This window comes from Candidatus Brevundimonas phytovorans (assembly GCA_029203145.1).
Lineage (GTDB): Bacteria > Pseudomonadota > Alphaproteobacteria > Caulobacterales > Caulobacteraceae > Brevundimonas > Brevundimonas phytovorans.
The window spans coordinates 168,575-616,886 of the sequence record CP119309.1 but is presented as its reverse complement, the minus strand read 5'-3'; the positions used below and the strand labels follow the sequence as shown (position 1 = coordinate 616,886).

The 448,312-nt window shown below is 68.0% G+C and carries 435 protein-coding genes, 6 tRNA genes, 3 rRNA genes, 2 pseudogenes, 3 riboswitches and 1 other annotated feature (2 of these 450 cut by a window edge); of the genes and pseudogenes, 222 read left to right on the top strand and 224 right to left on the bottom strand.

The annotated features are described in order from the left end of the window. From pstA to P0Y52_03055, 3 genes are all read right to left on the bottom strand, one after another. Positions 1-180, bottom strand: the start of a protein-coding gene (gene pstA, locus P0Y52_03065) for a phosphate ABC transporter permease PstA (GenBank protein ID WEK58537.1). Its footprint begins 1,131 nt before the window's first position; only the first 180 of its 1,311 coding nucleotides appear in the window; it begins with the start codon at positions 178-180; its stop codon lies beyond the left edge, outside the window. Beyond that, positions 173-1,603 carry a phosphate ABC transporter permease subunit PstC gene (pstC, locus tag P0Y52_03060; GenBank protein ID WEK58536.1) on the bottom strand — a complete coding sequence of 477 codons (1,431 nt, stop codon included), beginning with the start codon at positions 1,601-1,603 and terminating at the stop codon, positions 173-175. The genes pstA and pstC overlap by 8 nt, the downstream gene beginning before the upstream one ends. Positions 1,604-1,740: 137 nt before the next feature. Further along, entirely contained in the window at positions 1,741-3,162 is a 1,422-nt protein-coding gene (locus tag P0Y52_03055) for an ATP-binding protein (GenBank protein WEK58535.1), read from the bottom strand. A gap of 146 nt (positions 3,163-3,308) precedes the next feature. On the opposite strand from P0Y52_03055, the gene P0Y52_03050 reads away from it, so the two are divergent. Continuing rightward, positions 3,309-5,597, top strand: a complete 2,289-nt coding sequence (locus P0Y52_03050) for a response regulator (GenBank protein WEK58534.1) — start codon at positions 3,309-3,311, stop codon at positions 5,595-5,597. 13 nt (positions 5,598-5,610) lie between these two features. On the opposite strand, the gene P0Y52_03045 is transcribed toward P0Y52_03050, so the two are convergent. Continuing rightward, positions 5,611-5,820: a hypothetical protein gene (locus P0Y52_03045; protein WEK58533.1), complete on the bottom strand. Its 210-nt coding sequence runs from the start codon at positions 5,818-5,820 to the stop codon at positions 5,611-5,613. A 15-nt stretch (positions 5,821-5,835) separates the two neighbouring features. Beyond that, positions 5,836-7,113 (bottom strand): isocitrate lyase, encoded by a 1,278-nt coding sequence (aceA, locus tag P0Y52_03040; GenBank protein WEK58532.1) that lies wholly within the window; start codon positions 7,111-7,113, stop codon positions 5,836-5,838. A 154-nt stretch (positions 7,114-7,267) separates the two neighbouring features. Here aceA and P0Y52_03035 point away from each other — a divergent pair, with 154 nt between their 5' ends. Next, entirely contained in the window at positions 7,268-8,698 is a 1,431-nt protein-coding gene (locus tag P0Y52_03035; GenBank protein ID WEK58531.1) for a short-chain fatty acyl-CoA regulator family protein, read from the top strand. A gap of 29 nt (positions 8,699-8,727) precedes the next feature. Here P0Y52_03035 and P0Y52_03030 read toward each other — a convergent pair whose 3' ends face one another. The 3 genes from P0Y52_03030 to P0Y52_03020 all read right to left on the bottom strand — a co-directional run bounded on the left by P0Y52_03030 (position 8,728) and on the right by P0Y52_03020 (position 12,133). Next, positions 8,728-9,561, bottom strand: coding sequence for a universal stress protein (locus P0Y52_03030; protein WEK58530.1), 834 nt, complete (start codon positions 9,559-9,561; stop codon positions 8,728-8,730). A gap of 77 nt (positions 9,562-9,638) precedes the next feature. After that, positions 9,639-11,108 carry a hypothetical protein gene (locus P0Y52_03025; GenBank protein ID WEK58529.1) on the bottom strand — a complete coding sequence of 490 codons (1,470 nt, stop codon included), beginning with the start codon at positions 11,106-11,108 and terminating at the stop codon, positions 9,639-9,641. A 35-nt stretch (positions 11,109-11,143) separates the two neighbouring features. After that, complete coding sequence (locus P0Y52_03020) at positions 11,144-12,133, bottom strand: WYL domain-containing protein (protein WEK58528.1); 990 nt, start codon at positions 12,131-12,133, stop codon at positions 11,144-11,146. 93 nt (positions 12,134-12,226) lie between these two features. On the opposite strand from P0Y52_03020, the gene P0Y52_03015 reads away from it, so the two are divergent. Both P0Y52_03015 and P0Y52_03010 read left to right on the top strand, forming a co-directional pair. Further along, complete coding sequence (locus P0Y52_03015; protein ID WEK58527.1) at positions 12,227-12,475, top strand: hypothetical protein; 249 nt, start codon at positions 12,227-12,229, stop codon at positions 12,473-12,475. A 72-nt stretch (positions 12,476-12,547) separates the two neighbouring features. Continuing rightward, on the top strand, positions 12,548-13,126 hold the full coding sequence (locus tag P0Y52_03010) for an HdeD family acid-resistance protein (GenBank protein WEK58526.1): 579 nt from the start codon (positions 12,548-12,550) through the stop codon (positions 13,124-13,126). Here the strand turns inward: P0Y52_03010 and P0Y52_03005 are convergent. From P0Y52_03005 to P0Y52_02960, 10 genes are all read right to left on the bottom strand, one after another. Further along, positions 13,104-14,579: an amidohydrolase family protein gene (locus tag P0Y52_03005; GenBank protein WEK58525.1), complete on the bottom strand. Its 1,476-nt coding sequence runs from the start codon at positions 14,577-14,579 to the stop codon at positions 13,104-13,106. The genes P0Y52_03010 and P0Y52_03005 overlap by 23 nt on opposite strands. A gap of 35 nt (positions 14,580-14,614) precedes the next feature. After that, positions 14,615-15,028: a DUF1801 domain-containing protein gene (locus P0Y52_03000; protein WEK58524.1), complete on the bottom strand. Its 414-nt coding sequence runs from the start codon at positions 15,026-15,028 to the stop codon at positions 14,615-14,617. A 5-nt stretch (positions 15,029-15,033) separates the two neighbouring features. Continuing rightward, positions 15,034-15,444 carry a cupin domain-containing protein gene (locus tag P0Y52_02995; GenBank protein ID WEK58523.1) on the bottom strand — a complete coding sequence of 137 codons (411 nt, stop codon included), beginning with the start codon at positions 15,442-15,444 and terminating at the stop codon, positions 15,034-15,036. Between the two features lie 75 nt (positions 15,445-15,519). Further along, a complete protein-coding gene (locus tag P0Y52_02990; protein ID WEK58522.1) occupies positions 15,520-16,941 on the bottom strand; it encodes an NAD(P)(+) transhydrogenase (Re/Si-specific) subunit beta in 1,422 nt (473 codons plus the stop codon). 42 nt (positions 16,942-16,983) lie between these two features. Further along, positions 16,984-17,361, bottom strand: coding sequence for a hypothetical protein (locus P0Y52_02985; protein WEK58521.1), 378 nt, complete (start codon positions 17,359-17,361; stop codon positions 16,984-16,986). Between the two features lie 11 nt (positions 17,362-17,372). Then, positions 17,373-17,657: a hypothetical protein gene (locus P0Y52_02980; protein ID WEK58520.1), complete on the bottom strand. Its 285-nt coding sequence runs from the start codon at positions 17,655-17,657 to the stop codon at positions 17,373-17,375. Further along, positions 17,654-17,980 carry an NAD(P) transhydrogenase subunit alpha gene (locus P0Y52_02975; GenBank protein WEK58519.1) on the bottom strand — a complete coding sequence of 109 codons (327 nt, stop codon included), beginning with the start codon at positions 17,978-17,980 and terminating at the stop codon, positions 17,654-17,656. Before P0Y52_02975 ends, P0Y52_02980 begins: the two co-directional genes overlap by 4 nt. Before the next feature lie 2 nt (positions 17,981-17,982). Next, entirely contained in the window at positions 17,983-18,222 is a 240-nt protein-coding gene (locus P0Y52_02970) for a hypothetical protein (protein WEK58518.1), read from the bottom strand. 11 nt (positions 18,223-18,233) lie between these two features. Next, positions 18,234-19,367: a Re/Si-specific NAD(P)(+) transhydrogenase subunit alpha gene (locus tag P0Y52_02965; GenBank protein WEK58517.1), complete on the bottom strand. Its 1,134-nt coding sequence runs from the start codon at positions 19,365-19,367 to the stop codon at positions 18,234-18,236. A 231-nt stretch (positions 19,368-19,598) separates the two neighbouring features. Continuing rightward, positions 19,599-19,847: an aa3-type cytochrome c oxidase subunit IV gene (locus P0Y52_02960; protein WEK58516.1), complete on the bottom strand. Its 249-nt coding sequence runs from the start codon at positions 19,845-19,847 to the stop codon at positions 19,599-19,601. A gap of 615 nt (positions 19,848-20,462) precedes the next feature. Here P0Y52_02960 and P0Y52_02955 point away from each other — a divergent pair. Both P0Y52_02955 and P0Y52_02950 read left to right on the top strand, forming a co-directional pair. Then, on the top strand, positions 20,463-22,262 hold the full coding sequence (locus tag P0Y52_02955) for a DUF4153 domain-containing protein (protein WEK58515.1): 1,800 nt from the start codon (positions 20,463-20,465) through the stop codon (positions 22,260-22,262). Positions 22,263-22,375: 113 nt separating this feature from the next. Next, positions 22,376-23,833: a sigma-54 dependent transcriptional regulator gene (locus P0Y52_02950; GenBank protein WEK58514.1), complete on the top strand. Its 1,458-nt coding sequence runs from the start codon at positions 22,376-22,378 to the stop codon at positions 23,831-23,833. Between the two features lie 7 nt (positions 23,834-23,840). Here P0Y52_02950 and P0Y52_02945 read toward each other — a convergent pair whose 3' ends face one another. Continuing rightward, positions 23,841-24,425, bottom strand: coding sequence for a DUF805 domain-containing protein (locus tag P0Y52_02945; protein WEK58513.1), 585 nt, complete (start codon positions 24,423-24,425; stop codon positions 23,841-23,843). Positions 24,426-24,580: 155 nt separating this feature from the next. Here P0Y52_02945 and hdhA point away from each other — a divergent pair, with 155 nt between their 5' ends. Continuing rightward, positions 24,581-25,342 (top strand): 7-alpha-hydroxysteroid dehydrogenase, encoded by a 762-nt coding sequence (gene hdhA / locus P0Y52_02940; protein ID WEK58512.1) that lies wholly within the window; start codon positions 24,581-24,583, stop codon positions 25,340-25,342. 21 nt (positions 25,343-25,363) lie between these two features. Beyond that, positions 25,364-25,558 carry a hypothetical protein gene (locus P0Y52_02935; protein WEK58511.1) on the top strand — a complete coding sequence of 65 codons (195 nt, stop codon included), beginning with the start codon at positions 25,364-25,366 and terminating at the stop codon, positions 25,556-25,558. Positions 25,559-25,612: 54 nt separating this feature from the next. Here P0Y52_02935 and P0Y52_02930 read toward each other — a convergent pair whose 3' ends face one another. The 5 genes and pseudogenes from P0Y52_02930 to ykgO all read right to left on the bottom strand — a co-directional run bounded on the left by P0Y52_02930 (position 25,613) and on the right by ykgO (position 29,023). Then, complete coding sequence (locus P0Y52_02930) at positions 25,613-25,987, bottom strand: hypothetical protein (protein WEK58510.1); 375 nt, start codon at positions 25,985-25,987, stop codon at positions 25,613-25,615. 100 nt (positions 25,988-26,087) lie between these two features. After that, the gene (locus tag P0Y52_02925; protein ID WEK58509.1) at positions 26,088-27,527 is read right to left on the bottom strand and encodes an IS1182 family transposase; all 1,440 of its coding nucleotides are present in this window, start codon (positions 27,525-27,527) and stop codon (positions 26,088-26,090) included. A 418-nt stretch (positions 27,528-27,945) separates the two neighbouring features. After that, positions 27,946-28,219: pseudogene (locus P0Y52_02920) on the bottom strand (hypothetical protein). A gap of 179 nt (positions 28,220-28,398) precedes the next feature. Continuing rightward, a complete protein-coding gene (locus P0Y52_02915) occupies positions 28,399-28,677 on the bottom strand; it encodes a DUF2312 domain-containing protein (GenBank protein WEK58508.1) in 279 nt (92 codons plus the stop codon). A 220-nt stretch (positions 28,678-28,897) separates the two neighbouring features. Next, the gene (ykgO, locus tag P0Y52_02910) at positions 28,898-29,023 is read right to left on the bottom strand and encodes a type B 50S ribosomal protein L36 (protein ID WEK58507.1); all 126 of its coding nucleotides are present in this window, start codon (positions 29,021-29,023) and stop codon (positions 28,898-28,900) included. A gap of 370 nt (positions 29,024-29,393) precedes the next feature. Here ykgO and P0Y52_02905 point away from each other — a divergent pair, with 370 nt between their 5' ends. Further along, positions 29,394-30,680, top strand: coding sequence for a lytic murein transglycosylase (locus P0Y52_02905; GenBank protein ID WEK58506.1), 1,287 nt, complete (start codon positions 29,394-29,396; stop codon positions 30,678-30,680). A 176-nt stretch (positions 30,681-30,856) separates the two neighbouring features. Here the strand turns inward: P0Y52_02905 and cysS are convergent, their stop codons facing one another. After that, positions 30,857-32,308 carry a cysteine--tRNA ligase gene (gene cysS, locus P0Y52_02900; GenBank protein WEK58505.1) on the bottom strand — a complete coding sequence of 484 codons (1,452 nt, stop codon included), beginning with the start codon at positions 32,306-32,308 and terminating at the stop codon, positions 30,857-30,859. Between the two features lie 126 nt (positions 32,309-32,434). Here cysS and folE point away from each other — a divergent pair, with 126 nt between their 5' ends. The 17 genes from folE to P0Y52_02815 all read left to right on the top strand — a co-directional run bounded on the left by folE (position 32,435) and on the right by P0Y52_02815 (position 48,343). Further along, positions 32,435-33,052 (top strand): GTP cyclohydrolase I FolE, encoded by a 618-nt coding sequence (gene folE, locus P0Y52_02895; GenBank protein WEK58504.1) that lies wholly within the window; start codon positions 32,435-32,437, stop codon positions 33,050-33,052. Positions 33,053-33,261: 209 nt separating this feature from the next. Next, on the top strand, positions 33,262-33,702 hold the full coding sequence (locus P0Y52_02890; GenBank protein WEK58503.1) for a biopolymer transporter ExbD: 441 nt from the start codon (positions 33,262-33,264) through the stop codon (positions 33,700-33,702). 136 nt (positions 33,703-33,838) lie between these two features. Continuing rightward, positions 33,839-35,674 (top strand): gamma-glutamyltransferase family protein, encoded by a 1,836-nt coding sequence (locus tag P0Y52_02885; GenBank protein WEK58502.1) that lies wholly within the window; start codon positions 33,839-33,841, stop codon positions 35,672-35,674. Positions 35,675-35,738: 64 nt separating this feature from the next. Further along, on the top strand, positions 35,739-36,605 hold the full coding sequence (locus tag P0Y52_02880; protein ID WEK58501.1) for an alpha/beta hydrolase: 867 nt from the start codon (positions 35,739-35,741) through the stop codon (positions 36,603-36,605). Positions 36,606-36,653: 48 nt separating this feature from the next. Further along, a complete protein-coding gene (locus P0Y52_02875; GenBank protein WEK58500.1) occupies positions 36,654-37,508 on the top strand; it encodes an aldo/keto reductase in 855 nt (284 codons plus the stop codon). Positions 37,509-37,548: 40 nt separating this feature from the next. Beyond that, positions 37,549-37,797, top strand: a complete 249-nt coding sequence (locus P0Y52_02870; GenBank protein WEK58499.1) for an XRE family transcriptional regulator — start codon at positions 37,549-37,551, stop codon at positions 37,795-37,797. Beyond that, positions 37,797-38,435, top strand: coding sequence for a Pr6Pr family membrane protein (locus tag P0Y52_02865; GenBank protein ID WEK58498.1), 639 nt, complete (start codon positions 37,797-37,799; stop codon positions 38,433-38,435). Before P0Y52_02870 ends, P0Y52_02865 begins: the two co-directional genes overlap by 1 nt. A 10-nt stretch (positions 38,436-38,445) precedes the next feature. Next, a complete protein-coding gene (locus tag P0Y52_02860; protein WEK58497.1) occupies positions 38,446-39,975 on the top strand; it encodes a UbiD family decarboxylase in 1,530 nt (509 codons plus the stop codon). Positions 39,976-40,060: 85 nt separating this feature from the next. Then, positions 40,061-42,382 carry a methyl-accepting chemotaxis protein gene (locus tag P0Y52_02855; GenBank protein ID WEK58496.1) on the top strand — a complete coding sequence of 774 codons (2,322 nt, stop codon included), beginning with the start codon at positions 40,061-40,063 and terminating at the stop codon, positions 42,380-42,382. Between the two features lie 80 nt (positions 42,383-42,462). After that, positions 42,463-43,092 (top strand): hypothetical protein, encoded by a 630-nt coding sequence (locus P0Y52_02850; protein WEK58495.1) that lies wholly within the window; start codon positions 42,463-42,465, stop codon positions 43,090-43,092. 69 nt (positions 43,093-43,161) lie between these two features. Next, positions 43,162-45,012 (top strand): M14 family metallopeptidase, encoded by a 1,851-nt coding sequence (locus P0Y52_02845; protein ID WEK58494.1) that lies wholly within the window; start codon positions 43,162-43,164, stop codon positions 45,010-45,012. Positions 45,013-45,014: 2 nt separating this feature from the next. Continuing rightward, positions 45,015-45,410 carry an MAPEG family protein gene (locus P0Y52_02840; protein ID WEK58493.1) on the top strand — a complete coding sequence of 132 codons (396 nt, stop codon included), beginning with the start codon at positions 45,015-45,017 and terminating at the stop codon, positions 45,408-45,410. 44 nt (positions 45,411-45,454) lie between these two features. Further along, positions 45,455-46,801, top strand: a complete 1,347-nt coding sequence (locus P0Y52_02835) for a metallopeptidase TldD-related protein (protein ID WEK58492.1) — start codon at positions 45,455-45,457, stop codon at positions 46,799-46,801. Beyond that, complete coding sequence (locus P0Y52_02830; GenBank protein WEK58491.1) at positions 46,798-47,592, top strand: 3'(2'),5'-bisphosphate nucleotidase CysQ; 795 nt, start codon at positions 46,798-46,800, stop codon at positions 47,590-47,592. Before P0Y52_02835 ends, P0Y52_02830 begins: the two co-directional genes overlap by 4 nt. A gap of 14 nt (positions 47,593-47,606) precedes the next feature. Beyond that, positions 47,607-47,858: a DUF4170 domain-containing protein gene (locus P0Y52_02825; protein ID WEK58490.1), complete on the top strand. Its 252-nt coding sequence runs from the start codon at positions 47,607-47,609 to the stop codon at positions 47,856-47,858. A 99-nt stretch (positions 47,859-47,957) separates the two neighbouring features. Next, positions 47,958-48,146 (top strand): hypothetical protein, encoded by a 189-nt coding sequence (locus P0Y52_02820; GenBank protein ID WEK58489.1) that lies wholly within the window; start codon positions 47,958-47,960, stop codon positions 48,144-48,146. Next, a complete protein-coding gene (locus P0Y52_02815; GenBank protein WEK58488.1) occupies positions 48,143-48,343 on the top strand; it encodes a hypothetical protein in 201 nt (66 codons plus the stop codon). The genes P0Y52_02820 and P0Y52_02815 overlap by 4 nt, the downstream gene beginning before the upstream one ends. A gap of 15 nt (positions 48,344-48,358) precedes the next feature. Here the strand turns inward: P0Y52_02815 and P0Y52_02810 are convergent, their stop codons facing one another. Next, positions 48,359-49,024 (bottom strand): sulfur transferase domain-containing protein, encoded by a 666-nt coding sequence (locus P0Y52_02810; protein WEK59433.1) that lies wholly within the window; start codon positions 49,022-49,024, stop codon positions 48,359-48,361. A gap of 91 nt (positions 49,025-49,115) precedes the next feature. Here P0Y52_02810 and P0Y52_02805 point away from each other — a divergent pair, with 91 nt between their 5' ends. The 7 genes from P0Y52_02805 (at position 49,116) to P0Y52_02775 (ending at position 58,517) form a co-directional block, all read left to right on the top strand. Further along, the gene (locus P0Y52_02805; GenBank protein WEK58487.1) at positions 49,116-50,978 is read left to right on the top strand and encodes an ABC transporter ATP-binding protein; all 1,863 of its coding nucleotides are present in this window, start codon (positions 49,116-49,118) and stop codon (positions 50,976-50,978) included. Then, positions 50,975-51,661, top strand: a complete 687-nt coding sequence (locus P0Y52_02800) for a lysophospholipid acyltransferase family protein (GenBank protein WEK58486.1) — start codon at positions 50,975-50,977, stop codon at positions 51,659-51,661. Before P0Y52_02805 ends, P0Y52_02800 begins: the two co-directional genes overlap by 4 nt. 2 nt (positions 51,662-51,663) lie before the next feature. After that, positions 51,664-52,965, top strand: a complete 1,302-nt coding sequence (locus P0Y52_02795) for a 3-deoxy-D-manno-octulosonic acid transferase (GenBank protein WEK58485.1) — start codon at positions 51,664-51,666, stop codon at positions 52,963-52,965. Beyond that, positions 52,962-53,987, top strand: a complete 1,026-nt coding sequence (gene lpxK / locus P0Y52_02790; protein ID WEK58484.1) for a tetraacyldisaccharide 4'-kinase — start codon at positions 52,962-52,964, stop codon at positions 53,985-53,987. Before P0Y52_02795 ends, lpxK begins: the two co-directional genes overlap by 4 nt. A 118-nt stretch (positions 53,988-54,105) precedes the next feature. Continuing rightward, a complete protein-coding gene (locus P0Y52_02785; protein ID WEK58483.1) occupies positions 54,106-54,834 on the top strand; it encodes a response regulator transcription factor in 729 nt (242 codons plus the stop codon). Between the two features lie 11 nt (positions 54,835-54,845). Then, entirely contained in the window at positions 54,846-56,216 is a 1,371-nt protein-coding gene (locus P0Y52_02780; GenBank protein WEK58482.1) for a FecR domain-containing protein, read from the top strand. Between the two features lie 3 nt (positions 56,217-56,219). After that, the gene (locus P0Y52_02775) at positions 56,220-58,517 is read left to right on the top strand and encodes a CHASE2 domain-containing protein (GenBank protein WEK58481.1); all 2,298 of its coding nucleotides are present in this window, start codon (positions 56,220-56,222) and stop codon (positions 58,515-58,517) included. A gap of 4 nt (positions 58,518-58,521) precedes the next feature. Here the strand turns inward: P0Y52_02775 and P0Y52_02770 are convergent, their stop codons facing one another. Both P0Y52_02770 and P0Y52_02765 read right to left on the bottom strand, forming a co-directional pair. Continuing rightward, positions 58,522-59,028 (bottom strand): DUF4136 domain-containing protein, encoded by a 507-nt coding sequence (locus tag P0Y52_02770; protein WEK58480.1) that lies wholly within the window; start codon positions 59,026-59,028, stop codon positions 58,522-58,524. Between the two features lie 51 nt (positions 59,029-59,079). After that, the gene (locus tag P0Y52_02765; protein WEK58479.1) at positions 59,080-60,396 is read right to left on the bottom strand and encodes an amidohydrolase family protein; all 1,317 of its coding nucleotides are present in this window, start codon (positions 60,394-60,396) and stop codon (positions 59,080-59,082) included. 259 nt (positions 60,397-60,655) lie between these two features. Here P0Y52_02765 and P0Y52_02760 point away from each other — a divergent pair, with 259 nt between their 5' ends. Continuing rightward, complete coding sequence (locus P0Y52_02760; GenBank protein ID WEK58478.1) at positions 60,656-61,222, top strand: murein L,D-transpeptidase catalytic domain family protein; 567 nt, start codon at positions 60,656-60,658, stop codon at positions 61,220-61,222. A gap of 133 nt (positions 61,223-61,355) precedes the next feature. Here the strand turns inward: P0Y52_02760 and purD are convergent, their stop codons facing one another. Together purD and P0Y52_02750 are read right to left on the bottom strand one after the other, a co-directional pair. Beyond that, entirely contained in the window at positions 61,356-62,633 is a 1,278-nt protein-coding gene (gene purD / locus P0Y52_02755) for a phosphoribosylamine--glycine ligase (protein ID WEK58477.1), read from the bottom strand. A gap of 56 nt (positions 62,634-62,689) precedes the next feature. Then, complete coding sequence (locus tag P0Y52_02750) at positions 62,690-62,869, bottom strand: hypothetical protein (protein ID WEK58476.1); 180 nt, start codon at positions 62,867-62,869, stop codon at positions 62,690-62,692. Positions 62,870-62,916: 47 nt separating this feature from the next. On the opposite strand from P0Y52_02750, the gene xseA reads away from it, so the two are divergent. The 3 genes from xseA (at position 62,917) to P0Y52_02735 (ending at position 65,270) form a co-directional block, all read left to right on the top strand. Beyond that, a complete protein-coding gene (xseA, locus tag P0Y52_02745; GenBank protein WEK58475.1) occupies positions 62,917-64,398 on the top strand; it encodes an exodeoxyribonuclease VII large subunit in 1,482 nt (493 codons plus the stop codon). Positions 64,399-64,497: 99 nt separating this feature from the next. Further along, positions 64,498-64,710: a DUF2093 domain-containing protein gene (locus P0Y52_02740; protein WEK58474.1), complete on the top strand. Its 213-nt coding sequence runs from the start codon at positions 64,498-64,500 to the stop codon at positions 64,708-64,710. A 62-nt stretch (positions 64,711-64,772) separates the two neighbouring features. Then, positions 64,773-65,270, top strand: coding sequence for a response regulator (locus P0Y52_02735; protein WEK58473.1), 498 nt, complete (start codon positions 64,773-64,775; stop codon positions 65,268-65,270). Here the strand turns inward: P0Y52_02735 and P0Y52_02730 are convergent. Next, complete coding sequence (locus tag P0Y52_02730; protein ID WEK58472.1) at positions 65,267-66,235, bottom strand: lipid A biosynthesis acyltransferase; 969 nt, start codon at positions 66,233-66,235, stop codon at positions 65,267-65,269. The two genes, P0Y52_02735 and P0Y52_02730, sit on opposite strands and share 4 nt — an antisense overlap. A 46-nt stretch (positions 66,236-66,281) precedes the next feature. Further along, positions 66,282-67,052, bottom strand: a complete 771-nt coding sequence (locus tag P0Y52_02725; GenBank protein WEK58471.1) for an SDR family oxidoreductase — start codon at positions 67,050-67,052, stop codon at positions 66,282-66,284. Between the two features lie 111 nt (positions 67,053-67,163). Between P0Y52_02725 and P0Y52_02720 the strand changes: the two genes are divergently transcribed. Together P0Y52_02720 and P0Y52_02715 are read left to right on the top strand one after the other, a co-directional pair. Continuing rightward, entirely contained in the window at positions 67,164-68,432 is a 1,269-nt protein-coding gene (locus P0Y52_02720) for an EAL domain-containing protein (protein ID WEK58470.1), read from the top strand. Positions 68,433-68,643: 211 nt separating this feature from the next. Continuing rightward, entirely contained in the window at positions 68,644-69,339 is a 696-nt protein-coding gene (locus P0Y52_02715) for a 2OG-Fe(II) oxygenase (GenBank protein ID WEK58469.1), read from the top strand. A 97-nt stretch (positions 69,340-69,436) separates the two neighbouring features. On the opposite strand, the gene ileS is transcribed toward P0Y52_02715, so the two are convergent. After that, entirely contained in the window at positions 69,437-72,364 is a 2,928-nt protein-coding gene (gene ileS / locus P0Y52_02710; protein WEK58468.1) for an isoleucine--tRNA ligase, read from the bottom strand. 241 nt (positions 72,365-72,605) lie between these two features. Here ileS and P0Y52_02705 point away from each other — a divergent pair, with 241 nt between their 5' ends. From P0Y52_02705 to P0Y52_02695, 3 genes are all read left to right on the top strand, one after another. Then, positions 72,606-73,154, top strand: coding sequence for a DUF3828 domain-containing protein (locus P0Y52_02705; protein ID WEK58467.1), 549 nt, complete (start codon positions 72,606-72,608; stop codon positions 73,152-73,154). A gap of 122 nt (positions 73,155-73,276) precedes the next feature. After that, entirely contained in the window at positions 73,277-74,482 is a 1,206-nt protein-coding gene (locus P0Y52_02700; GenBank protein WEK58466.1) for a saccharopine dehydrogenase family protein, read from the top strand. A gap of 18 nt (positions 74,483-74,500) precedes the next feature. Beyond that, on the top strand, positions 74,501-75,673 hold the full coding sequence (locus P0Y52_02695) for a carboxynorspermidine decarboxylase (protein ID WEK58465.1): 1,173 nt from the start codon (positions 74,501-74,503) through the stop codon (positions 75,671-75,673). An 18-nt stretch (positions 75,674-75,691) separates the two neighbouring features. Here the strand turns inward: P0Y52_02695 and P0Y52_02690 are convergent, their stop codons facing one another. From P0Y52_02690 to P0Y52_02675, 4 genes are read right to left on the bottom strand one after another with little or no spacing between them, the layout of a single operon-like run. Continuing rightward, a complete protein-coding gene (locus P0Y52_02690) occupies positions 75,692-76,156 on the bottom strand; it encodes a hypothetical protein (GenBank protein ID WEK58464.1) in 465 nt (154 codons plus the stop codon). A gap of 60 nt (positions 76,157-76,216) precedes the next feature. Further along, complete coding sequence (locus P0Y52_02685) at positions 76,217-77,146, bottom strand: bifunctional riboflavin kinase/FAD synthetase (GenBank protein WEK58463.1); 930 nt, start codon at positions 77,144-77,146, stop codon at positions 76,217-76,219. A 9-nt stretch (positions 77,147-77,155) separates the two neighbouring features. Continuing rightward, positions 77,156-77,617: a MaoC family dehydratase gene (locus tag P0Y52_02680; GenBank protein WEK58462.1), complete on the bottom strand. Its 462-nt coding sequence runs from the start codon at positions 77,615-77,617 to the stop codon at positions 77,156-77,158. A gap of 38 nt (positions 77,618-77,655) precedes the next feature. After that, entirely contained in the window at positions 77,656-78,525 is an 870-nt protein-coding gene (locus tag P0Y52_02675; protein ID WEK58461.1) for a TIGR01459 family HAD-type hydrolase, read from the bottom strand. A 121-nt stretch (positions 78,526-78,646) separates the two neighbouring features. Between P0Y52_02675 and lspA the strand changes: the two genes are divergently transcribed. The 3 genes from lspA (at position 78,647) to P0Y52_02660 (ending at position 80,356) form a co-directional block, all read left to right on the top strand. Next, positions 78,647-79,174 (top strand): signal peptidase II, encoded by a 528-nt coding sequence (gene lspA / locus P0Y52_02670; GenBank protein ID WEK58460.1) that lies wholly within the window; start codon positions 78,647-78,649, stop codon positions 79,172-79,174. A gap of 68 nt (positions 79,175-79,242) precedes the next feature. Continuing rightward, positions 79,243-79,809: a DUF3035 domain-containing protein gene (locus P0Y52_02665; GenBank protein WEK58459.1), complete on the top strand. Its 567-nt coding sequence runs from the start codon at positions 79,243-79,245 to the stop codon at positions 79,807-79,809. A 97-nt stretch (positions 79,810-79,906) separates the two neighbouring features. Beyond that, positions 79,907-80,356: a PaaI family thioesterase gene (locus P0Y52_02660; protein WEK58458.1), complete on the top strand. Its 450-nt coding sequence runs from the start codon at positions 79,907-79,909 to the stop codon at positions 80,354-80,356. Here the strand turns inward: P0Y52_02660 and ispH are convergent. Beyond that, positions 80,353-81,324 carry a 4-hydroxy-3-methylbut-2-enyl diphosphate reductase gene (gene ispH / locus P0Y52_02655; GenBank protein ID WEK58457.1) on the bottom strand — a complete coding sequence of 324 codons (972 nt, stop codon included), beginning with the start codon at positions 81,322-81,324 and terminating at the stop codon, positions 80,353-80,355. The two genes, P0Y52_02660 and ispH, sit on opposite strands and share 4 nt — an antisense overlap. Positions 81,325-81,472: 148 nt before the next feature. Between ispH and P0Y52_02650 the strand changes: the two genes are divergently transcribed. From P0Y52_02650 to P0Y52_02640, 3 genes are all read left to right on the top strand, one after another. Continuing rightward, the gene (locus P0Y52_02650) at positions 81,473-82,129 is read left to right on the top strand and encodes a Tat pathway signal sequence domain protein (protein ID WEK58456.1); all 657 of its coding nucleotides are present in this window, start codon (positions 81,473-81,475) and stop codon (positions 82,127-82,129) included. A gap of 5 nt (positions 82,130-82,134) precedes the next feature. Further along, the gene (argS, locus tag P0Y52_02645; GenBank protein ID WEK58455.1) at positions 82,135-83,937 is read left to right on the top strand and encodes an arginine--tRNA ligase; all 1,803 of its coding nucleotides are present in this window, start codon (positions 82,135-82,137) and stop codon (positions 83,935-83,937) included. A gap of 251 nt (positions 83,938-84,188) precedes the next feature. Beyond that, positions 84,189-85,199 (top strand): adenosine deaminase, encoded by a 1,011-nt coding sequence (locus tag P0Y52_02640; GenBank protein WEK58454.1) that lies wholly within the window; start codon positions 84,189-84,191, stop codon positions 85,197-85,199. Positions 85,200-85,388: 189 nt separating this feature from the next. On the opposite strand, the gene P0Y52_02635 is transcribed toward P0Y52_02640, so the two are convergent. After that, the gene (locus tag P0Y52_02635; protein ID WEK58453.1) at positions 85,389-86,357 is read right to left on the bottom strand and encodes a class 1 fructose-bisphosphatase; all 969 of its coding nucleotides are present in this window, start codon (positions 86,355-86,357) and stop codon (positions 85,389-85,391) included. A gap of 112 nt (positions 86,358-86,469) precedes the next feature. Beyond that, positions 86,470-86,568, top strand: a riboswitch (glycine riboswitch). Positions 86,569-86,730: 162 nt separating this feature from the next. Here P0Y52_02635 and gcvT point away from each other — a divergent pair. The 6 genes from gcvT to P0Y52_02605 all read left to right on the top strand — a co-directional run bounded on the left by gcvT (position 86,731) and on the right by P0Y52_02605 (position 92,518). Then, on the top strand, positions 86,731-87,846 hold the full coding sequence (gene gcvT, locus P0Y52_02630) for a glycine cleavage system aminomethyltransferase GcvT (GenBank protein ID WEK58452.1): 1,116 nt from the start codon (positions 86,731-86,733) through the stop codon (positions 87,844-87,846). A gap of 12 nt (positions 87,847-87,858) precedes the next feature. Continuing rightward, a complete protein-coding gene (gcvH, locus tag P0Y52_02625) occupies positions 87,859-88,224 on the top strand; it encodes a glycine cleavage system protein GcvH (protein ID WEK58451.1) in 366 nt (121 codons plus the stop codon). A gap of 120 nt (positions 88,225-88,344) precedes the next feature. Continuing rightward, entirely contained in the window at positions 88,345-89,691 is a 1,347-nt protein-coding gene (gcvPA, locus tag P0Y52_02620; GenBank protein ID WEK58450.1) for an aminomethyl-transferring glycine dehydrogenase subunit GcvPA, read from the top strand. A gap of 14 nt (positions 89,692-89,705) precedes the next feature. Continuing rightward, the gene (gcvPB, locus tag P0Y52_02615; protein WEK58449.1) at positions 89,706-91,286 is read left to right on the top strand and encodes an aminomethyl-transferring glycine dehydrogenase subunit GcvPB; all 1,581 of its coding nucleotides are present in this window, start codon (positions 89,706-89,708) and stop codon (positions 91,284-91,286) included. A gap of 228 nt (positions 91,287-91,514) precedes the next feature. After that, positions 91,515-91,928 (top strand): PGPGW domain-containing protein, encoded by a 414-nt coding sequence (locus tag P0Y52_02610; GenBank protein ID WEK58448.1) that lies wholly within the window; start codon positions 91,515-91,517, stop codon positions 91,926-91,928. 191 nt (positions 91,929-92,119) lie between these two features. After that, a complete protein-coding gene (locus P0Y52_02605; GenBank protein WEK58447.1) occupies positions 92,120-92,518 on the top strand; it encodes a hypothetical protein in 399 nt (132 codons plus the stop codon). A gap of 75 nt (positions 92,519-92,593) precedes the next feature. Here P0Y52_02605 and P0Y52_02600 read toward each other — a convergent pair whose 3' ends face one another. From P0Y52_02600 to P0Y52_02555, 10 genes are all read right to left on the bottom strand, one after another. Next, entirely contained in the window at positions 92,594-93,109 is a 516-nt protein-coding gene (locus tag P0Y52_02600; GenBank protein ID WEK58446.1) for a F0F1 ATP synthase subunit B, read from the bottom strand. 1 nt (position 93,110) lies between these two features. Next, complete coding sequence (locus P0Y52_02595; GenBank protein WEK58445.1) at positions 93,111-93,743, bottom strand: hypothetical protein; 633 nt, start codon at positions 93,741-93,743, stop codon at positions 93,111-93,113. Positions 93,744-93,826: 83 nt separating this feature from the next. Continuing rightward, positions 93,827-94,051: a F0F1 ATP synthase subunit C gene (locus tag P0Y52_02590; GenBank protein WEK58444.1), complete on the bottom strand. Its 225-nt coding sequence runs from the start codon at positions 94,049-94,051 to the stop codon at positions 93,827-93,829. Positions 94,052-94,108: 57 nt separating this feature from the next. Beyond that, complete coding sequence (locus tag P0Y52_02585; GenBank protein WEK58443.1) at positions 94,109-94,873, bottom strand: F0F1 ATP synthase subunit A; 765 nt, start codon at positions 94,871-94,873, stop codon at positions 94,109-94,111. Between the two features lie 50 nt (positions 94,874-94,923). Next, entirely contained in the window at positions 94,924-95,286 is a 363-nt protein-coding gene (locus P0Y52_02580) for an AtpZ/AtpI family protein (GenBank protein WEK58442.1), read from the bottom strand. A gap of 214 nt (positions 95,287-95,500) precedes the next feature. Next, on the bottom strand, positions 95,501-96,169 hold the full coding sequence (gene scpB / locus P0Y52_02575) for an SMC-Scp complex subunit ScpB (GenBank protein WEK58441.1): 669 nt from the start codon (positions 96,167-96,169) through the stop codon (positions 95,501-95,503). Positions 96,170-96,322: 153 nt separating this feature from the next. After that, the gene (locus tag P0Y52_02570; GenBank protein ID WEK59432.1) at positions 96,323-97,150 is read right to left on the bottom strand and encodes a ScpA family protein; all 828 of its coding nucleotides are present in this window, start codon (positions 97,148-97,150) and stop codon (positions 96,323-96,325) included. A gap of 2 nt (positions 97,151-97,152) precedes the next feature. Continuing rightward, entirely contained in the window at positions 97,153-98,202 is a 1,050-nt protein-coding gene (gene nagZ, locus P0Y52_02565) for a beta-N-acetylhexosaminidase (protein WEK58440.1), read from the bottom strand. Between the two features lie 22 nt (positions 98,203-98,224). After that, positions 98,225-99,016 (bottom strand): SPOR domain-containing protein, encoded by a 792-nt coding sequence (locus tag P0Y52_02560; GenBank protein WEK58439.1) that lies wholly within the window; start codon positions 99,014-99,016, stop codon positions 98,225-98,227. Between the two features lie 79 nt (positions 99,017-99,095). Next, positions 99,096-100,283, bottom strand: coding sequence for a deoxyguanosinetriphosphate triphosphohydrolase (locus P0Y52_02555; protein WEK58438.1), 1,188 nt, complete (start codon positions 100,281-100,283; stop codon positions 99,096-99,098). Between the two features lie 115 nt (positions 100,284-100,398). Between P0Y52_02555 and P0Y52_02550 the strand changes: the two genes are divergently transcribed. From P0Y52_02550 to P0Y52_02540, 3 genes are all read left to right on the top strand, one after another. After that, positions 100,399-100,740, top strand: coding sequence for an iron-sulfur cluster assembly accessory protein (locus tag P0Y52_02550; protein ID WEK59431.1), 342 nt, complete (start codon positions 100,399-100,401; stop codon positions 100,738-100,740). A gap of 43 nt (positions 100,741-100,783) precedes the next feature. Further along, positions 100,784-101,176 (top strand): hypothetical protein, encoded by a 393-nt coding sequence (locus P0Y52_02545; GenBank protein WEK58437.1) that lies wholly within the window; start codon positions 100,784-100,786, stop codon positions 101,174-101,176. A gap of 82 nt (positions 101,177-101,258) precedes the next feature. Next, the gene (locus P0Y52_02540) at positions 101,259-102,110 is read left to right on the top strand and encodes a neutral zinc metallopeptidase (protein WEK58436.1); all 852 of its coding nucleotides are present in this window, start codon (positions 101,259-101,261) and stop codon (positions 102,108-102,110) included. Here the strand turns inward: P0Y52_02540 and P0Y52_02535 are convergent. Together P0Y52_02535 and P0Y52_02530 are read right to left on the bottom strand one after the other, a co-directional pair. Continuing rightward, on the bottom strand, positions 102,097-103,407 hold the full coding sequence (locus P0Y52_02535) for a DUF418 domain-containing protein (GenBank protein ID WEK58435.1): 1,311 nt from the start codon (positions 103,405-103,407) through the stop codon (positions 102,097-102,099). The genes P0Y52_02540 and P0Y52_02535 overlap by 14 nt on opposite strands. A gap of 64 nt (positions 103,408-103,471) precedes the next feature. Beyond that, entirely contained in the window at positions 103,472-104,416 is a 945-nt protein-coding gene (locus tag P0Y52_02530; GenBank protein WEK58434.1) for an aspartyl protease family protein, read from the bottom strand. Between the two features lie 155 nt (positions 104,417-104,571). Here P0Y52_02530 and thrC point away from each other — a divergent pair, with 155 nt between their 5' ends. Further along, on the top strand, positions 104,572-105,960 hold the full coding sequence (gene thrC, locus P0Y52_02525; protein WEK58433.1) for a threonine synthase: 1,389 nt from the start codon (positions 104,572-104,574) through the stop codon (positions 105,958-105,960). Here thrC and P0Y52_02520 read toward each other — a convergent pair. Further along, on the bottom strand, positions 105,957-106,898 hold the full coding sequence (locus P0Y52_02520; GenBank protein WEK58432.1) for a DUF5996 family protein: 942 nt from the start codon (positions 106,896-106,898) through the stop codon (positions 105,957-105,959). The two genes, thrC and P0Y52_02520, sit on opposite strands and share 4 nt — an antisense overlap. Positions 106,899-107,075: 177 nt before the next feature. Here P0Y52_02520 and P0Y52_02515 point away from each other — a divergent pair, with 177 nt between their 5' ends. Next, positions 107,076-107,963, top strand: coding sequence for a serine protease (locus tag P0Y52_02515; protein ID WEK58431.1), 888 nt, complete (start codon positions 107,076-107,078; stop codon positions 107,961-107,963). 46 nt (positions 107,964-108,009) lie between these two features. On the opposite strand, the gene P0Y52_02510 is transcribed toward P0Y52_02515, so the two are convergent. From P0Y52_02510 to P0Y52_02500, 3 genes are all read right to left on the bottom strand, one after another. Next, positions 108,010-108,972 carry a homoserine kinase gene (locus tag P0Y52_02510; GenBank protein ID WEK58430.1) on the bottom strand — a complete coding sequence of 321 codons (963 nt, stop codon included), beginning with the start codon at positions 108,970-108,972 and terminating at the stop codon, positions 108,010-108,012. 2 nt (positions 108,973-108,974) lie between these two features. After that, positions 108,975-110,708, bottom strand: a complete 1,734-nt coding sequence (locus P0Y52_02505; protein WEK58429.1) for a homoserine dehydrogenase — start codon at positions 110,706-110,708, stop codon at positions 108,975-108,977. 134 nt (positions 110,709-110,842) lie between these two features. Beyond that, positions 110,843-110,965, bottom strand: coding sequence for a hypothetical protein (locus P0Y52_02500; protein WEK58428.1), 123 nt, complete (start codon positions 110,963-110,965; stop codon positions 110,843-110,845). Positions 110,966-111,154: 189 nt separating this feature from the next. Beyond that, a riboswitch (SAM riboswitch) is annotated at positions 111,155-111,280 on the top strand. A 79-nt stretch (positions 111,281-111,359) separates the two neighbouring features. Here P0Y52_02500 and P0Y52_02495 point away from each other — a divergent pair. Then, positions 111,360-112,427, top strand: coding sequence for a homoserine O-succinyltransferase (locus tag P0Y52_02495; GenBank protein ID WEK58427.1), 1,068 nt, complete (start codon positions 111,360-111,362; stop codon positions 112,425-112,427). After that, positions 112,424-113,602: a cystathionine gamma-synthase gene (metB, locus tag P0Y52_02490; GenBank protein WEK58426.1), complete on the top strand. Its 1,179-nt coding sequence runs from the start codon at positions 112,424-112,426 to the stop codon at positions 113,600-113,602. Before P0Y52_02495 ends, metB begins: the two co-directional genes overlap by 4 nt. A gap of 176 nt (positions 113,603-113,778) precedes the next feature. On the opposite strand, the gene P0Y52_02485 is transcribed toward metB, so the two are convergent. The 3 genes from P0Y52_02485 to dusA all read right to left on the bottom strand — a co-directional run bounded on the left by P0Y52_02485 (position 113,779) and on the right by dusA (position 117,817). After that, positions 113,779-115,599: a methyl-accepting chemotaxis protein gene (locus P0Y52_02485; GenBank protein WEK58425.1), complete on the bottom strand. Its 1,821-nt coding sequence runs from the start codon at positions 115,597-115,599 to the stop codon at positions 113,779-113,781. A 94-nt stretch (positions 115,600-115,693) separates the two neighbouring features. Continuing rightward, positions 115,694-116,518: a sulfite exporter TauE/SafE family protein gene (locus tag P0Y52_02480; protein ID WEK58424.1), complete on the bottom strand. Its 825-nt coding sequence runs from the start codon at positions 116,516-116,518 to the stop codon at positions 115,694-115,696. A gap of 264 nt (positions 116,519-116,782) precedes the next feature. Next, positions 116,783-117,817: a tRNA dihydrouridine(20/20a) synthase DusA gene (gene dusA, locus P0Y52_02475; protein ID WEK58423.1), complete on the bottom strand. Its 1,035-nt coding sequence runs from the start codon at positions 117,815-117,817 to the stop codon at positions 116,783-116,785. A 241-nt stretch (positions 117,818-118,058) separates the two neighbouring features. Then, positions 118,059-118,121: a sequence feature (sul1 is cis-regulatory element that is thought to sense ions involved in sulfur or methionine metabolism; They are found in Alphaproteobacteria), on the top strand. 43 nt (positions 118,122-118,164) lie between these two features. Here dusA and P0Y52_02470 point away from each other — a divergent pair. From P0Y52_02470 to P0Y52_02460, 3 genes are all read left to right on the top strand, one after another. Further along, on the top strand, positions 118,165-119,643 hold the full coding sequence (locus P0Y52_02470; GenBank protein ID WEK59430.1) for a SulP family inorganic anion transporter: 1,479 nt from the start codon (positions 118,165-118,167) through the stop codon (positions 119,641-119,643). 109 nt (positions 119,644-119,752) lie between these two features. Next, positions 119,753-119,935 (top strand): DUF2256 domain-containing protein, encoded by a 183-nt coding sequence (locus tag P0Y52_02465; protein WEK58422.1) that lies wholly within the window; start codon positions 119,753-119,755, stop codon positions 119,933-119,935. Continuing rightward, positions 119,932-121,557, top strand: a complete 1,626-nt coding sequence (locus tag P0Y52_02460) for a cryptochrome/photolyase family protein (GenBank protein WEK58421.1) — start codon at positions 119,932-119,934, stop codon at positions 121,555-121,557. Before P0Y52_02465 ends, P0Y52_02460 begins: the two co-directional genes overlap by 4 nt. Here the strand turns inward: P0Y52_02460 and P0Y52_02455 are convergent. Both P0Y52_02455 and P0Y52_02450 read right to left on the bottom strand, forming a co-directional pair. Then, the gene (locus P0Y52_02455) at positions 121,541-122,689 is read right to left on the bottom strand and encodes a copper resistance protein B (GenBank protein ID WEK58420.1); all 1,149 of its coding nucleotides are present in this window, start codon (positions 122,687-122,689) and stop codon (positions 121,541-121,543) included. The genes P0Y52_02460 and P0Y52_02455 overlap by 17 nt on opposite strands. Further along, positions 122,686-124,461, bottom strand: a complete 1,776-nt coding sequence (locus tag P0Y52_02450; GenBank protein WEK58419.1) for a copper resistance system multicopper oxidase — start codon at positions 124,459-124,461, stop codon at positions 122,686-122,688. The genes P0Y52_02455 and P0Y52_02450 overlap by 4 nt, the downstream gene beginning before the upstream one ends. Before the next feature lie 226 nt (positions 124,462-124,687). Here P0Y52_02450 and P0Y52_02445 point away from each other — a divergent pair, with 226 nt between their 5' ends. The 3 genes from P0Y52_02445 to P0Y52_02435 are packed head-to-tail and all read left to right on the top strand — an operon-like array spanning position 124,688 to position 127,787. Continuing rightward, positions 124,688-127,168 (top strand): heavy metal translocating P-type ATPase, encoded by a 2,481-nt coding sequence (locus P0Y52_02445; protein WEK58418.1) that lies wholly within the window; start codon positions 124,688-124,690, stop codon positions 127,166-127,168. Next, a complete protein-coding gene (cueR, locus tag P0Y52_02440; protein WEK58417.1) occupies positions 127,165-127,578 on the top strand; it encodes a Cu(I)-responsive transcriptional regulator in 414 nt (137 codons plus the stop codon). The genes P0Y52_02445 and cueR overlap by 4 nt, the downstream gene beginning before the upstream one ends. 11 nt (positions 127,579-127,589) lie before the next feature. Then, positions 127,590-127,787: a heavy-metal-associated domain-containing protein gene (locus P0Y52_02435; protein ID WEK58416.1), complete on the top strand. Its 198-nt coding sequence runs from the start codon at positions 127,590-127,592 to the stop codon at positions 127,785-127,787. A gap of 203 nt (positions 127,788-127,990) precedes the next feature. Here P0Y52_02435 and P0Y52_02430 read toward each other — a convergent pair whose 3' ends face one another. Then, positions 127,991-128,749 (bottom strand): 3-oxoacyl-ACP reductase, encoded by a 759-nt coding sequence (locus tag P0Y52_02430; protein ID WEK58415.1) that lies wholly within the window; start codon positions 128,747-128,749, stop codon positions 127,991-127,993. Positions 128,750-129,023: 274 nt separating this feature from the next. Here P0Y52_02430 and P0Y52_02425 point away from each other — a divergent pair, with 274 nt between their 5' ends. Genes P0Y52_02425 through P0Y52_02415 form a run of 3 tightly spaced genes read left to right on the top strand, consistent with a single transcriptional unit; the run spans position 129,024 to position 130,937 of the window. After that, positions 129,024-129,311: a metalloregulator ArsR/SmtB family transcription factor gene (locus P0Y52_02425; GenBank protein ID WEK58414.1), complete on the top strand. Its 288-nt coding sequence runs from the start codon at positions 129,024-129,026 to the stop codon at positions 129,309-129,311. Further along, positions 129,308-129,988, top strand: a complete 681-nt coding sequence (locus P0Y52_02420) for an SdpI family protein (protein WEK58413.1) — start codon at positions 129,308-129,310, stop codon at positions 129,986-129,988. The genes P0Y52_02425 and P0Y52_02420 overlap by 4 nt, the downstream gene beginning before the upstream one ends. A 28-nt stretch (positions 129,989-130,016) precedes the next feature. Continuing rightward, positions 130,017-130,937: an alpha/beta fold hydrolase gene (locus P0Y52_02415; protein ID WEK58412.1), complete on the top strand. Its 921-nt coding sequence runs from the start codon at positions 130,017-130,019 to the stop codon at positions 130,935-130,937. A gap of 6 nt (positions 130,938-130,943) precedes the next feature. On the opposite strand, the gene P0Y52_02410 is transcribed toward P0Y52_02415, so the two are convergent. The 3 genes from P0Y52_02410 to P0Y52_02400 form a co-directional block, all read right to left on the bottom strand. Next, positions 130,944-131,678: a prephenate dehydrogenase gene (locus tag P0Y52_02410; protein ID WEK58411.1), complete on the bottom strand. Its 735-nt coding sequence runs from the start codon at positions 131,676-131,678 to the stop codon at positions 130,944-130,946. Continuing rightward, positions 131,675-133,012 (bottom strand): dihydroorotase, encoded by a 1,338-nt coding sequence (locus P0Y52_02405; GenBank protein WEK58410.1) that lies wholly within the window; start codon positions 133,010-133,012, stop codon positions 131,675-131,677. The genes P0Y52_02410 and P0Y52_02405 overlap by 4 nt, the downstream gene beginning before the upstream one ends. A 76-nt stretch (positions 133,013-133,088) precedes the next feature. After that, positions 133,089-134,045 (bottom strand): glycosyltransferase family 9 protein, encoded by a 957-nt coding sequence (locus tag P0Y52_02400; protein WEK58409.1) that lies wholly within the window; start codon positions 134,043-134,045, stop codon positions 133,089-133,091. A 135-nt stretch (positions 134,046-134,180) separates the two neighbouring features. Here P0Y52_02400 and P0Y52_02395 point away from each other — a divergent pair, with 135 nt between their 5' ends. The 11 genes from P0Y52_02395 to P0Y52_02345 all read left to right on the top strand — a co-directional run bounded on the left by P0Y52_02395 (position 134,181) and on the right by P0Y52_02345 (position 141,289). Continuing rightward, positions 134,181-134,846, top strand: a complete 666-nt coding sequence (locus tag P0Y52_02395; GenBank protein ID WEK58408.1) for a hypothetical protein — start codon at positions 134,181-134,183, stop codon at positions 134,844-134,846. 65 nt (positions 134,847-134,911) lie between these two features. Then, positions 134,912-135,640, top strand: a complete 729-nt coding sequence (locus tag P0Y52_02390) for a hypothetical protein (GenBank protein WEK58407.1) — start codon at positions 134,912-134,914, stop codon at positions 135,638-135,640. A 49-nt stretch (positions 135,641-135,689) separates the two neighbouring features. After that, complete coding sequence (locus tag P0Y52_02385) at positions 135,690-136,235, top strand: hypothetical protein (GenBank protein WEK58406.1); 546 nt, start codon at positions 135,690-135,692, stop codon at positions 136,233-136,235. A 27-nt stretch (positions 136,236-136,262) separates the two neighbouring features. Beyond that, on the top strand, positions 136,263-137,057 hold the full coding sequence (locus P0Y52_02380; protein WEK58405.1) for a folate-binding protein: 795 nt from the start codon (positions 136,263-136,265) through the stop codon (positions 137,055-137,057). A gap of 102 nt (positions 137,058-137,159) precedes the next feature. Further along, positions 137,160-137,612 carry a hypothetical protein gene (locus P0Y52_02375; GenBank protein ID WEK58404.1) on the top strand — a complete coding sequence of 151 codons (453 nt, stop codon included), beginning with the start codon at positions 137,160-137,162 and terminating at the stop codon, positions 137,610-137,612. After that, complete coding sequence (locus P0Y52_02370; protein WEK58403.1) at positions 137,609-137,809, top strand: helix-turn-helix transcriptional regulator; 201 nt, start codon at positions 137,609-137,611, stop codon at positions 137,807-137,809. Before P0Y52_02375 ends, P0Y52_02370 begins: the two co-directional genes overlap by 4 nt. A 63-nt stretch (positions 137,810-137,872) precedes the next feature. After that, on the top strand, positions 137,873-138,037 hold the full coding sequence (locus tag P0Y52_02365; protein WEK58402.1) for a hypothetical protein: 165 nt from the start codon (positions 137,873-137,875) through the stop codon (positions 138,035-138,037). A gap of 30 nt (positions 138,038-138,067) precedes the next feature. Continuing rightward, positions 138,068-138,226, top strand: coding sequence for a hypothetical protein (locus P0Y52_02360; protein ID WEK58401.1), 159 nt, complete (start codon positions 138,068-138,070; stop codon positions 138,224-138,226). A gap of 82 nt (positions 138,227-138,308) precedes the next feature. After that, positions 138,309-139,283: a TraB/GumN family protein gene (locus P0Y52_02355; GenBank protein ID WEK58400.1), complete on the top strand. Its 975-nt coding sequence runs from the start codon at positions 138,309-138,311 to the stop codon at positions 139,281-139,283. 266 nt (positions 139,284-139,549) lie between these two features. Next, a complete protein-coding gene (locus P0Y52_02350) occupies positions 139,550-140,182 on the top strand; it encodes a DNA-3-methyladenine glycosylase I (GenBank protein ID WEK58399.1) in 633 nt (210 codons plus the stop codon). 507 nt (positions 140,183-140,689) lie between these two features. Then, the gene (locus P0Y52_02345) at positions 140,690-141,289 is read left to right on the top strand and encodes a ribonuclease HII (GenBank protein WEK59429.1); all 600 of its coding nucleotides are present in this window, start codon (positions 140,690-140,692) and stop codon (positions 141,287-141,289) included. Here the strand turns inward: P0Y52_02345 and P0Y52_02340 are convergent. The 4 genes from P0Y52_02340 to P0Y52_02325 form a co-directional block, all read right to left on the bottom strand. Then, positions 141,286-141,432, bottom strand: coding sequence for a hypothetical protein (locus P0Y52_02340; protein WEK58398.1), 147 nt, complete (start codon positions 141,430-141,432; stop codon positions 141,286-141,288). The genes P0Y52_02345 and P0Y52_02340 overlap by 4 nt on opposite strands. Before the next feature lie 37 nt (positions 141,433-141,469). Continuing rightward, a complete protein-coding gene (locus P0Y52_02335; protein ID WEK58397.1) occupies positions 141,470-142,510 on the bottom strand; it encodes a DNA adenine methylase in 1,041 nt (346 codons plus the stop codon). A gap of 162 nt (positions 142,511-142,672) precedes the next feature. Next, entirely contained in the window at positions 142,673-144,124 is a 1,452-nt protein-coding gene (gene pyk, locus P0Y52_02330; GenBank protein ID WEK58396.1) for a pyruvate kinase, read from the bottom strand. A gap of 127 nt (positions 144,125-144,251) precedes the next feature. Beyond that, complete coding sequence (locus P0Y52_02325; protein ID WEK59428.1) at positions 144,252-145,946, bottom strand: alkaline phosphatase family protein; 1,695 nt, start codon at positions 145,944-145,946, stop codon at positions 144,252-144,254. A 193-nt stretch (positions 145,947-146,139) separates the two neighbouring features. Between P0Y52_02325 and P0Y52_02320 the strand changes: the two genes are divergently transcribed. Then, positions 146,140-146,829, top strand: coding sequence for a VIT family protein (locus tag P0Y52_02320; GenBank protein WEK58395.1), 690 nt, complete (start codon positions 146,140-146,142; stop codon positions 146,827-146,829). A gap of 27 nt (positions 146,830-146,856) precedes the next feature. Here the strand turns inward: P0Y52_02320 and P0Y52_02315 are convergent, their stop codons facing one another. Beyond that, positions 146,857-147,426: a cytochrome b/b6 domain-containing protein gene (locus tag P0Y52_02315; protein ID WEK58394.1), complete on the bottom strand. Its 570-nt coding sequence runs from the start codon at positions 147,424-147,426 to the stop codon at positions 146,857-146,859. A 108-nt stretch (positions 147,427-147,534) separates the two neighbouring features. On the opposite strand from P0Y52_02315, the pseudogene P0Y52_02310 reads away from it, so the two are divergent. After that, positions 147,535-147,612: pseudogene (locus P0Y52_02310) on the top strand (hypothetical protein). A 54-nt stretch (positions 147,613-147,666) separates the two neighbouring features. Here P0Y52_02310 and P0Y52_02305 read toward each other — a convergent pair. From P0Y52_02305 to P0Y52_02290, 4 genes are all read right to left on the bottom strand, one after another. After that, a complete protein-coding gene (locus P0Y52_02305; protein ID WEK58393.1) occupies positions 147,667-148,062 on the bottom strand; it encodes a DUF302 domain-containing protein in 396 nt (131 codons plus the stop codon). A gap of 70 nt (positions 148,063-148,132) precedes the next feature. Further along, positions 148,133-150,502: a TonB-dependent receptor gene (locus P0Y52_02300; GenBank protein ID WEK58392.1), complete on the bottom strand. Its 2,370-nt coding sequence runs from the start codon at positions 150,500-150,502 to the stop codon at positions 148,133-148,135. 20 nt (positions 150,503-150,522) lie between these two features. Continuing rightward, positions 150,523-151,494, bottom strand: a complete 972-nt coding sequence (locus P0Y52_02295) for a FecR domain-containing protein (GenBank protein WEK58391.1) — start codon at positions 151,492-151,494, stop codon at positions 150,523-150,525. A gap of 85 nt (positions 151,495-151,579) precedes the next feature. Then, positions 151,580-152,119, bottom strand: coding sequence for an RNA polymerase sigma factor (locus tag P0Y52_02290; protein WEK58390.1), 540 nt, complete (start codon positions 152,117-152,119; stop codon positions 151,580-151,582). 131 nt (positions 152,120-152,250) lie between these two features. Here P0Y52_02290 and P0Y52_02285 point away from each other — a divergent pair, with 131 nt between their 5' ends. The 7 genes from P0Y52_02285 (at position 152,251) to P0Y52_02255 (ending at position 161,213) form a co-directional block, all read left to right on the top strand. Beyond that, positions 152,251-152,937: a thermostable hemolysin gene (locus P0Y52_02285; protein ID WEK58389.1), complete on the top strand. Its 687-nt coding sequence runs from the start codon at positions 152,251-152,253 to the stop codon at positions 152,935-152,937. Then, a complete protein-coding gene (locus P0Y52_02280) occupies positions 152,934-154,352 on the top strand; it encodes an AMP-binding protein (GenBank protein ID WEK58388.1) in 1,419 nt (472 codons plus the stop codon). The genes P0Y52_02285 and P0Y52_02280 overlap by 4 nt, the downstream gene beginning before the upstream one ends. Positions 154,353-154,360: 8 nt before the next feature. Continuing rightward, positions 154,361-155,059, top strand: a complete 699-nt coding sequence (locus P0Y52_02275) for an iron-containing redox enzyme family protein (GenBank protein WEK58387.1) — start codon at positions 154,361-154,363, stop codon at positions 155,057-155,059. Further along, the gene (locus tag P0Y52_02270) at positions 155,049-155,801 is read left to right on the top strand and encodes an SDR family NAD(P)-dependent oxidoreductase (protein ID WEK58386.1); all 753 of its coding nucleotides are present in this window, start codon (positions 155,049-155,051) and stop codon (positions 155,799-155,801) included. The genes P0Y52_02275 and P0Y52_02270 overlap by 11 nt, the downstream gene beginning before the upstream one ends. A 25-nt stretch (positions 155,802-155,826) precedes the next feature. After that, a complete protein-coding gene (locus tag P0Y52_02265; protein WEK58385.1) occupies positions 155,827-156,474 on the top strand; it encodes a hypothetical protein in 648 nt (215 codons plus the stop codon). An 11-nt stretch (positions 156,475-156,485) separates the two neighbouring features. After that, positions 156,486-157,118, top strand: coding sequence for an isoprenylcysteine carboxylmethyltransferase family protein (locus P0Y52_02260; GenBank protein WEK58384.1), 633 nt, complete (start codon positions 156,486-156,488; stop codon positions 157,116-157,118). A 258-nt stretch (positions 157,119-157,376) separates the two neighbouring features. Beyond that, positions 157,377-161,213, top strand: coding sequence for an autotransporter domain-containing protein (locus P0Y52_02255; GenBank protein ID WEK58383.1), 3,837 nt, complete (start codon positions 157,377-157,379; stop codon positions 161,211-161,213). A 506-nt stretch (positions 161,214-161,719) separates the two neighbouring features. On the opposite strand, the gene P0Y52_02250 is transcribed toward P0Y52_02255, so the two are convergent. The 6 genes from P0Y52_02250 to P0Y52_02225 form a co-directional block, all read right to left on the bottom strand. Next, a complete protein-coding gene (locus P0Y52_02250) occupies positions 161,720-163,156 on the bottom strand; it encodes a M28 family peptidase (protein ID WEK58382.1) in 1,437 nt (478 codons plus the stop codon). Between the two features lie 82 nt (positions 163,157-163,238). Beyond that, positions 163,239-163,478: a DUF3297 family protein gene (locus tag P0Y52_02245; GenBank protein ID WEK58381.1), complete on the bottom strand. Its 240-nt coding sequence runs from the start codon at positions 163,476-163,478 to the stop codon at positions 163,239-163,241. A gap of 84 nt (positions 163,479-163,562) precedes the next feature. After that, positions 163,563-164,513 (bottom strand): hypothetical protein, encoded by a 951-nt coding sequence (locus tag P0Y52_02240; protein ID WEK58380.1) that lies wholly within the window; start codon positions 164,511-164,513, stop codon positions 163,563-163,565. Positions 164,514-164,678: 165 nt separating this feature from the next. Then, positions 164,679-165,257, bottom strand: coding sequence for a DUF6468 domain-containing protein (locus tag P0Y52_02235; protein WEK58379.1), 579 nt, complete (start codon positions 165,255-165,257; stop codon positions 164,679-164,681). 1 nt (position 165,258) lies between these two features. After that, the gene (fliM, locus tag P0Y52_02230; GenBank protein WEK59427.1) at positions 165,259-166,260 is read right to left on the bottom strand and encodes a flagellar motor switch protein FliM; all 1,002 of its coding nucleotides are present in this window, start codon (positions 166,258-166,260) and stop codon (positions 165,259-165,261) included. A gap of 70 nt (positions 166,261-166,330) precedes the next feature. Further along, positions 166,331-166,972 carry a flagellar basal body-associated FliL family protein gene (locus P0Y52_02225; protein ID WEK58378.1) on the bottom strand — a complete coding sequence of 214 codons (642 nt, stop codon included), beginning with the start codon at positions 166,970-166,972 and terminating at the stop codon, positions 166,331-166,333. Between the two features lie 179 nt (positions 166,973-167,151). Here P0Y52_02225 and flgF point away from each other — a divergent pair, with 179 nt between their 5' ends. The 8 genes from flgF (at position 167,152) to P0Y52_02185 (ending at position 173,662) form a co-directional block, all read left to right on the top strand. Then, positions 167,152-167,889, top strand: coding sequence for a flagellar basal-body rod protein FlgF (gene flgF / locus P0Y52_02220; protein WEK58377.1), 738 nt, complete (start codon positions 167,152-167,154; stop codon positions 167,887-167,889). A gap of 17 nt (positions 167,890-167,906) precedes the next feature. Continuing rightward, positions 167,907-168,695, top strand: a complete 789-nt coding sequence (gene flgG, locus P0Y52_02215) for a flagellar basal-body rod protein FlgG (protein ID WEK58376.1) — start codon at positions 167,907-167,909, stop codon at positions 168,693-168,695. Between the two features lie 3 nt (positions 168,696-168,698). Beyond that, positions 168,699-169,490 (top strand): flagellar basal body P-ring formation chaperone FlgA, encoded by a 792-nt coding sequence (flgA, locus tag P0Y52_02210; GenBank protein ID WEK58375.1) that lies wholly within the window; start codon positions 168,699-168,701, stop codon positions 169,488-169,490. 11 nt (positions 169,491-169,501) lie between these two features. Then, positions 169,502-170,224, top strand: a complete 723-nt coding sequence (flgH, locus tag P0Y52_02205; GenBank protein WEK58374.1) for a flagellar basal body L-ring protein FlgH — start codon at positions 169,502-169,504, stop codon at positions 170,222-170,224. A 123-nt stretch (positions 170,225-170,347) separates the two neighbouring features. Further along, the gene (locus tag P0Y52_02200; protein ID WEK58373.1) at positions 170,348-170,815 is read left to right on the top strand and encodes a hypothetical protein; all 468 of its coding nucleotides are present in this window, start codon (positions 170,348-170,350) and stop codon (positions 170,813-170,815) included. 37 nt (positions 170,816-170,852) lie between these two features. Continuing rightward, the gene (locus tag P0Y52_02195; protein WEK58372.1) at positions 170,853-171,287 is read left to right on the top strand and encodes a hypothetical protein; all 435 of its coding nucleotides are present in this window, start codon (positions 170,853-170,855) and stop codon (positions 171,285-171,287) included. Positions 171,288-171,295: 8 nt separating this feature from the next. Beyond that, positions 171,296-171,796: a hypothetical protein gene (locus P0Y52_02190; GenBank protein WEK58371.1), complete on the top strand. Its 501-nt coding sequence runs from the start codon at positions 171,296-171,298 to the stop codon at positions 171,794-171,796. A 69-nt stretch (positions 171,797-171,865) separates the two neighbouring features. Next, positions 171,866-173,662: a DUF885 family protein gene (locus P0Y52_02185; GenBank protein ID WEK58370.1), complete on the top strand. Its 1,797-nt coding sequence runs from the start codon at positions 171,866-171,868 to the stop codon at positions 173,660-173,662. Between the two features lie 193 nt (positions 173,663-173,855). On the opposite strand, the gene P0Y52_02180 is transcribed toward P0Y52_02185, so the two are convergent. The 3 genes from P0Y52_02180 to msrA all read right to left on the bottom strand — a co-directional run bounded on the left by P0Y52_02180 (position 173,856) and on the right by msrA (position 176,014). Continuing rightward, complete coding sequence (locus P0Y52_02180; GenBank protein WEK58369.1) at positions 173,856-174,266, bottom strand: hypothetical protein; 411 nt, start codon at positions 174,264-174,266, stop codon at positions 173,856-173,858. Between the two features lie 744 nt (positions 174,267-175,010). After that, positions 175,011-175,352 (bottom strand): MmcQ/YjbR family DNA-binding protein, encoded by a 342-nt coding sequence (locus P0Y52_02175; GenBank protein ID WEK58368.1) that lies wholly within the window; start codon positions 175,350-175,352, stop codon positions 175,011-175,013. Beyond that, the gene (msrA, locus tag P0Y52_02170) at positions 175,352-176,014 is read right to left on the bottom strand and encodes a peptide-methionine (S)-S-oxide reductase MsrA (GenBank protein WEK58367.1); all 663 of its coding nucleotides are present in this window, start codon (positions 176,012-176,014) and stop codon (positions 175,352-175,354) included. The genes P0Y52_02175 and msrA overlap by 1 nt, the downstream gene beginning before the upstream one ends. 147 nt (positions 176,015-176,161) lie before the next feature. On the opposite strand from msrA, the gene P0Y52_02165 reads away from it, so the two are divergent. The 6 genes from P0Y52_02165 (at position 176,162) to P0Y52_02140 (ending at position 182,172) form a co-directional block, all read left to right on the top strand. Next, positions 176,162-176,251: transfer RNA gene (locus P0Y52_02165), tRNA-Ser, on the top strand. Between the two features lie 732 nt (positions 176,252-176,983). Next, positions 176,984-177,400 carry a hypothetical protein gene (locus P0Y52_02160; protein ID WEK58366.1) on the top strand — a complete coding sequence of 139 codons (417 nt, stop codon included), beginning with the start codon at positions 176,984-176,986 and terminating at the stop codon, positions 177,398-177,400. 127 nt (positions 177,401-177,527) lie between these two features. Next, a complete protein-coding gene (locus P0Y52_02155; protein WEK58365.1) occupies positions 177,528-178,265 on the top strand; it encodes a hypothetical protein in 738 nt (245 codons plus the stop codon). A 181-nt stretch (positions 178,266-178,446) separates the two neighbouring features. Then, positions 178,447-179,040 carry a hypothetical protein gene (locus P0Y52_02150; protein ID WEK58364.1) on the top strand — a complete coding sequence of 198 codons (594 nt, stop codon included), beginning with the start codon at positions 178,447-178,449 and terminating at the stop codon, positions 179,038-179,040. 76 nt (positions 179,041-179,116) lie between these two features. Further along, positions 179,117-179,590, top strand: coding sequence for a hypothetical protein (locus tag P0Y52_02145; GenBank protein ID WEK58363.1), 474 nt, complete (start codon positions 179,117-179,119; stop codon positions 179,588-179,590). Then, entirely contained in the window at positions 179,587-182,172 is a 2,586-nt protein-coding gene (locus P0Y52_02140; GenBank protein ID WEK58362.1) for a TcfC E-set like domain-containing protein, read from the top strand. Before P0Y52_02145 ends, P0Y52_02140 begins: the two co-directional genes overlap by 4 nt. 222 nt (positions 182,173-182,394) lie before the next feature. On the opposite strand, the gene P0Y52_02135 is transcribed toward P0Y52_02140, so the two are convergent. The 5 genes from P0Y52_02135 to P0Y52_02115 all read right to left on the bottom strand — a co-directional run bounded on the left by P0Y52_02135 (position 182,395) and on the right by P0Y52_02115 (position 184,811). After that, positions 182,395-182,793, bottom strand: a complete 399-nt coding sequence (locus P0Y52_02135; protein WEK58361.1) for a hypothetical protein — start codon at positions 182,791-182,793, stop codon at positions 182,395-182,397. 66 nt (positions 182,794-182,859) lie between these two features. Next, on the bottom strand, positions 182,860-183,108 hold the full coding sequence (locus P0Y52_02130; protein WEK58360.1) for a hypothetical protein: 249 nt from the start codon (positions 183,106-183,108) through the stop codon (positions 182,860-182,862). A 3-nt stretch (positions 183,109-183,111) separates the two neighbouring features. Continuing rightward, entirely contained in the window at positions 183,112-183,690 is a 579-nt protein-coding gene (locus tag P0Y52_02125; protein WEK58359.1) for a DUF1190 domain-containing protein, read from the bottom strand. A 38-nt stretch (positions 183,691-183,728) separates the two neighbouring features. Beyond that, the gene (locus P0Y52_02120) at positions 183,729-184,142 is read right to left on the bottom strand and encodes a DUF350 domain-containing protein (protein WEK58358.1); all 414 of its coding nucleotides are present in this window, start codon (positions 184,140-184,142) and stop codon (positions 183,729-183,731) included. Positions 184,143-184,163: 21 nt separating this feature from the next. Next, entirely contained in the window at positions 184,164-184,811 is a 648-nt protein-coding gene (locus P0Y52_02115) for a YjfK family protein (protein WEK58357.1), read from the bottom strand. A 135-nt stretch (positions 184,812-184,946) separates the two neighbouring features. Between P0Y52_02115 and P0Y52_02110 the strand changes: the two genes are divergently transcribed. Genes P0Y52_02110 through P0Y52_02100 form a run of 3 tightly spaced genes read left to right on the top strand, consistent with a single transcriptional unit; the run spans position 184,947 to position 187,554 of the window. Beyond that, positions 184,947-185,627, top strand: coding sequence for a YjfI family protein (locus P0Y52_02110; protein ID WEK58356.1), 681 nt, complete (start codon positions 184,947-184,949; stop codon positions 185,625-185,627). Positions 185,628-185,643: 16 nt separating this feature from the next. Further along, positions 185,644-186,384, top strand: coding sequence for a PspA/IM30 family protein (locus tag P0Y52_02105; GenBank protein WEK58355.1), 741 nt, complete (start codon positions 185,644-185,646; stop codon positions 186,382-186,384). A gap of 3 nt (positions 186,385-186,387) precedes the next feature. Continuing rightward, the gene (locus P0Y52_02100; GenBank protein WEK58354.1) at positions 186,388-187,554 is read left to right on the top strand and encodes a glutathionylspermidine synthase family protein; all 1,167 of its coding nucleotides are present in this window, start codon (positions 186,388-186,390) and stop codon (positions 187,552-187,554) included. Between the two features lie 14 nt (positions 187,555-187,568). On the opposite strand, the gene P0Y52_02095 is transcribed toward P0Y52_02100, so the two are convergent. Both P0Y52_02095 and P0Y52_02090 read right to left on the bottom strand, forming a co-directional pair. After that, positions 187,569-188,126, bottom strand: coding sequence for an NAD(P)H-dependent oxidoreductase (locus tag P0Y52_02095; GenBank protein WEK58353.1), 558 nt, complete (start codon positions 188,124-188,126; stop codon positions 187,569-187,571). Between the two features lie 70 nt (positions 188,127-188,196). Then, positions 188,197-188,273: transfer RNA gene (locus tag P0Y52_02090), tRNA-Arg, on the bottom strand. Between the two features lie 264 nt (positions 188,274-188,537). Here P0Y52_02090 and P0Y52_02085 point away from each other — a divergent pair. After that, a complete protein-coding gene (locus P0Y52_02085) occupies positions 188,538-191,030 on the top strand; it encodes a helicase-related protein (protein WEK58352.1) in 2,493 nt (830 codons plus the stop codon). Next, positions 191,027-191,329 (top strand): RNA-binding S4 domain-containing protein, encoded by a 303-nt coding sequence (locus P0Y52_02080; GenBank protein ID WEK58351.1) that lies wholly within the window; start codon positions 191,027-191,029, stop codon positions 191,327-191,329. Before P0Y52_02085 ends, P0Y52_02080 begins: the two co-directional genes overlap by 4 nt. 145 nt (positions 191,330-191,474) lie before the next feature. Here the strand turns inward: P0Y52_02080 and P0Y52_02075 are convergent, their stop codons facing one another. Then, complete coding sequence (locus P0Y52_02075) at positions 191,475-192,113, bottom strand: YceI family protein (protein WEK58350.1); 639 nt, start codon at positions 192,111-192,113, stop codon at positions 191,475-191,477. A gap of 173 nt (positions 192,114-192,286) precedes the next feature. Between P0Y52_02075 and P0Y52_02070 the strand changes: the two genes are divergently transcribed. The 3 genes from P0Y52_02070 (at position 192,287) to P0Y52_02060 (ending at position 194,807) form a co-directional block, all read left to right on the top strand. Next, positions 192,287-192,628, top strand: a complete 342-nt coding sequence (locus P0Y52_02070) for a ferredoxin family protein (GenBank protein WEK58349.1) — start codon at positions 192,287-192,289, stop codon at positions 192,626-192,628. A 312-nt stretch (positions 192,629-192,940) separates the two neighbouring features. Next, positions 192,941-193,507 (top strand): CarD family transcriptional regulator, encoded by a 567-nt coding sequence (locus tag P0Y52_02065; protein ID WEK58348.1) that lies wholly within the window; start codon positions 192,941-192,943, stop codon positions 193,505-193,507. Positions 193,508-193,670: 163 nt separating this feature from the next. Further along, positions 193,671-194,807: a serine hydrolase gene (locus P0Y52_02060; GenBank protein ID WEK58347.1), complete on the top strand. Its 1,137-nt coding sequence runs from the start codon at positions 193,671-193,673 to the stop codon at positions 194,805-194,807. Between the two features lie 76 nt (positions 194,808-194,883). Here P0Y52_02060 and P0Y52_02055 read toward each other — a convergent pair whose 3' ends face one another. Then, positions 194,884-195,387, bottom strand: coding sequence for a DUF3617 family protein (locus P0Y52_02055; GenBank protein WEK58346.1), 504 nt, complete (start codon positions 195,385-195,387; stop codon positions 194,884-194,886). Positions 195,388-195,605: 218 nt separating this feature from the next. Here P0Y52_02055 and rpmB point away from each other — a divergent pair, with 218 nt between their 5' ends. Then, on the top strand, positions 195,606-195,902 hold the full coding sequence (gene rpmB / locus P0Y52_02050) for a 50S ribosomal protein L28 (GenBank protein ID WEK58345.1): 297 nt from the start codon (positions 195,606-195,608) through the stop codon (positions 195,900-195,902). A 109-nt stretch (positions 195,903-196,011) separates the two neighbouring features. Beyond that, positions 196,012-197,724: a M1 family metallopeptidase gene (locus tag P0Y52_02045; GenBank protein WEK58344.1), complete on the top strand. Its 1,713-nt coding sequence runs from the start codon at positions 196,012-196,014 to the stop codon at positions 197,722-197,724. 63 nt (positions 197,725-197,787) lie between these two features. Here the strand turns inward: P0Y52_02045 and P0Y52_02040 are convergent, their stop codons facing one another. The 4 genes from P0Y52_02040 to P0Y52_02025 form a co-directional block, all read right to left on the bottom strand. After that, complete coding sequence (locus P0Y52_02040) at positions 197,788-200,136, bottom strand: TonB-dependent receptor (protein ID WEK58343.1); 2,349 nt, start codon at positions 200,134-200,136, stop codon at positions 197,788-197,790. Between the two features lie 203 nt (positions 200,137-200,339). Beyond that, complete coding sequence (locus tag P0Y52_02035) at positions 200,340-200,915, bottom strand: HNH endonuclease (protein WEK59426.1); 576 nt, start codon at positions 200,913-200,915, stop codon at positions 200,340-200,342. Between the two features lie 153 nt (positions 200,916-201,068). Then, positions 201,069-201,719: a trimeric intracellular cation channel family protein gene (locus tag P0Y52_02030; GenBank protein WEK58342.1), complete on the bottom strand. Its 651-nt coding sequence runs from the start codon at positions 201,717-201,719 to the stop codon at positions 201,069-201,071. Beyond that, positions 201,703-202,371 (bottom strand): DNA-3-methyladenine glycosylase, encoded by a 669-nt coding sequence (locus P0Y52_02025; protein ID WEK58341.1) that lies wholly within the window; start codon positions 202,369-202,371, stop codon positions 201,703-201,705. The genes P0Y52_02030 and P0Y52_02025 overlap by 17 nt, the downstream gene beginning before the upstream one ends. Positions 202,372-202,459: 88 nt before the next feature. Between P0Y52_02025 and gluQRS the strand changes: the two genes are divergently transcribed. Next, entirely contained in the window at positions 202,460-203,308 is an 849-nt protein-coding gene (gene gluQRS, locus P0Y52_02020; GenBank protein WEK58340.1) for a tRNA glutamyl-Q(34) synthetase GluQRS, read from the top strand. A gap of 281 nt (positions 203,309-203,589) precedes the next feature. On the opposite strand, the gene P0Y52_02015 is transcribed toward gluQRS, so the two are convergent. Further along, entirely contained in the window at positions 203,590-203,793 is a 204-nt protein-coding gene (locus P0Y52_02015; GenBank protein WEK58339.1) for a cold-shock protein, read from the bottom strand. Between the two features lie 225 nt (positions 203,794-204,018). Beyond that, positions 204,019-205,131 (bottom strand): serine hydrolase, encoded by a 1,113-nt coding sequence (locus P0Y52_02010; GenBank protein ID WEK58338.1) that lies wholly within the window; start codon positions 205,129-205,131, stop codon positions 204,019-204,021. A 97-nt stretch (positions 205,132-205,228) separates the two neighbouring features. On the opposite strand from P0Y52_02010, the gene ppk2 reads away from it, so the two are divergent. Further along, positions 205,229-205,972, top strand: a complete 744-nt coding sequence (ppk2, locus tag P0Y52_02005) for a polyphosphate kinase 2 (protein WEK58337.1) — start codon at positions 205,229-205,231, stop codon at positions 205,970-205,972. Between the two features lie 19 nt (positions 205,973-205,991). Here the strand turns inward: ppk2 and P0Y52_02000 are convergent, their stop codons facing one another. After that, the gene (locus P0Y52_02000) at positions 205,992-206,636 is read right to left on the bottom strand and encodes a hypothetical protein (protein ID WEK58336.1); all 645 of its coding nucleotides are present in this window, start codon (positions 206,634-206,636) and stop codon (positions 205,992-205,994) included. A 16-nt stretch (positions 206,637-206,652) separates the two neighbouring features. Beyond that, entirely contained in the window at positions 206,653-207,927 is a 1,275-nt protein-coding gene (locus tag P0Y52_01995; GenBank protein ID WEK58335.1) for an acyltransferase family protein, read from the bottom strand. 109 nt (positions 207,928-208,036) lie between these two features. Between P0Y52_01995 and P0Y52_01990 the strand changes: the two genes are divergently transcribed. Then, positions 208,037-208,909 (top strand): LytTR family DNA-binding domain-containing protein, encoded by an 873-nt coding sequence (locus P0Y52_01990; protein WEK58334.1) that lies wholly within the window; start codon positions 208,037-208,039, stop codon positions 208,907-208,909. 2 nt (positions 208,910-208,911) lie between these two features. Here P0Y52_01990 and P0Y52_01985 read toward each other — a convergent pair whose 3' ends face one another. Beyond that, on the bottom strand, positions 208,912-209,127 hold the full coding sequence (locus P0Y52_01985) for a DUF4287 domain-containing protein (GenBank protein ID WEK58333.1): 216 nt from the start codon (positions 209,125-209,127) through the stop codon (positions 208,912-208,914). Positions 209,128-209,253: 126 nt separating this feature from the next. Here P0Y52_01985 and P0Y52_01980 point away from each other — a divergent pair, with 126 nt between their 5' ends. Beyond that, complete coding sequence (locus tag P0Y52_01980; GenBank protein WEK58332.1) at positions 209,254-210,273, top strand: UbiA family prenyltransferase; 1,020 nt, start codon at positions 209,254-209,256, stop codon at positions 210,271-210,273. Between the two features lie 20 nt (positions 210,274-210,293). Beyond that, the gene (locus P0Y52_01975) at positions 210,294-211,124 is read left to right on the top strand and encodes an RsiV family protein (protein ID WEK58331.1); all 831 of its coding nucleotides are present in this window, start codon (positions 210,294-210,296) and stop codon (positions 211,122-211,124) included. Positions 211,125-211,304: 180 nt separating this feature from the next. Here P0Y52_01975 and P0Y52_01970 read toward each other — a convergent pair whose 3' ends face one another. The 3 genes from P0Y52_01970 to P0Y52_01960 are packed head-to-tail and all read right to left on the bottom strand — an operon-like array spanning position 211,305 to position 212,871. Beyond that, positions 211,305-212,231 (bottom strand): alpha/beta hydrolase, encoded by a 927-nt coding sequence (locus P0Y52_01970; GenBank protein ID WEK58330.1) that lies wholly within the window; start codon positions 212,229-212,231, stop codon positions 211,305-211,307. 35 nt (positions 212,232-212,266) lie between these two features. Beyond that, the gene (locus P0Y52_01965) at positions 212,267-212,464 is read right to left on the bottom strand and encodes a helix-turn-helix transcriptional regulator (GenBank protein ID WEK58329.1); all 198 of its coding nucleotides are present in this window, start codon (positions 212,462-212,464) and stop codon (positions 212,267-212,269) included. Continuing rightward, on the bottom strand, positions 212,464-212,871 hold the full coding sequence (locus tag P0Y52_01960; GenBank protein WEK58328.1) for a hypothetical protein: 408 nt from the start codon (positions 212,869-212,871) through the stop codon (positions 212,464-212,466). Before P0Y52_01960 ends, P0Y52_01965 begins: the two co-directional genes overlap by 1 nt. 134 nt (positions 212,872-213,005) lie before the next feature. Here P0Y52_01960 and P0Y52_01955 point away from each other — a divergent pair, with 134 nt between their 5' ends. After that, positions 213,006-213,662, top strand: a complete 657-nt coding sequence (locus P0Y52_01955) for a methyltransferase (protein ID WEK58327.1) — start codon at positions 213,006-213,008, stop codon at positions 213,660-213,662. On the opposite strand, the gene P0Y52_01950 is transcribed toward P0Y52_01955, so the two are convergent. The 4 genes from P0Y52_01950 to P0Y52_01935 form a co-directional block, all read right to left on the bottom strand. Further along, a complete protein-coding gene (locus P0Y52_01950; GenBank protein WEK58326.1) occupies positions 213,659-215,104 on the bottom strand; it encodes a deoxyribodipyrimidine photo-lyase in 1,446 nt (481 codons plus the stop codon). The genes P0Y52_01955 and P0Y52_01950 overlap by 4 nt on opposite strands. 55 nt (positions 215,105-215,159) lie before the next feature. Further along, the gene (locus P0Y52_01945; protein WEK58325.1) at positions 215,160-215,732 is read right to left on the bottom strand and encodes an NAD(P)H-dependent oxidoreductase; all 573 of its coding nucleotides are present in this window, start codon (positions 215,730-215,732) and stop codon (positions 215,160-215,162) included. Positions 215,733-215,807: 75 nt separating this feature from the next. Continuing rightward, positions 215,808-217,118, bottom strand: coding sequence for a nicotinate phosphoribosyltransferase (locus tag P0Y52_01940; protein ID WEK58324.1), 1,311 nt, complete (start codon positions 217,116-217,118; stop codon positions 215,808-215,810). 4 nt (positions 217,119-217,122) lie between these two features. Then, entirely contained in the window at positions 217,123-218,979 is a 1,857-nt protein-coding gene (locus P0Y52_01935; GenBank protein WEK58323.1) for a monovalent cation:proton antiporter-2 (CPA2) family protein, read from the bottom strand. 137 nt (positions 218,980-219,116) lie between these two features. Here P0Y52_01935 and P0Y52_01930 point away from each other — a divergent pair, with 137 nt between their 5' ends. The 4 genes from P0Y52_01930 (at position 219,117) to P0Y52_01915 (ending at position 223,345) form a co-directional block, all read left to right on the top strand. Then, positions 219,117-219,530 (top strand): CBS domain-containing protein, encoded by a 414-nt coding sequence (locus P0Y52_01930; protein ID WEK58322.1) that lies wholly within the window; start codon positions 219,117-219,119, stop codon positions 219,528-219,530. An 88-nt stretch (positions 219,531-219,618) separates the two neighbouring features. Continuing rightward, on the top strand, positions 219,619-220,197 hold the full coding sequence (locus P0Y52_01925) for a hypothetical protein (GenBank protein ID WEK58321.1): 579 nt from the start codon (positions 219,619-219,621) through the stop codon (positions 220,195-220,197). Between the two features lie 114 nt (positions 220,198-220,311). Next, complete coding sequence (locus tag P0Y52_01920; GenBank protein WEK58320.1) at positions 220,312-222,714, top strand: ATP-binding protein; 2,403 nt, start codon at positions 220,312-220,314, stop codon at positions 222,712-222,714. 124 nt (positions 222,715-222,838) lie between these two features. Continuing rightward, on the top strand, positions 222,839-223,345 hold the full coding sequence (locus tag P0Y52_01915; protein ID WEK58319.1) for a hypothetical protein: 507 nt from the start codon (positions 222,839-222,841) through the stop codon (positions 223,343-223,345). A 117-nt stretch (positions 223,346-223,462) separates the two neighbouring features. On the opposite strand, the gene P0Y52_01910 is transcribed toward P0Y52_01915, so the two are convergent. From P0Y52_01910 to P0Y52_01825, 18 genes are all read right to left on the bottom strand, one after another. Next, the gene (locus tag P0Y52_01910) at positions 223,463-223,999 is read right to left on the bottom strand and encodes a periplasmic heavy metal sensor (GenBank protein WEK58318.1); all 537 of its coding nucleotides are present in this window, start codon (positions 223,997-223,999) and stop codon (positions 223,463-223,465) included. Then, a complete protein-coding gene (locus tag P0Y52_01905; protein WEK58317.1) occupies positions 223,996-224,424 on the bottom strand; it encodes a hypothetical protein in 429 nt (142 codons plus the stop codon). The genes P0Y52_01910 and P0Y52_01905 overlap by 4 nt, the downstream gene beginning before the upstream one ends. Before the next feature lie 16 nt (positions 224,425-224,440). After that, positions 224,441-225,013, bottom strand: a complete 573-nt coding sequence (locus P0Y52_01900) for an RNA polymerase sigma factor (protein WEK58316.1) — start codon at positions 225,011-225,013, stop codon at positions 224,441-224,443. Between the two features lie 63 nt (positions 225,014-225,076). Continuing rightward, positions 225,077-225,706 (bottom strand): EF-hand domain-containing protein, encoded by a 630-nt coding sequence (locus tag P0Y52_01895; GenBank protein ID WEK58315.1) that lies wholly within the window; start codon positions 225,704-225,706, stop codon positions 225,077-225,079. A 64-nt stretch (positions 225,707-225,770) separates the two neighbouring features. Then, positions 225,771-228,668, bottom strand: a complete 2,898-nt coding sequence (locus P0Y52_01890; GenBank protein ID WEK58314.1) for a bifunctional [glutamine synthetase] adenylyltransferase/[glutamine synthetase]-adenylyl-L-tyrosine phosphorylase — start codon at positions 228,666-228,668, stop codon at positions 225,771-225,773. Beyond that, positions 228,668-230,086: an ATP-binding protein gene (locus P0Y52_01885; protein ID WEK58313.1), complete on the bottom strand. Its 1,419-nt coding sequence runs from the start codon at positions 230,084-230,086 to the stop codon at positions 228,668-228,670. The genes P0Y52_01890 and P0Y52_01885 overlap by 1 nt, the downstream gene beginning before the upstream one ends. Positions 230,087-230,346: 260 nt before the next feature. Beyond that, entirely contained in the window at positions 230,347-231,018 is a 672-nt protein-coding gene (locus tag P0Y52_01880) for a response regulator transcription factor (GenBank protein WEK58312.1), read from the bottom strand. A gap of 67 nt (positions 231,019-231,085) precedes the next feature. Next, positions 231,086-232,648: a Do family serine endopeptidase gene (locus tag P0Y52_01875; GenBank protein WEK58311.1), complete on the bottom strand. Its 1,563-nt coding sequence runs from the start codon at positions 232,646-232,648 to the stop codon at positions 231,086-231,088. A 307-nt stretch (positions 232,649-232,955) separates the two neighbouring features. Further along, a complete protein-coding gene (locus P0Y52_01870; GenBank protein WEK58310.1) occupies positions 232,956-233,432 on the bottom strand; it encodes a cytochrome c-type biogenesis protein CcmH in 477 nt (158 codons plus the stop codon). Next, positions 233,429-235,417: a heme lyase CcmF/NrfE family subunit gene (locus P0Y52_01865; protein ID WEK59425.1), complete on the bottom strand. Its 1,989-nt coding sequence runs from the start codon at positions 235,415-235,417 to the stop codon at positions 233,429-233,431. Before P0Y52_01865 ends, P0Y52_01870 begins: the two co-directional genes overlap by 4 nt. Next, positions 235,414-235,917: a cytochrome c maturation protein CcmE gene (gene ccmE, locus P0Y52_01860; protein ID WEK58309.1), complete on the bottom strand. Its 504-nt coding sequence runs from the start codon at positions 235,915-235,917 to the stop codon at positions 235,414-235,416. The genes P0Y52_01865 and ccmE overlap by 4 nt, the downstream gene beginning before the upstream one ends. Before the next feature lie 33 nt (positions 235,918-235,950). Further along, entirely contained in the window at positions 235,951-236,766 is an 816-nt protein-coding gene (gene ccmI / locus P0Y52_01855; GenBank protein WEK58308.1) for a c-type cytochrome biogenesis protein CcmI, read from the bottom strand. An 18-nt stretch (positions 236,767-236,784) separates the two neighbouring features. Continuing rightward, a complete protein-coding gene (locus P0Y52_01850) occupies positions 236,785-238,149 on the bottom strand; it encodes a hypothetical protein (protein WEK58307.1) in 1,365 nt (454 codons plus the stop codon). Positions 238,150-238,237: 88 nt separating this feature from the next. Next, the gene (locus tag P0Y52_01845; GenBank protein WEK58306.1) at positions 238,238-239,989 is read right to left on the bottom strand and encodes a hypothetical protein; all 1,752 of its coding nucleotides are present in this window, start codon (positions 239,987-239,989) and stop codon (positions 238,238-238,240) included. A 44-nt stretch (positions 239,990-240,033) separates the two neighbouring features. After that, a complete protein-coding gene (locus tag P0Y52_01840; GenBank protein ID WEK58305.1) occupies positions 240,034-240,777 on the bottom strand; it encodes a LemA family protein in 744 nt (247 codons plus the stop codon). Positions 240,778-240,861: 84 nt separating this feature from the next. Continuing rightward, a complete protein-coding gene (locus P0Y52_01835) occupies positions 240,862-242,310 on the bottom strand; it encodes a sensor histidine kinase (protein WEK58304.1) in 1,449 nt (482 codons plus the stop codon). A gap of 7 nt (positions 242,311-242,317) precedes the next feature. Continuing rightward, positions 242,318-242,998 carry a response regulator transcription factor gene (locus tag P0Y52_01830; protein WEK58303.1) on the bottom strand — a complete coding sequence of 227 codons (681 nt, stop codon included), beginning with the start codon at positions 242,996-242,998 and terminating at the stop codon, positions 242,318-242,320. Next, on the bottom strand, positions 242,999-243,349 hold the full coding sequence (locus tag P0Y52_01825; protein WEK58302.1) for a hypothetical protein: 351 nt from the start codon (positions 243,347-243,349) through the stop codon (positions 242,999-243,001). 262 nt (positions 243,350-243,611) lie between these two features. Between P0Y52_01825 and P0Y52_01820 the strand changes: the two genes are divergently transcribed. Then, positions 243,612-243,989: a hypothetical protein gene (locus P0Y52_01820; GenBank protein WEK58301.1), complete on the top strand. Its 378-nt coding sequence runs from the start codon at positions 243,612-243,614 to the stop codon at positions 243,987-243,989. 118 nt (positions 243,990-244,107) lie between these two features. Here P0Y52_01820 and P0Y52_01815 read toward each other — a convergent pair whose 3' ends face one another. The 4 genes from P0Y52_01815 to folP all read right to left on the bottom strand — a co-directional run bounded on the left by P0Y52_01815 (position 244,108) and on the right by folP (position 246,922). Then, positions 244,108-244,674: a nucleotidyltransferase family protein gene (locus P0Y52_01815; GenBank protein ID WEK58300.1), complete on the bottom strand. Its 567-nt coding sequence runs from the start codon at positions 244,672-244,674 to the stop codon at positions 244,108-244,110. A 174-nt stretch (positions 244,675-244,848) separates the two neighbouring features. Next, positions 244,849-245,631 carry a bifunctional hydroxymethylpyrimidine kinase/phosphomethylpyrimidine kinase gene (thiD, locus tag P0Y52_01810; GenBank protein ID WEK58299.1) on the bottom strand — a complete coding sequence of 261 codons (783 nt, stop codon included), beginning with the start codon at positions 245,629-245,631 and terminating at the stop codon, positions 244,849-244,851. A gap of 71 nt (positions 245,632-245,702) precedes the next feature. Continuing rightward, positions 245,703-246,044, bottom strand: coding sequence for a multidrug efflux SMR transporter (locus P0Y52_01805; GenBank protein WEK58298.1), 342 nt, complete (start codon positions 246,042-246,044; stop codon positions 245,703-245,705). A 41-nt stretch (positions 246,045-246,085) separates the two neighbouring features. Next, complete coding sequence (folP, locus tag P0Y52_01800; protein ID WEK58297.1) at positions 246,086-246,922, bottom strand: dihydropteroate synthase; 837 nt, start codon at positions 246,920-246,922, stop codon at positions 246,086-246,088. 244 nt (positions 246,923-247,166) lie between these two features. On the opposite strand from folP, the gene P0Y52_01795 reads away from it, so the two are divergent. Both P0Y52_01795 and P0Y52_01790 read left to right on the top strand, forming a co-directional pair. After that, on the top strand, positions 247,167-247,310 hold the full coding sequence (locus P0Y52_01795) for a hypothetical protein (protein WEK58296.1): 144 nt from the start codon (positions 247,167-247,169) through the stop codon (positions 247,308-247,310). Positions 247,311-247,344: 34 nt separating this feature from the next. Continuing rightward, positions 247,345-247,776: a GreA/GreB family elongation factor gene (locus P0Y52_01790; GenBank protein ID WEK58295.1), complete on the top strand. Its 432-nt coding sequence runs from the start codon at positions 247,345-247,347 to the stop codon at positions 247,774-247,776. Between the two features lie 165 nt (positions 247,777-247,941). Here the strand turns inward: P0Y52_01790 and P0Y52_01785 are convergent, their stop codons facing one another. From P0Y52_01785 to ruvC, 17 genes are all read right to left on the bottom strand, one after another. Beyond that, the gene (locus tag P0Y52_01785; protein ID WEK58294.1) at positions 247,942-248,244 is read right to left on the bottom strand and encodes a transcriptional regulator; all 303 of its coding nucleotides are present in this window, start codon (positions 248,242-248,244) and stop codon (positions 247,942-247,944) included. A 4-nt stretch (positions 248,245-248,248) separates the two neighbouring features. Then, positions 248,249-248,887 (bottom strand): hypothetical protein, encoded by a 639-nt coding sequence (locus tag P0Y52_01780; GenBank protein ID WEK58293.1) that lies wholly within the window; start codon positions 248,885-248,887, stop codon positions 248,249-248,251. Positions 248,888-248,951: 64 nt separating this feature from the next. Then, entirely contained in the window at positions 248,952-250,178 is a 1,227-nt protein-coding gene (locus tag P0Y52_01775; protein ID WEK58292.1) for an acyltransferase family protein, read from the bottom strand. 211 nt (positions 250,179-250,389) lie between these two features. Next, entirely contained in the window at positions 250,390-252,354 is a 1,965-nt protein-coding gene (gene ftsH / locus P0Y52_01770; GenBank protein ID WEK58291.1) for an ATP-dependent zinc metalloprotease FtsH, read from the bottom strand. Positions 252,355-252,408: 54 nt separating this feature from the next. Continuing rightward, positions 252,409-253,686, bottom strand: a complete 1,278-nt coding sequence (locus P0Y52_01765; protein ID WEK58290.1) for a tRNA lysidine(34) synthetase TilS — start codon at positions 253,684-253,686, stop codon at positions 252,409-252,411. Positions 253,687-253,799: 113 nt separating this feature from the next. Further along, positions 253,800-254,648 (bottom strand): tol-pal system protein, encoded by an 849-nt coding sequence (locus P0Y52_01760; GenBank protein WEK58289.1) that lies wholly within the window; start codon positions 254,646-254,648, stop codon positions 253,800-253,802. Positions 254,649-254,704: 56 nt separating this feature from the next. Further along, positions 254,705-255,856 (bottom strand): DUF3667 domain-containing protein, encoded by a 1,152-nt coding sequence (locus tag P0Y52_01755; GenBank protein WEK58288.1) that lies wholly within the window; start codon positions 255,854-255,856, stop codon positions 254,705-254,707. Positions 255,857-255,964: 108 nt separating this feature from the next. After that, on the bottom strand, positions 255,965-256,519 hold the full coding sequence (gene pal / locus P0Y52_01750; GenBank protein ID WEK58287.1) for a peptidoglycan-associated lipoprotein Pal: 555 nt from the start codon (positions 256,517-256,519) through the stop codon (positions 255,965-255,967). Between the two features lie 164 nt (positions 256,520-256,683). Further along, entirely contained in the window at positions 256,684-258,072 is a 1,389-nt protein-coding gene (gene tolB / locus P0Y52_01745) for a Tol-Pal system beta propeller repeat protein TolB (protein ID WEK58286.1), read from the bottom strand. Positions 258,073-258,388: 316 nt separating this feature from the next. Further along, positions 258,389-259,258, bottom strand: coding sequence for a hypothetical protein (locus P0Y52_01740; GenBank protein WEK58285.1), 870 nt, complete (start codon positions 259,256-259,258; stop codon positions 258,389-258,391). Between the two features lie 5 nt (positions 259,259-259,263). After that, positions 259,264-259,725 carry an ExbD/TolR family protein gene (locus P0Y52_01735; GenBank protein WEK58284.1) on the bottom strand — a complete coding sequence of 154 codons (462 nt, stop codon included), beginning with the start codon at positions 259,723-259,725 and terminating at the stop codon, positions 259,264-259,266. Positions 259,726-259,728: 3 nt separating this feature from the next. Further along, entirely contained in the window at positions 259,729-260,481 is a 753-nt protein-coding gene (gene tolQ, locus P0Y52_01730; protein ID WEK58283.1) for a protein TolQ, read from the bottom strand. A 298-nt stretch (positions 260,482-260,779) separates the two neighbouring features. Then, positions 260,780-261,232 (bottom strand): tol-pal system-associated acyl-CoA thioesterase, encoded by a 453-nt coding sequence (gene ybgC, locus P0Y52_01725; protein ID WEK58282.1) that lies wholly within the window; start codon positions 261,230-261,232, stop codon positions 260,780-260,782. A gap of 3 nt (positions 261,233-261,235) precedes the next feature. After that, entirely contained in the window at positions 261,236-261,637 is a 402-nt protein-coding gene (locus P0Y52_01720; protein WEK58281.1) for a hypothetical protein, read from the bottom strand. 228 nt (positions 261,638-261,865) lie between these two features. Next, the gene (gene ruvB / locus P0Y52_01715) at positions 261,866-262,897 is read right to left on the bottom strand and encodes a Holliday junction branch migration DNA helicase RuvB (protein WEK58280.1); all 1,032 of its coding nucleotides are present in this window, start codon (positions 262,895-262,897) and stop codon (positions 261,866-261,868) included. A gap of 181 nt (positions 262,898-263,078) precedes the next feature. Further along, a complete protein-coding gene (gene ruvA / locus P0Y52_01710) occupies positions 263,079-263,699 on the bottom strand; it encodes a Holliday junction branch migration protein RuvA (GenBank protein ID WEK58279.1) in 621 nt (206 codons plus the stop codon). Positions 263,700-263,895: 196 nt separating this feature from the next. After that, positions 263,896-264,414, bottom strand: coding sequence for a crossover junction endodeoxyribonuclease RuvC (gene ruvC, locus P0Y52_01705; GenBank protein ID WEK58278.1), 519 nt, complete (start codon positions 264,412-264,414; stop codon positions 263,896-263,898). A gap of 94 nt (positions 264,415-264,508) precedes the next feature. Between ruvC and P0Y52_01700 the strand changes: the two genes are divergently transcribed. Genes P0Y52_01700 through P0Y52_01690 form a run of 3 tightly spaced genes read left to right on the top strand, consistent with a single transcriptional unit; the run spans position 264,509 to position 266,263 of the window. Next, entirely contained in the window at positions 264,509-264,922 is a 414-nt protein-coding gene (locus P0Y52_01700) for a MarR family winged helix-turn-helix transcriptional regulator (protein ID WEK58277.1), read from the top strand. Then, complete coding sequence (locus P0Y52_01695) at positions 264,915-266,138, top strand: MFS transporter (GenBank protein ID WEK58276.1); 1,224 nt, start codon at positions 264,915-264,917, stop codon at positions 266,136-266,138. The genes P0Y52_01700 and P0Y52_01695 overlap by 8 nt, the downstream gene beginning before the upstream one ends. Further along, positions 266,135-266,263 (top strand): hypothetical protein, encoded by a 129-nt coding sequence (locus P0Y52_01690; GenBank protein ID WEK58275.1) that lies wholly within the window; start codon positions 266,135-266,137, stop codon positions 266,261-266,263. Before P0Y52_01695 ends, P0Y52_01690 begins: the two co-directional genes overlap by 4 nt. A gap of 10 nt (positions 266,264-266,273) precedes the next feature. Here the strand turns inward: P0Y52_01690 and P0Y52_01685 are convergent, their stop codons facing one another. The 3 genes from P0Y52_01685 to P0Y52_01675 form a co-directional block, all read right to left on the bottom strand. Continuing rightward, positions 266,274-266,966: an MgtC/SapB family protein gene (locus tag P0Y52_01685; protein WEK58274.1), complete on the bottom strand. Its 693-nt coding sequence runs from the start codon at positions 266,964-266,966 to the stop codon at positions 266,274-266,276. 62 nt (positions 266,967-267,028) lie between these two features. Beyond that, on the bottom strand, positions 267,029-267,727 hold the full coding sequence (locus P0Y52_01680; protein WEK58273.1) for an MgtC/SapB family protein: 699 nt from the start codon (positions 267,725-267,727) through the stop codon (positions 267,029-267,031). 36 nt (positions 267,728-267,763) lie between these two features. Then, positions 267,764-268,312, bottom strand: coding sequence for an energy transducer TonB (locus P0Y52_01675; GenBank protein ID WEK58272.1), 549 nt, complete (start codon positions 268,310-268,312; stop codon positions 267,764-267,766). 149 nt (positions 268,313-268,461) lie between these two features. Here P0Y52_01675 and P0Y52_01670 point away from each other — a divergent pair, with 149 nt between their 5' ends. Then, the gene (locus tag P0Y52_01670; protein ID WEK58271.1) at positions 268,462-269,127 is read left to right on the top strand and encodes a hypothetical protein; all 666 of its coding nucleotides are present in this window, start codon (positions 268,462-268,464) and stop codon (positions 269,125-269,127) included. Positions 269,128-269,130: 3 nt separating this feature from the next. Here the strand turns inward: P0Y52_01670 and P0Y52_01665 are convergent, their stop codons facing one another. Beyond that, positions 269,131-269,904: a YebC/PmpR family DNA-binding transcriptional regulator gene (locus P0Y52_01665; protein WEK58270.1), complete on the bottom strand. Its 774-nt coding sequence runs from the start codon at positions 269,902-269,904 to the stop codon at positions 269,131-269,133. Between the two features lie 126 nt (positions 269,905-270,030). On the opposite strand from P0Y52_01665, the gene P0Y52_01660 reads away from it, so the two are divergent. Next, a complete protein-coding gene (locus P0Y52_01660) occupies positions 270,031-270,237 on the top strand; it encodes a hypothetical protein (GenBank protein ID WEK58269.1) in 207 nt (68 codons plus the stop codon). Here the strand turns inward: P0Y52_01660 and P0Y52_01655 are convergent. Continuing rightward, positions 270,234-270,671 (bottom strand): thioesterase family protein, encoded by a 438-nt coding sequence (locus tag P0Y52_01655; protein ID WEK58268.1) that lies wholly within the window; start codon positions 270,669-270,671, stop codon positions 270,234-270,236. The two genes, P0Y52_01660 and P0Y52_01655, sit on opposite strands and share 4 nt — an antisense overlap. A gap of 60 nt (positions 270,672-270,731) precedes the next feature. Here P0Y52_01655 and P0Y52_01650 point away from each other — a divergent pair, with 60 nt between their 5' ends. After that, a complete protein-coding gene (locus P0Y52_01650) occupies positions 270,732-271,871 on the top strand; it encodes a zinc-dependent alcohol dehydrogenase family protein (protein ID WEK58267.1) in 1,140 nt (379 codons plus the stop codon). Positions 271,872-272,068: 197 nt separating this feature from the next. On the opposite strand, the gene P0Y52_01645 is transcribed toward P0Y52_01650, so the two are convergent. From P0Y52_01645 to P0Y52_01635, 3 genes are all read right to left on the bottom strand, one after another. Next, a complete protein-coding gene (locus P0Y52_01645) occupies positions 272,069-272,911 on the bottom strand; it encodes a ribokinase (GenBank protein ID WEK58266.1) in 843 nt (280 codons plus the stop codon). Next, entirely contained in the window at positions 272,908-273,843 is a 936-nt protein-coding gene (locus tag P0Y52_01640) for a nucleoside hydrolase (protein ID WEK58265.1), read from the bottom strand. The genes P0Y52_01645 and P0Y52_01640 overlap by 4 nt, the downstream gene beginning before the upstream one ends. Before the next feature lie 81 nt (positions 273,844-273,924). Beyond that, positions 273,925-274,614, bottom strand: coding sequence for an amino acid racemase (locus P0Y52_01635; GenBank protein ID WEK58264.1), 690 nt, complete (start codon positions 274,612-274,614; stop codon positions 273,925-273,927). 387 nt (positions 274,615-275,001) lie between these two features. Here P0Y52_01635 and P0Y52_01630 point away from each other — a divergent pair, with 387 nt between their 5' ends. After that, a complete protein-coding gene (locus P0Y52_01630) occupies positions 275,002-275,757 on the top strand; it encodes a DUF4019 domain-containing protein (GenBank protein ID WEK58263.1) in 756 nt (251 codons plus the stop codon). A 4-nt stretch (positions 275,758-275,761) separates the two neighbouring features. Here the strand turns inward: P0Y52_01630 and P0Y52_01625 are convergent, their stop codons facing one another. Next, positions 275,762-276,214 (bottom strand): GNAT family N-acetyltransferase, encoded by a 453-nt coding sequence (locus tag P0Y52_01625; protein WEK58262.1) that lies wholly within the window; start codon positions 276,212-276,214, stop codon positions 275,762-275,764. 56 nt (positions 276,215-276,270) lie between these two features. Next, a riboswitch (TPP riboswitch) is annotated at positions 276,271-276,379 on the top strand. Positions 276,380-276,442: 63 nt separating this feature from the next. Between P0Y52_01625 and thiC the strand changes: the two genes are divergently transcribed. From thiC to P0Y52_01610, 3 genes are all read left to right on the top strand, one after another. Next, positions 276,443-278,380: a phosphomethylpyrimidine synthase ThiC gene (gene thiC / locus P0Y52_01620; protein ID WEK58261.1), complete on the top strand. Its 1,938-nt coding sequence runs from the start codon at positions 276,443-276,445 to the stop codon at positions 278,378-278,380. A gap of 91 nt (positions 278,381-278,471) precedes the next feature. Then, positions 278,472-280,343 carry a TIGR04141 family sporadically distributed protein gene (locus tag P0Y52_01615; protein WEK58260.1) on the top strand — a complete coding sequence of 624 codons (1,872 nt, stop codon included), beginning with the start codon at positions 278,472-278,474 and terminating at the stop codon, positions 280,341-280,343. Between the two features lie 281 nt (positions 280,344-280,624). Further along, a complete protein-coding gene (locus tag P0Y52_01610) occupies positions 280,625-281,389 on the top strand; it encodes a hypothetical protein (protein ID WEK58259.1) in 765 nt (254 codons plus the stop codon). A gap of 190 nt (positions 281,390-281,579) precedes the next feature. On the opposite strand, the gene P0Y52_01605 is transcribed toward P0Y52_01610, so the two are convergent. Together P0Y52_01605 and P0Y52_01600 are read right to left on the bottom strand one after the other, a co-directional pair. Further along, positions 281,580-282,266, bottom strand: a complete 687-nt coding sequence (locus P0Y52_01605) for a DsbA family oxidoreductase (protein WEK58258.1) — start codon at positions 282,264-282,266, stop codon at positions 281,580-281,582. 76 nt (positions 282,267-282,342) lie between these two features. After that, positions 282,343-282,627: a hypothetical protein gene (locus tag P0Y52_01600; GenBank protein WEK58257.1), complete on the bottom strand. Its 285-nt coding sequence runs from the start codon at positions 282,625-282,627 to the stop codon at positions 282,343-282,345. A 122-nt stretch (positions 282,628-282,749) separates the two neighbouring features. Between P0Y52_01600 and P0Y52_01595 the strand changes: the two genes are divergently transcribed. Beyond that, entirely contained in the window at positions 282,750-283,520 is a 771-nt protein-coding gene (locus P0Y52_01595; protein ID WEK58256.1) for a ribonuclease, read from the top strand. A gap of 46 nt (positions 283,521-283,566) precedes the next feature. Beyond that, positions 283,567-283,944, top strand: coding sequence for a hypothetical protein (locus P0Y52_01590; protein ID WEK58255.1), 378 nt, complete (start codon positions 283,567-283,569; stop codon positions 283,942-283,944). An 18-nt stretch (positions 283,945-283,962) separates the two neighbouring features. On the opposite strand, the gene P0Y52_01585 is transcribed toward P0Y52_01590, so the two are convergent. From P0Y52_01585 to P0Y52_01575, 3 genes are all read right to left on the bottom strand, one after another. Beyond that, positions 283,963-284,946, bottom strand: coding sequence for a hypothetical protein (locus tag P0Y52_01585; protein WEK58254.1), 984 nt, complete (start codon positions 284,944-284,946; stop codon positions 283,963-283,965). 98 nt (positions 284,947-285,044) lie between these two features. Then, positions 285,045-285,812 (bottom strand): ABC transporter permease, encoded by a 768-nt coding sequence (locus P0Y52_01580; GenBank protein ID WEK58253.1) that lies wholly within the window; start codon positions 285,810-285,812, stop codon positions 285,045-285,047. Then, positions 285,812-286,759, bottom strand: coding sequence for an ABC transporter ATP-binding protein (locus P0Y52_01575; GenBank protein ID WEK58252.1), 948 nt, complete (start codon positions 286,757-286,759; stop codon positions 285,812-285,814). Before P0Y52_01575 ends, P0Y52_01580 begins: the two co-directional genes overlap by 1 nt. Positions 286,760-286,898: 139 nt before the next feature. On the opposite strand from P0Y52_01575, the gene P0Y52_01570 reads away from it, so the two are divergent. Together P0Y52_01570 and P0Y52_01565 are read left to right on the top strand one after the other, a co-directional pair. Beyond that, positions 286,899-287,468, top strand: a complete 570-nt coding sequence (locus P0Y52_01570; GenBank protein WEK58251.1) for a lipocalin family protein — start codon at positions 286,899-286,901, stop codon at positions 287,466-287,468. Between the two features lie 10 nt (positions 287,469-287,478). Continuing rightward, the gene (locus P0Y52_01565; protein ID WEK58250.1) at positions 287,479-288,792 is read left to right on the top strand and encodes a sorbosone dehydrogenase family protein; all 1,314 of its coding nucleotides are present in this window, start codon (positions 287,479-287,481) and stop codon (positions 288,790-288,792) included. A gap of 63 nt (positions 288,793-288,855) precedes the next feature. On the opposite strand, the gene P0Y52_01560 is transcribed toward P0Y52_01565, so the two are convergent. After that, a complete protein-coding gene (locus P0Y52_01560; protein ID WEK58249.1) occupies positions 288,856-289,464 on the bottom strand; it encodes a hypothetical protein in 609 nt (202 codons plus the stop codon). Between the two features lie 337 nt (positions 289,465-289,801). Between P0Y52_01560 and P0Y52_01555 the strand changes: the two genes are divergently transcribed. The 8 genes from P0Y52_01555 (at position 289,802) to P0Y52_01520 (ending at position 300,365) form a co-directional block, all read left to right on the top strand. Next, a complete protein-coding gene (locus P0Y52_01555; GenBank protein ID WEK58248.1) occupies positions 289,802-291,601 on the top strand; it encodes a long-chain-acyl-CoA synthetase in 1,800 nt (599 codons plus the stop codon). A 79-nt stretch (positions 291,602-291,680) separates the two neighbouring features. Further along, positions 291,681-292,550: a flagellar motor stator protein MotA gene (gene motA / locus P0Y52_01550; GenBank protein ID WEK58247.1), complete on the top strand. Its 870-nt coding sequence runs from the start codon at positions 291,681-291,683 to the stop codon at positions 292,548-292,550. Between the two features lie 202 nt (positions 292,551-292,752). Continuing rightward, positions 292,753-293,043, top strand: coding sequence for a hypothetical protein (locus P0Y52_01545; protein WEK58246.1), 291 nt, complete (start codon positions 292,753-292,755; stop codon positions 293,041-293,043). Between the two features lie 185 nt (positions 293,044-293,228). Then, entirely contained in the window at positions 293,229-293,507 is a 279-nt protein-coding gene (locus tag P0Y52_01540) for a hypothetical protein (protein ID WEK58245.1), read from the top strand. Positions 293,508-293,622: 115 nt separating this feature from the next. After that, complete coding sequence (gene mnmC / locus P0Y52_01535; GenBank protein ID WEK58244.1) at positions 293,623-295,473, top strand: FAD-dependent 5-carboxymethylaminomethyl-2-thiouridine(34) oxidoreductase MnmC; 1,851 nt, start codon at positions 293,623-293,625, stop codon at positions 295,471-295,473. A gap of 57 nt (positions 295,474-295,530) precedes the next feature. Then, complete coding sequence (locus P0Y52_01530; protein WEK58243.1) at positions 295,531-295,929, top strand: DUF6491 family protein; 399 nt, start codon at positions 295,531-295,533, stop codon at positions 295,927-295,929. 161 nt (positions 295,930-296,090) lie between these two features. After that, positions 296,091-297,227 carry an efflux RND transporter periplasmic adaptor subunit gene (locus P0Y52_01525; GenBank protein WEK58242.1) on the top strand — a complete coding sequence of 379 codons (1,137 nt, stop codon included), beginning with the start codon at positions 296,091-296,093 and terminating at the stop codon, positions 297,225-297,227. A 9-nt stretch (positions 297,228-297,236) separates the two neighbouring features. Continuing rightward, positions 297,237-300,365 (top strand): efflux RND transporter permease subunit, encoded by a 3,129-nt coding sequence (locus P0Y52_01520; protein WEK58241.1) that lies wholly within the window; start codon positions 297,237-297,239, stop codon positions 300,363-300,365. A 282-nt stretch (positions 300,366-300,647) separates the two neighbouring features. Here the strand turns inward: P0Y52_01520 and P0Y52_01515 are convergent, their stop codons facing one another. Beyond that, positions 300,648-303,674, bottom strand: coding sequence for a TonB-dependent receptor (locus P0Y52_01515; protein WEK58240.1), 3,027 nt, complete (start codon positions 303,672-303,674; stop codon positions 300,648-300,650). Between the two features lie 378 nt (positions 303,675-304,052). On the opposite strand from P0Y52_01515, the gene uvrB reads away from it, so the two are divergent. The 3 genes from uvrB (at position 304,053) to P0Y52_01500 (ending at position 307,764) form a co-directional block, all read left to right on the top strand. Then, positions 304,053-306,395, top strand: coding sequence for an excinuclease ABC subunit UvrB (gene uvrB / locus P0Y52_01510; protein ID WEK58239.1), 2,343 nt, complete (start codon positions 304,053-304,055; stop codon positions 306,393-306,395). Positions 306,396-306,438: 43 nt separating this feature from the next. Further along, positions 306,439-306,789, top strand: a complete 351-nt coding sequence (locus P0Y52_01505) for a DUF559 domain-containing protein (protein WEK58238.1) — start codon at positions 306,439-306,441, stop codon at positions 306,787-306,789. Positions 306,790-307,434: 645 nt separating this feature from the next. Beyond that, on the top strand, positions 307,435-307,764 hold the full coding sequence (locus P0Y52_01500; protein WEK58237.1) for a hypothetical protein: 330 nt from the start codon (positions 307,435-307,437) through the stop codon (positions 307,762-307,764). A gap of 209 nt (positions 307,765-307,973) precedes the next feature. Here P0Y52_01500 and P0Y52_01495 read toward each other — a convergent pair whose 3' ends face one another. From P0Y52_01495 to P0Y52_01465, 7 genes are all read right to left on the bottom strand, one after another. Further along, a complete protein-coding gene (locus P0Y52_01495) occupies positions 307,974-308,264 on the bottom strand; it encodes a GNAT family N-acetyltransferase (protein ID WEK58236.1) in 291 nt (96 codons plus the stop codon). Between the two features lie 14 nt (positions 308,265-308,278). Then, on the bottom strand, positions 308,279-308,653 hold the full coding sequence (locus P0Y52_01490; GenBank protein ID WEK58235.1) for a hypothetical protein: 375 nt from the start codon (positions 308,651-308,653) through the stop codon (positions 308,279-308,281). Positions 308,654-308,662: 9 nt separating this feature from the next. Next, complete coding sequence (locus P0Y52_01485) at positions 308,663-309,043, bottom strand: serine/threonine protein kinase (GenBank protein WEK58234.1); 381 nt, start codon at positions 309,041-309,043, stop codon at positions 308,663-308,665. A gap of 57 nt (positions 309,044-309,100) precedes the next feature. After that, a complete protein-coding gene (gene folB / locus P0Y52_01480; protein WEK58233.1) occupies positions 309,101-309,490 on the bottom strand; it encodes a dihydroneopterin aldolase in 390 nt (129 codons plus the stop codon). Beyond that, positions 309,487-310,023: a 6-carboxytetrahydropterin synthase gene (locus tag P0Y52_01475; GenBank protein ID WEK59424.1), complete on the bottom strand. Its 537-nt coding sequence runs from the start codon at positions 310,021-310,023 to the stop codon at positions 309,487-309,489. The genes folB and P0Y52_01475 overlap by 4 nt, the downstream gene beginning before the upstream one ends. A 94-nt stretch (positions 310,024-310,117) precedes the next feature. Further along, the gene (locus tag P0Y52_01470; GenBank protein ID WEK58232.1) at positions 310,118-310,897 is read right to left on the bottom strand and encodes an SDR family oxidoreductase; all 780 of its coding nucleotides are present in this window, start codon (positions 310,895-310,897) and stop codon (positions 310,118-310,120) included. Then, positions 310,898-311,299, bottom strand: a complete 402-nt coding sequence (locus tag P0Y52_01465) for a dihydroneopterin aldolase (GenBank protein WEK58231.1) — start codon at positions 311,297-311,299, stop codon at positions 310,898-310,900. Between the two features lie 154 nt (positions 311,300-311,453). On the opposite strand from P0Y52_01465, the gene P0Y52_01460 reads away from it, so the two are divergent. The 5 genes from P0Y52_01460 (at position 311,454) to pgsA (ending at position 315,670) form a co-directional block, all read left to right on the top strand. After that, a complete protein-coding gene (locus P0Y52_01460; GenBank protein WEK58230.1) occupies positions 311,454-311,927 on the top strand; it encodes an NUDIX domain-containing protein in 474 nt (157 codons plus the stop codon). Positions 311,928-311,936: 9 nt separating this feature from the next. Further along, on the top strand, positions 311,937-312,383 hold the full coding sequence (locus P0Y52_01455; protein WEK58229.1) for a DMT family transporter: 447 nt from the start codon (positions 311,937-311,939) through the stop codon (positions 312,381-312,383). A gap of 16 nt (positions 312,384-312,399) precedes the next feature. Beyond that, positions 312,400-314,292 (top strand): excinuclease ABC subunit UvrC, encoded by a 1,893-nt coding sequence (uvrC, locus tag P0Y52_01450; GenBank protein WEK58228.1) that lies wholly within the window; start codon positions 312,400-312,402, stop codon positions 314,290-314,292. Between the two features lie 44 nt (positions 314,293-314,336). Next, positions 314,337-314,951, top strand: a complete 615-nt coding sequence (locus tag P0Y52_01445; protein ID WEK58227.1) for a carbonic anhydrase — start codon at positions 314,337-314,339, stop codon at positions 314,949-314,951. Between the two features lie 86 nt (positions 314,952-315,037). Next, positions 315,038-315,670, top strand: a complete 633-nt coding sequence (gene pgsA, locus P0Y52_01440) for a CDP-diacylglycerol--glycerol-3-phosphate 3-phosphatidyltransferase (protein ID WEK58226.1) — start codon at positions 315,038-315,040, stop codon at positions 315,668-315,670. 32 nt (positions 315,671-315,702) lie between these two features. Here the strand turns inward: pgsA and P0Y52_01435 are convergent, their stop codons facing one another. From P0Y52_01435 to P0Y52_01425, 3 genes are all read right to left on the bottom strand, one after another. Next, a complete protein-coding gene (locus P0Y52_01435; protein ID WEK58225.1) occupies positions 315,703-316,230 on the bottom strand; it encodes a GNAT family N-acetyltransferase in 528 nt (175 codons plus the stop codon). Continuing rightward, on the bottom strand, positions 316,227-318,326 hold the full coding sequence (locus P0Y52_01430) for a S46 family peptidase (GenBank protein ID WEK58224.1): 2,100 nt from the start codon (positions 318,324-318,326) through the stop codon (positions 316,227-316,229). The genes P0Y52_01435 and P0Y52_01430 overlap by 4 nt, the downstream gene beginning before the upstream one ends. Before the next feature lie 272 nt (positions 318,327-318,598). Continuing rightward, complete coding sequence (locus P0Y52_01425; protein ID WEK58223.1) at positions 318,599-320,692, bottom strand: S46 family peptidase; 2,094 nt, start codon at positions 320,690-320,692, stop codon at positions 318,599-318,601. A 193-nt stretch (positions 320,693-320,885) separates the two neighbouring features. Here P0Y52_01425 and P0Y52_01420 point away from each other — a divergent pair, with 193 nt between their 5' ends. From P0Y52_01420 to P0Y52_01410, 3 genes are read left to right on the top strand one after another with little or no spacing between them, the layout of a single operon-like run. Then, on the top strand, positions 320,886-322,058 hold the full coding sequence (locus P0Y52_01420) for an ABC transporter permease (protein ID WEK58222.1): 1,173 nt from the start codon (positions 320,886-320,888) through the stop codon (positions 322,056-322,058). A gap of 2 nt (positions 322,059-322,060) precedes the next feature. Beyond that, positions 322,061-322,810, top strand: a complete 750-nt coding sequence (locus P0Y52_01415) for an ABC transporter ATP-binding protein (protein WEK58221.1) — start codon at positions 322,061-322,063, stop codon at positions 322,808-322,810. A 25-nt stretch (positions 322,811-322,835) separates the two neighbouring features. After that, the gene (locus P0Y52_01410; GenBank protein WEK58220.1) at positions 322,836-323,852 is read left to right on the top strand and encodes a biotin/lipoyl-binding protein; all 1,017 of its coding nucleotides are present in this window, start codon (positions 322,836-322,838) and stop codon (positions 323,850-323,852) included. Positions 323,853-324,066: 214 nt separating this feature from the next. On the opposite strand, the gene P0Y52_01405 is transcribed toward P0Y52_01410, so the two are convergent. Then, a complete protein-coding gene (locus tag P0Y52_01405; GenBank protein WEK58219.1) occupies positions 324,067-324,864 on the bottom strand; it encodes a crotonase/enoyl-CoA hydratase family protein in 798 nt (265 codons plus the stop codon). 120 nt (positions 324,865-324,984) lie between these two features. After that, positions 324,985-325,143: a hypothetical protein gene (locus P0Y52_01400; GenBank protein WEK58218.1), complete on the bottom strand. Its 159-nt coding sequence runs from the start codon at positions 325,141-325,143 to the stop codon at positions 324,985-324,987. Between the two features lie 165 nt (positions 325,144-325,308). Between P0Y52_01400 and P0Y52_01395 the strand changes: the two genes are divergently transcribed. Together P0Y52_01395 and P0Y52_01390 are read left to right on the top strand one after the other, a co-directional pair. After that, positions 325,309-325,548, top strand: coding sequence for a DUF1289 domain-containing protein (locus P0Y52_01395; GenBank protein WEK58217.1), 240 nt, complete (start codon positions 325,309-325,311; stop codon positions 325,546-325,548). A gap of 271 nt (positions 325,549-325,819) precedes the next feature. Beyond that, positions 325,820-326,302 (top strand): TIGR02281 family clan AA aspartic protease, encoded by a 483-nt coding sequence (locus P0Y52_01390; GenBank protein ID WEK58216.1) that lies wholly within the window; start codon positions 325,820-325,822, stop codon positions 326,300-326,302. A 190-nt stretch (positions 326,303-326,492) separates the two neighbouring features. Here P0Y52_01390 and P0Y52_01385 read toward each other — a convergent pair whose 3' ends face one another. Next, complete coding sequence (locus P0Y52_01385; protein WEK59423.1) at positions 326,493-327,311, bottom strand: LD-carboxypeptidase; 819 nt, start codon at positions 327,309-327,311, stop codon at positions 326,493-326,495. 115 nt (positions 327,312-327,426) lie between these two features. On the opposite strand from P0Y52_01385, the gene P0Y52_01380 reads away from it, so the two are divergent. Together P0Y52_01380 and P0Y52_01375 are read left to right on the top strand one after the other, a co-directional pair. Further along, positions 327,427-328,815 carry a Mur ligase family protein gene (locus tag P0Y52_01380; GenBank protein ID WEK58215.1) on the top strand — a complete coding sequence of 463 codons (1,389 nt, stop codon included), beginning with the start codon at positions 327,427-327,429 and terminating at the stop codon, positions 328,813-328,815. 117 nt (positions 328,816-328,932) lie between these two features. Then, complete coding sequence (locus P0Y52_01375; protein ID WEK58214.1) at positions 328,933-330,534, top strand: ATP-binding protein; 1,602 nt, start codon at positions 328,933-328,935, stop codon at positions 330,532-330,534. 40 nt (positions 330,535-330,574) lie between these two features. Here P0Y52_01375 and P0Y52_01370 read toward each other — a convergent pair whose 3' ends face one another. Further along, positions 330,575-331,465, bottom strand: coding sequence for an SDR family NAD(P)-dependent oxidoreductase (locus P0Y52_01370; GenBank protein ID WEK58213.1), 891 nt, complete (start codon positions 331,463-331,465; stop codon positions 330,575-330,577). A 169-nt stretch (positions 331,466-331,634) separates the two neighbouring features. Here P0Y52_01370 and P0Y52_01365 point away from each other — a divergent pair, with 169 nt between their 5' ends. The 6 genes from P0Y52_01365 (at position 331,635) to P0Y52_01340 (ending at position 340,513) form a co-directional block, all read left to right on the top strand. Continuing rightward, on the top strand, positions 331,635-333,809 hold the full coding sequence (locus P0Y52_01365) for a TonB-dependent receptor (GenBank protein ID WEK58212.1): 2,175 nt from the start codon (positions 331,635-331,637) through the stop codon (positions 333,807-333,809). A gap of 80 nt (positions 333,810-333,889) precedes the next feature. Beyond that, positions 333,890-335,476, top strand: a complete 1,587-nt coding sequence (locus tag P0Y52_01360; protein ID WEK58211.1) for an AMP-binding protein — start codon at positions 333,890-333,892, stop codon at positions 335,474-335,476. Positions 335,477-335,546: 70 nt separating this feature from the next. After that, positions 335,547-336,254, top strand: a complete 708-nt coding sequence (locus P0Y52_01355) for a TetR/AcrR family transcriptional regulator (protein WEK58210.1) — start codon at positions 335,547-335,549, stop codon at positions 336,252-336,254. Beyond that, entirely contained in the window at positions 336,247-337,497 is a 1,251-nt protein-coding gene (locus tag P0Y52_01350; GenBank protein ID WEK58209.1) for a serine hydrolase, read from the top strand. Before P0Y52_01355 ends, P0Y52_01350 begins: the two co-directional genes overlap by 8 nt. A 35-nt stretch (positions 337,498-337,532) precedes the next feature. Further along, positions 337,533-338,834, top strand: coding sequence for an MFS transporter (locus tag P0Y52_01345; GenBank protein WEK58208.1), 1,302 nt, complete (start codon positions 337,533-337,535; stop codon positions 338,832-338,834). A gap of 41 nt (positions 338,835-338,875) precedes the next feature. After that, on the top strand, positions 338,876-340,513 hold the full coding sequence (locus P0Y52_01340; protein ID WEK58207.1) for a carboxylesterase family protein: 1,638 nt from the start codon (positions 338,876-338,878) through the stop codon (positions 340,511-340,513). A gap of 18 nt (positions 340,514-340,531) precedes the next feature. On the opposite strand, the gene P0Y52_01335 is transcribed toward P0Y52_01340, so the two are convergent. Genes P0Y52_01335 through P0Y52_01305 form a run of 7 tightly spaced genes read right to left on the bottom strand, consistent with a single transcriptional unit; the run spans position 340,532 to position 349,177 of the window. Continuing rightward, complete coding sequence (locus tag P0Y52_01335; protein WEK58206.1) at positions 340,532-341,221, bottom strand: response regulator transcription factor; 690 nt, start codon at positions 341,219-341,221, stop codon at positions 340,532-340,534. 10 nt (positions 341,222-341,231) lie between these two features. Next, positions 341,232-343,901, bottom strand: coding sequence for a sensor histidine kinase KdpD (locus P0Y52_01330; GenBank protein ID WEK58205.1), 2,670 nt, complete (start codon positions 343,899-343,901; stop codon positions 341,232-341,234). Then, positions 343,901-344,485, bottom strand: a complete 585-nt coding sequence (kdpC, locus tag P0Y52_01325; protein WEK58204.1) for a potassium-transporting ATPase subunit KdpC — start codon at positions 344,483-344,485, stop codon at positions 343,901-343,903. Before kdpC ends, P0Y52_01330 begins: the two co-directional genes overlap by 1 nt. Beyond that, the gene (locus P0Y52_01320) at positions 344,485-345,240 is read right to left on the bottom strand and encodes a TorF family putative porin (GenBank protein ID WEK58203.1); all 756 of its coding nucleotides are present in this window, start codon (positions 345,238-345,240) and stop codon (positions 344,485-344,487) included. The genes kdpC and P0Y52_01320 overlap by 1 nt, the downstream gene beginning before the upstream one ends. A gap of 30 nt (positions 345,241-345,270) precedes the next feature. Further along, positions 345,271-347,349 (bottom strand): potassium-transporting ATPase subunit KdpB, encoded by a 2,079-nt coding sequence (kdpB, locus tag P0Y52_01315; protein ID WEK58202.1) that lies wholly within the window; start codon positions 347,347-347,349, stop codon positions 345,271-345,273. 12 nt (positions 347,350-347,361) lie between these two features. Further along, positions 347,362-349,074, bottom strand: a complete 1,713-nt coding sequence (gene kdpA / locus P0Y52_01310; protein ID WEK58201.1) for a potassium-transporting ATPase subunit KdpA — start codon at positions 349,072-349,074, stop codon at positions 347,362-347,364. Positions 349,075-349,090: 16 nt separating this feature from the next. Then, on the bottom strand, positions 349,091-349,177 hold the full coding sequence (locus tag P0Y52_01305) for a potassium-transporting ATPase subunit F (GenBank protein WEK59422.1): 87 nt from the start codon (positions 349,175-349,177) through the stop codon (positions 349,091-349,093). Between the two features lie 261 nt (positions 349,178-349,438). Here P0Y52_01305 and P0Y52_01300 point away from each other — a divergent pair, with 261 nt between their 5' ends. Genes P0Y52_01300 through P0Y52_01280 form a run of 5 tightly spaced genes read left to right on the top strand, consistent with a single transcriptional unit; the run spans position 349,439 to position 353,893 of the window. Beyond that, positions 349,439-350,107, top strand: coding sequence for a PepSY-associated TM helix domain-containing protein (locus P0Y52_01300; protein ID WEK59421.1), 669 nt, complete (start codon positions 349,439-349,441; stop codon positions 350,105-350,107). Between the two features lie 12 nt (positions 350,108-350,119). Continuing rightward, positions 350,120-350,635, top strand: a complete 516-nt coding sequence (locus tag P0Y52_01295; GenBank protein ID WEK58200.1) for a DUF2271 domain-containing protein — start codon at positions 350,120-350,122, stop codon at positions 350,633-350,635. An 11-nt stretch (positions 350,636-350,646) separates the two neighbouring features. Then, entirely contained in the window at positions 350,647-351,441 is a 795-nt protein-coding gene (locus tag P0Y52_01290; protein ID WEK58199.1) for a DUF4198 domain-containing protein, read from the top strand. Beyond that, positions 351,411-352,517, top strand: a complete 1,107-nt coding sequence (locus P0Y52_01285) for an FAD:protein FMN transferase (protein ID WEK58198.1) — start codon at positions 351,411-351,413, stop codon at positions 352,515-352,517. Before P0Y52_01290 ends, P0Y52_01285 begins: the two co-directional genes overlap by 31 nt. Before the next feature lie 2 nt (positions 352,518-352,519). Further along, the gene (locus P0Y52_01280) at positions 352,520-353,893 is read left to right on the top strand and encodes a sulfite reductase subunit alpha (GenBank protein ID WEK58197.1); all 1,374 of its coding nucleotides are present in this window, start codon (positions 352,520-352,522) and stop codon (positions 353,891-353,893) included. Positions 353,894-353,907: 14 nt separating this feature from the next. Here P0Y52_01280 and P0Y52_01275 read toward each other — a convergent pair whose 3' ends face one another. The 3 genes from P0Y52_01275 to P0Y52_01265 all read right to left on the bottom strand — a co-directional run bounded on the left by P0Y52_01275 (position 353,908) and on the right by P0Y52_01265 (position 358,280). Next, positions 353,908-354,585 (bottom strand): Fe2+-dependent dioxygenase, encoded by a 678-nt coding sequence (locus P0Y52_01275; protein WEK58196.1) that lies wholly within the window; start codon positions 354,583-354,585, stop codon positions 353,908-353,910. A gap of 80 nt (positions 354,586-354,665) precedes the next feature. Continuing rightward, positions 354,666-356,939 carry a TonB-dependent siderophore receptor gene (locus P0Y52_01270; GenBank protein WEK58195.1) on the bottom strand — a complete coding sequence of 758 codons (2,274 nt, stop codon included), beginning with the start codon at positions 356,937-356,939 and terminating at the stop codon, positions 354,666-354,668. A gap of 129 nt (positions 356,940-357,068) precedes the next feature. Beyond that, positions 357,069-358,280, bottom strand: coding sequence for an FAD-dependent oxidoreductase (locus tag P0Y52_01265; GenBank protein WEK58194.1), 1,212 nt, complete (start codon positions 358,278-358,280; stop codon positions 357,069-357,071). A 150-nt stretch (positions 358,281-358,430) separates the two neighbouring features. Between P0Y52_01265 and P0Y52_01260 the strand changes: the two genes are divergently transcribed. From P0Y52_01260 to P0Y52_01195, 14 genes are all read left to right on the top strand, one after another. Then, the gene (locus P0Y52_01260) at positions 358,431-359,513 is read left to right on the top strand and encodes a helix-turn-helix domain-containing protein (GenBank protein WEK58193.1); all 1,083 of its coding nucleotides are present in this window, start codon (positions 358,431-358,433) and stop codon (positions 359,511-359,513) included. Positions 359,514-359,589: 76 nt separating this feature from the next. Beyond that, positions 359,590-359,880, top strand: coding sequence for a YerC/YecD family TrpR-related protein (locus tag P0Y52_01255; GenBank protein ID WEK58192.1), 291 nt, complete (start codon positions 359,590-359,592; stop codon positions 359,878-359,880). 10 nt (positions 359,881-359,890) lie between these two features. Further along, a complete protein-coding gene (hisG, locus tag P0Y52_01250; GenBank protein ID WEK58191.1) occupies positions 359,891-360,772 on the top strand; it encodes an ATP phosphoribosyltransferase in 882 nt (293 codons plus the stop codon). Then, positions 360,772-362,079, top strand: a complete 1,308-nt coding sequence (gene hisD / locus P0Y52_01245; GenBank protein WEK58190.1) for a histidinol dehydrogenase — start codon at positions 360,772-360,774, stop codon at positions 362,077-362,079. The genes hisG and hisD overlap by 1 nt, the downstream gene beginning before the upstream one ends. Before the next feature lie 175 nt (positions 362,080-362,254). Further along, on the top strand, positions 362,255-363,688 hold the full coding sequence (gene hisB / locus P0Y52_01240) for an imidazoleglycerol-phosphate dehydratase HisB (protein ID WEK58189.1): 1,434 nt from the start codon (positions 362,255-362,257) through the stop codon (positions 363,686-363,688). Between the two features lie 169 nt (positions 363,689-363,857). Further along, complete coding sequence (gene hisH, locus P0Y52_01235; protein ID WEK58188.1) at positions 363,858-364,457, top strand: imidazole glycerol phosphate synthase subunit HisH; 600 nt, start codon at positions 363,858-363,860, stop codon at positions 364,455-364,457. Next, positions 364,454-365,188, top strand: coding sequence for a 1-(5-phosphoribosyl)-5-[(5-phosphoribosylamino)methylideneamino]imidazole-4-carboxamide isomerase (hisA, locus tag P0Y52_01230; protein WEK58187.1), 735 nt, complete (start codon positions 364,454-364,456; stop codon positions 365,186-365,188). The genes hisH and hisA overlap by 4 nt, the downstream gene beginning before the upstream one ends. Before the next feature lie 28 nt (positions 365,189-365,216). Next, positions 365,217-365,984, top strand: a complete 768-nt coding sequence (gene hisF, locus P0Y52_01225) for an imidazole glycerol phosphate synthase subunit HisF (GenBank protein WEK58186.1) — start codon at positions 365,217-365,219, stop codon at positions 365,982-365,984. 148 nt (positions 365,985-366,132) lie between these two features. Further along, the gene (gene hisIE / locus P0Y52_01220) at positions 366,133-366,771 is read left to right on the top strand and encodes a bifunctional phosphoribosyl-AMP cyclohydrolase/phosphoribosyl-ATP diphosphatase HisIE (GenBank protein ID WEK58185.1); all 639 of its coding nucleotides are present in this window, start codon (positions 366,133-366,135) and stop codon (positions 366,769-366,771) included. A gap of 47 nt (positions 366,772-366,818) precedes the next feature. Next, the gene (gene zwf / locus P0Y52_01215) at positions 366,819-368,279 is read left to right on the top strand and encodes a glucose-6-phosphate dehydrogenase (protein WEK58184.1); all 1,461 of its coding nucleotides are present in this window, start codon (positions 366,819-366,821) and stop codon (positions 368,277-368,279) included. Positions 368,280-368,453: 174 nt separating this feature from the next. Then, positions 368,454-369,167 (top strand): 6-phosphogluconolactonase, encoded by a 714-nt coding sequence (gene pgl, locus P0Y52_01210; GenBank protein ID WEK58183.1) that lies wholly within the window; start codon positions 368,454-368,456, stop codon positions 369,165-369,167. Continuing rightward, positions 369,167-371,056, top strand: a complete 1,890-nt coding sequence (edd, locus tag P0Y52_01205) for a phosphogluconate dehydratase (protein ID WEK58182.1) — start codon at positions 369,167-369,169, stop codon at positions 371,054-371,056. Before pgl ends, edd begins: the two co-directional genes overlap by 1 nt. Next, on the top strand, positions 371,056-372,045 hold the full coding sequence (gene glk / locus P0Y52_01200) for a glucokinase (GenBank protein WEK58181.1): 990 nt from the start codon (positions 371,056-371,058) through the stop codon (positions 372,043-372,045). Before edd ends, glk begins: the two co-directional genes overlap by 1 nt. Before the next feature lie 52 nt (positions 372,046-372,097). Next, a complete protein-coding gene (locus tag P0Y52_01195; protein ID WEK58180.1) occupies positions 372,098-372,361 on the top strand; it encodes a hypothetical protein in 264 nt (87 codons plus the stop codon). Between the two features lie 60 nt (positions 372,362-372,421). Here the strand turns inward: P0Y52_01195 and P0Y52_01190 are convergent, their stop codons facing one another. The 5 genes from P0Y52_01190 to P0Y52_01170 form a co-directional block, all read right to left on the bottom strand. After that, positions 372,422-373,225, bottom strand: a complete 804-nt coding sequence (locus tag P0Y52_01190; protein WEK58179.1) for a DUF1295 domain-containing protein — start codon at positions 373,223-373,225, stop codon at positions 372,422-372,424. 40 nt (positions 373,226-373,265) lie between these two features. Next, on the bottom strand, positions 373,266-373,655 hold the full coding sequence (locus P0Y52_01185) for a hypothetical protein (GenBank protein WEK58178.1): 390 nt from the start codon (positions 373,653-373,655) through the stop codon (positions 373,266-373,268). Then, positions 373,652-374,947 carry a homogentisate 1,2-dioxygenase gene (gene hmgA, locus P0Y52_01180; protein ID WEK58177.1) on the bottom strand — a complete coding sequence of 432 codons (1,296 nt, stop codon included), beginning with the start codon at positions 374,945-374,947 and terminating at the stop codon, positions 373,652-373,654. Before hmgA ends, P0Y52_01185 begins: the two co-directional genes overlap by 4 nt. A 212-nt stretch (positions 374,948-375,159) precedes the next feature. Continuing rightward, positions 375,160-376,278 carry an acyl-CoA dehydrogenase gene (locus P0Y52_01175; GenBank protein ID WEK58176.1) on the bottom strand — a complete coding sequence of 373 codons (1,119 nt, stop codon included), beginning with the start codon at positions 376,276-376,278 and terminating at the stop codon, positions 375,160-375,162. Between the two features lie 4 nt (positions 376,279-376,282). Then, entirely contained in the window at positions 376,283-377,467 is a 1,185-nt protein-coding gene (locus P0Y52_01170) for an acyl-CoA dehydrogenase family protein (GenBank protein ID WEK58175.1), read from the bottom strand. A gap of 128 nt (positions 377,468-377,595) precedes the next feature. On the opposite strand from P0Y52_01170, the gene P0Y52_01165 reads away from it, so the two are divergent. Then, positions 377,596-378,129: a GNAT family acetyltransferase gene (locus P0Y52_01165; GenBank protein ID WEK58174.1), complete on the top strand. Its 534-nt coding sequence runs from the start codon at positions 377,596-377,598 to the stop codon at positions 378,127-378,129. A 12-nt stretch (positions 378,130-378,141) separates the two neighbouring features. On the opposite strand, the gene P0Y52_01160 is transcribed toward P0Y52_01165, so the two are convergent. After that, the gene (locus P0Y52_01160) at positions 378,142-378,399 is read right to left on the bottom strand and encodes an Lrp/AsnC ligand binding domain-containing protein (GenBank protein WEK58173.1); all 258 of its coding nucleotides are present in this window, start codon (positions 378,397-378,399) and stop codon (positions 378,142-378,144) included. A gap of 48 nt (positions 378,400-378,447) precedes the next feature. Here P0Y52_01160 and P0Y52_01155 point away from each other — a divergent pair, with 48 nt between their 5' ends. Beyond that, entirely contained in the window at positions 378,448-379,278 is an 831-nt protein-coding gene (locus P0Y52_01155; protein WEK58172.1) for an alpha/beta hydrolase, read from the top strand. Between the two features lie 84 nt (positions 379,279-379,362). After that, complete coding sequence (locus tag P0Y52_01150) at positions 379,363-380,034, top strand: bifunctional 4-hydroxy-2-oxoglutarate aldolase/2-dehydro-3-deoxy-phosphogluconate aldolase (protein WEK58171.1); 672 nt, start codon at positions 379,363-379,365, stop codon at positions 380,032-380,034. 266 nt (positions 380,035-380,300) lie between these two features. On the opposite strand, the gene ppa is transcribed toward P0Y52_01150, so the two are convergent. After that, positions 380,301-380,858, bottom strand: a complete 558-nt coding sequence (gene ppa, locus P0Y52_01145) for an inorganic diphosphatase (protein ID WEK58170.1) — start codon at positions 380,856-380,858, stop codon at positions 380,301-380,303. 139 nt (positions 380,859-380,997) lie between these two features. Between ppa and P0Y52_01140 the strand changes: the two genes are divergently transcribed. Next, positions 380,998-381,684 carry a DUF599 family protein gene (locus P0Y52_01140; protein WEK58169.1) on the top strand — a complete coding sequence of 229 codons (687 nt, stop codon included), beginning with the start codon at positions 380,998-381,000 and terminating at the stop codon, positions 381,682-381,684. Between the two features lie 197 nt (positions 381,685-381,881). On the opposite strand, the gene P0Y52_01135 is transcribed toward P0Y52_01140, so the two are convergent. Next, positions 381,882-382,721: an N-formylglutamate amidohydrolase gene (locus tag P0Y52_01135; protein WEK58168.1), complete on the bottom strand. Its 840-nt coding sequence runs from the start codon at positions 382,719-382,721 to the stop codon at positions 381,882-381,884. A 128-nt stretch (positions 382,722-382,849) separates the two neighbouring features. On the opposite strand from P0Y52_01135, the gene P0Y52_01130 reads away from it, so the two are divergent. Together P0Y52_01130 and P0Y52_01125 are read left to right on the top strand one after the other, a co-directional pair. Next, complete coding sequence (locus P0Y52_01130; GenBank protein WEK58167.1) at positions 382,850-383,206, top strand: response regulator; 357 nt, start codon at positions 382,850-382,852, stop codon at positions 383,204-383,206. A 114-nt stretch (positions 383,207-383,320) separates the two neighbouring features. Continuing rightward, a tRNA-Val gene (locus P0Y52_01125) sits at positions 383,321-383,395 on the top strand. 10 nt (positions 383,396-383,405) lie between these two features. Here P0Y52_01125 and P0Y52_01120 read toward each other — a convergent pair. The 3 genes from P0Y52_01120 to P0Y52_01110 all read right to left on the bottom strand — a co-directional run bounded on the left by P0Y52_01120 (position 383,406) and on the right by P0Y52_01110 (position 389,655). Next, positions 383,406-383,618: a hypothetical protein gene (locus tag P0Y52_01120; protein WEK58166.1), complete on the bottom strand. Its 213-nt coding sequence runs from the start codon at positions 383,616-383,618 to the stop codon at positions 383,406-383,408. A 115-nt stretch (positions 383,619-383,733) separates the two neighbouring features. Continuing rightward, a complete protein-coding gene (locus P0Y52_01115) occupies positions 383,734-388,284 on the bottom strand; it encodes an IPT/TIG domain-containing protein (GenBank protein WEK58165.1) in 4,551 nt (1,516 codons plus the stop codon). Positions 388,285-388,902: 618 nt separating this feature from the next. Further along, positions 388,903-389,655, bottom strand: coding sequence for an FCD domain-containing protein (locus P0Y52_01110; protein WEK58164.1), 753 nt, complete (start codon positions 389,653-389,655; stop codon positions 388,903-388,905). Between the two features lie 178 nt (positions 389,656-389,833). Between P0Y52_01110 and P0Y52_01105 the strand changes: the two genes are divergently transcribed. From P0Y52_01105 to P0Y52_01080, 6 genes are all read left to right on the top strand, one after another. Then, complete coding sequence (locus tag P0Y52_01105; GenBank protein ID WEK58163.1) at positions 389,834-391,576, top strand: acyl-CoA dehydrogenase; 1,743 nt, start codon at positions 389,834-389,836, stop codon at positions 391,574-391,576. Positions 391,577-391,614: 38 nt separating this feature from the next. After that, positions 391,615-392,793: an acetyl-CoA C-acyltransferase family protein gene (locus P0Y52_01100; GenBank protein ID WEK58162.1), complete on the top strand. Its 1,179-nt coding sequence runs from the start codon at positions 391,615-391,617 to the stop codon at positions 392,791-392,793. Positions 392,794-393,103: 310 nt separating this feature from the next. Beyond that, positions 393,104-394,258: an acetyl-CoA C-acyltransferase gene (locus tag P0Y52_01095; protein WEK58161.1), complete on the top strand. Its 1,155-nt coding sequence runs from the start codon at positions 393,104-393,106 to the stop codon at positions 394,256-394,258. Between the two features lie 85 nt (positions 394,259-394,343). Further along, a complete protein-coding gene (locus tag P0Y52_01090) occupies positions 394,344-395,297 on the top strand; it encodes a nitronate monooxygenase (protein WEK58160.1) in 954 nt (317 codons plus the stop codon). Continuing rightward, positions 395,294-395,779, top strand: a complete 486-nt coding sequence (locus P0Y52_01085; protein WEK58159.1) for a PaaI family thioesterase — start codon at positions 395,294-395,296, stop codon at positions 395,777-395,779. The genes P0Y52_01090 and P0Y52_01085 overlap by 4 nt, the downstream gene beginning before the upstream one ends. Before the next feature lie 617 nt (positions 395,780-396,396). Then, on the top strand, positions 396,397-398,634 hold the full coding sequence (locus P0Y52_01080; protein ID WEK58158.1) for a TonB-dependent receptor: 2,238 nt from the start codon (positions 396,397-396,399) through the stop codon (positions 398,632-398,634). Between the two features lie 357 nt (positions 398,635-398,991). Here the strand turns inward: P0Y52_01080 and P0Y52_01075 are convergent, their stop codons facing one another. Beyond that, positions 398,992-400,341, bottom strand: a complete 1,350-nt coding sequence (locus tag P0Y52_01075; protein WEK58157.1) for an MFS transporter — start codon at positions 400,339-400,341, stop codon at positions 398,992-398,994. 114 nt (positions 400,342-400,455) lie between these two features. On the opposite strand from P0Y52_01075, the gene P0Y52_01070 reads away from it, so the two are divergent. Further along, entirely contained in the window at positions 400,456-401,865 is a 1,410-nt protein-coding gene (locus tag P0Y52_01070) for a serine hydrolase (protein ID WEK58156.1), read from the top strand. 72 nt (positions 401,866-401,937) lie between these two features. On the opposite strand, the gene P0Y52_01065 is transcribed toward P0Y52_01070, so the two are convergent. Further along, positions 401,938-403,155 (bottom strand): acetyl-CoA acetyltransferase, encoded by a 1,218-nt coding sequence (locus P0Y52_01065; protein WEK58155.1) that lies wholly within the window; start codon positions 403,153-403,155, stop codon positions 401,938-401,940. A gap of 3 nt (positions 403,156-403,158) precedes the next feature. Continuing rightward, positions 403,159-404,697: a carotenoid oxygenase family protein gene (locus tag P0Y52_01060; protein WEK58154.1), complete on the bottom strand. Its 1,539-nt coding sequence runs from the start codon at positions 404,695-404,697 to the stop codon at positions 403,159-403,161. 134 nt (positions 404,698-404,831) lie between these two features. Between P0Y52_01060 and P0Y52_01055 the strand changes: the two genes are divergently transcribed. The 4 genes from P0Y52_01055 to P0Y52_01040 all read left to right on the top strand — a co-directional run bounded on the left by P0Y52_01055 (position 404,832) and on the right by P0Y52_01040 (position 409,341). Then, positions 404,832-406,019, top strand: coding sequence for an acyl-CoA dehydrogenase family protein (locus P0Y52_01055; protein ID WEK58153.1), 1,188 nt, complete (start codon positions 404,832-404,834; stop codon positions 406,017-406,019). 212 nt (positions 406,020-406,231) lie between these two features. Further along, positions 406,232-407,869: an AMP-binding protein gene (locus P0Y52_01050; GenBank protein ID WEK58152.1), complete on the top strand. Its 1,638-nt coding sequence runs from the start codon at positions 406,232-406,234 to the stop codon at positions 407,867-407,869. Positions 407,870-407,900: 31 nt separating this feature from the next. Beyond that, the gene (locus P0Y52_01045) at positions 407,901-408,842 is read left to right on the top strand and encodes a helix-turn-helix domain-containing protein (protein WEK58151.1); all 942 of its coding nucleotides are present in this window, start codon (positions 407,901-407,903) and stop codon (positions 408,840-408,842) included. Positions 408,843-408,972: 130 nt separating this feature from the next. After that, the gene (locus tag P0Y52_01040; GenBank protein WEK58150.1) at positions 408,973-409,341 is read left to right on the top strand and encodes a nuclear transport factor 2 family protein; all 369 of its coding nucleotides are present in this window, start codon (positions 408,973-408,975) and stop codon (positions 409,339-409,341) included. On the opposite strand, the gene P0Y52_01035 is transcribed toward P0Y52_01040, so the two are convergent. The 5 genes from P0Y52_01035 to P0Y52_01015 form a co-directional block, all read right to left on the bottom strand. Then, positions 409,338-410,840: an AMP-binding protein gene (locus P0Y52_01035; GenBank protein WEK58149.1), complete on the bottom strand. Its 1,503-nt coding sequence runs from the start codon at positions 410,838-410,840 to the stop codon at positions 409,338-409,340. The genes P0Y52_01040 and P0Y52_01035 overlap by 4 nt on opposite strands. Before the next feature lie 14 nt (positions 410,841-410,854). Next, positions 410,855-411,679, bottom strand: a complete 825-nt coding sequence (locus P0Y52_01030) for a DUF1295 domain-containing protein (protein WEK58148.1) — start codon at positions 411,677-411,679, stop codon at positions 410,855-410,857. A gap of 26 nt (positions 411,680-411,705) precedes the next feature. Next, a complete protein-coding gene (locus P0Y52_01025; GenBank protein WEK58147.1) occupies positions 411,706-412,464 on the bottom strand; it encodes an SDR family oxidoreductase in 759 nt (252 codons plus the stop codon). An 8-nt stretch (positions 412,465-412,472) separates the two neighbouring features. Beyond that, a complete protein-coding gene (locus tag P0Y52_01020; GenBank protein WEK58146.1) occupies positions 412,473-413,024 on the bottom strand; it encodes a nuclear transport factor 2 family protein in 552 nt (183 codons plus the stop codon). Between the two features lie 78 nt (positions 413,025-413,102). Continuing rightward, positions 413,103-414,083: a hypothetical protein gene (locus P0Y52_01015; GenBank protein WEK58145.1), complete on the bottom strand. Its 981-nt coding sequence runs from the start codon at positions 414,081-414,083 to the stop codon at positions 413,103-413,105. 190 nt (positions 414,084-414,273) lie between these two features. Between P0Y52_01015 and P0Y52_01010 the strand changes: the two genes are divergently transcribed. Next, positions 414,274-415,245, top strand: a complete 972-nt coding sequence (locus tag P0Y52_01010) for an SDR family NAD(P)-dependent oxidoreductase (GenBank protein ID WEK58144.1) — start codon at positions 414,274-414,276, stop codon at positions 415,243-415,245. Positions 415,246-415,251: 6 nt separating this feature from the next. Here P0Y52_01010 and P0Y52_01005 read toward each other — a convergent pair whose 3' ends face one another. The 10 genes from P0Y52_01005 to P0Y52_00960 form a co-directional block, all read right to left on the bottom strand. Further along, positions 415,252-416,301, bottom strand: a complete 1,050-nt coding sequence (locus P0Y52_01005) for a phosphotransferase family protein (protein ID WEK58143.1) — start codon at positions 416,299-416,301, stop codon at positions 415,252-415,254. Further along, positions 416,298-417,455, bottom strand: coding sequence for an acyl-CoA dehydrogenase family protein (locus P0Y52_01000; protein ID WEK58142.1), 1,158 nt, complete (start codon positions 417,453-417,455; stop codon positions 416,298-416,300). Before P0Y52_01000 ends, P0Y52_01005 begins: the two co-directional genes overlap by 4 nt. 10 nt (positions 417,456-417,465) lie before the next feature. Continuing rightward, a complete protein-coding gene (locus P0Y52_00995; GenBank protein WEK58141.1) occupies positions 417,466-418,224 on the bottom strand; it encodes an SDR family NAD(P)-dependent oxidoreductase in 759 nt (252 codons plus the stop codon). Positions 418,225-418,280: 56 nt separating this feature from the next. After that, positions 418,281-418,691 carry a MerR family transcriptional regulator gene (locus P0Y52_00990; GenBank protein ID WEK58140.1) on the bottom strand — a complete coding sequence of 137 codons (411 nt, stop codon included), beginning with the start codon at positions 418,689-418,691 and terminating at the stop codon, positions 418,281-418,283. Positions 418,692-419,055: 364 nt separating this feature from the next. Next, positions 419,056-419,132 (bottom strand) — tRNA-Met (locus P0Y52_00985). A 102-nt stretch (positions 419,133-419,234) separates the two neighbouring features. After that, positions 419,235-419,349: ribosomal RNA gene (gene rrf, locus P0Y52_00980) — 5S ribosomal RNA — on the bottom strand. Between the two features lie 79 nt (positions 419,350-419,428). Continuing rightward, a 23S ribosomal RNA gene (locus P0Y52_00975) occupies positions 419,429-422,214 on the bottom strand. A 254-nt stretch (positions 422,215-422,468) separates the two neighbouring features. Continuing rightward, positions 422,469-422,544, bottom strand: a tRNA-Ala gene (locus P0Y52_00970). A gap of 55 nt (positions 422,545-422,599) precedes the next feature. Next, a tRNA-Ile gene (locus P0Y52_00965) sits at positions 422,600-422,676 on the bottom strand. 206 nt (positions 422,677-422,882) lie between these two features. Continuing rightward, a 16S ribosomal RNA gene (locus P0Y52_00960) occupies positions 422,883-424,343 on the bottom strand. The 16S, 23S and 5S rRNA genes sit together here with 3 tRNA genes alongside, the layout of an rRNA operon. A 930-nt stretch (positions 424,344-425,273) precedes the next feature. On the opposite strand from P0Y52_00960, the gene obgE reads away from it, so the two are divergent. The 5 genes from obgE (at position 425,274) to P0Y52_00935 (ending at position 431,356) form a co-directional block, all read left to right on the top strand. Next, complete coding sequence (gene obgE / locus P0Y52_00955; protein WEK58139.1) at positions 425,274-426,329, top strand: GTPase ObgE; 1,056 nt, start codon at positions 425,274-425,276, stop codon at positions 426,327-426,329. A 51-nt stretch (positions 426,330-426,380) separates the two neighbouring features. Further along, on the top strand, positions 426,381-429,296 hold the full coding sequence (gene polA, locus P0Y52_00950) for a DNA polymerase I (GenBank protein ID WEK58138.1): 2,916 nt from the start codon (positions 426,381-426,383) through the stop codon (positions 429,294-429,296). 13 nt (positions 429,297-429,309) lie between these two features. After that, a complete protein-coding gene (locus P0Y52_00945; GenBank protein WEK58137.1) occupies positions 429,310-429,612 on the top strand; it encodes a GNAT family N-acetyltransferase in 303 nt (100 codons plus the stop codon). Between the two features lie 50 nt (positions 429,613-429,662). Beyond that, positions 429,663-430,883, top strand: a complete 1,221-nt coding sequence (locus P0Y52_00940; protein ID WEK58136.1) for an NAD(P)/FAD-dependent oxidoreductase — start codon at positions 429,663-429,665, stop codon at positions 430,881-430,883. A gap of 140 nt (positions 430,884-431,023) precedes the next feature. After that, a complete protein-coding gene (locus tag P0Y52_00935) occupies positions 431,024-431,356 on the top strand; it encodes a zf-TFIIB domain-containing protein (GenBank protein ID WEK58135.1) in 333 nt (110 codons plus the stop codon). Between the two features lie 56 nt (positions 431,357-431,412). Here P0Y52_00935 and P0Y52_00930 read toward each other — a convergent pair whose 3' ends face one another. After that, positions 431,413-433,146 (bottom strand): hypothetical protein, encoded by a 1,734-nt coding sequence (locus P0Y52_00930; protein WEK58134.1) that lies wholly within the window; start codon positions 433,144-433,146, stop codon positions 431,413-431,415. Positions 433,147-433,346: 200 nt separating this feature from the next. On the opposite strand from P0Y52_00930, the gene P0Y52_00925 reads away from it, so the two are divergent. The 5 genes from P0Y52_00925 (at position 433,347) to P0Y52_00905 (ending at position 436,861) form a co-directional block, all read left to right on the top strand. Continuing rightward, positions 433,347-434,051 carry a response regulator transcription factor gene (locus P0Y52_00925; protein WEK58133.1) on the top strand — a complete coding sequence of 235 codons (705 nt, stop codon included), beginning with the start codon at positions 433,347-433,349 and terminating at the stop codon, positions 434,049-434,051. After that, complete coding sequence (locus P0Y52_00920) at positions 434,020-435,630, top strand: stimulus-sensing domain-containing protein (GenBank protein ID WEK58132.1); 1,611 nt, start codon at positions 434,020-434,022, stop codon at positions 435,628-435,630. The genes P0Y52_00925 and P0Y52_00920 overlap by 32 nt, the downstream gene beginning before the upstream one ends. Beyond that, positions 435,627-436,058: a serine kinase gene (locus tag P0Y52_00915; GenBank protein WEK58131.1), complete on the top strand. Its 432-nt coding sequence runs from the start codon at positions 435,627-435,629 to the stop codon at positions 436,056-436,058. The genes P0Y52_00920 and P0Y52_00915 overlap by 4 nt, the downstream gene beginning before the upstream one ends. Positions 436,059-436,166: 108 nt before the next feature. Next, entirely contained in the window at positions 436,167-436,571 is a 405-nt protein-coding gene (locus P0Y52_00910; GenBank protein ID WEK58130.1) for a PTS sugar transporter subunit IIA, read from the top strand. Further along, positions 436,568-436,861, top strand: coding sequence for an HPr family phosphocarrier protein (locus P0Y52_00905; GenBank protein ID WEK58129.1), 294 nt, complete (start codon positions 436,568-436,570; stop codon positions 436,859-436,861). The genes P0Y52_00910 and P0Y52_00905 overlap by 4 nt, the downstream gene beginning before the upstream one ends. A 21-nt stretch (positions 436,862-436,882) precedes the next feature. Here P0Y52_00905 and P0Y52_00900 read toward each other — a convergent pair whose 3' ends face one another. After that, positions 436,883-437,350, bottom strand: a complete 468-nt coding sequence (locus P0Y52_00900) for a peptidase S1 (protein ID WEK58128.1) — start codon at positions 437,348-437,350, stop codon at positions 436,883-436,885. Between the two features lie 206 nt (positions 437,351-437,556). On the opposite strand from P0Y52_00900, the gene P0Y52_00895 reads away from it, so the two are divergent. After that, on the top strand, positions 437,557-440,337 hold the full coding sequence (locus tag P0Y52_00895) for a M14 family metallopeptidase (protein WEK58127.1): 2,781 nt from the start codon (positions 437,557-437,559) through the stop codon (positions 440,335-440,337). 265 nt (positions 440,338-440,602) lie between these two features. Here the strand turns inward: P0Y52_00895 and P0Y52_00890 are convergent, their stop codons facing one another. Then, the gene (locus P0Y52_00890; GenBank protein ID WEK58126.1) at positions 440,603-441,868 is read right to left on the bottom strand and encodes a dicarboxylate/amino acid:cation symporter; all 1,266 of its coding nucleotides are present in this window, start codon (positions 441,866-441,868) and stop codon (positions 440,603-440,605) included. Between the two features lie 586 nt (positions 441,869-442,454). On the opposite strand from P0Y52_00890, the gene P0Y52_00885 reads away from it, so the two are divergent. The 4 genes from P0Y52_00885 (at position 442,455) to P0Y52_00870 (ending at position 444,007) form a co-directional block, all read left to right on the top strand. After that, complete coding sequence (locus tag P0Y52_00885) at positions 442,455-442,739, top strand: hypothetical protein (protein ID WEK58125.1); 285 nt, start codon at positions 442,455-442,457, stop codon at positions 442,737-442,739. 94 nt (positions 442,740-442,833) lie between these two features. Next, positions 442,834-443,190, top strand: coding sequence for a hypothetical protein (locus P0Y52_00880; protein ID WEK58124.1), 357 nt, complete (start codon positions 442,834-442,836; stop codon positions 443,188-443,190). Positions 443,191-443,217: 27 nt separating this feature from the next. After that, on the top strand, positions 443,218-443,622 hold the full coding sequence (locus P0Y52_00875) for a hypothetical protein (protein ID WEK58123.1): 405 nt from the start codon (positions 443,218-443,220) through the stop codon (positions 443,620-443,622). A 28-nt stretch (positions 443,623-443,650) separates the two neighbouring features. Continuing rightward, positions 443,651-444,007 carry a helix-turn-helix transcriptional regulator gene (locus P0Y52_00870; GenBank protein ID WEK58122.1) on the top strand — a complete coding sequence of 119 codons (357 nt, stop codon included), beginning with the start codon at positions 443,651-443,653 and terminating at the stop codon, positions 444,005-444,007. 13 nt (positions 444,008-444,020) lie between these two features. On the opposite strand, the gene P0Y52_00865 is transcribed toward P0Y52_00870, so the two are convergent. From P0Y52_00865 to P0Y52_00840, 6 genes are all read right to left on the bottom strand, one after another. Continuing rightward, entirely contained in the window at positions 444,021-445,310 is a 1,290-nt protein-coding gene (locus P0Y52_00865) for a transporter (protein WEK58121.1), read from the bottom strand. A 123-nt stretch (positions 445,311-445,433) separates the two neighbouring features. Continuing rightward, positions 445,434-446,255, bottom strand: a complete 822-nt coding sequence (locus tag P0Y52_00860; GenBank protein ID WEK58120.1) for a Crp/Fnr family transcriptional regulator — start codon at positions 446,253-446,255, stop codon at positions 445,434-445,436. 119 nt (positions 446,256-446,374) lie between these two features. Further along, positions 446,375-446,959 (bottom strand): hypothetical protein, encoded by a 585-nt coding sequence (locus P0Y52_00855; protein WEK58119.1) that lies wholly within the window; start codon positions 446,957-446,959, stop codon positions 446,375-446,377. Positions 446,960-446,964: 5 nt separating this feature from the next. After that, the gene (locus tag P0Y52_00850; protein ID WEK58118.1) at positions 446,965-447,684 is read right to left on the bottom strand and encodes a C39 family peptidase; all 720 of its coding nucleotides are present in this window, start codon (positions 447,682-447,684) and stop codon (positions 446,965-446,967) included. Continuing rightward, positions 447,681-448,103, bottom strand: a complete 423-nt coding sequence (locus P0Y52_00845; GenBank protein WEK58117.1) for a hypothetical protein — start codon at positions 448,101-448,103, stop codon at positions 447,681-447,683. The genes P0Y52_00850 and P0Y52_00845 overlap by 4 nt, the downstream gene beginning before the upstream one ends. Positions 448,104-448,169: 66 nt before the next feature. Further along, positions 448,170-448,312: the final stretch of a hypothetical protein gene (locus P0Y52_00840; GenBank protein ID WEK58116.1), read on the bottom strand. It continues 514 nt past the right edge of the window; the window shows 143 of its 657 coding nt (coding positions 515-657); its start codon lies beyond the right edge, outside the window — the gene reads right to left on this strand; it ends in the stop codon at positions 448,170-448,172.

Genomic DNA, 448,312 nt, shown 5'->3' with positions numbered 1-448,312 from the left:
GATGATGCTGCCCAGCAGGATCACCAGGAAGACCAGGGCGAAGCCGATGGCCGCGCGGCCATACCACTTGAAGCGGGTCTCGCGCGCATAGCGCCCGCGCAGACGGGCCTGCAGGCGCTGGGTGCGCGGGCTGACGGCGCTCGGGTTCTGCCCCACCGGGGTTTGGGCGGCGTCAGTCATACTGTTCCCGATAGGCTTGCACGATACGCATGGCGACGATGTTGAGCAGCAGGGTGACCACGAACAGGGTCAGGCCCAGACCGAATGCGGCCAGGGTCTTGGGGCTGTTGAACTCCTGGTCCCCGGTCAGCAGGGTGACGATCTGCACGGTGACGGTCGTCACCGTGTCCAGCGGGTTCAAGGTCAGCTTGGCGGCCAGACCGGCGGCCATGGTCACGATCATGGTCTCGCCGATGGCGCGCGACACGGCCAGCAAGAAGGCCCCGGCGATGCCCGGCAGGGCGGCGGGCAGAAGCACCCGCTTGACCGTCTCGGACTTGGTCGCGCCCATGGCGTAGGAACCGTCGCGCAGCGACTGCGGCACGGCGTTCATGATGTCGTCGGACAGGGAGCTGACGAAGGGGATCAGCATGATCCCCATGACGGCCCCGGCCACCAGGGCCATCTGATTCTGCACCAGCAGCAGGTATTGCCCCATGCCGTCCAACGGCCCGCCAACCAGCCAGCCGCCAATCGTATTGAAGAAGACGCGGAAGGCCGGCCCGACGGTCAGGGCGGCGAAGAAGCCGTAAACCACAGTCGGCACGCCCGCCAGAACCTCAAGCAGGGGCTTGACCACCGCGCGGGTGCGTCGACCGGCGTATTCCGACAGATAGATGGCTGAGAACAGGCCGATCGGTCCCGCCACCATCATGGCGATCATCATGATCAGGAAGGTGCCCGCGAACAGCGGCACGGCTCCGAAGGCGCCCGACGAGCCGATCTGGTCGGCGCGGATCGCCATCTGCGGGCTCCACTTGGTCCCGAACAGGAATTCCGTAACGGGCACCGAGTTGAAGAATCGCAGGCTGTCCCACACCAGCGAGAAGATGATGCCCAGGGTCGTCAGCACCGCCACGACCGAACAGGCGAAGAGCAGGATGCTGATCCAGCCCTCCACCCGATTACGGGCGCGCAGGTCAGGGCGAATGCGAACGAAGACGAAGACTCCGCCCAGAATGGCCGCGAGCAGGGCCGCGACGCCGCCGCCCCAACTCAGGGTCGAAGAGATACGGTGTGCGCGACGGCCCTCGGCCGGCAGTTCCTCGGCATAGGGAGCGGGCCAGATCTGCTGGGCCTCAAGCCCGTCGCCGATACGTCGCGCGTCCGAGAAGAAGGCCTCGCGACGGAAGGGCTCCAGTTGAGTGACGCTGTCGGGCGCGCCGGCCGCCAGCATCTGGCGCTCCAGCGGGGCCGAGAAAATCGAGGCGGCGATCAGCACGATCAGAGCCGGCATGCCGACCCAGATCAGGGCATAGAGGCCGTGCTGACCCGGACGCGAGTGCGCCCTGACGCCCGTAGCGCGACGCGTCGCCAGCCGACGCCCGCCCAGATAGGCGAGCCCGGAGAAGGCGATCAGCAGTAACAGGAAAATCCAGATCATCCGGGTCCGTGCACGCGTGAATCATTAACGTGCCGGGTCCGGCGCGTTTCGGCCGGGAAACTGCCCGCGATTGGCGAGCGGATTAAGACGGGCGCGTGACAGTTCTGTTACGGCGCCCATCCTTCATGTCGCAGGCTTCACGTCGTCGCCTCGGCCTCGGCCACGTCGCGTGCCGGGGCAAGCGGGAAGCAGGCGGCGAAGATCGCCCCCTGCCCCAAGGCGCTGTCCACGCTCAGGCCGCCTCGGTGACGGATGATGATGTGGCGTACAATGGCTAGGCCCAGGCCCGTGCCCTGACGCTCGCCGCTTTTCTGGCCCTCGACACGATAGAATCGCTCGGTCAGACGCGGCAGGTGTTCGCGCGCCATGCCGGGGCCGTGATCGCGCACGGTGACGACCGCATACCTCTGGCCTGCCTCGCGGTCGGGCGTGGCCAGCGACAGGCGCGTGCCTTCGGGCATCCGGGCCGCCATGGCCTCGCCCAGGGTGCGGTCGCGGTCAATGGACAGCTCGACCACCCCGCCGTTGCTGGAATATTTCAGAGCGTTGTCGATCAGGTTCTGGATCACCTGAACAATCTCGTCGCGGTCGCCGGCTACGGTCGCCCCGCCCTGCCCCAGGTCCGCCTTGATGGTCACGCCGCGCTCGCGCGAGATGACGCTGACCGCGTCGACGACGTCCGAGGCCGCCCGCGCCAGATCGACCCGGCCCTGCGGCGCGATATGCTCGTTCAACTCGATCCGGCTCAGCGACAGCAGGTCGGCGACCAGCCGCCCCATGCGGTCGGCCTGGATGGCCATGATGTCGAGGAATTTGTCACGCGCCTTGGGATCGTCCTTGGCGTGCCCCTTCAGTGTCTCGATGAAGCCCGACAGCGAGGCCAGGGGCGTGCGCAATTCGTGGCTGGCGTTAGCCAGAAAGTCGACGCGCATCATCTCCATGCGGCGGGCATCGGTCTCGTCGCGCAGGGCCAGCAGGGCCAGCGCCCCGGCGCCCCACAGATGCGCGTCCCGTTCCGGCAGCGGCTTTATGAATGCCCGCCAGTGCCGTTCCTGCGCCCCGCCGCCGACATAGTCGACCGTGCTGCTGAAGGCGCCGAACAGGGCTTCGTCCACCGCTTCCAGCACCTTGGGATCGCGGATCACCGAGACCAGCAGTCCGGTCCCCGTGCCGGTCAGGCGAAACAGATCGCGCGCGGCGGCGTTGGCCAAGGCGATGCGACGCCCGGCGATGTCGTCCGCCTCGCCTCCGCTGATGATCAGGATGGGATCGGCCAGGGCCTCGAACACATCGGCCAGCAGGGCCCCGTCCGGCACCAGGTCGACCGGGCCGCCGCCGTCCAGCTCATTGATGCTGACCAAGGGCTGGGGCCGCCGGTTGACCAGCCAGGTCGCCGCCGCCACGGCCACGGCCCCCGCCGCCAGCCAGCCCGCCAGTTCAGGCTTCATCACCGCCAAGACCGCCATGACCAGAATGGCCACGCCGCCGCTGGCGCCCGCGGTCCAGAGCCGGGACGAGGCGGTGGGGGCGACCGGCGATGGCGAATGCTCATACGGCATGAAGATCGACGTTATCTCATTATTCAGCGAATGGCCCTAGACTGGTCGCGACTCGAAAGGCGCCCCGTCGGCGGAGATTCTCGCGCATAGCGTAGTTTGTTCACCGATTTGCGGCAGTCTTTTCGGAGGTTGGAGGGGCTGGTGAAGTGAATACGATCCTGAACTGCCTGGTTCAGCAACACGACTGGCGAATTCTGCCGTTCGCCCTGCTTGTCTCCATCTTCAGCCTTGTGGTCGCCCTGTCCCTGTTCGACCGAGCCCGCAACGTGGCCCGACGCTCGCGCCGCGTCTATCTGGTCGCCGCGCCCCTGGTCGCCGGGCTGGGCGTGTGGAGCACCCACTTCATCGCCATGAAGGCCTACGACATCGGCGCGCCGGTCCGCTACGACATCGGCGACACCGCTGTCTCGCTCGCCGTCGTTGTCGTGGCCTTCTACGTCGCCATGCATCTGGCCCTGGCCGAGGCGGGGCGCGTAAGCCGCGTGGTCGCCGCCCTGACCTGCGGCCTCGGCGTCGCCGCCATGCATTTCATGGGCATGGCCGGGCTGCGCCTGTCCGGGGCCACCCTGTCGTGGAACGCGCCGCTGGTCGTGGTCGCCGTCATCGGCGGCATGCTGCTGGTCAGCGCCATTGCCGTTCTGCCCTGGCGCGCCGGCGCCAAACGGGTGATCGTCGCCACCATTCTCGGGGCGCTGGGCGTCTGCTGGCTGCATTTCGTGGCCATGAGCGCGGTGATCGTCACGCCCACGCCGGGCGTGCTCCTGCCCGTCGCCGCCGCGGCGGAAACCACACTGACCCTTTGGATCGGCGCCAGCGTGGGTCTTTTGGCCATCATCGCCGCCTTCCTGACCGGCATGGTCTGGTGGTCGCGACACAGCGCGCTCGGCCAACTGCGCGAAGCCATCGAGGCCATGCCCGACGGTCTGGGCTTCTATGACGCCGACGACCGGCTGGCGATCTGGAACCAGCGCTACGCCGATGTGAATCCCGAGGTGGCGGCGGTCCTCAAGGTCGGCGTGAGTTTTCGCGAAATTCTGGAGGCGGGCCTCAAGGCCGGCATCTACCCCTGCGCCGAGGGCCGCGAGCAGGCCTGGATCGCCGAGCGCATGGCCAACCGCCGTCGCCCTCAAGGCGCGATGGAGCAGAACGTCGGCGACCGCTGGCTGCGAGTTCAGGATCGCCGCACCGCCGAAAAGGGCACCGTCACCGTCTGCTCGGACATCACCGACCTGAAGCGCGACGCCCAGGCTCTGGCCGAAGCGCGCGACGCCGCCGACGCCGCCAACCGCGCCAAGAGCCAGTTCCTGGCCAATATGAGCCATGAGATCCGCACGCCCCTGAACGGCGTCATCGGCGTGGCCCAGGCCCTGGCCCGCACAGATCTGGACGCGCAGCAGCGCGAGATGCTGGACCTGATCCATTCGTCAAGCCGCACCTTGCAGACCCTGCTCAGCGACATTCTGGACCTGGCCCGCGTTGAATCCGGCCGACTGGAACTGGGCGACGAACCCTATGATCTGGCTCGCGCGGTCGAAGAGGCCGCCCAGCTCTACGCCGCCGCTGCACGCGACAAGGGCCTGCAGTTCTTCGTCGAGGTCGCGCCCGAGGCCCGCATCTGGATGCACGGCGACGCGGTGCGCCTGAAGCAGATCCTGACCAACCTGGTCTCCAATGCCGTCAAGTTCACCGGCGCTGGCTTTGTCAGCCTGACGGTCGACGCCGGACCGCAGGGCCTGCGCTTTGTGGTGCAGGACACCGGCATCGGTTTTGACGCCGAGACGCGCGACCGCCTGTTCAGCCGCTTCGAGCAGGCGGATGGCGACATAACGCGCCGCTTTGGCGGTTCCGGACTGGGTCTGGCCATCAGCCGGGAACTGGCGGCCATGATGGGCGGCGGACTGGGCTGCGAGAGCGAGCCCGGCGGCGGGGCCGCCTTCATCCTGACCCTGCCCCAGCGCCCCGCCCAGGCTCCGGCCGCGCCAACGCCTACCCTTGTCGCCTCGGAGGCCTCGGCCTTCACCGAGCAGACCCGCCGCCTGCGCATCCTGGTCGCCGACGACCATCCCACCAACCGCCGCGTGGTCGAACTGATCCTGGATCAGGAAGCGGTCGATCTGGTCTCGGTCGAGGACGGGGCCCAGGCGGTCGAGGCTTGTCGCGCCGCGCCCTTTGATCTGGTGCTGATGGACATGCAGATGCCGGTCATGGACGGGCTGACCGCGACCCGCGAGATTCGCCTGCACGAGGTGGCCATGGGGGCGCCGCGCACCCCGATCGTCATGCTGACCGCCAACGCCCTGCCCGAGCACATCGCGGCGGGCATTGAGGCGGGGGCCGACCGCCATCTGGCCAAGCCGTTCAGCGTCGAGGCCCTGCTGGCCATGGTGCAGGAGCTGACAACGGACGCGCCTCAGGCCGCTGTTCAAGCGGCCTGAGGGTCTCCGTCTTCTATTCGTAGCCGTGGGCGGCTTCGTTGATCACCTGTGACGGCATCGTCGAGAAGTCGATGCTGACCGGCTTCACCGCCTTGGCCTGAAACGTCTTGATGACGTGGTCCAGGCGCTTGCGGACCTCCTTCGTCGCCTCGGCGTCCGGGTCGAGCCCCAGCGGCGCCAGGCAGAATTCGATGATCGCGTGGGGTCGGTTCAGAGGTTCCATAGACTCATTCCTTTCCTAAGCGGCGTGGAACTGGGCGGTTTCGGTGGAGTCCTTCAGGGCCGTGGTCGAGGACTGGCCGTTCGAGATCACCGTGGCGACCTGATCGAAATAGCCGGTGCCGACTTCACGCTGGTGGCGGGTGGCGGTGTAGCCGGCCGCCTCGTTCGAGAACTCGCGCTGCTGCAACTCGGAATAGGCCGCCATGCCGCGATCGCGGTAGCCATCGGCCAGCTCGAACATCGAGTTGTTCAGGCTGTGGAAGCCGGCCAGGGTCACGAACTGGAACTTGTAGCCCATGGCCCCCAGCTCTCGCTGGAACTTGGCGATGGTGGCGTCGTCCAGCTTGGCCTTCCAGTTGAAGGACGGCGAGCAGTTATAGGCCATCAGCTTGCCCGGATGCTCTTTCTGGATCGCCTCGGCGAACTTCTTGGCGTCGTCCAGATCGGGGTGCGAGGTCTCCCACCACAGCAGGTCGGCGATGTTGGCGTAGGACAGGCCGCGGGCGATGCAGTGGTCCAGGCCAGTGCCTTCCTTCAGGCGGAAGAAGCCCTCGGGCGTGCGGTTTTCGCGGTCGATGAAGGGCTGGTCGCGCTCGTCGATGTCCGAGGTGATCAGTTGGGCGCTCTCGGCGTCGGTGCGGGCGACCGTGATGGTCGGCGTGCCCATGACGTCAGCGGCCAGACGCGCGGCGACCAGGTTGCGGATATGGGCCTGGGTCGGGATCAGGACCTTGCCGCCCAGGTGGCCGCACTTCTTCTCAGACGCCAGTTGGTCCTCGAAGTGAACGCCCGCAGCGCCCGCCTCGATGAAGGCCTTCATGATCTCAAAGCTGTTCAGCGGCCCGCCAAAACCGGCCTCGGCGTCGGCGACGATGGGGGCGAACCACTCACGCTTGGCGCCGCCCTCGGCGTGCTCGATCTGGTCGGCGCGTTGCAGGGTGCGGTTGATGCGACGGCACAGTTCCGGCGCGGCGTTGGCCGGATACAGCGACTGGTCCGGGTACATGGCCCCGGCGGTGTTGGCGTCGGCGGCGACCTGCCAGCCCGACAGATAGATGGCCTTCAGACCGGCGCGGACCATCTGCATCGCCTGATTGCCGGTGACGGCGCCCAGGGCGTTGATGAAGGGTTCGGTGTGCAGCAGCTCCCACAGGCGGTTGGCGCCGCGCTCGGCCAAGGTATGCGTGATCGGCACCGAGCCGCGCAGGCGCAGGACGTCCTCCGGCGTATAGGGGCGCTCGATGCCGTCGAAACGGCCGGCGGGCGAAGGAACCAGATCGGCGAAGGTCGTCATGTTCGTCTCGGCTTTGAAAGGGGCGGCCGCAGCCGCTGTCCCGAAGACCCAAACACGCTGCCGTCATGATTGACACAGGCGCACCGCAATCATTGAAGTCAAACAGTCACATCATGACACTTGCCATTCAGTCATATCGTGACATCATCGCGTCATGAACGCCGCCGCCGATCGCAAACTCTTCCTCGGCGGCCGCCTGAAGCGGCTGAGGCGCGACCTCGGCCTGTCGCAGACGGCGATGGCGAGCGATCTGGGCGTCTCGCCCTCCTATCTGAACCACATCGAGCGCAATCAGCGCCCTGTTTCGGCCCAGTTGCTGCTGCGTCTGGCCGAGACCTATGACGTGGACCTGCGCAACCTCGGTCAGTCGGGCGGTCCAGCCTCCGAGGCCGAGCTGGCCGAGGCCTTCGCCGACCCCCTGTTCCAGGGCCTGGCCGTGCCGCGCCACGAGATCGTGCAGCTGGCCGAGGATCAGCCCGCCGCCGCCGACGCCATCCTGCGGCTGTATCGCGCCTTCTCCGACCGCCGCGTGCGCGACCGGGCCGAGGCCGAGGTGGCCGGCGCCGCCTCCCCCGCCGACAGCCCGTCGGAATGGGTGCGCGAATACATCCAGAGCCGCCACAATCACGTCCCCGAACTGGACGCCTTAGGCGAAGCCCTGCACGAGGCCCTGCGCGCCGAGGCGTCGTCGCCAGACGAAAGCTTCGAGGCCCTGGCCCGCGCGCGGCTGTTCGCCCGCCACGGCCTGACGGTCCGCACCCTGCCCGCCGAGGTCATGGTGGAATGGACCCGCCGCTTCGATCCCCACCGCGGACGGCTGCTGCTGTCCGACACGCTCGGCCCGTCCTCGCGCGCCTTCGCCGTCGCCTGCCAGCTGGCCTTGATGGAGCACGGGGCCGAGCTTCAGACCCTGACCGACGCGGCCAACGCCCCCGACGCGCCGACGCGCAACCTGCTGAAGACCTCGCTGACCAACAGCCTGGCCGCCGCCATCCTGATGCCCTACGCCGCCTTCCAGCGCACGGCGGAAGAGACCGGCTATGATCTGGCCCGTCTCCAAGCCCGCTTCGGCGTCGGCTTCGAGCAGGCGGCGCACCGGCTGACGACGCTGTCGCGGCCGACGGCGCGCGGCGTGCCCTTTTTCCTGATGCGGGTGGATCAGGCGGGGAATGTGTCCAAGCGATACGCCTCGGGCGCCTTTCCCTTTTCGCGCTTCGGCGGAGCCTGCCCGCGCTGGCGGCTGCACTCGGCCTTCCGCACGCCGGGCCGCATCGTCACCCAGATCATCGAGACGCCGGATGGTTCGCGCTGGTTCACCCTGGCCCGCACCGTGGATCGCCAGGGTCAGGACGCCTTCACCGAAGGACAGGACCTGGCCATCGGCCTGGGCTGCGAGCTGAAGCACGCCCACCGCCTGATCTATGCGCGCGGCCTGGACCTGCAGAAGCCCGAGGTCACGCCCATCGGCCCCGCCTGCCGCCTGTGTGAACGCCACCCCTGCGCCGAACGCGCCGCCCCGCCGGTCGGGCGGGCGCTGACGGTGGACGACTGGTCCAAGTCCGTCAGTCCCTATCCTTTCGCCTAAATGCCCCTCCCCCTTGCGGGAGAAGGGCGTTAATGCGCCAACAGCAGCGCCACAGGGCTCTCGGTGATCAGGGTCTGAGTCACACCGCCGAATATCCACTGACGCATCCGGGCATGGCCCCAGGCGCCGCTGACGACGGCCCCGGCCTTCATCTCGGCGGCGCAGTCCAGCAGACGACGCCCCGCCGAGCGGTCGTCGTGGGCGCGAGCTTCAGCCTCAGCGTTAACGCCGTGACGCCGCAGCCATCCGGTCACGTCGGCGGTGCGCAGGCGAGCCCCGTCCATGTCCTCAGGATCACACAGCTCCAGCACGCGCACGCTTTCGGCCTCGCGCAGCAGGGGGATGGCGGCGATGGCGGCCAACCGGCTCTCTCGACTGTCGGTCCAGGCCAGCAGCACCGGCGCGCCCGCGACCGCCCGCGCCGGGTTCGGCGGCACGATCATCACCGACCGCCCGGCCCGCATGGTCAGGTCCGCCGGATGTGGCGCCCGCCAGCCGCTGGCGTTGGCGGAGTCACGCCCGACGATCAGAACGTCTGCGGCGCGGGCATGCTTGACGAGCAAGGCCGTCGGGTCGCCCACATCGGCCCGCCATTCGCAGCCCACACCCGCGCGAGTGGCGATCTCACGGAACCGCGCCTCGGCGCCCTTCAGCGCGCTCTCGGCCCGCTCATGCTGGGCGTTCAGCACCTCGCCCAACAGAATTCCTGCCCCATAGGCGTCGGCCATCGGCGTTTCAGGCGCGCAGGCCGACACCCCGATCAGGTGGGCGCCGTGCGCCTTGGCCAGGGCGGCGGCCTGCTCGATCCTTTGGGTGTTGTCGGCTTCGTCATCGACATAGACGATCAGGCTGGACCAGGTCATCGCGACTTCCTCTCGTTCCAGAACGATAGAACGCCTGAGCCGAACTTCTGTCCTTGATCCCGATCAAATAACAGCGATCAGATCAATATGACCCTGCCGTTCTCTACCCGGTGCGGAACACCGGTCCTGCTGAACAGGCTGGCGATCTCAGCCGCCGGATCGGCCGCACCCTGATCCAGCATACGGTCGATGGTCGGGGCCAGCGATGGATCGCCCGAAACGCGGGTCAGGGCGTCCAGCCATTCGGTCCGGCTCAGCACGCCGTCGTCGCGACTGGCCGCCAGCACCGGGCGCAGGAAGTCGAACCAGTCGCCGCCGTCGCGCCGCTTCTGCGCCCCTTCCGCCGCTAGGGCGAAGACGGCGCCGCAGGCGTAGTAGGCCCGATGCTCCCCCCGATCGCCCGCCTCCGAGACTGGCTTGTCGCGGCTCAGACTGATGCAGTCGTCCACCTCGGTCTGTAGCTCGGCGCGGGCGTCATAGGCCTGGTCCAGCGCCTTCAGCGCCCGCACCGCCATCAGGTCGGCCCCGCCCTCGGTGATCCAGGCCTCACGCGCGAACTCATAACGCACCGCCTGTCCCAGCCAGAAGTGCGCGCTTTCATGGCCGATGAACCAGCGCGACCGTTCCAGCATTTCCGCGCTGGGCCGCAACACGCCGACGCCCTCAAACTGCATGACGACCAGCCCCGGCAGGACGCTCCCACCCATGCTGGACAGCCGCTCGGTCGGGCCGTTCCAGCTGACCATGACGGTCGAGGCCTCGCTGCCCACGCCCGGCGCGCCCAGGCGCCGCAGGTAGTAGTCGCCGACATGGGGGGCGAAGCTGCGGATCTCCTCGCCTATCCACGGCGGCAGGTTGGGATCGATGACCGTGGTCAGCCCCTCGCCCGGCGTCACCCGCGCCTGCCCCAGCAGGACATAGGACCGTTCGCCCGTCGTGGTCAGATTGGCCTGCCGCTTGCCGTTGAACAGCACCGGGCCGGCCGTGTCGCGCCAGGAGACGGTGGAGGCCCCGCCCTCCAGATCGACGCCGTTCAGGTCCGCGGGCATGGCCTCGGCCGCCTCGACGGACGGCAGGGCGAAGACGTCGAACTGGCGCGTCGGCAAGGCCACAGCGCCGTCGGAAAACGTCAGCGTCCCGTATTCCGCCTCCAGATAAACAGCCTTGGGCTTGAGCGAAAAGCGCACCTGACGCGGCACAGGTCCCCCGTCCAGACTGCGGATCACGTCATAATGGCCGCGCCGTTCCATGATGACGCCGGGCGTCTCGACCGTCCATTGCGTCGGCCGCCACGGCTGACGCACATCGGTCATCAGCGCCGAGTCCATGAAGGCCCAAACGGGCGCTTCGCGATTGAAGACATAGTCCGCCGTCCAGCGGTCCCCGTCGCGCGTGACCTCGACCACGGGCGCGGCCCGCGCGTCCCAAGTCCCCGGAGGCAGCGGCGCAGCGGCGCAGGCGCCCAGCAAGGTGGCGGTCAGAGCAGTCGAAACGGCGAAGGCTTTCAGACGCAAGGCGGGAAACTCCGGGCTGTTCAGCTTGAACATAGGCGACGCCGCGCCGGCGTCAGCTTACGGTTTGCTCACGATTGCGCCCGTGAAAGGGCGCGGCCCGCCGCCGCCAGTTCGCCCGCCATCACGGATTTCAGCCGCTGCGGCGCCTCGATCGTCACCTGCTCGCCCCAGCTGAACAGGTGCCAGGCCAGTTCGCGCATCCCAGAGGCGCGGAAGCGCACCACGACCGAGCCGTCCGGCTGGTCCTCGATGGCCTGGGTCGGGTGCCAGCGCCAGCCGCGCGCCTCGGTCGCGCCCTCTGGCGTGATCCGCAGGACCACATCTTCGATCTCGTCCTGATAGATGCCGAAGGACTGACTGGCGAAGGCCGCCAGGTCGAAGTCGGCGGGCGGACGCGCCGTCCCTTCGCCTGCCTCGACCGAGGACATGCGGTCCAGGCGGAAGGTCTGGATGCGCCCGCTCTCGCGGTCCGCCGCCACCAGATAGTTGGCGCGCCCGAACATCAGACCGCACGGCGCCACGCTACGGCTGCGCGCCTCGGCGCCGGGACGGGCATAGATGAAACTCAGCGGACGCTCGGCCAGGACGGCGCCGCGAATCTCCGCCAGCATGGTCTCGTCAGCGGTGGGCCTTGGCCCCGCCTGGACGGCGATGGTCTCGGCCCGGACCAAGGCCTCCAGATCAGGGGCCATGCGGTTCAGGGTGGTCGAGCGCATGGCCGCCTTGACCTTGCGCTCCAGCCCCTCCAGCGCCGCCGCCCGAGCCGGTTCGCCTGCCGCGCGGAGGACCGCCGCCGCCTTGCTCAGTTCCAGCATTTCGGTCGCGGTCGGCGCCTGTTCGAAGGCCGACAGACCACCGCGAATGCGCCAGCGCTTGCTCGGCGGGTCCGACACCTCCTCGACCTGAGGGAACAGCATCAGGACGGCGTCGCGCATCCGCTCGGCGGTGCGGCGCCCTACCCGCAGTTGCCCCGCCATGTCATTGATCGTCAGCCCCTCGGCGCTGGCCGCCATGCCCCGCGCCAGATCGATGACCATCGCCGCCTTGTCGTGCCGCAAGAAACTTCTCCACAGAGATACGTCCGTAACTGACGTAATGCTGTCGCATCCTCTCAACATCAGCAAGAGGCAATCGCTTCAGGAGATCACGACATGGCCTTCGCCCGCACCCCCACCGTCCAGAAGCCCGCCCGCCAGACCTTCGCCACCCGTTACATGATCGTGCCGTGCGAAGCCGACGGCGCCTCGGACCTGGCCGTGATCTGGGACCGTCAGGAAGAACAGGTGGTGGACGTCATCTCGGCCTCCGCCAGCAGCCGCTACTCGGACGAAGACGCTCTGTGGGACGAGTTCCACGCAGCCCCCTCGACCTCCCCCGCAGACTGGCGCCTGGCGGCCTGACGGAACCGCGTTCCGCCCTTTCGCGTTCGCCCAAGCGTGACCATTCCGGTCCCGCCAGACGGGGAACTGCCGATGACGTCGTCCCATACCGCCGCGCCTTCGCTTGAAAGCATCGTGAAGTCGGCCCTTCATCGGTCCTGGTGGCTATTGCTGCTACGCGGGATCATCGCCATCGCCTTTGGCGTCGCGACCTTCGTCTGGCCGCAGATCAGCCTGCTGAGCCTGATCCTCGTCTATGGAATCTACGCCCTGGCGGACGGGATTCTGGCCCTGATCGCCGCCATTCGCGGCGGCGGCATCGCCCCGCGCTGGTGGCTGGCGTTGGGCGGGGTGGTCAGCATTCTGGCCGGGATAGTGGCTTTCGTCTGGCCCGGACTGACGGCTCTGGTCCTGGTCTATCTGATCGGCTTCTGGTCGATCATGCGCGGCGTGCTGGAGATCGTCGGCGCTATCCGCCTGAGGAAAGAAATCGCCAACGAGTGGACCCTGATCGCGGCGGGGGTCCTGTCGGTGATCTTCGGCCTGATCCTCGTCTTCGCGCCCGGCAGCGGGGCCATGGGCCTGCTGTGGCTGATCGCGGCCTGGGCCATCCTGTTCGGCGGCCTGCTGATCTTCCTGGCCTTCCGGGTCAGGACGCTGGCGAAGGCGTAAAGCGCGCGTTGCGAGCGGCGACGCGGGCGCGGATCTCGCCGCGCGTCCGCTCCAGCTCGGCCGCGTCGATCAGACGACCGCGCAGCACCACGTCGGCGATGCGTCGCGTAGCGCTGACGTCGGCCAGCGGGTCGGCGTCCAGCACCAGCAGATCGGCCGACTTGCCCGCCGCCACGGCGCCATAGCGCTCGCCCTGATTGAGGAAGCGCGGCCCGTCCACGACCGAGCCCATCAGGGCCTCGCGCGGCGTCAGGCCCAGCTTCACATAGAGCTCCAGCTCGTCGTGCAGCGAGAAGCCCGGATAGTTGAACGAGTTGAGGAAGCCCGCATCCGTCCCGGTCAGGATGGTCACGCCCGCGTCGCGCAGCATGGGCAGGGTCCGTGCGGTGACATCCTTGACGAAGTGGCGGTCGGCCACCTGTTGCGGCGTGGCCTGGGCCGCGCGCTGGACGCGCCAGTCATAGGTGGCCCGAATGCCCGGCCCGATATAGGCCAGGCCGTCGTCGTGCGAATGGTCGTCCAGATCGAGGTTCGCCAGCGTGGTCGAGCCATAGAGGGTCGGCGACACCGCCGTGCCCAGTTCCCGCAAGCGCGCATAGACCCGCCGCGCCGTCTCGACATCAAAGGTGTCGGCGTAGCGCCGCATGGTCTGGGCGTAGGTGAACTTGCCCGCCAGATAGTCGGCGGCGATGGCCGCCTCATCCTTGGAGCCGGCCTTCATGGCATAGTCGAGGTGTTCGATCGACGACAGGCCCGCCTCGGCGGCCTCCAGCACGGTGATGCTGGCCGGAATGTGGGCCGAGGTCTTCATGCCCCGCTTCTTCGCCTCGCGCACGGCGTAGAGGAAGAGCTCGGGCTTCAGGGTGTTGTCGGTGATCTTGACGAAGTCGACGCGCAGGGCCTGAAGGCGATCCAGAGCCGCATCGACGTCGGCCTCGCTGCCGGTCTCGATCACGCCCTTCCAGACCGGGGCTATGCCCTCGATCTTGGGGCCGGAGGTGAAGATACGCGGACTGTCCGGCGTCGGCGGCGCGTCGCGCCAGTCCAGCACCTGCTGCGCCAGATCGCCCGCCGCGTCACGCACCGCAACCACGCCGTTCACGACATAGAGCGGCATCAGCTCGGAGTTCTCGCCGATCAGGGCCTCGCCGCCGCCGAAGTGGACGTGCATATCCCACAGACCGGGCATGACGTAGCGGTCGCCCAGGTCCGTCGTCCGCGTCGCGCGATAGCGGCTGGCCTCGCCTTCCGGCCGGACGGCGACGATGTCCCCGCCGCGCACGGCCACCAGTTGATCGCGCGTCGTCGTCCCCTTCTCGACATCGACCACCGTGGCCGAAGTCAGCAGCAGGTCGACCGTCTCGACCGGGGTTTCAACGGCCCCCAGCGGCGCCGTGGCGCAGGCGGACAGGAGGGCGGCGGCGGCGACGATCAGGAAGGTGCGCATGGCCATCCGCTATAAGCCCCTCCGCACGCCCGGCAAGCCAATCAGGGATAGCGGCGTTTCATCTCGTCGTGGCTGGCGACGCAGAGATCGCGCAGCACGCCCATGTCCACCTGATCCAGACGCTTGATGTAGAGGCAGGCCACGCTGGTCGTGTGCGGCCCCAGCCGCGCCAGCAGGGCTTCGGTCTGCGGCGTCGCGGCCAGATAGAGGGTCAGGGCCGCCTTGCGCGGCGAGAAGCCCATGCGCGGCCAGTCGGCGCTCTTGCCGTTGGCGGTGACGTTGGCGTAGCGGCCAAAGCCGACGATGGACGGCCCCCACAGGACGGGCGCCTCGCCGGTGATTTCGGACATCAGGGCGCAGACGGTTCGGGCGTCCTCGCGCCGTCGCACCGGTTCGACCGCCGCCAGGAAATCCTCGACCGACGCGTCGGTGGGCTTGGTCTTGGGTTCAGACACGGGGTTCAGACACGGGGCGCCTCCACGGCTTCGATGGCCAGGCCCGGCGCCGTCGAACAGCCGGCCAGGGTCCAGTCGCCCTGACTGCGCATCCGCCGCCAGGCCCCGGCGGGGGCCGCGATCTGCGGTTGATCCGGACCGAGCACCAGCGGTCTCAGCCCCTGATCCGTGACCAGTTCCAGCGTCAGCGGCGCCCCCATGTAGAAGGCCCATATCTCGGTCGTCTCGACCGGACGCCAGTCGTCGGCGTCCTCCGCCGTCAGCAGCCGATAGGCGGTCGCCGCCTCGGAGCCGCAGGCCGCCAGCCCCGGATCGCGCGCCATGGGCCGAAAATGCCCGCCCTCGGGATGGGGGCTCAGCGACAGGTTGGCGATGATCTCGTCCGCGCTGAACACGATCTCCCCCTCCTCCGTCATGGCCGCCCCGCTGCTGGTTTCAGGGCCTTGATGGCGCTGTTCGCGGCGGGACTCAACGGTGCAGGCGAACCCGCCTCACAGCGCCTTCACGATCCCCTCGACCATCTTCTTGGCGTCGGCGAACAGCATCATGGTGTTATCGCGGAAGAAGAGTTCGTTCTCGACGCCGGCGTAGCCTGCCGCCATGCCGCGTTTGATGAAGAGGACAGTGCCCGCCTTCTCCACGTCCAGCACCGGCATGCCGTAAATGGGCGATTGCGGATCGGTCTTGGCGGCGGGGTTGGTGACGTCATTGGCGCCGATGACGAAGGCCACGTCGGCGGAGCTGAACTCGGAGTTGATGTCCTCCAGCTCGAACACCTCGTCATAGGGGACGTTGGCCTCGGCCAGCAGGACGTTCATGTGGCCCGGCATCCGGCCCGCGACGGGGTGGATGGCGTATTTCACCTCGACGCCTTCTTCCTTCAGCTTGTCGGCCATTTCGCGCAGGGCGTGCTGGGCCTGGGCCACTGCCATGCCGTAGCCCGGGACGATGATGACCTTGGAGGCGTTCTTCATGATGAAGGCGGCGTCCTCGGCCGAGCCCTGCTTGACGGGGCGGGTCTCGACCGCGCCCGCGCCGCCGGCCGCCGCCGCATCCCCGCCGCCGAAGCCGCCCAGGATGACGCTGATGAAGCTGCGGTTCATGCCCTTGCACATGATGTAGCTGAGGATAGCGCCCGACGACCCGACCAGGGCGCCGGTGATGATCAGGGCGATGTTCTCGAGCGTGAAGCCCAGAGCCGCCGCGGCCCAGCCGGAATAGGAGTTCAGCATCGACACCACCACCGGCATATCTGCGCCGCCGATGGGGATGATCAGGGTCGCGCCCAGAATGAGCGCAATGGCGAAGACGCCCCAGAAGGCCCAGATGGCCGTGCCGCCGGTGCCGATCAGCACGCCGATAAGGAAGACCAGCGCCAGGGCCAGGCCGATGTTGATCAGGTGGCGCGCCGGCAGCAGGATCGGCGAACCGCTCATCCGGCCGTCCAACTTGGCGAAGGCGATGACCGAGCCGGTGAAGGTAATGGCCCCGATGGCCACGCCCAGCGACAGCTCGACGATCGACAGGGTCTTGATGCCGCCGCCGGCCGTCATGATGCCGAAGGCGTCAGGCGCATAGACCGCGCCGACCGCCACCAGACAGGCGGCCAGACCGACCAGGGAGTGGAAGGCCGCCACCAGCTGCGGCATGGCCGTCATCGGCACCCGCTTGGCGATCAGCGCGCCTGCGCCCCCGCCGACCACGACGCCGCCGCCGATCAGGGCCAGGGTCATCAGGTCCAGCGCGCCGGACGTGCCTAGCGTCAGCAGGGTCACGCCGACGGCCAGACCCATGCCGATCATGCCGAGCGTATTGCCTCGACGGCTGGTCTCCGGGCTGGACAAGCCCCTGAGCGAGAGGATGAACAGGACCCCCGCGGCCAGATAGGCCAGCGCGGCTATGGATGCGTTCATCAGATCCCCTCCCCCAGGGTCATGTCAGTCGGTCATTTCAGATCAGAAGACGTTGACGACAGCCGGCGTCGCAGCGTCACGCGTGCCAGCCGAGGTGGCCACGCCGTTCTTGACCACGGCGACGCCCACGCCGCCCTCGCCGCCCGTCTTGGTCACGCGGCAGCTGCCGTTGTCGCTGGGCAGACGGCCGGCCATGTGGCCCGTGCCCGTGTGGTTGATGCGGTTCATGTGGATGCCGCGAATGGTGACCGGCGCGAACTGGCATTGCAGCGCCCAGCTGGCGCCCTGCGGCGCGGCCACGGACCAGTGCAGGCCGCCATAGGGGTTCTGGCCCACTTCTTCGGTCTTCTGAGCCGAGGCGGCGCCGGAGACGGCGACGGCGGCGGTCAGGGCGGCGGCGAAAATCAGGGTGGTCTTCATAATAGTTACTCTCAGCGTTTGGTCAGGCCTTGGGTGCGGGACAGTCGCCACAGCGCGGCGGCGATGAACAGCGGCCCCAGGAATATCATGGCCCAGTCGAAGACGGTCATCTCGCGGTTCTGGATGACGATCCGCGTCAGCACGGCGGCGAAGACCAGCACCACGCCGCAGTCCTGAAACCGCAGCTTGCCGATGGGGTCTTTCACCCGCACCCAGCTCCAGATCCACAGGGCCACGCCCAGACCGGTGACGGCCCAGGAGACATAGAAGGCGAACAGAACAGGCGAAAAAATCACGAAGCCTTGGGCCTTTCCTTCTTCTTGTACATGGCCAGCATCCGTCGCGTGACCATGAAGCCGCCGAAGATGTTGACGCTGGCGAGCGTCACCGCCGCCACGCCCGCGCCCTTGGCGATCCAGGCGTTCGGACCAGCCGCCTCGGGACTGAGCGCCGCCGCAGCGATCAGGCCGCCGACGATGATGACGCTGGAAATTGCGTTGGTCACGGCCATCAGCGGCGTGTGCAGCGCCGGCGTCACGCTCCACACCACATAATAACCGACAAAGATCGCCAGCACGAAGATGGCCAGCCGGAAGATCGTGGGATCGACGTGTTCCATGGTCAGCTTTGCCTCACCTTGAATTCCAACTGCTCCAATCGACGATCAACTCGCGCCACCAGCAACAGACCAGTCGCGAGCGCGATCGAAAGGGCAGCGGGCATGATCGCCCCAACCAACATATTCATCCAAACATAGGCAGGCGGCGGGGTGCCTGCACTCAAAGCGCCGAACGGCAGGTTCCCCACGGCCAAAAGCGAACCACCAACGCCGATCAGGTAGGCTGTGATCGTCGCGATCAAGCGAAGCGCATTCATCCCTTCACGCCCTCATGCACCACGGCCCCGCCGTGCGTCACGACGGCGGCCTTGAGGATTTCGTCTTCCAGATCCAGCGTCACGACGCCGTCCTTGAGCATCAACCCGACGAAGGCCGTCAGGTTGCGCGCATAGAGGGCGCTGGCGTCGGCTGCGATCCGGCCCGGCAGGTTGGTGTAGCCGACGATGGAGGCGCCGTTCGCCGTGGTCACGACCTCGCCCGCCTTGGCGCCGGCGACATTGCCGCCCGCCTCGACCGCCAGATCGATCAGGACCGAACCCGGCTTCATCGAGGCCACCTGTTCGGCGCTGACCAGCACCGGCGCCGCGCGACCGGGGATCAGGGCCGTGGTGATGACGATGTCCTGCTTCCTGATGTGTTCGCCGGTCAGGACGGCCTGCTTGGCCTGGTATTCCGGCGACATCGGCTTGGCGTAGCCGCCAGCGGTCTGCGCGTTCTTGAACTCTTCGTCCTCGACGGCCAGGAATTTGGCGCCGAGGCTTTCGACCTGTTCCTTGGTGGCCGGGCGCACGTCGGTGGCGGTGACGACCGCGCCCAGACGCCGGGCCGTGGCGATGGCCTGCAAGCCCGCGACGCCGACGCCCATGACGAAGACCTTGGCCGGGGCGACCGTGCCCGCCGCCGTCATCATCATCGGGAAGCCCTTGCCAAAGGCGTAGGCCGCCTCGATCACCGCGCGGTAGCCGGCCAGATTGGCCTGGGACGACAGCACGTCCATGACCTGGGCGCGGGTGATGCGCGGCACGAATTCCATGGCGAAGGCGGTGACGTTGGCGCCTTTCAGCGCCTCGACCGTGTCCTTCTCGCGATAGGCGTCCAGCATGGCGATGACGATGGCGCCGGGCTTGAGCGCGCTGGTTTCCTGCGCCGTCGGGCCGCGCACCTTCAGCACGATGTCGGCGCCCTCCAGCACCGCGCGGGTGTCGGGCTTCACCGTGGCCCCGGCCTCGGCGTAGTCGGCGTCGGGAATGGACGAGCCGAGGCCCGTCCCGGCCTCGACCGAGACGGTCGCGCCCAGGGCGATCAGCTTCTTCACCGTCTCCGGCGTTACAGCGCAACGCGTTTCGCCTTCACGGCGTTCGCGGGTCACGGCGATGGCGACAGCCAAGCGAATCCCTCCCAAGTCCCCCAGAGCCCGAACGTTAGGACGAAGCAGAAGGGCGCGTCAAAGTCCGAATTGCTGCACTTGCGTAATTTTATTGCCCAAATAGCGCTAACAGGCGCTCAGCAAGGCAAGTTCGTGCCCGCGCTTACGCTGCGATGCAAAAGAAAAGCCCGCCGAGCACGCGGCTCGACGGGCTGATCCCCAGGTCGTAACGCCGCAGACGCGGCGCAAACCTCAGTGCGCGGGCTTGGAGCGCAGGGCGAAGAAGCCCGCCACGAAAACCACCACGCCGCTGATCGCGCCGGCCAGGAAGCCCGCGCCCACGGCGAACCACACCGTCAGCAGCACCAGGAGCGCCGCGGTCGCCAGCGAGCCCCACTTGGCCAGGAAGAGGAACAGATGCCAGGTCGAGACCTGCTCCGAGATTTCCATCGCGCCATGCACATAGGCGTGTTCGGCGTTGTCTGCGTGCTGGTCGGCCATTCAGGTCTTCCGAAAAAGAGTCAGGATTTCGACGGCTCTTATAGCGACGCCCGCGCGCGGCTCAAGCCCGCGCAGCGCATGGCGACATTCCGCACCGCCTCTCCGGCTCTGGCCAAAGGGTTTCAGCGCCGCACCCCTTCGCGGCTTCCATGGCAGAGGTCCGGGTGACGAGGCATGCGGCCTCGCCCCGCCGCGCAGGCGCGGCAGGTCGAGAGGGCTGGACGGGGCGCCGGGCCTTCGCCCGGAGACAGATGAGTAGTACCGTTTCGACGAAGACCGACGCCCCGCGCGAAGAGTTGGACATGAGCTCGGGGCAGGCGCCGCTGTTCGCGGCTACTCCCGGCGCCCATGACGGGCAGGCTGCACCGGGGGATGGCGGCGCTCAATCCCTTGCAGTTTCAGGGATTGGCGGGGCTGGATGTGAAGGCTGCCCCTTTTTACCGCTCATCCCGGCGAAGGCCGGGATGAGCGGGTTTGGGGGAGGCAGCGAGACCCCTCATCCGACCCGCTACGCGGGCCACCTTCTCCCGCAAGGGGAGAAGGAAGGATGGGGTGAGCACTTTCCCTTCTCGCCTTCACAGTCCACCCTGCCGGCCAAGCGCAAGGGGCCACGCCATGACCGACCCGTTCCACGACCAGACCGGACGCGCCTCGCTGGGCGGGACGAAGGGGCTGGCGGTCGCGCGACTGGGGATCGGTCTGGTGCAGGGGCTGCTGCTCTATGGCCTCTATCGCAGCATGGCGACGCACGACGCCTTGACCTGGCCCGCGACCAACCCGCCGCTGTTTGCGGCCCTGGTCCTGGCCTGCGCCTTTACGCCCGTCATGCTGCTGGCGGGGGTGGGACGGTTGTCGGTCAAGGCGCTGGCGCTCTGGGGCGTGGTCGCCGCAGCGGTTCTGGCCCTGCTGGGCTGGCATGACGCCGCGCAACAGACGAGCGACTATTTCCGCCCGCCCTATCTGCGTTTCCCGGTCGTGGCCTTCAGCGCCTCCGCGCTGTTCATCGCCCACCATCTGATCGTCCCGGCGGCGGCAAGCCGCCGCTGGATCGCTGACTTCGACGACTATTTCGACACGGCGTGGAAGGCCGGGGTGCAGTTGGCCCTGTCGCTGGGCTTCACCGGCGCCTTCTGGCTGCTGCTGTTCCTGGGCGCGGCTCTGTTCCGCATCATCGGCCTCAGCTTCCTGTCCGACCTGATCGGCGAGGAGTGGTTCGCCATCCCCGTCACCTGTCTGGTCTTCGCCGTCGCCGTGCAACTGACCGACGTGCGGGCGGGCCTGATCCGGGGCGTGCGGACCGTGGCCCTGATGCTGCTGTCCTGGCTGCTGCTGGTCATCACCGTGTTGGTGGCGGGCTTCCTTGCGGCCCTGCCCTTCACCGGACTGGACGGGTTGTGGAAGACGGGCAGCGCCACGGCTCTGGTGCTGTCGGCGGCCGCCGCCCTGATCATCCTGATCAACACCGCCTATCAGGACGGACGCGAGGACAACCTGCCGCCCGTGGTGTTGCGCGTCGCCGTGCGGGTCGCCGCCGTCCTGCTGACGCCGCTGATCCTGATCGCGATCTGGGGCTTAAGCCTTCGCATCGGCCAGCACGGCCTGACGCCGGACCGGATCATCGCCTCGGCCTGCGCCCTGGTCGGGGTGGTCTATGCGGCAGGTTACGGCTGGGCGGCGCTTTGTCCCTTCTGGAAGAAGACGGCGTGGATGAAGCCGCTGGAGCGGACCAATGTCGCCGCCGCCGTCCTGACCGTCGCCGTCATCCTGGCCCTGTTCAGCCCCCTGCTGGACCCCGCCCGCCTGTCGGTCGGGGATCAGGTCGCCCGGCTGAAGCGCGGCGCCGTCAGCGCGGCGCAGTTCGACTACGCCTTCCTGCGCTTTGAGGCGGGCAAGACTGGTCAGGCGGCCCTGGCCGATCTGGCCAGGTCGTCAGACGCCGAGGTCGCGCGCCGGGCCAAGGCGGCGCAGGCGAGCAAGGACCGCTACGCCCTGAAACAGACTGACGAGTCCATTCCGCCCCGCACGCCGCGCATCAGCGCCTGGCCCGTCGAGGCCGCCCTGCCCGCCGGGTTCGTGACCCCGGTGCGTCCCAACGACCCCCGCTATGGCTGTCAGGACCCCATCGACTGCGTGGCCACCGCCCGCGATCTGAACGGCGACAGCAAGGTCGAGGTCCTGCTGGCCGACAGCTACCGCATCGCCCTGTTCGCGAAAGGGACTGACGGCGCCTGGACGCATCAGGGCGACTATCGCGTCGCCTACTGCGGTTCCGGCCCCGCCAATGTGCGCGACCTGCTGAAGGACCCGCAGACGGCGCCGGTCGCGCCGGTCTGGCCCGACCTGTCGACCGCACGCGGCCTGGGTCGATTCCAGCCCGAACAGGACTGCCCGTCACCCGTCGCCGTTAACCCCTGACTCAGGTCTCCGAAACCCGATCTTCACCCCCTGTGGTCTAGGGTGAGCTGGAAACGAGCCGATCCCGAGCAACGAGGACGGCCGTTACGGTGATGTTTTAGGGTGTGTTTCACATGGCCAAGACCGTTCTGGTCGTCGACGATGATCCCACGCAGCGCCGCCTGATTCAGGCGGTGCTCGACCGCGAAGGCTATGCCGTCGTCCACGCCGAGAGCGGGGGCGAGGCCATCGACCGCCTGACCAAGGGCGGCGGCGCCGACGTGGTTCTGCTGGATCTCGTCATGCCGGGCCTTTCGGGGCTGGAGACCCTGGCGGAGATCCGCACGGCGGGCGTTCCCACGCCCGTCATCGTTTTAACAGCTAACGGCGGCATCGAGACCGTGGTCAAGGCCATGCAGGCCGGGGCCCAGGACTTCTTCGTCAAGCCGGTCGGGCCGGAGCGCCTGCTGATCGGGGTGCGCAACGCCCTGCAGCTGACCCAGCTGTCGGCCGAGATCGGCCGCCTGAAGAAACACGTCTCGGGCCGGACCTCGTTCGACGACATCGTCGGCGACAGCCCGCCGATGCGCATGGTCAAGGCTCTGGGCGCGCGCGCCGCCAAGTCCGGCATCCCGGTGCTGATCACCGGCGAAAGCGGCGTCGGTAAAGAAGTCATCGCCCGCGCCCTGCACGGTGCCTCGGACCGGGCCGGCAAGCCCTTCGTGGCCGTCAACTGCGGCGCCCTGCCCGCCAACCTGGTCGAGTCGATCCTGTTCGGTCACGAGAAGGGCAGCTTCACCGGCGCCACCGACAAGCACGCCGGCAAGTTCATGGAGGCCAACGGCGGCACCCTGTTCCTGGACGAGATCGGCGAACTGCCGCTGGACATGCAGGTCAAGCTGCTGCGCGCCCTGCAGGAAGGCGAGATCGACCCGGTCGGATCGAAGCGCGCCGTCAAGGTCGACGTCCGCATCGTCTCGGCCACCAATCGCGACCCGGCCCAGCAGGTCAAGGAAGGCGCCTTCCGCGAGGACCTCTTCTATCGCCTGAACGTCTTCCCCATCGAGGCCCCGGCCCTGCGCGAACGGCGCGAGGACATCCCGGCCCTGGTCGAGCATTTCATCGCCCGCTTCAACGTCGAGGAAGGCAAGCGCGTCGCCGGCTGCGCCGTCGAGACCATGGCCCTGCTGCAGGCCTTCGACTGGCCCGGCAACGTGCGCCAGCTGGAAAACTCGATCTATCGCGCCCTGGTGCTGGCCGATTCGCCGCTGTTGCAGCCGCACGACTTCCCGGCCATCTCGGGCGTCGCCATGCCGCTGACGTCTGGCGCCGCCATCTCGCATGACCGCGCCGAGACGCCGCACAGCGACGACCAGGCCGAAGCCCAGCCCGACAGCCCGGTCCGCATCATCGACGCCCGCGGCCACCTGCGCACGCTGGAAGAGATCGAACGCGACCTGATCCAGCACGCCATCGAGGTCTATTCCGGCCACATGAGCGAGATCGCCCGACGCCTCGGCATCGGCCGCTCGACCCTGTACCGCAAGGTCCGCGAACAGGGGCTGGAAGAGCAGCTGAAGGAAGCGGGCTGAGGCGATCTCAGCCCGCCTCTGCCCCATAGCGGTTCGGTCCTGACGCCCCCCTCAAGGCCAGCAGGACGATCAGCCCGATCAGGCTGATGATGTAGAGCATATTGTTGGCGAACAGCAGGAAGAAGGGGCCGAGCGCGGCCTCCTCCGACTGCATGAGCCGCTCGATCACCCAGGGAAACAGGGTCGAGGCGATCGCGGCAAACACCAGCGGCGGCAGCCCCCACCACCCGGCCCGCCCCGTGTCGTGCAATCGTCGCGTCACCGCCGCAGCCAGCAGGATCGCAGCCGCGACAAACACCAGCCGTACCGCCCAGAAAAGAGGCCCTAGATCCAGCATCGGCATGGAGGCGGGATCATGGATCTCGACTGAATATTGCCCCGGCCCCGTGACCACCGTCGCCTTGTCGGGATGTTCAGCGGCAAAGCGCGCCGCCTCGCCAAACATGGTCGCCATGGTCGGGATCATGGCCAGCATCAAGCCCACATAGAGCAGCACGACCACCACCAGCGCATAGGGCCAGAATCGCCCGCGCCGATCACGACCGCTGAAATCAGCCAACCGCCGAAAACCGTCCAGAATCGCCGTCATCATTCCCACCCCTTGTCTCGCCCCGCGACCAGTCCGCAGCGCGCCCCTGGGTGGAAGCTATGCCATTCGTTGCTCTGCGTCGCCAGGCCGACGGAACCGAAGCCGTTCCAGCCTCGTATCTTCTTCAGGCTGCTCGCAGGCCAAGAGGTCCGACCATCATGGATTCCGTTTTCCGACTTGAGAACGATGTCGCCATCGTGACCGGCGGGGCCGCCGGGATCGGGCGCGGCATCGCCGAGACCTTTGCTCAGGCAGGGGCCGCCGTGGTCGTCACCGACCTGAATAAGGACGGCGCTGATGAGGTGGCGGCGGCCATCGTCGCTGCGGGCGGACGGGCCATCGCCCTGGAATGCAACGTCACCGACGAGGCCCATCGACAGGCCGCCGTGGACGCCGCCATCAAGGCCTTCGGCAAGGTGACGATCCTGGCCAACAACGCGGGCGGCGGCGGGCCCAAGCCCTTCGACATGCCGATGAGCGATTTCGAATGGGCCTTCCAGCTCAACGTCTTCGCCATGTTCCGCTTCATGCAGATCGTCGCGCCCCACATGGAGGCGGCGGGCGGCGGGGCGATCCTCAACATTTCCTCGATGGCCGGCGAGAACAAGAACAGCCGCATGGCCTCCTATGGAGCGTCCAAGGCGGCGGTCAATCATCTGACCCGCAACGTCGCCTTCGACCTGGGCCCCAAGGGCATCCGGGTCAACGCCATCGCGCCGGGGGCCATCAAGACCCACGCCCTGTCCACCGTCCTGACGCCCGAGATCGAGGCGGCCATGCTGAAGCACACGCCGCTGGGCCGTCTGGGCCAGCCGCAGGACATCGCCAACGCCGCCCTCTTCCTGTGCTCGCCCGCCGCCGCCTGGATCAGCGGCCAGGTTCTGACCGTCTCGGGCGGCGGGGTTCAGGAACTGGACTGAAGCCGTGCTAGACTGTTCGTCATGAGCGACCAGAACGACGACCAGTCCCCCGCCCCGGCGGCTGCCACGCCCGGCGAAACGCCGATCCAGCGCGCCCTGCGTGAAAAACAGGAAGCCATCGCCGCCCGCGCCAAACCCCCGCGCGGCGGCCGCTTCCAGCGTGAACAGGCCGCCCGCGTCAAAAGCGGCGCCGTGCGGCCTTGGAGCACCAAGTAGGGGCTGACGGCGAAGCGGACATGATGAATGGCGGTTCGGGGTAGGAAGCGGACCTTACAGGAAGCGGATCGTCGGCTTCTCGAAGCAGACTACCTCAACACATTCTTGCTCAGTCGCGATCAGGCAGGAGTAGGTTGTTTCGGGTTCCGAAGGGCGCACGTATTTCCGATATTCGACGACGTAGGGGGCATCCTCGCTCATGAACACGCCGATGTCCGCGTCGCCACCGCTCAAGAGTGGTTCGCCTTTGTAGGCTTTCAGATACTGCCAGAAGTCGCTTTCGGCATAGGAACGGAAGGCTCGAGGTGGATCGAACTGAACCTCAAAATGAGGATCGCCTTTCACGGCCAGCGTGACGACCAGCGACCCAACATCGTAGCGAAGGGCGTGGAGAAAAAAGTTGGGAACCCGGAGAGGCGTGTCGTCCATACCGAACCATCACCTGCTTACGGAACGTCCGCAACGGGTCGAGGCCGTGTAAAAACGCTGAGCCACGCTGAGGCAGAGGTGACGACGAGGCGCGATGGCCTCAAGCCCTGATCGCTTCCATCAACGGTTTCGCTCCCAACACCGCCATCACCCGCTTCATGTTGTAGGCCAGGATGTGGAGGCTGATCTCGGTCTTCACGTTGGGAAGGCGCTTCGTGAGGAAGTGGGTGTGGCCCATCCAGGCCTTGATCGTGCCGAACGGGTGTTCGACCAGGCTTCGCCGTTCGCGCATGGCTCTGGGCCTCAGGTCCATACGGGCCTGTAAGGCGTCGATCACCGCTTCATGCTCCCAGCGCGTGACCTTTCGTTCGACCGCAGGCGTGCACTGGAGCTTGATGCTGCAGCCGGTGCAACTGGTCCGGTCCCAGTATCGATGCAGCGTCATGCCCTTCTCGACGACGGTCATGTGATACGGAAGCAGGGAGCCGGCTGGGCATCGGTAGACGTCCTGGTCGGGCAGATAGACGAAGTCCTGCTTGCCGAAACGGCCGGTCGCCTTGGCACCTGACGTCAGCGTTTTCGGCACGAAGGGCGTCACGCCCAAGGCCTCGCAGGCCAGGATTTCCTCGCCGGAGAAGTAGCCCCGGTCGGCCAGCACATCGAGCCTCTCCACGCCCATGGCGTCCTTGGCTCGGCTGGCCATGTTCGCCAGTTGCTGCCGGTCCGAGCCGGTCATGATCACCTCGTGGGCGACGATCAGGTGGTGCTCGCCTTCGACGGCGGACTGGACGTTGTAACCGACGATGCCGCTGCCCCGACCGGACGTCGCCATGGCGCGGGCGTCGAGATCCGTCAGGGAGACCTGGCCATCCGGCGCCGCCTCGACCTCGGCCTCCATGACCGTCAGCATCGCCATCTGGGCACGCAGCCGATCGATCTTCTCGACCAGCCGACCGGACCGCGCCTCAACGGCTTCGCCTTCATGGCGATCCGCCGTGTCCAGGTCTTGAAGATAGCCGGCGATGTGTTCGGCGACCTGTTCGATCCGTCGCTTGACCTTGTAAGCGGTGAAGTTCTTGTCGCGGGTGTTCACGGCCTTGAACTTCGAGCCGTCGATGGCGACCAGGGCTGATCCAAACAGGCCAAGCTGGCGACACAGCACGATGAACTGCGCGCACGCCGCCTGGATCGCCGCGCCGTTGTCGCGGCGGAAGTCGGCGATGGTCTTGTGGTCGGGCGCCAACCGCCCCGTCAGCCACATCAGCTCGACATTGCGCTGCGCCTCACGCTCCAGCCGCCGGCTGGACTGCACCTTGTTCAGGTAGCCGTAGACGTAGAGCTTCAACAGCGTGGCCGGATGATAGGCTGGCCGTCCCGTCGACGCTGGCGTCATACCCTCGAAGCCCAGGCCCATCAGATCCAGTTCGTCGACGAAGACATCGACCACCCGGACCGGATTATCCTCGACCACATAGTCATCCAGACATTCGGGAAGCAGCGTGGGCTGCCGACGATCTGCACCCTGAACGAAGCGGCTCATAATCCACCTCCTGCTAACCTCAGGAGGCTAACCTAATTCGCTCGGACAGAAGGTGTTTTCACACAGCCTCGGTCGAAAGCGGATATCCTTAGAGCGGCGCGTTCTTCCCTTTCGTCATCCTCCGGCAAGCCGCCTCTTGGCGGCGCAGACCGGGGGACCCAGCGGCGCGCGAGAGCGCGAACCTGTCGCGCAGACGATGGTCGAACACTCGTGAACAGATCGCCTTCGGCGCCGCTGGGTCCCCCGGTCTCGCTGCGCTCGCCGGAGGATGACGAAAGCAAAAGCGTACACCAAGGTCCGCAGCGGGTCGGAAGCTGATATCGCTAACCCCTCCCGCAGCCTGGGTTCCGGGTTCGCTTCGCCCCCCCGGAATGACGGTGGGAGGAGAACCTTTATTCCTCCGCCTTTTTCGCCTTCTTCATCCAGGGGCGGGTTTCCTCGCCGTTGGCCTTGGCGGTGATTTCCTTGAGCTTGCGGGTCTGCATGGTCGAGAAGGCCTGACCGGGGGCGCCTTTTTCGGGGTCGGCGAAGGCGCGGCCGTGGGTTTCGATTCGCTCGCCGACGGAATCGAGGAAGTCGCCCTCCCATTCGGACAGCGAAACGCCCGCCTTCTCTGCAGAGCGGCGGGCGCGTTTCAGGGCGTTCAAGGCAGACCGCTTGGCGGCTTCCTTCTGCTGCTCCCAAGGGCTCAGCGAAGGTTTCTTTTTAGGGGCGCTATCGCCCTTCGGGCTACTTGAGCCCAGGCTTGGCGCGGCGCTGCTCTTGAGCCCGCTGGAGCGCAGCTTGGATGCGTCGCCACCCTTCAGGCTGCTGGAGCGTGAAGGGGGGTCGCGGGCGGGCTTGAAGGGCGTGCGCTTCAGGCCCGCCTCCCTCAGATCTCGCCGAGGGCCGACAGGTAGAGGTCGAGAATCGCTTCTTCTTCCTGACGCTTGGCCTTGTCCTGCTTGCGCAGGCGCAGGACCTTGCGCAGCACCTTGACATCATAGCCCTCGCCCTTGGCCTCGGCGAAGACCTCCTTCATATCGACCATGACGGCCTGCTTGTCCTCTTCGAGGCGCTCCAGGCGTTCGATGATCGAGCGCAGACGGCCCTGGGCCGTGGCGGTCAGGACGTCGGAGGCGGCGTCGAAGGCGGGGGCGTCGTCGGCCATGGGAGAGGCTCCAGAGAACTCAAGCAGGCCAGGGGCCGTCAGAGCAGAAAGGGAATCACCCGGACGTGCCTAGGGCCGGCAGGGCGACAAGGAATGATGCAGCGGACGCTAACCACGCCCGGCCCGGAGGCTCAACCGTCCAGACACGAAAAAGGCCGCGGACAGGGTCCACGGCCTTGGATATCGCAACCGCGGCGCCGAAACCGGCGCCGACGCGGTCTTAGCCTTGCTTGGCTTTGAAGCGCGGGTCGGTCTTGTTGATCACATAGACCACGCCCTTGCGGCGAACGATCTTGCAGTCGCGGTGGCGACCCTTGAGCGACTTAAGCGAGCTACGGACCTTCATGGTCGGACGTCCCGAAGAATTGGAGGCCCGTGAGGGCGGACAAAAACAAATGCGCGGAGAGCCTGCGAACAGGACCTTGCGGCGGAGCGGTGCGTATAGAGAGGCCCCGGCCTTTCGTCAACATTCGGCGCGGGGATTCCGCTGGAGGCCTGGCCTCCGGGTCGAACGGAGGGTCTCCGGACATGCACGTCCGGCGCGTCGCCCCTCCGCCACCAGGCCGCGTCCAAGGGATGGCGAAATGTAAAACGGGGTTCGTTAAGGCGCACCTGTCGCAAAGGGTTAGCGGCGACTTAACCCTTTTCATCGAAACCCCTTTTCGCTTCGCGCGCTTGTGATTGGTCGTAGAATTCGGGGGCGTTAGCCTGTGCTCATGCGTATCGCCTATCGTCTTGCCCTCCTGGGTTCCGTCGCCGCCTGCGCGCCCATGGTTCCCATGCCGCCTCAGCCGCAGCCTGCGCCGCCCGCCGTGGTGGAGCCCGCGCCCGCGACGACGGCCCCCGCCGCCCCGCCCGCGTCGACCGACCTGTCGGACGCCTATGACCAGGCCGGGTTCGAGGCGTGGAAGCAGGGCTTCCTCGATCGTCACGGCGGCGAGCGGAAGTGGGAATATTCGCGCGAACTGAACGGCGTCACGCCCAACGCCAGCGTCATCCGCCTGGACCGTAACCAGCCCGAATTCTCTCGCCCGGCCGGCGCCTATATCCAGAGCGCCACCGCCCCCGCCCGAATCGGCATGGCGCGCCAGCGCGTGGACCGCGTGCCGTGGGACGTAACCCAGCGATTCGGCGTGCCGACCGAGATCCTGCTGGGCGTCTGGGCTCAGGAAAGCGCCTTTGGTCAGGTTCAGGGCGATTTCGACGTCATCCGTTCGCTGGCGACCCTGGCCTATGACGGCCGCCGCCGCGCGTGGGCCGAGGACCAGTTGAAGAACGCGCTCGACATCGTCGTGGACGGCAAGCGCGCCCGCAACGGCCTGAAGGGCAGCTGGGCGGGCGCCATGGGCCAGACCCAGTTCATGCCCGACAGCTATCTGAAGCTGGGCGTGGATCAGAACGGCGACGGCAAGGTCGACATCTGGGGTTCGGACGCCGACGCCCTGGCCTCGGCGGCGAATCTGCTGGCCCAGGCCGGGTGGAAGCGCGGTCAGGGCTGGGCCTATGAGGTCATCCTGCCCGCCAACTTCGACTACAGCCAGGCCGAGGGGCCCAAGCACGACTGGGCCTATTGGTCGGGGCGCGGCGTACGTCTGGCCAACGGGGCGGTGCTGAACGCCGCCGAAGCCGCCGAGGGCGCGACCATCCTGCTGCCGCAGGGCGCCAAGGGGCCGGTCTTCCTGGCCCTGCCCAACCACTATGTCATCCGGCGCTACAACAACTCGGTCAGCTATGCCCTGGCCATCGGCCTGATCGCCGACGGGGTGCAGGGCAAACCGCCGCTGACCGCGACCTGGCCCAACGACGGACCGCTGACGCGCGAACAGCGCGTGGGCGCCCAGACGGCCCTGACCAGGATGGGCTTCGACACGCAAGGGGTGGACGGGGTGATCGGGTCGAACACGCGCGCCGCCCTGCGCCGCTGGCAGCAGGCCAACGGGCGGGTGGCGGACGGCTATCTGACGGATGTCCTGGCGGACGAGCTGATCCGGCGGGCGCGGTAGATCTTCCTTCTCCCCTTGAGGGAGAAGGTGGCAGGCGAAGCCTGACGGATGAGGGGTGTGAGCGCCTCCCATCCGATCAAGACCGCAACGTCTGATCCACGACATACAAACGTCGTGCCGACACCCCTCATCCGGCCCTGACGGGCCACCTTCTCCCTCAAGGGGAGAAGGAAAACTCAGGCCTTCATGCGCCAGGTGGCGCCTTGGGGGCCGTCCATGACGACGACGTTCAGTGCGTTCAGGCGGTCGCGGATGCGGTCGGCCTCGCCCCAGTTCTTTTCGGCGCGAGCGACGGCGCGTTGTTCCAGCAGGGCCTCGACCTCGGCCTTGAGGGCCGGATCGCCGCCCTCGAACCATTCATCCGGGGTCAGGGCCAGCACGCCGAGCAGGCCGGCGGCTTCGGTCAGGCTCCAGCGGGCCATGGCGACGTCGTTGATGTCGGCCTCGGCGTCGTTCAGCAGGTCGCGCAGGGCGTTGCCGAGACCGAACAGCTGGGCGATGGCGCCGGGCGTGTTGAGGTCGTCCTCCAGCGCGTCCAGCACCGGGTCCAGGGCGTTCTCGGCCAGTTCCATCTCGGCCTCGTCCAGCGTGGCCTCGTCGAAGTCGGCCAGAGCTGCGTCGGCGTCGCGCAGGACGCCGTAGAGGCGGTCGAGGTTCTTGCGCGACTGCTCCAGCAAGGTCTGGTTCCAGTCGAGCGGCTGGCGATAGTGGGCGCTCAGCAGGGCCCAGCGCACCACCTCGCCCGGCATGGCCTGCACCAGATCATGCAGCAGCAGGACGTTGCCGATCGACTTGGACATCTTCTCGGCGTCCACGGTCAGGAAGCCGTTGTGCATCCAGTAGCGGGCGTATTCGTCGTGGGCCTGATCGCCGTGGGCGTGGCCATGGGCGCAGACGCCCTGGGCGATCTCGTTCTCATGGTGCGGGAAGACCAGGTCGATGCCGCCGCCGTGGATGTCGATGGGCAGCCCCAGGGTCTTCTCGATCATGGCCGAGCATTCGATATGCCAGCCGGGACGCCCCTCGCCCCAGGGCGACGGCCAGGACGGCTCGTCCGCCTTGGACGGCTTCCACAGGACGAAGTCGTGCGGGTTCTTTTTATACGGCGCGACCTCGACGCGGGCGCCGGCGATCATGTCGTCAAGATTGCGGCCCGACAGCGCGCCGTAGGACGGATAGGAGGAGACGTCGAACAGGACGTGACCCTCGGCCGCATAGGCGTTGCCGGCGTCGATGATGGCCTGGATCTGGGCGGTGATGGCGTCGATGTAGTCGGTGACGTGGGGGGCGAGGTCGGGCGGGCTGACGTTCAGCAGGCCCATGTCGGCCAGATAGGCGGCCTCGTAGCGCGCTGTGATCTCGCCGATCGGCACGCCTTCGCGGGCGGCCTTGGCGTTGATCTTGTCGTCCACGTCGGTGACGTTGCGGGCGTAGATGACCTTGTCCGGGCCATAGGTCCGGCGCAGCAGCCGCACCAGGACGTCGAACACCACCGGCGGGCGCGCATTGCCGATATGGGCGTAGTCATAGACCGTCGGCCCGCAGACATAGAGCGTCACCCGGTTCGGATCGCGCGGCTCAAAAGCGCGCTTTTCACGGCGGAGGGTGTCGTGGATATGCAACGGCATGGGTGACAGTCTTTGCGAGTTTTCTTGCGGGACGGACGGCGTGTCCCATATAGCGGCCTGATACACAGTCCGAACGGATTGGTAAAAGGTAGCCTTGGCGGTCTCCCCGCCCCGCTGGATCAGTTCATGAGCACTTCGCCCGCCAAGCCCGTCCTCGTCACCGATGAAACCGCCGTCGTGCGCCCCAGCCGCGAACAGGCGCTGGAGGCCGTGCGCACCCTGATCGCCTGGGCGGGCGACAATCCGGCGCGCCCCGGACTGATCGACACGCCCAAGCGCGTGGTCGACGCCTATGCCGAATGGTTCGACGGCTATGACGCCGATGCGGGCAAGGAGCTGTCGCGCACCTTCGAGGACGTGACCGGCTATGACGACATGGTCATCCTGCGCGACATCGAGATCGAGAGCCACTGCGAGCACCACATGGCACCCTTCCTGGGCAAGGCCTATGTCGCCTACCTGCCGGGCGAGAAGGTCGTGGGCATCTCCAAGCTGGCGCGCGTGGTCGAGATCTTCGCCCGTCGCCTGCAGAACCAGGAAACCCTGACCAACGACATCATCGAGGCCATCGAATCGCACCTGCAGCCGCGCGGCGTGGCCGTCCTGCTGGACGCGGCGCACCAGTGCATGACCACGCGCGGCGTGCATCACCGCCACGTCACCACCATCACCACCCGCTTCACCGGCGCCTTCAAGGATGATCCGGCCATGGCCGACCGCTTCCTGAAGCTGGCCAGAGGCTAAAGGGCCGGGGCTAAGAGGCCGAGTCCGAAGGGGTTTGAACCGGTCGTCTCGCCCCGGCGAGGCGGCCGGTTTTGCAATCTTATTGCCCGATGACGCGAATTCGTCACGCATGACGGCTTTACAAGCCCGGCGCGGGACGCCAAGACACAAACCATACCTTTGAGTGCTGCTCGCCAAAGAATGCGAGCTGTGATGGGAGACGACGGCGTATGGGCTCTAAACTTTCCGGTCCCGCGGGCCAGGGTGGCAAAACGATCGAACAGAACGCGGACATCAACGTCACGCCGTTCGTCGACATCATGCTGGTGCTGCTGATCATCTTCATGGTCGCCGCGCCGCTGGCCACCGTGTCGATCAAGCTGGACCTGCCGCCGGCGACCCCGCCGTCGCCGACCGACAAGCCCAAGGAGCCCGTGTACATCACGATCCAGGAATCGGGGAATATCTACATCGCCGAGAAGGAAACCTCGATCGCGACCCTGCCGGCCGACGTCTGCGCCGCTCAGGCCGTGGCCACGGATTGCCGCGAAGAGCGCGTCTTTGTCCGCGCCCAGGCCGAGGTGAAGTACAACCAGTTCATGGAAGTCATGAACAAGCTTCAGGAAAACGGCTTCTACAAGGTCGGCCTTCTGAACGAAGACATCGAGTAGGACTTCCCTCCTCTCAAACGGATCAGGGCCGCTCCCCCGGGTGCGGCCCTTTTTCTTTGCCCGGCCTCAACAGGGCGCTTGCCCTGCCGCCCCTCGCCGTTCTTGATGCGGGGCGTAAGTTTCGGGGGAAATCGCCATGCGTCGTCGCACCTTCCTGTCCAGCCTGCCGGCCGGCGCCCTTCTGGCCGGCGCGGGCGCCAGCCTCGCCCAGACGCCCGGAACGGATGCAGCCAAGACGCCCGCCCCGGCCCCTCGCCCGGCCGACCCTTACGCCGGGGTTGGTATCGGCGACCGGGTGACAGGACCGAAGTTCGTCGGTCGCTCGACGGTCTGGGGCGCCAACGGCGCCGCCGCCACGGCCCACCCCGCCGCCACCCTGATCGGTCTGGACACCCTGAGGCGCGGCGGGTCGGCCATCGACGCGGCCATCGCCATCAACGCCGCGCTTGGATTCCTTGAGCCGACCGCCAACGGCATCGGCGGCGACGCCTTCTGCCTGATGTGGGACCCGACCCAGAAAAAGGTCGTCGGCTTCAACGGCTCCGGGAACAGTCCGCGCGGCCTTTCGCTGGCCACGGCCCGGTCCAAGGCCGGCCCCGACGGCTACCTGCCCAAGTACGGCGCCGTGACCGTCAACGTGCCCGGTACGGTCGACGCCTGGTGGAGCGCGCACCAGCGCTACGGCAAGCTGCCGTGGAAAGACATTCTGATCCCGGTCGCCGAGCTGTGCGAACAGGGCGTGCCCGTGCCCCAGGTCATCGCCTGGTATCTGGAACGCAACATGGCCGGCTTTGACCGCGCGGCGGCCCAGATCGAGGAAAACGACAACAGGAAGAAGGTCTATACGCCCCACGGCCGCACGCCGAAGACCGGCGAGATCTTCGCCAACCCCGACCTGGGCCGCACCCTGCGCCTGATCGCCGAGGGCGGGCGCGACGCCTTCTATGACGGGGTGATCGCCGACCATATCGAGCGCTATTTCAAGCGCATCGGCGGCTGGATGACCCGCGCCGACCTGGCCGCCCACCGCACCGAATGGGTCGAGCCGCTGATGACCACCTATCGCGGGGTCGAGGTCTATAGCCTGGGGCCGAACACCCAGGGCCTGTCGACCAATCAAATCCTCAACATCTGCGAACAGTTCGACCTGAAGGCCATGGGCTTCCAGTCCGCCGCCTCCATCCACCATCAGGCCGAGGCCAAGCGGTTGGCCTTCGAGGACCGCGCGCGCTACTTCGCCGACGAGCGGTTCAGCAAGACCCCGACGGCGTGGCTGAACTCTAAGGCCTACGCCGCCGAGCGCGCCAGGCTGATCAACCCCAACCGCGTCATGGACCGTGTCTTCCCCGGAGACGCCCCGACGCAAGGGGACACCACCTATTTCAGCGTGGCCGACAAGGACGGGATGATGGTCAGCTGGATCCAGTCCAACTATCGCGGCATGGGCTCAGGGCTGACGCCCGACGGCCCGGACGGCGCCACGCTCGGCTTCATGTTCCAGGACCGAGGCGAGCTGTTCTCGCTCACCGACGGCCACCCCAATGTCTATGCGCCCGGCAAACGGCCCTTCCACACCATTATCCCCGGCTTCGCCTGCAAGGACGGGGAGCCGTGGATGGCTTACGGCGTCATGGGCGGCGGGATGCAGCCCCAGGGTCAGGCCCAGATCATCATCAACATGGTGGACTACGGCCTCGATCCTCAGGAGGCCGGCGACAGCCCGCGCTGGCAGCACTACGGCTCGTCCGAACCGACCGGCCAGCCCGCCGAGGGCGTCGGCAAGCTGCATCTGGAATCCGGCGTGCCAGACGCGACCAAGCAGCAGCTGACCGCCATGGGCTGGGACCTCGGCCCGCCCGACGGCGGCTTCGGCGGCTATCAGAACGTGATGAAGCAGATCAACGCACAGGGCCGCTGGACCTACGGAGCCGCCACAGAAATGCGCAAGGACGGCAACGCCCTGGCCTACTGATAGGCCCGCTTGACCTGACCTCGCGTCAATCGCCTAGAGTTCGTTGCAAATCAGGACGGACCTTATGAGCGACCTTGTCACGCGCGACTTCACCGCACCCGCCGCCGACGGCTATCCGCTGTCGATGCGGCTGGTGTCGGCGGCCGAGCCGCGCATCGCCGTGCTGGTGTCGTCGGGGACGGGCTTTCCCAAGGGCTTCTACGAGCGGTTCGCGCGGCATCTGGCGAGCCAGGGCGCGGCGGTGCTGACTTATGACTTCCGGGGCATAGCCGGGTCGCGGCCTGATGATCTGAAGGCCATGTGGATGGACTATCCCGACTGGGGGCGGTTGGATATGCCTGCCGCCCTGGACGCCCTGATCGAGGCGACGCCGGGCCTGCGGGTCGTCCACGTCGGCCACAGCGTCGGCGGGCACTTCCTCGGCTTCATGAACAATCAGGACCGGATCGAGCGCCACGCCTTTGTCTCGGTCGGGACCGGCTGGTGGGGCGGGCATCACCGATCCTACAATCCGCTGGAGCTCTTCTTCTGGCTGGGCTTCGGCCCGTTCAGCCTGATGCGGCACGGCTATATCAAGGGCGGCGGCCTGTGGGGCGGGACCGACCTGCCGCGCGGCGTATTCACCACCTGGCGGCGCTGGTGCCTGAAGCGGGAATACTTCTCGCGCGAGCTGGAGACGACGCTGCGGCCGCATCACTATGAGGCCGTGACCGCGCCGATCCGCTCGTGGATCTTCACCGACGATCCCATCGCCACGCCGAACACCGCGCGCGACCTGCTCAGCGTCTATCCCCACGCCCCGTCCGAGATCAGCGTCCACGCCCCCGGCGACTTCGGCGCCCGGCGCATCGGCCACGAGGGCGCCTTTCGCAAGGGCATGGAGCCCTTGTGGGACCGGATTTTCCACTGGCTGGACCGTGGCGAGACCTGAACCGGCGCCTATATGCGACGCTCCCCGAACATCCGCCGGAGCCTCCCCATGCCCTATTCCGATCACCCCACCGTTACGGCCTCGGGCGTGGAGATTCCGCTGCTGGGTTTCGGCACCTGGCAACTGGAGGCAGACGACGCGCGGCGCATGGTGCGCGAGGCCCTGCGTATCGGCTATCGCCACATCGACACGGCCTGGATCTACAAGAACGAGAAGGCCGTGGGCGACGGCGTCGCCGACGCGGTGGCCGAAGGGATCGTGACGCGCGACGACATCTTCGTCACCACCAAGATCTGGGTCGAGCACTTCCATCGCGACGCCCTGCTGCGTCAGGCCGAGGAGTCGGCGATCAGCCTGGGCCTGACGCCGGACCTGCTGCTGCTGCACTGGCCCAAGCCGACGCCGGCTCTGTCCGAGACCATCGGCGCCCTGAACGAAGCGCAGGAGAAGGGTTTCACCAAGCATATTGGCCTGTCGAACTTCCCCTCAAGCCTGTTCCGCGAGGCGGCGGGTCTGTCCAAGGCGCCGCTGATCACCAACCAGGTCGAGTATCACCCCTATCTGTCGCAGAAGACCCTGATCGAGACGGCGCGTGAGCTGGGCTCGTCCCTCACCGCCTGGTCGCCGCTGGCCCAAGGCAAGATCGCCGACGACGCCGTGATCGGGGAGATCGCCAGGGTTCACGGCAAGAGCAACGGCCAGATCACTCTGCGCTGGATCATCCAGCAGGGCGTCATCGCCATTCCGCGCACCACCAAGGTCGAGCGCGCACGCGAGAGCTTCGACATCTTCGACTTCGAATTGACGGCGGACGAGATGGCCCGCATCCACGCCCTGGCCCGTGCCGACGGCCGTCTGGGCGACTGGCTGGACGCGGCCTTCCAATGGGATCAGGATGCCTGACCTCACAGCGTCATAGGACGCCTGCGTCGGGGAGGACGCCATGGGTTCGGTTCTGGGTTTTCCGGGGATTGATCCGATGGACGCCGTCGTCGGCGCCCGCATCCGGCGCTGGCGGGATCAGAGGGGCGTCGCGGCCGACGATCTGGCCGCCGCCCTCGCCCTGACGCCCGAGGCCCTGCGCCGCATCGAGGCGGGCCGCGAGCATCTGGATTCCGCAGGCCTCGACGCCGCCACCCGCGCCCTTCGCCTGCCGGTGTGGGCGCTGGCGGCCGACAAGCCCGAATACTGATGGCCCGCCTCTATCGCGCCGTCTTCGCCTGCGCCGGCTGGTTCGCGCTCGGCCTGCAATACGGCCTGATGCTGCACGGCAATCCGCAGATCAACGCCGGCGAGCTGACGCTGAACTTCTTCAGCTACTTCACCATCCTGTCGAACATTCTGGTGGCCCTGGCCCTGACCGCGCCCGCCGCGGCGCCGAACAGCCGGATCGGGCGCTGGACGCTCAGCGAAGGCGTGCGGGCCGCCGTGGCCATGTTCATTGTCGTCGTGGGGGTGGTCTATCACTTTCTGCTGGCGGGTATTTGGGCCCCGCAAGGCTGGGCCCTGGTGGGCAATAGCCTGCTGCATTACGTCATGCCCATCGCCTTCGTGGTCGACTGGCTGGCCTTTACGCCCAAGGGCCGACTGCGCTGGATCGATCCGGTCAAATGGCTGATCCCGGTGCTGATCTATGGCGGCTGGACCCTGCTGCATGGCGGGCTGAGCGGCTGGTGGCCCTACTGGTTTGTGGACGCGGACACCTTGGGGCTGGGCAAGGTCATGGTCTATTTCGCGGGGCTGCTGATCTTCTTCCTGATCGTCGGCCTGATCGTCGTGGCGATCGACCGCAGCTTCGGACGGCGTGACAGAAGCCGCGCGTCCGCCTAAGCGTCAGCGCATGGCCTACAAGTCCCTGCGCGATTTTCTTGCGACCCTCGAAGCCGACGGCGAACTGGTTCGCGTGTCGGAGCCCGTCTCCACCCATCTGGAGATGACCGAGATCCAGACGCGGCTGCTGCGCAACGGCGGCCCGGCGGTCCTGTTCGAGAAGCCGGTCATGCCGGACGGCTCGATCAGCCCCATCCCCTGCCTGGCCAACCTGTTCGGCACGGTGAAACGGGTGGCCATGGGCGTGACGCTGGAGGGCAAGCAACGCACCACGGCGGGCGAACTGCGCGAGGTCGGCGAACTGCTGGCCTTCCTGCGCAATCCGACGCCGCCGCGCGGCTTCTCCGACGCCATGGAGATGCTGCCCCTGGCCCAGACCGTCATGTCGATGCGGCCCAAGACGGTGAAGAAGGCTCCGGTGCAGGAGGTGGTGCTGAAGGGCGACCAGATCGACCTGACCAGCCTGCCCATTCAAGGCTGCTGGCCCGGCGAGCCCGCGCCCCTGATCACCTGGGGTCTGGTCGTGACCAAGGGGCCGTCGGACGACCGCGAGGACGACTTCAACCTGGGCATCTATCGGATGCAGGTCCTGGGCAAGGACAAGGCGATCATGCGCTGGCTGGCCCATCGCGGCGGGGCCCAGCACTACGCCCGGCACAAGAAGGCGGGCAAGCGCGAGCCCCTGCCCTGCGCCGTGGTGCTCGGGGCCGATCCGGGGACCATCCTGGCCGCCGTGACCCCGGTGCCGGAAACCCTGTCTGAGTATCAGTTCGCCGGCCTGATGCGCGGCTCCAAGGCCGAGCTGGTCCCCTGCAAGACCGTGCCGCTGATGGTGCCGGCCAACGCCGAGATCGTGCTGGAAGGCCACGTCCTGCTGGACGAGTTCGAGGACGAAGGCCCCTACGGCGACCACACCGGCTATTACAACTCGGTCGAGAAGTTCCCGGTCTTCCAGGTCAGCGCCATCACCATGCGCAAGGACCCGATCTATCTGACCACCTTCACCGGCCGCCCGCCGGATGAGCCGAGCGTGCTGGGCGAGGCCCTCAACGAGGTCTTCATCCCGCTGATCCGCCAGCAGTTCCCCGAGATCGTCGACTTCTGGCTGCCGCCCGAGGGGTGCAGCTATCGCATCGCCGTGGTGTCGATGAAGAAGGCCTATCCGGGCCACGCCAAGCGGGTGATGATGGGCTGCTGGAGCTATCTGCGGCAGTTCATGTACACCAAGTGGATCATCGTGGTGGACCACGACATCAACGCCCGCGACTGGAAGGACGTGATGTGGGCCGTCTCGACCAAGATGGACCCGGCGCGCGACATCACCGTCATCGAGAACACCCCCATCGACTATCTGGACTTCGCCAGCCCCGAGAGCGGTCTGGGCTCCAAGATCGGCCTGGACGCCACCGACAAGTGGGAGCCCGAGACCAAGCGCGAATGGGGCGAGGAAATCCGCATGGACGAGGCCGTGGTCGAACGGGTCAACGACCTGTGGGATCGTCTGGGCTTGCCGGGCGACAAGACGCCGATCTGGAAATAACGCCGACGGCGATCATCGAACCCGAGGTCCGATAGCCTCTCCTTAATCCTCTCGCCGTTAAGCCGGTGTGGAGTGAGGAGTGACCATGCGTGCTTTCAAGAATCTGACCGTGGCCGGCAAGATGCTGATGGCGGGCGGCGCGGTGACAGGGGTCCTGCTGCTGTTCGCGGCCTTCGCCGTTTCCCAGAATACGCGCACCGTCGCGCGCGGTCTGTCGCACGACTACGCCCAGGCCCTGAGCGACGGCGCCGTGGCCAGCGTGGGCGGCAAGATCAACGAAGCCTCCGCCACCGCCCGCATGATGGCCGAGATGATCGGCAAGGCGCATGAAACCGGCCTGCGCGACCGCGCCGCCGTCATGGCCATGCTGAAGCCGGCCGCCACCGCGACGCCCCTGGTCATGGGCAGCTGGTTCATCGCCGCCCCCGGCGCCTTTGACGGTCGGGACGCATCACTGGCGGGCCGGGTCGATCTCGGCTCGAACGCCGCCGGCAACTTCCTGCCCTACTGGGTCAACGACGGCGGGGCGATCAGCATGCAGCCGCTGAACGCGGGCAATGACTACGAGCAACCCTATTTCACCCAGCCCTTCACCACGGGCAAGCCGGCCATCGTCGAGCCCTACGCCTATGACGTGGGCGGCAAGTCGGTGCTGATGACCTCGGTGGCCTATCCGGTCGTCTCGGGCGGCAAGGTGATCGGCGTGGCCGGTCTGGACCTGGCGCTGGACGACCTGTCCACCCTGCTGGGCAAGATGAAGCCCCTCGGCTCGGGCCAGGTCATGCTGCTGTCCAGCAGCAGCCACTGGGTGTCGCACCCCAACGCCGCCCTGCTCACCAAGCCCTATGCCGAGGATCAGGCCGACGCGGTGCGCGCCGTGCTGAGCCGTGGCGAGCCCGCCCTGTTGAGCGGCCTGCACAGCCTGAGCGGCGAAAGCATCGAGCGCCAGGTGAGCCCCGCGCCCTTGGCCGGCCTGAACGCCACCTGGGGTCTGGTGACCGACATCCCCACCGCCGCGATCAACGGCCCGTCAGACCGTCTCGCCGTCGCCATGATGATCGGGGGGATGGTCATTCTGGCCCTGGTCCTGGCCAGCCTCTTCTTCGTGACCGACAAGGTGGTGCGCCAGCCGCTGGCGCGCCTGACCGCCTCGGTCAAGGCGCTGAACGCCGGTCGCTATGAAGAAGCGGTGCGCGGCACCGAAAGCACGGACGAGGTCGGCGGCATCGCCCGCGCCCTGGAAGGCTTCCGTCACCAGCTGGCGGACACCGACCGTCTGCGGGCCGAGCAAGAGCAGAGCCGCATCGCCGCCGAAGCCGAACGCCAGCGCAACGACGCCGTCCGCCAGGCCGCCGAAGAGCAGCAACGCTTCGTCGTCGCCTCGGTCGGCGAAGGCCTGTCGCGCCTGTCGAACGGCGACCTGACCTATCGTCTGGAAGCCGACTTCCCCGAGGACTATCGCAAGCTGCGCGACGACTTCAACCTGGCCATGAGCGGCCTGGAAGAGACGATGACGGTCATCATCGGCAGCGCCGCCGGCATCCGCTCCACCACCTCGGAAATCAGTCAGGCCTCCGACGACCTGTCGCGCCGCACTGAGCAGCAGGCCGCCAGCCTGGAAGAAACCGCCGCCGCCCTGGAACAGGTCACGGCCACCGTGCGCCAGGCCTCGGACGGCGCCGACCGCGCCCGCGACATCGTCGAGGCGACCCGCCACAGCGCCCGCCGCAGCGGCGACGTGGTCGATCAGACGGTGACGGCCATGCGCGAAATCGAAACTTCGGCCCAACAGATCGCCCAGATCACCGGCGTCATCGACGAGATCGCCTTCCAGACCAACCTGCTGGCCCTGAACGCCGGGGTCGAGGCGGCGCGCGCGGGCGACGCAGGTCGCGGCTTCGCCGTCGTGGCCTCCGAAGTGCGGGCCCTGGCCCAGCGCTCGGCCGAGGCGGCCAAGGAGATCAAGGTTCTGATCAGCTCCAGCACCGAGCGGGTCAATCAGGGCGTCCGCCTGGTCGACGACACCGGCCAGGCCCTGAACCGCATCATCGACGAGGTGGCCCAGATCAGCGGCCTGGTGGCCAATATCGCCGCCTCGGCCAGAGAACAGTCCAGCGGTCTGGGCGAGATCAATGTGGCGGTCAGCCAGATGGATCAGATGACCCAGCAAAACGCCGCCATGGTCGAGGAATCCACCGCAGCCGCTCACTCGCTGGCGCAGGAAACCACCAGCCTGGCCGACCTGATGGGCCGCTTCCGCACCCACGCCGAGGCCGGAGCGGCGCGTCCGACGCCCATGCGTCCCACCTCCAATTCGCCCCGCACGGTCATCGCCCTGAAAAGCGTCGGCGGACGCGGCCTGTCCGCCGCCCCGGCGGCCTCGACCGACGGCTGGGAAGAATTCTAGGCCCCGCCCCTCTTCGCCCCCGACTGGCGCGGGGGCGAGGAACGGTCTAGCTTGACCGCCGTCTTGGTCGGGGGGCTGCCTTGAGCGCGTTCGAGTTCTTCTTCAGCTTCTATGGCCTGCTGCTGGGTCTGTCGGTGGCCGAACTGGTCGGCGGCTTCGCGCGGGTGCTGCATGAGCGCGAGCGGATCCGCTTCGGCTGGCTGACGCCGGCCCTGGCCCTGTTCGTGGCCATCGACATCGCCACCTTCTGGAACCAGGCCTGGATCATCTTTCGCGGGGCGCCGTTCAACACCTTCCTGCTGCTGGTCAGCCTGATGATCGCCGCGACCTTCTATGTGGCGGCCAGCGTCACCTTCCCGCGGGTCTCCGCCGAGGGGACCCATGAGCGTGTCGACATGGACGCCCATTTCTGGGCCCATCGACGTCTGGTGTTCGGCTGCATCCTGACCGCCAATCTGATCGTCGCGGTCATGGTCGTCATCCTGGGCCAGGCGGACCCGGGGTTCGCCCGGCTGGCGAGCTCCGTGACCCTGTGGGTCGGGGTGGCCGTCTTCGTGATCGGCACGGCGACGGCGGCCTTTGCGCCCTGGCGGCGCGTGGCGGTCGGCGCCCTGGCCGTCGTCCTGCTTTACAGCCTGTGGCAGATGGCCCGGTCAGCGGCGGCGCTGGCGGCGGCGGGCGGCTGGCCGCCCATGACGGGCGCGGGCTGAACCCTTGCCACAGACCTGCCCCCCCGCCCCGAGGCTTGCCAGACGATGACGATCAGCCCACGAAGCGCCATGCGCCCTGATTATCTCCTTGTGGCGGCCGTCGCCGCCCTTGTCGCCTGCGTGAGCCCCGCCATGTCCCAGACCCCTTCCGTTCCGAACACCGCCCCCAAGACAGCGGCATGGGATCAGGCCTTCCTGCCCCCCGCGCCGACGTGGAATGGCGCGTCCAAGGCCCTGCTGCGCGACGCCTCCGACCCCTGGGTCACGGCCTTCGAGGCCGATGCGGCGCATGACTTCTCGCCCTCCTACGCCGACACGCGCGCCTGGTTCGACCGGCTGGACGCGGCCTCGGACCTGATCCGCATCGAGCCGTTCGGCGTCTCGCCGGAGGGGCGGCCCCTCTATGCGGTGATCGCGTCGAAGGACGGCGCCACCCTGGACCCGTCCAAGCCCGTCCTGCTGGCCCAGGCGGGCATCCACCCGGGCGAGATCGACGGCAAGGACGCGGGCATGATGCTGCTGCGCGACATGGCCTTCTACGGCAAGGACAGCTTGCTGGACCGCGCCAACCTGATCCTGATCCCGATCCTCAGCGTGGACGGGCACGAGCGGACCAGCCCCTATTCCCGGCCCAACCAGCGCGGACCGCGCAATCAGGGCTGGCGTCACACGGCGACCAACCAGAACCTGAACCGCGACTTCATGAAGCTGGATCAGGCCGAGATGCAGGCCGTCATGGGCCTGATCCACAAGTATAATCCCGACCTCTACGTCGACATCCACGTCACCGACGGCATCGATTATCAGTACGATGTCACCTATGGCTACAACGGCGAGGGCGGAGTCTGGAGCCGCAGCCCGGCCATCGCGAAATGGCTGGACGACGCCTTCAAGCCCGAGATGAACGCCGCCCTGGAGGCGCAAGGCCACATCCCCGGCGAACTGGTCTTCGCCATCGACGACCGCGATCCCAAGAAGGGCATGAACGACGGCGGTCTGGGCGAGCGCTATTCCAACGGCTGGGGCTCGGCGGCCCACGTCCCGACTATCCTGATCGAGAACCACAGCCTGAAGCCGCACGAGCAGCGGGTTCTGGGCGCCTATGTCTTCCTGGAAGAAGCGCTGAAGGTTCTGGCCGACAAGTCGACAGACCTGCGCGCCGCCATCACCGCCGACCGCGCCCTGCGCCCCGCCGAACTGCCCGCCAACTTCGACGGCGACGAGCAGCCGACGCGGATGCGCCCGTTCAAGGGCATCCTCTATGACACCTACGACAGCGTCGCCTCGGGCCGCCCCGAACTGCGCTGGCTGGGTCAGCCGGACCCGGAGCTGTGGCAGGTGCCCTACTTCGGCTCGCACCCGACCCTGACGCTGAAGCGCCCGACCGCCTACTGGGTGCCCTCCTATCGCGCCGACCTGATCGAGCGGTTGAAGATGCACGGCGTGCAGATGGAGACGCTGGCCGCGCCGCGCACGGTCGCCGTCGATATGCTGCGCCTGATCGATCCCAAGGTCTCGGCCCGCACCAATGAGGGCCATGTGCCGATCACGGTCAGCGAGGTTCACGCGGAAGCCAAGGACTGGACCTTCCCCGTCGGCTCGGTGCGCGTGCCGACCGATCAGCCGATGGGCGACCTCGCCATCCTGCTGCTGGAGCCTCAGTCGTCGGAGAGCTTCTTCGCATGGGGCATGTTCCCCGAGGTGCTGAACCGCGTCGAATACATCGAGGCCTACGCCATCGCGCCCCTGGCCGAGAAGATGCTGGCGGCTGATCCAGCGCTGAAGGCCGAATTCGAGGCCAAGCTGGCCGCCGAGCCCGCCTTCGCCGCCGACGGCGACGCCCGCCTGGCCTGGTTCTATGAGCGCACGCCCTTCTACGATCAGCGCTTCCGCCTCTATCCGGTCGGGCGGGAGAACTGAGCATGGTCCCCTCGATTCAAGCCGCGACCCTGTGGGGCGGGCTGCTGATCCTGCTGCTGCTGGTCCTGTCCAGCGTGGTGGTCAGCCGTCGGCGTCGGCATCTGATCGAGTTCGGCGACGGCGGAAATCCCGAGATGACCCCCGCCGTCCGCGCCTTCGGCAACGCCTCTGAATATATTCCCGCAGGCATCTGCGGGCTGATCCTGCTGGCCTTCGTCGGCGCGCCGCCCCTGCTGATCCACGGCGTCGGCGGCGTGCTGTTCGCGGGTCGCATCATCCATGCCCTGGGCCTGCTGTTCCAGAAGGGGCCGTCGCTGGGCCGGGTGACGGGCATGGTCCTGACCTGGCTGGCCCTGCTGGTGGCGTCGGTCAGCCTGATCGCCTGGTCGGTCATTTAAGGCCTAGTTGTTGCGATGCGGGGGCGGGTCCGCCATATCGGGGCATGTCCGATAAGACGCCCTCCCCCGACATCCTTTCCGATCTGGTCGCCGCCGCGCTGAAGGCCGGCGCCGACGCCGCCGAGGCGGTCTCCGCCCACCGCGCCTCCCTGTCCGTCGGCGTGCGCAACGCCGAGCTGGAAGAGGTCGAGCGCGAAGAAGCCCGCGACCTGGGCCTGCGCGTCTTCATCGGTCGCCGACAGGCGACGGTGTCCGCCTCCGACCTGTCCGACGCCACCCGCGCCCGTCTGGTCGAGCGCGCCGTGGCCATGGCCAAGCTGGCCCCCGAAGACCCCTATGCCGCGCTGGCCCCGCAGGACCGGCTGGCGCAAGGACCGCACGCCGACCTCGACCTGTTCGACCCGTCCGAGCGCACCGCCGAGGCGCTGGAGGCCGCCGCCGCCGAGGCCGAGGCCGCCGCTCTCGGTGTCGCGGGCGTGTCCAAGTCCGAGGGCGGTCACGCCTCATGGTCGGCCAGCGAATGGCGTCTGGTCACTTCGCACGGTTTTGACGGCCGTCATCAGGGCAGCGCCTTCTCGCTGGGCGTCGGCGTCATCGCCGAAAAGGACGGCGCCATGGAGCGCGGCGGCGAAAGCCGTGCGACCCGCCACCTGTCCGACCTGCCCGGCGCCGCCGAGATCGGCCTGAAGGCGGGCGAGCGCGCCGTGGCCCGCGTCGGCCCGCGCAAGATCGCCTCGACCACCGCCCCGGTCATCTTCGAGAACCGCATCGCGACACAGGTGCTGTCGCCGCTGCTGGGCGCCATTTCCGGCCCGGCCATCGCCCGCGGCAGCTCCTTCCTGAAGGACAAGCTGGGGCAGCGCGTCCTGCCCGCGGGCATGGACATGATCGACGATCCGTTCCGCCTGCGCGGCCTCGGCTCCACCCCCTTCGACGACGAGGGCGTGGCGGTCGAACGGCGCAACATCGTCGAGGACGGCGTCCTGACCACCTGGCTGCTGAACACCGCCGCCGCCGCCCAGCTGGGGATGGCCTCGACCGGGCACGCCTCGCGCGGTCTGGCGGGACCGTCCGGCGTCTCGACCCACAACCTGCATCTGGCGCCGGGCGAACACGACAAGGCGGGCCTGATGGCCCAGGCCGGGTCGGGCCTGCTGATCACCTCCATGTTCGGCCCGTCGCTGAACGGCAACACCGGAGACTGGTCCGCCGGGGTGTCGGGCTTCTGGTTCGAGGACGGCCAACTGGCCTATCCCGTCAGCGAAGTGACCGTGGCGGGCAATCTGATCGACCTCTACGCCCGTCTGGTGCGGGGATCGGATCTGGAGTTCCGGGGTTCCTTCAACAGCCCCTCCCTGATGTTCGACGCGGTGGCCATCGCCGGCAAATGACCGATCTCGCTTCCGACCTCGAACTGATCCGCGACGCGGCCCTGGCCGCCGGTCGGCTGGCGCTTGAGCATCGCGAGGCGGGGCTGAAGGTCTGGTCCAAGGAGGGCGGCTCGCCCGTCACCAGCGCCGATCTGGCGGTGGATCAGCTATTGAAGGACACGCTTTTGGGCGCCCGTCCCGACTATGGCTGGCTGTCCGAAGAGACGGCGGACAACGCCGAGCGCCTGACCAAGAAGCGCATCTTCGTCGTCGACCCCATCGACGGCACCGTCGCCTATATGAAGAACAAGCCCTGGTGGTGCGTGCCCATCGCCGTGGTCGAGGACGGCCGTCCGGTCGCCGCCGTCATCCACGCTCCCATGCTGGGCGAGATGTTCGAGGCGACGCTCGGCGGCGGCGCGCGGTTGCAGGGTCGCCCCATCAGCGCCTCGGACACCGACACCTTGGAAGACGCCGAGCTTCTGGCCGACGCCCGGTTGATGGAGGCGCGCGAATGGGCCGAGCCCTGGCCGGAAATGCGCTTCACCAAGCGCAACGCCCTGGCCTATCGCATGGCCCTGGTCGCCGCCGGGGCCTTTGACGCGGCCATCGCCATCAGCCCCAAATGGGACTGGGACGTCTGCGCCGGCGCCCTGATCGCTGAGGAGGCGGGCGCGAAAGTCAGCGACCATAGGGGCCGTGACTGGTGCTTTAATCGCCCAGATCCGCGACAAACCAGCCTGATCTGCGCGGCGCCGGCCCTTCACCCGTTGATCGTGAGGCGCACAGCGCCTATCCCGCTGGCCATCTGACATTCCCTTTCGCAATGGACCCCCTCTCCATGGCCGACTCCCACGACCCTCAACTGCTTCACCTCGTCATCGGCGGCGAGATGCGTCACCCGGCCGAGCCGGTCTTCCGCGACCTGGACAAGGTCGAGTTCGTCGGCGCCTTCGGCAGCTACGACGAAGCCAAGCAGGCTTGGAAGGCCCGCGCCCAGGCCACCGTCGACAACGCCCACATGCGCTACTTCATCCTGCACGCGCACAAGCTGATCGACCCGCGCTCCGACGTCTGATCTGCCGCCCTCGCCTCACGGCGAGGTTTACGGAACCGCACAGGCGGCTGACGCGCTTTCTCGTCAGCCGCCTTTGGCGTTTCTGAAGAGGTGATCATCATGACGCCCACCCTGATCGTCCTGCTGCTTGTGATCCTGGCCGTGGTCGCCGTCGTCTGGGTCGTGAAGAAGGGCCCCGCGCACGCGCCCCGACCCGGCGAAGATCAGGACACCGCCTGGAACGACCCCATCACCCCGGCCGAATCCGGGCATCATCATCCGTCTCGTAACGCGGAGCCGCGACCTTGACCCTGTTCGGCCAGACCCTCGACGGACAACAGCTGTTCGGGATCATCTCTCTGATCAGCGTCCTGGCCCTGTGGCTGATCGTCTTGGGCCGCGAGCGCAACTACGCCCGCTGGTTCCGCCAATGGGAGGCTGACCGCAAGGCGCGCCGAGACGCCGAGACCGCGCAACACGGCCCCAAACGCGGGCCTTGGGGCTGACCGGGAGGTTAGGTTTTACTCGCGCTTCAGCAGGCGGTCGACGACCAGCCGGCCCCACCAGCCAGACTTGAACTCGGCGCGGATGGCCTTGGGATCATAGGCGTCGCTGTGGATCCATTCCTCGAAGCTGACGCCGGTCGGCTCGACCTCGTTGACGTACTTCTCCAGCACATAGTCCAGCACCCCGGTCAGGCCCTCGCGGCTGTGCAGGGTGCGCTTGCCCAGTTCCGACATGGCCGCCGAGATCGGCTCGCCCAGATGGAAGTGACGATACAGCACCGCCATCATCCCCGCCCGGTCCGCCCCCGACTTGCAGTGGATCAGGGCCGGATACTCGATGGTCTTGAACAGTTCACGCGCCCGGTCGATGCGGTCGCGGCCCGGCGCGTCGCGTGAGTCCAACGGGGCGTCGATCAGGGTCAGACCCAGCCGCTCACAGGCGGCCTTCTCCAGCCAGTAATAGGCCTCGTCACGCTGCCCGCGCAGGTTGATGACCGTCTTGATCCCGCGCCGACGCCAATAGGCCAGTTGTCCCGGCGACGGCTGATTGGTGCGCACCAGGTCCGGCCCCAGCCAGTGGGCGTTGGTGAAGGCCGTGCGGAGGAAGGCGTGGTCCTTCCAGAAATAGGACCAATGCGCCTTGAATCGGCCCATCGCCGTGGTCAGATCATAGCGCTGCATAAGCCGCAGATAGCGATGAAAGCGCACCGCGTCACCTGCAGGCTTCGCCACGCGGCTTGACTTGGCGCCCCAGCCGTTCGACCGAGAGCCGATGACCACGCCCGCTACCGATATGGCCGAACCGCTTCGCCCCCTGATAGGCCGGATCTGGCGCGACTATCTCTCGCGGCACAAGACCGCCCTGTTCGTCTCCATGCTGTGCGCCGCCCTGGCCGGCGGCCTGTCGGCGGTGCTGCTGAAACTGCTGGAGCCGGCGATCAACGGCCTGTTCGTGCAGCAGGGCGCGCCGATCCGCCTGTGGGGTCTGTTCGACATTCCGCCCGAGCGGGCGCTGCTGGTCATTCCGCTGGCTATCCTGGGCGTCGCCGTCGCCCGCACCCTGGCCTCGCTCGGTCAGGCCGCCCTGGTCAATCGGCTGGGCCACGGCATCGTCGGCGACATCCAGGTCCGCCTGTTCGCGGCCATGATCCGCGCTGACCTGTCGCGGCTGCGCAGCCAGCACTCGGGCGCCTTTGTCTCCTCGGTCCTGTTCGACGCCAACCTGGTGCGCGAAGCCTTCACCACCGGCGTCGTCAACTACACCCAGCACGCCCTGACCCTGGTGGCGGTGATCGCCTCGATGGCCTTCATCGACTGGCGGCTGACCCTGATCGTTCTGCTGGGCGTGCCGGCCGTCAGCCTGATCATGCGCCGCTTCGGCAAGAAGACGCGCAAGGCCGCGCGCGGCGCCATGACCGAGACCGAGAACCTCTCCACCGCCCTGATGGAGAACCTCGACGGCGTGCGCCTGATCAAGATCGAGAACCGCGAGGCGGCCGAGGAAGCCCGCGTGGCCGAGGTCGTTGCCCGCCGCCAGCGTCATATCATCAAGGGCGCCGACGCCCGCGCCTTCGCCGGTCCGTCCAGCGACCTGGTGGCCATGGGCGTGGTCGCCGCCGTCATGGCCTATGCCGGCTTCCGCGCCCAGTCAGGCGACATGACCGTCGGCGGATTCGCCGCCTTCATCGGCCTGCTGCTGGCGGCGGGCCAGTCCCTGCGTCAGGTCACCAACCTGGCCACGGTGATGAGCGAGGGCCTGACCGCCGCGCGCCGCCTGTTCGGCGCCCTCGACATCGAACCCGAAATCCGCGAGGCCGCCGACGCCGCCGACCTGCCCGACGGCCCGCTGACCGTGGCCCTGGACCATGTCTCCTTCGCCTATGACACCACGGGCGAGACCGGCGCGCCGCCGACCCTGTCGGACGTCTCCATCAGCGTGAAGCCCGGCGAGACCATCGCCCTGGTCGGCCCGTCGGGCGGGGGCAAGTCCACCATCCTGTCGCTGCTGCCGCGCTTCTATGACGTGACCGCCGGGGCCGTGACGGTGAATGGCCAGGACATCCGCGGCCTGAAGCTGCAATCCCTGCGCGAGCGCATCGCCCTGGTGACGCAGGAGCCCTTCCTGTTCGACGACACCATCGCGGCCAACATCGCCTATGGCCGCAAGGGCGCCAGCGCCGAGCAGATCATCGAGGCCGCCCGCTCCGCCGCCGCCCACGACTTCATCGCCGCCCTGCCCGAGGGCTACGCCACCCGCGTCGGCGAGGCCGGGATGCGGCTGTCGGGCGGCCAGCGCCAGCGTGTCGCCATCGCCCGCGCCTTCCTGAAGGACGCCCCCATCCTGCTGCTGGACGAGGCCACCTCGGCGCTCGACACCGAGAGCGAGGCCCTGGTTCAGGCGGCGCTGGAGCGGCTGATGCACGGCCGCGCCACCCTGATGATCGCCCACCGGCTGTCCACAGTGCAGAACGCCGACCGCATCTATGTGATCGAGGCCGGTCGTGTCGTCGAAAAGGGCACGCATGGCGCCCTGGTCAAGAAGGGCGGGCTCTACGCCCGCCTGGCCAAGCAGCAGTCGCTGGACGGCCCGGCGCCCGTCGTCGCCTCGCCCCTGCCCGACGAGACCGGCGCATGAGGCCGCTGCGCAACCCCATCGTCCAGACCGCGATGGCCTGGATTCTCTCGGAATGGATGCGCTTCTGCTACGCCACCATCCGCTGGGAACATGAAAACGAACAGGTCGCCGAAGAGGTCTGGGCCAATGGCGGCGGCGTGCTCTGCGCCTTCTGGCATTCCCGTCTGGCCCTGGCCCCCGTCTGCTGGCCTATGCAACGAGCCCAGCGGGTCAAAGGGCTGGTTTCGCTGAGCGCCGACGGCGAGTTCTTTGCGCGCGCCGTGGGTCGCCTCGGCATCCCGGCCGTGCGGGGTTCGTCCAGCAACAAGGACAAGGCCAAACAGTCCAAGGGGGGCACCCAGGCCCTGCGTGACGGACTGAAGCAGCTGAAGGTCGGCGGTCTGGCCCTGACCCCGGATGGCCCCCGCGGCCCGGCGCGCCAGATGGCCGAGGGTCTGCCGCTGATGGCGAAGATTTCGGGCGCGCCCGTCCTCTTCATCGGCATTTCCTGCAAGCCCGCCATCCGGCTGAACAGTTGGGACAAGGCCATCGTCCCCCTGCCCTTCGGCAAGGGGGCCATTGTCTGGGACAAGGCCTGGTATCCCGAGGGCGCAGAGATGGCCGAGGTCGCCGCCGAATGGACCGAGCGCCTGACCGCCGTCGAGGCGCGCGCCGACGCCCTGACCGGGTTGGAGCGCGTCTGAGCGTGATCTTCAGCCCCGCCCTGATCGCCTATCGCCTGCTGACCCGCCTGATCGAGCCCCTGGCCCCGCGCCTGCTCGACGCCCGGGTCAAACAGGGCAAGGAAGACCCGCAGCGGGTCGATGAACGGCTGGGGTTGGCGGGCGTGGCGCGCCCCGACGGGCCGCTGATCTGGATTCACGGCGTCAGCGTCGGCGAGGCCCTGTCCATCCTGCCGCTGGCTGAACGCATCCGCAAAGACCGCCCCGACGTGACGGTTCTGGTCACGACCGGCACGCTGACCTCGGCGCAGATTTTGGCCCAGCGCCTGCCGGCGGGCGTCATCCACCAGTTCGCACCGGTCGACAGCCCCGGCGCCGTCGCCGCCTTCCTCGACCACTGGCGGCCCGCCGTCGGCGTCTTTGTCGAGAGCGAGCTGTGGCCGAACCTGCTGACAGCGGCCCGCAAACGCGGCGTCGCCCTGGCCCTGGTCAGCGCCCGCATCACCGACAAGACCGCCGAGGGCTGGAAGAAGGCCCCCGGCATGGCCCGCGCCCTGATGGCCTGTTTCGCTCACGTCTGGCCGCAGGATCAGGCCAGCGCCGACCGGCTGACGGCGCTCGGCGCCCGCGTCGACGGTCAGGTCAATCTGAAGCTGTCGGGCGAACCCCTGCCCTATGACAAGGGCGAGTTCAGCCGTCTGTCGGCCCTGATCGACGACCGGCCCGTCGTGGTCGCGGCCAGCACCCACGAGCATGAGGAAATGGCCATCGTCGGCGCGCTGGACCATCTGGCCGACCGTCTGTTCCTGATCGTCGTGCCGCGCCACCCCGACCGCGCCGACGAGATCGCCCGCTCGCTGGCGCAGGACGGCTACAGCTTTGCGCGACGCAGCCAGCGCCAGCCGATCACCGACCAGACCGACATCTATCTGGCTGATACGCTGGGCGAACTGGGCCTGTTCATGCGGCTGGCCGACGTGGTGGTCATGGGCGGGTCGTTCGCGCCAGCGCTGGGCGGCGGCGCCGTCGGCGGCCACAATCCGCTGGAGCCGGCGCGGCTGGGCAAGCCGGTCGTCACCGGCCCCGACGCCAGCAACTGGGCCGCCGTGACGCGAATGCTGAAACAGTCCAGCGGACTGGTCTCGGTGCTGTCGCCCGCTGAGCTGCCTGGCGTGGTCGCCCCCCTGCTGGCCGACCCTGACGCGGCGCGCGACATGGGCGAGCGCGCCAGACGGGCCGCCGCCGACGCCGCCGCCGGGCTGGACCGGCTGTGGCTGGCCTTGCAGGCGCATCTGCCCGCCGCCCCGTCGCGAGGCCGTCGATGAAGCTGAACACGCCCCGCTGGTGGTACAGCCGCGACCGCCGCCATGCGCCGGTGGCGCGCATGCTGCTGAAGCCCGCCTCGTGGATCTGGGCCGGCGTCACCGCCCGCCGCATCGCCCGCGCCACGCCGGTCGATCCCGGCGCGCCGGTCATCTCCATCGGCAATCTGACGGTCGGCGGATCAGGCAAGACGCCGATCGCGCGCGAGGTCCTGCGCCTGCTCCATGCCGAAGGGGTCCAGGCCGCCGCCCTGTCGCGCGGCTATGGCGGGACGCTGGAAGGGCCGGTTCAGGTCGATCTGGCCGTCCACACCGCCGTTGACGTGGGCGACGAGCCTCTGATTCTGGCCGCCGACGCTCCCGCCTGGATCGCGCGGGACCGCGTGGCCGGCGCCAAGGCGGCCGTCGCTGCGGGCGCGCAGGCCCTGGTGCTGGACGACGCCCATCAGAACCCGGCGCTGAAAAAGACCCTCAGCCTGATCGTGGTGGACGGCGAGACGCGCGGCGACGAATGGCCCTTCGGCGACGGCTCGGTCTTTCCGTCCGGTCCGATGCGCGAACCGCTAAAGGCCGGGCTGGCGCGGACGGACGCGGTCGTCATCCTGCTGCCCGCCGACCTGGCCGAGGCCGATCCCGAACTGGTCGCGACCTTCAAAGACCTGCCCGTCTTCATCGCTCGGCTGGAGCCCGCCGCCGCCCCGCCGTCCGGGCCTCAGGTCGGCTTCGCCGGCATCGCCAAGCCGTGGAAGGTCGAGCGCTCGCTGATCGCCGCCGGTTGCGATCTGAAGGACTTCGTCCCCTTCCCCGACCACGCCGAACTGTCCGAGCGCGACTTCGCCCTGCTGACCGATCGGGCGACCCTGTTCGAGGCCGGTCTGGTCACAACGGAGAAGGACTGGGTGCGCCTGCCGCCCGCACGACGCGCGCAAATCGTCGCCTGGCCCGTCGTCGCGCGACTGGCGGATGAACCGGGTTTCAAAACCTTCCTTCGCGGAAAACTTAGAACTATTTTGCCCGAGCAATAACAGTCGAGGGGCAAACCCTTCCCCAAGTGACGAGATTTTACAATCTCGACCTTGGTCTTCGGCCACAGGCGCCAGCTTAGGCGTTATGCTGAGACGATCTCCCGGAGCGTCCAGTAAAATGAAGATCGCAGTTCTCGACGACGACCCTGTCCAGCTGGAAACCATTTCCGGCGTGGCGGAGGCGGCCGGCTATCGCCCCGTCCTGTTCGCTCGAGCCCAGGCTCTGATCTCCGCCCTGCGCAAGGACACCTTCGACCTGCTGATCGTGGACTGGAACCTGCCCGACCGCTCGGGTCTGGAAGTCCTGGCCTGGGCCCGGACCAATCTGAAACCGCCGCCGCCCATGCTGCTGGTCACGAGCCGCGCCGAGGACGAGGACATCATCGCCGGGCTGAACGCCGGCGCAGACGACTACCTGCCCAAACCCCTGTCCCCCGCCGTGCTGGAGGCGCGCATCAACGCCCTGATGCGCCGCGCCTACGCCCAGCCTTCGACCCCCGGCGCCGAGGTTCATGGCGACACGGTCTTCCACGACTCGGCCAGCAGCGTGACGCGCAACGGCAAGACCGTGGTTCTGACGGCCAAGGAATACGCCCTGGCGCAACTGCTGTTCCGCAACCTGCACCGCGCCCTGTCGCGGACCTATATCCTCGAGACCGTCTGGGGCAACGAACCCAACCTCAACAGCCGATCGCTGGACATGCACATCTCGCGCATCCGCACCAAGCTTGAGTTGCGGCCCGAACAAGGCTTCCGCCTGACGCCCATTTACAGCTACGGTTATCGCCTGGAACGCGTTGACGCCCTTGAGGCCCTCTCAGGCGACGTGCAGGCCCAGGACGCATAAGAGGCGAAGACATGAACCGAAACCGAGCGATCATCGCCGGCCTGGCGGCGGCGCTGGTCACGGCTTCTCCCGGCTTCGCCCAGACCCGAACCGCGCCCGGAGCAGCGGCGACCGCCGTGGCGCCCGTCGAGACGCTCGACTATGTGGTCCGGCCCGGCGACACCCTGATCGACCTGGCCGCCGCCTTTCTCAATCAGCCCTCGGACTATCGCCGGGTTCAGCGTGAAAACCGCGTGGCCAATCCCCGTCGCCTGCCCATCGGCCGCACCCTGGCGATCCCGGTCTCCCTGCTGCGCGCCGATCCCGATCAGGCCCGAATCGCCAGCTTCCGCGGCGCCGTCACTCTGAGCGAAGGCCGGCGTGTCGCCCCGCCGGTGCAGGGCCAGTCGGTGTCGGAGGACGCCGTCCTGACCACCGGCGCCAACGCCTTCGTCCGACTGGCCCTGTCGGACGGCAGCCATGTGGTCGTGCCGTCCAACAGCCGGGTTCGCCTGACCCGTCTGCGCCGCTACGCCCTGAACGGCGCCGTGGATCACGCCATGACCGTCGAGGCCGGGCGCGCAGAGTCGCGCGTCACCCCGCGTCGTCGCCCCGGGCGCTTCGTGGTTCGCACCCCTGTCTCCGTCTCCGCCGTCCGCGGAACCGACTTCCGCGTCGCCTTCAACGACGATACCGATCGCTCGGCCACCGAGGTCATCGAAGGCGTGGTCGCGGTGGATTCCGGCGACGGCCTGAGCGAGGCCGTGGCTGTCGCCGATCAGGGCGTGGCGACAAGTCTGACCGACACGCGTCTGGTCCCCCTGCTGCCCGCTCCTGCCCTGGCGCAGCCCGACGAGGTCCAGTCCGGCCCGGTCGTGAACTTCGCCCTGACGCCCCTGAGCGGCGCCGCCGCCTATCGCGGGCGTCTGGCCACCGACGCGGGCATGATCGACGCCTTCGCCGAGACCGACAGCGTCCCGGAGCAGCCGCGCCTGACCTACGCGGAACTGGCCGACGGCGCCTACTTCCTGCGCCTCAGCGCCCTGTCGTCGGAGGGGATGGAGGGGCGTAGCACCACCTACAGCTTCATCCGCGCCCGCAACGGCGTCGGCGGCCTGGCCTGGGGCAGCGAGACCCGCGACAACCGCCGCTTCTATCGCTTCCGCTGGGAGGCCGAGGGCGAGGGCGAGGCCAACTTCCGCTTCCAGCTGTCGCGTGAAGACGCCGAGGGCCGGGCCGAGGGGCCGCCCCTGGTCGATCAGCCGGGCGTGGCCGAACAGGCCTTCACCCTCAGCGACCTGCCGCCCGGCGTCTATACCTGGCGGGTGCAGGGATCGCGTCACCGCTTTGGCCGACTGCTTCAGGTCTGGTCCGAGCCGCAGCAACTGCGCATCGGACGCTGATCGATGCGCGGGCGGGGCTGGCGGGGGGCTGGCCTGACAGGCCGGCGCGCCCTGATCGAATGGGGGCTGGTGGCGGCGGTTACGGCCCTGCTGGTCGGCTGGCTGGCCCTCACCCCCGTCGCCGACCGCGCCGACAACCTGGTCTATGACGGCCTGATCCGGCTTCAGGACGGCCCCGCCGATCCCTCCATCGTCATCATCGCCATCGACGACCGCAGCCTGAGCGAACTGGGCCGCTGGCCCTGGCCGCGCACCCTTCACGCCGCCCTGATCGAGCGATTGAGCCAGGCCCGGCCTCGCGCCGTGGCCTATGATGTCCTGTTCACCGAGCCCGCCGCCGCCGCCGACGACGTCGCCCTGGCCGATGCCCTGACCCGCGCCGGCGACGTTCACCTGCCGCTGCTGGTCGATGCTCCGGGCCAGAACGGCGCCGCCTGGCAGGTCAGCGCCCCCGCCCCCGACCTGGCCAAGGCCGCCGCCGGCCTGGGCCACGTCAACATGATCGTCGACGGAGACGGGGTGATCCGGCGCGCTCCGCTCTACATGCAGGCGGGCGATCAGACCTGGCCGCAGTTGATCCTGCCCCTGGCCGAAACCGCGAGGGCCGTCGCGGCTCCTCCCCGCGCCGATCCGAGCAGCGGCGAAGCCCTGATCGCCGCCGCGCCTGAAGCCATCGCCTATCGCGGCCCGCCGGGAAGGTTCCGCACCCTGTCCTTCGTCGACGTGCTGAACGGCGAGGTTCCCGCCGATTTCCTGAAGGACAAGCTGGTTCTGGTCGGCGCCACCGCGCCGGGCATGGGCGATCGCTACGCCACGCCTGCGGCGCCGCACGGCGAACTGAGCCCCGGCGTCGAGATCCAGGCGGCCCTCTTGCAGACCCTGATCGAGGGCGGCGGGCCGCGCACGGTCAGCCCGCCCTGGGTGCTGGCGCTGTCGCTGTTGCCTCTGGCCCTGCTGATCGGCGGCTTTCTGACGCTGCGGCCCTCGGCCAACATGGTGCTGGGCGCGGGCCTGATCGTGCTGACCCTGGTGCTGACGGCCGTCGCCTTCCTGACGTCAGGACTATGGTTCCCGCCCGCCGCCGCCGTCGCGGGTCTGGCCCTGGCCTATCCCTTGTGGAGCTGGCGCCGTCTGGCCGCCGCCTCGGCCTATATGCAGAGCGAGGTCGAGACCTTCCAGCGCGAGGCCGCGCCCGTCCCCATCGCCGGACTGACCTCCGTCGCCATCGCGCCGCGTCACGGCGACGTCGTCGCCAAGCAGGTGGACACCCTGCGCGCGGCCCTGAAGCAACTGCGCGATCTGGATCGCTTCATCGCCGACGCCCTGCGCAGCCTGCCCGACGCCACCGTCGTCGCTGCGCCCGATGGCCGCGTGCTGGTGGCCAATGATCGGGCCCACGCCCTGTTCGGCGCCGACCTCGGCCCGGATGCTCATCTGGCCGATCTCTTCCTGACCCTGGGCGAGCCCGCCTGGCGGCGCTTCGTCGCGGACGAGGCGCCTGACCTCGGCGACATCCTGGCCCCCGAGGGTCAGGTGCTGAAGGTGGCGGCCGCGCCCCTGACCAACGCCGAAGGCCGCCCCGTGGGCCATATCGTCCGCTTCGCCGACATGACCGGCTTCCGCGTCGCCGAGCGTCAGCGCGAGCAGGCGCTGCAACTGCTCAGCCACGACATGCGAGCGCCGCAGGTGTCGATCCTGACCCTGCTGGACGGCCGGCAGGACCGGGCCGATCCCGCCTTCGAGCGCCGCATCGGCGACTATGCCCGCCAGACGCTGGATCTGGCCGAGGGCTATGTTCAGCTGGCCCGCGCCGAGTCCCAGCCCTATCGCAGCCTGATCCTCGATCTGGGCCAGGTGCTGATGGACGCCGCCGACACCCTGTGGCCCCAGGCCTCGGCCAAGGGCGTGGTCATCCAGACGCCGGATGGCGAAGACGAGCATCTGGTTCAGGGCGACCCGGCCCTGCTGCGGCGACTGCTGACCAACCTGCTCGACAACGCCCTGAAATACGGCCCGGCCGGCGGCGTGATCGCCTGCACCCTGACCAGCGCCGAAGAGGCGGGGCGTCCGGTCTGGGCCCTGCGCATCCGTGATCAGGGGCCCGGCCTGTCCGAAGAAGCCGAGCGCCGCCTGTTCCAGCCCTTTGGCCACGGCGACGCCGATGCGCGCGGTTCGGGTCTGGGGCTGGCCTTCGTGCGCACCGTAGCCCGGCGTCACGGCGGTCAGGTCGTCTATGAGGCCGGGGTGGGCGCCACCTTCGTCCTGACCCTGCCCCGCGTGATCGAGGCCGGCGAGGCGTAAGCCGTCACTGGGCTTCGGGCAGTTCCGCCACCACGGCCGCGGCCAGGGCTTCCAGCGCGGCGTCCTGCTTGCGGTCGCCGACCACCGTCCTGGTGCTGGCCTCATAGACGGTCGGAGCCGCCCCCGGCCCGTTCAGGGTCAGGCTGAGGACATGGGTTTTACGGTTCGCGGCCCACCATTGCGGCAGGACCGGCGACGCCGTCCATTCGCCTTGACGCGCCGCGTCGTCGGTAAAGGCGCCGGTGCGCTGGGGCCGAACGCCATAGGCGATCTCGATCAGCCAGTCGGCGCTCTTGTCGCCCTCACGCCAGCCCCTTGCCTGAAGTTGGCGACGCACGGCGGCCGTCGCGGCGGTGACATCCGGCGCTCCGGCGTCGGGGACCGCCAGCCGATAGGTCGCCGCGCCGGGCTGGAACGCCGCAGGCGGGGTGACGTCAATGCGCGGCCCCGCAGCGCACCCGGACAGGGCGGCGGCGGCCAGGGCGATCAGGAGGGAGGAAGAACGGGCCATGGCTCACCCTAGCCCGCAGAACACGGTGGAGCCATGGCCGTCGTCAAAAGGTCAGTCCTGACGGAAGACCTGACCGTTCTTCATGACGAAGCGGACGCGTTCCAGCTCGGTCACGTCGCTGAGCGGATCGCCCGAGACAGCGATCAGGTCGGCGGGCATGCCTGCCGCCAGACGCCCGGCCTCATTCGTGATTTTCAGGTGTTCGGCGGCGCCGACCGTGGCGGCCTGAATGGCCTCCAGCGGCGTCAGACCGGCGCGGACCAGCAGGGCGAACTCCTGGGCGTTGTCGCCGTGGGCCGAAACCCCGGTGTCGGTGCCGAAGGCGATGCGGACGCCGCCGGCGTGGGCGCGCCGGGCCATGTCCAGCATCTTGGGTCCGGCCTCCAGCGCCTTGGCGGTCTGGGCCGGGGTGAAGAAGTTGTCCGGGCTGGCGGCCACGCGGGCCACATAGTCGCCGGCCATCAGGGTCGGGACCAGCCAGGCGTTGTGCGATTTGAACAGGCGCATGGACTCATCGTCCAGATAGGTGCCGTGCTCGATGGAGTCGCCGCCCGCCTTGAGGAAGGCGTTGATGCCGTCGACGCCGTGGGCGTGGGCCGTAACCTGGCGTCCCATGCGGTGCGCCGAGGCGACGATGGCGGCCAGTTCATCCTCGCTGAACTGCTGGGCCAGACCGGCTGCGGTGTTGGACAGGACGCCGCCAGTGGCCGTGATCTTGATGATGTCGGCGCCGCTGCGGACCTGAAGCCGGACCGCCCGCATGCAGTCCTCGACGCCCGAGCAGACGCTTTCCGGCGACAGGACGTGCATGACGTCCTCGCGATAGCCGTTGATGTCGCCGTGGCCGCCGTGAACCGAGACCGCCGAACCCGCCGCGATGATGCGCGGTCCCGGCACGTCGCCGCGCCGCACCGCGTCGCGCAGGGCGAAGATGGCCTCGTTGCTGGCGCCTAGATCGGCGACCGTGGTGAAGCCCGCGTTCAGCGTGCGACGCGCATAGCGGGCGCCGATCATGGCCTGGGTCGCGTTCGACTCGGTGACGTTTTCCAGACGCCCATTGGGGTTCTGCTGGCTGGTCAGGTGGACATGGCTGTCGATCAGGCCGGGCAGGACGAAGGCGCTGCGCAGATCGACCACATTTCCGTCGCCGACGAAGCCGTCGCGGATTTCGACGACTTGGTTCCCTCTGATCACGAGAGTTTTATCTCGCAGCACCCGACCGCTCGCCGGATCGGCCAGAAGTCGCCCCACTTGGACGAACGTGGTCGGCTGTTCCGCCGAAACGGCAGCGACCGCAGGGGCTTGCTGCGCCTGCGCCGAGGTGGCGGCCAGAACGGCAGCGGTCACAATCAGAGCCAGTTTCTTCATTGGTCCCTCCCAGAACTTCATGCGTCACCTTAGACGGTCGTCGGCTTTCGCCAAGGCTCAGGTTGCGTCGTTACGCGCCTTTGTGAAACAAGCCGTCACAGTTGTTTAATCGTGCGAGGGGCGTCGCATGCGGCTTTCCAGACGTGGCTTGATCTTGGGCGGTTCGGCCCTGTTGGCGGGATGTTCTTCCGCCGCCTCTACCGTTCAGCTCGCCGGCGTCGCGCCTGCCAGCCTTCCTGCCGCTCCGGTTCCGGGCGTCGTGCAGCAGGCCGCTGCCGTGGCCCAGGCGACCGGCCCCGTCATCGATCCGCACGGCGTCGTGCGCAAGGACCTGATGGAGCGCGCCTACGCCGCGCTGGACACCCACGGCCACAAGATTTCCAAGCGCGACCGGATGTATCTGGTCGATTTCCAGAAGTTCTCGGGCGAGGATCGCTTCTACGAGGTCGATCTGGAAGGCGGCTGGGTCACGGCCTATCGCACCAGCCACGGGCGCGGCTCCGACCCGGCGCACTCGGGCTTCGCCCAGCGCTTCTCGAACCAGATGGACAGCCATATGTCGTCCGTCGGCGCCTATGCCACGGCGGGCGCCAGCTGGGGCGGTCAGCAGGGGCCGAACGTCCTGCTGGACGGGCTGGAATATTCCAACGACCGGGCGCGCGAGCGGGCCATCATCATCCACGGCGCCGACTACGCCGACCCGGCCTTCCTGGCCCGCGAGGGCAAGCTGGGCCGGTCCTACGGCTGTTTCTCGGTGTCGCACGCCGACCTGGCGCCGCTGCGCGAACGCATGGGCGAGGGCCGGCTTCTGTTCGCCATGGCCTGATCGTTCGAACGTCACCTCTGGACATGGGAGCGACCTCAAGGCCAAACGCCGCGCCAGAGGCCATGGCCCCTCGGGACAAGCCCGAGGGTGACGTGAAATTAGATCAGCGCGGCTCCATTATTCTTCGAGCCGCTTAACGCGGCTCCAGCGCCCGCCAGCCGATGTCGGAGCGGTAGAAGCCGCCCGGCCAGTCGATCTTCGCAATCGCGTCATAGGCCCGCGTGCGGGCCTCGGCGATGTCCGCGCCGTAGGCGCAGACGTTCAGCACGCGACCGCCGGCCGCCGTCAGGGCGCCGTCCTCGCGTTTGCGGGTTCCCGCGTGGAACACCTGGACATGGGGGCCGAAGTCCTGATCGGCGCCGCGGATGACCGAGCCTTCCAGCGGGCTGTCGGGATAGCCCTTGGCCGCCAGAACCACGCAGATGACCACGCCGTCCTTGAACCGGGGCGCCGGGGCCTTGGTCAGGTCGCCGCGCGCGCAGGCCAGCAGAAGGGGCACGATGTCGCCGTCAAAGCGCATCATCAGCACCTGACATTCCGGGTCGCCGAAGCGGGCGTTGAACTCGACCACCTTGGGGCCTTCGCTCGTCGCCATCAGCCCGGCGTAGAGGACGCCGCGATAGGGCGCGCCCTCGGCCGCCATCATGCGGATGGTCGGCTGGACCACGCGCTCGTCAGCGGCCTGCACCAGTTCCCGGGTGAAAACCGGCGCCGGAGAATAGGCGCCCATGCCGCCGGTGTTCGGCCCCATGTCGCCCTCGAAGGCGCGCTTGTGGTCCTGCGCCCCGCCAAACAGGACGGCCCGCTGGCCGTCGCACAGGGCGAACAGCGAGCCTTCCTCGCCGTCCATGAATTCCTCGATGACCACGCGCGAACCAGCCGAGCCGAAACGCCCGCCCAGCATCCGCTCGATCTCGGCCTCGGCGTCGGCCTTGTCAGGGCTGATGGCCACGCCCTTGCCCGCCGCCAGGCCGTCGGCCTTGATGACATAGGGGGCGGAATACTGGTTCAGCGCCGCCTTGGCCGAGGCCACATCCTCATAGACGCCGTAGCCCGCCGTCGGGATGTTGTGGCGTTGCAGGAAGGCCTTGGAGAAGGCCTTGGAGGTTTCCAGCTGGGCCGCCTTGGCGGTGGGACCGAAGCAGGGAATGCCCGCCGCGATGAGCCGGTCCGCCAGGCCCTCGGCCAGGGCCGATTCTGGGCCGACCACGACCAGATCCGCCTTCATCTCGCGCGCCAGAGCCGCCAGGCCCTCGGCGTCGGTGGCCTTGAACTCGGGCCGCAGTTCGGCGTGCCGGGCCATGCCGGGGTTGCCGGGCGCGACGACGAGCCGCGTGACCAGCGGCGATTGGGCGATCTTCCAGGCCAGGGCGTGTTCACGCCCTCCGGATCCGACGAGCAAGATGTTCATGCTTGCGCAATGACCGGCCCGGCGGCGCGGGTCAAGCGGAGGAAAGGGTTAGCGGCCTAGAGAACCGCCGACAGGACGTAGATCACGGCGCCCAGAAGAACGAGGCTCAGCACCACCAGCCACGGGCTGACCGCGGGGGCGCTGCTGCGACGCGCCAGTTCGTCCTCGCGCGGGGCGCGTTCGGCGGGATCGGTTCCGGGCGGATCGGCGGGCTCCATGGTCAAGCTAACGGGCACGACCTCTCCCCGTTCCCGCCTGCGACAAGACGGGCTAAGGTCGATGCATGATCTCCGACGACGACTATGCTTTCGAAGGCCCCGCCGAGGCGCCGGCCGCCGCGCGCGATAACAATCCGCCCCTGTCGATCTCGGAGCTGAGCTTTGCGCTGAAACGCACGCTGGAGGACCGGTTCGGTCACGTCCGCCTGCGCGGCGAGATCTCCAAGGTGAACCGCCACGCCTCGGGCCACGTCTATCTGACGCTGAAGGACGACAAGGCGGCCATCGACGGCGTCATCTGGAAGGGCGTGGTCAAGGGCCTGGGCGCCCAGCCGGAAAGCGGTCTGGAAGTCATCGTCACCGGCAAGATCACCTCCTACCCGGCCCGATCCTCCTATCAGATCGTCATCGAAAGCATGGAGCCGGCGGGCGCGGGCGCTCTGCTGGCCCAACTTGAACGCCTGAAGGCGCGGCTGCGCGACGAGGGCCTGTTCGAGCCTTCACGCAAGAAGCCCCTGCCGACCTTCCCGGCTGTCATCGGCGTCGTCACCAGCCCGACCGGGGCCGTGATCCGCGACATCCTGCACCGCATCGCCGAACGCTGGCCCTGCCGCGTCATCGTCTGGCCGGTGGTGGTTCAGGGCGACGCCGCCAGCGGGCAGGTGGCGAACGCCATTCGCGGCTTTGACGCCATGAGGCCGGACGGAGCGATCCCCCGCCCCGACCTGCTGATCGTGGCGCGCGGCGGCGGCTCGGTCGAGGACCTGTGGTGCTTCAACGACGAGGCTCTAGCCCGCACCGTGGCCGAGGCCCGCATCCCGATCATCTCGGCCGTAGGACACGAGACCGACACCACCCTGATCGACTTCGTCTCCGACCGCCGCGCGCCCACCCCGACCGGCGCTGCCGAAATCGCCACCCCGGTTCTGGCCGACCTGCGCTGGGCGCTGACCGATCTGGAAGGCCGTCTGGGCCGCGCGGGCTCGCGTCTGCTGGAGGACCGCCGCACCCGCCTGCGCGCCGCCGCCCGCGGCCTGCCCGCCCGGCCCGAGGACCTGCTGGCCCTGCCGCAGCAGCGGCTCGACCATGCCGCCAGCCGTCTGGGCTCGGGTCTGCATCGCAATGTCGCCGTGCATGAGCGCCAGTTGGCCGTGGTCGGCGGGCGTCTGTCCAAGGGTCTGCTGGACCGCGCCATCGAACGGCGCGGCGACCGTCTGACCGCCTATGCCGACCGCTTCGGCCCGGCGATGAAGCGGCGGCTGGATCGTGACGAGACCCGCCTGGCCGCCCTGTCGCGGGCGCTGGCGACGCTGGACCCCAAGCGGCCCAAGCCCGGCTTCGCCCGCATCGAGGACGCGGCTGGCGCCATGATCGCCTCCGCCGCCGCCCTGTCGTCGGGGCAGGCCGTTCGCATCGTCTTCGGGGACGGGGCGCGTGACGCGACCATCGACGGCGAGGGCGCGCAGCCCCGGCCCATCACCCCGCCCGCGCCAAAGCCTGCGCCGCGCGCCAAGCCTTCCACGGCGGGACAGGGCGACCTGTTCTAGGGCCCCCAAAGCCCCCTCGCCCGCCACGAGTTCGTCTTCTTTCAGATGACGGCGATTCGCCTCTCGTCTCGCGCGGCCAAGCATGCCAATCATCGCCGCATGACGACGCCTGCTTCGCCTTCCGTTTCACCCTCGCCCGCCACGCTCCATTACGGCGACGGGGAGTTCGCCGTGCTGCGCCCCGGCCCCTATGTGACCTGTGCTGTCAGCGGGGTCCCGATCCCGCTCGCCGCCCTGCGCTACTGGTCGGTCGAACGGCAGGAAGCCTATGCCAGCCCGCTGGAGTTCATGGCCGCCGCGCGCGACGCCTGAGATCCGTTCGCTTCTCTCGCTGAAGCGCGTTTTCGCCGCCTGTCAGATTGTGTCGTGTTCCCATGTCCGCCCTGCAATCGCTTGACGTCCTGCTCGCCGACGACAACCCCAATATGCGGTCCATCGTCTTCGCCATGCTGAAGTCCATCGGCGTGACCCGCCTGCGCGAGGTCAGCGACGGATCGGCGGCGCTGGAAGCGCTGAACGCGCGTCCCGCCGACCTGGCCATTGTCGACTTCAAGATGCTGCCGGTGGACGGCGTGACCTTCACCCAACTGGTGCGCACCGCGCCGGACAGCCCCAATCCCTATCTGCCGATCATCATGATGACCGGCCATTCGGAAAAGCGCCGCGTGGCCCAGGCGCGCGACGCTGGGGTGACGGAATTTCTGGTCAAGCCGGTCACGCCCCTGGCCCTGCTGACGCGCATTCAGGCGGTCATCATGCATCCGCGGGAGTTCATCAGGACCGACAGCTATTTCGGCCCGGATCGCCGCCGCACCCAGACCGACAGTTTCGCCGGCCCGTTTCGGCGGATCAGCGACGCCTTGCTGGACTAGGCCTCGGCGGCCTTCACCGACTCATAGACCTTGGGCGGCCAGCGCTTGTGGACCCAGAACCAGTCCACGGGATGCTCGCGCACGCGATCCTCGACGAAGCGGTTCACCGCCTGAATGCCGGCCAGAACGTCGGCGGCCTTGTCGCCCGTGTCCGGCACGGCGATAGGCTCATGCGCCGTCACGCGGAACCGCACGCCAGGCAGGCGCGTCACCGACAAGGGCTGCATCACCGTGCCGAATTTCAGCGCCAGCCGCGCCGCGCCCGGCGAGGCGTTGACCGGCTGGCCGAAGAACTCGACCTCCGGCCCCTGACTGTATTTCTGATCGACCAGCAGAGCGATGGACTCGCCGCGCTTCATCCCCGCCATCAACTCGCGCGTGCCGTCGCCCTTGGGCGCGAACAGCTTGATGCCGTAGCGCTCGCGGCTCTGGCGGATCAGGGCGTCCACATAGGGATTGTTGGCCGCGCGATAAGTCACCTGGCAGGGCACGCCCGCCGCCATGATGACCGCCGCCATGACCTCGAAATTGGCCAGATGGCCCGAGACCAGCACGACCGGCTTTCCACTGTCGCGAATGGCGTGCAGCCGTTCCAGACCGACCACGTCGATCCGCCCGCTTTCAGGGGTCAGGCGATCCATGACCGCCAGCTCGGCGAAAGTGCGCCCCGTCTGCTCCCATTGGTCGATGGCCAGACGGTCGCGCTCGCTGGCGTCCATGTCCGGGAAGGCGATGCGCAGGTTGCGCGTCACCGTCCTGTGCGTGCCGGTCAGCGGGCCGAGCGTGCGCAGCAGCCCCCCGCCAAAACCGGAAGCCCCCTCGACGCCCATCGCCCGCAGGACGGCGAACAGCCCGGAAAAGGCGGCCGCCTGCAGTCGCCAGTTCAGGTCCTGGAGAAACCCGACATCTTTATGGGCGCTATCGCCTTTATGGGCGCTATCGCCCTTCGGGCTGCTTGAGCGCATGTCGCTTTCGCTACCGCCCTTCGGGCTGCTTGAGCGCGTTTGATCTTCACCAGGCAATCGTCAGTCCGCCGTCCACAACCAGGGTCTGTCCGGTCACATAGGCCGAGGCAGGGCTGCACAGATAGACCGCCGTGCCCGCGATTTCATCAGGCTGGCCGATCCTTTTCAGCGGAGCGGGGTCGGTGACCGACTTCAGCAGCTCGGGATTCTCCCACAGGTATTTGGCGAAATCCGTCTGGACCAGGCCAGGCGCGATGCAGTTCACGCGCACATTCGACGGCCCGAACTCGACCGCCAGGTTGCGCACCAGCTGCATGTCGGCGGCCTTGGAGATGTTGTAGGCGCCGATCAGGGCGTTGCCGCGAAGCCCGCCGATGGACGAGATCACCAGGATCGCCCCGTCCTTGCGCGCCAGCATCTGCGGCGCGACCATCTGGATCAGCCAGTGGTTGGAGATGACGTTGTTCTGAAAGATTTTCTCGAACTGGTCGTCGGCGATGCCCGCCATCGGCCCGGCGTAGGGGTTGGTCGCGGCGTTGCAGACCAGGATGTCGATCTGGCCAAAGGCGGCGTTGGTTTCGTCCGCCAGACGCTGCAGGTCTTCCTTGGACGCGATGTTGGCGGGGATGGCGATGGCGCGGCCCGCGCCGTGCTTTTCATTGATGGCGGCGGCGACCTCGTCGCACGGCCCGGCCTTGCGCGAGGAGATAACGACGCGGGCGCCGTGCTCGGCCAGACGCTCGGCGATCGCCTTGCCGATGCCCTTGGAGGAGCCGGTGATGACCGCGACCTTGCCGCTCAGATCGAACAATTCCACGCCTTAACCTCCCATTTGGTCGGATTTCTGTGTCCGAACCCTAGCCGTTACCTCTAGTTACCCTGATACTTGGCCGATTCCATACGGGAAAGGCGGCTCAACACCGGTCCCATGCGCAAGATTACGGGCGGATTTCTGTTCTTCGGCTACCTGTTCCTGTCCCTGACCATCGGGGCGGCGATCTGGCGCGCCGGTATGGGCGCGGGCGCAGGCGCGGCCGGCGTGCTCGGCGCCCTGGGCGTCATGCTGGGGCTGCACGCCGCCATCGCCGGGGTTCTGGACCGCCGCACCCTGCGCAAGGAGATCGCCAAGGTCCGCGAGGCGCACCGCCTGCTGGCCGATGCGATGGAGTCGACCCAAGGCGCCCTGACCGAGCTGGCCGAGGCCATCGAGAGCGGCGCCCTGACGCGCACCGACGCCCTCACCGGCGAGGTGCGGATGCTGGAGGGTCTGGTCCAGCAGATGAGCGAGTCGATCGATGAGCGTCTGGCGACCTCGCCCATCACCGCCGACACCTATGAAGGCCGTCGTCAGGTCCAGTCGAACACCCTGCTGAAAACCGTCCACGACGCCCTGACGGAAAACCGCATCGACCTCTATCTGCAGCCGGTCGTCACCCTGCCGCAGCGCCGGACCGTTTTCTACGAGAGCTTCACCCGCCTGCGCGACCCGTCCAACCGGGTCATGATGCCCGCCGAATATCTGTCGGTGGCCGAGGGCGAGGGCCTGCTGCCCGCCATCGACAACCTGCTGCTGTTCCGCTGCGCCCAGATCGTGCGCCGTCTGGCGCGACAGGATCGCAAGGTCGGCGTCTTCTGCAACGTGTCCCTGGCCTCGCTGGGCGACGAGACCTTCTTCCCCCAGTTCCTCGACTTCCTCAGCCAGAACCGCGACCTGAAGGACGCCCTGATCTTCGAACTGGGTCAGGCGACCTTTGACGCGCGCGGCGCCGCCGAAGCGCGCAACATGGCCAAGCTGGCCGACCTGGGCTTCCGCTTCTCCATCGACAAGGTGCAGACGCTGGATCTGGACTTCGCCGACCTGCAACGCTCGGACGTGCGCTTCATCAAGGTGGCCGCCGACCTGCTGATCGAACAGCTTCTGGACCTGGACGGCGCCACGCCTCTGGCCTCGCAGCCCGACATCCAGGCCGCCGACTTCGCCCCCCTGACCCGCCGCTACGGCCTCGAGCTGATCGCCGAAAAGGTCGAGAGCGAGAAACAGGTGGTCGACATCCTGGAGCTCGACATCGGCATCGGCCAGGGCCACCTGTTCGGCGAGCCCCGCGCCATCAAGGAAGCCGTCCTGGCCGAGACTGATCCCCCCGCCGAGTTCGTCCGCACCACGCTGAAGTCGGCCGAGCAGCGCCGCCGGTTCTAGCCTCTGCTTTCCTCCCCGCCTGTGGGGAGGGGGACCGCGAAGCGGTGGAGGGGGCGACGCCGACATCTGCCCATCGCATTCACAACCCACCGTCCCGCCGCCCCCTCCGTCACGGACGCTTACGCGTCCGCGCCACCTCCCCATGGAATGGGGAGGAAAGAAGGGCCGAAAGCCGCCAGACAGGTCGTCTCGACCGGCGTCTATGGCGCTCATGACCGACGTCGCTTCTCCCCTCGACTGGCCCCGCATCGCTGACGACCTGAACGCCCAGGGATGGGCGACTGTCGGCCCGCTGCTGACGCCCGCAACCTGTGAGGCCCTGCACGCCCTCTACGACCAGCCCGAGCGGTTCCGCAGCCGGATCCTCATGCAGCGACACGGCTTTGGGCAGGGCGAGTATCAGTATTTCGACAATCCCTTGCCCGATCCCCTGCCCCGGCTGCGGGCGCGGCTCTATGCGGGACTGGCGCCCATAGCCAACGGCTGGGCCGCGCGGCTGGAACGGCCGGGCTTTCCGGACAGTCTGGATGAGCTGACCGCCCAATGCCGGGCCGCAGGCCAGACGCGGCCGACCTCGCTGATGCTGCGCTACGGTCCCGGCGACTACAACCGGCTGCATCAGGACCTCTATGGCGATCTGGTCTTCCCCTTGCAGGCGGCGATCCTGCTCAGCGATCCGGCGGCGTTCGAGGGCGGCGAGTTCGTGCTGGTCGAACAGAAGCCGCGCTCGCAGTCACAGGCCCATGTGGCGCCGCTGAACCAGGGCGAGGCGGTGATCTTCGCCGTGCGCGAACGGCCTGTCGCCGGCACGCGCGGCGACTATCGCGTGCAGATGCGCCACGGGGTCAGCAGGGTGCGGGCGGGCCGGCGCATGACGCTGGGGCTGATCTTTCACGACGCGAGCTAGAAACAATCCGCTCATCCCCGCGGAGGCGGGGATGAGCGGGTATTGGGTGTCCCGCTCAAGAAAAAGGCCCCGCCGCCGGAGCGGAGGGGCCTGATCCTTAAGCCTTCTGCGCGTCCAGCCAGCGGACCGCGTCGGCGTCGCGGGCTGACAGGTCGGGGAAGTCGGCGTCGGAGCCGACGTCAGGGACGCGGCGCCAGGAACGGGCGCACTTGGGATAGTCGGCCAGCTTGACCTCGACGGTGACGGCGTCGCCGCCGACCACCAGTTCAGCGCCCGAGGTGCGGAACACTTCGGCGGCGTCCAGACCGTCGAACGGCGCCAGCAGCTCGGCCGGGGCCGTGACCACCGGCCAGGCGTCCAGGGCGCCGCCGATCAGCTTGTCGCGACGCGCGGCTTCCAGGGCCTCATTGACCACCTCCAGCACGGTGTTGACCCCGGCCCAACGCTCGGCCTCGGCCGGATTGCGCCACTGGTCGGGCGTTTCCGGGATGACGCGGGCGCAGTTGGTGCCGGCTTCCGGGAAGCGCGTGGTCCAGGCCTCTTCCATCGTAAAGGGCGTCAGCGGGGCCAGCCAGGCGGTCAGGCGGCTGAAGACCTCGTCCATCACCGTGCGCACGGCGCGGCGGCGGATGCTGTCGGGACGGTCGCAATAGAGGCTGTCCTTGCGCACATCGAAATAGAGCGCCGACAGGTCGCCCGAGCAGAACTCCAGCACCGGACGCACCACGTCCTGGAAGCGGTAGTCGCGGTAGGCCTCGCGCACCTGACCGTCCAGTTCATGCAGACGGTGCAGGATGAACTGCTCCAGCGGCGGCATCTGGTCGTAGGACAGGCGTTCGGCCTCGTCGAAGCCGTTCAGGGCGCCCAGCAGATAGCGGACGGTGTTCCTCAGCTTGCGATAGGCGTCGACCGTGGTTTGCAGGATCTGCTTCCCGATCCGCTGGTCCTCGGCATAGTCCACCAGGGCGACCCAGAGGCGCAGGATGTCGGCGCCCGATTCCTTGATGACAACGGCCGGGTCGGTGGTGTTGCCACGCGACTTCGACATCTTCTCGCCGTTCTCGTCCTGGGTGAAGCCGTGGGTCAGGACGGCGTCATAGGGGGCGCGGCCGCGCGTGCCGGAACCCTCCAGCAGGTTTGACTGGAACCAGCCGCGGTGCTGGTCGGAGCCTTCCAGATAGAGGTCGGCGGGCCAGTGCGACGGGCGGTCGCCGACATAGCCGTGGGCCGGGTCGCGGGCTTCCAGGGTGAAGGCATGGGTGCAGCCCGAGTCGAACCAGACGTCCAGGATGTCCTGGATCTTCTCGAAGCGGTCGGCGTCGTGCGCGCCCAGGAAGTCGGCGTCGGGCCGGTCGAACCAGGCGTCGGCGCCGCCCTCGGACACGGCCTTCAGGATGCGGGCGTCGACCTCGGGGTCATGCAGGGGTTGGCCGGTCTGCTTGTCCACGAACATGGCGAGCGGCGTGCCCCAGGCCCGCTGGCGGCTGATCAGCCAGTCAGGACGGCCTTCGACCATCGACCGGATGCGGTTCTTGCCCGCCGCCGGGTGGAAGGCGGTGGCGTCGATGGCCGTCAGGGCCTTCTCGCGCAGGGTGTCGCCGTCGGCCAGAGCTTCGTCCATGCGGATGAACCACTGCGGCGTGTTGCGGAAGATGATCGGGGCCTTGGAGCGCCACGAGTGCGGATAGGAGTGCTCCATCCGGCCGCGCGCCAAGAGGTTGCCCGCCTCGATCAGCTTTTCCATCACCGCGCCGTTGGCGGGGCCAAACTTGCCGGTCTTCTTGCCCTCGGTCTCCAGCACCTTGAGGCCGGCGAACAGGGGCACGTGGTCGTAATAGGCGCCGTCGGCGTCCACCGTATCCGGCACCTCGCGGTGGCCATGGGCCTGCCAGACGGCATAGTCGTCCGCGCCGTGGCCGGGGGCGGTGTGGACAAAGCCGGTGCCGGCGTCGTCGGTCACATGGTCGCCGGCCAGCAGGGGCACGGAGAAGCCGTAGCCGCTATCCAGCGCCGCCAGCGGGTGGGCGCATTCCAGACCCGAGGGGTTGATGGCGTCCACGCGGGTGAAGCCGCTGATCTTGGCCGCCTTGAACACGTCCTCGGCCAGCTTGTCGGCGATGATGAAGCGGTCGCCCGGCTTGGCCCAGGGCTCGTAGTCCAGACCTTCTTCCAGAGCCGTGACCTCATAGAGGCCATAGGCGATCTCGGGGCCGTAGCTGATGGCGCGGTTGGCCGGGATGGTCCAGGGCGTGGTCGTCCAGATGACGATCGACGGCGTGGCCGCACGGAACGACAGCAGGTCGTCGGGGTGGCTGTCGGTCGCGCCGACCACCGGGAACTTGACCCAGATCGTGGGCGAGACGTGGTCGTGATACTCGACTTCTGCATCCGCGAGGGCCGTGCGCTCGACCGGCGACCACATCACCGGCTTGGAGCCGCGATACAGCTGGCCCGAGTTCTTGAACTTGTGGAACTCGGCGACGATGGCCGCCTCGGTCGTGAAGTCCATGGTGGCGTAGCGGTTGTCGAAGTCGCCGGTGATGCCCAGGCGCTTGAACTGATCGCGCTGCACGTCGATCCAGCCCGCGGCGTATTCACGGCAGGCCTTGCGGAACTCCGACTTGGAGACCTCGTCCTTGCGGCGGCCCTTGGCGCGGAACTGCTCCTCGATCTTCCACTCGATCGGCAGACCGTGGCAGTCCCAGCCGGGGACGTAGTCGACGTCGTAACCCAGCAGGAAGCGCGAACGGACCACGAAGTCCTTCAGCGTCTTGTTCAGGGCGTGGCCGATGTGGATGTCGCCGTTGGCGTAGGGCGGGCCGTCGTGCAGGACGTAGAGCGGCGCCTTCTGGGCCTGACGGATGCTACGCAGCTGGCCGTAGAGGTCGCCCCAGGCGGCGATGATTTCCGGCTCCTTCTTCGGCAACCCGCCCCGCATGGGGAAGGGCGTCTCGGGCAGGAAGACGGTGTCGCGATAGTCGCGGCCAGCTGCTTCAGAGGCGGTGTCGTTGGTGGCGTCGGCCATGGGGTAATCTTTGTCTTTAGCGCGGGCGCCGAGGAGGCGGCGCGGACGCAGTCTAGCGTGAAGGCCGTTGAACGGCATCGGCGATATTCGATCCCGACGTGCGCGGGGCTGTTCGCCCTGGCGCTACGCCGGGCGGCTAATCGAAATCGGACGGATCACGCGAACGGTCATGGTTGAAACCGTCTAGCAGACCGGGCGGCGCCTGCGCCATAGTCGATGCGAACAGACAGGAGGCGATCAGATGCGCGTTCAGGCGATGACAGCGGCAGCGGTTCTGGCTTTGACGGCCTGTTCGCCCGCCGAGGAGAAGGCGCCCGCCCCCGTTGAAGCCCCGCTGACCGGACGCGCGGCCATCTACGCCGCCGGTGAGAAGGACGCCGAGGCCTTCGCCCGCGCCCTTTACGCCGCGCCGCCCTCGGCCACGTCGGACCCGGCGGCGGCGGCCGTCAGCCCCGGTCGCGATCCCCTCTATTCCCGCACCCTGAACGCCCTGATCGGCGTGGACTTCCGCGAGGCCCAGTCCCGCAACGAGGTTCCCTATCTGAACTATGATCCCGTCTGCGCCTGCCAGGACGCCGACGACTTCGCCCTGACCGCGCTGAAGATGACGCCGGACGGCGACAAGGCGGCCACGGCGCAAGTGAGCTTCACCAACCACGGCCAGACGCAGCAACAGACGCTGAAGCTGGTCAAGGAAGGCCCGATGTGGCGCATCGCCGACATCATCGACGCCCGGGGCCAGTCCCTGCACGGCGCCCTGATGGCGATCGCCGAGAAGGCCGAGGGCTGATCCCGGCAACTCCTGCGACACGCGACCGTTAGCGATCCTGTCATCATCGTGTTAAGAGCCCCGCCCTTTATAGCGGCGGCGGTGTCGCCCAAGCCTTTTCAGACTTCTAGGAGAAGCCACACATGAGCAGGGTGCTGGTTATCGGTGCAGGCGGCGTCAGCTCTGTCGCCGTCCACAAGATGGCGATGAATGCGGACATCTTCTCGCATATCACCCTGGCGAGCCGCACGAAGTCCAAGTGCGACGCCATCGCCGAATCCGTGAAGTCGCGCTTTGGCGTGACCATCGACACGGCCCAGATCGACGCCGACGATGTCGCCGCGACCACGGCCCTGATCCAGTCGGTCAAGCCGGCCCTCGTGGTCAACCTGGCCCTGCCCTATCAGGACCTGGCCATCATGGACGCCTGCCTGGCCGCCGGCGTCAACTACCTCGACACGGCCAATTATGAGCCGCGCGACGAAGCCAAGTTCGAATACAAGTGGCAGTGGGCCTATCAGGAGCGCTTCAAGGAAGCCGGCCTGATGGCGTTGCTCGGCTCGGGCTTCGACCCCGGCGTGACCTCGGTCTTCGCCACCTACACCAAGAAGCACCTGCTGGACCGGATCGACACGCTCGACATCCTGGACTGCAACGGCGGCGACACGGGTCTGCCCTTCGCCACCAACTTCAACCCGGAAATCAACCTGCGCGAAGTGACCGCAAACTCGCGTCACTGGGAAAACGGCCAGTGGGTCGAGGGCCCGGCGCTGAGCCACAAGCAGGCCTTCGATTTCGAAGGCGTGGGTCAGAAAAACATGTACCTCATGTATCATGAGGAACTGGAGTCGCTGGCCAAGTTCTACCCGGAAATCAAACGCATCCGCTTCTGGATGACCTTCGGCGACAGCTACCTGAAGCACCTGGAAGTGCTGGAAAACATCGGCATGACCTCGATCGAGCCGATGCAGTTCCAGGGCCGCGAGATCATCCCGATCGAGTTCCTCAAGGCTCTGCTGCCGGAACCCTCGTCGCTGGGTCCGATCACCAAGGGCAAGACGAACATCGGCACCATCGCCACCGGCGAGAAGGACGGCGTTCAGAAGACCTTCTACGTCAAGAACATCTGCGACCACGAAGCCGCCTATGCCGAAACCGGCAACCAGGCCGTCAGCTACACCACGGGCGTTCCGGCCATGATCGGCGCGGCCATGATGCTGACCGGCACGTGGAAGGGCGACGGCGTCTTCAACATGGAGCAGCTGGACCCCGATCCCTTCATGGACATGCTGAACAAGCATGGCCTGCCCTGGACGGTTGAGGAGCTGGACGCTCCGCTGGCCTTCTAAGACTGGGGATCAAGACACATGGAGACCCAGGCCGGTGATCCGGGCGCCTTTGCGCACTTTGACCTGAACCGTGTCGCCTCGCCTGCCTTCGTGGTGGACGAGGCGGCTGTGCGGCGCAATCTGGCCGTGCTGAAGGACGTGCGCGACCGGGGCAATGCCCGGGTCCTGCTGGCGCTCAAGGCCTTTTCCATGTGGTCGCTTGCGGACGTCGTCGGGGAATACCTCGACGGCGTCTGCGCCTCCGGTCTGTGGGAGGCGCGGCTGGCGCGCGAATTCTACAAGGGCGAACTGACCACCTATTCGCCCGCCTACAAGGCCGAGGATCTGCCCGAGATCCTGCGCCTGTCCGATCATGTCATCTTCAACGCGCCCGATCAGGTCACGCGTTTCGCCGACCTGATCGCCAAGGCGCGGGCTGAGGGTCACACGTTCGAGATCGGCCTGCGGCTGAACCCCGAACATTCCGAGGGCGAGGTCGCCAAATACGATCCGGCCCAGCCCTGCTCGCGTCTGGGCTATCCGGTGTCGCAACTGACGCCGGAAAAGATGGTCGGCATCGACGGCATCCATATCCACGCCCTGTGCGAACAGGACTTCCTGCCCCTGTCGCGCATCTGGGCGGCGGTTGAGCCCAAGCTCGCCCCGCTGCTGGGCGACGTGAAGTGGATCAATCTGGGCGGCGGCCACCACGTCACCCGCGCCGACTATCAGATCGACCAACTGGTCGCCTTCCTCAACGATATTCAGGCGCGTTACGACGTCACCGCCTATCTGGAGCCGGGCGAGGCCGTGGCCCTGGACGCCGGCATCCTGATCGGCGAGGTGCTGGACGTCTTCGACAACGGCATGCCCATAGCCATCACCGACCTGTCGGCCACCTGCCACATGCCGGACGTGATCGAGGCCCCCTACCGCCCCGCCATGCTGCATGAGCCCGAGGACGGCGTCACGGTGCGTCTGGGCGGCCCGTCCTGCCTGGCCGGCGACATCATCGGCGACTACGTCTTCGCCGAGCGCCCCGTACCCGGAACGCGCCTCGCCTTCCTGGATCAGGCCCATTATTCGATGGTGAAGACCAACACCTTCAACGGCGTCCCCCTGCCCGCTATCGCCCTGTGGAACAGCGCCACGGACGAGCTGCGGATGGTCCGCGAGTTCGACTGGACGGAGTTCCGCGACCGGCTGTCGTGAGGCGTGAAAGCTACCTGCTCAGCCGAGGCCAAGCCGCCATCGCCTGATCTTTTCGGATAGTTCAGCGGCAGCGACCGTGTCTTCCGCTGGAGCCTGAAGGATCAAGGGGCCACGCTCTTCCAAGCCTGGGTAGGCGTATCCGATCTCGCATGGCCGGCAACTCTTCTTATCGATCAAGACCGATGAGCCATGGTTCAGCGCGTCTCCTTCAAAGGGATCGCTCTGCTGCACCAGGACGGACGATCCATAGTCGAACACATCGAACCCCCGATCCTGCGAGAAGGGGTGAAAGCGCGCATGAACGTCAGTTGATGCGGCCAAGGCGGTCTTGGCCGTAGCCACATAGTCGCATCGCCTGACTTCCGGACCTGTGCAGCCAGGCGCGACATAATTGGCGTTCATCAGGAAGGCCAGGCCGCCAACCGCCGCAAAGATCGAGAAGACGGCGAACCCCGGCGGCTCAAGATGACCCAATCTCATCATTGAACGACTCCAAACGTCGTTCCACGAAATCAGCAATCTACTTGAAAGTCGAGCGGGCGTTCAGCCCAGAACGACTCTAGCCGCCGCCGCATCCGCCTCGATCTGGACCTTGAGCGCATCCAGCCCGTCGAACTTCATCTCGCCGCGCAGGAAGGCGACCAGTTCGGTTTCCAGGGTCTGGCCATAGAGGCTCTCGTTGAAGTCCAGCAGCCAGACTTCAAGCAAGGGTGCGTCGATCTCGAACATGGGGCGGAGGCCCAGGTTGGCGACGCCCTTGATGACCCGCCCGTCCGGCAGGCGGGTGCGGGTGGCGTAAACCCCGTAGGCCGGGCGCATGTAGTCGCCCATGGCCACGTTGGCGGTCGGCACGCCGATGGTGCGGCCGCGCTTGTCGCCGTGGATCACCTCGCCCTGGATGGCGAACGGACGCCCCAGGATGGCAGCCGCGCGGTCCATGTCGCCAGCCTTCAGCGCCTCGCGCACGGCGCTGGATGACAGCTTCAGGCCCGAGGCGTCGTCGATGCGGTCGGTGACGGAGACGGTGAAGCCCAGGCTCTCGCCATAGGTCCGCAGCGCCTCGGGCGAGCCGGAGCGGCCCTTGCCGAAGGTGAAGTCGAAGCCGACGGCGGCGTGGGCGATCCCTAAGCCTTCCGCCAGCACGCGGCGGGCGAACTCTTCGTCCGTCATCCCCGCCATCTCGCGGTCGAAGGGGATCAGATAGAGGCGGTCGACGCCGAGCGGCGCCAAGGCGCGGGCCATCTGATCCGGCGTCATCAGGCGGAACGGCGCGGCCTCGGGCTGGAACAGGCGGCGGGGGTGCGGGTCGAAGCTGACGACGCCGAGCGGCGCGCCCAGATGCTGGGCCGTCTCGCGGGCCGAGGCGATGACCGCCTGATGGCCCCGATGCACCCCGTCAAAGGCGCCGACGGCCACCGCCGCCCCGCGCTGCGAGGCCGGCAGATCGCGCCAGCCGCGGATGATCTCAACCACCTCGAAGGCTCAGCGGGCCGAGGGCTTGCGGCGGCGCGGCACACGCACGACGGCCACGCCGTCCATGATCAGCTTGTCGCCGACGAAGCCTTCGCATTTCAGTTCGACGCGGGCGCTGTCGGTTTCCATCTCGATCACCGTGATGACGATGCGGACCATGTCGTCGATGCGGACCGGGAAGTGGAAGGCCAGGGTCTGCGAAATATAGATGGACCCTGCGCCCGGCAGGATGGTGCCGACCACGGCCGAGCCAAAGGCGGCGCTGAGCAGGCCGTGGGCGATTCGGCCGCGATAGGCCGTCTTGGCGGCAAAGGCTTCGTCCAGATGGACGGGATTGAAGTCGTCCGACGCCTCTGCGAACAGGCGAATCCGGTCCTCGGTGACGTGGACCGTCTTCTCTGCGGCCATGCCGACGTGGAGTTCATCGAGGATGTAACCGCCCGACGGATGCTGTGTGACGTATTCGACCATGGGCGGGCTTTAAGCCAGGTGCGACCAAATGGCGAGCCTCACCACGCCAGTTCCAGCGCGGCGTAGCGGGCGAAGGTCGTCTCGGCCCGAAGCAGATCGCCCGCACGCGCCGGGTCCAGGGCCCCGTCCGCGCCCTTGGCGGCGTCGCCGTGGATGCCCTGAGCGATAAACAGGCAGTCCAGGGCCTGCTCGGCGGCGCCCAGAACATCCGTCACCACGCCGTCGCCGATGCACAGGACGCGCGAACGATCAACGCGGCGCCCCATCAGGGTCTGGGCCTCGCGCAGGGCCAATTCGTAGATGGGGCCGAAGGGCTTGCCGGCCATGACCACGCGCCCGCCCATGGATTCATAGAGGTCGGCGATGGCGCCGCCGCAATAGATGATCTGGTCGCCCTTCTGCACGATGCGGTCGGGGTTGGCGCAGATCAGCTCCAGATCGCGCTCGACGGCAGGGGCCAGACGTTCGCGGTAGTCCTCGGGCGTCTCGACGGCGTCGTTATAGGGGCCGGTGACCGAGATGAAGGCGGCGTCCTCGGCGCCGTGGGCGCTGTCGAGGTTCAGGCCTTCATAAAGCACGAAGTCGCGGTCGGGGCCGATGATCCAGGCCGGGCCGGGCGCGCGGCGGGCCAGTTCGGCGCGGGTGGCGTCGCCCGAGGTGACAAAGGCCTTCCAGGCGTCGCGCGGCACGCCGAGCGCATCCAGTTGCGCCACCACGTCCGACGAGGGGCGCGGCGAGTTGGAGATCAGGACGACATGGCCGCCCCTGGCGTTGAAGTCGGCCAGAGCGGTGCAGGCGGTGGGCCAGCTCTCGCGGCCGTTGTGGATCACGCCCCAGACGTCGCACAGCAGGATGTCGTAATCGTCAGCGACAGCGGACAGGTGAGGCAGGGCGTGAGGCAAGGTCATGGGTCGGTTATAGCCTCCGGCGCGCGAGGGGGAAGGCCGCAACCGCGTTGACTTCCTGTTGGCCGCCGCGTTCGATTTCCCTCTTCGCCCCCGCCTCTCTTCCTGCTAACCGGCTTGGGACATGAAAATCTCTCGCCTCGCCTATGCCGCCTACGGCATCGCCCTCGTCGTCATCGTGCTGGACCAGCTGACCAAGGCCTGGGTCCTGGGCGCCATCGACGCCGCGCACATCTCGCAGATCCCCGACGGCTATCGCATCGCCGAGGTCGCCCCGCCCCTGTTCAACCTGACCTACGTGCTGAACACAGGCGTCAGCTTCGGCCTGTTCGGCGGCGGCGCCGGCCGCTGGATTCTCAGCGCCTTCTCCGTCCTGGTCGCGGTCGGTCTGGGCTGGTGGGCGACGCGCTCGGACCGCAAGCTGATGACCGCCGCCATCGGCCTGGTCATGGGCGGCGCGCTCGGCAACGTCTTCGATCGCATCCGTTTCGGCGGCGTCGTGGACTTCCTCGACTTCTCGGGATCGGGCCTGTTTCCGTGGATCTTCAACATCGCGGACGCCGGCATCACTGTGGGGGTGGTCCTGCTGATCCTGGACAGCTTCCTCTCCGAACGTCGTCCAGCGGTTGGCGCGGCCAACGAAAAGTCGTAATCACCCCCTCTTCACTGTCGTCCAGAGCCAGCGCCGTTGGGCGCGCCTCCCGGAGCCGAGCTGACCTTATGCGTATCCGCAACGTCGTTACCGTGGCCCTTTTCGCCACCACCGCCCTCAGCCTGACCGCCTGTTCGAGCGTGAAACAGAGCATCGGCCTGACCAAGGTCGTGCCCGATGAGTTTGTCACCGTCGCCAGCGCCCCGCTGTCCGTGCCGCCCGAATACGGCCTGACCCCGCCGTCGCCGGGCCAGCCGCGCCCGCAGGAACTGGCCCCGGAAAGCGCCGCCCGTCAGATCCTGCTGGGTCAGCGTCAGGCCGTGACCCGCACCGGCGGCGAGCAGGCCCTGGTCAACCAGGCCGGCGCCGATCGCGCCGACCCCCTGGCCCGCTATGTCGTCGACGACGAGTTCGGCGACCTGGCGCACAAGGAAGAAAGCTGGGCCAACCGCGTCATGTTCTGGCGCAAGAACGACGCCGCCAGCCAGGCCCCGACGGTCAGCCAGGACTCGCAGGGTTCGCGCACCATCGACGCCAGCACCGAACACGCCCGCCTGCAGGCCCTGACCGGCGGCCAGGAAGGCATCGCCATCACCACGCGCCGCGACAGCCGCTTCAAGCTGCCGGGCCTCTAAGACCCGGCGGGCCTCGCCGCCGACTTTTCAGGACGCGCCTGGCCCTCGGCCCGGCGCGTCCTTTTCATTTGCGGATAGCCTCCGGGAGCATCCTTCCATGTCCGAGACGCTCGACCTTGCCGCCCTGTCGGGGCTGGACCAGCTGCGCCTGATGCTGGACGGCCGCCTGCCCGCCGCTCCCATCGCCGAGACGGTCGGCTTTCGCCTGACCGAACTGGATCAAGGCCGCGTCGCCTTTGAGGGCGAGCCGACGCTGGCCGTCTATAATCCGATCGGTTCGGTGCACGGCGGCTGGATGGCGACCCTGCTGGACTCGGCCTGCGGCTGCGCCGTGCATTCCGCACTCAGGCCCGGTCAGACCTATACGACGCTGGAGCTGAAGACCGTCTTCCACAAGGGGTTGAAGGCGGGCGTCCCGGTGCGCGCCGAGGGCCGGATCATCCAGGCCGGTCGCCGCGCCGCCTTCTCCGAGGCCGACCTGCGCGGTCTGGACGGAACCCTCTACGCCACCGCCACCTCGACCTGCCTGGTGATGGAGCGGTCTTAAACGGTTAAAGCGCGCGGCAGTTTGAACGAGACGGTTTCGCGCGCGCCGTCGTCCTCGGTCACGACCGCATCGAAGCGGGCGCGGATGGCGTCGATCAGGGCCTCGATCAGCGGCTCGGGCGCCGAGGCCCCCGCCGTCACGCCCACCGTCGTCACCCCGTCGAACCAGGACCAGTCGACGTCTCCCGCGTCATCGACCAGGCGGGCGTCGCCGGCCCCGGCCTTCAGCGCCACGTCCACCAGACGGGCCGAGTTGGACGAGTTCTTCGACCCGACCACCAGCACCAGCTGACAGCCCTCGCCCAGACGCTTGACCGCCTCTTGGCGGTTGGTGGTGGCGTAACAGATGTCTTCCTTGTGCGGGTCCGGCAGTTCCGGGAAGCGCCGCTTCAGCGCCGCCAGGATGTCGGCGGTGTCGTCCACCGACAGCGTCGTCTGGGTCGCATAGGCCAGGGGCTGATCGCCGGGTCGCTGGAAGCCTTCCGCGTCCGCCACCGTCTCGACCAGGCTGATGGCGCCGGGCGGCAGTTGGCCCATGGTGCCGACCACCTCGGGGTGGCCCGCATGGCCGATCAGGATGATGTGGCGGCCCGCCGCATGGTGGCGCTCGGCCTCGACATGGACCTTGGACACCAGGGGGCAGGTGGCGTCGAGGAACAGCAGTTCGCGCGAGCGGGCCGTGGCCGGCACCGACTTGGGCACGCCGTGGGCCGAGAAGACCACGGGGCGGTCATCGGGGCATTCGTCCAGTTCCTTGACGAAGACCGCCCCCATGCCCTTCAGCCGCTCGACGACGTGGCGGTTATGAACAATCTCATGGCGCACATAGACGGGGGCGCCGAACTTCTCGATGGCGCGCTCGACGATCTGGATGGCTCGGTCCACCCCGGCGCAGAAGCCGCGCGGCGTGGCGAGGCGCACGGTCAGGGGACGACGATCGAAATTCGAGGGGGACACAGGCGCGTTCATGGGCGGAACCTAGTCGCTCGCGCGCCTTCCCGCCACCGCCTGCATGGTCGCGTTTGCCGCGCCTCGCTTTAGCCGCTATCAGCATCAAGCGTGCACCGGTCGGCGCCGACTGTCGCGCGCTCCCTTTCGCTTGCCGGAAATGAAATTGATGCGTCGCGTCTTCACTGCCCTGGCCGCCCTGTCTGTGACAGCCGCGCTCGTCCCCTCCACTGCCGCCGCCCAGTTCGGCGGACAGCAGCAGCGCCCCGGTCAGCAGCAGCAGCAGCAGGAGGCGCCGCAAGCGCGCCCCATGCGGATTGCCCCGCTGAACCGCCGCGCCAACGCCGGCCCCTGCCCCTATGTGAAGGTGCTGTACGACGCCGCCCGCTACGTCGAAATGGACGACTACGCCCGCCCCTCGATCGCTGGCGTGGGCTTCACCGGCGAGGTCGAGGGCGTCACCGCCGACTGCGTCTATCGTGAGGCGGATCCGATCCGCCTAGACTTCAATGTCCTGTTCAACCTCGGCAAGGGCGCGCGCGCCAGCGGCGATTCTCACACCTATCGCTACTGGGTGGCGGTGACCGAGCGGAACTCGGCCGTTCTGGCCAAGGAATATTTCGACCTGCCGGTCAATTTCGAAGGCCAGACCACGGCCTCGGTCGAACAGGCCCAGTCCATCGTCATTCCTCGCGCCGACGCCACCACGGCCGGCAGTAATTTCGAGGTCCTGATCGGCTTCGACGTCACGCCGGACATGGCCGAGTTCAACCGCTCGGGCAGCCGCTTCCGCGTCACCGCCGGCCAGACCCAACCGAACCCCTAAGAATCATGACTGACCTCAAGACCTCTCTCAGCGAAGCGGTCGCCGCCGCCTTCGCCGCCGAAGGCGTGGACGCCGCCCTGGCCCGCGTCGTCGCCTCGGACCGCCCTGACCTGGCCGACTTCCAGTCCAACGGCGCCCTGGCCGCCGCCAAGGCGCTGAAGGCCAATCCCCGCGAACTGGCCGCCAGGGTGGCCGAGCGCCTGAGCCATGATGCGCGCCTGTCGTCGGTCGAGGTCGCCGGCCCCGGCTTCATCAACCTGAAACTGTCTGACGCCGCCCTGGCCCAGCGCGCCGCCGAGGTCGCCGCTGACGACACCCTGGCCGGCGCCTCGCTGAACACGCCGTCGCGCAAGGTCGTCATCGACTACGCCGGCCCGAACGTGGCCAAGCCGATGCACGTCGGCCACCTGCGCTCCTCCATTATCGGCGAGAGCCTGAAGCGCCTGTTCCGCTTCCGCGGCGACATCGTCTGGGGCGACGCCCACTTCGGCGACTGGGGCTTCCAGATGGGCCTGCTGATCACCGCCTGCGGCGACGAGGGCCTGGGCCTGCCCTTCATGGCCGAGGGCGACGGCCCCTTCCCCGCCGAAAGCCCGGTGACGCTGGAAGACCTGGAACGCCTCTATCCCCAGGCCGCCGCCAAGGCCAAGGAAGACCCCGCCTTCCGCGACCGCGCCCGCAAGGCGACCGCTGAACTGCAGGGCGGCCGTCCCGGCTACCGCGCCCTGTGGGCCCACTTCGTCGCCGTCAGCCGCACCGCGCTGAAACGCGAGTTCGGCGCTTTGGATGTCACCTTCGACCTGTGGAACGGCGAATCTGACGCCGATCCGCTGATGCCGGAAATGCTGGCGCATCTGAAGGAAACCGGCCTGCTGGTCGAGGACGACGGCGCCCAGGTGGTCCACGTCGCCAAGCCCGGCGAGACCCGCAAGAAGAAGCTGGCCGACGGCTCGGTCATCGAGGCCCCCAGCCCGCCGCCCCTGCTGGTGGTGTCGTCGGAAGGCTCGGCCATGTACGGCACGACCGATCTGGCGACGATCCTCGACCGCAAGAAGTCGATCGGCCCCGACCTGATCCTCTATGTCGTCGACGAACGTCAGGCCGAGCATTTCGAACAGGTCTTCCGCGCCGCCTACCTGGCCGGCTACGCGCCCGAGAAGTCGCTGGAGCACCTCGGCTTCGGCACCATGAACGGCGCCGACGGCAAGCCCTTCAAGACCCGCGCCGGCGGCGTGCTGAAGCTGCACGACCTGATCACCATGGCCACCGACAAGGCGCGCGAGCGTCTGAAGGAAGCCAAGCTGGGCGACGATCTGCCGGAAGCCGAGTTCGAGGACATCGCCCGCAAGGTGGCGGTGGCCGCGCTGAAGTTCGCCGACCTGTCGAACAACCGCACCACCAGCTACATCTTCGACCTCGACCGCTTCATGAGCTTCGAGGGCAAGACCGGCCCCTATCTGCTGTATCAGGCCGTGCGGGTGAAATCCCTGCTGCGCAAGGCGGCGGATCAGGGCGTCGAGACGGCCCCCATCGTCGTCGCCGAACCGGCAGAGCGCGATCTGGCCCTGACGCTGGACGCCTTCGACGCCGCCACGGCGGACGCCTATGACAAGCGCTCGCCCAACCTGATCGCCGAGCACGCCTATCGCCTGGCGCAGAGCTTCTCGAAATTCTACGCCGCCTGCCCGATCCTGGTCGCGCCGGACCCCGCCACCAAGGGCTCGCGCCTGGCCCTGGCGGCCGCCAGCCTGCACCAGCTGGAAACGGCGCTGGACCTGCTGGGCATCCAGACGCCCGAGCGGATGTAAGAGCCTCAATCCTCCCCCGTTTACGGGGGAGGGGGACCGCGAAGCGGTGGAGGGGGCGGAAACATCCACCGCGCTATGTTCCGCCTCTCCGATCCTTGGCGAAGTCGAACCCGCCAGCTCCGATCTCGCCCCCTCCACCATGCTGCGCATGGTCCCCCTCCCCCGCTACGCAGGGGAGGATCGCCGCTGCAGATGACGGGAAGGCGTCAGTTCGCTAAGGTCGGGGCCAAGCTACGGAGCCTCCCCTTTTCATGTCCCTCGACGCCTTCATCGCCGGCCTGCCCAAGGCCGAACTGCACCTGCACATCGAAGGCTCGCTTGAGCCCGAACTGATGTTCGAACTGGCGCAGCGCAACGGCGTCGCCATTCCCTATGACAGCGTCGAGGCCGTGCGCGCGGCCTATGACTTCTCGAACCTGCAGGACTTCCTCGACATCTATTACGCGGGCGCCGCCGTGCTGCTGACGCGCAAGGATTTCGAGGACCTGGCCTTCGCCTATTTCCAGCGCGCCGCCGCCGACAACGTCCGCCACGCCGAGATCTTCTTCGACCCCCAGACCCACACCGATCGGGGCGTGCCCTTCGGCGTGGTGGTCGAGGGCCTGATCGCGGGCATGGACCGGGCCAAGAGCGAGCTGGGCGTCACCAGCGGCCTGATCCTCAGCTTCCTGCGCCACCTGTCCGAGGACGAAGCCTTCGCCACGCTGGAGGCCGCCAAGCCCTACCTGCACCACTTCATCGGCGTGGGACTGGATTCGTCCGAGGTCGGCCATCCGCCGGCCAAGTTCCAGCGCGTCTTCGCCGCCGCCCGCGACTTAGGGCTTAAGCTGTGCGCCCACGCCGGCGAGGAAGGCCCGCCCGCCTATGTGCATGAGGCTCTGGACCTGCTGCACATCGACCGCATGGACCACGGCAACCGCTCGATGGAGGACGAGGGCCTGATTGCGCGTCTGGCCGCCGAACAGATGACCCTGACGGTCTGCCCGCTGTCGAACCTGAAGCTGTGCGTGGTCAAGGACCTGAAGGACCACCCCGTCCCCGAGATGCTGCGCCGCGGCCTGCACGTCACCCTGAACTCGGACGACCCCTCCTATTTCGGCGGCTATGTAAACGCCAACTACATCCAGCTGGCGAACGCGGTGGGCCTGACGCGCGAGCAGGTGACGCAACTGGCCAGGAACAGCTTCGAGGGCAGCTTCCTCAGCGAGGCCGACAAGGCTGCGCGGATCGCCGAAGTGGACGCCTACGCGGCCGCGCACTGAACCCCACTTCGCTTTAAGATGGTGAGGCGGCGGGTTGGCCCTCCCCCTCACCGCTCATCCCGGCGGACGCCGGGATCCAGTAAGAGCTACAAGCGCGTCGGCGGCATGGTCCCGTCTTACTGCGTCGTGCTTGAGGCCACAGCACTGGGTCCCGGCGTCCGCCGGGATGAGCGGGATTATTGCGCGCGCCTACGCCGCCGCGATCTGATCGACCTCGTTGGCCGAGCCCAGGGCCACCGGAATGCGCTGGTGCAGTTCGGTCGGGGTCACGTCCAGAATGGCCTGCTGGCCGTCCGTCGTCGCCTTGCCGCCCGCCTGTTCGATCAGGAAGGCCATGGGGTTGCCTTCATACATCAGGCGCAGCTTGCCCGGCTTGTTCGGCTCGCGCTTGTCCCACGGATAGAGGAAGATCCCGCCGCGCATCAGGATGCGGTGGACGTCGGCCACCATGGCGGCGACCCAGCGCATATTGAAATTCTTAGCCCGAGGGCCGTCGGCGCCCTGCAGGCAGCCGTCGATGTAGCGCTGCACGCTCTCGGCCCAGTGGCGCTGGTTCGACATGTTGATGGCGAACTCCCTGGTGTCCGCCGGCACCGCTATCTTCTCGTGCGTCATCAACCACTGGCCGTCATGCGACAGGGTGAAACCCGCCACGCCTTTGCCCGTCGTCAGCACCAGCATGGTCTGACCGCCATAGAGGCAATAGAGGGCTGCAACCTGATGACGGCCGGATTGCAGGAAGTCGGCCTCGGTCGGCGTCGCCGACGGCGCCTTCAGCACCGAGACAATGGTGCCGACGGGGGCGTTGATGTCGATGTTGGACGAGCCGTCCAGCGGGTCGAACAGGACCAGGTATTCGCCCGCCGGGTTGGTCGCCGGCTGGACCGTGTCCATCTCCTCGGACGCCACGCCCGCCACGGCCGGACAGGCCAGCAGCATCTCGGTCAGCACGTCGTTGGAGATGACGTCGAGCTTCTTCTGCTCCTCGTCCTGCACGTTGACGACGCCCGATGCGCCCAGAGCGCCGACCAAGGCCCCGCCCGAGACGATCTTGCGGATCTCGACGCAGGCGGCGGCGGCGGTCTTCAGGGTCTGGCTCAGGCCCTGCGGCAGATCGAGGGCGGCCAGATGGGCGGCGAGGTCGGTGCGGGCGGTCATGGCGGCCTTCAATCCTGTCGCAAGGGTCGTTCGCGCCCCTCATGGCCCTTCGGATCGTACACGGCAAGCCCGGCGCCGCTTGACTTCGGCCCGGAGTCGGGGCCTTAGGTCGAGCGCTCTCGCGGGAGAGATCGGCGGTCGTGTAACGGCTGTCGGGGCCGAAGGCGCAACCGCCCCGGAAACGCTCAGGCAAAAGGACCGCGAAAGCGCACGGACGCTGGAAAGTCGCCCCCCTTCCTTGGGATTCATGGGCGCGCCGACGGAGCAAGGCTGTTCGTCCCCCGGGCGACGGTCGGAATCTCTCAGGCTTCAGGACAGCGGGGGCGCGACGACGGCGAAGCTATCGCCGCAACCCGCGACCGGAGGATGCTCGATGAGCGACCAGGCCCTGAAGACCACCCCCCTCAACGCGGCGCATCGCGCGCTCGGCGCCCGCATGGTCGGCTTCGGCGGCTATGACATGCCGGTCCAGTATGAGGGCGTGCTGGCCGAGCACCGCTGGACCCGCGAACACGCCGGTCTGTTCGACGTCTCGCACATGGGCCAGGCCCGCATCAGCGGCGACGACGCGATTGCCCAGTTCCAGCGCTTCGTCCCCGGCGACTATGAAATCCTGAAGGCCGGCAAGCAGAAGTATTCGCTGCTGCTGAACGCCGAGGGCGGCATCATGGACGACCTGATGGCGGGCAAGCCCGACCACGACGGCCTGTTCATCGTGGTCAACGCCGGCAACAAGGACGCCGACTTCGCCTTCCTGAACGCCAATCTGGCGGGCGACGCCAAGCTGACCATCATGGACGACCGCGCCCTTCTGGCCATCCAGGGGCCGGAAGCCGCCGAGGTCATGGCCGCGCACGAACCCGCTCTGGCCGAGATGGGCTTCATGGATTCGGCCCGTCTGATGCTCTTCGGCGTCGACTGCTTCGTCTCGCGCTCGGGCTACACCGGCGAGGACGGCTACGAGATTTCGGTGCCGAACGCCGACGCCGAGCGCGTCTGGAACCTGCTGCTGTCCGACGCCCGCGTGAAGCCGATCGGCCTGGGCGCCCGCGACAGCTTGCGCCTTGAGGCCGGCCTGCCGCTGCACGGCCACGACGTCGACGCCACCACCAGCCCGGTCGAGGCCGCGCTGACCTTCGCCCTGTCCAAGTCGCGCAAGGAAGCCGCCGACTTCAACGGCGCCGAGCGCATCCTGAAGGAACTGGCCGACGGCCCGTCGCGCGTGCGCATCGCCCTGATCGTCAAGGAAGGCGCCCCGGCCCGTGAAGGCGCCGAGATCGCCGACGCTGACGGCAACGTCATCGGCGTCATCACCTCGGGCGGCCCCTCGCCGACCCTGGGCCGCAACATCGCCATGGGCTACGTCCCCCCGGCTTTCGCCGAACTGGGCACGGACCTGAAAGTCATCGTGCGCGGCAAACCCGCCGCCGCCGAAGTCGTCGCCACACCCTTCGTGGCCACTCGCTATTATCGCAAACCTAAAGCCTGAGAGATCAGACACATGCGCTTCACCAAAGATCACGAGTGGGTTCGCCTCGACGGCGACGTCGCCACGGTCGGCATCTCCAAGCACGCGGCTGACGCCCTGGGCGACGTGGTGTTCGTCGAGACGCCGGAAGCCGGCAAGAGCTTCAACCAGGGCGACAGCTTCGCCGTGGTCGAAAGCGTCAAGGCCGCATCCGACGTCTACGCCCCGGTCTCGGGCGAAGTGGTCGAGGGCAACGCCGCCCTGGCCTCGGCCCCGGAAACCGTCAACGCCGATCCCGAAGGCGAAGGCTGGTTCGCCAAGATCAAGATTTCGGACGCTTCGCAGGTCGAAGCCCTGATGGATCAGGCCGCCTACGACGCCTTCCTCGCCACCCTCTAAGGCTCCCGCCTTCTCCGCTCAGCCTCGCGGAAGCGGGGACCCAGCTCTTTGGGATCAAGCAGCGGTGTTTGAAGCTTAAACCTGGGTCCCCGCTTCCGCGGGGATGAGCGGAATAAAGTAATGCGCTACCTCCCCCTGACGCCCGACGACCGTGAGGCCATGCTGGCCGCCATCGGCGCCAAATCCATCGACGACCTGTTCATCGACGTGCCGCAGGCCGCGCGCCGCGACGGCTTTGTCGACCTGCCCCGCGTGGCGGGCGAACTGGAGGTCGAACGCGCCCTCTCGGCCATGGCGGGCAAGAACGCCACGGCCTCGACCGTCCCCTTCTTCTGCGGCGCCGGCGCCTACAAGCACCACGTTCCGGCCACGGTCGATCACGTGATCCAGCGGTCGGAGTTCCTGACCAGCTACACCCCCTATCAGCCGGAAATCGCCCAGGGGACCCTGCAGTACCTGTACGAGTTCCAGACCCAGGTCGCGAACCTGACCGGCATGGAGGTCGCCAACGCCTCCCTCTATGACGGCTCGACCGCCATGGCCGAGGGCGTGCTGATGGCCACCCGCGTGACCCGCCGCAACAAGGCCGTCATCTCGGGCGGCGTGCACCCCCACTACGTCAAGGCCACCGAGACCGTGGTGCACGCCGTCGGCGTCGAGACTGAAGCTCTGAACGCTGCCGTTGACGCCGAAGACGCCGTCATCGCCGCCATCGACAAGGACACGGCCTGCGTCGTCGTCCAGACCCCCAACGTCTTCGGCACCGCCACCGACGTCACCAAGATCGCCGAGGCCGCTCACGCCGCCGGCGCCCTGCTGATCGTTGTCGTCACGGAAGCCGTGTCGATGGGCCTGCTAAAGTCGCCCGGCGAAATGGGCGCCGACATCGTCGCCGCCGAAGGCCAGTCGATCGGCAACGCCCTGAACTTCGGCGGCCCCTACATCGGCCTGTTCGCCACCCGCGAGAAGCTGCTGCGCCAGACGCCCGGCCGCTATTGCGGCGAGACGGTGGACGCCGACGGCCGTCGCGGCTTCGTCCTGACCCTGTCGACGCGCGAGCAGCACATCCGCCGCGACAAGGCCACGTCGAACATCTGCACCAACTCGGGCCTCTGCTGCCTAGCCTTCACCATCCACATGAGCCTGCTGGGCGAGACGGGTCTGCGCCAGATGGCCCTGCTCAACCACGAGAAGGCGCTCGCCACCCGCGACGCCCTGGCCGCCATTCCGGGCGTCGAGGTCCTGACCCCGCGCTTCTTCAACGAGTTCGCGGTCAAGCTGCCCAAGAACGCCGCCGAGGTGGTGCAGACCCTGGCCGACCATCACATCCTGGCCGGCGTGCCCTACAGCCGTCTGGCCCCCGATGCGGGTCTGGACGATGTCCTGCTGGTCGCCGCCACCGAGACGACGCTGGACGCCGACATCAAGATCCTGGCGGCCTCGCTCGCCAAGGTCCTGGCGGCCTGAGGGGAGATAGAACCATGAGCACCATGAACACTGTCGGTCGTCCGACCACCCCGAACGCCACGCCGGACAACGACTACAAGCACCCGACCCTGACGGGCGCGCGCGGTCTGTTGCAGGACGAGGGCCTGATCTTCGAGAGCGACGGCTGGAACAAGACCGGCGTCGACCTGCCGAAACCGGCTACCGACGGTTCGGACCTGGGCGACCTGGTCCGCAAGGACCCGATCGGCCTGCCCGGTCTCTCCGAGCCTGAGGCCATGCGCCACTATGTGCGCCTGAGCCAGAAGAACCACGCCATCGACCTGGCCATCTATCCGCTGGGCTCGTGCACGATGAAGCACAACCCGCGCCTGAACGAGAAGATGGCGCGTCTGCCGGGCTTCTCGGACATCCACCCGCTGCAGCCGCAATCGACGGTGCAGGGCGCGCTGGAGCTGATGGACCAGTTGGCCCACTGGCTGAAGACGCTGACGGGCATGCCCGCCGTCGCCCTGTCGCCCAAGGCCGGCGCGCACGGCGAACTGTGCGGCCTGATGGCCATCCGCGCCGCTCACGAGGCCAAGGGCGAGCATGAGCAGCGCCGCAAGGTTCTGGTCCCGACCTCGGCCCACGGCACCAACCCGGCCACCGCCGCCTTTGTCGGCTATTCGGTCGTCGAGGTCGCCCAGACCGATGACGGTCGCGTGGACGTCGCCGACCTGGCCGCCAAGCTGGGTCCGGACGTGGCGGCCATCATGGTGACGAACCCGAACACCTGCGGCCTGTTCGAGCGCGACATCCTGGAGATCAGCCGCCTGACCCACGAAGCGGGCGCCTACTTCTATTGCGACGGCGCCAACTTCAACGCCATCGTCGGCCGGGTGCGCCCCGGCGACCTGGGCGTCGACGCCATGCACATCAACCTGCACAAGACCTTCTCGACGCCCCACGGCGGCGGCGGTCCCGGCGCGGGTCCGGTGGTCCTGTCGGAAGCCCTGGCCCCCTTCGCTCCGGCCCCCTGGGTCGTGGCGGGCGCTGAGGGCTACAAGCTGGTCGAGCGTGAGGAAGATGAGGCCGCCCAGGCCTTTGGCCGTCTGTGCGCCTTCCAAGGCCAGATGGGCATGTATGTGCGCGCCCTCAGCTACATGATGAGCCACGGCTCGGACGGTCTGCGTCAGGTGGCCGAGGACGCCGTCCTGAACGCCAACTACATCAAGGCCCGCCTGTCGGACCTGATGAGCGCCGCCTTCCCCGAGGGACCGTGCATGCACGAAGCCCTGTTCGACGACGAATGGCTGAAGGGCACGGACATCACCACGCTCGACTTCGCCAAGGCGATGATCGACGAGGGCTTCCACCCGATGACCATGTACTTCCCGCTGGTCGTCCACGGGGCCATGCTGATCGAGCCGACCGAGACCGAGTCCAAGGCGGAACTGGATCGCTTCATCAACGCCATGCGGCTGCTGGCCGAGGCGGCGAAGGCCGGCGACGTCGACCGCTTCAAGGGCGCGCCCTTCCATGCGCCGCTGCGGCGTCTGGACGAGACCCGCGCTGCGCGCGCGCCGCGTCTGCGCTGGTCGGCGCCGGAAGGCTCGAACATCGCCGCCGAATAAGGCCGTGAACCTGATCTGAAGTGAAGCGCCGTGTCTTTCGGGACACGGCGTTTTGCATTTCAGCCCCTCTTACGAAAGCTTCACCCCCACGCCACGGTTCGGCCTTGTCGCGCGTGTCTAGAAGAGTGTGACAGCATCGCCACGTTCAGCGTGAACTTCCGCGAGGAAGGAGCACGCCGCACGCGGAGGCGTTGTCCACCTGCCCGCCTCCTCCCGACTGTGACGCCTGTGACCCTCGCCCTGATCCCCTTCCGCGCCGAGAGCCGGCCTCGTCAGAGGCCCGGACTGCTGCGTCGTGCGAAACGGCTGGGCATGATGGCCCTGGGCTTCCTGATCATCGGCCTGGGCGTCCTGATCGCCCCCCTGCCCGGCCCCGGCGGCGTGCCGGTCATCGCCCTGGGCCTGATCCTGCTGCTGCGCAATTCGTGGTGGGCCAAGCGGCAGTTCATCCGCGCCCAGTACGCCCGGCCCAAGTGGGTCTATCCCTTCCGCCGCCTGATGCGGAAAAACCCCGAGATCGCCCCCGTCTTCTGGCAGCAGGCCCTGCGCGCCGAGAAGGTGGTGCTGCGCAAGCGCCCCTCGCGACAGCTGATCCGCGCCCGCAAACGCGTGCGCCGTTTCTTCCGCAAGCTCTTCCGCTAAAAAGCCACATTTCACCGCACACGGTAACGTGAACGGCGGTGCGATCGCGTTTGCGCCGAACGGCGTATGCTTCCCCTTGCGTAGTCAAAAGGCAGATGGCGTTGGGAGGCGCTTTTCTCATGATGTCACGCGTAAAACAGGGAATCGCGGCCGGCTTCATTGCGACCGTAGCGGTTTCCATTCTTGAGGCGGTGAACCTCTTGTTCGCCAAGGTTTTCGACCCCTTCCCCGAGGTCGTCGCCAAGATGTTCGGCATGCCGGGCAATCTGGCCGCCGGGTGGGTGATTCACTTTGTTATCGGGTCGTTGATCATGGGGCCGCTGTTCGCGGTCATCTATGCCCGGCTGCCCACCAACACCCCTGAGACCAAGGGCATCCTGTTCGCCGTCGCAGCCTGGGTGGCGATGATGCTGATCATCACCATGATGGGCGACCCCCGCACCTTCTCGGGCAGCGCGGGCTTCGGCACCTTCGGCTGGATGCTGATCACCCACATGGTCTTCGGCGGCGTCATGGGCAACGTCTTCGCCCGCCTGCAGGCCCGCGAGAAACGCGCGGCCGGCTTCATCCACGGCGCGCCCGCTCACTAGGCGACGCGCACCGCCAAATGCAAAAAGGCCCCGCCGTCGCCGGCGGGGCCTGATTGCGCGTCGCGATGACCGTGATCAGTTCAGCTTGTCGCCCAGTTGAGCGATGGCGGCGTCGATCAGCGGGTCCGACTTGGCGGCGGCCAGACGGGCGGTCAGGATGTCCTGAGCGGCCTTGGCGGCCAGGTCGGCGGCGACAGCCTTGACCTCGGTCGTGGCCTGGGCCTCGGCCTGGGCGATGCGACGCTCGGCCAGGGCCTGACGGCGAGCCAGGCTTTCTTCCAGCTTGGCCTTGGCTTCGGTTTCCAGACGGCGGGCGTCGGCTTCGGCGGAGGCCAGCATGTCGGCGGCCTGGGCCTCGGCTTCAGCCTTTTCCAGACGGATCTGGGCCAGCATGGCTTCGGCTTCGGCGCGCAGACGGGCGGCCTCGTCGAGTTCCGACTGGATCTTGGCGCCCTGGGCGTCGAGGGCCTTGGCCATGGCGGCCGGCACCTTGGCCAGGACCAGGATGCCCAGGAAGATCACCAGACCGACGGCGACCCAGAACTCGGCGTTCGAGAGATCCCAGAACTCGGCGTTAAAGAAGGCGGGCATATCAGGCGGCTCCCTTGACGGCGGCGTCGGCTTCGGCGGCCGTGGCGGCCTTGCCGGTCAGACGTTCGACCATGGCGCGGGCGGTGTCGGAGGCGATGGTCGAGACATTGGCCATGGCCGCGTCGCGGGTCTTGCCGATGGCGACTTCGGCCTCGGCGATACGAGCGTTGACGACAGCTTCCTCGGCGGCCTGGCGGGCATTGGCCTCTTCGGTCACACGCGCCTTGGCGGCGGCGGCGGTGGCGCGGGCATCGGCGCGGGCCTTGGCGACCTCGGCCTTGGCGGCGTCGGCCTGCGTGGCGGCCTCGGTCTGAACCTGGCGGGCGGCGTCGACGGCGCCGGCGATCGTCCCGGCGCGTTCGTCACGAACCGCGCGCAGACGAGGCAGGAAGACCTTCGACAGCAGAATGTAGAGGACGGCGAAGATCAGCAGCAGCCAGATGATCTGACCAGCCCAGTGCTGCATCTCCAGCTGCGGCAGACCGCCGGAGGCATGGGCGTCGCCGTGGGCGACTTCGGCCTGATGGGTCGCCTCAGGGGCGGCCACGGGCGCGATCTCACCGTTCTGGACGGTGACGGTCGGCGCAGGCTGGGTCGGGTCTTGCGAGGCGACGCTCGCGATAGGGGCGGCCATGGGCTCTATCCGGTGATCTCAGAAAGACGCGAGCGGCGGAACGGTCGTGAAGACCGCGCCGCCGCCCAGATATTCAGTTCGGCTTAGCTGAACAGGCAGAGCAGGCCGATCACGAAGGCGAAGATGCCCAGTGCTTCAGCCAGGGCGGCGCCCAGGATCAGGTTGGTGAACTGGCCGGGAGCGGCCGAAGGGTTGCGCGTGGCGCCTTGCAGGAAGCCCGAGAAGATCAGGCCGACGCCGAGGGCCGAACCGATCATGCCGAGGGTGGCGAGACCAGCGCCGATGTATTTTGCTGCTTCAGCTTCCATGAGAGTAGTTCCTGGTTGGGATGGTTTGAAGGAAGGGGTTGGCGGGCTGGGCCAGCTTTAGTGCTGATCCAGATGCACGACGTCGTTCAGATAGACCGTGGTCAGAACGGCGAAAACGAATGCTTGCAGGAAGGCGACGAGGAACTCCAGCGCCGTCAGGGCGACGACGCCGCCCATGGCCAGAACCGCACCCGGAATGCCGACCAGGCCGATGCCGCCCAACGTCACCACGAAGCCGGCGAAGACCTTCATCGCCACGTGGCCGCCCAGCATGTTGCCGAACAGACGCAGGGCCAGCGACACGGGACGCAGCAGGAAGGAGATGAACTCGATCGGCGACACCAGCAGCAGCAGGTACCACGGCACGCCGGTCGGGGCGAACAGCTTGAAGAACTTGATGCCGTTCTTGGCGAAGCCCACGCCGATGACCAGCAGGATGGTCAGCATGGCGAAGGTGGCGGTGACCGCGACCTGCGACGTGGCGGTGAAGACCGTGAACATGCCCAGCAGGTTCAGCGCCAGGATGAAGACGAACAGCGTCAGGATGAAGGGGAAGAAGGCGCGGCCCTGCTCACCCATGATCGAAGTCGCAAGATCGTCGATGAAGGCGAAGGTGCCCTCGCCCACCACCTGCAGACGCCCCGGCACCAGCTTGGGCTTGGCCGTCACGGCGGTGAAGAACAGGGTGATCAGCACGGCGGCGACCATCATGGCCAGCGTCGAGTTGGTGATCGACAGATCAACCACGCCGAGGCCCGGCACGGTGACGGCCGGAAGATCAACAACCTTGCTGATCTGGAACTGGTGCATCGGATCGGCCATGCCGCCCGGTCTCCTAAGTCAAAAGGCCAAACCGCCACGCGACGGTCTGGTCAGAAATTCCGCTCGTCCTCGACCTCGTCGTCGGGAAGATCCTGGGGAGGCCCCATTTCCTTCAACGCGGCCGCACTCATCTTTCGGGCCGAACGAAGCGCCAGCCAGATCGATAGGCCGAAACCGATCAGGGTTCCGGCGATAATTCCCCAAGGCATGGTGCCGACCAGAAGGTCGAAACCCCACCCCAGACCCAGACCGACGGCCAGGCCGGCGATCATCTCGCCCATCAGGCGATAGCCATAGCCCGCAGCGTTCGCCCCATAGTCGGGAGGCGTCGGCACGGCCCGAGCCTTGAGCGCATCGGCCTGCTCGTTGAGGCGTTTGATCGCCTCTTCGCGCGATTCCATCGTTGGGGACATGGCCTGTGCGCTCAGCGCCCCGGCAAGGACGCCGCGGCAGGTCTGAATTCGGCGCGGAACCTATAGCCGAGGGGGCCGAAGGTCAAGGCACGGAAGGACGCCAGCAAGGCTTTGGAATATCTAATCTTCTTGGCCACCCCAGCCCAGGCGTGGCGATGCGCCGCTGTCGGGCGCGGCCCCGCGCCCGCGCCACGGCGTCGCAGGCCCGAAGAATCTAGTCCGCGCTGACGAAATCCTGAGCGAACTCGGGCGATCCGTCGTCCAGCGCGGTCAGCAGGTCCTCGCCCTCGCTCTCTCCGCTGCGGGTCGGGTCCGGCACCTCGAAGCCGACCGGGATCGACAGATCCAGCAGACCCGCCGCCTTCATCTCCTGCACGCCCGGGAGGTCATAGAGGCTGGCCAGGCTGAAATGCTCCAGGAAGCGGTCGGTCGTCGCATAGGTCACGGGGCGGCCCGGCGTGCGCCGACGCCCGCGCAGCCGCACGAAGTCCATCTCCAGCAGCAGGTCCAGCGTCCCCTTGGACAGGGAGACGCCGCGCACGCTCTCGATCTCGGCGCGGGTGCAGGGCTGATGATAGGCGATGATGGCCAGGGTCTCGAGCGCGGCCTTGGAAAGACGTCGCGGCTCCTCGCGCTCCTCGGTCATCAGGAAGGCCAGGTCGGCGGCGGTGCGGAACCGCCAGCGGTCGGCCACGCATTCCAGCTCGACCCCCCTGCCCTGATAGCGTTGACGCAGGGAAGCGATGGCCCGGCCCGTATCGGCGCCCTCAGGCAGACGCCGCGCGATCTCGGCCGCCGAAAGGGGCGCGGCGGCGGCGAACAGCAGGGCCTCGACCCGGCGCTCGATCTCGGTGTCGTCGGGTTGGAAGCTGAGGTCAGACATGAATACTCCCGCTCATCCCCGCGGAGGCGGGGACCCAGGTTTGAGCGGCGCGGCTGCGGCCAGCCGACCTGCGCGTCAGAAACTGCAAATGATCCCGGCTCTGGCCAAAGCACTGGGTCCCCGCCTCCGCGGGGATGAGCGGCCATAAAGCACTCACGGCGTCAGCTCCAGCGGTTGGCCGTTACCCCGGCGTTTGAGGAGGAGCTCGGCAAAAGCCTGGGACTGGCGCACGTCCATCGCCCCCTCCTTCACCAGCTCCAGGCTGGCCGACAGGGTGGAGGCGGTATAGCTGGCCTGGCTGGGGCCCTCCCCGTCGTCGTCCTCACGCGCAGGCGCGACCTGATCCAGCGGGGTCCAGTCGGCCAGGCGCGGCATCATGGAGCGCAGCCAGTCGCGCGCGGCCTCCAGCTGGAAGGCCTCGACCCGCTGGCCGGGCGCATAGTTGCGGCGTTCCTCGCGGCGGCGCTGGGCGACATAGGCGGCCATCAACTCGTAGAGACTGGCGTCCACGCGGTCCGAGGGGATGATGACCGTGGCTTCCGGGTCGCCGCGGGTGAAGACGTCGCGCTTCAGCTGCGGGCGGCTGGTGATGGCCTCGACCGAGCGGCGCATGGCCTCCAGCTTTTGCAGGCGAAACGCCAGGGCGGCGGCCATTTCTTCGGCCGGCGGCTCCTCGGCCTTGCCTTTTTCGGTGCGCGGCAGCAGCAGGCGCGACTTCAGATAGGCCAGCCAGGAGGCCATCACGAGATAGTCGGCGGCCATGGCGAAGTTGCGCCGCCGCGCCTCGTGAACGAAGGCCAGATACTGTTCCGCCAACCTGGTGATCGACAGCTTCAGCAGGTCCACCTTCTGCGTGCGCGCCAGCGCCAGCAGGACGTGCAGCGGTCCTTCATAGCCTTCCAGATCGACGACGAAGGCCTCGGTCGCATCCGCCTCGGCGACGGCGGTGAAGTCCAGATTAGGCTGGAACGCCTGATCCATCATCAGGCTTGCGCCTCGCCGACATCGGGGCCTTTAGCGGCGTCGAAGCGACCGCTCAGGGCCGTCTCCAGCCGGGCGCGGGCCTCGGCCACGTCCAGCGGTTCGGGGGTATGGACGATGCGGGCCAGCGCCGCCTCGGCGCGGCGTTTGGCCTCGCCCTTCAGCTTGCCGGTCCCCTCGGCCACCTGACGCATTTCGCCAAGGTCGCCGTTGCAGTGCAGGATAACGTCGCAGCCCGCCTTCAGCGACTGTTCGGCGCGTTCGGTCAGGGAGCCCGACAGGGCCTGCATCGACAGGTCGTCGGACATGATGAGCCCGGCAAAGCCCAGATGCTCGCGCATCAGGCGGATGCCCTTCTTCGAGGTCGTGGCCGGGCGTTTGGCGTCGACGGCGGTGAAGACAACGTGGGCCGTCATGGCCATCGGCATGTCCGACAGGGCCTTGAACGGGGCGAAGTCCCAGGCGTCCAGCGTGGCCAGATCCGTTTCGACCACCGGCAGATCGTGGTGGCTGTCGGCGAAGGCGCGGCCGTGGCCGGGGATGTGCTTGATGATCGGCAGGACGCCGCCCGCCAGCAGGCCCTCCGCCGCCGCCCGGCCCAGCTGGGTCACGGTGGCGGGGTCCTGCGCATAGGCGCGGTCGCCGATGATGTCGTGGGCGCCCGGCACCGGCACGTCCAGCACCGGCACGCAGTCGACGGTGATGCCCAGCGCGCGCAGGTCATGGGCGATCAGACGCGCCCCCAGACGCACGAGTTCGCGCGCCGCCATCGGGTCGTTGACGGCCTTCAGATAGGCCGCGCCGGGCGGATACTTGGGCCAGTGCGGCGGGCCGAGGCGCTGCACCCGGCCGCCTTCCTGATCGATCAGGACGGGGGCGTCGGCGCGGCCCACGCTGTCGCGCAGGTCGTCAACCAGCGCCTTGACCTGATCCGGCGTGTCCACGTTGCGGCGGAACAGGATGAAGCCCCAGGGCTTGGTCTCGGCGAAGAAGGCGCGCTCCTCCGCCGTCAGCTTATGGCCGGAACAGCCGTAGATGGCGGCGGAGGTCATGCGTTGCCTTTCCCGCTCGGTCCTAGCGGACGATGCAGTCGCGGCCGGCAGCCTTCAGCGCGTTGCAGAAGGCCACGGCGCGGTCGCGGCTCATGCCGGTGAAGGTGGTGCGATAGACGGTCGAACCGTTGGCGGCGGTGACTTCCTGCACGCGCTTTTCAGCGCCCGAGGCGAACGAGCCGAAGCGCGAAGCGACGGCGGCGTATTCACGGTCGGCGATGGCGGTCGAGGAGAAGGCGCCGATCTGCACGCCCGAAGAACCGCCGGCGGCGGGAGCGGCCGGAGCCGGAGCCGCCGGAGCCTTGACGGCGGGCGCAGCGGTCACGGGCTTGGCCGGAGCCGGAGTTGCGGGCGCGACCACAGCCGGAGCGGCGGGCGGCAGGGCCGTGGGCGCAACCGGCAGCGGCTGCGGCGCGGGGCGGGGAGCGACAGCTTCCGGCTCGGGGGTGAAGGTGGGGACGGCGTCGGTCGCCTCGCCGCCATCGCGATAGACGCGCACGCCCGCTTCCGGGTCGATCGGCTGGGCGTCCAGCGGCGCCTCGACCTTCATGCTTTCGACCGGCGTGCCCACGGCGGGCGGGGCGTCGGTCGAGGAGCGCACGCCCGAGCGATAGAAGACCACAACGGCCACGATCAGCAGCAGCAGGACGATGGCGCTGACGATCAGGGTGATCGGCGGCGACTTGGCGGCCGGGGCGCGACGGGGATCATAGCTGCGACGCTCGAACGGCAGGTCGTCGTCGGTGGGCGGCGTATAGGCGCCCCGCTCGCGGCCGGTGTTGGGGTTGCCTCGGTGATCGTCGTCGTAGGACATGGGTCGCGCTTTCTGGATCGGCCCCGCGCGAATCGGCGCCGGGAAGTATCAGTCTAGCCCGCCCGTGGCCTCTTTCGAATCACAGATCAAGCGCCAGGTCGAGACTGAACAGCTTGCCGTGGACCTCGATGGCGTAGCGGTCGGTCATGCCGGCGATATAGTCGCACACCGCCCGCGCCCGCTTGACCGGATCATCCGACAGGGCCTGGACCGACCATTCGGGCGGCATGACCTCCGGCTCTTCCATGAACAGCTGGAACAGCTGCGACAGGACGCGCCGCGCCTGACTGCGGGTGCGGTTGACCCGATAGTGGCGATACATCCGCTCGAACAGGAAACGCCGCAGCACGCCGAGGTCGGCCATCATGGCGCTTGAGAACTGCACCATCATCTGCGGGGCCAGACGCACATCCTCGGCGGTGACGATGCGGTGCGCGGCCAGCCGCCGCTCGGTCTCGGCCAGGACGTCGTCGACCATGATGCCGATCATGCGGCGCACGGCCTCCAGCCGGATCATGCGGTCGTCCAGCATCGGCCAGTCGCGGCGCGCCTCGGCCAGACAGGGCCCGATCAGCGGCACCTCGGCCAGATCGGCCAGGGTGAAGAGCCCTGCCTGCACCCCGTCGTCCACGTCGTGGTTGTTATAGGCGATGTCGTCGGCGATGGCCGCGCACTGGGCCTCCAGCGAGGCGAAGGTGTCCAGCCGCAGGTCCCAGTTCGCCGCTCCAGCGGGGGCGTAGTCCGCCACCGTCTTCCACGCCGGTTCATCCAGGTGATGCATCACCGGACCGTTGTGCTTGATCACGCCCTCGACCGTTTCCCAGCTGAGGTTCAGGCCGAGGAATTTGGGATAGCGGACTTCCAGCTCGGTGATGACGCGGAAGCTCTGAACATTGTGATCGAAGCCGCCGTAGTCGGCCATCTGAGCCTGAAGCTCGTCCTCGCCCGCATGAGCAAAGGGCGGATGTCCCAGATCATGGGCCAGGGCGATGGTCTCGGCCAGGTCGTCGTCCAGCCGCAGGGCGTGAGCCAGCGAGCGGGCGATCTGGGCCACCTCCAGACTGTGGGTCAGGCGGGTGCGATAGTGGTCGCCCTCGTGCGCCACAAAGACCTGAGTCTTCTCCTTCAGGCGGCGGAAGGCGGTGGCGTGAATGATGCGATCGCGGTCGCGCGCGAAGGGGGTTCGGGTGCGGCTGGCGGGCTCAAAGACGTGGCGGCCGCGGCTGGCGGCGGGGTCTTCGGCGAAGGACGCGCGGGTCTGGCTCAAGGCGGACAGCACTTCTATTGCAGCACAGGCCTTTGCGAACGCCTGTCAGCTCCTCATATAGAGAGCCGTGAGCACCGTCCAATCCACAGAATCAGCCCGCGACCTGTCGCTTTCCATTTCGGCCCGCGCGCCGGAAGGCATCCTTCTGGCCGAGAGCGCGGCGAAACGCCTGGCCAAGCTGGCAGAGATCGAGGGCAAGCCCATCATGCTGCGCGTCGCCGTCGACGGCGGCGGCTGCTCGGGCTTCCAGTATCGGCTCGAACTGGTCGACGCGCCCGAGGCCGATGACCTGATCGTCCGCCGCGACGGTCAGGCGGCGGTGATCGACCCCGTCTCCATCCCCTTCCTCAAGGGCTCAGAGATCGCCTTCGTCGATGAACTGGCGGGGGCGCAGTTCGTGGTGCGCAACCCCAACGCCTCGTCCAGCTGCGGCTGCGGCGTCAGCTTCGCCATCTAGGGCCACGCTTGGCGCGGGGCCGTCGGGCGCCCATGTTTCGTTCATGCGCCGTCTGATCCTCATGACCCTGCTGCTGGCCGCCGCGCCTCTGGCCGCGAACGCCCAGAACTGGCCCGGCTGGCCGGGTCCGCCGCCCCCTGGCTACGATCCCGGCTCGGCCATCGCCGACCAGCACCGCATCGAGATGGACCGGCTGCGCAATCAGGCCGCCGAGCGCGAGGCCCTGGCCCAGCAGCAGCGGCTGCAGACCCAGCTGACCATCCTGCAGCTACAGGCCGCGCGCCAGCCGACGCCGCCCCTGCCTCCGCAAACCGCCTATGCCCCGCGCACGCTGGAGCAGGAACGTCAGGCGCGCGAAGCCCAGACAGCCCGGCGCGAGGACATGACGCGGGGCGTCACGGAGATCGACGCCTGGCTGGACCGCCGTCCGAACTGACCGCCCTTTACAATTGCATCCCTTCCCTGCCCGCCGCGTTTGGGCCTAGCTTCGGGCGAGATTTCAGGGTGGAGACGACATCATGCGTTGGCAGGGCGGACGGCGCGGCGGCGGCATCGAGGACCGGCGCGGCATGGGCGGCGGCGCCGTTGCGGGCGGCGGCATCGGGGTTCTGGTGCTGGCGGCCATCGGCTATTTCGTCTTCGGCATCGACCCCAGCACCACCCAGCAGGTCGCCAGCCAGTTCGGCGGCGCCAGCCAGTCCGAACAGGCCGGCAAGACGGGCACGCCCGAGGATCAGGCTGGACAGTTCGTCGACGTGATCGGCGCCAACATCAACGACGTGTGGAAGACCAAGCTGCGCGGCTACACCCCGCCGACCACCGTCCTCTATGAACAAGGCACCCAGACGGGCTGCGGCATGGGCCAGTCGGCCATGGGGCCCTTCTACTGCCCCGCCGACCAGAAGGTTTACCTCGACCTCGGCTTCTGGCGCGAGATGGAGACCAAGCTCGGGGCCTCGGGCGCCGACTTCGCCAAGGCCTATGTCATCGCCCACGAGTTCGGCCACCACGTCCAGACCCTGACCGGCGCCAGCGAACAGGTGCAGCGCGCCCAGCGGGCGGCGCGGTCAGAGGCCGAGGGCAACAAGTATTCCGTCGCGCTGGAGCTTCAGGCCGACTGCTACGCCGGCGTCTGGGCCCGGAACGCCGCCGCCGTCTCAGGCGGTCAGGTGGCGCTGGAGCCCGGCGATCTGGAAGAAGGCATGAAGACCGCCCAGGCCATCGGCGACGACACCCTGCAACGCCGCGGCGGCGGTCGCGTCTCGCCCGAAAGCTTCACCCACGGCTCCTCGGCCCAGCGCGTGGAATGGCTGCAACGCGGCTATCAGACCGGCGATCCCGCGTCGTGCGACACGTTCAAGGGGCTGTGACGGCGCCGGCGCGGCGGATCGGCGGAACCTTGCCATAGGCCACCAGCCGCAGCGCCCATTCCATCGGCCCGAAGGCGAAGACGCGCAGCCACAACAGGCTGCCGATGGCCAGCACCACCCAGATGACGGCGGCGATGCCCCACAGGGTCCACCAGTCGAACCGCCCCCACAGGTGCAGGCCGTAAAACAGCAGCGACGTGATGGCGGACTGGGCCAGATAGTTGCTCAGCGCCATCCGCCCCATAGCCTTCAGCCCCGCGCCGATGACGCCAAAGGCGTTCAGCTTCCACAGGCTGAGGATCAGACCCACATGGCCCAAAGTCATGCCGAGACGCCCCAGTTCATAGCTTCCGCGTGTCAGCCACAGCTCTGGTGAGAAATCATTGCGCCACAGCGACGCCGCCTGAGCCCCGTTGATGGTCAGACCGACCACATAGCCCGCGGCCATCAACAGGAGATAGAAGCGCAAGGATCGTGCGCCGCTCAGCACCCCCAGCTTGAACAGGGCCATGCCCAACAGCATGAAGGCCACGCACTCCATGACCAGAATGATGGTGTAGCTGGAGGCCGCATAGTCGATCCAGGTATGGACGCTCCACTTCAGCAGGCCGACCGGCCCGCCAGTGCGCAGCTCGGCCTGCTCGGCGCGCGCTTCATGCGATGGTTGGCGCGCAGCGACCGCCGCCTGATAGGCGTCGAAGGTTTCGCGCTGTTTGGGGTTCAGGCGTTCGGTCGGCAGGTGACTTTCGGCCACGGCTCGACCTTGGCGCGTTTCCATCGCCCGCTTGTAGGCGCTCGCCCCCTGAATCCCCGTCAGCAAGGCCAACAGCAGAACCGACACCAGGATCAAGGTGCGCGGCCGCGCGGCGCGGAAGGCGAAAAGGAAGAAGCCAGACAGGCCATAGACATAGAGGATGTCGCCCGGAAACAGCAGGACGGTCACATTGCCGACGCCCAACGCCAGCAGGGCCATGCAGCGTCGGAAATAGACGTCCGCCGCCTCGATCGTCCCCTTGCCGCCGTCGCCGCGCAGGGTGATCAGCAACATGCCGGCCCCGAACAACAGGGTGAACAGCCCACGCATCGAGCCCTGCAGAAAGACGTGCTGCACCAGCCAGGCCAGCCAGTCGGGGTTGTCGAGACTGGGCGTCGTCAGCGGTGCATAGGCCTCCCAGATCCCGCCCATGGAGATGATGTTGACCAGCAGGATGCCGCACAGGGCAAAGCCCCTGAGCAGGTCCAGACTCTCCAATCGGTGAGCCGGCGCGCGCGGGGCGCTGACGGGTGCATGGGTCATGCCGCGACGCGTTAGCGCCGTTCCGCCAAACCACAAAGGCGGACATTGTAAAATCATCTGTCGGTCAGCCGACCGTCAGATCCATCAGGGGCGAGAGGTGCAACCGGCCCTGCCCCAGGTCCAGCGCGACCTCGCGATCCACGAACGCCTCGATCCCCAGCAAGGCGTCAGGATAGTTTGGCAGGGGCGAACTGGCGAAGACCGGCGTCGCCACCCCGCGCCACAGGTCGTCGCCGAATGTCACGGTCTTCGCCTCGATCACCCGCGCCCGCGCCACCCCGCCCAGGACGATGCTGGACCCGGCGGTCTCGGCGCGCCCGTCCAGCAGGCCCGCCGTCTCGGCCGCGCCCTGGCTCAGGGCGATCAGGGCGGAGAAGCCGGTGTCGATCACAGCCCGCATGACCGCCCCCTCGACCGTGACCTCGGCGGTCAGCGCCGTGCCGCTTCGTTTCACCGGCACGGGCCGCAGGGCGGGCGACACGACATAGGCCGCCGGGTCGACCAGCCGCGCGCGGCGACGTTTCAGGTCCAGATCCAGCACCGCCTGGCCCAGCAGGTCCTGTCCCAGCACCAGAGGCGCGCCCAACCCGGCCTCGTCCGCAATGGGTCCCAGGTCGAGGATGGCTGCGCGCAGCCCCGCCAGCGTCAGCGCACCCATGCCCAGGTCCAGCGTCACCCCGCGCCCGACCTGCGGCTGACCGCCGACGCCATAGGCCACCATCGGCATATCGAAGAAGGTCGTCAGGCCCAGGGCCTCGACCAGGGCGCGATCGATCACCGAATACTGGGCGCCGCTGTCGATCAGGGCCGTCACCTCGCGCCCGGCGATGCGCACCCGCACGGTCGGCGTGGCGGCGTCCTTAACCACGAAAGCCAGCCAGCCGCTGCTCCCGCCCTCGGGGAAGGTCAGCCGGGGCCGACGCCAGATCACATGGTCCTTGAGCCACAGGCCGCCGCCGACAGCGGCGGCGACCGCACCCGCGCGGATCAGAAAGGAACGGCGTCTCATTGTCCCTCACATGGACCGGACAGCGGCGCGGCGCCAGCCCCGGCGAGACCCATTGTGGCGGTTGCGTCATCTTGTTGCGCCAAAGCGCGAAATTGCCTTCGCAGACGCAAAATAATCATGACGAAGCGCCGCCCTACGGCTAGAAACGACCCGTCATGAGCACCTCCCCCGACCGCTACCTTTCGACGCGCGGCGACGCCGCCCCGACCAACTTCGCCGACGCCCTGCTGCGCGGCATCGCGCCCGACGGCGGCCTCTACATGCCTCAGGCCTGGCCGACTCTGCCCGCCGACGCGGCGCGGCCGGGCCGGACCTATGCCGAGATGGCGAAAGAGGCGATTTCGCCCTTCATCGGCGACGCGCTTCCTGCCGGCGCGCTCGACCGCGCCCTGGATCGCCTGACGCGCGGCTTCGACCATCCGGCGGTGACGCCTCTGGTCGAGCTGGAGCCGGGCCTGTTCGTGCTGGAGCTGTTCCACGGCCCGACCGCCGCCTTCAAGGATCTGGCGATGCAGTTGGTCGCCGCCCTGTCGGACGAGGCCCTGGCCGCGACGGGTCAGAAGCTGACCCTGCTGACCGCCACCAGCGGCGACACCGGCGCCGCCGCCGTGCGCGCCTTTGCGGGCGCCGAGCGCATCAATCTGGTCGTGCTGCACCCGTTGGACCGCGTCTCGCCGGTGCAGCGCAAGCAGATGACCACGGTCCAGGCCGACAACGTGCTGAACCTGGCCGTGCGCGGCGACTTCGACGACTGCCAGCGTCTGGTGAAGGGTCTGCTGGCCGAGGAATCCCTGCGCGAAGGCCGCCGCCTGTCCTCGGTCAACTCAATCAACTGGGGTCGTCTGGCGGGACAGATCCCCTACTATATCTCGGCCACGGCCCAGCTGGGTCAGGCCGCCACCTTCGTCGTTCCCACCGGCAATTTCGGCGACGCCTTCGCGGGCATCGCGGCCCGCAAGATGGGCCTGCCGATCAAGGGCTTCGTCGCCGCCGTCAACCAGAACGACGCCCTGGCTCGCGCCATCAACGAGGGCGTCTATGCCCGCCGCCCCGCCGTGGAGAGCGGCAGCGTGTCGATGGACGTCCAGGCGCCGTCCAATTTCGAACGACTGGTCTATGAGGCCTCGGGCCGCGACGCCGACGCCACGCGCGCCGTGTTCGAAACCTTCGCCCGCAACGGGTCCGTCACCCTGCCCTCCGACCTGCTGGCCGCGCTGAAAGCCGAGGTCTCCGCCGTCTCCATCGACGAGGCCACGACCAAGGCCGAGATCGCCCACGCCCACGCCGCCTGGGGCCGCGTCGTCTGCCCGCACACCGCCGTGGCCCTGGCCGCCGCGCGTCAGCTGGATCGCGCCAACGGCCCCGTTGTCGCCCTGTCGACCGCCCACCCGTCCAAATTCGGCGTCTTCGTCTCCGACGTCCTGGGCTTCCAGCCCGAGGCCGCCCCCGTCATCCGCGCCCTGGGCGACCAGCCCGAGCGCCTGACCATCATCGACAACACGGCCGAAGCCGCGCTGGCGGCGGTGAAGGGCTTTACGGCCTAGCCCACCCAGCGAGGAATGCGCGGACGGCCCTCCGCGCATTCCAGCGCCGCGCGATCCCACCCGCCCAGATCGGCGGCGGTTTCATAGGTCGTTTCCAGAAAGGCGCTCAGCACCGCGTCGGGATCGTCCGCCGCCCTGACCGCCTCATAGGGCAGCACGAACTCGCCCAGCTCCGCGTCCCAACGCGCGGGCGGCGCCACCGCCGCCGCCTCGAACCCCGCCGGCGCGGGATAGGCGTAGGCGTAGAAGGCCGGCTCGCGCGCCGGATCACCGGGCCAGAAGCCGGCGCTGGACACCTCGTGCGAATAGGCCTCGCGCGTCACCGCGTCAGGCAGGTGAGGAATCCCGCCCGGATGCAGGGGCGCCGGCCGCCCCGAGAACCGCGTCACCGCCAAATCAAAGGCGCCCCAGAACAGATGCACCGGGCTGCACTTACCCAGAAACCCGGTGCGGAAACAGTTGAACACGCGATCCACCTGCACCAGCGCCCGCCAGTAGTCGCGAACCACCGCCGCGTCATAATCGCGATGCCGCGTGTCCTCGGGAAAGGGCGTCGCCTCAGCCATCTCATCCGGCGTCTGGTCGATGCGGCAGGCCACGCCCAGCCCCTCCAGCGCGCCCATGACCTCGGCATAGAAGTCCGCCACGGTCCCGGACCTGAGCGCTATGCGGCGCTCGCCGCCGTCGCTGACCCGGATGATCAGTGCGCTGGCGATGAAGTCGAACTCCATCTCGAAACCAACCGCGCCATGGGGAATGAGGCCCGTCGTCAGCCCCCGCGCCGAGACCCGCAGCGTCACGTGCCAGCCGTGGTTCAACCAGGGCGTCTGCGACAGCCGCACCTTGCCGACCACCTGCGCCCACAGTTGCAACGTCTCCATCGTCGGCCACAGCCTCGCCGCCGACAGCTTGGGCCATGTGTTCGGGCGCACTGCCATCCTCAGCCTCCTCGCCCGCCCCCTGCCTCAAAATCCCGCGCGGCGAGATCGTTGCAAGAGAAGCTAGAAGCAGAGCCTGCAAGCGACAGCTATGGGTGCAAGGTGGACATAGCTTCTGCCCCCAACGCGAAGCATCAACCTTTACGGCTTGACGCTGACGAGCGCACACTCATTTCCATGAATTATTTCGTCACTGGAACCGTTGTGGATGACCCAGCTAAGACGGCCGAGATAGGTGAAAAGCTTCATTTCCAGCCATTACAGTTCGCACCCGTCATATCGAATGGCGCTGGGGACTTAGCCGAGTGGACACACTTCGGGAGCGTGCTGCTGGGATTAGGTTTCAAGACGGGTGAGTCGGTATCCATGGAAGGATCGGCCGTCATGATTGGGCCGGGCCTCGCTTTGGCCGCCAAGCACGTAATCCAGCCACGGCTTGAGAGAATTTTATCTTCAGAGGACGCACCTTTTCTCGTGGCTGTAACTGACGATGGGTTACAGTTCTGGCGACTGCATCAGGTTGTCATTGACGACACCGATATCGTCATACTGCGGATCGATCTTGCATCGAAATTTCCCCCTGAAAGGTTGTTCCATACCGCTGCCCTCACGACACGCATTCCGAAGATTGGGGAACGGATACAGATTGCCGGGTTTCGATCTGAGAAGGCTAGCGAAGCCGAAATCTCTGGACAGGTTCGAGTAGGCGTGGGCGAAGTCACAGCCATCTATCTGACCGGTCGAGACAGAGTGATGCTCCCCCATCCCTGCATCGAGGTGAAATGCCTCACGGTCGGCGGCATGAGTGGCGGCCCGGCATTTGATGAAAGTGGTCACCTTCTCGGTGTCTTGGCCTCGTCTATCGAACATGACGACGGCCCCTCTTACGTCTCGCTGGCCTGGCCGGTATTTGGCCATGAGATCGAAAGTCTCTGGCCTCCCGGCGTGGTCGATTTGCCAACATCAATAATTAAGCTGACAGGCCGAGGCCTCATCCGAATGCAACGCCCTGAAGCCTTCACCGCAATGGGTGCTGACGGATTTCAGCTGGCAGAGTGGTCCTAAACGAGTTTACGGCTTCTCGCCCCCAGCGCGAGAAGCCGCCCTCCCCCTAAACCACCTCCGCCGCCTTCCAGTAATCCAACCGCCGGAAGAAGGGCGCAGGGTCCTTGGGGGTGACCAGGTTGGCGGGGTCGTGGAAGATGCGGTCGTGCAGGCGGGTCAGGGTGAAGCGCACCGCCGCCGCAGCCCCCAGCCCCGGCAGGGCCGCAGCCTCGGCGGGCGTCAGGGGACGCACCGACTCATAGCCCTTCTGGAAGGCGCGCAGGGCCGAGTGCATCGGCCGTCCCTCGGCGTCAAAGCCCCAGGCGCTGAGCGCGATGGCCAGGTCATAGGCCAGGACGTCGGTGCAGCCGAAATAAAAGTCGATCACCCCGCCGACATCGCACTTCCCATGCTCGTTGGTCGCGAACAGGACGTTGTCGGGGAAGTAGTCGGCGTGGATCGGACCGCGCGGCAGGGCGGGGTCGCTCCACGGCTCAGCCAGACGCGGCAGCAGGGCCTTGATCTGGTCCAGCATCTTGCGATCGACGCCCTTGGCGGCGGGATCGCAGCGCGCCGCCAGCGCCGCCCAGGCGTCGGGCCCGACCGGGTTCTGGCGCTCGGCCGCATAGTCGGCGGCGTCGAGGTGCAGCAGGGCCAGCACCTGTCCGGCGCGATACTGTTCCTTGTCTGACGGCTGGCGCTTCCAGGCGCCCGGCGCCCAGTTCAGGATGGCGGCGGCGCGACCATTCAGATGGCCGATGATCTCGCCCTGATGATCCGCCACCGGCGACGGCGTCGGAAAGCCGCGCGCCGCCAGATGCCGCGTCAGGCCCAGGCAGAAGGGCAGCGAGGCCGCGTCGGTCCGCCCCTCGAACAGGGTCAGGACATAGGCGCCCGATGTTGTTTCCAGCTTGTAGTTGGTGTTCTCGACCCCCTCGGCGATCGGCGTCAGCGCGACCAGATCGCCCAGGGGGTAACGCATGAGATAGTCAGCGGCCTGATCCGGCGTGACGGGCGTGAAGACAGCCATGTCTAGACCAGCTCCGCCGCCGCGCGACGCGCGCGCACCACGTCGGCCACATCGGCCAGCACGCTCTCGGTCGTGGCCCAGCGCCCGGCGCCGCGGCCCTTGCACGTCCAGACGCGACCGTCCTGACCATAGACTTTCAAGGCGTTTCTCTCTCCGTTCAACGACTGGAAGAGCGCGTCTTTCAGGTCGCCGTCAAGCCGGACCGAGGCGTCCAGATGGCCGTCGCGATCATGACAGGCGCCGATCTGGCGCACGGGCTTGACCCCCAGGGGCGTGTCCGCCGAGAGCTCGTCGCGCGGCAGGTCGGCGGGGGCGCGGCCAAAGGCCTCGAAGGACAGCAGCTTGACCTTGGCGGCGGCGTCGTGACCCTCCAGATCCGAGGACGGGTCTTCCTCGGCGAAGCCCGCCACGCGGGCGTCGGCCAGGGCGTCGGCGAAGGCCGCCCCTTCGCCCAGGCGTTGCAGCATGAAGTTGACCGTGCCGTTCAGCACGGCCTCGAACCCGGCGACCGGCCCGGCGGCGCGGGCGGCGCGCAGGGTCTCGATCATCGGCGCCCCGCCGCCGACCGAGGCCGACCAGGCGACGCGACAGCCGTTGGCCGCAGCCAGGGCCTGCAAGCCCGCCGGGTCTCGGGCCACGGCCTGCTTGTTGGCGCTGACCACATCGACGCCGGCTTCCAGCGCGCGGCGGATCAGGGCGTGACCGGCCTCGCCCTCGGACAGGGCCTCCAGCAGCAGGTCGGGCTGCTTGGCCAGCAGGGCCTCGACGTCGTTGGTGAACAGGTCGGCGGGCGCAGACACATCGCGCGCCTTGCCCGGATTGCGGACCAGAACGCCGACGACCTCATAGCGTTTATCGGGCAGCAGGCGGTTCAGCAGCCCGCCGCCGACGACGCCGCAGCCGGCCAGGGCCACCCGCAGCGGCGCATTGGACTGCACCGGGCCGGGAGGCGCCCCGCGCTCGCCGACCACCGTGCCCTCGGCGCGGCCCAGGGCGGCGACCTCGATCTCGACCCCGTGCTGCATGCCCAGATCGATGGCGTCGTGCTGGACCAGAGCCCCGCCCAACTGGCGCGCCGTCTCCCAGCTGGCGCGGCGATAGCGCAGCGGCGTGCCCGTTTCGCAGGCCGGATCGCGGTCGTAGAGGCCGTCCACATCCTTGACCAGACGCACCCGGTCCAGACCCAGCTCGGCGGCCAGAACCACCGCCGTCAGGTCCGATCCGCCGCGTCCCAGCAGGGCCACGCGACCGTTGGCGCGCACGCCGCCAAAGCCGGGGACCACCACCACCTCATGCTCGGCCAGCGCCTGTTGCAGTCGCTCGCCCTTCAGGCTGACGGGGCGAGCGTGCTGCGCCGGACCTTCGACCACGATGCCCAGTTCCCGCACCGACAGACCCACCGCGTCCAGCCCCACCCGGTCGCAGGCGATGGCGACCAGGGCCGCCGCCTTTTCCTCGCCCAGCACCACATAGGCGGGCAGCAGTTCATTCTCGTGATCCAGTCCCAGGGCGCGGGCGTCGGCCAGCAGCCGGTCCGTGTGGCCGGAGAGGGCCGAAACCACCGCCACCACCTTCCGCCCGGCGCGGACATGGCCGTAGATTTCCGAGGCCACAGCGGGGGCTTCGGCGGCGTTGCGCAGGACGGACGAACCGAACTTCAGCACCACGACTTCGGCGTCGGGCGCCGCCTGGGGTTTCTGTTGATCGGCGACGAGAGCGAGAGCGGAAGCGGGCATCGGGTGATCCTGAAGGCGGGGTCTGGTGGGGAGGTCTGGGGAGGATGTCGGGGTGGGCTCGGGCCATAAAAAAACCCGCCCGGGGGTCCGGGCGGGGTGTTCGGTTTTTGCGTTTCTCGCCTAGGCGGCGCGCATCATCCGGTCCCCGCCCGCAAGGGCATGGTGGTGGTACCGGTGGTCGTAATCAGGGACGCGAAGAGGCCCGTCGCCGCGGCGGCGATCAGGGTCATCATCATGCTGGCGAACTGGTCGAGCACAGGCGGCGTCCGGTTGAAAAATCCTGCCTCAAGATGTTCCACGACCCCGCACCGCGTCAACCCTCAAAAGAACAATTTTTGCTCAAAAGGGACGCAACTGCGCGTTTTGACCAACCAAATGTCGCGTCACGTCAAAACGGGGTGAATTATTTCGCTTGACCGGCGCCCTTCGCAACCGCAACGTAAGGTCACTCATCAAGACCGGCTGAGGGATTAGGCCCTTTGACGCCGGGGCAACCATCGGGTTCCGCCCGAAACGGTGCCAACTCCTGCGGGGTTCCAGAGACTTGTCTCCGGGGCCACGAGAGATGGGTGGAGCATCGACGAGGCGACGCTCCACGGTCTGTCACTGCATGGGTTCCTTGGCGAGCCGTTTTGCTGAGTGACGAGACCTATGACCCTGGCCCTGATTGATCCCATCGCCCCCGCTGAAGAGCCCGCCTGTCGGCCTGCATCCGCACGCCGTCCGTCCGAGCTGCTGTCGCGCGACGGGGCCCATGACGTCGTCGTCCCCATCCCCGACGGCTTCCAGCTCGATTTCGGCGGGACGCTGAACCAGAAGCAGATCGTCGGCCGCCTGCACGGCCGGGCCGGCGCCCCCCTGATCGTGGTGGCCGGCGGCATCTCGGCCGACCGCTATGTCCACCGCACCGAGACCAAGGGCCTGGGCTGGTGGTCCGGCGCCGTGGGTGTTCGCGCCCCCATCGACCTGACGCGTTTTCGCGTCCTCGCCTTTGATTTCGCGCCCGATTTCGGCCCCGACGCCAAGGACGCCAAGCCGCCGCTGACCATCACCACCCAGGATCAGGCGCGGCTTCTGGCCCTGCTGCTGGATCACCTCGGCGTCGACAAGGTCGCGGCCTTCATCGGCTGCTCCTACGGCGGCATGATCGCCCTGGCCTTTGGCGAGCTCTTCCCCGACTGGGCCGAGCAGCTGGTGGTGGTGTCCGCCGCCCACCGCCCTCACCCCCTGGCCACCGCCTGGCGCGGCATTCAGCGCCGCATCCTGCAACTGGGGATCGAGACCGGCCGCATCGATCAGGCCGTCGGCCTGGCCCGCGAGCTGGCCATGACCACCTATCGCACCCCCGACGAGTTCGGTGAGCGCTTCGATTCCGAGGCCCCCAGCCACGCCGGGCAGGCCTATCCCGTGTGCGACTATCTGACGGCGCGGGGCCGGGCCTATCGCGACCGCACCACGCCGTCGCGCTGGCTGAGCCTGTCGGACTCCATCGACCGCCACCGGGTCGAGCCCGAGGCCATCACCGCCCCCGTCACCCTGGTCGGCTTCACCACCGACCGCCTCTGTCCCATCGACGACATGAGGGAGCTGGCCGCGCGCCTGCCCAACCTCTGGCGCTTCGAACAGCACCCCTCCCTCTACGGCCACGACGCCTTCCTCAAGGAAGACGCCCTGGTCGCCGACATCCTGACTTCTGTTCTGAAGGACATCGACCAATGAGCCGCGCCCGCCCCGCCGATCCCCGCACCATCGCCGCCCGTTCGGGCGTCGATACGGACACGGCCCACGGCGCGGTCATGCCGCCGCTCTATCTGTCGTCCAACTATTCCTTCGCCGGCTTCGACCAGAAGCGGAAATATGACTATTCGCGCTCGGGCAACCCGACCCGCGACGTGCTGGCTGACACCCTGGCCGAGCTTGAAGGCGGCGCCGGCGCCGTCATCACCGCCACCGGCATGGCGGCGGTCGACCTGCCGCTAAGCCTGCTCAACCCCGGCGAGCTGCTGATCGCGCCGCATGACTGTTACGGCGGCACCCACCGCCTGCTGTGCGCCCGAGCGAAGAAAGGTCATTTCCGCGTCGCCTTCGTCGATCAGAACGACGGCGAGGCGCTGGACGCGGCCTTGGCTGACGGCGCCAGGCTGGTGCTGATCGAGACCCCGTCGAACCCCCTGCTGCGCGTCGTGGATGTGGCCGACGTCTGTCGCCGCGCCCATGCCGTCGGGGCCAAGGTGGTGTGCGACAACACCTTCCTGTCGCCCGCCCTGCAACGCCCGCTGGAGCTGGGCGCCGACATCGTCGTCCACTCGACCACCAAATACATCAACGGCCACTCCGACGTGGTCGGCGGCGCTGTGATCGCGGCGGACCCGGCGGATCATGCCGAACTGGCCTGGTGGGCCAACTGCCTGGGCGTGACGGGCTCTCCCTTCGACGCCTATCAGACCCTGCGGGGCCTACGCACCCTGTTCACCCGCATCGAGCGCCAGCAGGCCACCGCCGGTCTGGTCGCCGCCGCCCTGGAACAGCACCCGGCGGTCAAGGCCGTCCACTATCCGGGCCTGAAGTCTCACCCCGGCCATGCCCTGGCCGCGCGCCAGCAGTCGGGACCGGGCGCCATGCTCAGCTTTGAACTGAACGGCGGGACCGACGCCGTGCGCGACCTGATCGAGGGCCTGGACATCTTCACCCTGGCCGAGTCGCTGGGCGGGGTCGAAAGCCTGATCGCCCACCCGGCCACCATGACCCACGCCGCCATGACGCCCGAGGCCCGCGTCGTCGCCGGGATCACCGACGGCCTGATCCGGCTGTCGGTGGGGCTTGAGCATCAGGACGACATCCTGGCCGACCTGGTTCAGGCGCTGGACACCCTGGTGCTGCAACAGGCGGCGTAAACAAAGAAATCCTCCCCCGCATCGCGGGGGAGGGGGACCACGTCTTGCGTGGTGGAGGGGGCGGATACGGGCGCGGCATTCAAATGGGCCCCGCCTGAGGATGGCCTCGCCCCCTCCACCGCTGCGCGGTCCCCCTCCCCCGTCGCTGCGCGACAAGGGAGGATTGCTCATTCTTGTTACGCCACCGCCCGCGCCAGCATCCGCTGCTGACCGCGCGCGTCCGTGGCGGCGCCGTCCAGCGAGAACTGCCCCATCATCCGGTCCAGCTCACGGGCGTCCTGCGCCAGAGAGTGGCTGGCGGCGGTCGATTCCTCGACCATGGCCGCGTTCTGCTGCGTCACCTGATCCATCTGGGCCACGGCGATATTGACCTGTTGCAGGCCACTGGACTGCTCCTGCGACGAGGCCGAGATTTCACGGGCGATGGCGGTCAGTCGCGTGATCTGTTCGGCGATCCGCTCCAGCGCATGGCCGGTGTCGCCCACCAGGGCCACGCCCTCGCCGACCTGACGGCTGGAGGCCGAGATCAGGGTCTTGATCTCCTTGGCCGCTTCCGCCGAGCGCTGGGCCAGGGCCCGAACCTCAGACGCCACCACGGCGAAGCCGCGCCCGGCCTCGCCCGCCCGCGCGGCTTCGACGCCCGCGTTCAAGGCCAGCAGATTGGTCTGGAAGGCGATCTCGTCGATCACGCCGATGATGTTGCCGATCTCGTTCGAGGACTGCTCGATCTCGCCCATGGCGACGATGGCGCGGCCGACCACGGCCTGACCTCCGGTCGCTTCCTGACGCGCACCGTCGACGACGACGCCCGCCTCGACAGCGCCCTCGGCCGACCGGGCAACGGTGGCGGTGATCTGTTCCAGGGCGGCGGCGGTTTCTTCCAGGCTGGCGGCCTGCTGCTCGGTGCGCCGCGACAGGTCGTCAGAAGCCTGGCTGATCTCATGAGCGCTGGCGCCGATGGCGCTGGAGCGGTCGACGATGACCCGCATCGTGTCCTGCAGCTTGGCCATCGCCCCGTTGAAGTCGGCGCGCAGCTTTTCATACTCCGGCGCGAAGGCCGTGTTCAGACGGAAGCCCAGTTGGCCGTTGGACAGTCGGTCGAGGCCCGAGGCGATGCCGTCCACGACCTGGGCTTGCTGGCGCGCCATCTCGGCGTCGCGTTCGGCCTGAGCGATGCGGGCCTGTTCGGCAGCGGCGCGCTGGACCTCGGCCTCGGCTTCCAGACGGACCTTTTCCTCGGCGTTCTGCTTGAACGTCAGGACGGCCTCGGCCATGTGGCCGATCTCGTCGCGACGGCCGATGGCGGGAATGGCGACGTTCAGATCGCCGCCCGCCAGCTTGGCCATGGCGCGCGTCATGGCCTCGACCGGACGGCTCAGCGCCCCGATCAGCCAGGCGATCGCGCCCAGTGCGACGACCAGGGCCAGCACCCCGCCGATGGCGAAGCTCCAGTAGGCCCCGGTGTAGGCGAAGGCCTTGGCCTTGGCGTTGGCGGCGGCGACCACCGCCTCCTTTTCCTGAATCGAGGTGATGGCGGCGCGGATGTCGGCCAGACGCGCGCCGGCTTCCAGTCCGGCCACGGCCTGGGGCTGGGTGGCGGGGTCGCGCGCCAGGACGATCAGGCCGTCGGCGCTTTTATGAAAGGCGTCGGTGGCGGTTTTCAGCGCCGCCTGTTCCTGGACATAGGCGCCGTTGACGTCGGCGGCGGCCAGGTCGGCCAGACGCGCGATCAGGGCCTTGCCGGGCTCCTCGTATTTCGGAATGAAATCGGCGTCGCGCGTGGCCACGAAGGCGCGCATGGCGTTCTGCTGCTCCACCGCAGCAGCCAGCACCAGGTCGGACGCCTTGAACATCTCGGCGGAGGCGGCGTTGGCGGCGTCGGCGCGCTGCAAGACCGTTACGGCCCACAGGACCACCATGGTCGCCATCCCGCAGGCCGCAATCACGGCGGCGAAGGACAGCATCAGTTTCTTGGGAACAGACAGGTTCTGCAGCATTTTCTACGCTCACGGGGGGAGTGAAGCTGCTCCCTACCCTTTCGCTGTTCGCCAAAGCCTTATCGGCTCACAGCGGTAATTTACGTAGAGGCCGCTACAGCGCCTTCAGCACCACCGACAGGGCGGTCAGCAACAGATAGACAGCGAAGGCGCGGCGCAGCACCTTGCGGTTCAACCGGTGCGCCAGCCGCGCGCCATAGGGGGCGGTCACGGCGGTCAGCAGCCCCATGATGACCGCCGCCGGCACGTTGACATAGCCCAGCGACAGCGGCGGCCGCCCCGGCGCGTCCCAGCCGAAGGCCGCAAAGCCCAGGGCCGCCGTCGCCCCGATGGCCAGGCCAAAGCCGCTGGCCGTCGCCACCGCCTGATGGATGGGTCGCCCGCACAGGGTCATCATCATGCCGCCGAAACTGCCGCCGCCGACGCCCATCATGGCCGACAACAGGCCGATGCCCGTGCCTACGCTGCGTCGTCCCCAACCCGTCGGCAGGTCCTTTCGCAGGGTCACATGTTCGGGCAGCAGCCCCATCTGCATCGCGATCAACAGCAGACAGACGCCATAGACGACGGCCAGCCCCTCCATCGAGGTGAAGCCCGCGATCCCCGCCCCGACCAGACCGCCGAACGCCACCCAGGGCGTCCAGGTCTTCAGCACCTGTTCGTCCACCGCGCCATGCGCCCGGTGCGTCGCCAGCGACCGCAGCGAGGTGGCGACAATGGTCAGAAGCGAAGTGCCGATGGCGACGTGCAGATTGCTCTCGCCGCCCACGCCCAGCACCGAAAAGGCGTAAAACAGGGCCGGCACCAGCACCGTCCCGCCGCCGACCCCGAACAGGCCGCCGATCACCCCCGCCACGGCCCCCGCCGCGATCAGGGCGGCGAACATCATCAGCAGTTCGGACAGGGGGAGCGCGCTCATAGCTTGGGCATAGCCTTGCCGCCCGCCAGCGTCATCCGGAAAGGGGGATCAGCCGCTATCCGGGACCGCAGAAGCGCCGCCGTCTTGGGCGATCCCGGCTCAAGGCCGGGATGACGGCCCCATTTCACACGCTCATCCCGGCGAAGGCCGGGATCCAGATCGTATGACTGGACCTTCACACCTTGGAGCGCAGTACTTCACGCACCAACCGGCGGCGTTTGCATCTGGATTCCGGCCTTCGCCGGGATGAGCGAAAGTAAAAAATCAGGCCGCTTCTTCGCTCTCGCCCAACCGCGCGTGGCGCGCCTCGGCCTCGCGCACGGCCTCGACCGCGCGGTCCACAACCTCCAGCCCGGCTCCGGCCTTGACGCCCTCGACCGTCAGGATACGGCGGAAGGCCCGCGCCCCGGCCCGGCCGTGCATCAGGCCCAGCATATGCCGCGCCATGCCCGCCAGATGGGCGCCCTCGGCCAGCCGCCCGGCCATGTAGGGCTTGTAGCGTTCGATGGCGGCGAAGGGATCGACGTCCTCGACCTCCATCCCGAAGATGCGGCGATCCACCTGCCCCAGCAACGCGGGCTCATGATAGGCGGCGCGGCCCAGCATGACGCCGTCCAGCTGCACGCCGTCGGCGTCGTCGAGATGCGCCTCGGCCTGATCCAGATCGGCGACGCCGCCGTTGATGCAGATGGTCAGATGCGGCCGCTCGCGCTTCAGACGCCGCACCAGATCATAGTCCAGCGGCGGCACGTCGCGGTTTTCCTTGGGCGACAGCCCCTTCAGCCAGGCCTTGCGGGCATGGACGACGAAGCTGGTGACGCCCACCGCCGCCGAGGCGTCCACCGTGGCGAACAGGCTGACCAGGGGATCCTGATCGTCGACGCCGATGCGGCATTTGACCGTGGCGGGAACGCTGACCGCACCCCTGATCGCCGCCATGCAGTCGGCCACCAGTTCCGGCTCGCGCATCAGACAGGCGCCGAACTTGCCCGACTGCACCCGGTCCGAGGGGCAGCCGACGTTCAAATTGATCTCGTCATAGCCATAGGCCTCGCCGATGCGCGCCGCCTCGGCCAGTTGCGCCGGGTCCGAACCGCCCAGCTGCAAGGCCACCGGATGCTCGACCGCGTCAAACCCCAGCAACCGCTCGCGATCGCCGTGGATCACCGCCGGGGCCGTGACCATCTCGGTATAGAGCAGCGCCCGGCGGCTCAGGGCGCGGTGAAACGCCCGGCAGTTGCGGTCGGTCCAATCCATCATCGGGGCGACGGACAGCCTATGAGCGGGATTTATCGGCATTGTCAGCAGGATCGTATCCGTAAACGGCGACGTGGAAGCCCGAGCCTATAAGGCGATCCCGGCGGCAAGGCGGCGAGCTCGGATCGGACATTGAGAGGGCTCTATAGGCGAGAGCGGCGGCAAACGCGATCACCCCAAGGGCGACGGACGCGGGTCGCCCGTTGCCCCCCCGACGCCCCGGACCCGCCCCCTCGGTCGGCTTGCCATTTTTCCCAACGCGCGGCATGGGTGCGGCCTTCACCTTGGACCTGGGCTTTTCTGAAGCGCCGGGTGGCTATCCCGTCCGCCGATCCGTCGGGAAACTGAACCGCCACAGGCGGCTCATCCATGCGAAATCCTTCATGTCCATGATCGCCTCCGCGCGCCAGCAATGGCTCGCCAATCCTCGTCGCGACCTGCTGGCGGGCACCGTGGTCGCCCTGGCCCTGATCCCGGAAGCCATCGCCTTCTCCCTGATCGCCGGCGTCGATCCCGCCGTCGGCCTCTACGCCAGCGTCGTCATCGCCGTGACCATCGCCATCGTCGGCGGCCGCCCGGCGATGATCTCGGCCGCCACCGGCGCCATGGCCTTGCTGATGGTCGGCCTGGTGCGCGACCACGGACTGGAATACCTGTTCGCCGCCTCCCTGCTCTGCGGCGTCTTCCAGATCGTCATCGGCCTGTTGAAGCTCGGGCGCTACATCCGCTTCGTCAGCCGCAGCGTCATGACCGGCTTCGTCAATTCGCTCGCCATCCTGATCTTCCTGGCCCAGATGCCCGAACTGATCGGCGCCAACTGGCAGACCTTCGCCTTGGTCGCGGCGGCCCTGATCATCATCTACGGACTGCCCCGCCTGACGCGGGCCGTGCCCTCGCCCCTGGTCGCCATCGTCCTGCTGAGCGGCTTTGTCATCTGGACCGGGCTGGACGTCCGCACCGTCGGCGACATGGGCCAGATGCCCTCGACCCTGCCGATGTTCCACCTGCCCGCCGTTCCCCTGACCTGGCAGACCCTGGTCATCATCGCCCCCATCTCGGCCACCCTGGCCTTCGTCGGCCTGCTGGAAAGCCTGCTGACCGCCAACCTGCTGGACGACATCACCGACACCCCGTCGGACAAGGACCGCGAGACGCGCGGCCAGGGCATCGCCAATATCGCCGCCTCCCTTTTCGGCGGCATGGCCGGCTGCGCCATGATCGGCCAGTCGATCATCAACGTCACCTCGGGCGCGCGCGGGCGGCTGTCGACGCTGTGGGCGGGCCTGCTGCTGCTGTTTCTGATCCTGGTGCTTCAGGACTGGGTGGCGCGGATTCCCATGGCCGCGCTGGTGGCGGTGATGATCATGGTCTCGGTCGGCACCTTCGACTGGGCCTCCATCGCCCGACTGCGCTCCATTCCGCTCCAGTCCTCGATCGTCATGCTGGTGACCACCGTGACCGTCGTTGTGACCCACGACCTGTCCAAGGGGGTGGCGCTGGGCGTGGTGCTGTCCGCCGTCTTCTTCATGCGCAAGGTCGGCAAGACCCTTACCGTGACCGAGATCGAGACCGCCGAGGAGGGCGTGCTGCGCTATCGCGTCACCGGCCAGCTCTTCTTCGCCTCGGCCGAGCTGTTCGCCGCCAGCTTCGAGCATCATGGCCGCCCCCGCCGGGTCGAGATCGACATGACCGAGGCCCATCTGTGGGACCGCACCGGGGTCGCCGCCCTCGACAAGGTGGTGTTCCGTTACCGCAGATCCGGCGCCCAGGTGGAGCTGATCGGCATGAACGCCGCCGGACGCACTCTGGTCGACAAGGTCGGACAGCACGACAAGGCTCACCTGCCCTCTGGCGCGGGGGCCCACTGACGCCGGGCGATCCTGAAAGATGGGCGTCGAACTGATCCGGCCCCCGCCTCGGGCGTAATGGAGCCAGACCAAAGGGCGGCCCCTCTTTCGGCGCGGAAAGGTGACGAGGATGCGCAGAGTTCAGAAACGGGACCTCCCATCCAAGATCTGCCCCGTCTGCGACCGCCCTTTCGCCTGGCGCAAGAAGTGGGAGAGGGACTGGCCGAATGTCATCTATTGCAGCGCGCGCTGCGCCGGCCGCAAGGCCTCCGCGGCGCTCACGCCTGACGGCCTGAGGGCGGACCGGTCGTGACGCGTCAGACGGATCAGGGCGTCCTGCGGCTGGTGCTCGGCGATCAGTTGTCGGACGGCCTGGCGGGCCTGACCGACCTCGACCCGGCGCGCGACGTCGTCCTGATGGCCGAGGTCCGGGACGAGGCTACCTATGTCCGCCATCACAAGCAGAAGATCGCCCTCGTCTTCGCGGCCATGCGGGCGCACGCGGACAGGCTGGCGGCGCGCGGCGTGCGCGTCCGCTATGTCCGCATCGACGCCCCCGGCAACAGCCAGTCCATCGTCGGCGAACTGCACCGCGCTCTGGCGGATCAGGCGTTCGCCCGCGTCGTGCTGACCGAACCCGGCGAGTTGAGGCTGGCTGAGGCCTTTTCCGCCTTCGCCGCGACCGCCGGGCTGCCCGTCGATATCCGCGAGGACCGACGCTTCATCTGCTCCCACGCCCGGTTTCGCCGCTGGGCCGCCGACAGGCGCGAACTGAGGATGGAGTATTTCTATCGCGAGATGCGGCGCGAAACCGGCCTGCTGATGGACGGCGCCGAGCCCGAAGGCGGCCGCTGGAACTTCGACGCCGAGAACCGCAGGGCCCTGACTCGGGGCCTGCGCCCCCCGGCTCGCCTGCGCACCACACCCTCGGCCACGACAAGGGAGGCGATCGCCGATGTCGCGCGCCTGTTTCCCGATCACTTCGGCGATCTGGCTGATTTCGGGTGGCCGACCACGGTCGAGGAGTCCGAGACCGCGCTGGACACCTTCCTGACGCGCATCCTGCCCGCCTTCGGCGACTGGCAGGACGCCATGGCCCACGGCGAGCCCTGGATGTGGCACAGCCTGGTCTCGACGGCGATCAATATGGGCCTGCTGGACCCGCTGGACGTCTGCCGCCGGGCCGAGGCCGCCTATCGCGCGGGCGCCGCCCCCCTGAACGCAGTCGAAGGCTTCATTCGTCAGATCCTCGGCTGGCGAGAGTTCGTGCGCGGCGTCTATTGGCTGAAGACGCCCGATTACGGCCGGATGAATTTTCTAGGCGCCGACCGCGCCCTGCCCTGGTTCTTCTGGTCGGGCCAGACAGACATGGCCTGCGTGGCCGACGTAGTTTCGACCACGCGCGCCCACGCCTACGCCCACCACATCCAGCGGCTGATGGTCACGGGCAATCTGGCCATGATGCTGGGCGTCCATCCCGACGCGGTCGATGACTGGTACATGACCGTCTATGCCGACGCCTATGAGTGGGTGGAGATGCCGAACACGCGCGGCATGGCGACCTTTGCCGACGGCGGGATCGTCGGCTCCAAGCCCTATGCCGCCTCCGGCGCCTATATTCAGCGCATGAGCGACTATTGCGGCGGTTGCCGTTACGACGTGAAGGGCAAGAGCGGCGACGCCGCCTGCCCGTTCAACCGCCTCTACTGGGGCTTTCTGGAGCGCAACCGCTCACACCTTCGCCACAACGCCCGTCTGGCCATGCCCTACCGCACGCTGAACGGCTTCGGAGAAGTGAAACGCGCCGCCCTGCTGGCCGAGGCCGAAGCCACCCGGCTGGCCCTCGGCGCTGTGCCGCTGAGCGACAGCGACCAGGGCGACCCGCCGCCGCCCGCCGCCTCTCGCCCAAGCCCAAGCCTTAAAACCAGGCCTTGATGCCGACGACGAAGCGCGTCGCGTCCACGTCGTCGCCGCGCGCCCGGGCGTAGTCGGCGGTGTCGCCGAACGAACGGCTCCACTCGACCCCGACGTAGGGGGCGAATTCCTTGCGGATCTCATAGCGCAGGCGCAGCCCCGCTGTGACCGAGGTCAGGCCGGAACCCATTTCCAGCTCGGGAATGTCGCTGGCCGAGAAGGCTGCCTCGACCGCCGGTTGCAGGATCCATTTCTGGGTGATGCGCTGGTCGTATTCCGCCTCGGCGCGGGCGGTCAGGTCGCCCTCGGTCGACAGGAAGGCGGCGGCGCTCATCTCGAACCAGTAGGGGGCGACGCCCTGGACGCCGACGGTCAGATGGGTGGTGTCCTTGCCGTCGGGACGGAAGTCCTGGCGCACGCCCGCCTGCACGTCCCAGAAGGGCGCGACGGCGCGGCTGTAGAGGGCCTGGACCTCGGCGTCGTGCAGCGTGCCGTCGAAGGCGCCCTCGCCCTCGGTCTTCCACCAGAAGCGGTTGATGTCGCCGCCGGTCCAGCCCTGGGCGTTCCAGCCATAGCCCTTCTCGCCGTCGCCGAAGCGAGCCTCGAGCGTATCAATCAGGACGGCGGTCGTGCGCACGTCGCCGTTCTCGACCAGCAACTGCTTGCGCGAGGCCGCCATAACGGCCGGGTCGAACAACAGGTCCGCCGCATGGGCCGGCGCGGCGCGGGCGGCAGGCGGAGGCGACGCCTCGACCATGCGTCCGCCGACGGCGTCCACGCTGGTCGGGATGTTGGGCGCGCCGCCGATCATGGCCGACATATCATGCCCGGCGTGGGGATCGGCCTGGGTCGGCGCCATATTGTGACCCGCATGAGGATCGACGGCCGGCGTCTGGGCCGGAGCCATCGACATCCCGCTCATGTCATGACCAGCGTGCGGGTCCGCCGCCACCGGGGCCGCAGGCGCAGAAGGCCGAGGCGCGGCGACGCGCGGCTTGGGCTTGGGCGCAGGCCTCGGGCGAGCTTGCGGCGGGCGTGCCGGCGCGGCTTGGGCGCCGTGGCCTCCATGCCCGCCATGGTTCTGGGCGACGGCGGAACCAGCGGCCAGCATCAGGGGCAGAACCGCGACAGCGGCGGACAGGGCGCGGCTCATCGGGCGGCTCCTTCCAGCGGACGAACCGTCACGACGTTGAACATCCCCGCGTGCATGTGCATCAGCAGGTGGCAGTGGAAGGCCCAGTCGCCCGGCGCATTGGCGGTCAGGTCGAACGTCACCTTCGACCCCGGCGCGACATTGACCGTATGCTTCAGCGGCTGATAGCCGTCGTGGCCGTTGACCAGCTCGAAGAAGTGGCCGTGCAGGTGGATGGGGTGGGCCATCATGGTGTCGTTGACCAGGGTGACGCGGACCCGCTCGTTCAACTCAAAGCGGATCGGCTCGACCAGCTCCGAGAACTTGCGCCCGTCAAATCCCCACATGAACCGTTCCATATTGCCGGTCAGGTGGATTTCCATCGAACGCGACGGCGCGCGCGTGTCCGTGTTCGGCGTCAACGCGCGCAGATCGGTATAGACCAGCACCCGGTGATCGACGTCCTGAAGCCCCTGCGGCCGCTCCCCCAGACGGTTGGCGGGGGCAGGCGCGATGGCGTCCACGCCGACGCCGACCGCCATGTCGGCAGGCGCGTTGTTCGGGTCGCGCATGCTCATGGCGCCGTGATCCATCGGCGCGGCGGCGGCCCCGGCGGCGGCTCCATGGCCCATCGCAGCGTGGTCCATACCCGCCATCGCGCCATGGTCCATACCGCCCATGCCCATGTCCTTCATGGTCAGGTTCGGCACCTTGCGCAGCGGCGGCACCTCGGCGGTCATGCCCAGGCGCGGGGCCAGGGTGGCGCGGCCCATGCCCGAACGGTCGATGGCTTCGGAGACGATGGTGTAGGCGCGGTCCTCTAGCGGACGGACGATGACGTCATAGGTCTCGGCGACCGAGATCTGGAACTCGTCCACCTCGACCGGGCGCACATGCTCGCCGTCGGCCTGAACCACGGTCATGGCCAGGCCCGGAATGCGGACGTTGAAGATCGACATGGCCGAGGCGTTGATGACGCGCAGACGCACTCGCTCGCCGGGCCGGAACAGGCCGGTCCAGTTCTCCTGCGGGCCGTGGCCGTTGATCAGATAGGTATAGGTCGTGCCGTTGACGTCCAGGATGTCGCGCGGGTCCATCCGCATCCCGCCCCACATCCGACGCTCAGCCAGATCCATCCCGTCCGAGCCATCCAGCAGGCCCGCCAGCGTGGTCTTCTGATGGTTGAAATAGCCGGGGCTCTTCTTCAGCTTGGCCAGGATTTCGTGCGGATGCAGGAAGCTCCAGTCCGACAGGACCAGCACATGCTCGCGGTCATAACCGACGGGATCGAGGCCCGCCGGGTCGATGACGATGGGGCCATAGTGGCCCATGGCCTCCTGCATCCCCGAATGGCTGTGATACCAGTAGGTGCCCGACTGCTTGATCGGGAACTCATAGACAAAGGTCTCGCGCGGCTTGATGCCGGGGAAGCTGACGCCCGGCACGCCGTCCATCTGGAACGGCAGCAGCAGGCCGTGCCAGTGGATCGAGGTGTCTTCGTCCAGGGTGTTGGTCACCGACAGCCGTACGTTCTGCCCCTCGCGCATCCGCAGCAGGGGCGCGGGCAGCAGGCCGTTGACGGTGAAGGCGTGGCCGGTTCGCCCGCCGACGGTGAAGTTGGAATGGCCCACCGTCAGGTCGATGTTCGGTCCCGTCAGCGTCGGCAGATCGGCCCGCAGCCCCGACGATCCGGTCTGGGCCCAGGCGGGCATCAGCCCCGAAAGACCCAGCAGGCCGCCGCCCGCAGCCGCGCCGCGCAACAGAGACCGGCGATCAAGAGCCTTGCTCGACATGGAGAGGATCATCCTTCTTGTACCGTCCCGCGTCCGACAAAAGCGACGCGGTCTTCACTGGCTATTACGCGGCCCGGCGCAACGCCCCTTGCGACAGGACGCCACAGAGGCGTCTAGGCTATCGCGCCGAGCGCGAGGGGATCATCACCTCGCTTTTGGGGCATTGACCTTCCCATGACGGGAAGGTTTAGACGATTGAGGCTGTAAACGACGAAAGGCTCCGCCCATGTCTGACGCCTCCCTGAAAGTCCTCGATCTGCCGGTCCTCGGCATGACCTGCGCCAGCTGTGTCGGCCGGGTCGAGAAGGCCGTCCGCGCCGTGCCGGGCGTCACCGAGGCCAGCGTCAATCTGGCCGCCGAGCGCGCCCATGTGGTGCTGGACGGCGGTTCCCCCGCCGCAGTCGCCGCCGCCATCCGCTCCGCCGGCTATGAGCCGATGGAGGAAGACGTCGTCTATCCCGTCCGCGAGATGACCTGCGCCAGCTGCGTCGGTCGCGTGGAGAAAGCCCTGGCCGCCGTGCCCGGCGTGCTGAGCGCCAGCGTCAATCTGGCGACCGAGCGCGCCACCGTCCGCTTCTTCTCGGGCGCCGTCGCCTTCCGCGACCTGGCCGCCGCCGTGCAGCAGGCCGGCTATGTGCTGGAACAGCCGGAAGAGGCTGGCCTCGACGCCGCCGACCGTGAACAGGCCGCCCGCGCCGCCGACATCCGCAACCTGGGCCGCGCCGTTCTGATCGCGGGCGCCGCCACCCTGCCCCTGTTCGTGCTGGAGATGGGCTCGCACTTCGTGCCGGGCATGCACCACTGGCTGGAACAGACCATCGGCACGCAGACCTGGCGACTGATCAGCTTCGTCCTGGCCAGCTTCGTCCTGTTCGTTCCGGGCCTGATCTTCTTCCGCAAGGGCGTGCCCGCCCTGCTGCGCCGCGCGCCGGACATGAACGCCCTGGTGGTGCTGGGCGCCAGCGCGGCCTGGGCCTTCTCGACGGTCGCCACCTTCGCCCCCGCCCTGCTGCCGTCCGGCACGGCCAATGTCTATTTCGAAGCCGCCGCCGTCATTGTCACCCTGATCCTGCTCGGACGCTGGATCGAGGCCCGCGCCAAGGGGCAGACCAGCCAGGCCATCCGCCGCCTGATGTCGATGCAGGCCAAGACCGCCCGCGTCGTGCGCAACGGCGTCGAACAGGATGTGTCGATCGACACCGTTCAGGCCGGCGACCTGATCGCCGTCCGCCCCGGCGAGCGCGTTCCCGTCGACGGCGTGGTGACGGAGGGCTCCTCCTACCTCGACGAATCCATGCTGACGGGCGAACCCATTCCCGTCGAGAAGACCGCGGGCGCCAAGGTGGTCGGCGGCACGCTGAACACCAGGGGCGCCTTCCGCTTCGAGGCGCAACAGGTCGGCGCCGAGACGGTGCTGGCCCAGATCGTCCGCATGGTCGAAACGGCCCAAGGCGCCAAGCTGCCCATTCAGGCCCTGGTGGATCGCATCACCGGCTGGTTCGTCCCCGCCGTGATGGCCATCGCCGTCCTGACCTTCGCCGTCTGGTATCTGTTCGCGCCCGATCCGGCGCTGGGCATGGCTTTGGTCGCCGCCGTGTCGGTGCTGATCATCGCCTGCCCCTGCGCCATGGGTCTGGCCACCCCGACCTCGATCATGGTGGGCGTAGGCCGCGCCGCTGAACTGGGCGTCCTGTTCCGCAAGGGCGAGGCCCTGCAAGCCCTGCAAGGGGTCGAGGTCATCGCCTTTGACAAGACCGGCACGCTGACGGCGGGCCGCCCCGAGCTGACCGACCTGACCGTGGCTGACGGCTTTGACGAAGACGAGGTCCTGGCCCTGGTCGCCGCCGTCGAAGGTCAGTCGGAACACCCCGTCGCCCGCGCCCTGGTCGAGGCCGCCGCCGCGCGCGGCCTCAGCGTGACCCGCCCCGAAGACTTCGCCTCCGTGCCCGGCAAGGGCGTGGCGGGCGTCGTCGCGGGCCGCCGCATCGAAGTCGGCGCTGACCGCTACATGGCCGAACTGGGCCACGACGTCGCCGTCTTCGCCGAGGCCGCCGCCCGTCTCGGCGACGAGGGCAAGACGCCCCTCTACGCCGCCATCGACGGCCAGCTGGCCGCTGTCATCGCCGTGGCCGACCCAATCAAGCCGACCACCGCCGCCGCCATCCAGGCCATGCACGGCCTGGGCCTGAAGGTGGCCATGATCACCGGCGACAACCGCCGCACCGCCGAGGCCGTCGCCCGCCTGCTGGGCATCGACGAGGTCCACGCCGAGGTCATGCCCGATGGCAAGGTCGCCGCCATCAATGCGCTGAAGGCCGGCGGCCGCCGCGTCGCCTTCGTCGGCGACGGGGTCAATGACGCCCCGGCCCTGGCCTCCGCCGATGTCGGTCTGGCGGTCGGCGGCGGCGCCGACGTGGCCATCGAAAGCGCCGACGTGGTCCTGACCGGCGGCGACCTGCGCGGCGCGGTCAGCGCCATCGGCCTGTCGCGCGCCACCATGAGCAACATCCGCCAGAACCTGGCCTGGGCCTTCGGCTACAACGCCCTGCTGATCCCGGTCGCGGCAGGCGTCCTCTATCCCGCCTTCGGCTACATGCTGTCGCCCATGCTGGCGGCGGGGGCCATGGCCCTGTCCAGCGTCAGCGTGGTGCTGAACGCCCTGCGTCTGCGCGCCTTCAAACCCCAGATTCAGGGAGCAGCCCAATGAATATCGGCAAGGCCTCCGCCGCCACCGGCGTCACCGCCAAGATGATCCGCTACTACGAATCCGTCGACCTGATCCGACCGTCCGAGCGGACCGAGAGCAACTATCGCGACTTCAGCGAGCGCGACCTGAACGACCTGCGCTTCATCCGCCGCGCCCGCAGCCTGGGCTTCTCGGTCGAGGAGATCAGCCGCCTGCTGTCGCTGTGGCGCGACCGCAACCGGCCCAGCCGCGAGGTCAAGGCCCTGGCCGAGAAGCATGTCGCCGACCTCGACGCCCGCATCGCTGAAATGCAGGCCATGGCCGACGCGCTGCGCGACCTGTCGCACTGCTGCGCCGGCGACGACCGGCCTGACTGCCCCATCCTGTCCGACCTGGCGGGTGCGCCCGCCGCTGCTTCCCCCGTTTCCTGAGGAGTAGCCCCATGATCGCCCTGACCATTCCCAGGATCCGCTGCGGCGGCTGCGTCGCCTCCGTCGAGAAGGCCATCCATTCGGTCGACGCCTCGGCCCAGGTCGTCGCCGACATCGAGGCCCGCCGCGTCGAGGTGACGACCCAGGCCGACCGTCAAACCCTGCTGACCGCGCTCGACGCCGCCGGCTATCCGGCTGAGGCCGCCTGACCATGAACACGCTCAAGCCGGCCCCTGCCCCCTTCATGACCTTCGAAGGTGCGCCCCCGGTTCGCCGCTAGAGCAAAAAAGCCCCGCCGGTTCGCCAGCGGGGCCTTTCATACCAAGGACCTTAACCTGATCGGCAAGCGTGCGGGGCCAAAGAACTGGGCCCCCGCCTCCGCGGGGATGAGCGGGATTTATGAGACGCTGCCTCAGTCCCGAACCAGCCCGCCGTCGACCACCAGGTTCTGCCCCGTGACCGCCCGGCTCCACGGCGAGGCGAAGAAGAGCACGGCGTCGGCGAACTCCTGCGGCGTCGTCACCGAGCGCAGCGGCGTCATCCCGGCGATCAGGTCGAACACCGCCTCCGGCGTCGCCGCGCTGGCGTCCGTGGTCCGCAGCAGACCGCCCGAGACCATGTTGACCGTGATCCCTGACGGGCCGAGGTCGCCCGCCGCCGTCCGCGTCAGGCTGAGCAGAGCGGCCTTGGCGGCGGTGTAGTCGTGATAGGGCACGACCGGATTCTGGAACAGGTTGGTGCCGATATTGACCACCCGCCCGAACGTCTGCGCGCTCATGCCCGGCGCCGTGGCCTGAATGACGTTCAGCGCCCCGTGGATCACGGTCGAGAACTGCTGCGCCATGTCCTCCCACGGAATGTCCGCCATCTGCGCCCGCGCATCGCCGTTGAAGCTGTAGTCCAGGGCGTTGTTGACCACGGTGCTGATCGGGGCGCCGAAATGCGCCTCGGCCTGAGCCACCATGGCCTCAACCGCCGCGCGGTCTGTCACGTCGGCCTGAAGGGCGATGACCCGCTCGCCCAGCTCAGCCGCCAGAGCCTTGGCCTGCTCGCCGCTGTTGCGCCAGTTGATCGCCACCCGCGCGCCTTGCCCGGCGAAGGCCCGCGCCGCCGCCGCGCCGACCCCGCGCGCGCCGCCGGTGATGAGAACGATCTGATCGCGGATTTCCATGGCCACTCCTCAACTCGAAACCAGCCGAGCCATAGGCCGCCCGCCCGCCCTCGTCATCCCGGAAAGGGCGCGCCGCCCCTCCCCCGCTCATCCCGGCGGACGCCGGGATCCAGTTCTTTGGCTGCAAGCTCATCCCCACGCCTATCTAGCGGCGGTGCGCATGGCTCAGTCTGGATCCCGGCGGGCGCCGGGATGAGCGGTTGTGGAGACACTCTGCGCGCCCCCACAGAACACGGGTTGCATTTAGGTTTTTTCCTAATTAGCCTCTCCCCTCATGAACAGCCTGTTCAAAGCCCTGTCCCATCCGGTGCGGCGACGCATCATCGCCATGCTGCGGGCAGGACCGCTAGCGTCCGGCGACATCGCCGCCGCCTTCGACATGAGCTGGCCGACCATCACCGGCCACCTCAACGCGCTGAAAGAGGCCGGTCTGGTCAGTCCCGAGCGCGACGGCCAGTCGATCCGCTACCGGCTAGAAATCTCGGCGGTCGAGGAGGCCCTGGCCTTCCTCATGGACCTGAGCGGAACAGGCAGGACGAACGAGGAGGAGACGCCGACATGACCATGCCCCGCTTCACGGTGCTGGACGCCCTGACCGCCCTGACGGTCGTCGGCCTGATCGCGGTCGCCATCGGCGTTCAGGTCGCCGGCCCCGCCGGGCCAGTCCCCATGCATTTCGACATTCACGGCCAGCCCGACCGCTGGGGCGACCGCAGCGAACTGTCGGGCCTGATCGCCTTCATGGCCTTCATGGCGGCCATCACCGCCGGGCCGATGAGCTGGTACGCCAAGCGCACGCCGGACACGGCGCGGCGGCGCGGGCTGGAGATCGGCCAGATGGTCTCCCTCCTGGCCATCGTCGGAACCAGCGCCTTCATGGTGTGGATGATCCTGGGCCGCGGCGCCGCGCAGCCGGGCGTGTCCATGGCCATGACCGCCGCCATGATGAGCCTGCTGTTCGCGGTCATGGGCGCCTTCATGGGCCGCATCGCGCCCAACCCCATCATCGGCGTCCGCACCCCCTGGAACTACAAGAGCCGCCTGGCCTGGGACCGCTCCAACCGGCTGGCGGGCCGCCTCTTCTTCTGGCTGGGCCTCGCCGGTCTGATCACCGCGCCGTTCACGCCCCAGCCCCTGGGCTTCAGCCTGCTGATCGCCGGCGTCCTGATCGCCGCCGGCTGGTCGGTGTTCGAAAGCTGGCGCGTCTGGCGCGCCGACCCCGACCGCCAACCCTTCTGATTTCACCCCTCTCAAGACGGAGACGACCATGCTGACCCTCGCCGCCGCCCTGCTGCTCTCGCCGGTTTCGACGCCCGTCGAACTGGCCTCGACGCCCGCCCCCCTGCACGGAACCCTGCTGACGCCGGAGGGCCAGACGCGCGCCGCCGCCGTCATCATCGCCGGATCGGGCCCCACCGACCGCGACGGCAACAGCCCGATCGGGGTGACCGGCGGCGTCTATCGCCAATTGGCCGAAGGCTTGGCCGAGCACGGGATCGCCAGTGTCCGCTTCGATAAACGCGGCATCGCCGCCAGCGCCCCCGCCGCGACCAGTGAAGCTAACCTCACCTTCGACACCTACATCGACGACGCCAAAGCCTGGGCCCAATTGACAGCCGAGAAGACCGGCGCGCCCTGCGTCTGGCTGATCGGCCATTCGGAAGGCGCCCTGATCGCCCAAGCGGCGGCTGCCGACAATCCCGGCGTCTGCGGTCTGGTCCTGCTGTCGCCGGTCGGCGTGCGCGCCAACGTCGAACTACGTCGTCAACTCGAGCCCAATCTACCGCCCACCGTCAAACCCGAAGTCGATCATATCATGAGCGAACTGGAGGCGGGTCGCACCGTCGCGGAGACCCCGCCCCATCTGGCCGTGCTGTTCCGGCCGTCGATCCAGCCCTACCTGATCTCTTACTTCGTCGTGGACCCCCAGGCCCTGATCACCGCCTATGATCGCCCGGTTCTGCTGGGTCACGGCTCGACAGACATCCAGGTGATTCCGGCGAACAGCGAGACCCTCCTAGCGGCGCAGCCCAAGGCCGAACGAGTTGTCTTTGAGGGCCTGAACCACGTTCTGCGTCAGGCTCCGGCAGACCCGGTCGGCAACGCCGCCACCTATGGCGACGCCTCCATTCCCCTGGGGACCGAGGTGGTCCCCGCTGTGGCCGACTTCATCCTGAAGGCGCGCTGAGGTGCCCTAGCCGTCCAGTTCCGCCCTTGCCTGTTCCGCCAGATCAAAGAACCGGCGGCGCACCTCGGCCGCATAGGGGTTGTCGTGTTCGATGGCGCGGAACACCGCCGCGCTGTCGTGGCGGACCATGTCGACGCCCTGCATGACGCGCTCGAAGCTGGTCGTGGTCATGCGTGTCGGCAGCGGCTCCATGGCCAGCAGGACCTTGGCGATCAGGTGGGTCAGGCCCTGCACGGTCGCCGCCTCGCGGTCGTGATCCTCGGGCGTGACGACGAAGACCTTGAGCCCCAGCGCCCGGCGGCAGAAGGCGGCGACACGCCACGCCGCCTTGTCGCCGCGCACCGGACAGACGGCGATGCGCAAGCCCGCGATGCCGTCCTTGCCGCTCTGAGGGCCGAACAGGGGGTGGGTGCCGACGATCTGCACAGCCTCGGGCAGGCCCTCCAGCATGACCTTTGCTGGCTTCACCTTCACCGACCCGACGTCGAGGATCAGGGCGCCGGGCGTCACATGGGGCGCGATCGCCGCGACCGTTTCCGCCAGCCCGCCGACCGGCACGGCCAGCACCACCACCGGACAGGCCGCCGCCTCTTCCAACGTCGTCAGCCGCGCCAGCCCCTCGCCATCGCTCGCCGCCGGGTCATGGGCGAGGATGTCGAAATACGGCGACAGATGCCGCGCCGTCAGCCGTCCGAAGGCGCCGAAACCAATCAGGCCAAGCTGGGGTTTGGGGCCTCTCACCCCGCCAGCGTCTCCTGGAAGCGCACCGGCTGGCCGTGCGCCTGGCCGATCAGTTCGCCGTCCTTCATCACCACGCGACCACGCACGATGGTGGCCACCGGCCAGCCGGTCGTTTCAAAGCCGTCGAAGGGGGTCCAGCCGCAGCGGCTGGCCTGCTGGTCATGGGTGATGGTCTTCCTGGCCTTCAGGTCCACGATGGTCAGGTCGGCGTCATAGCTGACGGCCATCCGCCCCTTGTTGGCCGTGCCGAACACCCGCTGCGCCCCACCGGAAGTCAGGTCGATGAAGCGCTCCAGCGACAGACGCCCGTTGGCGACATGGGTCAGCATCAGCGGCACCAGGGTCTGCACCCCCGGCATCCCCGACGGCGAGGCCGGATAGGGCTTGGACTTTTCTTCCTTGGTATGCGGCGCGTGGTCCGAGCCCAGGACGTCGGCCACCCCCTGCTGCATGCCCCACAGCCACAGGGCGTCGACATGCTCCTGCGACCGGATCGGCGGGTTCATCTGGGCATAGGCGCCGAGGCGCTCATAGGCTTCCGGCGCCACCAGGGTCAGGTGCTGCGGCGTGATCTCAACCGTGGCGACATCCTTGTGGAAGCGCAGGAACTCCATCTCGTCCTTGGTCGTCACGTGCAGGACGTGGATGCGGGCGCCGGTTTCCTTGGCCAGTCCCACCAGTCGGCGGGTGGACATGATGGCGCTCTCGGCGTCGCGGACCTCGGGGTGGCTGGTCCAGTCGCCGGTGCGGGCCAGACTGCGGCGCTCGACCAGTCGGTATTCATCCTCGGAGTGGAAAGTAGCGCGGCGGCGCACGTTCGAGAGGACCTTCCGCACCCCCTCGTCATCAGCGATCAGCAGGTCGCCGGTCGAGGCGCCCATGAAGACCTTGACCCCGCAGCAGCCCGGCAGGCGCTCCAGATCGGCCAGGTGCTCGGCGTTCTCGTGCGTGCCGCCGACGTAGAAGGCGTGGTCGGTCCACATCCGGTTGTTGGCCCGCACCAGCTTGTCGGCCATGGTCTCGGGGTCAGTGGTGTTGGGATTGGTGTTCGGCATCTCGAACACGGCGACCACGCCGCCCAGGGCCGCCGAACGGCTGCCGGTCTCCAGGTCTTCCTTCCATTCCAGACCCGGCTCGCGGAAGTGGACCTGGGTGTCGATGACGCCCGGCAACACCGTCAGGCCCGTGGCGTCGAACACCTCGCCCGCCGACGCTTGCGACAGGTCGCCGATGAAGGCGATGCGGCCGTCGATGACGCCGACGTCGGCCATGCCGCGTCCGGCGTGGTTGGCGACTTCGCCGCCCCGCACGATCAGGTCATAGGTCTGGGTCATCGGCGCATCTCCTGAGGTCGAGCGCTTATGCGCGCCCGACGCCCCAAGGGACAACCCCTCGCCCGTTCAGGAAAAGTCAGTAGGCCAGTTGCGCCAGCAGCTTCTTCGACGCCTTCAGCACCCGCTCATAGGGCAGGTCCATCATGTGCTGGATGTGCTGGTTCAGGCGCGGGTCCATGTCGATGAACTCTTGCAAACTGCGCGGGCCGCGCACCGCCACCCCGGTCCAGGGACGACGCAGCACCTCGTCGGACGGGCCGAACACCCCCACCGCCGGCACGCCCGCGGCGACCGCCAGTTGGGTCCACAGCGAGTCCCCGCCAATATAGAAGTCGGCCCGCGACAGGGCCGCGACCGTCTGCAACCGCGTCAGCCGCCCTTGCAGTTCGATCACCCGCTCGCGCTTGACGGCGAAACGGATCGAGTGGGCCGCGTCGCGGTCGGCTTCCTCGCCGACGATCATCAGCCGCCCGCCGGCCAGAGGCCCGCCCTCGCCCAGCAGCGACAGGGCCACCTTGGCGTAACGGTCGGCGGGCCAGCGCTTGCCGATCCAGTCCACGCCCGGACCAATGGCCAGGATCGGGCCTTCGCCCGCCGGGATCAGGGCGTCGGCGGCCTCCTGCGTGTCGCGTCCGACAAACAGCTTCGGCGCCGGGATCTCGTCCAGTTGCAGCACCCGCGCCGCCTGTTCGACCAGATGCACGCCTTGCAGGACCTTGCCCTTCACCGCCCGCTTCTGACGCCGCAGCTTGCCCGACAGAGTCGAGCCGCGCATGTCGACCACCAGCCCCCAGTTGGTCTCGCGCACCTGGTTCCACAGGGCGATCCAGTCCCAGCGCCCGTCGCGATCCAAAACGATCAGCCGCTCCAGTCGGGGCAGGTCCGCAAACAGCGGCGCGCTGGCCGGCGAACCGACGACGGTGAAGGTGGCGTGCGGGATGGCCTCGACCAGATGGGCGAGCGCCCCCGACGAGAGGACCGCGTCTTCTGCGTCCGCCTCGGCGATATAGAGGATCGGGAACCGCCCATGCATGCGGCGACCCTAGAGGGATTCTCTACGGATTTCAGCGGTGATGCGATTTGACGCTGGTTCAGCGAGTGAAGTTTGCCGCCCCGCTGCGGATCGCCCCGCCATCTGCTAGCCTCGATGGCGCTGAGGGGGCCGACCATGAACGTCCTGACCATCCTGCGATCTGTCGAAGAACTGCTCTACGAGGTGATGTCGTGGCTGCTCTTCTATCCGCGCACGCTGTGGATGACCCTGACCCGCCCGCTCGACACCATGCGCTATTCCGATCAGGAGCAGCGCGACAAGCCCGAGAAGCAGTATCTGGAAACGCTTAGCCCACCGCTGTTTCTGGTGCTCAGCCTCTTGCTCGCCCATGGCCTGGAGCTAGCCATGGGCATGCCGGACGAGGGGCCGCGTTCACGCCTGGCCCAGGCCGTCATGCGTAACGACCAGGCCCTGCTCGCCTTTCGCGCCCTGCTGTTCAGCCTTCACGCCCTGGCCTTCGCCTGGATCTCGCTGAAGCTGGAGAGGAAGCGGATCGACCGCGAAACCCTGCGCACCCCATTTTTCGCCCAATGCTACCTCTCCGGCGCCACCGCCATCCTGGTCAGCCTGAGCGCGGCGGGCATCCGCTATCCCAGCGAGACGGCCACCTTGGCCGGGCTGGCCGTGATCGTGGCCGCCACCCTCTGGTACCTGGTCATCCAGCACCGTTGGCTGATGCGGCTGGACGGCGTGGGCGTCGTGCGCGCCGGGCTTTGGGCCCTGGGCGGATTCACCGTCTCGACCAGCCTGGTTTTCGCCTTCGGCTGGCTGCTGTCCTGACCACAGTCCCGCCTTGCGCTCCAACGGGCGCGATGCGATCCATCCGGCAAGCAGCGGGGGTTTTCATGAGCGAACAGGAACAGTCGGCCAAGACGACGCGATCACAGACGGTCGACGAGCTGTCTGAAGACGCCCTGGGCTTCGGCTCGGTGGACCTGCGCACCGCGCGCGACCTGCTGGTTCGTCCGCGTCAGGTGCTGGAAACCTGGATGACCCTCGGCCCGACCGGCGGCGGACTCTACACGCGGCCTCTGCGCCTCTATCTGGCGCTCAACGCCATCCTGATGCTGGTGCTCTTCCTCAGCGGCGGCTCCAGCTACATGCTCACGGGCTTGCCGCCCGAAATGCTGAACCCGTTGATCGCGGCCTCGGGCAAGAGCCGCGACGCCTTCATGGCCGACGCCGACGGCTGGATGACGCTGATCATGGTGCCCGTCCTGGCGACGCTCTACGCCCTGGTGACCGCCCCCCTGTTTCGATGGTGGGACGCCGAGGATCTGGGCTGGCGTCGCGGGTTTCGCGCCAGCTTCGCCTATCTCAACGCCTGGACCCTGCTGATCCTGCCGCTCTCCTGGTTCCTCTACGGTCAGGGATGGACCGTCCTGCTGGCGTCCTTCGCCATGTGGGTGGCGGGCGTCGTCACCTTCCTGCGCATGGGCAGGGGGCGCTGGTATCGGACCATCGGTCCCGGCGTCGCCAAGGCCTTGATGATCCTGATCGGCCTCTGTTCGGTCGCCGCTGTCGGCACAATGGCCATCACGGCCGTCGGCCTGGCCGCCGGTCGCTGGTTCTAGCGCGCGATCCGTCGGCGCATTTGCTCTCGCGATGGGTTAAGGCCCCGTCATGAGCCTTCCCCTTCTGCCTGACCGGACCTGCGGCGGCTGCGTCGAGTGCTGCCGCGTCATCCCGCTGAACCTGCCCGAGCTGGCCAAGCCGACGGGCGAGTTGTGCGGCTATTGCGTCAACGGGTCGGGCTGTTCGGTGCATGAGATCCGGCCTCAGACCTGCCGCGTCTGGTTCTGCCTGTGGCGCGCCGTCGAGCTGTCCGACGACTGGCGGCCCGACCGCAGCGGCGTCATCATCCGCCCTGACGGCGTCGAACGCGGCGAGATCACCCTCTATGTCGTGCGTCGCTCCGAGTTTCTGGCGGGGATGGATTTCTTCGCCGCCGTGGCCGGCTGGATCGCCGAGGGGATCGAGGTCGCCCTCAGCATCCCCGGCCCGGTCGGAACCTATCCGGCCCGCGCCGTGGTCACCGACTGGCTGCGCCCCGCCATCGAAGAGGGCGATCCTCAGGACTTCGTCGCGCGCGTCCTCGCCTCGCTGGACCGGCTGGCCGAGCACGACTTCCAGCCCGACGGGGTCACGGCGCGGTATGCGGTGGTGTAGGGTCCTCTCCCTCCCTATCTTGGCGGTATGTCCATCGCCCGCCTCGACAGCCGCGCCCTGATCCGCGTCACTGGCCCTGACGCCCGTCCCTTCCTGCACAACCTGCTGACGCAGGATGTAGAGACGCTAGAGCCCGGCGCCCTGCGCTTCGGCGCCCTTTTGTCCCCGCCCGGTCGACTGCTGTTCGACCTCTTCCTGTGGGGCGAGGAGAACGGCGTGGTGCTGGACGTCGCGGCCGAGCGGCGCGACGCCCTGGTCCAGCGGTTGTCGATGTACAGACTGCGCTCCAACGTCGAGGTCATGCCCATCCCCGACGCCGTCTTCGTCGCCTGGGGCGGCGACATCCCCGAGGGCTTCATCCCCGACCCCCGCCTGCCCGCGCTCGGCGGACGCCGCTGGGGCGATCAGTGCGAAACCAACGCCGCCGAGGCCGATTGGCAAGCGCACCGCCTAGCTCTGGGCGTGCCGGACCCCGCGGCGGATGCGCTTCTGGACAAGACCTATCCCATCGAGGCGGACTTCGACCTGCTGAACGGCATAGACTTCCACAAGGGCTGCTTCATCGGTCAGGAGACCACCTCGCGCATGAAGCGGCGCGGCGTGATCAAGAACCGCATGATGGCCATCGCCTTCGACGGCCCCGCCCCCGAGCGCGGCGCCGAGGTGCTGAACGGCGAACTGCGCGCCGGCGAGGTCATGACCGGCGCCGACGGTCGCGCCATCGCCCTGCTGCGTCTGGACCGTCTGGAGGGCGATCTGAGCGTCGACGGCCGCGCCGTGCGGGTCGAGAAGCCCGGCTGGATGCCTGATTTTCAAGGCTAATTTCGACAAAACGGAAAATCTGCTTGTCATGATGTAAAAGTCGCTTGACGCCAAACGCAGCGTTGGTAAAGTTCACTTGTCACAACGACAGGGGAGCTTGTCATGAACACTGAAGCCAAGGCCATCGCCGCCAACAAGAAGAAGAAGATGGACGATCTGACGGTCGGCCTGTGCGCCCTCACCGTGGTCGGCGTCAGCGCCACCGCCGCCACCCCCTTCTGGCCCGCCGCCTGGGGCCAGGCGCCGTCGATCGGCGAGGTCGTCCTTGCCGCCGGTCTGGCCGTCTTCCTGGCCCTGCACACCCTCTACTGTTGGCGCGGCCTGGATGAAGCCGCCAAGGAAGCCCACAAGTGGGTCTGGTGGTGGGGCGGCAACCTGGGCCTCGTCGGCGGCGCCGCCGTCATCATCGCCGCCGCCAACGGGGCAGACCTGCTGCCCGCCCAGGCGCCGCACTCCGACGCGGCCCTGGTCGCCGCCGGCGTCCTCGGCGTCTTCGCCGCCCAGGTCCTCGGCTACGGCATCGCCTGGTGCGGCTGGTGGATGGCCCGGCGATGACCAGCGAGTTCGTCAACCGCCTCAAGGTCTTCCGCGCCGAGCGCAACTGGACCCAGGCCGATCTCGCCGAACAGCTCGGCGTCTCGCGTCAAACCGTTCAGGCGCTGGAAAAGGGCCGCTACGACCCCTCCCTGCCTCTGGCCTTCCGCATCTCCCGCCTCTTCGGCCGACCGATCGAAGCCATCTTCGTTCAGTGATCCCGGCGAGGCCCCGCGCCCGCCATCCTTCAAAAAACACACCGACATTCAAAGGACGAACCAATGACCTGCGCCAACCGCATGGGCCAAGCGGCCAAACACGTCTCCGACCTCGCCCTGGGCGTCTGCGGAGGGATGCTGATCTTCCTCGCCGCCATGACCCTGCCCAGCCCCAGCCAGGCCGCCGTCTGGTTTGACGCCCCCGCCGCCGCCGCCGCCGCCCGCTAAGCCCTCCATCTCATTTTCAGGACCAGACCCATGTTCAATCTCTACTCCGTCATCGTCGAACGCTTCTCGGGCTTCGCCCTCGGCGTCTGCGGCGCCCTGCTGATCACCACGGCCATCGAGGCCGTCCCCACCTTCGGGCAGGCCCAGCCCGTCGCCGTCATCGCCACCGCCGTTTCCAACGCCTTCTGATCCGACCTTCCAGCCCGCCCGGCTGATGCCGCCGCCGACCTGATCGGCGCCTCGAAACACCCCACAATCCAAGGACGAACCAATGACCCTCGCCAACCGCATGGGCCGTACGGCCAACCACGTCTCGCGCCTGGCCCTCGGCGCCTGCGCCGCCCTGGCCGCCAGCGCTGCCCTCGCCGCCTTCCCCGGCGCCGCCCACGCTCAGCAGGCGGCAGCCCCGGCCGCCGCCGCCGCCCCCATCCCCCGCGCTGAGGGCGCCGGCCCGCCTTTGTGGGTGGTCAAGGACGCGGACTCGACCGTCTATCTGTTCGGCACCATCCACTACCTGCGCCCCGGCACGGCCTGGGGCTCGGCCAAGGTGGACGCCGCCTTCGCCGAGGCTGACCAGTTCTGGGTCGAGGTCGCCGATCAGGATGATCCCACCGTCGCCGCCAGGGTGGCCCAGCAGCACGGCGTCACCCCCGACCGCCCCCTGTCGTCGATCCTGTCGGCCGAGGATTTCGCCGCCTTCGACAAGGCCGCCCAGGGCGTCGGCGCCAACGGCGCGGCGCTCGACGCCTATCGCCCCTGGCTGGCCGCCTTCATGGTCGCCGGAAGCGCGCCCCTGCAGGCCGGCTATCGCCCCGACGCCGGGGTGGACAAGACCCTGATGGAGCGGGCCCGCGCCGAGGGCAAAACCATCCACGGCTTCGAGACCGCCGACATCCAGCTGCGCCTGATCGCCAGCATGAGCGAAGAGGCCCAGATCGCCTACCTGAACAACTATGTCCGCAACGGCAGCCAGATCGTGCCCAAGCTGGATCAGACCGTCGCCGCCTGGCTGGCGGGCGACGCCGCCGAGGTCGGCCGCCTGAACCGCCTCGACACCCGCGACATCCACGAAGACGTCCACCGCGCCGCCCTGATCGTCCGCAACGCCGACTGGACCGACCAGATCGCGACGATGATGCAGGGCTCCGGCAGCGCCTTCGTCGCCGTCGGCGTCGCCCACCTGGCCGATCAGGACAGCCTCATCGACATGCTGAAGGCGCGCGGGTTCACGGTCGAACGGCTGTAAGCTCCAGCTTCGACCACACGAGAGGTCCGGCGGAAACGCCGGGCCTTTTTCTCTGCCCCTTCTTTTCGTCATCCTCCGGCGAGCGTAGCGAGACCGGGGGACCCAGCGGCGCCGAAGGCGATCTTCACAGCAAGCGCGGCGCGTGGGTTTCGCCCTAACGGGCGCCGCTGGGTCCCCCGGTCAGCGCCGCTTCGCGGCTTGCCGGAGGATGTCGGAAGATATTGTTCCCCCTTGCGCCACCAGAACATTCCCGCAACATCGCCCCCATGATCGAATCCGAGAAAGCCCCCATAGACAAGGCCAATGGCCGCTGCGGCTGGTGCGGCACGACCGACCTGCTCTACATCGCCTACCACGACACCGAATGGGGCGTGCCCGAGTACGATCCTCGCGCCCTGTGGGAGAAGCTGGTGCTGGACGGCTTTCAGGCCGGGCTGGCCTGGATCACCATCCTGAGGAAGCGCGAAGGGATGCGTGAGGCCTTCCACGGCTTCGATCCCGAGATCATCGCCCGCTATGACGACGCCGACCGCGCCCGGCTGCTGGCCGACGCGCGCATCATCCGCTCACGCGCCAAGATCGACGCCGCCATCAACGGCGCCCGCATATGGCTCGACATGAGGGACAACGGCGAGGACTTCTCCGCCTGGCTCTGGTCCTTCGTCGACGGCCAGCCGCTGGTGAACCAGTGGAGCTGTTTCCGCGAGGCCCCGACCCAGACGCCGCAAAGCGTCGCCATGGCCAAGGCCCTGAAAGCGAGAGGCTTCAAATTCTGCGGCCCGGTCATCACCTACGCCTTCATGCAGGCCGTCGGCATGGTCAACGACCACCAGACGACCTGCTTCCGGCATAGCGAGGTGGGCGCAGCGGACGGATCCGGCGTAGTCGCAAAGGTCTGATTGTGGGCGTCTCGCGTTTGTCTGCTTTCGACCCGTTGCGGACATAGGATTTGGGCTGCAATCTGCTGGCATGGGAACGAAACTCAGCGCGGAAGATGCCTGCGCCTACGAAGCTCTAGATCGCCTCTTGTTTCGTCAGTGGGACCCCATTGGTGTTTCGGATCTGGATGGGTGGGCTGACGATGAATATCGAGCCTATCTGCCTGGCTTCTGGGAGTTGGTGCGATCCGGTTCGACAGAGACACAAATCGTCGAATATCTCGCAGAGATAGAACGGGATCGGATCGAGTTCGAAACCAGCGACGAGCACCGGCTGGACATCGCGCGAAAGGCTATCGCTCTGGTCGCAACTTGGCGCCTAGCGGTTCGCCCCTAGCGAAGGTCTGCTTTCCACCCTTAGCTGACATTCAGCACGACCGCCTTCCGCCCCGCATCCGTTCGTGGCACTGACGCGCGATGAAGCCGCCTAAAGCCGCCCCCAAGATCGACCGCCCCTTCCCCACCCTGATGCTGGAGCTGGAGGCGTGCGCCGCCTGGAACGGTCACGTCTGCGGCGTGGACGAGGCGGGGCGCGGTCCCTGGGCCGGGCCGGTGTCGGCGGCGGCGGTGATCCTGAACCCCGACGACCTGCCGCCCGGCATCGACGACTCCAAGGCCCTGACGGAGAAACGCCGCGCCGCGCTGGAGCCTCAGATCAAGGCCCGCGCCCTCGCCTGGGGCATCGGCTTCGCCTCGGTCGAGGAGATCGACGAACTGAACATTCTGCACGCCACCGGCCTGGCCATGCGCCGCGCGGTCGAGGCCCTGGCCCATCCGCCGGTTCACGCCCTGGTGGACGGCAACTACCGCTTCAAGCTGCCCTGCGCGGTGACGCCCGTGGTCAAGGGCGACAGCCGCTCTCTGTCCATCGCCGCCGCCTCCATCCTGGCCAAGACGGCGCGCGACCGGCTGATGATCGAAATGGATGCGACCTATCCGGGCTACGGCTTCGCCAGCCACAAGGGCTACAACGCCCCCATCCATCAGCAGGCCCTGAACACCCTCGGCCCCTGCCCCGAACATCGCCGCAGCTGGGCGCCGATCAAGGCCTTGCTGGAAACCGCCTAGCCGCCCGTCGCGCCCGCGACCAGCAGGCCCAGGATAACGACCACCGCCGCGATCAGAACGAACAACACCCAGTTGGGCAATCCGCTGGCCGACTTGCGGCGAGGCTCTGACGTCGAAGCCGAAGGGTCGTTCGAGGCGCTCATGTCCTCTGTAACCGGAACTCCGTCAGATGGTTCCGCCTCAGGCGGCGACCGGCAGGCTCAGTGGCTTTTGCGTCACGACGAACAGATGCTCGACGTTGCGCAGCCGCCCGACGGCGCCGACCTTCTCGCCCTTGCGGTTATGGATGCCGATGCGGGCGCCGACGTAGCGGGGGCGCGGGATCTCGACCACCTGCACATGGCCGCGCGCCGACAGCATGGCCGTCAGGTCGTCGCGGCTCAGATAGCCCTCGTCGTTGAAACTGACGATCAGGTTGGGCGTCTTCAACCGTTCGACCACGGATTGCAGCGCCGGGCCGATGCCGGGGCGGCTGTTGAAGGGGCTCTTGCGGGTCCGCACGTCCACCCGCTTGTTGGCGATGCCGTAGGTCTCCGGCTTGTCCCACAGGATCAGGCTTTCCCAGCAGTGGTAGTTGGCCAGATAGGAGTGCTGGTTATAGGGCGGGTCCAGATAGACCAGATCGGCCTCCACCTGATCGGCGATCTCAACCGCATCGCCCTGCGTCGCCTTGCACGGCCCCGCCGCCACGCCCGGCCGCAGGTCCGGCAGCCGCAGTTCCAGCGGCTTCAACGCCCGCGGCGCCCACTGCTTCATATAGGCCATCTGCAACCCGGCGGTGGAATCCACCCGGTCCGCCGCCTCCATCAGGGCGACCAGAACCACAGCCTTCAGTTCCGGCTCCAGCCCCATGGCCTCGATGCGGGTGCGCATGGCGTCGATGCGGGCGCCGTTGTCGGGATGGAAGAAGCGGGCGTCCTCGCAGAAGGCCTTGGTGAACCAGCCGGCCTCGGGCGTCACTGTCCGCAGTTCGGTCAGGATGACCTGGGCCTGCGTCTCCCAGCGCTCACGGTCGGCCTGGACATAGGCCGTGGCGAGGGTGTGGGCATAGGCGTTGTGGTCGTTGGACCAGACGCGGAACCCCTGCCCCTTCAGGGCATGACCGACGCGGGCCGAGCCGGAAAACAGGTCGCAGACCGTCCCGCCGTCCGGCAGGGCGGCGCGAACCGCACCCGTGACATGGCCCAGAAGCGCGCGCTTTGAGCCGATGTACTTGATCATTCGTTCTCCGATCCTCCCCCGTCCCTTTGCGGGGGAGGGGGACCATCCGAAGGATGGTGGAGGGGGCCGAAAGCCAGCGCTGCGTTTCAGGGTCGCCCCCTCCACCGCTGCGCGGTCCCCCTCCCCCGTTTCGCTGACGCTGCACAGGGGAGGAATAATACCTCAGTCCTGGCCGCGCTTCACCTTTCCCGGAACATGGGCCGGAGCATGGGCCAGACGCAACAGATTCGCGGCCCCCGGCGCGCCGAAAGGCGTTCCGGCCAGGATCAGGATGCGCTGACCGGCCTCGGCCAGGCCATAGATCATGGCGCTTTCGACCGCGTCGTCGGTCAGGCCTTCCAGCGAGGTCGGCTGTTCGCCCAGACGTGGCTCCAGCCCCCAGACCAGCGCCAGACGACGCGCCGTCTCGGGCTTGGGCGTCAGGGCCAGCACCGGCTGCAAGGGCCGCTCGCGCGACATCCGCCGCGCCGTGCCCCCCAGGGTCGTGAACACCACCATGCAGGCGGTCGAGGCCGCCTCCGCCGCCTTCCTCGCCGCCGCCACCAGGGCGTCGACGTCGTGGATGTCCATGCCCGCATGCTCGGCGTCCATCAGGCCGGGCCACAGGGGATCCTGCTCCACCCGCTCCATGATGCGGTTCATGATCTGCACCGCCTCCATCGGATAGTCGCCGGACGCGGTCTCCGCCGACAGCATCAGGGCGTCGGCGCCCTCATAGACGGCGTTGGCCACATCGGACGCCTCGGCCCGCGTCGGGGCCGGCGAGCTGGTCATGGATTCCAGCATCTGCGTGGCCACGATGGCGGGCACGCCGCGCTGGCGGGCGGCGCGCAGGATCTTCTTCTGCGCCACCGGCACTTCTTCCGGCTCCATCTCGACGCCCAGATCGCCGCGCGCGACCATGACGCCGTCGCAGTAGTCGAGAATGCTCTCCAGATCGTTCAGCGCCTGGGGCTTTTCGATCTTGGCCATGCAGGCGGCGCGGCCGTTCACAATCCGCTTCAGCTCGGCCATGTCCTCGGCCTGCTGCACGAAGCTGAGGGCCACCCAGTCGACGCCTAGACGCAGGGCGAAAGCCAGATCCTCGCGGTCCTTGGGCGTCAGGGCCGACACCGGAATGACGGCCTCCGGCACCGCCACGCCCTTGCGGTCCGACAGTTTCGAGCCGCTCTCGACCGTCACGTCGGCCCATTCGTCGGTGCGTTCGCCGACCCGCAGGCGGATGCGCCCGTCGTCGATCAGCAGCAGCATGCCGGTGCGCAGGGCCTTGAAGATTTCCGGGTGCGGCATCTGCACCCGTGTCTCGTCGCCCAGCTCGGGGTTCAGGTCGAAGCGCATCTTGTGGCCCGGCCTGATGGCGATCTCGACATCGACGAACCGGCCCAGCCGCAGCTTGGGGCCCTGCAGGTCGGCCAAGATTCCCAGCGGGCGCTTCAGCGCCATCTCGGCCCCGCGCACGGCCTTGAAGGCGGCGGCGTGATCCTCGTGCGAGCCGTGGCTGAAGTTCAGGCGGAAGACGTCCACCCCGGCCTGGGCCAGCGCCTTGACGGTCGCGGGCGAACGGCTCGCGGGTCCCAGGGTCGCAACAATGCGCGCGCGGCGGGCTCTGTTCATGGTGTTTCCTCGAAGCGGCTCTGACGGCCATGACCTCCCCTCAGAGGCCTTGTCCCTCTTGTGCCAACGAAACGCCGGGGACGTAAGACCACGCCCCCGGCCCGAAACACGAGTTTATGAGCGCGGCTTACGGTTTGGCCGTCTCGCAACGCCCATTGGCGAACTGCGGCAGGTCCATGCAGCGGCCGTCCACCGCGTCCGTCGGCTTGACTCCGATCAGGTGGGCCAGGGTCGGAGCGATGTCGATGGTGCGCATCGGCAGGAAGCGTTCCTGACCCTCGGCGCCCGGCCACCAGAAGATGATCGGCACGCGGCGGTCATAGTCCCAGGGCGAACCGTGGCTGGAAACGGCGCCGCCGACCCGGCCCGAGCCGGTCAGGCCCGGCTGATAGGAACGCATGATGTCGGGCGCGCGCTCGGCCACCGCCGACAGGCGCAGACGTTGGCGCACGCTCAGTTCCTCGGGGTTGTCAGAGGCCGGGATCGGCTCGGCCAGCAGTTCGTCGCGCGACACGGCCAGGGCGACCTGCGGTTCCTGGTTCAGCAGGTCCACAGCGGCGGCCAGCACCTGGCTGCGCAGCGGCTCGGCCAGCGACTTCTTGTCCGCATCGACCACGATCAACCCGCCGGCCGACGACACCAGGGGATTGGCGTCCAGCTTGAAGCGGGCCTTCAGCGCATCATTGACGCGCGGCATCAGGGCGCGGTCCACGCGACCCGCCGCCGGATAGCCCTCGACCGAGGTGCGCTCGGGGAAGTCTGAGCCGCCATGGTCGGCGGTCAGGGTCACGATCACGCCGCCAGGGATGGTCGACAGCTTGTCGAGAAAGACGCCCAGCGCCGCGTCGAGACGCAGCATCTGCTCGCACATCTCCGGGCCTTGCGTGCCATAGCCGTGACCGATGCGGTCGGTGGCCGACAGGCTGACGCCCAGCATGTCGGTGACGCCGCGACGGCCCAGTTGCTGCTCGTCCAGGAGGGCGGCGGCGCCTTCCAGCGTCAGTTCATCCAGGATCGGCGAGCTGTCGAGGCTGAAGTTCGACGGCGGCACGGTCGAGTTGAAGGTCTGACCGCCGATCACCCATTGGCCCTCCAGACGGCGGCAGGCGTCATGGGCGTAGCTCCACACCGGCGCCTGGCGCGTAAACCGCTCGATCATCCGCGCATTGATCGCGGCCACGGGCGCCAGCCTGGCTTCCGCCGACTGACCCGGCTCGACATAGGTGGTGAAGCCGAAATCAGCCGTCAGCCAGAAGGCGCCGTCGGCCTTGTGCCCGGCCAGGTTGATCGCCCCGCGATCCTTGCCGGAGATGCCGAAGACGCGGCTGGTCGGGCTGACGCTCTTCAGCCAGTCGCCCAGCGTCGAGGCCTTCAGCTGATCGGGCCCGACCGGGCCGTTGTCGGTGTTCTTGCCGTGCGCCAGCGTGTTTTGCGGCGCGGCCAGGCAATAGGTCTCCTCGCCCGTCGTGGTGTCGATCCAGTCATTGGCCGGGATGCCGCTGTGCGTCGGATGCACGCCGGTCAGGACGGTGGAATGGCCGGCGCAGGTCACGGTGACGCCATGCGTCTGATAGCCGTTGATCGAGACCAGACCCTGATCGGCCAGGGTCTTCAGACCACCGGTGAACTGGCTGCGATACTGGTTGAACAGGTTGGCGCTCAGTTGATCGACCACGATGGTCACGACCAGGGCCGGCGCGGCGCGCTGGGCGGACGCGCTGGCCGCGACCGGCTGGGCCGCCTGCTGCGCCATCGCCGGAAGGGAGACGCCCGAAATCAGGGCGAGCGCGAGGGTCGGGACCAGAACGCGGCTGAAGATCATCTTGAACACCGAAAACACCACAGGATGCCGGGTGACTACCCCCCCAGCGTAACGGCGCCAAGACAAGCGCGGCCAGAGAAACGCCCGCATCGGACCCGACAGCCCTGATGCGGCCTCGTCGAAGCCGCCTTCTCCCGATCTTGCCTCGGCGGCCCATTCGGCGTCTGCTGCAAAGATGGGCGGAGGAAAGACCATGCCTCACAGGGAATCTCATCGAGTCGAGCGCATCGGCTGGCTCAGGGCCGCGGTGCTGGGGGCCAATGACGGTCTGGTCTCGACCGCCAGCCTGATCGTCGGCGTGGCCGCCGCCGCCTCCGGCCACGGAGCGGTCCTGGTCGCGGGGGTCGCAGGCCTCGCCGCCGGCGCCATGTCGATGGCCGCGGGAGAATATGTTTCGGTCAGTTCGCAGTCCGACACGGAAAAGGCCGATCTGGCGCGCGAGACCTCGGAGCTCGCCGGCGATCACGAGGCCGAGGTGCGGGAACTGGCGGGGATCTACGCCGCGCGCGGGGTCACGCCCGATCTGGCCACGGAAGTCGCCAAACAGATGATGGCCCACGACGCCCTCGGCGCCCACGCCCGCGACGAACTCGGCATCTCCGAGATCACCACCGCCCGACCCATCCAGGCGGCCATCACCTCGGCCGTGACCTTTTCAGCGGGGGCGGCCCTGCCCCTGGTCGTCGCCGCCTTCGCGCCCATGGCCAGCCTGGCCCTGTGGGTCGCCGGGTCGGCCTTGATCGGCCTGGCCCTGCTAGGCGCATTGGGAGCCAGGGCCGGAGGCGCGCCCGTCGGCCGATCCGTCACGCGGGTGGTCTTCTGGGGCGCTCTGGCCATGGCCATCACGGCCGGCGTCGGTCGCCTGTTCGGCGTCGCCGCCTGATCGGGGGCTCCCCGCGCCGAAGCCGCCTCAGCCGCGCGTGAAAGGCCACATCCGGCCGGCCATCGGCCCCTTGTCCAGGAACTGGTGCTTCAGGGCCGCCGCGACGTGAAGCACGACCAGGACGTAGGTCAGCTTCACCAGCAGTTCGTGAACCCCTTCCATGGGTTCATGCAGGACGCGCGGCAGGCCGGGGATCAGGGGCCATGACAGGCCGCCGACCAGGGTCATCATGTCGCTGGTCAGGGCTGCCCGCCCAGTGGAGACCGCCGCCCAGCCCGTCAGCGGCAGGCCGATCAGGATCAGGTAGAAGCCGAAATGGCTGAACCCCGCCAGCACCCGCTGCCAGCGCGGCGTCCGGGCGGGAAGCGGCGGCGGCGGATTGGCCACGCGCCAGCCCAGGCGGGCCAGACTGAGCGCCAGAATCGAGATCCCCAGCGTCTTGTGCCAGTCGAACCACAGATCGCGCGCCGCACCCCGGTCCATGTCGCCAAAGGTCCAGCCGACATAGATTTCCACGAAAAGCAGCCCGGCGATCAGCCAGTGCAGCCCAGCCGCGACGGCGTTGTAGCGATCCTTGCTGGCGAAACGGGTGATCATGAAGGCCTTCCCTCAAATGACGTCGCCGGATGGTGTCAGCTTTAAGCGCGGGACGCCACAGCCAAGCTGCCCGGCCCCGAAGCCCATGAGCTCTGCGTCCATCTGGGCATGAGGGCGAAAGGTCGGATCGGCGGCGTCCTCGCCGGCCTCGGCTTCATGCTGCCCGGCTTCGTTCTGATGCTGGGTCTGGCCCTCTACTTCTCGACGGGCGCAAAGCCGGCCTGGATGACCAGCGCCTTCCTAGGTCACGGCGGCGTCGATGGCTCGACGCAGGCTGGCCCCGATCTCCTCGGCCCTGGCCGTCAGCGCCGGGTTGTCGATCGCCGACATGGAGGCGACCGGATCGACCGCTGCGATCTCGCATCCTTCCCCGGAGGGCGAGGCCTGGATGATGACGTTGCACGGCAGCATGACCCCGACCTTGTCTTCCGTCTTCAGGGCGTCGTAGGCGGCCGCAGGGTTGCAGGCGCCCAGGATGACGTAGGGGCGAAAGTCGACATCCAGTTTCTGTTTGAAGGTCTGGGCGATGTCGATCTCGGTGATGACGCCGAAATGCTCGGCCTTCAGCGCCTCGCGCGTCCGGGCCACGGCCTCGTCGAACGACCGGGGCGTGCGTCTGCTGTGATAGTAGGACATGAAAACCTCCTTGGCACGGATCAACGGTCAAGACGCCTCGCCGTTGCTCGCGGCCCGCGCTGCTCGGCTTTCAGAACCGGGCGGTCAGGGCCAGACGTCCGGTGACAGGCCGCAGGGGCGTGCGCACGCCGTCCGCGCGATAATAGGGATTGCCGAAGCTGAAGGTGTCGTCGCTGCGGTTGAACAGATTGTCCACGGAGGCTCTGACGCCCCAGCGGCCAATGTCGGCGCTGACCCCGATCTGGCTGCTCAGATAGCCGGCTGACGCCCCTGTCGAGGTCGGAGACAGGGCGATATCGGTCGGGCCGACATAACCCAGACGCAGTTCCGTCCGCACCGTGGTCTGCGCCAGTCGCGCTTCATGAACCACCCCGCCCTGGACGCTGAAGTCGGCGACCGCAGGCAGACGGCTGTCAGGCCCCAGGGCGAAGCCCGGATCGGGCCGCGTCAGTTCCGGGTCGTTGATGACGGCATGGCCGTCCAGCGTCCACGGGCCGGCGCGCCATTCCAGCTCGCCCTCGACGCCTCGGTTGCGACCGTCGCCCAGATTGGCGGTGAAGGGCAGTCCGCGCGCGTCGAAACGGTCAGACTGGATGTCGCGCCAGTCGGCCACGAAGACGGCGGCGCGGCCTCGCACCCGCCCTTGCAGAAGGCTGAACCGCGCGCCCATCTCCCCGGCGACGATTTCATCGGAACGCAGGGCGCGAAAGGGCTGCTCTCCGCTCGGCCCCAGGGCGCCGGCGTTGAAGCCCGGCCCGCGATAGCCCTCGCTCGCCAGCGCGTAAAAGACCCAGGGGCCCCGATCATATTCCAGCACCAGCCGAGGCGCGACGCCGACCAGATGGTCTTCGCCTTCGAACGATCCGGTCGCCTCGCTCGTCTGGCTGCGATGCTCCACGCCCAGGCGGAACAGCCGCGCGCCCGCCGTCATCTTCCAGCCGCCGCCCAGATCATAGGCGGCGTCGCTGAACAGGGCGGCCTCGTCCACATGATCCCGCCGATGCAGGCGCACCACCGCCTCGCCGCCCTGACCGTTCGAGACCGCCACGATCCGGTCGTGGGTGTATTCCGAAAAGAACAGGCCCGCGCTCCAGCTGAGACGCGTCCCCCAGGCGCCGTTCAGGCGGATCTCGTGCACCGCGGCGGACAGGTCGTCGGTCTGATCCAGCGCCGCCGTCCCGGCCAGACCGAACAGGGCCGCCGACGGGGTGGCGTCGTATCGCGCGTCCAGACTGTGAGCCTGCAGGCTTGAGGCGGCCCGCAGCCGCGCCCAGCCCAGGTCGCCGTCGATGCTGGCCCAGACGGCGTCGAAATCATTGCGGCTGGGCTCCTCCAGACCACGTCGGCGCGCATAGGGCCTGTCGGGCCCCAGGGTGGCGTACTGGCTGTCGTCGACTGTGATGGTCTGGGCCAGGAAACCCGCTCGCAGGGTCCAGGCCGGATGGGCGCGCCACAGGGTCGAGGCCCTCAGTCCCTGGCGGCGCATGTCGCCGCCGTCGTCGATCCCCAGCGCCGGATCGTCGACATAGCCGCCGACCATCTCGTCATAGCCGACCAGGCGCAGGGCCAGCCGATCCCGGATAATGGGAGCGTTGATCATCATCTCCACGGCGTCGCCGGGCGCGCCGCCCGCGGTCAGGGCCGCCTCCGCGGTCGCCCGGCCATAGAACCCCGCCAGGTCAGGCCCGCGGCTGACCACCTGCACCACGCCGCCCATGGAGCCGGCGCCATAGAGCGCCCCTTGCGGCCCCCGCAGCACCTCGATCCGTTCGATATCGGCCAGACGCAGGGCCGGATCGGGCGCGTCATAGGTCAGGCGGACATCATCCAGATAGAGGCCGACCAGGGCCTGGGCCTGACCTGCGACCGGGCCGTCGGCCATGCCGCGAATGAACAGCTTGTCCCGCCCCGGCCCCAGATTGGTGACGGTCAGCCCCGCCACGCGCGCCGCCACCCCCGCCAGGTCGGACACGCCGGCCTGTTCCAGCGTCAGCCCGTCCAGCGACGACAAGCCGTAGGGCGCGCGCGACAGCAACAGATTGTCCGCCCGCGAGGCCGTCACCACCACCTCGCCCAGCGTCGTCACATCGGCGGGCGGCGGCGCGGGCGCGGTGCGGGCGGGCGCAGCCGGCGGCGCCAGGCGAACAATCCGATAGGCGCCGGGACTGACGCGCCGCGCCGCGCACCGGGCGCCCAGCGTCAGTCGCTCAAGCGCCGCATCAACCGACAGACGGCCCCGCACTCCGCGGCTGGGGCCGCATCGCTCGCTGCCGGCGACGTCGATGGTCACGCCGGCCTGCAGCCCGAAGTCGAGCAGGGCGGATCGCAAGGGCTGGGGCGGGACCGAGACGTCGACCCATGACCGGTCCTGCGCCGAACCGACGGTCGGCGTCGCCAGTCCGCAGGCGACGATCAGGGCGCTGAGGCAGGCTCGTATCAAGAGGCGACGTCCGCAAAGGTTCAGCGCCTTTCTAGACGAACCCCCTGCGGGCCGCGAGTGGCCTTGACGGGCAGGAAGCGTTCCAGCCGCGCGATCACCGCATCCTCGTCATCCAGCAGGATCACGCCCGAAAAACGGATATTCGCGGCATCGGGCGCCACCGACACCGGGGTCGGGAAGGCCCGGCTGAGGTCGGCGGCGACCTCGGACAGGGGCCGGTCGTCATAGGCGCGACGCCCCTGGGTCCAGCCCGCCGCCGCGCCGACATCGGCGCGCCCCACGGCCATCCGCGCCTCGGCGTCGTTGCGCCGCACCGCCTGACCGACCGTCAGACGGACCTTGCGCGCCGGCTGGGCCAGATCGGAAACCTCGACCACGCCGCGCAGCACCGAAACATCGGTGTCCTGGGCCGAGCGGCGGATGTTGAAGGCCGTGCCGACAACGCGGACCTGGCTCTCGCCCACGTCGATCAGGAAGGGCCGTCGCGCGTCGTGGGCCACGTCGAACAGAACCTCGGCCTGATCCATGTGCACACGCCGACGTCCGCGCTCCATCCTCACCGACAGGGTCGAGCCGCCGTTGATCTGCAACCGCGACCCGTCATCCAGCGACACCGTGCGAACCTCGCCCGGGGCGGTGCGATAGACCGTCTCCGGCGCCGACTGCAGCAGGGGAACCAGTATGACCGCCGCCGCCGCCGCCGCCGCCGCCATCGCCGGCGCCGCGATCAGCCAGCGGCGCCCGACACCCCGGCGACGGGCGCGATGCGCCGCCAGGTCGACCACGGGCGCCACGGCTTCCGTCAGCCCGTCGGTCGCGGCCCACAGGCCCTCGGCTTCGTCAAAGGCCCTGCGCCGCGCCGGGTCTCCCTCCATCCAGGCCGTCGCCGCCGCCAGATCCTCGACCGCAACGTCGTCGGCGCGCAGTCGCACGACCCAGGCGGCGGCCTGGGCGGCGATCTCCTCATCCCTGACGACTGTGTGCTCGGTCATGATCCGGTCCGGGCCCGAACGGGCTTCGAGGGAGAGACGACGCGGCGGCCGCGCACCCTCAATGAAAAACGGCGAAATCGCGTCGTCATGGCCACCCCACCCGCAGCAGCAACTCCTTCAGCGAGGCCGAGACATATTTTTCGACCGCGCTCAGCGACACCCCCATGCGCGCGGCGACCTCGGCCTGGCTCAGCCCGCCGAGCTTGTGCAGGCGAAAGGCCTGGGCGGCCTTGGGCGGCATCCGTTCGATCGCCGCCATGACCTTTTCCAGCTTCAAGCGCGCCCAGACCGCGTCCTCCGCCGACGGCGCGTCCTCGGCCTCAGCCGCGTCGGCGGCGCGGGCGCGTCGCCATTCCAGGTCCCGCGCCCCGGCCCGCCTCTGGGCCTTGGAGGCGTCCAGCGCCAGATTGGCCGCCATGCGATAGAGGAAGGCCTGCGGATGGCGCACCTCGGCCGCCGCCGCCTCCGTCAGGGTCTGAAGCCGCAGCCAGACATCCTGCGCCAGGTCCTCCGCCGCCGCCGATGACCCCGTCCGCGCCGTCAGGAACCGCACCAGGGCCGGCCGGACCTCCAGCCAGGCGTCCGCCAACGCCTGTCGAGCGACGGCGGGGGCAGCGTCCGGCAAGGGGCCATGCGGAGAATTCACCGCGCCATCGTGGGTTGCTGCGTCGCTTCGGGCAACCGGCGCGAAAATTATTTGAGGGCGGCGTCGCGCGGCGTCGTCTCAGGCCCACAGACCCCTGGTCCGAGGCCCGTATGTTCCCTGTCCGCCTTTCGTCAGACAACGCCGCGCCTCCGGGCCGTCCTCGTCGCACCCTGTCGGCCCGCATCACCCGCTTCGACGATCCCTCCCGCGACGAGCGGCGGCGGGTCGAGCGCTTCATCGAGGCGGCCTATGCCGAGGCCTACGGCAGCCGCATTCTCACCCACTATCCCACCTTGATGAGCGTGCAGGACGAGACGGGCGCCCTCTATGCAGCGGTCGGTTTCCGCTGCGCTGCCGAAGACTCCCTCTTTCTCGAACACTATCTCGAGGCGCCGGTGGAGACCGTCCTCGGCCAGGCCATCGGCGCCGCCGTTCCGCGCGCCGAGGTGGTCGAGATCGGCAGCCTGGCCTCCAGCGGACAGGGCGCGACCGTCTTCCTGTTCGCCGCCCTGGCGCGCCACCTCCAGCATGAAGGGCGGACCTTCGCCGTCGCCGTGGCGACCAGCGAGTTGCGCCGCATCTTCCACAAGGCCGGGCTCGGCACGCTTCAGATCGCGCGGGCCGATCCCGACCGCCTCGCCGACGGCGGCGGCAGCTGGGGGGCCTATTATCAGACCGACCCGATCGTGCTGGCCGGATCGATCAAGGCCGCGACTGCGCCGCTGCACGACTTCGCCGAGCAGGCCCCTGTCGGTCGCGCGGTCCGCACCCGCCTGCACTACGAGGACCGCTCATGAGCGCCGTTCTGGACGCCCTGCGGCGCCGCGTCGAGCGCGCGCCGGACGAGATTGTTCTGAGCGGAGGCGACGTCGCCCTGTCCGCCGCCGCCCTGCTCGCCGAGGCCGGTCGCCTGGCCGCGCAACTCGCCGACGCCGACACGCCGGTCGGCGTCCTGCTCGACAACGGCCCGGCCTGGGTCGTCGCCGACCTGGCCCTGATTCTCGCAGGACGGCCCAGCGTGCCCATCCCGCCCTTCTTCACCCCGGCCCAGCGCGACCATGCCCTGGCCGACGCCGGCGCCGGTCTGCTGATCGCGCCCGGCGGGCCCGACGATCTCGTCGTCGCCGACGCCCGCCTTCGTCTGACGCCGACGGGCCTTCCCGCCCGCCCCCTGCATCCCGGCACGGCCAAGATCACCTACACCTCGGGTTCGACCGGCGCGCCCAAGGGGGTCTGCCTGTCCCAGGCGCAGATGGAGGCGGTCGCCGCCTCCCTAGTCGCCGTTCTGGGTCAGGATCGCGCCGGCCTGCACATGCCGGTCCTGCCCCTCGCCGTCCTGCTGGAGAACGTCGCCGGCCTCTACGCCTCCCTGCTGGCGGGCGGGCGCTATCATGCCGCCAGCCTGGTCGAGGTCGGCATGGGCGAGGCCTTCCGGCCCGACTTCGCCCGGCTGCTGACCGCGGTCGCCCGGACCCGCGCCACCACCCTGATCCTGGTGCCCGAACTTCTGCGCGGCCTGATCGCAGCCCAGGGCGCGCTGAGGCTGGATCATCGGCTGGAGATGATCGCCGTCGGCGGCGCGCGCGTGTCGCCCGCCCTGCTATCCGCCGCCGCCTCCGCCGGCCTGCCCGTCGTGGAGGGCTACGGCCTCAGCGAATGCGCATCGGTGGTCGCCCTCAACCGGCCGGACGACGCCTGCCCCGGAACGGTCGGCCGGCCCCTGCCGCATCTGAAGCTGGCCCTGGCGCAGGACGGCGAGATCCTCGTCTCTCCCCGTCCCTTCCTCGGCTATGTCGGCGGGGCCCCTGCGCCCCAGGTGCTTCGCACCGGCGACATCGGCGCCTTCGACGCCGACGGACGGCTGCGGATCGAGGGCCGCAAGGCCAATACCCTGATCACCGCCTTCGGCCGCAACATCGCGCCGGAGTGGGTCGAGAGCGAGCTGCTGGCCGAGCCGCAGATCCTTCAGGCCATGGTGTTGGGCGAGGCCCAGGCCGCGCTGTCCGCCCTGATCGTGCCCCTGCCCGGCGCCGACCCCGTCCAGGTCGACGCCGCCGTCGCCCGCGCCAACCAGCGTCTGCCGGACTACGCCCGTCTGGGTGACTGGCGGCTGGTCCCGCCCTTCGATCCCGCCGCCGGCCAGATCACCGCCAACGGTCGTCCACGGCGAGACGCCCTGCGTCGCGCCTACGCTCCCTCCCCCGCCGCCTGAGAGTCCGCATGTCCTTTTTCGACGACCTGGTCGCCTCCACCGCCGCCGAGCGCGCGGCCTTCGCCGCCATTCCCCAGATCCGCGACGGTCTGTCGGGCCGCATCAGCCGCGACGCCTATGTCGCCTATCTGGAGCAGGCCTATCACCACGTCCGCCACACGGCGCCCCTGATGCAGGCGGCGCGCGCCCGGCTCGACGACGACCACGCCGTCTTCAAGGCCGCGCTGGACGACTACATCGCCGAGGAGACCGGTCACGAACAGTGGATCCTCAACGACATCCGCGCCGCCGGCGGCGACCCGGCCCAGACCGTGCGCCAGGGGCCCAATATCGCGACCGAGCTGATGGTCGCCTACGCCTATGACGCCATTCACCGGGGCAATCCCATGGCCTTCTTCGGCATGGTCTATGTCCTGGAGGGCACCAGCATCCAGCTGGCCAGCGTCGGCGCCGAGGCCGTGCAGCAAAGCCTGGGCCTGCCGCCCGCCGCCTTCACCTATCTCGTCTCTCACGGGGCGCTGGATCAGGACCACATCCTCTTTCTGAAGCGGCTTCTGGACGGGGTGTCGGACGGCGCCGACCGCGCCGCCATCCTCCACATGGCCCGGGTGATGTTCGGCCTGTTCGGCGGCGTCTTCGCCTCCATCCCTCACGCCGGCCCCGAGGCCGCCCCTGTCGCGGATCGGGAGGCGGCCGATGCAGTTTAGGGATCGCGACATCCTCGTCACCGGCGGCTCGGGCGCGCTGGGCCGCCGCGTGACGGATCATATTCTCCGCGAAGGCGGGCGCGTCGTCATCGTCGCCCGCGCCCCTGTGGCGGATCGTGAAACCCTGGTCGGCGACCTGTCGACCGCCGAGGGCCTGGAGACCCTCGCCTGCGCCGTCGCCCAACGCCCCTGGGACATCCTGATCAATATCGCCGGGGTCCAGCATTTCGGGCCGCTGGAACAACAGTCGCCCGCGCATCTGCTGGCCACCTATATGGTCAACCTGGTGGCGCCCGCCCGGCTCGCCCAGGCCGTCCTGCCCGGCATGAAGGCGCGCGGCTGCGGTCAGATCGCCAACGTCGGCTCCATCTTCGGCTCCATCAACTTCGCCCACTTCGCCACCTATTCCAGCGCCAAGGCCGGGATGCGGGCGCTCAGTCAATCGCTGCGCCGCGAACTGGTCGGCACAGGCGTCAGCGTCACCTATGTCGCGCCGCGCGCCGTGGCGACGCCCTTCAACTCCGCCAGGGTGGCGGAATATGCGCGCCTCACAGGCATGGCGCTCGATGATCCCGATCCCATCGCCGAACGCATCGTCGCCGCCGTCCGGGCCGACCGCCGCGACGTCTATCTCGGCTTCCCCGAAAGCCTGTTCGTCCGGCTGAACGGCCTGGCGCCCGGCCTGATCGACGGCGCCCTCAAGGCCAACGACCTCAAGGCCCGCGCCCTGTTCGCAGACTGACCCCCCAAAAGGAGAGGAGACCCCCATGAAACACGCCTTGTTCGCTCTCGCCCTGATCGCCGTCCCGCTGACGACGGCCTCCATCGCCCGCGCCGACGCCTGCGACGACCGCGTGCGTGGCCTTCAGCAGTCCTGGGACCATGTGAATTTCGAGGTCGCCCAGAGCGGTCGCGCCGCCGAGATGGCGCGCCTCAACACCCAGGCCGGCGCCGTCGTCGCCCAGTGCCCCAACCGCGCCGAGCCCCTGATCTGGGACGCCATCATCACGGCCTCCGAGGCGGGCCTGAAAGGCGGCCTCGGCGCGCTCGGCCTGGTGCGCGAGGCCCGCACCGAGCTGGAACAGGCTGAGCGGATCAACCCGCGCGCCCTCAACGGCGCCGTCTATGTCTCGCTCGGCTCGCTCTACGCCCAGGTCCCGGGCGCCCCCATCGGCTTCGGTAATCGCGAGCGCGCCCGCACCTATCTGCAACGCGGCCTGGCCATGGCCCCCAACGATGTCGACGCCAACTTCTTCATGGGCGACCTGCTGGTGCGCGAACACGACTGGGCCGGCGCCCAGGCCTATCTGCAAAAGGCCGTCGACGCGCCCGCCCGCCCCGGCCGCGCCGCCGCCGACCGAGGACGCAAGGCCGAGGCCCGCGCCCTGCTCGCCCGCGCCCAGCAACATCATTGAGCCGCCTCACCATGACCCAGGCGCAGACCCCGCCCCTGTCCCTCCACATCGTCCAGCGTCGTCGCAAATGGTTTGCCGGCCTGATGCTGCTGGCGCTGATCGGCCTGACCGCCGGCGTCCATTCGGTCGCCGCCTTCCACGGCGAATGGCACGAAGGGGTCGAGGCCCTGGGCCTGGCGCTGATCGTCGTCGCCATCGTCGGACGCGCCTGGTGCTCGCTCTACATCGGGGGCCGCAAGAAGGCGGAGATCGTCGATCGCGGCCCCTATTCGATCACCCGCAACCCCCTCTATGTCTTCAGCTTCATCGGCGCCTTCGGCGTCGGCGCCCAGACCGGAAGCCTGGTCATCGGCGCGGTCTTCGCTCTTGCGACGGTCGTGGTCTTCCTGCGCACCGTCGGGCGCGAGGAGGCCTGGCTCGCCGAGCATTTCGGCGCGACCTACGCCGCCTACCGGAATCGCACCCCGCGTTTCTGGCCCAACCCCGCCCTCTGGCGCGATGCAGAGGAGTTGACCGTCCGTCCGGTCTTCTTCCTTCGCACCCTGCGTGACGGCCTGACCCTGCTGGCCGCCATTCCCGTCATGGAGGGGATCGAGCGCCTGCAAGCGGCCGGCCTGATCGGCTGGCCGATCGGCCTCTTCTAGCGGCCGGCGTCCGCGCTCGGACGGCGATCCCTCAAGGCCTCCGACAAGGGGCGGCGCCCCGGTTCCCAGAGACGGGATCGCGGCCGCCGCCTCGTCCCGCCACGGCGACCCTCCGACGGCGAAATGCAATGCTCCACAACCAGGAGCGGCAAGCTTCACCATTCAATAACACCCCCACCAGCATCTGCGCTGCGACATCCGACGGGCAGACGCACGATTCCGTGTTTCGAGCAGCCGAGGACCCAGCCTGGAACGCCAATGCCCCCCCTCTCGCACCTGTCGACCACGACGAACTCCGAAACAGCGCCCTGCAAAACCCTCTCGCTGCGCTCTCGCCTCCAGATCGGTTCGGCCCTGGTCGGCGCCGCGATGGCCCTGACCAGCCCTGTCATGGCCTCCACCCCCCCGCATTGCGGCTTGGCGGATCGCGTGGTCACCTGCTCAGGCTTCCACCCCGGGACCATTGACTACGTGAACGGCGCGGATCCGGTGACGCTCAACATCGCGGCCGACGCCGCGATTGAGACCTCGCTGGACAACGCAGGGGGCCTCCACGTCTCCACCCAGAACGGTGAAGTGTCGGTCAACCAGAACGGCGACATCGTCACATCCGGGGTCCGCGCTAACGGGATTTTCTTGGCGGGCCTCGGCGGCGCGATATCGGTCACGAATAACGGCTCCCTGACCACGTACGGCGAGCTCGCGAGAGGGATCGCCACCGCGCGGTTGGGCGATCACACCGTCATCAATACCGGCGACATCACCACAAACGGGGCCCAGAGCGAGGCCGTGAATGTATTAGCTGAAAGCGGCGCGGTCAGGATCCTCAACGCCGCCGGCTCGTCCATCACCACCCACGGTGACAACAGCTCCGGCGTGTGGAGCGTCGGCCTCAGGGGCGACATTCTGATCGAAAATTACGGGGACATCCTGACCTCGGGCAGAGCCTCCCACGGCATAGCCGCCATCGTCTATGAAAGGGACCTCTCCGCAATCATCGGCGGTTCCGTCCAGACCGCCGGCGCAGGCGCCGCTGGGGTCAGCTTGCAGAATTACGTCGGCGACATCACCGCCGTCATCGGCTCGGTTTCAGTCGCCGGCCAAGGCAGCGTCGCCGTGGGCGTCAACACCTTCTCCGCGGGCAAGGTGGATCTCTCCACCTCGGGGACGATTTCAGCGGCCCTTGGCTCCGGTACTCGGGCCGTCAGCAACCTGGGATCGGTCACGCTCAGGAACAGCGCCGACGTCGTCGCCCAGGATCTGGGCCTTCAGGTTTACGCCGCGAACGTCGCGAACATCGCCAACTCAGGCCAGATTTCGACAACGGCCGCCAGCGCCCACGCCATCGAGGGCAGGAATCTCTCGGGCGCCCTGACCATTCTCAACACCGGCAGCGCCGCCACCACAGGCCTGTACGCCATCGGCCTCAAGGCCGAGACGGAATCTGGAACCATTGTCATCGACAACCAGGGTCTCGTTTCCACGACGGCGGACTTGGCGAACGGCGTGCAAGCGGTTTCGATCGACGGAGCCCTCGACCTGACCAACAGTGCGTCCGGCCAGATCATCACCCTTGGCGATCAAGCCTACGGTCTCAATGCGCAAAGCCAGTCCGGCGCGATCGCCATCGATAACCGGGGCGTGATCACTGCAGACGGCTACGCTGCAAGGGGGATAAGCGTCTCGACCGGCAGCGATCAATTCGCGGCCGCGCACGGCGACGTCACCCTGACCAATCGCGGCCAGATCTCGACCACCGGCGACCAAGCTTACGGCATTCTGGCGCGGGCCACCCGGGGCGACATCATCGCCGATCTCAGCGCGGTCGCCACGGCCGGAACGTACAGCGACGCACTCAATATATTGACGAGCTCAGGCGACATCGTCCTGGATCTCTCAGGCCAAATCTCCACCCAGGGCACGGACAGCCAGGTTGTTGAGGCCAGCACCACATCCGGCAAGATCGACATCCGCAACGCCGCCACCCTGACGACGACGGGCGACGTCAGCGCGGGGCTCTCCATCCATGCCCTGACGGGCACGATCAAGATCGTCAGCACCGGCGCCATATCGACCGCTGGCCTCGAAAGCGCCGGCGTCGTCGCCACGACCATGGGCGACGTCAGCATCACGGCCGACCGCGTCACGACGACGGGCGACCGGAGCACGGGCATCCGCGCCGAGGGCATCAACGGCGTTGTCATCAACGCCAATGCGATCTCGACCACGGGCCAGGGCGGCCTAGGCGTCTACAGCCGCAGTGAAACCGGCGACGTGTCGGTGACGGCGCGCACCGTGCATGCGGACAACCTCGCCATCTTCGCCACCAGCACGGCGGGCGACATCGCCGTCGTGACCAGGGGCGAGGTGACATCGGCCAGGGCCGGCGCCATCTACGCCGTCACAGACGGCGCCGTCCGCCTCGACATCGAGGCCGCCAGCGTCCTGACCAGCGGCGCTCCCAGCGTCAACTCGACCGCCTTCAGCGCCAGCCCGGCCTCGGTGGGCGTCAGCACGGTCATCGCCCAAGGCGCGACCGTCACGATCAACAACGCCGGCACGATCAATCAGGGCGGGCGCTCGACGATTTCCGCGCGCGGCGAGGTCATGCTGAGCAACAGCGGCCTGATCACCGGCAATGTCGATTTCAGCGGCGGCGACGCCATCATCAACAACACAGGACGCTTCGCTCTGTCCGGTGTCAGCAACTTCGGCGGAGGCGCCGACCGCTTCGTCAACACCGGCCTGGTGACGACTCAGGGCCGCGCGACCCTGGCCGGCCTTGAGCGTTTCGTGAACGCCGGCGCCATCGACCTGGGGAATGGTCGCGCTGACGACGTGCTGACGATCTCCGGCGACTATGAGGGCCAGGGCGGGCGCCTGGTGCTCGACGTGGACGCCGGCGCCGCTGGCGGCGCAGCCTATGACCAACTGGTCGTCGGCGGCAGCGCCACGGGCACGACCACCATCAGCCTGAACTACAAGACCGCCGCCAGACTGGCCCCGGGCGAGGTTCTGAAACTGGTCGACGCCGCCGGCGGTTCGGCGTCGGGCGCCTTCGTCATGGCGCCGGGCGCCACGAACATCGGCTTCTCCCGCTACGGCCTCGGCCACGACGCCGTGGCCGACGACTTCTTCATCGCCGTGACCGAGGGCGACGCCGTCTTCCGCTCGCTGAAGCTCAGCGAGGGCGCCCAGAGCCTGTGGCGCCAGTCCGCCGAGGCCTGGTCGGCCCACACCGCCGCCCTGCGCGATCCGACCGAAGGCGCGCCCGCCTCCGGTCGCGTCTGGGGTCAGATCTATGGCGCCGTCGACAAGCGCGACGAAACCCTGAACCGCGCCGACCAGGCCGTCGACCTGTCCTACACCCAGGACCATGTCGGCGGTCAGATGGGCTTCGACATGGGCCGGCTCGGCGAAACCGGCATGACCTATGGTCTGACCGGCGGCTATGTCAGCTCGACGCTGGAGTTCCGGGACAAGGCCGACCGCGCCGATTACAAGGGCCTGAACGTGGGCCTCTACGCGGGCGCCCAGCGCGGCCGCGTCTTCGTCAACGCCCTGGCCAAGTATGACCTGATCGACATCCAGGCTCGCAGCGCCACGGCGGGCTATGATGAAGACCTCGACGGCCACGGCTACGGCCTGCAGGTCGAGACCGGCGCCCGCTTCAACCGCCAGTTCCAGACCCGGTCGTTCTTCTTCGAGCCCCTGGTCAGCCTGGCCTACAGCCGCACCGACCTCGACAACCTGTCCGCCCAGGGCGCGGTGATCGACTTTGAAGCCCTTGACGGCCTTCGCGCCCGGGCCGGCGCCCGCCTCGGCGGCGCCGCCGCGCTCGCCCAGGGCCAGCTCGCCTACTATCTGGGCGCTCACCTGGTTCAGGAACTGGCCGGCGAAGACGGCGTGCGCTTCATCTCGGGCGCCGCCGCCAAGGCCTTCGACAACACGGCGGTGGACGCCTACGGCCAGTATCAGCTGGGCGTGACCTTCACCTCCAACAGCGGCCTGAGCGGCTTCGTCGAAGCCAGGGCCGACGCCGGCGACAACTACAGGACCTACACGGGCCGCATCGGCGTCCGCGTCTCCTTCTAAGGCGCAACGGAGCCTCCGGCGTCGCGCTGGAGGCTCCGCACCTTCGGACCGGCGGCTTCGCCATCAGGCGGCGCCGACGCGGCGAAGGCGCCGCGGCGCCTGGGCGGGGCTGAGTTCAGGGGATCAGGTTCGGTGGTGCGGGCGGCCGGGCTCGAACCGGCATGGGCAATGCCCGACGGATTTTCATACCACTTCGACTTTCGCCGCCGCCCATTGGCGTTCGTGGTCTGGACTATCCCTTCGTCATAGCCGCAAAGGCCTTAGACGCCGCCCGTCTAGTCTCTACACCTTCCCGTCACGAATGACGGGCTTGGCTCGGGATCGCCATTTCACAGGGTTCCCCGAATTTGAGCGGTTCTACGTCCGGGATTTCCCCCGGCGCACTCAATCCTCAGCTTAAGTCCGTTGCGTCTACCAGTTTCGCCACGCCCGCGGGCCGAGAGGAATCTATAGCCACCTCTGGCCTGCGAGCCAAGGCGCGCCTTGGCTCGCAGGCGCCGGGTTTGCTAGTGGGCCGCCGCCGGCGCCGCCGGGCGCATGGCCCGGAAGTCCACGTCGGAATCAGCGATCAGACGCACCAGAGCGGCCCAGGCGGCGACGTTCTGGGTCATCTGCGCCGGATCGATCTTGTCCAGGGTGTCGTCGGCCGTGTGGTGCAGGTCGAAGTAGCGCGTGCCGTCCTGCGACAGACCAAAGACCGGCACCCCGACGCCCGCCAGCGGCCCGATGTCCACGCCGCCGTGCAGTTCCGGCTCGTTCGACGGCAGGACGCCGATCGGACGCAATACCCCGGCGGCGATCTTGGCGAAGTCGGACCCTTGCGCGCCGGGCGGCAGACCCAGGGCGTAGATGCGGTCGGCGCCGAAGTCGCTCTCGCCGGCGATGACGTGCTTCTCCACGCCCGCCGCGCCGATGTTGCGGACATAGGCGCCGCCGCCGTTGCCGGTGTCGGTCGGCTGGGCCACTTCTTCCGAACCATAGAGGACCACGCGCACGGTGCGGCCCGCACGGCCCTGCTCGGCGATCGCCTTGGCCGCCGCCAGGGTGATGCCCCCGCCCGCCGCGTCGTCGATGGCCCCGGTCCCCAGGTCCCAGCTGTCCATGTGCGAGCCCAGAACGATGATCTCGTCCGGACGCGTCGCGCCGACGATGTCGCCGATCACGTTCTGGCTGCGGGTCTGATAGGTGTGGGCGGTGGATTTCAGACGCAGCCGCACCGGCTCGCCCATCTTCACCAGTCGCGCGATCTGATCGGCGTCGGGCGCGCTCAGCGCAAAGGCCGGCAGCGGCACCCGGCCCTCGACATAGCGGGTGGTGCCGGTGTGCGGCATGCGGTGCTCGTCCGAACCGGCCGAGCGCATGACGAAGGCGACGGCGCCGCGCCTGGCGGCCTCGGTCGGACCGACGCCGCGAATGCGCGACAGCGAACCATAGCCCGAGCCGTCCTGCATCCGCACCATCTGGCCGCCGTCAACCACGGCGATCTTGCCGTTCAGCGAACCGACCGGCGCGGCCAGCAGGGCGTCCAGCCCGTCGAAGAAGACGATGTCGGCCTCAATGCCGTTCGCCGGCGTGGCGATGGAATGGCCCAGGGCCGCGGCGACCAGACGCTGCGGACGGGCGCCCAGCAGTTCGGCGCTCTCCTCGCCCCGCTCCCAGCCCACCAGAGGGAACTGTTCGATGCGGACGTTCTGGAAGCCGTGGGCGCGCATGTAGTCGGCGGCCCAGTCGGCGGCCGCCTGTTCCGAGCGCGAGCCCGCGGGGCGGGGGCCGAAACGGGTCGTGATCTGGGTGACGTAGTCGAGCGCGATGTTGGCTTGCAGCGCCTGGTCGCGCACCTGCTCGGCGGCGCGAATGGTCTTGGCGTCCTGCGCCAGAACCGGCGTGGCGATCAGGCCCAGCGCAATCGCGCTGGCGGCCATCAGACGGGCGTTGAACGACATGGAGCGCCTCCCAGACTCACTCAAAGAGGCGGCACGTTAGCGGGTGGGACCTGCGACCGAAAGCCTCAGGCCCCCGCCAAAATCACTCGCCCTTGAGGAAGGGCTCGACCGGGCCTTGCAGCTTGACGGTCAGGGCCTTGCCGCGACGGTCGACGCGGTTGCCGACGGCCAGACGGACCCAGCCTTCCGAGACGCAGTATTCCTCGACGTTGGTCTTTTCCTCGCCCTTGAACAGGATGCCGATGCCGCGCGCCAACAGGTCGGCGTCGTGGAAGGGGCTGTCGGGATCGACCGAAAGGCGGTCAGGCAGGGCGTCGGACATGGAAGGCTCTCGCATAAATCGAAGCGCGCTGAATAGCGGCGCGCGGACGGTATGCCAACCGCGCCTTTGTTCGAGGCGCTTTGACTACTGAACCGACTGGCGCGCGGCGGCGGGCGGCGCGGCGTCGGCGGCGGGCGGCGTATAGGCGCGCGGACCGGCCTCGGCGGGGGCGGCGGCCGGCGTCGCGGGCTTGGGCGCCGGACGGGCGGCCGGGCGCGCGGCCGGACGGGGCGCAGGACGACGCGCGGGCTGGGCGGCCGGTTGCGCCGTAGCCGGTTTGTCCGCCGCCGGGGCCGCCGTGCGGGTCGGCGCGGGCGCAGGCGTCGCGGCCGGAGCCGTCGTCGGAACCACAGCCGGGGTCGCGGGCGCCGCGCCCGCCGTCGCGGCGGCGGCGCGGGCGGCGTATTGCTGGGCCTGGAAGCGCTTGGCCAGCTTCTCGGTCAGTTCGCGGGCGCCGGCGGGCGGCATCTGGGCCATGATGGCGGCCAGGGTCCGGGGCCGCATGGCGGCGGCGACGGGCAGGCGCACGCTGTCGTCCAGGCTGTTGAACACCGCCGCCGCCTCCTTGGGCCGCATGGCGGAATAGACGGCGACCAGACGGTCGGTCTCGGCCTTTTCCTTCTCGTCGACCTGACCCACCAAGGTGGCGATCTCGCCCTTAAGGGCCTCCAGCGCCTGCAGCTTGGCGTCCAGCTTCTGCTCGGCGGCGACCATCAGCGGCAGGGTGGTGGCGAAGTCGGCGTCGCGGGCGTCCAGGGCGTCGCGGCGCTTGGACAGGGACTGGATGATGCGCAGTTCCGCCGGCGAGATTCCCGCCTGCTGGGCCAGTTGCTCGGGCGTCAGGGCGCAGACGGCGGCAACCGGCTTGGGCGCCGCAGCCCCCCCGCCCTCGCCCGGCGTCTCGGCGGTGACGGCTTCCTGAGCCCAGGCGGTCGCCCCCTGAAACAGCTCCGGCGCCACGCCCGCTGCGCGCACGGCCACGACCCCGCCGATGGCGATGGCGATCAGGGGCAGAAGGCGGGGCAGCTTGCTCATCGGCGGCACTCGGTAAGGCGGTTCAGACACCGCCAGGCATAGGGGCTACAAAAACACTTCGCCCCTCAAGTCGTCCGAGGCCGCGCCTCGGACATAGGGCAAAAAACGAAACTTCCCCTCAAGCCGCCTGACGCCGCGCGTCAGGCATAGGGGTCTAAAAATGCATCAAGCAGCGAAAAGGTCTTCGTCCAGGCTACGACGGGCGCGGTTTAGGCTCTGTTGCGCAGCATGGTTAGCGGCCAGGGCCTGACGCACCGGAGCGAAGGCTTCGGCGGGCGCTGCAGGGGCCGGACGGGCCGGCGGCGCCTTCATCACGGCGCGCGCGCCTTCGATCCGCTCCATCAGCGAGGCCATGCGGCGAGCGCGGGATTCGTCGTCCAGCAGGGGCGCCACCTGCGACGTCGGCGTGTTCAGCTCCAGCACCGGCTCTTCGCGAACCTCAACCTGCGCCGTGCGCGGCGGCAGACCGGCGGGGGCGCGGGCGATCAGCACCTCCAGCTCCTGCTTCACGGCGCGAGCCTTGATGATGCGGTCATGCAGCAGGTCGGTCTCGTGCCCCGAGGCGCGCAGCGTCGCCAGCGCCTGTTCGGCGCGCCCGGCGGCCGAGTTCAGCTCGCTCACCGCCCCGGCGAAGGCCAGCTGGCCGTCACGCAGGGCCTTGAGCTTCTTCTCCAGCTTGATGCCGTAGCCGATGGCCGCGACCAGCAGCAGCATGAGGATGGAATCGAGAATGATGCCGGTCATGTCAGCGTTTCCCTCGGCTCAGGTTGGCGGCGATGTCGGGGTTGATGGGACCTTCGACCCGCACGGCGATATGCTGGCCCCTGCGGCCCATCTTGCCGGTCGTCAGCGGGATGGAGCCCGCCCGCACCGACACTTCGGAATCCGGCGAGACGTTCAGCATCAGGGTGTCCCCGACCTTGAAGTTCAGCGCCTGGGACAGCGGGATCTGCTGCTCGTCCAGAACGCAGCGGACCTCGGTCTCGGTCGTCCAGAGCTCGGTGGCCAAGTGGCCTTCCCAGATGTTGTCGCGGCCGAACTTCTCGCCCATGAACTGCTGCAGCAGCATCTTGCGGATAGGTTCCAGCGTCGAATAGGGCAGCAGCAGCTCAACTCGACCGCCGCGGTCTTCCATGTCGATGCGCAGCTTGACCAGAATGGCCGCGTTGGCCGGGCGCGCGATGGCGGCGAAACGCGGATTGGTCTCCAGCCGGTCCAGGGTGAAGTGCACCGGGGTCAGCGGCTCGAAGGCCTGACGCGCGTCGTTCAGGATGACCTCGACCATGCGCTGCACCAGCACCCGCTCGATCGTGGTGTAGGGCCGCCCCTCGATGCGCAGCGCCGCCGTGCCGCGACGCCCGCCCAGCAGGACGTCGACGATCGAGTAGATCAGATTGCTGTCGACCGTCAGCAGGCCGTAGTTGTCCAGCTCCTCGGCCCGAAACACCGCCAGAATGGCCGGCAGCGGGATCGAGTTCAGATAGTCGCCGAAGCGGATCGAGCTGATGGTGTCGAGGCTGACCTCGACGTTGTCCGAGGTGAAGTTGCGCAGGGACGTCGTCATCAACCGCACCAGGCGGTCGAAGACGATCTCGAGCATCGGCAGGCGCTCGTAGGAGACCAGGGCCGAGTTGATGATGGCGCGAATGCCGCTCCTTTCGGAGTCGTCGCCGTCGCCCATGTCGAAGCCCAGCAGGCTGTCGATCTCGTCCTGGTTCAGCACGCGCTCGGACAGGGCCGCGCCCATGTCCTCTCCCAGGTCGGCGGCGCCGCCGAAGGGGTCCAGTTCGCTGTCGGCCGCCAGGGTGTCGCTCATGCTAGGACACCAGCATTTCTTCGATCAGCACGGCGTCCACCTTGCCCGGCGCGGCGATCAGGTTGACCCGGCGCAGGATCTCGGCGCGCAGCTGATAGGAGCCGGCCGATCCGGCCAGGTCCTCGGGGCGCAGTTCGCGCAGGAAGCCCTGGAACATGTCCTGCATCCGCGGCGCCTCGCCCTGCAGATGGCTGGCCAGCTCGGCGTCCTTCATCTCCAGCGTCAGCTTCAGCTTCAGATAGGTCGGACGGCCGTCCGGCGACTGAATGTTCACGATCATGTCGGGCAGGGTGTAGAAGGTCACGCCGTCGGGCCCCGCCGCGATCACGCCCGCCGCCGGATCGGCCTCGCCCTCCTTGCCGCCGCCGCCGTGCTCGCCGCCCTTCTTGGCCTTTTCGTCCTTCTTGGCCGGCGCGGCGTGTTCGGCGCCGGCCTCAGCCTCGGCCGGCTTGGGCTTCATCAGCAGGAAGGCCGCCGCCCCGCCGCCGCCCAGCACGACCAGGGCCGCCGGGATAATGATGAACAGCAGGGGCAGCTTCTTCTTGGCGGGCGCGCCTTCGCCGCCCTCGCCGTCCGTGACGGCGGGCAGGTTGGCGTCGTCCGTCGCCGCGTCTTTCTTCTTGCCCAGCTTCAGCTTCAGCATCCGCACGTCGCCCCGATCATCTCAGCCCTTCTGATGAGGCGATTTTGGTTAACGAGGCGTTTACGATCGGCAAATCCTGCCGGGCGCCCGAGGGGTCGATTCCGCTCAAATCCCCGCTGTGACTGGATTAACCCTGTTGGCACGGTCGTTGCGACGAGATCGGCGAAGGAGCCGCACTCGTGGAAAACGCCGCCTACATCGGATTGTCCCGTCAGATGACGCTTCGCCGCGAGCTGGACATCGTGGCGAACAACGTCGCCAACGCCGACACCACAGGGTTCAAGGTCGAACAGCTGATGGTCGGGGCCGAGATCGGCCAGCGCGCCCGCAACGACAACATCCGTCCCTCGGCCAGCTTCGTGCTGGACAAGGGCGTGGGCCGCGACTTCGGCCAGGGCTCGATGAAGCAGACCGGCCGCCCGCTGGACTTCGCCATCGAGGGCGAAGGCGCCTTCTTCGCGGTCCAGAGCGGCGCAGGCCAGGCCTATACCCGCGACGGCGGCTTCACCACCAACGCCGAGGGCGTGCTGACCACCAAGCAGGGCCTGCCGGTCCTGGGCGACGGCGGCCCGATCACGCTGGACCCCGAGCGCGGCCCCGTCAGCGTCGGCGCCGACGGCACCATCAGTCAGGAAGGCCAGCCCGTCGCCCGCCTGAACGCGGTCCGCTTCGACGCCTTGGCCGTGCTGCAGAAAAGCGGCGACGGCCTCTATCGCAACACCTCCAACGTCCAGCCCACGGAAGCCACCGACGTGCAGATCCGTCAGGGCATGCTGGAAGGCTCGAACGTCAACACGCTTCAGGAAATCACCAACCTGATCGAGATCAGCCGCGCCTACGAGCGCGTCACCAAGATGATCGAAAACGCCAACGACCTGTCACGCCGCTCGGTCGAGCGGCTGGGCCGGGTCGGCTAGTAAGGAAAGCCCGAACGATGCGCGCTCTCAGAACCGCCACCTCCGGCATGCTGGCCCAACAGCTGAACGTCGAGGTCATCTCCAACAACATCGCCAACATGAACACGGTCGGCTTCAAGCGTCAGCGGGCCGAGTTCCAGGACCTGCTGTATCAGAACGCCGAACGCATGGGCTCGCAGTCCTCGACCCAGGGCACTGTCGTCCCGACCGGCATCCAGATCGGCGCCGGCGTCAAGGCCGGCAGCGTCTACCGCATCACCGAACAGGGCAGCCCCACCCGCACCGGCAATCCCTACGACATCGCCATCGACGGCAAGGGCTACTTCCAGATCACCATGCCCTCGGGCGAGATCGCCTACACCCGCGCCGGCAACTTCGCCCCGAACGGCGAGGGCCAGCTGGTGACGGAAGACGGCTATGCGGTCGAACCGGCCATCACCATCCCGCAGGACGCCATCGACGTCACCATCTCCAAGTCGGGTCAGGTTCAGGTCACGACCCAGGGCCAGACCGCGCCGCAGGTTGTCGGTCAGCTGGAACTGGCGACCTTCTTCAACGAGGCCGGCCTGGAAGCCATCGGCGACAACCTGCTGCTGGAAACCGCCGCCTCGGGCGCGGCCACCATCGGCGCCCCGAACGAGCCCGGCTACGGCCACCTGTTGCAGGGTTATACCGAGGCCTCCAACGTCGACGCGGTCAGCGAAATCACCAGCCTGATCGTGGCCCAGCGCGCCTATGAGATGAACTCCAAGGTCATCAAGACGGCCGACGAAATGCTGTCCGTCTCGGCCCAGGTGAAGAGCTAGATCATGGCCATGATCCGCAGCCTCATCCTGGCCCTCGGCCTCGCCGCCCTCGCCGCCCCGGCCCTGGCCGGCCCGGTCAGCCTGCTGCCCGACCCGACCGACGACGACGGCCGCGTCACCCTGGGCGAGTTGTTCGACGACGCGGGCGCCGCCTCGGGCGTCGTGGTCGGCCAGCGCCTCGGCGCCACCGCCGTCTTCGAAGCCAGCCAGATCCAGGCCGCCGCCCGCCGCGCCGGTCTCGACTGGGCCAACCCCCAGGGCCTGCGCCGCATCGTCGTCCGCGAAGGCGGCGCCTTGCCAGCGGACGCCTCGGCCCGCCCTGCCGTCGCCAGCGTGGGGGCCGCCGTGGCCTCGCGCCCCGGCGCCACGGTCGAGGTCCTGACCTATGCCCGCAGCCTGGCCGCCGGCGACATCGTCCAGCCGGAAGACGTCGTCTGGTCCACGGTTCAGGCGCATCAGGCCCCCGCCGGCGGTCCTCAGGACGCCGATCAGGTGGTCGGTCTGTCGGCCAAGCGCGCGCTTCGCGCCGGCGCCGCCGTGACCAGCCGCGACCTGGCCTCGCCTCAGGTCATCGCCCGAAACGACATGGTCGAGGTCGCCTACAGCGTCGGCGGCGTCGAGCTGACCGTCACCGGCAAGGCCACGCGCAACGCCTCGGCGGGCGAAGCCCTGCCGGTGCTGAACGTCCAGTCGGGCCGCACCATCGACGCCGTCGCCGTCGCGCCCGGTCGCGCCGTCGCCGGTCCCGCCGCCCAAACGGCTCGCGCCAATCCGCAACAATTCGCCGCCCGCTGAGAGATCCCGTCATGCGTAAAGTCCTGATCCTCGCCGCCGCCGCCTCCGCCCTCTCGCTGGGCGCCTGCTCCACCATCTCCGAGACGGTGAAGGGCCCCGACCTGGCCCCTATCGGCTATCCCGCCGCCCTGGTTCCGGTCGAACAGGCCTATCTGCCGACGCCCACGCCCGCCTCAGCCAACAGCCTGTGGCGCACCGGCGCCCGCAGCTTCTTCGGCGATCAGCGCGCCCGCCGCGTCGGCGATATCCTGACCGTCAACATCGACATCAACGATCGCGCCCAGACCCAGAACTCGACCCAGCGCGCCCGCAGCAACGCCATCTCGGGCGGCGTCACCAACTTCTTCGGCCTGGAAAACAGCCTGGGCCGCGCCTTCCCCGGCGGTTTCGATCCGGCCAAGATGATCGGCACCGAAGGCGAGTCCAACGCCTCGGGCTCGGGCAGCGTCAACCGCTCCGAGCGCGTCAACCTGACCGTCGCCGCCGTCGTCACCGCCGTCATGCCCAACGGCAACATGGTCATCCAGGGTCGGCAAGAAGTGCGCACCAACCGCGAGGTCCGCGAACTGACCGTGGCCGGCATCGTGCGCCCCGAGGATATCTCTTCGGCCAACACCATCGCCCACACCCAGATCGCCGAGGCCCGCATCAGCTACGGCGGTCGCGGCGACATCAGCCGGATGCAGTCCACGCCGGCCGCTCAGTCCCTGGTGGAGCGCTTCAGCCCCTTCTGATCCGCGTTCGGCGAAGCGTGTGATTCCGGCGACAGGGGGCCGCCAAGTCGCATTCGCGCAAGCGGAGCGGTGAACCCTTAACAAGCGACCCGCGTTTGCTCTGTCGAACGCGAGTGATTTGTAATGTTGAAGTCCCTGCTTCCCGCCGCCGCCGCCGTCAGCCTGGCCCTTCTGGCCGGCCAGGCCCTGACCACCGCCCCCGCCGCCCCCGGCCAGGGCGCGGCGGGCTGGCATCTGCTGCACGAAGGGCCGATGGCCAAGCTGGCCTACGGCCTGCCGGATTCCGATCAGGTGGCCCTGATGCTGACCTGCTCGCCCGGCGATCAGACCGCCGTCGTCTATGGCGACGCCCAGCCGCAAAGCCCCGCCCTGATCCCCGCCGCCCTGGGACCGCAGCCGATCGACCCCCTTTCCGACGGCGAAGCCTTCGAGACCCGCCTGCCCCTGACCGACGCCGCCCTGACCGGCCTGGCGCGCGGCGGCCGCCTGACTGTCCAGAGCGACGCCGGCGCCCGCCAGATCACCGCCAGCCGCGCCGAGCGCCGCATGGTGCAGGGCTTCCTCAGCTATTGCGCTTCCAGCCACGCCTGACCAAAGTCCGCCCGAACGCATCAGCGGGGGCTGAACCATGACTGGACTGATCGCACTGGCGCTCGCACTGACGTTTCAGACGACGCCGACCCCGGCCGCCGAGGCCTGGACCTGGACCCTTTACGCCGACAACGGTCCCCTGGTCCTGGCCAATGAGATTCCCGACACCCCTCGCCTGCGCTCCACGCTGGAGTGCGCGCCCGGCTCCAGCATCGTGCGGCTGACCCTCTATGGCGCACCGCCCGCCGAAGGCATCGCCGTCATCACCTCGGGCGCCGCCTCCGCCAATGTCGAGGTTCGCCCCCGGCGCGGCCAGTTCCAGACCATGCTGCGCGCCGACCATCCGGTCTTCGCCGCCTTCCTCGCCAATGGGAAATTGCAGGTCACGGTCGGCGAACAGTCGTCGCCGGTAGAGATCGACCGGGCGAATCTGTCCAAGCTGCGCCGGTTCGCCGAACTCTGCACCGGCTGAGGACCACCATGCGCCTGATCGTCTGGACCGCCCCCGTTTTCGCGGCGCTCGCCCTCGCGGGTTGCGCCCCCACGGTCGGCTCCAACCTCGTCGCCGCCTCCAGCGGCGCGCCCGTCCCCGTGGCCGGCTACGACTGGCACCTGAACGAGGACGCCGAAGAAGCCAGCCTCTCCTACGGCATGGCCGAGACCGACGATGTGCCTCTGGACCTGTCCTGCCGTCCCGGTTCGGGCGCCCTGCAAATCCTGCAGACCGTCCCCGAAGCCCACCCCAGGGTCATCGCCCTGGAATCCGGCGGCGATACCGAGACCTATCCCGCCAAGGCCGAGCCCTCGGCCATGCACGACGGCCTCGACCTGACCGCCGTCGCCCGCACCAGCGACCCGGTCTTCCTGCGCTTCCGCAAGCTGGGCTGGCTGGCGACCTATGGCCCCGACTACCGCACGCCGCTTGTGGCCCAGCGCGGCTCGGATCAACAGATCGACCGCTTCTTCACCCTCTGCGGCTGACGCCCGCCGAGACAGCTTGACCGTCCGCCTTCGGCCCTGTCTCCTCCCTCCCGCTTGAGGGAGGACAGTATGGACGAGCAATTTCTGATCGGGGCGGCGCTCGCGGCCTTCATGACGGCGACGCCGGCTCTGGCCGAGAGCGCCCCGCCGCGCCCCGCCGCCACCGCCACCTCGCCCGCCGCCGCGGCCCTCGCCGGCGTTCTGACCGACTACGAGGCCTACCTCCGCCGCGTCGATCCGATCAGTTCGGGCATGGACGGCGACCGTGACGCCCTGTCGCGCCTGCCCGACCCCAGCCGCGCCGGCGACCTGGCGCGTCAGGTCCCGCTTCAGGCCCTGCTCACCCGGCTGGACGCCATCAATCCCGCCGCGCTCGACGCGGACCAGCGGCTGAACCAAGCCTTCTCCCGCTATCTGATCGCCCGCGAGCTGGAGCGGATCAATCTGGACCCGTCGCGCCTGGCCTTTGATTCCGAGGGCGGCCCCGGCCAGACCCTGTCCTATCTGGCCAGTTCGACCCGCATCGCCAACCGCGCCGACGCCGAGGCCTGGCTGGCCCGACTGGAGGCGGCCCCCGCCTATTACGACGCCGGCGTCGCCAACGCCCGCCGCGGCCTGTCGACCGGCCTCATTCAGGCCCGCTCCGTGGTCGAAAGCGCCCTGGGTCAGGCTCAGCGCGACGTGACGCCCGGCCCAGACGGCGATGTGCTGATGCAGCCTTTCGCCGCCCTGCCCGGCAACATCCCGGCGACGGATCAGGACGCCCTGCGCGCCCGCGCCCGCGCCCTGATCGACGGCCCGATCACCGCCCGCCGCCAGGCCTGGCTGGCCATGCTGCGCGACGACTACCTGCCCAAGGCCCCGACCGAGCCGGGCCTGACCCATCGTCCCGGCGGTCGCGACCTCTACGCCTTCATGGTTCGCAGCGACACCACCACCGACCTGACCCCGGATCAGGTGCATCAGATCGGCCTGGACGAGGTCGCCCGCATCCGCGCCCGGATGCAGGACGAAATGCGCGCCGCCGGCTGGACCGGCGACTTCGCCGGCTTCCTCAACTTCCTGCGCACGGATCCGCAATTCTACGCCACCAGCCGCGAACAGCTGCTGGAAAAGGCCTCCGAGATCGCCAAGCGCGCCGACGACGGCCTGCCTGCCCTGTTCGGGACCCTGCCGCGCCTGCCCTACGGCGTCCGCCCCGTCCCGCGTGAGATCGAGGAGACCTACACCACCGGCCGCTACAACTCGGGCTCGATGCAGAACGGCGTCGCCGGCGGCTATATCGTCAACACCTCCAAGCTGGATCAGCGCCCCCTCTATGAACTGCCCGCCCTGACCGTCCACGAAGCCGTCCCCGGCCACCACCTGCAGATCGCCCTGCAACAGGAGGCCGCGGATCAGCCCTACTATCGTCGCGGCGCCGACGTGACCGCCTTCATCGAGGGCTGGGGCCTCTATTCCGAGTTCCTGGGCGAAGAGATGGGCATCTACCGCACCCCCTACGAACGCTTCGGCCGTCTCAGCTACGAGATGTGGCGCGCCTGCCGCCTGGTGGCCGACACCGGCCTGCACTGGATGGGCTGGACCACGGAACAGGCCCGCGCCTGCTTCCGCGACAACTCGGCCCTGGCCCCGCACAACATCGAGACCGAGCTGCAGCGCTACATCGGCTGGCCGGGCCAGGCCACGGCCTACAAGATCGGTGAGATCCGCCTGCGCCAGATCCGTCAGAAGGCCGAACGCGAACTGGGCGACCGCTTCAACGTCCGCACCTTCCACGACGCCCTCCTGGTCGACGGCCCCCTGCCGCTGGACCTGCTCGACGCCCGCATGGACCGCTGGATCGCCGAGCAAAAAGCCAAATAGGCCGCCCACGACCCTTCCTCCCCGCCACGACGGGGAGGAAGAGGCTCGCCCCGAAATCGACCCATTGCGGACGTTCATCGTAACGGGTTGGTGGCCTTCGTTAAGGCCGCAAGCTCACCAGACCTAAAGCTCCATTTGCCTCCATCGATCCAGCGGTCGTCATAGATCAGCGCGCCAGAAGGGTCACGGACAGCTAGTCGACAACGGGCGAAGGGAAGTAGGTGAAGCGGGCCGATTGTCCTGATGCGGTCGAAAAGCTGACCTCGTAGGTCTCCGCATCCACGGCAATCGTGACCCCTTCGTGGGTCATGCGACGCAGGGCGTCCAGACGGGGCGCGTCCGCAGATTGGCATTGATCCTGAGGCATGCGGCCCGCGTACATGGCGTCGCTGACCAGCAGTTCCCGCTTCGAATCCCATCGACCCGCATCCGCGCAGCCGAGGCGTAGTTCGTAAGCGGTGGGCGTGAGATTGGTTGTCTCAATATTGTCGAGCCAAAGCTCCACGCTAGATCCGGTGACGTCCTGGCCGTTGATCTCCGTCGGAAACCAGTGGCCGGGCAAACCGTAGTCGCCCTCGTCTGCGCAGCCCAACAAGGCCAGCATGGCTACCGCGCGCCCAACCCTGAGCAACGTCCGACTGCGAAAGAGAGATGCATTGGCCATGCCTAAACTGAGCATTGTCCGTGTCCGCTTTCCACCCTCAGCGGACATTCGGTGGGTCCGCTTTCAGGACGCCAAGCAGGTCGTCCGCGACGACGCTCTACGGCCCCAGGAGTTCGCTTGCCGACCATGATGGCGTGCGCGCTGATGCGGTCCGCCGCCAGCCATCGCATCCGCAACCCTCAACCACCTGAATCTCAACAAGCTCTTGCTCGCCAGAGGCCATTTGCTCGCCCTGGTTCAGACCCCGGCTAGGCTGCGCGCGTTCTTTGACATCGCCGCCCGCCACGGTCCGTTCAGGACCCCCGGCCGCTCCCCGCCCCGACCGACGCCGGATCGGCGCGCCTTGCCGCCATTGCACCAATTGGACTGTTTTTTTCGCCGCACCGTACAATCCGCCTCCCCTTTCCTCCCCATGTCATGGGGAGGGGGACCGCGTAGCGGTGGAGGGGGCGACGCCGCCCTCTACCATTTTCGGCGCGCCCCTACCGTCACGGCGCTTCGCCCCCGCGGCGCCTCCCCATCGCTTCGCGACAGGGAGGAAAGCGGCGGAGCCCTAAAGCCCCAGATCCGCCCGCGCCTTCTTCGTCAGCTTGCCGACAATGATGGCGCGCCCCTACCGTCACGGCGCTTCGCCCCCGCGGCGCCTCCCCATCGCTTCGCGACAGGGAGGAAAGCGGCGGAGCCCTAAAGCCCCAGATCCGCCCGCGCCTTCTTCGTCAGCTTGCCGACAATGATGGCGTGCGCCGACCGGATATGGTCCGCCAGGTCCTCGTCCGCCCAGTCGTCGATCTGCGGCAGGTTCACCCACTTGGCGCGCGCCATATAGGGCGCCGGTCGCGCCAGACCGCTCTCGGTCAGCACCTCATAGGCGATGTCCGAGACCTTGAACGACACCCCGCCGGTCGCCCCCACCATGACGAACATCTTGCCGCCGACCTTGTAGGCGTCGTGGTCGTCGCCGAACGGATGGTCCAGCGTCGCCCCCGGCAGCGCCAGGCAAACCTGGCCGACCCCCGCCCGGTCCATCAGGCCCCAGCGCCCATGGTGACGCCGATGCCGATCGGGCAGACCACGCCGGTCCCGCCGATGCCGCAGTATCCGGCCGGGTTCTTGGCCAGATAGCCCTGGTGATAGTCCTCGGCGAAATAATAAGGGCCCGCCGGTTCGATCTCGGTCGTGATCGTCCCCTTGCCCGCCGCGCTCAGCGCCGCCTGATAGGCGTCGCGCGAGGCCTCGGCCTCAGCCTGCTGCGCCGCGTTCAGCGTATAGACGGCCGAGCGATACTGTGTGCCCTGGTCGTTGCCCTGGCGCATGCCCTGCGTCGGGTCGTGGTTCTCCCAGAAGGCTTTCAGCAGATCACCATAGGAAATGACCTTGGGATCGAACACCACCTGCACCACCTCGGCATGGCCCGTCCGGCCCGAGCAGACCTCTTCATAGGTCGGGTTGGGCGTGATCCCGCCCGCATAGCCCGCCGACGTGACCCAGACGCCCGGCAGTTGCCAGAAGACCCGCTCCACGCCCCAGAAACAGCCCATGCCGAACACAGCCGTCTCGAAGCCCTCGGGATGCGGCCCCTTCAGCGCATGACCCAGCACAAAGTGAGTCGCATCCGTCGGCAGCGGCGCCTCGCGCCCCGGCAGGGCCGTCTCGGCGGTGGGCAGGTCGGCGGTCTTTTGGAACAGCATGGGAAAAATCTCGCAGAAATCAGCGGCAAAATCGACTTCCCCCCATATGGGGCCTCACAGGGCGCTTGCCGAGGGGGTCAGGCTGTTCTATCAGCCTCGCTCCGCTGGATCGACCGTCCGGCGGCTACACGGCGACGTCGTGGAAACGGACAGGTGGCGGAGTGGTCGATCGCGCACGCTTGGAAAGCGTGTGTAGGTGAAAGCCTACCGAGGGTTCGAATCCCTCTCTGTCCGCCACGACGTTACAAGCTCTTGATCTGAAAGAGCTTGTTGCAAAATCAGTCACTTACAATCGTTAGGCGCCGAATGCCTGCTACACTCGATACGGAGAAAGCAGACGTGTTGACTGGCCTTTTCGACGCGTCGGCGGGCGGTATTCCACGCGCTGCATCGTCCCCAAGGACCTTCGCCCGGCCTACGGCGGCAAGGAAGCAATTCCAAAGCGCTAGGGACGGCGGACCGGGCCTAGGCCAAGCGACGCCATGTCGCCCTATGAGCGCTCAGGATCAAGAGTTCGATGAGGCGCGCGCCGCTATGGCCGCAACCGCAAAGGCCCCCGCCGTCGAACCAAGGCGGCCAAGCCGATAGACATGGATGCCTATATGGCGCGGGCGCTCGTCGGCCGGCGGAAGAAGCGGGGGAATACCTCGCGGCCGGGCGGTTCGAGGACTTCAACCTTGAGGCTCGCGAAGGGCTGGAAACCTATCGGGCTATCCTCAACGGCGGCGATGATCTGGGCCTATCATTGCCTGAGACTGAAGCTATGCGAGTGGCGACGCTGGCGATCCTCACAGGCGAAGGCGCGGCGGGGCTTGCTGCGCCCCCGGCCGCCAGGCCCCCCTGTATGGTCATGCTTAATGAGGGGAAACCACGCCTATCAACAGACCCTTATCCGCGTTGGCTAACGGCGTCGTTACGCCCCGACAGGCATGCTGGCGACATCGAGACCCATTTGCCGAGGCGTATTGGATGAAGATCTCTCTGATTGCGGTGGCTGCGCTTGCGACGGCCTTGTCCACGCCGGCTGCGGCCGCCGACCTTGGCTGGGAGTCCCAGGGCGCCTTTTCGGTTCGCGTCACGATCGGACCCATCGGCGTGGCACTGAAGGCGGCGCAGGACGGGGCTGACGGGTTGTGGACCATTAAGGGCGACCAAGGCCTCATGATCAATGCGCCGACTGTGATCGGCGCGGGCGAGACGGGCGAGATGTCGCTGTACGCCGCCTACGCCCAGGGCCTGGTCGTGACCTCCCTCTCCCAGGATCTCAAGGTGTCCCGTTTCGGCACAGCTCAGGAGGGCGGCCTTCATCGCGCCGTCTTCACCCTGAAGGCCGGAGACGGGTCGACCGCCACAAACTCCGGAACCCTGGTGATCTCGACGCTCTGATCGCGCGAGCCGCCCCGACCCAGCCGGCTGGTCTCCGACTTGCTTCGCCGGGGTAGGCGGCACTCAACCTGTGCCGTTTCAGCACGCACCCGAAAGGGCGCGCGCAGGACTGCAGGGGGAGAGCGGCTTGTTCAATCGGTTGGCGGCATTTGCAACATGCCTGGTGGTGATCTGCGCCGCCACGGCGGCGTCGGCGAATCTTTCCATAGACAAGCTATGGGTTGAGTTCACCGACGGTCGCCCAGGCCGAAGCGACGTGGTCATCCGCAACGACAGCGACGACCGTTACTATATCGACGTGACCGTGGCCGAGATCCTCAACCCCGGCACGGAAGCGGAAGAACGCGTCACTATCGCCGACCCTGAAGCGCGAGGCCTTTTGGTTACGCCCAACCGCCTCGTGCTGGAACCCGGCGCCTTGCGGTCGATCCGCCTCGTCTCGCTGAACGAGAACCTTTCGCACGACCGCATCTATCGTGTGATGATCAAGCCCGAGGTCGGCGTCATTCAAAGCGACGCACCGGTCCTGGAAGGCAGCCCCAACATCGTCATGAAGCTGATGGCGGCCTATGACGTGCTCGTCATCGCGCGCCCCAAGGGTGGAAAAGCCCAGCTGGACGTCGTCCGCAACGGACATGAGCTGACCCTGACGAACAAGGGCACCTCCAACATCCTGATCGCCGAAGGCACGGTCTGCCCCCGCAACCCCGTCCCCAAGGACCAAGAAGCGCAGTGCACCGCGATCGAGGCGCAGCGCCTTTATGCCGGAAACGCCATGACCATCCCGATGGCGGCGAGCGACGACATCGTCAAGATCAAGTCTCGCGAAACCGCATCGGGCTCCATGAGTGAGACCGAGCTCTAAATAACCGCAACACCAAGAGCCTAAACTCTCTCATTACTATGAGATTGATTAAACTTGCCTGTATTTCTTCATTTTTGCGACGTTTTATTCTTACTATTAAGCTTGACGATAATATTTTTTACCTGTTAGCAACCCATTAAGGTTTGGCATAACGCTGACCGATTAAACAAAGGGACACCCCATGAAGAAGCTCATCGTCACCGCAGCGGCGCTCGCCCTGTTCGCCGGCGCCGCCCAAGCTCAGACCGACGGCGCGCTGTCGGCCACCTCGAGCACCGGCACGTTCGACGTGACCGCCACCGTCGTCCCGATGGTCCGCATCAGCGGCCTGGACGACATCACCCTGACGATCGATCCCGCCACCCTGGCGAACAACTTCGGCACCACCAACGGCCGCACCCAGTTCTGCGTCTTCTCCAACGTCGACGCCGCCGGCAGCTACAAGGTCCAGGTTCTCGGCCGAGCCGGCGACGGCCGCGCCAATCCCTACGGCCTGGCCGGCCAGAACACCGGCACCCAGCTGAACCACACGGTCGGCTACTGGGACAGCGCCGCCTACAACTCGGTGAACGCCCTGTTCATGCGCCCGAGCATCACGCGCGCCTCGATCAACACCCAGGCCGGCCAGGCCCGCGCCACGACCACGGACTGCAGCAGCAACGGCCTGGGCGGCTCGAACGCCTCGATCAACGTGGGCATCCGCAACGCCGAGGCCATCGCAGCCCTGGCTGACACCTATGCCGGCGAACTGACCGTCGTCGTCTCGGTTCCTTAATAGACCAGACGGATCGGGCCGGCCCCAACCGGGGGCCGGCCCGTCTTCCCTGCGATCTCCGTCTCGCCTGAGTTGAATGGGCGCCGAAATGACAAAGACACAAGTATTGGCCCTTCTGCTCGGCCTGGCCGCTGTCGGTCCCGCGCTGGCTGACGAGGCGCCGCAGCAGCCTCAGGCGTCCGCGCGCCTGCTGTCCGCGCCCTCAGGCATGAACCGCTGGTACGGCGTCGGGGACGCCGCATCCAAGGTTCAGATGTGCGTGTCCTCCAACACCGGGCGCTTTTCGCTCAACCTGACGCCGCGGATCGCTTCGTCGGACGCCTCCCGTCCGCGCGAAATCGAGGTCGTATTCGCCACGGCCGGCGGAGACCGTCAGGCCAGGCGCTGGGACGGGCAAACTGATCTCGTGTTCAACGGTCGGGTTGTCGATGACGCCTGCGGCGCAGGCGGCAATGTGTCGATCGAGTTTCGCATCGACCAACAGAACCTGATCGCCGTCGTCGCCGGCGACTACGTGAACCAGATGCGATTCACCGTCGAGCCCGCGTGACCGATTTGCCCCTTCGCCGCCGTTCGGCGCGCGCCCTCGCCCTGTCCGCCTGTCTGGCGCCCATGTCTCTGGCGCTGGCCGCCGCGCCCGCAGACGCCTCCACGCGTCTGGAGGAGATGTCGGCCGCCAGCGTCCCCTCCCCGCCGGCCGCGCGCGTGCAAACCGCGCCTCCACCGGGTTTTGAAGGCCTGAGCGACGAGATCGATACCCTGTTCGACGTCACCGTCCAGGGCCGTGCGACAGGATCGTTTCGCGCCGTTCTGTCGAACGGTTTCATCACCTTCGCCGAACCGGAAGCCGTGGCGGCCTCGCTGGACGGGGTCATCAGGCGCGAAGCCGTCCTGGCGCTTCTGTCCTCGCCGCTGGACCTCAACGAGCAGTATCGATGCTTCTCGGGCCAGACCCTGGGGTGCGGCCTGCTTCCACCCGGCATGAGCGGCGCAATCGTTGATCCGCAGCGCTTCTCCGTAGAGCTCTTCTTCCTGGCCGCCGACACGGTGATCGAGCAGCGGCCTGCGCTTACCCTCGGACGTTCCTCGTCGGAGGGGCTCACCTTGGTCCAGAATGTGGGCCTCTCGTTCGCCACGGCCGACTTCTTCGGCGAGGCCCTCGAATACGGCGGCGCTTTCGACACCTTCATCAGCCTGGGCCAATCCGCCTTCATCGCCCAGACGCTCGTGTCGAGCGGCGACGGCGGCTCGCGGCTCAACCAGGCTCATGGTCAGCACATCTGGTCGGACCGGATCCTGCGCGGGGGGTTGATTGAGAACTTCAACGCCTCCCTCCTGACCAACTACCGCATGGTCGGATCGGATTTCGGCGTCTTCACCTCGCCCTTCGAGGGCGACGAGCAGTTCAGCGCCAGCCCGCTGGACGTGGTTCTGCCGCGGGATGCGGATGTCGAAATCCGGCGAAACGGGGTCCTGCTGTCGGTCAAGCGGTACGGGGCGGGGCCTCAGCGCCTCGACACCAGCATGCTGCCCACCGGCGCCTATGCCGTCGCCATCACGGCCCGCGCGGACGGCGTCGTCGTGGTCGACGAAATCCGCTCCTTCTCCAAGGCCGGCGGCCTGCCGCCGGCCGGAAAGACGGACTTCACGGTCGGCGTCGGCCTCTATGTGCCCGATCAACGATTCGATGGGAGCCTGAAGGAGCAGTTCCTGCCGGAGGTCGAGACAGACGCCCTCATCCTTTCCGGCAGGGTCGCGCGCCGTATCGGCGCGACCTCGGCCGCCGAGTTCACCCTGCTGGCGGTGGACAGCCAGACCTTCGGCGAACTGTCGGTGCGCTCGATCTTCTCGCGTTTCGAAGGCATTGCGGCTGTCGCTGCGGGCAGCGACGGCTCCCACGGGGCCAGCCTGACCGGAAACCTGACCTTCGGCGACGCGCGTCTGTCGCTCACCGCCCGGTCCATCAGGATGGACGCGCCCCTGATCGGCGCCCCGGCGTCGGCCTCGCGCTACAGGGCTTTCGTCAGGCCGGAAGATTCCTTCCTGGCCTCGGCCCAGTTCCTGGTGAGCGGCGGGTCCCTGAACCTGTCGGCGTCCTATTCTCAGGTCGAAGGCTTCGAAGATCGCTACAGCGCCGCCTTGAGATACAATCGACCTCTCGAGATCGCCGGCCGTAGAGCCCTGCTGAACACCTACGCCCAGACGACCGAGCAGGACACCCGCGTTGGCTTCACCCTGACCTTCGGCTTCGGCGTCGGCTCCCGCACCAACGGCACGGCGAGCCTGGGCCTGGAGCAGACCTCTACAGATAGCGAAAGCCTGCGCGCAGGCCTGTCGCCGGTCGCCAATGTGAGCGTTTCGCGTCGGGACGAATGGCGGGACTTCAACTTCACCAGTCAGGGGGGGCTGTCGACCAACGCCGACAACGATCGTATCTACGCCTCCACGCTGGTCGCATCCCGTATCGCGACGGGTGAAATCACGGCCCAGCACATCAGCACGCGGAGCGGCGATTTTTCGACCGTCTACGGCAGCGTCCAGTCCGGCTTCGCCATCGGCGGCGGGGCGGCTCAGTTCGGGATGGCCCGCCCCGGCGAGGCCGTCATAATCGCCGAAATCCAGGCCGACACGTCCGACAGGCTTATCGATCCGGCATCCGGCTACCGCGTCCGGGTCGATTCCCAGCCGGCGGACCTGTTGCGGCCGGGCGCGCGGACGGCGGTCGGACTGCCTGCCTACGCTGACTATGAACTCACCCTCACGCCGGAGAACGCTCCGCCCTTTGATGCGGATCTCTCGATCCGCCGGGTCACGCTCTACCCCGGCAATGTCGTACGGCTGAAGTTCGACGCCAAGCGGGAATACACTCTCTTCGGTCGGCTGGTCGGACCGGACGGCTCGCCGCTAGAAGGGGTGCTGATGCGATCGGGAGGCGACCTGACGGCGACGGACTCATTCGGCTATTTCACCATTACAGCCCTCGGGGATGGACGGATCGAGTTCAGGCCCACGGAAAGCGTCGCCTGCGCACCCCTGGACGTTTCAAGCCTGATCGGCGCCCAGAACGAAACCCTCGCCTTCCATCGCCTCGGCGATGTGGAATGCCGAACCGCCGATCCCTCGGGGCGTTGAGGCTGGCCGGCTGCGCCCGCGACGGAGCGGGCGTCGGCCCGCGCGTCCCCGCGGGCGGCCTTGACGCCTAACGCCTGACCCGGTGTCAGAGGTGGATCGCATCATCCATGCTGATGTATTCCGCAGAGAGAGCGACCATCTCAGCGGGACGATTCGGATGGTGACGGGCCCTATAGAGGCGGCGTCGGCGGCCGGAGGTCCCGGCCGCCGACGCCAAGCCCCTCAGTCGTCGGCGCCGTCGACGGCGTTGGCGACCAGGGCGCGCCAGGTGGGGTCGGTGTCGTCCACCAGGTCGACATCGTCCAGCAGGGCCACGGCGCCGTCGCCGTCTGGCAGGATCAGGCCCAGCACCTCCATGGTCTCGCCGTCCGAGCCGACGTGGGCCTCGGCCTGAACGATGACGGCGGCCTGCTCGCCGTCCTCCTCCCACCAGATGACCGGCTGCGGCAGGTCCATATCGATGACGCGGGGGTCCTCGGTATCGCCCAGGGCGAAGACCGCCCGGCGCGCCTGCACATCGTCGAGGGTGGCGATCCGGTCGCGAAAGGGCTTCAGCCGCGTCCAGTCGTCGACGTCGAAGCCGCCGCCGTCTTCGTCCAACAGGTCATCGCCCTGGCTCATGCGCCGCTCCTCGTCTGAAGCACGCTCTCTAGCGCCGAAGGCGACGGATGCAACCGCCTCGGGCCTCTATTCCTCACCGAAAGGCGGCGGCAGGACGCCGGCCTTGAACAGGATTTCGGCCTCCTCGTCGTAGTCCCCCAGTTCGGTGTCGGCCGAGACGGTGAAGGCGACCACCCCATGCCGCAGGGGGGCCAGGCGCTCGGCCTTGCGTCGGGCCTCCTCGGCGTCCTTGCAGCCAATCTGGGGCTCGGCGCGCACGACGCCGTTCTTGGCCTGAACATAGGCCTGAACAATGTGAACGGTTTCGGTCGCCATGGTTCAGCCGCCGTAGCCGCGGCCGCCGCCGCCGAAGCCGCCGCGCGAGACGACGGTGGTGCGGCTCTGCACCCGGCTGGGGGCCTGACGGGCCACGTCGCCGTGCTCGCGGCCGTTGGTCAGGGTCTTGCCGGTGCGATAGTCGCGATAGGTATAGCCGCCGCCGTGACCGTTGGAATACTGGCCGTCGCGGTCACGATACAGCGGTCCGCCGCCGCGATAGCGCCCGCCGTCCAGCATCTGACCGATGATGAAGCCCGTCAGCAGCGGCGTGAAGAAGGACCCGCCGCCGCTCTGGTTGGGTTGGCACTGCGAGGGCCCCCACTGGCCTTCGCATTCGGATTGGGTGGCGTAGCGCGGCGCGGTCTCGGCGGCGGCCTTCTGGGCGGCGGCCTGAGCCGCATCGCACTCGGCGTCCGAGATGTCGTTGGCGGCGCGGCACTCGTCCAGCGAAGTATAGGCCTGAACCGGATCAGGCTCGGGCGCGGCGACCTGGGGCGCGCCGCAGGCGGCCAGAGAGAAGCTGGCGGTGGCCATCAGGCTGCTGACGTGCAGGACGCGCGAGCGCTTCAGTTTGCGCATGGTTCTGGTTTCATTCGGCGTGGGATCGGTCATCGCGCTTACGCCGTCATGCAGGCGGCGTTCAGCAGCCCGACGCAGATGGAGATGGCGGCCAGATAGACCGCGGCCGCGATCTCGCCCGCCTCGATCCGAACGACCAGGTTGCGGAAGGCCATGCGGCTGATGGTGACAAAGACCAGGATCTGGATCACGCCGGCCAGCAGGGCCCAGGCCGCGAACTCCATCAGGCTGACAGTGTGCGACAGGGCCGAGGCCAGGGGCAGGACATAGCCGATCAGGGCGCCGCCCAGGGCAATGGCGGCGGCGGTGTTGCCTTCGCGGATCAGGGTATGCTCGTGATACGGCGTGACCCACTGGTAGATCAGCTTGAACGCCACGGTGAAGACCCCGGCCATGGCGAAGGCGATCAGGAAGGCGATCGCCCCTTGCTGAAATCCGAACCAGTCAAACATCTTGCTTCTCCCCAGGCGCCGTCAGGCGCGGAACTCGGCCATTTCCAGCGGAATGCCGATCATGATTTCGTGCGTCGTCTCGCCGCCCTCGGGCTGCTGCTCCAGGGCGATCATCAGTTCGCGCCCGCCCGCCAGTTCCCGCGCATACAGCATGCAGGTCTGGAAAATCCTGGCATAGGGCGTCGCCGCCGCGCGGTCGTCCCAGATGGTCTCCCACAGGGTGACGGGCGGCTGGATCGCGTCGCTTTCGGAAAACCAGAAGCGCGGATAGTCGGGCAGGTCTTCGGCCGCGCCATGAAACACCGGCGCAGACAGGCGGTCGCGCCAGACGCGGCGCTCGCGCTCATGGGGCGGATAGGCCGAGGTCCAGGGGATGAACAGCGAAAAATCATAACAGTCGAGGCCCGCCGCATCGGCGCTCATGGCCTGAAGCATGACGTGGTCGTCGGTGTAGAAGCGGTGGACGAAGGTCCCGTCATCCAGACTGACCAGCCCCTGGGCCGTGATGTCCAGCACGTCGCGGTCCAGGGTGAAATGCGTCTCGTCGCCCAGCCGACGCCAGGCCAGAGGATCCAGCGCCACGGTGCGGCCCACGGTGATGTTGCGCACCATGGCCAGAGCCGGGGCGGGCGCGGCCTTGTTCGATTGTCCGAAAAGCTTCTTGAACATGGGCGACTATCTAGGCCTGCCGCAGGCCGACTGCGAGCGAACAGAGGCCGTGCGACCGAATGATGCGGATCATGGCCTGAAATTCCGTCCTGCATTGCCCAATGTCAAGCGTTCATGTTACGCGTTACATGAAACATGACCACACCCCCTACCCCCTCCTCCGCCGCGACCGAGCGCATCCGTGCGTGGCGACAGGCGCGCCGCGAGGCCGGGCTGGTCAAGCTGGAGCTCTGGGTGCCCGAGGCCGCCCGCGACGACGTCAAGGCCGCCGTCCGCGCCATTGTCACCGATTCCACGCGCGGCCCCCATCTTGCCGGGCGGCAGCGCCGCCCCACTTCTGACCCTATCCCTTCTGGAGACGACCACCACATGGACGCCGTGATCGAAACCCCCTGGACCGTGCCGGCCATCAAGGCGGCGATGGACGCCTCGCCCCTGGTCCGCGACGGCGAGATGACCCTGCGCGTGCTGGAAGGCGCCGAGCCGGTGCTGCTGGCCACCATGCACGAGTACGGCGACCTGCCGGTCTATCTCAGCGTCGGCGGCGCCCAGATCGTCTGCTCGGTGCTGCTGTGGCCCGTGGCCGAACAGGCCGACCGCCACGCCTTCAACGAGTTTCTGCTGAAGGCCCAGCGCGTGGTGCCCCTGTCGAACTTCGCCATCACCAATGTCGGCGGCGAGGACGTCTATGAGCTGATGGGCGAACTGTCGTGCAAGACGACGCTGCAAACCATTTTGATCGAGTTGCGCACCCTGGCGGAAAACGCCATCGACGCCACCGAACTGCGTGAAACCTTCGGCGCCGACGCCGCCTGATCCCGGAGACCCCACCATGTCCATGCTCAGAAAACTCTCCGCCCTGTTTCGCGGCGCCACACATGACGCAGCGCAAGGCGTCGTCGACGCCAATGCGCTGAAGATCCTCGATCAGGAAATCCGCGACGCCGACAACGCCCAGGGCAAGGCGCGCGACGACCTGGCTGGTCTGGTGGCGCGCCGCCGCATGGCCGAAAACGAAATGGCCAGCTTCCACGACCAGATCGCCAAGTACGAGAGCTCGGCCCGCTCGGCCCTGGGTCAGGGCAAGACCGATCTGGCGCGCGAAGTCGCCGGCCGCATCGCCGAACTGGAAGTCGAAATCTCGACCCGCGGCCCGCTGATCGAGGACATGAAGACGGCCGAGACGCGCCTGCGCACCGCCATCACCGCGACCGACCAGAAGATCGAGACGCTTCGTCGCGAGATCGACATCGTCAAGGTCAACGAGTCCGTCCAGCGCGCCCAGACCTCGGTGGCCCTGAACTCGGCCGGCGCCAACTCGCGCATCGGCTCGGCCGCCGACAGCCTGCAACGCATCAAGCAGCGTCAGGCCGTGCAGGAAGAAAAACTGCGCGAGAACCAGGCCTTGGAAGACCGTCGCACCGGCGCCGATCTGGACGCCAAGCTGCGCGACGCCGGCATCCTGCCCGGCCATTCGTCGGCTGACGACGTTCTGGCCCGCCTGACCCAGAAGGACGTGACCATCGTCACCCCGCGCATTGGTCAAGCGACGCCCGACAAGGACCCGGCCTGATCCATGCAGCGTCTGCGCCTTGATCCCCGCCCCGACTGGGACGCCCAGGCCGACAGCCTCGGCTTCACCTGGCGGCACACCGGCGGCGAGCTCTATTGGGACGAAACCGCCGCCTACGCCTTCACCATGGCCGAGGTCGAGGACGGGATCGAGGCGCCGACCGAGGAACTGCACGGCTTCTGCCTTGATCTGGTGGCCGAGGCGGTTCAGTCCGAGCGGCTGATGGAGCAGCTCGACATCCCCGAGCCCATGCGGGACTACGTGGCCGACAGCTGGAAACGGGGCGACCCGTCCCTCTATGGCCGCTTCGACTTCGCCTATGACGGCACGGGGCCGGCCAAGCTGTATGAATACAACGCCGACACCCCGACCAGCATCTACGAGACCGCCGTCTTCCAGTGGCTGTGGCTGGAGGATCAGATCAAGGCGGGCGCCCTGCCCGCCGACGCCGACCAGTTCAACAGCCTGCACGAGAAGCTGGTCGATCGCTTCCGCGCCATCTTCCCCAACGGCGGCTTCGTCCACTTCAGCTCGGACGCCGACTTTGTCGAGGATCGCCAGACCGTGCGCTTCCTCGAAGACCTGGCCCAACAGGCCGGGCTGGAGCCGCAGTTCGTCGCCATCGACCAGATCGGCCTGAACGCGGACGGTCAGTTCGTCGATCACGAGAACTGGATCATCCAGGCGCTGTTCAAGCTCTATCCGTGGGAGCAGATGCTGCGCGACGACTACGCCGCCCCCCTGCCCGGCGCCGGCGTCCTGATGCTGGAACCGGCGTGGAAGAGCATCCTGTCCAACAAGGCCATCCTGCCGCTTTTGTGGGAACGCCACGCGGGCCACCCCAACCTGCTGGAAGCCTATTTCGAGGACGACCCGGCCCACACGGCGCTGGGCTCGTCCTATGTCCGCAAGCCGCTCTTCTCACGCGAGGGCGCCAACGTCGAACTGATCGAACAGGGCCGCAGCACCGCCGAGGTCATCGACGGCGGCTATGGCGAGGGACGCTGGATCCGTCAGGCCCTGTGCAACCCGCCCAGTTTCGACGGCAACCACGTCATCGTCGGCTCCTGGGTCGTCGGCGACGAAGCGGCGGGCATGAGCCTGCGCGAAGACGTCAGCCTGATCACCCGCAACACCTCGCGCTTCCTGCCCCACTTCATCCGGGATTAGGCCGGCCCAGGCGATCAGCCGCGGCTTGAGCGGCAATGCGCGACAAAGCCGCCGATGAAGCGGGCCAGACGCCGACGCGCCGCCTCGTCCGTCAGCCCGCCTTCAGCGTCAAAGGCTTCGTCAGCGTGCGGGATCAGCAGCCGCCCGCCGAACCAGGGCGCGGTCCCCAGGGTGCGCAGGACCGGCAACCAGGCGGCCTGGCTCATCACCGTGCCGAACGGGCCGGGCGAGGCGCCCAGCACCGCCACCGGCCGTCCGCCGAACACCCCCTCGATGTCCGAGGCCGGGCGGCTCAACCAGTCGATGGCGTTCTTGAACACGCCAGGGATGCCGTTGTTGTATTCGGGCGTGAACAGCAAGAGGCCGTCGCAGTCGGCGATCAGAGCCTTCAGCGCCACCACCGCCTCGGGCAGGCCCTGATCCCGCTCGACGTCGCCGTCATACAGGGGAATGCCCCGGATCGAGCCCTCGACCAGTTCCACCCCTTCGGGCGTCAGCCCCTGCGCCGCCCGTAGCAGGGCGGTGTTGTAGGAGGCCGCCCTCAGGCTGCCCGACATTCCGACCAGACGCATCCGTCGTCCTCTCCCATAGCCCAAGCCCGCGCTAGGAGACGCAGCTGCCTTGATTTTTCAAATGAAAAAATGGCGACCCCGGAGGGACTCCAACCCCCGACCTCGGCTTTAGGAAAGCCTTGCTCTATGCAGCTGAGCTACGGGGCCGTCTCGGATCGTCACTAGCCGGTCGCGCGGGCGAGGGAAAGATGGGCGCCGTCGATTTGGCGCCCGGCAAGAAACTCCTAGCGATTAATCCCCGTTAAGCTACAATATGTTGTGGGGAACAAAGCCTGAATCGGGCCGTGTCGCTGATTCGGTCATGATTCGTTTCGCGCTCGTTCCATGCGCTGGAAAGCTTCTGTTCATTCTTGGCGCCCCTCTGCGGTTTCGCTTGAGAAACCCGCGGCCCTTCTCCACCTTGAACCCGACATGAGCGACCGTTCCGCAGGCATGGCCCCATCGCGCGTCACGGCGATCCTGGGTCCCACCAACACCGGCAAGACCCATCTGGCGGTCGAGCGGATGCTGGGTCACGCCTCGGGCATGATCGGTCTGCCGCTGCGCCTGCTGGCGCGCGAGATCTATGAGCGGATCGTCAAGCAGCGCGGGGCCGCCGCCGTCGCCCTCATCACCGGCGAGGAGAAGATCGTCCCGCCGCGCCCGGCCTATTTCGTCTGCACCGTCGAGGCCATGCCGCTGGAACGTCAGGTCGAGTTCCTGGCCATTGACGAGATCCAGCTGGTCGCCGACCCGGAACGCGGCCACGTCTTCACCCAGCGCCTGCTGCACGCGCGCGGCCGGTTCGAGACCATGTTCCTGGGGGCGGGGACCATGGCCCCGCTGATCCGCGCCCTGGTCCCCGAGGCCGAGATCGTCACCCGCGAGCGCCTGTCCACCCTGTCCTACGCCGGCTCCAAGAAGCTGACCCGCCTGCCCCGCCGCAGCGCGGTCGTCGCCTTCTCCACCGAGCGCGTCTACGCCATCGCCGAGCTGCTGCGTCGTCAGCGGGGCGGGGCCGCCGTGGTCATGGGCTCGCTCAGCCCCCGCACCCGCAACGCCCAGGTCGAGCTGTTCCAGTCGGGCGAGGTGGACTTCCTGGTCGCCACCGACGCCATCGGCATGGGGCTGAACATGGACGTGGACCATGTCGCCTTTGCGGGCTTGAGGAAGTTCGACGGCACGCGCACCCGCTGGCTGCACGCGTCTGAAATCGGCCAGATCGCCGGGCGCGCCGGTCGCCACCTGCGCGACGGCACATTCGGCGTCACCGGCGAGGCCGAGGACCTGGACGAGGACATCCTCGAACAGGTGGTCACTCACCGCTTTGATCCGGTCGAGGCCGCCGAGTGGCGTCACGGACGACTGGACTTCGACACCCTGCCCGACCTGCTGCGCTCGCTGACGGTGACGCCTCAACGCTTCGGCCTGCGGCTGACGGCCCAGGCCCTGGACGAGACCCTGCTGCGGCGCTTCGCGGCGGATGAGGACGTCAAGAAGGTCGCACGCTCGCGCGGCGCCCTGATGCGGCTGTGGGAGACCTGCCAGCTGCCGGACTTCCAGAAGACCACCCTGGACGAACACGCCCGCCTGTCGAAGGAGATCTTCACCGCCCTGACCAGCCGTCGCGGGCGCCTGACCGAGGACTGGGTGGCCCCCCGCTTCAATGATCTGGACCGCGACGACGGCCAGATCGACCAGCTGTCGGCCCGCCTCGCCGGCGTGCGCACCCTGGCCTATATCGCCAACCGTCCCGACTGGATGGATCAGGCGCAAGGGTGGCGCGATCAGACCAAGGCGCTGGAAGAACGCCTGTCTGACGTCCTGCACGAACGGCTGACGGCGCGCTTTGTCGATCGGCGCACCACGGCCCTGATGCGGGCGCTGAACGTGCGCTCAGACACGCTCGCGGGCGTGGCCGACGACGGCGAGGTCACGGTCGAGGGCGAGGTGGTCGGCCATCTGGAGGGGGTGCGCTTCACCCCCGACGCGGGCGGCTCGGCCCTGGCCGACCGCGCCCTGCGCCAGGCCGCGACCCGCGCCGTGGGGCCGGAGATCGCGCGACGTCTGGGCAAGCTGGCGGCGGAGGCCGACGAGGCCTTCAGCGTCATTCCCAACCCGCGCTCAGGCGGCGGCGATGTCCTGTGGAAGGGCGCCCTGACGGCCCGCATCACCAACGACGATCCCTTCGCCCCGCGCGTGCGGCTGCTGGGCGACCTCGGCCCGGTCCCGGCGCGCGAGCGGGCGCAGCGGCGCATCGAGGCCTGGCTGGCGTCGGAGGCCGGGCGCGCCCTGCGTGAGCTGCGCCGCCTGCGTCAGGCGGTCGACAACGGGACCCTGACCGGCCTGCCGCGCGGCCTGGCCTTCCGCCTGATCGAGGCGGGCGGCGTCATCCCCCGCGCCGAGGTCGAGCGCGATCTGACGGCGCTGAGCCAGCACGAACGGCGCACGGTCAAGACCTTCGCCATCCGCATCGGCGCCCACTCCGTCTGGCTGCCCGGCGTGCTGAAGCCCCGCGCCCGACTGCTGGCCCAGGCCTTTGTGACCGAACCCTTCCGTCCCGGCGGCGAGGCCTTGGCGCCCCTGCCCTCGCCTGCCCCCTCTCCTCGCGCGCTGTCGGCCTTCGGGCGTCGCGCCGTCTGGTCGTGGAGCGCCCCTGTCGAAGCGCTGGAACGCCTGGCTGACCTAGCGCCAGGCAAGGCGCCGCTGTCGCCCGAAGCCCTGGCCGAACTGGGCTGGACCGCCGAACAGGCCAAGGCCATTCAGATCGCCCTGCGCCTGCCGCGCGCCGACAAGGCCCCGCGCCTAGGCCAACCCGCCCCGCCACCCAAGGACTCGCCCTTCGCGGCCCTGGCCCAACTGACCCAGCCGCCCCCGCCTCCGCGCCGCCAGCGCCGCCCGAGGCGCAAGGCCGCCTCCGCGTGACCCCCGCCGCCAGAGGCGAGGACAGCTGCCGTATCGACCTGTGGTTATGGCGCGCCCGCTTCGCCAGGACCCGCAGCGTCGCCGCCGCCATGGTCGAGCGCGGCGCCATCCGCCTGACCCACCGCAGCGTCCAGACCCGTCTCGACAAACCCAGCCGCAGCGTCCACCCCGGCGACGACCTGCTGTTCGCCCAAGGCGGGCGGCTGATCGCCGTGCGCGTGCTCCATCTAGGCGAAAGGCGCGGCCCTCCCGAGGAAGCCCGCGCCCTTTATGCGGCGCTCGACGCGCCTGACGACTGATTTCCTTCCTCCCTGTCGCGCAGCGAAGGGGAGGTGGCGCGGCGGCGAAGCCGACGTGACGGAGGGGGCGACTCGACGGCTGACGTTTGCGTCACCCCCTCCACCGCTACGCGGTCCCCCTCCCCATTGCATGGGGAGGAAAGCCTCAGACTGCCGGCTTCACGAATTCGCCTTCGATGTGCAGTTCGACCTCGTCGCCCAGCGCCGGCAGGCCGAACGTGATGCCGAAGTCGGAGCGCTTGATCTTGGCCTCGCCGTCAAACCCGGCCTTGTAGCCGCCGCGCGTCTGGCCCGCCTGATTGAACTCGACCTCCATGGTCACCGGCTTCGTCACCCCGCGCAGGGTCAGCTCGCCATAGACCATGGCCTCGTTCGGCTCCGACGGATCGACGACGATGCGGGTCGAGCGGAAGGTGGCGACCGGGTGGTTGGCGGTGTCGAAGAAGTCCGCCGTCTGCAGGTGACGGTTCAGCCCGTCCGAGTTGGAATCCACATCCGTCAGCGGAATGGTCGCCGTCAGGCTGCTGGCGGAAGGGTTGGCCGGGTCCAACTTCAGCTCGGCCTGCACGTTCACGAACTGGCCCGTATAGGTCGAGAAGCCCAGGTGATCGACCGACCAGGTGATCTTGCCGTGGGCCGCGTCCAGCCTGTAGTCGCCGGCCTGAACCTCGGACGGGATCTTGGTCAGGGCCGCCTGGGCGACAACGGCGCTGCCGGCCAGAAGACTGAGGGCCAGGGCTGCGGCGCCGGCACGAACGACTGCGGAACGAGCGATGAGACGCATGGGCGAACCTCCTTCTGAGCGATGATCTGTAATCGCAAGGGATGCAGTCGAGCCCCCTCTCCGTCAAGCGCGCCGCGCCTCGCGACCGCGCCCCTTGGTTGACAGTTGTCGCCGACGGGGCCATTTGCCCGCCCTCGACCTTGGATCGCCGCCAGAGAGCCCGCTCGACCGCCATGACCTACATCGTCACCGACGCCTGCGTGAAATGTAAGTTCATGGACTGTGTCGAGGTCTGTCCGGTGGACTGCTTCTACGAGGGCGAGAACTTCCTGGTCATCGCCCCCGACGAATGCATCGACTGCGGCGTGTGCGAGCCGGAATGCCCCGTCGACGCCATTGTCCCCGACACCGAGGACGAGCCGGACGGCAAGTGGCTGCAGGTCAACGCCGAGTACGCCAAGGTCTGGCCCAACATCACCGTCAAGGGCACGCCCCCCGCCGACCGCGAACAATATGAGCGCGAGACCGGCAAGTTCGAGAAATACTTCAGCACCAAGCCCGGCAAGGGCTCCTAAGGTCCGAACACAATCCGGTCACAAAGTGCCGGAACCGCTCAGTCGTCCTGTGGATGTTTTGAGATTTCCTAATTTTATGATAGGTTCCTGCCTATTCGAAACGGGCGGTTCCGCAGTCATGCGCGCCGCCCGCGTTTGCGACAGTCCCCCGCCGAACAGACGGGGTCGGCCAGAGGTTCGGTGATCCGCTTTCGCTTCTGATGTGTGACCTGACCGCCCAACCGACGGAACCAGTTTCCGGCGGCGGGGTTGTTTTCGCCCATCGGCTGCATTCAGCGCCTCGCTTCGCCCCTGTTCCGGGAAAGGAATGACATGACGAGCAAGACCGGTCTGGAATTCAAGGTTGGCGATGCGGTGGTCTATCCCGCCCATGGCGTCGGCAAGGTCGCTGCGGTCGAGACCCAGGAAGTCGCCGGCATGTCGCTGGAAGTCTATGTCGTGACCTTCGACCACGAAAAGATGACCCTGCGCGTCCCGACCAAGAAGGCCAAGACCGCCGGCCTGCGCACTCTGGCCGCCGACGACACCGTCACCAAGGCCCTGACCACGCTGAAGGGCCGCGCCCGCGTCAAGCGCACCATGTGGTCGCGCCGCGCCCAGGAATATGAAGCCAAGATCAACTCGGGCGACCTGATCTCGATCGCCGAGGTGGTTCGCGACCTGCACCGCGCCGACACCCAGCCGGAACAGTCCTATTCGGAGCGCCAGCTCTACGAATCGGCTCTGGACCGCATGGCCCGCGAAGTCGCCGCCGCCAACAAGATCGACAAGGACGCCGCCGTCGCCCTGCTGGCCAAGTCGCTCAGCGCCAAGAAGCCGGTCCCGACCGCCGCTGAACTGGAAGCCGCCGCCGCCGAGGCTGAGGCCGAAGCCGCCTGATCCCTGGCGATCACCGATACGATCAAGGCCCGGCGGAAACGCCGGGCCTTTTTCTATGCGCGAAGCCACAAGCCTGGCCTTACCGATGTTTCACTAGGCGTTCGCGGCCAGCCTCCTAGTCTCAGGTCCACGGGCGCTCGCCCGCGACATGACTGGACACTTGATGATCCGCCTGACCCTCTGCCTGGCCGCCGCCTGCCTGACCCTGACCGCCCCGGCCTGGGCGCAGCAGACCGCCGCCGCCGATCGCACCGCCACACTGAACACCCTGCTCGACGAGGCCATGGCCGAGAACCCGGGCGTTCCCGCCATGGCGGTTCTGGTCATCCGCAACGGCGCCGTGGCGGAACAGGCGGTGCGCGGCGTGCGCGCCAGCGACGCGCCCGATCCGGCCCTGGCCGATGACCGCTGGCACATCGGCTCCGACGCCAAGGCCATGACCGCGACCATGATCGCCCGCCTGGTGGATCGCGGCGTCCTGTCCTGGTCAGCACCGCTGAAATCCCTGCTGCCGGGCGTCGCCATGCGCCCCGAATACGAAGACCTCACCCTGGCCGATCTGCTGTCGCACCGCGCCGGCCTGCGTGATCTGGACGACGACGCCGACGCCGCCCTGCTGGAAGCCGCCTTCGTCGATGCGCGCCCCCTGCCCCAGCAGCGCCTCGCCTTCGCCGCCACAGCGCTGAACGAAGCCCCCATCGGCCCGGCGCGCGGCGAGTCCGTCTATTCCAACAGCGGCTATGTCCTGGCCGCCGTCGTCGCCGAACAGGCGACCGGCAAGACCTTTGAACAACTGATGCAGGCCGAGGTCTTCCAGCCCCTGGGCATGAGCGTCGCCTATGCCCCGTCCGAACGCGGCCAGATCCTTGGCCACCTCGAAGGCCGCCCCCTGACCGGACTGCGCGCCGACAACCCGCCGCTGATCGCCCCCGCCGGCGCCGTCAAGCTGAGCATGGCGGACTGGGCCCGCTTCGCCATCGACCAGATGGCCGGCGAGAGGGGCCGCGGCGCCCTGCTGCCCGCGCCCTCCTACGTCGCCCTGCACGCGTCCCAGGGCGACACCGCCGCCGCCCTCGGCTGGGGCGTCCGCAACAGCTGGCCGGCCGAATCTCCCGTGCGCCTGCTGATGCACGCCGGATCGAATGGTCACTGGAACGCCCTGATCGCTCTGTCGCCGGATCAGGAGGGCGGCGTGCTCATCGTCGCCAATGCGGCCGGCCCCGAGGTCGAAGCCCTGCAGACCGCCATCCTCATGATGCTGATGAGCGACGTGGTTCAGTCGTCGGCGGCGTCACGCTAGAGGCTCGTAAGTTCACGGCGCGCCCCGACAGGGGCGCGCCGTCTTCGCGACAATCCCGCCCCTCAGGCGCCCGGCCTCAGAAATACTCTGCGCCCGCCGGGCACTGGGCCGCCACGCGTCGTGCGGTGATGCTGGCGGGGATATAGGGGGTGCCGCGCATCAGCTGGGCGCCGCCGTTGAAGTGGAAGCTTTCGCTCTGATAGGTCCCGTTCAGGCGCACATTGACGCGACGGCCCTTCTTGTCCTGACACGTCCCTTCAAAGCGAGCGCGGCCGTCGGCCACCTGGCGCGTCGAATAGGTGCATTTCCAGCGGTTGGTCGACAGGCCGCCGAAGAATCGGTTGATCTCGCTGGGACGCACGCACTTGGTTTCGGTGTCGCGGCTGCCCAGGGCGCTGGTGGTGTATTCCCAGTATCCCGGCAGGACCGGCTGGGCCGCAGCCGCCGTCTGGGCCTGGGGCGCCGCCGCCGGCGCGCCCAGCATGACGGCGCCCGCCACGACGGGGGCGGCTGCGGCCAGAATGCGGGCGAAGGAAACAGGCAGCGTCTTCATGGTGAGCGGCTTCCAATAGGTCTTCATGCGATCCTCTATATAGCAGGTCGTTGAACGCCGGCTGAACGAAGGCGATCCCCCGCGGTCATCTCCGCCCGTCATCCCCGGCCTGACTCGACTCCAGCCTTGACGGGCTCCGAGTCATTCCTCTATACGGCCACCTCTCTCGCAGGGGTCCGCCCGCTGCGAACACCTGTTTCATGCGTCCGCTCACGTATCGCGGATGTGACCTTGAGGATCTTAAGATGTCGCGTCGTTGCGAACTCACGGGTATCGGCCCGATGGTCGGCCACAATGTGAGCCACTCGAACATCAAGACCAAGCGCCGCTTCCTGCCGTCGCTGAAGACGGTCAAGGTGGCTTCGGAAGCCCTGGGCCAGACCTTCTCCCTGCGTATCTCGAACGCTGCTCTGCGCACGCTCGACTACAAGGGCGGCCTGGACGTCTTCATCGTCAAGGCGCGCGACGAAAAGCTGTCGACCGCCGCCCTGCGCATCAAGCGTCAGGTCAAGGCGAAGCTGGCTGAGCAGACCGCCGCTTAATCAGCGCCGTCTGACAAGATTTGAAGAGGCCGGTGGAAACGCCGGCCTTTTTCTTTGCGCGTTTGCCGGCCCCGGCTACGGTCCAGCAACGCCTGCCGGAGCCGAAACCTTGCGCCTGACCGCCGCCCTCTGCCTAACCACCGCCCTGCTCAGCGCCCCGGCGCTCGCTCAGGAAGTCGCGCCCGCGCGCGACTCGACGTCCTTCACCCTGTCCAGCGGCACGCCGCGCACGACGGAACAGCTGGCCCTGCGCTTCGACAAGGCCGACCTCAGCTTCAAACTTCTGCCCGAGACCCAGTCGATCGAGGCTGTCGCCGTCCTCGACTTCACGGCGGAGGCCCCCGTGGCCGCCGTGGTCGTCGAACTGGACACGCTGTTCGCCATCGCCGCCATCAGCGTGAACGGTCAGGCCGTCGCCGACTGGTCCAACCTAGAAGGCCGCCTGACCATCCCCCTGGCCCAGCCCCTGACGGCGGGCCAGACGGCTTCCGTGCGCATCGCCTATGCCGGCCGCCCGCATCAGGCCCAGCGCGCCCCCTGGGACGGCGGTTTCGTTTGGACCACCACGCCCGACGGCCAGCCGTGGATCGCCAGCGCGGTTCAGGGCCAGGGCTGCGACCTCTTCTGGCCCTGCGTCGACCATCCGCAGGGCGAACCGGACCGCGTCGACCTGCACATCACCGTCCCGTCCGCCCTCAGCGCTCCCGCCAACGGCCGCTTCCTGGGCAAGACCGACAACGGCGACGGCACGACCACCTGGAACTGGACCGCGCGCCAGCCTGACACCTACGCCATCAGCCTGAACGTCGGCCCCTTCGTCGAGATGGCCGCCGACTACCCCAGCCGCTTCGGCAACACCGTGCCCCTGCGCTTCTGGCGCCTGGCCTCGGACGACCCGGCCAAGGCCGCCGCCCTGTTCGCCGAGTTCCCCCAGCAGCTCGACTTCTATGAGGCGACCATCGGCCCCTTCCCCTTCGGCGACGAGAAGATGGGCGTGGTCGAGACCCCGCACCTGGGCATGGAGCATCAGACCATCAACGCCTACGGCAACGGCTACAAGCTGGACGGCAAGGGCTATGACTGGCTGCTGCAACACGAACTGGCGCATGAATGGTTCGGCAATCAGCTGACCAACGCCGACTGGGACGATATGTGGCTGCACGAGGGTTTCGGCACCTATATGCAGCCCCTCTACGCCCGCTGGCTGAACGGCGAGCGCGCCATGCAGTCCGAGTTGCAGACCATGCGGCTGACCCTGTCCAACCGCTTCCCCGTGGTCTCGGGCCGGCCGCAGGACGCCGCCACCGTCTATGACGGCGCGACCGGGCCGGGACTGGACCTCTATTACAAGGGCGCCCTGATCGCCCACACCCTGCGCCTCTACATCGGCGACGACGCCTTCTTTGAGAGCCTGCGCCGGCTGGTCTATGGCCGCCCTGATCCCAAGCCCGGCAACTTCGCCCCGCGCTACGCCACGACGCCGGAGTTCATCGCCATCGTCAACGACGTGACGGGCCGCGACCTCGGCTGGTTCTTCGACGCCTATCTCTATCAGGCCGCCCTGCCCGATCTGGTCATGACCCGCGACGGCGAGCGCGTGACCCTGGAATGGAAGACCGGCGACGGCCGTCCCTTCCCCCTGCCCGTGGATGTCGAGGTGGACGGCCGGACCCGCACTCTGGCCATGACCGACGGCCGCGCCGCCTTCACCGCCCCCGCGGGCGCCCACATCCTGCTGGACCCCGGCTCGAAGGTGCTGCGCCGCCTCGACTACCTTGAGGTCTGGAAGGCGTCGCAGGCCGCCCCCGCCGCCGCCCACTGACCCCAAAACGCAAAAACCCCGCAGCCGAAGCTGCGGGGTCCATGCCTGGCTTCAAGCCGCTGATCAGTATTTCAGCGCCAGCTCCAGGCCGAAGGTGCGCGGCGTGTTGAAGTTGCCGTAGTCGCCGATGGTGCCGCGGTTCGACGGATCGCGGCGATAGACATACTGCTCATCCAGCAGGTTGCGCGACCACAGGGCCACTTCAACCTCCGGACCACCGGGGCGGGTGGCGATGTCCGTCAAGGCCAGGCGGCCGTTGACGATGAAGGAGCTGTCGTTCTTCAACTCGAACTGGTCAAACGCCTGGGTCGCGTCGGCGTAGTTGGCGTCCAGGTGAGCCTTGAAGGTCGCCCCGAACAGCGGCGCCGTGTAGTCGGCGGCAAGGCTGAAGGCGTTCTCCGGGGTGAAGGCGATGAAGACCTGCTGGACGACGCCGCTGAACGGGTTGCGGGTCGGCGGCACTTCCGTGTCCGTATAGGCGTAGGAGGCCGACACGGTCAGGCTGTCGGTGATCTGGGCCAGACCTTCCAGCTCCAGTCCCTTGATCTTGGTCGTGCCCGGTGCGTTGATCGTTTCCAGGGTGTTGCGCGTCGAGGCGCCGATCACGGTCACCAGGCTGAAGTCGATCTGGCTGTCTTCACGCTCCGAATAGAAGGCGGCGGCGTTCAGGCGCAGACGGTGATCCAGCCAGTCGCTCTTCAGACCCAGCTCATAGGAGATGATGTCTTCCGGACCGAACGAGCGATAGGTCAGCGAGCGCGAGCTGGCGCCGCCAGCGCGGTAGCCCGTGGCGTATTTGGCGTAGACGTTGACGTCGTTGCTGAGATCATAGGCCACGGTCAGCATCGGGTTGAAGCGTTCGTTCTTCTCGTTGAACGTGAAGTTGGTCGCCGCATTGTTGACCTTGGACAGCACGCCCGACTTGTCGTCCCAGGTGAAACGGCCGCCGGCGGTGACGTGCAGGGCGTCGTTCAGAACCGCCGGGGTCCAGGTCGCCTGACCATAGACGGCCTTGGATTCGGATTCGGCGCGGCTCTGACGGTCAATCGAGCGGAAGCCGCGGATGGTCGGCGTCGGATCGTTGATGGTGTAGCCGGTGCCGTCGGCGTTCCACCTGTTGGTCGACGGCGTCGAGGCGTCGTCCCAAGCGGTTTCCTTGAAGTAGTAGAGGCCGCCGACATAGTCGATGCGGTCGCCCAGCGAGCCGACAGCCTGGAACTCCTGGCTGAACTGGTGCTGCCACAGACCCGCCAGCGAATAGCGGCTGAAGTTGGCGTTCGGACCGGTAATCGGCGGACGGTGAGCGCCGGCGATGTTGTCGTACTGATCGACGTCGACTTCGCGATAGGCGGTGATCGAGCGCAGTTCCAGATTGTCGTTCAGACGATACGACAGGTGGGCGTCGACGCCGCGGGTGTCATCGACGCTCCACTGCTGCGGCACGCCGATGTCGGCGACCTTCATGATGCTGTCGCCGTTGACCTGAACGATCGGGGCCAGGGCGCGGATGCTGCCCGACGGCACGCTGGCCGAGGTCCAGGGCACGACCGTCAGGCCGTTGGGGTTGAAGTTCAGCAGTTGGCTGTAGAAGGGGGTGTTCTTGTCCTTGCCGATGTCGGCGGCCAGGTCGGCGGTGAAGCGGTCGGTCGGGGTCCAGCGCACCTGGGCGCGCATACCGCGACGGTCATAGGCGCCAAAGCCTTCCTCGCCAGGCAGGATGTTCTTGGTCACAGGCCCCTGGACCGAGATCACGCCGTCCATCTTGATCGCGAAGTCGCCAATGGCGGCGAAGTCGACGTGCAGTTCGCTGTTGTAGGCGTTCAGATTGCCGACGCCGGCGCGGGCGCGCATCCCGAACTCGCCCGTGGGCTTGCGCGTGACCAGCGACAGGGCGCCGCCCTCGGTGTTGCGGCCGAACAGGGTGCCTTGCGGCCCCTTCAGGACCTCGATGCGTTCGACGTCCAGCAGAGCGGCGCCCAGGCCGTGCTGACGGCCCAGATAGACGCCGTCCACATAGACGCCGACGCCCTGTTCGCGGGCGGGCTGGTTGGCGTCGTTCGGCACGATGCCGCGGATGCCGATGGTCAAGGCCGACTGGCGGGCTTCAAAGGTGGCGATGCGCAGGCCGGGCACGGCGCCGTCGGCCAGGTCCATCAGGCTCTGCACATGACGGTCTTCCAGCGCTTCGCTGTTCAGCACCGAGATGGCGATGGGCGTCTTCTGCAGGTTGGTGGCGCGCTTGGTCGCCGTCACCACCACGTCCGGCAGTTGCGTGTCGGACACGACGTTGGACGCGGCCACGGCGCCCGAAGCGGGCTCTTCCGACACCGGCGCCTCGGGCGCGGCCTGGGCCTGTCCGGCCAGAGCGAAGGAAAGCGCCGCCAGAGAAACGGCCGATGCAAAACGTATCATGTGGGAACCCCTCCTCGCGCTTGGTTGCGTCGAGTTGACGGGGCGTTTAGTCGCAGTCGGTGAAGCGCCCGCGACCGATGGACGGCGCCGACGCGACAGGTTCGCGGCGCTTTCGCAACCACCGCTCCGTCAACGGAGCGAAAGACCGCCCGGCAGAGGACGCGATCTTCACGGGCGGTGTCCCGACCGCGCCCACGCCCAACTCAGGGCTCCAGCTCGATGTCCCAGTAGAGGTAGTCCAGCCAGCTCTGGTGCAGGTAGTGGGGCGGAAAGCGGCGACCGGCCTCCTGCAGCTCCCACGCGTTGGGCTGATGGGCGGTGCGGCGCAGCAGGGGCATGCCCGCCTGCTGCGGCGTGCGCCCGCCCTTCCTCAGATTGCAAGGGCCGCAGGCGGCGACGATGTTCTGCCAGGTGGTGCGGCCGCCGCGCGAGCGGGGAATGACGTGGTCGAACGTCAAATCCTGGGCCAGGCCGCCCTGACCGCAATACTGGCAAGCGAAACCGTCGCGCAGGAAGACGTTGAAGCGGGTGAAGGCGGGCTTGCGGTCCTGATCGACATAGGACTTCAGCGCAATCACGCTGGGCAGCTGCATCTCGATCGAGGGGCTGCGCACCACCTTGTCATAGGTGGCGACCACGTCGACCCGCTCCTGCCACACCGCCTTGACCACTTCTTCCCAGGGCCAGATCGACAGCGGGTAGTAGGACAGGGGGCGAAAGTCGGCGTTCAGCACCAGGGCGGGAAAACCGGACGGGGGGCGGGTCAGGACCTGCATCAGGCCCTCCCGCTCATACGGGGGGATCTTGAGGCGACAGGAGTGAGGACACGTCTCCTTTCCTGGTCTTGGCTCTAGCCTTGCGCCGCTAGCCTACGCCCGATTCTCCCTTGTCGCCATGACCGACATGCAGCGTTTTCGTGACGCCGCCGCGCCTCAGTTCCGCGTCGGGGCGCTGGGGAAGGCCGGGAGGCTCCAGCCCCATTTCAAGGCGCCGGCGCGCAGGGCGAAGCCCGCCAGGACCGCCGCGCCCACTGCCGGCCAGGTCGGCGCAGACAGGGCCTTCAGGCTGACGAACAGGCCCGCCGACAAGAGGGCGGCGGTGATGTTCAACTCGCGCCGCAACAGGATCGACGGCTGCCCCGCCAGGACGTCGCGCACCACGCCGCCGAAGCAGGCCGTCAGCACGCCCATGACGACGCAGATCAGGGGCGCCACGCCATAGGTGGCCGCCTTGGCCGCCCCCATGACGCCATAGGCCGCCAGACCGACCGCATCCAGCCACAAAAGGGCGCGGAAACGCCAGCTGCGCGCCCCCAACATCCAGAAGGCCGTCGCCGCCAGCACGCAGACGGCGATGTAGCGCCAGTCCTGGACCCAAAAGACCGGCGCCCCGATCAGCAGGTCGCGCAGCGTCCCGCCCCCGACCCCGGTGATGGCGCCGAAGAAGGCGAACGTCACCAGATCATGCTTCTCGCGCGCGGCGGCCAGGGCCCCGGTCGCGGCGAAGACGGCCACGCCCGCGAAATCCAGCAGCGGCAGAACGGTCTCGGGCCGGGTCAGATCGGCGTCAATCAGCGGGGTCAAGCGGCGGGTCCTCCAGCGCGATATCGCCGCGCTTGACCCCTCCATACCATCCCCAGAGCAGATGCGCCGCCACCCCGCGATGCGGCCGCCAGATTTCCGCCCGCGCATAGGCCTGCTTCTCGTTGGGCCGCGCCTCGCCGGAGTCGGCCCAGCGCATCGCCTCCTGCAAGGCCACGTCGCCGCCGGGAAAGACGTCCAGCCGCCCTTCGCAGAACATCAGAAAGGTCTCCGCCGTCCACTTGCCCACGCCCTTGATGGCCACCAGGGCGGCGACGGCCTCGGCGTCGTCCAGCCGCTCCAGATGGTCGAAGTCGATGCGGCCCTCGGTCTGGGCGCGCGCGATTTCATGGCCGTATTTCGCCTTCTGCCCCGACAGGCCAAAGGTCCGCAGGGTCTCGACGTCGAGCGCCAGCACGGCGTCCGGCGTCACCACGCCGCCCAGCCCCTCGACGGTCCGCTTCCAGATCGAGGCGGCGGCGGCGACCGAGACCTGCTGCTCCACGATCATGCGGAACAGGCCCTCATACCCACCGGGCCGCAGCCGCCACTCGAATACAGGGGTCGAGGCGTGCGCGCGCGCCAGGGCCGGATCGGCGGCGGCCAGGGCCTCGCGGGCGGCGGCGATGGAGGCAGGGGTCGGGGCTTTGGCCATGCTGCATGCTAGGCCCGCCTGCCGTCATTCGAAAGGAGGCCGCCCGTCCCCCATTCTGACCACGGCCGGAAACCGCTAGGCTGCCCCCATGTTCGCCACCCGCTTCGCCCCCTCGCCCACCGGCCGCCTGCACCGGGGCCACGCCTTTTCGGCCCTAACCGCCTGGACCGCCGCGCGCGAAGCCGGGGGCCGCTTCGTCCTGCGCATCGAGGACATCGACCCCACCCGCTGCAAGCCGGAATACGAGGCGGCCATCTATGAGGACCTGGCCTGGCTCGGCCTCGACTGGGAGACGCCCGTGCGCCGCCAGTCGGAGCACCTGGCCGACTACGCCGCCGTCATCGACGCCCTGGACGCGCGCGGCCTGCTCTATCGCTGCTTCCGCACCCGCAAGGACATCCTGGACGCCATCGGCGACGCCCCGCACGGCCCCGCCGAAGCCGTTCGCCCCGGCCCCCACGCGCCCGAGGACGAAGCCCGCCTGCTGGCCGAGGGCCGCCCCTACGCCTGGCGACTGTCGCTGGACCGCGCGCGGGATGATCTGGGCGAAGCCGACTGGAACGCGCTGTCCTTCGTCGAGGAAGGCGAAGGCCCGAACGGCGAAACCGGCCTGATTCACGCCAGGCCCGAAACGGCGGGCGACGTGGTGCTGGCGCGCAAGGACGCCGGGACCGCCTATCATCTCGCCGTCACCCACGACGACGCCTTGCAAGGCGTCACCCACGTCATCCGGGGCCTTGACCTGTTCGAGGCCACTCACATCCAGCGCCTGATCCAGGCTCTGATGGGCTGGGCCTCGCCGACCTATCGCCATCACCGTCTGCTCACCGGCCCCGACGGCCGCCGCTACGCCAAGCGCGACCGGTCGGTGACGCTCGCCGAGCTTCGCGCGGGCGGCCTGACGCCCGAGGCCCTGCGCGCGGAACTGGGGTTCTAGGTTTCGATCCTCCCCCGTTCACGGGGGAGGGGGACCGCCGCAGGCGGTGGAGGGGGCGGATGCATCCGCATCGTCCCGCCATCTTCTCACATCGGCAGCCTGTGCCTGAAACGCAGCGCGCGATCTCGCCCCCTCCACCATGCTGCGCATGGTCCCCCTCCCCCGCTACGCAGGGAAGGATCGAGTATGGCCAGCGCCTTCTCTTCCAGACAAAAAGAAAGACGCGGAACCGGCTGGTCCCGCGCCTTTCAATCTCAGAACCCTGATCGGGTTCTTCGGCCTTAAAGAACCTTGAGGTCCACAGCCGAGGTCTTGCCGCGCTGGTTTTCCAGCTCGTATTCGACCTTGGCGTTTTCATCGAGGCCTTGCAGGCCAGCCTTCTGAACCGCGGTGACATGGACGAAAACGTCCGAGCCGCCGTTGTCGGGCTGGATAAATCCATAGCCCTTGGTCGGGTTGAACCACTTAACCGTGCCGGTCGCCATCTTAGCGTCTCCGTAAACGCGCTTTGCCAGGCGGATTTCCACGCGGGATAATCCGTCAGTCCATCTGGACAAGCTCGTTCAGGCGAAGGAGCGAGACGCGGGTTTGGACCCCACGCAAAATCCGGACTGCCCGACTTTGTCACCCGACTATCCACAGGTCGTCAACTGTAAAGCGACGCCCGCCGCACAGCGTTTCGGTTAACGCCCCACCCGGCTGTCCGTGTCTCAGAGGGCGCGCAACAGGCCCATGGCCAGGGCCTGACAGGCGGGTCCGCCGCGCCCCCCGTCGTTCGACAGACCGAACAAGGCCCGCCCGCCCGCGGCATCGACGATGGCGATGGCGTGCCACATCGTGTTCGAACCCTCGTGCGCGATCGCCGGCCCCTTGGCCCAGGGCTGGGGCGGCAGGGCGATCCAGCCGCAGGCGTAGGATTGGCCATCGGCCGGCGTCGTCAGCCGCCGGATCGTCTCGGGCTTCAGCCAGCCGCCGCCCTGGCTCAGGAAGACCTGCAGAAAGCGGCCATAGTCCGCCGCCGTCATGTGAACCGTTCCCGCCGGGCCCAAGGCCAGCGGATTGTCGGACCCGTCGTCGCCCGGATTCATGGCGATCGCCGTCTCGCCCATACGGCGATGGCCCCAGGCGTTGTCGCCGCCAGACGCACTGAACCTGGGCGCCCCGAACCCCGCCGAGGTCAGGCCCAGGGGCGTGAACAGCTCAGCCTGCATCGCCGCCTCCCACGCCCCGCCGGTAATGGCCTCGATGGCGGCCCCGATCACAACATAGTTGGCGTTGCCGTATTCAAAGGCTCCGCGCGTCCCCGACGGCGGCGCGGCCAGGGCCTTTTCGACGATGGCGCGGCGCTGTTGCGGCAGGGACCGGGCATCGGCTCGCGCCGTCATCAGCCAGGCCATGCCCATGACGGCCTCGTCCTTCAGACCCGCGCTATGGCTCATGAAATCGTCCAGCGTCGCGCCGTCCCAGCCGGCGTCGATGCTCAGGCCGGGAAAGGCTTCGGCCACCGGCATGGCCCAGCGCGCCCGCCCCTGCTCCACCAGCCGCGCGAACACCGCCGCCGTCATCGCCTTGGTGTTCGACCCCAGGTGCCAGCGCTCGTCCGCCAGCGCCGAGGCGTCCTGCCCAACCCGCCGCACGCCGCGCACGCCCGACCAAGCCAGTCCCTGCGGCGTGACCACCCCGCCCGCAAGCGCCGCCGGCTTCACCCCGTCAAAGGCTGCGGCCAGCGCCGCGTCAAAAGCCGTCACCGACTCAGCGGCGGCGGCGGCGGGCAGGACGCTGGCGGCGGCGCCGGCGGCGATGACATGACGGCGATTGATCATTTCGGGCTCCCTTGCGTTCCACACACAACAGCCAGGCTGGCGGCGCCAATGAATTCGCCGCAAGCTTCGCCTATCGCGACAATGGGACGCTTACGTCATGGCCAAGACCGACTACGAGGACACCCTCGAAGCCCTGCAGATCCAGCTCGTCGAGACCCAGGCCTGGGCCATCGAACAGGGGCTGAAGATCGTCATCGTCTTCGAAGGCCGCGACGCCGCCGGCAAGGACGGCGCGATCAAGCGCATGACCGAGTTCATGGCCCCGCGCCAGACCCGCGTCGTCGCCCTGCCCAAGCCCAACGACCGCGAACTGACCCAGTGGTATTTCCAGCGCTACGCCCCGCACCTGCCCGCCGCTGGGGAAATCGTCTTCTTCAACCGCTCCTGGTACAATCGCGCCGGCGTCGAGGCCGTCATGGGCTTCTGCACCCCGGCCCAGCACGAACGCTTCCTGCACGACGCCCCGCACTTCGAGCGGATGCTGACCCAGTCGGGCACGACCCTGATCAAGCTCTGGCTGGACATCAGCCAGGACGAGCAGGCGCGGCGGCTGGAGGAACGCACCACCCACCCGCTGAAACGCTTCAAGGTCTCTCCCCTGGACGCCGAGGCCCAGAAGCGGTGGAGCGACTATTCCACCGCCCGCGATCAGATGCTGGAACGCACCCATTTCGACTATGCGCCCTGGACCGTCGTCGCCACCGACAACAAGAAGAAGGCGCGGCTGAACATCATCCGCCACGTCCTGCAACAGCTCAACCGCCCCGGTCTGGAGTGCCAGAAGCCCGATCCCGACATCGTCTTCCCCGCCGACCAGGCCAAGGGCCGACTGGCAAAGTAGAGGCTGGACGCAATCGCCCTCAGTCGTCCCCGAACAGACGGCGGTTCTTGTCGACGAAGGCGCGGATGGCCCGGGTCAGCGGCCCGTTCTGACGCCCCTTCAGATAGGCCCAGCCCGCGCCGGCCCCGATCAGGGCGCCGCCCGTGTCGACGATCAGGTCCCACATGGTGTCGACCAGACCCGACTTCTGCGTGTTCAGGCCGAACAGCTGATCCAGGGTGAACTCCCAGATCTCCCACACCGCGCCGATCATGACGGCGAAGCAGAAGGCGAAGAAGGCCACGGTGAAGGGCGCCGCCGTCAGCCGGTTTCCCTTGACCAGCATCAGCATCAGCAAGGACCCGACCAGACCAAAGGCGATCGCCGAGCCGCCATGCAGCACCACGTCCCACCACCAGTAGCGCTCATAGAAGTCCCCCACCTCTCCCAACAGAAGCGTGGCGCACAGGAAGGCGGCGATGGCGCTGACAAAGGCCGTCGGCAGGGTGACGCCGATCCTCTCGCCCACCCAGATCGGAACCAGCGACAGCAGCAGCGTCCCCGCCGCCACAAAGGTGATGCTGAACGCCCCCGTCAGGAACCCGCCCACCGCCGCCCCGATCAGGATGACCCAGGTCAGATACAGGACGATGGGCGGGCGGTTCGGTTGTCGAGGCAAGGTCATCGGCTGGCTCCTGCCGTCAGGGTTCGACGCAGCCTAGGGCCTCCCGGGGTTGGGCTTCAAGGCGGCGCTTTTCCCGGGCCCGCCGCGACGCGGGCTTCACGCCCAGCAACAGACCCAGCCAGCCGGCTCGCCGCGCGATCTCATAGGTCGCGAAACAGCCCAGGAAGGTCCCCGCGATCAGCAGCCCGGCCTCCAGCGGCTGCGGCAAGCCGACGGGCGCCAGATGGTGCGCCGCCACGACGATGATCGTCTGGTGCACGATGTAGAAGGGAAAGACCCCGATCGTCAGATAGCGCAGCACCGCCCCCCCCCGGTTCAGATAACGCGCGCCATAGCCCAGGATGGCGACGATGAAGGCCCATTGGTCGGCGGCGTAGACCAGGCGCATGGCGGCCTTCAACGCCTCGGGCGGCATGGCGTCGTCCGCGCGATAGGTCCAGGCGTAGGCCGCCCACCCCGCCCAGGCGGCGACGGCCAGGATCAGGGCCGGACGGCGCAGCCGCTCAAAGCCCGCCTTCAGGACGTCGGACCGCGCGGTGAGAAAGCCGAACAGGAAGGCGCTGAACGACAGGGCGTGGTTGTACCAGTCGTCGACCAGGGCGTGGGTGATGGGGAAGGCCGGGGCCAGCGCCCAGCGGATCAGGGCCAGCCAGACGATAGGCCAGATCAGCAGCCCCCAGTTCCTGAGCACGCGCTCCGCGCCCGATTGCAGGGCCGGCAGCAGACGCTGACCCAGCAGCAACAGGCTCGCCAGCGCCAGGCTGTAGGCCAGCAGATAGGCGACGAACCACATATGGTTCCACGTCGGCGTGATCAGGCAGCCGTCGTCGCCGCACCAGCCGCCCGACGCCGTGGCGTATTTCGGCCAGAAGTTCTGAAGCATGGGCGAATGGGCCGGATCGGCCACGCCCAGACTCTGAAGGCTCTCGAACACCTGATAATAGCTTTGCGGCGGCACGATCACGAGCATGGCGAAGGCCAGCGGCGGCGCCAGCCGCAGCAGGCGCGACCCGGCGAAGCGACGGGCGCTTCCCGCCCCCTGCCGCGCGAAACCGTCGAACAGAAAGCGCGTCGCCGCCCCCGACACCAGAAACAGCAGGGTCAGCCGCCAGGGACTGGTCAACTGCATCACCGGCTCCAGCGCCTCGACGGGACGCGGGCTGTTCACATGCCATTCCCACGGCACGTAAAACATGCCGACGTGGTAGAGGATCAACAGCATGAAGGCGCCGACGCGGATCCAGTCCAGGTCGTGACGGCGCGTCGGCGGCGGGGATGGGAGAGCGGACATTGGGGGCGACCTTCTGATGAATGAGAATGCGAGGTCAGGGCTCTCATTTCGGCCCAAAGAGGCGCAATCGGCGCGGGGCGTCCGGCGCCGTCGCGGGGCCGACCTGCCGATGTCAGGGACGAACGGCGCGCCCTCGGGGATGAGCGGATGGCGGGCGCGGATGGCGGGGGCGGACCGGCGCGACCTGATCCTCGGCTGGACCCTCATCCTGGGCATCACCGCCGCCTTCATGGTGGTCAATTCGCTGACCGTGCTGACCGATTCCCCCTCCCTTCGCCTCTGGGCGCCCTGGGTGTGGGAGGGGACCAGCGCCCTGTCGCTGGCCCTGCTGATCTGGCTGCCCTGGCTGGCCGCTTCGGCGGCGCCGACCGCCCTGCTGGACGACGGCTGGCGCGGACGCGGCGCCTTCCTCGCCCTGCATCTGACGGCCGCCCTGCTCTACAGCCTGCTCCACGTCGGACTGATGGTGGCCATGCGCCACGGGGTCTATGCGGCCCTGGGCGAGGCCTACGACTACGGCCCGCCGATCCAGCGCTTCGTCTATGAATTCCGCAAGGACCTGCTCAGCTACACCCTGTTCGTGGGCGTCTTCTGGGCGGTGCGCAGCCTGCGCGAGGCGCGCGAATCCCCGATGCGCCCGGTCAGCTTCGACATCCGCGACGGCGCCCGCCTGATCCGCGCGCCGCTGGACGACATCCTGGCCGTGACCTCGGCGGGCAACTATGTCGAGTTCATCCTGGCCGACGGCCGCCGTCCGCTGATGCGCGCCACCCTGGCCGCCGTCGAGGTCGAGCTGGAACGCTGCGGCTTCGTGCGCACCCACCGCTCCTGGCTGGTCAACGCCGCGCGGATGAGCGGCCTGCGCCCCGAAGGCTCGGGCGACTGGACCGTCGAGCTGGGATCGCTGGAAGCCCCCCTGTCGCGCCGCTACGCCCCGGCGCTGGACCGGCTGAAGGCCGAGCGCCCCGGCCCGGTCGCCTAGACCTACTTCAGCCCGTCTTCCGCCAGCGTATGCGCGACGATGGCGTTGGCGTGGCCGTGGCCCATGTCGTGCTCGTTCTTGAGCAGGGTCACCAGTTCCATGTGCTTGGCCGGATAGCGGGCGCGGACCTCGGCCTTCCACTCACTGATGGGCCGTCCGTACTTCTTCTCGATGGAGGGGAAATAGGACGCAGGGCCCGTGATCGGCGCTTCGGTCATCGGCGGCTCCCTCCAGTTTGAAACGCCACTAAGCGCAGCATGGCCGTGTCGCGCAATGGCCTTCGCATGACGCCGGTTGGACGCAGCCCCTTCACCCGCGCCCGCCTCAGGGTCTAAGACCCCTGCATGAGCACAGCCCCGCTTCCCGACGCCGCCCGCCAGAACTGGGTGGACCGCTACGCCCCCGAGGGGCTGAAGCCGTGGCTGAAGCTGGGCCGCTTCGACCGGCCCATCGGCACCTGGCTGCTGCTGCTGCCCGGCTGGCAGGGCATCATGCTGGCCCTGAACCAGTACGGTCGCCCCTTCGGCGGCTATGAGCTGTGGCTGATCGCCGGCTTCGCCATCGGGGCCTGCCTGATGCGCGGCGCCGGCTGCGCCGTGAACGACATCGTCGACCGCGACTTCGACGCCCAGGTGGCCCGCACCGCCCTGCGCCCCATTCCGGCGGGCCAGATCAGTGTCAAGCAGGCCTGGGCCTTCGTCGCCGGTCTCAGCCTGATCAGCCTGTGCATCCTGCTGACCATGAACCTGATGTCGGTGCTGCTGGGCGCCCTGTCCCTGGGGCTGGTCGCCGCCTATCCCTTCATGAAGCGCATCACCTGGTGGCCGCAGGCCTGGCTGGGCCTGACCTTCAACTGGGGCGCCCTGCTGGGCTTTGCGGCGGCCACCGGCGGCCTGTTCTCGCTCGGCTGGCTCTATGTCCTGGAGGTCCGCGCCAGCGGCGACGCCTACTGGATGGCCGAGGGCCTGAACCAGATGGGCAACCTCGCCCTGTCGGCCCTGCTTCTGTACGCAGGCGGCGTCTTCTGGACCCTCGGCTACGACACCATCTACGCGCTTCAGGACATCGAGGACGACGCCATGGCCGGGATCAAGTCCTCGGCCCGTCGCCTGGGCGCGCAGGTCAAACCCGGCGTCGCCGTCTTCTACGCCCTGGCCGTCCTGCTGGCGGGCGCCGCCGGTTTCGTCGCCGGTCTCGGCCTCGTCTTCTACCTCGGTCTGGCCGCCTACGCCCTGCACCTGGCCTGGCAGGTCAAGGCGCTGAAACCCGAGGACGGCGTCCTCTGCCTGCGCCTGTTCAAATCAAATCGTGAGGCGGGATTGATCCTTCTGGCCGCCATCGCGTTCAACGGCCTAGCTTTATGATCTCGCCTAAGGAGTCCGGCATGATCCCCTCGCGTTCCGCTCGCATTCTTCTCGTCACCGTCGCCGTCGCGGCCTCGCTCGCCGCGTGCCAGCGCGCCGAGAAGAAGACGGCGGAGGCACCGAAGCCCGCCGCAGCCGCCTCGGCGGAAGGCCCGCTGAAATACGAGAGCGCCACCCCCTACGCCAAGACCAGCCTGACCCTGCCCGAGGCCATCAAGACCCAGCCCGAACTCTACGCCGCCCTCTATCGTCAGGAAGTCGCCGACCTGGCCAAGTACGCCGAGGGCGCCCAGGCCGACCGCACCGAGGCCGGCGGCGAAAGCGCCATGGGCCCCTATGAGAAGACCATCGTCTATGGCGATCCGGTCCAGACCGGCCGCCTGTTCAGCGCCATGCGCACCGATTTCGACTACTCGGGCGGCGCCCACCCGAACACGGTGGCCACGGCCCTGCTGTGGGACAAGACCGAGAAGCGCCGCATAACCCCCGACGACCTCTTCGCCAAGGGCGCCGACCTATCGTCGCTGGAACGCGCCCTGTGCGCCGCCGTCAACACCGCCAAGAAGGCCCGCCCCGGCGCCACCCCGGTCAAGGTCGGCGGCGACACCTGGTCCTGCCCGAAGCTGAAGGACCTCGCCATCGTCCTCGCCCCCGGCGATGCGGCGGGCAAGGCCGGCGGCCTGACCTTCCTGCTCGACGCCTATGCCGTCGGTCCCTACGTCGAAGGCGCCTACTACCTGACCCTGCCCGCCTCGGCCTTCCAGACCCTGCTGGCCCCTGCCTACGCCGCCGAGTTCGGCGGCCAACCGCTGAAGACCGGCGACGTCACCAACGACCTGCGCCCGAAGTAAGAGTTGGCACACGTCCCTGATCCTCCCCCGTTCACGGGGGAGGGGGACCGCCGCAGGCGGTGGAGGGGGCGGAAAACAGGCTGGCGGTCAGAGAACAGGAGGGCGGCGCCCATCGCTCGCCCCCTCCACCGCCTGCGGCGGTCCCCCTCCCCCGCTCCGCAGGGGAGGATCGCTCAAACCTCAATCCGCCAGAAACGCATCCACCAGCCCGTCCAGCCGCTCCGGCTGATCCGTCATGATGAAGTGGCGGCTGTCGTCCACGCGCACCAGCTTCACCCCCGGCAGGGCCGCATACTCACGTTCCCAGACCGCGTCGGCCAGCGCCGCCGGCGCCCCGCCGTTCGCGTCCGCCGCATAGACCGCCCAGACCGGCGTCGTCATCGCCGCCAGACCGGGCCGCGCGTCCGTCGTCATCACCTCGCGCATGGCCGAGGCCATGGCGTGACGGTCAGAGGCCATCGACCAGTCGACCATGGCCGGACGCGCGCCTTCCGTCTTCATCAGGCCGACCGCCGTCTGTTCCTGCTGCTGGCGGAAGTCCGCCGCGTCGGCGCCGAGGATCGCCGCCGCCGCCTGATCGGCGAAGGGCCTGGCCCCCTCGACCGTCGCCGTCGGCCCGAACATGGCGCTGAAGAAGGGCAGGCTGTCGACGCTCATCACTCGCCCGACCGCCTCCGGGTGCTGCTGCGCCAGCATCAGTCCAGCCAGTCCGCCCATGGAATGACCGATGACCGCCGGCTTGTTCAGCGTCTTGGCGTAACGGGCCAGCTCATCCACCGCCGGCTGAACAAAGGCGCCGTCGCCATGGCTCCACGGCTCGCCGGCAAACCCCGCCAGTTGAACCAGATGCACCCGGTGCGTCGCCGCCAGCCGCTGCGCCAACGGTCGCCACACCTCGCGCGAGGAGGCGAAGCCGGGGATCAGGATGACGTCCGGCCCCTGGCCGATCACCTCGACCGACAGCCGGTCCGAAACGAAGGCGGGCGCTTCGGCGCGCGCCGGTTCGGCATGAGCGGTCGAGAAGACGTTGCCGGCGGCCAGGGCGACGACCGAGGCCAGCAGGAGGGCGCGCAGGGTCGAACGCCCGTTCAGACGGTGATGCAGCATGGCGATATCCTTGTAAGGTTAAGCTGACAAAAGCGTCAGGCGTGCGGGTTCTCGAACACCTCTTCCACCGGCCGCGCGAACAGGGCGGCGATGCGGTAGGCGAGGTCCAGCGAGGGGTCGTGCTTCTCGGTCTCCAGGGCGTTGACGGCCTGACGCGAGACCCCCAGCGCCTGACCCAGCTGTTCCTGGGTCCAGTTGCGCTCGACGCGCAGCAGTTTCAGCCTGTTCTTCATCAGTTCGACGACCGCAGCATGGGCGCGACGCAGCCGAAGATGGCCCAGAACAGCGGATAGATCAGCCAGCCCTCGGCGTGCGGCGCCCCGGCAAAGCTCTCGCCAAAGCCCCAGGCGCTGAACAGCGTCATGGCCACGCCCGCCGAGACGATGAACTGCTTGGCCGTCACCGCCCGCACATATTCGTCTGAGTCGCGCATGAAGCTCAGGGTCGCCCAGATCTGCCCGGCGATCGGCGCCGAAACCGCCAGGGCCAGGACCCAGGCGGCGGGCTTGCCCTGGATGGCGTCAAAGGCCCCGCCGATGGTCGCCAGCATGACAGCGACATAGCCGCCCATGAAGGCCATGGTGCGGACCACATAGCGTCGGCCGGCGGGGGTGTTGCTCTGCTTGCCCATCGTCAACATTGGAAGGCGCTCCTGACTGAATGTAAGGACTACCTTACATCGCGCTCATGTCATGTCAACCTGACTTTTCGTCAGGCGCGCCTGACCTTGAATCTCGCCTCGCGCCGAACGCTCTTCTGCCCTAGACACCGCCCATGCGCCTGACCCCCGCCAACGCCCCCGACTTCATCGCCGCCAACACCCGGCTGCAATCCGTGCCGCACGCGCCGGAGATTTCACTGTGGCTGGCGGACGAGATCACGCCCCTGTGGCGCCTGACCGAGGAAGAGCTGGGCGCCATGGGCCTGCCCCCGCCCTTCTGGGCCTTCGCCTGGGCAGGCGGGCAAGCCCTGGCCCGCTGGCTGCTGGACCACCCGACCGAAATCGTGGGCAAGCGCGTCATCGACCTGGCCACCGGCTCCGGCCTGGTCGCCGTCGCGGCGATGAAGGCGGGCGCCGCCTCCGTTCTGGCTGCCGACATCGACCCCTTCTGCGCCGCCGCCGTGGCCGCCAACGCCCGCTCCAACGGCGTCGAGATCGCCTTCACCGACGCCAATCTGCTCGACGCCCCGCCCCCGCCCGCCGACCTGATCTGCGCCGGCGACGTCTTCTATGAAAAGCCGATGGCCGAGGCGGTCCTGACCTGGCTGAAACAGGCGCAAGCCAATGGCACGCGCGTCATCGTCGGCGATCCGGGCCGCACCTACTTCCCCAAGTCCGGCCTGACCCTGCTGGCGGAATACACCGTCCCCACCACCCGCGAGTTGGAGGATCAGGAGGTCAAACGCTCGCGCGTCTGGTCGCTGGACTAGTCGCCACGACTGGCGCTGACCGTCTTCAGCGCCGCCAGCGCCCGCTCGCGGCCCTCGACATGATCGACGATGGGCCGGGGATAGGTCGCGCCCAGCCGCACGCCTGCCTCGCTCAGCACCATAGGCGGCGCCGTCCACGGCGCGTGGATCCAGCGATCCGGCAGGCGCGACACCTCGGGAACCCAATGCCGCACATAGCGGCCCGTCGGATCGAACTTCTCGCCCTGAACCACCGGGTTGAAGACGCGGAAATAGGGGGCTGCGTCCGCCCCCGACCCTGCCACCCACTGCCAGTTCTGCACATTGCTGGCCAGGTCGGCGTCGGTCAGACAGTCCCAGAACCAGGCCTCGCCTTCGCGCCAGTCGATCAGCAGGTGCTTGATCAGGAAGGAGGCCGCCACCATCCGCACCCGGTTGTGCATGGTCCCCGTCGCCCACAGCTGGCGCATCCCGGCGTCGACCAGAGGATAGCCCGTCCGCCCTGCCTTCCACGCCGCCAGCCCCGCCGGATCGTCGCGCCACGGCATGGCGTCATACTCGGGCCGGAAGGCTCGCTCGGGCAAGGTGGGGAAGTGGTGCAGCAGGTGGGCCGAGAACTCGCGCCAGCCGATCTCGGCGACGAACTTCTCCGCCTCCGCCGCCGGAACCCGACCCTCGGCCGCCGCCGCCCGCGCCGTCTGGATCGCCCGCCACGGACCGATCTCGCCCCAGTGCAGATGCGCCGCCAGACCGCTGGTCCCGGCCCGATCCGGCCGGTCGCGATCCGTGGCGTAGGTCTTCAGGCCTCCCGCCACAAAGGCGTCCAACGCCGCCCTCGCCCCCGCCTCGCCCGGCGTCCCGACAAAGCCGGCGGACCAGTCGGGCCGGACCGGATGCAGACCCCAGCTCTCGATCGTCTCGCTCGTCACCCCGTCCGGAATCGTGATCGCCTCAGGCGCGTCCAGCCCCGCCGGAGCCTCGGCGGCGCTCAGCAGGGCCTTCAGGAAGGGCGTAAACACCTTGTAGGCCTGACCTGACCCGTTCAGCACCCCGCCTGGTCGGCACATCAGAGCGGCGTTGAAGCCTCGGCACTCGACGCCTTCCACCTTCAGCCCATGGGCGATGTCGGCGTCGCGGGCGAAGGCCTCGGGCTCGAACAGTCGGTTCATGAAGACCTGATCCGCCCCGGTCTCGGCGATCAGGCGATGCAACTCGGCCTCAGCATCGCCGCGCCGCAGGATCAGCCGCCCGCCGCGCGCCTTCAGCGCCGCATCCAGCGCCCGCAAGCTCTTGTCCAGCCACCAGCGCGAGGCCGCTCCAATGGCCCGCCCCTCCAGCCGCTCGTCCCAGACATAGACGGGCAGCACGCGCCGCCCGGTCGCCATTGCCTGATGCAGGGCCGGATTGTCGGCCAGCCGAAGGTCGCGGCGGAACCAGAGGATGACGGGCGGAGAGGATGACAAGCGACGGTCCTGACTGGGGTCTAGCCCCCGAATACGGTCCCGCGCCCCTGCTGGATCAGGCGTCTCGCGGCAAGACGGTCAGCACCCGCGCCATGAACTGGTGGAAGGCCTCCATATAGTCGCGCAGGAACTGCTCGGTCTCCGGCACGCTGACATTGCCGTCGTCGTCGATCAGGCCCGGCTTGAACTGGATATAGGCCTCGGGCGCATTCATCTGCGGCGCCTGCAGGAAGCCCAGGATGGGCCGCAGCACCTGCTGGCCGACCGCCGTGCCGATGGCGCCCGGCGAGGTCCCGATCACCGCCGTCGGCTTGTTGGCGAAGCTGTTGGTTCCATAGGGGCGGCTGGCCCAGTCGATGGCGTTCTTCAGCCCGCCGGGGATGGAGCGGTTGTATTCCGGCGTCACGAACAGGATGGCGTCCGAGCCCTTGATCGCCGCCTTGAAGTCATTGGCTGCGGCCGGATAGTCGGCGTCGTAGTCGTAGGAATAGAGAGGCAGGTCCGCGAACGAGATCTCGTGGAACTTCAGCTTCTCCGGCGCGACCTTGATCAGGGCCTTGGCCAGCTTGCGGTTGATCGACGCCTTGGCCAGGCTGCCGATGATGTATCCGACGTTATAGGTGGTCATGACGCGCCTTCGTGGCTGAGACGACGCCGACCGTCGCCTCTGGCGAAATGCCCTGTCAGGCGCCCCGGTTCCCCTTCAGACCGTGACCGCCTGCCGCCCTCGCCCCGCCTCGCCGAAGACCCGCAGATAGCGTTGGATCTCGGCCCGCTCGCCGGTGGCCTTCTCGACATTGTCCGACAGCTTGACCGCAGAGCGCCCGCCCGCCCGCGTCACCTTGCAGACCAGGGAGATGGGCGTCAGCTCCGGCATGGGCGCCGGGGCGCAGTCGCGGAAGTCGTTGGTCAGATTGGTGCCCCAGCCAAAGCTGGTCCGCACCCGCCCCTTGAAGTGGGCGTGGGTCGCCTCGATCGTATCCACGTCCATGCCGTCGGCGAAGACCAGCAGCCGCTCGCGCGGATCACGCCCCTGCGCCGCCCACCAGGCCAGGATCTCCTCCCCGCCCTCGATCGGCGGCGCGGAATCGGGCCGGAACCCCTTCCAGTCGGCCAGCCAGTCGGGCGCATCGGCCAGAAACGCCCTTGTGCCGAAGGCGTCCGGCAGGGCGACCAGCAGATTGCCGTCATAGGTGGCCCGCCACTCCTCCAGCACCTGATAGGGCGCCCGACGCAAGGCCGCGTCGTCGTCCCCCGCCAGGGCCGCCAGCACCATCGGCAGCTCGTGCCCATTGGTGCCCACCGCCTCCAGATCATTGTTCATGGCCAGCAGAACGTTGGAAGTGCCGATGAAGGCGCTCCCCAGCCCCTCCTTCAGCGCCTCGACGCACCAGCCCTGCCACAGAAATCCATGCCGCCGCCGCGTGCCGAAGTCCGAGATCGACAGCGGCTCAAGCCGCCGCAACCGCTCGACCTTGCCCCACAGCCGGGTCTTGGCCCGCGCATAGAGGACGTCCAGCTCGAACCGCCCCAGCCGCCACAGGGCCCGGCGGCTGCGCAGCTCGTTGAGGATGGCCAGGGCCGGGATTTCCCACAGCGTCACCTCGGCCCAAGCGCCCGAGAACTCCAGCCGAAACTGCCCGTCCGCCCCGCGCGACAGGTCGTAGTCAGGCAGCCGATAGTCCGCCAGCCAGGCCAGGAAGTCGGGCGTGAAGATCGACTTCACCCCATAGAAGGTGTTGCCGCCCAGCCAGATCAGCTCGCGGTTGGTGAAGCGCAGCGTTCGCGCATGATCCAGCTGCGCCCGCAGCTCCGCCTCGTCCACCTCCTCGGCCAGACGCACGCTGGTCGTCCGGTTGATGACGCTGAACGTCACCGGCACGTCGCGATGCCGACGCCAGATCAGCTGCAACATCAGCAGCTTGTAGAAGTCGGTGTCCAGCAGGCTGCGGACGATGGGGTCCAGCCGCCAGCCATGATCATAGGCCCGCTTGGCCAGGTCGACGCTCGGCATGGCCTCAATCCGCCTCGTGCTCGATCACCGCCTCGGGCGGGGCCTCGCTCTCGTTGACCAGCCGCCCTTCACGGGTCGGCTTGATGTAGGGCTCGGGCTGCGGCGTCACCGCGTTGCCCCGCATCAGCGACCGCCCGGCCGTCAGTCCGCCCGTCAGTTGCAGGTCCAGTCGCGCGGCGTCGCGACGGCGCACCTCGGCCACCGTGTCCGCCGCCTCGTCTTCCGACACGCCCAGATCGACCAGCACGGCCTCGCCGAACTTCAGCGCCGATTCAAAGGTTTCGCGGATGTGATAGTCGACGCCTGCCTCGATCAGGCGCAGCGAATGCCCCCGGTCAAAGGCGCGCACGAACAGCTTCACGCCCGGGAACTCGGACTTGACCAGTTGCACGATGCGGTCGGCAGCCTCGGGTTTGTCGACGCAGACCAGCACCGCCTCGGCCTTGCCCGCGCCCGAGGCCCGCAGCGTGTCCAGCCGCGTGCCGTCGCCGTAATAGACCTTGAAGCCGAAGTTGCCCGCCGCCTGGATCATCTCCACGTCGTTCTCGATGATCGACACGTCCACGTCGCGCGCCAGCAGGGGCTGCGACACCACCTGGGCGAAGCGGCCGAAGCCAATGATCAGCACCTGACCGCGCAGGCCCTCGGCGGCATCGACGCCCTCGGCCTCTTCCGGCGACAGACCCGCCTCCTTGGGCAACCAGCGCTTCATCGCCAGGGTGGTCAGCGGCGTCAGGGCCATGGACAGGATGACGATGGCCGTCAGGGCCGCGCTGGCCTGACCGTCGATCACCCCGCCCGCCGCCGCCGCGCCATAGAGGACAAAGGCGAACTCGCCGCCCTGCGCGAACAAGGCCGCCCGCTCGATCGCCTCATGGTGGCGCGCCTTGAACAGCCGCGCCACGACATAGATGACCAGGGCCTTGACCAGCATGAAGGCCAGCAGACCCGCCACGACGATGCGCCAGTCGGCAATCACCACCCCGATGTCCAGCGCCATCCCGACCGACAGGAAGAACAATCCCAGCAGGATGGCGCGGAACGGCTCCACGTCCGCCTCCAACTGATGCCGGAAGGTCGAGTCCGACAAAAGCACCCCGGCCAGGAAGGCGCCCATGGCCATCGACAGGCCGACCTCGTTCATGATCCAGGCCGTGCCCGCGACCACCAGCAGGGCCGCCGCCGTCATTACCTCGCGCCCGCCGTTCCGGGCCAGGAAACGGAAGGCCGGATTGATCGCATAACGCCCGATGACCAGCACCCCGGCCACCGCCGCGACCGCCAGGCCAATGGTCTGCCACAGGGGCGTGGCGCTCTCACTCGCCGTCCCGACCGAGGCCGCCAGAATGGCGACAATGGCCAGCAACGGCACGATGGCCAGGTCCTCGAACAGCAGGATGCTGACCGCCCTCTGCCCCTGCGGCGTCGGCAGGTCGCCGCGTTCTTCCAGCATCTGCACGATGACGGCGGTGGACGACATGACGAAGCCCATGGCCCCGACGAAGGCCACCGGCGCCGACACCCCTGCCGCCATGGCCGTCAGCGTCAACGCCAGACCCGCCAGCCCGACCTGGGCCGCGCCCAGGCCGAAGATCTCGTTCCTCATCCCCCACAGGCGCTTGGGCCGCATCTCCAGACCGATGATGAACAGGAAGATGACCACGCCGAACTCGGCGACGTGCAGGATGACCTCGGGCTCACGGAACAGGGCCAGGCCGAACGGGCCAATGGCCGCCCCGGCCGCCAGATAGCCCAGCACCGAGCCGAGCCCGATCTTGCGAAAGACCGGCACCGCCACGACCCCCGCCGCCAGCAGAGCCGCCACATGGCCCAGATCCAGTCCCGTCGTCGCCTCGGCCATCGCTCACCCTTGCCTCAAACCTGAGCCGCCATTGTGGGCACGAACCGTCGCGATGGCGAGCCTCGTTCGCCCCGCGCCGGAACCAGCCCCCGGCCGAGGGGTTCCAAGGGCCAGATCCGAACCGGCTGGAGATGCCCATGAAAATCCGCGACGTGATGAGCAAGGACGTGCAGGTGGCCCGTCCCAACGACACCCTGCAAGAAGTCGCCGCCCGCATGGCGGCGGGCGATTTCGGCTTCATCCCCGTCGCCGACGGCGACAATCTGGTCGGGGCCATCACCGACCGCGACATCACCGTCCGCGCCGTGGCGGCAGGCGCCGCGCCCAACGCCCGCGTGGTCGAGTTCCTCAGCCGCGACGCCCTCGTCGTCCGCGCCGACGACGACCTCAAGGTCGCGCTGGATCTGATGAGCTCGCGTCAGGTGCGCCGCCTGCCCGTCGTGGACAAGGACGGCCGCCTGGTCGGCGTCGTCTCTCTGGGCGACCTGTCGACGCGGGTGAAGGAAAAATACGCCGGCGAGGCCCTGGAAGAGATTTCGCGCTCGTCCTGAACCGCCTTTACCGCTCGCTAACCACGAGACGGAACCCGACGATAACGGCTGGCGCGCCATGCTGCCCCTTCGCAGGGGAGATTTCGGCATGGCGCGCGCACAGTTCCAGAAGGGCCAGAAGGTCTGGGTCGAGAGCGTCGGCGCCTGGGCGCAGATCGAAAAGGTCCTGCCTGTCTGGGCCAAGGGCTTCGATGAGCCCGTCCGCATCACCTACGAGGTCGGGCTGGGCCGCGAATTCCAGGCCGCCGAACTGCAACTGCCGACTGAGGACGCCGCCGCCACCGTCCTCGGCGACTGGCGCATCCTGCGCGCCCGCAACAAGTGGCAGGAACCGGCCGACTGCGCCCACCACCCCTTCCCCGGCTCCTATCCGGTGGTCGTGACCGACAAGGCCGACTGGGGCGGCTGGCGCGTGCCGGGCGCCGAGTATGACCGCGATCCTGAGCGGATCGAGTTCCAGTCGCGCCTGATCGCCGCCGCGCCCGACCTGATGGACCTGGCCCGCGAGCTGATCGAAACAGTGTCTGAGGCCCCCGACGACGCCCCCCCGGAAAGCCTGCATCTGGCCCGTCGCGCCCGCGACATCCTGCGCCAGATCACCGACGCCCTGGCCGCGCCCGGCGACGCCTCGCGCGCGCAGACCGTCGTCGCCGAAGACGCCGCCTGAGTCTTTCCTGCATCTACTCGCCCCTAAGGTGAAACCACCGCCACGCCGGGCCTCGACAGGAATCCGCGACGCAGCCTAGATTCTCGCCTGCTGTTTCAGGATGAGAGGGTCGGCTTGCAGGGCAAGGAGCGCCGCAGCTATCAGCCGGGCCGTCGGGCCTCGGACCAGACCACGCGCGGCCACCTGCCGTGGGTGCGCGCCCTGCTGCTCGCCGCCGCCCTCGTCATCACCGCCTACGCCCTGCTGGTCATCCGCGACGACAGCCGCCCCCAGCGCGAAGCCGACGCCGTCCGGGTCGAGGCCCTCCGGCTGGACGCCCGGCGCGCCGCCGGCCAGGTGGCCGCTCGCCTCGCCCTGACCGACAGCGCCCTGAACCTGGTCGCCCGCGACCTGGCCGAGCATCCGGCCCAGGCCATCGAGGCCCTGGACCGCGCCCGCGTCGTCGCGCCCCAGGCCAGCTTCGTCATCACCGATGCGGCCGGACAGGTCCTGGCCGCCGTCGGCGGCAAGACCGAGGCCTCGAGCCGGTCCTCTTCCGCCTACGCCCTGCACGACGACGCCCTTCTGATCCGCCGCCCGCTCAAGGACGGACGCGCCGTCGTCGCCCGCACCCCCCTGCCCGCGATCAAGGCCGAACTGGACGGCGCCAGCCTCACCGTCGTCGCCGCCGGGCAGGCGCCGTCCGAGGCTGAGGCCGGCGCCATCCGCCCGGTCAAGGACGCCGACGGACGGCTGCAACTGCGCGCCGCCGCCCCTGTCGGCGCCTCCGGCCACGCCGTCGTCGCCGCCATGCCCGCTACTGGCGGCCTGTCCGCCTGGCTGGATGACGCCTGGATGCTGGCCGCCCCCCTGCTGCTGGTCCTGCTGATGCTGGCCGTGCTGGCGGTGCAGAACTGGCGTCAGACGCGCGCCGGCCGTCAGTGGGCCGACACCGAGCGCCGCTTCCGCGTCGCTGTCGAGGCCGCCCGCTGCGGCGTCTGGGAATGGGATCTGGCGCGCGGCGAGGTGGTCCTGTCCGACTACATGGCCGCCATGCTGGAGGTCGAGCCCGGCCTGGCCCTGACCACCCAGGCCCTGATCGAGAAGGTCCATCCCCGCTATCGCGAAACCCTGGTGGACGCCCTCGACAGGGCCGCCGCCGACGGCGTCTTCGACGTCACCTTCCCCGTGCCGCTGAAGGGCGGCGGCATCCGCTGGATCGACGCGCGCGGCCAGTCGCGCCAGCCGCGTCGCGACGCCGGCTTCACCAGCCTGCTGGGCGTGGCGCTGGACATCACCGAGGCCCGCCGCTCCAAGGCCCAGGCCCAGGCCGCCGAGAACCGTCTGCGCGACGGCATCGAAAGCGTCTCGGACGCCTTCGTCCTGTTCGACCGCAAGGGCCGGCTGATCCTGTGGAACCAGGCCTTCCAGGACGCCTTCGCCTTCCCCCCCGGCGTGGTCGTGCGCGGCGCCCAGAAGGACGCCCTCAATCAGATCGCCGCCGAAGCCATCAAGGCCGAGCACCCCTCCGCCAGCGGTCGCGCGGGCGTGCGCGAGGTCGAGCTGAAGGACGGTCGCTGGCTGCAGATGGCCGAACGCTTCACCGGCGACGGCGGCACCGTGGTCATCGCCGCGGACATCACCGTCATCCGCCGTCAGGAGGCCGAGCGCCGCCGCGCCGCCGACGAACTGCGCGGCATGGTCGCCGCACTGGAGGACCGCGAGGCCAAGCTGTCGCTGCTGGCTCGCAAGTACGAGGTCGCCATGACCCGCGCCGAGGCCGCCAACCAGGCCAAGTCCGAGTTCCTGGCCAACATGAGCCACGAACTGCGCACCCCGCTGAACGCCATCAACGGCTTCTCCGAGATCATGGCCGGCGAGATGTTCGGCCCCCTCGGCGACCGCCGCTACAAGGGCTACGCCGCCGACATCCACCAGTCGGGCCAGCACCTGCTCAGCCTGATCAACGACATCCTCGACATGGCCAAGATCGAGGCCGGCAAGCTGACCCTGCACTATGAGCCCGTGTCGCTGAACGGCCTGTGCAACGACGCCATCCGCCTGATGCGCGGCAAGGCGATGGAGTCCGGCCTGACACTCGGCCTGGTCGCCCCCGACGCGATTCAGATCGAAGCCGACCATCGCGGCCTGAAACAGGTGCTGCTGAACCTGATCTCCAACGCGGTGAAGTTCACGCCCGAGGGCGGCGCCGTCACCGTCACCGTCGCGGCCCAGGACGCCGACCATGTCCGCGTCTCCGTCACCGACACCGGCATCGGCATCAACGCCGCCGACCTGGACCGCCTGGCCCAGCCCTTCGAACAGGTCGAGGGCCAGCACTCCAAGACCACGCAAGGCACCGGCCTGGGCCTCGCCCTCACCAAGTCCCTGATCGAACTGCATCGCGGCCAGATGACCATCGAAAGCGAACCCGGCCACGGCACCACCGTCTGGTTCGACCTCCCCATCCACGCCCCCGAAGGCGCCATGGCCCCCGCCGGCGCCCCCGTCCAGCGGGTTCAGTCGCAAGCGGCGTGAGCATACCCTTCCGTCATCCCGAACGCTGGCTCGCTCCGCGAGCTGAAGATCCGGGATCCAGGCGGCGACGCTTGCCTGAACATCGCCAGGAACGAGCGCAGATTGCCCGCGCTGAACGTCCGCCTTGCAACTGACGCCCAAGATCGCCAATCGACCCTTTGCGGACATCAAATCGGATGTCTATCAGTTGCATATAGAAGTCGGGTCTGGCTGCCTTGGAGGAGTAATCTTGAGAAAGGTGTCTGAGGGGGATGTCATCGCTATTCCAACCGCTAGTATGGTTGGTGTCGCGAAAATTCTATTCGTATCAAAATACTTCAAGGACATGATCCTGATTAGGTTGCTATCAACTCGCTTCCTCTCGGTGGAAGCGGCGCGATCAGCAGATCTCAAAGGCTTCCAAGAGTTGATCTACACCGCAGTGGATCCGATCCGTAAAGGACGCTGGGTCGTTGTCGCGCATCAGTCGGTTTCCGATGAAGAGCGCGCTATGAGCAAGAGGACATCCGGTGGCGAGGTGTGGCTTCAAGACACACACTTGGGGCCTGCGTCGGATACTGACCTAGCCACACTGCCCAGAATGCTCGTTTTTGGAAGCGGGCTCATCGAGAAACGGGTGAGCCAAGGCTGATACGGATGTCCGCTTTCCACCCATTGCAGCTTTCAGCATCCGGTTTTGGTGCTCAGCCCTGCTGCCTACGCCTGGATCCCGGATCAGCCCGACGGCCGTCCGGGGTGACGGACAAGATTACGGGCGGACCGGCGCCTCTGCCGGCGCCGCCACCACAGGCGCGACCGGCTTCTCGGCCTTCTCGGGCTTGCGCGCCTCCCGCTTCGGCTTGTGGCGCGACAGGATGGGGGCCAGGGCCTTGCGGTCGGCGGGGCTCAACTGGCTCAAGGTTGCGACCGCCCCGGTCTCCAGCCGCGAACGACCGCGTGCCTCCGAGGCCCGCGAGCGTTCCAGCAGGGCCGCGACCGCCACCGGGTCAAACCTCTCCCCCTCGGTCAGGGCGATGGCCTCGCGCCGCGCCGCCCGCGCCTCCTCGAAGTCGGGCCGCGCCTGCATGGCCGAGGCCCGCAGTTGCGCCTTGACCTGATCGCGCACCGCCGGGTCCATCCGCTCGACCACGTCCCAGACCGGCTGGCTGCGTCCCGGCTTCTGCGCCTCGGCGACGCCTTGCTCGACCTTGTCGCGGGCCACCCAGACGGCGCCCCCCGCCGCCAGGGCGAAGATGTTCAGGGCGACCGACACGGCCAGGGCGATCTTCAAACTGCGCGACGTCATCCGCCCAGAACCTCCGTGTCGTCCGCACTGGTCAGACTGGCTTGATAAAGCACCGCGTCCGCCTGGACGTCGGCGGTCAAATGGCTGGTCAGGTTGACCCCGAACACCACCCCGGCGCAGGCCGCCGCCGCCCAACCGGCGCCCGACAGCCAGGCCAGAGGCCCGATGGCCCCGCGACGACGCGCCTTCAGCCCCGCCCCTGCGGCGCTGGCGATGACCGCTTCGCGCAGAGCGTGCGACGCCGCCGGTCGCGGCGCGGCGTCCAGCAGGGCGTCCAGCCCGTCGGCCTCGGCCAGCAGGCCCGCCGCGCGCGGGTCCCTCGCCAGCAGGGCGCGCGCCGCCTCACGCTCGCCCTCGGGCCAGCGCCGCAGGTCGCCGCCATAGGCGTCGGCCAGATGTTCAAAACGCTCGTACGTCATCGTCATGGTTCCAGCCCCCGCCTTACCCATTCGCCGCTCTTGCCGCATTCGGCGCCATATCGGCCAGCGCCGTCCGCAAGGCCCGCCGTCCACGCGACAGCAGGCTCTCCAGGGCCTCGACGCTGACCTTCATCAGCTCCGCCGCCTCGATATTTCCCAGTTCCTGATAGTGACACAGGACGATGGCCTCGCGCTGCCGCTCGGGCAACTTCGCCAAGGCCGCCTCGACCCGCGCCCCGGTTTCCATGGCCAGCAGGCCCCGGTCCGGCGCCGGCCCGTCATCAGGCCGGTCGGGCGGCGCCTCCGTCGCGATCTCGCGCCGTCGTCGCAGCCGATCATAGCAGAGGTTCAGCCCCACCCGGTGCAGCCAGGTGTCGAACTTGGCCTGACCCGGCGTCCAGCGCGGCGCCTGACGCCAGGCTCTCAGCATCGCCTCCTGCGCCACGTCCTCAGCCTCCGTCGCATCGCCCAGCATCCGCTGCGCCAGCATCAGCATGCGCGGCAGCTTCCTGGCAACCATGGCCTGGATCGCCGCGGGGTCGCCCTGACCCACGCGCCGCACCAGTTCCTCGTCGGGGTCGGCGGTCTTCGCCAATCCAGCCTCTTTCGCCGTTCACGAAACGGGCCGACGGCTGCACCGCCTTCCCCGACATCTTCCTTACTCCGAAGCGGGCGTCGAAGGCGACGCCGCAGGGGCCGACTGACGCCGCTCCTGACGCTTCTCGCGCATCTCGGCGCGCCGCGCCTGCATCCCTGCGCGACGCTCTTCGCCGGTCAGCGTCCCGTCACGGTTCGCATCCAGCCGCGTGAAGGCGTCGGTCGCCTTCTGCTCGGCCTCGGCGATCACGATGGGGAACCGGCCTTCGCCGTTGCGACCCATGCGCTGGGCGCCGCGATGCATCCCGCCGCGATGACCGCGACCGGCGTGTTCAGCACGCGGGCCGCGCTCGCCGCGACCGGCACGCTGGCCGTCGGCGCGCGGCGCCTCGAACTCGGCGCGGCTGATGGCGCCGTCCTTGTTCGCGTCCAGACGGTCGAACATGGCGGTGCGGCGCTCGGCGCGCTTGGCCTGACCGGCGGCGCGCATTTCCTCCGCCGTGACCGTGCCGTCACGGTTGGCGTCGGCGGCGCGCAGACGCTCCACCCGGCGCGCCACAAAGTCCGCCTGCGTCACCGGCTGAGCCGTGGCGCGCGCCGAACGTTGCGGCGCAGCCGTCTGGGCCGCAGCCACGCCGCCGAACACCGTCAAAAAGGCGATAGCGGCCACGCCGCCAAGGGTCTTGTTCATCTCGATGGTCTCCACGGGCCTTGGCCCGAAAACATCCCTGTCGAGAGATCAAACGCCGCCCGGATCAGTTTCCGTCGCGACCGGAGTCCACCACCACCGGCAGCGCCGCCTCAAAGGCCCGCCGCGCCCGCAGCCGCAGATCGATCAACTGCGCCTTCAGCGTCTCGAAGTCCGCGGCCCCCACCGTCGCCGCCAACCGCTGCTGGAAGCCCGCCGGCTCCGCGTCCGGGTCGCCCTTGTCCTCAAAGGCGCAGGCCATCAACTGCCCCAGTTGCTGATGCGTGCGCCAGCTGTCGGCCAGGACCGGATCGTCCTTCAGCGCCTCCAGCGTCGACACGGTCAGCGGCTCGCCCGCCGCCGCCGCGCAAAGCTGGCGGTACTGGGCCACGAACTCGGCGTCGACCTGCGCCCCTGCCGACAGCTTCAGGTCCCAGAAGCCCTTGGGCCGCCGCTCGCGGTCCATCAGGTCGCGCATCGCCCGCACGTCACGCGCCACGTCCACGCCGGGACGCGGCCGCCGCAGCGCCGCCTCCAGCGTCGCCTCGACCCGCACACCGAAGGCCTCGTCGCTGGCCCAGACCAGCCGCCCGCGCGTCAGGGCCATGAACTCCCAGGTCTCGGCCTCGGTGGCGTAATAGTCGTCCAGCGCCTCCAGCCGAACCGACACAGGCCCCTTGGACCCGGTGGGCCGCAGGCGCATGTCCACCTCATAGAGCCCGCCCTCAGCGGTGTGCGCCGACAGGGCGGCGATGAACCTCTGGGTGAAGCGGCCGTAGAACAGATCCGCGCTCCAGCCCTTGCCCGCCGAGACCGCCTCGGGGGCCGCGGCATAGACCGTCATCAGGTCCAGGTCCGACCCCGCCGTCATCTCGCGCGACCCGGCCTTGCCCAGGGCCACCACGGCCACCGCGCCCTCGAACGCCCCGCCCATCCGCTCGGCCTCGGCCAGAGCCGCCGGCGCCAGACCCCTCATGCAGGCGTCGGCCAGCGAGGTATTGGTCAGCCCGGCTTGCTCCGCCGTGGTCCGCCCGGTGACGACATGCATGCCGATGCGGAAGGTCTGCTCCCGGTGCAGGCGGCGCACGGCGTTCATGGCGCCTTCGAAGTCGCCGGCCTCATGCGCCTCGCGCACCACCTGGTCGGCCAGACCCGTGTCGGTGCCCAGCGCCGTCAGGAAGCGGGCGTCCAGAATGCCGTCCAGAGCCTGCGGCTGACGGCCCAGGGCCCGCGCCAGACGCGGCGCGAAGGCCATGACCCCGACCACCAGATCGAACAGCTTCGGCTGGTTCAGGAACAGGGCCTGCACCTGAACCCCGGCGCTCAGGCCGGAAAAGAAAACCGCGAACCGCCGAAAAGCCGCATCCGGCGCCCCCGTCTTGGCCACCGCCGTCAGCAGTTGCGGGGCCAGGCGCGTGAACAGCTCGCGCCCCCGCGCCGTCCGCGTCGCCGGGATGCGCCCGTGGTGCCAGCTGCGGATCGTGTCCGACACGGTCGCGGGCTCGGAAAAGCCCATGCGCTTCAGGGTCTCCAGCGTCCCCGGATCATTCTCGACCCCGGTGAAGACCAGACTGCCGTAGGGGGACGACAGCTCCTCGCCGCCCTCGAACAGCTCGCCATAGCGTTGGTTGACCCCGACCAGCAGGGCCTCGACCCGCGCGTCAAAGGCCGCCAGATCGCTGGCCCCGTCCAAGGCCGCCACATCGGCCCGGCGCTCGGGATCGACCGGCAGGACGTGGCTCTGCTCGTCGGCCAGCATCTGCACCCGGTGTTCCAGCCCTCGCAACTCGACATAGGCCGCCGCCAGTTCGTCGCGCGCCTCGACCGAGACATGGCCGCGCTCGGTCAGGGCGTCCAGCGCCTCCAGCGTCCGCGAGGAGCGCAGCCCCTTGTCGCGTCCGCCGAGGATCAGTTGCTGGGTCTGGACGTAGAACTCGATCTCGCGGATGCCGCCGCGCCCCAGCTTCAGATTGGCGCCCGCCGCGTCCAGCCCCTCGCCGGTCTTGTGGACATGGATCTGTTTCTTGATCGACTGAATGTCGAGCACGGCCTGATAGTCCAGACTGCGGCGCCAGACGAAGGGGACCAGGGCCTTCAGGAAGTCCGCCCCCTCGCCCATGTCCCCGGCGCAGACCCGCGCCTTGATGAAGGCCGCCCGCTCCCAGTTCTGGCCGACGGATTCGTAGTAGGCCAGGGCCATGGGCGCCGCCACCACCGGCGGGGTCGAGGACGGGTCGGGCCGCAGCCTCAGGTCGACGCGGAAGACATAGCCGTCCGCCGTCCGCTCGCTCAGCAGACTGGCCAGACCCTGCGCCAGCCGGTTGACGAAGCTCTGCGCCTCCACGCCCTCGCCCAGGGCGCTGGCCAGCGCCTCCGGCTCGAAGAAGAGCGACAGGTCGATGTCCGAGGAATAGTTGAGCTCGAACGCCCCGCCCTTGCCCATGGCCAGGACGAAGAGGCCGGGCACCGGCCCGCGCGGATCATCCGCCGCCGAGATCAGCTTGCCGCGCCGCCTCTGGTCGTGGGCCAGACAGCGCAGCGCCGCCTGGGCCGTGGCGTCGGCGAAGCGCGACAGGGCGCCCGTCACCGCCTCCAGATCCCAAACCCCGCCGAGGTCCGACAGGGCCGTCAGCAGATGCAGTTCCGCCTTCAGCCAGCGCAGCGGCGCCCTGGCCTCGTCCGCCGGGCCGTCGATGGCCTCGGTCGCCGCCAGGATTTCAGCCAGCCGCGTCTCGGGCGCCGTCTCCAGAATCTGTCGCAGCCGCTCGGGCCAGCGCCGCGCCAGCCCGGCCAGATAGGGCGAGGCCGCAAACACAGGCTCCAGCGCGCCCCAGGCCCCGTCCAGCGTCGCGCGCCAGCCGTTCGCCTCCGCCGCCTCGACCAGCCGCTCATGGATGCGGCCCGCCGCCTCCGCATGGCGCACCGGCCCGCACGGCTTCAGCCTCGACCCCAGCGTGTCGCTCATCAGGTCGCCGTCCCACTGGCTGGGGGCAGGACCAGGGCCACCCGCAGCCCCGGTCCCTGCCCGCCATAGGCCCCCGGCCCCTCATCCAGCTGCACCCGCCCGCCGTGGGCCTCGGCCACCGCCGTCACCAGCGACAGACCCAGACCGGACCCCGCCTCGGTACGGCTGTTATCCAGCCGGACAAAGCGTTGCAGCACCCGCTCGCGGTCCTCGTCCGGCACGCCCGGCCCGGTGTCGGTGACGGAAAACTCGATCTCGCCCGACGACCGCCGCCGCGCGCGGAACTTCACCGCCCCGCCCGACGGCGTGTACTTGATGGCGTTGTCGATGATGTTGGCGAGCGCCTGCGCCAGGAAGGGCTGGTTGCCCTCGATCATCAGCCCTTTCTCGATCTCGGAAGAGAACTCCAGCCCCTTGTCCTCGCCCGAGGGTTCGTAGAGCTCGGCCATGTCAGTGGCCAATTCAGCGGCGTCGAACACCTTGGGATCGGGCGCCCCGCCCGCCTGCAGCCGGGCGATGGCCAGAACCGTGTTGAAGGTCTTCAGCAGGACATCCGCCTCGTCCAGCGCCACGCCCAGGGCGTCAACCCCCGACACCTTGCCCGCGTCGGCGTCCATCAGCGCCACCTCCAGCTTGGCCCGCATCCGCGTCAGCGGCGAACGCAGGTCGTGGGCGATGGCGTCCCCGGCGTGACGGATCGAGGCCATCGAGGCCTCCAGCCGGTCCAGCATGGTGTTCAGCCCCTGGCCCAGTTCGTCCAGTTCGTCGCCGGAATGGGTGACGGGGGCGCGCACCTTCAGGTCGCCCTCCTGCACCGCCATGACCACGCGGTTCAGCCCGCTCATCGACTTCTCGACCCGGCGGCTGATGACCAGACCGCCGCCGATGCCGAGGATCAGGACCATGATCATGGCCCCCCACAGGGCCTGGGTCAGGCGCGCCAGATAGGCTTCGATGTCGCCGATGTCCTCGCCGACGAACAACTGCTCGCCGCCCGCCAGCGGCATCTCGACGCCAATGGCCTGACGCTTGCGGACGCGGCCTTCCTCGTCGGTGTCGGTCAGGCGGAAGTCGTCCCAGCGCCCCCCCTGCACCGCCGCCCCCGGCTCCAGCGGCGAGGTCGAGATATTGCCGGTGATCGTCTTCCGGTCCTTGTCCATCAACAGATAGAGGTAGGACCCGCCCCGCAGCGTCCGGTCCACCAGGGCCTGGTTCAGGGCATTCACGCCGCGCGTGCGGTAAACCGCCGTCAGGGCCTCGACCTCGGCCCGCACCCCCGCCTCGGCGCGCGCCCGCGCCTCCGACGCCGAGGCCACATAGACATAGGCCAGCACCGCGCTGGCCGTCGCCACGAACAGCGCCAGAAACAGCAGCGTCAGCCGAAACGGCGTCCGCCGAAAGAGGGAAGGCAGTTTCATCCTCTTTCTCCCCCCCCTTCATGGGGCGGGTGGTCGCACCCTTCTAATCCTCCCCCGTTAACGGGGGAGGGGGACCGCAAAGCGGTGGAGGGGGCGGCTGCGTCCGCGTCCTCTGCCCTCTTTGCGCCGCCCATGCATCAAATCCCAAGCGGGGCGTCTGTGGTCGCCCCTTCCACCCCGCTTCGCGCGGTCCCCCTCCCCCGTAAACGGGGGAGGATAAAAACCACCCTCCCCATGAAGGGGAGGGAGAAAGTCTGGCCCTAAGCCTCCAGCCGGTACCCCGCGCCGCGCACGGTTTGCAGCATGGCCCGATCAAAGCCCTTGTCGATCTTGGAGCGCAGGCGGCTGATGTGGACGTCGATGACATTGGTCTGCGGGTCGAAGTGGTATTCCCACACCTTCTCCAGCAGCATGGTGCGCGTCACCGACTGGCCGGCGTGGCGCATCAGGAACTCCAGCAGCTGGAACTCGCGCGGCTGCAGGTCGATCTCGGCGGCGCCGCGATGCACGGTGCGGGCGATCAGGTTCATTTCCAGATCGCCGACCTTGAGCACGGTCTGCACCCCGCCCGTCTCGCGACGGCGCGCCAGGGCCTCAACCCGGGCGATCAGTTCGGCGAAGGCATAGGGCTTGACCAGATAGTCGTCGGCGCCGGCCTTCAGGCCCGTGACCCGGTCCTCGACTTCGCCGAGCGCCGACAGGAACAGGACCGGCGTCTGATCGCCGCCCTTCCTCACCGTCTCGACCATGCCGACGCCGTCCAGACGCGGCATCATCCGATCCACGACATAGACGTCGTAGCCGCCCTTCTGCGATTCCAGCAGGCCGAAGGCGCCGTCTACGGCGTGCGTGACCTCGTGCCCGGCCTCGCTCAGGCCGCGCACCATCGCCGTCGCCGCCTCGGCGTCGTCCTCGACCACCAGAATACGCATGGACCCCTCCTGAATACAGATTCGGCGGCGATGTTAGCGCATCGCCGCCGATCCCGTGAGTTACGCCTTATTCAGACTTGGCGAAGGGCAGGACGATCGGCGCGTTGCCGCCCGACGTCCGCACCAGCAGCAGGACGCCAGGACGCCGCGCCGTGCGCGCGGCCTCGACCGCGTCGCGCAGATCCTTGACGGTCGCCACGTTGCGGCCGTTGGCCTGCACGATCACCATGCCGGGTTGGAAGCGCAGGCGTCCGGCCTCGGAGCGGGCCTCCACGGCGGTCACGACCACGCCGCGCACCGTGTCCGCCAGTTCGTAGCGGCTGCGCAGGGCGGCGTTGAGCGGGGCCACGGTCAGGCCCTCGACCTTTTCACCGATGGCGGCGGCGGGGGCGTCCGGGGCCGCCTCGTCGCCGCCCTCGGCCTCCGCCGCGCCGAGATTGGCGGGGCGAGCGCCCGCGCGCACGGTGATCGTCTGGCGACGGCCCTCGCGCAGCAGTTCCAGCCTCAGGGTCTCGCCCGGCTTCACCGCGCCCACGGCGCGCGTCAGCTCATTGCTGCCCTCGATGGGGCGTCCGTTCAGGCTGACCACCACGTCGCCCGCCTGCAGACCGCCCTGTTCGCCCGGCGCGCCGGGGGTCACATCGGTGATGTAGGCGCCCTTGGTGCCCTCGGGCAGGCCCAGGCTTTCACGGTATTCGTTGGTCAGATTGCCGATCGTCACGCCCAGATAGCCGCGCTCGATCTTCTCGCCGCGCATCAGACGATCCGTCGTCTCCTTGGCGATGCCTGCCGGAATGGCGAAGCCGATGCCCACCGACCCGCCCGTGGGCGAGAAGATGGCCGTGTTCACGCCGATGACCCGGCCATAGATGTCAAAGGTCGGCCCGCCCGAGTTGCCCCGGTTGATGGCCGCGTCGATCTGGATGAAGTCGGTATAGGGGTTCTCGTTGCCGCCGATGTCGCGCGCCTTGGCCGAGACGATGCCCGCCGTGGCGGTGCCGCCCAGACCGAAGGGGTTGCCCACCGCAATGACCCAGTCGCCGACGCGCGGCTCGGCCTTGTCCTCGAACGAGACGAAGGGGAAGGTCGAGCCCTCGACCTTGATCACCGCCAGATCGGTCAGGGGGTCGCGCCCGATCAGGCGCGCGGTCAGCTCGCGACCGTCGCTCAGCCTGACCTTGATCTCCTCGGCGTTCTCAACGACATGGTTGTTGGTGACGATGAAGCCGTCGGCCGAGATCAGGAAGCCTGAACCGGCGCCGAGCGCCGTGGTCGAGTTGTCGTCCTCGCCCTCGCCCGAACCGCCGCCGCGCGGCGCCCCAGGGATGGGCACGGCGCCGAAGCCGGGGATCTGCAACACGCCAGCCGGACGCTGGACCCGCGTCTTGACGTCGATCTGCACCACGGCGGGCGCCACCTGCTGGAAGATGTCGGCGAAGCTGAGCGGCGCGCCCTGCGGCGGCGCAAAGGCCAAGCCCGCAGCTCCGGCCGAGGGAACCAGCCGTCCGGCCTGAGCGGCGGCGGGCGCCGCATGGGCGCCGGGCCAGGTGATGACCCCGCCCGCCGTCGCGACAGCGGCGAAGGACAGGCCGACGGCCGCCCCCAGAATGAACTCCTTGCGTTTCAGCATCGTCGTCCTTGCAGTCCTGAAAACTGGAGCTCCAAAAGCTCCGTTCGCCCATGGATATAGGGGGTTTCAGCCTAAGCCAATGCACGCCCTCGCGATGGTTGTCCCTGATCCGCGTTCGCCGTGAGGCGCAGGTGCGTCAGGATCGCGGCGAAGCCTGTCATTTTGGAGAGACGCCCCTCCCCGCTCATCCCGGCGGACGCCGGGATCCAGTGAGAACCGCGCGCACCGGAGTTGATGTTCAGCCTGTCCCCAAAGGACTGGATCCCGGCGTCCGCCGGGATGAGCGGGAAATGAGACGGGACCGAACTCAGCGCTCGGCGTCGCCAGGCTGGTCTGTCAGCGCCGCCAACGCCCGTTCCTCGTCCGCCGTCAGAGGCTGAACCTCGACCCGACGCCGACGCGCCCGCCAGACGAAGACCGCCCCTGCGCCCAGCACCAGGGCGAACGGCCCGAACCACAGCAGCCAGGTCCCCGCCCGCACCGGCGGCTGGAACAGGATGTAGTCGCCATAACGCCGCACCAGATCCTGACGCACCGCCTGATCGCTCTTGCCCGACGCGATCTCCTCGCGGACCAGACGGCGCATATCGGCCGCGATCCCCGCCGGGCTGTCGGCGATGGATTCGTGCTGGCAGACGACGCAGCGGATGTCGCCGAACAGGGCCCGCGCCCGCGCCTCCTGGGCCGCATCCGGCAGAGGCCGGTCCGGCGCCGGGGGCGGCTCCGCCATCGCCGCGCCCGCCGCGAGAGCCAGCGCCGCCGTCAGGGACGCCAGCCGCCTCACGCTTTAACCTCCGCAGTCTTCTTGCGTGAGCTCGCCCCGACGCGCAGCCGTCGGTCCAGCAAGGACAGCATCCCGCCCAGGGCCATGATCGCCGGGCCGAGGAAGATCAGCCGCGCCCACGGATTGTAATAGACCCGCACCGTCCAGGCCTGCGCATTGTTCTCGGTCGCCGCCCGCTCGCCCATGACCACATAGACGTCGTCCAGCCCGCGGAAGTCGAGACCGACCTCGGTCGTCGTCTGCCCGCCCGCCGGGAAGAAGCGGCGCTCGGCGGTGACGGTGCGCTCGACCGCCCCGCCCTCGACCGGCGCCACGGTGAAACGTCCCTGCTCGGCCAGATAGTTGGGGCCCTCGATCACCTCGACCGCGTCCAGCCTCACCTTCCACGGCCCCGACGAGACCACGCCGCCCAGAGGCACAGCGGCGGCCGCCTCGGCCTTGAAGCTGGTCTCGACCACGGCCCCCAGGATGAAGACGCCCAGCCCCGCATGGGCCAGGGTCATGCCCCAGGCCCCCAGCGGCAGCCCCTTAGCGCGACGCAGGGTCTCAGCCAGCGGCGCGCGAAACGCCTTGGTCCGCGTCGCCACCTCGGCCAGCGCGCCCAAAATCAGCCAGGCCCCCACGCCCAGTCCCGCCGCCGCCAGCGCCTTCTTGGGCTCGAACAGCATAAAGGCCGCAAAGGCCGCCACGACCGCCAGACCCGCCGCCAGCCACAGCCGCTGCAAGGCCCCCTTCAGGTCGCCGCGCTTCCACGCCAGCAGAGGCCCGGCGGGCAGGATCAGACAGGCCACCAGCAGCAGGGGCACGAAGGTCGCGGCGAAATAGGGCGGCCCCACCGAAATGGTCGCCCCCGAAATCCCCTCGAGGATCAGCGGATAGAGGGTGCCCAGCAGCACCGTCGCCGCCGCCGCCGTCAGGAAGAGGTTGTTCAGCACCAGCGCGCCTTCGCGGCTGATCGGCGCGAATGCCGCGCCCGACCGGATCGCCGGCGCCCTGAAGGCAAACAGGATAAAGGCCGCGCCCGCCGCCACGCCCAGAATGGCCAGCAGCATCATCCCGCGCTCAGGATCGACGGCGAAGGCGTGAACGCTGGTCAAAACGCCCGAGCGTACCAGAAACGCCCCCAGCATGGAGAAGGTGAAGGCCAGGATGGCCAGGAAGACCGTCCACCCCGCCAGCGCCCCGCGCCGCTCGGTGACGATGGCTGAGTGCAGCAATGCCGCCCCCGCCAGCCACGGCATGAAGCTGGCGTTCTCGACCGGGTCCCAGAACCACCAGCCGCCCCAGCCCAGTTCATAATAGGCCCAGAAAGAGCCCAGCAGGATGCCGACCGTCAGAAAGGCCCAGGACGCCAGCGCCCACGGCCGCACCCAGCGCCCCCAGGCCGGATCAACCCGCTTCTCGATCAGGGCGGCGACCGCCAGCGAGAAACAGACCGAAAACCCGACATAGCCCGCGTAGAGCAGCGGCGGATGGAAGGCGAGCGCCGGGTCCTGCAACAGCGGGTTCAGCGACGCCCCCTGCACCGGGGCGGGGTCCAGACGTGCGAACGGGTTCGACGTAAAGACGGCGAAGGCTAGGAACATGGTCGACAGCGCGCCCTGCACCGCCACGCTCGAGGTCTTCAGCCCGAACGGCAGGCCGCGCGCCAGCGCCAGCGCCCCGCCGAAGCCGGTCATGACCAGGCACCACAGCACCAGCGAGCCCTCGTGGCTGCCCCAGGCGGCGGCCACCTTGTAGAGCATGGGCTTGTCGGTGTGGCTGTTCATGGCCACGTTCGACACCGAGAAGTCCGACACCGCGAAGGCGTAGATCAGGGCCGCAAAGGCCAGCGCTGTGGCCAGCGCCGAGGCGATCAAGGCCCCGCCGCCCGCGCCCGCCAGCACCGGGCTGAGCCTCAAGCGCCCGGCTGTCGCCAGCACCGTCGTCAGCCCGGCCAGAACCAGCGCCAGGATCAGCGCAAACGCCCCCAGTTCGACGATCACAGGCTGCGGCTCGCGGTTGCGGATTGAGCTGCGGGCGGCGCTTCGCCCGTCTCGGGACGCCACTCGCCCTTTTCCTTCAGACGATCGGCGACTTCGCGCGGCATATAGGTCTCGTCGTGCTTGGCCAGCACCTGACTGGCCTCAAAGGTCCGGTCGGGGCGGAACGTCCCCTGGGCCACGATCCCCTGCCCCTCGCGGAACAGGTCGGGCAGGTCGCCGTGATAGCTGACCTTCGATGTCCCCACATTGTCGGTGACGACGAAGACCACCGTCCCGTCCGCGCCCTTGACCACGCTGCCGGCCTCGACCAGTCCGCCCAGACGGATCACCCGGCCCGCCGGAGCCGCCGCCTCGGTCGCCTCGGACGGCGAGAAGAAATAGGTGACATTGTCCTTCATGGCCCACAGCGACAGGCCGACCGCCAGGGCCAGCACCGGCGCCGCCGCGGCCACGATCCACAGGCGACGCCGCGCCTTGGGCGATTTGGGAAGCCAGCTCATGTCAGGACATCACAGAAGGGTTGCAGCGCAGGCTCATCCAGCCCCGCCCAGTCTTGTTTGCAGGTCGGCCCGGCGCGGATCGTTCGGCTCCAGCGCCGCGATCAGCGGCCCCCAGGCCTGCGCCGCCCCGGCCTTGTCGCCGCGCTTCAGCGCCGCTTCGCCGAGGAAGTAGCGCGCGCCGAGCTGATCCGGGTCATGCTTCAGCGCCTCGACAAAGGCCGCCTCGGCGTCGCCGCCGACCGCGCCCTCGTTGGCCCGCACCAGGCTCTCGCCCAGCCGCGCCCAGCTCTGGGCGTCGTCGGGCTGGATCGCCAGCGCCCGGCGGAAGGCCGAGGCCGCGCCGATCGCGTCGCCCGCCTCGAACCGGGCCGCGCCCAGCATGGTCAGGGCGCGATGGTCGTCGGGTCGATCCTTGACGATGCGGCCGATCACCGCCGCCGCCTGGGCCGGCTCCAGGGTCTCGGGCGAGGCCGCCCAGTCGCGCACCCGCGTCTCATAGGCCTGATCCGGCATCCCCGGCGCGGCCAGCCCCAGATAAAGCGCCAGCGTCGTCGCCGCCGTCAGGCCGATCCCGCCCAGAACCCAGACGCGGTCCTTCGATCCCGCGACCGGCGTGCGCGCATCCCGGCGCGCGGCCAGCAGCCGCCGTCCCGCCTCGGCCCGCGCCGCGGCCCAGCCCGCCTCGTCCAGCAGGCCGCGTGTTTTCAGCCGGTCCAGCTCGGCCAGCTCGCGCCCGGCGGCGTCGCGATCGACCACAGCCTCAGCATCCGCCCCGCGTCGCGCGCCGGCCAGCACCAGAAGCCCGGCCATCGCCGCAGCCAGTCCCGTCATGATCCAGAAGATCGTCATGCCCTGCGCTCTAGCGGATCAGGCGCGCTGACGCGAGGCTCCCGAGGTCGCAGTCGACACGACAAGGCTGGGCGGCGCCCCCGCCACCGTCAGCCGCCGCCGCACGGTGCGCTGCGCCTCCTTGGCCCCGATCAGGCCCAGCAGTTCGGCGGTCAGGGCGATCCGCTTGCGCGCGATCCCCTCATCCGGGGCCTCGCCGTCGTTCAGCCGCTCGATGGCCTCGTCGGCCCAGGTCGCCAGCCGCCCGGTCAGGCCTTCCGCCGTCTGGCGCCGCTCCGCCTCGCAGCCGAACACCGTCGCCGGGCCGCGCACCAGGCCGATCACCCCCGCCAAAGCCCTGGCCCGATCGGCCGCGGACGCATCCACGGCCTCGTCCAGACGCGGCGAGGGACGCGTCATCCGCCCCCCAATCGCCGTGCGCTCGACCGGCAAGACCTTGCCCGTCGCCTTCTCGGCGGCGCTGAACAGTTCCGACAGCCTCAGCGCGATCTTCAGCCGCGCCTGCCGCACCGCCTTGCCCCAGGCGCTGTCGGCCCGCATCGGCAGGGTCATGTCGATCTCGGACAGGGTCTCGGCGCACCAGTCCAGATCGGCCTTCAGCAGACCGGCATCCGCCCCCGGCGCCGTCGGATCGAACGCCGCCGCCTCCGCCGCGCGATGGGCCAGGGCCGTCACCACCCGATCGACAAAGACCGCCAGTTCGCTCTCGCCCACCACCGTCTCGCGCCCGGCGGCAGGCGTGGCCTGGGCCACCAGCCGCAGCATCATCCGCGCGTCCGTCAGGTGGGCGAAATAGATCTCCATCAACCGCGCGGCCCCGTCCGGGGCGATCGAGGCCGCCTGGCGCAACGCCAGTTTCAGCTCCGCCGTCGCCTCCGGTCCCGGCCGTCCCAGCCAGATCTCCAGAAAGGCCAGACTGCGCCGCGCCAACCCCGCCATGTCGAAACAGGCGGCCAGCTCCGCCACCTGCGCCGCGCTCGCGCCCGCCCACAGGGCCTCGGCCTGATCCCGCACCGCCGAGGCCGCGCTCAGGCACAGGCGGTCGGCCACCATCCGCGACAGTTCATCGTCACGATCCAGTTGCGGCAAAAGCTCAGGTTCGTTGCGGGTGGCCAGCCGCCACAGCCGCGCCGGCACGCCCGCTGGAAAACTCAGACCCTCCAGCCCGTCCTCGCGTCGTCGGAACAGCGGCGTCAGCGGCGCAAAGGCGGCGTCCCGGCGTCGGCGGTCCAGCCCTTCGGCCTCGACCATGTCGCGCAGCGCCCACGCCCGATCCCCCGTCATCGCCGCCGCCAGCGTTTCCAGCTGGAACAGCAGATGATCCGGGCAAGCGGCGATCAGCTGGGCCAGGGCGGCCCTTTGCGCGACCGACAGGTCCGCCATGCATTCTCCTCTAGCCGATCCGAATCCCGACCACGGCGCCGAGGGTGCGCCCTTCGGGTTAACAGGGGATTGGAGCCCCGCAGGAAGCCTATTGCATCAAGGCTGCAAAGATGGAGCGGCGGGCGACGGCGCTTTCAGGCGCAAGACCGTGCCGGGTGAAGTGGTCGCGCCAAGGCGGCGCGGTGTCGGGAGCCGCCTCCGGGGCGGCATCCGGCCCCGCCGTCGCGGTCGGCGCCGCGTCGCACACCAGGATTTCCGACGTGCGGTCCACCGGAATATACTCGATCCACTGCACGGGCACCTGGTGGGTGAAACCGTCGCCGCCGCGGACGGGGATGTGATCGACGCGGTCCACGCCCCGGAAGCCATGGGCCGTGACCTGGACCTTCTGGGCGCCCTCTTCGCCGCCATGGCTCGCGGTCTTCAGGACATTGCGGGTGACGCTGTCGGGGTGGCTGAAGCGCCCTGCGCCCATGTAGTTGGCGAGGGCTTCATGCTCCCAGAAACACGAGCCCTGGGCCACGCCCGCATAGATGTCCTCGGCCGGTCGATGCTGCTGGTACAGGGGGATGGCCAGGATGGGCGCGAAGCTGAAGTAGAAGGCCTTGAACAGCCCATTGTGGTAGTCGTTGAAATGCGCGCGGGCCGCCGCCAGATCGTAGAAGCGGAACGTTCCGGGCGTGGCGCTGATGTCCATGCCGACAAGGTGCCTGGGCTCGACCGCGTTGATCTTCTGCATCTTGCTGAAGACGAAGTTGTCGCCAAAGCCGACAGTCTTGTCCTTGAGGATCTTCACCATCTCCTGCTGGGCCAGGGGGGTGAACAACATGCGGAACTGGACTTCGTGATCGCGGTCGCCGGCGGCGAACAGGGCGTCGAACTCGCGGTTGGCCATGGGCGTGAAGCCGGAGCCGGACGACAGCTTTCGGGCCTTGGTCTCCAGCTTCTTGATCGCCTGGTTCTTGCGCCACTTGTTGATGACGCCATCGTCCAGCCCCGACAGGGACGAAGGCTGGCGCGTGAAGTTCAAGTCCGGCGCGGCGTGGTTGCCGTAGATCAGAATCGACTCGGTCTCATAGCTGGGGAAGGGCTTGTCGACCGAAGCCCTCAGCGTCTGGGACCGCGACACGGTGGTCCGTCGCCCGTTGGCATCGCGCCCTTGTTCGGTCCAGTGGATCGTCAGGCTGCCGCTGTAGGTCTTTGACCCGATCCAGTGGTTCAGGGTCTGGGCCAGGATGAAGGGGTTGCCGCTGACCACGCCCGTATGGGCGAACATCACCGACCGGCTGCTGTTGAAGGCGTCGTTCCAGCCATAGGACTGACGCAGGTTGGTCAGGCGGGCATGGCTGAAATAGGGATCCAGTTCGATCTGAGGGAAGGTCTTGCCCACCAGTTTGGCGAAGATGTCCCAATCGAACAGGCGGTTCAGCGCCGCCATCTGGCCCCAGGCCAGGGCCTCCATTTCGGCGCGGGCCTCGGCCAGGGCCTGGGTGCGATTGTCGCCGGCCTTGATGATCGGGTTCAGCTTGGCGAAGACGGCGACCAGCAGGCCAGCCGTCCCCGCCAGCCAGGCCAGATGCTGGCGATAGGCCATGAACAGGGTCGCCGCGACCGCGACGAAGACCACAATGCGCAGCAGCTTCCACCACCGGGTGCTGGCGCCCGAGGCCTTGCCGCGCTGTTCCAGATCGCGGATGTCCTGAACCGTCTTGGCGTTGGCCGCCTCGTCGACGCCGGAGGTGCGGACCAGGTCCTCGAAAAAGGCCGCCGTATGCGTCCGGTGGGCCTCCTTCAGATTGGCCTGATAGTGGTCGAGCGGTTCGTGGACATCTTCGGTCATGGCCCCCGTCATGCCCCCCGTCATGGCGGCGGTCAGAAGCCCAGTCAGAAGAAGGTCTCCCGCGCCGCCGCCTTGGTCTCAGCCGTCGCCGTGAAGGGGATGCGGGTGGTGTAGCGGTTGCGCGCAGCCACGATCTGCTTGGCCGGCCAGGCGAAGATGTCCTGATTCCAGATCGCCACCGTGTCGTTGTAGAGGGTGCGCGCGGCGGTGATTTCCTTTTGCAGATAGCTGTTCTGCTGCATGGCGTCGGCGACGGCGGCGTGGGCCTTCAGGTCCGGATAGGCCTCGAACGCCACATTGATGCGCGACAGCACGCTCTCCATCTCGGCCGAGGCGGCGTTGCGCTGGGCGTCCATGCCTGCCGAGGCGCCGCTGCGCAGGGCGGTGACGCTCTTCATCACGTCCTTGTCCAGATCGACCGCCTTGTTCAGCAGACCGACGACGTTGTTCAGGATGATGACCCGCTGCTCCAGATAGTTGTCGATCTGAGAGGCGTCGGCCTGAATCTTCTGCTGCAGCTTGCGCAGATAGGCCAGGGCGTTGATCTTCATGAACAGGAAGATCAGGCCGGGCAGGACGCCCAGCGCCGCCGCGACGAGCCCCTGCTGCAACGGAACCAGCCCCAGGGCGACGCCGGCCAGGGCGATCGCGGGAACGGCGCCCCACAGGGCGATCTCGAAGATCAGGGAGCCCGCCCCGATCGTCACCGGAATCTGCTTCTCGATGACATTGATGTCGCGCCCCGCCCGATTGACCGGACCCGTGACTTCGTCGAGTTCATTGCCCATGGAAACCCCCTTGAAAAGACGATGTTTCCTCTGGCCTGGGAGCCTTTTTGTCAACGTGTAGGCGGGCGTTTATCCCGCCTCCCTTCACCCCTCCGCCGCCGGCAGCTCCAGCAGCACCTTCAGCCCGCCCATGTCGCTGTCGGCCAGCGTGACCCGGCCCCCGTAAGCCCGCGTCAGGTCCTCGACGATGGACAGGCCCAGGCCCGTGCCCGGCGTGTTCTCGTCCATGCGGGCGCCGCGTTTCAGGGCGGCGTCGCGCTGGTCGGCGGGCAGGCCGGGGCCGTCGTCCTCGACCACCACCACCATCTGGCCGGGCAGCGAGGCGCCGGCCGAAATCCGCACCCGGCGCCGGCACCACTTGGCGGCGTTCTCTATCAGGTTGCCCAGAATTTCCTGCAGGTCCTGACGCTCGCCCAGGAAGGCCAGGTCGTCGGGCGCGCGCCAGTCGATCTCGACCCCCTTGGTTTCGAACACCCGCTCCAGCATGACGGCCAGTTCGTCCAGCACCTCGCCCACCGGGGTCCGCTCGCCCAGACCGTGGGCGGCGCGGGCGGCGGCGCGGGCGCGGCGCAGGTGGTGATCCACCTGATCCTGCATCACCCGCGTCTGCTTGCGCACCATGTCGGGCAGGACGCCCTCGCTGGCCCCCGCCTCGGCCAGCATGACCGCCAGCGGCGTCTTCAGCGCATGGGCCAGGTTGCCGACGTGGGTGCGCTGACGCTCCACCGTCTCCTGATTGTGGGTCAGCAGCCGGTTGACCTGTTCGGCCAGGGGCTGGATTTCCAGCGGATAGACGCCCTCGACCCTGTGCGATCTTCCCTTGCGCACGTCCGAAATCTCGTCGCGCAGATCGAACAGGGGACGCAGGCCGACCCGCACCTGAATGAAGACCGCCGAGACCAGCCCTGCCCCCAGCAGCAGCATGGCCACCCAGGTCACGGTGGCGAACTGGCGCGTGTCGGCGTCGATGTCGGAGCGGTCCACCCCGGCGAAGAAGACCACCGGCGCGGTCCGCCCCGGCAACTGCTTCATGCTGGCGGCGATGCGCAGAGGCTCGCCCTTGGGGCCGTCCTCGGCGTTGTAGCTGATGGTCTGGCCGAAGGCGGCCTGCAACCGCGCGCCCAGATCCGGCGCATACTCCAGATCAGCCTGCCCCAGCGAGGCCGAGCGCGCCAGAATCTGCAGACGCCCGTCCGTCGTCGGCTCAGCCACCATCCAGTACTTGCCGGACAGCAGGCGTTCGGTCCGCGCGTCGCGGATTTCACCGACAAAGACCTCCCCCTCGGGGGTGATGCTGGCGGCGACCACCGCCTCGTCGATGGTGTCGCCCAGCATATTGCCCAGCCGCCGCAGCGCCGATTCCTGGAACACCGAGGTCAGCACCACGCCCGTCACCACCAGGGCCACCAGAATCCAGGCCGAGGCGAGCCAGATCAGCCGTCGCGTCAGCGACCGGCCAGGCCGCCCGAACCAGCGGCCCCATTCCTTCTTTTCAGGCTGGGCGGGCGCCTCAGTCGCCCCGGCGTCGCTCATCCGGCGATCAGGCCGCGTCGCTCTCGCCGGCCAGCGGCGACAGGCGATAGCCCAGGCCGCGCACCGTCTCGATCCGGTCCGAACCGATCTTCTTCCTCAGGCGACCGACGAAGACCTCGATGGTGTTGGAATCCCGGTCGAAGTCCTGATCATACAGGTGCTCGACGAGCTCGGTGCGGCTGATCACCCGGCCCTGATGCATCATCATGTAGTGCAGCAGCCGGTATTCGAGGCTGGTCAGACGCAGCGGCTCGCCGTTGACGGTCGCCCGCGCCGCGCGCGGGTCCAGCCGCAGCCCACCACAGGTCAAGGTCGCCGCCGCATGCCCCGCCGAGCGGCGCAGCAGGGCGCGAAGGCGGGCCAGCAATTCTTCGGTGTGGAAGGGCTTGGTCAGATAGTCGTCGGCCCCGGCGTCAAAGCCCGCCACCTTGTCCGACCAGGCGCTGCGCGCGGTCAGGATCAGCACCGGCGTGGTCTTGCCCTCGCGGCGCCAGCGCTCCAGCACCGAGACGCCGTCGATCTTGGGCAGGCCCAGATCCAGCACCACCACGTCATAGGGTTCGGTGTCGCCCAGGAACCACGCCTCCTCGCCGTCGGGGGCGTGGTCGACGGCGTATCCGGCGTCGCTCAGGGCGGTCTTCAGCTGGCGCGACAGATCGACGTCGTCCTCGACAAGCAGCACCCGCATTCAGTCGTCTCCGCGAACCCGGCCGGACTGGCCGTCAACCTGTATGTCCGACACGCGTCCGCCCGGATACTCCCAGCGCACCACATAGTCCCCGCCGCGCTGCTGCACGCCCAGCATCCGGCCGGGTCGCCCCGACTGGACGCGACGGGCGATGTCGCCGGGGTCCACGCGCGGGCCCGAGCGGGGCGCATCGCGCAGCCCCTGACCGGGATAGTTCCGGGGCTGCTCGCGACGATCCTGAGGACGATCCTGATCGCGATCCCGGTCTCGGCCACGCGACTGCGCCGCCGCGTCCGTCAGGGGGACGATGGCGATCAGACCGGCCAGCAGGAGGGCTCGAATACGCATCATGGCTGTCTTCTAGACGGGGGCCTCTGAACAGGGGCTGAACGGACAGTCTATCGACGTTCACCGGGACAAGGAACGTCCGCACGCGGATTCTCCGTCGCTGTCGCCCATATGAGACTTGAACGCCCTCCGGCAGCAAGATGACGAAAGTCTCATGCTGATGAACGCTGTCTGAAACGCGCCGTTCAGGTGCGGCTCAGCCGCCGGGTGGTCTTTTGGGATCAACGCAGCCCACCCGGTTGCGACGATCCAAAGGAGCAAGACCATGAAGAAGCTGCTGATCCCCGCCCTGGCCGTCGCCGTCGCCTCGGCCGCCCTGCCCGCCGCCGCCCAGTCCTATGGCCACAACAACGGCCCGGCGCGCGGCCCCGTCTACGCCCAGAACTACAACGGCTGGCAGTCCGTCACCCAGCGCAAGTACAGCCTGGACCGCCGCATCGACCAGGGCGTCCGCACCCGCCAGCTCAGCAACCGCGAGGCCTCGCGCCTGAAGAGCGAGCTGAACAGCCTGGTCCGCCTGGAGCGCCAGTATCAGCAAGGCGGCCTGACCCGCTGGGAACGTCAGGACCTGGACCGTCGCTACGACAGCCTGTCCGCCAAGGTCCGCTACGAGCGCAACGACCACAACGGCCGTCGCCATTAACGGCTGAGCCAACCGGGGCCTCACCCCTCCCTGTCAGAGGCCCGGCCGGGGGCGCGATCCGCAAGGATCGCGCCCTTTTCGCTTTTGAAGTCCTTCTCCCCTGAACGGGAGAAGGACATCAGATCACCACCCTGACCTCCGGCCAGCGCCCGCGCGCATTGGCGATGACCCTGTCCCACCCCCTGGCCAGCCCCCGCTCGGGATTGGGCCGGATGGTCAGGTCGAACACGTCCGCCAGACCGAACGGCGCGACCACGCTGATCGTATCATCCTTCTCCAGCCGCACCCCCACGGCGAAGGCCGGGGCCACGAACCGCGCCGGCGCCTCGTCGGTGCAGGTCAGCGCCTCATAGGGCTCGCCGAACTTCTCCTCGAACCAGATGTGGACCCGCGCCTGGTTCCTGACCTCGACCTGCTCGCGCACCGGCTCGTCAAAGGCCGCGGCCACCCGCTTGATCACCACATCCTCAGCGTCCCACGAGGTGTCGGCGTCGAAATAGCCGATGTCGTAGTCCTTGATCCCATAGCCGGTCGCTCGCCCCGTCTGGGCGTTCCACACCGCCTGATAGACCGCCCCCGAAAACAGCCGCCAGTCCGGCAGATTCAGGTCCCGCATCACGCTCAGCACATGCATCAGGCCTGCGTCGGCGCGAACAATCTCGATCAGTCGGTTCTCTAGGGTCATGACGCCGTCTGAAGGCGATTCCGAAACCCCGCCAACCTCTTTCCTCCCCATGTCATGGGGAGGGGGACCACGAAGTGGTGGAGGGGGCGACACAAACCTCAATCGTCGAGTCGCCCCCTCCGTCACGTCGGCTACGCCGCCGCGCCACCTCCCCATGTCATGGGGAGGAAAAAGCTAGCGGCCCCGCAGCGGCCAGCCGTGATCCAGCGGCCCATGCCCCTGCCCCAGGCCCGGCGCGCGGCGAATGGCCTCGGCGACATAGGCCCAGGCCTCGGCCACCGCCGTCTGCAAGGGCAGCCCCTTGGCGATCCCGGCGGCGCAGGCGCTCGCCAGGGTGCAGCCGGTGCCGTGGGTGTGGCGGGTGTCTATGCGTTCGCTCTCCAGCACCGTCTCGCCGTCGCGGGTCAGCAGCAGGTCGATCACCGTCTCGCCCGGCACATGGCCGCCCTTCATCAGCACCGCCCGCGCCCCCATCTCCAGCAGGGCCTCGCCCGCCCGGCGCTGCCCGTCCAGATCAGCGACCGCGATCCCCGTCAGGGCCTCGGCCTCCGGCGCATTGGGGGTCAGCAGGGCCGCGCGCGGCGCCATCAGCCGCCGCACCGCCTCGACCGCGCGATCCTCCAGCAGGGGCGATCCGCCCTTGGCGATCATCACCGGGTCCACCACCGTCGGCACATTGCCGGCATAGTCGATCAGCCCGGCCACCGCCTCGACCACCTCGACCGAGCCCAGCATCCCGGTCTTCAGCGCGTCGGCGCCGATGTCGTCCAGCACCGCCTTGGCCTGGGCCTCGATCACGTCGAGCGGCAGGGGATAGACGCCGTGAACCCCCAGGGTGTTCTGAATGGTGATGGCCGTGATCGCCGTGGCGGCGAACCCGCCCAGCATGGTCACCGCCTTGATGTCGGCCTGGATGCCCGCCCCGCCGCCGGAGTCGGACCCGGCCAGGATCAACACTCTTCCTTTTTTTGGGTCCCTATCGTCTCCGACGCGGTCGGAGACTGCTTGAGGGAAGTTGGACTCGCCCATCAGTGCGCTCCCGAAAACAGCTTCAGCCCGACGATGCCGGCCACGATCAGCAGGATGCAGACCGCCCGCACCGCCGTCGCCGGCTCGCCATAGACCACGATCCCGACCGCCGCCGCGCCCACCGCGCCGATGCCGGTCCACACCGCATAGGCCGTGCCCACCGGCAGCTTCTGCGTCGCCGCCCACAGGCCGACCATGCTGGCGGCGAGGGCCACAGCCACGCCCAGCGAGATCAGCGGCCGTTGCACGCCCACATACTTGACCCCTGAGGCCCACATGACCTCGAACAGACCGGCGACGATCAGCACCGCCCACGGATTGACAGACAGAAGCCAGGACATGGCCGCTGCATGGCCCAGCCGCCGCATCGGGGCAACCGCTTTCAGCCTGCGCTCGCCACCGCCGCCTGCAGTTTCAGCGCCTGAACCGTCTCGCGCACGTCATGGACGCGCACCATCCGGGCCCCGCGCCGCGCCCCCTCCAGCGCCAGGGCCAGCGACCCGCCCAGCCGGTCGGTCGCCTCCACCGCGCTCGCGTCCACGCCCTGAATGGTCCGCTTGCGGCTGGCGGCGTAGAGCACCGGAAAGCCCAGATCGACCAGGGCCTCCAGCCGCGCCGTCAGGGCCAGGTTGTGCGCCGTGGTCTTGGCGAAGCCGATGCCGGGGTCCAGCCAGATCCTGTCACGCGCCACCCCCGCCGCCATCGCCGCCTCGGCCCGCGCCGCCAGGTGGGCGACCACCTCGGCGACCACGTCGTCATAGCGCGGGTCGTCCTGCATGGTCTTGGGCGCCCCCTTCATGTGCATCAGCACCACGGCGCAGCCCAGTTCGGCGGCGGTCGCCAGACTGTCGGGATCATGCATCAGCGCCGTCACGTCGTTCCACATCGTCGCGCCAGCCTCGATGGCGGCCCGCGCCACTCCCGGCTTCATGGTGTCGATGCTGATCACCCCGTCCCAGCGCGCCCGCAGCGCCGAGATCAGCGGCAGGATGCGCATGATCTCCTGATCCTCGCTGACCGGCTCGGACCCCGGCCGCGTGCTCTCACCGCCGATGTCCAGAACGTCCGCGCCCTCAGCGATCAGCCGCATCGCATGGGCCAGCGCCGCCTCCTGCGTCGCCAGCCGCCCGCCGTCGGAAAAACTGTCGGGCGTCACGTTGACGATGCCCATCACGAGAGGGGGGACGAGGGGCGGCTTCACGAGGGATTGAAGGCTCATGCGACAAGAACTCCCGGGGCGCCCGTTTGACTTTCCGCGCGCTGAGGCCCAGCCTCTAGCCACTATGGAACGTTTCGTCAGCCAGGCTCGTCGCCTCACCCACGCGGGTCGCCGCGTCGAAGGCATCTAACCCGTAGCGGCCAGCTTGCTGTCGTCCGCTACGGGGCGCGTCGTTTCGCTTATTCCCTAGTTTCCTCGCATCAGGATCGCGTTCGCCGCAACGGCGCCCGCGAACACGCCTGCCATGACCCACCGTCAAGACGACACCCGCGCGCCCGCACGCGGCGCCGACATCATCCCCTTTCCGAGCCGACGCCCCGAGCCGTCGCCCGAGCCGGCCCCCGCGCGCCCCGCTGATGACAGCGACGACGGCCCCTCGGCCGCCTGACCCCTTCTTCCCTTTCTTCACATCGAGAACCGACATGACCACCGCCAAGACCCGCGGCCGCCCTCCGGCCCTGCCCGCCATCATCCTCAGCCAGGAGGATTTCGACGCCCTCGACCGCCTGGTCGGCGACCTGCCCGGCTCCGGCCCCGCCGGTCTGCTGCAACAGGAACTGGACCGCGCCAAGGTCTGCAAGGCCGTCGACCTGCCCAAGGGCGCTGTCGGCCTGAACCGCTGGCTCCACTATGCCGATGAGCGCCACCCCGAGGTCCGCCGCGTCCAGCTGGTCCTGCCGCACGAAGCCGACATCGACGCCGGGCGCGTCTCGATCCTGTCGCACGTCGGCGCGGGCCTGATCGGCCTGACCGAAGGCCAGTCGATCCACTGGCCCGACCCGACCGGCGCCGTGCGCAAGCTGACCCCCGTCCTGGTCGAAGACCCCGATCCCATCGAGGCCGTCACCCACTGAAAGACCCTGCGCTGGCGCTAGGGCGCCGATCTTTCCTCCCCACTTCGTGGGGAGGAGACCGCGTAGCGGTGGAGGGGGCGGCGCAAGCGCCAGATATGAAACGCCCTTTCGCCTCGTCGGCTTGCCGCCGCTTCAACGCGCATCAAGTGGGGAGGAAGGCCGCCTTCACTTCCGCCCGATCAAGCCGCCGAGCGCCTCCAGATAGGCCGCAAACGCCGTCCGCCCCTCGGGGGTAATGGCGATCCGGGTCAGGGGCTTGTTGTTCACAAAGCTCTTGCTGATGGCGACATAGCCCGCCTCTTCCAGCTTCTTCAGGTGGACCGACAGATTGCCCTGGGTCGCCTCCAGCACCGTCTTCAGCTCGGTGAAGTCCGCCGCCTCGACATCGGCCAGATAGACCATGATCCCCAGCCGCATGCGGCCGTGGATGATCTCGTCGATCCGTCCAAAGTCGTCCGCCAGCCCCATGGCCTCAGGCGGCCCTGACGCCCGCGCGCGCGTCGCGGAACATGACCCAGCCCGGCAAGGCGAACAGCAGGAACAGGGCCACAGTGCAGACGCCCAGATAGGCCATCGGCTGACGCACCAGCACGCCCAGGGCCACCGCCGTCACCCACCCGCCCAGCGACACCGCCAGCATCCAGGCCTTCTTCTTCAGCACCCAGGCCACATACCAGGCCGCCGCCTGCAGAGCGAAGACGATGGCGGCGTAATAGAGCCAGACGGCGAAATCCTGATCTCGCACCGCCCCCACGGCGAAGACGATGACCACGGCGGCGTTGGCCATGCCGGTGGCGCTGAAGGCGGCGTTCGTCACCCGCGTCGCCAGCGGCCCCCGGTTGGACGGCCCGGCCTTGCGGTCCTTCAGGATGGCCCAGGTCAGCACCGCCAGAAAGGCCGTGGTGATCCCGACGACGAAAGCCAGGTTGGCCAGATCGGGCCAGCGGATCAGTCCGATCACCTGCCCGACGTGGAACAGGCACTGCAGGCCGTACAGCAGCCCCCCCGCCAGATAGCAGATGGCCAGGGTCATGGGCGGTCGCCCGCTCCCCTCGACGATGGAGCGCATGAAGGCGAGGTCGGCTTCGGGCGTGCGGGACTTGTCGGTCATCGGGTGATTCCTGGCGCGACGCGGCTGCCCCCTTCGGATGGACGCAGCCGCCAAGGTTGGCAAGCTATTCGGCGGCGGCTTGGTGGGCGATGGGCACAACCGGACGAGCCCTGCGCCACGGCACGCGCCGCCCGTTCAGCCAGCGCCCCATCATCCCGTGGCGCACCATCAGCTCATAGCTGGCCAGCGACACGGCGCTGACGCCGACCACGACGACGGCCAGCTTGATCGGCCAGACCATGGCCCAGTCCTGCACCACCACCTGCGCCGCCATCACCAGCGGCAGATGGACGATGTAGATCCAGTAGGAGGCGTCCGCGAGATAGCGCCGCACCGCGCTGTGTCCCGACCAGAACCTCAGCGCCAGCCCTACCACGGCGAACATCGAGGCATAGGTGGCCACGCCAAACGCCGCCGCCGCCAGGGCCTTGGCCATGGGATCGGTCATCGGCGTCAGCACCGGCGTCGGCCCGCCCGACAGCATCAGAGCCGTCGTCCCCGCCCCCAGCGCCAGCCCCAGATAGACCGGCGTCCAGCCTTCGATCTTCGCCAGCAGGTCGCGACGGCGATCCAGCAGGACGCCCATGCCGAAGGCCAGACCAAAACCGACCAGGGCCGAGGTTTCAGGAACCAGCCCCGCATCCGGCGTCGGAATGCCGAAGAAGGCGATCCAGTTCGGCTCCAGCCACAAAGCCAGGGCCAGCGGCGCGCCCAGCACCAAGGGTCCCCAGGGCTCGATCAGCCCGCCTGCCAGCCGGTCCAGCCCGCGCCCCAGACGCCCCGCCCGGTCCAGCCGGGTCACAACGGCGCGCCCGATCACCAGGGCCGCATAGAACCACAGCAGCACCCACAGGAACCACAGATGGGTCAGGGGGATATTGGTCCAGTCATAGGTCGGCGGCGGCGGCGCATCGGCCGCCGTCATGCCATGCAGCGAGGCGTTCCATACCAGCACCGCCACGATCCCGCCCATCACCGGCCCCCAGAAGACCGCCAGCGGTCCGGCGATGCGGATCAGCCGGTTCTTGAGGAAGCCCGCCGTCCCGCGCCGCTTCAGCATCATGTGGCCGAACAGGCCCGCGATCAGGAAGAAGCTCGCCATGCGGAACAGATGGATGACGAAGAAGAGGCCGCTGGCCCAGGCCGAGGTCTGATCGTCGCCCACGATCCATATCTGGCTCGGAAAGAAGGACAGGGTCCCATGCAGCACCACCCCCAGCAGCAGGGCCGCGCCCCGCAGGCCGTCTAGTCCGTGAAGCCGCTCGCCTTGGTCAAATGCGGATGCCGTCATGGCGCCCTCCTGTTTCGGATAACGCCATATCTCACAGACTAGTCTAAATTACAAACTAGTCTGTGCAAAAGGTCTATTCTCCCCTCATCCCCGCGGAGGCGGGGACCCAGTGCTTTGGCTGCAAGCGCCTCCATTGGACGCACAGGCGCCGCACGAAAAAGGGGCGAGCCCTGCGGCCCGCCCCTTCGTCATCTCAGCCGATCCGAACGGATCAAACGGTCGGCACGCTCGTCGTCGCCACCGGCTCGGCTTTCGCCGTCTCCACCTCCGTCCCGTCCGACACCGTCGTCACCGGCACCGAGACCGAAGGTCCCGGCACGGGCGAGTTGGCCTCGTCGCGGTTCGGCAGGATGCCGCGCTCCAGCAGGTCGTTGATCTCCTGACCCGACAGGGTTTCGTATTCCAGCAGGGCCTGAGCCAGCTTCTCCAGGTCCGCCGCCTTGTCGGTCAGGATCTGGCGCGCCTCGTCCCAGCCCGACGTGACCAGCTTCTTGACCTCGCTGTCGATCAGGCGAGCCGTCTCCTCAGAGATGTTCTGGCTGCGCGCGACCGAGTGGCCCAGGAAGACCTCCTGCTCGTTCTCGCCATAGGCCACGGTGCCCAGCACGTCCGAGAAGCCCCACTGCGTCACCATGCGGCGCGCCAGCTTGGTCGCCTGCTGGATGTCTGAGCTGGCGCCCGAGGTGATGTTCTCCTTGCCGAAGATGATCTCCTCGGCCACGCGACCGCCGGCCATGATGGCGATGCGGTCGACCATCTGCTGGTACTTCATGGAATAGCGGTCGCCTTCCGGCAGCTGCATCACCATGCCCAGGGCCTGTCCGCGCGGGACGATGGTCGCCTTGTGCACCGGATCAGCCATCTTGACGTTGATGGCGACGATGGCGTGGCCGCCCTCGTGATAGGCGGTCAGGCGCTTTTCTTCCTCGTTCATGGCCATGGACTTGCGCTCGGCGCCCATCATGACCTTGTCCTTGGCGTCCTCGAAGTCGCGGTGCGTGACCATGCGACGGTCCTTGCGGGCGGCCATCAGGGCGGCTTCGTTGACCAGGTTGGCCAGGTCGGCGCCCGAGAAGCCCGGCGTGCCGCGCGCGATGGTCTTGACGTTGACGTCGGCGGCCAGCGGCACGTCCTTCATGTGCACGCGAAGGATGCGTTCGCGGCCCGAGACGTCGGGGTTCGGCACCACGACCTGACGGTCGAAGCGGCCGGGCCGCAGCAGGGCCGGGTCCAGCACGTCGGGACGATTGGTCGCCGCGATCAGGATGATGCCTTCGTTGGACTCAAAGCCGTCCATCTCGACCAGCAGCTGGTTCAGCGTCTGCTCGCGCTCGTCATTGCCGCCGCCGAGGCCGGCGCCACGGTGACGACCGACCGCGTCGATTTCATCGATGAAGATGATGCAAGGCGCATTTTTCTTCGCTTGCTCGAACATGTCGCGCACGCGGCTGGCGCCGACGCCGACGAACATCTCGACGAAGTCCGAACCCGAGATCGAGAAGAAGGGCACGCCCGCCTCGCCCGCCACCGCGCGCGCCAGCAGGGTCTTGCCGGTGCCGGGAGGGCCGACCAGAAGCGCGCCCTTGGGGATCTTGCCGCCCAGACGCTGGAACTTGCCCGGATCCTTCAGGAAGTCGACGACCTCCTGCAGTTCTTCCTTGGCCTCGTCCACGCCGGCGACGTCGTCAAAGGTCTTGCGGCCCTTGTGCTCGGTCAGCAGCTTGGCCTTGGACTTGCCGAAGCCCATGGCGCCCTTCGCCCCGCCCTGCATCCGGTTCATGATGAAGAACCAGAAGGCGATGATCAGCGCCACCGGCAGCAGCAGGCCCAGCAGGCCCGACCACCAGGGCTGGCGCGTGCTCTTGACGTCCACGGCGGCGCCCGCCGCCTGCATCTTGTCGACCAGATCGCCATTGGGCAGGGGGGTGACGGTCGTGAACTTGCTGTCGTTCTTGTAGACGCCGTTGATCGTGTCGCCACGCACCGTCGCCGTCTTGATCTCCTGGCCGTTGATGGCCGTGATCAGCTGCGAATAGGTGATGGGCTGGGGCCGAGCCGCCGCCGCAGCCTGGGCGCCCGGCATGGCGGGGGCGCCGCCGTTCTGGCTGATCGCGGCGTAGGCTGCGACCGCGACCAGAAGAAGGGCGCCCCAGATGGCGAAATTACGCAAATTCATTCGGTCCTCGGTTTCTCGGCGAACGCCCTCAGGCTCCGCCGATCAGCAGTCTTTCTAGGAAAATAGGTCAGTCGGCGGCGTTTCGCCATGCATGGGGTGAAAGAGGTCTGCTTCCTGCGTCGTTTCGCCCAAGGCCAGGGCCAGCCGCCGCCCCCCCAGGGCCCGCACATCGGCCGCACGCCAGGCCAGAACAGCCGCCCCGTTCCCGTCGCGAACCAGCAGGGGCAGAGCCCCGCGCGCCGCCGCCGGCAGCCCCGCCGCCACGCGCCGGTCGGCCTCTGACAGCCGCGCCAGCCGCCCCGCCGCCGCCTCGACCCGCCAGCCAGGCTCGGCCGCCGCGATCTCGAACCGCCCGTCCCAGACCGCCGCCACGCCGGGCGTCAGCCGCACCGCCTCCGGCGCCCGCCGCCGCATCTCCCCCGGCTCGCGCATCAGCAGCACCGACGCCCCCTCCGCCTCGACCCGCGCTCCCGCCAGACCAGCGACGAAATTCTTGTCCCCCGCCAACCGCGCCCTCAACCCCGCCAGCCTCTCCCCCCGCGGCGGAACCGCCCCGCCGCCCGCGCACAGCAGCGCCGCCGCCAGGGTGGAGCCGGACACGTCGCGTGAAACCTCAAGGATGCCCGCCCAAACCCGAGGGCCGCTCCCATCGCCCGACATCTTTTTTTCTCCGTCACCCTCGGGCTTGTCCCGAGGGGCCAGAAACATCCCCCTGGATGTTGATCCGTCGCCGCATGGTTCTTCGTCGTCGAGTGTCTGGGCCCCCGGCACAGGGCCGGGGATGACGCCGGAAAGGGAGCCTGCCGGAACGCCCGCCAAGGCCGCCCGCGCCCGGCTACGCCCGAACCGCTCATCCCCATTGCCCGGGTCCTCGACCCACCCCTGCCCCCGCGCCCGCAGATAGTCCCTCAGCCCTTCGCGTCGCTCCTCCAGCAGGGGCCGCAGCAGCATCAGCCCGCGCCCCTGCGGCCAGACCGGCGACGGCGACCACTCGCGCACCCGTCCCAGGGTCGAGCCCCGCGCCCGCATCCAGTCCGCCTCGGCCACGTCGTCTTTGGTATGGGCCAGCAGCACGACCCGCGCCCCCGCCGCCCGCGCCGCCTCGGCGATCAGCCCGTGCCGCGCCGCCCGCGCCCGCGCCGTCAGCCCCGGCCCGGCCTGCGCTCCATCCCAGCTCAGTCCCCGCCAGTCGGCCCCGACCGCGCGCGCGGCCTCGCCCGCGAACCGGGTCCAGTCCGCGCTGAGCGCATTGAGCTTGTGATCGACCGTCAGGGCCAGCAGCCGCCGCCCGTTCGCCCTCGCCCAGTCCGCCGCCATATGCAGCAGGGCCATGGAGTCGCCGCCGCCCGACAGCGCCACCGCGACCGGCTCAGCCCTATCCGCATCAAGCCGCCCATCCAGCCGGGCGAAGACCCGGCTGGTCAGCCCCTCGGGATCGTCTGGGCTCAGCTGCAGTTCGCCCGCGTGCGCAGCTGCGTGGCGCGGGTCTTCTGCGCCGCGGTCGCCGTCTCGGCGTAGCGGCGCGTGAACTCGGTCAGGGCGCCGCAGGCCTGGGTGTTGCGGTCGGTGGCGCGCAGGGCCTCGGCCAGCTTCAGCGTCGTCTCCGGCGCCCAGGCCACGCGCGGCCAGCCGTTCAGCGCCGCCGCATAGGCCGTGACCGCCGCCGCGTTGTCGCGGGCGGCCACGTATTGATCGCCCAGGCGCGAGTTGGCCTCACGCGATTGCGGCGTATTGGGCCAGGTCACAATCACCGTCTCCAGCGCCCGCTCGCCGCGCACGGCGTCGGTGGCCAGCAGCCGCACCGCCGCCGCCAGATCCTGCGCCGCATCGCCCGTCGGCGAGTGGGCCGTGATCGGTCCGTTCAGCTCGGCCTCTTCCTGAGCCGCCTTTTCGATCTTCTCGATGCGGGCCTCGGCGTCGCGCAGGCGGCGGGTCAGGACGGCGTTGTCGCGCGTCGCCTCGTCCAGCTGGAAGGTCAGGCGCTCGCCGTCAGCGTTCACCCGCTGGAAGGTCTGCTCCAGGTCCGACAGGCGGCGATCCATGATCTGCAGCTGGCCCTGCATGGCCACGACCTCGGGGTCCGGCTCGACCAGGACGGGCTGGCCGGCGGCGTTCCTCTGGGTCAGGGCGCGCTCCAGGCGGCGGACGTTGCGGTCCAGCTGGTCCAGACGGCGCTTGTCCCACTGGACAGCCTCCATCGGCACGGTCTGGGCGACCACCGCCCCCCCGATCAGGGTCAGGCCGATGGCCGTCATGGCGGCGGTTCTGGTCAGTCGAAATGGCAGCTTGAGCATGTCTTAAGTCGTCCCACCGATTTGCGGCGCTCGCAAGGCCGAGAGAGGGGCCGGGGTCAGTGTCCGAGGCCCAGATAGATGATCGAAACGATGAACAGGGTCGCGGCGATCTCGCAGAAGATCACCAGAGCCACCGTTCGCCACAGGGTCGAGAAGATCTTCAGGCTGTAGGCGCCCTTCAGCTGGGCGAACATGTGGACCGGGACGATCAGGCCCGCCACCAGCCCCGCGGCGGCCCCCGCCCCCTTGATCGTTGTCGCCACGATCACCACCGCCATCAGCAGCAAGGACATGAAGGTCAGCGAGTAGAGGACGAAGACCCCGTGGTCGTAGAGGGTGAAGCCCCGCTTCCACAGGAACATCAGGGCGACGAACGGGATCGACAGCGGCACCAGCAGGAAGGCGAACTTGTAGATGGTCTGTTGCAGCTTGTAGAGCGCCAGGTCCGGGTTCTTCAGCTTCTTGGCCACGGTCTTGGTCAGGCCGTTGGCGTTCCCGTCCTTGCCCACGTCCGCGGCGATGTCCGCCACCTGGGCCTGCCAGGTGCCCGGCGCCAAGCCGTCCTTGCGGCCCTCGACAGCGTCACGCTCCAGCCGCTCAAGCTTGGCCTTCTCGCTGATCACCCCGGCCTGGGCGGCGGCCAGGACGCCGGCGGCGACGCCGGCCCGGGCGCCGCTGTTCACTTCTGGCGGCGCGTCGCCGGACGGCTCCATCGCCGCCGTGGCCGCATCGACCTCCTTCTGGGCGGCGGCGACCACCTGCTCGGCCTCGACGATCGCCTCGCGCTGGGCGGCGATCTGCTCCGGCAGGCCCTGCAACTTCACCTCCGAGTGCGGCATGAAGCTGAGCGCGAAGAACATGACGAACAGGGTGAACAGGAACATGGCCAGCGGCGAGACGTAGCGCGTCCGCTTGCCCTGCACCCATTCGCGCGTCAGCCGACCGGGGTTGAGCACCAGCAGCGGCAGGGTGCGCCAGAAGCGGCCGTCGAAATGCATGACCCCGTGCAGCAGTTCCTCGCCCAGATGCAGCAGGGTGCGGTGGACATGGGCCGGCTGGCCGCAGTTGGAGCAGAACCGGCCCGTGACCTCGGCCCCGCAGTCGGCGCATGTCGTGTGGGCTTCCCCCGCCTGCCCCGAGGGCTTTTCGATCGCGCCTGCAATGATGCCGCCCGTCATGGCGCCGCCTGCCGCTTCCAGATCAATCACTCAGCTTCCCCCCGGATTCGGCGCGGACTTTGATCCGCTGCGCCCTCAAAGAAAAGAGGCGCCGGCTGCAAAGCCGACGCCTCTCGTCATTCAGTCGCCGCCGTTAGCTTAGCGCGGCGCGCCCGACACGATGGCGGTGTGGGCGTTGCGGTTCTGGGCCCAGGCGCTCTCGTTCGAGCCTTCCACGATCGGACGCTCCTTGCCGAAGCTGATGGTGTCGATGCGGCCGGCCGGCACGCCGCGCTGGATCAGATAGGTGCGGACGGCCTCGGCGCGGCGCGCGCCCAGGGCCAGGTTGTATTCCCGCGTGCCCCGCTCGTCGGCATTGCCTTCGATACGGACCGTGACCTGCGGATAGCGGGCCAGCCAGGCGGCCTGGGCGTCCAGACGCGGCTGGGCTTCCGGGCGCACCGAATAGCTATCCAGGTCGAAGTAGATGCGGTCGCCGACGTTGACGACGAAGTCCTGCTCGGAGCCGGGCATGGCGGCGCCGACATTGCCGCCGGTCACGGGGCCGGTCGGAGCGGTCGGGTATTGCGGGCCGGTCGGCTGGGCCGGCTCGACCGGCACGGCGGGCTCGACCTTGGGCTTGGGCGCACAGGCGGCCAGGGCGGCGACAGCGGCGCTGACAGCAGCCAGTTTCATCAGGGTCGAGGAATTCATCGGGTCGTCTCCTTGGTGTTCATTCTGAGGACGGCGGCCTCAAGCTTGGCTGTAATAGGGCTCTGCTAACCTGCGGCATCCCGCCACGCCAGTCATGCCGCCTCGCGATAACGCACAGTTTATGGGAATGGCTCCGCTCGTGATCTCACGAAGCCGTAACCCCGTCAGGCCGGGCAGGAATCCGCGCCCTGGCCGATGCCCAGGCTGGCCGGCGGCGCGTCCAGCAGACCCGACCAGGCCGGGTCCGACCCGCGCCCGTCATAGCCGGCCTGCGCCACCACCCGACCCGACAGGTCGACGGTCCACAGACGCGTGTCGCCGCCAGGGCTCTGACGCGCAAAGGCGATGTAGCGGCCGTTCGGCGCCCAAGACGGGCCTTCCTCGAAGTAGCTGGACGACAGGATGCGCTCGCCGGTCCCGTCCGACTTCATCACCCCGATGTGGAAACGCCCGCCCGACTGCTTGGTGAAGGCGATCATGTCGCCGCGCGGACTCCAGGCCGGGGCGGTATAGCTGCCGCCCCCGCGCGAGATCGCCCGCTGGCCCGAGCCGTCGGCCCGCATCGTATAGAGACGCGCCGAACCCGAGCGGTCCGAGGTGAAGACGATCTGGTTGCCGTCCGGGCTGAACGACGGCGAGGTGTCGATGCCGGGGTCGCTGGTCAGGCGCGACAGCTGTCGCGTCCTCAGGTTCATCACATAGACGTCGGTGTTGCCGCCGCGAATGATCGAAAAGGCGATCCGCGTCCCGTCGTTCGAGAAGCGCGGCGCCAGCACCTGCCCGTCGAACTCGCCCAGGCTTTCACGGCGCCCGGTCGACAGATTGTACAGGTAGATGCGGCTGTAATCCTTGCCCAGGGCCACATAGGTGACTTCATCCGGGTTGGACGCCGAGAAGCGCGGCGACATGATGATCTCGTCGCCCTGGGTCAGGAAGACGGGGTTGTAGCCGTCCTGATCGACGATGGTCAGACGCGACAGCTTGTTCAGCTGGGTGCCGCTCTCCGACACGAACAGGACGCGCGAATCAAAGAAGCCCGCCTCGCCCGTCATGCGCTGATAGATGACGTCGGAAATCTTGTGCGCGATCCGGCGCCACTGCTCCGAGGTGGCGGTGAATTGATAGCTGACCAGCTGGCACTGACGGTAGGGGTCATACAGGCGGAAGCCCACGTCCACCCGCCCGTCGGCGCGCGGCGTCACCCCGCCGTACAGCACCGCCTGCGCCCCGATCGAGGTCCACTGCGGAAAGTTCGGCGCATTGGCGAGCGTCAGCCCGGTCTCGATGAAGCTGGCCGGGTTCAGCGGATCAAAGAAGCCCGACCGCTTCAGGTTGCCGCTGATGACGTTCGAAATCTGCGGCCCGTTCTGCCCGGTGAAGGGCACGATGGCGATCTGCAAGGGCCGCAGAACGCCCTGATCGATCTCGACCTCGACCGGCCCGGTCTGCTGCGCCGGCGCCGCCTGAGGCTGGGTCTGGGGCTGCGTCTGGGCCGACGCCGGCCCCGCCATCAGAACCACGGCGGCTGAGGCGAGAAGAAGATGCAGACGCATAGGGAACTCCCAGAAGTTGGACGGCTCGTCGGTCCTTATCGCCAGACCGTATGACAAAAACCAGCTTGTGGCGGACAAGCTTGCCCCTGAATGGGGCGACTTTCAGACTTTAACGCCACCGCTGCTCAATCCTCCCCCGTGAACGGGGGAGGGGGACCGCCGCAGGCGGTGGAGGGGGCGGCTACAGCCGCACAGCTCAAGACGGATTCACGCCGCCCTGACACCCTACCGTTGAGCCCGACCTCGCCCCCTCCACCATGCTGCGCATGGTCCCCCTCCCCCGCTGCGCAGGGGAGGATCGCTGAGGTGCACGGCTCTACCGATTGGCGCAGGCCCGCTCGGTGTTGAAGGTCGGACGATACTGGCCGCCACGGAAGCCTGCGGGCACGTTGAATGGGGCGGCTTGGCGCAAAGCGCGCATCGCTCCATCCGATGCTGCCAGATAGACGTTGCTGCTTTGGGGGTTAACCAGTGTAGGCCCGCGTATAATCCGTCCGTCGTCCGAGATAGTCACGTCAACTTGGATCCGAAGCTCTCTCGCTTCCGGAATATCGCAAAGCGGATTCCATATGTCATAGATTTTGTTGAAGAAAGCTGTGTTCTGCGGCCCTGTCGCCTGACTGGCCTGGCCCGAGCCCTGCTGACCCGTCGCCGGACGGCCCCGGTTCGGCGTCACGCGCGGCGGCCCCGCCAGGGCGTCCAGATCCAGACCGGGCGCGGGCTTGGCGGGCGCCGGGCGGGCGGGCGCAGGCGGCGTCGGGCGCGCAGGTGCGGGCGGCGTGGGCCGTGCAGGCGCAGGCGGCGTCGGGGCTGGACGCGGCGGCGTAGGTCTGGGCGTCGGCGTCGGGCGCGGCGCAGGGGTCGGCGGCGTCGGCTTGGGCGGCGTCGGGCGCGGCGGTACGGGCGTCGGACGCGGCGCTGGCGGCGGCGGGGTCGGCGTCGGCTCCGGCGGAACCGGCTCGGGCGGCGTCTCGACCGGCGCGGTCGCCCCATCCTCGGGCGAGGGCTCGGGCTGCGGATTGTCGGCGGGCGCGGCGGCGATCTCGATGTCCGAGACGATCGACACCGGCACCGAGTTCACCAGCGGCTTGGGCTCGTCCTTCGACGACCACGACACGAGCGCGAGCGCCACCACCCCGGCGTGCAGCGCGAGCGATCCGACAATGGCGGGACTGGGTCGACGCAAAGCCGTCAGCCCTCCGCCGTCTCGTCAGCCGCCGTGTCGGTGATCAGGTTCAGCTTGGTGAAGCCCGAGGCCGACAGGCGCGCCATCACGCGAGCCACGGCCTGATAGGGCGCCCGGCCGTCGGCGCGGATGAAGACGGCCTTGTCGCGCGCCTTGTCGCCGCCCTCTTCCGCCACGCGGATCGCCAGGTTCTCCCAGCGGACTTCGCTCTCGCCGATGAAGATGGCCCCGTTCTGGTCGATCGAGACCGTGATCGGCTTGTCGGTCGTCTCGACCGCGCTGGCCTCGGTCTTGGGCAGTTCCACCGGCACGCCGACGGTCAGCAGGGGCGCCGAGATCATGAAGATGATCAGCAGCACCAGCATGACGTCGACCAGCGGCGTGACGTTGATTTCGCTCAGCGGCCGCTTGCGCGCGCGGCGACGACCGCGCCCGCCCGAGCTTGCGCCTCCTCCACCCATCGCCATGGATCAGGCGCCCCGACGCAGGTTCAGGTCGGACGACGGGACCGGCGGCGGCGGCGGGGCCGAGGGCGCGCCCAGACGACGGGCGATGGCCGATTGCAGATCGTCGGCAAAGGCTTCCAGACGCCCCGTGAACTTGCCCGCCGACACCGAGAAGGCGTTGAAGGCGATATAGGCCGGGATGGCCGCCGCCAGACCGATGGCCGTGGCGAACAGGGCCTCGGCGATGGCCGGGGCCACGGTCGTCAGGTTGGTGTTGCCCGCCGCCGCGATGCGGTCAAAGGCGTTCATGATGCCCCAGACCGTGCCGAACAGGCCGATGAAGGGCGAGGCCGTGGCCACCACCGACAGCACGCCCAGGCCGTTCTCGATCTTCTGGCTCTCGCGGGCGATCACCGAATCCAGCGCCCGGTCGATGCGGGCGATCAGCATCGAGCCCTGCGTGTCCGTCATGGCGCCGCGCGAACGCGCCTCGCGCCAGTCCTGCAGCGTCAGCACCAGCATCCGCGGCAGGGGATCGGCAGGCTGCGCCCCGGCCTGAGCCGCCACGTCTTCCAGAGACCGCCCGCTCTCGACCTGCTTCTCGAACTCGCTCGCGCGGGCGTTCATGCGCGAGAAACGCACCGCCTTGTCGATGATGATGGTCCAGGACCAGATCGAGGCCGCGGCCAGGCCGACCATGACCGTCTTCACCACCCAGTCGGCGGTCATGAACAGTTCGATGGGATTCAGCAGCGAGGCGTCGGCGGGCGGGGTCATGCGGCGTCCTTGGATGGGTCCGGTGTCGTTCGCCCTTATCGAGCGGGCGGACGTGGCGGTTTCATGGCGGCGGGTCTAGCGGGCGTCGGCGCCGGCGTCACGGGGGGCCGATCTGACAACCTCGTTATTGCGAAGCTTCAGTATTCGTCCTTCTCCCCTTGAGGGAGAAGGTGGACGGCGGAGCCGGACGGATGAGGGGTGCGAAGAAACCGGCAGACGGCTTCCGATCAACCCTCGCGCCGACACCCCTCATCCGGCCCTGAAGGGCCGCCTTCTCCCTTAAGGGGAGAAGGAAGGATTACGCGCCTTCCCCCGACAGCCACGGCCCCACCAACTCCACCAGCCGCTTCGTCGGACGCCTGGGCCGCCCGTCCAGATGGATGCAGACCGCCACCACGTCGGCCCGGCACAACACCTCGCCGTCGCGCTCCACCGTCTGGCGGATGATCAGCCTCGGGCCTTTAATGGCCTCATAGCGGGTCCGCACCACCAGGGCGTCGTCGATCCGCGCCGGCTTGACGTATTTGATGGCCAGGTCCGCCACCACAAAGGCCAGGGGCTCGTCCTGCTCCAGCAGTTCGACGTGCCCCACCCCCGCCAGCCGCAGGAAGTCCGACCGCCCCCGCTCGAAATAGCGGACATAGTTGGCGTGATAGACCAGGCCGGTGAAGTCGGTGTCCTCGTAATAGACCCGCACCGGCAGCAGATGATCCAGCCCGTCGAAACGGCCAGCGGTCGGAAAATCGGTCATCGGTCAGCCCTGAACGGAAGTCGTCGTCGAGGCCTTAGCCGCCGACGCCGCCGCGTTGAAGCCCGGACAGAACTCCGCCTTCATATCCGCGAACTCGGCGCCCAGGGGATCGTCGCCCATCAGGATGCGATTGGGCCGCGAGACGAAGGCCACCGCCTGTTTCTGCCCGGCGATCCCGGCGTAACCGCAGACGGCGCGGCGCTTGCCGGTTTCCAGATACCGCACCTCGGCGGTCGGCCCCATCTGCGCCTTGACCTGGGTCAGGGCGCGTTCCGCCGCCGTCGCCTGCTTCGGCCCGAACCGCGCGCCCTGGTTCAACGCCACCAGGCTCAGCGCCCCGAGCAGCAGCACCGCCGCGCCCAGCACGGCGATCTTCTGGTCCGTCCCGATCCCGCCTCGCGCCATCGCCCGTCTCCTTCAAGCGCCAGCATGGCCGGGTTTGACGAACGGGTGAAGCCCCTGCTTGATCCTCCCCAGTGCAGCGCAGCGAAACGGGGGAGGGGGACCGCGCAGCGGTGGAGGGGGCAAGCCCCATGCTCCACACATCAGGATGGCGCGCTTGAAGTCCGCCCCCTCCACCATGCTCCGCATGGTCCCCCTCCCCCGCTGCGCAGGGGAGGATTGCGGGTCGGCCTACTTCCCGAACAGGTCCGGCGCGACCGTCGTGGCCGGCTTCGGCGCCTCCAGCCCCAGATGCTCATAGGCCTTGGCGCAGGCCACCCGCCCGCGCGGGGTGCGCATGATGAAGCCCTGTTGTAGCAGATAGGGCTCGATCACATCCTCGACCGCGTCGCGCGCCTCGGCGATCGCGGCGGCCAATGTGTCCATGCCCACCGGCCCGCCGCCGTAGTTCTCGATCAGGGCCTTGAGGAAGCGCCGGTCCAGACTGTCCAGCCCCGCCTCGTCGACCTCCAGCCGCGCCAGGGCCCGCGCCGCCGCCAGCCGGTCAATGCTCTTGCCCTCCGCGTCAGCGAAGTCCCGCACCCGCCTTAGCAGCCGCCCGGCGATGCGCGGCGTGCCTCGCGCCCGACGCGCGATCTCCATGGCCCCGTCCTCGGTGATGGCCGCGCCCATCTTGCGCGCCGCCCCCCGGATCACCGCCGTAAGCTCCTCGGGCGTATAGAATTCCAGCCGCAGCGGAATGCCGAACCGGTCGCGCAGCGGCGTGGCCAGCAGGCCCGCCCGCGTCGTCGCCCCGACCAGGGTGAAGGGCGCCAGGTCGATGCGCACCGACCGCGCCGACGGCCCTTCGCCGATGATGAGGTCCAGCACATGGTCCTCCATCGCCGGATAGAGGATCTCCTCGACCAGCGGCGACATCCGATGGATCTCGTCGATGAACAGGACGTCGCGCGGCTCCAGATTGGTCAGGATCGCCGCCAGATCGCCCGCCTTGGCCAGGATCGGCCCCGAGGTGGCGCGGAAGCCCACGCCCAGTTCGCGCGCCACGATCTGCGCCAGCGTCGTCTTGCCCAGCCCCGGCGGCCCGAACAGCAGCACGTGATCCAGCGCCTCAGCCCGGCCCCTCGCCGCGTCGATAAAGACCTTCAGATTGCCCTTGGCCGCCGACTGCCCGACGAACTCCGACAGCGTCTGCGGCCGCAAGGCGCGGTCATGCTTCTCGCCGGGCTCGGCGTCGGCGGAAATGATACGATCCTCGGTCATGCGCCTGCCCTTCCCTTCTCCCTTGAGGGGAGAAGGTGGCTCGCAAAGCGAGACGGATGAGGGTGAGGCCCGATCTGAGCGAAACCTTCTCCAGATGAGCGCGTGGAAACGACACCCTCATCCGAGCGCCTCCGGCGCCCACCTTCTCCCCTCAAGGGAGAAGGACAAACACTTGCGGCCCTCACCGCCCCAACTCCTGCAAGGCCGCGCGGATCACCGCCGGCAGCTCCGCCTCATCCCCCAGCCGGATCAGCGCCTGATCCACCGCCCGGCGCGCATTGATCTCGGCGATGCCCAGCCCCAGCAGGGCCGCGACCGCCTCGCCCGTCACGCTCGGCGGCGGCGGGGCGGCGACCTCGGCGTGGACGCCCGGCGCGTTCGGCGCAAAATGCCCGTCGCCCAGCGCCTTGCCCTTCAGTTCGGTGACGATGCGCAGGGCCAGCTTCGGCCCCACGCCATTGGCGCGGCCGACCGCCGCCTTGTCCTCGCGCGCCACGGCGCCGGCCAGTTCGCCCGGCGGCAGCACGTCCAGCACGCTCAGCGCCGCCTTCGGCCCCACGCCCTGAATGGCCAGCAGCACGGTGAAGGCGCGGCGCTCGTCCCGCGACAGGAAGCCGTACAGACGCGGCCCCGCGTCCTCGCTCCACTGGCTGTGAATATAGAGGGTCGTCTCGTCGCCCGGCGCCGGCAGCCGCCCCAGGGTCCGCGCCCCGCAGGTCGCCACATAGCCCACCCCGCCGCAGTCGATCAGGCATTCCGCCTCCCCGACCTCGGCCAGAACCCCGCGCAACCGCCCGATCAATACTCAATCCTCCCCTGCGCAGCGGGGGAGGGGGACCACGCAGTGGTGGAGGGGGCGACCACGGCCGCAACGCTCCAAATCCCTTCACGCCGCCCGGCGCCGAACTTCACAGCAAGGCGCGCGATCTCGCCCCCTCCACCATGCTGCGCATGGTCCCCCTCCCCCGCTATGCAGGGGAGGATCGCAGAATTCCCGATCATGCCGCGCCCCTCAAACTGGCCGTCAGACTCAAACTCCGCCGATGGTGCGCATGAGTGATCGCCACCGCCAGCGCATCCGCCGCATCCGCCTTCACGTCCCCTGCGGCGGGCAGCAGCCGCTTGATCATGAAGGCCACCTGGCTCTTGTCCGCCTGGCCGGCGCCGACCACCGCCTTCTTGACCAGGCTGGGGGCGTATTCCGCCACGCTCAAGCCCGCTCTTGCCGGGGCCAGCATGACCGCCGCCCGCGCATGGCCCAGCTTCAACGTCGAGGCCCCGTTCATGTTGACGAAGACCTCCTCGATCGCCGCTTCGTCACAGCTATAGGCGGCGCAGATCGAACCGACCTCTTCAAGCAGATGCAGCAGCCTTTCGGAGAAAGGCGCCTTCTCGGCGGGCGCCACCACCCCGTGCGCGATCCAGCGCAGGCGGCTGCCCTCGCTTTCGATCACGCCCCAGCCGGTGCGGCGCAAACCGGGGTCCAGCCCCAGGATTCGAGTCGATACGTTCGTCATTCGTTCCAGTCATGCCCCAAACCAGGTTGACGAACAATGACCGCGCGCTCGCCTTTCGCGTTGCATATGCAACGATCCATGCTTTGCATATGCAATGATCGACGCCAGCCCCTGCATCTGCGGCCGTCTGCGCCGCGCCTCGCGCACCCTCTCGCGCGTCTATGACGAGGCCCTGGCCCCGGTCGGTCTGACCGTCACCCAGTTCTCGGTCATGCGCACCCTGTCGCGGCTGGATCGTCCCGGCCTGCTCGAACTGGCCGAGACCACCGCCCACGAGAAGAGCGCCCTGTGGCGCACGCTTCAGCCGCTGGAACGCAAGGGCTGGGTCGCCGCCGAGGCCGTGCCGGGCGCGCGTGGCCAGAAGCTGTCCGTCACCCCCGCCGGGCTGGAAAAACTGGCCGACGCCCTGCCCCTGTGGCGCACCGCCCAGAGCCGCGTCTCCGACATCCTCGGCCCGCGCGAGGCCGCCCTGATCGCCCTGCTGACCGAGCTTGAAACCGATGTCTGACGCCGCCTCCTCCGGCCTGTCTCGCCGCGCCTGGATCATGATCCTGACCGGCGCCGTCATCGTCACCCTGTCGATGGGCGTGCGCCAGTCCTTCGGCCTCTTCCTGCGTCCCGTGGGTCTGGACCTGGAGATCGACCGCCAGACCTTCGGCCTGATCATCGCCGCCCAGAACCTGCTGTTCGGTCTCATCCAGCCCTTCGTCGGGGCCTGGGCCGACAAGCACGGCGCGGGCAAGGTCGCGGTCGGCGGCGCCCTGGTCTATCTCGCGGGTCTGGCCGTGGCGGCCACGGCGGCGAGCGCGGCGGGACTGATGCTCGGCTTCGGCGCCCTGGTCGGCCTGTCGATGGCGGGCGTGACCTTCGTGGTGGTGCTGGGCGCTGTCGGCCGCGCCGTCCCGCCCGAGAAGCGCACCCTGGCCTTCGGCATCGTCACGGCGGGCGGCTCCTTCGGCCAGTTTCTGGTGGTGCCGGCGGCGCAAGGGATGCTCGACGCCCTCGACTGGCGCCTCACCCTGTTCGTGCTGGGCGGCCTCGTCGCCCTGATCATCCCCCTGGCGCTGGGCGTGGCGGGCAAGCCGCCCGTCGCCGACGCCCGCGACGGCCTGCCCCTGAAGGCGGCGCTGAAAGAGGCCCTGACCCATCCCAGCTTCGCCCTGCTCAACCTCGGCTTCTTCGTCTGCGGCTTCCATGTCGCCTTCGTCGGCACCCACCTGCCCGCCTACCTGCGCGACATGGGCCTGTCCGGCGGCGTCGGCGCGGCCTCCCTGGCCTTGATCGGCCTGTTCAACATCGCGGGTTCCTGGCTCTGGGGCGCCTGGGGCTCCAAGGGCTCGAAGAAGGGCCTCTTGACCCTGCTCTACGCCTCGCGCGCCGTGGCCATCGCCGTCTTTCTGCTGGTTCCCCTGTCCCCGGCCAGCGCCCTGATCTTCGCCGCCGTCTTCGGGTTCCTGTGGCTGGGCACCGTGCCCCTGACCAATGGTCTGGTGGCGCAGATCTTCGGCGTGCGCCCCCTGTCGGCCCTGGCCGGCATCGTCTTCCTCAGCCATCAGGTCGGGGCGTTTCTGGGCGCCTGGCTGGCGGGCGTGGCCTTTGACCTGACCGGCTCCTACGCCGCCATCTGGATCATCTCCATCGTCCTGGCCGTCATGGCCGCCCTGGCCAATGTCCCGGTGCGCGAGGCCCCGGTCGTCCGGCCTGAAGCGGTCCCGGCCGAATGAGCCGCCGCCTCATCATCGGCGCCGGCGTTATGGGCCTGCTGACGCTCGTCGCGCTCGGCGGCTGGCTATGGAGCCGCAATGGCCTGGCGATCTGGCTCGACGCCGCCATCGCCTTCTGCCTGTAGCGCCGTCCCCTCAATCGTCTCTGGGCATGACCGAGAACCCCGCCAGCCCGGTCTGCTCCCCCAGCCGCATCGACAGATCATGAACCCGCAGCGGCATCGGCCCTCGCGCCTTGATGTGGTGCTCATGGATCAGGCCGTCGTGGCTGACCACATGGCCGATGCGCACCGGTTTCAGCCCGCTGTCGCTCAGCAGATCGCGCAGCACCGCCTCCCCCGGCGCCGCCCCCCGCGTCCAGCGCAGGGTCACGTCCATCACCCCGACGTGCGGCAGGCGGGCGTCCAGGAACCTCAGGATGGCCAGCACCAGCAGGGTCGCGCCCCCGGCCACCAGACCCAGGTCCCACATGCCCACCCCGAACATCACTCCGACCGCCGAAGTGGTCCACAGCGACGCCGCCGTAGTTAGGCCGTGGACCGAAAACCCCTCGCGGAAGATGACCCCGGCGCACAGGAAACCGATGCCGGTCAGGATGCCGTGGGCCATCCGGGTCGGGTCGATGACCAGCCGCTGATCCGGCAGGGCGACGAAGGCCCAGGTCGACTGATGCATGGCCGCCAGCATCAGCACGCAGGACGTCATGCAGACCAGGATATGGGTGCGGAACCCCGCCGGATGCCCGTGATAGGTCCGCTCGATCCCGATCAGACCGCCCGCCGTCATCGCCGCCGCCACTGGCGCGATCAGCGCCCAATCTACCGTCATGTCCCAACCTCAAGCTGCACAGGACCGCTCACCGTGGACCGCGCCGTTGATTGCAGCAAGCCTCAGTCGTCGCGCGGATCCAGCAGGTAGTCCGTCACCCCCGGCAGGGCGCACAGCCGCGTCGCCAGCGCCTTCAGTTCAGCCTCGCTCCCGGCCTTGATGCGCCAGCTGCGCCGCACCATCGCCCCGCCGTCGATCAGCTCGAAGCGATCATGGCGCGGCGCCGGATCAATGGCCTTCAGCGCCGCCTCGACCTCGGCCTCGGGCGACGGCCCGTCACGGCGCCAGCGCACCTCGACATCGGTCAGCACACGCGCCGGCAAGCGCACGCTGACCAGCCGCAGCGCCACCAGGATCAGCCCCGTCGTCACCGTGCCCACGATCCCGAGCGTGAACAGACCGGCCCCGAACAGCAGCCCCAGCGCCGAGGTGATCCACAGACTCGCCGCCGTGGTCAGTCCATGAATGGAAAACCCGGTGCGGAAGATCACCCCCGCGCACAGGAAGCCGATGCCGGTCAGCACCCCGTGCGCCATCCGCGTCGGGTCAGTGACGATGTTCTCGTCCGGCAGGGCGCGAAACGCCCAGTCCGCCTGCCCCATGGCCGCCAGCATCAGCAGGGCCGAGGCCAGACTGACCAGGATATGGGTGCGAAACCCCGCCGCCCGTCCCCGCCATTCGCGCTCGAACCCGATCAGCCCTCCGGCCACGACGGCGCCCAGGATGGGCAGGGCGAAACTCTCGATCTCTGACAGGTTCATCCCACGGCAACGGTTTGCCGCGCGGCCCCGTTCCGCCTAGTCGAGCCGATAGCGGATGGTGAAGGCGATCTGGCTCTCCGTGGGCTGGCCGTCCTCCAGACGCGGTCGAACCCGCGCCTTCAGCGTCGCCTTCACCGCCTGCTCGCCGAAGCCGACGCCCGCAGGCGCCTCCTCGGCGATGCGACAGGCGCGTACCCGGCCATCGACGGCGACCTGGCACTCCAGCCTCACCCTGCCGCTCTCCTCGCCCGCCCGCTGCGCCGCCCGCGGAAACTCTGGTTGCGGCGCCTGCAGCCAGGCGGGGTTGGTGATCGCCCGCCCCTCGTCGCTCATATAGGGCGCGGGCGCCGGGCTCGGCTCCTCGGGCGGCACGGTATAGGAGGACAGGGTTTCAGACGGCGTCCTCTCGGGCATCTTCGGCAGGTCGATCCGCACCCGCACCGTGGAAAGCACCCAGGCCGCGCCCGCCATCACAAGCAGGCTCGCGATCCAGACGCCCAGCTTGACCCAGAACCAGGCCGGCCCCTCGACCGGCGGCGCGCTCGCCCCCGGCAGGTCCCGTTGCGGCTCCTGTTCTTCTGTCATTTCAGCCCCCCGGCCTCTCAGTCCAGACACGTCTAGCAAGACGCCCGCGCAGACGGAAACACCCGGTTTCTCTCGCCTCTGCTCCGCTTGCCCGCAACCGACATCGGGCGCATCCTTCGCCAATCCGCGATCGCCGAAAGGAAGCCGCCATGCGCGCCGCCCTGTTCGTTGCTTCTCTCGCCTGCCTGTCCGCCTTCGCCGCCTCGCCCGCCGCGGCTCAGGAAGCGCGCGATCAGTTCATGGAGCGCTGCACCCTGGCCCACGCGGTCCAGGACACCGCCAACATGGCCAGCTACGGCGAAGGCGAATGCGCCGAGCAATGGATCAAGCTTAACCGATCCAATCCCATGCTCGACGCCATCCTGTCGGTCTTCGTCGCCGGCACGCCGTCCGCGCTGGATCCTGCCGACGTTCAGCGTCGAGCCTCCATCGTCCGCTGGCGCTCGGCGTCAGAGGGTCAATTGGCGGGTTTGAATGTCGAGGTCACGCGCACGCCGACGACGCGGATCATCTTCAACTGGTCGGCGACGGGTCAGCCCATCCCCTATGACCCGGTCGAGGCCCTGCGGGTGCGCGGCGCCCAGGTCTATCCGATCGGCTGCTACGCGCTGGGCGCGGGCGAGACCCACGGCGTCTGGCGCGTGGACGCCCCCGGCCACGCCCCCTTCGCGCTCAGTGTCTATCGTCGCGAGGCGCCGACGGCCTCGGCCCTGTCCTACATCACTGTCAGCGCCGAGGCGGAACGCAATATCCCGACGCTCGGCGACCTCATGGCCGCCGAGCCCGATCAGGACTGGCAGGACTGTCCCTCGTAAGGATCAGCCCGCGTACTTGGCCGCGTCTTCGTCCGAGATGTCTTCGTTGGAATAGACCGCCGACACGTCGTCTTCGGCGTCCAGCGCGTCCAGCAGCTTGAACAGGGTGCCGACGGCCTCGCCCGTGACCTGAACTTCGGTCTGCGGCTTCCACACGATGGCGGTCGACTTCGGGTCGCCCAGCACCTTGGACATGGCCTCGGCCACCTCGTTCAGGTCCTCATAGGCGGTCCAGATCGTATGGCCCGGCGCGTCCTCATAGATGTCCGGCTTGACCAGATCGCTCTCGACGTCCTGGGCGCCGGCCTCGATGGCGGCTTCCATGACCTCGTCCTCGGTGCCGGCCTCGGCCTTGTAGGTGATCTTGCCGACCTTATCCCACATGAAGGCGACCGAGTTCATCTCGCTCAGCGCCCCGCCGTTCTTCTTGAAGGCCGCGCCGATGTTCGAGGCCGCACGGTTGCGGTTGTCGGTCAGGGCCTCGACGATGATGCCCACGCCGCCGGGGCCCCGGCCCTCATAGCGGACCTCTTCCATCGTATCGACGTCGCCGCCGGAGGCCTTGTTGATCGCCCGCTGGATGACGTCCTTGGGCAGGCTTTCGGCCTTGGCGTTGTTGACGGCCAGACGCAGGCGCGGGTTCAGCGCCGGATCGGGCATGCCGCCCTTGGCCGCCACGGTGATGTCGCGCGACAGCTTGGAGAACAGCTTGGAGCGCACCGCGTCGGCGCGACCCTTGCGGTGCATGATGTTCTTGAATTTCGAGTGGCCGGCCATGAATCTCGCTGCCAGATTTCTGAAACGTGAGGCGAGGCCTTTACTGGATGTGCGATCCTCTGTCACGACTGGGAACCGCCCGACTGCGCCGGGGATTTAGCGCAGGCCTGTAACGAGGAGACGCCGATGGCCGCCGACGACACCTATCTGGACGACGCCTATGATGAAGGCCTCGACCACGCCCACGCCGGCGAAATCGTCGAATGGTACGCCAAGCGCCCCGTCACGGTCTCCACCGCCGCCGCCACCGGCTCCCTCGTCGCCGCCTTCGCCCTCGGCGCCCTGACCGCCGTCGGAACCCTCTTCCTGCTGCGCCAGTACGACGAACGCTAGGGTTTCAGCAGGCCTTCCAGAAACGCCCGCAGCGCCTTCGGGATGGCTGCGGGCCGCATCGTCGCACGCGCCACCATGACGTGGACGAAAAAGCCCTCGGCCGTCGCCTCGTCCTCGTCGTTGCGGAACAGGCCGACCTCATAGCGGATGCTGGACGCCCCCAGCCGCCCGACCCGCACACCGGCGTGGATCACGTCGGGATAGGCCGCCGAGGCGTGAAACCGGCAACCGGACTCCGCCGCCACCCCGATCACCGCGGACCCGGCCACGTCCAGCAGCCCCGCTTCGATCAGCAGCTGGTTCACCGCCGTGTCGATGAAGGCGTAGTAGGCGACGTTGTTGATGTGGCCATAGGCGTCATTGTCCGCCCACCGCGTCGTCAGCCGCACGAACCGCGCGTAGTCGCCGCGCCTGCCCCTGATCCGCTCCGTCATCCGCCCCTTGGCCTCCGCTACGTCATGCGCCTAGCCTGACAGCAGATGGGAGCCCTGACCATGCCGACCACCACCCGCGCCGCCGTCCTGCGCCACATGGGCGCCCCCCGCCCCTACGCCGACAGCCGCCCGCTCTCGCTCGAGACCCTCACCCTCGACGATCCCGGCCCCGGCGAGGTTCTGGTCGCCATCAAGGCCGCCGGCCTGTGCCACTCGGACCTCTCCGTCATCAACGGCGACCGTCCCCGCCCCCTGCCCATGGCCCTGGGTCACGAAGCGGCCGGCGTGGTCGAGGCCCTCGGACCGGGCGTCAACGACCTGGCTGTCGGCGACCATGTCGTCATGGTCTTCATGCCGTCGTGCGGCCACTGCCACCCCTGCGCCGAGGGCCGCCCCGCCCTGTGCGAGCCGGGTGCCGCCGCCAATGGCCGGGGCGAGTTGCTGACCGGCCGCCGCGCCCTGCACGCGGGGCCTGAGACGCTGAACCACCACCTCGGCTGCTCCGCCTTCGCCGAGCACGCGGTCGTCTCGCGCCGCTCGCTGGTCAGGATCGACGCCGACCTGTCGTTCGAGCACGCCGCCCTGTTCGGTTGCGCCGTCCTGACCGGGGTCGGGGCCGTGGTGAATACGGCGGGCATTCGCGCGGGCCAGTCGGCCGTGGTCGTCGGCCTCGGCGGGGTCGGTCTGGCCAGCGTCCTCGGCGCCCTCGCCTCGGGGGCCTCGCCCGTCGTTGCTGTCGATCTGTCCGAGGACAAGCTGGCCCTGGCCCGCTCGCTGGCTGCCGAGGGCGTGGTCCAGACCGTCAACGCCGCCGATCCCGACGCCGTCGATCAGGTCCGCGCCCTGACCCAGGGCGGCGCCGACTTCGTCTTCGAAATGGCCGGCTCGGTCCGCGCCCTCGACGCCGCCTGGCGCATGACCCGGCGCGGCGGAACCACCGTCACCGCCGGCCTGCCCCCGCCCGAGGCCGCCCTGGCCGTCAACGTCGTGTCGCTGGTCGGCGAAGAGCGCACGCTGAAGGGCTCCTACATCGGAACCTGCGTCCCGACCCGCGACATCCCCCGCTACGTCGCCCTCTTCCGTCAGGGCCGCCTGCCCGTCGATCGCCTGCTCAGCGGCGTCCTCGCCCTCGACGACATCAACGCCGCCTTCGACGCCCTGGCCGACGGCAAGGCGGTGCGGCAGGTGATCCGGTTCTAGAAGCGCCGCTGAGCCCCTCAATCCTCCCCCGTTCACGGGGGAGGAGGACCGCGCAGCAGTGGAGGGGGCGGACACATCCGCCAGCCTCAAAAGACCCTCTCGACCGCCGACCGAGCTTCAAACGCAACGCCCGACCTCGCCCCCTCCACCATCCTTCGGATGGTCCCCCTCCCCCCGCTTCGCAGGGGAGGATCGGGTTAAGCCAGCAACCCCTCGACCTCGTCGCGCGTCCCCAATGACGGCTGCGCCCCCGGCCGGGTCGCGGCCAGCGCCCCCGCCGCGCACGCGAAGTGCAGGGCCGCGTCCGGCGTCATGCCGTCCAGCAGGGCCACGACGATGGCCCCGACAAAGGCGTCGCCCGCCCCCGTCGCGTCCACGGCGTGAACGCGCGGCGGCGTGGCCCAGGCCATCTCCACCCCGCGCCGGTACATGACCGCGCCGCGCGCCCCCTTGGTGACGACCACCAGCCCGCCGCCGACGTGCAGGGCCTCGCCATAGAAGGCGGCCTCCGTCTCATTGACCACGATCAGGTCAGCGCGCCGCAACATGGCCTCCGACACCGGGGCCGCGGGGGCCAGGTTGACGCAGACAAAGTCCGTCGCCCGTCCCACCGCCGCCTCGACCGTCTCGATCGGCAGCTCCAGCTGGGCGATCAGCGGCGTCTCGATCCGCGACGGCAGTTGTTCCGGCGTGACGAGGTGGTTGGCCCCGGCGGCGACCACGATCTGGTTCTCTCCGCTGGGATCGACCGCGATCAGAGCCACCCCGGTCGGCGCCGCAATGTCCGTCTCGACCCCCGACAGGTCCACCCCGTGGGCCAGCATCAGGGCCACCGCCGCCCCCGACATCTCGTCCTCGCCCACGCGGCCGATCAGGCTGACCTCGGCGCCCAGACGCCGCGCCGCCAGGGCCTGATTGGCGCCCTTGCCGCCGGCATGCCGGGCCAGCGTCGCCCCCGTCACCGTCTCGCCCGGCGCCGGCAGGCTGGGGGCCGAGGCCACCATGTCCAGATTGATCGACCCGACGACGGTGATCCTCATTGGCCTGCTCCCAGTCGTTCCGTGATCAGGGCGAAGACCCCGTCCGCATCCGCCCTTGTCGCCCAGAAATGCTTGGCCGTCGCGGCCTCGACGCGGAATTCCACCGCCGTATGCCCGCGCGTCAGATCGCTCTCGGTCTCCACCGCGATGCGGCACGGCGCCAGATCGAACAGCTCCGGCTTCAGCAGCCAGGCCACGGTGCAGGGGTCATGCAGCGGCCCCGCGTCCCAGCCGACGATCTCGCGCTCGGTCCGCTGCGAGAAGCGCAGCATGGCCGCCGCCGTCCGCGCCGAGGCCGTGTCCACCGCCTCGATGGCCTTGATGCGCGCCTCCGTCGCCCGCACCTGATGGGTGACGTCCAGGCCCATGACGATCATCCGGCATCCTGAGGCGAAGACCTCCGCCGCCGCGTCCGGGTCCGCCCAGATGTTGAACTCAGCCGAGGCGGTGATGTTGCCGCCCTCGCTGCGCGCCCCGCCCATGACCACCACCGGCCCCAGATGCGCCGCAAGCCTCGGCTCGGCCCGCATCGCCAGCGCCAGATTGGTCATCGGCCCCATGACGGCCAGAGCGACGCTGCCCGCAGGCCGTTCCATCACCAGCCGCACGATGGCCTCCGCCGACGTGCCCTCGCCCACGGGCTGGGCCGGCTCGAACGGCGCCAGATCACCCAGACCCTCGGCCCCGTGGAACTCGCCTGCGCCCGCCGGCGCGCGCTTCAAGGGCCGCTCGGCCCCGGCATGGACCGGCACATCCTCGCGCCCGGCGATCTGGCGGATGATCCGCGCATTGCGCGCCGTCGCGACGGCCGGGACATTGCCCCCGACCGTGGTCACGGCCAGCAGGTCGAACTGAGAAGAGGCGAAGGCGGTCAGCAACCCCGTGGCGTCATCCACGCCGGGATCGCAATCAATGATGAGAGACTGTTTCACCGGATCGGTGTGCCGCGTGGCGCCGCGCGAGGCAACCGTCGCGCACCGATCCTCCCCCGTAAACGGGGGAGGATCGCAAAACTACAGACACGCCTTCACGCAAACCTTGGCCAACACTTCCGCCGAATCCGTCAGCGGAACCGCCACGTCGCCCGCATCCAGCAACAGCGGCACCTCGGTGCAGCCCCCGATCACCCCTTGCGCCCCCGCCGCAACCAGGGCCGCCGCCAGGTCGCGCATGGCCGCCCGCTGCTCCGCGCCCACGTCGCCCGCCTTGACCCCGGCCACCACCGCCATGAAGCGGTCGCGCTCCGCCGCCGACAGCCGCACCATCTCCACGCCCTCAGCCGCCAGCGCCTCGGCGTAAAGCGCCTCGCCCCCCGGCGTCGCCAGCACGCCGACGCGCGTCGCCTCGCCCGCCTTCGCCGCTCCCGCCTTCGCGGCCAAATTCTTCGCGGCCTTGGCCGTCTCCGCCACCATGTCGATAAAGGGCAGCCCCGACGCCCGGATCGCCTCGGCGTGGGCGTGGGCGGTGTTGCACGGCATGGCCAGAACCTCGGCCCCCGCCGCCTTCAGCCGCCGCGCCATCTCGCCCAGTGTCCGACCCGCCGCCTCGGGCTGGGTATGCCGGTTCGGCGTCTGCGGGTTCAGATCCATCACCACGCGAATGTGGTCCTCATCCCCCTGGGCCGGGGTCAGGGCCTGCACCCGCGCCAGAAAGGCCACCGTCGCCGCCGGCCCCATGCCGCCCAGAACCCCCAGAATCTTCACGCCCGACCTCGTCCGCTTCTCGACCCGCAACCGGACCGCCCGACCGCTTCGCCCATCCCCGCGCCGGGCGCAACATCCGCGCGCGCCGTCGCCCCCGACAGATCGAGCAACGACGGCCTGAGAACCAGAAATCATCGGTTCAGGAACGACGTTCAATAATCATGGTGAATGCGCGAATTCTTGCGGAACCAAGTTTCAGGTCCGTTGTTATTGCATCGGACACATCGGACGCCCCCCAACCCCGATGTCGTCTGTGGCGGTCCGGCCTTAACGCCCCCCCGACTGAGAAGCCGGACCGCCCCCCCTTTTTTGAAAATATGAGACGCAAGCTTGACGCCCGCGTAACAGCGATAGATCACCTGTGTCCTCCGTTGTGGCGAGGATTCCATGTCGTTCATACTGTTCGCGATCCTGGGGGCGCTGCAGGCCAGTCCGCAGATACGGGTTGAACCCGATGGTCCCGACGCCTGGCGGCTGACCCTCACCGCCGAAGATGAAACCGACCCCCTCCGTCTGGCCGAGCGCCTTCGTCCACGCGCGGCGGAACTGTGCGGCGCCGCCGGATACCATTTCGGTCGCTACACCTTCGACCTCGAGCAAACCGTCGCCAAGGGATCGACCGAGGTGAAAAATGGGGCGCTGACGGTCGTGCAGAATGTCGTGTGCGGCCCCGCTGCGCCGGTCGTCGAGCCCGCCGCCGCCCCGGTCCTGAGCGAGGCCGACGCCACAGCCCTCAACCCCCGGCTTACGGCCCTGAGCGACTCCTATTTCACCGCCCTCGACCAAGGTCGCTATGCCGAAGCCTTCGCCATGGTCGCCGAGACGATGACGGGCGGCGCCACGCTAGAGGGCTGGGCGGCCCGCGCTCGTATTCAGCGCGATAAGATCGGGGCGACCAACGCGCGCGAGATTGGCCGCCTGACTTGGTACTCCAATCCTCCGGGGGCGCCGCCTGGGCATTACGGCGCGGTCGATTACGTCGCCGCTCATGCGCTTCAGGACGAATGCGGCTACCTGATCTGGTATCGTCCCACGTCCGACGCTGAACTGCTTCTGATCCGTCAGGAGACCACCCTCTTGCCGCACGATATGGACGAAGCGTTGCGGGCGACGATGCGTCAGGCCCACTGCATCATCCTCTAGCCCCTCAACCCAGCGCCAGCACCATGTCCCAGCGGTCGATGCCGGGCGCATAGCCGTCGGGCGTGACCTTTTCCGCCTCGAAGCCGAAGCGGGCGTAGAAGCCTTGCGTGTGCTGGCTGGTGTTCAGGATCACGCGGCGGATCCCCGGGGTCGCCCGCGCCGCCGCGATCCGCGCCTCGGTCAGCACCCGCCCCAGCCCCTGACCGTGCAGCCCCTGGTCCACCATGCCCCAGCACAGGGCGACGCTGATCCCGTCCGGCTCCACCGCATGGCCGCCGCAGCCGACGATCCGCCCGTCCTGCTCGATCACCTGATAGGGCCAGCGCAGGGCCTGGTCGTTCAGAAACCCGACAAACCCCTCCCGCTCGCTGGCGTCAAAGAAGCGCGGCGTATTGCTGTCGAACAGGGCCAGACAGCCGGCCAGGTCTTCGGGGCGATAGGTGCGGGAAAGGATCATTCCCCTTCCTGCCACGCCGCCCTCGCTTGACCTACCCCCGAAACGGGCTAGGGTCTCGGCGTTCTCCGGGGGGTCGCGATCGAGCGGCTGAGATTGGCGTAGCCGCCTGACCCGTCGAACCTGATCCGGGTCATGCCGGCGAAGGGATGAGTACGCTTCCGGCCCCGGCTTCACGCCACAGGACCGGCACGCCCGACGTCGGCGGACCTCAAACGTTTTGAGGCCGCCATGAACATCAACGTCACCCCGACCGCCCAAGCTCAGTCCGAGGCTCAAGCAGCGAGCGACCGCGTCGCGAGCGATAGCCTCCCTCTCAGCGAAGCGCGACAACAAGTCGAGGCCGAGACCGGCCGCATCCCCACCGGCCCCCGCGCCGGCGGCGTGAAGGTCTTCGTGGCGGGCCAGCTCTACCCCGACATCCGCGTCCCCTTCCGCGAGGTCGCCGTCCACCCCTCGGCCAACGAGCCGCCGGTGACGATGTATGACTCTTCCGGCCCCTACACCGACCCCGCCGTGACCATCGACATCAAGAAGGGCCTGCCCCGCGTCAAATCCAGCTGGCAGCGGGATCGCGGCGACATCGCCCCCGTGGCGAACCCGCGCGAGGTCAAACCCGAAGACAACGGCCACGCCTCGGGCAAGAATCTCGCCCCCCGCTTCGACACCTCGCACCATCAGGTCTTCAAGGGCGTCGAAGGCCGCCCGGTGACCCAGTACGAATACGCCCGCGCCGGGATCATCACGCCCGAGATGGAATACGTCGCCATCCGCGAGAACCTGCGCCGCGAGCAGAACGCGCCCTGCATCCGCGACGGCGAAGACTTCGGCGCCTCGATCCCCGACTTCGTCACGCCCGAGTTCGTCCGTCAGGAGATCGCGCGCGGCCGCGCCATCATCCCCCACAACATCAACCACCCCGAAGTCGAGCCGATGATCATCGGCCGCAACTTCCTGGTGAAGATCAACGCCAACATCGGCAACTCGGCCGTCCTCTCCAGCGTCGATGACGAGGTGGACAAGCTGGTCTGGGCCACCCGCTGGGGCGCCGACAACGTCATGGACCTGTCGACGGGCCGCAACATCCACAACATCCGCGACTGGATCATCCGCAACTCGTCCGTCCCCATCGGCACCGTCCCCATCTATCAGGCGCTGGAGAAGGTGAACGGCATCGCCGAGGACCTGACCTGGGAGGTGTTCCGCGACACCCTGATCGAACAGGCGGAACAGGGCGTGGACTACTTCACCATCCACGCGGGCGTGCGCCTGCCCTTCGTGCCGATGACGGCCAAGCGCGTCACCGGCATCGTCAGCCGCGGCGGCTCCATCATGGCCAAGTGGTGCCTGGCCCACCACAAGGAGAGCTTCCTCTACGAGCACTTCGAGGACATCTGCGACATCATGCGCGCCTATGATGTCTCCTTCAGCCTCGGCGACGGTCTGCGCCCCGGCTCCATCGCCGACGCCAACGACGAGGCCCAGTTCGCCGAGCTACGCACCCTCGGCGAACTGACCAAGATCGCCTGGGCCAAGGGCTGCCAGGTCATGATCGAAGGCCCCGGCCACGTGCCGATGCACAAGATCAAGGCCAACATGAATGAGCAGCTCAAGCACTGCCACGAAGCGCCCTTCTATACCTTGGGCCCGCTGACCACCGACATCGCCCCCGGCTATGACCACATCACGTCCGCGATTGGAGCGGCCATGATCGGCTGGTTCGGCACGGCCATGCTCTGCTACGTCACGCCCAAGGAACACCTCGGCCTGCCCGACCGTCAGGACGTCAAGGACGGCGTCATCACCTACAAGATCGCCGCCCACGCCGCCGACCTGGCCAAGGGCCACCCCGCCGCCCGCATGCACGACGACGCCCTATCCCGCGCCCGCTTCGAGTTCCGCTGGGAGGACCAGTTCAACCTCGGCCTCGACCCCGAAACCGCCCGCAAATACCACGACGCCACCCTGCCCAAGGAAGCGCACAAGACCGCCCACTTCTGCTCCATGTGCGGCCCCAAGTTCTGCAGCATGAAGATCAGCCAGGACATCCGCCGCGACGCCCTGGCCCAGAACGACGCCGGCGCCAGCCTCGCTGCGGAGGAGGGGATGCGCGAGATGAGCGAACGCTTCCGCGCGGGGGGCGGGGAGATCGAGGTGAAGGTGTTGTGAGCGGCTAGCGTCAACGTCGAGTTGCCTAGTCCGCACTTTAAGGTCTAGCTTGCCGTCAACGAACAAAGTTCATTTTCAAGCTTGCCACGCCATGACAAAATCACGCCCCTTCTCCATCTACCTCCTGAAAACAGGCGTCACGGCGGACACCGCGCTGCGACAGGATCATGAGTTGGAGTCGGCGGTCGCCCAAAAATTGCCTGAGGGGAGTTCTCTTTTCATCCTAGATTCTGACGCCACCCGTCCTTGGTGGCGCGAGTATTTCGGCGTCGAAAAGGAGGACCTATGGCAACAACAGAAGGGCGCTCTCGTATTTCTTCCAGTTGGCGACAGGTGTTTCGCTCTATCCTTTGGCCAAGCTCTGCATCATCTCGATGAACGCGCTTTCGAATATGATTTCGGTTTGCGCGTTACGTTGAACAGCCTAGACCCAAAGCACCTTAAGAGCGCAGATATGGTATCACCAGGCGCAGCAAGACGAAAACGCACGCAAGTGCCATCATCAACGGATTTGACATATCTTGATTTTGACGGAAATAGCGAAATTATCAGGAGCCTAACGGGTTCGGTAAGAGCGGAATACAAGGAACTATTCAAAAACGCTACTGGATCTTCTTCACTTAAGATAAGCTTGAAATTATCACCCTCAGAACTCGTTACTATTTGCGAAAAACTTCTAAAACTCTACAAGAGCGAATATTACCTAGAGAATTTTCCAAACATTCAAAATATCTCCCCCGTCTCTGATCCAGAAACAATTGAAAATCTCGACGCTCAACTTGTATCAGCGTTTAGATCCATGGATGAAGGCTTAGCACTCGGGATACCTGACATTATAGATTATCGGGACAACACCTGCTGCATCTTCGATCTTAACGGTGCAAAGAGTGAGGTAACTCCTGAAATTTCTCTCGAATCGCTTTCCGATTTTGCCGAGGCAAAAAACATCGATCTAAGCGATATGACGCTGGAGCAAATCAAAGCGTCGCGCATCATAATGACAGACTACGATGGAAAGCCGAGCAAATCATTCGGCCTATATCGGTCATTGATATTTGACGCACCAGTATCCGATGACGGCTTAGTGTACCATCTTTGTGAGTCTAAATGGTATCAGGTAGAACAAAACTATCTAGATAAACTTACCATTTACATCGACCAGAGGTGTGAAGATACAGACCTTCCTAGCTACAATCATGACGAAACAAAAAATGGAAAGCGAGTCTATAGCGAGGGTGCCTACAACGCTGCGGTACCTAATATCGTTGGATCTATTATATGTCTTGACCAAACCGACATAAGTCCAAACGGAAACACAGCTATTGAGCCGTGCGATCTTTACAAAGTTGTAAAAGACGCATCTGCGTCCGGCGGCCATCGAGCCATCATGTATGGCGTAAAGATATCTACTCGATCAGCACAACTTAGTCATCTCTTCAATCAAGGCCTAAACTCTGTTGAAATTATCAGGCAGGAACAAGCTTGTAGAGACAAGATCAAGATCCTAATAGCCGACAGGATAGCGGCTAATGATAGCCAATCCTATACGGAAGCTATAGATAATTCAGAATTTAAAGTGATTTTTGGAATCATTACCGATAAAGACAAGAACAATAAATCGAACAACCTACCTCTGTTTTCGAAGATTAGCCTGATGAGGACCATGCAGCGGCTAGATCTAATGCGAATCCCCGCGTCGCTCACCTTCATTCCGGATGAGAGTCCGGCTAAAGATGGATATGCTCGATATCCAACGCTTACCGTCGAGGTAGGCGATTCAAACGGGAAGACTGTTGTTCAGCCTGTTCCCGGACAGGGCGCCGATCCGACCAAGGCGATCGCACGGTGTCCTAAAGATGTGCGGGAAAGCCCTGCTGGCACTCGGTTCCGCATGGTGGTCAAAACTGACGATAAGGGAGATCTGTCGACGCACCACGGATGGCCTCTCGAACGCTTGCCGTAAGGCTTCTACTTGGCGACAGGCACGGACAGCGCGAACCCTTTTCCATCTCATGCCAAGCCTCTGCCTTCGGTCGAGTAAAAACAGAGACACACACGCGTTCCCCATCCCGCCCGCCCCCCGCCCAGCACAAAGATCGCCTTCGGCGCCGCTAGGTCCCCCGATCTCGCTCCGCTCGCCGGAGGATGACGACGGAAGAAGGGGAACGGCGGGCGGCCAGAGCCCCCGTCCGATCCTGACGCACCCGTCCTCCAACCTCCTTACCGCAGGCAGGAGGAGGCGAGATGGACGACGCGCGGGAGGCATACTGGCACGAGGGCGAGCCCCGGATCGTCGCTTCGGGGCGGTGGCAGCAGGATGAGTTCGGCGACACCACCTATATCCCCGACCATGTCCGGCCCTCGACAGCCGCCGGGGCGGACGACCCGCCGGTCGGCGGCGACCTCATGGACGCCCCCGCCGGCGACCCCGCCAGCGACGGCTATCGCGTCCGCTCGGCGCGGACCTGGGCGGCGGCGCGGCGCGACTATCTGGCCGGGGACGCGGCCGAGGCCGTCTGCGCCCGCTATGACCTGAAGCTGGGAACCCTGCGGTCCCGCGCCGCGCGCGAGGGCTGGCGCCGCAGCGACATCGAAGACGTCTGGCCCGATCCGCAGGACGAAGACGCCGACCCAACCCCGCCCGACCTGACCCAGATGGCGGCCCAGGCCCTGATGCGCCTGAACCGCGCCCTGCAGCGCGGCCGCGCCGTCGAGGCCGCCTCCTGGCTGCGCACCTGGCGCGCCCTGACGGACCCCGCCCTGCTCGCCGCCGCAGAACCCAAGGTCGAACCCACACCCGACCCCCTCGCCACCCTGGAGCAGGACCTGCAGGAGGTCGCCGCCGTCGCCCGCGACGCCGCCGCCCTCTCCCCCGACGACCACGCCGGTCGCCGCGCCATCGAAGCCCGCATGGCCGCCCTCAAAACCCGCCTCGATCCCGAGGGCCGGATTTCAGACGATTCAGACGAATTGGACTCTGTTTTTTCGGAGGACGAGGTGTCGCCCTGACTCAATCCTCCCCTGCGCAGCGGGGGAGGGGGACCATGCGCAGCATGGTGGAGGGGGCGGGGTCAGGCTCAACTTCCAAAGGTCAGACACAGGTCCACGCCAACCCGGCAGCGCGTTAAGCCGTAGCCGCCCCCTCCACCGCTACGCGGTCCCCCTCCCCCGCCATGCGGGGGAGGATCAAGAGCGAAGCCTAAACATCCGCCGCGATCTTCCGCAGCGCTTCTTCAAACGCCGCCGCCGGTTGCCCGCCGCTGATCAGGTATTTCCCCTCAACCACCACAGCCGGCACCGAGGTAATCCCCCGCACCCGCCACAGCTCCTCCGCCCCGCGCACCTCCTGCGCATACCGCCCAGAGGCCAGGACCTCGCCCGCCTCGGCCCGGTCCAGCCCGGCGGCCTCGGCGGCCTCGGTCAGGACGCGGGCGTCGGTGATGTTGCGGTTGTCGGTGAAGTGGGCGGTGAACAGGGCGCGCTTCAGCGCCTCCTGCTTCTCCGGCGCCGTCTCATGCGCCCAGTGCAGCAGACGGTGGGCGTCGAAGGTGTTCCAGATGCGGCTTTCCGGCCCCATCTTCATGTCAAAGCCGACCTCGGCGGCGCGCGCCCGGATCATCTCGCGGTTCTGGGCCGACTGTTCAGGCGTCGAACCATACTTGCGGCCGATATGCTCGACGATGTTCTCGCCTTCCGGCGCGATCTGCGGGTTCAGCTCAAACGGCTGGAAGGTGATGTCGGCGGCGATCCCCTCGCCTTTCAGCCTGTCGAGCGCCGTCGTCAGCCCGCCCAGACCGACCGCGCACCAGGGGCAGACCACGTCCGAAACGAAGTCGATCTTCAGGGTTTTCAAGGGAGCGGGCGCAGCGTCGGTCACTTCGGTCATGGGGAGCGTTTCCTAGGGCTTTGTTATCAGCACCATATGGTGTTGCTGATCGCCACCGCTACCCCCTCGGAGCCGCTTACGCCCCCTTGCGGCCCATCAGGGGCGACAGGGTCTGGTTGACCTCGTCCATGACCGAGCCCTTGCCCGCCGCGACCCGGGCCTCCAGTTCGTCGGCGCGGGCCTGCAGGCGGCGGATCTCCTCGACGCGGGGGTCGTCCTCCGGCACGGCGACCAGGGCCTCGCGCCGCGCCTCAATCTCGGCCAGCAAGGCGTCGAACCGCCGGTGGTCCAGCCCCTCCCCCTGCTCGAACAGGGCGATGGCTTCGTCCAGGGCGGCTTCGAAGGCGGCTTGATCGGGCATGGGCGTTCCTCAACACTGACGCTTTATGGAATGAGCGGGCGCGCGCCGGGTTCCGTCTCGACCCCCGCCGACTTAGCGGCTAGGCGTCAAAAATCGTCCCCGCCCGAACCGGAGCCCTCGCCATGCGGCCGACCCTGCTGCTCTCGCCCCTCACGGCTCCCCTTCTTGCGGGCGCCCTGCTGCTGGCCGCCTGCGAGCCGCGCCTGTCCTCGCCAGTGATGACCGCCGCCGCCGAGGGCGCGACCTGCGCCGTCCCCGCCGACCTGGCGCCGGCCCGCCCCTACCCCGTCCCGGCCGACGAGGCCGCGCCCGACGTGCCGGTCGCCTTCAACATGCTGGCCGTCAGCTGGTCGCCCCAGGCCTGCCGCTCGGGCAAGGACTACCCCGACGCGCGCTATCAGTGCGCCAGCAACCAGTTCGGCCTGACCCTGCACGGCCTGTGGCCCAATGGCGCCGCTGACCAGCACCCGCGCTACTGCGCCGCCCCCGGCCCGGCCATCCCCGTGGCGACGGTGAAGAAGAACTTCTGCATGACCCCCTCGCCGTCCTTGCAACAGCACGAATGGGCCGCCCACGGCACCTGCGGCTGGGACAGCCCGGAAGCCTATTTCGAGCAGGCCGCCCGCATGTGGAACGGCCTGAACAAGCCCGATCTCGAAGCCATCCCGGCCGAGCGCCTGACCGCCGGCGCCATCCGCGACGCCTTTGTCGCCTCAAACCCCGGCCTGCCGCGCAACGGCGTCTTCATCGCCACCACCGACGGCTGGTTCCGCGAGGCGCGGCTCTGCTACTCGAAGGCCTATCAGCCCATGGCCTGCCCGCGCGGCCTCGGCGCGCCTGACCGCGAGCGGCTGAAGCTGGCGCCCACCGGCGTGTCGCAAACGCCCCGTTAACCGGAACGGCGCAGCCTCGCTCCACGGCCCCCACGGAGCGTTTGCCATGTCGACCGTCCTGACCCAGAGCTACCGCCGCCAGCGCGACCATTTCGAGCCCAGCGATCAGGACCCGCAGGAGCAGCGCCGTCTGCGCGGCCTGCTGGAACAGATCGACTACGCCGCCTTCATCTCCAACCGCGAGGTCATCGCCCAGACCCTGTCGCGCGTCGACGTGGCCACCTTCCAGAAGCTGGCGGTCCTGACCGCCAACGCCCGCGCCCGCTGGGCCGCCGAGGCCGTGCGTCTGTCGGAATCCGGCTCAGCCGTCACTGTCGATCAGACCGCCCGCCTGACCGCCGCCCGCACCGCCTACGAGGAACTGGCCGAGGCCTACGAGGCTCTGCGCCGCATGGTCGAGCGGGGCTATCTGACCTTGCGCTAGGGACTGCGGTCCCGTGTCCTAGTCCAGCGGCTGAGGCTTGGTGACGACCGGGGCGTTGGGGTCGCTCTGCGTCGGGCGGGCGACCGTGGGCGCGGGGCCAGCAGGCTGGGCCGGTTCAAGCGCGGGCGCGATCACCACGACTGGCGGCGGCGTAGCGGGGGCTGCGACGAGCGGCGGCGCCGTGACGGCGGGCGCGGCGGTGTTGGCGGCCAGGGTGGCGGCCGAGGCGGCGACCGGCGCCCGGCGCGGCGCGGCCGCACGCCGCACGGCGTTCGTCGCGACGGGCTGCGTCGGCGCGGCGACCGGCAGGGCCTCGCTTGGCGCCGCCGCGACGATCCCGCTCGCCGGAACGGCCGCAGCGGGCGATGAGGCCTCCAGCGCCGAAACGTCCGAGGCCGCCGATGACGCCTCCGGCGCCGGTTCGCTGTTGGAGCGCGTGATCAGCCAGGTGGCGACCGGCGCGCCGATCACCACCACCGCAGCGGCGGCGATATAGAGGGGCGTGCGGTTGGCGGCCTTGCGCGGCGCGGCGCGAGCGGCGATCGGGACGACGACCTCGACGGGCTGAACCTGAGGCTTGGGCGGGAGCGCGGCCGGCGCGGGCGCTTCCGCCCGAAGAGCAGCCTCGGGCGCCTGAACGGGCGGCAGGGGCCGAGGCGTGGCGTCAATCGGCGCCCGTGCCGCCGGGACCGGCGCTGAAGGCTGAGGCGCGACCGGGGCCGGGGCGGTGAGGAAGGTCGGCCCGGCGCCCGGCGAGGTCGCCCGGCGCTGCGGCACCAGCGAGCCGCCCAGCACATTCCCCGACGCGGGGCGCGAGGCTGCGCGCGGCGCGGCGGGCGCCGCCGCAGGTTTCGTCGTTTCAGTCTTGGGCGGCGCCGGGACCGACGGCGTCAGGCCTGCGCCGCGCGGCAAGGGCCCGGCGATGAAGGTGGTCTGGGGCGGACGGCCCCACTGCACCTGACGGCGGGCGAAGGGCGTGGACTTGTCGTCGGCGTCGGACATTCGGGCTCCGGCGCCGGGCGGCGCGCATCACGAGAAGGATCGGCAGACCCTCAAACTGCTGAGCGAGTTCGGCGGTTTCGTGACGCGCGGCGCCGACCTCAGTTCTTCAGACGATAGCCTGTCCTGAAGATCCAGCCCACCACCGCCAGACAGGCGAAGAAGAAGCCCAGCGTGGCCGTCAGGCTCAGCCCCACGCTGACGTCGCCGATGCCGTAGAAGGCCCAGCGGAAGCCCGAGATCAGATAGACCACCGGGTTGAACAGCGTCACCGTCCGCCAGCCGTCCGGCAGCATGTCGATCGAATAGAAGGCCCCGCCCAGGAAGGTCAGCGGCGTCACGATCAGCATGGGGATCATCTGCAGCTGTTCGAAATTCTGCGCCCAGACCCCGATGATGAAGCCGAACAGGCTGAAGGTGGTGGCGATCAGGATCAGGAAGGCCAGCATCCAGAAGGGGTGCAATATCTGCAAGGGCACGAACAGGGCCGCCGTCGCCAGGATGATCAGGCCCAGCACCGCCGACTTGGTCGCTGCCGCCCCGACATAGGCGATGACGATCTCCAGCGGACTGACGGGCGCCGACAGGATCTCGTAGATTGTGCCGGTGAATTTCGGGAAATAGATGCCGAAGCTGGCATTGAAGATCGACTGGGTGAACAGGCTCAGCATGATCAGGCCCGGCACGATGAAGGCGCCGTAGGGCACGCCCCCGACCTCGCTCATGCGGCTGCCGATGGCCCCGCCGAAGACGACGAAGTAAAGCGCCGTGGTGATCACCGGCGTCACGATGGACTGCCACAGGGTGCGCAGGGCCCGCGCCATCTCGAAGCGATAGATGGCCCAGACGCCGTGTCCGTTGAACGTCATCACGCAGCCTCCCCTTCGCTGGCCCCGTCACGGTGGACCAGGCTGACAAAGATGTCTTCCAGCGAGCTCTGGCGGGTGTTCAGGTCCTTGAAGGCGACGCCCAGATCGGACAGGCGACGCAGCAGCGACGGCACCCCGGTCTTCTCGGCGTGGGCGTCGAAGGCGTATTCCAGCTCCCCGCCCTCGTTTTTCAGGCTCAGGTCCCATTCCGCCAGCTCCGGCGGGATGACCGCCATCGGCTCCTGCAGGTTCAGCGTCAGGGTCTTCTTGCCCAGCTTGCGCATGAGGGTCGCGGTCTTCTCGACCAGGATCAGCTCGCCCTTGAGGATGACCCCCACCCGATCGGCCATCTCCTCGGCCTCCTCGATATAGTGGGTGGTCAGGATGATGGTGACGCCCTGATCCCGCAACTGGCGCACCAGGCCCCACATGTCGCGGCGCAGCTCCACGTCCACGCCCGCCGTCGGCTCATCCAGGAACAGGATGTCGGGCTCGTGGCTCAGGGCCTTGGCGATCATGACACGGCGCTTCATCCCGCCGGACAGGGTCATGATCTTGGCGTCCTTCTTGTCCCATAGAGACAGGTCGCGCAGCACCTTTTCGATATGGGCCGGGTTCGGCGCCTTGCCGAACAGGCCCCGGCTGAAGGTGACGGTGGCCAGCACGGTCTCGAAGGCGTCCGTCGTCAGCTCCTGCGGCACCAGGCCGATGCGGGTGCGGGCGGCGCGATAGTCTTTCTGGATGTCATGGCCGTCGGCGATCACCGTCCCGGTCGAGGGCGTGACGATGCCGCAGATGATGGAGATCATCGTCGTCTTGCCCGCGCCGTTCGGCCCCAGCAGGGCGAAGATCTCGCCCTTCTCGATCTCCAGATCGACCCGCTTCAGGGCCTGATGGCCGGATTTATAGGTCTTGGTCAGACCCTGAATAGTGATGACTGGCGACATGGGCCCTCCCGGCATGGCTTGGCAGATAGGCAGGCCGGACGACGGGCTCAAGGTCCCGGCGCCCACATGACCTCTCGCCCGAAGTCATCCAGCCCGGAACGGCGGACGTAAACCGGGGGTCGTCACACGGAGACCGCCCATGCCCGCCGCCCCCTTCTCGCGTCGCCTCGCCGCCGCGGCGCCGGTCGCCGCCCTCCTCCTGACCTTGGCCGCCTGCGCCACGGCGCCGTCCATGAGCGAGACCCGCGCGCCCCAGCCGCTGAAACCCATCGACGCCGAGCGCCTGTGGTCGGGCCGCTGGCACGAGGTCGCCCGCCTGCCGATGAAGATCACCGACGGCTGCGTGGCCGGCGCCAGCCTCTATGACTTCACCCCGCCCGCCCGCGTGGCGGTGCGCGACACCTGCCAGGTCGGCACGCCCGAGGGCCGCGAGAAGGCCATCGACGGCCGCGGCGAGATTCTGGACCCCGGCATGAACGCCAAGCTGCGGGTCAAATACCTGTGGGGCTTGATCACCTGGGACTACTGGGTGCTGGATCGGGCCGAGGACTATTCCTGGTTCATCTCGTCGGACCCGACCTTCGACAAGCTGTTCATCTATACCCGCGACGTCCCGACGCCCGACCAGTTGGCGCGGCTGACGCGACGGGCCGGCGAACTGGGCTATGATGTCCGTCGACTGGAGTTCCCCGCCCAGCCCCGTTCTTGAGGAGTTTCTGATGGATCGCCGCCGCCTCGTCGCCGCCCTGCCCCTGCTGATGGCGCTCGCCGCCTGCGGCACGGAGAGCCGGCTGCCGGAAAGCCTCGGCATCGGCGCCGATCCCCAACTGCCCGAAGCCCGTCCCCAGCGCCTGCCGACCGTCAAGATCGCCCCTGCCGTCGGCTGGCCCCAGGGCGCCGCGCCGGTCGCGGCCCAGGGCCTGGCCGTCAACGCCTTCGCCACGGGCCTCGCCCACCCGCGCTGGCTCTATGAACTGCCCAACGGCGATGTCCTGGTCGCCGAAAGCAACGCCCCGCCCAAGCCCGACGACAAGAAGGGCGGCCTGCGCGGCTGGATTCAGGGCCTGGTCATGGGCCGGGCGGGCGCGGGCGTGCCCAGCGCCGACCGCATCACCCTGCTGCGCGACGCCGACGACGACGGCGTGGCCGAGGTGAAGACCGTCTTCCTGTCGGGCCTGACCTCGCCCTTCGGCATGGCCCTGGTCGGCGACCGCCTGTTCGTGGCCAACGCCGACGCCGTGGTCGCCGTGCCTTATCAGAGCGGCCAGACCCGGATCAGCGTCGCGCCGGTCAAGGTCGCGGACCTGCCCGCCGGTCGCAACCACCACTGGACCAAGAGCCTGGTCGCCTCGGCGGACGGCTCGAAACTCTATGTCGGCGTCGGCTCCAACTCCAACGTCGGAGAAAACGGCCTGGACGAGGAGGTCGACCGCGCCGCCATCCTCGAGATCGACCTGGCCACCGGCGCGCGCCGCGTCTTCGCCTCGGGCCTGCGCAATCCGGTCGGCATGGCCTGGAACCCCGAGGACGGGCGGCTGTGGGTCTCGGTCAACGAACGCGACGAGATCGGCGACGATCTGGTGCCCGACTACATGACCTCGGTCACGCCCGGCGGCTTCTACGGCTGGCCGTGGAGCTATTACGGCCAGACGGTCGATGCGCGGGTCCAGCCGCCTCGCCCGGATATGGTCGCCAAGGCCCTCAAGCCCGACTATGCGCTCGGTTCCCACACCGCTTCACTGGGCCTGACCTTCTATACCGGCGCCCTAATGCCCCAATGGCGCAACGGGGCCATTGTCGGCCAGCACGGCTCGTGGAACCGCAACCCGCCCGCCGGCTACAAGGTCATCTTCATCCCCTTCAGCGGCGGCAAGCCCGCCGGTCCGCCCCAGGATGTCCTGACCGGCTTCCGCAACGAGAAAGGCGAGGCCATGGGCCGCCCGGTCGGGGTGCTCGGCGTCCGCTCCGGCGCCCTGCTGGTGGCCGACGACGTGGGCGACGCCGTCTGGCGGGTGACGCCCGCCCGCCCCTGATCTCGGGTCCAGACCCAAAAAAGGCCCGGCGCGCGCCGGGCCTTTCTCTGTCGGCCGCCGCGATCAGGCGGTCGGGGTGATCACGATGGGCGGAGGCGAGGCGGCGGGCGTCGTGGTCGGAGCCGCCGGCGTCATGGTCGTCGGCCCCGCCTGAGGCGCGACCGACAGATAGGGCTGCGGGCCCGCCGGAACCGGGGCTTCGGCCGCCGGCGTCGACGGCGCGGCCGGCGCGGTTCTGGCCAGCGAGGTTCTGGCCGGCGCGGTCCGGGCGGCCGAGGTCCGGGCGACCGGCGCGGGCGCCGCGCGCGGCGCTGCGGGGGCCAGGTCGGACGGCGGCAGGGGCGCTGTCGCCAGATCGGTCGGCGTCTCCATCGGGACGGTGGCCGCCGTCAGCGGCGAGAGCTCGGACGTCACCGCGGGCGTCACGGTCGGAGGCGCCAACGGCGCGGCCGCCTCCGGCAAGGTCGTCTCGGCCGGCGACATCAACATGGCCGCCGCCGCGCCGCCGACCATCAGCACCCCCAGGGGCGCCAGGATCATCCAGGTCTTGACGGGCTTGTTGGACGTGCGCGCACTGTTGCGGGCATAGACCGGCACATAGGCCTCGCTGTCCACACGTTCAGCGGGGCGGGCGGCGGCGGGACGAACCGGATCGGTATAGGTCACGGACATGATGTCTTCTCCTTATCCAAGGGCCCCTCAACCCCGATCAAAAGAGCAAGGTTCCGCGAATTGGGCGATCGCCCCGAAGAAACACCACCCCCGCCACAGTTCAGGCGAAAGCATGGGCAAGTCATGAGACTGTCGTTTCTTGCCCCCTTCTTGCCTCCGCGCCCCGCCCAGGTTGACCTTACGTCGCGGAACAACCTTACCCAACGTCATCGAAAAGGCGGCTCAAGCATCCTGTTCGCGAAACATTGTGGCGATGCGCGCCTGCGACCTGTTGACCCGTCGCCGCTGCCCGTTCATCACCGTCGAAAGGCGTAATTCGACAAGAGGCGGCGCAAGCATGGGTCTGGCAGCGAACATCCGGCGCGATATCAGGTTCGCGAGCGGGCTGTACCGCCTCCTGAAGCGCATCAAGCCCATCACCCTCGACAGCGACGTCCTGGTCTGTGACGACATCGAGGAGGCGGTGGACCGGTTCGCGGATCATGTCGCGCTCGAGGACGAAAACCGCCGCCTGACCTATCGCGAGCTGGACGCCCTGGCCAACCGCTACGCCCACTGGGCCAAGGCGCGGAACCTGAAGCGCTCCGACGTCATCGCTCTGGTGATGCACAACCGGGTCGAATACCTGGCCGCCTGGATCGGCTTCTCCAAGGTCGGCGTGGCCACGGCCCTGATCAACACCAACCTCAACGGCGCCGCCCTGGCCCACTGCCTGACCATCTCCAACGCCTTCTGCGTCGTGACGGATCAGGACTGCTGGCGCGCGGTGGAGGAAGCGCGGCCTTTCGTCGACCGCAACCTGATGGTCTGGGTCCACGGCCTGGCCGACGAGGACGAGACCAACGACCGCCGCGACATCGACAACGCGGTGCGCAGCGCCTCCTCGGTGCGTCCCGACAAGGGCCTGCGTCAGGGTCTGACCAACCGCGACACGGCCCTCTTCATCTTCACCTCGGGCACCACCGGCCTGCCCAAGGCCGCGCGCATCCCCCATTCGCGCGCCCGCACCTATATGCGCGCCTTCGCCGGGGCCACGGCCACGACGCCCAAGGACGCCCTCTACAACTGCCTGCCCCTCTATCACTCGACCGGCGGTCTGGTCGGGGTCGGCTCCATCCTGCTGAACGGCGGCCGGATGATCATTCGCCGCCGCTTTTCCTCGACCAATTTCTGGCCCGACGTGAAGGCCTCCGGCGCCACCACCTTCGTCTATATCGGCGAGCTGTGCCGCTACCTGGTCAACTGCCCGCCCAACCCGGACGAGCGCGCCCACAAGCTGCGCCTCGCCTTCGGCAACGGCCTGCGCCCCGACGTCTGGACCGAGTTCCAGAAGCGTTTCGGCATCAAGGACATCATGGAGTTCTACGGCTCCACCGAGGGCAACGTCTCCCTGTTCAACTTCGACGGCAAGGCGGGCGCTATCGGCCGCGTGCCCAGCTATCTGAAGTCGCAGATCAACATCCGCCTGATCGCCCTGGACCCGGAAACGGGCGAGCCGCTGCGCCGCCCGGACGGCCTGTGCCAGCTGGTCTCGGTCGGCCAGACCGGCGAGGCCATCGGCCAGATCGCCGCCGACATCCGCCACGACTTCTCGGGCTATGCCGACAAGAAGGCCTCGGAAAAGAAGATCCTCACCGACGTCTTCAAGAAGGGCGACCGCTGGTTCCGCACTGGCGACCTGATGCGTCAGGATCGCGACGGCTACTTCTACTTCATGGACCGCCTGGGCGACACCTATCGCTGGAAGGGCGAGAACGTCTCCACCGCCGAGGTCGAGCAGCGCCTGCATGACGCCCCCGGCGTTCAGGAAGTCATCGCCTACGGCGTCGCCGTCCCGGGTCAGGAAGGCAAGGCGGGCATGGCCGGCCTGGTGATGGAGGGCAAGTTCGACGCCGCCGCCTTCGCCGCCTACGCCGACGAGCAGTTGCCGCCCTACGCCCGTCCGGTCTTCCTGCGCCTGATGAAGTCGGCCGAGACCACCGGCACCTTCAAATACCGCAAGGTCGATCTGGTCGCGGACGGCTTCGATCTCGAAAAGGTCGTCGGCCCTGTCTATGTGCGCGGCGGCAAGACCGGCTATCAGAAGCTGACCGCCAAGGCCTATGAGGCCATCATCGACGGCACGACCCGGCTGTAGCGAGAGTGAAACCCGCCCTTAAGCATTAACGCCGATAACGGCGTCCTGAGCTTTCTCCCGCAGGACGTCCGACCGCCCCATGTTCCAGATTATCGGCATCGTCCTGCTGTTCGGCATGGTGTTCGGCAGCTACGTCCTCGCAGGCGGCAAGTTCGGCGTCATCATGCACGCCCTGCCGCACGAGTTCATGGCCATCGGCGGCGCGGGCGTCGCCGCCTTCCTGATCTCCAACAGCCTGCCGGTCATCAAGGCCTCGCTGGCGGGCTTCGGCAAGACCTTCGCCGGTCCGAAATGGAAGAAGCAGGACTACAAGGACCTGCTCAGCCTGCTGTTCCAGCTGACCAAGACGATGAAGTCCAAGGGCGTCATCGCCCTGGAAAGCCACATCGAAAAGCCGGCCGAGAGCAGCATCTTCCAGAAATACCCCAAGGTGCTGAAGGACCACTTCGCCACCGACTTCATCTGCGACACCCTGCGGATGATGACCATGAACCTCGAAGATCCGCATCAGATCGAGGACGCCATGGAAAAGCAGCTCGAGAAACACCACCACGAGGCCCTGGCCGCCGCTCACGCCCTGCAGAACCTGGCCGACGGCCTGCCTGCGCTGGGCATCGTCGCCGCCGTTCTGGGCATCGTGAAGACCATGGGCTCGATCACCGAGCCGCCGGAAGTCCTGGGCGGCATGATCGGCGGCGCCCTGGTCGGCACCTTCCTCGGCGTCTTCCTGGCCTACGGCCTGGTCGGCCCCTTCGCCGCGCGCCTCAATGCGATCATCGAAGAGGAAGGCGCCTACTACAAGATCATCCAGTCGGTGCTGGTCGCCCACCTGCACGGCAACGCCGCCCAGATCTCGGTCGAGATCGGCCGGGGCGACATCCCCTCGTCGGCCCAGCCCTCCTTCACCGAGATGGAAGAAGCCCTGGCCGCCGCCCCGATGGACGCCTGATCCCGACACGGCCCCGCCGCAACACGGATCGCTCACGCCGCTTCGCGCCGGGTCACGTTCGCGTGCCCCAGGAGACGCCGATGCGCCGCGCCCGCCCGGCGCGGCCCGACATCGGGCTTGTCGAACCCTGCAATCTCGCGCTACGCCTTGCATCGGCGGGGTTGTCCCGTCGGATTCCTGAAATCGAAGGGGCTATAGTCACATGACCATCCGTCGCCTGATGATCGTCGCCGCGGGCCTCAGCGCCCTGTCGCTGGCCGCCTGCCAGCAACCGGCGCCCAAGACCGAAGAAAACGCCGCTGTCGCTGACGCCGCGGCCGAAACCGCCACCGACGCCGCCGCCACCGCCGCTGACGCCGCCACCGCTGCTGCGGGCGCCGCCACCGACGCCGCCGCCTCGGCCGGCGCCGCGACCGAAAAGGCCGCCGACGCCGCCGGCGCCGCCATGACCCCGGCCCCCGCCCCGGCCGCCCCGGCTCCGGCCGCAAACTAAAAAACTTCGGCCCTCAAAGCCGGCCAGAGGCCGCTCCGATCCGCATCGGGGCGGCCTTTTTGGTGGGCGGATAACAGGACTTCACGAACGCGTGAGAATTTCGCTTGCGCATTCGCTCACGATCCCGTTATCTCCCCCTCAGCGAGGGTTCATGATCTCGCCTTACCTTCTGAAGGATTACTACTATGCGCATCACCGCTCTGATCGCCGCTTCGGCCGCCGCTCTGGCCCTGGCTGCTTGCCAACCCGCCGCCACCGACAAGGCTGAAGACGCCGCTGCCGACGCCACCGACGCCGCTGCAACCGCCACGGACGCTGCCGCCACCGCCGACGCCGCCGCCACCGACGCTGCCGCCGCTGCTGGTGCCGCCACCGACGCTGCTGCCGCTGCTCCGGCCGCTGCCGACGCTGCTGCTGCTCCGGCCGCCGCTGCTCCGGCTGCTGCTCCGGCTGCCGCTCACTAAGACTTACGTCTTGGATCGCGGCCTCCGGGTCGCGATGCGGAAAGGGGTCGTCTTCGGACGGCCCCTTTTTTCGTGCCTGCTATCCAGCCGAACCCCGGACGGCTAAAGCCCGGCCATGACCGACGACCCGCGCGAACAGTCCCCTGCCGACGCCTCTCCCCAGCTGGTCTGGGCCGAGGACGGCTCGCCCCGTTCCGGCCGCTTCGGCGACGTCTATTTCTCCAAGGACGACGGTCTGGCCGAGACCCGCGTCGTCTTCCTCGACGGCTGCGGCCTGCCCGACGCCTGGGCGGATCGCCCCGACTTCACCGTCGCTGAACTGGGCTTCGGCACCGGCCTGAACATCGTGGCCCTGCTGGACCTGTGGCGCCGCACCCGGCCTGAGAACGCCCGCCTGCACGTCTTCTCCATCGAGGGCTTCCCCCTGACCCGCGACGAGGCCGCCCGCGCCCTCGCCGCCTGGCCCGAGCTGGGCGAGACCGCCGCCGCCGTCCTGGCCGTCTGGCCCGAGGGAACGCCCGGCTTCCACCGCCTCGACCTGCCGCAATGGGGGGCCCGCATCGACCTCGCCGTCGGCGACGCCCGCTGGGCGCTCGAGCAATGGTCCGGCCCCGCCGACGCCTGGTTCCTCGACGGCTTCTCACCCGCCCTGAACCCCGGCATGTGGTCGCCCGAGATCATGGCCCTCATCGCCGCCCGCTCCGCCCCCGGCGCGCGGGTCGCCACCTTCACCGTCGCGGGCGCCGTGCGACGCGGCCTGGCCGAGCACGGCTTCGTCGTCGAGAAGAAGCCCGGCCACGGGCGCAAGCGCGAACGGCTGGAGGCGCATCTGCCCTCGCCGCCCCCCGCGCCTCGCGCCCAGCCCCACGTCGCCGTCGTCGGCGCCGGCATCGCCGGGGCCTCGGTCGCCCGCGCCCTGGTCGCCGGCGGCGCCCGCGTCACCGTCATCGAGGCCGAGCAACCGGGCGCCGGCGGCTCCGGCTTTCCCGCCGCCCTGGTCACGCCCCGGCTCGACGCGGGCGACGCCCTGATCGCCGGCTTCCATGCCCAGGCCCTGGAGCGCGCCCGCGCCCTCTATCGCGCCCTGCCCGAGGCCGTGATCGCCGAGGGCGTGCTGCAGTTGGAACAGGCGCCGCGCGACGCGGCCCGCTTCGACAAGATCGCCGCCCAGGCCCTGTGGCCCGCCGGGGCCATGCGCCGCCTCGACGCCGCCGCCTGCGCCGCGCCTCTGGGCCAGGCGGCCGCGACCGGCGGCCTGATGATGGGCGACGCTCTGGCTTTGCGCCCCTCGGCGGTGCTGACGCCCTGGCTGGAGGGCGCCGACCGCCTGACCGCCCGCGTTGAAACCCTTCACCCCGGGGACGCCGGCTGGGTCCTGCTCGACGCCGAGGGCGCGGTCGTGATCGAAGCCGACGCCGTGGTCCTGACCGCCGGCTGGGGAACCGCCGCCCTCGCCCCCGACCTGCCGCTCGCGCCTGTCTCCGGTCAGGCCGACTGGGTCGAGGGGCCGACCACGCCCCCCGTCGCCTGGGGCGGCTACGCCGTGCCGACCGGCGCCGGCCTGCTGTTCGGCGCCACCCACGACCGGGGTCAGACCGACCGGACGCCCGACGCCGAGGCCTCTGCTCGAAACCTCGCGACCCTGGCCGCCGGCCTGCCCGACCTGGCCGCCCAGGTCGAGGCCGCAGGCTCGCCCCGGACCCGCAAGGCCGTGCGCGCCACCACGCCCGACCGCCTGCCCGTCGCGGGGCCCCTGACGCCCGGCCTCCATGCCCCCACTCTCTCTGCCCCGACCCTCTATGCCCTGACCGGCCTCGGCTCCCGCGGCTTCTGCGTCGCCCCCCTGCTGGGCGAGCACCTGGCCGCCGTCATCCTCGACCAGCCCTCGCCCCTGCCCGCAGGCTTCGCCGCCCGCCTCGCGCCCGCGCGCTTCGCCGCGCAACCAACCGCGACCGTCCGCGCTTAACCTTCAGGTTCATCTGGACGTTGTAGAAGCGCAGGCCTCGGCTCAATGGAGATTCCCATGTCGCGTGTGTTCCCGCTCCTGCTGCTGGCCGGCGCCGTCGCCCTGTCCGCCTGCGCCCCGATGTCCGCCCAGGACGGCGCCCAGCCCCCGGCGCGCAGCCAATGCTTCTACACCGATCAGGTCGATAACTTCCGCGGCGACAACCAGACCCTCTACATCCGCACCCGCAACAAGGACGTGTTCGAGCTGCAGACCCTGGGCTATTGCGCCGACATCGACTTCGCCTTCGGCATCGGCTTCGTGCCCGACGCCAGCCTCAGCCGTCTGTGCACCGGCGACTTCAGCCGCATTTTGGTGTCGGGCGGTCCCACGCCCCGCCAACCCTGCCGCGTCCAGGTGGTCAAGAAGCTGACCGAGGCCGAGGTTACGGCCCTGCCCGCGCGCGATCGCCCCTGATCGTCCCTCCATCGACCAGCATTACTTCGCGGTAATACGGTTGTGCGAGATTTGAGAAGGCTTCGCCGAAACGCTAAGAAGCGCAGCTGTCAAACTCGCGTCCGGCGCCGGACAGACTGGTTCGCGCCCTCTCTGCACCGACCCTTCAAGGATCCTCGCACGTGGCGTTCACTTCTCGCACTCCGGCCCTCCTCCTCGCGGCGGCCGCCGCCCTGACCCTGACCGCCTGCGGCGGCCACGGCGACGACAAGTCCCAGGCTGAAAAGACCGGCGCCTCGCGCCAGACGGTCAGCGCCGCCGTCGCCATCGAACAGGCCCTGCCGCGCATCATCGTCGCCTCCGGCACCGTCTCGGCCTGGGAGGAGGTCCCCGTCGGGGCCGAGACCGGCGGCCTGACCGCCGTCGGCGTCTATGTCGATGAGGGCTCCTACGTCCGTCAGGGCCAGGTTCTGGTCAAGCTGAACGACGCCCTGCTGCAGGCCCAGCTGCGTCAGCAGCAGGCCGGTGTTCAGACCGCCGAGGCCAACGCCGCCCGCGACGACGCCGCCCTCGCCCGCGCCCAGGAGCTGAAGGCGCGCGGCTTCCTCAGCCAGGCCTCGCTGGACACGGCCCTGGCCAACCAGCGCGCCTCCCAGGCCAATCTGGCCTCCGCCCGCGCCTCCCTGTCGGAGACCCGCACCCGCCTGTCCCAGGCCGAGATCAAGGCCCCCGTCTCGGGCCTCATCATCAGCCGCAGCGTGACCAAGGGTCAGATCGTCGACGCCGGAACCCAGCTGTTCCGCATGGTCCGCGACGGCCGCCTGGAGCTGGACGCCCAGGTGCCCGAGACCGACCTGCCCGCCCTGCGCGCCGGTCAGACCGCCGCCATCGCCTCCAATGAAGGCGTCACGACCAGCGGCACGATCCGCATCGTCACCCCCGAGGTGGACCCCCAGACCCGCCTCGGCCTGGCCCGCATCACCCTGTCCCCCGGCAGCGGCCTGAAGCCGGGCATGTTCGCCCGCGCCTCGATCAGCGCCGGCGCCCAGCCCACCACCGTCGTGCCCACCGGCGCGGTTCTCTATCGCGAGAACAAGGCCGGGGTTTACGTCCTCAACGCCGACAACTCGGCCCACTTCCGCCCGATCACCGTCCTGTCGCGCCGCGACGACCAGACCTCGGTCAGCGGGATCGAGCCCGGCGTCCGCGTCGTGGTCCAGGGCGCCGGCTTCCTCAGCGAGGGCGACAAGGTCACGGTCGCCCCCGCCGCCGCCGCCGCCCCTGTCGCCGCCCCTGTCGCCGCCCCGGCTGCGAAGTAAGGCCCGGCCATGAACAACATCTCGTCCTGGGCCATCAAGAATCCCATCCCGATCATCCTGCTCTTCGTGCTGCTGACCCTTGGCGGGATCACGGGCTTCTCGGGGATGCGGATCAACAACAACCCCGACATCGACTTCCCTCTGGTCGCCGTCACCGCCGCCCGCCCCGGCGCGGCCCCGGCCGAGATGGAGGTCCAGGTCACACGCCTGATCGAGGACTCCCTGGCCGGCCTGTCCGGGGTGCGCCACATCAACTCCCAGATCACCGACGGCGTGTCCTCGACCACCATCGAGTTCGAGCTGGGCACCGACACCGAACGCGCCACCAACGACGTCCGCAACGCCATGAGCGGCGTGCGCGCCTCCCTGCCCCAGGACATGCAGGAGCCGACGGTCCAGCGCATCGACATCACCGGCGACGCCCTGATCACCTATGTGGTCCGCTCGCCGACCATGTCGCCGGAACAGATCAGCTGGTTCATCGACAATGAAATGAGCCGCGCCCTGCTCGCCCTCGGCGGCGTGGGCGAGGTCAATCGTTCGGGCGGCGTCGACCGCGAGATCCGCGTCGAACTGGACCCCCAGCGCCTGGCCGCCTACGGCGTCACCGCCGCCCAGGTCAGCCAGGCCCTGACCAACGTCAACAACAACCTGCCCGGCGGCCGCGTCACCGTGGCCGGGTCCGAGCGCTCGGTCCGCACCCTGGGCGCCGCCACCTCGATCCAGCAACTGCGTGAGACCCTGGTGCCCTTGGCCAATGGCAAGAGCGTGCGCCTGGGCGACCTCGGCGCCGTGGTCGACAAGTGGGGCGAGCCCCGCCGCCTGGCCCGCTACAACGGCCAGGAAGCCGTCACCTTCAACTTCCTGCGCTCGCGTGAGGCCAGCGAGGTCAAGGTGGCCGAAAAGGTCCGTCAGGAAGTCGCCCGCATCGACGCCGCCCACCCGGAGCTGTCCATCGAACAGGTGACGTCCAGCGTCCAGTATATCGAGGAAAGCTATCTCGCCTCGCTGGAAGCCCTGCTTCTGGGCGCCGTCCTGGCCGTCATCGTCGTCTTCATCTTCCTGCGCGACTGGCGTGCGACCCTGATCGCGGCCACGGCCATGCCCATGTCGCTGATCCCGACCTTCGCCCTGCTGGGGCCGATGGATCAGTCGCTGAACGTCGTCACCCTGCTGGCCCTGTCGCTGACCATCGGCATCCTGGTCGATGACGCCATCGTCGAGATCGAGAACATCGTCCGCCACATGCGCGACGGCAAGCCGCCCTATGACGCCGCCTTCGAGGCCGCCGACGAGATCGGCCTGGCCGTCGTGGCCACGACCGGCACCATCATCGCCGTCTTCGCCCCTGTCGGCTTCATGCCCGGCATCATCGGCCAGTTCTTCAAGGCCTTCGCCCTGGCCGCCTGCATCAGCGTCTTCTTCTCGCTGGTCGTGGCGCGCACCCTGACGCCGCTGATGGCCGCCTATCTGCTCAAGCACACCAAGCATGAGGACAAGGACCCCTTCTGGATGGCGGGCTATCTGAAGGCCCTGCACTGGTGCCTCGGCAACCGCTGGAAGGTCTTCGTCCTGGGCGCCGTCTTCCTGGTCGGCTCGATCAGCCTCTCGGTCGTGGCCAAGATGTCCTTCGAGTTCATGTCGCCTGGCGACCAGAGCCGCGCCGCCTTCCAGATCGAACTGCCGCCCGGCTCGACCCTGCGCCAGACCGACGCCGTGGTTCAGCAGGTGACGCAGAAGCTGCGCGCCCGTCCCGAAGTCACCTCCGTCTATGCCGCCATCGGCGGTCAGGACGTGGGTCAGGCCAATGTCTACGCCGACATGGTGCCCAAGGGCGAACGGTCCATCAGCCAGCAGGCCTTCGCCCGCGCCATGGTCGATGAGCTGAAACAGATTCCCGGCGCCCGCATCCGCGCCGGCATCGCCCAGCAGGGCGGCGGGCCCAGCGACGGCACCAGCTACACCTTCTCCCTTCTCGGGGATAATCCCGCCGCCCTCGAAGCCGCCGCCCGCAAGGTCGAGGATGAGATGCGCGGGGTGAAGGGCCTGGCCAATGTGGTCAACACCGCCGCCATTGCTCGCCCGGAAATCCTGGTCACGCCCCGCCCCGACGAAGCCGCCCTGCTGGGCGTCTCGGCCGGGACCATCTCCCAGGCCGTGCGCGTCGCCACCATCGGCGACGTCGACCAGAACCTGCCGAAATACAACCTCGGCGACCGCCAGATCCCCATCCGCCTGCAACTGACCGAGGCGGCCCGTCAGGATCTGAACGTGCTGGAGAACCTGCGCGTCCCGACCGCCTCCGGCGCCTCGGTGCCGCTCAGCGCCGTGGCCGACATCGCGTTCGGCGCCGGCCCGGCCACCGTCCGCCGCCAGGACCGCTCGCGCATCGCCTCGATCACGGCCGAGCTGGACGGCGTCACCACGGGCGCCGCGGGTCAGGCGGTCAATCGCCTGCCCTCGGTCAAGAGCCTGCCCGAGGGCGTGCGTCAGGTCCCCGCCGGCGACGCCGAGTTCATCCAGGAGATGCTGATGGGCTTCGGCATCGCCTTCATCTCCGGCATCCTGCTGATGTATGCGGTCCTGACCCTGCTGTTCAAAAGCTTCGCCTATCCCGTCACCATCATGGCCGCCCTGCCCCTGGCCATCGGCGGGGCCTTCATCGGCCTGGTGATCGGCGGCAAGAGCTTCTCCCTGTCGGCTCTGATCGGCGTGCTGATGCTGATGGGCATCGCGGCCAAGAACTCCATCCTCCTGGTCGACTACATCATCATCGCCGAGAAGGAGGGCGGCATGAGCCGCCGCGAGGCCATCATGGACGCCGCCCACAAGCGAGCCCGCCCCATCCTGATGACCACCTTCGCCATGGGGGCCGGCATGGTGCCGATCGCCATGGGCATCGGCGCCGACGTCGAGTTCCGCTCGCCCATGGCCATCGCGGTCCTGGGCGGCCTGATCTCCTCGACCTTCCTGTCCCTGCTCTATATCCCGGCCATCTTCACCATCGTCGACGACATCGCCGGCTTCGGCCGTCGGATGCTGGGTCGGATGTTCGCCGGTCAGCGCAAGCTGGCGGACGGCAGCCGTCCTGAGGACCCCAACCCCCCGGTCGGGGCCCAGCCCTACCTCGGCGACTGATCCCGCCGAAACCTCCAGACGACAAAACCCCCGAGGCCCGCGCCTCGGGGGTTTTTCTTCGCTGAATTCACATTGAGTGTCGGCGCCGACGCTGACGCCTCCGTCATCCTCGCCACAAGGGCGAGGATGACAGGCACAAACCACGTTCGTGAGGCCGCCGCGCCAATACTTGACGTGAACCTCTGACCTCGCGAGTGAAGCCGCCCCCGCGTCCGCCAGACGCAGAAAGGGCGGCGGACCGAAGTCCGCCGCCCCTCCCTCAACCTGAAATCAGGTCGGACCTTAGAAGGACTTCGTGAGGTTCACGAAGGCCGTGCGGCCCAGGTAGTCGTAGCCCGAGTACAGCGGGGCGTTGCCGACCCGGTTGTAGTAGCCCGACGAGATGGTCGGCGGGTTTTCGTTCCACAGGTTGCGCACGCCGGCCGTGACCGTCCAGCCTTCACCCGTGTACTGGACCGAGGCGTTGTGCAGGAAATAGTCCGGCACATCGAAGTCGTACATGCTGGTCGAGGGGTCGGCGTCCGAAGGCGAGACGCCCAGATAGTCGTAGCTATCCGTGCCCTGGATCCATTCGACGCCGTAGCGCACCCGCCATTGATCCCAGGCATAGGACACATCAGCCGTTCCGGTGAACTCCGGATTGTTGATCTGACCCTTGTAGTCTTCCAGCGGATCTTCAGCGAACAGCTTGTTCGAGATTTCCGTGTACTGGGTGACCGCCAGGTTGAACAGCAGCGAACCCGGGCCGACGTCGTTACGGTAGCGCAGGGTGTAGTCCAGGCCCTTCACGATGTCCGTGGCGAGGTTCACGTAGCTGTTCTGAACCGTCAGCTGATTGTTGGACGGATCGCGCTCGACCAGCGAGCAGAAGCCCACGTCCGCGGCGAAATCTTCCGGGCGCGAGTCGTAGCAGCGCGTCAGGATGTTGGCGGCGCCATACTGCGAGACGCCGTTTTCAACTTCGATTTCGTAGTAGTCGACCGCGAAGGCGACATCGCCCCAGCCCATGGGCAGGGTCGGTTTCAGAACCAGGCCAACCGTCATGTTGGTCGAGGTTTCGGCTTCCAGGCCGGCGTCGGCGCCGCCCAGGGTGACGACCTTGACGCTGGTCAGGTTGTAGTGGTCCGGCGCCAGACCTTCGGCGGTGCAGTTAGCCACGCGGTTCGGGTTGACGTTCGGTTTGCCGTACTCGTTGCAACGGTCGTTGGTGTTGGCGAGGAAGCCGGTCGTGGCGCCGACGAACTGCTCGAACAGCGCCGGGGCGCGGTAGGAGGTGCCGTAGGTGGCGCGGAACGTCAGCATGTCGACGGGCTGGTAAACCAGGCCGATCTTGTAGGTCGTGTCGTCGCCGTACGAGTCATAGTCCGTGTAACGGAACGAACCGTTCAGCGTCAGCGACTTGGCGAAGGGCGCATCGCGCAGCAACGGCGCTTCGACTTCAGCAAAGACTTCCCACACCGAGTCCGAGCCGCGCGTAATGCCCGAGCTGGAGAAGTTGTAGGTGTTGTTGTTCTGCGAATCGAGGCCCGGCGTGTCGTCGATCTCCGAGTCACGCCATTCGGCGCCGAAGAAGCCCATCACCTTGCCGGCCGGCAGGTCGAACAGCGGACCGTCGAGGCCGAGGCTGACGATCTTCTCTTCATAGGTGGTCACGCCCTTGACCGGACGGAAGACGTAATCGACCCAGGCCTGCGGCAGGACGCCGCCGATAACCTGGCTGCTCAGCGCCGGGGCCGCGATGCAGCCAGGGTTCGAGGCCAGTTGGGCGCACTGGAACTGGCCAGGTGCGGTCTCGACGACGTCCAGGCTTTCGACCAAACGGTTCGTCAGGAACTGCTCGCTGGTGTATTCCGAACGCGAACGCGAATAGCTGGCCGACAGGTCATAGCGCCATTCCGGGATGAAGAAGTCACCCTTCAGGCCGACGACGTTGCGGTTGAAGACCTGCTCTTGCTTGGAGTGGTCGTTGCCGAAGCCGATGAAGGCGCGGACGCCGACGTCCTGACTTTTGTTGAGACCCTGGTCCGTCAAAACGGTGCTGAAGGCCAGGCTGTCCGGCAGCAGGGGGCTGCCCTTGGCGTAGTCGAGCGCCAGCTGGCGATAGCCGGTCTGCGAGGATTTGCGCTGGTTGATCAGGACTTCGCCGTACAGTTCGGCGCTGCCCAGGGCGTTCAGCTGATAGCCGGCTTCGCCGTACAGGGTCGTGATCTCGACGGGAGAGATCAGCGACTCGTTGAGCATGCGATCTTCGAAGGTGTCACGCACGTTGACGTCGTTGTCGCCGCCGCCGACGCCTTCAAAGCCCACCACGCCCGTGTCGACGCCCGAGTTCGGACGCCAGCGATTGAAGGTGGTGCCGACCGAGCCGGCTGCGCCGACGCCGTTCACGCCGACGAAGGTCCGACGACCGCGTGCGTCCAGCGGGCCTTCGACGCCGATGCTGACAGTGTTGATCGACACGCCGTTCGAACCGGTGTCCGTGATCGGATAGCACTTGGGCTTGCCGGTGATCGGATCGACGAAGTCCAGGCTGCCGCCCGTCGTGCGGTCGATATAGCCGTCCGTCTGGCAACGCGTGAACGCACGGTCGCGCAGGGTCAGTTCGTCGCGCTCATAGCGTTCGATCGAACCGGCGGCGCGCCAGCGGTCGCCCCGGCCGCCGGCAGTCAGCGAGAAGCGGCTCGAGCCGCCTGCGCCGTTGGCTTCCAGCGGCTCGTTACGCTGGGCTTCCAGCGTAAGGCCTTCAAAGTTCTTGCGGGTCTGGATGTTGACCACGCCGGCCACGGCGTCCGAGCCGTAGACCGACGAGGCGCCGTCGCGCAGGACTTCGACGCGGTCGATCATGGCGGTCGGCAGCACGTTCAGGTCGGCCGAACCGACCGAGCCGCGCGAACCGGCGGGCGAGACGCGACGGCCGTTCAGCAGCACCAGGGTGCGGCTCGGGCCCATGCCGCGCAGACCGATCGTGTTGGCGCCGGGGCCGCCGTCCGTGACGTAGCCGCCGTACGAGCTGTTGATCTGCGAGGTGCCGCCCGTGACGGCCGTGCTCTGCAGGGCTTCCGTGGTCGAGGCGAAGCCTTGCAGCGTCGCTTCTTCGCGCGTCACGACCTGGGTCGGCGACGGGGCGTTGTAATTGTCGCGACGAATGCGCGAGCCGACGACGACGACTTCGTCAACCGTCGATGCAGCTTCCTGAGTGTTGGTGGCGTCCTGAGCGAACGCGGCTCCCGGAGCGAGCAGGGTCAGCGACATTGCAGCGGCGCCAGCCACCATCGTCGTGCCCAGCAGGTAGTTCTTACGAGTGCTCATATGCCTCTATTTACCTGTGAATATTGTACAACAGATACAACGCTCAATGAACGCCGTTTCAGATACCAATGTTCGACTCTACGTTTCTTGGTTGTCTGACGGCTATGCAAAGCGTCACACAAGGGCAACCAAAATATTGCTATAAAGCGACGATATGCGAAAAAGCGCGTCAATTTTGACGCCAATGAACCCACTTTACACCACAATTCGTCCATTTAAGGCGATAAGCAGCCAAATATTGCCCGTATTGCGGCGCTATTCGGCGCGATTAAGACAAAGCTTGAGCCGGATCGCGGCGACGGCGCGTTCCTCCCCGACCGCTTTCGCCACAATCGCCGCCTATGGCGTCACGCGCCCGCGCGCACTACCTTGACGTTCATGGCTCGTTCTCCCTCGAAACCGTCCAAGCCCGTCCATGTGCCTGCCCAACCAGGCGTGCAGGAGATGGCCGCGCCCTTCCTCCAGGACGGCCCGCGCGGCCGTGGCGGCAAGGCCATGCCCATGTTCGCCCCCGTCACCGGCCCGCGCCTGACGCCGGAGGAGCCGCCCGCCGCCCCCGGCGACTGGGTGCCTCACCGCCCCTCGCGCGACGGCGCGAAAAAGGGCGGCCGCTTCCGGCTGGAGACGAAGTACACCCCCGCCGGGGATCAGCCCGCCGCCATCAAGGAGCTGGTGGCCATGGCCGAGGCCGGAGAGCGCGATCAGGTCCTGCTGGGCGTCACCGGCTCGGGCAAGACCTTCACCATGGCCAAGGTCATCGAGCAGACCCAGCGCCCGGCCCTGATCCTGGCCCCCAACAAGACCTTGGCCGCCCAGCTCTATTCCGAGTTCAAGAGCTTCTTCCCCGACAACGCGGTCGAGTATTTCGTCAGCTACTACGACTACTATCAACCCGAGGCCTACGTGCCCCGGACCGACACCTACATCGAGAAGGACTCGTCGATTAACGAGCAGATCGACCGGATGCGCCACGCGGCCACCCGCGCCATCCTGGAGCGCGACGACGTCATCGTGGTCGCCTCGGTCAGCTGCATCTACGGCATCGGCTCGGTCGAGACCTACACCGCCATGACCTTCACCCTGAAGGTCGGCGACCAGATCGACGAGGCCAAGCTGCGCGCCGACCTGATCGCCCTGCAATACAAGCGCAACGACCTGAATTTCGAACGCGGGATGTTCAGGAAGCGCGGCGACGTGCTGGAGATCTTCCCCGTCCACATGGAGGACCGCGCCTGGCGCATCCAGCTGTTCGGCGACGAGCTGGAATCCATCCAGGAGTTCGACCCCCTGACCGGCAAGAAGACCGCTGACCTCGAGGAAGTCACCGTCTACGCCGCCAGCCACTACGTCACCCCGCGCCCGTCGCTGAACCAGGCCATCATGGGCATCAAGGCCGAGCTGAAGGAGACGCTCGACTGGATGACCGAGAACGGCAAGCTCCTGGAGGCGCAGCGCCTCGAACAGCGCGTCCGCTTTGATCTGGAGATGATGGAGGCCACCGGCGCCTGCGCCGGCATCGAGAACTACAGCCGCTGGCTGACCGGCCGCGCGCCGGGCGAGCCGCCGCCCACCTTCTTCGAATATATCCCCGACAACGCCCTGCTCTTCGTCGATGAGAGCCACGTCACCGTGGGCCAGATCAACGGCATGTTCCGGGGCGACTACCGCCGCAAGTCGACCCTGGCCGAGTACGGCTTCCGCCTGCCCTCCTGCATCGACAACCGCCCGCTGAAGTTCGACGAATGGGAGGCCATGCGGCCCCAGACCGTCCACGTCTCGGCCACCCCCGGCCCCTGGGAGATGGAACAGACCGGCGGCGTCTTCGTGGAACAGGTCATCCGCCCCACCGGCCTGATCGACCCCCCGGTCGAGATCCGCCCCGTCTCCGGCCAGACCCGCAACCAGGTCGACGACGTCATCGACGAGGTCAAGGCCGTGGCCCGTCAGGGCTACCGCTCCCTCGTCACCGTCCTGACCAAGAAGATGGCCGAGGACCTCACCGAATACATGCATGAGCAGGGGGTGCGCGTCCGCTACATGCACTCCGACGTCGACACCCTGGAACGCATCGAGATCCTGCGCGATCTTCGCCTCGGTTCGTTCGACGTCCTGATCGGCATCAACCTGCTGCGCGAGGGTCTGGACATTCCCGAGTGCGGCCTGGTCGCCATCCTCGACGCCGACAAGGAGGGCTTCCTGCGGTCGGAAACCTCCCTGATCCAGACCATCGGCCGCGCCGCGCGCAACGTCGACGGCCGCGTCATCCTCTACGCCGACCGCATGACCGGCTCGATGGATCGCGCCATCGCCGAGACCAACCGTCGCCGCGAGCGTCAGGAAGCCTACAACCGCGAACACGGCATCACGCCCGAAAGCGTCAAGCGCGACATCAAGGAAATCCTCGACAGCCCCTACGAGTCTCGCGAGATGGACCGCCTGACCCGCCCCGGCGTGGCCGAGGAATCCAAGCCCTTCGTCGGCTCCAACTTCCAGACCGCCCTCAAGGACATGGAGGGCCGGATGCGCGAAGCCGCCGCCAACCTCGAGTTCGAGGAAGCCGCCCGCCTCCGCGACGAGATCAAGAAGATGAAGCTCCTCGACCTCGAATTCGCCAACGAAGCCCTCACCGGCGCCGGCGAAGCCGTCGACACCTCAGCCCCCAAACGCTGGCGCAAGGAAGCGGCGGCCGAGAAGGCGGAGGCGTTCAGGAAGGGGCGCTAACTCCTTCCTTCTCTCCTTGCGGGAGAAGGGCTAGCGTCGCCGCATGGACGACTGGCTGCACACCCGCGCCAAGACGATGCGCCGCGAGCCCGCCCTCTATGAGCGGCGGTTGTGGGCCATTCTGCGGGACCGGCGGCTGGAGGGACTGAAGTTCCGACGCCAAGTCGTGATCGGACGCTACGTCGCCGACTTCGTCTGCCTGCGGCATCGCCTGATCGTCGAGGCCGACGGCCCCCACCACGACGACCGCGCGGAGGACGCCGCCCGCGACGAGTTTTTGCGGGCGCAGGACTTCCGCGTCCTGCGCTTCCCCAACCCGCAGATTGAGAACCGTCCCCATGAGGTGCTGGCCGCCATCATCGCGGCGGCGAACGCCAGGCTGACGCAGGACTGATCCTTCTCCCCTTGCGGGAGAAGGTGCCCCGAAGGGGCGGATGAGGGGTTTCACGACGCTTGATGAAGGCCGCGAAATCCACTCGCGGCGAGACCCCTCATCCGTCAGCCTTCGGCTGCCACCTTCTCCCGCAAGGGGAGAAGGGAAAGACATGCCTACCGCCCCGCCCCAACCCCAGCAATTTCCCGCCCTTCCCCCTCCGCCATCCCCATTCAGCTCGCCCCACCCAGCGCCCATGCCACCCTGCGCTCGTTCCGTCGCATGGAGGGCTCGTAAGGCCTGCGACCTTGCGGGCGGCGGGAGCGGATGGAGCGGGGTCCTTGTCGGGCCGCGCGGCGTCCGTCGCGGTCTCCGGTCAAGGGCGCTGAAGCCCAGCGGACAGGTCGCGGCGGGTTTCGGCGCGCGACCCAGGATATGAACGTGCGAAGGCGGCAGGCGAACGCGAGCCTCCTCAATCGTGGTCTCAAGTCGCCCGCAAGCGCGATGAGGCGCTCGCGCGCGGCGCGCGTCTGCCGCCGGACGATCCGCCCTGGACCGCCCGGGCCTGAGGCTTGGGCGCCACAGAAGCGCAAAACTCCGCGCCTCCCTCAGATGAGTCAGGGAACGGCGCAGAAATTGCGGCATTGTCGTGTCGAAGGGTGCATCATGTCGAAATCGAACAGTCCTGAATCCGACGACCGTCCCAACCTGAGGGTTGTCTCCTCCCCCGAGGCCGAGGTCTATGACCTGATGCGTGCGCCAGAGACCACCGCCGAGCGTGTCAAACGCCTGCAAGCCGAGGCGCGCGCCCTGGCGCTCGAGCAGGTCGAGGCGCTGGAAGCGGTGCTGCTGAAGGCCGCCGACATGGCCCGCGAAATCGCCGAGGGCGGCGACGCCTACCCCGTCGGCGCCCGCGAACTGGCTCAACGCCTGGCTCAGGACCTGCCGGTCAAGGCCGAGACCATGAAGGCCATCATCGCCAAGAGCCATCCATGACGCTTGAAGGGCGCTAACGCGAGCGACGCGGTCGCTCGCTGCCTGAGCGCAGATCAAGGGCGCTATCGCTCGGCTCGCGGAGCCTCGCTGCTTGAGCGCGCGCGAAGCGCCAGGCCGCGTCGGGTCGAAAAGGCGGAGTCTTTTGACCGCGGCCCAACATCATGCCCGCGTCGGGTCGTGAAGTCTCGAAGGGCCGACGACGCGGCCCACTAGGAACCGAGAACGTCTGCGTACTCGGGATGCCGTTTGAGCCACGCCACCGCATAGCTGCAATGCGGGACCAAAGTCAGCTTCTCGGCCCGCGCATGCTCGGCCAGAGCCTGCATGAACTTTCCCGCCGCCCCCGTGCCGCGCAAGGCCGGATGGGCCTCGACGTGCAGGATGACGCGGGCGTGGCCGCGCACCGCATACTCGGCCCAGACGGAATGCTCGACCCCGTCGGCGTCAGCGAACTCCTGCTGAAAGCGATGGTCGGCGGGCTGGTCGCGAAAGGCGGTCATGACGGCTCCTGAAATCAGGCCGGCCGATCATTGAGCAGGGCCAGCAGACCCAGAACGCTTTTCACCGTGAACCAGATCGACACCAGCAGCAAAAGAAGTCCGAACAGCAGCAGGAAGGGGATGCCGATCAGGAAGAGCGAGGCCACGGCGCTGACCGCGATCAGCCCCCACAGCACCACGGTGATCCAGAAGACCGACCAGAACAGCTTGATCTGGGCCTCGATATGCTGGGCCGCCAGACCCGTCGCCGAACCGCGGCAGGCATAGGCCACCACCAGCCCCGCCAGCACCAGCAGGTTGGCGCTGGGGATCGACAGAATATAGAGGATCCAGGCTAGGACCGCCCCATCCCGACCATTGCCGCGCGCCTGGGAAATCTGATCGGTCATGGCCGGCCTCTAATAGAACAGACGAAGGGGATGGCGGATGGGGCGGCCTTGCAGCAGGTCTTTCAGACCCAGGGCGCCGCGCACGATGGTCCACACCGCCATGACGAACAGGACGAAGACCCCGACGTTGATCAGGATCAGCACCACCCCGCCGATGATGGAGGCCACGGCGGCGAACAACGTCCGCTGCTGGAAGATGAAATGGGTCCGCGCCAGAGGATCCGCAGGCGGCGCCTTGCGCCACATCCGCAACAGGCCGATCGCCGCGGCCACGCCAAAGGTCGGCACGGCGAACAGGATCAGAGCATAGCCGACATAGAGGCTGGTCAGGTCGCCGGCCTGGTCGGACGAGGCCGGGCTGTTGCTGCTGTAATCGCCGGACTGGACCATCGGAACCTCTTGTTCAAGCGAGACAATGGCGGGAGGCGACGCGCCGCGCAACCGGCCTCAGCGCGAATAGGCGACTTCGCACCCCGCCGCCGCCGCGCCGGGAATGGCGCCGGGCTTCTCGACCCGCACCTTGACCGCCAGAACGCGATGATCCGCCAGACAGGCCAGGGCCACCCGTTCGGCGAAGGTCTCGACCAGGGCCACGTGCTCGCCGCCCGCCAGTTCGCGAGCGATCCGGGCCACACCCTCATAGTCCAGGGTATCGGACAGACGATTGATCGGCCCGGCGCCGAGGTCCAGCTCGACGTCCACGACCAGGGGCTGCAGCCGACCATGCTCATGGGCATGAACCCCGATGGCGGCCTGAACCTCCAGCCCGCGCACCAGCACGGTCAGGCCCAGACGGCGCGGCTCGGACGCGGTGAAGGGGGCGACGACGGCGCTCACGACCAGGTCTCCGGCGGCAGAAGGTCATTGATGCTGAAATCGGCCCGGTCGCACCAGTCGCCCAGCTTCCAGGCCCGCTCGGCCTCGGTCAGGCCGCGCGTCAGCACGGTATTGGTCGGCGTCTCCTCGATGGCCAGTTCCGCCAGGCGGAAGGGCAGGCCCTCGGCCGTGAGGATGGCTTCCAATTTTCGCCAGAGCGCGATGACCAGGGCCTCGGTCGTGGGATCGCCCTCGATGGTCAGGACCTGGTTCAGCCGCTGCGGCTCATGGCTCTGGAACCAGTCCAGCAGCGGGTCGGCGCGGTTCAGCTGGAAGGCATGGTCCAGGCTGCGGTCGACAAACCCGTGCCAGCGCCGCTTCAGGTTTTCAAACGAGGCGGCGTGGTTCGACTGGCCAAAGGCGATCTCGGCCGTCGGCTCCAGCGTCACCTTGACGAACTCATTGTGCCCGTGCGGCACGGCGCACTTGGACCCCGCATCGGCGATCAGCCGGTGCGCCATCGAGAAGCGGCGGGTGAACTGGACGGCAGGCATCAGGGGCAAGGGTTCCGAAAACGCGAGCGCTTCATATAGCCGCCGCGAAGGGTTCGCGCATCAACACCGTGACGGCGGCGAAGTAAAGGCGGTCTCAGGGAAGCGGGATGCCGTCAAAGGCCACGTCCCGCCCGCGACCGATCAGGCTCTCGCCCCCGTCGATGGTCAGGTTCTGCCCCGTCAGGCTGGGCGTCTCGAGCACGAAACGCACGGTGCGGGCCACATCCTCCAGCGAGGCGCCGCGCCCCAGCGGCGTATCGCGCCACGCCGCCTCATACTCCGCCTCGGTCTGCTCGCCGCTGCGCAGGATCAGGCCGGGCGAGACGCCGCAAAGACGGATGCGGGGCGCCAGCCCCATGGCGAGCGTCCGCGTCAGCCCCGCCAGACCGACCTTGCCCGCCGTATAGGCGAAGAAGTCCGGGTTCGGACTATCGACCTTGTGATCCAGAATATTGACCACCGCCCCCTGCCCGTTCGCCGCCTCGATGGCGCGGGCGAAGTCGCGGATCAGGAAGACCGGCGCGGTCAGGTTCGAGGCCAGATGCTCGCCCCACGACGCCTCGGTCAGGGTCGACAGGGTATCATAGCGGAACAGGGAGGCGTTGTTCACCAGAGCGTCGATCCGTCCGAACTGGCCGACCACGCGGTCGATCAGGCCGTCGCGCTCGCTCGCCTGATTGAGGTCGGCCTGAAAGGCCGCGGCCCGCACGCCCTTGGCGCTGAGTTCGGCCACGAGGGCGGCGGCCTCGTCCGCCCCGCCGCGATGATGGACGGCCACGTCCCAGCCCGCCTCGGCCAGCGACCGCGCCAGCCCGGCGCCGACGCGCCGCGCGGCCCCGGTGATCAGCACGACCTTGTTCAGGGGCTCGCCCATTCAGCCCGGCCTGCGGCGGAAGATTTCCACGCCCGCCGCCGCGGCCTCGGGGAAGATGTCCGGCTTGGTGATCCGCACCCGGCAGGCCTCGACCGGCGGCAGGGCGAAACAGACGCCGATCAGCTCCTCGACCAGGGTTTCCAGCAACTCGACGTGCTCACGCCCACGCCAGCCGTTGATGTGATCGCGCACCCGGTCGTAATCGATGAAGTCGCCCTGCGCCAAAGGCCAGGCCGCGAACATCTCGACATTGACGATCAGCCGCGTGGGGCGCTCGGGGTGCCGCTCCCACGGGTGCAGGCCGATGCGCACATCGACCGCCACATCCGACAACAGGACGCGGACATGGTCCCCGGCGTGACGCCAGTCGAACCCGCCCGCGCCGGCGGCCGATTCAGTCAACCCGGCCGAACTCGAAGAAGTTCACGGCGGCGATGACGGCGATGAAGGCGAAGATGATGGCGATGGCCAGCATGGGAAGGCTCCTGTTCAAAGCTTCGCATAGAGGCACAGGCGCGACTGTTCAAGCCGCCCCGCCAAAGCCTATCGTGACCGCATGACCACCTGGCGCACCCGAATCGAGCCCTTCACCCGGCCTGTCTTCTTCGCCGTCTCGCGGATGCGGCGGGGCATGACCCTGGGCGTGCGCGGACTGGCGGTCGACAGCGAGGGCCGGGTGCTGCTGGTCAAGCACACCTATCTGCACGGCTGGTGGCTGCCGGGCGGCGGGGTGGACAAGGGCGAGACGACCCAGGCCGCCGTGGTCCGGGAACTGCGCGAAGAGGCGGGACTAATCGCCAAGGCCGAGCCGCGCCTGATCTCGGTCCACTCCAACGAGCGTTTCTTTCCGGGGGATCACGTTCTGGTCTTCGCCATCGACGCCTTCGACCTGACCGAACGCACCAGCCATGGCGAGATCGCCGAGATCGGCTGGTTCGCCCCCGACGCCCTGCCCGAGGATACGACCCGCGCCACCCGCGACCGCCTGGCCGAGATCTTCGGCGGCGCGCCCGCCGATCCGAACTGGTAGAGACGGCCCATGCAGGTTCCCCTTCTTGTCTTTCTGACCTTGCTGATGGCGGGCGCCGCCACGGCCTTGCAGGGTCCGACCAACGCCAGACTGGTCACGGCGGTCGGCTCGCCGCTGAACGCCGCCTTCATCTCCTTCGCCGTCGGCACGGTGGCCCTGGGCCTGCTGGCCCTGGCGATGCAGACGCGCCCCGACGTCGGCGCGATGAAGGCTCTGCCCTGGTGGGCGTGGATGGGCGGCTTCTACGGCTGCGCCTTTGTCATTTCCGCCGCCTGGGGCGTGCCGCGTCTGGGGGTGGCCACCACCATCACCCTGATGGTCGCCGGGCAGCTGGCGCTCAGCCTGATCCTCGACCATTTCGGCGCCCTGGGCGTCGCCAGACAGCCGCTGAGCCTGGGCCGCATCGCTGGCGTCGCCCTGGTGATCGGCGGCGTGGTTCTGGTTCGCCGCTCCTGACCCTATATCCCGCCCGATGACCGACGAGACCACCGACATTCTGGACGCCGCCGACGACGCCCCGCTGCCGCTGCAAGCCGCCGCGCTGATCGCCGACGAAGCCCGTCGCGCCCCCGACAAGCCCGGCGTCTATCGCATGTACGGCGAGGACGGGACCTGCCTCTATGTCGGCAAGGCCAAGTCGCTGAAGAAGCGCGTCGTCCAGTATGCGCAGGGGCGTTTCCATACCCAGCGCATCGGCCTGATGGTGTCCCTGACCCGGTCGATGGAGCTGGTGGTCACGGCCTCGGAGACCGAGGCCCTGCTGCTCGAATCCAACTTCATCAAGAAGCTGAAGCCGCGCTTCAATGTCCTGTTGCGCGACGACAAGTCCTTCGCCGAGCTGATGATACGCCGCGACCATCGCGCCCCCCAGGTCAGGAAGCATCGCGGCGCCCACACCATTCCCGGCGACTATTTCGGCCCCTTCGCCTCGACCTGGGCGGTCAATAATACGCTGAACACCCTACAGAAGGCCTTCCTGCTGCGCTCCTGCTCGGACAGCGTTTACGAGACGCGGACGCGGCCCTGCATGCTGCACCAGATCAAGCGCTGCTCGGCGCCCTGCACCGGCCTGATCTCGCTGGAGGACTACGGTGAGCTGGTCACGGAGGCGGAAGCCTTCCTGCGCGGCAAGTCGCGCGCCGTCATCGGCCGCCTGTCGCAGGAGATGCAGGCCGCCTCCGACGAGATGGACTTCGAGACCGCGGCCCGCGTGCGCGACCGCATCCGCGCCCTGTCGGCCATCTCGATGCAGAACAGCGTCAGCGCCGACGGTGTGGCCGAGGCCGACGTCTTCGCCCTGCACGCCGAGGGCGGTCAGGCCTGCGTCCAGGTCTTCTTCTATCGCGCGGGCCAGAACTGGGGCGGTCGCGCCTATTTCCCGCGCGTGGACAAGACGGACAGCGATCCCGAAATCCTCGCCGCCTTCCTCGGTCAGTTCTACGAGGACAAGCCGATCCCGCGCCTGATCCTGTCCAACGTGCGTCCGCATGAGCTGGAGTTGCTGGAGGCCGCCTTTTCGATGAAGGCCGAGCATAGGGTCGAGATCGCCCGGCCCTTGCGCGGCGGCAAGCTCAGCCTGGTCGATCACGCCCTGACCAACGCCCGCGAGGCCCTGGGGCGCAAGCTGGCCGAGAACTCGGCCACGTCGAAGATCCTGGACGAGGTCTGCGAGGCCTTCGGTCTGGACGCGCGACCCGAGCGGATCGAGGTCTATGACAACGCCCACATTCAGGGCACCAACGCCGTCGGCGGCATGATCGTCGCCGGGCCAGAGGGCTTCCGCAAGAACCAGTACCGCAAGTTCAACATCCGGGGCGAAGATCTGACCCCCGGCGACGACTACGGCATGATGCGCGAGGTCATGCGGCGGCGCTTTGGCAAGATGGTCAAGGACGAGGAGGCCGGCGAGACGGTCGAGCGCCCCGACCTGCTGCTGATCGACGGCGGCGCCGGGCAACTGGCCGAGGTGCTGGCGGTGCTGGCTGACCTGGGCGTGGACGACATCCCCGCCGTCGGCGTGGCCAAGGGACCGGACCGGGACGCGGGCAAGGAGCATTTCTTCATGCCCGGCAAGCCGCCCTTCATGCTGCCGCTCAAGAGCCCGGCCCTCTACTACATCCAGCGCCTGCGCGACGAGGCCCACCGCTTCGCCAACGGCGCCCACGCCAAGCGTCGCTCGATGGATATCAAGAAGAACCCGCTGGATGAGATCGAGGGCGTCGGGCCGGGACGCAAGAAGGCCCTGCTGCACGCCTTCGGTTCGGCCAAGGGCGTGTCGCGCGCCGCCGTCGCCGACCTGATCAAGGTCCCCGGCGTCAATCAGGCCCTGGCCGAGCGCATCCACGCCTTCTTCCATAAGTCCTGATCAGCACTTGAGCCGGAAACCGCTGCGGGTTTAGGAAAGCGCCCATGACCGATGAACTGACCGACGGCTATCACCGCTTCCGCCAGAACCGCTGGCCCGCCGAGCGCGCCGAGTATGAGGCCTTGGCCGTCAATGGCCAGAAGCCGCACACCCTGGTCGTGGCCTGTTCCGACAGCCGCGCCGATCCGGCCCTGATCTTCGACACCGCGCCAGGGGAACTGTTCGTGGTGCGCAACGTCGCCAACCTGGTCCCGCCCTATGAGCCGGACGGCAAGCTGCACGGCGTCTCGGCGGCGCTGGAGTTCGGCGTCAATGTGCTGAAGGTCAAACGGATCGTCGTCATGGGCCACGCCTACTGCGGCGGCGTCAACGCCATGCTGAACGGCTCGCCCTCCAACTGTCAGGACTTCGTCGCTCCCTGGGTCGCCCAGGGGGCGCCGGTCGTGCGCCGCGTGGTCGAGGAGTTCCCTGCCGATCAGGTCGAGCGCGCCGCCGAGGAGGCCGTGGTTCGCCTGTCGATCGACAACCTGCGGACCTTCCCCTGGATCGCCGCGCGCGAGGCGGCGGGCGATCTGGTCCTCAGCGGCCTGCACTTCGGCATCGCCGACGGCATCCTGTCCAAGCTGACGGGTGCCAAGCGGTTCGAGCCCCTGGGCTGAGGCGCCGCAAAAAGGGGGACAGTTCGCCGCCCTCGCCTCGGGTGGCGAACCGTGGCACACCCTCAGGCGTTGCAATGGACGTGATGATGACCCCTGCCCACAAAGCCAACCCGATTCCGAACATCCTGACCAGCATCCGCCTGGGCGCGGGCGTGGTCATGTTCCTGCTTTTGGCGGGCGCGACCAGCGGCATCCCCTTCTTCTCGGCCATGCTGAGCCCCGACGACCAGTTCGCCCTGTACCGCACCGGCTTCTGGATCTTCGTCATCGCCGCCTCGACCGACTGGGTCGACGGCTATCTGGCGCGGCGCTGGAACGCCGAGACGCGCTGGGGCGCCATCCTGGACCCGATCGCCGACAAGATCCTGGTCACGGGCGCCATCCTGGGTGTGCTGACCAGCGGGTCGGTGCAGCAGATCATCATCCCCTGCGGCCTGATCCTGTTCCGCGAGTTCGCGGTTTCGGCCCTGCGCGAGACCATGGCCGGGCGCATCAACCTGCCTGTCACCCTGGCCGCCAAGTGGAAGACCACGCTGCAGATGGTGGCCCTGGGCTGCCAGCTGTTCGCCCGCAACTGGGACGGCTGGGGCCTCGACTTCGACTACTTGCCCGCCTTCCAACTGTTCGCCAACAGCCTGATCTGGCTGGCCGCCATCGTCACCCTGTGGACCGGATGGCAGTATTTCAGCGCGGCGCAGAAGCAGATGCGGGATCTGTAAGTTTCTCCTTCTCCCCTTGAGGGAGAAGGACGTCAGAGCGCCTTTTCCATGACCACGAACTCAAGCTCCCGCGTCTGCGGCAGGCCGAAGCGCTCGTCGTCCAGGGGGAAGGGCCGGGTTTCGCCGGTCAGGCGATAGCCGCGGCGTTCGTACCAGGCGATCAGTTCGGAACGCTGGCGGATGACGGTCATCTCCATGCACGTCGCGCCGAAACGAGCGACGGCCTCGGCCTCGGCGGCGTCGATCAGCAGGCGGCCCAGACCGCCGGCCTGACGGGTCGGATCGACGGTCAACAGGCCGAGGTAGGCCAGCCCCTGCCCCTGATCCGCCACCTGGACGCAGCCGGTCAGGACGCCCTCGACCTCGGCCAGCAGGATGACGCGGCGGGCGTCGGCGAGGATGTCGAGAAGCTCGGCTTCATCGGTGCGCTGGCCGCCCAGCAGATCAGCCTCGTGCGTCCAGCCCGCTTTCGCGCTGTCGCCGCGATAGGCGCTTTCGACCAGACGGTGCAGCGCCGCCACGTCCGAAGACGCGGCGGGCCGGAAGCTTGCGGCGATCAACGACGCGCCCGACGCGGGGCGGCCTTGGGCGCGCTGACGCCCAGTTCGGCGACCAGATGATCCATGCCGTAGACGTCGCGCAGGGCCGTGGTCACGGCCTGGGTGGTGACGATGACGCTGCGGTTGACGTTGCGGTCATAGCCGTAGGCGTTGCGCTGGGTCAGGACGGTGGAGTCGAAGTTGGCGCCGATGATCTCGCCCTTGGCGTTGACGGCGGGCGAACCCGACGAGCCGCCGATGGTGTCGGACGAGACGGCCATGTCCATCACGGCGTTGGGGTCGATGCGGTCCCTGGCGGCCAGAAGTTTCGGCGCGACGGCGAAGGGCTCGGCGCCGGTGGCGCGGTCCCACAGGCCGGCGAAGGTGGTGAAGGCCGGAATGCGCTGGCCCGGAACGTCGGTGCCCTCGACCCGGCCATAGGTCAGGCGCAGGGTGCCGGTGGCGTCGGGATAGACAGCGTCGCCATAGGCGGCGAAGCGGGCGGCGGCCAGCTGTTCCGAGGCGCGGTCGGTCGGGGCCTTGACCTGGTTGTCCCACGCGGTGCGCACGGCGCGGGCGTCGGCGTCGATGGCCAGGACATACTGGATCAGCGGGTCGGTCGAGGCCTGGACGGCGGGCAGGCCGCCTTCCCACAGGGCCCGACGCACGGCTGGGTCCGCCAGCCTGGTGCCTTCGACCAGACGGGCCGACAGGGCCTCGGGACTTTCCTTGCCCAGCAGGGTGCGGACATAGGGGCTGTCGACGGTCAGCCATTCGCGGGTCTTGGACAGCCACCATTCCAGACGGATCTGCTCCAGCGCCGGATAGGTCGGGCGTTCGGCGAACAGGCCGGATTGCACGCCCGGCAGACGGCTGTCGGCGTATTCGCCCAGACGCTGATCCGACGGCTTGGCGCGTTCCTGGGCCCCGCGCACGATGGCCCGCGCCCACTGGAACAGCGAGGAACCGCCCGCAACCGAGGTGGTGCCCATGCCAGTGCCGCCTTCCAGCAGGGCCATCGGAGCATACATCTCGCGCGCCAGAGGCTGAACCGCGTCCAGCGTCGCCCACGGATCGGTTTGGCCGCCCGCCGCGCGGGCGCGGAAGTCGGCTTCGGCCTCGGCCTTGGACGCCATGAAGGCGGGATCGGTCAGGGCGCGCATCCGGCCCAGACCGCGCTTGTAGGTGTTCTCGACGCCGACGATGGGGTCCATGGCGATGAAGGCCTGCTCCTCGCCCTCTTCGGAATAGCGGATCAGACGACCGCGCAGTTCCGACGCGATCAGCTGGTCCAGCGGCAGGACCACGTCGCGAATGGTCATCAGCTGCGACTGGGTCAGCAGACGCTGGGTCGCGCCGGGGTTGCCGGTGATGAAGACGGGTTCGCCCTCGGTCGGCTTGTTCGGATTCCAGGTGAAGTGGATCGGCGTCTCGACCGGCTTGCCGTCCTCATAGAGGCGGATGAAGGCGGCATCGATGGCGAAGCGCGGGAAGGAGAAGTTGTCCAGATCGCCGCCGAAGGTCGCGGCGCGGTCTTCCGGCGCCCAGGCCAGACGCACGTCGGAGTATTTGCGGAACTTGTAGAGTTTGAACTGGCCGCCGCGATACAGGCTGACGACCTGGCAGCGGATCTTGGGATCATCGCCGCAGGCCTCGGTCTCGATGCGGCCGGCCTCGGCCTCGCGGGCCTGGGTGAAGGCCTGACCGTCCAGACCCTCGCCCGCCTTGTGCAGGCGTTCGGTGACGTCGACGATCTCGGTCAGGATTTCAGCCGTGCCGCCGGGGCATTTCAGCTCTTCCTCGCGGCTCTTCGGCGTAAAGCCGGTTTCGGCGTATTGCTGCTGCGGGGTGGACAGGTTGGCGACGCAGGTGGCGACGCAGTGGTTGTTGGTCATCACCAGGCCCTGGCCCGAGATGACGCCCGCCGAGCAGCCGCCGAACTTGACCGAGGACAGGCGGACGCGGTCCAGCCAGGCCTGGTCGATGTTCGTGCCCAGGGTCTGATTGGCGCGGGCGATGGGGAAGTTGTCGTAGGTCCACATGCCTTCCTCTGCCTTGGCGGAAGAGGCGGCGGCGAAGGCCAGGACGGCGGCCGAGGCGAAGATCATGGGACGCATGGAGAACTCCTGGTTCAGACTCTGGCGAGGAAAAAACAGAGTCCAATTCGTCTGAATAGTCTGAAATCGGCGGCGCGGATCAAGAGAAGCTAGCAGGGCGCTGCGTCAGACGGGGGCGTACTTTCCTCCCTGTCGCGCAGCGATGGGGAGGTGGCGCGGAGCCGAAGGCGACGAGACGGAGGGGGCGACTCCACGGCTGACGTTTGCGTCGCCCCCTCCACCGCTACGCGGTCCCCCTCCCCATAGAATGGAGAGGAAAGATGCGTCTTAAGTTAGCGCGTCACGCCCAGTTCGCGCAGCAGGCGCGGCTGGTTATAGACGTTGCGCAGGGCCTCGGTGATGGCGGCGGTCGAGACCGACACCGTGCGGTTCAGTTCGCCGTCGTAGCCGAACGAGCCGCCGAGCGAGTGGATGTTGCCGTCGAAGGCGGCGCCGATCACTTCACCCTTGGCGTTGATCACCGGCGAGCCGGAGTTGCCGCCGATGATGTCGTTGGTCGAGACGAAGTCATAGACGGTCGCCTTGTTGATGCGGCTTTCGGCGTCGAGGAAGCGCTGGGCCGCGTTGAACGGCTCGGCGCCGGTGGCGCGCTGATACAGGCCGCCCATGTAGGTGAAGGAGGGCACGGTCACGCCGCGATAGGTCCACCCCTGAACCGCGCCATAGGACAGACGCAGCGAGAAGGTGGCGTCGGGGTAGAGGTTGTCGCCATAGACGGCGAAGCGAGCCTGGGCGACCTTTTCGGCGGCGCGGGCGGTCGGGGCGTTGACGCCGGCGTCCCACTGGGTGCGGACGGCCTGGGCTGCATCGTCATTGGCCAGGACGAAGGCGATCATCGGGTCGCCCGACGAGGCCAGTTGTTCCGGCGTCATGGCCAGGGCTTCGGCGCGGAAGGCCGGGTCGATCAGCTTGGATTCGACCAGACGGGCGGCGATGGTTTCCGGGCTTTCGCTGCCCAGCATGGCCTTCACGTCGGCGCTGTCGACCGTCAGGTATTCGCGGGTCTTCAGCATCCAGTGCGACAGCTGGATTTCCTCGACGCCGACCGGGATCGGGGCCTCGGAGGCCAGACGGCGGCCGAGGGCGGCGATGTCGCTGTCGGCATAGCCGGCGCGGCGCTCAGCGACCGGCTTGGCGCGTTCCTTGGAGGCGCGGACAATGGCGCGGGCGTAGGAATAGAGGGTCGAGCCGCCGCCGGCGTTCGCTTCCAGCTGACGGTAGGGCAGATAGAGGTCGCGGGCCGTGACCTGCACCTTTTCCAGGTCGCCCCACGGATCGCCGATGCGCGCGGCCACGGCCGGATCGGCGGCGACGCGTTGACGCAGTTCGGCCTCCTCGGCGCGCTTCTTGGCCATGAAGGCCGGGTCGGTCAGGGCCCCCTGCTGGCCGTAATAGACCTTGAAGCTGTTCTCCAGGCCGAAGATGGGGTCGAGGGCGACGCGCTTTTCTTCCTCGCCCTGCGTCGAATATTCGACCAGACGGCCGCGCAGTTCCGAACCCTGGATCAGGGTGATCGGGATCTGCTGGTCGCGCAGGCGCTCCAGCTGGCTGATGGTCAGCAGGCGCGAGGTCGAGCCGGGGTTGCCGGCGACGAAGGTCAGGTCGCCTTCCTTGGGCGCGGTCGGGTTCCACTTGAGGTGGTTGGGCGTGGCGACCGGCTTGCCGTCCTCATAGGCGCGCAGGAAGGCGGCATCGAGGGCGTAGCGGGGGAAGTTGAAATTGTCCGGGTCGCCGCCGAAGAAGGCCGCCTGGAATTCCGGCGCGAAGGCCAGACGCACGTCCTCGTACTTGCGGAACTTGTAGAGGGCGTACTTGCCGCCGCGATAGAAGCTGATGACCTGGCAGGTCAGCTTGCGGTCATCGCCGCAGGCCTCCTTCTGGATCTTGTCGATCTCGGCCGAACGGGCGGCGACGAAGGCCGCGCCTTCCAGACCGGAGCCGGCGCCGAGCACGCGCTCGGTGACGTCGGTGATGTCGGTCAGAACCTCGGCGGTCTGGCCGGGGCAGGTCTTCTCTTCTTCACGGGTGGCCGGCATCCAGCCGGTCTTGACGTAGTCGTTCTGGGCCGTGGACAGATCCTGCACGCAGGAGATGACGCAGTGGTGGTTGGTCAGGATCAGGCCTTCGCCAGAGACGAACGAGGCCGAGCAGCCCTGCAGGCGCACGGCGGCGTTGCGGACACGGTCCAGCCACGCCTGGTCGATGCGGGCGCCATACTTGTCGTTCACCGTCTGGATCGGGAAGTTGTCGAAGGTCCACATGCCCTCGTCGGCGCGGGCCGGCGTGGCCGTGGCCCCGGCGACGGCGGCGGCGACGCCGAGGGCCGCTAGCGAGGCGGTGAAGGAAAAGGTGCGACGAAGCGACATGGGGCTCTCCCGGCGCGCAAGGCCCGGCGCCTCGCGTCTGTTATTGTGTAACTAGCGCCGTCCGTGGACGGGCCTCAAGCCCCCATAGTCCCGCCGGGCCTTCGGGGGAAGCCGAAGCCTTACCCCGATTTAACTTGGCCCCAGCCCGCCGCGGCCTCAGATAACACTGCAAGTCAGGGGTTTGAGACACGACATGTCGCTCGCGCTATCCACGCTGCTCTTTGAGTGGCGACGTTATATGGCCGCTGTCATGGCCCTGGCCCTGTCGGGTCTGCTGGTGCTGGCCATGACCGGAGTCTTTATCGGCATCGGCAAGGGCTTCACCGCCCAGATCGAGCGCTCGGCCGCGGACATCATCATCATGCAGCCGGGGGCGAAAAGCCTGATCGGCGGCCCCTCGGGCGTGCCGCGCCGCTTCATCCCGCTAGCCTACAACCACCCCGCCGTGGTCGAGGTCCAGCCGCTGGACGGCGCCGGCGGGACCTTCCAGTCGGTGAAGGAGGTCGATCCGACCATGTCCCAGGCCGACCGGGCCAAGCAGGGCGCGCCGCGCCAAAAATTCGTCCAGTCCAGCATCATCGACACCACGCCGGGCTCGGTCACCATTCCCACCGACTATTCCCGCGAACTGGTCGACGCCCTGCGGCAGCCCTACACCGTCGCCGTCGATGAGACGGCCCTGACCACCCTGGGCGTCAAGCTGGGCGACAAGGCCCTGTACAACGGCCAGACCGTCACCGTCGTCGGCGTGACGCGCGGCTATCCCAACATGATGCAGCCGGGCGTGGTCATGTCGCGCGACACCCTGCGCATGGTCGGTCAGGCCGACACCGGCCCGCGCGTCGGTCCCCTGATGATCAAGCTGCGCGACCCGTCGCAAGCCGCCATCGTCGCCGCCCAGCTGAACGAAATCGGCAAGGGCCAATGGAAGGCCTGGACCCGTCAGGAACTGGCCGACGCCAACGCCGGCGCCATGTTCGAGGAAGGCATCCTGGTCATCATCATCGGCGGCTGCGTGGTGCTGGGCATCATCATCGGCGTGGCCATCACCTGGCAGACCCTGCGCGGGGCCATCATGGCCAACATCAAGGAGTTCGCCTCGCTGCGCGCCCTGGGCGTCGGCATGGGCTCGCTGCGTCGCATCGTCATGGAGCTGAGCTTCTGGGTCGGGGTGGTCGGCGTGGCCGCCGCCATCGGCCTGACCTGGCTGCTGTCGCTGTTCGCCATGTCCAAGGCCGTCATCATCGCCCTGCCCCTGCCCCTGCTGATCGTGGTCGGCGGCGGTCTGATCGCCATCGCCATGCTGTCGGGCTTCCTCTCGATGGGCATCCTCAAGAAGAGCCAACCTGCGGACCTGCTGCGATGAACATGCATACGAAAGTTCAAGGTCGGCATGGCGAGTTCGCCATCGAGGCCAGGGGTCTGGTCAAGCGCTTCAAGTCCGGCAAGAACTATGTCGAGGTGCTGAAGGGCGTGAACTTCGACGCCCGCCACGGCGACCTGACCATGGTCATGGGACCGTCCGGTTCGGGCAAGTCGACGCTGATCGCCGCCCTGTCGGGTCTGCTCAAGCCCGAAGCGGGCCGGGTTGACGCCCTGGACATGGACGACATGTGGTCCTTCTCGTCGGGCAAGATCGACAAGTTCCGGCTGGATCACTGCGGCTTCATCTTCCAGGGCTTCAACCTGTTTCCGTCGCTCAGCGCCCTGCAACAGGTGACGACAGTGCTGAAGTTCCAGGGTCTGACCCCGGATCAGGCGAAGAAACGCGCCACCCTGGCGCTGGAGGAGGTGGGCCTGGGCCATCGCCTGCATCAGCGCCCGGCGGCCCTGTCCGGCGGCGAGAAGCAACGCGTCGCCATCGCCCGCGCCCTGGCCAAGGACCCGCAGATCCTGTTCGCCGATGAACCGACCTCGGCCCTGGACGGCGAGAACGGCCAGGTCGTGATCAAGCTGCTGCGCCGGGCCGCCACCGAGCACGGCGCCGCGGTCATCTGCGTGACCCACGACCCCCGACTGGAAGCCTGGGCCGACCGGGTCATCCACATCGAAGACGGCGTGATCATCGACGATCAGCGCCGCACCCCCAATCCCGACGCCGTTCTGGCCTCGCACTAGACACCGATCCTCAAGGACGCCTCACATGCCCGCTTTCCTGAAAAACAAATGGCTCTGGATCGGCCTGGTGGCCCTGATCGTGGCCGTCATCGGCTTCGGCATGGTCCAGAAGGCCAGCGCCGCCAAGAAGGCCGAAGAGACCGCTCAAAAAGAGAAGAAGGTCGAGAGCCCTTACGCCGCCATCGCCAACGCCAAGATCGACATCGAGGGCGGCATCATCCAGGTCGCGGCCCGTCGCGGCGGCGTGGTGCGTGAGGTCCTGGTGCAGGAAGGCGACCGCGTCGTCGCCGGTCAGATCCTGGCCCGTCAGGAAGACGACGAGCCGCGCCTGTCGCTGCAAAGCGCCTCGGCCGACGTGGCCCAGGCGGAAAGCCAGCTGCGCCTGATCAATGTCGAGATCGCCACCGCCCAGCGCGAATACGACCGCCTTCAGAAGCTGGTGGCCACCAACTTCGTCGCCGCCCAGAAGATGGATCAGGCCCGCGACGCCATCGCCCAGGCCCAGGCCCGCCTCGGCGCCCAGCAGGCCGCCGTCCAGACCGCCCGCGCCCGTCGCGATCAGGCCGCCTACAACGTCGAACTGACCATCATCCGCGCCCCGCAGAACGGCCGCATCGTGCGCCGCTACGCCAACCCCGGCGCCGGCGCCTCGACCCTGAACGTGTCGAACATGTTCGATCTGGAGCCCGATGCCCCGCGCATCGCCCGCGCCGAGATCGTCGAGGCCGACATTCCGAACATCACCACCGATCAGGCCGTCGAAATCACGCCTGAAGGCGACCCGTCGAAGGTCTATATCGGCAAGGTCCTGCGCCGCGCCGCCGTCTTCGGCGCCCGCAAGCTGGCATCTGACGACCCCTCGCAGCGGTCGGACGAGCGCGTGGTCGAGGTGGTCGTGGCCGTCAACGACGCGCCGCTGCTGATCGGCCAGCGCGTCCTGGTCAAGTTCATGAAGCCCGGCGAAACCGCCGGGGCCAAGCGTGACACCAGCGTCGTCGGGGTGCCGGCTACACGCTCGATGCAGGCGCCGGCCCGCCGCTAAGGGTCAGCGAAAACGAGAAACGGAAAGGGGCGCCGCGAGGCGCCCCTTTTTGCTGGCCCGCCCCCTCACCGTTCATCCCGGCGGACGCCGGGATCCAGTGCTTTGGCTGCAAGCACAGCCTTGGTTGTGAAGCGTGAGGCCGCCGTCGCATCCGTGGCTCTTACTGGATCCCGGCGTCCGCCGGGATGAGCGGGATCAAATGACCGCTCTCGACCTAGCTCCCCGTAAATTCCCCTGGCCGCTTCTCCAGCACCGCCGTCACGCCCTCGATGTGGTCCTCGGTCAGGTGGGCCAAGGCCTGCATGGCGGCGGACAACTCCAGCGTCTGATCGAAATTCATGTCGCGGCCCTGACGCAGCAGGCTCTTGGCCATGCGCAGGGCCTGGGGCGGCTGGGCGGCGATCTGGTTCGCCGTGATCATGGCCTCCTCCATCAGGGTCTCGTGCGGGACCACGCGGTTGACCAGGCCCCACTGGTCGGCCGTCTCGGCGTCAATCGAGCGGGCGGTGAACAGCATCTCGGCGGCGCGGACATAGCCGACGTTGCGCGGCAGCAGCCAGGACCCGCCGTCGCCGGGGATGATGCCCAGCTTCATGAAGGGCACGCCGAAGCTGGCGCGGTCCGAGGCGATGCGGATGTCGCCCAGGCCGGCGATGTCGCAGCCTAGCCCCATGGCCGGGCCGTTGACGGCGGCGATCAGCGGAACCTCCAATCCATAGAGGGCGCGCACGATGCGGTGGACGACGCGGCGGTAGCGCTCGCGGATCGCCGCGCCCGACCCCTCGAACAGGTCGGCGCGGGCCTTCATCGCCTTCAGGTCGCCGCCTGCCGAGAAGGCGCGGCCCGCCCCGGTCATGACCACGCAGCGGATCGACGGGTCGGCGTTGACCGCCTCGCAGGCGGTGGCGAAGGCCTCGCCGTCGTCCAGATCCGGCAGGGCGTTCAGCCGGTCGGGCCGCGTCAGGGTCCAGACCATGACCGCGCCGCGGCGCTCCTCGACGATCAGACCCATGGCGATGCTCCTCTTGATGATGGAGCCGGTTTCAGCGGGGCGGCGGGTTAAGGCAAGCGGAATTGAAAAACCCCGGTCGATGCGACCGGGGCTTGCGGGTTGGATCAAATACCCTCGCGACTACGCGCGCGGCCGTTTGATCGTGATGGGCACAAAGTTCGAAGGATGACTGACCGCGCGGCTATTGGCGGAATTCAGATGCTTCGTGTTGACCAGCATCCCGCCCCACAGGGCGAAGGACATCATGGCGTGCTGGAGATTACGGTCCTTGTCGTTCATTTGGGCGTCTCCTTTCGTTGAACGATGAAAGAAGACGCGTCGTGCTTATCGGGGATCTCACCGTCATAGTCGTTTCGCGTCAGGGCTCTAGATAGCTCCGCTTGGTTAAAAAGTCAAGAATTTGGTCCGATCTCGGACGTATTGTAGTTTCATCGTCATAAAACCATGAGCCAGCCCGCAGCCCCTGTCCCCGCCTCCGGGCCCGCCCGACCGCCGCGTTCCATCGCCACGCCCTGCGTCATGGTCTGCACCGTGGACGGGGCGTCCGGCCTGTGCCTGGGCTGTTTTCGCACCCTGCCCGAGATCGCCGCCTGGAGCCGGATGAGCGACGCGGAACGGGCAAAGATCATGAGCGAGCTGGACGGGCGCAAGGGTTTGATCGACCCGGCGCTGCTGGGCGCGTAGCAGATCCTCCCCCGTTCACGGGGGAGGTGGACCGCCGCAGGCGGTGGAGGGGGCGGATACGCGCTGGACTTCCAGCCAATTCGCCGCACTGGCGACTGATCTCAGAACTGCGGCGTCTCGACCTCGCCCCCTCCACCATGCTGCGCATGGTCCCCCTCCCCCGCTGCGCAGGGGAGGATCAAAGACGACCCGTAACGCCGTTCAACCGTCAACCTTTCGTTCGCCGTATCGCTTCACCCGACGCCAAGACCCTTGCGGCACAGTCCCCGACATGATCCGCATCGAACCGCGCTCTGCTGTTGTTTTCGCCGCCGCACTGGCCACGTCGCTGGCCTGCGCCGGCGCCCTGCGCTGGATGGACGGGGCCGGTGAAGCCCAGGCGGCCATCGCCGCCCCTTCGGTCGTGCGCTCGGCGGACGGACATTATTGGGCAGAGGCGGTCGTGGACGGACAGCCCATGCGGATGCTGGTGGACACCGGCGCCAGCGTCGTGACGCTGAGCCGCGCGGACGCCGAGAAGGCGGGCGTCAGCGTCGGCGCCGGGGACTTCACCCGCACCCTGAACACCGCCGCCGGTCCCGTGAAGGCGGCGCCCGTTGTCCTGTCCTCCCTGACGGTGGCCGGAGTGCAGCTGACGGCGGTCGAGGCCCTGGTGGTGGACGCCGACATGCCCGCCTCGCTGCTGGGCATGAGCTATCTGGGTCGGCTGTCCGGTTTCGAGGCCCGCCCCGAAGGCCTGACCTTCAAGGGGTAAACCGCCTTTGATCCTCCCCTGTTTACGGGGGAGGGGGACCGCCGCAGGCGGTGGAGGGGGCGGATACGCGCGCTGACTTCAGCCTCAGATCACCCTGCGCCCAACCTCAAACGAAGACGCACCGATCTCGCCCCCTCCACCATGCTGCGCATGGTCCCCCTCCCCCGCTGCGCAGGGGAGGATTGCGAGGTCAGCGGTTCGCGCCGAACGGCACCACCTTGTTGTCGGGGTCGTGGCCGATGTCGGCGGTTCCCAGGTAGGGAACGCCGGAGCGCGCGCACCAGTAGCGGACGATCTCTTCCGCCGTCAGGCCGAAGTCGGGGTCATTGGGCGTGACGTCCGACACCCGGCCCAGACGGATGCCCGCCGCGCGCCGGATCGAGGCCTGGCCGGTCAGGTGGAACATCATCCGGTCGACGCGGTAGAGCGCCTCGGACACCTCTTCCAACATGATGACGTGGCCGCTCAGGTCCGGCTCCAGCGCCGTGCCGACCAGTTCATTCAAGATCGTCAGATTGAAAGCCACCGCCGGGCGCGGGTCGTCCAGCAGCGAGGGCTCCAGCGAGGCGCGGTCGCCGCTGACCAGCCAGTCCACCGCGCGGCGCCCGGTCGCGTCGTGGCGCGCCCCGTCCGAAGCCATCGGCCCGTGGGCCAGATGCGGGAAGCCCGCCTTGTAGAGCAGGGCCAGCATACTGCCGGCGTCGGAATAGCCGAGGTAGCGCTTCTTCCTCGCCACATCGGTCAGCTGCGGCAGGACCGCCTCGGCGATGCGGCACGAGCCATAGCCGCCGCGCGCGAACCAGATGGCGCCGAGGCGCGGATCATTGGCGAACTCGACGAAGGCGCGGGCGCGGGTAGCGTCGTCGCCGCCGAAATGGCCGTGCTTGTTGAAAGCCTGCGGGTGGAAGACCAGCTGCACCTCGCCGCCCGGATAGGCGGCATCCATCCAGGCCTGGATCGCTTGCCCCCGTTCGGGGTCCAGGCGCGAGCTAGCGTTGACGACGCCGATCTTGAAGGGCCCGGTTTTGGCAGAGTGTGGCGTAGGGATGGGGCTGGCCTCCGGCGTCGCCCGTGCTAGTCAGGCCGTCGGACATTCCCCGGTTTCGCGCGTCAAAATCAAGCCGATGAACAAAGACTATTTCTTCTGCGGCGTCGGCGGGTCCGGCATGCTGCCCCTGGCCATGATCGTCCAGGCGCAGGGCAACCGCATTGCGGGCTCGGACCGGGCGCTGGACCAGGGCCGGACGCCCGACAAGTTCGACTGGCTGCGCGCCCACGGCGTGGCCCTGCATCCGCAGGACGGATCGGGCGTGACCCGCCCGGATCAGATCGTCGTCGCCACCGGCGCGGTCGAGGACACGGTGCCCGACATCGGCGCGGCCAGGCGCGTCGGCGCCACCATCAAGACCCGGCCCCAGCTGCTGAGCGAACTGTTCAACGCGGCGCCGACCTCGATCGGGGTGGCGGGGACCAGCGGCAAGTCGACCATCACCGGCATGGTCGCCTGGATTCTGGATCAGGCGGGCCGCAAGCCCACCGTCGTCAACGGCGCGGTGATGAAGAACTTCGCCGATGCGGACCACCCCTTCGCCAGCGCCCTGGTCGGCGGTCCCGATCTGTTCGTGGCCGAGGTGGACGAGTCGGACGGCTCCATCGCCCGCTATGATCCGACGGTGGCGGTCGTGTCGAACATCTCGCTGGACCACAAGTCGATGGAGGAGCTGCGCGACCTGTTCGGCGGCTTCGTCGGCCGGGCGCAGACGGCGGTGCTGAACCTCGACAATCCCGAGACGGCGGCGCTGGCTCAGACGCTACCGACCGGCAAGGCGATCACCTTTGCGCTCGGCGAGGAGGAGGCGGATCTGTCGGCGCATGATCTGGCGCCCATGCCCACCGGCATGACCTTTGACCTGCGGGTGCGCGGCGAGGCGCCGCGTCCGGTCGTGCTGAACGTCCCCGGCGCGCACAATGTCGCCAACGCCTTGGCGGCGCTCGGCGCGGTCAAGGCGCTGGGCGTGTCGGTCGATGCGGCGGTTGCGGCGCTGGAAGGCTTCGCCGGCATCCGGCGGCGGCTGGAGGTGGTGGGCACGCACAACGGCGTCACCGTCATCGACGACTTCGCCCACAACCCCGACAAGATCGCCGCCACGCTGAAGACCCTGCACGCCTTTGACGGCCGGCTGCTGATCCTGTTCCAGCCGCACGGCTTCGGCCCGCTGAAGCTGATGCAGCGGGAGTTCATCGCGGGCTTCGCCGGGCTGATGCGCGAGCATGACGTCCTGCTGATGCCCGAGCCGGTCTATTACGGCGGGACGACCGACCGCAGCGTAGGCTCCGAGGACATCGCCGCGGGCGTCCGCGCCGAGGGGCGGCAAGCCGAGGCCCTGGCTGCGCGCACCGACTGCGGCGACCGCATCGTCGAGATCGCCCGGCCCGGCGACCGGGTGGTGGTCATGGGGGCGCGCGACGACAGCCTGTCGAGCTTTGCGGCGGAGCTGCTGGCGCGACTTTAAGTTCAGCGCCCGGAGTAAACGTCAAATTGCTCTTGTAAAACATTCACTTTTGGCAAATCAGCTGTTAAGCGCCGACCGCCTAACTGCGCTCTCGCAAAACGCGGAAGGGGCGACAGAATGGCCAGGATCGGAGACTTCGTCGAGGCGGCGCCGCCCATGGCGCCCGAGGCCTTTGGGGCCGAAGCCTTCGACCGCTTTCAAGCCGAACCCGACACCCTGGTCATCGCCGTGGTGGACGAGGAGGGTCGCCCCGTCGGCCTGATCGAGCGCAACGCCTTCACCCTGAAGATGGCCGCCGAGTTCGGTCGCGCCCTCTATGCGCGGCGTCCGGTTTCGGCCCTGATGGACCCGAACCCGCTGATGGTCGAGGCCGACGCCTCGGCCGACGTCCTGTTCCAGACCATGGACGCGGCGGGGCTGGGCGCCCTGCTGAAGGGTTTCATCGTCGTGTCGCGCGGCCGCTATGTCGGTGTCGGCGCGGGGCTGCATGTGCTGCAAGCCGGGGTGGCCATCCACAAGCGCCGCGCCGAGGCCATGAGCGAACTGGCCCAGAACCTGGTCCGCGCCGAGGCCGAGGCCCGCGCCTCCAGCCGCGCCAAGTCCGAGTTCCTGGCGGTGATGAGCCACGAGATCCGCACGCCGCTGAACGGGGTGCTGGGGGTCGCCGCCCTGATGGAGCGCGAACTGACGCAAGACGCCCTTCGCCCCTATGTCCGCACCATTCTGGACTCCGGCGCCAGCCTGCTGCGCCTGCTGACGGACGCCCTCGACATGTCACGCGCCGAGGCGGGCGTCCTGACGCTGGAGCCGGCGCCGCTGGACCTCGACGCCGTGGCCGCCGACCTGTCGGCCCTGTGGCGGCCGCGCGCAGAGGAGAAGAACCTGCGCCTGACGGTCACGACGGAGACGGGCGCCGCACGCTGGGTCGTCGGCGATGAGATGCGTTTGAAGCAACTGCTCAACAACCTGATCGGCAATGCCCTGAAGTTCACGCAAGTCGGCGCGGTCGAGGTCAGCCTGAGCACCTGGCTGGACGACGGGCGGGTGCGGCTGGAGGCCGTGGTGGACGACAGCGGGCCGGGCGTCAGCGACGAGGCGGCGACCGCCATCTTCGAGCCCTTCAACACCGGCGAGGCCGGACGCCAGGGCGCGGGCGCAGGCCTGGGCCTGGCCATCTGCCGCCAGATCGTCGAGCGGATGGCGGGGACGCTGAGGCTGGAGCGCTCGCCCGCCGGCGGGGCCCGGTTCCGTTTCGACCTGCACCTGCCGCTGGCCGAGGCTGACGCCCGCAGCCATGACGACCGGACCGCCGCGCCGACGACGCACGAGACCCTGCACGTCCTGGTGGTGGACGACAACGCCGCCAACCGCTTCGTGGCGGGCAAGGTGCTGGCGCTGTTCGGCTGCACCCATGAGACGGCTGACGACGGGCGCCAGGCGGTGGAGCGGGCCGCGCTCGCCCCCTTCGACCTGATCCTGATGGACGTGAAGATGCCGGTGATGGACGGGGTGGCGGCGACGCGGGCCATCCGCGCCCTGCCCGGCCCGGCGTCCGCCGTGCCCATCCTGGCCCTGACCGCCAACGCCGACCCGCGCGACGAGGCCGAGTATCTGGCGGCGGGCATGGACGGGGTGGCGCAAAAGCCGATCCAGCCCGACGCCCTGCTGAACGCCATCCGCCTGGCCCTGTCGCGTCATGCGGTGGCGGCCGCCGCCTGAGCGCCGCCGTCGCTGTTCCCCCCAGAGGCCGGGTGGCGCGTCAAGCCGCAGCGGCCGAGGCCCGCCCGGGGTGATTGATTTCATGCTGGTACTGGGCCGACCCGGAGGCGGGCGTCGCCTCTCCGGCCCGATCGGACACCTGAGGCCAGCACTGCCGCAACCGATCGGCCGCGTCCGGGGCGTCACCGATATAGACCCCCTGCGTCATGGTGATATGGGCCTGCTCGAACCCGCCGGACCCGGCCAGGAGCACCATTCGGGTCGGCGCGTCTTCAGCGACGAGAGCGACCACGCCGGGACTGACCAGATCCGTCGATAGGCCCTGAAGCGCCTCCTGCGAATAGAGGCCTTCGGTCATCTGGGTGGCGGCGCTGGGCGCCAGACAGTTCACCCGGATGCCCGACTTCTCGCCTTCAAGCGCCAGGGTCTGCATCAAGCCCACCAGAGCCATCTTGGCCGCAGCGTAGTTCGACTGGCCGAAATTGCCGTAGAGACCCGACGACGAGGTCGTGAACACGACCCGCCCGTAACCCTGCGCCCGCATGTGCGGCCAGGCGGCCTTGGTGACATTGACCGAGCCCATGAGATGGACGTCGATGACGGCGGCGAAGTCATCCAGATCCATCTTGGCGAAGGTCCGGTCGCGCAGAATCCCGGCGTTGTTGACGACGATATCCAGCGATCCCCAGCGCGCGACGGCGTCCGCGACCATGGCCTCGACCGCCGGGCGGTCAGTGACGCTGCAGGCGCAGGCGACAGCCTGCCCCCCGGCCTCGCGAATCGCCGCCGCCACCGCCTCGGCGCCGACCGCCGACATGTCGTTGACCACCACCCGGGCGCCGTACCGCGCCAGCGCCAGCGCATGCGAACGCCCCAGGCCCCCGCCCGCCCCCGTCACGATCGCCGTGCGGCCTGTCAGATCAATCTTCATGGTCCCTCCTGCTGTCCTGGCGAGCGCGCCCGCGGCCGGCAGGTGACGACAAACTCGCCAAAACGTCAACATTCACTCGCCGGCTAGTGAATGTTGACAAGACCCGCATTGAATGAAAGCTTGACCCTATGGCGTCGTCAGAACGCCGAGGAAACCGGAGGGAATGACCATGGCCGACAGGCTCTGGATAACGACATCTGTCGCAGCGCTGCTATGGGCCGGGGCCGCCCAGGCCCAGGACGTCGCCAATCGCCCCACGGTGCAGGCGGACGACGCCGCCGTGACGGTGGAAGAGGTCGTTGTGACGGCCGAACGGCGCACCAGCAACCTGCAGACGACCGCCGTCGCCGCCACGGTTCTTTCCGGTGAAAGCCTGGCCGATCGGGGCGTCTTCTCGCTGGAGCAACTGCAGTTCGTGGCGCCCTCCACCACGGTCCAGAACTTTGGCCAGGGCAATTATTTCAACGTCCGCGGCATCGGCAAATCAGAGCCCACCACCGCCATCGGCGTCGGCGTCACCACCTATCGCGACGGCGTCCCGGTCTTCCCCGGCTACTTCCAGACCGAGCCCTATTACGACATCGGCAGCGTCGAACTGCTGCGCGGCCCCCAGGGCACCTTCGCCGGCACCAACGCCACGGGCGGCGCGGTCTTCATCACCTCGCGCAACCCCGACTTCTCGGGCGTGAACGGCTATGTGATGGGCCAGGTCGGCAACTACGACAACCGCAAGGCCCAGGGCGCGGTCAACCTGCCGCTGAGCGATACCCTGGCCGCGCGCTTCGCCTTCAACAGCGAGCAGCGCAGCAGCTTCCACGACATCACGGGCCCCTATCGGGGCAGCCCGGGCGACGTGGACATGAACAGCCTCAGGGCCAGCCTGTTGTGGAACCCGACGCCGAGCCTGCGCGTGCTGGTGAAGGGCGACTACAACAATCTCGACTTCGGCGGCTATCCGGCCGATCCCGCCCTCTCGACCAATGATCCCTTCAAGATCACCGCCAACGGGCCGCATTCGGGCAAGGATGAGACGGCGCGGGTGTCGTTGAACGTCAGCTACGTCTTCGACAACGGCCTGACCCTTCGCTCGATCACCGGCTATCAAGACGGCGTCAGCGAGTTCTCGACCGACCTGGACGGGACCAGCGCGCTAAACAACACCTTCTATGATCGGGTCGAGGAAGACGTCTGGTCCCAGGAGATCAACCTGATCTCGCCTGACAACCAGCGCCTGACCTGGCTGCTGGGCGCCTTCTGGCAGCAGGATAACGTGACCTTCCCCGTGACCACCTTCCCGGAAGGGGCCTATCACGTCGGCTTCCCCGAAGGCGTGCTGGACTACTACATCTTCGGCGACACCCCCAAGGAGACCCGGGCCGTCTTTGGTCAGGTCAGCTACGATATTTCGGAGCGACTGCAGGTCCAGTTCGGGGCGCGCTGGTCGAAGTCCACATCCAGAAACGACGACGTCTACACGACCTATCCGGCGTTCAACCTGATCCTGTTCCAGGACTCGGAAGTGACGGCCGAAAAGACGACCGGCAAGCTCAGCGTCAACTACAAGGTCGATGCGAACAACTTCCTCTACGGCTTCGTCGCCACCGGCTTCAAGATGGGCGGGCTGAACGCGCCCAACTTCTATGTGCCGCCGCGCGACTTCGGCCCCGAAGACGTGACCGATTACGAAATCGGATGGAAATCGACGATGTTCGGCGGCCGGGTGCGCACGCAGCTGGGCGCCTACTACATGGTCTATGAGGGCTTCCAGGTCGCCATCGGCGATCCCGAATATCCCCTGTTCAGCTCCATCATGAACGTGGCGGACCAGACCCGGCTGATGGGCCTGGAAGCCTCGGCCCAGATTCGTCTCAACGCCTGGACCATCGATGTCGGCGGAGCCATTTCGAAATCGGAGCTGGGCGAATTCTATGCCGCCGATCCGCGCGTGGCCCGATCCGGCGCCTGTGACGCGACGAGCGGCCCGGCCAGCGTCAACTGCCTCAACCTGAGCGGAAATAGCCAGAGCTACGCGCCGGAAGTGACCTTCAACATGGGGGTCCAGTACGACTTCGCCTTCGCCAACGGGGCGACGTTGTCGCCGCGGATCGACTTCGCCCACATCGGCGAGGCCTACACGACCATCTTCAACAATGCGGCCCTGGGCGACCGGTTGGAGGCTCGCAATCTGGTCAACCTGCTGCTGAGCTACCGGACCGGCGACTGGACCCTGGCGGCCTACGCCCAGAACGCGACCGACCAGACCTATATCGCCGCAATCAACGCCGGTCTTCGCTACGCGGGTCCGCCGCGGCAGTTCGGCCTGAACCTGACCAAGACCTTCTAAAAACCTGACGGGGGCGCCTGGCGCGTCCCCGCTTCCGGCCCTCCCCGGCCCTTGTAACTGTGTCTGGACCTACCCCACGGATGACCGGCTTCACTCCCGCCCTCATGCAGGATTATGCGCTCACCGTTGATCGCTTCCTCGATCACGGCGCCAAATGGCACGGCGCGGCGCGGGTCGTCACCGCAGGCGGGCCGGACGACGACCAGACGATCGGCTATCGGGATCTCCGCGACCGGGCCAACAGGCTTTCCGGCGCCCTTCTCGGCCTGGGACTGAGACCGGGCGACCGCGTGGCGACCCTGGCGTGGAACACGCAGAACCATATGGAGGTCTGGTACGCCGCCATGGGAGCGGGCATGGTCTGCCACACCCTGAATCCGCGTCTGACCCTGGCCCAGCTCGCAACCATGGTGGTCGAGGCGGACGATCGGGTTCTGGCCATCGGCGCCGACCTGCGCCCCCTGGGCGACGCCCTTATGGTCGCCTGTCCCAACCTTGAACATCTGATCCTTCTGGACGGCGAGCCTGATCAGGGCGAGGCGCGCGTCTTCGACCTGGAGAGGCTGATCGCCGCCAAGGGCCGGCCCGTTGCGTGGGGCGGTTTCGAGGAGACGACCCTCGCCGGGCTCTGCTTCACCTCTGGAACCACAGGGGCGCCCAAGGGCGTCGGCTACACCCATCGCTCCAACTACCTGCACACCATCCGGTCCCTGCAAGCCGACGCCATGGCCTTGACGGCGGAGGACGTCATCCTCGTCGCGGTTCCCATGTTCCACGCCAATGCCTGGGGCCTGCCCTTCGCGGCACCGGCCGTGGGCGCGAGCCTGGTCCTGCCCGGGCGCGTCACGGGCGGACCGGCGCTGGAGCGACTGATCCGGTCGCACGGCGCCACCGTGGCGGTCGGCGTGCCGACCGTCTGGCTCGGTCTTGTCGATCATCTGGACCTGACCGGCGGCGACCTGCCGTCGCTGAGGCGCATCATCCTCGGCGGAGCGCCCTGCCCCGACGCCCTGCTGCAACGGCTGGAAAGCCGCCTTGGCGTGACGGTTCAGACCAGTTGGGGCATGACCGAACTGTCGCCGCTCGGCGCCATCTCGCCCGCCACGGCGCGGCCGGACGCCCGGCGCGGCGCCGGACGCCCGCCGATGGGTCTAGACCTGCTGCTGACCGACGAGGCCGGACGGCCCCTGGATGACCAGCGCAACGCCGTGGGCCGCCTGAAGGTGCGGGGGCAAAGCGTCATCCAGCGCTACTATGGCGCCGAGGCCTCAGCGCTGGACGCCGAGGGATGGTTCGACACCGGCGACCTTGCGAAGATCGACGATGCGGGCAACCTCGCCCTGGCGGGCCGGTCCAAGGACCTGATCAAGTCCGGCGGCGAATGGATCAATCCGATGGAGATCGAGGAGATCATCGGCGCCCTGCCCTCGGTGAGCCTGGTGGCGGTGATCGGCCGCGTCGACGCCAAATGGGGCGAGCGTCCGGTCATGATCGTCGAACCGACCGGCGATGCAGCCCTGGACCCGGCCGAACTCAAAGCGGCGCTGAAGGGCCGCATCGCGGACTGGTGGATTCCCGACCAGATCCTCACGGTCGAACAGATGCCGCTGGCCGCAACCGGCAAGATCAACAAGACGCAGCTTCGCGCCGTGTTCGGGGACGCATAGAGTGGCGGCTGTTTCCGTCCCGGAATCGGCGCACCGACAGGTCGCGGCCGGGCGCATCGAGGTCCAGCGCATGTCTTCCACTCCCGTCCGCAAACCCCGCCGCAAAGCCGAACAGCGTGCAGAGAGCCTCGAACAGTTGCTGGACGCGGCCGAGGACCTGTTTTCTCGCAACGGCCTTCACGGCGTCACCATCAAGGACATCGCCGACAAGGTCGGGGTGCACAAATCCCTGATCCACTACTATTTCACGGACAAACAGGAAGTCTTCGACAAGGTGATGGCGCGCCGCGCGCCCATCACCGTGGGTCGACGGATGGAGGCGCTCGACGCCTATGAGGCCCAGGTCCAGGGCCGGCCGACGGTCGAGGGCGCCCTGCGCGCCTTTCTGGACACCGACCTCGACACCTATTCGACCGGCGGCGACGGCTGGCGTCATTTCGGCGCGCTGAGCGCCCAGATCAACAACACCCCCACCTGGGGCGCCGAGGTGATGGACCGCCTCTATGATCCCGTGGTGTTGCGGCTGATCGGCCTGTTGAAACAAGCCCTGCCCGACTGCGCCGACGAAGACATCTTCTGGGGCTATCACTTCGTAACCGGCGCCCTGACCCTGACGCTGGCCCGGACCGGCCGGATCGACCACCTGTCCGGCGGCCTGTGCCGATCCGACGATTTCGAAGCCATCAAGGCCCGCATGGCCGCCTTCATGGCCCATGGCTTCATCGGCATCTGCCAGAGCCGTGCAGCCGAACGCCGGAGCGCCGCCGACGATGCCTGACGCAGGGGGCCTGATCTTCTCGACCGGGCCCGACGACCTGGGCTTCAGCCGTAGCGGTCTTGATCGGCTGGACGCCTTCATGGCCGGTCTGGTCGAGGAGGGTCAGGTCGCGGGCGCCGCCGCCCTTCTGATGCGGCATGGCGAGGTCGCCGCCTTCAGGACGTTCGGTCACGCGCGTCTGGGCGAAGCGCAGCCGCTAGCGCGGGACGCGCTGTTTCGCATCTATTCAATGACCAAGCCGGTCGCCGCCGTGGCCATGATGATCCTCTTTGAAGAGGGCCTCTGGGCGTTGGACGACCCCATCACCACCGTCCTGCCCGAGTTCATGACGACCGAGGTCTATTGCGGCGTCGACGAGAACGGGGCCTTGCTGACCGAAAAGGCCCGGCGGGCGCCGACCCTGCGCGAGTTGATGAGCCATACCGCGGGCCTTGGCTACGGCCTGTTCGACGTCCACCCGGTCGAGCGCGCCTATCGCGACGCCTCGGTGCTGGGGGCGGCCAGCCTCGACGAACTGGCCCGTCGGGCGGCCCGCATCCCCCTGATGTTCCAGCCAGGCGAGGAGTGGTTCTACTCGATTGCGGCCGACCTTCAGGGCCTCGTCGTCGAGCGCCTGTCCGGCCAGACCTTCGGCGACTTTCTTCGGGACCGCATCTTCGTGCCGCTGGGGATGGTCGACACGGGCTTCCAGACCCGCCCCGACAATGAGGCGCGCCTGGCGACCATCTACAGCGATGACGGCGCGGGCGGGTTGCAGGAGGCGACCCACGTCTTCGACCTGGCCATCAACGACTATACGCGCGCGCCGCGCTATCAGGGCGGAGGCGGGGGGCTGCTGTCGACGGCGACGGACTATGGGCGGTTCTGCCAGATGATCCTCAACGGGGGATCGCTTGACGGCGTCCGCATCCTTGCGCCCGACACCGTGGCCCTCATGAGCGCCAACGCCGTCTCGCCGGCTGTGCTCGCTGTGCCCAACGCCCTGCGTCTTCTGCCCTTCAGCCCGGCCCTGGGCTTCGGCCTGGGCTTCTCGGTCGTCCTGGACCCCGCGGCGCTGGGCGCGCCGGAGGGACGCGGGACCCTGAGCTGGGGCGGCGGCGGCGGCACCTGGTTCTGGATCGACCCCGAAAACGACCTGATCTTCGTCGGCCTGACCCAGCGGATGGCCGACCCCGTCAGCGCGGCGTTTCGCAGCCGCGCGCGGGCCCTTGTCTACGAAGCCCTGATCCATCCCGAAAAATAGACGGGCCCCAAGGCCCGCTTCACGAGGAACCGTTCATGAGACATCCGACGATCGCCGCGCCGCCTTCGACGCCGGTCAGCCGCCAGGCCTGGGTGGCCCTGGGCGCGCTCTGGTTCATCTACGTGCTGAACTTCCTCGACCGACAGCTGCTGTCTATCCTCGCCAAGCCGATCCAGGACACCCTTCATATCAGCGACGGCCAACTCGGCCTTCTGGGCGGGCTGTATTTCGCATTCTTCTACTGCTTCATCGCCATTCCGGTGGGCTGGCTGGCGGACCGCACCAACCGCGTGGCCGTCGTGGCCGTCGCCTGCGGCATCTGGAGCGCAGCGACCGTCGCCTGCGGCCTGTCGCGCAACTTCGGCGAGCTGGCGGCGGCGCGGATGACAGTCGGCTTCGGCGAGGCGGGGGGCGTACCGCCCTCCTACGCCATCATCACGGATTCCTTCCCGCCCGGTCGCCGCGGCATGGCCCTGGGCATCTACAACCTGGGCCCGCCCATCGGCGCCGCCATCGGCATCGCCTTCGGCGCATCGGTGGCCGCGGCCTTCAGCTGGCGCGCCGCCTTCGTGGCGATCGGACTGGTCGGCGTGGGCGCGGCGCTGCTGCTGATGCTGATCGTGCGCGAACCCCGACGGGGCGCTCTGGACCCCGCCAGGGCCGATGGCGTGCAGAAGGCCGGTTTCTGGTCCACCGTCCGCATGTTCTTCTCGCGCCCCGCCCTGGTTCTGGCGGCGCTGGGCAGCGGCGTGACGCAGATCATCACCTATGGCCTGGGCAACTTCGCCACCCTGTTCCTGATGCGCGAAAAGGGCATGACCCTGGCCGATGTGGCGCTCTGGTACGCCATTGTCGTCGGCGTCGGCATGAGCGCCGGCATCTTCGCCTCCGGCTGGCTGATCGACCGTTTCACCCGCCGCTCGAAAAGGGCCTACGCCCTTCTGCCCGCCACCTCGCTGGCCCTGGCCGTTCCCTTCTATATCGCCTTCATCTGGGCGCCGACCTGGCCTCTGGCGCTCGCCTTCCTGACCCTGCCGACCTTCCTCAACTACTTCTACCTCTCCTCGTCCGTGGCGCTGGTCCAGGCAGAGGTTCAGCCCAATCAGCGGGTGATGTCCGGGGCGCTTCTGCTGCTGGTGATGAACTTCATCGGCATGGGCGTCGGTCCCACCTTCGTCGGCCTGGCCAGCGACGCCTTCCGCGCCACCCACCCGGAGAACTCGCTGCAGATCGCCCTCTACGCCCTGACGCCGGTCTATCTCGTGGCGATCGGGCTTTTCCTTTGGCTCGCCAAGGTTCTGGGGCGTGCGGACCGCATCACGGAGGCCGCCCGATGAAGCCCGCCGACTGTCTCTCAATCCTCTGCGCGGCGCTCTCGATGGTCGCAGCCCCGGCGGTCGCCGCCGAGCCGTCCGCGTCCACTGCTCCCATCGCCGCCGTTTCCGAGGGCGCCGTGCGCGGACGCCTGGAGGACGGACTCCAGGTCTATCGAGGACTGCCCTATGCTGCACCGCCGGTCGGCCCGAACCGCTGGCGTCCGCCGCGCCCGGCGCCGCAGCGGACGGGGGTTCTGGACGCATCCCGTTTCGGGCCGGCCTGCATTCAGCCCACGCCGCAGGTCGCCTCCATCTACTCGCAGGACCTCGGCGCCACGAGCGAGGACTGCCTCAGCCTCAACATCTGGGCCCCGGCGACGGCGACCAAGGCTCCCGTCATCGTATGGATTCACGGCGGCGCCCTGTTGGCGGGATCAAGCAAGGAGCCTCTCTACGACGGGGCGGCGCTGGCCGCGAAGGGCGTGGTGGTCGTCTCCATCAACTATCGCCTGGGCGTCCTCGGCTACCTGGCCCATCCCGAGCTCAGCGCGGAATCCCCCCTGGGCGTTTCGGGCAACTACGGCCTCCTCGATCAGATCGCCGCGCTCGGCTGGGTGCAGAAGAACATCGCGGCGTTCGGCGGAGACCCGGACAATGTCACCATAGCGGGGGAATCCGCCGGAGGCCTGAGCGTCCTCTACCTGATGGCGTCGCCCCTGGCGAAAGGCCTGTTCGACAAGGCGATCGCCCAGAGCGCCTACATGATCTCGACGCCGGTTCTCAAGACGGCTCGCTACGGCGCTCCAGCGGCCGAACAGGCGGGCGCGGCGCTTCACCGTCCACTTCAGGCGCCCGGCCTGCGTGCGCTGAGAACCATGGACGCCCAGAGGCTGACGGACGCCGCCGCCCTGGCCGGCTTCTCGCCGTTCGCCGCCGTCGACGGCGTCGTCCTGCCCGACCAGTTGATCGACATCTTCGATCGCGGGCGACAGGCGGACGTCCCGCTTCTGACGGGATTCAACAGCGGCGAGATCCGGTCGCTGCGGATGCTGGCCCCCGCGGCGCCCGCCGAGGCGGCGGACTACGAACGCCTTATCCGGGAACGCTACGGCGATCTCGCTGACGTCTTCCTGGCGCTCTATCCCGCCGCAGACATGGGCGAGAGCATCCTGGCGACCACGCGCGACGCCCTCTATGGCTGGACCTCCGAACGCCTGGTGCGATCCCAGGGCGCGCTGGGGCGGCCCGCCTTCCTCTATCTGTTCGACCACAGCTATCCCGCCGCCGACGCCGCCGGCCTGCACGCCTTCCACGCCAGCGAGTTGCCCTTCATGTTCGGCAATCTGGACCGTACGCCGCCCCGCTGGCCGAAGGTCCCCGCGACGCCGGAACACCAAGGCCTGTCGTCCGCCATGGTCGACTACTGGGTCAGCTTCGCCCGGACGGGCGCGCCGTCTGCTCCGGGCGCGCCTGACTGGCCGCCCTTCGCCGAGGCCGGGTCGCAGATGGTGTTCGCGGACGAACCGCAGGTCCAGCCCGCCGCCCCCCGCATGTTCGCCCTGCACGAGCAGGCGGTGTGCCGGCGAAAGGCCGCCGATATGGCGTGGAACTGGAACACAGGCCTGGCATCGCCGGGGCTCGCGCCCGCGGCCGACGGGGCCTGTCTGCCGTCGCTGGCGAGGGGCGAGCGTCCCCGCTGACGCAAGCGCTCGGCCGCGTCAGTCCGCCAGCCGGTAGCCCACGCCCGGCTCGGTCGCGATCAGGCGCGGCTGGGCCGGGTCGACCTCCAGCTTCTGGCGCAGTTGGCCGATGACGACGCGCAGGTACTGGGTGTCGTCGACGTGGGCCTTGCCCCAGACGGCGGTCAGCAGGTCGCGGTGGCCGACCACCTTGCCGGCCTTGCGCGCCAGATGGGCCAGGACGTCGTATTCCTTGGGCGTGAGGCGCACGATGTCGCCCGCACGGGTGATCCGGCGGCGCTCCAGATCGATGACCACCTCGCCCGCCGTCAGCGGCCCCGTCGCCTCCACGCGCGGCGCGGCCTGGCGCAGGTTGGCGCGGACGCGAGCCAGCAATTCGCCGACGCCGAAGGGCTTTTCGACATAGTCATTGGCGCCCAGGTCCAGGGCCGCGATCTTCTCGGCCTCCTTGTCGCGCGCCGACAGGATGATGATGGGACCGGCGTAGAATTCGCGGGCGCGGGCCAGCACGTCCTTGCCGTCCATGTCGGGCAGGCCGAGGTCCAGCACCACGGCGTCGGGGCTCCACAGGGCGATGCCGCGCAGGCCCTCCTGCCCGCTGTCGGCGCGGCGCGGCTCATAGCCGGCGGCGTCCAGCGCCGGGGACAGGAAGCGGTGGATCTGCGGCTCGTCGTCGATGACGAGAATCTGGGGGCGGACAGCGGCCATGCTGCGGACCTTAGAGCAGGCTCGGGTGGGTGACGACGGCCTTGGGCAGGCTGATCAGGATGCGGGTGCCTTTTCCATCCTGAATGGGGCTGGCGGCGGCGATGCGGCCGTTCATGGCCTCGACGAAGCCCTTGGCGATGGCCAGACCCAGACCGGCGCCCTTGGTGCGGTCGGACGGCTCCTCCATGCGGCGAAACTTGTCGAAGACCCGTTCCAGCTCGGCGGTCGGAATGCCCACGCCTTCGTCCTCGATGGAGATGACGACTGCGCCCCGGTCCTCATAGGCGGCCAGTTCGACGGTTGAGCCGTCGGGGCTATAGGCGATAGCGTTCTCGAGGATGTTGACCAGGGCTTGTTCCAGCAGCCCCTGATCGACCATGACCAGACTGAGCTCGGCCGGGAAGTCGCGGGTCATTTTCCGCTCGCCCAGACGCCGCGCCACCCGCCGGCCCGCTGCGTTCAGCACGTCGCGCACATCGACCCAGTCGGCGCGGATGTTGAGGCCCCCGCCCTCCAGCCGGGTCATGTCCAGGAGGTCGCCGACATAGCGGCTGAGGCGCTCGGCCTCCTCGCGGATCGACAGCAGCAGGTCCGCGCGCACGGCGGGTTTCAGCTTATCGCCGAGGTCGATCAAGGTGGTCGAGGCCCCAAGCACCGTGGACAGCGGCGTTCTCAGGTCATGGCTGACCGAGTTCATCAGCGCGCCTCTGAAGCGATCTGTGCGGCGCAGGGTCTCGGTCTCGACCGCCTGCCCCGCCAGATCGGCGCGCTCGACCGCCACGGCGCCCTGATCCAGCAGGGCCAGGGCCAGCTTTTCCTCGTCCGAACCGGGCGACAGGGCCGCCGCCTCGATCCCGGCCACGCCCGCCCGGTCGCGCACGCCCTGCAGGGGGCGGAAGGTCCAGCGCGCCTGCGGCAGGGTGCCGGTGCCGTGCCCCGCCGGTTCGCCCTTTTCCCAGGCCCAGCGGGCGGCGGCCATGGCCTCGGCGCCCAGTTCGGGCTTGCCCGGCGCCCCGGCGATCAGGGTCAGTTCGTCATCCACGGGCAGCAGAACCACGGCCCCGGCGCCCGCCGCCGCCGCCGTCTGTTCTGCCAGAATCCGCGCGGCGGTCGTCCGGTCGCCAACACCGGTCAGGCGCTGGCTGGCGGCCAGCAGGGCCGAAACCGCCGAGGCGCGCCGCTGCGCCGTCTTGGCCTGCTCGCGCACGCGCCCGGCCAGCACGCCTGTGACCAAGGCCACGGCCCAGAAGACGACCAAGGTCAGAAGGTCGGTCGGCGAGCCGATAGCGAAGCTGAACTTCGGTTGCAGGAACAGGAAGTTATAGGTCAGGAAGGCGACCGTCGCCGCCGCCAGCGCCGGGCGCAGGCCATAGAGCACCCCCGCCGCCAGCACCGCCGACAGATAGATGACGCCCAGATCGACGCGCTCGAAGGTCCGGTCCAGCAGCAGGGCCACTCCCGTGGCGGCGACGACGCAGGCCGCGCCGACGGCATAGCCGCGCCAGCCGCCAGTGAACGCCACGCGCGGCTCACGCGGCGTCTTCTCCTCCAGATCGACCCCGTCGGTGATGACGTGGACGGCCACCCCGCGCGCCTGACGCAGCAGTTCGGCGGCCAGCGACCGGCCCAGCCATTCGGACAGACGGCTGTCGCGCCCCTTGGCCAGAACGATCTGGGTGACGTTGTTCTGGTGGGCGTGATCCATGACGGCGCGCACGACGTCGTCGCCGCTGAGGACGACCGTCCGTCCGCCCAGTTGCTCCGCCAGCTTCAGCGCGTCCGACAGCTTGCCCGCCGAGCCGACGCCGTGGCGCGCGCCCGAGGGCCGGTCGACGTGGGCCACGGTCCAGGGCGCGTCCATCATCATGTCCGACAGCCGCCGCCCCGCGCGGACCAGAGGCCCGGCCAGAGGATCGCCCGCGACCAGGACCAGAATCCGCTCCCCCGCCGCCCAAGGCCCGGTCATCCCCTGCTCGCGCAGGCGGGCGGTCAGTTGATCGTCCACTGTCTGGGCCGCGCGGCGCAGGGCCAGTTCGCGCAGGGCCGTCAGGTTCTCGACCTTGAAGAAGTTGTCCGAGGCCAGCCGCGCCGTCTCCGGCACATAGACCTTGCCCTCGGCCAGCCGCTTGCGCAGTTCCTCCGGGGTGATGTCCACCACCTCGATGTCGTCGGCGCGGGACAGGGCGCTATCCGGCACGCTTTCACGTTGCCTGATGCCGGTGATGCGCAGCACCACGTCCGACAGGCTTTCCAGATGCTGGACGTTCAGGGTGGTCCAGACGTCGATCCCGGCGTCCAGGATCTCCTCCACGTCCTGCCAGCGCTTGGGATGGCGCGATCCGGGGGCGTTGGAGTGGGCGTATTCGTCGACCAGCAACAGGTCGGGCCGTCGCGCGATGGCCCCGTCGATGTCGAACTCCAGCAGGGTCCGGTCGCGATAGGCGATGGGGTTGCGGGCCATGACCTCCAGCCCGCGCAGCAGGCTCATGGTCTCCTTGCGGCCGTGGGTCTCGACCACCCCGACGACCACGTCGTCGCCCTCGACCTTGCGGCGGCGGGCGGCGCGCAGCATCTCATAGGTCTTGCCGACGCCGGGCGACATGCCCAGAAAAACCTTCAGCCGCCCACGCTTTCGCGGGGCGGCCGGGGTCTTGCTCGTCGGGAGGATGGGCGGCGCCATCAGCCCTCCGCAGGACGCGGGAAGCGGGCGTCCAGCGCCATATTGGTCAGCAGCACATTGACGCGCGGCTGGCCCAGAACGCCGAACGTGCGGCCTTCGACATGCTGTCCGATCACCTTGCGCACCTGCGCCTCCCCTACCCCGCGCGCGCTGGCGATGCGGGCGATTTGCAGCTCAGCGTAGGCCGGAGAGATATGCGGGTCGAGGCCCGAGGCCGAGGTCGTGACGGCGTCGGCGGGGATGACCGTCGCCCCCGTTTCAGCCCGCAGGGCGTCGGCGTCCGTCTTGACCCGGGCGATCAGGTCCGGGTTCAGCGGGCCGAGGTTCGAGCCGGAAGACGCCGACGCGTCATAGCCGTCGCCCGCCGCCGAGGGACGCGGGTGCAGATAGCCCGGCTCGGCGAAGGTCTGCCCGACCAGGGCCGAGCCGACCACCTTGCCGGCCTTGTCGCGAACCAGGCTGCCGTCGGCCTGCTCCGAGAAGACCGTCTGGGCCACGCCCGTCACCGCGAACGGATAGGCGACGCCCAGAACGCCGGTGAACAGGGCGATCATCACGATCGCCGGGCGGATGTGGTTCAGCATCAGAAGGTCGCCTTCACGCTGGCTGCGACGCGACCGTCATAGGCGGCGCCGAAGTCGTGTTCGTCGGTGTCGAAATAGCGGACATCCAGCGCCAGATGGTCGGTCAGCTGCCAGGCCGCGCCCAGGTTCCAGGTGGTGTAGTCAAAGTCGGAGGACACCCACTGACGGCCCAGAGCCGCCGAGATGGTCCACCTGTCGGCGGGGCTGATCGCGCCGTTGATCTCGGCATAGGTCGCCTCGTCCTCGGACGCGCCGAAGAAGTCGGGCGACCAGTAGATGGCGGCTCCCAGGGTAGCCGGGCCGACCGCGCGCGAGGTTGCGGCCTTCAGCTCGACATAGTCGTAGTCGGCGCCGTCCGGCTGGCCGACGTAGAAGTAGCTGACCACGCCGAAGTCCCAGTTGTTACCGGCGAACTCGGGCCGGACGCCGGCGTAGAGGTCGATCTCGGCGTCGGTGTCGGCGTCCCCGGCGAAGGAGACGTTGCCGGCCCAGGCCCCGGCGTAGAACAGGCCCTGGGTCACATCGACCCCGGCGGAGATCGCCGGATCGCCTTCGGTCTGGCTGACGCCGCGGAAGACATAGTCGGTGCCGACGGCGGCGTTGAAGGCAAGGTCAGGGCCGGTCTTTTCAGCCGCTGCATCATCAGCCTTGGCCGGCGTGCTGCACAGGCCCAGGGCGATGATGGCGACCAGGCAGGCTCCGCCGAACAGAGCATCATTGGCGCCGGAAGCCTTGGGGAAGTTGGGTTTACGCATGAGAGTTTCCTTGGCGTCTCAGGGCGGGCTTCAGGCCAGGCCGAGGGCGGAGATGACGATGTCGATGAGCTTGATGCCGACGAAGGGGGCGATCAGGCCGCCCAGGCCGTAGATCAGCAGGTTGCGGCCCAGCAGTTTTCCGGCCCCCACGGCGCGGTATTTCACCCCGCGCAGCGCCAGCGGGATCAGGGCGATGATGACCAGGGCGTTGAAGATGACCGCCGACAGGATGGCGCTCTCCGGGCTGGACAGCTTCATCACGTTCAGCGCCGCCAGCGACGGCAGACCGACCACGAACATCGCCGGGATGATGGCGAAATACTTGGCCACGTCGTTGGCGATCGAGAAGGTGGTCAGGGCGCCGCGCGTGATCAGCAGTTGCTTGCCGACCTCGACGATCTCGATGACCTTGGTCGGGTCTGAATCCAGATCGACCATGTTGCCGGCCTCACGGGCGGCCTGGGCGCCGGTCTGCATGGCCACGCCGACATCGGCTTGTGCGAGGGCCGGCGCGTCATTGGCCCCGTCGCCGCACATGGCGACCAGACGGCCCTTGGCCTGCTCCGCCTTGATCAGGCGCATCTTGTCCTCGGGCGTGGCCTCGGCCAGGAAGTCGTCGACCCCGGCTTCGGACGCGATGGCCGCCGCCGTCACCGGGTTGTCGCCGGTGATCATGACGGTGCGCAGGCCCATGCGGCGCAGGTCCGCAAAGCGGGCCTTGACCCCCGGCTTGACCACGTCCTTCAGGTGGATGACGCCGACCAAGGCGTCGTTCTCGACCACCGCCAGCGGCGTGCCGCCTGAACGGGCGATGCGGTCCACGGCGGCGCGGAACTCGGCAGGCGCGGCGCTTTCGGCCAGACCCAGGGATTTCAGCACGGCGTCGACCGCGCCCTTGCGCCACGACTGGCCGTCGGCTTCCAGACCCGACTGGCGGGTCACGGCGCTGAACGGGATGGTTTTCGCGCCAGCGGGCAGATCGCCCGTCACGCCGGCGTTGCGGCCCAGCTCAACGATGGAGCGGCCTTCCGGCGTCTCGTCGGCCAGCGAGGCCATGACCGCCGCCCGCATCGCCGCCTCGGGACGCACGCCCGGCGCGGTGATGACCTCGACAGCCATGCGGTTGCCGAAGGTGATGGTGCCGGTCTTGTCGAGCAGCAGGGTGTCGACGTCGCCTGCCGCCTCCACCGCACGGCCCGAGGTGGCCAGAACGTTCACCTTCAGCAACCGGTCCATGCCGGCGATGCCGACAGCGGACATCAGCCCCCCGATCGTCGTCGGGATCAGGGTGATGAAGAGGGCGCCCAGAACGATGGGATCCAGCTTGATCCCCGAATAGGCGCCCAGACCCAGCAGGCTGGCCACCGCGATCAGGAAGACCAGGGTCAGCCCGGCCAGCAGCACAGACAGGGCCAGTTCGTTCGGCGTCTTCCTGCGGTCCGCGCCCTCGACCATGGCGATCATGCGGTCGAGGAAGGTGGCGCCGGGGGCCGAGGTGATGCGCACCTTGATCCAGTCGGAGACGACCGTTGTGCCGCCAGTGACGGCGGAGCGGTCGCCGCCGCTTTCGCGGATGACGGGGGCGCTTTCGCCGGTGATGGCGGCCTCGTTGACCGAGGCGACGCCTTCGATGATCTCGCCGTCCGACGGGATGACGTCGCCGGCCTCGACCAGGACGATGGAGCCGATCTCCAGCTCCCCCGCCGGGGTCGGAACGACCGTGCCGGTCTTCGGATCGACGATCAACTTGGCCTTGGTGGTGACGCGGGTGGCCCGAAGGCTGTCCGCCGCCGCCTTGCCACGCCCTTCGGCGATGCTTTCGGCGACGTTGGCGAACAGGACCGTGGCCCACAGCCACAGCGCCAGCTGGATGGCGAAGCCCGCCGCCTGGCCGCTGACCACCGCCACGACCGCCGAAGCGGTCGCCAGCAGGGCGACGATCCAGGTGGCGAAGATCACCGGGTTCTTGAGCAGTTTGGTCGGGTTCAGCTTGACGACGGCGTCGCCGAGCGCCCGGCCGAGCATGGCCCCGGTCAGACCGCCCGCAATGGGGGTCGGGCCTCTTTGGAGGGATGGGGGGCTCGACGGATCGAGCGTAATTTGGGTCATGAGATTATCCGATCAGAACCGGGCCACGACCTGGAGCATGTCGAAATGCTCCACGATCGGACCCAGCGAGAGGGCGGGGAAGAACTGCAGACCGCCGAGGATCAGGATCACCCCGATCAGCAGGCCGATGAACAGCGGGCCATGGGTCGGCAGCGTCCCGGTCGAGGGCGCCAGCTTGGGCTTGGCGACCAGGGCCCCGGCGACAGCCAGCACCGCGACGGCGGGGACGAACCGGCCCAGCAGCATGGCCAGACCCAGGGTGGTGTTCCACCAGGGGGCGTTGGCGGTCAGACCGGCGAAGGCCGAACCGTTGTTCCCCGTCGCCGAGGTATAGGCGTAGAGGACCTCGGACAGACCGTGCGGCCCCTTGTTCAGCAGACCGGCTAACGCTTCGGGCAGGACGGCGGCGATGGCCGAGAAGCCCAGCACCGACAGGGGCACGACCAGGACCGCCAGCATGGCGAACTGGATCTCGCGCGCCTCGATCTTCTTGCCCAGATATTCAGGCGTGCGACCGACCATCAGCCCTGCGACAAAGACCGACAGCATGGCCATCAGCACCATGACGGCGATGCCCGACCCGATCCCGCCAGGCAGGATCTCGCCCAACTGCATCAGGAACATGGTCACAGCCCCGCCCAGCGGCATGTAGCTGGCGTGCATGGAGTTGACCGAGCCGTTCGAGGCGCCCGTCGTCTGGGCCGCCCAGGCGACCGAGGACGGCACGCCGAAGCGGACCTCCTTGCCCTCCATATTGCCGACCGAGGTATCGACGCTGGCGGCGATGGCGGCCGGAGCCGGCTGGGTTTCGATAACATAGAGGGCCGAGGCGGCGCCGCCGAGCAGGATGACCGCCGCCACCACCAGGGCGCGCACGTCCCGCTTGGCCAGAACGCTGCGGCCAAAGGCGAAGAAGGCCGCCCAGCCCAGGACGTTGATGCTGATCGCCGTGATCAGGTTGGTCAGAGGCGTGGGGTTTTCCAGCGGGTGGGCCGAGTTGACGTTGAACACGCCGCCGCCGTTGATGCCCAGTTGCTTGATCGCCAGCTGACTGGCGGTCGGGAACAGGCTGATGGTCTGCTGGCCGCCCTCCAGCGTCGTCGCCTGGGCCGAGGCCGCCAGCGACTGCACCACGCCCAGACCGGCCAGAACCACAGCGACGATGAAGGCGATGGGCAGCAGGACATAGAGGCTGGTGCGCGTCAGGTCGGCCCAGAAGTTGCCGACGCCCTCGCCGCGACTGGCGATAAAGGCGCGGGCCAGCGCCGCCGCGATGGTCGCGCCGGTGGCCGCCGAGACGAAGTTCTGCACCGTCAGGCCGACCATCTGGGTGAAGGTCGACAGCGTGGTCTCGCCGCCATAGCTCTGCCAGTTGGTGTTGGTGACAAAGCTGACGGCGGTGTTGAAGGCCAGGTGCGGGCTGACGCCGTCAAACCCCTGCGGGTTCATCGGCAGGACGCCTTGCAGACGCAGCATGGCGTAGAGCAGGACAAACCCCGCCAGGTTGAAGGCCAGCAGGGCGCCGGCGTAACCCAGCCAGCCCTGGCTGCGCGTCGGGTCCACCCCGGCGGCGCGATAGAACAGGCCCTCCACCGGCTTCAGCACCGGGTCCAGCCAGGTGCGCTCGCCGTTCCAGACCCGCGACATATAGACCCCGATCGGCCAGCCGAGCACGACGGCCAGACCGAGGGTCAGGGCGATTTCCGCCCATCCTTGAATATTCATCTTGAGGCGGCTCCGCTCAGAACCGCTCAGGGCGCAGCAGGGCCGCAACCATGTAGCCGGCGATAACCAGGGCGCCGGCGCCCCACAGGAGGTTCAGCACCATCGTCACAACCTCTTCAACGCAACAGCGAGGGCGGCGAAGGCCAGAAAGGCCCCGCCGCCAATCGCCAGAAAGATCCCATCGGCCATGCCGACACCTCCAGCTCAGTTAGAGCCGCAGGAGACGCTTTCGGGACGTAAGAGGGCCATGCGGAAAGCGGCCGCCGCGCATAAGGGCGGCATAAGGGGCGTCCCCAAGCCCGCCCCGCGACATTCCGACGCCTAAACGGTATTGCAAATCGTTCGCAAGGTATGGCACAGCCATATGGTGAGTGAAGCCGCAGCCCATCCCGCCAAGACCGCCGCCCAACCCAAGGCGGCGTTGAACGCCAAACGGTCGTTCTGGCTGAAGCAATTGCACAGCTGGCACTGGATCTCGGCGGCGGTCAGCCTGGTCGGGATGATCCTGTTCGCCGCGACCGGCATCACCCTGAACCACGCGGCGCAGATTCCGGCCGAGCCGGTGACGAAGGAGGCGACGGCGACCCTGCCCGCGCCCCTGCTGGCGCGTCTGTCCGACTTCCCCGAGGAAACCACCGACGCCGTGCCCGCCACGGTGGCGCGCTGGGCCGCCGAGGCCTTCAAGGTGCAGGTGGACGGCAAACCCACCGAGACTACGGCGGACGAGATCTATGTCGCCCTGCCCACCCCCGGCGGCGACGGATGGCTGACCATCGACCGTTCAACCGGCGAGGCCGTGCATGAGAAGACCACGCGCGGCTGGGTCGCCTACCTCAATGACCTGCACAAGGGTCGGAACGCCGGGGTGGTCTGGTACTGGTTCATCGACGTCTTCGCCGTGGCCTGCGTGATCTTTTCCGTCACGGGCCTGGCCCTGCTGTGGCTGCACGCCCGCGGCCGCCCTTCGACCTGGCCCATCGTGGCTCTGGGTCTGCTCATTCCTGTCGTTATCGCCCTTCTGTTCATTCATTGACGAGTTCCCCTCATGCGTAAGCTTCCTCTCGTCCTGACCGCCGCCGGCCTCGCCGCCGCTGCGCCCGCCGTCGCCAACGCCGCAGACCTGACGGTGAACGTCGAGCTGCCGCGCATTTCCAGCGCCTCCTATCACCGGCCCTATGTCGCTGTGTGGATCGAGAAACCGGATCAGTCGACGGCGCAGACCCTGGCCGTCTGGTACCAGCAGACCCGCAACAACGAGGGCGACGGCAAGGACTGGCTGAAGGACCTGCGCACCTGGTGGCGCAAGGGCGGACGCGCCATGGCCATGCCCGCCGACGGCGTTTCCGGCCCGACCAAGGCCCCCGGTCGTCACGCCGTGACCGTGCCTGCCGCGCGCCTGCGCAACCTGCCTGCGGGCCAGTACAACATCGTCGTCGAGGCGGCCCGTGAACTGGGCGGCCGCGAGGTCGTCCGCGTGCCCTTCCGTTGGGGCGGCGCCAACACCGCCGCTGGAACCGGCTCCACCGAACTGGGCGCCGTTCGCGTCGCCGTGACCCGCTAAGGACCCTGACCATGAAGAAGACGTTCGCCTTCCTGACCCTGGCCGCCGTTCTGGCCGCGCCGCTCTCGGCCCAGGCGCACCGCGCCTGGCTGGCCCCGACCTCGACCGTGCTGTCGGGCAACGACGCCTGGGTCGGGTTCGACGCCGGCATGTCGAACGGGGTCTTCATTCCCGATCACGCCGCCATGCGTCTGGCCGGTCTGACCATCACGGCGCCGGACGGCTCGACCGCCCAGGCCGAGAACGTCACCCAGGCCAAGTACCGCTCCAGCTTCGACCTGCATCTGTCGCAGCCCGGCACCTACCGCGTCGCCAACGTCGGCTCGGGCTTCATGGCCAGCTACAAGCAGGGCGGCGAGCAGAAGCGCTGGCGCGGCACGGAAGCCGAGTTCGCCACCGCCCTGCCGGCGGACGCCACCGACGTCGAGGCCACGCGCACCGACAGCCGCACCGAAACCTTTGTCACCCTGGGCGAGCCCACCGACCTGAAGACGGTCGGCAAGGGTCTGGAACTGGCCGCCGTCACCCACCCGAACGATCTGGCCGCCGGCGAGGCCGCGACCTTCAAGCTGCTGAAGGACGGCCAGCCCGCCGCCGATGTCGAGGTGACGGTGGTGCGCGGCGGTCTGCGCTATCGCGACAATCCGCAGGAGATGACGGTCAAGACGGACGCTGACGGCGCCTTCACCGTGACCTGGCCGGAAGCCGGTCTCTATTGGCTGGGCGCCTCGGTGCGCACGGCGGGCGTGAACGGCCAGCCCGGCTCGAACGCCTCGTGGAACGGCGCGCTGGAAGTCCTGCCCTGACCTCGACACGCTCCAGCTCGACCCCGCCGCCGCTTCAGATCGGAGCGGCGGTGGAAGGCCGTCAGGACACCCGCGTCCTGATCCCGCCGACCACGCGCGCACCCGAACGGCCGCCCAGCGACCTGATCTGGTCGCTGGCGGGAGAGAGCATGGGCACCACCTGGTCGGTGCGTCTGATTCCGCCCCCGGGTGTGGCGCAAGAGGCCTTTCAGGCGGCGATCGAGGAGGAGTTGGCGCGCATCATCGCCCTGTTCAGCCCCTGGACGCCGAGCAGCGAGATCAGCCGTTTCAACAGCGCCCCTGCCGGAACATGGAAGCTGTCGGACGACTTCTGGGCCCTTCTGAACGCCTCGCTGGATCTGGCCGACGACGTCAACGGCGCGGTCGATCCGACGCTCGGGGCGCTGGTCGATCTGTGGGGCTTTGGCCCGCCCGGACCGCGCGATCCGCTCAACCCCCTGCCCTCCGATGAAGAGGTCGGGGCGGCGCTGGCCGTGTCCGGCTGGCAGAAGCTGAGGCTGAACCGCGACGCCCAGGCGGCGGTGCAGGCTGGAGGGATGAAGCTCGATTTCTCCGGCATCGCCAAGGGTCACGCCGTGGACCGGGTCTCGGCGCGTCTGACCCAGATGGGCGCGACCTCGCATCTGGTCGAGATCGGCGGCGAGTTGCTCGGGCGCGGGGTCAAGCCGGACGCCCAGCCCTGGTGGGTCGAGATCGAGGCCGTGCCGGGGTCGCCCGCGCCGCATACGGTGGCCGCCCTGTTCGACGTGGCGGTGGCGACATCCGGCGACTGGCGCCGCGCCTTCGTGCATCAGGAGCGCCTCTATCCGCACACCCTGGACGGTTCGACCGGACGGCCGGTGGACAATGGACTGGCGCAGGTGACGGTGTTTGACGCCTCGGCCATGCGCGCCGACGCGTGGGCGACGGCCCTGACCGTGCTGGGTCCGTTCGACGGGCCTGAGTTCGCCGAGGCGATGAATATCGCGGCCCACTTCGTCGAGCGTACGCCGCGCGGCCTGGTCGATCGGATGAGCCCTGCCTTCGCCGCCATGATGGACGAAGAAGAAGCCTGATCGTGACCGCCGACCTGACCCGCTGGCTGTGGACGGCCGTCGCCGTCGCCCTGTGGCTGGGCCTGATCGGCCTGACCGTCTGGCGCGTGCGCGCCGCCGCGAAGAAGGCCGCTGACCAGGCGCGGTCCCTGGCGGAAGCAGCGGGCGACGACGCTGTGCTGATCGCCTTCGCCAGCCAGACCGGATTCGGCGAGGAGTTGGCCTGGATGACGGCGCAAGCGCTGGGCGACGGCGGCGTCGGCGCGCGGATCACGTCCTTTGCTGATCTGGACCTGGAGACGCTGAAGGGCGCGCGCCGCCTGCTGGTCATCGCCTCGACCACCGGCGAAGGCGATGCGCCCGACGGCGCCGCCCGCTTCGTGCGGCAGGTGATGAAGGCCGAGGCTGACCTGTCGCATCTGACCTATGGGCTGCTGGCCTTGGGCGACCGCGCCTATGACGCCTATTGCAGTTTTGGCCACGCGGTCGGCGACTGGCTGGAGCGCAGCGGCGCCCAGACCCTGTTCGACCGGGTCGAGGTGGACAACGGCGACGCGGGCGCCATCCGCCACTGGCAGCATCAGTTGAACCAGATCACGGGCGCCACCTCAGCCCCCGACTGGACCCCGCCCGCCTATGAGCGCTGGCGACTGGTCGAGCGGCGCCTGCTGAACGCGGGCAGCCCCGGCGGCGAGGCCTGGCATCTGGCGTTTGAGCCTATCGACCACGCGCCTGACTGGGCGGCGGGCGACATCGCCGAGGTGGGCCTGCCCGTCCGCGACGGCGAGCAGCCGGCCAGTCGTGAGTATTCGGTCGCCTCCCTGCCCTCGGACGGGCGGGTGGAGTTCTGCATCCGACTGATGACGCGCCCGGACGGGACTCCGGGTCTGGCCTCAGGCTGGCTGACGCAGGACGTGCAGATCGGCGACGAGGTCGCCATGCGGGTGCGCGCCAACCGCAGCTTCCATGCGCCCCCGCCCGAGGCCCCCATCATCCTGATCGGCAACGGCACCGGGATTGCGGGTCTGCGCGGGCATTTGAAGGCGCGGGCGCAGCATGAGAAGACCGGCGGGGCGTGGGTGCTGTTCGGCGAGCGGACGCGGGCGCACGACGCGCTTTACGACGCCGACCTGCAAGCCTGGCTGGCGTCGGGCGTCCTGACCCGGCTGGACCGCGCCTTCTCACGCGACGGGGGCGAGCATCGCTATGTGCAGTCGCTGGTGGCGGAACACGCGCGGCCGATGGCCGACTGGGTTGATCGCGGCGCCTATGTCTATGTCTGCGGCAGCCTGGAAGGCATGTCGAAGGGCGTCCACGCGGCGCTGGAGGCGGCGCTGGGCGAGGAGCGGCTGATGCGGCTGACCGACAGCGGGCGGTACAGGCGCGACGTTTATTAAATACAGGCGCGGCGCTAGACCTCCGACCAGCGTCGCAGCAGGTTGTGATAGAGGCCCGTCAGTTCGATGACGGCCTGATCCTTCGGTCCCTTGTCGAGGTTCACTCGCTGGGTGGCGACGTCGAGGCGGAACAGGCTTTCACGGTCGGCGTCGTCGCGGACCAGGCTTTGCAGCCACATGAAGCTGGAGACGCGGGCGCCGCGCGTGACCGGCGTGACGCGGTGCAGGCTCTTGGACGGATAGAGGACCAGGTCGCCGGCGGGCAGTTTGACCGACTGGCTGCCATACATCTCCTCGATGATCAGTTCGCCACCGTCGTAGTCCTCGGGCTCGGACAGGAAGAGGGTGGCCGAGAGGTCGCTGCGGATGCGCAGATCGCCTCTCTGGCGGATCGCGTTGTCGACGTGGAGGCCGAACTCGCCGCCGCCCTCGTAACGGTTGAACAGGGGCGGAAAGATCGTGTGCGGCAGGGCCGCCGAAACGAACATCGGGTTGGCGTTCAGGGCCTGGACGATCAGGGCCGAGACCGCCTTCGCCTGCGCACTGTCCTCCGGCAGTTGCTGGTTCTTCTTGGCGGTGGCCGACTGATGGCCCGAGGTCATGTTGCCGTCGGCCCAGGGACCGGCGTCCAGGGTCCGGCGCAGGGCGGCGACTTCGGCCTTGGTGAAGACCTCGGGGATGTGCAGCAGCATGGTAGCCTCGATCAGATGCGCATCGGCCCCGCCGCTCAGGCGAACGACGGGGCCGACAGAATGGCGCGAAACGCGGCTTCTTAGTAGCGCAGGTTCAGCGTCAGGATGGCCGAACGGGCCGGGGCCACGTCGGCGTGGTGAACGCCGTTGGTGCGGATGATGTATTCCTCGTCGCCCGCGTTCTGGACGTTCAACTGCAGCGAGGCGCGGTCGTTGATGTCGTAGGCGGCGAACAGGTCCAGGCGGGTGTATTCGGGGGCGTAGATGCGGTTGGCGCCGCCGCCGGCGCCGCCCTGATTGCCGCCGAACGACTTGGACACATAATAGACGCCGCCGCCGAGGCTGAGCTGGGGCATGAGGCGGTAGGTGGTGAACAGGCTGGCGCTGTGCTCGGGCGTATTGGCCAGGGCCTCGCCGACGTTGACGCTGTTGTAGGCTCCGCTGACCAGTTCGCTGTCCATCCAGGTATAGCCGCCGAAGACCTGCCACTTGCTGGTCAGGTTGCCAGAGACGCCCAGTTCGAGGCCTTGAACCTGAGCCTCGCCCGCCTGCTCATAGACGCCTGCGGACACCTGGATCTGAGCATTCTTGCGCACGGTCTTGAACAGGGCGCCGCTGAGGGCCAGGCGGTCGTTGAACAGGTTGGCCTTGGCGCCGATCTCGAAGCTTTCCGTCTCTTCCGGGTCCAGCAGTTCTGTCGCCAGATTGCCCGTGCCCAGGCCGCTGCCGTTGTTCTGGTCGCCGGCCGAGATGGTCGGCGGCGTCGAGGAGGTGGCCCAGGAGGCGTAGAGGCTGCTGTTGGCCGTCGGCTTGTAGACCAGGCCGACCTGGTAGTTGACGAAGTCCCAGTCGCCGCTGCGCGGGGTCAGGGTGGGAACGGCCGGCGTGCCGACGTTCACCCAGTCCGCGCCCTCGACCGAATAGTCGTCCCAGCGCAGGCCGAGGTTCAGGATCCACTTCTCGCCGAACGCCATGGAGTCGAAGGCGTAGAGACCCAGGGTGTCGGTCGTGTTGTGGCTGACGTTGCCGCGCGTGACCGTGCCGGTCCAGGGATCGTTCGGGTTGGGGTCATAGACCGGCGTGCAGTCCAGGCCCGTCAGGGGCGCGGGGCAGGCCGTGCCGGTCAGGGTGGTGACGGTATAGCCGGCGTTGCGGTTCTTCTCGCGCGAGAGCTCCAGACCCAGGTCGAAGTTGTGCTTGATCGCGCCGGTCAGGAAGGAGCCGTGCAGGTCGGTGACGTTGGCCAGGGTCTCGGTCGGATTCCAGCGCGACTTCAGGCCCCGCTTCATCCACCAGACGCCGTTGATGTTCTGCGCCGCGCCGCCGTCGCCGGGGTTGGTGACGATGTAGTCGTTCAGCGTCTGCGAATAGCGGGTGACGTTGCGCAGGGCGAGCGTGTCGCTGAAGCGGTGCTCGACATCCAGGGTCAGGGTGTCGACCGTGTTGTTCAGATAGTCGCGCGCCTTCAGGCCATAGAAGCTGTCATAGGGCACGTCGAGGACGCCCGAGGCGTCGGGGCGCGGGGCATTGGCGCCGCCCAGCTTGGTGTAGAGCGGGATGCCGTAGTCAGGCATCTGATTGCTGTCGAGGTGGTAGTAGCTGGCGGTCACGGTGGTCGGCGTGCCGAGGCCGGCGGCGACCGCGGCGGCGACGCCCCACTTGTCGAAGTCGACCGCGTTGCGGCCGGCGACATCGCCCTGGGCGGCCATCAGGTTCAAGCGCATGGCGGCGGTCGGGCTGACCTGCCAGTTGGCGTCAATCGTGCCGCGCGCATAGTTGTCGGTGCCGGCGCCAGCCGAGCCGCGGATGAAGTTTTGCAGGCGCGGGGCCTTGGAGCCCAGGTTGATGCTGCCGCCGCCCGAGCCGCGACCCGAATAGACCGAGTCCGGTCCCTTGATGACCTCGACCTGCTCCAGATTGAAGACTTCGCGCTGCTGGCCGCCGGTGTCGCGGATGCCGTCGACGAAGATGTTGTTGCCCGAGGCCTGGCCGCGGATGAAGGGACGGTCGGCCAAGGGCTGACCACCCTCGCCCGCGCCAAAGGTGATGCCCGGCGAGGTGCGCAGGATGTCCTGCAGGGAGGTGGCGGCGGTCTGTTCGATGATCTGCTGCGGGATGACCGTGACCGAACGCGGCGTGTCGAGCAGGGGGGCGACGAACTGGGGGTCCTTGGGTTCGCGCTTGGCGCGTTGGCCGTGCACGTCGACGGCGCTCAGGGTCGTGGCGTCCTGGGTCACGTCCGCCGTGGCGATCGGCGCTTCGTCAGCGGCCAGAACGGGCGAGGCGCATAGCATGCCGGCTGCGCTGGAAGCGAACAGAAGCGCCTTGAGGGCGGAGGAACGAGCGTCGGACATGGGGGAGGAACCCGTCAGTGATAATGCGATCCGCTCGCAATAGCAGATTCACCCCCTGCGGCAATCCAGTTTCTGCGACTAAATCGCAATTGCGGCGAGGATGTCACACCGCCGTCATCCGATCGCCGCCTAGGCCGGTTTCGCCACTGCCTTGATCGAGATCGCGGGGTCGGCCAGCAGAGCCGCCTCCACCGGCGTCGCCTTGCCGATCAGCAGGCGCCCGCCCATGAATTCGGCGGGTGCATTGACGGCCTCGACGCAGACCATGCGGTCGCCGTTCAGGTGGAAGACGGCGAAGCCGCCTGTCGCCGGGTCGCCGCGCACCACTTGACGGTCGGCGTCGAAGGGCAGGCCGGCGATCTGGAGTTTCACATCATACTGGTCGGACCAGAACCACGGCACCTCGGGCGCCGGGGCGGCGCGGCCGACGATGGCGGCGGCGGCCTGCTTGGCCTGCTCCAGGGCGTTGGGCACGCTTTCCAGCCGGTGCATCCGTCCGCCGTGGACCGGGATGGGCCGGTGGGTCACGTCGCCGATGGCGTAGATGGAAGGGTCGCTGGTGCGAGCGGTCTCGTCCACCACCACGCCGTTTTCGCAACGGAGACCGGCGGAGCGCGCCAGGGCTTCGCGCGCCAGGGCGCCGACGCCGACCAGGACCGCGTCCGCCGCGATCAGACGGCCGTCAGCCAGACGCACGCCGGCGTCCTCGAAGCCGGAGACCTCGGCGTCGGTCAGAATCTCCACGCCGTGGCGGCGGTGCAGATCGGTGAAGAAGGCCGACAGGGTTTCCGAGGCCACGCGGGCCAGCACCCGGTCCATGCGCTCGATCACCACCGCCTCTGCGCCCAGGGCGCGGGCCGAGGCTGCGGCCTCCAGCCCGACATAGCCGCCGCCGACCACGGCCAGCCGCTTGCCGGGAGCAAGCGCCGCCTTCAGCCGCTCAGCGTCCTCCAGCGTGCGCAGTTCCATAAGGTCAGGCCGATCCGCGCCGGGGATGGCCAGCTTGCGCGCCATGGAGCCGGTGGCCAGGATCAGCAGGTCGTAGGGCTCGACCGCTCCGTCGGCGAAGGTCACGGTCCTGGCCGCCGCGTTGATGGCGGTGGCGACGACGCCGGTGCGCAGGTCGATATTCTGCTCGGCGTAGAAGCTCTCGGGGCGCAGCAGCAGGTCCTCAAGACCCGCCTCCCCCTTCAGCCAGGCCTTGGACAGGGGCGGCCGCTGATAGGGCGCCGCCGCCTCCTCGCCCGCCAGGACGATCTCGCCGTCAAAGCCATACTGCCTCAGCAGCGCCGCCGCCGAGCCGCCCGCGTGTCCCGCGCCGATAATCAGAACCTTGGTCATGGCCTGACAGATAGAGCGACGAGTCGCAGGTGGCGAGAGGCCTCGTGCGTCGCCCGGAAAACGTCTCGTCAGACGGGCGAATGCCGCGAATGTGTCTCACGGCGAGGAAAACCGCTTGGCCTCTGGCGTAACCTCGGTCATTGAGCCGCCATGAACGGCGCCCTGGACACCTCCGGCGGAGAGCTGCGGTTCGAGCAGCCCATTCCCCGTGTTCGTCATGTCCGCCTGCCCGGCGAGGAGATGCGGGACCTGATGCGGCGCGCGGCGCAGTCCGTGGCCTTCGCCTTCTACCTGGACCCCGAGCGCACCGCCGCCCAGCCCGGTTTCGACTATTCGGCCGAGACCGTGGTTCTGCCCGACGGCGTCATTTCCCGTTCGAGTCTGCGCGGCGCGGCGACCCTGCATCGCGACGCGGCCCGCATCGCGGCGACCGGGGCAGACCAGCTCTTTATCGTCATGATCGAAGCGGGCGTGGCCGATGTGACGCCGACGCGGTCGGGGCGTCGCCTGCGCGAAGGCGACATCTTGGTGCTGGACCTGAAGAAGCCGGTCGTCCTGACCCAGGTCGACTACACCTCCATGATGATCGTCATTTCGCGCAGCCTGCTGCCCAAGGAGGCGCGCCACCTCGATCTGCACGGCTGCGAAATCCGCGCCGACCACCCTCTGGCCCGCGTCCTCGTCAGCACGGTCCACAGGCTCTGGGAGGACTCGCGGCGGATGACCCCCGCCCAGGGGTCGATCGTGTTCCGCGGCGCCATGGACATGCTGGGGCTGGCCCTGACCGACACCAGCCGCGCTCGCGGTGAGGAGGTGCCGCTGAAGGTCGGCGCCGAGGCGATCATCGACGATCATCTGCAGGACGCCGTCCTGACCCCGGCCTGGATCGCCGCCCAGTTGGGCGTGTCGCGGGCCACCCTCTATCGCACCTTCGCCCCCTATGGCGGGGTCGCGCGCTTTATCGACGAGCGCCGGCTGCAACGCGCCTGGCTTCTGGTTTCCTCGCCGGCGGGACCGCCGATCGTTGAGGTGGCCAAGAGCTGCGGCTACGCCAGCAAGGCCCGGCTGAACCGCGCCTTCGCCGAACGGCTCAACGCCACGCCCGGCGCCATTCGCGCCGCCACCGGCGAGACGCGCGATAACCTGCATGCGCGCGCCGCCCTGGAGATCATCGACAGCTGGGATCGCCGCTCGGGACGGGCCGTGCTGAGCGGCGAGATGGCGTCGCCATAGCCTCGGACGGGATTTAGGCCGACCCGGTCCCGGCAGCGCTTGACCGTTCCATTGTTACAGCATAATGGAACGCGGCATGAGCACCGACGCCGCCAAGACCGCCCTGCTGGACGCCCTGCTTTCGCTGCAGACGCGGGCGGAGGCCGACGCCTTCCTGTCCGACCTCTGCACCCCCGCCGAACTGCGCGCCTTCGCCGAGCGGTGGCAGGTGGCGCGGCTGCTGGACGGCGGAGACAAGACCTATCGCGAGATCGCGGTCGACGCCTGCGCCAGTCCGACCACCGTGGTGCGCGTCGCGCGCTCCCTCAAAGACATGCCGCACCAGGGCTATCGCCTGGTGCTGGACCGCCTGAAGCAGAAAGCCTGAGTAAACCATCATGAGCACCGTACAGGGGCGGCTTCGCATCGCCGTCCAGAAATCCGGCCGTCTGGCCGAACGCAGCCTCGACCTGGTCCGCGACGCCGGCCTGCGGGTCGTCAAGGGCAACAACGACCTGCTGTATCGGATCGAGAACTATCCGATCGACCTGCTGCGGGTGCGCGACGACGACATTCCGACCTTCGTGGCGGACGGGGTCTGCGACCTCGGCATCGTCGGCGAGAACGTGCTGGAGGAGGTCAGGAACGGCGGGCCGAACGCCGAGGTGGTCATGCCCCTGGGCTTTGGCCGCTGCACGCTGAAGATCGCCGTGCCGCCGACGTTGGACTACGCCGGTCCGTCGTCGCTGGAGGGGCTGCGCATCGCCACCTCCTACCCCAAGATCCTTCGTCGTTTCCTCGATGACAACGGCGTCGGCGCCGACATCGTCACCATGCGCGGCGCCGTCGAGGTGGCCCCGCGGCTGAAGCTGGCCTCGGCCATCTGCGATCTGGTCTCGACCGGGGCGACGCTGGAGGCCAATGGTCTGATCTCCAAGGAAACCGTGCTGGACAGCCAGGCGGTCCTGATCAAGGCGCCGACCGCGCCCGAGGCCGGGCTGCAACACCTGCTGGACAGCATCATCGAGCGTATGGCCGGCGTGGTCTCCTCGCAGGGCGCCAAGTACGTCATGCTGAACGCGCCGCGTTCGGCCCTGGATCAGATCACCGCCATCCTGCCCGGCGCCGGCTCGCCGACCGTCATGCCCCTGTCGGGCCGCGACGACGCCGTGGCCGTCCACGCCGTCTGTCAGGAAGCCGTCTTCTGGGAGACGCTGGAGAAGCTGAAGGCGGCCGGGGCCTCGGCCATTCTGGTCCTGCCCATCGAGAAGATGATGTGATGAAACGGATCGACTGGAACCGGCTGGACGCGGCTGAGCGTCGGGCGGCGCTGGCCCGCCCGCAGCAGCGCACCGAGGGCGGCGTCGCCCGCGTGGTGCGCGAGATCTTTGACGACGTGCAGACGCGCGGCGGGGCCGCCGTGACCGACTGGGCCGTCAAGCTGGACGGCGCCGCGCCGCGCCGGGTTGCGATCACCGAAAAGGCCGCCGCCGAGGCCCGCGCCGACCTGCCGCCTGCCGCCGCGCGGGCCTTGCGGGTCGCCGCCGACAATGTGCGCGTCTTCCACGCCGCGACGCGCCCTGAGGACACAGCCTTCATCGAGACCACGCCGGGCGTGAAGTCGAAGCTAGTCTGGCGGCCCATCGGCTCGGCCGGCCTCTATGTGCCCGGCGGCACGGCGCCGCTGTTCTCATCCTTGCTGATGCTGGCCATTCCAGCGGGCGTGGCCGGGGTCGGGCGGCGCGTCGCCGTCACCCCGCCCTCGAAGGACGGCTCGGTTCACCCCGCCATGATCGTCGCCGCCGCTGAGGCGGGTCTCGATGAGCTGTGGCTGCTGGGCGGGGCGCAGGCGATTGCGGCGCTGACGTTCGGCGTCGAACTGGACGACGGCGTGATCGCGCCGGTCGACAAGCTGTTCGGTCCCGGCAACGCCTATGTGGCCGAGGCCAAGCGTTACGCCTCGTCGCTGCCCGGCGGACCGGCTCAGGACATGCCGGCGGGGCCGTCGGAGCTGCTGGTCATCGCCGACCGCGACGCCGACTTCGAGATTGTCGCCGCCGACCTGCTGAGCCAGGCCGAGCACGACGCCGACGCTCAGGTTCTGCTGGTGTCCGACAGCGGCACCGCCCTGAACGAGATCCTCGCCGAGGTGGAGCGCCAGGTGGAGACCCTGCCCCGCGCCGCCATCGCCCGCGCCTCGCTGCAACAGGCGCGCGCCATCCGCGTCGCCGACATGGCCGAGGCCTGCGCGGTAGCCAACCTCTACGGCCCCGAACACCTGTCGATCCAGGCCGAGGAGGCCGAACGGCTGGTGGACCGGATCACCGCCGCCGGCGCCGTCTTCGTCGGCCAGTGGGCGGCGGAAACGCTCGGCGACTACGCCGCCGGGCCCAGCCACGTCCTGCCGACCGACGGCGGGGCGCGGACGCTGGGCGGCATCACTACCGCCAGCTTCATGACCACCATGTCGGTGCAGACGGTGACTCAAGCCGGCGCCGCCGCCCTGGCCCCCATCGCCGCCCGCCTGGCGCGAATGGAAGGTCTGGAGGCCCACGCGCGGGCGGCCGATCTGAGGACGGAAGGATGAGCGCCTCTCGCTTGATCCTCCCCCGTAGGACGGGGGAGGGAGACCGCCGCAGGCGGTGGAGGGGGCGGCTCTGGTCGCGCCCGCTTGAAGCCCGCCCCGCCGTCATGTCCGTTTCCGCCCCCTCCACCATGCTGCGCATGGTCCCCCTCCCCCGCTGCGCAGGGGAGGATCGCCGATGACGCTTCCCGCCCCCTATCCGCCGCTGGTGTCCGGCGGCGAAGGTCTGGACCGCTATCCAGCCGACCCGACCGCACTGGCTGCGCGACTGGCCGAGATTTACGGCGTCGGCGCCGATCAGGTGCTGCCGGTGCGGGGCCTGACGCACGGACTGGAGTTGGTCTGGCGTCTGGCCGCGCGGGACCGACAAACGGTTCAGGCGCCGGAAGCCGAGCCCTATCTGGGACTGGCGGCGCTCTACGCCCGACCCGCTGAAGGGGCCGAACCCGCCGCCGTCGTCATCCGCGCCCTGGGCTCGCCCGAGGCCGTCGCCGAGATGGCCGAACGTGTGGCCCCGGCCCTGCTGGTCGTGGACGAAGGCCTGGTTGAGTTCGCCGACGCTCCGTCCGCCGCCACCGTCGTGAAGGACCACGCCAACCTGATCGTCCTGCGCAGCCTGTCGCTGGCCTATGGCCTGGCCGGGGCGCGGGTCGGCGCGGCGGTCGCGCAAGGGCAGACGCTGGCGCGGCTGGCCGGCGTGCTGGAGCCCTACGCCCTGCCCGAGGTCTCGGTGCGGCTGGCGATGCAGGCCCTGGACCCGTCGCGGATGATCGAGACCGCCGAGCGCATCGACGGCGTGAAGCGCGAACGCGCCCGCGTCGTCGAGGCCCTGGCGCGCGTCATGCCGCTGGAGGCCGGGGTCGGGCCGGTGATCCTCGCCCGTCCGTCCGATCCCGCGGCGGTCATAGAAGACCTGCGCCGCTTTGGTCTGGGCGCCGACGCGGCGGGCGATCGTGTGCGTCTGCCGGTGTCGCTGAAGCCCGAGGTCAACGACCGACTGCTGGTGGCCCTGGGGGCCGCCGCGCCCAAGGTGCGCCGCACCCGCGTCGGTCAGGCCGTGCGCGATACGAAAGAGACGCGCATCGTCTGCGCCGTCGATCTGGACAGCGCCGGGCCGGTGACGATCCACACCGGCGTCGGCTTCTTCGACCACATGATCGAACAGGTGGCGGCGCACGGCGGCTTCTCCATCCGCCTGTCGTGCGAGGGCGACCTGCACACCGATCCGCACCACACCATCGAGGACAGCGCCATCGCCCTGGGTCAGGCCCTGAAGCAGGCGCTGGGCGAGCGGAAGGGCATCCAGCGCTACGGCTTTGTCCTGCCAATGGACGAGGCCAATGCGGCGGTCTCCATCGACCTGTCAGGGCGCCCCTATCCGGTGTTCGAGGGGAGGTTCGCGACGCCCTTCATCGGCGACTATCGCACCGACCTGACGGCCCACGTCGTGCGGTCTCTGGCCGAAAACCTGGGCGCGGCCATCCACGTCACGGTCACGGGCGACGACGACCACCACAAGACCGAGGCCGTGTTCAAGGCCCTGGGCCGCGCCCTGCGCCAGGCCATCCGCGTCGAGGGCGATGTGGTGCCGTCGACCAAGGGGGTGCTGTGATGAGCGGCGTTATTTCCCTTCTCCCCTCGAGGGAGAAGGTGGCTCGCGGAGCGAGACGGATGAGGGGGACGCCGGCTGCGTTCTCGACATCGGCCGTCGCGCGCGCTGAGCCCTCCCCCTCATCCGAGCGCCTCCGGCGCCCACCTTCTCCCTCAAGGGGAGAAGGGAAATGAACGTCACCCTGATCGGTTACGGCTCGGGCAATGTGGCCTCGGTGCGGTTCGCGCTGGAGCGGCTGGGCGCGCGGGTTCGGATCACCGCCGATCCCGCTGATCTCGATGAGGCCGAGCGGGTCATCCTGCCCGGCGTCGGCGCGGCGGGCTATGCGATGCAGCGCCTGGACGCCCTGGGTCTGGTCGAGCCGCTGCGGCGCTTCAAGCGTCCCCTGCTCGGCGTCTGCCTGGGCCAACAGCTGCTGTTCGAGACCAGCGCCGAAGATGGGGGCGCCGACCTGTTGGGCCTGATCCCCGGTCGGGTCGAGGCCATCGCCCCCGCCCCGTCGCGACCCTCGCCACACATGGGCTGGAGCCGCCTGAACATCCGCCGTGCCGATCCGTTGCTGGAGGGCATCCGGTCCGGCGACTGGGCCTATTTCGTCCACGGCTTCGTCTGTCCCGACGGTCCGGCGACCCTCGCCGCCGCCGACTACGGCATCGCCGTCCCCGCCGTGGTCAACAGCGCCAACCGCTGGGGCTGCCAGTTCCACCCGGAACGGTCTGCGGCCGCCGGCGCCCGTATCCTGAAGAACTTCCTCGAGTTGCCCGCATGATCGTCTATCCCGCCATCGACCTTAAGGACGGCGTCTGCGTGCGCCTGATGCACGGGCGGTTCGATCAGGTGACCCGTTATGACGAGGTTCCGGCCGCGCGTCTGGCCGCCTTTGCGGGCGAAGGCGCCGCCTGGGTCCATATCGTCGATCTGGACGGCGCCGAGGCCGGGCGCGCCATGCAGCATGGCCTGATCGGCGAACTGGCGGCATCAAACCCGGTCAAGATCCAGTCGGGCGGCGGGGTGCGTTCCGAGGCCGATGTCGAGCGCCTGCTGGAAGCCGGCGTCAGCCGCGTCGTGGTCGGCTCGCTGGCGGTGACGAAATCCGACGCGGTGCTGGCCTGGCTGGAGCGGTTCGGCTCCGAGCGCATCACCCTGGCGCTGGACGTCAAATATGAGGACGGGGTTCCGGTGCCGGCGCTGAAGGGCTGGACCCAGTCGGCGGGGGTCGATCTGTGGAGCGTGCTGGAGCGCTATCCGTCCGATCTGCTGACCCATGTGCTGATGACCGACGTGGGCCGCGACGGGGCCCTGACCGGGCCCAATCTCAACCTGCTGGGCGAGGCCCTGGCGCGTCGGCCAGAACTGAAAATCCAGGCCTCGGGCGGGGTGGCGTCGCTGAACGATCTGATCGCCGCGCGCGACCTGGGCTGCGACGGGGCCATCGTCGGGCGCGCCATCTATGAGGGCCGTTTCACCGCCGCCGAAGCCCTGAAGGCCGTGGCGCAATGACCGTCCACGCCTGCATAGGGGCGGTCCAATGACCGCCCGGCGCATCATCCCCTGCCTCGACGTCAAGGACGGACGTGTGGTCAAGGGCGTGCGGTTCGAGGGCCACGTCGACATGGGCGACGCCGCCGAACTGGCCGCGCGCTATCGCGATCAGGGCGCCGACGAACTGGTCTTCTACGACATCACCGCCAGCCCCGAGGGGCGGACGCTGGACTATGGCTGGGTGCAGGACATCGCCCGCCTGCTGGACATCCCGTTCTGCGTCGCGGGCGGCATCCGCACGGTGGATCAGGCGGCGCGCTGCCTCGACCACGGAGCGGACAAGGTGTCGATCAACTCGCCAGCGCTGGAGCGCCCCGAGCTGATCGGCGAGATGGCCGCGCGGCTGGGCCGGCAATGCGTCGTCGTCGGCGTCGACAGCGCCTTTCAGGACGGCGAATGGCGGGTGCACAAATACACCGGCGATCCCAATGCCCGACGCGGGGCCGGCAAGCTGACCATGGACTGGATCGTCGAGGCGCAAGGCCTCGGCGCCGGCGAGATCGTGCTGAACTGCATCGATCAGGACGGGGTGCGGCGCGGATATGACCTCGAACAACTGACCGAGGCGCGCAGGCGGCTGACCATTCCGCTGGTGGCCTCGGGCGGAGCCGGGGCGGTCGAGCATTTCCGCGACGTGTTTATCGAGGCCGACGTGTCGGGGGCTCTGGCCGCCAGCGTCTTCCACTCGGGCGCGATCGCGATTCCCGATCTCAAACGTTATCTGGACACGCAGGGCGTGGAGGTGAGGATATGACCGCCCACCTTCCGCTCATCCCCGCGGAGGCGGGGACCCAAGGCTTTGGCGACGAACGCCACGCCTTGGGTTTCGCAAACAAGGCCGCCGTCAGTCAGATGGCTCAAACCTGGGTCCCCGCCTCCGCGGGGATGAGCGGACAAGACAAATGACCCTGGCTGCCACTATCGACATCGCCTCCATCGACTTCAAGAAGGGCGGCGGCCTGATCCCCGCCGTGGTGCAGGACGCCGACACCCTGCAGGTGCTGACCCTGGCCTATATGGACGAGGCGGCGCTGAGCGAGACGCTGGACAGCGGCCAGGCCACCTTCTTCTCGCGCTCGCGCGGCGGGCGGTGGAGGAAGGGCGAGACCTCCGGCGACTTCCTCAACGTCGTCTCGGTGACGCCGGACTGCGACAGCGACGCCGTGGTGGTGAAGGTGCGCCCCGTCGGCAACGCCTGCCATCTGAACCGCGTCAGCTGCTTCGGCGACGAGGATGCGCCGGGCGTGGGCCGCATCGCGCGGCTGGAGCGCACCATCCACGTCCGGGCGCAGGCCGACCCCAACGACAGCTGGACCGCTCGCCTGATGGCGCAGGGGCCCAAACGCGCAGCGCAGAAGGTCGGCGAAGAGGGCGTGGAAACCGCTCTGGCCGGGGCTGCGGGCGATGAGGCGGAACTCGCCAGCGAGTCGGCGGATTTGATCTATCACCTGCTGGTCCTGCTCCATGCGCGTAACATGGTGTTTCAGGACGTGCTGGACGTCTTGGCCCGCCGCGCGCAACCGGCCAAGGACGATAGCTAGACCTTAAGACGCAACCCCGCAGGCCGGGGTCATGGAGGAAAGCGCGAATGGCGGCTCTCATTCTGTTCGGCGGAGGCGGCGACCTCGCCATGCGGATGCTGCTGCCGTCGCTCTATTTCCTCGACCACGACGGCCTGCTGCCGGACGACCTGAAGATCATCGGCGCGGCGCGATCGGCTGAAAGCGCCCAGGCCTATGTCGCCAAGGTCCATGAGGCGGTGAAGGCCAAGGCCGAGGCCGACGACGCCTGGGACGAGGCCAGCTGGGCGCGGATGAAGGCCCGTCTCGACTACTTCGCCGTGGACGCCACCGATCCCGAGAGCCTGAAGCCGTTGAAGGCCAGGGCCGGGGACGGTGAGACGACCTCTTTTCTGGCGGTCTCGCCCTCTCTCTATGGCCGCATCGTCACGGCGATGAAGGCGGCGGGTCTCGCCGAGAAAAACTGCCGCATCGTGCTGGAGAAGCCGGTCGGGCGCGATCTGGAAAGCTTCCTCGAAATCGACGACGCCGTGGCCCACGCCTTTGACGAGCGGCAGGTGTTCCGCATCGATCACTACCTGGGCAAGGAGACGGTGCAGAACCTGATCGCCCTGCGGTTCGGCAACACCATCTTCGAGCCGCTGTGGAACAATCTGACGGTCGATCACGTCCAGATCACGGTCGGCGAGACCGTCGGGGTCGGCGAGCGCTGGCCCTATTACGACGAGTACGGCGCCCTGCGGGACATGCTGCAGAACCACATGCTGCAGCTGCTGTGCCTGGTGGCGATGGAGCCGCCCAGCGACCTGGACCCGGACTCGGTGCGCAACGAGAAGGTCAAGGTGCTGCGGTCCCTGCGCGCCATCGCGCCGGAGGAGGCCGAGCGCGTCACCGTGCGCGGCCAGTATGTCGCCGGCGCCGTCGAGAGCCAGCCGGCCAAGGCCTATGAGGAAGAGCGCGGCCAGCCCTCGGACACCGAGACCTTCGTCGCCATCCGCGCCGACATCGACAACTGGCGCTGGGCCGGCGTGCCCTTCTTCATGCGCACCGGAAAGCGTCTGCCCGAGAAGCGCACCGAGATCGTCATCCAGTTCAAGCCGGTGCCCCATTCCATCTTCGGCCACGGCGAGCGCGGGGACATCTATGACAACCGCCTGGTCATCGAGCTGCAGCCCGAGGAAGACATCTCGCTGTCGGTGATGAACAAGAAGCCGGGGCTGGATCAGCGGATGCAGCTGCAGCCGATCAAGATGAGCCTGTCCTGGGGGGTGGACGGCAAGGGCGCCGCGCCGCCGCGCCGCCGCATCGCCTATGAGCGCCTGCTGCTGGACGCCATGCACGGCGACAGCACCCTGTTCGTGCGCCGCGACGAGGCTGAGCAGGCGTGGAAATGGGTGGACGAGGTGGCCGACGCCTGGTCGGGGGCCGGGTTCAAACCGTTGGACTATGTGGCCGGAAGCTGGGGACCGGAGGCGGCGGACCTGTTGCTGTCGCGCACCGGGCGGAAGTGGAACACGCGCGATGAGTAGTCGGAACCTCTTCCCTTCTCCCCTCGGGGGAGAAGGTGTCGTGCGGAGCATGACGGATGAGGGGGCGGATTCCGCCTGCTCGACCGCCAACGTCACATCCGCCTCCGGCCTCCCCCTCATCCGAGCCGCCCTGCGGCCCACCTTCTCCCCCGAGGGGAGAAGGGGAGGCATGTCATGACCCATCCCCCGATCGAAACCTTCTCCGACGCCGCCGCCTGGGCCGAAGCCTGCGCCGCGCGTTTAGGCGAGACCCTGGGCGCGGCGGTGCTCGACAAGGGCCGCGCGGTCTTCGCCGGGGCGGGCGGGTCAACCCCCTCGCCCATCTACGCCGATCTGGCGCGCATCGAGCTGGACTGGTCGCGGATCGTCGTCACCCTGGTGGACGAGCGCTATGTGCCCGAGACGTCAGCGGACTCGAACGCCGCCCTGATGAAGCGGACCCTGCTGACCGGCCCCGCGTCCGCCGCGCGTTTCCTGCCGCTGTATGCGCCCTCGGTGACGGTTGATCGCGCCGCCGCCGAGGCGTCGAAGGCGCTGGCTACCGAGGGCGGACGCCTGGACGCCGTCCTGCTTGGGATGGGCGAGGACGGGCATGTGTGCTCCATCTTCCCCGACAGCCCGACGCTGAAGACCCTGCTGACGCCGGGTCTGAAGCCCGCCGTCTATGGCGTGCCGCCGGGCCGCGACGGCATGGCCCCGCCGCAGGAACGTCTGTCGATCAACCTGCCCTATCTGATCGGCGCGCGGCGCGTGGTGCTGGCTCTGACCGGGGCGAAGAAGCGCGCGGTGTTCGAGCGCGAGGCGGCGGGCGATCCTCGCATCCATCCCATCGCGGCGATGATCGCGGCGAAGGTTCCTCTCGAAGTGCTTTGGACGGAGGCCGTCTGATGGCTCTCAATCCGGTCGTGGCGGAGGTCACCGCCCGCATCATCGAACGCAGCAAGGCCACCCGCGCCGACTACCTGCGCCGCATGGACGCCGCCCGCGACAGCGGCGCCGGGCGCGCCAAGCTGTCCTGCGCCAACTGGGCGCACGCCTTCGCCGGCCAGACCATCGCCGACAAGCTGACGGCCATGGACGGATCCCAGCCCAATGTCGGCGTCGTCACCGCCTACAACGACATGCTGTCGGCGCATCAGCCGTTCGAGCGCTTTCCCGCCGTGATCCGTCAGGCGGTGCGCGAGGTCGGCGCCACGGCCCAGGTGGCGGGCGGAACCCCGGCCATGTGCGACGGCGTCACGCAAGGGCGCCCCGGCATGGAGCTGTCGCTGTTCAGCCGCGACGCCATCGCCATGGCGACGGGCGTGGCCCTGACCCACGACGCCTTCGACGCCGCCATGATGCTGGGCGTCTGCGACAAGATCGTGCCGGGCCTCTTCATGGGGGCGCTGGCGTTCGGGCACTTGCCGGTCGTCTTTGCGCCCGCCGGGCCGATGCCGTCGGGCATTCCCAACGCCGAGAAGGCCCGCGTCCGGGCGCTGTATGCTCAGAACCAGGTGGACCGCACCACCCTGCTGGCCAGCGAGATCGGCAGCTACCACTCGCCCGGCACCTGCACCTTCTACGGCACGGCCAACTCCAACCAGATGATGATGGAGATCGCGGGCCTGCACATGCCCTCGACCGCCTTCGTCCATCCCGACACCGGCCTGCGCGACGCCCTGACGGCGGCCGCCGCCAAGCGGGCGGTGGAACTGGCGCGCTCGGGCCAGGGCCGCATGGCCGACATCGTGTCGGAAAAGACCATCGTCAATATGATCGTGGCCCTGCTGGCCACCGGCGGCTCGACCAACCACGCCATCCATCTGGTGGCCATGGCGCGCGCCGCCGGGGTGCTGATCGACTGGACCGACATGGATCAGCTGTCGTCGGTGACGCCGCTGCTGGCGCGGGTCTATCCCAACGGCTCGGCCGACGTGAACGCCTTCCAGGCGGCGGGCGGCGTGGCCTTCGTGACACGCGAACTGGCGCAGGCGGGCAATATCCACTCGGACGTCATGACCGTCATGGGTCAGGGCATCGAGGCCTATTTCCAGGAACCGTCGCTGGTGGACGGCGAACTGGTCTGGCGCGACGGGGTCGTCGAAAGCCTCGACCGCGACATCCTGCGCCCTGCCTCCGATCCCTTCGACCGCGAGGGCGGACTGCGGCTGGTGCAGGGCGACCTGGGCCGGGCGGTGATCAAGATCTCGGCGGTCAAGCCCGAGAACCGCATCGTCGAGGCCCCCGCCGCCGTGTTCGAGACGCAGGAAGATGCGCTGGCCGCCTTCAAGGCCGGACAGTTGGATCGCGATGTGGTGGTGGTCCTGCGCTTCCAGGGACCGCGCGCCAATGGGATGCCGGAGCTGCACTCCCTGTCGCCCGCGCTGGGGGTGCTGCAGGACAAGGGCTTCAAGGTCGCCTTCGTCACCGACGGCCGCATGTCGGGCGCCAGCGGCAAGACCCCCGCCGCCATCCACGTCTCGCCCGAGGCGCTGGCCGGCGGTCCGCTGGCCCATGTTCAGGACGGCGACATCATCCGCCTGGACCCCGAGGCCGGGGTGCTGACGACAGTCAGCGTCGGCGACCTGACCGCACGCCCCCGCGCCGTCCGCTCGACCGCCAACGCCGAGGGCTCGTCCTGGGGCTATGGCCGCGAACTGTTCGGCGCCTTCCGCCAAGTGGTGACGACCGCCGAGCAGGGCGCCAGCGTCTGCTTCCCCGTGCCGCCCGGCATGGACGGCCACACGGATACGCCGCCCAATCCCAACTTCGTGGACCGGACGGTGGACGCCTGATGACCGATCTCACCCTTCTCGTCGGCGATGTCGGCGGCACCAACGCCCGCTTCGCACTGGCCCGGATAATCGACGGCCAGGTGGTGCTGGACCACCATCAGGGCTTCCCCGCCTCGGAACACCCGACCTTCCTCGGCGGTGTGAAGGCCTACCTCGACGGCTGCGCGATCAAGCCGAGCGGCGGAGTTCTGGCCGTGGCCGGGCCGGTGACGGAGGGCGCCATCGACCTGACCAACTCGCCTTGGGCGGTGTCGGAGGCCGAGTTGCAGACCCTGGGGCTGAACCCGGTCAAGCTGATCAACGACTTCGAGGCCCTGGCCTGGGGCGCGCCCATCGTGCCGGAGGACCAGCTGGCGTCGCTGGGCGGACCGCTCACGGGTCAGCACGACGCCGCCATCGCGGTGCTCGGCCCCGGCACAGGCTTCGGCGTCTCGGCCCTGGCGCGCGACGCCCAGGGCCGCGAGATCGCCCTGCCGTCCGAGGGCGGGCACGCCTGTTTCGCCCCGGGCGACCCCATCGAGGACGAAATCCTGCGCATCCTGCGCCGTCGCTATGACCGGGTGTCGATCGAGCGCCTGATCTGCGGACCGGGCCTTTTGAACATGCACCGGGCCCTGGCAGAGATCGACGGGCGCGAGAGCCACATCGACGACCCGGCCGAGATCACCGAGACGGCCTTGAAGGACCCCAACACGCCTTGCGGCGCGACGCTCGCCCGGTTCTGCGCCATCCTGGGCGCCGTGGCGGGGGACGTGGCCCTGACCATGGGCGCACGCGGCGGCATCTATATCGCCGGCGGCATCGCCCCGCGCATCCTGCCCTTCCTCAAGGCCAGCCCCTTCCGCGAGCGGTTCGAGCGCAAGGGCCGGTTCCAGCCCTATATGCAGGCCATCCCGACCAAGGTGATCCTGCACAGGCACGCCGCCCTGCTGGGCGCCGCGCGGGTGGCCTTCCAGGACGCGAACCGAGAAAACATCACGGCGTCGTGAACCGAACGCGAGCGCGAGGCGTTGGGTCGGTTCAATCACTTGGAGGAACACCATGCGTAAACTCGTTCTCGCCGCCGCGTCCATCGTCGCCGTCGCCGGTCTGGCCGCCTGCGGTGAAAGCGCCGCCGACAAGGCCGCGGAAAAGCAGGCTGACGCCCTGGAAGCCCAGGCCGCCGCAACGCCGAACGAAGCCCAGGAACAGGCGCTGAACGCCGAAGCCGACCGCATCGAACAACAGGCCGGCAATGCCGACGGCGGCATGACCACCGCCAACACGCCGAACACCTCGCCGAGCACCACGCCCCCGGCGAACTAAGTCTGACACGAAGACCCAGGCCCCCGCCGCGCCAGCAGCGGGGGCTTTTTCACGCCGGTCTCAGACGCGTTTCGGCGGCCAGGGAATGAAGGCGCTGGTGCGTTTGACATAGTCGGCGTAGCCGGGCCGCGAGCGATGAATGGCCTTTTCGGTGATGCCGATGCCGGACCAGCGCGTCAGGGTGAAGGTCAGGAACAGCGGGCCCGCGATGGCCCAAAGGCCCGGCCCCGTCTCGGCCGCGATCAGATAGAGACCCCACCAGACGCAGGCGTCGCCGAAATAGTTGGGGTGGCGTGTATAGCGCCACAGGCCGGTATCCAGCACCTGCCCCTTGCGGGCCGGATCATTGCGGAAGGCCGTCAGTTGGGCGTCGCCCACGGTCTCGAACACAATGCCGATGACCGCCAGCCCCGCGCCGATCCAGCCGATCCAGCCCACAGCGGGCTGGGCCGCGACCTGCCCCAGTTGTACGGGCAGACAGGTCAGCCAGGCCAGGAGGCCCTGGGGCAGGAAGACCATGAGCAGGGCCGTGCGCGAGAAACTCCAGCCCTTGTTCCTTTCCTGCGCTTCGACGATGGCGACGTAGCGCCCATCAGCTCCGTGGGCGCGCCAGCGCCGCAGCAGGTGCCAGGCCAGCCGCAGGGCCCAGACCGCGCACAGCCCCACCAGCAGGGCCGACCGCGTGGGGTCGCCGTCCGTGCGCGGCCATGTCGCCAGGGCCAGCATCAGCATGCCCAGCGGCCAGACCCCGTCGATGAAGCTGACGTCCTGAAGGCGCACCGCCAGCCGCCACAACCCCGTCATGACCGCCAGGATCAGGACCAGATTGACGAACAGAAGCAGGGCGATGTCAGGCAGGGTCATGACTCAGATACGTTGCCGACCCCGGGGCGGATGACCCGCCTCAATCGATGCAGAGGGTAGCCTCGGCCTTGCCGTCCTTGACCGTGGTGCGGCAGCCAAAACGGTTGCTGTCGGCCTGACAGACGCCCGCCGTCGCCGTGCCGGGCGCGATTCCGCTGTTGCCGGGGATTTCGCACTGCCCCTGGCATTGCGAGGCGTCGGTGCAGCGCTTGCCCGCGTCGGCGTACTTGACCACGCACTGCCAGGATTGCATCCGACCGACCTGCTGCATCGTGCCGCCGCGCGCGGTGCAGGCGCTGGAGGAGATGGTCATCTGCGGCGGTTCGGGGGCCTCGGAGGTTGGGACCACGGGCTCGGGCGCTGGCGCGGGCGTCGGCGAGCAGGCGGCCAGCGCCAGACCGGCGGCGAAGAGAAGGGCTTTCAGCTTCATCCGACATTTCCTTTTTCGAAGCCGGTCCAGCAGTCGTCGTAGTCGAGCTGCATCAGCGGCGTCTGTTCGGCCCAGACCGTGGTGCGGATCGGCATCCGGGTCTCGAACATGAAGGCCAGGGTGTTCTCGATCTTGTGCGGTTTCAGCTCGGCCTTGGTCGCGCCGTTCCAGCTGGCCTGATCCGGTCCGTGGCCGCTCATGCGGTTGTGCAAGGAGGCGCCGCCGGGGGCGAAGCCGCCCGCCTTGGCGTCGTACTCGCCGAAGATCAGCCCCATGAACTCGCTCATGACGTTGCGATGGAACCACGGCGGGCGGAAGGTGTCCTCGGCCACCATCCAGCGCGGCGGGAAGATGACGAAGTCGCAGTTGGCCGTGCCGGGCGTGTCGCTGGGCGAGGTCAGGACGGTGAAGATCGACGGGTCGGGGTGGTCGAAGCTGACCGTGCCGATGGTGTTGAACCGCGCCGTGTCATAGCGATAGGGGGCGTAGTTGCCATGCCAGCCGACGACGTCCAGCGGGCTGTGGCCAAAGGTCGTGGCCCACAGCAGGCCGCCGTATTTCTGGACGCACTCAGTCGGGCGATCCACGTCCTCGAACCAGGCGACCGGGGTCTCGAAGTCGCGCGGATTGGCCAGGCCGTTCGAGCCGATGGGGCCGAGATCCGGCAGGCGGAAGGGGCTGCCGTAGTTCTCGCAGACATAGCCGCGCACTTCTCCGTCGACCTCAACGCGGAAGCGCACGCCGCGCGGGATGACGACCACATGGCCGGGCTGAGCCTCGATCACGCCCATCTCGGTGACGAAGCGCTGCGCCCCCTGCTGCGGCACGATCAACAGTTCGCCGTCGGCGGAGTAGAAGACCCGGTCCGTCATCGAGCGGTTGGCGATATAGAGGTGGACGCCCACGCCCGCGCCGGAATCGGCGTCGCCGTTGCCGCCATAGGTGGTCAGCCCCTCGACCCAGTCGGTCGGCGCCTCCGGCATGGGCAGCGGGTCCCAACGCATCCGGTTGGGATTGGGCGGGGTCTCGGTGAAGGGGCCGGAGCGCACCCGGCCCTGCTCGAACGGCGCATAGGGACCATGCTGGGCCGAGGGCCGCAGGCGATAGAGCCAGCTGCGCAGATTGTGATCGCGCGGCGCGGTGAAGGCCGCGCCCGACAGCTGCTCGGCATAGAGGCCCAGGGCCGGACGCTGCGGCGAGTTGCGCCCGACCGGCAAGGCGCCCTCGACGGCCTCGGTGGCGAAGTGGTTGGCGAAGCCGGTCTGATAGGCGGGCGCGTTGGATCGCGTCATGTGGTGTCTCCCTTGCGGAAGGTTTAGCCGGGCAAGCGCCCGTCGTCATCCTTCTCCCCTTGAGGGAGAAGGTGGCTCGCGCAGCGAGACGCGTGATCGGCGGGCGAAGGCGTGGTTGCGGTCGGGCGGCTTTTCCATGACGAGCCTCGGCGCTGACACCCCTCATCCGACCTGCTCCGCAGGCCACCTTCTCCCTCAAGGGGAGAAGGAAGTTAGAAGCCCTGACTGCGCGCCAGGCGTTCGGCGTGGAAGCCGGCGTCGCCGAGCAGTTCGTTGAGGACGCGGACGCGCTTCATGAACAGGCCGACGTCGAACTCGTCGGTCATGCCGACGCCGCCGTGCATCTGCACCGCCTCCTGCACCGCCAGTTCGGCGACGCGGCCGGCCTTGGCCTTGGCGACGCCCGCCGCTTGCTCGGCGTCGGGACGGCCCGCGTCGATGGCCTGAAGCGCGGCCAGGGTCGCGGCCCTGGCCAGCTCCAGTTCGGTGAAGAGGTGAGCGGCGCGGTGTTGCAGGGCCTGGAACTCGCCGATCAGTTTGCCGAACTGCTTACGGGTGCGCAGGTATTCCAGCGTGACCTTGAAGGCCTGATCCCCGGCCCCGACCAGAGAGGCGGCGGCGCAGGCCCGGCCCAGCACAAGCGCGGCGTCCAGCGGCCCCTGCCCCTCGCCCACCGCGCCGATCACGGCGTCGGCGTCCACCATCACCTCGGTCAGGGTGACGCGCGCGGCGTTGTGAGCGTCGACCATGATGGTGCGCTCGACCGCGACGCCGGGGGTCTGCGGGTCGATCAGGAAGAGGGTCAGGCCCTCGTCAGTCTGCGCCGCAACGATCAGGGTGTCGGCGACATGGCCGTCCAGCACGAAGCCCTTGGCGCCGTTCAGTTTGAAGCCGTTTCCGGCGCGTTCGGCGCGCGTGGCGATCTTCGACGGGGCGTGCTTGGGGCCCTCATCGACGGCGAGGCTGAGGATGGCCTCGCCCGCTGCGATACGGGGCAGCCAGGCCTTCTGCGTCTCCGAGCCCGCCGCCTTCAGCACGGCCGCGGCCAGCACCGACGAGCCCATGAAGGGCGAGGGCGTCAGGGTGCGGCCCAGGCTTTCGGCGATGACGCCCGCCTCGACGGCGCCGAGGTCCGAACCGCCGTCCGCCTCGGGGATGACGACGCCAGCGAAGCCCATCTCGCCAAAGGCCCGCCACAGATCGCGCGAGACGCCGTCGGCGTCGCGGCTGTCGCGCAGTTGGCGCAGGTGGGCGATGGGGGCGTTTTCGTTCAGGAAGCCGTCGGCGGCGTCCTGAAGCATGGTCTGCTCTTCGGTCAGGATCAGGGGCATGGGCTCAGGCTCCCGGCAGTTGCAGCAGGTGTTTGGCGATGATGTTCAGCTGAATTTCGCTGGTGCCGCCCTCGATGGAGTTGGCCTTGGTGCGCAGCCAGTCGCGGGCGGCTTGGCCCTCCTTCGAGCGCTCGCCCTCCCATTCCAGCGCGTCCGAACCGCCCGCCGCCATGGCCAATTCGTGGCGGCGCTTGTTCAGTTCGGAGCCGTAGTATTTCAGCATGGAGGCGATGGCCGGATGGGCCTGCTTGGCCTTCACCTGATCCCCCACCCGCTCCATGGCCAGACGGAAGGCGGCGGCGTCGATGTCGTAGTCGGCGATGCGGGCGCGCAAGAGCGGCTCGTCCAGCCGACCGGCCTCGTCCACCCCGAGCGCATCGGTCGCCACCTGGCCCAGGGGGCGGCCGACGCCGACATCGCCCATGGCGCCGATCATGGTCCGCTCGTGCGCCAGCAGGGCCTTGGCCACGTCCCAGCCGCGGTTCAGGGTCCCGATCAGGTTTTCCTTCTCGACCCGCACGTCGTCGAAGAAGGTCTCGCAGAAGGGCGACTTGCCGCTGATGAGCGTGATGGGACGGGTGCTGACGCCGGGCGTCGCCATGTCGAACAGGACGAAGCTGATGCCCAGGTGCTTGGGCGCCTCGGGGTCGGTGCGGACCAGACAGAAGATCCAGTCGGCCTGATCGGCGTAGGAGGTCCAGACCTTCTGGCCGTTGACGATCCAGTGGTCGCCGCGATCCTCCGCCCGCGTCTGGATCGAGGCCAGATCGGAGCCTGAACCCGGCTCGGAATAGCCCTGACACCAGCGAATCTCGCCGCGCACGATGGGCGGCAGGAAGCGCTGCTTCTGCTCCTCGGTGCCAAACGCCAGCAGGGCCGGGCCCAGCATCCAGATGCCGAAGCTGGCCAGAGGCATCTGCGCCTTGATGCGGCGCATCTCCGACGCCAGCACCTTGGCCTCTTCACGGGACAGGCCGCCGCCGCCGTAGGCGCTGGGCCATTCCGGCGCAGTCCAGCCGCGCGCCGCCATCCGCTCCATCCACAGCTTGTGGGCCGGGGTCTTGAAGACGGCGTTGCGGCCGCCCCAGACATAGTCCTCGTCGCCGTCGCGCGGGCCGCGCACTTCAGGCGGACAGTTGGCTTCCAGCCAGGCGCGCGTCTCGGCGCGGAACGTCTCCAGATCGGTCATCTGCGTGCCCTTGCTGCGTTTCCCTGAAGCGAGGCTAACAGCAATCCGTTGCGATTGGCTACGGTCTCCTGGGTGCGGAAACACCTTGGCTGTTCGAGCGTTGCTTCAGACCTGAGGGAGCCCGTTCCATGACCCTGTTGACCCGCATCGTCTTCGGCGGCGCCAGTCTGTTGCTGCTGCTTCTGGCGCTCGGCCTGGTCTTTCTGGGCGTCGGAGACGCCCTGCGGGCCGTGGTCAGCCCCGACCATTCAGGCGTGGACGCCCTGCTGGACGTGCTGGGCTATGTCATCGTCGCCATCGCCGTCTTCGACGTGGCCAAATACCTGTTCGAGGAAGAGGTCCAGCGTGACAAGGAGAAGCGCAGCGCCGCCGAGGCCCGGCGCAGCCTGACCAAGTTCCTGTCCACCATCGTCATCGCCGTCTTCCTGGAAGCCCTGGTCGTGGTGTTCAAGACGGCGCGCGAGGATGTGAGCCAGCTGATCTATCCCACCGCCCTGCTGGTCGCGGCCGTGGTCGTGCTGGTGGGCCTGGGCGTCTATCAGCGCTTCTCGGCCGCCGTCGAGCAGAAGGTGGGGGCCGAGGACGAAGCCGCTGACCGCGAAGACGCCGCCAGGGATCACCGCCCAGCGCGGCGCAAGCCGACGGGCAGCCCCCCGGCCTGAGGCTCGCCCGCCCTACTTCTTCGACGGCAGGAAGGGCGAGAAGGTGATGACGGTGAAGGTGTCGCGGATGTGCGGACGCGTCTGCACCTGCTTGGTCACAAAGGTCCCGATGTCGGCGTCTTTCGGCAGCTGAAACTTGGCCAGCAGGTCGTGCTGACCCGAGGTCGAGTAAACTTCCGACACGTTTTCAACGTTGTCGACCAGATCGGCGGCGACGTCGTTGGCGTAGCCCAACTCGCATTTGATGAAGACGAAAATGGCGGTCATCATGGTCGGAACCTCCCGTTCAAGCGGAGGTGCATAGCGGATGGAAACGGCATGGGTAAGGCTCCGGCGACACTGACGGCCCCTCCAGTCGACTTTGAGGCGGCCTACAACAATCGCGAACGCGTGCCGGGACACCCGGCGATCCTGAAACGATGGCGAGAGGATTCGGCCCGCGTCATCGACGCCCGCCGGCCCGAGACCGTCGAATACGGCCCCGGCGAGCGCCAGAAGATGGAGTGGTTCGACGCCGGATCGGGCGCGCCGACCGCCATCTTCATCCACGGCGGCTACTGGCAGGCGCTGGACCGGGCCTGGTTCGCCTGGGTCGCGCCCGCCCTGCTGGAGCATGGAATCAGCGTGGTCATTCCCGGCTACGACCTGGCCCCGACGGTCAAGGTGGGCGCCATCATCAGCCAGATGCGCCGGGCGACCGAGCTGGTGCGCGACCGCACCGGCAAGCGGCCTCTGATCTTTGGTCATTCGGCCGGCGGGCACATGGCGGCCTGTATGCTGTCCGAAGGCCGGGCGCGGGCGGCGCTGGCCATCTCGGGCGTGTTCGACATCGAGCCCCTGATCCACACCTCTTTGAACGAGGCTCTGGGGCTGGACGCCATGACGGCGCGCGCTCTGTCGCCGATCCACTGGCCCGCGCCCAACGGCGGGGCGCCGGGCGGGCGAACGCTGGACTGCTGGGTCGGCGGGGCGGAAAGCAACGAGTTCATCCGCCAGAGCCGCAGCATGGCTGCCGAGTGGGGCGGCAAGGGCGCCGACACCCATGTCGAGGTGCTGGACGGGCTGGACCACTTCACCATGCTGGACCCGCTGGCCGACAAGGACAGCCGCATGGTCAAGCGGCTGGTCACTCTGGCGACCGCCGAATAGGCGCCGCTTACCGGGATTGATCGGCCTTCCCTTGACGGGGAGGCCGTGACCCGCCGATCTGCGGGCCTACCCAAGGAGACCATCATGCGACATGACCGCCTCAGCGTCCTGACCGCCCTCGAAAGTCAGGGCGTGGTCCCGGTCTTCTATCACGCCGACCCGGAGGTCTGCGCCGAGGTGATCCGGGCCTGCGCCCGCGGCGGGGCCAAGGCCATCGAATTCACCAACCGCGGCGACTTCGCCTGGGAAACCTTCACCGCCCTGTCGAAGCAGTTCGCCCGGACCGACCCCGACATCATCATGGGTGTCGGCTCGATTCTGGACGCCCCGACGGCGGCCCTCTATCTGGCCTCCGGCGCGCGCTTCGTCATCAGCCCCTGCCTGATTCCCGAGGTGGCCCAGGTCTGCAACCGCCGTCAGGTCGCCTATTCGCCGGGCTGCGGCTCGGTGCGCGACATTTCGGAAGCGCAAAGCCTCGGCTGCGAGATCGTCAAGCTGTTCCCCGGCGCCGCGGTCGGCGGACCGGACTTCGTCAAGGCGGTGCTGGGTCCCATGCCCTGGACCAAGATCATGCCGACCGGCGGGGTGGACCCGGACGAGGCCTCCATCGCCAAATGGTTCGGATCGGGCATCGTGGCGGCGGGCATGGGCTCCAAGCTGATCACCGACGCGGCCATTCAGGCGAAGGACTGGGCCGGGATCGAGGCCAAGGTGCGCCAGACGGTCGAGGCGATTGCGGCCTTCCGAAACAAGTAGAGCCGCTTCTCCCTCCCCGTTCGGGGAGGGTGGTCGCGCAGCGACCGGGTGGGGAGGGCGCGGCGATCCGGACGCACGGACGCAGCGCTTGATTTGCCTGGCCGCCCCCACCCGTCTGACGCTTCGCGTCAGCCACCCTCCCCCAAGTGGGAGGGAGAAACTGCGCTCAAGCAGCGCGCGACCGCGTCGCGCGCGATAGCGCCCCAACAAAAAAGGCCCCGCCGGTCGAACCAGCGGGGCCTTCTTTATTCAGAACCGAAAGCGGATCAGGCGGCTTCGGCGGCGGCCTTGGCCAGCTTGGCCTGGTGGGCGGCCATGCCGGCGGCGATCAGCTCGGCGGCTTCGCCGGCGTCGCCCCAACCTTTGACCGTGACCGACTTGCCCTTCTCCAGGTCCTTGTAGCGGGTGAAGAAGTGCTCGATCTGCTCGATCAGGATGGCGGGCAGCTGACGATAGCTGGAAACCTCGGTGTAGTAGGGGTTCAGCTTGTCGACCGGCACGGCCAGGATCTTCTCGTCGCCGCCGGCTTCGTCGACCATCTTCAGCACGCCGATGGGGCGCGAACGGATGACGCAGCCCGGCACCACCGGGGTCGGGTTCAGCACGATGACGTCGCAGGGGTCGCCGTCGTCCGACAGGGTGTGCGGCACGAAGCCGTAGTTGCCCGGATAGTACATGGCGGTGTGCAGGAAGCGGTCGACGAACAGGGCGCCGGATTCCTTGTCCATCTCGTACTTCACCGGCAGGCCGCCTTGCGGGATCTCGATGATGACGTTGATGTCCCATGGCGCATTCGGGCCGACCGGAATGGCTTCGATGTTCATGTTACGCTCTTGTTGCAGGTGCGAACGGGGAGATTGGGGCGCGTGATAAGCTTTGCGTCGCCGAACAGCAAGCTTCAGGGCGGGCTTTCTGCGGCGTTCGCCCTTGCTCCATAGGCCCGACTGAAGGCATCAACAGGGCATGAGCCTGTTCGACTGGATCGCCCTCGCCCTCTTCTTCATCGCCTGGCTCGGCTATGGCCCGATCCTGGGACTGATCGCCCGGCGCAGCGGCTCGCTGAACGACGACATGCTGGTGGTCCGCGACAGCTGGATGACGGCCATGACCCATCGCGAGATGCGGTTGATCGACAGTCAGTTGATGGGGCACTCGATCAACTCGGCCTCCTTCTTCGCCTCGACCAACCTGCTGCTGATCGCGGCGGTCGCCGGTATCCTGTTCGGCGGCGAGAACGCCCTGCGCGGTTTCGCCGCCGTAGGCGCCGAGGCGGTGCCGGTGAAGATCCTGGAGGCCAAGCTGGCCCTGGTCCTGGTCTGTCTGGCGCGCGGCCTGCTCGACTTCATCTGGTCGCTGCGTCAGATGAACTACGCCCTGGCCCTGATCGGGGCCGCGCCCGAGATCCATTCCGAAACCGACAAGGTCGCCTATGGTCACGCCGTAGCGCGAGTGCTGAACCCGGCCCTGGGCGGTTTCAGCCAGGGGGTGCGAGGCTACTACTTCGCCCTGGCGGCGGCGGCCTGGCTGTTCGGGCCGCTGTGGCTCGCCCTGGGGGTGATTTCGGCCTTCGGGCTTCTGGTCTGGCGTCAGGCGGGATCGCCGGCGGCGCGGGCGGTGCGGGCGGCGCGGCGGCTGCTGGAACGCGGCTGAAAGACTCGACGTTCACGCCCCTGGCGAAGTTCGTAACAGCCTGTGATTGCGTCTGTGGCTTCTTCGCTTGAAATATTGTGCGCTGCAACCTAACTTGGCTTTCGACGCCTCCGGGCGTCATGCCCTTCCTGGGCGTTTCCTCCCTATAGACTTTATATGCCGCGCCTCCGGGCGCGGCTTTTTTTTGCCCTTCGCCGTCAGGCCGTGAAGTCGTCGCCCAGCGCCGCAATCACCCGGTTCAGCCCCGACTGACAGCGCCCCCAGCCGACCGAGGGGCGGTTCGCCGCCTCGTCCCAGTAAAGCCGCCGGTTCAGTTCGATCTGAATCGCCTGAAAGCCCTCGTCAGGTCGCCCCCAGACCTGGGTGGCGTAACCCCCCGCATAGGGCCGGTTCAGCGCCACACGCCAACCCAGAGCCTCAAACAAGACCCGCAGACGCCGCGTCAGACCCGTGGCGCAACTGGTCCCGTGACGATCGCCCAGCACCACGTCAGGCCCGTTCAGCCCCGTGGCGCGCGCAGGCATGGAATGCCAGTCGACCAGAGCGGCCCGCCCATGAGCCTGGCGCGCCGCCTGCATCTGCTCAGCCAGAGCCGCATGATAGGGGGCATGGACCCGCGCAATCCGCCCCCTCGCCTCCGCCAGCGTCAGGCGGCGGGCGTAGAGCGGCGTCCCGTCCCCGGCCAGACGCGGCACGACGCCGTATCCCGCCAGGGTCTTCAGGCCCGGCGGCGGCGCCTCGGGGACGTCGAGGATCAGGTCCGGGTCCAGTTCGTCCGGCGCGCGGTTCAGATCGACATAGGCCCGCCCGACGCACCCGGCGATCAGCACCGCCCCCGCCGCCGCACCGGAGGCCAGCAGCCGGTCCACCGCCGCATCCTCGGCGCTGCGCAACGACGCCTCCGACAAGCCCTCGGCCGCCCCCATGTCCTCGGGATAGAGGGCGCCCGAATGGGGCGAGGCGAAGACCAGCGGGGTGGCCCGCCCGGTCTGCGCGGGCGTCAGGCTGAAGGTCGCGTCGGTCGGCGCTGGGTTCATGGCTTGGCCATAGACTGATTTATCCCGGACCGCGCCCTCTACGCACTCGCCCCCAGGGTGATTTTCACGGCGAATTTACAGATGCAGGCCTAGGCTGGCCTTTGGTATTCCACGGATCTGATTTCCCTATGGCGCGTATTCTGCTGGCCGAAGACGACGGCTCGCTTCGAGGTTTCCTGACTCGGGCGCTGGAGCGCGCCGGTCACGCTGTGGTGGACTGCGAAAACGGCGACGACGCCATCGACGCTCTGGATCAGGGGCCCTACGATCTGCTGCTGACCGACATCGTCATGCCCGGCGCTGACGGGATCGAGGTCGCCCGCGTCGCTGCGGTGCGCCAGCCGGGCATCCGCATCATGTTCATCACCGGTTTCGCCGCCGTGGCCCTGTCGGCGGCCCAGGCCACGCCCCAGGCCAAGGTCCTGTCCAAACCCGTCCACCTGCGCGACCTGGTGAACGAGGTCGAACGCATGATCGCCGCCTAACGAAAAAATACGAAAAAAGAAGACACAAGCCTCTTGCGGCCCCCGCGAACTGCGGGTTATAGACGCCGCCTTCCCGCCCACCGACACATCAGTCGGACGGGCCGCAGAACAGGCGGACGCGTAGCTCAGCGGGAGAGCACTACGTTGACATCGTAGGGGTCACAGGTTCAATCCCTGTCGCGTCCACCATTCTTTTCCATCACTTTGTGATCAGTCGCCAGGCGGCGCTGGTCGGCGTCGTCCGACCGCGCGCCGGGTCGCCGACGTAGCGCACAGCCACGCCCGTCTTCGGCGGGACAGCGTATCGGGCGCTCGCCGTCTGTGGCGCTCTGGTTCGGTTGGTGCTGAGGTTCAGGCGATCGGTCACATCGACACGCATCACGGTGTCGCCGTCGTTCTGAGCCCAGGCCACTGAACCTGAGCCCAGGCGCCGTCGAGGCCAGCATGATGCTGGCGGCGCCCTCGAACCTGAGACGTCGGCCTCAAGGGCCGTTGGGGGCCGCGACGTCGCCGCGGCCCCATGGGGATCACCAGCCGTACTTCATCCCGATCTCGGCGCCGTGGCTGGTGCTGGCGTCACCGAGCGCGCCGCGATAGCCGAGGCTGAGCATGAGGCGGTCGCTCAGCGACCACTCCGCGCCCAGGTTCAGGTTGATCGCATTGCGCGACCAGGCGTTCAGCGGGACCAGATAGGTCGGGCTCGTGGCCCAGTCGGCGTAGCGTACGCCCTGAACCCCGATGTCCTCCAGCTCGTGCGACCATTCCACCCGCGCAGCAGGAACAAACCGGCCATAGCGGCGGCTGTCCAAGGTCCAGCGCCAGGAAGCGCCCAGATTGGCCGACAGGCTCTGTTGCCCGATCTCATCCCAGTCGAGGGCGGACAGGCCGCCGCTGGTCTCGGTGAAACCCTTCAGCGTGATGTCGCGTGCATCCAGGCGAGCATAGAAGTCGCTGGTCACACGCTCGCCTCGCAGCACACGACCGAAGGCGGCCGAGACGAAGCGCACCTCGCCGGAGCGATCGCCCTCAGCATAGCCGTCGGCCTGCCCTGCCAGGCCCTCGACCCATCGACGCGAGGTGAAGTCCAGGTCGGCATAGCCGAGCAAGCCGTCGACATAGAAGACGTCGGCAGGACGCCAGCTGGCGTAGAGAGCGCCGGTGAAGGCCTTGCCCTGGGTGAGCGAGCCCTGGTCCCCGATGCGGGTCTTGTCTTCACCATAGCCGACGCCGCCGCCGACAATCAGTTGATCCGAGACCTTGAGGTCCAGGCCCACAGTCGCGCCCTGCGTGGTGAAGCGGCTATCGCGCTGACCCGTCGCATCCTGACGGCCCCAGTCGACGGACCCGGAGGTCCACAGGCCGACCTCGGCGCCGGCGCCAGAGCCGGCCGCCGACTGAGCCGAAGCCGCGTTCAGACGGTCATCGCCTGCCGCCGCCGGGGCGGCGGTCTCGGTTCGACCGGCCCAGAGGTCCAGCCCCAGCATCTCGCGGTCGCGATCACCGCCCAGAGCGCCGGGGTCGAGGCTGCGGTCCCGACCCAGTTGACGGCGCAGGGCCTGCTGCGGATCGCGATCCGCCTCGGCGCCGTCCAGCCCCAGGTTCAGGCGCAGACCGTTGGACGAGCCATTGGTCCCGTCGTGCAGATCGCGCAGACGCTGCTGGAAGTTGTTGATCTGAGCATCAGCGAAGCGACGGGCGGCGGTGACCTGGCTGGTCGCCACCCCCCTCACCTCGGGATCCAGCGACGGATCCGGGCGCGCCTCGACCGTGACGGTCAGGGTGCTGTTGGTCGTGCCGGATGCGTTACTCAGGCTGTAGGTCACCACCGCTTCGCCCGAGAAGTCGCCGGTCGAGACGAAGGTCAGGTCATAGTCCTGGCCGACCTTGGCGATGGTCGCGGCGCCCGCCGACACGGGGGCCATCGAGACCACGGCCGCGCCGGTAAAGGGCCCGCCTTCGGCATCGCTGATCCGCACCGTCACCGGCACGCCTTGGAGGGTCTGGGCGACCAGAGCTTCCGCGACGGGCAGGGCGTTGGAGGTCAAGGACACCCGGCCCGCCGCCGAAGAGCCGAACGGCAGATCGACGACATAGTCGAACGTCGTCGTCCCGCCGTCGGGGCCGGGCGTGAAGACCAGGCTCAGCCCGTTCACCGTCGCGGCGCCGAAGGCCGGCGGACTGGTGACGCGAAGGGCCTGGAACGGCCCGCCGACCAGACCCGTGGTCGGGTTGAACGTCACCGAAGCGCCCGCGAGCACTGCGCCCGACAGATCCGGCGCCTTGCCCGCCACCTGGAAGGTGAAGGTCACGGGGGCGGAGTCGCCCCCCGGCCCATAGGCCACCACGGTGACAGTGTCCTCGCCCATGAAGTTGGCTGCGGGCGTATAGACCAGGCGATAGGTCGGCGCCGCCTTCGGACTGACTGAGCCGGTCGATTTCGCGCTCACCGCCGAAGCGTCCTCGACGACTTCCGCCGTGCCGAACAGGCTTGCGGCCGTGATGCGATAGCCGTCGATAATTCCCTGGCTTCCGGCGGCAAGGGTGACCGAGGTCGCGCCCGAGGCGCCGTTCGACGGCGGGACCACAACGGGCTGGGTCGGTTGATCAATGATCGGCGCCGCCGGCGTCGCCACCGTCAGCGACACCGTCGCCGGGGCCGACGTCCCGCCGGGACCTGTCGCGGTGACGGTGAAGTCGTCCTGACCGAAATAGCCCGTTGCGGGCGTATAGGTCACCACGTCGCCTGCGACGCTGGTCGCGCCGTGCGAAGGCGGGGTCGCCACCGCCAGGCTGGTGTAAACGCCCGTGATCGAAGCGCTCAGGTCAATCGCCGTCGGGGTGTTGTACGCCACTGCAGCCGCAGTTCCCGCAACGGTCGGGGCATCCGGCGTCGCCACCGTCAGCGACACCGTCGCCGGGGCCGACGTCCCGCCGGGACCGGTCGCTGTGACGGTGAAGTCGTCCTGACCGAAATAGCCCGTTGCGGGCGTATAGGTCACCACGTCGCCTGCGACGCTGGTCGCGCCGTGCGAAGGCGGGGTCGCCACCACCAGGCTGGTGTAAACGCCCGTGATCGAAGCGCTCAGGTCAATCGCCGTCGGGGTGTTGTACGCCACCGCAGCCGCAGTTCCCCCAACGGTCGGCGCACCCGGCGTCACCGTAATGGACACTGTCGCCGGGGCCGAAGTCCCGCCGGGACCTGTCGCCGTATAGGTGAAACTATCCGAGCCGACGTAACCGGACGCCGGCGTATAGGTGACGAGATCGCCCGACACCGTGGTCGAGCCATGTGTTGGGGCCGTCGCCACGGCGATGTCGGTATAGGAGCCGATGATAGACCCCTTCAGGTTGATCACGCCCGTCGCGTTGTAGCCGGCTACCAGGCTGGCATTCGCCGCCATCGGCGCACCGACATAGGTGAACGGATCCGCCGCCGAAGTCGCGCTGGTGCCGCCCGCCGTGGTCACGCGAATGTCCACCGTCCCAGTACCGGCCGGAGCCGTCGCCGTGATCTGGGTCGTGCTGTTGACCGTGAAGCCCGTCGCCGCCATCCCCCCGAAGGTCACCGCCGTCACCCCCGAGAAGTTCGTCCCGGTGATCGTCACCGTCGTGCCGCCCGTGGACGGGCCGCTGGTCGGCGTGATCGATGTCACCGTCGGCGCCGCCAGATAGGTGAACTGGTCCGCCGCCGAGATCGCGCTGGTCCCGCCAGCCGTGGTCACGCGAATATCCACCGTACCCGTGCCAGCCGGAGCCGTCGCCGTGATCTGGGTCGCGCTATTGACCGTGAAGCCCGTCGCCGCAGTCGCCCCAAAGGTCACCGCCGTCGCGCCGGAGAAGCTCGTCCCGGTGATGATCACGCTCGTCCCGCCCGTGGACGGCCCTGCCGTCGGCGAGACCGACGTCACCGTCGGCGCACCGACATAGGTGAACGGATCCGCCGCCGAGGTCGCGCTGGTGCCGCCCGCCGTGGTCACGCGCACGTCCACCGCGCCAATCCCCCCCGGCGACATCGCAACAATCATGGTCTCGCTGAAGATCGCAAAGCCGGTGGTCGACACCTCCCCGAATCTCACCCCCGTCGCGCCCGAGAAATTGGTCCCGGTAATGATCACGCTGGTCCCCCCCGCGGTCGGACCGCTGCTCGGCGAGATCGCCGTCACCGTCGGCACAGCCAGGTAGGTGAACTGATCCGCCGCCGAGGTCGCGCTGGTTCCGCCCGTCGTCGAGACGCGCACGTCCACCGGCCCTCCCGCGCTCGCCGGGGCTATCGCCGTGATCTGCGTCTCGCTGTCGACGGTGAAATTCATCGCCGGCGTATCGCCGAACCTCACCCCCGTCACGTCCGAAAAGTCTGTTCCGGTAATGACCACGCTCGCCCCCCCCGCGGCCAGACCGCTGCTCGGCGTGATCGACGTCACCGTCGGCGCCGTCAGATAGGTGAACTGATCTGCGGGCGAGGTCGCGCTGGTCACGCCCTGCGCCGTAACAACAACGTCCACGGTTCCCGAGCCCGCCGGCGCCGTCGCCGTGATCTGGCTCAAGCCGTTGACCGTGAAGCTGACCGCCGGCGCCCCGCCGAAGCTAACCGCCGTCACGCCCGAAAAATTGCTCCCGAGAATGTAAACCCCTGTGCCGCCTGCGGCTAAGCCCTTGTTCGGCGTGATCGCCGTCACGACAGGCTTGTCGTCATTGCGGATGGTCCCGACGCCCTGGTCGTCCCCCATGAGGGCGTTGATGGGGGTGTCTAGATTGACGAAGAAGGTTTCGTCGGCTTCGAGCTTGGTGTCGCCGCGGACGGGGACAGTCACTGTTTTCTGCGTCTCCCCAGAGCCGAAGGTCAGGAAGCCTAAGATCGACTCATAGTCGCCGCTCTGCACGGTCGCCGAGCCGTCGGCCGTGCTGAAGTTGACACCGACGAGTTGCTGGCTGGGGTGCGACAGACTGACGGTGAACCTGAAGTTGGTAACGCCATCATCGCCTTCCTCTTGGGTGACGTCGCTGATCGACACGGTCGGCGGGCCGTCTACATGGCAGGTCAGCGTGATGTTGACGACGCCGTCGCCGAACGACGCCAAGCCACCCGTTTGAGCACGCCTAGCCAGACTAACGACAAATTTATCATCAGGTTGGACGGAATTGAACACGAATGAACCGCTGCCGTTTTCGGTCCGATTGTCGATGACCGTATCCGACGACGCCAGTTTCGTCTGCCCGTTCTGCGTGTAGAAGATGGACAGAAAGCCGGACATATAGTTCCCGCTCCAAGAGTAGGTGACCCTCTCGCCATTCGCGATAGCCATTGGGGCGGTGCTTTTCTCCGTCCCGCCGGTTACATCCAGGACGAAGTTTCCGCCCATCGAATTGATCGCAATGCAACCTGGGGATTGCGCCGTCGCTGCAGAGGGGGCGACCATGGACGCCAGGGCGATCAGAAGCATCAGCAGGACACGCGCCGCCTGCCCCGTCTTCGTCATCAATGAACAGGCTGCGGCCATCACGCGGCCCGGCACCGCCTGGATCTTCGACATAGTTTAACTCCCCGATGCCGACGCGTGTTCACGGGCGCCAGCCTGTAGGGGGCTTGAATGAAGGGGAGTTATTGACCGGACGTAAACAGCAAAGCTTGGAGTGAAGACGCTTTGGATGGGCGCTGATCGACGACGCCGTCCAGCCGGCGTCCATGGCTTTCCCGCCTAGGATCGATCGATTTTGACATCCACAGGACGGTCCAGGTCGATGCCCGCCAGGTCATAGCCTCGTCGGAAGTCCATGATGTGGCGTTCCATCCACCCGCGCAGGGCCTGGGCGTCCCCCGCCCGCATCGCCTGAACGATCGCACGATGCGCCTCGACGATGCGTCGAGGAGAGCGTTCGCGCGTCGTCGGATGACTGAACAGCTTTTCGAGCGAGGGATAGAAGAGCAGGGAGACAGGCTCGCGCGACATCAGGAGCACCCGGTTATGCGTGGCCTCGGCTATGAGGGCGTGGAAAGCGACATCCAGAGCAATGATCGACCGCCCTTCGGCCTGCGCCGTCTGCATGGCCCCCAGGTTGGCTTCGAGCTTTTCAATCAGGGCTTCATCGACAAGCGGCGCGACCAGTTCGGCGGCGCAGATCTCCAGCCGCAGCGCCACCTCCCACAACTCGCGGAAGGTCACACCCTGCATCAACAAGGCGCGTGAACCGCGCGGCGCCAGTTCTTCATGATGCGGCAGGGCGGCGTGCAGGCGCCGACCGGCCTCACGCCTGACCAGCCCGCCCTGTTCCAGGGCCCGCATGCCTTCACGGACGGTGTGTCGGGTGACGCCGAACTGCTCCGCCAGTTCCGTCTCGGTTGGAAGCGGCGCGCCGGTGGCGATCCGGCCGCTGAGGATCTCTTCCTCCAGCGCGCGATGCACCGCCTCATAGGCCCGAGGGATTGTCAGGCGTTTCAACTGATTTGCCATCTAGACTCTCTTTGTCCAACAATCCAACAATAGACTAGCAGAAGGCGCCGCCTTCCCCAAACCGCTTTGAGCATTCCCGTGCCCGTTCGCCAGGCTGCCCCGCCCCAGAACGCGCCCCGGATGAATTCAAACGTCGGCGGCAAGGGTGCGGGCGGCGCGGCGTCGGAGACCTGAACCCATGACCCATCCCCTGATCGTCCGCCGCGACCTCGACTTCATGCTGCACGACTGGCTTCAGATGGAGACCCTGCTCGAGACGCCGGCCTTCGCCGACCACAGCCGCGAGAGCATCGACGCCGTGCTCGACCTGTCCGAAGCCCTGGCCGTCGATCTGTTCCTGCCCCACCACAAGGCGTCTGACGAGATCGAACCCCGGCTAGAGCAGGGGCAGGTCCTGACGCTGCCGGCGATCAAGCCGGCGCTGGAGCAATATGCCGAACTGGGTCTGTTCGCCGCCGGCTTCAGCGAAGACCTGGGCGGGCTGGGCCTGCCCTTCCTCGCCAGCATGGCCTCCTTCTCCTTCTTCGCCGCCGCCAATATCGCCACCTCCGCCTATCCGATGCTGACCACCGCGAATGCACGCCTCATCGCCACCTTCGGCTCGGCGGCGCAGGTCGAGACCTTCGCCCTGCCTCAGATCGCCGGACGCTGGTTCGGCACCATGTGCCTGTCGGAACCCCAGGCGGGCTCGAACCTGGCCGACGTTCGCACCAGGGCCGTCGCCGACGGTGACGATCACCTGGGTCCGCGCTACCGCCTGTCGGGCAACAAGATGTGGATCTCGGGCGGGGATCAGGACATCAGCGAGAACATCGTCCACCTGGTGCTGGCCAAGATTCCGGGCGCGGACGGCGGGCTGCCGGACGGCACCGGCGGCCTGTCGCTGTTCATCGTCCCCAAGATCCTGCCCGACGGTCGGCGCAACGACGTCAGCGTCGCCGGCCTGAACCACAAGATGGGCTATCGCGGCACCAGCAACTGCCTGTTGAATTTCGGCGAGGGCGACGGCGCGATCGGCTGGCGCATCGGCGCGCCCGGGCGCGGGCTGCAGCAGATGTTCCTGATGATGAACGAGGCGCGGATCGGGGTGGGCCTGGGCGCCGCAGCGCTCGGCTATCGCGGCTATCGTCATGCCCTGCGCTATGCCCAGGAGCGGATTCAGGGTCAGCGCGACGGGGTCGCGGTCGCCATCATCGAACACCCCGACGTGCGTCAGATGCTGCTGACCCAGAAGGCCTATGCCGAAGGGGCGCTGGCGCTCTGTCTCTATTGCGCGAAACTGGTCGACCAGCCCGAGGACGCCGACGCCGCCGCCCTGCTGGGCCTGCTGACCCCCGTGGCCAAGACCTGGCCGTCCGAATACGGCCTCGCGGCCAATGACATCGCCATCCAGATTCACGGCGGCTACGGCTACACCCGCGACTTCGACGTCGAGCAGTTGTATCGCGAGAACCGCCTCAACCCCATCCACGAGGGGACCACCGGCATTCAGGGTCAGGACCTGCTGGGCCGCAAGATTCTGCGCGCGGACGGCGCCGGCATGGCGGTTCTGGAGCGCCGCATGATGGAGACGTGCGCGCGTGCGCACGACGCGCCGGCCCTGGCCCAACTCGGCGACGCCCTGACCGCCGCCTGGGCTGAGGTCAAACAGACCGTCGAAGCGATCCAGGACCTGCCCGAAGCGGTCCGGCTGGACAACGCCACGGCCTTCCTTCGCGGATTCGGCCATGTGGTCACGGCCTGGCTCTGGCTCGATCAGGCCGTGGCCGCCGGCGCGGGCGGATCGGACCCCTTCCACGCCGGCAAGGTTTTCGCCTGCCGCTTCTTCTTCGAGTTCGAGCTGCCCAAGACGACCCATTGGCTGACGACGGCCGCCTCGGCCAACCGCCTGACCGCCACTGTCGCCAACGACTGTTTCTAAGCGCCCGCGCCCCTCCCCGACGCCATCGAGAGCCCGCCATGACCGACGTCTTCATCGTATCCGCCGTCCGCACCGCCATCGGGACCTTCGGCGGCTCGCTGATGAACCACGCCCCCACCGAGCTGGGCGCCCTGGTCACGCGCGAAGCCATCGCGCGCTCCGGCCTGTCGGCGGAGCAGGTCGGTCATGTCGTCTTCGGTCAGGTCATCCCGACCGAACCCAAGGACGCCTATCTGGGGCGCGTCGCCGCTGTGAACGGCGGAGTGCCTCACGGCACGCCCGCCATGACCGTCAACCGCCTGTGCGGCTCGGGCCTGCAGGCGATCATCTCGGCGGCCCAGGCCATTCAACTGGGCGACTGCGACGTCGCGGTCGGCGGCGGCGCCGAAGTGATGAGCCGCGCCCCCTTCCTGTCGACCGGAATGCGCTGGGGCCGCAAGATGGGCGACGAACGGCTGATTGACGCCCTGAACGGCGCCCTGACCGATCCCTTCGGCGACATCCTGATGGGGGTGACGGCCGAGAACGTCGCCGAACGCTACGGCGTCAGCCGCGAGGATCAGGACCAACTGGCCGTGACCAGTCAGGCCCGCGCCGCCCGGGCTATCGCCGAGGGCCGCTTCGCCAGCCAGATCCTGCCCGTTCAGATCAAGGTGCGCGGCAAGTCGGCCGAGTTCGCCGTCGACGAGCATGGCCGCGAGACCTCGATGGAAGACCTCGCCAAGCTGCGCCCCATCTTCCGGCGCGACAACGGCACCGTCACCGCCGGCAACGCCTCGGGCATCAATGACGGCGCCGCCGCCCTGGTCCTGGCCAGCGCGGCCACGGTCAGGGCCCAGGGCCTCAAGCCGCTGGCGCGTCTGGTCGCCTATGCGCATCAGGGCGTGGACCCCGCCTATATGGGCATCGGCCCGGTGCCCGCGACCCGCGCGGCCCTGCAACGGGCCGGGCTGAGCATCGCTGACCTGGACGTGATCGAGTCCAACGAAGCCTTCGCCGCCCAGGCCTGCGCCGTCACCCGCGAACTGGGACTGGACCCCGCCAGGGTCAATCCAAACGGCAGCGGCATCGCCCTGGGCCACCCGGTCGGCGCCACCGGCGCCATCATCACCGCCAAGCTGCTCTACGAGCTGGAACGGGTCGGCGGTCGCTATGGCCTGGCGACCATGTGCATCGGCGGCGGCCAGGGCATCGTCGCCATCTTCGAACGGGCCTGACCTAACCCATCCTGCGCGGACCGTCCAAGGCGCGCGACGGTTTCCCGTCCCCGCTGGACTACCCGCCCTGGCCAGCCTTGCGCATTGAGACGCAAGGGCCTTTCCACACAGCGCGGCGAACAGCCCGCGCAGGCTTCGCCTTGAGCGGCATGGCCCGGATCGGATGGCCGCCCCAGGCCGGGCCAGCTTTCAGGACTTGCGCAGGGGCGCCTTCAAAAGTAGATTTCATTTCTGGACTAATGGGGCGCCAGCATGCACGCTTGAGCGTCCAGACGACGCCGCACGCCGCCTGATCCTGACCGGAGCGACCATGACCGCCTACATTCGCGACGCCGTCCGCACCCCTCGCGCCAAGGCCCGCCCCGACGGCGGTCTGGCCGCGTTGAAGCCGCACGAACTGGTCGCCGGCCTGATCGACGCCCTGGACGCCCGCAACGACGGCGCGGCGCGCAAGGCCGACGCCCTGATCCTGGGGGCCGTGGGTCAGGTCGGGGCCCAGGGGGCCAATGTCGCCCTGGTGTCCAAGCTGCACGCGGGCCTTGCCGACGAGGCCTACGCCTTCGCGCTGAACAACTATTGCGTCTCGAGCCTGACGGCGATCGGCCAGGCGGCCAATATGGTCAAGGCCGGCGACGCCCGGTCCGTGCTGGCCGGCGGGGTCGAGATGATGTCGCGCGTACCCTTCATGGCCGACAAGGCCGACTATTACGACGACGCCGCCTTCCCCTTGCGCACGCGCTATATTCCCGTCGTTGTCGCCGCCGACCGGCTGGCCGAGGACATCGGCGTGTCGCGGGTCGAGATGGACGTGGCCGCCCTGCGGTCGCAGCAGCGCGCCGCCGCCGCCGAGGGCACGCCCCTGGTCGCCTCGCGCATCGCTCTGAACGGCCTGGACAAGGAGGAGCCCGCGCGCGCCTCGACCACCGCAGAGAGCCTGGCCGACATGCCCGCCGCCTTTGCGCCCCTGGGCGAACAATACGCCGCGGCCCTGGGCGGCCGGGTCATCGACCACCGCCACACGGTCGCCCACGCCCCGCCCATGTGCGACGGCGCCGCCCTGGCCCTGATCGACGGCGAGGCCGCCGGCGCCCGCGCCCACATCCTCGCCTACGCCGAGGCCGGCGGCGATCCCGCCGCCTCCCTGACGGCGGGCTTCACCGCCATGGACCGCGCCCTGGCCAAGGCCGGATTAGCGCTGGGCGACATGGACCGGATCGAGTTCATGGAGGCCTTCGCCGTCACCATCGTCAAATTCCTGCGCGAGCGCGACGTGGACGCCGACAAGGTCAATGTCGGCGGCGGCCATCTGGCCAAGGGCCATCCGATGGGCGCGAGTGGCGCCATCCTGCTGTCGTCCCTGCTCGATGCGCTGGACGCCAGCGAAGGGCGTTTTGGTCTGGTCGTCGCGTCGGGCGCCCAGGGCGTCGGCGCCGCCATGATCGTCGAGCGGCTGAGCCGCGCTTGAAGACCCTGCCCCATCCCTCCGGCGGCATCCAGCCGCCCTTCGCTTCCATGGCCGCCTCCCCCGCCGCCGAACCCCAAGAGACTGCATGACCTCCTCCTCGCCCGCCGCCACGATGCGCCTGCCCGTCATCGCCGCTCCCATGTTCCTGGTCAGCGGACCGGAGATGGTGATCGCGGCCTGCAAGGCCGGGATCGGCGGCGCCTTTCCCACGCCCAACTGCCGCACGGTCGAGGACCTCGACCGCTGGATGGACCAGATCACCACCGCCCTGGCCCCCGGCGACGGCCCGTGGATCGCCAATATGATCACCCACTCGACCAATACCCGGCTTGAGGAAGACCTGCGGCTGGTGGCGCAATACAAACCGCCCATCGTCATCACGGCCCTGGGCTCGCCCAAGCCCGTCATGGAGACGGTCAAGGCCTACGGCGGCCAGGTCTTCGCTGATGTCGTCAGCATGAAGCTGGCCAGGAAGGCCGCCGAAGCCGGAGTCGATGGGCTGGCCTGCGTCAGCGCCGGCGCCGGCGGCCATACCGGCCACCTGTCGCCCTTCGCCTTCATCTCGGCCGTGCGCGACTTCTTTGACGGTCAGATCGCGGTCGGCGGCGGCGTGGGCGACGGCGCGGGCATCGCCGGGGCCATCGCGGCCGGCGCCGACTATGTCTACATGGGCACCCGTTTCCTGGCCACGCGCGAGAGCATGGCCCAGCCCGAATACAAGCAGATGGTGGTCGACGCCGGGCCGGATGATCTCGTGATCTCCGACGCCGTCACCGGCACGCCCGCCTCCTGGCTGAAGCCCAGCCTGCAAGCCGCCGGCCTCGATCCGACCGCCCTGGGCGGCCCGGTCGAGCGCAACTACGCCAGCAACGGCAGCCAGAAGCGCTGGAAGGACATCTGGGCGGCCGGTCAGGGCCTGGACAAGGTTCGCGCCGTCGAACCCCTGGCCCAGGTCGTCGATCAGCTGGAGGCGGAATACGACGCCGCCCTCAAGGCTTTCGATCGGCGGACGCACGCGGCCCGGCGACGCGCGGCATGAGCGGCGTCGCCGGGAGCCTGGACGCCGGATTGCCCGTCACCTTTCGACTGGACCCGGCCGCCAGCGGAATCGCACTGCTTCAGGCCTGGATGGACGCCCCGGAAAGCGGCGGCTTTCCCCAGTTGCTCCGAACCCGCCCGGTCGAAGCGCGCGAGGGCTATGTCCGCGTCGTCTGCGACATCAACACCCGCCACGCCAACTTCGTCGGCCTGGTGCACGGCGGGGTGACGGCGGCCCTGGTCGACACGGCGGGCGGAGCCGCCGTCATGACCATTCTCGAACCCGGCCAGACGTTGCTGACCACAGACATCACTCTGCGCCTTTTGAACGCAGCGCCGATCGCGTGCGCCCGGTTAGAGGCGGTCGGCGTGATCAGCTGGCGCGACGGACGCAAGGTCATCACCGAGGTCGTCGTCTCCACGGCCTCGGGCCTGGTGATCGCTCAGGGCTCCGTGGGGGTGTCCATCCGCAGTCCCGGCTGACCCGCCGCCCACCTCAAGTTGCAATACGCAAGCGATGGCGCTCTACGACACAGCCCGGAGACATCGCGCCGCATGACCGCGCCGATAAGTAGATCACTGATAACAAGGCCGTATTTGTCGATTTCCGGCGTCCCCCCAAGAACTCCGCCGTGCGAGCCCCTGCCGATCCCGCCGCTTTTCGCGCTGTCTGAAACCTTGAGATACGGCCCGCGCCATCGCCTTCATGAGGCCCGCAACTGTGATGGCGCGATCTCGCGCGTCAGGGACGCCGTTCGCCTCCGCCTTCCATGAACCCTGAGAAAATTGTTTTAGATCAATTATTTGAATCATCTTTAAAGCAAGGAAGTCCAGGCTCTCCGCTCACAGGCCTTGCCGGAGTCAAAACGCAACCCACTGAAAAGTCTAGATAAGCAAGTTACAGAAAAAGCCTCGACATATCGACTTGCAAATAGAGATTTATTGCCGGATTGTCTCTTCTGCGGAACGGGACGGCGAAAACGTCGACCGAGCCGTCGGAGGCCAGCCCCGACGCTGCGCCCGGATCAAAAAAAGCCGAACACCGACATCCTGCCGGTGCGACGTAGAAACAACGGACCAAGCCCTGGGGAGGGAATTGAATGCGCAGACTTACCTTGGCCTGCCTCGCGACGACCGCATTGACGGCCTTGACCGTCACGCCGCACCACGCGATGGCGCAGACCAATCCCACGACGCCCTCGACCGCCCAGACCTCTGGGGTCGCGACCGTCGACGACGTGATCGTCACGGCCGACCGCCGCGAACGCCGGCTTCAGGACGTACCGAGCGCGATCACCGCCGTGACCAGTGAGCAACTGGAGCGCCAACGCATCGTCGACCTGAGCAGTCTGGCGTCCTCGGTGCCCTCGTTCAGCATGACCGAAGGGTCGTCTCTCGGCAAAGAACTGAATATCCGCGGCATCACCAGCGTCCGCATCATCGACGCCACCGCCGAGCCGTCGGTCGGTATGTTCATCGACGAGGTCTACATCTCCCGCATGGGCTCGGCCTTCACCGACTTCTTCGACCTGGAGCGGATCGAAGTCATTCGCGGCCCGCAAGGCGTGCTGCTGGGCAAGAACGTCGTCGGCGGGGCCATCAGCGTCATCACCGCCAAGCCGAAATTCGAGCCTTCAGGGCAGATGACGGCGGGCCTGGGCAACTACAACGGCTTCAACGCCAATGGCCACGTGACCGGACCGCTGACCAGCAACCTGGCCGGCCGCTTCGCCTTCCAGGTCCGCAACCGCGACGGCTATGGCCACAACGTCGTCCTCGATAGCGACATGGAGGATCTCAAGTCGCATCAGGCGCGGGCCGAACTGCTGTATCAGCCTGACGACAGCCCCCTGCGCGCCCTGTTCACCGTCGACTACGGGTCGTCGGAGTCCTCAGGCCCGTCGCGCTCCATGACCGACGATCCGTTCACGGCAGGCATCGGCGCCCTGGCGGCCTATAGCGCCGCGAACGGCCTGGGTCCGCGCGACACCCTCAGCCCGCAACGGGAATATGCCGACCGTCAGGGCGGCGGCGCCATGCTGCGGATTGACTATGACTTCGACTGGGCCCGCCTCAGCTCGATCACGGGCTACCGCAAGTCTAAGGGCGCCATGGGCTACAACCAGCTCGGCGCCGGCAACCCGCCGGCCATCGCCGACACCTTCTACTATGCTGAGGATCGGCCCGAGACGATCAGCCAGGAACTGCGCCTGGTCTCGCAGAAGAACGACAGCCGCTTCGACTGGCTGGTCGGCGCCTTCTATCAGCACGACAGCGTGCAACGCTTCGACGCCAACCGCGCCACCAGCAACAGCGGCATCGCGGCCCTGAGCGGCCACTACCTCTACACCAACGACGCCAAGATCGACACGATGGCGGTTTTCGGCCAGGTCGGCTTCAAGATCACCGACCAACTGAAGGCCACCGTCGGCGCGCGCTACACCAAGGACAAGAAGTCGGGCGAGCGCACAGCCGCCTGCCTGGAAGACGGCGGCGACGGCCTGTGCGTGGCGGCCCTGATCCTGGCCGGGGGCGAGAGCTGGACTGTCGACTACGGCAACGATTGGACGGCCTTCACGCCCCAGGGCATCCTCGAATACACGCCCCGCGACAACGTCATGCTCTACGCCAGCGTCGGCAAGGGCTTCAAGGGCGGCGGCTGGGACCATATCCCCGCGACCGAGGCCGGCGCCCGCGTCGGTTATGATCCCGAAGAGGTGATCAACTACGAGGTCGGCGCCAAGACGGATCTGTTCGACAAGCGTCTGCGCCTGAACCTCGCCGCCTTCCAGATGGACTACACGGACCTGCAGTCCCAGCAGCTGATCCTGGAATGCCTGTGCACCGTCACCAGCAACGCCGGCACGGCCAAGATCAGGGGCCTCGAGGCCGAGATGACCCTGGCCGCCACCGACCGCTTGATGCTGACCGCTTCGGGCTCGCTGATCGACGCCAAGTACGAGGAGTTCATCGCCGCCAGCGGCGCCGACTTCTCGGGCAACCGCATCCAGCGCTCGCCCAAGGACAAGTTCGACGTCGGCTTCACCTATGAGTTCGGCGAAGGCGCCTGGGACCGGGCGGTCAGCCTGAAGGCCAACTACACCCGCACCGGGGAATCCTTCTGGACGCCCAACAACACGATCAAGCAGGCCCCGTTCGGCCTGCTGGACGCCTCCCTGCGGATTCAACCGCCCAACGCCGACTGGAATGTCACCCTCTGGGGCAAGAACCTGACGGACGAGTTGTACGCCGTCGCCTCCCAGACCTTCTTCGGCGACATGATGAACTACTACGGCGCCCCGAGAACCTACGGCATCGACCTGAGCTACTCCTTCTAACCCCGACCACGCCTCCTGACCTTAGCCCGCGAAGCCCCGAAAAAGGGCCTCGCGGGCTTCTTTTATGGGCGCTAGCGGGTTCCGCTTGACCAGACCAGACGGGCGACAGACGCGCAGGGCGTCGCGCCCGTGACGGGTCCGCATCGGCGTGGCGCCGGAAGACCTTGCCGACACGCGGCCGAGCGGATTGGGAGAGACGGTCAGCCGACGGCGAGCCCAACCCAGTCGAGGGTCGCCTCGCCGTTCAGGCGGCGCATGGCTTCAAACGCAAACCGGCGCCGGGAGACCCGGCGCCGGTGCGGCCTTCGAGAGGCTCAGGTTTGACGCGATCAGGCCCCGTCGAGCGGGCGCCCAGACCTAGACCTCGGCTTCGGCGGCCGAGGCCTCGATGAAGCTCCGGCGCGCGGCCCACAGGGTCAGGCAGCCCAGCGGAATGACCACCCCGGAGATGATGCCGACCGCCACGCCGATCCTGGCCGGGTCCTTCAGCCAGTAGTCGCTGATCAGGGCCACGCCGGTCGGGCCGACGGTGAAGGCGACGATGTTGCCGATCAGCAGATAGAGGGCCATCACCCGCGCGCGCAGACGATTGGGCGCAATGGCCTGAAGCGTCGGCGCCGGCAGCCCCTGGGCCAGACCAAAGCCGAACGAGAGGCAGGCGACGGCCGCCATGGCCAGCTCACCGCTGGGCGCGAACGGCGCGGCGATCGCAAACGGCAGGGCCAGCATGGAGCCGGCGATCGCCACGCGAAGCACGGCGTCCTTGACGCCTCGCGTGGCCATATGGTCCGCCCACCAGCCGCCGAGGAGCACGCCGACCGTGCAGAAGACCAGCAGGATCACGCCATAGGTGGCCCCGATCCGGCCCATCTCCCAGCCGTAGCTGCGAACCATGAGGGTCGGCGTCCAGGTCAGATAGGCGGCGATGGCGACGCTGATCAGCGCATAGCCCAGCGACAGCAGGGCAAAGGGTTTCCAGCGACGGCGCAGAAACGCCACCAGAGACAGGCCGGTCTCCCCCTCGGCCAGCGGCTTCTCTTGCCGCTTCGGCTCGCGGATCGGCAACATGGCCAGGGCCAGGATCGGTCCCGGCAGGCTGACGATCAGGAAGGCCAGTTGCCAGCTCTTCAGTTCCCCCAGCAGCGGCACGACCACCGGCGGTGCCGAAATCGCCCACTGGATGACGGCGCCGCCGATGATCAGGGCCATGCCCACCCCGGCGATGGAGCCGATGGCGTAGACGCCCAACGGCCGCGCGCGCCTGGCCGGCGGGAAGCTGTCGGCGATCATCGAATAGGCTGCGGGCGAAAGCCCCGCCTCGCCGACGCCGACCCCGATCCGCGCCAGAAACAGCGACAGGAAGCTGCCCGCCGTGCCGCAGGCGGCGGTCATCGCGCTCCAAAAGACCAGGCTCAACATGATCAGGCCCCGACGCGAACTGCGGTCCGCCACCCAGGCGAACGGGATGCCCATGACGGTGTAGAACAGGGTGAAGGCCAGGCCGCTGAGCAGGCTGAACTGCGTATCGGTGATGTTGAGATCACGGCGCACCGGCTCGACCAGCAGAGTCAGGATCTGCCGGTCGACAAAGGCCAGGGCATAGGCCGCCATCAGGACGAAAACCGTCACCCAGGCCCGCGTCGGCGTCGGCCAATCCGCCGTCCCCGGACCAGCGCGCGGTGGGGCGGGTCGAACAGTCTGATGCATCGGCGTTTCCCAACTGTCTTCATGCAGCTGGCCGATGATTTTGCTTTTTCGTCCAAGATTGCAAGCCATTTAACGAAGCGCTCCGTTTACGGGGACGGACAAGCCTCCTATGACTTGCAAATCGAGACCCCCATCAAGATCGACCAGGTGCCCATCGTCGCCATGAAACGCTTGCTGATGATCCTCTTGACCACGGCGCTGACGCCCGTCGTCGCCCTCGCCCAGTCCCAAGCCGCAGCGCACGCTCCCCTCCAGACCGCCGCCCCGGCGACGGAGACCTATCCCGACGCCGCGGCCACCGATCCCGTCGCCATGGGCTGGATGGTCGGCTCGCCGCCGCCGCCCGAGCGGCTGATCCAGTATGACGATCTCAGCTTCATGCGCTTCCCGCAGACCCGCTGGAGCTTCTCGCACTGGCGCGAACTGCGGCCGACCGCCGAGATTTCACGCGGAGACGGTCCGGTCAGCCCGCTGCCGACGGCGGCGCGCAACGACCTGGACGCCGTGAGCTTCACCCCCATCGGCGGCGGCCAGCCCATGACCTGGGCCCAGTCGCTGGACGCCAACTACACCGACGGCGTCATCGTCATGCACCGGGGGAAGATCGTCTACGAGCGCTACTTCGGCGCGCTGACGCCCGCAGGCCAGCACATCGCCCATTCGGTGACCAAGTCCTTCGTCGGCACGGCGGCGGCCATGCTGATCGCCGAGGGCCGGCTCGACCGCGACGCCCTGGTCGTGCGCTACATTCCCGAACTGGCTGACAGCGCCTTCGCCGACGCCACGGTGGGCCAGGTGCTCGATATGACCACGGGCCTGGCCTACACCGAGGTCTATACCGACCCCAATTCCGACGCCTTCGCCTTCGTCCGCGCCGGCGGCATGATGCCCCGCCCGGCGGACTATAACGGGCCGACGACCACCTTCGACTACCTCAAGACGCTCAAGAAGGCCGGCGAGCACGGTCGGGCCTTCGCCTACAAGTCGGTGAACACCGAGGTCGCGGGCTGGCTGGTCTCGCGCGTCAGCGGCAAGCCCCTGGCCCAAGTGCTCAGCGACCGCTTCTGGACGCCGATGGGGATGGAGCGCGACGCCTATATCCAGGTCGATTCCAGCGGCGCCGGCTACGCCGCCGGCGGGCTGAACCTGCAACTGCGCGATCTGGGCCGGTTCTGCGAAATGATGCGCAATCAGGGGGCCTTCAACGGGCGCCAGATCGTGCCCGCCGCCGTGGTCGCCGACATTGCAAACGGGGGAAGCCCCGAGGCCTTCGTCAGCGCCGGCTACAAGACCCTGCCGGGCTGGAGCTACCACGATCAATGGTGGGTCTCTCATAACGACCACGGAGCCTATATGGCGCGCGGCGTCTATGGGCAGGCCTGCTATGTCGATCCCAAGGCCGAGATGACCATCGTTCGCTTCGCCTCGAGTCCTCTGGCGAGCAACGCCCTGCTCGATCCGACCTCCCTGCCCGCCTATCAGGCCGTCGCCGATCATCTGATGGCGACGGACCCGCGTCCCTGACACAGATCGACCTCCCCTGGCGTCGCGCCGGAGGAGGTCGATATCGCCGCATGGGCGCCCGTTAGGAGAGGCTCAGACCCCGATCAGCAGGCTGACGGTCGTCGTCGTCGATCCGCCGATGTTCAAGGTCTGCACGTTCTTCGCCCCCTCGACCTGATTGGCGCCGGCCTGGCCGGTCGTCTGCTTGAAGGCGTCCAGCGCCATGCGCACGCCGGTCGCGCCCACCGGGTGACCACAGCCGATCAGACCGCCGGACGGATTGATCGGCAGCTTGCCGCCCATCTCGATATCGCCCGCCTCGATGGCCTTCCAGTTCTCGCCGGGCGCGGTCAGGCCCAGATGGTCGATGGCCATGTATTCGGTCATCGAGAAGCAGTCGTGGGTCTCGACCAGGTCGATCTGTTCCAGCGGCACTCCGGCGCGCGCGCGGGCCTCCTCGATGGCGCGGCGGACCTGCGGGAAGACGTAGTCCTGGCCCTCGCTGGCGGCGATCTTCCTGGCGTAGCTGATCGGCGAGGAACGGTGGCCCCAGCCCTTGATGCGCGGCAGGCTCTCGAGCGGGATGCCCCGCTTCCTGGCGTATTCGGCGGCGCGCTCAGCCGAGGCCAGAACCACCATGGCCGATCCGTCCGTGACCTGACCGCAGTCGGACTTGCGCGTGCGGCCCTCGATCACCGGGTTGGCTTCGTCGTCGTCGCTGAAGCTCAGATTGTTGAAACCCCAGCCCCGCGTCTGGGCGTTCGGATTGGTCTTGGCGTTGGCGAAATTGATCTCGGAAATGCGGCGCAGATGGCGTTCGTCGATGCCGTAGCGGCGATCATATTCGTCGGTCAGATCCGAAAAGGCCCGCGGCCAGACATAGGTGGCGTCGCCATACTCGTGACCATGCCAGGCCGCCGCCCCCAGATGCTGCGCGGCCGTGACGCCGGGGACATTGCGCATCAGCTCCAGCCCCAGCACCGCCGCCGTGCCGTAGCGGCCGGATTCGATGTCGGCGCAGGCCGCCAGCAGGGCGATGCTGCCCGAGGCGCAGGCCGCCTCATGCCGCGCGGTCGGCAGGCCGTCGAAGTCGTCATGGCTCATGGCGAAGAAGCCGCCCAGCAGGCCCTGGCCTGCGAACAGGTCGCCGACGAAATTGCCCACATGGCCCACGTCGATATCCGTCGGCGCGAGATCGACCGCCGCCAGGCCCTCGCCCACGGCCTGAGAGAAGCCGTCGGCCATCTCCATGCCTTCGCGGGCCCAGTTCTTCGAAAAGTCCGACTGCCAGCCGCCGAGGATATAGGTCATGGCTCAGTTCCCCTGGGGTGCAGCGGAAGGCTTGAAGGCCTGGGCGGCGCGGATGGTCGCGCCTTGCGACCAGGTGGCGTGGGTGCCGCTGGAGATCCGCGCCGGCAGGATGATGCGGGCCACCGGACCTTCGGCCAGCTTGCGCGCGTCATAGATGACGCATTCCGAACGATCCTCGACCATGTCGGTGATGAAGGTGATCAGATAGCCGTCGTCCTCCTCGGTCGCGCCGACGCGGGGCGCGAAGCCGGGCTCGGAGCCATAGCGTTCGGGGCCGAAGTCAATGGACTGGCTCTCGCCCGTATCCATGTCGTGCTTGACCAGACCGGTGAACAGGAACCAGCCCGGCTTGGACACGGCGCTGTAGGCGTAGCGGTATTTGACGCCGGCGAACTGGTTGTTGATGACGCCGAACTCCAGAACCCGATCGTCCAGACGGGTCTCGGTCGTGGCCCCGGTCTTCAGGTTGAAGCGCCAGCGGTGCAGCTTGGGCTGCAGCATGTTCTGGTCCAGGAAGGTCATGATCCGCTCATAGGCGGGCCAGGCGTCGGGGCTGGTGTCCGGCACCGGATTGTCCTGGAAATAGCCGTCCATGACGATCTCGTCGCCGTCTTCCCAGGCGTTGAGGAAGTGCAGGACATAGGTGGCGTCGCCCTCGAACCACTGGACGTCCTCGGCCCGGCCAAAGCGCGGAATGATGCCGAAGCGCGACTTCATCTCGGGATGGAAACGGGCGACATGATAGCCCTTGGGCAGCAGGTGCTGCTCCCAGAACAACGGGAAGTCGTTGAGGATCGAGTAGTGGGTCGTGAAGGCCATGTCGTGCGGCAGGCGCGGCCCGGGCAGGGGCACTGGCGTCAGATGCTTCAGCTGATTGTCCGCCCCGACGACGCCGTAGTGCATGTAGGGCGCGGTCTTGGAATAGTTGAAGAACAGCAGCTCGCCGGTCTTCTCATCGACCTTGGGATGGGCCGAGATTCCCTGCGGCGGGCACCAGGCGTCGGTTCCCAGCGGCGCCAGGGTATAGGGGTCCAGCCGGTAGGCCTCGCCGCACTGATAGAAGGTCGAGAGGATGGCGCCCGCGTGAATGATGACGTCGGTCGAGGAGGAATCCTTCAGCCCGCCGTGTGCGCCCCAGCCCGGCTGCTCCGACAGCGACGGATGCTCGGCCAGACCGGCCCACAGGGCGCGGCCCGCCGCCTGTTCGGCGACAAAGCCCTTGGTGCGGACAAAGCGGTTGCGATAGGCGGCCTTGCCGTCCGCAAAACTGATGGCGTGAACCATGCCGTCGCCGTCGAACGGGTGATAGCGGCCCAGCGGCTGCTGGATCGGGTTCTCGGTGTTGCGCACATAGACGCCGTCGATGTCGGTCGGAATCCGGCCGATCACGACCATGTCCTCGGCCGTGTGCTCGGTATGCTGCGGCGTCCAGGCGCCGGTCATATAGGGATGGTCGGTCGGTTGAAGCGTGACCTTGAAATCGGTCGGACCGGCGTCGGTCAAAAGATCGGCGCGCGCGGCGCCGGTGCGTTCGAGACCCATGAGATTCTCCTGACGCTTGGTGGCCGCAGCCACAGTGGGTTGCCTATGAATACCATCGTTGCAGCCGTTGGCGAGAGGTTTTAGTATCAATTCGAAAGTCACGCCGAAAACGGCGGACTGCAGGAGGAACGCCCATGTCCAGCCCGGCCTCGCCCGCCCTTGATTTCGACGGGCTGCGCCCGCCCAGCCCCTTCATGACGGCCGAGCACGACCAGTGGCGCGCCCATCTGCGCGCCTTCATCGACAGCCACGTCGCGCCGCATCTGGACGCCTGGGACGCGGCGTCGGACTTTCCCGAAGCCCTCTACAAGCAGGCCGCCAGGGACGGCGTCCTGGGCATGGGCTTCCGTGAGGACCTGGGCGGCACGGGCGAAAACATCGACCTCTATCACCGCATCATCTTCGCCGAAGAGTTCTTCCGCATGGGCTCCGGCGTGGTGTTCGCCGACCTGGCCACGCCGTGGATCGCCCTGCCCCCGATCATCAACGGCGGCGCGCCGGAAATGCTGGACCGCGTCGCCCGCCCCGTCCTGGCCGGCGACAAGAAGATTTCCTTCGCCGTCACCGAGCCCGGCGGCGGCTCGGACGTCTCGGGCTTCGTCACCACCGCCGAGCGCCGGGGCGACCACTTCATCGTCAACGGCGGCAAGACCCTGATCTCGGGGGCCATGAAGGCGGACTTCCTGCTGACGGCGGTGCGCACCGGCGGGCCTGGCATAGGAGGTCTGTCGCTGCTGCTGATCGAAACCGACCGCCCCGGCGTCACGCGCGGCTCGGTTCCGGGCCTGGAATGGTACAACCGCAACAACGGCTGGCTGAAGTTCGACAATGTCGAAGTGCCGGTCGGCAACCTGATCGGGGTCGAGAACCGGGGCTTCGCCGGCCTGGCCCACCAGTTCAACATCGAACGTTTCAGCGGCATCGCCGCCACCCTGGCCATGGCCCGCACCAGCATCGCCGAGGCCGTCGCCTTCGCCCGCGAGCGTCAGACCTTCGGCAAGCGGCTGATCGACCACCAGGTGATGCGCCACAAGATCGTCGACATGATCCAGCGCCTCAACGTCTCCTACGCCTTCCTCGATCAACTGGTCTGGCGCTTCAGCCGGGGCGAGACGCCGGTCGCCGATCTGGCCCTGATGAAGGTCCAGGCCACGACCACCCTGGAGCATTGCGCCCGTGAGAGCCTGCAAGTCCTGGGCGGCCGCGCCTATACCGGCGGCAATCGCGTCGAGCGCATCTATCGTGAGGCCCGCATCTTCGTCATCGGCGGCGGTTCCGAGGAAATTCTGCGCGATCTGGCCGCCAAGCAGATGGGCTTCTGACCCAGGATCTCTCCCCGAGAGGGCGCAGTTCCGCAAACGGCCACACAGGCTGTCGGCGGCGCTGCGCGCGGCGGATCCCCCGACCTCGCCCGGCCTGAGACGGGACGATCAAATAGCTTTTGTAATAAGACTAATAACCGTGCTTGACTGCCCCGCAGTGGAATACGCTCATCGCTCCGCCCTCTCGGCAGGATGGAGCTGGAGGAAGCCTGATGAACACCTCTCCCGGTCTTGAGCTCAGTTGGTTCGACCCGACCCCGCCCACCGCCGACCAATGCGTGATCGCCAATCTGGTGGATCGCTACGCCGCCGAAACGCCGGACAAGCTGTTCATCCGCTTCGAGAACGGCGAGACCTGGACCTGGGCCGAAACCCGCCAGAAGGCGCTGGAGACCGCCGCCGCCCTTCAGGCGCGCGGCGTCCGACACGGCGACATCGTCGCCGCCTGGGCGCCCAATTCACCCGCCCTGCTGCGCGCCTGGTTCGGCGCCAACTACGCCGGGGCGGCGCTGGCCCCGATCAACACCAGCTTCCGCGGCAAGCTGCTGGAGCACGCCATCCGCAAGACGGGGGCGACGACCCTGATCATCCACCCGGACCTGGTCGAACGCCTGGAGGGGTTGTCGCTCGCCGCCGTCGAACGGCTGATGCTGACCGGGCCATCGGTTTCGGACCTCGACCTGGGCGTCGCCGTCGAGCCGGCCTCGGCCCTCGCGGGCGACGCGGCCGCCTATCGCCCGGTCGAGAGCCATCCGTGGGACACGCCGGTGATCATCTTCACCTCGGGCACCACCGGGCCGTCGAAGGCGGTGCTGACCTCCTATGTGCAGGAGTGGACCACCGCGCGCGTGACCTATGGCTACATGAACGGCGACGACCGGATGCTGGTCAATCTGCCCATGTTCCATGTGGGCGGCATCTCGGCCATTACCGCCGCCGTGGCCTGCGGCGGCTCGGTCGCCCTGTTCGAGGCCTTCGACACCTGTCGCTTCTGGGACATTGTGCGCGAGACGCAGTCCACGGTGTGCAGCGGCCTGATCGGCGCCCTGACCTCCTTCCTGATCAAGGAACCGCCGCGCGCCGACGACCGCGACAATCCGCTGCGCATCGTCACCCTGTCCCCCATCACGGAAGAGACCATGGCGCTGGCCGAGCGGTTCGGCTTTGACTACGTCACCGGCTTCAACATGACCGAGGTTTCCGCCCCGCTGATCAGCGCGGTGAACGAAAAAGTCATGCGCAGCTGCGGTCGGATGCGCGTCGGCATGGACTGTCGCGTCGTGGACGCCAACGACATGGAGGTGCCGCACGGCGAGCCGGGCGAACTGGTCATCCGCTCGGAAAATCCGTGGACCATCACCAAAGGCTATCTGGGCGATCCCGAAGCCACGGCCGCGGCCTGGCGCAACGGCTGGTTCCACACCGGCGACCTGGTCAGACGCGATGAAGAGGGCTGCTTCTTCTTCGTCGACCGCAAGAAGGACGCCATCCGCCGTCGCGGTGAGAATATGTCCTCGCTCGAAATCGAGATCGAGGTCTGCGGCCACCCCCACGTTCGCGAAGCGGCCGCCTATGGCGTCGACCTGCCCGGCGGCGAACAGGAGGTGATGATCGCAGTCGCTCCGGTTGCGGGCGCAGTCATAGATCCCAAGGCGCTGATCGAATACCTGCTGCCGCGCATGACCCATTTCATGGTGCCGCGCTATGTTCGGGTCGAGGTTGAACTGCCGAAAACCCCGACCAACAAGATTCAGAAGGTCGCCCTGAGAGCCGAAGGCGTCACCGATCAGACCTTCGACCGCGAAACGGCGGGCCTGCACGTCCGACGTCAAAAGCTTTCGATGGGTTGAACGACCGTCACTGAACCGCCAGAACAACAATATGACGTCTCGCGCCAAGCCCAAGACCAGAATGGTCCCGAAAAGCTCAGTCAACCGGGCGCTCAATGCTTTGGGCGACCGCTGGAGCCTGCTGGTCGTGCAGGAAGCCTTCCTTGGCGCGACACGGTTCGAGGAGTTTCACGAGCGGCTGGGCGGCGCGCGCAGCACCCTGTCCAGCCGCCTCCAGGCCCTGGAGCGCCACAACATCCTGGAGAAACGCCCCCAGCGCGAGGGCGGCGCCAGGATGGTCTACCACTTGACCCCTCAAGGGTTGGCCCTGTTCGAAATGATGATCCTGATGTGGGGCTGGGGCGTGCGCTGGGGCGTCGGCGGCGCCCGCACTCCCACCGTCTTCACCCACGAGGACTGCGGCAAGGCCATGCTGCCCGAGGCGCGCTGCGGTCATTGCGGCGAACCCCTGACGCTGCACACCTGCACCTATAGCGCCGGCCCCGGCGAGGGCATGGAGGCGCTGCCGGTCCAGCGGATGCACCGCAAACGCCAGCCGACGGATGAGGCGCCGGCCTTCGAACTGGTCGACCTTCTCGGCGATCGCTGGACCTCGCTGGTCGTCAGCGTCCAGTATTTCGGCGTCCACCGGTTCGACGAAATGCAGGAAATGCTGGGCATAGCCTCCAACATCCTGACCGACCGGCTGCGGACGCTGGAAGCTTCGGGCATCTTCGAGCGACGCCTCTACGAGATCACGCCGCCCCGCTACGAGTACCGCCTGACCAAGAAGGGCATGGACCTCTACGCCAACGCCCTGACCATGATGAGTTGGGCCGATACCTGGTTGAAGGACAAGGCCGGCCCTCCGGTCCAGATCACGCACAACTGTGGCGCGGCGCTCGACATCAAGGTCGCCTGCAGCGTCTGTCATGGCCCGCTGACCATGGACAATGTCTCGCTCAAGGTGGGCAAGAGCCGCGCACCGGCCTGACGCTCACCGGCCCGCCAACAAAGCTTGCATACGTGGACTTTTGATCCTAGCCTCGGTCAACACTCATGATCGGAGGATGCGCCGTGGGCCAGCATATGAAGCCGTCGAAGTCGTGGACCGAGGTGTCCGCATGAGCCGCCCGATCGAACTTCTGCGCCAGTTGATGGTCGCCTCCGAGGCGCGCGACACCCCCGCCTTCGTCGGCGCCTTCGCCCCCGATGTGGAGTATCACTATCATGTCGGTTCTCGCCCGCTGATCGGTCGCGACTGGGTCGAGAAATTCATCACCAAATACTGGGCCAACCACACCGAGACGAAGTGGACCCTGGTGAACTGGGCCGAGAACGGCGACGTCCTGATGACCGAGGGCGTCGAGGAATACGTCAACGCCGCCGGGGTCAAGGTGGCCCACCCCTATATGGGCGTCATCGAGTTCAAGGACGGCAAGGTCGTCGCCTGGCGCGACTACTTCCAGATGAAGGATCCGGCCGCCGCCTAAACGGCCCCGGTGCGCGCCGCGCGCAAGGCTCCCCTGCGGACCTTGCCCGCGTCGTCGCGCAGCCGTTCGGTCGTGATCTCGAACCCGCGCGGCAGCTTGTAGGAGGCGATACGCTCGGCCAGGAAGGCCCGCAGGGCCGTCTCGTCCAGCGTCGCCGGCGTCTCGATAATGGCATGGACGCGTTGACCCAGGTCCGCGTCCGGCAAACCGATCACCACGCTGCACAGGACCCCGGGGAAGGCGTCGATCGCCGCCTCGACCTCGGCCGGATAGATGTTGGCCCCGCCCGAGAGGATCAGATCGACCCGCCGATCGGCCAGGAACAGATAGCCGTCGGCGTCCAGATGCCCCATGTCGCCCAGGGTCTCGAAACTGCCCTGAGCCTTGGGCTCGGCCCCCAGATAGCGATAGGTGGCGCCTTGGCCCCTCGCGGGCAGGAAATAGACCTCGCCGATCTCGCCCGGCGCGCACGGGGCGCCATCCTCGTCCAGCACCTTGAGCTCATAGCCGGGCAGAACACGCCCGACCGAGCCCGGGCGCTCCAGCCAGTCCACGCCGTTGATCGAGGTGCCGCCCAGGGCTTCGGCGCCGGTATAGATCTCCCACACCGTCTCGGCCCCCAGCCAGTCGATCCAGTTCCTCTTCAGCCACGGCGGACAGGGGGCCGCGATATGCATGACCGCGTCCAGCGACGACAGGTCGAAGCCGGTCCGCACCTCGTCGGGCAAGGTCCAGATGCGGTGCATCATGGTCGGCACCTGATACAGCCAGTTGACCCTGTATTGCTCGGCCAGCCTCAGGGTCTCGACGGGATCAAAGCGCGGCATGATGACGACGTGCAGGCCCCAGCCCATGGCCAGGGTCGTGATCCCGAACGGCGCCGCATGATAGAGAGGGCCGGGGTTCAGCAGCACGTCGCCGGGCAACATCCCCAACAGGGTCATGTCGGGGTCGGCCAGGGCCGGGGTCATGTCCACGATGACCTTGGGTCGCCCCGTGCTGCCGCCGCTGGCGATGGCCTTCAGGTGCCGGGATGCGATCTCGGGCAAGGGGCTGTCGTCGGCCTCGGCGTCATGGGTTTCGGCCTCGGACAGGCGCGGCCAGACGCCCGCCCGCGCCGCGTCCTCGATCACGATCAGGCGCGGCTGCAACAGGTCGAGGATCGCCGACAGCTCGATGCCGGGCAGGCGGTGGGACAGGGGCGCTGGCGTCGCGCCCAGCGCCCAGGCCGCAAAGGCCAGTTCCAGAAAGGCCGGGCCATTGGGCAGGGCGATGGCGACGAAATCTCCCTCGACCACCCCCGCCGCCGCCAGGGTCCGCGCCCGCCGATTGACCCGCGACGCCAGCTGCCGCCGGGTCAGGGTGACGCCCTCGAACGTCAGGGCCGGCGCGTCAGGCTGGCGCTCGGCGTGGATGTTCAACAGCACGCCGACCGCCCGGGGCGAGGGCGTCGCCTCGCCGGGGGCCAGAAGGCTGCGGGGGCGATCGGGTTTCCGCACGCGCGCTCCTCCGACTAGGCGCCGGCGCGGGCGGCGCGCTTGGGCGGCCACGGCACCAGGGGGCTGGTCCGCGCGATATATTCGGCATAGCCGGGGCGCTGATAGGTCAGCCGCTTCTCATAGGACGGCCCGCCGCTGTAGCGCAGGAACATGGTCAGCAGCAGCAGGGGCCCGAAGATGGCGGCCAGACCCAGCGAGGTCTCGGCCGCGATCAGCCACAGGCCGAACCAGACGCACAGATCGCCGAAATAGTTGGGGTGACGGGTGTAGCGCCACAGGCCGGCGTCGAAGACCTTGCCCTCGTTGGCGGGATTGGCCTTGAAGCGGACCAGTTGGAAATCGGCCAGGCTCTCGAACAGGATGCCGAACGCCGCCAGCCCCGCACCGATCCAGCCGACCACGCCGATGATCGCCGGCGCGCTCGACATCTGCCCCAGTTGCACGGGCAGGCTGACCACCCACAGGATCGGCGCCTGGAACATGAAGACCATGCGCCACGCCGCCTTGGGATAGCTCCAGCCCTTCGTCACCTCGGCGCGGCTCAGCATCTTCACATAGCGACGATCCGGGCCATGCTTGCGCCAGCGCCACAGGATGTAGAGGCCGAGCCTCAGGCCCCAGACCACCGCCAGTCCCGTCAACAGCAGGCGGCGCGTCTCGAACCCGTCCGTCATGAAGAAGGTCGTCACCGCCATCAGGGCCAGACCCAGCGCCCACCAGGCGTCGACAAAGCTCACATCCCTGATGGCGCAGCCGACCCGCCACAGGAGGAGGAAGGAGGCGAAACAGATCGCCAGATTGATCGCCAGAATCGGCAGGATCTCTTGAAGCAAAGGCATGGTTTTCTCCCCCGCGTGCGCCGGACCTAGCGGCCGGTCGATATGGTTTTGACGTGCAGCATCCTGGCCATCTGTCGTTCCAGACCCTTGGGATCACGCGCTTGGGCGGCCCGTGTCTCGACGGCGAAACGGTCGGTGTCGATCTCATCGGTTCCGCGCGTGATGCCGCGCAGGGCGGCGCGCGCGACGTCTTCCGGCGCCTCCTTGGCGCCCTGGACGTGAGAGGCCATGCGGGTGTCGACCGAGCCGACGATCAAGGACGTCACCGTCGTGCCCTGCTCGGCCAGTTCGGCGCGGATACAGGCCCCCGCCGCCCGCATGGCGAATTTCGAAGGGCTGTAGCCGCCCATGTTCGGCGCCGCGACTATGCCGCCGACCGACAGGACGTTCAGGATCGCCCCCCCGCCATTGGCCTTCAGGGCGGGCGCAAAGGCGCGGGCCATGGCGACGGGGCCGAAATAGTTGACCTCCATCTCCTCACGCGCGCCCGACAGGTCCTCGGCGCCGATCAGCAGACGATTGGTGAAGGCCCCGGCGTTGTTGACCACCACCGAGACGTCGGGACAGCGCGCGGCGGCGGCCTCGATCTGATCCGGCCGGGACACGTCCAGCCCGATCGCGACGACCTTGCCCGGAAACTCAGCCTCCAGATGGGCGGCGGAGGCGGGGTCGCGCGCCCCCGCATAGACCCGGGCCGCCCCCTCGGCGATAAGCACCCTGACGAAGGCCTCGCCTATGCCCCGGTTGGCCCCGGTAACGATGGCGACGCAGTCCTTGATCTCCATGGCCGGTCTCACGCGGCGTACAGGATGTCGTTCGGCATCTTGCCGCCGCGCGTCAGAACCGAGGGATCATCCGTGATGACGCCGCGCGCCCAGGTCTCGGTGATCGCGTGCTCTTCGTTCCACTCCCAGGCCATGGTGCGCCGGGCGATCTTCCAGGCCCCGTCGCGCTTTTCGAACAGGTCGACCGTGCGCGCCAGGGTGCGGGTGTCGAGCCATTCGCCCCTCACCTTCAACCGCGAGGCGGTCAGGATGTAGGCTTCGGCGGTCGCCCTATCGCCATCCAGCTCGATCATCAGATTTGTCATCAGGTGATTGATCAGCCCCATCTTGGGCAGACGCTCGCGGCTCAGATCAATCCAGGCCGAGGCCGGCCCGTTGAAGGTGCCGCCATGATCCTCCCATGCGTCGGGATGATAGGCCTGCTCCACCAGGGAAATATCCGCCCGGTCGCAGCCGCGCAGATAGAGAACCAGCACCTCCTCGATCGCCTTCTTGTCGAGCAGGGCTTGCAACTCCGGGTCACGGGCCCGCAGGTCATGGACAGGATCATGGACAGCCAAGGCGAAATCCTCCGCAAGATTTAGTCTTTAAAAGAAAGCTACATGACTGACGAACGCAGGCAAGCCCATTTCCGGCCATCAGAGACGCAGAAGGCCTGGCGGCGCCGCGACCACGCGCGGGATGGCCTGCATGACCATGGCCGCCACGGCGAACTGCTCGGGCCGGGTCCTCACGCCGTTCGCGGCGGTGTCGATCAGGTCCATGGACAGGCGCAGACCGGGCGTTCCGTCGATGACGATTTCCCAGTGCGGCTTGCCCGCAAAGGCCGGATCGGACGGGTCCATGATCCAGTTGACCTCATGGGTGATGCGTCGAACGCCGGCGACCAGACCGTGCACCCGCCAGGTCGTCGCCGCCACGCCGCCCGCCGGTATCAGGCCCGCGCGGACCGTCAGTTCGCGCCGCGCCGGCATGACCGCGTGGTCTGCCTCAAAGCCATCCAGCGACAGGCCAATGCGCGCCGCCAGCCCGGCGACAGCCTGGCTGAACATGGCGGTGAAGGTGCGCGCCAGATCGCCGCCGACCAGATCCAGATCGGCGGGCGCAGCGCCAAAGCCCAGGGCTTCGAACACGTAGCGGGGGTTCGGAATCCCCGTGCAGTCGATGATTTCGCGGGTCGTGATGTTCTCGTGCGACAGGCACAGAGACGCGGCGTTAGCCGCCATCCGTTCGGCCGCCCAACCCGGATTGACCCCGGTCCCCGCCAGGGTCGCGCCGCCCTTGATCGCGCTGGCCGCCAGCCGCGCGGCATAGTCCGAGCCCAGGGCTGAGGGCTCGAAATAGTGGTTGATCGAGATGACGTTCTTGCCGGATTCCAGCAACCGGCAGACATCACCGTCGTGGCCCTCATAGGGGGCTGACAACATCGGACAGTGCAGCACGATATCCGCCGGGATCGCCAGAATCTGTTCGATGTCCTGGGTCGCCAGGACGCCGGTCGGCGGCCGACGCACGATGTCGCCCGCATCCCTACCAGCCTTGGCCTCGCCATAGACGCGCAGGCCGACCAACTGAAACTCCGGTCGGTCCAGCACGGCCTTCAGACAGGCGCGTCCCATGGAACCGGTGGCCCACTGAATGACTCTGATCGGCTGGATCATAGCGTCGGCGCCGCCTCACTTGTCGCTTGTATTTACGAACCGTTGTCGATTTAGTCCATAAACGCAAGTCGTTTGTAGTCAGCTGCGCCGGACGCCGTTCGTCGTCCCACGGGCCGATCTCGTCGACGCCAATTTCGGGAGATACACCATGGCCGAACCTTCGCCGATGCAGGCGCTCATCAAGTCGGTGAACTTCTACGCCCGGTTCGCGCCGTCCTTCACCCGCGTCGGCTATGTGGCGCGCGGCCTGCCCTTCCGTCCGGTCAGAGCCGACTATTCCGGCCAGACCTGGCTGATCACCGGCGCGACCGGCGGGCTGGGGCGCGCCGCCGCCATCAAGGCCGTCGCCAAGGGCGCCGTGGTCTATGCCGTGGGCCGCAACACCAGGGCGTTGGACGCGCTCAAGGCCGAGACGGCCCGCTACCCCGGCCGGATCGAGCCCGTCATCTGCGATCTGTCGTCGATGGCCGCGGTCTCGGCCCTGGTCGATCGGCCGGAACTGGCCGCGATCAAGTTCGACGTCCTGGTCAACAACGTCGGTCTGCTGATGCGCAGCTTCGAGGCGACGGCCGAGAGGCTGGAGACCTCCTACGCCACCAATCTTCTGGGCCACTACATCCTGACCCAACGCCTGTTCGAGGCCGGCCGCCTGGCCCGCTGCGGCGCGATCATCAACGTCGTGTCCGGCGGGCTCTACAACGTGCCGCTGAACAAGCCGATGCTGAACCTCGCCGAGGAGCGTTTCAACGGTTTCGCCGCCTACGCCGCGCACAAGCGGGCGCAGATCGCCCTGACCGAGCAGTGGCGCGCGGCCTTCGCCAGCTCGGCGATCAAGACCTACGCCGTCCATCCGGGCTGGGCCGACACGGCGGGCGTGAAGACCTCCCTGCCCAAGTTCCGCAAGATCCTGGCGGCGATCCTGCGCAATGAACGCGAGGGGGCCGACACCATCGACTGGTTGGCGGCGACCCGGCCCGGCGAGGTCATCGATCAGATCTGGTTCGACCGCAAACCGCGCACGGCCCACGCCTATCCCCATACGCGCCAGACGCGCAGCACCCCGGCCGACATCGTCGCCTATCTGGAAAAGGACCGCGTCCGCCTGCTGGACGCGGCCTGATCCTTCCTAGCCCCCGGCCCGCTCTGCCTGTTTCCAGGCGAGCGCGGCCAGTTCGGGAAACTGGTCGGCGCGGGTCCGCGCTTCCGGCGAGACCGCCGTCCCTCTCAGAACCCGGCCCCGGATGCCGTGGATGATGGCGGCGAAGCGGAACATATTGAACACGACATAGGCGTCGATGTCGGGGATGCCCGCCCGGCCGGTGCGACGGCAGTAGGCCTCGATATAGGCGGCCTCGCTGGGCAAGCCTTGCGCCTCCAGATCGACGCCCGCCAGTCCGCCGAGATGGCACGGCATCCTATACATCATCAGGTGATAGGCGAAGTCCGCCAGCGGATGCCCCAGCGTCGACAGTTCCCAGTCGATCACCGCGGCGACCTCGGGCTTGCCGGGATCAAAGATCAGGTTGTCGATGCGGAAGTCGCCATGGGCGATCGCCACCTCTTCGCTGGTCGGGGCGTGGGCCTCCAGCCAGGCGATGACCCGGTCCATATTGGGGTCGCGGCCGGCGTCCTCGTCCGACAGATACTGTCCCGACCAGCGCGCGATCTGACGCTGAACAAAGCCGCTCGGCCGCCCATAGTCTTCCAGACCGATACGGGCCGGATCGATGCTGTGCAGCCGCGCCAGTGTGGCGTTCATGGCGTCGAAGATCGCGGCGCGTTCCTCACGCGGCATATCCTCCAGCGTCACGTCCCAGAAGATCCGGCCCTCGACCTTGCTCATCAGGTAGAAGACGCTGCCGGCGACGCTCTCGTCTTCGCAGACGCCCAGAACCTCCGGCACGGCGAAATCGACCTGGCCCAGAGCCTTCAGAACCCTGGCCTCGCGCAGAACGTCATGGGCGCCCTTCAGCAACGGCCCCGGCGGCTTGCGCCGCAGCACATAGTCGCGCGACGGCGTGGACAGCAGATAGGTCGGGTTCGACTGCCCGCCCTTGAACTGACCAATGCTCAGCGGCCCTTGGAAGCCGGCGACCTCGGCGCGACACCAGGCCTCGAGCCGAGCGACGTCCAGTTCAAATCCGGCGCGGACGGCGCCCGTGGACGCGGCGCTCACGCCGCCCTGCCGAAGTCTCGGGCGATCTTGCGGGCCAGCGACCATTTGTGGACCTCGGTCGGACCGTCATAGATGCGGAAGGCGCGGATCTCGCGGAACACCTGTTCGACCACGGTGTCGCGGCTGACGCCGGTGCCGCCCATGATCTGAACGCAGCGATCCGCCACGCCGTAGAGGCCCTCCGAGACCGCGACCTTGGTCATCGACGACTCCGTGGTCCCGCCCCGCCCCTCGTCCAGCACGCCGGCGCACCAGTCGATCATCAGTTCAGCCTGCTTAAGCGCGATCTTGTTCTCGGCCAGCATGAAGCCGACGCCTTCATGTTCGATCAGCGCCTTGCCGAAAGCCTGACGCCGCATCGCATAGTCCGTGGCGATCTCGTGCGCCCGTCTCGCGGCGCCGTACCAGCGCATGCAGTGGGTCAGGCGCGCGGGCGCCAGGCGCACCTGAGCATAGCGGAAGCCCTCGCCGACTTCCCCCAGGACCTGAGACCCCGGCACGCGCAGCCCCTCCAGGCTGACGATCGAGTGGCCGCCCGGCAGGGCGCTGTCGATGGTGTCCAGCACCCGCTCAATGCGAACCGCCGGGTCCGGCAGGCCGATCAGGAACAGGGTCGCCCCCACATCCGTCCGGGCCATGACTAGGCCGACCGACGCCCCCACCACCCCGGTGATGAAGGCCTTGCGGCCGTCGATGATCCAGTCGTCGCCATCGGGCCGGGCCACCGTCTTCAGCATCGACGGGTCCGACCCCGCCCCCTGATCGGCCGCCGGCTCGGTCATGAAGAAGGCCGAACGCGCGCCCTCGATCAGGGGCTGCAGGAAGCGCGCCTTCTGCGCCTCGGTCGCCACCTTGCCCAGCAGGTGCATATTGCCCTCGTCGGGGGCGGCGACATTGACGGCGACCGGGCCGAGCGGGGAAAGCCCCGCCGCCTGAAGCACCAGGGCCGTCTCGCGATGACTCAGGTGGCCTTCATCCGGAATATGCGGCGTCAGCACGCCATGCGCCCGCGCCAGACCGCGCAACTCGGCGACCAGGTCTTCCGAAGGGCCATGCGTCCCAAGCCGGGGATCGGCCTCATAGGGAACCACGACCTCGCGCACGAAACGCTCGACCCGTTCGGCGATGGCGGCGGCCCGATCTGGATATGACATTGCGCTCTCCTCAGCTCAGCGATTGACCGTCATCGACGACATGAACCCCGCCGGTCATGGCGCGCGCGGCGTCCGACCCCAGCAGCAGGAACATCGGGTCCAGCCCGCCCTCGGCCATCAGCCGTTTGCGCACGAACCTCTGACGCTGGCGCGCGCCGGCCGGGCTGGCGAACCAGTCCTGGGTCATCTCCGTCTCGACATAACCGGGGCAGACGACATTGACGTTGACGCCATCGCGCGCCCATTCGCGCGCCAGATTGCGGCCCAGGGCGACGACCGCCGCCTTGGAGGCGCAATAGGCCGTCAGGCCGGCAAGCGGGATTTGCGCCCCGACCGAGGCCACCAGCACGATCCGCCCATGCTCGCGCGTGGCCGACCCCGCCGCGATCATAGACCGCGCCGCCTGTCGCGCGGTGAGGAAGGCCCCGCGCACGTTCACCGCGAAGATGCGGTCGAAATCCGCGACGTCCATGTCCAGAGAGAAGCCGCCGACGCTGACGCCAGCGTTGGCGTAGACGGTGTCTACGGGACCGAACCGGCACTCGGCCAGCGCAAAGGCGGCGACGACCGAGGCCTCGTCGGCGCCGTCCAGCGCCACGGCCTGGGCCTGGCCGCCGGCGCCGAGCAGTTCTTCGGAGAGCGCGGAGAGGCGATCCAGACGCCGCGCCGCAAGGGTCACGCGGGCGCCCGCCGCGACGGCCGATCGCGCCAGATGCTCGCCTATTCCAGACGAGGCGCCGGTTATAAGGACGTGACGATTCTGAAGCATGGCGTCTCTTGAAACTCCAAATGGCGAACGGGAAGGACGGTTGGAGACCGTCGGCCCTAGGCAGCGGATAGGGGCTGGCGATCGGCCGTGCGCAACTGGTCCGCCATCGCCTGGACTTCGGCGTATTTGGCGCGAAGCCGCAGCAACTGGTCGTTCAGCGTGCGATCCAGAAACAGCCGGCGCCCCTCGTCGGTCGTCTCCCTATCGAGGAACCAGCGAATATCGGCCAGAGACAGATCCATGCGGCGCAGCTTGGCGATCATGACCGCCTTGTCCCGTTGCTGTCGGTCAAAGAGCCGCGTGCCGGACCGGTTGCGCCCAGGAGACAGCAGCCCGACCTCTTCATAGTAGCGCAAAGCCCGGAACGTGACCCCGGCCAGGGCCGCGACCTGGGCGATCGTCGTATGCGACGCAACGGCGTACAGGCGTTTCTCGCTCGGCACCCGAACGACGTCTTGCAAAGGCATCGCATCCCCCAGAAGCGGACTATCCGGTGAGGCCTAATGCGATAAGTCTCTTATTGCAAGCGATAGAGATACGCCGAGCCTTGGCAGACTTAGCCCCGGAAGCCACCGCCCCGCCCCCATCGGTTCCAGGCCTGAAGCAGAAGGGACTGGAGCTTTGAGATGACAGCACCCCATGATCGCAGCCGCTCCAGGCCAAGGTTGGTCCACTGCCGCCAAAGGCGCCGAGAAGGGGCTCAGGCGAGCGATCCGGCGCCTGAGCGCATTGAGCGGAGAGCCCCGGCCTTCGCCTTCGCAGGTCGGATGGGTTTTGGGAATTTGGGCAAAGAAAAACCCGCCATCCAGAAGGGATAGCGGGTTGAAATCTTGGGTGCGGGAGCAGGATTTGAACCTGCGACCTTCAGGTTATGAGCCTGACGAGCTACCGGGCTGCTCCATCCCGCGGCAAGGCGGTTAGTGAAGGAAGAAGGGTTCGAGACAGTCCTCAAGTAGACCGAAGTTCGGTAGGACAAGAGGAATGAGAAGACTGATTTATGTATCTGGTAGACCCCGCGGCGACCTACTCTCCCGCGCCTTGAGACGAAGTACCATTGGCTCTGGAGGGCTTAACGACCGAGTTCGGAATGGGATCGGGTGTGGAACCTCCGACATAGCCACGGGGTCAACCAGACACATAAAAAAGAGAAGACATCGTCGCGTATTGTTATCGGCAAGTAGAACCGAATGAGTTTTGCTGAGAAACGATCAAGCCGATCGGATTATTAGTACCAGTAAGCTTCATGCGTCGCCGCACTTCCACACCTGGCCTATCAACGTGGTAGTCTTCCACGATCCTCAGCGAAGCCTTGTTTTGAGGTTAGTTTCCCGCTTAGATGCTTTCAGCGGTTATCTATTCCATACTTAGCTACCCTGCTGCGCGGCTGGCGCCACGACAGGTCCACCAGAGGTATGTCCATCCCGGTCCTCTCGTACTAGGGACAGATCCTCTCAAGCTTCGAACACCCACGGCAGATAGGGACCAAACTGTCTCACGACGTTCTGAACCCAGCTCACGTACCACTTTAAATGGCGAACAGCCATACCCTTGGGACCTGCTCCAGCCCCAGGATGTGATGAGCCGACATCGAGGTGCCAAACTTTGCCGTCGATATGGACTCTTGGGCAAAATCAGCCTGTTATCCCTAGAGTACCTTTTATCCGTTGAGCGATGGCCCTTCCACTCGGGACCACCGGATCACTATGGCCGACTTTCGTCTCTGCTCGACTTGTCAGTCTCGCAGTCAGGCGGGCTTATGCCATTGCACTCGACGACCGATTTCCGACCGGTCTGAGCCCACCATCGCGCGCCTCCGTTACACTTTAGGAGGCGACCGCCCCAGTCAAACTACCCACCACGCCATGTCCCGGACCCGGATAACGGATCTCGGTTAGACGTCAACGACAGTAAGGGTGGTATTTCAAGGATGGCTCCACCAGAGCTGGCGCCCCGGTTTCATAGCCTCCCACCTATCCTACACATACGGTCGCTAACGCCAAGGCGAAGCTATAGTAAAGGTTCATAGGGTCTTTCCGTCTGACCGCGGGAACCCCGCATCTTCACGGGGAATTCAATTTCACTGAGCCTGTGCTGGAGACAGTGGGGAAGTCGTTACGCCATTCGTGCAGGTCGGAACTTACCCGACAAGGAATTTCGCTACCTTAGGACCGTTATAGTTACGGCCGCCGTTTACCTGGGCTTCAGTTCGGAGCTTTCACTCCTCCCTTTAACCTTCAGGCACCGGGCAGGCGTCAGACCCTATACGTCGCATTGCTGCTTCGCAGAGCCCTGTGTTTTTGCTAAACAGTCGCTACCCCCTGGCTTGTGCCACTCATTCCCAGTTGCCTGGGGTGAGTCACGCTTATTCCGAAGTTACGCGTGCAATTTGCCGAGTTCCTTCAGCACAGTTCTCTCAAGCGCCTTGGTATGCTCTACCTGACCACCTGTGTCGGTTTCGGGTACGGTCTCTGCTGGAGTTATTTCCAGGGACAACGCCCCTGCAAGGACAATCCAATAAGCCCTTACAAGTTATGCCATCCGTCACTTCCAGCTGGTGCAGGAATATTTACCTGCTTCCCATCGACTACGCTTTTCAGCCTCGCCTTAGGGGCCGACTAACCCTGCGCAGATTAGCTTTACGCAGGAACCCTTGGTCTTTCGGCGACAGTGTTTCTCACACTGTTTATCGTTACTCATGTCAGCATTCTCACTTCCGATACCTCCAGCCAACCTCACGGTTGACCTTCACAGGCTTACGGAACGCTCCGCTACCGCTTGCAGTAAACTGCAAACCCATATCTTCGGCGCATGGCTTTAGCCCCGTTACATTTTCCGCGCAGGATCGCTTGATCAGTGAGCTGTTACGCTTTCTTTAAAGGATGGCTGCTTCTAAGCCAACCTCCTGATTGTCAAAGCAATCCCACATCGTTTCCCACTTAGCCATGACTTGGGGGCCTTAGATGATGGTTAGGGTTGTTTCCCTTTTCACGACGGACGTTAGCACCCGCCGTGTGTCTGCCCGATAGTTCTCTTGGGTATTCGGAGTTTGGTTAGTATTGGTACCGCTCGCGCAGCCCGCAACCATCCAGTGCTCTACCCCCCAAGGAATTCGTCGGACGCTCTACCTAAATAGATTTCGCGGAGAACCAGCTATGTCTAGGTTTGATTGGCCTTTCACCCCTATCCACAAGTCATCCCAGAATTTTTCAACATTCACGGGTTCGGTCCTCCAGTTAGTGTTACCTAACCTTCAACCTGCTCATGGATAGATCACCTAGTTTCGGGTCGTCATACGTCGAACTTAGCGCCCTATTCAGACTCGCTTTCGCTACGCCTACACCTAACGGCTTAAGCTTGCTCGACACATGAAGTCGCTGACCCATTATACAAAAGGTACGCCGTCACCCCGCTTGGGGGCTCCGACTGCTTGTAGGCTTCCGATTTCAGGATCTGTTTCACTCCCCTTGTCGGGGTGCTTTTCACCTTTCCCTCACGGTACTTGTTCACTATCGGTCGTAGAGGAGTACTTAGGCTTGGAGGGTGGTCCCCCCATGTTCAGACAGGATTTCACGTGTCCCGCCCTACTCGAGTCTCTTGCTGTTTGACGGCTACGGGGCTGTCACCCGCTATGGCCGGACTTTCCAATCCGTTCGCCTTTATTTCACAAGAGCACTGGCCTGGTCCCGGTTCGCTCGCCACTACTACGGGAGTCTCGGTTGATGTCCTTTCCTCCGGTTACTGAGATGTTTCAGTTCACCGGGTTCGCTTAATGAAGCCTATGTATTCAGCTCATTATACCTTTAAACAACCTACCAATCCGTACCCTCCCGAGGGAAGGCAAAGTTGGAAGACTGTAAAGGTGGGTTTCCCCATTCGGAAATAGCCGGATCAAAGGGTGCTAGCGCCTCCCCGGCTCTTATCGCAGCTTGCCACGTCCTTCATCGCCTCTCTACGCCAAGGCATCCGTCAGAAGCCCTTCAACGCTTGATCGTTTCTCAGCAAAACTCATGCATGGACTACCCGGGGGATGGAAAGAGGTATCCGCCGGATCCAATGCCTGATTTTACTTGCCAGACGATGTCTTCTCGAACCTGTCCTGAAAGCCTATGAGGGGCCGGACAAATTCTTCCTTCACAATGTCAATGCAACCGATCCGAAGATCAGCTGCAAACCTTGATATGATCGCGAGATCCAGTTTTCAAACCGTGCTCAAGCAGCCGTTACGGCGCTAGCACAAGAAGAAATGGTGGAGCCAGACGGAGTCGAACCGACGACATCCTGCTTGCAAAGCAGGCGCTCTACCAACTGAGCTATGGCCCCAATCAGGGAACAAGCCGGGTGAGCCGTCGACGATGCCACGGACCAGCTAAACAGCTGGTAGGCCCGGGCAGACTCGAACTGCCGACCTTACGCTTATCAGGCGTACGCTCTAACCACCTGAGCTACGGGCCTATGGCGGCACGACAGCCAGGCATAAAGCCCAGGCTCGCGATCGCGTCACCAACCTCAGAACCCGTATGGTCCTGGCGTCGATGACGGAATGAGGAAAGAGAAACGGAGACGGCGGCGTCCCGCATAATGCCTCTCAGTGCAAGCACTGGAAGCTAAATCGGAGCCTCAATAATCCCTCGTGAGAGAGACTGGAGAAGCATCCTTAGAAAGGAGGTGATCCAGCCGCAGGTTCCCCTACGGCTACCTTGTTACGACTTCACCCCAGTCGCTGACCCTACCGTGGTCGACTGCCTCCTTGCGGTTAGCGCATCGCCTTCGGGTAGAACCAACTCCCATGGTGTGACGGGCGGTGTGTACAAGGCCCGGGAACGTATTCACCGCGGCATGCTGATCCGCGATTACTAGCGATTCCAACTTCATGCCCTCGAGTTGCAGAGGACAATCCGAACTGAGACGACTTTTAAGGATTAACCCTCTGTAGTCGCCATTGTAGCACGTGTGTAGCCCACCCTGTAAGGGCCATGAGGACTTGACGTCATCCCCACCTTCCTCCGGCTTAGCACCGGCAGTCCCATTAGAGTTCCCAACTAAATGATGGCAACTAATGGCGAGGGTTGCGCTCGTTGCGGGACTTAACCCAACATCTCACGACACGAGCTGACGACAGCCATGCAGCACCTGTGTCCTAGTCTCCGAAGAGAAAGCCAGATCTCTCTGGCGGTCCAGGCATGTCAAAAGGTGGTAAGGTTCTGCGCGTTGCTTCGAATTAAACCACATGCTCCACCGCTTGTGCGGGCCCCCGTCAATTCCTTTGAGTTTTAATCTTGCGACCGTACTCCCCAGGCGGATTGCTTAATGCGTTAGCTGCGTCACCGAACTGCATGCAGCCCGACAACTAGCAATCATCGTTTACGGCGTGGACTACCAGGGTATCTAATCCTGTTTGCTCCCCACGCTTTCGCGCCTCAGCGTCAGTAATGAGCCAGTATGTCGCCTTCGCCACTGGTGTTCTTCCGAATATCTACGAATTTCACCTCTACACTCGGAGTTCCACATACCTCTCTCACACTCAAGACACCCAGTATCAAAGGCAGTTCCAGAGTTGAGCTCTGGGATTTCACCCCTGACTTAAATGTCCGCCTACGCGCCCTTTACGCCCAGTAATTCCGAGCAACGCTAGCCCCCTTCGTATTACCGCGGCTGCTGGCACGAAGTTAGCCGGGGCTTCTTCTCCGGGTACCGTCATTATCGTCCCCGGTGAAAGAATTTTACAATCCTAAGACCTTCATCATTCACGCGGCATGGCTGCGTCAGGCTTTCGCCCATTGCGCAAGATTCCCCACTGCTGCCTCCCGTAGGAGTTTGGGCCGTGTCTCAGTCCCAATGTGGCTGGTCATCCTCTCAGACCAGCTACTGATCGTCGCCTTGGTGAGCCATTACCTCACCAACTAGCTAATCAGACGCGGGCCGCTCTAAAGGCGATAAATCTTTCCCCCGAAGGGCACATTCGGCATTACCACCCGTTTCCAGGAGCTATTCCGAACCTAAAGGCACGTTCCCACGTGTTACTCACCCGTCCGCCACTAACCCCGAAGGGTCCGTTCGACTTGCATGTGTTAGGCCTGCCGCCAGCGTTCGCTCTGAGCCAGGATCAAACTCTCAGGTTGAGTTGACCATTGACCTAAGCATCACGAACCGAAGTCCGTGTTGGCATTAGTTCTACGTATTTTATTGACGAGATCCCACGTCACCAATCCGAAGATCGGTTACATGGTATGTCTTTTCAAAAAGACCGCAGATTGTCAGTGTCGACTAAACTGTTCCGAAGAACAGTCTCGCTAGGACACCGCCGCCTGCGTTTCTCTTTCCAGATCAACGATTTCAAAGACCCGAACCGATCTAAACCGGCCCAACCGTTTAACGCCCGTTTGCGGCGGAGGCGGTGTTTACCGCCCCTGATTTTCCGTGTCAAGCAGTTCTTTTTAAAGAACTTTTTCAACACTCCCGAAGCCCGAAGACCCCGGCGGAGGCAGCTCTCTAAGGAAAGCCAAACTCCAAGTCAACCAACCATCTGAACTTTCTGACGTTGCGAAAACCTAAGCTTTCGAGACCGCAGAAAGCCAGCAGGAAAAGCGAAGAAGCCTTTCGCACCGGCAAATCATCGATTTGATCGAAGCGCGGAGACTAATCGAACCATTCAACGGAAGCAAGAAGTTTTTCAACTCCCCTTCTCCGCCAGCCCCGAAGACACAGTCTCCGAAGCCCCGTGGGCCAGCCCGTCTCCGAGCGAGGCCGGGGTATACGGACCGCCCTTGGAGTCCACAAGCCGCAAAAGGCGGAATCCTCAACTATCTCAACGAACCCCAATACGAGGACGCCCGACGCGGGCCGCCCTCTGATGCGAAGCCCTGACGGCTATATATGTCGCGACATATATAGAGTGCGGACGCCCGCGCCTCGCCCCCTCCCTTTTTCAAGACGATGCCTGGCTTTCGCTGGAGCCGGAACCAAGGGTTCAACAGCAGGGATCGGCCGCGCCAAGGCGACTGATCAGCGTGACGCTCGCCCTTTCGCTCGAGTTTTGGCATAAGCCCGCGATGAAGTTCCTCGACCAGGCCAAGATCTACATTCGCTCAGGCGCCGGCGGCGCGGGCGCCGTCTCGTTTCGACGCGAGAAATTCATCCCCAACGGCGGGCCGGACGGCGGCGACGGCGGCAAGGGCGGCGACGTCTGGGTCGAGGCGGTCGACGGCCTCAACACGCTGATCGACTATCGCTATCAACAGCACTTCAAGGCCCAGACCGGTCACCACGGCCAGGGCCGTCAGATGCACGGCGGCAAGGGCGACGACGTGGTCCTGCGCGTTCCGGTCGGCACCCAGGTGCTGGACGAGGACAAGGAAACCGTCCTGCTCGACATGGACAAGCCGGGCCAGAAGGTGAAGCTGCTCTCGGGCGGCAATGGCGGCTGGGGCAATACCCGCTTCAAGGGGCCGACCAATCAGGCCCCCGCCTACGCCAACCCCGGCCAGGAATTCCAGGAGCGCTGGATCTGGCTCCGGCTGAAGCTGATCGCCGACATCGGCCTGGCCGGTCTGCCCAACGCCGGCAAGTCGACCTTCCTCGCGGCGGTTTCGGCGGCCAAGCCCAAGGTGGCGGACTATCCCTTCACCACTCTGACGCCCAACCTGGGCGTGGTGGACCTGAGCCCGTCGGAACGCTTTGTCATCGCCGACATCCCCGGCCTGATCGAAGGCGCCCATGAAGGCGCGGGTCTGGGCACCCGCTTCCTGGGTCACGTCGAGCGATCGGCCAGCCTGATCCACCTGATCGACGGCACCCAGGAAGACGTGGCCGAGGCCTACCGCATCATTCGCGGCGAGCTGGACGCCTATGGCGAAGGCCTGGCCGACAAGGTCGAGCTGCTGGCGCTGAACAAGATCGACGCCCTGTCGCCGGAGGAACGCGAGGAAAAGGTCGCGGCGCTGAAGGAAGCCTCGGGCAAGACGCCCTTCCTGGTGTCGGGCGTGTCCGGCGAGGGCGTGACCGAACTGCTGCGCGCCGCCTGGGCCGAGGTCCGCAAGACCCGCGGCGAGATCACCGTCGACAGCGAAGACACCATCCCCGAAACACCGGGCGGCTGGGCGCCGTAATCGCTCACAAGCACGGATGACGGGGGGCCTCGTCCCCCCTATGTTCGCGCCATGACCGACGCGACCGCCGACACCACCGCCCGCCCTCTGGCCCAGGACGGACCGCCGCCCCGGCTGTGGCTGATCGACGCCTCGGCCTATATCTTCCGCGCCTATCACGCCCTGCCGCCTCTGACGCGCAAGTCGGATGGCCTGCCCGTCGGCGCGGTCCAGGGCTACTGCAACATGTTGTGGAAGCTGATCCGCGACATGAAGGGCGAGGATGGCCCGACCCATCTGGTCGCCGTCTTCGATCACTCGGAAAAGACCTTCCGCAACACTCTTTACGATCAGTACAAGGCCCACCGCCCGCCGGCGCCGGAGGATCTTGTGCCGCAGTTTCCCCTGGTGCGCGAGGCGACCGCCGCCTTCGGCGTCCACGGCGTCGAACTGCCCGGCTATGAGGCCGACGACCTGATCGCCACCTACGCCTGCAAGGTCCGCGACATGGGCGGCGAGGCGGTCATCGTCTCCTCCGACAAGGACCTGATGCAGCTGATCGGCAACGGCGTCGTCATGTACGACCCGATGAAGGACCGTCGCCTGGACGAAGAGGCCGTGTTCGAGAAGTTCGGCGTCACCCCCGACAAGGTGGTCGAGGTTCAGGCCCTGATCGGCGACAGCGTCGACAATGTCCCCGGCGCCCCCGGCATCGGGCCGAAGACAGCGGCCCAGCTGATCCACGAATACGGCGACCTCGACACCCTGCTGGCCCGCGCCGGCGAGATCAAGCAGCCCAAGCGGCGTGAGACCCTGATCAATTTCGCCGACCAGATCCGTCTGTCGCGAGAGCTGGTGACCCTGACCTGCGACGCCCCGGCGCCCGAGGCGGTCGACGACTTCCTGATCCGCGATCCCGACCCGGCGGTCCTGGCCGAGTTTCTGGAGCGGATGGAGTTCCGCTCGCTGCTGCGCCGCGTCGGCGACGGCAAGGCGCCGCAAAAGGAAGGCTCGGCCTTCGCCCGCCAGCCCTCGGCCCCGGTCGCCACCCCGCGCTACGGCCAGACCGAGGTCGCGACGCCCGACGCCGTCCACGACTTCGACCGCGACCGTTACGAGTGCGTACAGACGCTGGAGGATCTGGACCGCTGGATCGCCCGCGCCCGCGCCGTCGGCGTCATCGGCTTCGACACCGAGACCGACGCCCTGTCGGCCACCCATGCCGGCCTGTGCGGCGTCTCCATCGCGGTCGGGCCGAACGAGGCCTGCTACATCCCTCTGACCCACGACCATGAGCCCAGCGACGACGCGGCGCTGAGCGGCGGCTTCGATTTCGGTCTGGAACCGGCGGGTGGCGAGGCGCGCGAGCCGCTGACCCAGATTCACAAGCCGACCGCCCTGGAACGGCTCAAGCCCCTGCTGGAAGACCCGGCGGTTCTGAAGGTCGGCCAGAACATCAAATACGACCTCGCCGTCATGGCGCGGCGCGGCATCCGCGTGTCCCCGATCGAGGACACCATGCTGATCTCTTACGTCCTCGAAGGCGGGCTGCACGGTCACGGCATGGACGAACTGGCGCGGCTGCACCTCGGCCACGAACCCATCCCGTTCAAGAGCGTGGCCGGCACGGGCAAGAGCCAGAAGAGCTTCAAGCACGTCGAGCTGAAGCCCGCGACCTGCTACGCCGCCGAGGACGCGGACGTGACGCTGCGGCTCTACAGGCTGATGAAGCCGCGCCTGGCGACTGAGCGTTTGACCACCGTCTATGAGACGCTGGAACGGGGCATGCCCGCCGTTCTGGCCGACATGGAGCTGAACGGGGTGCGGGTCGATCCCGACCGCCTGCGCTCGCTGTCCTCAACCTTCGGCCAGCGCATGGCCGAGCTGGAAGAGCAGGCGCACAAGCTGGCGGGCCGCCCCTTCAACGTCGGCAGCCCGCGTCAGATCGGCGAGATCCTGTTCGGCGAGATGAACCTGCCCGGCGGCAAGAAGACCGCGTCGGGCCAATGGGGCACCGAGGCCAGCGTGCTGGAAGAGCTGGCCCTGACCCACGACCTGCCGCGCGCCATCCTTGACTGGCGTCAGCTGTCCAAGCTGAAGGGCACCTATACCGACGCCCTGGTCGCGGCCTCCGATCCGACGACCCACCGGGTGCATACCTCCTATCAGCTGGCGGCGGCGACGACGGGGCGTCTGGCATCAAGCGATCCCAACCTGCAGAACATCCCGATCCGCACGGAAACAGGCCGCCTGATCCGTCAGGCCTTCATCGCCTCGCCGGGCCATGTGCTGATCAGCGCCGACTACAGCCAGATCGAGCTGCGCCTGCTGGCCCACATCGGCGACATCCCCGAGCTGAAGCGCGCCTTCAAGGCCGGGCTCGACATCCACGCCGCCACCGCGTCGGAGATGTTCGGCGTCCCGGTCGAAGGCATGCCGTCGGAAACCCGCCGCCGGGCCAAGGCCATCAACTTCGGCATCGTCTACGGCATCTCGGCCTTTGGTCTGGCCGCCCAGCTGGGCATCGATCAGGGCGAAGCCGCAGCCTATATCAAGACCTATTTCGAGCGCTTCCCCGGCATCCGCGCCTACATGGATCAGACCAAGACCTTCGTGAAAGAGCACGGCTTCGTCACCACCGTCTTCGGTCGCCGCATCCACATCCCGGCCATCCATTCCAAGTCGGGCGCCGAGCGCCAGTTCGGCGAGCGGGCCGCCATCAACGCCCCGATTCAGGGCGCCGCCGCCGACATCATCCGCCGCGCCATGATCCGCATGCCGGGCGCCCTGCTTGATGCGGGCCTGAAGACCCGCATGCTGTTGCAGGTCCACGATGAACTGATCTTCGAAGCCCCCGAAGCCGAGGCCGAACGCGCCCTGGTCGTGGTGCGCAAGGTCATGGAAGGCGCCGCGGACCCCGCCGTCGCCCTGAGCGTCCCCCTGATCGTCGAGGCCAAGGCCGCCGCGAACTGGGATGAAGCCCACTAGTATGGAGACCTCTATGGACCCCGAGATCCACGACAACGCCGAGGCCACGCGCTACGAACTCACCGTTGACGGCCAGACCGCCGTGGTCATCTACAACAAGGTGGCTGGCGGTCTTCTGATCACCGAGACCATCGTGCCGGTTCCGCTGGAAGGGCGCGGCATCGCCAGCCGCATGGCCAAACACGTGCTGGCCGACCTGAAGCAACGCGGCCTGGTCATCCTGCCGACCTGCCCCTTCTTCGCCGGCTATCTGAAGAAGCACCCCGAGTACGCCGAGGTGGTGCATCCCAGCTATCGGATCGCGCTCGGCTTGTAAGAGAGGCCTCCAAGGTCGCTTCATGGGCGCGCGCCTGCTAGGGCGAGCCCATGAAGTCTTCTGAACTCGACGTCCTGATCGTCGGCGCCGGCGCGGCCGGCATGATGTGCGCCATAGAGGCGGGCAAGCGCGGCCGCCGCGTGCGCGTGATCGACCATGCCCGCGCGCCCGGCGAGAAGATCCGCATCTCGGGCGGCGGACGCTGCAATTTCACCAATACGAGAACCAGCGGGGCTGAGTTCCTGAGCGAGAACCCGCGTTTCGCCCTGTCGGCGCTGAAGCGGTTCACCCAGCACGACTTCCTCAAGATGGTCGAGCGCCACGGCATCGCCTGGCACGAAAAGACCCTCGGCCAGCTGTTCTGCGACGACAGCGCCAAGCAGATCATCCGTATGCTGACGGACGAGATGAAGGCGGCGGGCGTGACCCTGTCGCTGTGCCTCGGCGTGACCTCGATCGCCCGCAGCGGCGACCGCTTCGAGGTGGCGCTGGACGACGGCACGCGCGTCTCGGCGGCGTCTCTGGTGGTGGCCACCGGCGGCAAGTCCATCCCCAAGATGGGCGCGACCGGCTGGGGTTATGAGGTGGCGCGCCAGTTCGACCTGCGGGTGACCGAGACGCGGCCGGCGCTGGTGCCGCTGACCTTTGAGCCGACCCTGCTGGAGCAGTTGGTCCCGCTGGCGGGCGTAGCCGTCGACGCCGTGGTCAAGGCGGCCCCCAACTCGGCCTCAAATAGCCCGAAGGGCGATAGGCCCGAGTTTAAAGAAGCCATGCTCTTCACCCATCGCGGCCTGTCCGGCCCGTCGATCCTGCAGATCAGCTCCTACTGGCGCGAGGGCGAGGCCATCACCGTCAACATGGCGCCGAGCGAAGACGTGGCGGCGCGGCTGCTGGCGGCCAAGACCGAAAACGGCAAGCAGGCGGTGCATACGGCGCTCGGCCACATCGTTCCGCGCCGTCTGGCCGAGGTGATCTGCGCCCGCGAAGGCCTGTCGGGCAAGCTGGCCGAGGTCGGCGACAAGAAGCTGCGGGCCATGGCCGAGACGGTCAACGCCTGGACCGTCAAGCCGGTCGGGTCCGAGGGCTATCGCACCGCCGAGGTGACGCTGGGCGGGGTCGATACCGCCGCCCTGGACCAGCAGACCCTGGAGGCCAGGACCGTCCCCGGCCTCTTCTTCATCGGCGAAGTGGTCGACGTCACCGGCTGGCTGGGCGGCTATAATTTCCAGTGGGCCTGGTCGTCGGGCTGGGCCGCCGGTCAAAGCTGCTAGGCCGAGGACTGCCCCTGCGGCGTCTGCGCACGTTGTGGCGCGCGCTGACCATCCCTAGCTTGACCCTCAGCGGGACGGGCCCCTCTGGCGCGGCGAAAGCGGCGTGATGTCGGACCGCATTCTTCGACGATGAGGATCAGATGCCCCTATTGATGTGCCCCAACGACAACGCCGCCATGCAGACCCTGGACCGCAATGGCGTCCAGTTCGACATGTGCCCGAGCTGCCGCGGGGTCTGGCTGGATCGCGGCGAGCTGGAAAAGCTGATGGCGAGCGCCGCTGAAGAGGGCCGCGCCGCCGCGCCGCAAGCCGCGCCGCAGCCGACCTATCAGCAGCCGCCCGCGCAGCAACCGTGGGGCGGCCAGCCTCAAGGCTATCGCGAGCCGCCGCGCTACAAGGACGACGACCGCCACCGCGACGGCGGCTACTACAAAAAGAAAAAGCGGATGGACATCTTCGACATCTTCGACTGACCGAACCCGCCGGCTCAGGCTCGTCGCTTCGGGCCGCCAGGTTCAGGCCGCCGGGTTCAGGCCGCCAGGCCGACCGCCTGCATCAGGGGCCGCAGGGTCTGCACCGCCTCGGGCTCCGCGCCCAGGGCGGCGCGCAGTTCCGGCGCCCGGAACAGCTTGATCGCCTCGGCCCTGGCCCGGTCGGCCACCGGGCCCGACGGCCCCGTCTCCGCCGCCGCCAGCCGCAGCAGGGCCGCCAGCTTCTGTAGCGCCGGCACGGGGGCGCGAACGATCTGGGCCGTCAGCCGCGCGTCCGCCTCGACCGATCCCCCGACAAGGCCCAGCGCCGTCACGATGGCGTCGCGGTCCCGCTCAGACAGACCCGCATTGCTCACCGCCCGTTGCAGGGCGCCCAGGGCCAGCAGCTTCTGTCCGGGGGTCTGGTTCAGGGTCCGCATCTCGGTTTCAAACCGCAGGGAGGTGACGCAGGCGTCCAGCCAGCGCGCCGCCGAGCGCTTGTTGGCTGCGCCGGTCACGTTTTCACACAGCCGCGCCAGCCGTTCGGCCTCGCGCAGCGCCGTCGGCGCCCCGCGCACATAGGCGGCGACGAAGTCGGCAGTGACCAGGCTCTTGGACCGCTCGCTGAAGGCGGTCTGCACCTCTTCCAGCGTCAGCAGCCGCCCCGCCGTGGCCGTCAGGGTGGTGGCCAGGGCGCGCAGGATGTCGATCTCGCCCTGGGGGTCGCCGGGACGCAGCCGACGCTGGCTCATCAGTTCGCGCACCACCATCCGCGCCAGCGACGCCGACAAGAGGGGAAACTCGCCCGCCGCCAGCCGCTCGCCCAGGCGCGCCGGCCCGCCTTCGACCGGCGGCACCAGAACCGCCAGCTTCGGATCGCGCGCGATCAGGGCGCCGATTTCGCGCGGCGCCACCATCCGCACCACCGCCGCCAGGCTGGACCCCTGATCCAGGGCCGGGCCGACGATCTGGGCCAGACTGGCCCGCGATCCGAACATCTCGCACAGCACCTGTTCCACGGGCACAAAGACCAGGGCGCGCGGCGGCCCCTCGGACGGCGCCCGGTCGCACAGGTCCATCAGCCGGTCCAGCCGCGCCCGCGCGCCCTTGAGGCCCTTCAAGGCCCCGGCGACCACGCCCCCCATGATGAAGGCGCGGTCCGCCGATCCGCTCAATCGATGCGCCACATCGGCGACCGAGCGTTCGGCCAGCCCCGGAAATTGATTGCGCCGCCCGGCCTGCAAGACCCGTTCGATCGCCTGTTCGCTGAGCCGTTGATAGTGCCGCACCAGGTCATGGACGGGCTGGCTCGTGGCCTGGCTTTCCGGCACCGCCACCTTCTGGATGGCGTGTTGCAGTTCGACGCCCGAGGCCTCCAGCCGTTCGGCCAGGTCCGGGCGGTGCAACAGTTCGAAGGTCGTCGCCCCCTGGCGGGTCAGCCAGTCCTCCAGCACCCGCCCGATCAGGTCGCGGGCATGGGGGGTATAGAGGTCCTGAACCCCGCGGCAGCTGGGGCCGGCCCGCTCCTCGCGCACCTTCAGCTTCTGCTTCATCTCGGGCGCGCCGCGCGTCAGGACGTTGACGCTGGCGAACTCCATCGTATCGGGGTCCAGGGTTTCCTTGGTCACGCGCACGGCGCAGGCCTGACCGTCGCGCAGCAGGTCCTCGGCCGTCTCGATCGCCGTCTTGCGGTCCTCGGTCGCCATCGACAGCGTCCAGGACGCGGGCGGCGTCTTGCGGATATAGATTTCGTAGTGAACCGGACCGGCCATGGCGTCTTTCGAGGTATCCAACCGCCACCCTGATCCCGGAGGCTTTAAGGCGAGGTTTCGCCTTTTCCCTGCCAAGGTTGAAAGACAGGCTCTGGCGAACCATTTGCTGTGGCCGTAATGTCACCCCGATGGACTAGAACGGTTACGCTTGTCGCGCGTTGAGCAATCGACCCGCGACGGATGATCGGACGACCGCCGCCGCCCGCACTCAGGAGAAGCCCTTGGCCAACATCACTCTGGTCGACGACGACGAGAACATCGTCGCCTCTGTGTCCCTGGCTCTGGAAAGCCACGGCCACAAGGTCACGGCCTATCACGACGGCGCCTCGGGCCTTGAGGCGCTGGAGACCACGCCCCCGGATCTGGCCATCCTGGACGTGAAGATGCCGCGCATGGACGGCATGGAGGTCCTGCGCCGCCTGCGTCAGACCTCGCAGATCCCGGTCATCATGCTGACGTCCAAGGACGAGGAGATCGACGAGATCCTCGGCTTCAACCTTGGCGCCGACGACTATATCCACAAGCCTTTCAGCCAGCGGCTGCTGATCGAACGGGTCAAGGCCCTGCTGCGCCGCACCGGCGCCGACGGCGGCGAGGTCGAGACGGCCGCGGAAGCGGCGGGCAAGGCCATCAAGCGCGGCAAGCTGTCGATGGACCCGGCCCGGCACGAGAGCACCTGGGAAGGCAAGCCGGTCAAGCTGACCGTCACCGAGTTCCTTCTGCTTCAGGCCCTGGCCCAGCGCCCCGGTTTCGTGAAGAGCCGCGACAGCCTGATGGACGCCGCCTACGACGATCAGGTCTATGTCGACGACCGCACCATCGACAGCCACGTCAAACGGATGCGAAAGAAGTTCCGGGTGGTCGATCCCGAGTTCGACGCGATCGAGACCCTGTATGGCGTCGGTTACCGCTACCGCGAAAGCTGAGATCGAGGACGGCCCGCCGCGGCGCCGCTTCCGCTTCGGCGGATCACGCCTCGGCGGGTTCATTCTCGCGCTCAACCTGCTCAGCCTGCTGATCCTGTTCGGCGGGGCTCTGGCCCTGAACGAATGGCAACGCGGCCTGATCGAGGCGCGCCAGGAATCCCTGTCCGTTCAGGCCAAGCTTCTGTCCAATGTGCTGGGCGAGTTGGGCATCACTCGCGGTGAGCCCTATCCCATGCTCGATCCCGGCGCCGCGGGCCTGTGGCTGCGCGACAACTTCATTCCCGAGGGCCAGCGCGCCCGCCTCTACGACCAGGACGGCCTGCTGGTCTCGGACAGCTACGCCGTCACCGACGCCATTCCAGGCGAGGCCCTCCCGCCCGCCCACCCCGCCGGCACCGCCCTGGCCCCCAGCGAACCCTCGCCTCGCGAGACCGCCCGAGTGAAGCGCGCCAACGCCGAACTGTCCGCCGAGGTCGAGCGCGCCCTGCAAGGCGCGCCCCAGGCCGACATTCGCCGCAACGAGAACGGCGAACGGGTCGTCTCGGTCTCCCTGCCCGTCCGCCATGTCCAGCAGGTGCTGGGCGTCCTGACGCTGGAAGCCGGCGACGTGGACGAAACCCTCGCCGCCCAGCGCCGCGCCCTGACCCCCTTCGCCCTGGTGGCCCTGGCGGTGAACCTCTTGTCCGCCCTGGTGCTGCACCTGTTCGTGGCTCGCCCGGTCATGCGCCTGTCGGCGGCGGCGGATCAGGTGCGTCTGCAACGCGCCCGCGCCATCTCCCTGCCAGACCTGGAAGACCGCAAGGACGAGATCGGCGACCTGGCCCGCGCCCTGGAATCCATGACCGACACCCTGTCGACGCGCATGGACGCCATCGAACGCTTCGCCGCCGACGTCAGCCACGAGATCAAGAACCCCCTGACCTCGATTCGCTCCGCGCTGGAGACCCTGCCCCTGGTCAAGACCGACGAGCAGCGGGCGCGCCTGACCAATCTGCTGCAACAGGACGTGCGGCGGCTCGACCGGCTGATCACCGACATCTCCAACGCCTCGCGGCTCGACGCCGAGCTGTCGCGCGACCGCCCCCGCCTGATCGATCTCAACGAACTGCTGGGCGACATCGTGGGCGTCTATGAGGGCGGGCTGAAGCCGGGCGAGGCCGCCGTCCGCTTCGCCTCCACCGCCGAGGCGGCGCGCGTCCTGGGCCGCGACATCCCCCTCGGCCAGGTGTTCCGCAACCTGATCGACAATGCCCGCTCGTTCAGCCCCGTCGACGGCGAGGTCCGCGTGCGTCTGGAACGCGACGACAGCCGCCCCGAGTTGCCGCTGCGTATTCGGGTCGAAGACGACGGTCCCGGCATCCCGGACGAAAACCTCGAGACGGTGTTCGAGCGCTTCTACACCTCGCGGCCCAAGGGCACGGCCTTCGGCGCCAACTCGGGTCTGGGTCTGTCCATCGTGCGTCAGATCGTCGACGCCCACGGCGGTCGGGTCCACGCCGAAAACCGCATCGACGAGGCCGGAAACGTCGTCGGCGCTCGCTTCGAAGTCCTTCTGCCCCTGGCGGGACGACGCCCATGACCGCATCGATACAACCGATCCACGCCACCGCCGTGGCGCGCCACACGCCCGCCGGCTGGCGCGGCGTCCTGATCCAGGGACCGTCCGGCGTCGGCAAGAGCGATCTGGCCCTGCGGCTGATGGCTCAGGGCTGGCGGCTGATCGCCGACGACTGGACCCATGTCTGGGCCTCGGGCCACGCCCTCTACGCGGCGGCCCCGCCTACGATCAGCGGCAAGATCGAGGTGCGCGGCCTGGGGATCGTCACCGCGCCCCTGCACCCGCTCGCCCGCATCGTCCTGGCGGTCCACTGCACGCATGAGACGATCGAGCGCCTGCCGGAAGCCGCCGCCTGGACCTGGGACGGCGTGGCGATTCCCCAACTACGGCTGGACCCGCGCCCCGCCTCGGCGGGTCAGGTGGTCGCAACTGCGCTCGCCGCTCTTTGAACCGGCGCGCGATTGCCCTATGAAGGCCGGCTTGCAGATCAGTCTGGACGCTCCAAGGGCGGCCGCTGAGGACAGCAGTGCGGGGCGGAGTGTCTTGGTGAAGCCTTCATGATCGGGCTGGTGATCGTCACCCACGGGGGCCTCGCCTCTGAATTCCTGGCGGCGATGGAGCACGTGGTCGGCCCTCAACGGGGCGTGGCTGCGATCTGCATCGGCCCCGAGGACGACATGGAGCGGCGCCGCCGCGACATCGTCGACGCGGCCGCGGCCGTGAACGACGGCGACGGCGTCATCCTGCTGACCGACATGTTCGGCGGCACGCCCTCCAACCTGGCCATTTCGGTCATGGAACAGACCCACGCCGAGGTCATCGCCGGGCTGAACCTGCCCATGCTGATCAAGCTGGCCAGCGTGCGCGGTCGCGAAGACCTTGAAACCTGCGTCGCCCATGCACAGGACGCCGGGCGCAAATACATCTCGGTGGCGTCCTGGGTTCTGGCGGGCGAGAAATGAGCGATACGCCTCTTTCAGGGCCGCTTCAGGTCACGGTCGGCATCTGCAACCAGCGCGGCCTGCACGCCCGCGCCTCGGCCAAGTTCGTCAAGCTGGCCTCCAGCTTCGAAGCCGAGATCCGCGTCACCCGCGACGGCGTCACTGTGGACGCCCGCTCGATCATGGGTCTTCTGATGCTGGGGGCCGGCATCGGCTGCGGCGTCGACATCGAGGCTGAGGGCCCCGACGCGGCCGAAGCCCTCGAAGCCCTCAGCGACCTGGTCGCCCGCAAGTTCGACGAAGACCAGTAGGGCCCTCGTCGCCGAACAGCCTCAGGGCGTTTCGGTGATCAGCAGGGCCGCATTGGCCGTGCCGCCGCCGAAGGTGCCGATCCAGACATCATAGGTGCCGGTGCGCGGCTTGTCGAAACGCACCTGGGCATCGCCGTCGCCATAGCTGTCGTCGTCGCAGGACCAGGTCCCGTCCGGCCCGTTGATGATCAGGGTGGTGTCCACCGACGACAGGGTGCGGAACACCAGCGGCAGGCGTCCCGCCTCATAGGTGACTTCGAAATCCGGGGCCTCCGCGACATTGCCGACGCAAGCCGCCGGCAGAGGCGTGTCGGCATAGGCGTCGATCGAGCCGCCGGCTGTCACCGACACCCGATAGGGGTCCGGCGTAAACCCGGCCCGCAGCACGATCTCGCCATAGGTGGCGGTCTTGCTGGCGTCCTGGGCCGAGGCGCACATGGGGGTAGCCAGCAACAGGGCGGCCACGCCCGACAACATCACTGTCTTCATCATCCCTCTCCTCGCTCGACGGTCGAGCTTGAAACAGGTGCGCTCGTCGGCTTCCGCCGTCAAGAAGCCACAATCACGACACGAAAAGGCCTTGCCAAGGCCGGGCTTGGTGATGGACATCCGCCGCATCCGCGGCATCGTGGAGAAATCGGCTCTGCCGCTGCGTCATGTACCGCGCGCCCAGTAAACCTGCATTCAGGATCGCCATGATCAGACCCTCCCTCGCCGCCGCCCTTACGGTCGGTTTCGTCGCCCTGGCCATGAGCAGCACCAGCGCCCTGGCCTATGAGGTCGCCCTGGCGGAGACGCCGGCCGCCGTCGCCGCCGCGACGCCCCGTTCGGCCGTCCCTTCGCCTGAGGAAGCCTTTGGGCATGCCGTCGGCGCCGACTACCACCTGGTCAACTACACCCAGTGGGAAGCCTATCTGAAGACCCTGGCCAGCCAGTCGGACCGGATGAAGCTGGTCGAGATCGGCAAGTCGTCCGAGGGCCGCACCCAATACATCGCCATCGTCTCCAGCCCTGAGAACCTGGCCCATCTGGATCGCTATCAGGAGATCGCGCGTCGCCTGGCCAAGGCCGACGGCGTGACCGAGGTCGAGGCCCGCGCCATGTCCGCCGAGGGCAAGGCCGTGGTCTGGATCGACGGCGGCCTGCACGCGACCGAGACCGTCCCGCCCCAGGCCCTGATCGCCGCCGTGCACGAATGGCTGACGGCAGAGGACCCCGAGGCTCTGCGCGTTCTGAACGACACCATCATCCTGTTCGCGCCGCTGAACCCGGACGGGATGGAGCTGGTCTCCAACTGGTATATGCGCAACGAAGACCCGCTGAAGCGCGAGTTCGCCTCGATCCCGGTCCTGTACCAGAAGTACGTCGGCCACGATAACAACCGCGACTACTACCTGTCGGCCATGGCCGAGACGACCAACGTCAACCGCCAGTTCTTCCGCGAGTGGTTCCCGCAGATCATCTACAACCACCACCAGACGGCGCCCGCCGGAACCGTGGTCTTCATGCCGCCCTTCCGCGACCCGTTTAACTACAACTACGACCCCCTGGTCATGGGCGCCCTGTCGGAAGTCGGCGCGGCCATGCACAGCCGCCTGATCGAAGAGGGCAAGCCAGGCTCGACCATGCGCAGCGGCGCCAACTACTCGACCTGGAACAATGGGATGGAGCGCTCCATCACCTACTTCCACAACGCCGTCGGCCTGCTGACCGAGATCACCGGCCACCCCACGCCGAGCCAGATCAGCCTGATCCCGCAGAACCAGCTGGCCCGCAACGACCTGCCCATGCCGGTCGCGCCCCAGACCTGGCGTTTCGCCCAGTCGATCGAGTACTCGCAGTCGATCAACCGCGCCGTGCTGAACTACGCCTCGCGCAACAAGGACCGGCTGCTGTTCAACATCTGGCGCATGGGCCAGAACGCCATCGACAAGGGCAATACCGACACCTGGCGCATCACGCCGACCGGCGTCGAGGCCCTGGTCGAGGCGGCGGGCGAGAACGCCAACGGCCGCCGCGGCGTCGATCCGGCCCTCTATGAAAAGGTGCTGCGCGATCCGGCGCGTCGCGATCCGCGCGGCTATGTCATCCCGGCGGATCAGGCCGACCTGCCGACCGCCGTCGCCTTCCTGAACAGCCTGATCAAGACGGGCGTCGACGTGGACCGCGCCACGCGCGCCTTCACCATCGGCGGCAAGACCTATCCGGCCGGCTCCTATGTGGTGAAGACGGCCCAGGCCTATCGCCCGCACGTGCTGGACATGTTCGAGCCGCAGGATCACCCGCACGACCTGCAATATCCGGGCGGCCCGCCCGCCCTGCCCTATGACGCCACCGGCTATACCCTGGCGCTGCAGATGGGGGTCAAGTTCGACCGCATCCTCGACGGCTTCGAGGCGCCGACCGAACGCGTCGCCGACGTCATGGCCCCGCCGCCCGGCAAGATCGACGGCTCGGGCCGCGCCGGCTGGCTGATCGATCACGCCCCGGTCAACGGCTACATCCTGTCCAACCGTCTGCTGGCCGCGGGCGTGCCGGTCTATTGGCAGGAAGGCGAGACCCGCGCGGGCCGTCAGACGCTCGCCCCCGGCGCCCTGTGGATCCCGGCCAGCGATGCAGCCCGTCCCATCGTCGAGGCCGCTGTGCGCGACCTGGGCCTTAACGCCTACGCCGCCGCCCGCGCGCCGGGCGGCGACAAGATCGCGCTGAAGCCGGTGCGCGTCGGCCTGGTCGACCGCTACGGCGGCTCCATGGCCTCGGGCTGGACCCGCTGGATGCTGGAGCAGTTCGAGTATCCGTTCGAGGTAGTCTATCCGCAGCGTCTGGACGCGGGCGATCTGGCCAGGGACTTCGACGTCCTCGTCTTCGCCTCCGACATGATTCCGACGGACCTGTCGGCGGCGGCCCAGCGCGACCAGCCCGAGCCCGAGGCCATCCCCGCCGAGTATCGCGGCTGGCTGGGTCACATCACGGCTGAGAAGACCGTGCCGCAGCTCGACGCCTTCGTGCGCGGCGGCGGCAGCGTCGTCACCATCGGCTCGGCCCACCGCCTGGCCACGGCCCTGGGCGCACCGGTTCAGGACGTTCTGCTGGGCGCGGACGGCAAGGCGCCGGCCTCGACCGAATTCTTCATCCCCGGCGCCGTGCTGAAAACCGAGGTCGACAATCGTCAGCCGCTGGCCTTCGGCGCCCCGGCCCAGATGAACGTCTTCTTCAACCGCAACTCGGGCTTCCGCCACACCGGCGAAAGCGGCGCCATCGTCCGCTACCCGGAACAGGTCGCGGTCGCCAGCGGCTGGGCCATCGGCCCGCAGAAACTGGCCGGTTCGGACGCGGTTCTGGACCTGCCGCACGGCGAAGGCCGCGTCATCGTGCTCGGCCCCGACGTGGTCAACCGCGCCCAGGCCCGCTCGTCGGCCCGCCTGCTGTTCAACGCCCTCTTCTACGGGCCGGCGATCAGCGCGGAAGACAAATAGGACTAATGGCGGCGGTCTTCGGACCGCCGCCAGCCTTCCCGCAAGCGCCCCGAGTATATCCGCTCATCCCCGCGGAGGCGGGGACCCAGTGCTTTGGCTTCAAGGCGCTTCGCTCAATGGATAGCGCTCACACCGGCGCTCCTACTGGGTCCCCGCCTCCGCGGGGATGAGCGGGCGAAGGGGTGCAGCCCACAGTTACCCTTCCGCACAGCAAAAAGGCCGCCCCATCACTGCGGCGGCCTTTTCATTGAGTGCGGCTGACGCCTTAGGCGGCGGCCGTCTGGGGCGCTTCCGGCCCGCCCTCCGGGATGTCGTCCAGTTCGCCTTCCCACTTGGCGACCACGGCGGCGGCGACGGAGTTGCCGACCACGTTGGTGGCCGAGCGGCCCATGTCGAGCAGGTGGTCGACGCCGAGGACGATGGCGATCCAGGCTTCCGGCAGCCCGAAGTAGGTCAGGGTGGCCATGATGACCACCAGCGAGGCGCGCGGGATGCCGGCGATGCCCTTGGACGTCACCATCAGCAGCAGCAGCATGAAGACCTGCTGCGAGACGCTGAGGTGCACGCCGTGCGCCTGCATGATGAACATGGTGGCGAAGGTGCAGTAGAGCATCGAGCCGTCGAGGTTGAACGAGTAACCCAGCGGCAGGACGAAGCTGACGATGCGGCGGCGCACGCCCACCGTCGGCAGAGCGTCGAGGATGCGCGGATAGGCGGCTTCCGAGCTGGCGGTCGAGAAGGCCAGCAGGGCCGGGGTGCGGATCACCTTGAACAGCGGCAGGACGCGACGGCCCAGCACCGCAGCGGCGGCCAGGAACAGCAAGCCCCACAGGATGCCCATCGAGCCGTAGAAGCCGAGCACGAACTTGGCGTAGACGGCCAGCATCTCCAGGCCTTGCGTGGCGATGGTCGAGGCCAGGGCCGCGAAGATGGCCAGCGGGGCCAGCTTCATCACGAACTCAGTGACCTTGAGCATGATCGACGCGGCCTGTTCGACCAGGTTCAGCACCGCCGGGGCCTTGTCGTCGAGGGCGGCGACCGCCGTGCCCACGAACAGCGAGAAGACCACAATCTGCAGGATCTCGTTCTTGGCCATGGCGTCAAAGATCGACGTCGGCACCAGGTGCGTCACGAAGCCGTGCAGCGAGAAGGCGTCGGTCGAGGCGGCCGGAGCCGTCGCCAGCGCCGCCTGCGGCAGATGCATGCCCGCGCCCGGTTGCAGCAGTTGAACCATCAGCAGACCCAGCAGCAGCGACACGACCGAAGCGCCGATGAACCAGGTCATGGTCTTGACGCCGATACGACCCACCGAGGCCGCATCTTCCATGTGAGCAATGCCCGCCACCAGGGTCGTGAAGACCAGAGGGGCGATGATCATCTTGATCAGGCGCAGGAAGACGTCGGTGATCAGCGACAGATTCTTGGCCGCCGCCGCCGCCTGATCAGCGTCGAGGGTCTGGTTGATCCCCCAGCCGACCAGCACGCCCAAAATCATGGCGCCGATGATGAGGTAGGCGAATATTCGGTTCATATTCAACGTTCCAACTGCACTCGGCCCACCCCGTCGGAACACGTCCCCCCGACCGCACGAGCCTCATCCGTTCATACAAAAGCGGGGCGGCAGACGTTCGAAATGTCCACGGCCCCGCCTCGTTCACGTCTTTGCTAAAGCCAATCGGCCCGCGCGCCTAGATCAGAATTCTTCGTCGAGAAGTCGCACCCCGCCCTCCGGCACGGGGCCGCGCAGCCGCTCCGCCTGGCCCCTTGCCCTCGACGCGGGCCTGCGTCACATTTTAAGGGGGTGACAGGCTCCGCCGTCCGGGGAATGGAAGTTGTGCAACAGGTGACGATGCTGACCGAGAGAGAGCGTCAATGCCTCCGTCTGGTCCATTCGCACTTCAACTCCAAGCAGATCGCGCGCGAGTTGGGCATCAAGCCCGGCACCGTGGATCGTCATTGCGAAAACGCCGCCAGGAAGCTGAACGTCGACAGCCGCGTGGCCGCCGCCCTGGCTCTGGTGGCCCGCGAGGGCATTCCGAACGCCTCCCAATATGAAAGGGTCTCAATAGCGCCATCGCCGGTCGAGGCGCTGGATGGGGAGGCTGAAAGGACCCCCCATGACCCAGATGGACGATACGCTTCCGCAGATCAGCTGGCGCGAAATGGAAGTCATTCTTCAGGGAATGGCGACCTCCGACACCAAGCGTCGGATGGTGCACCACCTGATCGAGGGAACGCGCAAGCAGGCCGCGTTTCTGACCGCGGGCGGCGTAGTGACGGAACTCGCCTACATCACGGCAGCCATGCTGGACGCGAGCTTCTGTCCGACCACATCGGACTCGGGCGTCTCGGAAGCCTCCTTGTCGTCTTCGGCGTCGCCGCCGCAGCCGTCTGGATCGTGACAGCCATCGCGGGCGCCGAGCAGTTCGCCTTCCTGCTGCAGGACTTGCGGTACGGCGGCTGACGCGCGCTCGCCTCACCCAGGAAGCGACCCCCATGAAAAGAACTGAACAAGCGGCCCTCATCGCCGCCCGGATCCAACGCGCCTTGCAGCGCGCCGAAGACGGCCATGACCAGTCCATCGACCGCCTGGCCCGACTGGCCCAGGCCTTGACGCGCGGACGCAAGGACGCCGGCCTGTCCTCGACCGTCGGCCAGCCCGTATTCGACGCCCTCGCCCGCTCCATGGCGGCCCAGGTCGCCGCTCAGAAAGCCATGGTCGAGCTTCACGAAGCCCTGGCTGAGGTCAAGGACAAGACCCGCTTCCGCGCCATCCGCATGGGCGGCCTCGACAAGTCGGACGACCCGGTGCCGCGCGAAACGCGCCTCAGCCTGGTTGAACGTGTAGGCTGAATGAGGGATGGGTGACGTGGTATCGCCATGTCCCCCATCTATATCTTCACGCTTTCCCTATTGGTTCTGGCCGGCGTGCTCGCCCTGGTCCGCGGCGGCGGCTGGGAGCGCGGCACGGCGGCCGTTCTGGCCCTGGCCTGGGTCCTTTCGGCGCTGACGCCCTTTGACTTCAAGACGCCGCCGTGGCCCGCCATCATCGCGGACGGATGTGTCTTCCTGTTCCTGTTGTACGGGGCCCTGCGGTCGCCCCGCCTGTGGATGGCCGTCGCGGCAGGCTTTCAATGCCTCATCCTGGCGACCCACTATGTCTTCATCCATCGTCTGGACCTCGACAACTGGGCCTATGTCTCGGCCTATTATGTGTGGAATATCGGCGTGATCGGCACGCTATGTGCTGCTAGCCTTCTGAGGCCTCGAAAGGCTAGGCTATAGGGCAGGCTCGGCGCCCCAGGGGAAGACGATGGACAGTCAACGGAACATCCGCAATCCGATCGATGCAGAGGTCGGCGCGCGGCTGAAGCAGCTCCGCGTACAGAACCGCATGACCCAGGTCGATCTGGCGACCGCGCTCGGCGTGACCTTCCAGCAGGTCCAGAAATACGAAAAGGGTCAGAACCGCGTCGCCGCCTCCACCCTGGCCAAGGCTGCAGCCGCCCTGAACTGCAAGATCACCGACTTCTACCAGCAGGATACGTCCGCCGCCCGGGAGCCCGCCGAAGCCATGCTGGAGTTGTCGGACCTCTACGGCCGCATGGCGGCGCGTCAGCGCGAAGCGCTTCTGACCACCGCCCGCGCCCTCGTCGAGATTCAGCGCTAGACGCCGCCCGACTCTAGAACAGGATCGGCACCCGCAGCACGAACCGCATGTCCGGCGCATCCTCGGTGACGCCGAACTCGAAGTTGCCGTTCAGCGAGAACCGTTCGGTCACGCGATAGGACAGGCCAAAGGTCAGGGCGCCGACTTGGAGCGACTTGGACTTCTGGACCGTGTCGTTCAGCTCGGTCTCGGTCGGCCGGATATAGTTGTGCTTGTAGCCCAGCGAGTAGGAGAAGCGCGGGTTCAGCGAGAAGGCGAAACCGATGCCCAGGCCGATCGAGTCGCCAGGATCGACCCGCCCCACCCGAACATCCCCCTCGACCCGGTCGATATCCTTGGGCAGGTGGGCGAAGTAGCTCAGACTCGCGAAGATGACTGCCGGATCGCTGGGGTAGAGCATGCTGATGCTGGGCTCGATGCCCCAGAAGCCGGACCCGGTCGCCAGCCGGCTGGCCACCCCGAATTCGTCCCGCGGGATATCGAACGGCCCCTCGCCGGTGTCGCTCTTGGCGCGCAGGCCGGCCACGAAGATGGGCCGCCCCTTCTCGCCGCCATTGATCTGATAACGGATGCCCGCCTCGACATCGCCGATGCCGTCGCCCTTCAAGTCGATGGTGCGCGATACGGCCTCATCGCGTTGCTGGACTGTCGTGATCGTGTCGCTGCGCTTCAGATAGGGGATGCGCGCATCCACCTCGATGCGGTCGGTGATCCCGTATCGCCCCGAGATCGTGGCCCCGAGGGTGTCGCGGTCCGCTTCGCTGGCCTCGATGACGCCGATCTGCAGTCCCGGCACGATCTCCACGCCGCGGAAGACCAGCCGGTTGGCCGAGGAGCGCGTATATTCGGCGGAGATGTCAAAGCTCGCCTGGCCCTTGGGGCTCAGCACTGCGACTTCTTCCGGGATGGCCGACAGTTGCAGGCCGCGCTGGACCAGGGTCGGCGGCGGGGGGGCCTGAATGCCGGTGCCCGCCCCGGTATCCTGACCGGCCCGCCAGGCCTCCAGCCCCTCGGGGTCCAGCACCGTCGCGCCGGACAAGGCCAGGGGCCCCGCCGCGGGCGCCAGGGCGGCCGTCTGGGCGCCAGGGGCGTCCACGCGCCAACGGTCGTCGATCCGGCGCGACTGGGCCTCGAGCAGTTCCGCCTGACGCGCCAGCAGGGCTTCCTGGTCGTTCAGGCGCTGGCTCTGCGCCGCCACCAGGGCCTCCAGCCGCGCCAGCCGCGCGGCGGGGTCTTCCTCCTGCGCCTGCACCCTGCCCTCGGAGAGGCAGACAAAGGTGATCGCGAGGGAAGAGACGCTCAACAAATGAATGGCTTTTCGAAAGTACACGCCAGCCTCCCTTGCTAACCAGGTCAGACAAACACGTAAAAAACGCCGTCACATTGCTTATTGATAATAATTTCAGGATAATTCGAACCGAAACGATCAGTCCGACAAATCGCTCACGCGGTATCGCGATTGATAATCGCAAACAAACTTCAAGCGCGACACGTCCATAAGCTCGACCCAACCTCGCTTCATCTCGATGAGATGTTCACGCTTCATGTGTTGCAAGGTTCGATTGAGGTGAACAATGCTCAACCCCAGGGCGTCGGACAGGACCTCCTGGGTCAGCGGCATGGGCAGGCGCTCGCCGTCGGCAAGCCCGGCCAGCCGGCATCTCTGTCGCCACTCCAGCAGGAAGTGGGCCGTTCGTTCATGCGCGGACTGACGCCCCAGGCGCACCAGATGATCCAGCAGGCAGGCCTCCTCCTGGCGCCGCACGGCCGCCAGCGCCTTCTGCAATCCGGCATGTCGGCCGTCCTGGATCGCCAGGATCTCGCGCAGCATCAGGGCGTCGACGCATTCGACCCGCGTCACCGCGACCGTCGACACCTCGTCCAGGGGCCGCGCCTTCAGGCCCAGGCCGATCGCGTCCCCGGCCATCAGGAAGCCGAAGATCTGACGCCGCCCGTCGGGCAAGGCGTGCTGTCGGCAGGCCCAGCCGCTGACGATCAGACGTGGCGGAGCGGCCTCGCCCTCGCGCGCGAACTCCGCCCCTGCGGGAATGGATTCGCGATAGAGGCAGAGCTTGCGCACCAGATTGCGCTCGTCCTCGCTCAGGGTGGCCGCTGCGCCCAGCACCCTCAGGGCGGCGATGTCGGCGGGCGGTCGGGCGGGACGCCGCAACCCAACGGACACGGGCGCCGTCACGCGCAAGCGGCGCGCGGCGTCCACATCACCCGCGTGGGAAAAGCCCGTATGCATTTTCGCCCCTCCCCGGGCCCTAACGCATCCTGTTAACGAAAGGTAAAACGACGCGAACTCCATCCAGTTCCAGAGGGGGACTTCCGCTCCCTCGTCGCCGGTCGGCCAGGTTCGCCGGATCAGGGGCCGGTAGCGCGAATCCCGCCCCAGTCGATATCCTGGAAGATCTGCGACCCCAGTCGCGCCACCGAGAAGTCCTGCTGCATGGTGTCGAAATTCGGCAGGGCCAGCATCACCTGCATATCCTGTCGAATGTCGCGATTGTCTGCGGCGTTCACCACCAGGTTCTGCAACTGACCGTTGAGGACATTGTGGACCAGGGCCGTCGTGCCGTTCGCATCGCTCAGGACCAGCCCGCTCGATCCGGGGGACAGGCCCGACAGGTCCAGTCCGCCGATTTGACCCGGCGTCAGCGGGGTCCATCCGGGCAGCGAGCCCGTGACCTGTTCTGTCACCGGCCCCGTCGGCGTCCAGGTCAGCCGCGTCTCCAGGGCCAACTGGCCGTTGACGTAGGTACGCACCACGGCGCCGAAGTCGAAGCTGATGCCCCCCGCTGTCAGGAAGCCGCCCCTCATGTCGCCCAGATCTTCATCGGACATGGGCGCCAGGCTGTCGAAGGGCGAGACGGGCTCGCTGAGCGCCGGCTGGGCCAGCAGCAGGACGCCCGCACAGACCCCCAGATCGAACCATCGCATACGCAACATCATCATCACCTCAGATAGGGGTCGAGCGTGAAGGTCGTTGTGATCTGATAGAGGGGCGGCAGCTCTCGCGTCAGTTCCGCCAGGGACGACGTCGGCAGGACGCGATCCATCGGTGCCTTGGCGAAGGGCCGCCACTCCTCGGCGACATTATAACGGTCGGCGGAATTGCGGATCATGAAGGCGATCCCGTTCCACATCGCCGCAAACTCGGCCTGGCTATAGGTCTTCAGCCCCAGAGCCGGATCCCCGATCAGCACGCGATCACCGGACACGCCCTTCAGCACCACGAAGTGTCGATAGCCCTGCTGGTTGATGACGACGATGGCCGGCGCCTCCGCCGCCTCCAGGGCATCCAGACTCATGCGGAAGCCGTCCGCCTGAAAGCCGTGGGTTTCGAGATAGCGCTTCATGTCCAGCAGGGAGAAGCCGACGCGCTCGATCGCCTCGCGGTTTCCATGCTCGTACATATAGACGAAGACGTCATGCTCCTTGACGTCGCGGCCGTAGTGATAGCGCAGCAAGGTGGCCAGGGCGGCCGAGCCGCAGCTGTAGTCGTACTCCTGGCGCACCACCGTGCGGAAGGGAATATCGCGGTAGCTGACGACCTGCACCGAATAGGCCGCCGCGCCCTGGTTGATCGTGACCTCAGCCGCCGCCGACGTGCCGAACAGCAGCGCGGCCACGCCGACCGCCGCGTCCCTCCATGTCAGGGCGCCTCGGCTCACGGGGAAACGATCATGATGCTGAGCGAGCCCTGCAGGTTGTTGTTGTGGCCGCTGTTGATGACGAAATTGCCGATGCCGGCGAAACCGGCAAAGGCCCCCTCGGCCAGAGTGATGTCGCCAGAGCCGACCTGATGGGCGTTGATGGTGTTGCCCGAGTTGTTCGCAGACAGGTTCTGGGTGGTGTTGGCGTAGACCTGCAGACTCTGAAGTCCGTTCTCGCCTTCCAGTTCATCGAGACTGAGCACCTGGGGCGCAGCGTCACCTGTCGCCGACGCCGGAACCGCAACGGCGGACACGACCGAGAGCCCTGCCGCAGCATCGCCCGGCGCGCCTGGCGCGGGCAGGACCTGGGCTGAAGCCAAACTCGCCAGCATGAGGATCGGCGCCCCCAGCACGGCGCACCCGATATAGCGCAACATGGCTTCCCTCCTCGGAAGACCCAGAAAGAAAACCGGCCAGACGCTCGTCTGGCCGGTTCAGGTCTTTTACTCGCCGCCGCCGCCGTTGCCGAAGGTGACGTTGGCGTTGGCGCTGATCGCCGTCGCCGCCTGGTTGTTGGCCGCAAAGCCGGTGTTGTAGTTCGCCGTCTGGATGCCCGCGAAGCCGGCGAAGGCGCCGCCGGAGTTGC

What these genes read in the sequence shown, in the direction of transcription:
- pstC (WEK58536.1), bottom strand. Translation starts at nt 1,603, where the DNA reads ATGATCTGGATTTTCCTGTTACTGCTGATCGCCTTCTCCGGGCTCGCC.
- P0Y52_03055 (WEK58535.1), bottom strand. Translation starts at nt 3,162, where the DNA reads ATGCCGTATGAGCATTCGCCATCGCCGGTCGCCCCCACCGCCTCGTCC.
- P0Y52_03045 (WEK58533.1), bottom strand. Translation starts at nt 5,820, where the DNA reads ATGGAACCTCTGAACCGACCCCACGCGATCATCGAATTCTGCCTGGCG.
- aceA (WEK58532.1), bottom strand. Translation starts at nt 7,113, where the DNA reads ATGACGACCTTCGCCGATCTGGTTCCTTCGCCCGCCGGCCGTTTCGAC.
- P0Y52_03035 (WEK58531.1), top strand. Translation starts at nt 7,268, where the DNA reads ATGAACGCCGCCGCCGATCGCAAACTCTTCCTCGGCGGCCGCCTGAAG.
- P0Y52_03030 (WEK58530.1), bottom strand. Translation starts at nt 9,561, where the DNA reads ATGACCTGGTCCAGCCTGATCGTCTATGTCGATGACGAAGCCGACAAC.
- P0Y52_03025 (WEK58529.1), bottom strand. Translation starts at nt 11,108, where the DNA reads ATGTTCAAGCTGAACAGCCCGGAGTTTCCCGCCTTGCGTCTGAAAGCC.
- P0Y52_03015 (WEK58527.1), top strand. Translation starts at nt 12,227, where the DNA reads ATGGCCTTCGCCCGCACCCCCACCGTCCAGAAGCCCGCCCGCCAGACC.
- P0Y52_03010 (WEK58526.1), top strand. Translation starts at nt 12,548, where the DNA reads ATGACGTCGTCCCATACCGCCGCGCCTTCGCTTGAAAGCATCGTGAAG.
- P0Y52_03005 (WEK58525.1), bottom strand. Translation starts at nt 14,579, where the DNA reads ATGGCCATGCGCACCTTCCTGATCGTCGCCGCCGCCGCCCTCCTGTCC.
- P0Y52_02995 (WEK58523.1), bottom strand. Translation starts at nt 15,444, where the DNA reads ATGACGGAGGAGGGGGAGATCGTGTTCAGCGCGGACGAGATCATCGCC.
- P0Y52_02990 (WEK58522.1), bottom strand. Translation starts at nt 16,941, where the DNA reads ATGAACGCATCCATAGCCGCGCTGGCCTATCTGGCCGCGGGGGTCCTG.
- P0Y52_02985 (WEK58521.1), bottom strand. Translation starts at nt 17,361, where the DNA reads ATGAAGACCACCCTGATTTTCGCCGCCGCCCTGACCGCCGCCGTCGCC.
- P0Y52_02975 (WEK58519.1), bottom strand. Translation starts at nt 17,980, where the DNA reads ATGGAACACGTCGATCCCACGATCTTCCGGCTGGCCATCTTCGTGCTG.
- P0Y52_02960 (WEK58516.1), bottom strand. Translation starts at nt 19,847, where the DNA reads ATGGCCGACCAGCACGCAGACAACGCCGAACACGCCTATGTGCATGGC.
- P0Y52_02955 (WEK58515.1), top strand. Translation starts at nt 20,463, where the DNA reads ATGACCGACCCGTTCCACGACCAGACCGGACGCGCCTCGCTGGGCGGG.
- P0Y52_02950 (WEK58514.1), top strand. Translation starts at nt 22,376, where the DNA reads ATGGCCAAGACCGTTCTGGTCGTCGACGATGATCCCACGCAGCGCCGC.
- P0Y52_02945 (WEK58513.1), bottom strand. Translation starts at nt 24,425, where the DNA reads ATGATGACGGCGATTCTGGACGGTTTTCGGCGGTTGGCTGATTTCAGC.
- hdhA (WEK58512.1), top strand. Translation starts at nt 24,581, where the DNA reads ATGGATTCCGTTTTCCGACTTGAGAACGATGTCGCCATCGTGACCGGC.
- P0Y52_02935 (WEK58511.1), top strand. Translation starts at nt 25,364, where the DNA reads ATGAGCGACCAGAACGACGACCAGTCCCCCGCCCCGGCGGCTGCCACG.
- P0Y52_02930 (WEK58510.1), bottom strand. Translation starts at nt 25,987, where the DNA reads ATGGACGACACGCCTCTCCGGGTTCCCAACTTTTTTCTCCACGCCCTT.
- P0Y52_02925 (WEK58509.1), bottom strand. Translation starts at nt 27,527, where the DNA reads ATGAGCCGCTTCGTTCAGGGTGCAGATCGTCGGCAGCCCACGCTGCTT.
- P0Y52_02915 (WEK58508.1), bottom strand. Translation starts at nt 28,677, where the DNA reads ATGGCCGACGACGCCCCCGCCTTCGACGCCGCCTCCGACGTCCTGACC.
- ykgO (WEK58507.1), bottom strand. Translation starts at nt 29,023, where the DNA reads ATGAAGGTCCGTAGCTCGCTTAAGTCGCTCAAGGGTCGCCACCGCGAC.
- P0Y52_02905 (WEK58506.1), top strand. Translation starts at nt 29,394, where the DNA reads ATGCGTATCGCCTATCGTCTTGCCCTCCTGGGTTCCGTCGCCGCCTGC.
- cysS (WEK58505.1), bottom strand. Translation starts at nt 32,308, where the DNA reads ATGCCGTTGCATATCCACGACACCCTCCGCCGTGAAAAGCGCGCTTTT.
- folE (WEK58504.1), top strand. Translation starts at nt 32,435, where the DNA reads ATGAGCACTTCGCCCGCCAAGCCCGTCCTCGTCACCGATGAAACCGCC.
- P0Y52_02890 (WEK58503.1), top strand. Translation starts at nt 33,262, where the DNA reads ATGGGCTCTAAACTTTCCGGTCCCGCGGGCCAGGGTGGCAAAACGATC.
- P0Y52_02885 (WEK58502.1), top strand. Translation starts at nt 33,839, where the DNA reads ATGCGTCGTCGCACCTTCCTGTCCAGCCTGCCGGCCGGCGCCCTTCTG.
- P0Y52_02880 (WEK58501.1), top strand. Translation starts at nt 35,739, where the DNA reads ATGAGCGACCTTGTCACGCGCGACTTCACCGCACCCGCCGCCGACGGC.
- P0Y52_02875 (WEK58500.1), top strand. Translation starts at nt 36,654, where the DNA reads ATGCCCTATTCCGATCACCCCACCGTTACGGCCTCGGGCGTGGAGATT.
- P0Y52_02870 (WEK58499.1), top strand. Translation starts at nt 37,549, where the DNA reads ATGGGTTCGGTTCTGGGTTTTCCGGGGATTGATCCGATGGACGCCGTC.
- P0Y52_02865 (WEK58498.1), top strand. Translation starts at nt 37,797, where the DNA reads ATGGCCCGCCTCTATCGCGCCGTCTTCGCCTGCGCCGGCTGGTTCGCG.
- P0Y52_02860 (WEK58497.1), top strand. Translation starts at nt 38,446, where the DNA reads ATGGCCTACAAGTCCCTGCGCGATTTTCTTGCGACCCTCGAAGCCGAC.
- P0Y52_02855 (WEK58496.1), top strand. Translation starts at nt 40,061, where the DNA reads ATGCGTGCTTTCAAGAATCTGACCGTGGCCGGCAAGATGCTGATGGCG.
- P0Y52_02845 (WEK58494.1), top strand. Translation starts at nt 43,162, where the DNA reads ATGCGCCCTGATTATCTCCTTGTGGCGGCCGTCGCCGCCCTTGTCGCC.
- P0Y52_02840 (WEK58493.1), top strand. Translation starts at nt 45,015, where the DNA reads ATGGTCCCCTCGATTCAAGCCGCGACCCTGTGGGGCGGGCTGCTGATC.
- P0Y52_02835 (WEK58492.1), top strand. Translation starts at nt 45,455, where the DNA reads ATGTCCGATAAGACGCCCTCCCCCGACATCCTTTCCGATCTGGTCGCC.
- P0Y52_02830 (WEK58491.1), top strand. Translation starts at nt 46,798, where the DNA reads ATGACCGATCTCGCTTCCGACCTCGAACTGATCCGCGACGCGGCCCTG.
- P0Y52_02825 (WEK58490.1), top strand. Translation starts at nt 47,607, where the DNA reads ATGGACCCCCTCTCCATGGCCGACTCCCACGACCCTCAACTGCTTCAC.
- P0Y52_02820 (WEK58489.1), top strand. Translation starts at nt 47,958, where the DNA reads ATGACGCCCACCCTGATCGTCCTGCTGCTTGTGATCCTGGCCGTGGTC.
- P0Y52_02810 (WEK59433.1), bottom strand. Translation starts at nt 49,024, where the DNA reads ATGCAGCGCTATGATCTGACCACGGCGATGGGCCGATTCAAGGCGCAT.
- P0Y52_02805 (WEK58487.1), top strand. Translation starts at nt 49,116, where the DNA reads ATGACCACGCCCGCTACCGATATGGCCGAACCGCTTCGCCCCCTGATA.
- P0Y52_02800 (WEK58486.1), top strand. Translation starts at nt 50,975, where the DNA reads ATGAGGCCGCTGCGCAACCCCATCGTCCAGACCGCGATGGCCTGGATT.
- lpxK (WEK58484.1), top strand. Translation starts at nt 52,962, where the DNA reads ATGAAGCTGAACACGCCCCGCTGGTGGTACAGCCGCGACCGCCGCCAT.
- P0Y52_02785 (WEK58483.1), top strand. Translation starts at nt 54,106, where the DNA reads ATGAAGATCGCAGTTCTCGACGACGACCCTGTCCAGCTGGAAACCATT.
- P0Y52_02780 (WEK58482.1), top strand. Translation starts at nt 54,846, where the DNA reads ATGAACCGAAACCGAGCGATCATCGCCGGCCTGGCGGCGGCGCTGGTC.
- P0Y52_02775 (WEK58481.1), top strand. Translation starts at nt 56,220, where the DNA reads ATGCGCGGGCGGGGCTGGCGGGGGGCTGGCCTGACAGGCCGGCGCGCC.
- P0Y52_02770 (WEK58480.1), bottom strand. Translation starts at nt 59,028, where the DNA reads ATGGCCCGTTCTTCCTCCCTCCTGATCGCCCTGGCCGCCGCCGCCCTG.
- P0Y52_02765 (WEK58479.1), bottom strand. Translation starts at nt 60,396, where the DNA reads ATGAAGAAACTGGCTCTGATTGTGACCGCTGCCGTTCTGGCCGCCACC.
- purD (WEK58477.1), bottom strand. Translation starts at nt 62,633, where the DNA reads ATGAACATCTTGCTCGTCGGATCCGGAGGGCGTGAACACGCCCTGGCC.
- xseA (WEK58475.1), top strand. Translation starts at nt 62,917, where the DNA reads ATGATCTCCGACGACGACTATGCTTTCGAAGGCCCCGCCGAGGCGCCG.
- P0Y52_02740 (WEK58474.1), top strand. Translation starts at nt 64,498, where the DNA reads ATGACGACGCCTGCTTCGCCTTCCGTTTCACCCTCGCCCGCCACGCTC.
- P0Y52_02735 (WEK58473.1), top strand. Translation starts at nt 64,773, where the DNA reads ATGTCCGCCCTGCAATCGCTTGACGTCCTGCTCGCCGACGACAACCCC.
- P0Y52_02730 (WEK58472.1), bottom strand. Translation starts at nt 66,235, where the DNA reads ATGCGCTCAAGCAGCCCGAAGGGCGATAGCGCCCATAAAGGCGATAGC.
- P0Y52_02720 (WEK58470.1), top strand. Translation starts at nt 67,164, where the DNA reads ATGCGCAAGATTACGGGCGGATTTCTGTTCTTCGGCTACCTGTTCCTG.
- P0Y52_02715 (WEK58469.1), top strand. Translation starts at nt 68,644, where the DNA reads ATGACCGACGTCGCTTCTCCCCTCGACTGGCCCCGCATCGCTGACGAC.
- ileS (WEK58468.1), bottom strand. Translation starts at nt 72,364, where the DNA reads ATGGCCGACGCCACCAACGACACCGCCTCTGAAGCAGCTGGCCGCGAC.
- P0Y52_02705 (WEK58467.1), top strand. Translation starts at nt 72,606, where the DNA reads ATGCGCGTTCAGGCGATGACAGCGGCAGCGGTTCTGGCTTTGACGGCC.
- P0Y52_02700 (WEK58466.1), top strand. Translation starts at nt 73,277, where the DNA reads ATGAGCAGGGTGCTGGTTATCGGTGCAGGCGGCGTCAGCTCTGTCGCC.
- P0Y52_02695 (WEK58465.1), top strand. Translation starts at nt 74,501, where the DNA reads ATGGAGACCCAGGCCGGTGATCCGGGCGCCTTTGCGCACTTTGACCTG.
- P0Y52_02690 (WEK58464.1), bottom strand. Translation starts at nt 76,156, where the DNA reads ATGATGAGATTGGGTCATCTTGAGCCGCCGGGGTTCGCCGTCTTCTCG.
- P0Y52_02680 (WEK58462.1), bottom strand. Translation starts at nt 77,617, where the DNA reads ATGGTCGAATACGTCACACAGCATCCGTCGGGCGGTTACATCCTCGAT.
- P0Y52_02675 (WEK58461.1), bottom strand. Translation starts at nt 78,525, where the DNA reads ATGACCTTGCCTCACGCCCTGCCTCACCTGTCCGCTGTCGCTGACGAT.
- lspA (WEK58460.1), top strand. Translation starts at nt 78,647, where the DNA reads ATGAAAATCTCTCGCCTCGCCTATGCCGCCTACGGCATCGCCCTCGTC.
- P0Y52_02665 (WEK58459.1), top strand. Translation starts at nt 79,243, where the DNA reads ATGCGTATCCGCAACGTCGTTACCGTGGCCCTTTTCGCCACCACCGCC.
- P0Y52_02660 (WEK58458.1), top strand. Translation starts at nt 79,907, where the DNA reads ATGTCCGAGACGCTCGACCTTGCCGCCCTGTCGGGGCTGGACCAGCTG.
- ispH (WEK58457.1), bottom strand. Translation starts at nt 81,324, where the DNA reads ATGAACGCGCCTGTGTCCCCCTCGAATTTCGATCGTCGTCCCCTGACC.
- P0Y52_02650 (WEK58456.1), top strand. Translation starts at nt 81,473, where the DNA reads ATGCGTCGCGTCTTCACTGCCCTGGCCGCCCTGTCTGTGACAGCCGCG.
- argS (WEK58455.1), top strand. Translation starts at nt 82,135, where the DNA reads ATGACTGACCTCAAGACCTCTCTCAGCGAAGCGGTCGCCGCCGCCTTC.
- P0Y52_02640 (WEK58454.1), top strand. Translation starts at nt 84,189, where the DNA reads ATGTCCCTCGACGCCTTCATCGCCGGCCTGCCCAAGGCCGAACTGCAC.
- P0Y52_02635 (WEK58453.1), bottom strand. Translation starts at nt 86,357, where the DNA reads ATGACCGCCCGCACCGACCTCGCCGCCCATCTGGCCGCCCTCGATCTG.
- gcvT (WEK58452.1), top strand. Translation starts at nt 86,731, where the DNA reads ATGAGCGACCAGGCCCTGAAGACCACCCCCCTCAACGCGGCGCATCGC.
- gcvH (WEK58451.1), top strand. Translation starts at nt 87,859, where the DNA reads ATGCGCTTCACCAAAGATCACGAGTGGGTTCGCCTCGACGGCGACGTC.
- gcvPA (WEK58450.1), top strand. Translation starts at nt 88,345, where the DNA reads ATGCGCTACCTCCCCCTGACGCCCGACGACCGTGAGGCCATGCTGGCC.
- gcvPB (WEK58449.1), top strand. Translation starts at nt 89,706, where the DNA reads ATGAGCACCATGAACACTGTCGGTCGTCCGACCACCCCGAACGCCACG.
- P0Y52_02600 (WEK58446.1), bottom strand. Translation starts at nt 93,109, where the DNA reads ATGCCCGCCTTCTTTAACGCCGAGTTCTGGGATCTCTCGAACGCCGAG.
- P0Y52_02595 (WEK58445.1), bottom strand. Translation starts at nt 93,743, where the DNA reads ATGGCCGCCCCTATCGCGAGCGTCGCCTCGCAAGACCCGACCCAGCCT.
- P0Y52_02590 (WEK58444.1), bottom strand. Translation starts at nt 94,051, where the DNA reads ATGGAAGCTGAAGCAGCAAAATACATCGGCGCTGGTCTCGCCACCCTC.
- P0Y52_02585 (WEK58443.1), bottom strand. Translation starts at nt 94,873, where the DNA reads ATGGCCGATCCGATGCACCAGTTCCAGATCAGCAAGGTTGTTGATCTT.
- P0Y52_02580 (WEK58442.1), bottom strand. Translation starts at nt 95,286, where the DNA reads ATGTCCCCAACGATGGAATCGCGCGAAGAGGCGATCAAACGCCTCAAC.
- scpB (WEK58441.1), bottom strand. Translation starts at nt 96,169, where the DNA reads ATGTCTGACCTCAGCTTCCAACCCGACGACACCGAGATCGAGCGCCGG.
- P0Y52_02570 (WEK59432.1), bottom strand. Translation starts at nt 97,150, where the DNA reads ATGGATCAGGCGTTCCAGCCTAATCTGGACTTCACCGCCGTCGCCGAG.
- nagZ (WEK58440.1), bottom strand. Translation starts at nt 98,202, where the DNA reads ATGACCTCCGCCGCCATCTACGGCTGTTCCGGCCATAAGCTGACGGCG.
- P0Y52_02560 (WEK58439.1), bottom strand. Translation starts at nt 99,016, where the DNA reads ATGTCCTACGACGACGATCACCGAGGCAACCCCAACACCGGCCGCGAG.
- P0Y52_02545 (WEK58437.1), top strand. Translation starts at nt 100,784, where the DNA reads ATGCGCCGTCTGATCCTCATGACCCTGCTGCTGGCCGCCGCGCCTCTG.
- P0Y52_02540 (WEK58436.1), top strand. Translation starts at nt 101,259, where the DNA reads ATGCGTTGGCAGGGCGGACGGCGCGGCGGCGGCATCGAGGACCGGCGC.
- P0Y52_02535 (WEK58435.1), bottom strand. Translation starts at nt 103,407, where the DNA reads ATGACCCATGCACCCGTCAGCGCCCCGCGCGCGCCGGCTCACCGATTG.
- P0Y52_02530 (WEK58434.1), bottom strand. Translation starts at nt 104,416, where the DNA reads ATGAGACGCCGTTCCTTTCTGATCCGCGCGGGTGCGGTCGCCGCCGCT.
- thrC (WEK58433.1), top strand. Translation starts at nt 104,572, where the DNA reads ATGAGCACCTCCCCCGACCGCTACCTTTCGACGCGCGGCGACGCCGCC.
- P0Y52_02520 (WEK58432.1), bottom strand. Translation starts at nt 106,898, where the DNA reads ATGGCAGTGCGCCCGAACACATGGCCCAAGCTGTCGGCGGCGAGGCTG.
- P0Y52_02515 (WEK58431.1), top strand. Translation starts at nt 107,076, where the DNA reads ATGAATTATTTCGTCACTGGAACCGTTGTGGATGACCCAGCTAAGACG.
- P0Y52_02510 (WEK58430.1), bottom strand. Translation starts at nt 108,972, where the DNA reads ATGGCTGTCTTCACGCCCGTCACGCCGGATCAGGCCGCTGACTATCTC.
- P0Y52_02505 (WEK58429.1), bottom strand. Translation starts at nt 110,708, where the DNA reads ATGCCCGCTTCCGCTCTCGCTCTCGTCGCCGATCAACAGAAACCCCAG.
- P0Y52_02495 (WEK58427.1), top strand. Translation starts at nt 111,360, where the DNA reads ATGACCCTGGCCCTGATTGATCCCATCGCCCCCGCTGAAGAGCCCGCC.
- metB (WEK58426.1), top strand. Translation starts at nt 112,424, where the DNA reads ATGAGCCGCGCCCGCCCCGCCGATCCCCGCACCATCGCCGCCCGTTCG.
- P0Y52_02485 (WEK58425.1), bottom strand. Translation starts at nt 115,599, where the DNA reads ATGCTGCAGAACCTGTCTGTTCCCAAGAAACTGATGCTGTCCTTCGCC.
- P0Y52_02480 (WEK58424.1), bottom strand. Translation starts at nt 116,518, where the DNA reads ATGAGCGCGCTCCCCCTGTCCGAACTGCTGATGATGTTCGCCGCCCTG.
- dusA (WEK58423.1), bottom strand. Translation starts at nt 117,817, where the DNA reads ATGCCGATAAATCCCGCTCATAGGCTGTCCGTCGCCCCGATGATGGAT.
- P0Y52_02470 (WEK59430.1), top strand. Translation starts at nt 118,165, where the DNA reads ATGATCGCCTCCGCGCGCCAGCAATGGCTCGCCAATCCTCGTCGCGAC.
- P0Y52_02465 (WEK58422.1), top strand. Translation starts at nt 119,753, where the DNA reads ATGCGCAGAGTTCAGAAACGGGACCTCCCATCCAAGATCTGCCCCGTC.
- P0Y52_02455 (WEK58420.1), bottom strand. Translation starts at nt 122,689, where the DNA reads ATGAGCCGCGCCCTGTCCGCCGCTGTCGCGGTTCTGCCCCTGATGCTG.
- P0Y52_02450 (WEK58419.1), bottom strand. Translation starts at nt 124,461, where the DNA reads ATGTCGAGCAAGGCTCTTGATCGCCGGTCTCTGTTGCGCGGCGCGGCT.
- P0Y52_02445 (WEK58418.1), top strand. Translation starts at nt 124,688, where the DNA reads ATGTCTGACGCCTCCCTGAAAGTCCTCGATCTGCCGGTCCTCGGCATG.
- cueR (WEK58417.1), top strand. Translation starts at nt 127,165, where the DNA reads ATGAATATCGGCAAGGCCTCCGCCGCCACCGGCGTCACCGCCAAGATG.
- P0Y52_02435 (WEK58416.1), top strand. Translation starts at nt 127,590, where the DNA reads ATGATCGCCCTGACCATTCCCAGGATCCGCTGCGGCGGCTGCGTCGCC.
- P0Y52_02430 (WEK58415.1), bottom strand. Translation starts at nt 128,749, where the DNA reads ATGGAAATCCGCGATCAGATCGTTCTCATCACCGGCGGCGCGCGCGGG.
- P0Y52_02425 (WEK58414.1), top strand. Translation starts at nt 129,024, where the DNA reads ATGAACAGCCTGTTCAAAGCCCTGTCCCATCCGGTGCGGCGACGCATC.
- P0Y52_02420 (WEK58413.1), top strand. Translation starts at nt 129,308, where the DNA reads ATGACCATGCCCCGCTTCACGGTGCTGGACGCCCTGACCGCCCTGACG.
- P0Y52_02415 (WEK58412.1), top strand. Translation starts at nt 130,017, where the DNA reads ATGCTGACCCTCGCCGCCGCCCTGCTGCTCTCGCCGGTTTCGACGCCC.
- P0Y52_02405 (WEK58410.1), bottom strand. Translation starts at nt 133,012, where the DNA reads ATGACCCAGACCTATGACCTGATCGTGCGGGGCGGCGAAGTCGCCAAC.
- P0Y52_02400 (WEK58409.1), bottom strand. Translation starts at nt 134,045, where the DNA reads ATGCATGGGCGGTTCCCGATCCTCTATATCGCCGAGGCGGACGCAGAA.
- P0Y52_02395 (WEK58408.1), top strand. Translation starts at nt 134,181, where the DNA reads ATGAACGTCCTGACCATCCTGCGATCTGTCGAAGAACTGCTCTACGAG.
- P0Y52_02390 (WEK58407.1), top strand. Translation starts at nt 134,912, where the DNA reads ATGAGCGAACAGGAACAGTCGGCCAAGACGACGCGATCACAGACGGTC.
- P0Y52_02385 (WEK58406.1), top strand. Translation starts at nt 135,690, where the DNA reads ATGAGCCTTCCCCTTCTGCCTGACCGGACCTGCGGCGGCTGCGTCGAG.
- P0Y52_02380 (WEK58405.1), top strand. Translation starts at nt 136,263, where the DNA reads ATGTCCATCGCCCGCCTCGACAGCCGCGCCCTGATCCGCGTCACTGGC.
- P0Y52_02375 (WEK58404.1), top strand. Translation starts at nt 137,160, where the DNA reads ATGAACACTGAAGCCAAGGCCATCGCCGCCAACAAGAAGAAGAAGATG.
- P0Y52_02370 (WEK58403.1), top strand. Translation starts at nt 137,609, where the DNA reads ATGACCAGCGAGTTCGTCAACCGCCTCAAGGTCTTCCGCGCCGAGCGC.
- P0Y52_02365 (WEK58402.1), top strand. Translation starts at nt 137,873, where the DNA reads ATGACCTGCGCCAACCGCATGGGCCAAGCGGCCAAACACGTCTCCGAC.
- P0Y52_02360 (WEK58401.1), top strand. Translation starts at nt 138,068, where the DNA reads ATGTTCAATCTCTACTCCGTCATCGTCGAACGCTTCTCGGGCTTCGCC.
- P0Y52_02355 (WEK58400.1), top strand. Translation starts at nt 138,309, where the DNA reads ATGACCCTCGCCAACCGCATGGGCCGTACGGCCAACCACGTCTCGCGC.
- P0Y52_02350 (WEK58399.1), top strand. Translation starts at nt 139,550, where the DNA reads ATGATCGAATCCGAGAAAGCCCCCATAGACAAGGCCAATGGCCGCTGC.
- P0Y52_02345 (WEK59429.1), top strand. Translation starts at nt 140,690, where the DNA reads ATGCTGGAGCTGGAGGCGTGCGCCGCCTGGAACGGTCACGTCTGCGGC.
- P0Y52_02340 (WEK58398.1), bottom strand. Translation starts at nt 141,432, where the DNA reads ATGAGCGCCTCGAACGACCCTTCGGCTTCGACGTCAGAGCCTCGCCGC.
- P0Y52_02335 (WEK58397.1), bottom strand. Translation starts at nt 142,510, where the DNA reads ATGATCAAGTACATCGGCTCAAAGCGCGCGCTTCTGGGCCATGTCACG.
- pyk (WEK58396.1), bottom strand. Translation starts at nt 144,124, where the DNA reads ATGAACAGAGCCCGCCGCGCGCGCATTGTTGCGACCCTGGGACCCGCG.
- P0Y52_02325 (WEK59428.1), bottom strand. Translation starts at nt 145,946, where the DNA reads ATGATCTTCAGCCGCGTTCTGGTCCCGACCCTCGCGCTCGCCCTGATT.
- P0Y52_02320 (WEK58395.1), top strand. Translation starts at nt 146,140, where the DNA reads ATGCCTCACAGGGAATCTCATCGAGTCGAGCGCATCGGCTGGCTCAGG.
- P0Y52_02315 (WEK58394.1), bottom strand. Translation starts at nt 147,426, where the DNA reads ATGATCACCCGTTTCGCCAGCAAGGATCGCTACAACGCCGTCGCGGCT.
- P0Y52_02305 (WEK58393.1), bottom strand. Translation starts at nt 148,062, where the DNA reads ATGTCCTACTATCACAGCAGACGCACGCCCCGGTCGTTCGACGAGGCC.
- P0Y52_02295 (WEK58391.1), bottom strand. Translation starts at nt 151,494, where the DNA reads ATGACCGAGCACACAGTCGTCAGGGATGAGGAGATCGCCGCCCAGGCC.
- P0Y52_02285 (WEK58389.1), top strand. Translation starts at nt 152,251, where the DNA reads ATGTTCCCTGTCCGCCTTTCGTCAGACAACGCCGCGCCTCCGGGCCGT.
- P0Y52_02280 (WEK58388.1), top strand. Translation starts at nt 152,934, where the DNA reads ATGAGCGCCGTTCTGGACGCCCTGCGGCGCCGCGTCGAGCGCGCGCCG.
- P0Y52_02275 (WEK58387.1), top strand. Translation starts at nt 154,361, where the DNA reads ATGTCCTTTTTCGACGACCTGGTCGCCTCCACCGCCGCCGAGCGCGCG.
- P0Y52_02270 (WEK58386.1), top strand. Translation starts at nt 155,049, where the DNA reads ATGCAGTTTAGGGATCGCGACATCCTCGTCACCGGCGGCTCGGGCGCG.
- P0Y52_02265 (WEK58385.1), top strand. Translation starts at nt 155,827, where the DNA reads ATGAAACACGCCTTGTTCGCTCTCGCCCTGATCGCCGTCCCGCTGACG.
- P0Y52_02260 (WEK58384.1), top strand. Translation starts at nt 156,486, where the DNA reads ATGACCCAGGCGCAGACCCCGCCCCTGTCCCTCCACATCGTCCAGCGT.
- P0Y52_02255 (WEK58383.1), top strand. Translation starts at nt 157,377, where the DNA reads ATGCCCCCCCTCTCGCACCTGTCGACCACGACGAACTCCGAAACAGCG.
- P0Y52_02250 (WEK58382.1), bottom strand. Translation starts at nt 163,156, where the DNA reads ATGTCGTTCAACGCCCGTCTGATGGCCGCCAGCGCGATTGCGCTGGGC.
- P0Y52_02245 (WEK58381.1), bottom strand. Translation starts at nt 163,478, where the DNA reads ATGTCCGACGCCCTGCCTGACCGCCTTTCGGTCGATCCCGACAGCCCC.
- P0Y52_02240 (WEK58380.1), bottom strand. Translation starts at nt 164,513, where the DNA reads ATGAGCAAGCTGCCCCGCCTTCTGCCCCTGATCGCCATCGCCATCGGC.
- P0Y52_02235 (WEK58379.1), bottom strand. Translation starts at nt 165,257, where the DNA reads ATGACCGGCATCATTCTCGATTCCATCCTCATGCTGCTGCTGGTCGCG.
- fliM (WEK59427.1), bottom strand. Translation starts at nt 166,260, where the DNA reads ATGGGCGCGGCCCTGTCCGAGCGCGTGCTGAACCAGGACGAGATCGAC.
- P0Y52_02225 (WEK58378.1), bottom strand. Translation starts at nt 166,972, where the DNA reads ATGCTGAAGCTGAAGCTGGGCAAGAAGAAAGACGCGGCGACGGACGAC.
- flgG (WEK58376.1), top strand. Translation starts at nt 167,907, where the DNA reads ATGCGCGCTCTCAGAACCGCCACCTCCGGCATGCTGGCCCAACAGCTG.
- flgA (WEK58375.1), top strand. Translation starts at nt 168,699, where the DNA reads ATGGCCATGATCCGCAGCCTCATCCTGGCCCTCGGCCTCGCCGCCCTC.
- flgH (WEK58374.1), top strand. Translation starts at nt 169,502, where the DNA reads ATGCGTAAAGTCCTGATCCTCGCCGCCGCCGCCTCCGCCCTCTCGCTG.
- P0Y52_02200 (WEK58373.1), top strand. Translation starts at nt 170,348, where the DNA reads ATGTTGAAGTCCCTGCTTCCCGCCGCCGCCGCCGTCAGCCTGGCCCTT.
- P0Y52_02195 (WEK58372.1), top strand. Translation starts at nt 170,853, where the DNA reads ATGACTGGACTGATCGCACTGGCGCTCGCACTGACGTTTCAGACGACG.
- P0Y52_02190 (WEK58371.1), top strand. Translation starts at nt 171,296, where the DNA reads ATGCGCCTGATCGTCTGGACCGCCCCCGTTTTCGCGGCGCTCGCCCTC.
- P0Y52_02185 (WEK58370.1), top strand. Translation starts at nt 171,866, where the DNA reads ATGGACGAGCAATTTCTGATCGGGGCGGCGCTCGCGGCCTTCATGACG.
- P0Y52_02180 (WEK58369.1), bottom strand. Translation starts at nt 174,266, where the DNA reads ATGCTGGCCTTGTTGGGCTGCGCAGACGAGGGCGACTACGGTTTGCCC.
- P0Y52_02175 (WEK58368.1), bottom strand. Translation starts at nt 175,352, where the DNA reads ATGGACCGGGCGGGGGTCGGCCAGGTTTGCCTGGCGCTGCCGGGGGCG.
- msrA (WEK58367.1), bottom strand. Translation starts at nt 176,014, where the DNA reads ATGCTGTTCCAAAAGACCGCCGACCTGCCCACCGCCGAGACGGCCCTG.
- P0Y52_02160 (WEK58366.1), top strand. Translation starts at nt 176,984, where the DNA reads ATGAAGATCTCTCTGATTGCGGTGGCTGCGCTTGCGACGGCCTTGTCC.
- P0Y52_02150 (WEK58364.1), top strand. Translation starts at nt 178,447, where the DNA reads ATGAAGAAGCTCATCGTCACCGCAGCGGCGCTCGCCCTGTTCGCCGGC.
- P0Y52_02145 (WEK58363.1), top strand. Translation starts at nt 179,117, where the DNA reads ATGGGCGCCGAAATGACAAAGACACAAGTATTGGCCCTTCTGCTCGGC.
- P0Y52_02135 (WEK58361.1), bottom strand. Translation starts at nt 182,793, where the DNA reads ATGAGCCAGGGCGATGACCTGTTGGACGAAGACGGCGGCGGCTTCGAC.
- P0Y52_02130 (WEK58360.1), bottom strand. Translation starts at nt 183,108, where the DNA reads ATGGCGACCGAAACCGTTCACATTGTTCAGGCCTATGTTCAGGCCAAG.
- P0Y52_02125 (WEK58359.1), bottom strand. Translation starts at nt 183,690, where the DNA reads ATGCGCAAACTGAAGCGCTCGCGCGTCCTGCACGTCAGCAGCCTGATG.
- P0Y52_02120 (WEK58358.1), bottom strand. Translation starts at nt 184,142, where the DNA reads ATGTTTGACTGGTTCGGATTTCAGCAAGGGGCGATCGCCTTCCTGATC.
- P0Y52_02115 (WEK58357.1), bottom strand. Translation starts at nt 184,811, where the DNA reads ATGTTCAAGAAGCTTTTCGGACAATCGAACAAGGCCGCGCCCGCCCCG.
- P0Y52_02110 (WEK58356.1), top strand. Translation starts at nt 184,947, where the DNA reads ATGACCACACCCCCTACCCCCTCCTCCGCCGCGACCGAGCGCATCCGT.
- P0Y52_02105 (WEK58355.1), top strand. Translation starts at nt 185,644, where the DNA reads ATGTCCATGCTCAGAAAACTCTCCGCCCTGTTTCGCGGCGCCACACAT.
- P0Y52_02100 (WEK58354.1), top strand. Translation starts at nt 186,388, where the DNA reads ATGCAGCGTCTGCGCCTTGATCCCCGCCCCGACTGGGACGCCCAGGCC.
- P0Y52_02095 (WEK58353.1), bottom strand. Translation starts at nt 188,126, where the DNA reads ATGCGTCTGGTCGGAATGTCGGGCAGCCTGAGGGCGGCCTCCTACAAC.
- P0Y52_02085 (WEK58352.1), top strand. Translation starts at nt 188,538, where the DNA reads ATGAGCGACCGTTCCGCAGGCATGGCCCCATCGCGCGTCACGGCGATC.
- P0Y52_02075 (WEK58350.1), bottom strand. Translation starts at nt 192,113, where the DNA reads ATGCGTCTCATCGCTCGTTCCGCAGTCGTTCGTGCCGGCGCCGCAGCC.
- P0Y52_02070 (WEK58349.1), top strand. Translation starts at nt 192,287, where the DNA reads ATGACCTACATCGTCACCGACGCCTGCGTGAAATGTAAGTTCATGGAC.
- P0Y52_02065 (WEK58348.1), top strand. Translation starts at nt 192,941, where the DNA reads ATGACGAGCAAGACCGGTCTGGAATTCAAGGTTGGCGATGCGGTGGTC.
- P0Y52_02060 (WEK58347.1), top strand. Translation starts at nt 193,671, where the DNA reads ATGATCCGCCTGACCCTCTGCCTGGCCGCCGCCTGCCTGACCCTGACC.
- P0Y52_02055 (WEK58346.1), bottom strand. Translation starts at nt 195,387, where the DNA reads ATGAAGACCTATTGGAAGCCGCTCACCATGAAGACGCTGCCTGTTTCC.
- rpmB (WEK58345.1), top strand. Translation starts at nt 195,606, where the DNA reads ATGTCGCGTCGTTGCGAACTCACGGGTATCGGCCCGATGGTCGGCCAC.
- P0Y52_02040 (WEK58343.1), bottom strand. Translation starts at nt 200,136, where the DNA reads ATGATACGTTTTGCATCGGCCGTTTCTCTGGCGGCGCTTTCCTTCGCT.
- P0Y52_02025 (WEK58341.1), bottom strand. Translation starts at nt 202,371, where the DNA reads ATGGCCAAAGCCCCGACCCCTGCCTCCATCGCCGCCGCCCGCGAGGCC.
- gluQRS (WEK58340.1), top strand. Translation starts at nt 202,460, where the DNA reads ATGTTCGCCACCCGCTTCGCCCCCTCGCCCACCGGCCGCCTGCACCGG.
- P0Y52_02015 (WEK58339.1), bottom strand. Translation starts at nt 203,793, where the DNA reads ATGGCGACCGGCACGGTTAAGTGGTTCAACCCGACCAAGGGCTATGGA.
- P0Y52_02010 (WEK58338.1), bottom strand. Translation starts at nt 205,131, where the DNA reads ATGATCAATCGCCGTCATGTCATCGCCGCCGGCGCCGCCGCCAGCGTC.
- ppk2 (WEK58337.1), top strand. Translation starts at nt 205,229, where the DNA reads ATGGCCAAGACCGACTACGAGGACACCCTCGAAGCCCTGCAGATCCAG.
- P0Y52_02000 (WEK58336.1), bottom strand. Translation starts at nt 206,636, where the DNA reads ATGACCTTGCCTCGACAACCGAACCGCCCGCCCATCGTCCTGTATCTG.
- P0Y52_01995 (WEK58335.1), bottom strand. Translation starts at nt 207,927, where the DNA reads ATGTCCGCTCTCCCATCCCCGCCGCCGACGCGCCGTCACGACCTGGAC.
- P0Y52_01990 (WEK58334.1), top strand. Translation starts at nt 208,037, where the DNA reads ATGTCAGGGACGAACGGCGCGCCCTCGGGGATGAGCGGATGGCGGGCG.
- P0Y52_01985 (WEK58333.1), bottom strand. Translation starts at nt 209,127, where the DNA reads ATGACCGAAGCGCCGATCACGGGCCCTGCGTCCTATTTCCCCTCCATC.
- P0Y52_01980 (WEK58332.1), top strand. Translation starts at nt 209,254, where the DNA reads ATGAGCACAGCCCCGCTTCCCGACGCCGCCCGCCAGAACTGGGTGGAC.
- P0Y52_01975 (WEK58331.1), top strand. Translation starts at nt 210,294, where the DNA reads ATGATCCCCTCGCGTTCCGCTCGCATTCTTCTCGTCACCGTCGCCGTC.
- P0Y52_01970 (WEK58330.1), bottom strand. Translation starts at nt 212,231, where the DNA reads ATGCTGCATCACCGTCTGAACGGGCGTTCGACCCTGCGCGCCCTCCTG.
- P0Y52_01965 (WEK58329.1), bottom strand. Translation starts at nt 212,464, where the DNA reads ATGAAGAACAGGCTGAAACTGCTGCGCGTCGAGCGCAACTGGACCCAG.
- P0Y52_01960 (WEK58328.1), bottom strand. Translation starts at nt 212,871, where the DNA reads ATGTTGACGATGGGCAAGCAGAGCAACACCCCCGCCGGCCGACGCTAT.
- P0Y52_01955 (WEK58327.1), top strand. Translation starts at nt 213,006, where the DNA reads ATGCGCCTGACCCCCGCCAACGCCCCCGACTTCATCGCCGCCAACACC.
- P0Y52_01945 (WEK58325.1), bottom strand. Translation starts at nt 215,732, where the DNA reads ATGACCACCTATAACGTCGGATACATCATCGGCAGCCTGGCCAAGGCG.
- P0Y52_01940 (WEK58324.1), bottom strand. Translation starts at nt 217,118, where the DNA reads ATGCCGAGCGTCGACCTGGCCAAGCGGGCCTATGATCATGGCTGGCGG.
- P0Y52_01935 (WEK58323.1), bottom strand. Translation starts at nt 218,979, where the DNA reads ATGGCCGAGGCGACGACGGGACTGGATCTGGGCCATGTGGCGGCTCTG.
- P0Y52_01930 (WEK58322.1), top strand. Translation starts at nt 219,117, where the DNA reads ATGAAAATCCGCGACGTGATGAGCAAGGACGTGCAGGTGGCCCGTCCC.
- P0Y52_01925 (WEK58321.1), top strand. Translation starts at nt 219,619, where the DNA reads ATGGCGCGCGCACAGTTCCAGAAGGGCCAGAAGGTCTGGGTCGAGAGC.
- P0Y52_01910 (WEK58318.1), bottom strand. Translation starts at nt 223,999, where the DNA reads ATGACGTCGCGCAGTTTGAAGATCGCCCTGGCCGTGTCGGTCGCCCTG.
- P0Y52_01905 (WEK58317.1), bottom strand. Translation starts at nt 224,424, where the DNA reads ATGACGATGACGTACGAGCGTTTTGAACATCTGGCCGACGCCTATGGC.
- P0Y52_01895 (WEK58315.1), bottom strand. Translation starts at nt 225,706, where the DNA reads ATGAACAAGACCCTTGGCGGCGTGGCCGCTATCGCCTTTTTGACGGTG.
- P0Y52_01890 (WEK58314.1), bottom strand. Translation starts at nt 228,668, where the DNA reads ATGAGCGACACGCTGGGGTCGAGGCTGAAGCCGTGCGGGCCGGTGCGC.
- P0Y52_01885 (WEK58313.1), bottom strand. Translation starts at nt 230,086, where the DNA reads ATGAAACTGCCTTCCCTCTTTCGGCGGACGCCGTTTCGGCTGACGCTG.
- P0Y52_01880 (WEK58312.1), bottom strand. Translation starts at nt 231,018, where the DNA reads ATGCGTATTCTGGTGGTCGAGGACGACGCCGAGGCGGCGACGGCGATG.
- P0Y52_01875 (WEK58311.1), bottom strand. Translation starts at nt 232,648, where the DNA reads ATGCTGAAACGCAAGGAGTTCATTCTGGGGGCGGCCGTCGGCCTGTCC.
- ccmE (WEK58309.1), bottom strand. Translation starts at nt 235,917, where the DNA reads ATGAGCTGGCTTCCCAAATCGCCCAAGGCGCGGCGTCGCCTGTGGATC.
- ccmI (WEK58308.1), bottom strand. Translation starts at nt 236,766, where the DNA reads ATGACGATCTTCTGGATCATGACGGGACTGGCTGCGGCGATGGCCGGG.
- P0Y52_01850 (WEK58307.1), bottom strand. Translation starts at nt 238,149, where the DNA reads ATGGCGGACCTGTCGGTCGCGCAAAGGGCCGCCCTGGCCCAGCTGATC.
- P0Y52_01845 (WEK58306.1), bottom strand. Translation starts at nt 239,989, where the DNA reads ATGACCGAAGATGTCCACGAACCGCTCGACCACTATCAGGCCAATCTG.
- P0Y52_01840 (WEK58305.1), bottom strand. Translation starts at nt 240,777, where the DNA reads ATGGGCAATGAACTCGACGAAGTCACGGGTCCGGTCAATCGGGCGGGG.
- P0Y52_01835 (WEK58304.1), bottom strand. Translation starts at nt 242,310, where the DNA reads ATGAGCGACGCCGGGGCGACTGAGGCGCCCGCCCAGCCTGAAAAGAAG.
- P0Y52_01830 (WEK58303.1), bottom strand. Translation starts at nt 242,998, where the DNA reads ATGCGGGTGCTGCTTGTCGAGGACGACGTCGATCTGTCGCGCCAGCTG.
- P0Y52_01825 (WEK58302.1), bottom strand. Translation starts at nt 243,349, where the DNA reads ATGATGCGTATTCGAGCCCTCCTGCTGGCCGGTCTGATCGCCATCGTC.
- P0Y52_01820 (WEK58301.1), top strand. Translation starts at nt 243,612, where the DNA reads ATGAAGAAGCTGCTGATCCCCGCCCTGGCCGTCGCCGTCGCCTCGGCC.
- P0Y52_01815 (WEK58300.1), bottom strand. Translation starts at nt 244,674, where the DNA reads ATGACCCTAGAGAACCGACTGATCGAGATTGTTCGCGCCGACGCAGGC.
- P0Y52_01805 (WEK58298.1), bottom strand. Translation starts at nt 246,044, where the DNA reads ATGTCCTGGCTTCTGTCTGTCAATCCGTGGGCGGTGCTGATCGTCGCC.
- folP (WEK58297.1), bottom strand. Translation starts at nt 246,922, where the DNA reads ATGAGCCTTCAATCCCTCGTGAAGCCGCCCCTCGTCCCCCCTCTCGTG.
- P0Y52_01795 (WEK58296.1), top strand. Translation starts at nt 247,167, where the DNA reads ATGACCCACCGTCAAGACGACACCCGCGCGCCCGCACGCGGCGCCGAC.
- P0Y52_01790 (WEK58295.1), top strand. Translation starts at nt 247,345, where the DNA reads ATGACCACCGCCAAGACCCGCGGCCGCCCTCCGGCCCTGCCCGCCATC.
- P0Y52_01785 (WEK58294.1), bottom strand. Translation starts at nt 248,244, where the DNA reads ATGGGGCTGGCGGACGACTTTGGACGGATCGACGAGATCATCCACGGC.
- P0Y52_01780 (WEK58293.1), bottom strand. Translation starts at nt 248,887, where the DNA reads ATGACCGACAAGTCCCGCACGCCCGAAGCCGACCTCGCCTTCATGCGC.
- P0Y52_01775 (WEK58292.1), bottom strand. Translation starts at nt 250,178, where the DNA reads ATGACGGCATCCGCATTTGACCAAGGCGAGCGGCTTCACGGACTAGAC.
- ftsH (WEK58291.1), bottom strand. Translation starts at nt 252,354, where the DNA reads ATGAATTTGCGTAATTTCGCCATCTGGGGCGCCCTTCTTCTGGTCGCG.
- P0Y52_01765 (WEK58290.1), bottom strand. Translation starts at nt 253,686, where the DNA reads ATGGCCCTGCTGCATATGGCGGCGGACTGGGCGAGGGCGAACGGGCGG.
- P0Y52_01760 (WEK58289.1), bottom strand. Translation starts at nt 254,648, where the DNA reads ATGCTCAAGCTGCCATTTCGACTGACCAGAACCGCCGCCATGACGGCC.
- pal (WEK58287.1), bottom strand. Translation starts at nt 256,519, where the DNA reads ATGAATTCCTCGACCCTGATGAAACTGGCTGCTGTCAGCGCCGCTGTC.
- tolB (WEK58286.1), bottom strand. Translation starts at nt 258,072, where the DNA reads ATGCGTCTGCATCTTCTTCTCGCCTCAGCCGCCGTGGTTCTGATGGCG.
- P0Y52_01735 (WEK58284.1), bottom strand. Translation starts at nt 259,725, where the DNA reads ATGGCGATGGGTGGAGGAGGCGCAAGCTCGGGCGGGCGCGGTCGTCGC.
- tolQ (WEK58283.1), bottom strand. Translation starts at nt 260,481, where the DNA reads ATGACCCCGCCCGCCGACGCCTCGCTGCTGAATCCCATCGAACTGTTC.
- ybgC (WEK58282.1), bottom strand. Translation starts at nt 261,232, where the DNA reads ATGACCGATTTTCCGACCGCTGGCCGTTTCGACGGGCTGGATCATCTG.
- P0Y52_01720 (WEK58281.1), bottom strand. Translation starts at nt 261,637, where the DNA reads ATGGCGCGAGGCGGGATCGGGACGGACCAGAAGATCGCCGTGCTGGGC.
- ruvB (WEK58280.1), bottom strand. Translation starts at nt 262,897, where the DNA reads ATGACCGAGGATCGTATCATTTCCGCCGACGCCGAGCCCGGCGAGAAG.
- ruvC (WEK58278.1), bottom strand. Translation starts at nt 264,414, where the DNA reads ATGACGAACGTATCGACTCGAATCCTGGGGCTGGACCCCGGTTTGCGC.
- P0Y52_01700 (WEK58277.1), top strand. Translation starts at nt 264,509, where the DNA reads ATGATCGACGCCAGCCCCTGCATCTGCGGCCGTCTGCGCCGCGCCTCG.
- P0Y52_01695 (WEK58276.1), top strand. Translation starts at nt 264,915, where the DNA reads ATGTCTGACGCCGCCTCCTCCGGCCTGTCTCGCCGCGCCTGGATCATG.
- P0Y52_01690 (WEK58275.1), top strand. Translation starts at nt 266,135, where the DNA reads ATGAGCCGCCGCCTCATCATCGGCGCCGGCGTTATGGGCCTGCTGACG.
- P0Y52_01685 (WEK58274.1), bottom strand. Translation starts at nt 266,966, where the DNA reads ATGACGGTAGATTGGGCGCTGATCGCGCCAGTGGCGGCGGCGATGACG.
- P0Y52_01680 (WEK58273.1), bottom strand. Translation starts at nt 267,727, where the DNA reads ATGAACCTGTCAGAGATCGAGAGTTTCGCCCTGCCCATCCTGGGCGCC.
- P0Y52_01675 (WEK58272.1), bottom strand. Translation starts at nt 268,312, where the DNA reads ATGACAGAAGAACAGGAGCCGCAACGGGACCTGCCGGGGGCGAGCGCG.
- P0Y52_01670 (WEK58271.1), top strand. Translation starts at nt 268,462, where the DNA reads ATGCGCGCCGCCCTGTTCGTTGCTTCTCTCGCCTGCCTGTCCGCCTTC.
- P0Y52_01665 (WEK58270.1), bottom strand. Translation starts at nt 269,904, where the DNA reads ATGGCCGGCCACTCGAAATTCAAGAACATCATGCACCGCAAGGGTCGC.
- P0Y52_01660 (WEK58269.1), top strand. Translation starts at nt 270,031, where the DNA reads ATGGCCGCCGACGACACCTATCTGGACGACGCCTATGATGAAGGCCTC.
- P0Y52_01655 (WEK58268.1), bottom strand. Translation starts at nt 270,671, where the DNA reads ATGACGGAGCGGATCAGGGGCAGGCGCGGCGACTACGCGCGGTTCGTG.
- P0Y52_01650 (WEK58267.1), top strand. Translation starts at nt 270,732, where the DNA reads ATGCCGACCACCACCCGCGCCGCCGTCCTGCGCCACATGGGCGCCCCC.
- P0Y52_01645 (WEK58266.1), bottom strand. Translation starts at nt 272,911, where the DNA reads ATGAGGATCACCGTCGTCGGGTCGATCAATCTGGACATGGTGGCCTCG.
- P0Y52_01630 (WEK58263.1), top strand. Translation starts at nt 275,002, where the DNA reads ATGTCGTTCATACTGTTCGCGATCCTGGGGGCGCTGCAGGCCAGTCCG.
- P0Y52_01625 (WEK58262.1), bottom strand. Translation starts at nt 276,214, where the DNA reads ATGATCCTTTCCCGCACCTATCGCCCCGAAGACCTGGCCGGCTGTCTG.
- thiC (WEK58261.1), top strand. Translation starts at nt 276,443, where the DNA reads ATGAACATCAACGTCACCCCGACCGCCCAAGCTCAGTCCGAGGCTCAA.
- P0Y52_01615 (WEK58260.1), top strand. Translation starts at nt 278,472, where the DNA reads ATGACAAAATCACGCCCCTTCTCCATCTACCTCCTGAAAACAGGCGTC.
- P0Y52_01610 (WEK58259.1), top strand. Translation starts at nt 280,625, where the DNA reads ATGGACGACGCGCGGGAGGCATACTGGCACGAGGGCGAGCCCCGGATC.
- P0Y52_01605 (WEK58258.1), bottom strand. Translation starts at nt 282,266, where the DNA reads ATGACCGAAGTGACCGACGCTGCGCCCGCTCCCTTGAAAACCCTGAAG.
- P0Y52_01600 (WEK58257.1), bottom strand. Translation starts at nt 282,627, where the DNA reads ATGCCCGATCAAGCCGCCTTCGAAGCCGCCCTGGACGAAGCCATCGCC.
- P0Y52_01595 (WEK58256.1), top strand. Translation starts at nt 282,750, where the DNA reads ATGCGGCCGACCCTGCTGCTCTCGCCCCTCACGGCTCCCCTTCTTGCG.
- P0Y52_01590 (WEK58255.1), top strand. Translation starts at nt 283,567, where the DNA reads ATGTCGACCGTCCTGACCCAGAGCTACCGCCGCCAGCGCGACCATTTC.
- P0Y52_01585 (WEK58254.1), bottom strand. Translation starts at nt 284,946, where the DNA reads ATGTCCGACGCCGACGACAAGTCCACGCCCTTCGCCCGCCGTCAGGTG.
- P0Y52_01580 (WEK58253.1), bottom strand. Translation starts at nt 285,812, where the DNA reads ATGACGTTCAACGGACACGGCGTCTGGGCCATCTATCGCTTCGAGATG.
- P0Y52_01575 (WEK58252.1), bottom strand. Translation starts at nt 286,759, where the DNA reads ATGTCGCCAGTCATCACTATTCAGGGTCTGACCAAGACCTATAAATCC.
- P0Y52_01570 (WEK58251.1), top strand. Translation starts at nt 286,899, where the DNA reads ATGCCCGCCGCCCCCTTCTCGCGTCGCCTCGCCGCCGCGGCGCCGGTC.
- P0Y52_01565 (WEK58250.1), top strand. Translation starts at nt 287,479, where the DNA reads ATGGATCGCCGCCGCCTCGTCGCCGCCCTGCCCCTGCTGATGGCGCTC.
- P0Y52_01560 (WEK58249.1), bottom strand. Translation starts at nt 289,464, where the DNA reads ATGTCCGTGACCTATACCGATCCGGTTCGTCCCGCCGCCGCCCGCCCC.
- P0Y52_01555 (WEK58248.1), top strand. Translation starts at nt 289,802, where the DNA reads ATGGGTCTGGCAGCGAACATCCGGCGCGATATCAGGTTCGCGAGCGGG.
- motA (WEK58247.1), top strand. Translation starts at nt 291,681, where the DNA reads ATGTTCCAGATTATCGGCATCGTCCTGCTGTTCGGCATGGTGTTCGGC.
- P0Y52_01545 (WEK58246.1), top strand. Translation starts at nt 292,753, where the DNA reads ATGACCATCCGTCGCCTGATGATCGTCGCCGCGGGCCTCAGCGCCCTG.
- P0Y52_01540 (WEK58245.1), top strand. Translation starts at nt 293,229, where the DNA reads ATGCGCATCACCGCTCTGATCGCCGCTTCGGCCGCCGCTCTGGCCCTG.
- mnmC (WEK58244.1), top strand. Translation starts at nt 293,623, where the DNA reads ATGACCGACGACCCGCGCGAACAGTCCCCTGCCGACGCCTCTCCCCAG.
- P0Y52_01530 (WEK58243.1), top strand. Translation starts at nt 295,531, where the DNA reads ATGTCGCGTGTGTTCCCGCTCCTGCTGCTGGCCGGCGCCGTCGCCCTG.
- P0Y52_01520 (WEK58241.1), top strand. Translation starts at nt 297,237, where the DNA reads ATGAACAACATCTCGTCCTGGGCCATCAAGAATCCCATCCCGATCATC.
- P0Y52_01515 (WEK58240.1), bottom strand. Translation starts at nt 303,674, where the DNA reads ATGAGCACTCGTAAGAACTACCTGCTGGGCACGACGATGGTGGCTGGC.
- uvrB (WEK58239.1), top strand. Translation starts at nt 304,053, where the DNA reads ATGGCTCGTTCTCCCTCGAAACCGTCCAAGCCCGTCCATGTGCCTGCC.
- P0Y52_01505 (WEK58238.1), top strand. Translation starts at nt 306,439, where the DNA reads ATGGACGACTGGCTGCACACCCGCGCCAAGACGATGCGCCGCGAGCCC.
- P0Y52_01500 (WEK58237.1), top strand. Translation starts at nt 307,435, where the DNA reads ATGTCGAAATCGAACAGTCCTGAATCCGACGACCGTCCCAACCTGAGG.
- P0Y52_01495 (WEK58236.1), bottom strand. Translation starts at nt 308,264, where the DNA reads ATGACCGCCTTTCGCGACCAGCCCGCCGACCATCGCTTTCAGCAGGAG.
- P0Y52_01490 (WEK58235.1), bottom strand. Translation starts at nt 308,653, where the DNA reads ATGACCGATCAGATTTCCCAGGCGCGCGGCAATGGTCGGGATGGGGCG.
- P0Y52_01485 (WEK58234.1), bottom strand. Translation starts at nt 309,043, where the DNA reads ATGGTCCAGTCCGGCGATTACAGCAGCAACAGCCCGGCCTCGTCCGAC.
- P0Y52_01475 (WEK59424.1), bottom strand. Translation starts at nt 310,023, where the DNA reads ATGCCTGCCGTCCAGTTCACCCGCCGCTTCTCGATGGCGCACCGGCTG.
- P0Y52_01470 (WEK58232.1), bottom strand. Translation starts at nt 310,897, where the DNA reads ATGGGCGAGCCCCTGAACAAGGTCGTGCTGATCACCGGGGCCGCGCGG.
- P0Y52_01460 (WEK58230.1), top strand. Translation starts at nt 311,454, where the DNA reads ATGACCACCTGGCGCACCCGAATCGAGCCCTTCACCCGGCCTGTCTTC.
- P0Y52_01455 (WEK58229.1), top strand. Translation starts at nt 311,937, where the DNA reads ATGCAGGTTCCCCTTCTTGTCTTTCTGACCTTGCTGATGGCGGGCGCC.
- uvrC (WEK58228.1), top strand. Translation starts at nt 312,400, where the DNA reads ATGACCGACGAGACCACCGACATTCTGGACGCCGCCGACGACGCCCCG.
- P0Y52_01445 (WEK58227.1), top strand. Translation starts at nt 314,337, where the DNA reads ATGACCGATGAACTGACCGACGGCTATCACCGCTTCCGCCAGAACCGC.
- pgsA (WEK58226.1), top strand. Translation starts at nt 315,038, where the DNA reads ATGACCCCTGCCCACAAAGCCAACCCGATTCCGAACATCCTGACCAGC.
- P0Y52_01430 (WEK58224.1), bottom strand. Translation starts at nt 318,326, where the DNA reads ATGCGTCCCATGATCTTCGCCTCGGCCGCCGTCCTGGCCTTCGCCGCC.
- P0Y52_01425 (WEK58223.1), bottom strand. Translation starts at nt 320,692, where the DNA reads ATGTCGCTTCGTCGCACCTTTTCCTTCACCGCCTCGCTAGCGGCCCTC.
- P0Y52_01420 (WEK58222.1), top strand. Translation starts at nt 320,886, where the DNA reads ATGTCGCTCGCGCTATCCACGCTGCTCTTTGAGTGGCGACGTTATATG.
- P0Y52_01415 (WEK58221.1), top strand. Translation starts at nt 322,061, where the DNA reads ATGCATACGAAAGTTCAAGGTCGGCATGGCGAGTTCGCCATCGAGGCC.
- P0Y52_01410 (WEK58220.1), top strand. Translation starts at nt 322,836, where the DNA reads ATGCCCGCTTTCCTGAAAAACAAATGGCTCTGGATCGGCCTGGTGGCC.
- P0Y52_01405 (WEK58219.1), bottom strand. Translation starts at nt 324,864, where the DNA reads ATGGGTCTGATCGTCGAGGAGCGCCGCGGCGCGGTCATGGTCTGGACC.
- P0Y52_01400 (WEK58218.1), bottom strand. Translation starts at nt 325,143, where the DNA reads ATGAACGACAAGGACCGTAATCTCCAGCACGCCATGATGTCCTTCGCC.
- P0Y52_01395 (WEK58217.1), top strand. Translation starts at nt 325,309, where the DNA reads ATGAGCCAGCCCGCAGCCCCTGTCCCCGCCTCCGGGCCCGCCCGACCG.
- P0Y52_01390 (WEK58216.1), top strand. Translation starts at nt 325,820, where the DNA reads ATGATCCGCATCGAACCGCGCTCTGCTGTTGTTTTCGCCGCCGCACTG.
- P0Y52_01380 (WEK58215.1), top strand. Translation starts at nt 327,427, where the DNA reads ATGAACAAAGACTATTTCTTCTGCGGCGTCGGCGGGTCCGGCATGCTG.
- P0Y52_01375 (WEK58214.1), top strand. Translation starts at nt 328,933, where the DNA reads ATGGCCAGGATCGGAGACTTCGTCGAGGCGGCGCCGCCCATGGCGCCC.
- P0Y52_01370 (WEK58213.1), bottom strand. Translation starts at nt 331,465, where the DNA reads ATGAAGATTGATCTGACAGGCCGCACGGCGATCGTGACGGGGGCGGGC.
- P0Y52_01365 (WEK58212.1), top strand. Translation starts at nt 331,635, where the DNA reads ATGGCCGACAGGCTCTGGATAACGACATCTGTCGCAGCGCTGCTATGG.
- P0Y52_01360 (WEK58211.1), top strand. Translation starts at nt 333,890, where the DNA reads ATGACCGGCTTCACTCCCGCCCTCATGCAGGATTATGCGCTCACCGTT.
- P0Y52_01355 (WEK58210.1), top strand. Translation starts at nt 335,547, where the DNA reads ATGTCTTCCACTCCCGTCCGCAAACCCCGCCGCAAAGCCGAACAGCGT.
- P0Y52_01350 (WEK58209.1), top strand. Translation starts at nt 336,247, where the DNA reads ATGCCTGACGCAGGGGGCCTGATCTTCTCGACCGGGCCCGACGACCTG.
- P0Y52_01345 (WEK58208.1), top strand. Translation starts at nt 337,533, where the DNA reads ATGAGACATCCGACGATCGCCGCGCCGCCTTCGACGCCGGTCAGCCGC.
- P0Y52_01340 (WEK58207.1), top strand. Translation starts at nt 338,876, where the DNA reads ATGGTCGCAGCCCCGGCGGTCGCCGCCGAGCCGTCCGCGTCCACTGCT.
- P0Y52_01335 (WEK58206.1), bottom strand. Translation starts at nt 341,221, where the DNA reads ATGGCCGCTGTCCGCCCCCAGATTCTCGTCATCGACGACGAGCCGCAG.
- P0Y52_01330 (WEK58205.1), bottom strand. Translation starts at nt 343,901, where the DNA reads ATGGCGCCGCCCATCCTCCCGACGAGCAAGACCCCGGCCGCCCCGCGA.
- kdpC (WEK58204.1), bottom strand. Translation starts at nt 344,485, where the DNA reads ATGCTGAACCACATCCGCCCGGCGATCGTGATGATCGCCCTGTTCACC.
- P0Y52_01320 (WEK58203.1), bottom strand. Translation starts at nt 345,240, where the DNA reads ATGCGTAAACCCAACTTCCCCAAGGCTTCCGGCGCCAATGATGCTCTG.
- kdpB (WEK58202.1), bottom strand. Translation starts at nt 347,349, where the DNA reads ATGACCCAAATTACGCTCGATCCGTCGAGCCCCCCATCCCTCCAAAGA.
- kdpA (WEK58201.1), bottom strand. Translation starts at nt 349,074, where the DNA reads ATGAATATTCAAGGATGGGCGGAAATCGCCCTGACCCTCGGTCTGGCC.
- P0Y52_01305 (WEK59422.1), bottom strand. Translation starts at nt 349,177, where the DNA reads ATGGTGCTGAACCTCCTGTGGGGCGCCGGCGCCCTGGTTATCGCCGGC.
- P0Y52_01300 (WEK59421.1), top strand. Translation starts at nt 349,439, where the DNA reads ATGGTGAGTGAAGCCGCAGCCCATCCCGCCAAGACCGCCGCCCAACCC.
- P0Y52_01295 (WEK58200.1), top strand. Translation starts at nt 350,120, where the DNA reads ATGCGTAAGCTTCCTCTCGTCCTGACCGCCGCCGGCCTCGCCGCCGCT.
- P0Y52_01290 (WEK58199.1), top strand. Translation starts at nt 350,647, where the DNA reads ATGAAGAAGACGTTCGCCTTCCTGACCCTGGCCGCCGTTCTGGCCGCG.
- P0Y52_01275 (WEK58196.1), bottom strand. Translation starts at nt 354,585, where the DNA reads ATGCTGCTGCACATCCCCGAGGTCTTCACCAAGGCCGAAGTCGCCGCC.
- P0Y52_01270 (WEK58195.1), bottom strand. Translation starts at nt 356,939, where the DNA reads ATGTCCGACGCTCGTTCCTCCGCCCTCAAGGCGCTTCTGTTCGCTTCC.
- P0Y52_01265 (WEK58194.1), bottom strand. Translation starts at nt 358,280, where the DNA reads ATGACCAAGGTTCTGATTATCGGCGCGGGACACGCGGGCGGCTCGGCG.
- P0Y52_01260 (WEK58193.1), top strand. Translation starts at nt 358,431, where the DNA reads ATGAACGGCGCCCTGGACACCTCCGGCGGAGAGCTGCGGTTCGAGCAG.
- P0Y52_01255 (WEK58192.1), top strand. Translation starts at nt 359,590, where the DNA reads ATGAGCACCGACGCCGCCAAGACCGCCCTGCTGGACGCCCTGCTTTCG.
- hisG (WEK58191.1), top strand. Translation starts at nt 359,891, where the DNA reads ATGAGCACCGTACAGGGGCGGCTTCGCATCGCCGTCCAGAAATCCGGC.
- hisD (WEK58190.1), top strand. Translation starts at nt 360,772, where the DNA reads ATGAAACGGATCGACTGGAACCGGCTGGACGCGGCTGAGCGTCGGGCG.
- hisB (WEK58189.1), top strand. Translation starts at nt 362,255, where the DNA reads ATGACGCTTCCCGCCCCCTATCCGCCGCTGGTGTCCGGCGGCGAAGGT.
- hisH (WEK58188.1), top strand. Translation starts at nt 363,858, where the DNA reads ATGAACGTCACCCTGATCGGTTACGGCTCGGGCAATGTGGCCTCGGTG.
- hisA (WEK58187.1), top strand. Translation starts at nt 364,454, where the DNA reads ATGATCGTCTATCCCGCCATCGACCTTAAGGACGGCGTCTGCGTGCGC.
- hisF (WEK58186.1), top strand. Translation starts at nt 365,217, where the DNA reads ATGACCGCCCGGCGCATCATCCCCTGCCTCGACGTCAAGGACGGACGT.
- hisIE (WEK58185.1), top strand. Translation starts at nt 366,133, where the DNA reads ATGACCCTGGCTGCCACTATCGACATCGCCTCCATCGACTTCAAGAAG.
- zwf (WEK58184.1), top strand. Translation starts at nt 366,819, where the DNA reads ATGGCGGCTCTCATTCTGTTCGGCGGAGGCGGCGACCTCGCCATGCGG.
- pgl (WEK58183.1), top strand. Translation starts at nt 368,454, where the DNA reads ATGACCCATCCCCCGATCGAAACCTTCTCCGACGCCGCCGCCTGGGCC.
- edd (WEK58182.1), top strand. Translation starts at nt 369,167, where the DNA reads ATGGCTCTCAATCCGGTCGTGGCGGAGGTCACCGCCCGCATCATCGAA.
- glk (WEK58181.1), top strand. Translation starts at nt 371,056, where the DNA reads ATGACCGATCTCACCCTTCTCGTCGGCGATGTCGGCGGCACCAACGCC.
- P0Y52_01195 (WEK58180.1), top strand. Translation starts at nt 372,098, where the DNA reads ATGCGTAAACTCGTTCTCGCCGCCGCGTCCATCGTCGCCGTCGCCGGT.
- P0Y52_01190 (WEK58179.1), bottom strand. Translation starts at nt 373,225, where the DNA reads ATGACCCTGCCTGACATCGCCCTGCTTCTGTTCGTCAATCTGGTCCTG.
- P0Y52_01185 (WEK58178.1), bottom strand. Translation starts at nt 373,655, where the DNA reads ATGAAGCTGAAAGCCCTTCTCTTCGCCGCCGGTCTGGCGCTGGCCGCC.
- hmgA (WEK58177.1), bottom strand. Translation starts at nt 374,947, where the DNA reads ATGACGCGATCCAACGCGCCCGCCTATCAGACCGGCTTCGCCAACCAC.
- P0Y52_01175 (WEK58176.1), bottom strand. Translation starts at nt 376,278, where the DNA reads ATGCCCCTGATCCTGACCGAAGAGCAGACCATGCTTCAGGACGCCGCC.
- P0Y52_01170 (WEK58175.1), bottom strand. Translation starts at nt 377,467, where the DNA reads ATGACCGATCTGGAGACGTTCCGCGCCGAGACGCGCGCCTGGCTGGAA.
- P0Y52_01165 (WEK58174.1), top strand. Translation starts at nt 377,596, where the DNA reads ATGACCCTGTTGACCCGCATCGTCTTCGGCGGCGCCAGTCTGTTGCTG.
- P0Y52_01160 (WEK58173.1), bottom strand. Translation starts at nt 378,399, where the DNA reads ATGATGACCGCCATTTTCGTCTTCATCAAATGCGAGTTGGGCTACGCC.
- P0Y52_01155 (WEK58172.1), top strand. Translation starts at nt 378,448, where the DNA reads ATGGGTAAGGCTCCGGCGACACTGACGGCCCCTCCAGTCGACTTTGAG.
- P0Y52_01150 (WEK58171.1), top strand. Translation starts at nt 379,363, where the DNA reads ATGCGACATGACCGCCTCAGCGTCCTGACCGCCCTCGAAAGTCAGGGC.
- ppa (WEK58170.1), bottom strand. Translation starts at nt 380,858, where the DNA reads ATGAACATCGAAGCCATTCCGGTCGGCCCGAATGCGCCATGGGACATC.
- P0Y52_01140 (WEK58169.1), top strand. Translation starts at nt 380,998, where the DNA reads ATGAGCCTGTTCGACTGGATCGCCCTCGCCCTCTTCTTCATCGCCTGG.
- P0Y52_01135 (WEK58168.1), bottom strand. Translation starts at nt 382,721, where the DNA reads ATGAACCCAGCGCCGACCGACGCGACCTTCAGCCTGACGCCCGCGCAG.
- P0Y52_01130 (WEK58167.1), top strand. Translation starts at nt 382,850, where the DNA reads ATGGCGCGTATTCTGCTGGCCGAAGACGACGGCTCGCTTCGAGGTTTC.
- P0Y52_01110 (WEK58164.1), bottom strand. Translation starts at nt 389,655, where the DNA reads ATGGCAAATCAGTTGAAACGCCTGACAATCCCTCGGGCCTATGAGGCG.
- P0Y52_01105 (WEK58163.1), top strand. Translation starts at nt 389,834, where the DNA reads ATGACCCATCCCCTGATCGTCCGCCGCGACCTCGACTTCATGCTGCAC.
- P0Y52_01100 (WEK58162.1), top strand. Translation starts at nt 391,615, where the DNA reads ATGACCGACGTCTTCATCGTATCCGCCGTCCGCACCGCCATCGGGACC.
- P0Y52_01095 (WEK58161.1), top strand. Translation starts at nt 393,104, where the DNA reads ATGACCGCCTACATTCGCGACGCCGTCCGCACCCCTCGCGCCAAGGCC.
- P0Y52_01090 (WEK58160.1), top strand. Translation starts at nt 394,344, where the DNA reads ATGACCTCCTCCTCGCCCGCCGCCACGATGCGCCTGCCCGTCATCGCC.
- P0Y52_01085 (WEK58159.1), top strand. Translation starts at nt 395,294, where the DNA reads ATGAGCGGCGTCGCCGGGAGCCTGGACGCCGGATTGCCCGTCACCTTT.
- P0Y52_01080 (WEK58158.1), top strand. Translation starts at nt 396,397, where the DNA reads ATGCGCAGACTTACCTTGGCCTGCCTCGCGACGACCGCATTGACGGCC.
- P0Y52_01075 (WEK58157.1), bottom strand. Translation starts at nt 400,341, where the DNA reads ATGCATCAGACTGTTCGACCCGCCCCACCGCGCGCTGGTCCGGGGACG.
- P0Y52_01065 (WEK58155.1), bottom strand. Translation starts at nt 403,155, where the DNA reads ATGACCTATATCCTCGGCGGCTGGCAGTCGGACTTTTCGAAGAACTGG.
- P0Y52_01060 (WEK58154.1), bottom strand. Translation starts at nt 404,697, where the DNA reads ATGGGTCTCGAACGCACCGGCGCCGCGCGCGCCGATCTTTTGACCGAC.
- P0Y52_01055 (WEK58153.1), top strand. Translation starts at nt 404,832, where the DNA reads ATGTCCAGCCCGGCCTCGCCCGCCCTTGATTTCGACGGGCTGCGCCCG.
- P0Y52_01050 (WEK58152.1), top strand. Translation starts at nt 406,232, where the DNA reads ATGAACACCTCTCCCGGTCTTGAGCTCAGTTGGTTCGACCCGACCCCG.
- P0Y52_01045 (WEK58151.1), top strand. Translation starts at nt 407,901, where the DNA reads ATGACGTCTCGCGCCAAGCCCAAGACCAGAATGGTCCCGAAAAGCTCA.
- P0Y52_01040 (WEK58150.1), top strand. Translation starts at nt 408,973, where the DNA reads ATGAGCCGCCCGATCGAACTTCTGCGCCAGTTGATGGTCGCCTCCGAG.
- P0Y52_01030 (WEK58148.1), bottom strand. Translation starts at nt 411,679, where the DNA reads ATGCCTTTGCTTCAAGAGATCCTGCCGATTCTGGCGATCAATCTGGCG.
- P0Y52_01025 (WEK58147.1), bottom strand. Translation starts at nt 412,464, where the DNA reads ATGGAGATCAAGGACTGCGTCGCCATCGTTACCGGGGCCAACCGGGGC.
- P0Y52_01015 (WEK58145.1), bottom strand. Translation starts at nt 414,083, where the DNA reads ATGGGACGCGCCTGTCTGAAGGCCGTGCTGGACCGACCGGAGTTTCAG.
- P0Y52_01010 (WEK58144.1), top strand. Translation starts at nt 414,274, where the DNA reads ATGGCCGAACCTTCGCCGATGCAGGCGCTCATCAAGTCGGTGAACTTC.
- P0Y52_01000 (WEK58142.1), bottom strand. Translation starts at nt 417,455, where the DNA reads ATGTCATATCCAGATCGGGCCGCCGCCATCGCCGAACGGGTCGAGCGT.
- P0Y52_00995 (WEK58141.1), bottom strand. Translation starts at nt 418,224, where the DNA reads ATGCTTCAGAATCGTCACGTCCTTATAACCGGCGCCTCGTCTGGAATA.
- P0Y52_00990 (WEK58140.1), bottom strand. Translation starts at nt 418,691, where the DNA reads ATGCCTTTGCAAGACGTCGTTCGGGTGCCGAGCGAGAAACGCCTGTAC.
- obgE (WEK58139.1), top strand. Translation starts at nt 425,274, where the DNA reads ATGAAGTTCCTCGACCAGGCCAAGATCTACATTCGCTCAGGCGCCGGC.
- polA (WEK58138.1), top strand. Translation starts at nt 426,381, where the DNA reads ATGACCGACGCGACCGCCGACACCACCGCCCGCCCTCTGGCCCAGGAC.
- P0Y52_00945 (WEK58137.1), top strand. Translation starts at nt 429,310, where the DNA reads ATGGACCCCGAGATCCACGACAACGCCGAGGCCACGCGCTACGAACTC.
- P0Y52_00940 (WEK58136.1), top strand. Translation starts at nt 429,663, where the DNA reads ATGAAGTCTTCTGAACTCGACGTCCTGATCGTCGGCGCCGGCGCGGCC.
- P0Y52_00935 (WEK58135.1), top strand. Translation starts at nt 431,024, where the DNA reads ATGCCCCTATTGATGTGCCCCAACGACAACGCCGCCATGCAGACCCTG.
- P0Y52_00920 (WEK58132.1), top strand. Translation starts at nt 434,020, where the DNA reads ATGGCGTCGGTTACCGCTACCGCGAAAGCTGAGATCGAGGACGGCCCG.
- P0Y52_00915 (WEK58131.1), top strand. Translation starts at nt 435,627, where the DNA reads ATGACCGCATCGATACAACCGATCCACGCCACCGCCGTGGCGCGCCAC.
- P0Y52_00910 (WEK58130.1), top strand. Translation starts at nt 436,167, where the DNA reads ATGATCGGGCTGGTGATCGTCACCCACGGGGGCCTCGCCTCTGAATTC.
- P0Y52_00905 (WEK58129.1), top strand. Translation starts at nt 436,568, where the DNA reads ATGAGCGATACGCCTCTTTCAGGGCCGCTTCAGGTCACGGTCGGCATC.
- P0Y52_00900 (WEK58128.1), bottom strand. Translation starts at nt 437,350, where the DNA reads ATGAAGACAGTGATGTTGTCGGGCGTGGCCGCCCTGTTGCTGGCTACC.
- P0Y52_00895 (WEK58127.1), top strand. Translation starts at nt 437,557, where the DNA reads ATGATCAGACCCTCCCTCGCCGCCGCCCTTACGGTCGGTTTCGTCGCC.
- P0Y52_00890 (WEK58126.1), bottom strand. Translation starts at nt 441,868, where the DNA reads ATGAACCGAATATTCGCCTACCTCATCATCGGCGCCATGATTTTGGGC.
- P0Y52_00885 (WEK58125.1), top strand. Translation starts at nt 442,455, where the DNA reads ATGACCCAGATGGACGATACGCTTCCGCAGATCAGCTGGCGCGAAATG.
- P0Y52_00880 (WEK58124.1), top strand. Translation starts at nt 442,834, where the DNA reads ATGAAAAGAACTGAACAAGCGGCCCTCATCGCCGCCCGGATCCAACGC.
- P0Y52_00875 (WEK58123.1), top strand. Translation starts at nt 443,218, where the DNA reads ATGTCCCCCATCTATATCTTCACGCTTTCCCTATTGGTTCTGGCCGGC.
- P0Y52_00870 (WEK58122.1), top strand. Translation starts at nt 443,651, where the DNA reads ATGGACAGTCAACGGAACATCCGCAATCCGATCGATGCAGAGGTCGGC.
- P0Y52_00860 (WEK58120.1), bottom strand. Translation starts at nt 446,255, where the DNA reads ATGCATACGGGCTTTTCCCACGCGGGTGATGTGGACGCCGCGCGCCGC.
- P0Y52_00855 (WEK58119.1), bottom strand. Translation starts at nt 446,959, where the DNA reads ATGTTGCGTATGCGATGGTTCGATCTGGGGGTCTGTGCGGGCGTCCTG.
- P0Y52_00845 (WEK58117.1), bottom strand. Translation starts at nt 448,103, where the DNA reads ATGTTGCGCTATATCGGGTGCGCCGTGCTGGGGGCGCCGATCCTCATG.